Raw genomic sequence first — 455,648 nt, 5'->3', positions numbered from 1 at the left:
TCGGCTGGCAGATCACGCCCGACCTGCAGACGCGCTTCTTCGTGCGCTATCGCGAAACCAATCATGAAACGCCCGGCCGCCTGAGCCGGGATCAGATCCGCAACGATCCACACGCCGCGAATGCGGCCAACCTGGCCATCGATGCGCGCCGCCCGCAGCCGGGCAGCACCTGGGTGGCCAATGTCACCACGCTGCAGATCGACGAGGATTCTTCGCTGCAGGCCGGGCTGGTCTACCACACGTACCCGATGGACTTGAACGAGAGCCTGTACCGCCAGCAGCTGGACTACGCCAACCTCAACGCCACGCTGGACTACCACCACCGCCACCGGCTGTTCGGCCTGGACAGCCAAACCACGATCGGTCTGCGCGTCACCCACGATCTGGACGCCGATGTGCGCGAGTCGCTGCGCTTTGCCAGCAACGGCTATGCCGCCGGTACGCGCACGCGTGACTTCCGCCACCACGGCACCGACAGCACGCTGCACGTCGGCAATACCCTCACCTTCAACGACCGCCTGCGCATGCAGACCGGGCTGGCACTGATCAGCACCCGCCGCGACGTGCAGGTGACCTGGCCGAGCAGCGGCGGCCGCCTGCGCGACCACGACTGGGACTACGCGCCGCGACTGGGCTTCACCTGGCAGCACAGCGCGCAGACGCAGTGGTTCGGCAACCTCAGCCGCTCGGTGGAGGCGCCGCACCCGTGGTCGATGATCTGGGGCTCGAACCAGTACTTCGGGCCAGGCAATGGCCCGTCCAGCGGCCGCCAGCGCGCGCCGGTGCCGATGCAGAACCAGACCGCCACCACGCTGGAACTGGGCGCGCGCGGTGACGCGGCGCTGGGTCGCTGGGAACTGACCGGCTACTACGCCCACGTGAACCATGAATTGTTGAGCGTGGAGCTGCAGCCGGTACCGAACCTGTTCATCGCAGAGAACAACGCCAGCCCCACCGTGCACCGTGGCATCGAAGCCGGATTGGACAGCACACTGTGGCAGGCCGCGCCGGGGCGCCTGTCGTTGCGCCAGGCGTACACCTTCAGTGATTTCGGTTACCGCCACGATGCGCGCTTCGGCAGCAACCGCCTGCCGGGCCTGCCGCGCCACAGCTACCAGGCCGAGCTGCGCTTCGATCATGCCTCCGGCCTGTACGCCGCGCTGAACAGCGAATACGCCTCGCGCATCGCGGTGGACTACGCCAACAGCTACTGGGCCGATAGCCACGTGATCTTCGGCAGCCGCATCGGCTACGAGGCACCCGGTGGTCGCTGGCAGGCCTGGGCGGAGATGCGCAACATCGGCAACCGCCACTACGCGGCCACGGTCACGCCGGGCTACGACGACGCCGGCAAGGATGTCGCGCGCTCGACGCCAGGCGAAGGCCGTGGCGTCTATGCGGGCGTGCACTGGCGCTTTGACTGATGGCCGCAGGCGGCGCCGGGTCTGACCCGGCGCCGTCGTTCCAGGGTCAGCCGATACGCCAGGCCGGCAGGCGTTCGCTGCGCTTCCAGATGGAAGGCGCGAAACCAATCAACACCAGCGCCGCCAGCCACTTCGGTGAGGTAGTGAGCAGTGTCGAGGTGAGCGAGCCACCGACGGGGGCGGCCATTTCCTGCCACGGGTTGTAGCCCAGGTAGACGACGCTGCCAGCCCACCACAACAACGCCAGGCCGATGCCCACCAGCAACAGAGCCAGCGTGCGGCAGGTCCAGCGCTGCGACGTGCTGCCCCATTCCCGCGACGCTGCGATCAGCAGACCCACCACCAGCAGCGACACTAATGCAACCAGCCCGATATCGACTTTGGGCCCGATGCGTTCATAGCTGCAGGCGCGGCATTGCGCCTCTTCCGTGGCAGTGGCGGCTTCGGCGCCATCGGCCTGCCCGGCTGCGGGCTGCGCCAGCGCTGCAAACGGCATCAGTACCGCCAGCAGTGCCACCATGATCCAACGAAACAACGTCCTGTTCCTGCGTGCAGCGACATCCATGCGCTTGTCCTTGTCAGGGTTGGTTGAAGCCGGGCCACGTTCCGAGGCCCCCGGCGGATAATAGCGCAGAGTCGGGCAGGATCGAAAACTGCGCGTGCCTCTACGGCTTGGGGAGTACCAGGGGCGGACGGGCGCTGGCCGATCGTCGGCCTGGTATGGGCCATGCCGGGCTACGGCATGCGATTGGCAGCTTCAGCGGGCTGGCGCCGGAATGCCCGGCTGCTTCACGCCGGCCGCGCCTTGGTCACCGCCTCGATGCGATGGCCCTCGGGGTCGACCACGAACGCGGCGTAGTAGAAGTCACCGTAATCGGGGCGCAGTCCGGGCGCTCCATTGTCAGCGCCTCCGTTGGCGATGGCTGCTGCGTGGAAGGCATCCACCGCCGCTGCGGACGCTGCAGCGAACGCCAGGTGGAAGCCGGGGCCCGGCGCTGCGGCGTCATCACGCAGCTTCAGGCACAACGCGTCTTCATCATCGGCCACCCCATAGCCGATCGCGGTCTCGTCCTCGAACACCCGGCGGTACCCGAGTGCGGCGAGCGCGGCGTCATAAAAGCGGCCTGCGATATCAAGGTCACGAACGCCGAGGGAAAGGTGGTGCAACATGCGGACATCCTTGCCGGGCACGCAGTAGCGCGTTTGGGTGCATTCTAGCGCTCAGGTGGCGCGGCGGCCTTCAGCAACTGCGCTGCGACCTGGTCGAACGGGGCGATGTCCTGCAGTGCGCGGCACATCGCCACGGCGCCTTCCACGCTGGCGATCACCAGGCTGGCCAACCCATCCGCCACAGCAGGTTGGTGGCCGTCGGCAATGAAGGCTGCGGCCAGATGCCCCTGCCAGCGCATGAACACCTCTGCGGCGGCCGCGCGCGGTTGGCTGGGAACCGCCTCGACCGGTTCCTCGACCGCGGCGGCCAGCACCGGGCAGCCGGCGCGGAACCCGGAGCGCAGCAGGCGCTCGCGCCACATCGCCAGGAACTGCTGCAGCCCCTGCACGGCTCCGCCTTTCAACAGCTCAACGAGAAGCGCCTCCACCTTGTCGCCAGCCACGTAGGTGGCGCGCGCCAGAAGCTCCTGTTTGCCGCCAGGAAAATGGTGGTAGGTCGAGCCCAACGGCGCCTCGGCCAGCTTGGTCACCTCACGGATGCTGGTGGCATTGAGGCCTACCCGCGCCAGCATCTGTGCTGCGGCATCAATCACCCGTTGCGGGGCATCAGAGGGTCGTGGACTCACGGCGATCGCCTTGCTAAGACAGTCGTCATAGATTAGCGTACCGGCCGTTCTATAACAGTCGTCATAGCCATGAATCTCTGGTTCCGCCTGCTCCATCTACTGCTTTGCAGCCTGTTCCGGCCCAAGCTGGAGGCCCCGTTCGGGGTCTCACGGCTGCAGTTCCGGGTACTGCCCAACGACCTGGACAGCAACCTGCACATGACCAACGGCCGCTACTGGAACATCTTCGATCTGGGCCGGCTGGACCTGATCCTGCGCATGGGCCTGGGCCGGGTGGCGCTGCGCGAGAAGTGGGCACCGATCGTCGGTGCAGGCACCATCCAGTTCCGCCGCGAACTCAAGCCGTTCCAGCGCTTTACCCTGGAAACGCGCCTGGTGGGCTGGGTCGGCTCGCGCGGCATCATGGAGCAGCGCGTGCTGATCGGGCCCGAGCAGAAGATCGCCACACGTGCGCTGCTGGTCACCGGCATCTACGACCGCCGCGCGCGCCAGTTCCTGGGCATGCCGAAGATGATGGAAGCGATCGGCGTGGTCGCCCCACCGTCGCCGTCGCTCAGTGCAGCCGCCGAGGCGCTGCTGGCGGCCGATGCGGCGTTGAAGCAGGACGATGCCTGAGGCACAGATGGGGGCGACCTGCATGGGGCGCTTTCCGCCGCGCCGCAGTAGGCTGATGCCCCAGTACAGGGCGGTAGATCCGCTGCTGATCAGTTTCGATACGCGGTGGTCGACAAGCCTGCCTGCCGCTGCGACCTCTGCTGCAGCGCGCGCTTGACTGCCGCTTCGGCCAGCGGCGCCATCACCGCATAGCCCTTCGCCGTAGGATGCACGCCATCCTCGGCCAGCTGCGGATCGAGCCCTCCGGCGGCATTGGCCATCGGCGTGTGGTAGTCCAGATAGACCAGCTGCTGTGCATCGGCATGGCGCTTCAACGCCGTGTTCAGCGCACGCACCTTGGGCGCAGGCGCGATCCCGGGCATCCATGGGTAATCGCTGACTGGCAGCACCGATGCCAGCACCACGGCGATGCCATGTGCGCGGGCCAGGTCCACCATCGCGTGCAGGTTGTCTTCGATCATCGCCTGCGTGGATGGACCGGTGTTGCCTGCAATATCGTTGGTACCGGCCAGGATCACCACCACCTGTGGCTTCAGCGCCAGCACGTCTTGCGGGAAGCGCACCAGCATCTGTGCCGTGGTCTGGCCGCTGATACCGCGGTTGAGCCAGCCCTTGCCGGGGAAGAAAGCCGCGCTGCCTTCCCTGCCCCAGCCTTCGGTGATGGAGTCGCCGAAGAAGACCACGCGTGGCTGGCCCGGCGCCGCCGCGGGCAGTCGCGCGTTGGCATCACGATAGTGCTGCAGCTGCGGCCAATCAGCCAGGCGCTGCTGCATGAAACGAATCTCATCAGGGCGCAGCTGCTCTACGGGCTTGAGCAGCATCGGATTGACCGCGCCCGTTTCAGCAGCCGCGGTCGGAACGGTCAAGCCAATGCTGAAGGCGATGGCCAACGTTCCGGCAAGCACTACAGGAATACGCATGGAGACTCTCCCGGTTCACGGTGGCAGTCTAACGCCCCGCCCTGTGCTCAGCGTGCAGCCGTACGCGCCGCCACACCCGTGACTTTCGCCGGCATCCACATGCCCGGCGTCCAGCCGCTGGCAGCGAGGATCGCCTTCGGGTTGTCCTGCTGGATCAGCGCACGCACCGCATCACGCTTGTCCTTGGCCTGCAGGTAATACGCCTTGGCGATGCGGTAACCCACCCAGTACCCCAGGTCGTAGGGTTCCTGCGAGCCCGGCTTGTAGTTGTACAGCCATGGCGACAGATCGGTGCTGTCCAGATCCAGCGCGAACGCGCTTTCGATATGCACTTCCCGGCCACGGGTCCAGGCCGCGTGGCGCCCGTTGCCGACGTTGCCGGAAATCAGCTCGGCGATGAACTCGGCGATGCCCTCGCCCAGCGAAACACGCAGCACTGTCGCGCGCGGGTCACCCGGCTCGAAGTCGATCAGGCCGGTCTGCTGGATGTGCACGTATTCGTGTGCGATCACATGCACGAAGCGGTCCTGCACATTGGCATTCATGAAATCGGCTGCGCACAGCGCTTCCAGGCCGATGATCACCCCGCTTTTCGAGGTCAGCCCGACCGGACGGCCACGGCCCACCGCGATGGTCACCGGCGGAAACGCAGCCTGTGGGTAGATCGCCTGCAGGTTGGAAAACACCTGCGTCAGGCGTTGCTTCACCGCTGGCAGTTCGGCCAGGCAGCTTCGTCCCTGCGCATACAGTTCCGGCTGCTTGGCGATGGACTCGGCAATGCGCTCGGGGGTGACCCGGCGCACCTTCGCCAGTTCGGCCAGGCCCGCCGAACCCTCGGCCAGGTATCCACGCAGCTGCGCAACGCTGGGCTTGCCGCCAGCGCTGTCATAAAGTGCATAGAAACGGCTGACATCCTCGGTGAGGATCTGCGGCCCTGCCGGTACCGCTGCGGTGGCCACGCCTACCGCCCCGGCACAGGCCAGGGCCAACAGGCCGCGCAGGATCATGAACATCGCTCCGTCCTTGGTGGAGTGCATGCGAAGCGCGCAATCTATCACTCCGCCCGGCCCACTGCAGCAGGCGGATGCGGGCGCACCGGCGCTGTGCCAGACTCGCTTCGGCACCTGCCATGGAAGATGGAGCACCGCACGATGATGATCGTTCCCGCGTACTGGGCCGAAGCCCGCCTGCAGGCCCGTTTCCGTGGCCGGCCGGTGGTCGTGCGCCGCTTCGGCTGGTCCGACGAAGGCCCTGCCGAGGCGCAGGTGCACGCCGACCGCCGCGCCAACGAAGCCCTCAATGCCATCCTCGCCGGGCAGGTGCTGCCGCGTCGCGAAGTGCGCAGCAACTACGGCGTGGAGGGCGTTCCGATCCGCGAGCAGATCGTGCAGCGCGACGGCGGCGTCATCATCACCCGCAACAGCTACGGTGCGCTCTGCCTCAATACCCCTGACGTGCTGTTCGCCGATATCGACCATGCGCAGCCACCGGCGGGTTGCGTGATGCCCGCTGTCATCGCCGCAGCGCTGCTGTTTGCTGGCGCTATCGTCGGCACCCTGCTGTGGCACTGGCTGGTGGGACTGGTATTGGGCGTGGCGGCCGTAGTGCTGGTGAATGCCGCGATGCTGATGCAGCGCAGGCGGCGGCTGGCCGCCGCCGGTGGCGCCGAAGGTGTGGCGCTGCAGCGGGTCGCGGCCTTCAGCGAACAGCATCCGGACTGGCATCTGCGCGCCTACCGCACGCCAGCCGGACTACGCGTGCTGGTCATGCATGCCACGTTCTCGCCCGAGGACGAGCAACTGCAGGCCTTCTTCAAGGCGCTGGGTACCGACGCCCTGTACGCGCGCATGTGCCGGCTGCAGCATTGCTTCCGTGCGCGACTGACACCGAAGCCCTGGCGCGTCGGCCTGAAATACCGCATCCGCCCACCGGTGGCCGCGTGGTCAGCCGAACAGGCCAACAACCCGGACCGTCTGGCCTGGATTGCCGAATACGAAAAGAAGAGCGCTGGCTTTGCCGCGTGCACCTACCTGCGCAGTTTCGGTGATACCGCGCGCATCCATGCCAAGGCCGAGCACGTGCGTGCGCTGCACGACCGCCTGTCGCACGCGCAGGACCGTCTGCCGCTGGCGTGAGCGCAGCAGGCGCTCAATCAGCGCCCTGTACGAACGGCTGCCCTGCCAGGGTAGTGCCCAGCCGCATCGCGACCTGCTGCCCGCCCTTTTCGAAGGTTGTTGCGCATTGCTTGGCGCCCTTCTGGCATCCAACTTCCGGAAAGCCCTCGAGTGACTCAGGCGCGCCCTGGACCGGACTCGCCTGCCACCCTGCCGCATCCATCAGGCGCTTGGCCTTGGCATAAGGCATGCCGGCAACAATGCCCAGCTGCGCCAGTTCGGAGGGGAGTGATTGCGCATGCAGGATCGGCGTCATCACCAGCGCCAACACTGCGGCGATACGTTTGGACTTCATTGGTGAAACCCCTGGCAGACAGCAACAGGCCTGCAGCGTATCGCAGCTTCCGCACGCCATTGCACCCGCATCACATACGGTTACGCAATCGCAACGGCCGATGACACGAGGTCACCCCGGGGCCGCATCCGGTTCGCTTCGCGCGCGGCCAGCGCATTGCTGGCCGAGTCGAGGACCGCGGAAAGCGCGTCCGGCTCGCTGCGCACCGCGTACATCACCCGGGTGCCGGTCAGCAGCAGGCTGTCGCCTCAGCGACCGCGCTGGCGCTCGATTTCCGCGTGCAGTACCTGCAGCTGCGCCAGGTACTGCTGGAAGATGCCCAGATCCTCCTCGACCAGGCGTGGCCAGTCGGGCTTCGCATTCAGCAACTGCTCGACCTGCTGCTGCGGCGGGCGATCAAACCCTTCGCCCAGGACGGCCAGGTAGCGCTCCCTGAATCCCTCCGGATCCTGCTGGTCCTGTGCGAAGAGCTGCACCGCAATCAATCCGGCATACAGGTAATTGGCCAGGTAAAGCGGATCCTCATACATCAGCCGCTTGGATACCCAGGTGCTGCGCAGCTCGGGATACTGCTCCGATGCGCCGCCATACCGGCCCAGTACCTTCACCGTCATCGCATCAAGCGCGTCTGCGTTGCCAACCTCATCGGCGGCCACTTGCTGATAGATGGACTGTTCCAGATCGGCCTCTTCAGACGATACGAACAGCTGCAGGATGATGTCATCGAGCAACGACTTCAGGTAATACGCCTTGGCACGTGGATCGCTGGCCTGCCGATAGAGCTGATCGCGGAACTTCAGTTCGTTGTAGATGGCGAAGGCCTCGGTCAACCACTTGTTGCCGTTGCGCTGGAACGAGGATGCGCCACCGCGCTGCATCCACTGCCCATGCATGGCATGGCCGGCTTCGTGAGCGATCTGGACATCCCCCTCCAGATCGCCCTGTCGATGACCAACGAACAGCAGCGAAGGCGCGCCAGGGGCGCTGATCGAAAACGCATCCATCGCGCGCCGCCCTGCCGATCCACCCAGATCCATGTGTCCGCCCGCAGGATCGAGCAGCCCGCGCAGCCCTGTCACGTAGTCCGGCCCCAGCACCTGCATCGATGCCGCTGCCGCATCACGCAATTGCGCCAGGTCAAGCGGCGGAGGGATATAGCCCGCATCAGGCAGGCCCATGTCCCAGATCCTTGGGGAGGCCTGGCCCATGCGCTCAAGATGGGTCAACTGCATCTGTTGGTAGTTGCGTCGCAGCGGCGCGTGGCGCGCTACTGCCGCCAGTGTCGCGTCGACGGCGGCCTGATCCAGGCCCATGTGCCGGTAGCTGCGGTCAGGCGCAGTTCCATCGCCCTGCAGTTCCGACGCTTGCTCGTTGAGGCGGACCAGGCCCAGCAGCACCGTTGCCATTTCGCGGCGCCGCGACGCCATTCCCTGCCAGTAAGCACGCCATGCCGCTTCGCGCAGTGAACGGTCCGGCAGGCGGGAAAGGGCTCGCGCATCGGTGCGGCTGTCAAACGTGCCGCCTTCATGTTCGAAGCGCGCAAAGGGCGCCGATTGCAGCAGCTGCCGGTGCAGTCGCCCGAAGCTGTCCAGCGCCGGGTCGGCCAACGTGTCGACCGCATCCACCAGCGCGGCATTGGCCGGCTGCACACCCTCCCGCAACGCCCGTTCACGCAGGTCGGCATGCGGCTCGATCCAGGCAGCCTGCGCGGGCGCATCACGTAATGCCTGCTTGGCAATCGCCGCGATGCGTCCACATGTGCCGGCCACTTCGCCCTGGGTGTTGGCCAGCCGGGCATCATCAGCATTGCGCGCTGCCTGAAGATGCAGGTAGCCATGGTGCCGGAGGCACTCGCCATACAGCTGCTCGGCCTGCTGGAACCGCACGTCTGGCGGCGCCTGAAGGGCCTTGAGGGCATCGGTGCTGCGCTCGAGGTTCTGCCATGCCTCACGTTCAAGGGAGGCGCTGCCAAAGTAGCTGCGGTCATCTGCCCGCAGAGCCTGCGCTTCCACTCCGTGTGTCATCCCGGCCAACAGCGTCGCGATGACAAAAGTGATGGCGCGCATTCCATTGCGATGCATCGATGTCTCCTGGTCCGTTTCCATTCCCAGCTTAGCAGCCCGGGTGGCCCCGCATGCCGCATGGCAGGTGGCTTCCCGATTCCCGATTGCGCATCCGGATCCAGGCCGTCTGCCCACTCACATCCCGAGACAGAAAGGCCACCCGGAGGTGGCCTTTCTGTTCCCTTACTTGGCGTTCTTCACGTAGGTGTCGAACCAGTTCAGCATTTCCGCCACCAGCTGCTCGTTCGATTCCAATGCGGTGTACCAGTGCGGTTCGTTCGGCAGCATCACCAGGCGGGTGGTGCCGCCGTTGCCGCGGATCGCCTGGTACAGCTTGCGCGACTGGAACGGCTCGGTGCCCGGGTTGGCGTCGTCCTCGCCGTGGACCAGCAGCAGCGGCAGCTTGATCTTGTCGGCATAGAAGAACGGCGAGGCCTTCAGGTACACGTCCTGCGCCTGCCAGACCGAGCGGCGTTCGTTCTGGAAGCCGAACGGGGTAAAGGTCTTGTTGTACGAACCGCTGGTCGCCACGCCGGCCTTGAACAGGTTGGTGTGCGCGATCAGGTTGGCGGTCATCAGGCCACCATGGCTGTGACCGGTCACGCCGATGCGGTTGCGGTCGACCACGCCCATGTCCACGGCCTTGTCCACCGCCGCCTTGGCGTCGGCTTCCAGCTGCTCCAGGTAGGTGTCGTAGGCGTTCTTCGGGTCACCCACGATCGGGAACGAGGCGTTGTCGATGATCGCGTAGCCGGCCAGCAGCATCAGGCGGTACGGCTGCAGGCGGGTGAAGGTCTGCTGCGAACCGGACACCTGGCCGGCCTGCGCGGCATTGGCGAAGTCGGCCGGGTACGCATACAGGATCGCCGGCACGCGCTGGCCTTCCTTGTAGCCCGGCGGCGTGTACAGGGTGAACGACAGGTCCACGCCGTCGGCACGCTTGTAGGTCACCAGCTGCTTCTTGATCTGGCGCACCTCCGGGGTCGGGTCGACCAGCTTGGTCAGCGCGGTCGCGGTGGACGCGAACTGCGCCTCGCCGGTCTTCGCATCAGCCACTGCCTCACCCTGCTGGCGGATGAAGGCGTTCGGAGGATCGATCACCGACTGGTGCCAGGTCAGGTAGCGCCCCGGCGTGTTGCTGAAACCGAGGAACTGCTCGTAGGCATCGGCGCTGCTGCGGAACAGGCGCTCGCTTTTCAGCGTGCCCAGGTCGAGGCGGTCCAGGAACGGACGGTCGCCCTGCGGCGAGGCGCCACGGCCGCTCAGGAACACGTGATTACCCTCCTGGCGCACGACCTGTGCGCCGTTCGGCAGGCGGGTAAAGACCAGGTTGCCGGGGTTGCCGTACAGCTCATCGCTGGACATGTCCCACAGCAGGCGGCCTTCCTTCTTCGGCTGGTCCACATCGACGATGCGGGTCTGCATCCAGTGGCGGTTCTCGTCGTTCTCGAACTGGAACGCCACGGCCGGATCGGCAGTCCATGCGAAGCCCTCAAATCGCTGCGCGGTACGGGTGATTTCGGTCGGCTTGCCGTTGAACGGGGCCTTCAGCATCAGCACGCGGTCGCGGTGCGGCACGTTGACCTTCCAGTCGCCCTTGTCCAGTGCCTCGGCATAGACCAGGGTGGCCGGATCGGTGGCACGCCAGTCGAAACCGCGCGGGCCTTCCGGTACGCCGTGCACCGGCACGCGGTCGGCCAGCGGCAGGCTGGCAATCGGCGTGGATTTGCCGCTGGCGATGTCCAGCACGGCCACGTCGTTGGCGAAACGCTGGTAGGTCACCGCATGCGAGTATGGCGCCTTGATCGATTCGGTCAGCACGTGCACGCCATCGGGTGCGGCGCTGATTTCGTTGAACAGCGCCGGCTGCCCGACCGGACGCACGCTGTTGGCGGCGGTATCGACCACGGCCAGCTGCGAGGCACCGTAATAAGCGAACAGCTTCTCGTCATGCACGCTGGTCAGCGTGTCGCGGGCTTCGTAGGTGCTGCTTTCGCCGCTGCTGCCCAGCGACTCCTGCGCGTCCGGGCCGGTCGGTAGGCCACCGTTGGACGGTGCTGGGCCCTGGTTGGCCGGCACCAGCTTCACCAGCAGATTCTGGCTGCCGCCCAGCCACTGCACGGTATAGCCGAAAATCGGGTTCAGTTGCACGTTCGGCACCTGCTTCACCTGGCCGGTGGCCGCATCGCCCACCCACAGCTGCACGCTGGTATCGACCGCATTCTGGAAGGCGAAGTGGCTGCCATCGGCCGACCACAGCGCGCCGGTGGCGCAGCCCTGCGGCAGGTTGACCTTGGTCTCCTTGCCGCTGCCGATGTCGACCAGGGTGAAGTCGGCCACGCAGGCCGGAATGCCGTAGCCACCGGGGGTGTCATGGCGGCTGCGGTTCTTCGGCTCCAGGCGCACGCCGGCCAGCTTCAGGTAAGGCTGGGCGACACGGCTGATCGACGGGTAGGTCTGCGCGGTAGTCAACAGCAGGCGCTGGCCCCCCGGGGCCACGTTCGGCGCTGGCGGCGGCGGCGCCTTCAGCACCTTGAGCAGGTGTTCCGGCGGCTTGGCGTAGTCGGCAAGCGCCGGGCCAGCGGCCAGCAGGCCGACGGTGGCAACGGCAACGGCCGCCGCCAGAGAGGTTCGACGGATCAGCATCCTTATCCCCTGAAGTGTGAATGGGTACCCGGAATCGGGCATGGACCCGAATCTAGCACCGCAGGGGTTGTCGTGAATGGGCCGGAAGGGCTAGTGGCCGGATGGGGCAAAGTGCGGCCCCGGCAGGTGCCGCGGAACTGCCGGCACCTGCCGGGCGTGGCCTGGCACTACTGCTGCGCGTGCAGGTCCCAGGTGGCCAGGTAATCGGGATCGACCACGATCATGCCGCTGGTGCGCATGCGGTATTCCCCAGGCTCGGCTGGCTGGTACTGGTCCAGCATCGGCGGCAGGTAGCGCTCGTGGCCATCATTCTCGTCGGCCAGCACCACGCCCTCGTCGGCGCTGATGCGCAACACCGTGCCGGCGTACTGCTCCAGCCCCTTCACCTGGCCGTCGCCACCATAGCGGGTGACCCCGACCAGTACGACCTTGCCGATCATTTCTTCCGCCTTGGCATCGTCCAAGGCCGGCAGAATGGGAGTGAATTCGTCGCTCATCGGTGCACCTCCGTAGCCTGCAGGACATCGTGGATGAGGTTTCCGCTTCGCAGTGCGCGTCGCTGGCAGCCGAGCAGGTACCCAGCCTGGAGCCTCTGCATCGAGAGTGCCAGTACGCCCATGAACCCAAGGGTTCCTGGAGCACGATGCTGCCATCGCAGGCGGAAGGGACAGGTGAAGGCCGAACTCGGTCCTCGCCGATCAGGGGGTTGCACCTGCACCACGCTAGAATGCGCCCATGCGCACCGTACATGCCCTCCGCTACATCACTCCCTTGCGGGAAGGTGGCTCCCTGCCGGCCGTGGTCGAGACCGACGACGACGGCATGGCCGTGCTGAAGTTTCGTGGCGCCGGCCAGGGCCCGAAAGCGTTGATCGCCGAGCTGATCGCCGGCGAGATGGCACGCACGCTGGGCCTGCCGATTCCGGAAATCCTGTTCGTCGAGCTGGACCGCGAGTTCGCCCGCACCGAGCCCGACCCGGAAATCCAGGAACTGATCCGTGCCAGCGAAGGCCTGAACCTGGGCCTGGACTACCTGCCCGGTGCGATCAACTACGACCCTGCGGCGATGCCGGTGGACGCCGACCTGGCCTCGCGCATCGTCTGGTTCGATGCGTTCACCAGCAACGTCGATCGCACCACGCGCAATCCCAACCTGATGGTGTGGCATCGAAAGCTGTACCTGATCGATCACGGTGCGGCCATGTACTTCCATCACGACTGGGCCAACGCCGGCGATGCCTGCGAAAAGCCGTTCGTGCTGATCCGCGACCACGTGCTGCTGTCGTTCGCCAGCCGCATCGCCGAGGTGGATGCCGAACTGGCCGCGCGCCTGACCGATGCCGAGATCGAGCGCATCGTCGGCCTGGTGCCGGACAGCTGGCTGGTCAACGAGCCGGCATTCGACAGTCCGCAGGCCTATCGCCAAGGCTACATCGACTATCTCAAGCATCGCCTGAAAGTGCGTGCGGTGTTCGTGCAGGAGGCCATCCGTGCCCACGCTGCACACGTATGACTACGCGGTCATCCGCGTGGTACCGCGGGTGGAACGCGAGGAATTCATCAACGTCGGGGTGATCGTCTCCTGTCCTGGCGCGCGTCATCTGGAGGCGGCCATCGAGATCGATCCTGCGCGCCTGCGCGCCTTCGCGCCGGCGCTGGACCAGGAGGCGCTGCAGCCGTGGCTGGATGCGATCGTGGCCATCTGCCGCGGCGACGCCAGCGCCGGCCCCATCGCGCAGTTGCCCGCGCGAGCGCGCTTCCATTTCCTTACCGCCAAGCGCAGTTCGGTTGTGCAGATGTCGAGCACGCATGTGGGCCGCACGGCCGACCCGGCGGGTGTGGTGGAACACTTGATGACGAAGATGGTGCGGGTACCGGCACCATCCGAGTAACGTCGATCGGGTAGAGTCGACTGTTAGTCACTAACGCGCGCAGCGTGGGCTCTTTGGCTGTGGTTGAGAAAGGCAGTCGACTAACAGTCGACTCTACCCAGTCGACTCTACCCGGTAGACGCCACCCGGCCGGTGCCATCACCATTCGCGCTCGCCTGCCGGCTCAAGCTCGCTCAACGGCCAGCGGCACCATCCATACGGATGGTCACCGATCTGGGCGGCAAGACCGGCTCGAACGGGATTTGCCAGAATGTAGCCGGCGTGCCGCTGCAGCGATGCGTCACTGCGGATCGCATGGTCGTGATAACCCGCCTGCCAGATTGCACCCTGCTTCCCTCGCCGCCGGTTGATCAGAAAACTGCTGCGCGCCTTGAAGCGCTGCACGCAGTAGCCCAGCGAATGGCCACGTAGTTGAGCCAGCCAGTGGATGTGATCCGGCATGATCACCCAGGCAAGCGACGCAGTCAGGCCTTCCCGATCCATCGATCCAAGGAGCTGCATGGCAAGGTCGGCATTGGCAGGGCAATCGAAGACGCGATGGCGGTTCCTGCACACCATGGTGATGGTGTAGACGTTGCCGACGATGGATCGGCGGCCGGCAAGCAGTTGAGGGCTGGGCATGAGTTCGAGAATGCCCGCCAGGATGGATTCCCGACATCGGTTCATTGCCAACGCCAGGATCAGGGATCATCTCGATACAGCGTCCGGGGATGTGGAGTCGCCCGGGTAGCGTCGACTGTCGCGCGAAGCTGGGGCTTTCCAGCGCGGGAGAAAAGAGCAGTCGACTAACAGTCGACTCTACCCGGTCGACTCTACCCAATCGGTTATACCCTGTCGGCACTACCTGGGCAGCGCAAATGCCATCACGTAATCGCCCTTCGGGGTCTCCATGAAGTGGTGGCCGCCGGCCATGATCACCACGTACTGGCGGCCGGCCTGCTCGTACACCATCGGGTTGGCCTGCCCGCCCGCTGGCAGCTTGGCATGCCACAGCTCCTTGCCGGTCTTCAGGTCGATGGCGCGCAGCAGGTCATCTGTGGCGGCGGCGATGAAGATCAGGCCGCTGGCGGTCACTACCGAACCACCGTTGTTCGGCGTGCCGATCTCGATCGGCAGGCCGGAACGGATGCCGAACGGACCATTGCCGCGCGCACTGCCGAACGGGCGGTCCCACAGCAGCTTGCCGGTGCGCAGGTCGATGGCACGGATGCCGCCATAGGGCGGCTGCTTGCACAGCAGGCCGGTGAATGGCAGGCGCCAACCGGCGTTGACGTCGATGGCATACGGCGTGCCGACCTGCGGATCGCCGGCGCCCTCGCCACCTCCCTTGTCGGCGCGGATCTTCTCGCGCGGCAACCAGCCCAGCCGGTCGGCCTCCGCGCGTGGCACCAGCCGGTTGTAGTTGGGCATGTCGTTGTAGTTGGCTACGATCACGCCGCGTCGCGTGTCGATGGACACGCTGCCCCAGTCCGAGCCGCCGTTGTAGCCGGGGTATTCGATGGAATGGCGCTCGCTGCTCGGCGGCGTGTAGAAGCCTTCGTAGTACGCCTTGCGGAACTGGATGCGGCAGACCAGCTGGTCGATCGGGGTGATGCCCCACATGTCACGCTCGGTCAGGTCATGCTCGCGACGCAGCGTGTGGTACAGCGAGAACAGCTGGGTGGGTGAACGCTGCTCGGGCTCGACGCCACCCACCGGTACCTTGCGCTCTTCGGCAGCAGTCAGCAGCTGGCCGTTGCGGCGGTCGAGAATGTAGATGTCACCCTGCTTGGTCGGCAGCAGGATCGCCGGCACCTTGCCTGCAGCCGTCGGGTAGTCGATCAGGCTGGCCTGCGAACCGAGGTCGTAGTCCCACACATCCTTGCGCACGGCCTGGAAATGCCAGGCCGGCTTGCCAGTGCTAACCTCGATCGCCACCAGCGAGGTCGAGTAGCGGTTCTGGTTTTCAGTGCGTGAGCCACTCCAGTAGTCACCGGCTGAATTGCCCAGCGGCAGGTAGACCAGCCCGAGCGCCTCATCACCGGTGGCCGTGGTCCACATGTTCGGGGTGCCACGCGTATAGGTCTGCTCGCGTGGCGGCAGTCCGCTGCGCTCGTGCTGGTCCATGTCCCACGCCCAGCGCAGCTTGCCGGTGACCGCGTCGTAGGCCTGGATCACGCCCGACGGCGCATCGCGGCGCTGCCCATCCAGCACCTGGTGACCCGTGACGATCACCCCACGCACGATGGCCGGTGGCGAGGTGATCGAAACATAGCCCGGTGGGACCTCGCCCATGCCCAGGGTGATGTCGACCTGGCCGTTGTTGCCGAAATTCACGCACGGACGGCCGCTGTCCGCGTCCACTGCAATGATGCGCCCGTCCAGCGTGCCTTCGATGATGCGCGCCCAGCACGCCGGACGGCTGCCGGGTGCGGCGCTGCGGGTGACCGTTGGCGGTGGCTCGGGAAGGGCCAGATCCGCAGCGGCATCGGCCAACGCCGCATCGGCAATGGTCGGCGTGCTGGGCTGCTCGTAATAGCTCACGCCACGACAGGCGGCGGTATACGGAATCGAAGCATCCCTCACCTTTGGATCGAATCGCCACAGTTCCTTGCCACTGGCGGCGTCGAGTGCGATCAGGCGGTTGCGCGCGGTGCACAGGTACACGCGGTCGCCGACCTTCAGCGGCGTGGTTTCCGCACCCCAGCGCTTGTTCGGCATGTCGCCAGTACGGAACTGCCAGGCCAGCTGCAACGTGGCCACGTTGGCCGGGGTGATCTGCTGCAGCGGCGAGTAGCGGGTGCCGGCATTGCTGCGCCCCCAGGCCGGCCAGTCGCCTTCGGCGGGCTGGTCAGCCGGCTGCAGGCCAGTGGTATCGCGCGTAGGTTCCAGTCCGGCACTGGCTGCGCCTTCCGGGAATGGCAAGTGCCCATCCACTTCGCCATGCGGGGCGAAAGCCAGACCGAAGGCCGCCACGAACACCAGCATCAGCACGCCCGCCACGCTGCGCGACAGGCGTTTTGAAACCGGCTCGCGAAGGGTCGGCGCGAGCAACGCCAGCACGATGCCGAGCGCGGTCACCAGGCCCAGCCGCGGCACCCAGCGCCAGTAGTCGCTGCCTGACTCCCACCAGGTCCACAGCAGCGTACCAATGAACACCAGTGCGTACAGCAGCGCCCCGCTGCGGCGGTTGCCGAACAGCAGGATGCCGCTGGCCAGCAGGCCGAATCCTGCGATGGCGTAGTACGCCGAACCCCCAAGGCTGAGCAACCACGCCCCCAAGCCGCCGATGACCAGGCCGAGCACGACCAGCAGCAGCGACAGCACGGTGACAAGGGGATGCCGGGAGGCGCGGGCGGGAGCGGACTGCGGCGTGGCGGACATCGTCGATCTCCGGGGGCAGCATGCGCCCTTATCCCACCGCCGATGTGAAGCGCGCGCGTATTTTCTGGGTGGACCTGACGGGGTGATCGTCGGCTGGGTGATTGTCGGCTGGGTGATTGTCGGCTGGGTGATTGTCGGCTGGGTAGAGTCGACTGTTAGTCGACTATCGCGCGCAGCGCGGGCTTTTCATCGCCCTGCGCAGAGCAGTCGACTGACAGTCGACTCTACCGCAGCGATCGGAGCATCCACCACGACCGGAAGATCCGCAGAAATGACGACGCCGGCACAGGGCCGGCGTCGTCGGGTACCTCAGGCTCGCGGCGGGATCACTCCTGCGCGGCGTCCTCGCTGCTGGCCGCAGCCGGTGCGCCTTCGGCCGCGGCCGGGGCAGCAGTCGCCACCTCGTCCTCGTCCTCTTCGATGGAGGCATCCATGCGTTCCACCGCTTGCAGCTTCTCGTCCTTGGACAGGCGGATCAGGGTGACGCCCTGGGTGTTGCGGCCGACGCGGCTGATTTCCGAGCCACGTGTACGCACCAGGGTGCCGCCATCGGAGATCAGCAGCACTTCGTCATCCGAACCCATCAGCACCGCAGCGACCAGCTTGCCGTTGCGCTCGGTGGTCTGGATGCCGATCACGCCCTGGGTGCCACGACCCTTGCGCGGGTAATCCGGCAGCGGGGTGCGCTTGCCGTAACCGTTCTCGGTGGCGGTCAGGATGTACTGCACGCTCGCGTCGTCGGCGCCGTCGATCACCGCATCGCCATTGGCGGCGGCTTCCTCGACACCGTTGTCGTCCTCGTTCTCGTCCTCGATGCCACCGGCACTTTCGGCCACGATCAGGCTGACCACTTCCTCGCCGGGCGGCATCTTGATGCCACGCACGCCGGTCGCGGTACGGCCCATCGAGCGGACCTTGTCCTCGCCGAAGCGCACGGTCTTGCCGTTGGAGGCGAACAGCAGGATGTCGCGCTCACCGTCGGTCAGGCCAACGCCAACCAGCGCATCGCCCTCGTCGAGGTTGATCGCGATCTTGCCGCGGGCCAGACGGAAGGCGAACTCGCCCAGCGGGGTCTTCTTGACCGTACCGTTCTTCGTAGCGAAGAACACGAACTGGCCATCGGCGTACTCGCGCACCGGCAGCACGGCCTGCACGCGTTCGCCCGGTTCCAGCGGAATCCAGTTGATGATCGGACGGCCACGGGCGTTGGAACCCGCTTCCGGCAGCTGGTAGACCGGCAGCCAGAACACCTTGCCCGAACTGGTGAAGGTCAGCAGCGTATCGTGCGTGTTGACCAGCCACAGCTGTTCGATGAAATCCTCTTCCTTGGTCGCCGCCGCACTGCGACCACGGCCGCCGCGGCGCTGCGCGCGGTACACGCTGACCGGCTGGCGCTTCACGTAGCCGGCGTGGGACACGGTGACCACCACGTCTTCCGGCGCGATCAGGTCCAGGATGTCCAGGTCTTCTTCGCTGTGGCGGATTTCGGTGCGACGTTCGTCGCCGAACTCGGCCTTGACGTTGACCAGCTCCTCGCGGATGACCTGCAGCAGGCGATCGGGATCTTCCAGGATGTGGATCAGCCCGGCGATCACTTCCAGCAGCTGCTTGTACTCGTCGGTCAGGCGGTCCTGCTCCAGCCCGGTCAGGCGGTGCAGGCGCATTTCCAGGATCTGGGTGGCCTGGATCTCGGTCAGCTGGTAGCCGCCCTCGACCAGGCCGACGCCCTTGGGCAGGTCTTCAGGACGCGATGCTTCGGCACCGGCGGCACCCAGCATCGCACCGACCAGGCCCGGCTCCCACACGCGTGCCAGCATGCGCTCGCGGGCTTCATTCGGGTTCGGCGAGGTCTTGATCAGTTCGATCATCTCGTCGATGTTGGCCAGTGCGACGGTCAGGCCTTCCAGCACATGGGCACGGGCGCGCGCCTTGCGCAGCTCGAACACGGTGCGGCGGGTGACCACTTCGCGACGGTGGCGGACGAACGCCTCCAGCATCTGCTTGAGGTTCATCAACTGCGGGCGGCCATCGACCAGCGCCACCATGTTGATGCCGAACACCGATTCCATCTGCGTCTGCTGGTACAGGTTGTTCAGCACAACCTCGGCAGATTCGCCGCGCTTGATCTCGATGTAGATGCGCATGCCGTCCTTGTCGGACTCATCGCGCAGCTCGCTGATGCCTTCGATCTTCTTTTCCTTGACCAGCTCGGCGATCTTCTCGATCAGACGCGCCTTGTTCACCTGGTAAGGAATTTCGGTGACGATGATCGATTCGCGGCCGTTGTCGGCCACTTCGATATCGGCCTTGGCACGGATGCGCACGCGGCCACGGCCGGTGCGGTAGCCAGCGACGATGCCGGCAGTGCCGTTGATGATGCCGGCAGTCGGGAAATCCGGGCCCGGGATGTATTCCATCAGGCCGTCGACATCGATGTCCGGGTTGTCGATCAGCGCGATGCAGGCGTTGATCGATTCGCTCAGGTTGTGCGGCGGGATGTTGGTCGCCATGCCCACCGCGATGCCAGCCGAACCATTGACCAGCAGGTTCGGGAACCGGGTCGGCATGACCGTCGGCTCCAGTTCCTTTTCATCGTAGTTGGGCTGGAAATCGACGGTTTCCTTGTCGATGTCCGCCATCAGCTCATGCGCCAGGCGCGACATGCGCGCCTCGGTGTATCGCATCGCCGCAGCGGAGTCGCCGTCGATCGAACCGAAGTTACCCTGGCCGTCGACCAGCATGTAGCGCAGCGAGAACGGCTGAGCCAGGCGCACCAGCGTGTCGTATACCGACTGATCGCCATGCGGGTGGTACTTACCGATGACATCACCGACGATACGCGCCGACTTGAAGTAAGGCTTGTTGCTGTGCGCGTTCAACTCGTTCATCGCGAACAGCACGCGACGATGCACCGGCTTGAGGCCGTCGCGCGCATCCGGGAGCGCGCGGCCCACGATCACGCTCATGGCGTAATCGAGGTAGCTCTTGCGCATCTCGTCTTCCAGGTTGACCTGGATGATTTCCTTGGCGGTTTCTGCCATTCGGGTTCCGTTGTCTGGTAGCGGTCCAGTCCGGCGCAGCCCTCTGCGGGAGGGGGTCGCGCCGGAACCTCGATTCAACCTGTGGATACTACCACAACAGGCCGTTTTCCGCCTCCCTTCATGGGGATTTTACCGGCACAAATCAGGAACTTAGGGCCCCATACCGCCCTGTAAAGCCGAGCCCATGCTCGGCTGCGGCGGATTCGCTGGCTGAGCCGAGCATGGGCTCGGCTCTACAGACATCCTCGATCCTGTCCCGCCTCAGCCGTCGAAGGCGGTGCGCATGTTGTGGGCGGTCGGGTTCAGGATCACCCCGCGCTCGGTCACGATGGCGTCGATCAACTCGCCCGGGGTGACGTCGAACACCGGGTTCCAGGCGGCGATGCCCTCGGCCACGGTGCGGGTCCCGCCCACGCCGTACAGTTCGCCCGGATCGCGCTGCTCGATCTCGATCTGGCTGCCGTCCACGGTGTCCATGTCCACCGTCGAGGACGGCGCTACGACCATGAACTTCACGCCGTGATGGCGGGCCGCGATGGCCAGCTGGTAGGTGCCGATCTTGTTGGCGGTATCGCCATTGGCGCAGATGCGGTCTGCGCCGACGATCACCCACTGCACGGCGCCGGTCTTCATCAGGTGCGAGGCAGCCGAATCGGCGATCAGGGTAGCGTCGATGCCATCCTGCTGCAGTTCCCACACGGTCAGGCGAGCGCCCTGCAGCCAGGGCCGGGTCTCGCCGGCAAACACGCGGGCGATGCGGTGCTGGGCCATGCCAGCGCGGATCACGCCCAGCGCCGTGCCGAAGCCTGCGGTGGCCAGCGAGCCGGTATTGCAATGGGTCAGCACGCCGCTGCCGGCCTCGATCAGGCCAGCACCCAGCGCCCCCATGTGGCGGTTGGCGGCCAGGTCTTCATTGGCAATCGCCTGCGCTTCCGCCTCCAGCAACGCCTTCCAGTCTGCGCCGGCGGCGTTCAGGCAACGGCGCATGCGCGCCAGCGCCCAGGCCAGGTTGACCGCCGTCGGGCGCGACGCATTGAGACGCTGCAGGGCCGGCTCCAGCTGCTGCAGCGCATGCGCGCCATCGGCGGCCTGCACCTCGCGTGCCGCCAGCACCACGCCCCACGCGGCGGCAATACCGATCGCCGGCGCGCCACGCACGGTCAGCGCGTGGATGGCGCTGGCAACCTCGTCACTGTCATGGCAGACCACGTGCTCGACCACGAACGGCAGCTTGCGCTGGTCCAGCAGTTGCAAGGCATCGCCGGTCCACAGGATCGGGCGGATGTGGTCGTAACGGGCGTAGTCGATGTCGGAGGCAGTGTTCATGGGCCCATTGTAGGGCCACGCCCCGCGTGGTTGGAGCCTGCCCCGGCTCAATTCACCGAGAATTCGGCGCGGCAGCCGCCGTCCACCCAGATCCCGTTGCGGTTCCAGCCCCAGGTGCTGCCTTCCTCGCAGGGCGTGCTGGACAGCTGCTCGGAGACCACAGCACCCACCGAAATGCTGGCGCCGCAGAAGCGGCGCTTCTTCGACTTCGATTCGCAGGTCAGGCGGCGCGGCACATCGACGAAGCGGCCCTCCTCGTCGGCCACCTCGAAATCGCCCTGGCAGCCACGGCTGGTCCAGACTTCATTGCGCTTGTAGCCCCATCCCTGGCCTTCGCGGCACGGCAGCACCGACAACTGGCGAAGCAGGCGCACCGGCGCGCCATCCAGGCGTACCGGGCAACTCTGCGGACGGCCATTGGATTCGCAGCGCACCACGCGGCGCACCAGGCGCTTGCCTTCCGTTGCCGCAGGCGCCGCACCCTGCGCACGGCGCGCCCGGAATTCGGCGCGGCAGCCAAGGGTGACCCACACGCCGCTGCGGTCGGTGCCCCACTCGCTGCCGCGGATGCAGCTGTTGCTCGACAGCTGGCGCACCAGATCGACGCCGTTGTCCACATCGATATCGCAGTGCACCCAGCCCATGTCGCGCGATTCGCAGGTCACCACTTCGCCGTCATAGCCTGCCTGCTGGGCCGACGCCGATGACGGCAGCCAGGTACCCCAAAGCGCGATGGAGTACACCGGTGCCGCCACGACCGCAAACCACTTGACCAATGCCTTCCCCAACAGGAGTGGACGAATTCCGATGCCAGTGTCCCGCATCTGCCGTGATAAGAGCATCATCCCGCTTACCGAAGCAAGCGCGGAAACGCGGCAATCCGTTCAGTCTTCAACGTTCAGGAACGTGCGCCGCACTCACGCGTGGGCAAAGTCGTAGGCCAGCACATCAGCAATCCGCGGCGTGCGGTTCATCGCCATCAACAGGCGGTCGACACCCACCGCCACCCCGGCGCAGGCGGGCATCGACGGCAGCGCCAACAGCAGCGCCTCGTCCACGGCCGGTAGCACCTGGCCGCGCTCGTGGCGGCGCTGCAGATCGCGCTGGAAGCGCGCGCGCTGCTCGTCGGCGTCGTTCAGTTCGTGGTAGCCGTTGGCCAGTTCCACCGCGCCCAGGTACAGCTCGAAACGTTCGGCCAGCGGGGGCGTGCCCGGGCGGACGCGGGCCAATGCTGCCTGGCTGGCCGGCCAGTCGTGGACCACGGTCATGACATCGCCATCGAAGCGCGGCTGGATACGGTGGGTCATCAGCAGATCCAGCCAGTCATCGCGGGTCAGCCCGACCGGGTCAATGTGCACCTCGCCCAGCGCGGCACGCAGCGCGGCCTCATCGGCCTCGAACGGATCCACGCCCACGTACTGCTGGAACAGCTCCCGGTAACTGAGCACATGCAGCGTCGCATGGCGCCCGACCAGGGCCAACGCCTGGCCTACCAGCTCGGCGGTTTCCTGCACCAGCCGGTGGTGGTCCCAGCCGACCCGGTACCACTCAAGCATGGTGAACTCCGGGTTGTGGCGGCCGCCGGCCTCGCCATTGCGGAACACCCGGCCCAGTTCATAACAGTCGCCCACGCCGGCAGCGAGCAGGCGCTTGAGCGGATACTCCGGCGAGGTGCGCAGCCATCGGCGGCGTCCGCCGGCATCGACATGGCCGGTGAAGTCGGTATGGAAGCTGTCGATGTTCGGCTCGGTGTTGCCCGCAACCGACAGGATCGGCGTCTCCACCTCGAGCACATCGCGCTCTGCAAAGAAGCGGCGCACCAGCGCATTGAGCGCGGCGCGCTGCTGCAGCGCGCGCAGCAGGGCCTCGCTCACAGGATGCCCTCCGGGCGCGGATGGTCGAGCGGCAGGGTCAGCAGATCGCGCGTATCGTCGATGTAGCCGCTGGCCAGGTACAGGCGCCGTGCCAGTTCGTTGTGGTGGTTCACTTCCAGGCGCAGGCGGCTGACGCCACGACCGCGAGCGCGCTGTTCGCAGATGGCCAGCGCCTGCTTGCCGCGGCCACGCCCACGCGCGCGATGGCTCAGGTACAGCTCGTCCAGCAGCATGAAGTGGCCGCCCTGTTCCAGGCTGAAGCCCATCGCGATCACCGCGTAGCCGACCACCTCGCCCGCCTCGTCCAGCCACAACAGCACTTCGCCATTGCGCGGATCGGCCAGCAGCGCGTCCACGCCGCGACGCACGCGCGCGTCATCGAAGTCGATCCTGTCTTCGGCGTAGAACTCGCGCATCAAGGTGATCAACAACTCCTCGTCGGCACGGGTGGCCAGGCGGAAATCCAGTGGGGCGGTCTGCATCGGTGTTCCTTTGTGCTGCATGCCAGGCGCGGCACCCGGCGGGATCGTCATTCGTGTTCGGCAAGGTAGGCCAGCAGGCGTTCCTCGTCCCACACCGGCACGCCCAGCGACTGCGCCTTGTCCAGCTTGGAGCCGGCCTCGGTGCCGGCGACCACGAAGCTGGTTTTCTTCGACACGCTGCCGGAAACCTTGGCGCCCAGCGCCTCCAGGCGCTCCTTGGCGACATCGCGGGTGAGCTGGGCCAGGGTGCCAGTGAGCACAACGGTCTGCCCGTCCAGCGGGCCCGCCACGATCTCGGCCAGCGCCGGCGCCTTGGCCAGGATCTGCTGCATCGCCTTCTCGGCCGCCAGCAACATCTCGCCATGGCCATCGGCATCGAGCCACTCCGCCAGTCCGCGCGCGGTGTCATCGGCCAAGCCGGCATTGACGAACTGGCCATGCTCGGCATCGAGCACCGCCTGTGCCCCCGGGAGCGCTGCCACCAGTTTTTCGGCGCGCAGACGGGTGATGCCGGGGATCTCCGATTCGACCAGCAGCTGCGCCAGGTCCAGTCCCTCGCGCAGCTTGGCACTGGGGGCATGTACATCGCTGATGCGCACCTGGCCGACCTGCAGCAGGTCATCGATGGCCTGCTGGTTGCCCTGCTGTTCGAAGAAGTGACCGAGCGAGCGCGCCACTTCGCCACCGATGTCCGGCACGCGCTTGAACAGCGGCCACGGCAGATGGCGGATCAGTTCCAGGTCGCCGAACCACTGCGCCAGGGCCTTGGCGGTGCTCTCGCCAACGTGTTCGATGCCGAGCGCGAACAGCAGGCGTTCCAGCGTGGCGGCACGACTGGCGTCGATTGCTGCGATCAGGTTGTCGGCCCACTTGGTGGCGATCTTCTTCGTGTTCCATTCGAAGCTGGCGGGCTGTGCCAGCGCCTGCGCGCGCCAGCCCGGATCGCTGCCGTCCAGCTTCAGCACGGCGTTGAGTACCGCGCCACTGCCCTCGGCGGGCAGATGCGGTTTCAGAGCAGCGGCCAGTGCGGGCGGGTCTTCCGCATCCAGCACCAGCTTCAGGTGCAGCAGCTGGTCACGACTGAGCCGGTACAGGTCGGCCACGCTCCTGACGATGCCGGCGTCGACCAGGGTTTCGATGTACTTGTCGCCCAGGCCATCGATGTCCATCGCGCGACGCGAGGCGAAATGGGCAATGGCTTCCTTGCGCTGCGCCGGGCAGGACAGTTCGCCCGAGCAGCGCCATGCTGCTGCCCCTTCCTCGCGCACGATCTCCGAGCCGCACACCGGGCAGCGCGTCGGCATCTGCCACGGCATAGTGCCCTGTGGGCGGCGATCGAGGATGACGCTGACCACTTCCGGGATCACGTCGCCGGCACGGCGCACGATCACGCTGTCGCCCACGCGCACATCCAGGCGTGCGATCTGGTCGGCGTTGTGCAGGGTGGCGTTGGACACGATCACGCCGGCCACGGCCACCGGTGCCAGTCGCGCGACCGGTGTTGCGGCACCGGTGCGGCCGATCTGGATCTCGATGGCCTCTACCGTCGTGCTCTGTTCCTGCGCCGGGAACTTGTGCGCGATGGCCCAGCGCGGCGCGCGCGAAACGAAGCCCATGGCCTGCTGGCCGGCGCGGTCATCCAGCTTGTAGACCACGCCGTCGATGTCGAACGGCAGGCGATCGCGGCGCTCACCGATATCGCGGTAGTAGCCGAGCAGGCCATCAGTGCCCTCCACCACCTTGCACAGCTCGCTGACCGGGAAGCCCCAGGCGCCGAGCTGGGCCAGGGTGCCCGAATGGGTATCGGGCAGCTCGCCGCCCTGCACTTCACCGGTACCGTAGGCAAAGAAGCTCAACCTGCGCTGCGCACTGATCTTCGGGTCGAGCTGGCGCAGCGAACCGGCCGCCGCGTTGCGCGGATTGGCCAGCACCTTGCCGCCGTGCAGGCGCGCACGCTCGTTGTAGGCCTCGAAGTCGGCGCGGGCCATGTACACCTCGCCGCGCACCTCCAGCACATCCGGCCAGTCCTTGCCGTGCAGGCGCTTGGGAATGTCGCCAATCTCGCGCAGATTGGCCGTCACGTCCTCGCCGGTCGTGCCATCGCCACGGGTCGCGCCGAGCACGAAATGACCGTCCTCGTAGCGCAGGCTGATCGCCAGCCCGTCCATCTTCGGCTCGGCCGAAAACCGCAGGCTGCGACGCCCCAGCCGCTCGTCAATGCGGCGCACGAAATCAGCCACCTCCTCGTCGCTGAACGCATTGGACAGCGACAGCATCGGCACAGCATGGCGCACCTCGGCGAAGCGGCCGGAAGGACGCGCACCGACCTGCTGGGTCGGGCTGTCGGCGCGGGCCAGTTCAGGATGTTCGCGCTCCAGTGCTTCCAGTTCGCGCACCAACCGGTCGTAATCGACGTCGGGGATCTCCGGCGCGTCCAGCTCATGGTAGGCGCGGTTGGCCTGGGCGATCTGCCGGCGGAGGTCGTCGGCGCGTTCGGCGGGGCTGGGACTCATCGGGATCCGGTGGTTCTGGGATGGCCGGGGATTCTACCGCGCCCGGCCGTCAGGCCCTGTAACGCCCTGCCTTCGCAGCGTCGAGCCATGCTCGACGGCCGCTCCCCTGCCCTGGTGGCCAACCTTCTCCCCTCCCGGCAGGTGCCGACCTTCTCCCCGCCCCGGCAGGTGCCAACCTTGGTTGGCACACCTGCAGCCGAGCATGGCTCGGCACTACAAAAAGCGGGCTTGCCGCCCACCGCGACCAGCGCTAGCGTGCGACGGTCTGCCCTTCGGAATCGTGCCCGTGACCCTGCCTGCTTCCCGTCGACGCTTCCTGCAACTGGCCGGTGCTGGCCTCGCCGTCGCTGGCAGCGGGCTGCCGCAGCTTGGCCATACCCAACCGGCGACAGCCGCCGCTCCCGCCCCCGCCGAAGGTGCGGTGCTGCTGAATTTCAACGAATGTCCCTACGGCCCCTCGCCTGCAGCCCAGCAGGCAGCACGCGACAGCATCGCCGGATGCGGTCGCTACCGCTTCGCGCTGGCAGGCCAAGTGCGCGATGCCTTCATCGAGCAGGCGCGCATCCCGGCTGATCACGTGCGCCTCTATCCGGGTTCCAGCGAACCGCTGAACCGTGCCGCCGTGCTGTGGACCGGGCCGCAGGCGGGACTTGTAGTCGCCGACCCGACCTTCGAGACGCTCGGCGAGGTCGCCGCCGCCCACGGTGCGCATGTGCAGAAGGTGCCGCTGCGCGAGGACGGTGCGCATGACCTGCGTGCGATGGTCGCTGCCGCGCACGCGCGCCCGACCGGGCTGCTGTATGTGTGCAACCCGAACAATCCGACTGGGTCGATCAGCCCGCCAGATGAGCTTGCCTGGCTGCTGGCCCACAAGCCCGCATCGACCCGCGTGCTGGTCGACGAGGCCTACCTGCAGTACAGCGATCAGCCCAGCCTGATCACCCAGGTGACGCAGCGCGATGACCTGATCGTGCTGCGCACGTTTTCCAAGCTGTACGGCATGGCCGGCCTGCGCCTGGGCGTGGCGGCCGCACATCCCGACCGTCTGCGCGAACTGGCCAGCCTGGGCGACAACCCGCTGCCGGTTCCGGCGCTGGCGGCGGCACTGGCCAGCCTGCGCGACCCGCAGCTGATCCCCCAGCGGCGCCTGCAGAACGCCACGATGCGGCAGGCCACCATCGCCTGGCTCGGCAAGCGCGGGTTCAGCTGCGTACCCTCGGAGGCGAACTGCTTCATAGTCGACGTGCAGCGCGATGGCAGCGCGTTCGCCAAGGCAATGGCGGAGAACGGCGTGGTGATCGGGCGCAGCTGGCCGATCTGGCCGCAGCGCGTGCGCGTAACGGTCGGCACCGAAGAGGAGATGGCCGCATTCCGCCGTGCGTTCGCCAAGGTGGCCGGCGTACCGGCCTGACCCTGTTGGTAGGGGCGAACCTTGGTTCGCCCCATCCACGCATGGCGTGGATCTACTGTTGTGGGTGCCGACCGTTGGTCGGCACACCATGGCGCTTACCAGCGAGGGGTCTTGGTCAGCGGCGGTGCCTGGTGCTGGCGGTCGTAGGCGCGCAGCTCGTCACGGATGTGCGCGATGCGTTGGCGCCCCAGGGCGTTGCGGCTGTCATCCAGCACCACGCCATCGAGCAGCTCGGCCATGCGCTGCACGGTCGGCAGCATCTTCTCCCAGGCGTCCAGCGCGGTCAGCGGCGCCGGCAGCGTCAGGAAGAATGCGATGGCCGGGGTTTCCATGGCGCGGATGTTTGCCATGTCGAAGCTGCCCGGCTTCATGATGCTGGCCATCGAGAAGATCGGCCCGCGTTCGGGGTGGCCTTCCACCAGGCGGTGGAACACGTTCATGTGGCCGAACACCAGGCCGGTCTTCTCTGCGGCCACCACGATGTCCTCGCCACGCAGCTGCTCGCCGGCCCGGGCGGCCACGAACAGCGAGACGATCTTGTCGAAATCCTGGGTGGCGCGCTTGCCGAGGTCGCTGGCGCCCGGGTCGGTATCGGTCAGGCCGAGTTCGGCCTGCTCGCCCTCCGTGCCCATGCCCGGTTCGACGCGACCCTCGGCCACGGCGACGCCGTCGTCGCCCAGCACCGGCTCACGGCGCTCGCCACTGGTGGGCTCCGCGCTTTCCACGCGGCGCCCCTGGGGCTTTTTCTTCGGACGGCCAAACAGGAAGATCGCGGCGATCAACAGCAGGCCGGCGGCCAGGATGCCGATGCGCAACAGTGCCGTGTCGGACATTCGATAGGTTCTCCGGCTAGTTCATTCAGGTAACTAGGATGGCACGTCAGGCCGCGCCCGCCAATCGCGCGGCCTCTTCCAGGTCCACGCTGACCAGGCGGCTGACGCCTGGCTCACGCATGGTCACGCCGGACAGCTGGTGCGCGGCCTCCATCGTCGCCTTGTTGTGGCTGACGAACAGGAACTGCACCTTCTCGCTCATTTCCTTGACCATGTTGGCCAGGCGGCCGACGTTGGCTTCGTCCAGCGGTGCGTCCACCTCATCCAACAGGCAGAACGGCGCCGGATTCAGCTGGAAGATGGCGAACACCAGCGCCACCGCGGTCATCGCTTTCTCACCGCCGGACAGCAGCGAGATGCTGGACACGCGCTTGCCCGGCGGGCGCGCCATGATGGTCACGCCGGTATCGAGCAGGTCTTCACCGGTCAGCTCCAGGTAAGCATGGCCGCCGCCGAACAGGCGCGGGTACAGCGCCTGCACGCCGGCGTTGACGCGGTCGAAGGTGTCCTTGAAGCGGCCGCGGGTCTCGCGATCGATCTTGCGGATCGCGTCTTCCAGGGTTTCCAGCGCTGTGGTCAGGTCGGCGTGCTGCGAATCCAGGTAGTCCGAGCGCTGCGACGCCTCGCCATACTCGTGGATGGCCGCCAGATTGACCGGCTCCAGCCGGCGCATTCGAGCATCGATCTGGTGGACCGCCTGCTCCCAGTCGCCCAGGCGGGCATCCTCGGGCAGTGCGTTGAGCACGTCCTGCAGCACGAAGCCGGCCTTTTCCACCGCCGCTTGCAGGGTGTCGGCACTGAGCACCAGCGCCTGCTGGTCGAGCTTGCGCTGCGAAATGCGCTCGCGCTGGACCAACGCCTGCTCGTCGCGCTGGTGGCGGGTCTGCTCGTAATTGCGCAGCTCAGCGTCGATGCCGTCCAGCAGCGTTCGCGCCTCGGTCAGCACGCGATCGGCGCGCACACGCTCTTCCAGCGCATTCTGGTGCTCAGCCTGCAGTGCTTCGATCGGCGAATCACCTTCGTCCAGCTGCGAATGCAGTTCGCCCAGCCGCGAATCCAACTGTCCACGTTGGGTGCCCATGCGTTCCAGCGCCTGGCTCAACGAGGCCAGCTGCGCCCGCTGCGATTCCAAAGTCAGGGCCAACGAATGCGCGCGCTCGCGTACCGCGCGGGCGGCATCGCGGGCCAGGTCGCGGGCTTCGGTCAGCTGGCGGCGTTCGCCCTCCAGCCGCTGCCGGGTCGACTCCAGGTCGCCCATGCTGCTGACCGCACTCTCCAACCGCGAGCGTGCTTCACGCGCCTGCTCGTTGTTGGCTTCAATGGTTTCCTGCAGCTGCTTCAGCTCGCCTTCGATGCGGTCGATGCGCGTGCGCGCCGCCTCCACCTTGCCCTGCTGGCCCTGCAACTGGCCGGCCAGTTCGGAGACCGCACGATGGGCCTGGTACAGCGCGCGCTGCGCGTCTTCACGCTGCTGTTCGGCAGCGTGCAGCTGCTCACGGAAACCGGCCAGCTGTTCTTCCAGCTCGGCCTCGCGGTCCTGCAGCTGTTCGATCTGCTCGCGAAGTTCCTGGATCTCGCGTTCGCGCAGCAGCGCACCCTGCTGGGCCGCGCCGGAGCGCGATACGCGCAGCCAGCCCTGGCCCAGGCGCTCGCCACCCTGGGTGATGACCGAATCACCTTCCGGCAGGCTGCCCTGCAACGCCTTCGCTTCGGAAAGGTCCTTGGCAGCATGCAGGTGTGCCAGCAGGCGACGGATCGCCACCGGGCCACGCACGCGCGCGGCCAGCGAGGTCGGGGCGACCTTCAGCTCGTCATCGCCGTTGGCGACCAGCGCAAGGTGACCATCGCCGAGCTCACCCAGGGCATCGACCAGGCTGGCCGGGTCATCGACCAGCACACCTTCGATCAAGTGGCCGAGCGCGCTTTCCACCGCGTTTTCCCAGCCGGCATCCACGTCGAGGCGCTCGCCGACACGCGCCGCAGAATCCAGCCCCCGCGCCTTCAGCCACGCGACTGCCGCGCCCTGCTCCTGGCCCAGCGCGGCCTGCTGCAGGGCCTCCAGCGAGGCCAGGCGGCCACGCAGGCCGTTGGCCTGCTTGCGCAGTTCGGCCAGTTCGTTCTGGCCATTGCGCTGCTGTTCCTGCACCGCCGCCACGCCCTGCTTGCGCAGCTCGACGTCTTCGCTCAGCTCATCCAGCGCAGCCTTCTGCGTGTCGTGTTGCAGGTGCAGCTGCTCGAAGGCCTCTTCCAGCGCATCCACATCCAGCCCGGCGCGCTCGGCGGCCAGGGCCTCACGACGCCGGTCGGCATCGAGGATCTGCTTGTCCAGATAGTCCACGCGCGTGCGCTCGACATCGCCGGCGCGCGAGGCTTCCGAACTCTGCGAGGTGTGCTGTTCCCAGCGCTGCTGCCAGCTGGCCAGCCGCTCTTCGGCCTCGCGCAGGCTTTCCTGCTTGATCTCGTTTTCTTCCTGCAGTGCTTCCAGCTGCGGAGTGGCGGCCTCCACCGCCTCACGCAGCACCCTCAGCCTGGCCTCATCACCGCTGATGTGCTGCCCCAGTTCGGCCAGGGCCTGCTGGGTTTCATCGCGTGCCTTGTGCAGGCGCTGCGACAACTCGCGCTGGTGCTGGATCTGCTGTTCCAGGCGCGCCAGCGTACTGCCAACCTGGTAGACCGCCGCCTGTGCGGTGTTGAGCGCGTCGGCAGCCTCTTCGCGCCGCGCGCGCGAGGTTTCGATGCGGGCTTCGGCATCACGCTGGTCGGCGATCAGCTGCTGCAGCCGCGTTTCTTCCTGCGACAATCCTTCGCGCAGCTTGGACAGGCGTCCGTCGAGGCCGCGGAATTCCAGCGCCTTCCACTCGGCGTCCTTGACCCGGCGCTCTTCCTGCAGGGCCTGGTACTGCTCGGCCTGCTTGGCCTGGCGCTTGAGGTGCTCCAGCTGCTTGCTGATCTCGTCGCGCAGGTCGCCCAGCCGGTCCAGGTTCTCGCGGGTGTGGCGGATGCGGGTCTCGGTCTCCTTGCGGCGCTCCTTGTACTTGGAGATGCCGGCCGCCTCTTCCAGGTACACGCGCAGGTCTTCCGGGCGTGCCTCGATGATCTGGCTGATCATGCCCTGCTCGATGATCGAGTAGCTGCGCGGCCCCAGGCCGGTGCCGAGGAACAGATCGGTGATGTCGCGGCGACGGCACTTGGTGCCGTTGAGGTAGTAGTTGCTGGTGCCGTCGCGGCTGACCGTGCGCTTGACCGAGATTTCGTTGAACGAGGCGTACTCGCCCGAGATCGTGTGGTCGGAGTTGTCGAAGATCAGCTCGACGGTGGCCTGTGACACCGGCTTGCGGGCATTGGACCCGGAGAAGATCACGTCGGTCAGCGAGTCGCCACGCAGGCGGCTGGCCGAACTCTCACCCATGACCCAGCGCACGGCGTCGATGATGTTCGACTTGCCGCAACCATTGGGCCCCACCACGCCGGTCATGTTGGTCGGCAGGTGCAGGGTGGTCGGATCGACGAACGATTTGAAGCCGGACAGCTTGATCGTGGAAAGACGCATAGGGGTTCCGGACTGGGGCCGGCAAGCGGCCTGCGTTTACCCTCCAAGTCATTGATCCTGTTGGGATCGATGACCGTGGAACGGGTGTGACGCCCTGAGTATACCGATGTGGCCGTGTTCTACGAATGGACGTGGAACATTGTCCAGCCCTGCCCCGTCGGCCCGGCCGGCCTCGACACCCTGGAGCGGGAGCCATAAAACAAAACGGGCACCCTTGCGGGCGCCCGTTCTGCGGTGATGCCAGGCCTTGCGGCGTGGGATCAGGCTTCGGCGACGACGACGACCTTGACGGTGGTCTCGACGTCGGCGTGCAGGTGGATCAGCACGTCGTATTCGCCGATGTTGCGGAAGGCGCCTTCGCCCAGGATGACTTCGCTCTTTTCCAGCGGCAGGCCGGCGGCGGTGAAGGCCTCGGCGATGTCGCGCGGGCCAACCGAGCCGTACAGCTTGCCTTCGGTCGAAGCGTTGGCGGCGATGGTCACGCTCGCGCCTTCCAGCTTGGCCTTGCGGCCTTCAGCGTCGGCGTGGATGGCCTGGGCCTTGGCTTCGTATTCGGCGCGCTTGGCTTCGAACTCGGCCTTGTTGCTCTCGGTGGCCGGCACGGCCTTGCCCTGCGGCACGAGGAAGTTGCGGCCGTAGCCCGGCTTCACATCAACCAGGTCGCCCAGGTTGCCGAGGTTGGTGACTTTCTGCAGGAGGATCAACTGCATGGTATTGCTCCAGATAAGTTATTCGTTAGCGAGGCAACGCCCCGCAACAAAGGCTGTCCGAATAGCTGGCACAGCGGGGGCGGCGTCGGGCCGCCCCGCCTGCATCAGACGTCGTGGTTGTCGGTGTACGGGATCAGGGCCAGGAAGCGAGCGCGTTTGACGGCGGTCGCCAGCTGGCGCTGGTACTTCGACTTGGTACCGGTGACGCGGCTCGGCACGATCTTGCCGTTCTCGGTCAGGTACTGGCGCAGGGTGTTGAGATCCTTGTAGTCGATCTCCTTCACACCTTCAGCAGTGAACTTGCAGAACTTGCGGCGACGGAAGAACTTGGACATGGGAAGGCTCCTTAGGCGGCGGAAGCGGCGTCGTCGCCGGCTTCGTTGTCAGCGGTGTTGTTGGACTCGCCTTCTTCGTCGTCACGACGACGGCGCTCACCGCGCTCCGGCTTGTCACCCTTCTCGTCCTTGCTCTTCATGATCAGCGACTGCTCGGTGTCAGCCTCGTCACGCTTGATGACCAGGTTGCGCAGCACGGCGTCGTTGAAGCGGAAGCTCTCGGTCAGTTCGTTCAGAACGGCCTGGTCGGCTTCGATGTTCATCAGCACGTAGTGGGCCTTCACCAGGTTCTGGATCGGGTACGCCAGCTGGCGGCGGCCCCAGTCTTCCAGACGGTGGATGGTGCCGTTGCCGTTCTCGACCAGCGACTTGTAGCGCTCGATCATGGCCGGGACCTGCTCGCTCTGGTCCGGGTGGACCATGAACACGATTTCGTAATGACGACTCATGTTTTTTTCTACCTTTCGGATGTGGCCTTGCGGCCGGACAGCCCCCCGTCGTTGAGACCGCGGTGGGGCAAGGGTTCCCGCCAGGGAGGCAGGAAGCCGCGCATTATGGCGCAGATGGGGTGGCCGGGCAACCGGTGGGCCACCTGACACCCTGAACCGGGGGCGAGCGCCCAGCCAACCCGGGTTGGGCGCTACCAGAACGATCAGGCCCCGGCCGGCCGTCAGGCCTTGTCGGCGTCAGTGGTGAAGCTCTCGCCGCAGCCACACTCGGCGGTGGCGTTCGGGTTGCTGAACGTGAAGGTCTCGCTCAGGCCGTGCTTGCCGAAGTCGATCACGGTGCCGTCCACCAGCGCCAGGCTCTTGGCGTCGACATAGATCTTCACGCCGTCCTGCTCGAACACGGTATCGCCCTCGCGCTCATCGCGGGCCAGGTCGGTGATGTGGCCCCAGCCGGAGCAGCCGGTCCTGGTCACGCCGAAACGCAGGCCCAGCGCGCCGGGGGTCTGGGCGACAAAGCGCTGCACGCGCTCGAAGGCAACGGGGGTCAGGCTGACGGCCATGGGGCTACTCCAGAGGTACGGGGACATTATAAGGAGCTGTGGCTGCGAAAAATGCCTCGCAAGCAGAACGCTGCAACCGGTAAACTCCCGTGTTCACAGATCGAGTCGATCAGCAGAGGATTCAAGTCATGACGGTGGTCAGCGTTGAACATGCGCTTGCCGGGAAGATCCCGGAAGGCGGCGAAGTCACGGTACGCGGATGGGTGCGCACGGTGCGCGGTTCAGCGAATCTGGCCTTCGTGAATGTGAGCGACGGCTCCTGCTTCGCCCCGATCCAGGTCGTGGCCAACGACACCCTGGGCAACTTCGACGAGATCAAGCGACTGACCAGCGGCTGCTCGGTCATCGGCACCGGTACCTTGGTGAAGTCGCAGGGCAAGGGCCAGTCGTTCGAGATCCAGGCCAGCACGCTTGAAGTGGTCGGCTGGGTCGAAGACCCGCTCACCTATCCGATCCAGCCCAAGCCGATGTCGCCGGAGTTCCTGCGCGAAGTGGCGCACCTGCGCCCGCGCACCAACCTGTTCGGGGCGGTCACCCGCATCCGCAACTGCCTGGCCCAGGCCGTGCACCGCTTCTTCCACGAGAACGGCTTCAACTGGATCAGCACCCCGATCATCACCACCTCCGACGCCGAAGGCGCCGGCCAGATGTTCCGCGTGTCCACCCTGGACATGGTGAACCTGCCGCGCGACGAGAAGGGCGCGATCGATTTCAGCCGCGACTTCTTCGGCAAGGAAACCTTCCTGACCGTGTCTGGCCAGCTGAACGTCGAGGCCTATTGCCTGGCGCTGAGCAAGGTCTACACCTTCGGCCCGACCTTCCGCGCCGAGAACAGCCACACCACCCGCCACCTGGCGGAGTTCTGGATGATCGAGCCGGAAATCGCCTTCGCCGACCTGGCCGAAGACGCACGCCTGGCCGAAGAGTTCCTGAAGTACCTGTTCCGCGCGGTGCTGAACGAGCGCAGCGACGACCTGGCCTTCATCGCCGAGCGCGTGGACAAGAACGCGATCACCAAGCTGGAAGATTTCATCAACGCACCGTTCGAGCGCATCGACTACACCGATGCGGTCAGCCTGCTGCAGAAGTCCGGCAGGAAGTTCGACTTCCCGGTGGAATGGGGCCTGGACCTGCAGACCGAGCACGAGCGCTGGCTGACCGAGGAACACGTCGGCCGCCCGGTGGTGGTGACCAACTACCCGGAGCACATCAAGGCCTTCTACATGCGCCTGAACGACGACGGCAAGACCGTTGCCGCGATGGACGTGCTGGCCCCGGGCATCGGCGAGATCATCGGCGGCAGCCAGCGCGAAGAGCGCCTGGACGTGCTGGATGCGCGCATGGCCCAGTTCGGCCTGGATCGCGAGCACTACAGCTGGTACCGCGATTTCCGCCGCTATGGTTCGGTGCCGCACGCCGGCTTCGGCCTGGGCTTCGAGCGCCTGGTGGTCTACGTCTGCGGGCTGTCCAACATCCGCGATGCGATCCCCTACCCGCGCGCCCCGGGCAGCGCGGACTTCTAAGCCCCAAACGACCACGGAGGTGCTGCCCCCATGACCCTGTTCTTCGCCCTCTGTTTCGTTGGCGTTGCAGTGGCCGGGTTCAGTGCCTTCGTGATCTTCTGGCCGCTGACCCTGGTGCACGTGCGCGACCGCCATCCGGCGCTCGCCGAGCGCTTCGGCAGCGGCGCCTTCCTCAAGCCCGATGCCCTGGCCTGGCTGCTGCGCCGCGACTATCGCCAGCAGCCGGACCGATCATTGTCCGGGCTGGCGACGCCGGCCTGGGTATCGCTGCTGACCCTGCTGGCCGGACTGGGCATGGCTGCCCTGCTCTGGCTGGCCTCGCTCTGGTAACACATCCATGAATGACATCACCACTTCGCGCGACAGCTGGTGGCTGGCCAGCCTCGGCAACACCCTGATCTGGGCACGCCTGCGGGTGCGCCCTGCCGGCACCGCCGAAGTGCTCGACAGCGACGGCAACACGCTGAGCTATGACAGTGAAGACACCGCCCGTTCGCAGCTGTTCGACGCTGAATTCGTCGAGTATGACGGCCTGGACGAGGAGGACGCGCTGGTGCGCGGCTTCAGCCTGCACGAAGTGCAGCCGCCGCAGGCCGACAGCGACGAGGGCCTGCGTGGCCGCATGATCCAGTCGCTGGGCGGGCGCGCCTGACCCTGGCATGTTCACCCCGCGCGCCTTCGCCGAGACCGACCTGCTCTGGCTGGACCGCCTGCTGGCGCGCGATCCGTTCGTCAGCGTGCTCACCCCGGGCAGCGATGGCCTGCCGGAGCTGACGCGGATGCCGGTGTTGTACCGGCGCGAGGGCGAGCGCATTGAGCTGCGCGGGCACTGGGCCCGCGCCAACCCGCAGTCGCGCCACAGCGGTGCGGCCAAGGTACTGGTCGATGGCCCGCACGGCTACGTCTCGGCCAGCTGGTATCCGGACAAGGAGCCCGCCGCGCGGGTGCCGACCTGGAACTATGCGGCCGCCGAGCTGCGCGGCCAGCTGCACACCTTCGACGACACCGATGCGCTGGCCGAACTGGTCGGCGCGATCAGCGACCGTTTCGAAGCCAGCGTCGGCCAGGCCTGGCGCTTCGATGCCGCGCGCGCCGAACACGGCGCGGAGCTGCGCGCCATCGTCGGCTTCCGCTTCCAGGTTGAACACGTGCAGCTGAAGCTGAAGCTGAGCCAGAACCACCCCGATGCGAACCAGCGTGCCGTGATCGCCGAACTGGAACAGCTGGGCACCCCTTCCTCCACCGAGTTGGCGCAGTGGATGCGCTGGCACCGCGAACAGGCCACCCCCAGCGGCTGAACGCCCCCGATTCCCGCGACGACGCAGCCGGACGGCTGCGGCGCGCCCCCACCCGACGCCAGGCATCCGAACATGAAAGACATCCACAAGCTGCTGCAGAACAACCGCGACTGGGCCGACCGCATCGAGAAGGAAGACCCGGACTTCTTCCACCAGCTGGCCAAGCAGCAGCATCCCGAGTACCTGTGGATCGGCTGCTCCGATTCACGAGTTCCGGCCAACCAGATCATCGGCATGGCACCCGGCGAAGTGTTCGTGCACCGCAACGTTGCCAACGTGGTCGCCCACACCGACCTGAACTGCCTGAGCGTGGTGCAGTACGCGGTGGACCAGCTGAAGGTCAAGCACATTCTGATCGTCGGCCATTACGGCTGCGGCGGCGTGCACGCCTGCCTGCACAATACCCGCGTCGGCCTGGCCGACAACTGGCTGCGCCACGTCGGCGACGTCGTTCAGAAGCACCAGGGCATCCTCGATGCGATCGAAGACGATGAACTCAAGCACGCCCGCCTTTGCGAGCTGAACGTGATCGAGCAGGTCGCCAACCTCTGTCGCTCGACCATCGTGCTGGACGCCTGGGCCCGCGGCCAGAAGCTGATGGTGCATGGCTGGGTGTACAGCCTGAAGGACGGTCGCGTGCGTGAAATGGGCATCGACGTAGGCTCGCTGGAAGAGCTGCAGCCGGCATATGAGAAGGCACTATCCTTCGTGCCGCGCAAGGGCCGTCGCGACTGATCCCCCACGGATGACCACCATGCTCGCTTCGCCGATCAACCTGCACGCCTGGATCGAAGAGAACCGCCACCTGCTGAAGCCGCCGGTGGGCAACAAGATGATCGACAACGGCGATTTCATCGTGATGGTGGTCGGCGGGCCGAATTCGCGCACCGACTATCACTACGACGAAGGCCCGGAGTGGTTCTACCAGCTCGAGGGCGAGATGGTGCTGAAGGTGCAGGAGGACGGTGCGGTACGTGACATCCCGATCCGCGCCGGCGAGGTCTTCCTGCTGCCGGCGAAGGTGCCGCACTCGCCGCGCCGCCCGCCCGGGGGCATCGGCCTGGTGGTCGAGCGCAAGCGCCTGCCGCACGAGAAGGACGGGGTGATCTGGCACTGCGAACGCTGCAACCACAAGCTGCACGAAGAGTTCTTCGCGCTGCAGAACATCGAGACCGACCTGCCCAAGGTGTTCGCGCGCTACCACGCCAGCCTGGAACTGCGCACCTGCAGCCAGTGCGGGCACGTGGATCCGCTGCCGGTGCCGGCGGCGGGCTGAAAGGCCGGTGGGCATGGCGATTGCTGTTACCTCCGCCGGGCACGGCCCGGCGCTACCGATGCGCGTGATCCCCAGGTAGCGCCGGGCCATGCCCGGCGAGCGCGCCGCGCGGCAGGCACGCCGCCAAGCGCTACACTGGCGGTCCCGTTGCAGCCTGTTGCCCGACCATGTCCGACCTGCTCAGCCGCACCCACGCCATTGCCCTGGACGCCGCCGATCCGCTGCGTCCGATGCGTAACGAATTCCTGATTCCGCGCCATGGCGGCGGCGAGCAGACCTACTTCGTCGGCAACTCGCTGGGCCTGCAGCCGCGTGGCGCTCAGGCCGCGGTGCAGGAAGTGATGAAGCAGTGGGGCGAGCTGGCGGTGGAAGGCCACTTCACCGGCCCCACCCAGTGGCTGTCCTACCACCGCCTGGTGAGCGCGCAGCTGGCCCGCGTGGTCGGTGCGCTGCCCAGCGAAGTGGTGGCGATGAACACGCTGAGCGTGAACCTGCATCTGATGATGGTCAGCTTCTACCGGCCGACCACGCAGCGCCCGGTGATCCTGATGGAAGCCGGCGCATTCCCGACCGACCGCCACGCGGTCGATGCACAGATCCGCTTCCATGGCTTCGACCCGGCCCAGTGCCTGGTGGAAGTGCAGCCGGACGAAGCCAACGGCACGATCTCGCTGACCGCGATCGAACGCGCCATCGCCGAGCACGGCCCGCGCCTGGCGCTGGTGCTGTGGCCCGGCGTGCAGTACCGCACCGGTCAGGCCTTCGACCTCGATGCAATCACCCGCGCCGCACGCCTGCAGGGGGCGCGCATCGGTTTCGACCTGGCGCATTCGGTGGGCAACCTGCCGCTGCGCCTGCATGACGTGGCGCCGGACTTTGCGGTGTGGTGCCATTACAAATACCTCAACAGCGGCCCGGGCGCGGTTGCCGGCGCCTTCGTGCACGAGCGCCACCATCGCGACACCACCCTGCCCCGATTCGCTGGCTGGTGGGGCCATGAGGAAGCCACCCGTTTCCAGATGGCACCGCAGTTCACCCCGGCCATCGGTGCCGAAGGGTGGCAGCTGAGCAATCCGCCCATTCTGGGGCTGGCACCGTTGCGCGCCTCGCTGGACCTGTTCGAGCGAGCCGGCATGGACGCGCTGCGCAGCAAATCGCTGGCGCTGACCGGCATGCTCGAAGCACTGGTGCGCGCACGCCTGCCGCAGGTGCTGGAGATCATCACCCCGGCAGACCCGCAGCGCCGCGGCTGCCAGTTGTCGCTGCGCGTGATCGGCGGCCGCGAGCGCGGGCGCGCCCTGTTCGAGCACCTGCGCAGCATCGGCGTGCTCGGCGACTGGCGCGAGCCCGACGTGATCCGCATCTCGCCCACCCCGCTCTACAACCGCTACCTGGACGTGCACCACTTCGTCGAGGAAGTGGAAGCCTGGGCCGGCCTTTGAGCCGGACCCTCCCCTACTGCTGGACAGTTCGTTGATCGCACACGCCTCCCGCTCGTTGAGCATTATCGGTGCCGGCCTCGCCGGCTCCCTGCTGGCCATCCTGCTGTCACGCCAGGGCTGGCGCATCACCTTGTACGAACGCCGCGGCGATCCGCGCGTGGCCGACTACGAGAGCGGCCGCTCGATCAACCTGGCGCTGGCCGAGCGTGGGCGCAACGCCCTGCGCCAAGCCGGTGTGGAAGACGAGGTGATGGCGCGCGCGGTGATGATGCGCGGACGCATGGTGCATCCACGCGACGGCGAACCGCAGCTGCAGCGCTATGGCCGTGATGACAGCGAAGTGATCTGGTCGATCCACCGCAGCGACCTGAACACCACGCTGCTGGAACTGGCCGAACAGGCAGGGGCCACCGTGCATTTCCATCGCCGCCTGCACACCGTTGATTTCGATGCCGGCTACGCCCGCTTCATCGATGACCGCGATGACAGCCCGCACGACATCCGCTTCGACACCCTGATCGGTGCAGACGGTGCCGGTTCGGCGCTGCGTGCGGCAATGAACCGGCGCGCGCCGCTGGGCGAGGACATCGCCTTCCTCGATCACTCCTACAAGGAGCTGGAGATTCCGCCGGCCGAAGACGGGGGCTTCCGCATCGAGCGCAACGCGCTGCACATCTGGCCACGCGGCCACTACATGTGCATCGCCCTGCCCAATCATGAAGGCACCTTCACCGTCACCCTGTTCCTGCCCAACCAGGGCGATCCCAGCTTTGCCACGATCAATACCGGTGCGCAGGCCGAGGCGCTGTTCGCTCGCGAGTTCGCGGACGCGCTGCCGCTGATCCCGAACCTGCGCGTGGATTGGGAACAGCACCCGCCGGGCCTGCTCGGCACGCTCACCCTGGAGCGCTGGCACCAGCAGGGTCGCGCCGTACTGATCGGCGACGCCGCGCATGCAATGGTGCCGTTCCACGGCCAGGGCATGAACTGCGCGTTCGAGGATTGCGTTGCGCTGGCCCGTCACCTGATGGAGGCGGATGACCTGGAAAGTGCGTTCGCTGCGTTCGAGGCCGAGCGCAAACCCAATGCACGCGCGATCCAGCAGATGGCGCTGGAGAACTACCTGGAAATGCGCGACCGCGTGGCCGATCCCTCGTTCCTGCTGCAGCGCGAACTGGAGCGGGAACTGCAGCGGCGCTGGCCGACCCGCTTCGTACCGCACTACACGATGGTCACCTTCCTGCACACGCCGTACGCCGAAGCGCTGCGCCGTACCGAACTGCAGCGCGATTTGCTGGTGGCGGCCACGGTCGGCCACGAGTCGCTGGACAACATCGACTGGGCGGCGCTGGAAGCGCAGATCCACGCGCAGCTACCGGTCCTGGAGGGTGCGCACTGATGGCTGACAGCTTCCTGTTCTACGACCTGGAAACCTTCGGCCAGGATCCACGGCGCACCCGCATCTCGCAGTTCGCCGCCATCCGCACCGACGCCGGCCTCAACGAGATCGACACACCGGTCAGCTTCTTCGTGCGCCCGGCCGATGACCTGCTGCCCTCGCCGATGGCCACCCTGGTCACCGGCATCACCCCGCAGCAGGCCTTGGCCGAAGGCATCAGCGAGTCCCAAGCCTTCGACCGCATCAACGAACTGATGTCGCGACCCGGCACCTGCGCCCTGGGCTACAACACGCTGCGCTTCGACGATGAATTCGTCCGCTACGGCCTGTTCCGCAACTTCCATGACCCATACGAACGCGAGTGGCGCAACGGCAATTCGCGCTGGGACCTGCTGGACATGCTGCGGCTGATGCGCGCGATGCGCCCGGATGGCATCCAGTGGCCGCTGCGCGAGGACGGTGCCACCTCGTTCAAACTCGAGCACCTGGCCGAAGCCAACAACGTGCGCGAGGGTGATGCGCACGAAGCGCTATCCGACGTGCGAGCCACGATCGGCATGGCACGGCTGTTCAAGCAGTCGCAGCCGCGCCTGTGGGACTACGCCCTGAAGCTGCGCGACAAGCGTTTCGTCGGCAGCCTGCTGGATGTCACCGCGATGACGCCGGTGCTGCACATTTCCATGCGCTACCCCGCCAGCCGTCTGTGCGCGGCGCCGGTGCTGCCGTTGTCCGTGCACCCGACGATCAGCAACCGGGTGATCGTGTTCGACCTGGACGGCGACATCGACGACCTGCTGGCCCTGCCGGCCGAGGTGATCGCACAGCGCCTGTACCTGCGCGCCAGTGAACTGCCCGAGGGCGTGGCACGGGTGCCGCTGAAGGAAGTGCACCTGAACAAGGTGCCCGCCCTGGTCGCCTGGAACCACCTTCGTGGCGACGACCACGCGCGCCTGGGCCTGGACGTGGCCGCGATCGAGGCCAAGGTTCAACGGCTGCGCGGGTTCGCCCCTCAGCTTGCCGAGAAGGCGCGCCAGGTCTACAACCAGCCGCGCGCGGCCACCGTGGCCGACGTCGATGCCTCCCTGTACGACGGCTTCCTCGGCAACGGCGACAAACCGCTGCTGGCGCTGGCCCGCACCACCGCACCGGAGCAGTTGGCCGCGCTGGAAGGCCGCTTCCGCGACCCGCGCCTGCCGGAGCTGCTGTTCCGCTACCGTGCGCGCAATCATCCGGACAGCCTCGCGCCGGCTGAACGCCAGCGCTGGCAGGATTACCGGCGCCAGCGCCTGCTGGGAGACGGCGGCCTGGGCGAACTCAACCTGCCCCAGTACCAGCAGCAGCTCGATGCGCTGGCCGCCGAGTCGCCCGACGACGCGCGGCGCCAGGCCCTGCTGCAATCGTTGCGCGACTGGGGCCAGCACCTGCAGGAGACCTTGTGAGTACCTATTTCTCGGACGCCAGCTTCAAGTTCCTGCGCAGCCTGGCGCGCCACAACGAAAAGGCGTGGTTCAACGACCACCGCCAGCAGTACGAAGAGCATGTGCGACAGCCGTTCCTGCGCCTGTTGGGTGATCTTCAGCCAGCCCTTGCCGAGGTCAGCGAACACTTCCGCGCCGATACCCGCGGCGTCGGCGGCTCACTGTTCCGCATCCACCGCGACGCGCGTTTCTCCAACGACAAATCGCCTTACAAGACCTGGCAGGGTGCGCGCCTGTTCCATGAGCGCCGTCGCGAAGTGGCCGCGCCCTCGTTCTATCTGCACCTGCAGCCAGGCGAGAGCTTTGTCGGTGCCGGCCTGTGGCACCCGGAACCGGAAACCCAGCGCCGCGTGCGCCACTTCATCCTCGACAATCCGGGCAGCTGGAAGGCCGCGGCCCATGCACCTGCGCTGCGCAGGCGCTTCGAGTTCGAGGAGAGCGAAAAGCTGGTGCGTCCGCCGCGCGGCTTCCCGGCCGACTTCGAGTTCATCGACGACCTCAAGCACCGCAACTGGGTGATGTGGCGCCCGCTGGATGACGCCACCATGACCGGCCCACGCCTGCTGTCCACGCTGGGCAAGGATCTGGCCGCGCTCGGCCCGTTCGTCGACTATCTGTGCGCAGCGCTGGACCTGGAATTCTGATGCCGTTGGCGCACCAACGGCGCACGCTGGGCCGCACCGGCCTGGCGGTTTCGCCGGTCGGCCTTGGGTGCTCCGGCTTCTGGGGGCATCGGCGCTTCCCGGAGCAGTCGGCCGCGCACGTCGTCGAGCATGCACTGGCACAGGGCGTGAACCTGTTGGACACCGGTCACAACTACTCCGGTTTCCACGCCGAGCCGCGGCTGGGCCGCATCCTGCGCTCCTTGCTCAAGCAATACCCGCGCGATTCGCTGGTGATCTCCAGCAAGGGCGGCACGCTGACCGGCCAGGCCGGCGTCAGCGGCGCCGAGCAGCGCAATTTTTCGCCAGCGGCCATCACCGCCAGCTGCGAAGCCTCGCTGCGCAACCTCGGCCTGGATTACCTCGATATCTACCAGCTGCACGGTGCCAGCCAGCACGACATCAACGATGACCTGCTGGCCGCACTGCAGCGACTGCGCGAACGCGGGCTGATCCGGCACACCGGCATCAATACGCACACGGCGTCGACCCTGTGCTGGATGATCGACCATCCCACGCTGTTCGACGTGGTGCTTCTGGACTACAACGCCCTGCAGCAGGATCGTGAACCCCTCATCGACCGGCTGCACGCGGCCGGTATCGGCGTGCTGGCCGGCACCGTGCTGGCGCAGGGCCACCTGCTGCCATCACGGGCCCGCCTGCCGCGCCCGGCCGACGCCTGGTACCTGGCCAGAGCCTGGCTCAAGCCAAGCAGCCGCTCCCTGATGCACAGCGCACGCCGGATGCGCCACACCATCGCCGCCATCCACAGCCAGCGCCCCGCCCAGACCGCGTTTGCCTACGCCCTGGGCCATCGCGGCGTCGCCAGCGGCATTCTGGGCACCACCCGCACCGGCAGCCTGGACGAAGTGCTGGCGACGCGCCTTGAGGCGCTGACCCCGGCGGAACGGCAACAGCTGGTCGATGCCTTCGGTGATGGCCGTGGTTCGCCCAGTCAGTGAGTCTTCACCCCGCACTGCCGCCGTTGCGGCAGTCTGTCCGCCATGAAGAAACTCTCCGCACTGGTTGTGCTGCTGGTCCTGGCCCTGGCGGCCTGGTGGTTCGGCGGCCCCTACCTGACCGTCAATGGCCTTTCCAAGGCCATCGAGCAGCGCGACACCGCGCGCCTGGAACGCTACGTCGATTTCCCGCGCGTGCGCAGCAGCCTGCGCGCGCAGCTCAATGACTACCTGGTGCGCCAGGCCGGCCCGGACGTGGCGGCCAGTCCCTTCGGTGCCCTGCTGTACGGGCTGGGCGACCAGCTGGGCGGTGCCGCGGTGGACACCATGGTGACCCCCACCGGGATCGGCGCGATGCTGCAGGGCCACGTGCTGTGGAAGCGCGGCCGCAATGAACTGCAGGGCGGCGATGCCTTCGGCCCGACCGAACCGGCGCGACCGTTGAAGCATGCCGAACACCATTTCGAAGCGCTGGACCGCTTCGTGATCGATGTCGATCGCGGTCCCGGCCAGCCGCCGATGAAGGTGGTGCTGGAGCCGCAGGGGCTGCGCTGGAAGGTGGTGGATCTGCAGTTGGGGATGTCGGGCAGCCCTTGATCGGACCCGTGGCCTGACGGCAGTGCCAACCAACGGTTGGCACCTGCCGGTCGAATCCGCCCTATCCCTCGTTGGCGACGCCGTGCGGTACGTGGCCGGCAGCCACATGCTCGCGGGCGCTGTCGATGTTGTGCTGCGAATCGTCGAAGAAGATGTCGGCGCCGAACGCCTGCAGGAACGGCCCCTTGTGCCGGCCGCCGAGGAACAGCGCTTCGTCCAGGCGCACGCCCCACTCGCGCAGGGTGCGGATCACCCGCTCATGGGCCGGCGCCGAACGCGCAGTCACCAGTGCGGTACGGATCGGCGCGCTCTCGCCGGCAGGGAATACTTCCTGCAGCGTGTGCAGCGCTGACAGGAAGCCACGGAACGGACCGCCGCTGAGCGGCTCGCGGGCCCGTTCGCGCTCATGGCGGCCAAAGGCTTCCACGCCCTGCTCGCGCGAAATGCGTTCACTCTCGTCACCAAAGATCACCGCGTCACCGTCAAAGGCGATGCGCAGCTGCCCGGCAGGGCGACCGATGTCGATCTGGTCGGCCGCTGCGGCTGCGGTCTCGCCAGGCGGCTTGGGCAGGATGGTCGCCGCCGCGATGCCATGGCGCAGCGCGCTGCGCACCGATTCGGGGTTGGCCGACAGGAACAGGTCGGTGCCGAACGGCTTCACGTAGGGCCAGGTCGGCTCGCCGGCGGTGAACGTCGCGCGGATGATGCCCAGGCCATAGTGCTGGATCGAATTGAAGATGCGCAGGCCGGTGTCGGCCGAATTGCGCGACAGCAGGATCACCTCGACCCGCGGGTCCTCCGGGCTGGCACCCTGGTTCAGGGCCAACAGCTTGCGCACTACCGGGAAGGCCACGCCAGGTCCGAGGATGTCGTCCTCATGCTGGCGCTGGAATTCTGCATAGGCCGCCACGCCATCGCTCTCGAACAGCGCATGGCTTTCCTCGAGGTCGAACAGCGCGCGCGAGGTGACCGCGACGGTCAGCAAACGGGGGGAGTTGTCGCCCATCGGTGGGGGTCCTTCAAGCGGTCGGCAGGGCCGGCCGCCCATTGTCCTCAAAAAACGAACTGTTCGCTCAGGATCCGGTCTTCCAGGTTGTGTTCCGGGTCGAACAGCAGGGTCACGCGCCGGTCCCTGGACTCGCGGATGGTCACCTCCACTACGTCGCGGGTCTCGTGCGAGTCAGCGGTGACGCTGACCGGACGCTTGTAGGGATCGAGCACGCGGAAGCGCACTTCGGTATCGGCCTTGAGGATCGCCCCGCGCCAGCGTCGCGGCCGATATGGGGCCAGCGGCGTCAGCGCGATGGTATGCGACCCCAGCGGCAACACCGGGCCGTGCGCGGAATAATTGTAGGCGGTGCTGCCGGCCGGGGTGGCGACCAGCACGCCGTCACCGATCAGTTCGGCCACGCGCTCCTGGCCGTTCAGGTCGATGCCGATATGCGCAGCCTGCCGGGTCTGGCGCAGCAGTGAAACATCGTTGTAGGCCAGCGACCCGGTACTGGTGCCCGATTCGGTCAGCGCCACCATCTCCAACGGGCGCAGGTTGGCCGGTTCGGCACGGGCGATGCGCGCCTGCACGTCATCGTCGCCGCGGTACTGGTTCATCAGGAAGCCCACGGTGCCCAGCTTCATGCCGAACACCGGCTTGCCCAGGTGCCCGTGCCGGTGCAGGGTCTGCAGCATGAAACCGTCGCCCCCCAGCGGGCAAAGCACGTCGGCCTGCTCAGGCGCGTGATCGCCATAACGCGAGACCATCGCCGCGCGGGCCATCTGCGCGGGCTCAGCGGTGCTGGCCAGGAAAGCGATGCGGGGGGTGTCGCTCATGGGTGGATCCGGGTGGGTGTGCCAGCAAGAGCATACCCGGTAGTGCCGGCCGCTGGCCGGCAGCTTCAGCCGATAACGGTTCATGCAGTTGCCGGCCAGCGGCCGGCACTACCAAGGCAATGCAGAACGGCCCCGCTTTCGCGGGGCCGCTCCTTTTCTCCACGCAGGCCGGGCATGGCCCGGCGCTACGTCACTTACGCGCCGTGGGCAGCTAGCTGGCCCAGGCGCTGCACCGCGACCGAGACGGTCGGGTAGTCCAGGGTCTTCTGCTCGGCCAGTTCGGCCAGCATCGCCAGGGTGAAGCGCAGGCTGTTGTCATCACGGCCCATCCAGGCAGCGACCTTGGCCTCGGCACTGTTGCCCTTGGTGCCCAGCACCTGCCCGGCCAGGTTGCGGTGGTTGGCTGCCAGTTCGTCACGCAGCACGCCACGTGCCACGGCGTGCCAACGGCCATTGACCTCCAGCGCATCGACCTGCTCGAACAGCCACGGCAGCTGCAGGGCATCACCCAGGCGGAAGTGGACCTTGGACACGTCCACCGGCTTCAGCTTGCGGGTGCGGGCCAGTTCGATGATGTCGAACGCCGGTTCCAGGAAGTGCAGTTCGGCCAGCTGCTGTGCCAGTGCAGACGGCAGGCCCTTTTCCTTCCACTCGGCCACCAGGGCCTCGTAGGTCGGACGCTGCGAATCCGGCAGCACACCCGAGGCAACGCGGATGTCGTTGAACGGTCCCTGGTAGCGGTTGACCGCTTCGGTGATGCCCGGCATCGCGCCCGGGCGCGACAGCAGCCAGCGCACGAACGAACGCTGCAGCTTCCAGATCACTTCCAGTGCGTCGATCTGCACCGACTCCGGCACCTTGCCGTCGAGGGCATCGATCTGCGCCCACAGCGCGCGTGCATCCAGCGTTTCACGGCTGATGGTGTACGCCTTGGCAACCTCGGCGATGGAACGACCGGTGTCTTCCTGCATGCGCATCAGGAAGGTGGCGCCCATGCGGTTGATGGTCTGGTTGGTCACGGCCGTGGCGATGATTTCGCGCTTCAGGCGGTGACGCTCCATCGCGTCGGCGTACTTCTTCTGCAGCGGGGTCGGGAAATAGCGCTGCAGTTCCTTGGACAGGTACGGATCTTCCGGGATGTCCGAATCCAGCAGCTGGTTGAACGCCACCAGCTTGGAGTAGGACAGCAGCACCGACAGTTCCGGGCGGGTCAGGCCCTGGCCGCGCGCCTTGCGCTGGGACAGCTCGGCATCGGACGGCAGGAACTCGATCTGGCGATCCAGCAGGCCCTGCTGTTCCAGCGTGCGGATGAAGTGCTGCTTGGAACCCAGGCGCTTGACCGCCATCCGCTCCATCAGGCTCAGCGCCTGGTTCTGGCGGTAGTTGTCGTTGAGCACCAGCTCGGCGACTTCATCGGTCATCGAGGCCAGCAGCTTGTTGCGCTGCTCGACGGTCAGCTTCTTGGCCCGCACCACATCGTTGAGCAGGATCTTGATGTTGACTTCATGGTCGGAGGTGTCGACACCGGCCGAGTTGTCGATGAAGTCGGTGTTGAGCAGCACGCCAGCCTGGGCAGCTTCGATGCGGCCCAGCTGGGTCATGCCCAGGTTGCCGCCCTCGCCCACCACCTTGCAGCGCAGCTCGCCACCGTTCACGCGCAGCGCGTTGTTGGCACGGTCGCCGACGTCGCTGTGCTGTTCGCTGGCGGCCTTGACGTAGGTACCGATGCCACCGTTCCACAGCAGGTCGACCGGTGCCTTCAGGATCGCACTCATCAGATCATTCGGCGACAGCGCCTTGACGTTCTCGTCCAGGCCCAGCGCCTCACGCACCTGCGGGGTGATCTCGATCGACTTCAGGCTGCGCGGGTACACGCCGCCGCCCTTGCTGATCAGCTTGGTGTCGTAGTCCGCCCAGCTCGAACGCGGCAGGGTGAACAGGCGCTCACGCTCGATGAACGACGTGGCCGCATCCGGATTGGGGTCCAGGAAGATGTGGCGGTGGTCGAACGCAGCGACCAGGCGGATGTGGCGCGACAGCAGCATGCCGTTGCCGAACACGTCGCCGGACATGTCGCCGACGCCGACCGCAGTGAAGTCCTGGCTCTGGCTGTCACGGCCCAGCGCACGGAAGTGGCGCTTGACCGATTCCCACGCACCGCGCGCGGTGATGCCCATGCCCTTGTGGTCGTAGCCGACCGAACCACCGGAGGCGAACGCATCGCCCATCCAGAAGCCGTGCGCGACGGCCAGGCCGTTGGCGATGTCGGAGAAGGTCGCGGTGCCCTTGTCGGCGGCCACCACCAGGTACGGATCGTCCATGTCGTGGCGCACGACATCCACCGGCGGCACGATCTTGTTGTTGACGATGTTGTCGGTGATGTCCAGCAGGCCCTGGATGAACAGCTTGTAGCAGGCCACGCCGTTGGCGAAGATCGCATCGCGGTCGCCGTTCACCGGCGGGGTCTTGGCGAAGAAGCCACCCTTCGCGCCGACCGGCACGATGACGGTGTTCTTGACCATCTGTGCCTTGACCAGGCCCAGCACTTCGGTACGGAAGTCTTCGCGACGATCCGACCAGCGCAGGCCGCCACGCGCAACCGCACCGAAGCGCAGGTGGGTACCTTCCACGCGCGGGCCGTACACGAAGATCTCGCGGTACGGGCGCGGCTTCGGCAGGTCCGGCACCAGCGCCGAATCGAACTTGAAGCTGATGACATGGCCGTGCTGGCCGTTGGCATCGGTCTGGTAGTAGCTGGTGCGCAGGGTCGCGTCGATCACGCCCATGAACGAGCGCAGGATGCGGTCCTCGTCCAGGCTGGACACGCGGTCCATCAGCTTCAGCAGCGCATCGCGCGCGGCCTGCATCTGCGCGTCACGGTCGCCCTTGCGGGCGTCGACCACGGTCTTGAGCACCTTCAGGGTGGCCTCGTCGCCAGCAGCCAGCACATCGAAGTGGGCCTTCAGCTGGGCCTGGCCGGCGGCGATGTCGTCCTTGCTCTCGTGGCCGGTGGCTGGATCGAAGCGGGCTTCGAACAGCTCGACCAGCAGACGGGCCAGCAGCGGGTAGCGCGCGAACGTGCCTTCCACGTAGGCCTGCGAGAACGGCACGCCGGTCTGCAGCAGGTACTTGCAGTAGCCACGCAGCATGGCGACCTGGCGCCAGTGCAGGCCGGCCGCCAGCACCAGGCGGTTGAAGCCATCGTTCTCGGCATCGCCGTGCCAGACGCGGGCGAAGGTCTCGCCGAAGGCTTCATCGACACTGGCGGCATCGATCGCGCCAGCGGTGGACTCGACCTCGAAGTCCTGCACGTATACCGGGGCGTTGTCGACCGACAGGCGGTACGGACGCTCGGCGATCACGCGCAGGCCCATGTTTTCCATCATCGGCAGCGCGTCCGACAGCGGGATGTCGTCCAGCTGGCGATACAGCTTCAGGCGCAGACCATCGCCGCTTTCGCGCGGCACGGCCTGCAGGCTCAGGCGCAGGTCGTCCGGGCCGGTCAGCGCGTCGAGCTGGCTGACATCGTTGGCCGCAACAGCCGTGCTGTTGTCTTCGATGTAACCGGCCGGCAGCGCCTTGCCGATGCGGGCGGCGATGCGCAAGCCTTCGGTCTCGCCATGGCGGGCCACCAGCGCCTCGCGCAGGTCGTCCTGCCAGTTGCGCAGGACCTGGGCCAGCTTCTGCTCCAGTTCGGCGGTATCGACGTCGAGCATTTCACCCGGCTTCGGGCGCACGATCAGGTGCACCTGGGCCAGCGGCGATTCGCCCAGCACCACCGAGCTGTCCACGTACTCGCCGTGCAGCGCGTCCTTCAGCATCGCTTCGATGCGCAGGCGCACGTCGGTGTTGAAGCGCTCGCGCGGCAGGTAGACCAGCGCGGAGATGAAACGGCTGTACTTGTCGCGGCGCAGGAACAGGCGGCTGCGCACGCGTTCCTGCAGGCCCAGCACGCCCATCGCGGTGCGGAACAGTTCGTCCTCGCTGGACTGGAACAGTTCTTCGCGCGGCAGGGTTTCCAGGATATGGCGCAGGGCCTTGCCACTGTGGCTGGCCGGGGCCAGGCCGGACTGCTTCATCACGTGCTCGTGGCGCTGGCGCACCAGCGGGATTTCCCACGGGCGACGGTTGTAGGCGCTGGAGGTGAACAGGCCGAGGAAACGCTGCTCGCCGATGATCTTGCCCTTGGCGTCGAACTCCAGCACGCCGATGTAGTCCATGTAACCGGCGCGGTGCACGCGCGAACGGGCATTGGTCTTGGTCAGGATCAGCGCGTCCTTCAAACCGGACGTGGTGTTCAGGCCCTGCGCGGCCAGGGTCTTGACCGGACGGGCGGCGGACTTGTCCTTGCCGCGCATCAGGCCCAGGCCGGTGTCGTTCAGCGGCGCCAGCACCTCTTCCTTGCCCTGCTTCTCGACGCGGTACTCGCGGTAGCCGAAGAAGGTGAAGTGGTTGTCAGCGGCCCAGCGCAGGAACTCCTGTGCTTCCTTGCGCGACGCGTCGTCGACCGGCAGCTGGCGGCTGCCCAGGTCGTCGGCCAGCGCCAGCGCCTTGTCCTTCATCGGCTGCCAGTCGCGCACGATCGCACGCACTTCATCCAGCGCCTTGTTGATGGCCTGTTCGATGGCGGCCATGGCGTCGGCCGGTTGGCGGTCGATCTCCAGCAGCATCACCGACTCGGCATCACCCTCGCCGACCTTGACCAGCTTGCCGGCCTTGTCGCGGGTGAAGCGCAGCACCGGGTGGCCCAGCACGTGGACACCCACGCCCTGCTCGGCCAGCGACATGGTGACGGTGTCGACCAGGAACGGCATGTCGTCGTTGACGATCTGCAGCACGGTATGCGGCGATTCCCAACCGTTGGCCTTCGCGGTCGGATTGAACACGCGGACGTTGGCCTTGCCAGCCTTGCGGGCACGGGCGAATTCCAGCGTCTCAGCCGCGAGAGCGGCCCACTCTTCAGCGCTGTGGTGCGGGAACTCGTCCGCCTCCATACGCTTGTAGAAGTCAGTGGCAAAGGCCACTGCTTCGGCCTGTGCGGCCGCGGGGTAGCGCTTGCGCAAGGCCGTGTACACCGGCTCCAGGGAGAAACCAGCGGTCACTGCGACCTCCGCTTCTGCTGGTTTGGTCTTGTTTTTCACGGTCTTGGCTGCGGTTTTTTGCGGTTTCATGGCAGAGCGATGCGCTTGCTCAGTTGGGAAAATGAAATTGTAGCCCTACCGCGGGAAAAGGCCTTGCTGCAGGACGGAATAAGCAGATTCGGGTTTGCTGCGGTTTAGACGCCTATTCAGTTCGCGCCAGTAGGGTGATGGCGCCCCGGTTCGGCTCTGGCGACAGGATCGGCAAAGCGTGTTACCGGAAGACACACGCGGCAACGCCGTTTCGATTCCACAATCCTGAACTGGACGGTATAGTCCACCGCGTGAATCCGGCCTACCTCCCCGTTGCCCTCGACGCACGCGATGAGCGCGTGTTCGAAGCCGTACGCCAGCTGTTGGCCCAGCAGGGCATGCAGATGAGCATGGACGCAGTGGCCCAGCATGCGGGCTGCTCCAAGCAGACCCTGTACTCGCGCTACGGCAGCAAGCAGGAGCTGCTTCGCCGGGTGATGCAGCGCCATGTCGGCCACGCCACCGGCGCCATGGTCCGTGCACTCCGCACTGACGACCTGCGTGCCAGCCTGCTCCAGTTCGCCATTGACTTCCTGGAGCACTTCAACCAACCGCACGTGGGCCAGGCCTGCCGGCTGATTGCCGCCGATGCGGCCCAGTTTCCCGAAGAGGCGCGTACGCTGTACCGGCACGGTGCCGGCGCGCTGACGCTTCATCTTGCTGAATGGATTGAAACCGTTTGCATGCGTGGCCAGCTCCGGCATGACGACCCGCACTTCATGGCCGAACTGCTGCTGAGCATGATTGCCGGTCAGGATTTCGACAAACAGCGTTTCCATACCCCCCACCGTGATGACGCACTGCTGCGTCGGCGTTGGGCAGAGTTCTCCGTCGACAGCTTCCTGCGCGCCTTCGCGCCACAGCCGTCGGCGGCCCCGTCTACAAACCAACCCCGGAGTTCCTCCTGATGACCGCCCCACTCCGCACCCTTGCCTTGACGTGCGCCGTTGCTGTCGCGCTGGCTGCCTGCAAGAAGCCGGAACAGCAGACGCCCCCGCCGCCGGAGGTGGGCGTGATCGACGCCAAGCCGCAGACCCTGCCGCTGCAGCGTGAGCTGGTCGGCCGCCTGTCGCCGTTCCGCAGTGCCGACGTGCGCGCGCGGGTGCCGGGCGTGCTGCTCAAGCGCGTCTACCAGGAAGGCTCGCAGGTCAAGCAGGGCCAGACCCTGTTCCTGATCGACCCGGCGCCGCTGCGTGCCTCGCTCAATGCGTCTGAAGCGCAGCTGGCCTCGGCCCGCGCGACCTACGCCAACGCCAAGGTGGCCGCCGACCGTGCCCGCTCGCTGGCGCCGCAGCAGTTCGTCTCCAAGTCCGACCTGGACAACGCCGAGTCGGCCGAGCGCACCGCGCTGGCCGCGGTCAAGCAGGCCGAAGCCGCCGTGACCTCCTCGCGGATCAACCTGGGTTACGCCGAAGTGACCGCGCCGATCAGTGGCGTGGCCAACAAGCAGCAGGTCACCGAGGGCGCACTGGTCGGCCAGGGCGATGTGACCCTGCTGACCACCGTCGATCAGCTCGACCCGCTGTACGTGAACTTCTCGCTGAGCGTGGACGAACTGACCCAGCTGCGCGCGCAGCAGGCCAAGGGCGCGCTGGCGCTGTCCGGCGACGGCAAGGCGACGGTGGCAGTGAAGCTGGCCGATGGCAGCACCTACAGCGAGCCGGGCACGCTGGACTTCTCCTCCACTACGGTCGACCCGGCCACCGGTGCAGTGTCATTGCGCGCTCTGCTGCCGAACCCGCAGCAGATCCTGCTGCCAGGTGCCTTCGTCAGCTTCCAGGCCAACCTGGGCGAGCGCAACAACGCCTACCTGGTACCGCAGCAGGCCCTGCTGCGCGATACCACCGGCGGCTACGTGATGGTGGTCGGCGCCGACGGCAAGGTCGTGCGCAAGAACGTGAAGACCGATGGCGCGCAGAACGGCAACTGGCTGGTCAGCGACGGCCTGGCCGCCGGTGACAAGGTGATCGTGGCCGGCGTGCAGAAGGTCAAGGAAGGTGCACCGGCGGTGGCCAAGCCGTGGACCCCGGGGCAAGACGCCAACGGCAAGCCTGCCGCAGGCGGCGCCGCTCCGGCGGGCGCGGCACCGGCCGCAGGCAAGGCACCGGCCGACGCTGCCAAGCCCGAGCAGGCCGATGCGGCCAAGCCGGCCGCCACCGATTCGAACAAGCAGTAACGGGAACCTTCCGTCATGCCTAAATTTTTCATCGAACATCCAGTCTTCGCCTGGGTGGTTGCGATCCTGATCTCGCTCAGCGGCGTGATCGCGATCCTCAACCTGGGCGTGGAGTCCTATCCCAACATCGCCCCGCCGCAGGTCACCGTCTCGGCGACCTACCCGGGTGCCAGTGCCGACACCACGGAAAAATCGGTCACCCAGGTGATCGAGCAGCAGCTGACCGGTATCGATCACCTGCTGTACTTCAGTTCCTCGTCCGCGTCCAACGGCCGTGCGCAGATCACCCTGACCTTCGAGACCGGTACCGATCCGGACATCGCCCAAGTGCAGGTGCAGAACAAGGTCTCGCTGGCCACGCCACGCCTGCCCTCGGAAGTGACCCAGCAGGGCGTGGTGGTGGCCAAGGCCAACGCCGGCTTCCTGATGGTGGTGGCGCTGCAGTCCGATACCCCGACCATCAACCGTGACGCCCTGAACGACATCGTCGGTTCGCGCGTGCTCGATCAGGTCTCGCGCATCCCCGGCGTCGGCAGCACCCAGCAGTTCGGTTCCGAGTACGCCATGAACATCTGGCTGAACCCGGAGAAGATGCAGGGCTATGGTCTGTCGGCCAGCCAGGTACTGGCCGCGGTACGTGCGCAGAACGTGCAGTTCGCCGCCGGTGCGCTGGGTTCGGACCCGTCGCCGGAAGGCCAGCACTTCACCGCCACGGTCTCGGCCGAAGGCCGCTTCAGCTCGCCGCAGGAATTCGAGAACATCATCCTGCGCGCCAACGCTGACGGTTCGCGCGTGCTGCTGAAGGACATCGCCCGCGTCGCCTTCGGTGCCAACAACTACGGCTTCGACACCCAGTACAACGGCAAGCCGACCGGCGCCTTCGCCATCCAGCTGCTGCCGGGCGCCAATGCCCTGAACGTGGCCGAAGCGGTGCGCGCCAAGATGGATGAGCTGCAGCCCAGCTTCCCGTCCGGGGTGACCTGGTTCTCGCCGTACGACAGCACCACGTTCGTCAAGATCTCGATCCAGGAAGTGGTCAAGACCCTGTTTGAAGCGGTCTTGCTGGTGTTCCTGGTGATGCTGATCTTCCTGCAGAACTTCCGTGCCACCCTGATCCCGACCCTGGTGATCCCGGTCGCCCTGCTCGGTACCTTCCTGGGCATGTGGATGATCGGCTTCACCATCAACCAGCTGACGCTGTTTGCGATGGTGCTGGCGATCGGCATCGTGGTCGACGACGCGATCGTGGTGATCGAGAACGTCGAACGCATCATGACCGAGGAGGGCCTGGCGCCCAAGCCTGCCACGCAGAAGGCGATGACCCAGATCACCGGTGCGGTGGTGGCGATCACCGTCGTGCTGGCCGCGGTGTTCATCCCCTCCGCCCTGCAGGGCGGTGCCGCCGGTGAGATCTACAAGCAGTTCGCGCTGACCATCGCCATCTCGATGGCATTCTCGGCGTTCCTGGCCCTGGGCTTCACGCCGGCGCTGTGCGCGACCTTCCTCAAGCCGACGCACAACGACAACCCGAACATCGTCTACCGCACCTTCAACAAGTACTACGACAAGATCAGCCACACCTATGTGGGCCACATCACCTCTGCGGTGCGCCATGCGCCGCGCTGGATGATCCTGTTCGTGGTGCTGACCGCGCTGTGCGGCTTCCTGTTCACCCGCATGCCGGGCAGCTTCCTGCCGGAAGAAGACCAGGGCTATGCGCTGGCGATCGTGCAGCTGCCGCCGGGCTCGACCAAGGGCCAGACCAACGAAGTGTTCGCGCAGATGCGTGGCATCCTGGAAAAGCAGGATGGCTATGAAGGCATGCTGCAGGTTGCCGGCTTCAGCTTCGTCGGTTCCGGCGAGAACGTGGGCATGGGCTTCATCCGCCTGAAGCCGTGGGAGGAACGCAAGTTCACCGCGCCCGAGTTCATCCAGAACATGAACGGCGCGTTCTACGGCATCAAGGAAGCGCAGATCTTCGTGGTCAACCTGCCCACCGTGCAGGGCCTGGGCCAGTTCGGTGGCTTTGACATGTGGCTGCAGGACCGTAGCGGTGCCGGCTACGAACAGTTGACCCAGGCCCGCAACATCCTGCTCGGCCAGGCCGCGCAGAAACCGGACCACCTAGTCGGTGTGCGCCCGAACGGCCTGGAAAACGCGCCGCAGCTGCAGCTGCACGTGGACCGCGTGCAGGCGCAGTCAATGGGCATGTCGGTGTCGGACGTGTACAGCACCATCCAGCTGATGCTGGCCCCGGTGTACGTCAATGACTTCTTCTATGAAGGCCGCATCAAGCGCGTGACCATGCAGGCCGATGGCCCGTACCGCACCGGCCAGGAGTCGCTGAAGAGCTTCTACAGCCCGTCCAGCCTCACCACCAATGCCGACGGTACCAACGCGATGATCCCGCTCAACACGGTGGTCAAGTCCGAATGGGTGTCGGCACCGCCGTCGCTGAGCCGCTACAACGGCTACTCGGCGATCAACATCGTCGGTTCGCAGGCACCGGGCACCAGCTCGGGTGAAGCGATGCAGACCATGGAGGCGATCGTCAACGACGACCTGCCGGCCGGCTTCGGCTACGACTGGTCGGGCATGTCCTACCAGGAAATCCTGGCCGGCAACGCGGCGACCCTGCTGCTGGTGCTGTCGATCGTGGTGGTGTTCCTGTGCCTTGCCGCCCTGTATGAAAGCTGGTCGATCCCGGTGGCGGTGCTGCTGGTGGTGCCGCTGGGCGTGCTGGGTGCCCTCGGCCTGTCGATGCTGCGCGGCCTGCCCAACGATCTGTTCTTCAAGATCGGCCTGATCACCGTGATCGGCCTGGCGGCGAAGAACGCGATCCTGATCGTGGAGTTCGCGGTGGAGCAGCGCGCAGCAGGCAAGAACCTGCGTGATGCCACCATCGAAGCGGCCCGCCTGCGTTTCCGCCCGATCCTGATGACCTCGTTCGCGTTCATCATGGGCGTGATCCCGATGGCGATCTCCACCGGCGCCGGCGCCAACTCCCGCCACGCCATCGGCACCGGCGTGATCGGCGGCATGCTGTTCGCCACCCTGCTCGGCCTGCTGATGATCCCGGTGTTCTTCGTGGTCGTGCGCCGCATGCTGGGCGACAAGCTGGATGAACCGTCGAAGGAGTTCATGGAGCGCCAGCGCGACGCAGAGTCCGCCCACCGCCCGGATCGTTGATCCGGCGGTGCGCTGAAACGAAAAGGCCCCGGAGCGATCCGGGGCCTTTTTTGTTGCCGCTTCTGCATCCATGCCAACCCAGGTTGGCATCTACCGGAGCAACGGCATGCCCGGTAGCCGCCAACCTTGGTTGGCGCTGTTCGGGCAACGTCTCAGCGCAGCAGCGCCACCACCACGCACACCGCCACAACCGCCATCGCAGGCCATTGCATCGGCAGGAAGAAGAAGTGATGCGGAGCATGCAGGCCATGTGCACGCGGCTTTCGATTGAGCACAAAACCCAGCACCGTATTGATTGCTGAGCCAAGGCCGAACGCCAGCAGGACCTGGCCGAGTGAAGTATTGCCGCGACCCACCACTGGATCCGGGAACAGGATGAGGATGAGCAGCACGGCAGCGATCGGTGTGAGCAGGATCAGCAGCCCCGCGCCTCGATAGATGAGCATGTGGTGGTGTCCATGAACGGCGGAGCATTCTGCGCTCATCGAGCCGGAATGCCAATGGATCGCTGACACATCGACTGCACGGAGACCGGTCGCATACGGACTGTATTGAGAAGCCTCGACCGCTGCGCCGGAAGGCATCACCCGACACCGAAGCGCTCAAGGCGTCTACCGTGTTCGCAGAAAGCCACCCACCCCGGATTCATGGGCACACAGAAATGCGGCACGCCCGGATCGCTGCTATCCAGATGTCTCGACGGCAATCGATCCGAAGCCCTCCAGGAGACTGATCATGGAAAGAGCACCACTACGATTCTTCAGCTGCCCTGCCCTGCTGTTTGGCGCGCTACTCGCGGCCAGCAGCATCCAGGACAGCCACGCGGCAGGCGTCCTCGTCTGCGACAACTGTCGTGACCCGCGCGCATTGGCGCTTTCCTCGGGTACGGGGCCGACCATCGTCGCCGACTTCCAGCAGCGCCGGATCCATGGTTTCGATGTGGAATACGATCGCGAGCTACGGCGCTATCGCGCAACAAGGGCGCAGATTCCCGGGCCAATCAACGCATCCTTCAATCGGATCATGGGCATGCTCGACAACAACGTGCCAACCGTACAGTTCGCGCCGCGGCAGCGGGCCGGAAGAGGAGTCCAGTACGAGGTTCATCCTGATGACCCGCAATACGCCAACGGCATAAGCTTCCCGGAAGAGCACAAGAACCTCAACGCCTACGATGTCGTTCAGATGGCCACTGAGCGATCAAGGCTGGAAGGTGACATCGGCAAGGCCTTCACGGGGGCGACAACATCGTCGGCCGCCTGGAACGGCATGGCAACATTCCTTTCCTCGATCGGCCTGAGCTTCGTCAGCAAGACCGTCGGCATTGACAGCGCCATCTATCGGATCACATGGCGCGATGGTTCAAAAACCACGCTGGTCATCACGCCTTCTGCGGTTGATCAAGCCCGCTATGTGCAAGGTGAAAGCCGTGACGCCAAGGGCAACAAGATTCCGGATGGTGCGGCAACCGATCCGGAGATGGCCCGGAGCTTCATCGGCAACTATCGCTTTGACGATGCCGGCGAGCTCGAACGATGGGTTGACTCCGCCCGGCTCTACGGCGTGACCATGCATCCGGGAATGCCACGGGAATCCCTTCAGATCGTCTGTGAATGGAATGGAAAGGATATCGTTTGCCGGTTGCCACGTTGACAGCGCAGAGGAAACGGGGCGGCAATCGCCGCCCCGTCGTGTCCATCAGCGCAGCCCGGTCTCGTTGCGTGCGATCACCAGGCGCTGGATTTCCGAGGTGCCTTCGTAGATCTCGGTGATCTTGGCATCACGGAAGTAGCGCTCCAGCGGCATTTCCTTGGAATACCCCATGCCGCCGTGGATCTGCACGGCCTGGTGGGTAATCCACATTGCCGCCTCAGAGGCGGTCAGCTTGGCAATGGCAGCCTCATTGCTGAAGCGCTTGCCCTGGCCCTTCACCCACGCCGCGCGCAGGGTCAGCAGCAGCGCTGCGTCCAGCTTGCACTTCATGTCGGCGATCTTGGCCTGGGTCATCTGGAAAGTGCCGATGGCCGCGCCGAACGCCTTGCGCTCCTTCACGTATTCCAGAGTCGCTTCATAGGCGGCACGGGCGATGCCGATGGCCTGCGAAGCGATGCCGATGCGGCCGGCATCGAGCACGCTCATGGCGATCTTGAAGCCCTCGCCTTCCTGGCCCAGCACGTCTTCGGCCCGCGCCACGTAATCGTTGAACTCGATCTCGCAGGTAGCCGAGGCGCGGATGCCCAGCTTCGGCTCGGTCTTGCCGCGGCCGAAGCCGGCCTTGTCGGTGTCGATGAGGAAGGCGGTGATGCCGCGTGCGCCCTTGTCCGGCTCGCTCATCGCGAACAGCACGATGTACTTTGCCACCGGGCCGGAGGTGATCCAGCTCTTCTTGCCATTGATGACAAAGGTGCCGTCTGCCTGCTTCACCGCGCGGCAGCGCATGGCCGTGGCGTCGGAGCCGGACTGCGGCTCGGTCAGCGCAAACGCGCCGATGGCCTCGCCCTCGGCGATGGCACGCACGTACTTCTGCTTCTGCTGCTCGGAACCGTGAGTGAGGATGCCGTTGCAGAACAGCGAGTTGTTGACGGACATGATCGTCGAATGGGCTGCGTCGGCGGCGGCGACCTCCACCATCGCCAGCACGTACGCGATCGGGTCCATGCCCGCGCCGCCGTATTCGGTCGGCACTTCGATGCCCATCAGGCCGTTCTCGCCCAACAGGCGAATGTTGTCCAGCGGGAACTCGCCGGTACGGTCATGATGCTCCGCGCTCGGGGCGATCTTCTCCTGCGCGATACGCCGCGCCACGTCCTGCAGCATCAACTGCTCTTCGGTAAAGCTGAAATCCACAACACCCTCCCGGGTACATGAAGTTATGGGCCGCATACGGCGCGCCCAGGTGCCTCGATTGTACCGGGGGCCGGCTGCTTCCGTACGCTGCCGACTTGACCGCGACAGGCCCTCTCGGCGAATATATCTCTATATCGCGATAGGTAGATGTTTATGGATCTGGAAGACTGGTCGACCCGCCTGAAGGTGTTCGCCGATGCCACTCGCGTCCGCCTGCTGGCGCTGCTGGAGCAGGAGGAACTGACCGTGGCCGAACTGTCGGCGATCACCCGGCTGGCGCAGCCGCGCGTGTCCACCCACCTGGCACGCCTGAAGGAAGCCGGCCTGGTCCGCGACCGCCGTGCTGGCGTGTCGGCGTACTACCGCTTCGACGAGGCCCAGCTGGACCCGGCGCAGCGTGCATTGTGGCATGCCTTGAGCAACGGAAGCGATGACCCGCTGCTGCGCCAGGATGCCGAACGCGTCGCCGCCGTGCTGGCGCACCGCGCCTCGGACCAGAACTGGGCCGACAGCGTGGCCGGCGACATGGAACGCCACTACTCACCTGGCCGCACCTGGGAGGCACTGGCGCGTACCGCGCTGCCGCTGCTGGAGACCGGCGACGTGCTGGATATCGCTTCCGGTGACGGCGTGCTGGCCGAACTGGTAGCCCCACATGCCAAGCGCTACATCTGCATCGACACCAGCGCGCGCGTGGTCGCCGCCGCCAGCGAACGCCTGCGCCGCCTGCCGAACGTGGAAGTGCGCGAGGGCGACATGCATGCACTGCCGTTCAAGGATGCCAGCTTCGATCTGGTCGTGCTGATGCACGCGCTGACCTACGCCAGCAAGCCGGCGCAGGCGGTGACCGAAGCCGCGCGCGTGCTGCGGCCCGGTGGCCGGCTGCTGCTGTGCAGCCTGGCGCGCCACGAGCACAAGGCCGCCGTGGAGGCCTATGGCCATGTCAACCTCGGCTTCAGCGACAAGGAGCTGCGCAGGTTCGTCGACAAGGCCGGCCTGCAGGTGTCCAGCCTGGAGACGGTCACCCGCGAGAAACGCCCGCCGCACTTTGAAGTGATTTCGCTGATCGCCAACAAGCCCTGAGCCCGAGACCGCCATGCCTGCCCTGCCTTGGTTGCATCCCGATCGTGCCAACGCGCTGCTCGACGCCCTGCGCGAGCGGATCCTGATCATCGACGGCGCGATGGGCACGATGATCCAGCGCCATGGCCTGCAGGAAGGCGATTACCGTGGCGAGCGCTTCGCCGGTGGCTACGACCATGCGCATGGCCCCGGCTGTGGCCACGGCGTGCCCGAAGGCCATGATCTGAAGGGCAACAACGATCTGCTGCTGCTGACCCGGCCGCAGATCGTCGCCGACATCCATACCGCCTACCTGGAGGCAGGCGCGGATCTGGTCGAGACCAACACCTTCAATGCCACCTCGGTCAGCCAGGCTGACTACCACCTCGAGCACCTGGTGTACGAACTGAACAAGGCCGGTGCGGCCGTCGCGCGCGCCTGCTGTGACGCGGCGGAAGCGACCACGCCCGGCAAGCCGCGCTTCGTGATCGGGGTCATCGGCCCGACCAGCCGCACCGCCTCGATCAGTCCCGACGTGAACGATCCGGGCTTCCGCAACACCAGCTTCGACGAGCTTCGCGACACCTATCGCGAAGCCATCGAAGGCCTGATCGACGGCGGCGCCGACACGCTCATGGTCGAGACCATCTTCGATACGCTCAATGCCAAGGCCGCGCTGTATGCGCTGGAAGAGGCCTTTGATGCACGTGGCGCGCGGTTGCCGGTGATGATCTCCGGCACCATCACCGACGCGTCGGGGCGCACCTTGTCCGGACAGACTGCCGAAGCCTTCCACGCCTCGCTGGCGCATGCGCGACCGCTGTCGATCGGCCTGAACTGCGCGCTGGGTGCCGATGCGATGCGCCCGCATGTGGAAACCCTCTCGCAGGTCGCCGACTGTTACGTCAGCGCCCACCCCAACGCCGGCCTGCCCAACGCGTTCGGCGAGTACGACGAAACCCCTGAAGAGATGGCCACCACCCTGCGGGGCTTCGCCGAGGATGGCCTGTTGAACCTGGTCGGTGGCTGCTGTGGTTCCACCCCCGAGCATATCCGTGCAATTGCCAATGCCGTGGCCGGACTACCGCCGCGCGCACTGCCCGGCACCCGGGAGCAGGCCGCATGAACGTTGCCGCCACTGTCCCGCACTTCCCGCCCTACTGCTGTTGAGCCGACGCCTGCCATGACGCCTGTCCGCCCTACCCGCCTGTCCGGCCTGGAACCTCTGGTCATCACCCCGGACCTGCTGTTCATCAACGTCGGCGAACGCACCAACGTCACCGGCAGTGCGCAGTTCCGCAAGCTCATCAAGGAAGGCCGCTACGAAGAAGCGGTGGACGTGGCCCGCCAGCAGGTGGCCAGCGGTGCGCAGATCCTCGATGTGAACATGGACGAGGGCCTGATCGACTCGGAAGCGGCGATGACCCGCTACCTGAACCTGATCATGTCCGAGCCGGACATCGCGCGCATCCCGGTGATGGTCGATTCCTCCAAGTGGAGCGTGATCGAGGCCGGCCTGAAATGCCTGCAGGGCAAGAGCGTGGTCAACTCGATTTCGCTGAAGGAAGGCGAGGCGCTGTTCCGCGAGCACGCGCGCAAGGTGCTGCGCTACGGTGCTGCTGCGGTGGTGATGGCGTTCGACGAAAACGGGCAGGCCGACACCTGCGCGCGCAAGGTCGAAATCTGTACCCGTGCCTACCGCATCCTGGTCGACGAGATCGGTTTCCCGCCGCAGGACATCATCTTCGACCCGAACATCTTCGCCGTCGCTACGGGCATCGAAGAGCACGACAACTATGCAGTGGACTTCATCGAAGCCACCCGCATCATCAAGCAGACCCTGCCGCACTGCCACGTCTCCGGCGGCGTCTCCAACGTCTCGTTCTCCTTCCGCGGCAACGAAACGGTACGCCAGGCCATCCACTCGGTGTTCCTGTACCACGCGATCGCCGCCGGCATGGACATGGGCATCGTCAACGCCGGCGCGATGCCGATCTACGACGACCTGGAGCCGGACCTGCGCGAGCGCGTCGAGGACGTGATCCTCAACCGCCGAAGCGATGCCACCGAGCGTCTGCTGGAGATCGCCGAGCGCTACAAGGGCAAGAAGGGCGCGGCGAAGACCGAAGACCTGGCCTGGCGCGAAAAGCCGGTGGCACAGCGTTTGGCGCATGCCCTGGTACACGGCCTGGATGCCTTCGTCGAGGAAGACACCGAACTGGCCCGGCAGGCCTCCAGCCGCCCGCTGGACGTGATCGAAGGCCCGCTGATGGACGGCATGAACATCGTCGGCGACCTGTTCGGCGCCGGCAAGATGTTCCTGCCACAGGTGGTGAAATCCGCGCGCGTGATGAAGAAGGCCGTGGCCTACCTGCTGCCCTACATCGAAGCGGAAAAGGCGCGCAGCGGTGACACCGCCAAGAGCAACGGCAAGATCATCATGGCTACGGTGAAGGGCGATGTGCATGACATCGGCAAGAACATCGTCGGCGTCGTACTGGCCTGCAACAACTTCGACGTGGTCGACCTCGGCGTGATGGTGCCGGCGCAGAAGATCCTCGATGCCGCCCGCGAGCACAACGCCGACCTGATCGGCCTGTCCGGGCTGATCACCCCGTCCCTGGAGGAGATGAGCCACGTTGCCCGCGAGATGGAGCGCCAGGGCTTCGACCTGCCGCTGCTGATCGGGGGTGCGACCACTTCGCGTGCGCACACCGCGCTGAAGATCGACCCGCACTACAAGGCGCCGACGGTATGGGTGAAGGATGCATCGCGCGCGGTTGGCGTTGCGCAGTCGCTGATCTCGCGTGATCTGCGCGAGGCCTTCGTTGCCGCCAACGAAGCCGACTATGCCGAAATCCGCGCGCGCCACCGCAACCGGGGCGACGCCAAGCGTCTGGTCACGCTGGAACATGCGCGCGGGCAGAAATTCCGGGGCGGCTGGGACAGTTACACGCCACCGGCACCGAATCAGCCCGGCCTGCACGTGTTCGACGACTATCCCCTGGCCGAACTGGTCGACTACATCGACTGGACGCCGTTCTTCCAGGCCTGGGAGCTGGCCGGCAAGTTCCCGGCGATCCTCACCGACGAGATCGTCGGCACCCAGGCCAGCGAGCTGTACAAGGATGCCCGTGCGATGCTCGAGCGCATCGTCGGCGAGAAGTGGCTGACGGCCAAGGCCGTGTTCGGCCTGTGGCCGGCCAACAGCATCGGCGACGATGTCCGCGTGCAGCACGCACAGGGCGAAACCACCCTGCACTTCCTGCGCCAGCAGGTGGACAAGCCAGCCGAACGCCCGGATTTCTGCCTGGCCGATTTCATTGCACCGGCCGACAGCGGAAAGCAGGACTGGATCGGCGCGTTCGCGGTCACTGCCGGTATCGGCATCGACACCCACGTCGCGCGCTTCGAGGCCGAGCATGACGACTACAACGCGATCCTGCTGAAGGCCCTCGCCGACCGCTTCGCCGAGGCACTGGCCGAGCGCCTGCACCAGCGCGTGCGTACAGAATTCTGGGGCTACGACCGCGCCGAGACGCTGGACAACGAAGCCTTGATCGACGAGCAGTACCGCGGCATCCGTCCGGCGCCGGGCTACCCGGCCTGCCCCGAGCACAGCGAGAAGCGCCGCCTGTTCGACCTGCTGCAGGCTGAGAAGAACGCTGGCATGGAACTGACCGAGAGCTTCGCGATGTTGCCCACGGCCGCTGTCTCCGGCTACTACTTCAGCCATCCGCAGAGCCAGTACTTCGTTGTCGGACGGCTCAGCCGCGAACAGGTCACCGACTATGCCCGGCGCAAGGGCGTGGACCGCGGCCAGGCCGAACGCTGGCTGGCCTCCAATCTCGACTACGACCCCGAATGAGGCGGTAGCGCCGGGCCATGCCCGGCGTCATCTCCCGTCCGCCGGGCATGGCCCGGCGCTACCGTGCATTATTCCCGCGATGACCGTTCCCGTTGCCCGCCTCTCAAGTTTCTACTTGTTCTACTACGCGGCGCTCGGCGCGTTCACGCCGTACTGGAGCCTGTTCCTGACCGCGCGCGGGATGAGCGTGACCGCGATCAGCGTGATGATGGGCCTGTGGTACGCCACCCGCGTGATCGCACCCAGTGCCTGGACCTCGCTGGCGGCCGCATCACCGCGACCGATCCGCCTACTGCGCGTCGGCTGCGTGCTGACCCTGCTCAGCTTCGCCGCCTTCCTGCTGCCCCTGCCGCAGCCGTGGATGTACCCGGCGATGATCGTGTTCTGCTTCTTCTACAACGCGGTGATGCCGCAGTTCGAGTCGATCACCCTCACCCACCTGGGCAACGACAGCCATCGCTACGGGCTGATCCGGGTCTGGGGCTCGCTCGGTTTCATCGCCGTGGTCACCCTGTTCGGCTGGCTGATCGAAGGCGATGGCGCCGGCAGCCACGCCGGATTGTTGCCCTGGATGATGCTGCCCCTGTTCGTGCTGCTGGTTGCCTCGGCCTTCAGCAACCATTACGCGCGCGACATCGGCAGGACGGCGGGGGATGCCAGCGGCTTCTGGCAGATCGTGCGCCGACCGCCGGTGCTGGCGTTCTTCCTGGCCGCGTTCATGGAGCAGCTGTCGTTCGGCCCGTACTACACGTTCTTCTCGGTCTACATGGACCATCACGGTTACCGTACCTCCACCCTGGGCCTGCTGTGGACCATCGGCGTGGTCTTCGAAGTGGGCGTGTTCTTCACCATCGGCCGCTTCTTCCGCCGCTACGACGCCAGCTGGATGCTGCTGATCGCACTGGTCAGTTCCTGCCTGCGCTGGGCCGTGACCGCATTGTTCCCGGAGAACCTGCCGGTAATGCTGCTGGCGCAGACCGCGCACGCGCTGGGCTTTGCCGCGTTCTTTGCGGCGGCGATGCAGATGCTGGCGACCTACTTCCCCGGTCGTCTCAATGGCCACGGCCAGGGACTGCTCTATGGATTCTCGTCGGGTGTCGGCGGGGTGCTGGGCGCGCTTATTGCCGGCCAGCTGTGGAAGATCGACGATGGCCGCACCGCGTTCCTGGCGGCTAGCGGGTTTGCCCTGATCGGCGCCCTGCTCTGCTTCTTCGCGCTGAGCCTGCCGCTGATACGCGCGCGCCGGACCCACGGCGCACACTGACAACGCTCCGGTTCAGCGCTGCAGCAACACCTGCTCCAGCGAAGGCAGCAGCACGCGGTTGCCATGCGCGCTGAGATGATCGCCATCGAAGAACAGCGGGCGGCCATCGCGCTGCGCGGGACATAGCGCGTCGTCGCACAGCACCGGCAGCGGGTCCCACAGCACGCCCCCCGGCAGTCCATCGACCACCTGCCGCAGGCTGCCCAGCATGGGTGCCCGCAACGTTTCCATCGCGACGCGCGTGCTGTCCAGCCCGTTGCGGCAGACCTCATTGCGCGCATTGAAGCGGTCCGAGCAGCGATAGGGGGGCGCCGGCAGCACCGGTTTGGGTGCCTCCAGCACGATGCGCACACCGCGCTCGGCCAGAGGCTTCCACTGCTTGATCGCCTCGGCCGCTTCGGCCTCACGCCCTGCCGTGGCCTCCGCTGTCAGTTCGCCCGCCAGCTGCGCCTGCGCATCGAACAGCACGAACTGATCGGACAGGCGCGGCACCCGCAGCGATACCAGAACCACGGCGTCCCCCGGCTGCGCGCGCTGCGCGATGTCGGCAAACACCGCTGCGTCGAAATCGGTGCAACCGGCCCCGGCACCGCGCCACTTCTGCAGGCTCACCTGCGGGCATCCGCCACGGCCATAGAGGGAGACCTCAGAGCCGGTTTCCAGCGCCAGGCGCTGCAGCAGCTCGATGTAGGCCATCGCATGCGAATCGCCGGCAACAAACACCCGCTTCGGCGCACCGGCCGGCAGCGGACGGTCGCAGTTTCCACGGGTAAAGGTGCGCGCACTGCCGCCTTCGAATCGATGCTTCGCGGCCACCAGAGCACAATCGGGATAATCACCCGCCACACTCTCGCCATTGGGATACCAATCGGCTGGATGCCGGCTGACGGTACTCAGCGACAGCCGCGGTGCCTGCAGGTAGAGCAATGCCTGGATGCCGGCGGCGCACAGCAGTACGACTGCGCCGCTCAGCACCCACCGGCCTGGACGCAGGCGCTGCGACAACGGGCCGCGGAAGGGTTGCTCGACCCAGCGCCACGATACCCAGGACAGCAGCAGCACCAGCACCATCGCAGCGATCATCTGCGGTGGTGTCCGCAGGCCCACGGTCCAGCGCATCAGCACGAACACCGGCCAGTGCCACAGATACAGCGAGTACGACAGCAGGCCAATGCGGCGCATCGGAGCGCTGGCGAGCAGCCGCGCCACCCATGCCTGCGGATGATGATGCAGCGTCCAAAGCAGGCCTGCGGTGGCGAAGGCCGGCAGCAGGCCGTCAGGCCACGGCGAGCGCCCGGCACGCGAGGACCATAGAGCCCACCCCAGCAGGGCCAGCGCCATCATGGCCAGCAGGGAAAACACCGGCGCAGCGCGCTTCAGTGCCTGACTGGTTGCGGGGTCCAGCGATTGCCGCACGTGCAGCAGCTGGAACAGCAGCACGCCCACGCCCAGTTGCCAGAGACGGGTGCTGGTGGCGTAGAACGCCCACGATGGCGGCGCCTCGCGCAGACCCAGCACCGCAGCGTGCAGCAGCGATGCCATGCTGACCAGTGTGAACAGGCCCAGGCTGATCCAGCGCCCGCGCGCGCCACGTGCCCAGGCCAGGAACAGCAACGGGAACAGCAGGTAGAACTGCTCTTCCACACCCAGCGACCAGGTATGGGTGTAGGGATTGAATTCGGCCTTGGGCGCGAAGTAATCGTTGCCGATCGCCGCCAGCACCCAGTTGCTGAATCCGAACAACGCCATCAGCCCCGTCTTGTCGCTGGCTTCGCTGAGCCACGACTCAGGAATGAACAGCACGCTCGCCACAGCGGTCAGCAACACGCACGCCAGCAGCGCCGGTGCGATACGACGGATGCGGCGCGCATAGAAGCGCAGCATCGACTGCCCCAGCGACAGCGGCGGCAGCCGATGTACCGACGCGCTGACCACGAAACCGGAGATGACGAAGAACACGTCCACGCCGGTGAACCCGCCCGGCAACCAGCCCGGGTCCAGATGGAACACGATGACAGCCAGCACGGCGATCGCGCGCAGGCCGTCAATGTGCGGCACGTAGCCGCGGCTTGGATCAGCGGTCATCCCTTCCCCCGCGGCCGCGGGGGCAACGCGCCCACGGCGATCACGCGTTTACCAGACCAGGTCGTCCGGCACCTGGTACTGCGGGTCCGCGTACGGATCTTCCTCGGCCGGCGCATTCGGATCGACCTTCAGCGCCACCGACGGGGCGAACACTGCCTCGCACTGTGCCAGCACCTCGGCGGTCACCAGCAGGTAGCGGCCGTTGAGCTGGACCACGCCCAGTTCACCCGCATTGAGCGCGGTCAGCTGTTCGGCGGTCACGTAGATGCGCTTGATCTTGCCGCCGTACGGGAAGTGGCGGGCAATGTCCGCCTCCTCGGCATTGAGGCTTTTGCCCTGCAGCAGCGCTTCCAGCTTGGCCTTCGCCTCACGGCGCACGCGTGCTTCTTCCTGCTTCAGGCGCTCGGCCTCGATGCGCTCTTCCTTCTCCCGCTGCGCACGGATCGCATAGGCCTTGGCCAGGTCCATCTCTTCGGCGCTGCGCGGCTTGCGCGGCCCCTGCTGCCCTTGGCCACCACGCGCCTGCCCACCGGGCTTGCCCGCCCCACCATGGCCATGCCCGCGACGCTCGCCGGGCTTGTGCTCGCCCTTGCCTGCGCCCTGCGGCTTTGCATTGCCGTTGCCACCCTTGCCCTGCGGGCGGCCGTCACGGCGGGGGCCATCATTCTTGCGCTCGGGCTTGGGCGCGGGCTTGAAGCCCAGGCCCATCAGCTGGTCGCGGAGGGTATCGCTCATAGGATTCGGATCAGTAGTGCGGCGGCGGCGGTTCGCTCGCCGGATCGGAAGAATTCAGTGCGTTGCGGACCTTGCCCAGGTCCTCCAGCAGGACGCGCAGCACATCGGCATTGCGCATGCCCTGCATGCGGGCATCAGCCAGCGCATCGCTCAACTCGGCCAGCGCCTGTTCCTGGAAGGACACGCGCATCTCCAACTCGACCAGGCGCGCTTCCAGCGCCTGCTCGCGTTCGGTCGGTAGATCAGACATGCAGCGAACGCCCCCGGCCGATGCCGTAGTACGCCAGGCCGGCGGCTTCCACTTCGGCCGGCTCATAGAGGTTGCGGCCGTCGAACACCACCGCGTCCTTCAGCTGCTCGCGCAGCTTCTGGAAATCGGGACTGCGGAACTGCTTCCACTCGGTCACCACGACCAGGGCATCCGCGCCCTGCAGCGCTTCGTCAGCATTGCTGCAGAACACCAGGTCATCGCGTTCGCCGAAGATGCGCTGCGATTCGTGCATTGCTTCCGGATCGTAGGCACGCACCGTGGCACCGCCTTCCCACAGCTGCGCCAGCAGGCGACGGCTGGAGGCTTCACGCATGTCATCAGTGTTCGGCTTGAAGGCCAGGCCCCACACGGCGAAGGTCTTGCCGCGCACCCCTTCGTCCTCGCCCTTGTCGTAATGACGCTGGATGAGGGCGAACAGATGGCCCTTCTGTGCATCGTTGACCGCTTCCACTGCATTGAGCAGCTTCGGCTCCAGGCCATGCTGCTGGGCCGTACGGGCCAATGCCTGCACGTCCTTCGGGAAGCACGAGCCGCCGTAGCCGGCGCCCGGGTAGATGAAGTGCCAGCCGATGCGCGGGTCCGAGCCGATACCCTGGCGGACCTGCTCGACGTCGGCACCGACGCGTTCGGCAATGTTGGCGATTTCGTTCATGAATGAAATCTTGGTTGCCAGCATCGCATTGGCGGCGTACTTGGTCAGCTCGGCCGAACGCACGTCCATCTCGACCACGCGGTCGTGGTTGCGGTTGAACGGCGCGTACAGGCGGCGCATTACCGCTACCGACTCATCGCTGGTCGCACCGATGATGATGCGGTCCGGGCGCATGCAATCGGCGACTGCGTCGCCTTCCTTCAGGAATTCCGGATTGGACACCACGTCGAAGGTGATGTCCGCGCCACGCGCGGCCAGCTCTTCGGCAATGGCGGCGCGCACCTTGTCGGCGGTACCCACCGGCACCGTCGACTTGTTGACCACCACGGTGGGCACGCTCATGTGCCGGCCGATGGTACGGGCAACGGCCAGCACGTACTGCAGATCGGCGCTGCCATCCTCGTCCGGCGGGGTACCCACGGCGATGAACACTACCTGGCCATGCGCGATCGCCGACGCGGCATCGGTAGTGAATGCCAGCCGCGACGCGGCGTGGTTGGCCTTCACCATCGGCTCCAGGCCAGGCTCATAGATGGGAATGACGCCCTGGTTGAGGCCATCTACCTTGGCCTGGTCGATATCGACGCAGACCACCTGATGACCGACATCGGCCAGGCAGGTACCGGTCACCAGTCCAACGTAACCCGTACCAAAAATCGCAACGCGCATATCCGTATTCGCTCCTCGATGACTTACGGCAGGACGCCCAGCAGCTCGACGTCGAACGTCAAAGTCGCGTTCGGGCCGATCGGGCCGCCGGGAGTGCCGTTCTCACCGTAGGCGAGTTCGCCCGGAATCCAGAAGCGGTACTTCGAACCGACCGGCATCAGCGCAACGCCTTCGGTCCAGCCCTTGATCACCTGGTCCAGGCCGAACTCAGCCGGCTGGCGGCCGTAGGAACTGTCGAACACGGTGCCGTTGAGCAGCTTGCCTTCGTAGTTCACGCGCACCTTGCTGCTCGGCAGCGGACGCTCGCCGCTACCCGGGCGGATCACCTGGTACTGCAGGCCCGACGCGGTGGTCACCACGCCCGGCTGGGTCTTGTTCTTGGCCAGGAACGCATTGCCTTCCTCGCGGTTGGTCTGCGCAGCGGCGGCGGCCTTGGCCTGCATTTCGGCCTGCTTGCTGCCCATGAAGGCCTGAATGGTGGCGGTCGCGTCAGCTTCCGTCATCTTCGGCTGTCCCTTGCTCAGGCCGGTGCTGATCGCGTCAAACAGCGAGGCGACGTCGATGTCATCCTTCAGCTGCGCCAGCGACGGGCCCACCGAGTAGGAACCGATCATCTGCGAGACCTTGACGCGGTCGACCTTCGGCGGCTGCGAACCCGGCGCCACGCCCGGCACCTGCTGGCCGCTGCGGGCCATCACGACCTGGCGCAGGGCCGCGTCGGTGGCCTTGGCCTGTTCCTGGGTGATCTGCGGCTGCAGGCCTTCGAACGAACGCTCCACGGCGGTGCGCAGCGCGGCCACGTCGATCTCATCGGCGATCGGAGTGAACGACTTGGCCACGTCCAGGCCGATGGCGTAGCCCAGCTTCTGCTTGGGGGAATTCAAGGTTGCGGTCTCCTTGGCGGCTGCGGGGGCAGCCGGTTGTTGCGACAGAGCGACACCCGAAGTGCCCATCGCCAGAATCAGAACCGACGCCGCGGCGCCGCGCATTCCCATCTTCATTCGCTGCATTCCTGGAAGTGTCTGGGCGCCGACGTCGGCGCGAAAAGGATCATTGTCGCACGCATGCCGTCGATGTCGAGGCATGCGTGCCGGATATCAATGCGTGGCGGCGGCCGCCAGCGCCTTGTCGATGGCCGCGATCAGCTGCGGATCGTCCGGCGTCACCTTGCTGGCGAACTGGGCGATGACCTTGCCATCGCGGCCCACGAGGTACTTGTGGAAGTTCCAGGCCGGCGCAACGCCGGTCGCTGCGGTCAGCCGCTGGTACAGCGGCGTGGCCTGCGGACCGACCACATGCACTTTCTCGAACATCGGGAACCTGACGCCGTAGGTCAGGGTGCAGAAGTCCTGGATCTGCTTCTCGTCACCGGGCTCCTGGCCCTTGAAATCGTTGGACGGGAAGCCGAGCACCGCGAAGCCCTTGCCGGCGTACTGCCTGTGCAGCGCCTCCAGGCCTTCGTACTGAGGGGTATAGCCACACTTGCTGGCGGTATTGACCACCAGCAGCACCTGGCCGTGGTAGCGCTGCTGCAGGTTGACCTGCTGCTTGCCAGCCAGCGGCCGATAGCTGACGTCGAGCAGGTCGGCGGCCAGCGCATTGGCCGAGGCTGCCAGGCCGAGGGCCAGCAGAGTCAACAGGGACAGGCCGCGGAAGCGGTGCGGGAAGGCGGTCGACAGGGGCATGGGAACGTTCCGCAATAGCCGTTTCAAGGGTCCGGCCAGCATCGGCCGGGAATCGGCCGAACTATAGCACCGGGCCCTGTGGCACCTGTCGGCCCCGCCGTGGCACAGCTTTGCCGGGCTTGGCGACAGCATGTGGGAAACGGCCGCGGCGCGTCGTCATTGACATAGGATTGACGTGACTGAATGGAAGGCGGTCAGGGAAGCCGGTTTTACCAAACAATTTTTCCTTTATTATCAATTGCCTGGATGGATATGGCGCGTTCTTGACCGCCCCTGCCATCAGTTGGGTGATGTGGGGGCTTGCACCCCGGCGTGCCGGTGTTATAGTTGCATACAACACCAGTCACCTGAGACAGGGGGAAGCCATGAACGTCCGGATCCGTCGCAACCTCACCGCACACGCGGCCGTCGCTGTTTCGACCCTGCTCGTGCTGGCCTGGTGGGCCACGCCCACCGCCCCTGCTTCTGCCGCTGCCGAAAGTGCGCAGGACGCGACGCTCTCCCCGGCAGGGAATGCCACCCCCTCCTCCCCCCCTCCCCCGCGTCGGCTGCACAGCGCGCTGTCCATGCCGTATTTCTCGTTCGCCCAGCCGCTGATCCCACGGAGCTGAACATGAGCGACATCCAGTGGAGCGACGGCGCTCCCATCTACCGTCAGTTGAAGGAGCGCGTGATCGCCATGATGCTCGACGGAATCCTCAAGCCGGGCGATGCCCTGCCTTCGGTGCGCCAGGTGGCCGCCGACTATCAACTCAACCCCATCACCGTTTCGCGCGCCTACCAGGAACTGGCTGACGAAGGCCTGGTGGAGAAGCGCCGCGGCCTGGGCATGTTCATGACCGAGCAGGCGGCTACGCAGCTGCGAAGCAGCGAGCGCGACCGTTTCCTCAACGAAGAATGGCCGGCGGTCCTGGAGCGCATCCAGCGCCTGGGCCTGAGCCTCGACGAATTGCTGCCCCAGGGGAAAGTCTGATGAAGAGCACTGCAAGTGAAGCGGTCATCACCGCCCGAGGCCTGCGCAAGGCCTACAAGACCACGGTTGCCCTCGACAACGCCAGCTTCAGCATTCCAAGCGGGCGCATCGTCGGCCTGATCGGGCCCAATGGCGCCGGCAAGACCACCGCGCTGAAGGCCATTCTTGGCCTGACCTCGGTGGAGGGGGACCTGAGCGTGCTCGGGCGTGACCCGCGACTGCACCGCGACGAACTGATGAATGACATCTGCTTCATCGCTGATGTCGCCGTGCTGCCGCGCTGGTTGAAGGTCCGCGAAGCGATCGACTTCGTCGCTGGCGTTCACCCGCGCTTCGACCGCGCCCGTTGCGAACGCTTCCTGGCCAACACCAAGCTGCAGCCAAAGCAGCGCGTGCGGGAGCTGTCCAAGGGCATGATCGTGCAGCTGCACCTGGCGCTGGTGATGGCCATCGATGCCCGCATCCTGGTGCTGGACGAGCCGACACTGGGCCTGGACATCCTGTACCGCAAGGAGTTCTACCAGCGCCTGCTGGAAGACTACTTCGACGAACAGAAGACGATCATCGTCACTACCCACCAGGTGGAGGAAATCGAGCATATCCTCAGCGACGTCATGTTCATCCGTGATGGCCGCATCGTGCTCGACGCTGAAATGGACGACGTCGGCCAGCGCTATACCGAGCTGCTGGTCAATGCCGAACAGCTGGACACCGCCCGCGCATTGAAGCCGATCGACGAGCGCAGCCTGGCGTTCGGCAAGACGGTGATGCTGTTCGATGGCGTGCCGCGCGCCCAGCTTTCCTCCCTCGGCGAGACCCGCATCCCGGGCCTGGCCGACCTGTTCGTCGCCATCATGAAGGGGACCTACGCATGAACGCCGTCAACCACCCCGTCAGCCCGATCGGCACCCTGCGCTGGCTGCTCAAGCGCGAGTATTGGGAGAACCGCGGCGGCTTCCTCTATGCACCGTTGATCGCCGGACTGATCTCGCTGGTGATGAGCACCATCGGCATCGCGTTCGGCCTGTTCGCGCTGCATCGTGCCGCGCGCGACGGCGGCCTGCACATCGACGGCGAAGATGTGAACATCAATGGCCTGGACCTGGCGCTGCTCACCCGCGACATCAGTGCCAAGGACCTGGCCGATCTCGGTAACGGCCTCGACCTGACCCTCGTGCTCAGCTCGGCGTGGCCATTCCTGGTCCTGGCCTTCGTGGTGTTCTTCTACTGCCTGGGCGCCCTGTACGATGACCGCCGCGACCGCAGCATCCTGTTCTGGAAGTCGCTGCCGCTGTCGGACACCCAGACGGTGCTGTCCAAGCTGATCAGTGCGCTGATCGTGGCCCCGCTGATCGCGGTGATCGCTGGCATCATCACCATGCTCGGCTTCATGCTGGTCATCAGCATCGTCGCGCTGATGCACGGTGGCAGCCCGATGACCCTGATCTGGGGCCCGGCCAGCCCGTTGACCCTGGCTGCCGGCCACCTGAGCTGGATTCCGGTCTACGCGCTGTGGGCCCTGCCCACCGCCGGCTGGCTGCTGCTGTGCTCGGCCTGGGCCAAGAGCAAGCCGTTCCTGTGGGCGGTGATGCTGCCGCTGTTTGCCGGCGTCATCGTCAGCACCACCAAGATCATGCCGCTGTTCGGTCTGACCACCGGCTGGTTCTGGCAGAACATCGTCGGCCGCCTGCTGCTGGGCGGCGTACCCGGCATGGACCTGCTGTATCGCCTCGGCGCAGGTGAAGGGTCGCGCCGCGATCTGGACTCGGTGGTCAGCCTGATGTCCCCTGCCTCGCAGCTGAAGTCGCTGGCGATGCCGGAACTGTGGATCGGTGCGGCCGTCGGTGCAGTGTTCATCTTCCTCGCCATCCGCCTGCGCAAGCGCGCCGGCGAGATCTGACTCCACCCATCCGGAGGCACCACCCATGCGTTCCCTGCTCGCCTGTTCTGCGTTGTTGCTGTTGCCGCTGTCGGCGCTGGCCGCCGATGCCCCTAACTGCAAGTTCACCGCTGCCCGTACGTTGAAGCTGGAGACATCCGGCGCCAAGGCGGTGGTGTTCGAGGTGAACCAGCATGACCTGAAGGTGGTCGCCAGCAAGGGCGGTGGCCAGCTGGATGGTCGCGCCTGCGCCTCCAGCCAGGAATGGTTGGACCAGCTGGTGCTGGATCAGCGGAAGGAAGGCGACAAGCTGGTGGTCAGCCTGCGCCGCGATGGCCGTCAAAGCGGCATCAGCCTGGGCAACAGCTATGCCTGGCTGGACATCCGCGGCAGCGTGCCGGACAACCTGCCGCTGCAGCTCAAGGTCGGCTCCGGCGATGCCAGCGTGGAAAACGCGCAGTCACTCAGCGTGGACGTCGGTTCCGGTGACGCCGTGGCCCGCGGAACCCGTGGCAGCATTCACGCCGCAGTGGGTTCGGGCGACCTCAACATCGATGGCGGCGGCTCCCTGAACCTGCTCTCGCTGGGTTCCGGCGACGTCACAGTACGCAACATCACCGGCGACGCCAGCACCGGTACCGTCGGCTCCGGTGACCTGAAGATCACCGATGTGCGTGGCAACGCGCGGCTGGATACCGTGGGCTCGGGTGACATCGAGTTCAAGCGTGTGCAGGGCAGCGTTGAAGTGGGCGTGGTCGGCTCCGGCGGGGTCGATCTGGCCGATATCGGCGGCAATGTGCATGTCCGCAGCCACGGTTCGGGCGACATCCACGTCGACGGGGTGCGCGGCACCCTGACCGTCGATCGCAGCGGCAGCGGTGACGTCGATCATCGCAACGTCAGCGGCCGGGTCACCCTGCCGCGCAGCAAGTAACCCTTTTCCAGACACCACCAGGGGAACACCATGAACCTGTTGCGCCTGCTGCCTGCCACCCTGCTGTGCCTGCCGCTGATCGCCTGCGGCGGCACGTCCTCCACGCCTGATACCACCGTCGGCAAAAGCGTGGCCGAGGCGACCAGCGGGGTCGGCCAGACGGTCAAGGAGGCCATGGACGATGCCCGCAAGGACATCGCCCAGGGCAACATCAAGATCTCGGCCGACAAGCAGCCGCGTGCGGAGATCACGCCGGACGGGCGGCTGCTGATCGGCGGCAAGGAAGTGCCGGCCGATGAGGCCCAGCGCCGGCAGCTGCTGGAATACCGCGGCCACGTCGTTGCCATTGCAATGGACGGCATGGATGTCGGCCTGGCCGGTGCCAAGCTCGGCGCCAGTGCTGCCGGAGAGGCCCTGAAGGGCATCTTCAGCGGCGACAGCGAGGGCATCGAGAAGCGGATCAATGCCGAGGCGGAGAAGATCGAAGCCCAGGCCAAGCGCATCTGCAACCGCATGCCGGCGATGCTGGCCAGCCAGCAGGCGCTGGCCGCATCGCTGCCCGCGTTCAGGCCGTACGCCACGATGGACCAGAGTGACGTCGACGACTGCGGCAAGGACACCGTGGTCCAGCGCTAGGCCTGTGACAGATCAGCGCACCCGGCCGGCAGCGGCGCCCCGCTGCCGGCCGTAACGTGCCGACCGGCTTACAATGTCGGCCCCGGACGCCCCCGAACCGAATGCCATGAAGAAGTTGTTCCTGCTGCTGGCCGCCCTGCTCTGCCTGGGCCTGGTCGGCTGTGACAAGGATTACCGCAACCACCGCGCCGAGCGCGGCAAGCCCAAGATTTCCGTCAGCGAAGGGATGGTGACCGTGCGTCGCCCGCCGGCACCGAACATCATCATCCTCGACGATGGCACGATGAAGGTGGACGAGATCCAGATCCCGCTCGACGAAGGGCAGAAGCAGATGCTGCAGACGATGTTCGGCCGGCTGCAGGTACTGCGCCAGAACACCCTGGTCGCCGCCCCGGCCGATCCCAACATGCAACCGGTGAAGATCCAGCCGCCGGAAGGCATGGAAGTGATCCCGGCCGACCTGGTCCAGCGCATCCCCGAGTTCAAGGACTACACCGACACCTTCGGCAACATCGTCGCCGACCGTCGCTGAAAAAACGCCGCCCCCTGGGCGGCGTTTCCTCTTGTAGAGCCGAGCCCATGCTCGGCTACTGCCCGGAATCTGAGCCGAGCATGGGCTCGGCTCTACAACAGCAGATCAACCGCCGGCGCCACCACCGCCAGCCTGGATGCCACCTGCGGTCAGCGCGGTGGGGTCCAGCAGGCGGCGCAGTTCCGCTTCCTGCAGGCCGCTGTCTTCCAGCGCTACGTCCAGCACCGGGCGCTGTTCCTTGTAGGCACGCTTGGCAATGGCCGCTGCCTTCTCGTAGCCGATGATCGGGTTCAGCGCCGTGACCAGGATGGGATTGCGCGACAGCGCCTCGGCAACACGGTCTTGGCGCACCTTCAGCCCGGCAATCGCGCTGTCGGCCAGCAGCCGCGACACATTGGCCAGCAGGCCGATGCCATCCAGCAGGTTCACCGCAATCAGCGGCAGGGTGACGTTGAGCTGGAAGTTGCCGGTCTGCCCGGCCACGGTGATCGCGGTATGGTGGCCAATCACCTGCGCACACGCCATCACGGTTGCTTCCGGAATCACCGGGTTGACCTTGCCCGGCATGATCGAGCTGCCCGGCTGCAGTGCCGGCAGTTCGATCTCGCCCAGCCCGGCCAGCGGACCGGCGTTCATCCAGCGAAGATCATTGGCGATCTTGATCAGCGCCACCGCCAGTGCATTGAGCTGGCCGGACAACTCCACTGCATCGTCCTGCGCGGCCAGGCCTTCGAACTTGTTCTCGGCGCTGTCGAACTTGAAACCGGTCTGTTGCTTCAGTTCCTTGGCTACCTGCGCGCCAAAACGCGGGTCGGCGTTGATGCCGGTGCCGATGGCGGTGCCACCCAGCGGCAGGCGGCGCACGCGCTTAAGGCTGTCTTCGATGCGCTCCTGCGCAGAGGCCAGCTGCGCCGACCATGCGCCGAACTCCTGCTCGAAGGTCAGTGGCATCGCGTCCATCAGGTGGGTACGGCCGGTCTTGACCACCTTGCGCAGGCTGCGGCCCTTCTTGTCGAGGGTCTTGCGCAGGTGCACCAGCGCCGGCAGCAGCTGTTCGTGCGTCGCCAGCACCGCCGACACGCGCAGCGCGGTCGGGATCACGTCGTTGGAGCTCTGCCCCTGGTTGACGTGGTCATTGGGATGCACGGTGGTCTTGCCCGCCTTGCCGGCACGGTTGGCCAGGGTGGCGATGACCTCATTGGCATTCATGTTCGACGACGTGCCCGAACCGGTCTGGTAGACGTCGATCGGGAAGTGCGCGTCCCAGTTGCCGGCGGCCACTTCGGCAGCAGCGGTCTGGATGGCCTTGGCCACGTTCTTCGGCAGGTGGCCCAGCTCGGCGTTGACGCCGGCGGCAGCGCCCTTGACCAGGCCCAGGGCACGGATGAAACCGCGCGGCATGCGCTGGCCCGACACCGGGAAATTCTGCACGGCACGCTGGGTCTGGGCGCCCCACAGGGCGTCCGCAGGCACCTGCAGCTCGCCCATGCTGTCGTGTTCGATTCTGAAACCCTTGCTTGCAGCTTTGCTCATTGCATCAACTCCGCACTACTTCAATTGGGGAAAGGGAAGCGGCGGCTGGCAGGGTGTCGCTTCCCGGGCTGGCGGCTGCGCCAACGATACTCCCTTGCCCGCAGCGTGGGATGACGAGGACGGGCCAGAACGTTCCGTCCGCAGGGCCGTGTTGTAGAGCCGAGCCCATGCTCGGCGTCCCGCAGGCCGCCGGATTCTCCGAAGCAGCCGAGCGTGGGCTCGGCTCTACAGGGCACGCCCCGCCGGCACGTCGTAGAATATCGGCCCCGCCGCTCGTCCCAGCCCTGCCGACATGTCCGATTCCGCCCTGCTCGCCCTGTCCCCGCTCGATGGCCGCTATGCCGGCAAGGTCGACGCGCTGCGCCCGATCTTCTCCGAATACGGCCTGATCAAGGCCCGCATCACGGTCGAGGTGGAATGGCTGCTGGCGCTGGCCGCCGAACCGGGCATCGTCGAACTGGCGCCGTTCTCCGACGCCGCCGTCGCCCGCCTGCGCGACCTGGCCGCCCGCTTCAGCCCGGCCCAGGCCGCGCGCGTGAAGGAGATCGAGCGCACCACCAACCATGACGTCAAGGCGGTGGAGTACTTCATCAAGGAACAGCTGAAGGACGACGCCGAACTGGCCCCGGCGCTGGAATTCGTGCATTTCGCCTGCACCAGCGAAGACATCAACAACCTCAGCTACGGCCTGATGCTGGAACAGGCCCGCCGTGAAGTGCTGCTGCCGACCCTGGACGGCATCGCCAGCACCCTGCGCAGCCTGGCCCACGCCCAGGCCGGCCAGCCGATGCTGTCGCGCACCCACGGCCAGACCGCCTCGCCGACCACGCTGGGCAAGGAGCTGGCCAACGTGGTCGCTCGCCTGGAACGCCAGCGCGGGCAGATCGCCGCGGTCGAACTGACCGGCAAGATCAACGGTGCCGTCGGCAACTACAACGCCCACGTGGCCAGCTACCCGGACGTGGACTGGCCGGCCTTCGCCGAGCGCTTCGTGACCGGCCTGGGCCTGGTATTCAACCCGTACACCACGCAGATCGAGCCGCACGACAACGTGGCCGAGATCGGCGATGCCGCACGCCGCGCCAACATCATCCTGATCGATCTGGCTCGCGACATCTGGGGCTACATCTCGCTGGGCTATTTCAAGCAGCGCCTGAAGGAAGGCGAAGTCGGCTCGTCGACGATGCCGCACAAGGTCAACCCGATCGATTTCGAGAATGCCGAAGGCAACTTCGGCATCGCCAACGCGCTGTTCGAGCACTTCAGCGCGAAGCTGCCGATCAGCCGCTGGCAGCGTGACCTGACCGATTCCACCGTGCTGCGTGCACTGGGCACCGCGTTCGGCCACAGCCAGGTGGCGCTGGATTCGCTGGCCAAGGGCCTGGGCAAGCTGGAAGTGAACCCGCAGCGCCTGGATGCCGATCTGGACGCGGCCTGGGAAGTGCTGGCCGAGGCCGTGCAGACGGTGATGCGCCGCCATGGCCTGCCGAACCCGTACGAGCAGCTGAAGGCGCTGACCCGTGGCCAGGGCATCACCGCCGAGTCGATGCGTGCGTTCGTGCAGGGGCTGGAGCTGCCGGCGGATGCGAAGCAGCGCCTGCTGGAGATGACCCCGGGCAGCTACACCGGCCTGGCCGAGTCGCTGGCGAAGAAGATCTAAGGGGTTTGCTTGCGGCGGCGGCCGCGGGCGCTGCCTGCGGCAGGCAACGGCAACGGCAACAGCAATAGCAACGTCAAGAGCGGCTCTGGATTGCTGCTAACTGGGCGGGCCGGGAGGGGCCAGCGGGACACGCCGTAAACCCATCCATGGGGGCTCGATGGCGCCATCCATGGCGCCAACGGTCCCGCTGACCCCTCCCGCCCCACCTCTGACAGATTTCCGGTGACGGATCGAAGAGCGTAGGGTTGTCGGGGCGGAATTTGAAAGAGGGACGCGGCTTCGCCGCGTCCGTCTTTGTTTGAGGGTCTTTTGTAGAGCCGAGCCCGTGCTCGGCTGCTTTTGGGCGTGGGCAACAGCAAGCCGAGCGTGGGCTCGGCTCTACAAGGGCATGAGCAAGCGCAGCGCGCGACCCGCTTTTGCCTTTGATTTTCTTCTTCCATTCCGTGGCGGGCCCCGCAGGAAACTGTCAGGGGCCGGGCGGGTGGACCATGCAGGGGCGTTGGCGCCATGGATGGCGCCATCGAGCTTACAGGGACGTACTTGCAGCGTCCCCTGCATGGCCCACCCGCCCGGCCAAGCCCATGAAGCCGGTCGACTAACAGTCGACCCTACCAAGATGTCGCCACGAGGGGCTCCGCCGTTGGCCGGCACCCCGCGACAAACCACCGCACGTGCGCAATCCCCACGAACGTCGGACAATGCAACCCATGGCGGCCCGCCACGCCGCCCCTCCCGCTTTCCGCTGCAAGGATTCCCCCATGGCCGCCCGCAAGTCCTCCGCCCCCCTGATCGAAGTCACCGCCCGCCCCGGCCAGCCGCTGGGCATGGCGCCGGCCACCTTCCTGCGCGACTTCTGGCAGAAGCGCCCGCTGCTGATCCGCAACGCCTTCCCCAATTTCCAGACCCCGGTGCAGCCGGAAGACCTGGCCGGGCTGGCCTGCGAGGAAGGCGTGCTGGCGCGCCTGATCGAGCACGACAAGACCCAGGACGGCTGGCGCGTGCGCACCGGCCCGTTCCAGGAAGACGTGTTCCCCGCCCTGCCAGACCACGATTGGACCCTGCTGGTGCAGGACGTGGACAAGTGGGACCCGGACGTGCGCGCCCTGATCGAGCACTTCAGCTTCCTGCCGCGCTGGCGCATGGATGACGTGATGATCAGCTTCGCCGCCACCGGCGGCTCGGTCGGCGCCCATGTCGACCAGTACGACGTGTTCCTGCTGCAGGCCCACGGCCATCGCCGCTGGCAGATCGATGCCAGCGAATCGATCAAGGGCAGGCAGCCGCCGCTGGGCTTCCGCCCGGACGTGGAGCTGAAGCTGCTGAAGGTGTTCAAGCCAACCCACGACTGGGTGCTGGCGCCGGGCGACATGCTCTACCTGCCGCCGAACGTGCCGCACCACGGCGTCGCCGAAGACCCCTGCCTGACCTTCTCCTTCGGCATGCGCGCGCCGTCCTCGGCCGAGCTGATCAGCGACTACCTGGACACCCTGATTGCCGATGCCGACGAGAACATCCGCTATCAGGATGCCGACCTGAAGGTGCCGGCCGACCCGAACGAGATCGACACGGTGGCGATGGCGCGGGTGATCACCGCGCTCAACGCCATCCGCATGAACGACCCGGACAAGCTGGGTGACTGGTTCGGCCGTTTCATCACCACCTACCGCGCCGCCGGCGAAGTGATGGCTCACCAGGCCGCTCCCGCACCGGAGGAAGTGGTCCAGGCCCTGGCCTCGGGCCTGCTGCTGCAGCGTCACCCCTGGGCGCGCCTGGCCTGGCGCCGGGCCAAGCGTGGCGCCAGCCTGTACGTCAGCGGCCAGGACTTCGCGCTGCCGGTGAAGGACGCGCAGCGCTTGGCCGGCGCCGAGCAGCTCGATGCCGCCGCCTATCGCGGCCTGTCCGACAAGGGCCGCGCGGTGGTCCAGCAGCTGTTGGCCGGTGGCGTGTTCCAGCTGATCGATCCGAACGAGGTGTATGACGCTGAAGATGAGGATGACGGCGAAGACGCCGTGGTGCTCGGCGAAGTGGTTGAAGGCCGTGACCGTGTCGACGCGATCGACGCCGACGCGGTGTCCGACGATGTCCACACCGTGACCGTGCACGACGACGGCATCGAGGTCATCGTCAACTTCGAGGATCACGACGAAGACGACAGCGACGACGGTCGCGCCTGAGCCCTGCCGCCATGGTCCGGGTCCAGCAGGTCAGCCACGCCGACGCCCACGTTGCCATCCACGACGTGCGCCAACGCGTGTTCGTGCAGGAACAGGGCATCGCCGCCGAACTGGAACGCGACGCGCTGGACCCGGTCAGCGCCCATGTGCTGGCGCTGGACGCCGAGGGCCTGCCGGTCGGCACCGGCCGCCTGGCCCCCGATGGCCGCATCGGTCGCATGGCGGTGCTGGCCGACCATCGCAGCCAGGGCGTCGGTGAGGCCCTGCTGGAGGCACTGGTGGAGGCCGGGCGCCGGCTCGGCCTGGCCGAACTGCACCTGCACGCCCAGCTGCCCGCCCGCGACTTCTATGCCCGCCAGGGCTTCCTGCCCGAGGGCGAGGTGTTCGAGGAGGCCGGCATCGGCCACCAGCAGATGCGGCGGCGGCTGGGCGCGGCCAGCGCCATCGACAGCCGCGCCGAGGCCGTGGCGGCCACTACCGCCGTCATTCACCGCGCCCGTCGCCGGCTGTGGCTGCACAGCCGCCAGCTCGACCAGGGCCTGCTCGACACGCCTACGGTGCAGGCCGCGCTGCGCCGCTTCGTCACTGCCCGCCACGACAAGCAGCTGCGGGTGATCGTGCACGATGCCGCTGCGATCGCCGCTGCCGGCGCCCCACTGCTGGCGCTGGCCCAGCGCCTGCCCAGCGTGGTCCGGTTCCGCGAGGTCAGCGATCCGGTCGACCGTGCGTTGGCCTCGGCCTGCCTGCTCAACGATGCGGGCGACTTCTACTTTCGTCTGATCGGCCATCGCCTCGACGGCGAGGCCGGCATCGCACTGCCTGCACGTTCGCAGCCGTTCGAGCAGCAATTGCTGCGTGTCTGGGACCGTTCGCGCGATTGCAGCGAACTGCGCGCGCTCGGCATCTGAGCCGGCGCCGCCGACCCAACCTGTCTGGAACCGGCACCCGAGGACGCGGGTTGCCTGCGGCAATGCCCCTTCGTGGCCCGTTGGGGGTACAATTTGGCTGTTTGAACGCGCCCGCGCAGGGCTATTCATCATTCCTGCCGGGTCCTTCTGAAGCCATACCCCACAAAGCGAATCAACACCCTCCATCGTGGACAATCAACTGAAGCAGTTTGCGCAATCTTCGCAACTCGCCGGCGGCAACGCCTCCTATGTCGAGGACCTGTACGAGCAGTACCTGGTCTCCCCGGATAGTGTCGATCCCAAATGGAAAACCTACTTCGATGGCTTCAAGGGCCGTGAAGCAGGTGACATTCCGCACTCGGCCGTCATCTCCCACATCGCGGACGCGGCCAAGGATGCGCTGAAAGCTGGCACCGGCAGCGGTGCGGGCGACGAGCGCGAGCGCAATGTCGGTCGTCTGATCACCGCCTACCGCTCCCGCGGCCACCTCGACGCCCGCCTGGACCCGCTGGGCCTGGCCGCACCGGTCAACACCCCGGACCTGGGCCTGCCGTTCCACAGCCTGTCCGATGCCGACCTCAACAGCGAGTTCAGCACCGGCGGCGTCGGCGGCCAGCCGCGCATGAAGCTGCGCGACCTGCTGGCACGCCTGAAGGCGACCTACACCGGCTCGATCGGTGCGGAGTTCATGCACATCTCCGAGGTCGAGCAGCGCCAGTGGATCTACAAGAAGCTGGAAGCGGCCGGTGGCAACTACCAGCTGGACGCTGACACCCAGCGCCGCACCCTGGAGCGCCTGACCGCGGCCGAAGGCCTGGAGCGCTACCTGCACACCAAGTACGTCGGCCAGAAGCGCTTCTCGCTGGAAGGCGGCGACTCGCTGATCCCGATGATGGACACCATCATCCGCAGCGCCGGCAAGGATGGCGTCAAGGACGTGGTGATCGGCATGGCCCACCGCGGCCGCCTGAACGTGCTGGTCAACACCCTGGGCAAGAACCCGCGCAAGCTGTTCGACGAGTTCGAGGGCAAGTTCGAGCACGACGAGCACGCTTCGGCCGGCGACGTGAAGTACCACATGGGCTTCTCCGCCGACGTCGCCACTGAAGGCGGCCCGGTGCACCTGGCGCTGGCGTTCAACCCGTCGCACCTGGAAATCGCCGACCCGGTCGTGGCCGGTTCCGTGCGTTCGCGCCAGGAGCGCCGCAAGGACACCGCCCGCAAGCAGGTGATGCCGATCCTGATCCACGGCGACGCGGCCTTCTCCGGCCAGGGCGTGGTCATGGAGCTGTTCCAGATGTCGCAGGCCCGCGGCTTCGCCGTCGGTGGCACCGTGCACATCGTGGTCAACAACCAGGTGGGCTTCACCACCTCCAACCCGCTGGATACGCGCTCCACGCGCTATGCCACCGACGTGGCGAAGATGATCGCCGCGCCGGTACTGCACGTGAACGGCGATGATCCGGAAGCGGTGGTGTTCGCCGCGCAGCTGGCCTTCGAGTTCCGCCAGAAGTTCGCCAAGGACGTGGTCATCGACCTGATGTGCTACCGCCGTTGGGGCCACAACGAGGCCGACGAACCGGCAATCACCCAGCCGCTGATGTACCAGGTGATCCGCAAGCACCCGACCACCCGCGAGATGTACGCCGAGCAGCTGGAGAAGGCAGGCGTGATCGCCGCCGGTGCCGGCAAGGCGATGGTCGATGCCTACCGCGAGAAGCTGGACGCCGGTGAAGTGACCACCGAACTGGCCAAGGTCGAGAAGACCCCGCCGAGCAGCCCGCTGTTCGTCGATTGGCCGAAGCTGCTGGAAGGCAAGCTGTCCGACCCGGTCTCGACCAAGGTCGAGAAGAACAAGCTGGTCGAACTGGCCAGGCTGATCAACACCATCCCGGACGAAGTGCAGCTGCACTCGCGCGTGGCCAAGGTCTACGACGACCGCCGCAAGATGGCCGCCGGCGAGATTCCGGGCGACTGGGGCTTTGCCGAGAACCTGGCCTACGCCACCCTGCTCAACGAAGGCCATGCACTGCGCCTGGTCGGCCAGGACGTCGGCCGCGGTACGTTCACGCACCGCCACGCGATCCTGCACGACCAGAAGACCGACAACTACTACATGCCGCTGCGGCAGCTGGTGGATTCGCCGGAGAAGGCCACCGTCATCGACTCGCTGCTGAGCGAAGAAGCGGTGATGGCCTACGAATACGGCTTCTCCACCACCGATCCGAACACGCTGTGCATCTGGGAAGGCCAGTTCGGCGACTTCGCCAACGGCGCCCAGGTGGTGATCGACCAGTTCATCGCCGCCGGTGAAGCCAAGTGGGGCCGCATTTCCGGCCTGACCCTGCTGCTGCCGCACGGCTATGAAGGGCAAGGCCCCGAACACAGCTCGGCGCGCCTGGAGCGCTTCCTGCAGCTGTGCGCGCTGGAGAACATGCTGGTGGTCGTGCCGTCGACTCCGGCCCAGGCCTTCCACATGCTGCGTCGCCAGCTGCACATGACCACCCGCAAGCCGCTGGTGGTGATGTCGCCGAAGTCCCTGCTGCGCCACAAGCTGGCGGTGTCGACCCTCGACGAGCTGGCCAACGGCGAGTTCCAGCACCTGATCGGCGACGCCAATGCCGACGCCAAGAAGGTCAAGCGCGTGGTGCTGTGCTCGGGCAAGGTCTACTACGACCTGCTGGAGGACCAGACCAAGCGTGGCCAGGACGACGTGGCGATCATCCGCGTGGAGCAACTGTATCCGTTCCCGCGTGCGCTGCTGGCTGCCGAGCTGAAGAAGTACGGCAAGGCCACCGACGTGGTGTGGACGCAGGAAGAACCGCAGAATCAGGGCGCGTGGTACCAGATCCGCCACCACCTGCAGTTCTGCCTGGCCGATGGCCAGAACCTGCACTACGCCGGTCGCGCACGTTCGGCCTCGCCGGCTGCCGGTCACATGGCTGACCATGTCCGCGAGCAGCAGCAGCTGATCGCCGACGCACTGGTCAACCCGTTCAACGACCAGGTCGCTGAATAACTCTCCCCCCTATTTAGAAGACAAACCAGGAAGCTCCCGCAATGGCCACCGAAGTCAAAGCCCCGGTACTGCCCGAATCCGTCGCCGACGGCACCATCGCCACCTGGCACAAGAAGGTGGGCGACGCCGTCAAGCGCGACGAAAACCTGCTTGACCTGGAAACCGACAAGGTCGTTCTGGAAGTGCCGTCGCCGGTTGACGGCGTGCTCAAGGAAATCAAGTTCAAGGAAGGCGATACCGTGACCTCCAGCCAGGTCGTGGCGATCATCGAAGAAGGCGCCGTAGCTGCGGCTCCGGCCCCGGCCGCTGAAGAGAAGAAGGCTGAAGCCGCACCGGCCGCCGCTGCTCCGGCCGCTGCCGCTGCGCCGGCCCCGGCTGCCAAGTCGGCCGCCGACGCGCTGCCGCCGGGCGCCCGCTTCACCGCCATCACCGAAGGCGTGAACCCGGCCGACGTCGACGGCACCGGCCGTCGTGGCGCGGTGACCAAGGAAGACATCGTCAACTTCGCCCGCAACGGCGGCGCCGGCAAGGCCGGTGGCGCTCGTCCGGAAGAGCGCGTGCCGATGACCCGCATCCGCAAGCGCATTGCCGAGCGCCTGATGGAGTCGAAGAACTCCACCGCCATGCTGACCACCTTCAACGAAGTCGACCTGTCCAAGGTTTCGGCCGCGCGCAAGGAACTGCAGGACGAGTTCGTCAAGGCCCACGGCATCAAGCTGGGCTTCATGAGCTTCTTCGTGAAGGCCGCCGCCAACGCGCTGCAGCGTTTCCCGCTCGTCAACGCCTCGATCGACGGCGACGACATCATCTACCACGGCTACTCGGACATCTCGATCGCCGTCTCGACCGAAAAGGGCCTGGTCACGCCGGTCCTGCGCAACGTCGAGCGCATGTCGTTCGCCGACATCGAGAAGACCATCGCCGACTACGCCAAGAAGGCACGTGACGGCAAGCTGGGCCTGGAGGAACTGCAGGGCGGCACCTTCACCGTGACCAACGGCGGCACCTTCGGTTCGCTGCTGTCGACCCCGATCATCAATCCGCCGCAGAGCGCCATCCTGGGCATGCACGCCATCAAGGAGCGTCCGATCGCCCAGAACGGCCAGGTCGTGATCGCGCCGATGATGTACCTGGCGCTGTCCTACGACCACCGCATCATCGACGGCAAGGACTCGGTGCAGTTCCTGGTGGACATCAAGAACCAGCTGGAAAACCCGGGCCGCATGCTGTTCGGCCTGTAAGAAACCTCCCGCCCCTCCGCGCCTGCGCGGAGGGGTTCTGGTAATGCATCAAGGAATAATTCAATGGCTGAACAATTCGACGTCGTCGTCATCGGTGCCGGCCCGGCCGGTTACCACGCTGCCATCCGCGCGGCCCAGCTGGGCCTGAAGACCGCCTGCATCGACGCAGCGCTGGGCAAGGACGGCAAGCCGGCCCTCGGCGGCACCTGCCTGCGCGTGGGCTGCATCCCGTCCAAGGCGCTGCTGGATTCCTCGCGCCAGTTCTGGAACATGGGCCACATCTTTGGCGACCACGGCATCAGCTTCAAGGATGCCAAGATCGACGTCGAGGCGATGATTGGCCGCAAGGACAAGATCGTCAAGCAGTTCACCGGCGGCATCGGCATGCTGTTCAAGGCCAACAAGGTCGCCGCCTATTACGGCTTCGGCCAGCTGCAGCCAGGCAACGTGGTCAAGGTGAAGCAGCACGACGGTTCGGAAGTCGAGCTGAAGGGCACCAACGTCATCATCGCGGCCGGTTCGGATTCGATCGAGCTGCCGTTCGCCAAGTTCGACGGCGAGACCATCGTCGACAACGTCGGCGGCCTGGACTTCACCGAAGTGCCGAACCGCCTGGCGGTGATCGGCGCCGGCGTGATCGGCCTGGAACTGGGCAGCGTGTGGAAGCGCCTGGGCGCTGAAGTGACCATCCTGGAAGCCATGCCGGAGTTCCTGGCCGCTGCTGACGCCGAAGTGGCCAAGACCGCTGCCAAGGAGTTCAAGAAGCAGGGCCTGGACATCAAGCTCAATGCCAAGGTTTCCAAGACCGAGATCACCGGCAAGGGCAAGAAGAAGGAAGTTATCGTCACCTACACCGACGCCGAAGGCGAAAAGACCCTGACCGTGGACAAGCTGCTGGTGGCCGTGGGCCGTCGCGCCGCCACCAAGGGCCTGCTGGCCGAAGGCACCGGCGTCAAGGTCAACGAGCGCGGCCAGATTGAAGTCGATGCGCACTGCCACACCGGCGTCGACGGCGTGTGGGCGGTCGGCGACTGCGTGCGCGGCCCGATGCTGGCGCACAAGGGCTTCGAGGAAGGCATCGCGGTGGCTGAGCTGATCGCCGGCCTGCCGGGCCACGTCAACTTCGACACCATTCCGTGGGTCATCTACACCGAGCCGGAACTGGCCTGGGTCGGCAAGACCGAAGCCCAGCTGAAGGCCGAGGGCATTCCGTACAAGGCCGGCAGCTTCCCGTTCGCCGCCAACGGCCGTGCCGTGGCGATGATCGAGCCGGCGGGCTTCGTGAAGATCCTGGCCCATGCCGAAACCGATCGCATCCTCGGCATGCACCTGGTCGGCGCCAACGTCTCCGAGCTGGTGCACGAAGGCGTGCTGACCATGGAATTCAGCGGCTCGGCCGACGACCTGGCCCGCATCTGCCACGCCCACCCGTCGCTGTCGGAAGTGATCCACGACGCGGCGATGGCGGTCAGCAAGCGCGCCATCCACAAGGCGAACTGATCGTTCGCGGGTTGTGCCGGCCGCTGGCCGGCATGGCCGGATGCAAGGAACCCCGCTTCGGCGGGGTTTTTTGTTGCTCATTTCCCTGTAGTGCCGAGCCCACGCTCGGCTGCCCTGCACAGGCCGCCGAGCATTGGGCTCGGCGCTACACCTTTCCGGCCGGCTTCTTCGGCGGATCGTCACAGATGCGGTGCTGGACCACGGTTCCACCCGCCTTCCACTCCTTCACCACCCGGCAGCGCTCCCTGGGCTTGACCGCCCTGGCCGCTGCAGCATCCGCCTCATCGGCAGCGGCGGCCTGCTGTCGTTCCAGCCATGCGGACGACGGTGACACCGGTGTGGCCGGTGCCGGCCCCGCAAGCAATGCCAGCGCGACCAGCACCACCGCCCTCATGCCGCCACCGGGCCGCCGCCGAGCAGGCGCGCGGGCAGCATGAACAGCGCGCGCAGGAACGCGAACAGCGCCGAGAACGTGATGCCGACCAAGCGGAACGGCAGGCTCAGCAACCAGACAAACGGCCACGCGATCAGGGCGAGGACCGCCAGCGGCCAGCACAGCACGAACAGCACGCACCACACACCGAGCGCGAACAGGGTCTTCATCACGGTCTCCTTGTGGCGGCACCTTGCCGCCTGCCGACACGTTGGCGCCCTGCCCTTGCCGCGCGCAAACGGTTTGCGACGAAACCGGGCTGGTGGCGATGAAACCGACCCAGCGCCGGTGCAACGCCGAGCCCATGCCCGGCTGCGCTTCGTGGCGACCGCATGGAACCGGCGCTGCACGGGGGCGCTGACAGCGGCTCCTGCCGCTGCCTTGGGCTCTACAGCGCCCGATGGCGGTTGCCGGCCAACGGCCGGCACGACCGTTACTCGAACGAACCAACCGAATCGTGGGCCAGGTTGTCGAATCGGGTGTATTCGCCAAAGAACTTCAGCTTGCACGAACCGGTCGGGCCACCACGGTGCTTGCCGATGATGATCTCGGCCAAGCCCTTGTCTGGCGAATTTTCCTTGTTGTAGTAATCGTCGCGGTAGATGAAGACGATCATGTCCGCGTCCTGCTCGATTGCGCCCGATTCGCGAAGGTCGGCCATCACCGGGCGCTTGTCGGTACGCGTTTCCAGCGAGCGGTTGAGCTGCGACAACGCGATCACTGGAACGTTCAGTTCCTTGGCCAGGCCCTTCAGCGAACGCGAGATTTCCGAGATTTCAGTCGCGCGGTTCTCGCTGTTGCCCGGCACGCTCATCAGCTGCAGGTAGTCGATCACCACCAGGCCCAGGTCATGCTCGCGCTTGAGGCGGCGGCACTTGGAACGCAGCACTTCAGGCGACACGCCGGGCGTGTCGTCGATGAAGATCTTGGTTTCCTTCAGCATCTTGATCGCGCTGGTGACACGGCTCCAGTCCTCGTCTTCCAGCTGGCCGGTACGCAGGCGCTGCGCGTTGATGCGGCCATTGGAGGAAATCAGGCGCATTGCCAACTGCGCGGCCGACATTTCCATCGAGAACACGGCCACGCCTTTCTTCGATTTGATCGCTGCGTACTCGGCGATGTTCAGTGCGAAGGTGGTCTTGCCCATGGCCGGGCGCGCGGCAAGGATGATCAGGTCGGTCGGCTGCAGGCCGGAGGTCATTGCGTCGAAATCGGTATAACCGGTCGGCAGGCCGGTAATGTTGCCGCCGTTCTCGAAACGACTGCGCAGCTCTTCGAAGGCATCCTTCAGTGCACCGGGCATCGCCACGAAATCGGTACGGCCGCGTGCGCCCTGTTCGGCGATGGCGAACACGCTCTTTTCTGCCGAGGCCAGCAGCTCGCTGCTGTCACGCCCTTCGGGCTGGAAGCCGTCGTTGACGATATCCGTGCCGACCTGGATCAGCTGCCGCAGCACCGCCTTGTCACGCACGATCTCGGCATAGGCCACGATGTTGGCGGCTGACGGCGTGGTACTGGCCAGCTCGACCAGGTAGGCGCCATCACCCACCAGTTCCATCTTGCCCTGCGATTCGAACCACTCGCCCAAGGTCACCGCATCGAACGGCCGCTCGCGCTCGGACAGCTCACGGATTGCGCGATAGATCATCTGGTGGTCGCGCCGGTAGAAGTCGCCTTCGGTCAGCTGGTCATTGACCCGGTCGTAGGCCTCCGGGGCCAGCATCAGGCCACCCAGCACCGCCTGCTCGGCTTCCACCGAATGCGGCGGTACCCGCAGCTGGTCGATGCGCGACTCGTCGCGTTCGCGATCGAAGCCATCACCGCGCTCTCTGCGGTTGGAACGGAAGCCGGGGCGAGCGGACATGCTGCGATGTTTCCTGCAAAAGTGGGCGAGACGAGTGTAGGCATGTGCTGCCCCCGGCGGCGATGGACAAGCCTGTGGATAAACCGTGGGAAAACGGGGGATATCCGCCGGTACCTGGCCAGACTGGCGTGGGAGCGTCGCACTGCCTGCGACGGGCGCCGTTGCGGCGCCCGAGCACGCATTATCGCAGATGGGGGTGTCGACCGCTGGCGTCAATCGCCCTTGACGTGCACCGCGATCAGCGCCAGGAACCGGTCCATATAGCCCTGCAGGAATTTCTGCGTGCCCTCGTTGTGGACCGTGCCGTCGGCATCGATCAGGCCGTCCTTGAAATGAATGAATGCCTCTGGCTGGCCGAGCACGTGCATGTCCAGGAAGGCCAGGCCGTTGCGCAGATGCTGCTGGGCCACGGCGGTGCCGATCTGGCCGATGGAGGCGCCGATCACCGCCGCCGGCTTGCCGGCAAACGCACTGTCACCATACGGGCGCGATCCGATATCGATGGCGTTCTTGAGCACGCCGGGCACCGACCGGTTGTACTCGGGTGTCACGAACAGCACCGCGTCGGCGGCGCGCACCTGGTCCTTCAGCCGGGTGCCCTGCGGCGGATAATCGGCGTCGAAATCCTGGTCGTACAACGGCAGATCGCCGATCTGCACATACTGGAAGCGCGCGCGATCACCGGCGAGCTTCTCCAGCGCATGGGCCAGCTTGCGGTTGCAGGAATCCTTGCGCAGGCTGCCAACGAACACGGCGATGGTGGGGACGGACATCGGGACATACTCCTCACGGTGCGGGAGCACCAGCCTAGTCGCCGGGCCCTTGCAGGCCGGTGAAGATCAGCCGCCCGTCACGCCCGCACGCACCTGCCGCCAATGCGCCTGCCAGGCCTGGAACATCAGCACGTTCCACAGATGGGTATGCCACTTGCGCTGGCCGCCGAGGAACTGCTGCCACAGCGGCTGTATGGCGGCCGCCGACAGCACGCCCTCCCGCTCCAGCCGTGCCGGCTGCAACAGGTCTTCGGCCCACGGCCGCAGGTCGCCCTTCAGCCAGTCACTGACCGGTGCGCCGAAACCGCGCTTGGGACGGTGCACCATCGACTGCGGCACATAACGGCCCAGCACGCGCTTGAGCAGCACCTTGCTGGTGGTCTCACTGCGCTTGAAGCCCAGCGGCAGCGACCAGGCGAACTCGGCCACGCGTGAATCCAGCAACGGTGCGCGCGCTTCCAGGCTGACCGCCATCGAGGTCCGGTCGACCTTGCACAGCAGATCATCCGGCAGGTAGGTCAGGTAATCGGCCAGCATCATCGCGTCGGCCGGTGTGCCGGCGCCGTGCAACGGATCGGCCAGATCATAGAAGCTGCCGGCAGCCTGCGCGCCCGGCACTGCCGCTGTCGGGTCGCGCCAGCGCGAGATGCGGTTGCGGTACACATCACCGATGCCACGCGCGCCGGACTCGGCCAACAGCGCGGCCAGGCCGCCGGTACGCGAGGCCTCGCCCTGCTGCTGGGAGCGCGCGCCCATCCAGCGCCGCAGCGGCCCAGGCACGCGCCCCAGCATCTGCCAGTTGCGCAGCGCGCGCACATAGCGGGTGTAGCCGAAGAACAGTTCGTCGCCACCATCGCCGGAAAGCGCCACGGTCACGCCCTGCCGCGCCAGCCGGGCGACCAGCGCGGTCGGTACCTGCGAGGCATCGGCGAAGGGTTCGTCAAACATCGCCGGCAACTGCGGCACCACCGCCAGTGCATCGGCGCCACTCACGTAGAGTTCGGTGTGGTCACAGCCCAGGTGCGCGGCCAGTTCCTTGGCCAGCGGCGCCTCGTCGTGGCTCGAATCGGTAAATCCGATGCTGAAACTGTGCACCGGCTGCCCGCTCTGCGCCTGCATCAGCGCCGCCACCAGCGACGAATCGGTACCCCCGGACAGGAACACGCCCACCGGCACGTCGGCCACCATGCGCAGCGCCACTGCGTCGCGCAGCAGCCCGTCCAGCTGCTCCTCGGCCTCCTCGATGCGGCCCTGGAACGGCGCAGCCAGCGCTGCCTGCATGCGTGCACGTGCATCCCAGTAGGGGCGCTGCGCCTGTTCCGGGCGATGCGCCGAAGCGCCCGCCGCCACGGCTTCGGCATCCAGGCGCAGCACGCGGCCCGGCATCAGCTTGTAGCAGCGCTGGTGGATGCTGTGCGGGGCTGGAATGTAGTCCAGCCGCAGCAGCAGGGTCAGTGCGTCACGGTCGATGTCGTTGTCGAAGGCCGGGTGCTGCCACAGCGCCTTCAGTTCGGAGCCGAACACCAGGGTGTCCCCGGCCCAGCCGTAGTACAACGGCTTCTTGCCAACGCGGTCGCGGGCCAGCCACAGGCATTGCTGCTGGCGGTCCCACAGCGCGATGGCGAACATGCCGTTGCAGCGCTGCAGGGTGTCTTCCATGCCCCATTGCAGGATCGCTGCCAGCAGCACCTCGGTGTCGGAGTGACCACGGAAGACATGCCCCAATGGCTCCAGTTCTGCACGCAGGGCAGCGAAGTTGTAGACCTCACCGTTGTACGCCATCACATAGCGGCCGTCGGCCGAAGCCATCGGCTGGTGGCCCAGCGGCGACAGGTCGAGAATGCTCAGGCGACGGTGTGCCAGCGCGATGCCTGCACCGGCATCGACCCAGTTGCCGCCATCATCCGGCCCGCGATGGTGCAGCGCTTCGCCCATGGCCAGCACCTGCGCCTGCAGTAGCTCGGCCGACGCCACAGGCGCCGGCAACAACATTCCCGCCAATCCACACATGCATCAAGGTTCCTGCGCCAGTTCAAGGGCGGCGCCAATCACCGCATTGTCGCTTGGAAGCCCGAACATTGCTGCCCCCGCCAACGGGGTGTAGGTATCGGCACCGCAGACCCGGCGCAGTGGCAGATGGCCGAAACCGGCCTCGACCAGTGCGGTCACCACGCCCTCGCCCACCCCGCCACTGTGCCGGCCCTCGTCCAGCACCAGCACCCGCCGTGCGCTGGCGGCCTGGGCGGCGATGAAGCCGGCATCCAGCGGCACCAGCCAGCGCAGGTCGACCACCCGCACCTGCCAGCCCAGCTGCTGCCCGATGGCTCGCGCTGCGCGCAACGCCATCGGCACGCCGTTGCCATACGTGTAGACCACCAGATCGCCCGCCTCCGGCCCGTAAACACGGCCTTCGCCCGGCACCAGTGCCCGGCCCTGGGCCGGATAGTCGAACAGCCACTGGCCATCGCCCGGCTCATGCAGGTCCTTGCTCATGTACAGCGCGATCGGCTCCAGGAACACCGCCACGCGCCCATCCACCCGGGCCAGCGCCGCCAGCGTGCGCAACATCATCACCGCATCGTCGCCGCGCGACGGGCAGCCGACCACCAGCCCGGGGATGTCGCGCAGGGCGGTGATCGAGTTGTCGTTGTGGAAGTGGCCGCCGAAGCCCTTCTGGTAGCCCAGCCCGGCCACCCGCAGCAGCATCGGGTTGCGGTACTGGTCGTTGGAGAAGAACTGCAGCGAACAGGCCTCGCCACGCAACTGGTCGATGGCATTGTGCAGGTAGGCCAGGTACTGGATTTCCGGAATCGGCAGCATGCCCATGTTGGCCAGGCCCTGCGCCATGCCCAGGATCATGGTTTCGTCCAGCAGGGTGTTGAACACCCGGCGTGGCCCGAAGCGGCGCAGCAGATCCTTTGTGACAGTGTACACACCGCCCTTCTGGGCCACGTCCTCGCCGAACAGCAGGCTCTGCGGATACTTCGCCAGCAATTCCTGCAGGCCGTGGTTGATCTGGATCGCCAGATGGCGCGGCGCCTGTCGTTCGGGCAATGCCTCGATACGACCATAGAGTGCCTCGCGCGCTTCGGCAGCGACCTCGCGCTGCGCTTCGGCCTGCACCGCTGCCGGCGTGTACGGTGCGAGCGGCGCCATCACCTCCCGCAGCGACCCCAGCTTCGCCCCGCCTTCAGCCTCGGTGGCAGCGGCCATGCAGCGCGCACGCATCGTCTCGTAGGCCGTCTCGATCGCCGCCGCATCCATCCAGCCCGACTCCAGTGCGATCTGCGCCGAGCGCAGCAGCGGATCCTGCGCCTCGGCCGCGCACAGCTCCGGCAACGCCCGCCATTCCACTTCGAAGTCGGTGCCGGCGTGGCCCATCAGGCGCGTGGTGCGCAGATGCAGGAAAGTCGGTCGCCGCGTTCGCCGGCAGTGTTCCACCGCAGCCTGCACCTGGGCGTGCCCGGTGGCCAGGTCCAGCCCATCGGCGAAGAAATAGTCCAGCCCCGGCTGGTGGCTGAAGCGCTCGGCGATCCAGCCATCGGGGGTCTTCACCGAGATGCCCAGGCCGTTGTCCTCGCAGACGAACAGGATTGGCGCCGGCAGTTTCTGGTAGGCCGCCCACATCGCGGTGTTGAACGCCGTCTGCGCGGTAGCGTGATTGGCCGAGGCGTCGCCGAACGAGCAGAGCACGATACTGTCGGCGGGAACCGGCAGCGCCTGCGCCAGCCGCTTGCCACTCTCGATGGCCAGCGCGGTGCCCAGCGCTTTCGGCAGGTGCGAGGCGATGGTCGAAGTCTGCGGCAGCACCCACAGCGGCTTGCTGCCCCACACTTTGTGGCGGCCACCACTGGCCGGATCATCGGCGCAGGCAGCGAAGGAAAGCGCAGCATCGCGCAACGGGTCGATGCCCGGCACCTGGCGCGAACGCTCGGCCATGAAGGCGCCGGAACGATAGTGCAGGAAGGCAGGATCGGTGTGCCGGCAGGCCCGCGCCAGCAGCGCGTTGCCTTCATGGCCGGACGACCCGATGGTGTAGAAGACCTTGTTCTGCACGCGCAGCACGCGCGCCATCAGGTCCAGCTGGCGGCTGGCCAGCTGCGAGTCGAACAGTTCATCGAAGGCGGCAGCGGTGAGCGTACTGCCGGGCAGGATCGGAGCATCTGCCACGGGTCGCGGGCGCGGCGTCCCGCGCCACCCGCGCACCGCCTCAAGGAAATTGACGTCGCACACCTCGGCGCGGTTGAGCCCCCGCATGCGTGCGGGAATCGGATCCGGAACCACAGCGAACATCGAACACCCTCCGTGTCGTTGTTGCGTTCCGCCCGGCAATACCGGGCGCTACCCTGTGGGCATCAAGCCGCCTCGAAACGCGAGCGCACCTCGGCGGTCACCGCCGGCATCGGCAGGAAGCGCGGCTGCGCACGCACGCGCTGCAGCCAGGCGCGCACCTCGGGGAATGGCTCCAGGCTGATGCCGCCCTCGCCGGCCACGTCGGTGTAGGCAAACAGGGCGATATCGGCGATGCCGTAGCTGCTGCCGGTGAACCACTGCGCCTGGCGAAGGTGCTGCTCCATCACCGCCAGCGCGGTGGCGGCGCGCTCGTGCAACCGTGGCAGCTCGGCGCGGCGTGGCGAGTCGGGCGCCGTCCAGCCCCGGATGAAGCGCGCTACCGCCACGCACGGCTCGTGCGTGTACTGCTCGAAGAACATCCAGCTCAACGCCTGCGCACGCTCCCAGCCATCGCTGGGCAGGTAGGGCGTGCCTTCGGCCAGCCAGAACAGGATCGCGTTGGATTCGGTCAGCACGCGGCCGTCGTCGCGGACGATCAGCGGCACCTTGGCATTCGGGTTGAGCGCAAGGAATTCGGGCGTGTGGGTCTGGCCATGGGCACTGTCCACTTCCACCCAGCGGTAACGGCTCCCGAGCTGCTCAAGCAGCAGCCGGACCTTGTGGCAATTGCCCGAGACCGACATGCCATGCACCGTCAGCGGGACGCGCTCTTCCACCATTGCCTGCTCCATCGGATCCGGCCGGCGGCCGGCTGCGTGCAGTCTGGCAAGTGCGCCAGGGAATGCCAAGCGCGGATGCAGCATGGCAACCAGGTAACGCTGGCCGCGGGCCGGCGATTGCACGAATGCTGCCGCAACATGGTTGCCGGCCAGCGGCCGGCACTACCAGGCAACGCTCAGCGCGCGCGTTGCCGCCACTGCTCGCGCGACTGGCCCCAGATCTGCATCGGCTTGTCGTTGTAAGGCGGCGGCAATTCGCCCATGCGCAGCAACCTGCTGCCGAGCTTGCGCGCGACCGCCCGCGAGTTGTCGTTGTTCTCGGCGATGGTATGGATCACCTCGTGCCAACCCAGCGTGTCGAAGGCCCAGTCGATCGCCGCGACCGCCGCTTCCGGCGCATAGCCCCGGCCCCAGCTGGCGCGGCGGATGCCCCAGCCGACCTCGGTACCCGGCCAGTCCTGCGGTTGCCAGGGACCCATCCGCCCGATCCAGTCCCCGCTGGATTTTTCGATCACGCTGAACATCGAGAAGCCGAACAGCTGCCAGGCGCCAGCCAGGCTGCAGAAGCCGCGCCAGGCTACCGAAGGCGGCTGCACGCCACCGAGGGTGCGCATCGTTTCCTCGTCGGCGCAGAACGCCAGATAGGGTTCGTAGTCCTCGCGCCGCAGCGGGCGCAGGATCAGGCGCTCGGTTTCCAGGCGCAGATCGAAGATGCTCATGCCGACTCCATGTCGAAGGGGCCACCATGATGGTGGATTCGGCCTCCACACGGATGAATGCCCGCGCTCACAACGAAACGGGCCGGCATGCGCCGGCCCGTCGGGTACAGCACGTATTCTGGATTACTGGCGCGTGGCCGCAGTGGCGCCGGCAGCAGCGGTCTGCGTGACCAGCTGGCCATCGACCACCGGCAGGCGATCGCTGGCCGGCTTGTTGTCCATGCGCACGGTCTTCTCGGCGCCGTCGTAGCGGTAGGTCACGTTGTAGCCCTTCACCACGTCATTGGTGCCCATGGCGATGCGGTTGCCCGGCTTGCTGGCCATGCGCATGGTACCGGTGGTGCCGTCTTCGTTGCGGTAGGTCACGTTGTAGCCGGTAACACGGCTCGACTCGGAGGTGGCGGTCTCGGTGTGGCACTGGCGCTCGGTGCGGTTGACCACGCGGCCACCCACGTGGCGCTTGTCGATCTGGTTGCCGATGAAGCCACCGGCCACCGCGCCTGCGGCGGCCGCGGCCTTCTTGCCGTTGCCGCCGCCAACCTGGTTGCCGAGCAGGCCGCCGACCACGGCGCCGACCACGGTGCCACCGACGTTGCCATCACGCTCCGGCAGGCGTTCCTGCACGGTCACGTCCTGGCACACCTCGTGCGGGGTCTGGGTGGTGGAAGTCTCGCGCACCGGATCGGTGCCGATCACAGTGGCGTAGGCCTTCTGCTTCTCGGTGATCGGGTCGACCTTCAGCACGTCGGCGTATTCCAGCCCACGCGGCGCAGACGGGTCGAGCCTGTCACCACGTGCGCCATCGTCGGTGGCACTGCCGTCGACCAGGCGCGACTCGCCATTGGGGGTGGTGGCGCTGATGGAATCGGGCGATTTGCCGCCACTCTTCATGAAGGCGGCGGTGGCGATGCCACCGACCAGCAGCGCGCCCGCTGCGACCAGGACAGTTGTAGTTGTGCTTTTCATGACCTGCTCCTTGCGGACCATCCGCAACGTTCTCGAACCAGATTGCAGCATGCGCTGCCTGAACGGAATCTCCACATTTCCTGCTCATTCCTGTAACCCATTCAGCATCGGGAAATGCTGGGCCCGTGGTAGCGTTTGCATATTCCCCACGAGGATTTCCGCCATGGCAAACCCGATGCTGCTGCCGGTACTGCAATGGGCCCGCCGGCTGCGCTACCCCACCCTGTTCAAGCTTACAGCGGGCCTGTTCGTGCTGACGCTGTTCATCCCGGACCCGATCCCGTTCGTCGATGAGCTGGTGCTCGGCTTCGGCACCCTGCTGCTGGCCAACTGGAAAAGCCGCCACGCTGCCACGGTTGCGCCGTCGCTGGAACAGCGTTGAGCCCGCTGGTCGACAGCCACTGCCACCTCGATGCCGGCGAGTTCGACAGTGACCGCAGCGCCGTGATCGCGCGCGCGCAGGCCGCTGGCGTGCGCCTGCAGGTGGTGCCGGCGGTGACCGCGGCCAGCTGGCCGAAGCTGCGCGTGGTCTGCCAGCAGGCGCCGGGGCTGCATCCGGCCTACGGGCTGCACCCGATGTTCCTGGCCGAGCACCGGCCCGACCATCTGCCGCTGCTGCGCGAATGGATCGAGCGCGAACGCCCGTGTGCGATCGGCGAATGCGGGCTGGATTTCTTCGTCGAGGGGCTGGATGAGGAGGCGCAACAGGCGTATTTCATCGGTCAGCTGCAACTGGCCCGCGAGTTCGAGCTGCCGGTAATCGTGCACGCGCGACGCGCGGTGGACGCGGTGATCGCCGCGATCCGCCGTATCGGCGGCCTGCGCGGCGTGGTGCACAGCTTTTCCGGCAGCCCCGAACAGGCTGCGCAGCTGCACCGGCAGGGCTTCCTGCTCGGTCTCGGTGGTCCGCTGACCTACGAACGCGCGCAACGGCTGCAGCGCCTGGTGCGCGGGATGCCGCTGGAACAGCTGCTGCTGGAGACCGACGCGCCCGACCAGCCTGACGCCGGCATCCGCGGCCAGCGCAACGAACCGGCACGGCTGGCGGTCATCGCCCGCCATGTCGCGGCACTGCGCGGAATGGACGTTGAAGCCGTTGCACATGCCACGACGGAGAACGCGCGACGGCTGTTCGCTCTGCCAGCGTTGTAACGGGCGGCGGACCCGCCGCCGGGCAGGGCCCGGCGCTACCGGCTGCACTTACGTGTTGATCGAATCGGCGACGATCAACGGCAATGCCGGCCAGCGGCCGGCGTCTACCGTCATGCGTCGGCGTGGGCTTCAGCCACGTCGGCCTTCACCTTCTTCGGCTCCAGCAGCATTTCCAGCGCCTTGCCCACTGCGGCGAAGGCGAACGCACCGGTGATGTGGGTCGCTGCCCCCAGGCCTGCACCACAATCGAGCTTCAATGCCGCATCGGCGCCCAGGTTCGGCCGGATGCCGCAGACACTGCCATCGGCCTGCGGGTACTTCACGTTCTCCAGCGAATACACCGCCGGCACGCCAAAGTAGCGCTTGGCATTCCTAGGGAAGTTGAACTCGCTGCGCAGCTTCTTGCGGATCAGTGCCAGCATGGCATCGTGCTCGGTGCGCGAGACATCGCGGATGCGCACCAGGGTCGGATCGGTGCGACCACCGGCAGCCCCCACGGTCAGCAGCGGCAGCTTGCGGCGACGGCACCAGGCGATCGTCTCGACCTTGACCCGGAAGCTGTCGCAGGCATCGATCACCAGGTCGAAGCCACGGTCCAGCAACTCGGCCATGTTCGACACGGTCAGGAATGCCTGCACGGCATCGACCTCGATGTCCGGGTTGATCGCGCGGCAACGCTCGGCCATCGCCTCGGCCTTGTTGCGGCCGTAGTTGCCTTCCATCGCCGGCAGCTGCCGGTTGGTGTTGGACACGCAGATGTCATCGGCATCGATCAGGGTCAGGTGGCCGACCGCAGAGCGGGCCAATGCCTCCACCACCCACGAGCCGACGCCGCCCATGCCCACCACCGCCACGCGGCTGCCCTGCAGGCGCTCGAGTGCGCCCACGCCATACAGCCGTTCGATGCCGGCGAAGCGTTGTTTGACCAGTTCGTTCATGCCGCTATTTTAACGTGCACCTGCCGGCACCTGCTGCGCGCCGGCATCGAACCCACCGTTGCACGCCGGAGAGCCTGCCATGAACGCCAGCCCGCCCCGCCGCCCGTCCCCTGCCTACCGTTACCTGTTCGTGCTCGGCCTGGGCCTGCTGATCGGGCTGGTCGCCACGGTGATGGTCGGCCGTGCCCTGCAGTCCCGCCGCGACCCGTTCCCCGACAGCCTGATGCAGGTGATGCAACGGCAGTCGCAGCTGCTGCTGCAGGCCCAGCAGCAGAACCGCTGCAGCCTGGCCGACAGCGTGCCGCGGTTGCAGGCAATGCGCTTGCTGTCCAACGACCTGGATCTTGCCTTCCCCGGGCTGAAGGACAGCGCGCAGTTCCAGCAGCATGCCAGCCAGCTGCGCGGCAGCCTCAATGCCGCCTTGGCCGCGCCGCCCAGCGACTGCACGGCCCTGGCGCAGGTGGTGGAAACGGTGCAGGCCGATTGCCGCGCCTGCCACCAGGACTTCCGATGAGCCGCATTCATCCTGCAGCCGGGCAAGGGCTGCGCGGTTGGCGCCTTGTTCACGTTCAAAAGGGGACGATTCGTCCACCCTGCTGCACGACGCAGTACCACCCAACGCACCCGCCTTCACGGCCAGGAGACGCCCCATGAAGATCCAGCTCATCGCCGCCAGCGCCATCGCTACCCTCGCCCTGGCTGGCTGTGCCACCTCCCCCGGCTATGGCGGTGGCGGCTACAACAACGGCTACAACAACGGCGGCTACGGCAACAACGGCGGCTACAACCAGGGCCGTTGTGCCGACTGCGGCATCGTCACCCGCATCAACACCGTGCCCTCGGGCCGCACTGCGCCCAGCGCGACCGGCGCGATCCTCGGCGGCATCGTCGGCGCGGTGGCTGGCCACGAGATCTCCGACCACACCGGCGGCAGCCGTGGCAACAAGAACATCGCCGCCGCTGCGGGCGCGGTCGGCGGCGCGCTGGCGGGCAACCAGATCCAGAAGAACGTCACCAGCGATACCTACGACATCAGCGTGCGCATGGACGATGGCCGCACCATCGTGGTCAACCAGCGCGACCTCGGCGGCATCCGCGAAAACACCTACGTGCGCGTAGTCAACGGCAAGGTCATCCTGCGCTGATCTGCACCGGGCCGATCGCAAAGAAAAAGGCCCGCTTGCGCGGGCCTTTTTCATGCGACGGCTTGCAGCGCGATCAGGTCGGCTGCACGGCGTCGGCCTGCAGGCCTTTCTGGCCCTGCACGACGGTGAAGGTGACCTTCTGGCCTTCCTTCAGGCTCTTGAAGCCCTGGGTCTGGATGGCGCGGAAGTGCACGAACACGTCTTCGCCGTTTTCACGGCTGATGAAGCCGAAGCCCTTCGCATCGTTGAACCACTTGACGGTACCGGTCTCGCGATCAGACATCTCACTAACTCCCTGGTGACTCTCTCTTGTTGTTGGAAACGCCTGGTGGGCGGCTGACAAGCAAGGGGGAAGCGAGGTGCATCGATGCAGCGGATCGGGAAGATCTTGCTTCATCAGGCCACGATCCACGGTGACCTTGCCAAGCTCAGCGACTGCAACTTAACCCGCCCAAAACGAAAAAGCAACTGGCAAAATCTTTCACTGTCAACCCCAAAACGGCCACCATACGGGACAGCATGGGACTCTCATTCATCTTGTATCTGCTAGCGGTCATTTTTGTCCTCGCCGGCATCGCGGGCATCATCCTCCCGGCCCTGCCCGGCATCCCGCTGGTGTTCATCGGACTGCTGCTGGCGGCCTGGGCGGACGGCTTCGTCCACGTCGGCTGGCCGACCCTGGTTGGGCTGGGCGTACTGACCGTGCTCTCGCTGCTGGCGGACGTGCTGGCCACCGTAGTGGGTGCACAGCGGGTGGGTGCCAGCCGCAAGGCGCTGTGGGGCACCTTCGCCGGCAGCATCGTGGGGCTGTTCTTCATGCCCATCGGCCTGTTTGCGGGCCCACTGCTCGGCGCCCTGCTCGGCGAGTACTGGCACACCCGCGAGCTGGGCCGCTCGACCAGGGTGGGACTGGCCACCTGGCTCGGCATCCTGCTCGGCCTGGCGCTGAAACTGGCCGTAGTGATCGCGATGCTTGGCCTGTTCGCCTTCGCGTGGTTCCTGTAATCGGCACCGCCTTCACGCCGCACGCACGCGGTGGGCGTGCATAAACCATGGGGGCTGGCCGCGACCCGGTACAGCCGCCACACTGTGCGACTCCCGTATTCACCGAAGGGCCTGCTGGAATGACCCTCCCCCCGCTGCTTCCCCGCCTCGCACCGCTGGCGCTGGCCTTGGCCAGTGCTCCGCTCGCTGCGCAGGAGTTCGCGCCCAGCGCCGAAGCCTCGCCGGCCGCATGTGCGGCGATTACCACAGACGCTGCCCGCCTGGCCTGTTATGACCGGCAGTTCGGGCGCTCCGCGCAGTCCACCGCCGAGGCCGACGCTGCCGCCGAGGCAGCAGCACAGGCCCGTCGCGAAGAACGACAGACTGCACGCGTAAGCCAGGGCGAAGAGAAACTGCGCGAGCGGGTCAGTGATCTGCTCCGCCCAGCAGAGCCCGACAGCGCGCTGGCAAACGCTGGCCGGGGCTCACTGCTGGACAGCCGCTGGGAACTGGCCGAGGACTCCAAGCTCGGCCCGTTCCAGCTGCGCGCCTACAAGCCGGTGTACCTGCTGCCTGCGTTCTGGACCAGCGACCGCAACACCACACCGCATTCGCCGAATCCGGCCAACACGGTCACCACGCCGCAGGTGCTGGACAGTGCCGAGCTGAAGTTCCAGATCAGTTTCAAGACCAAGATCGCCGAAAACCTGTTCGGCGACAACGGCGACATCTGGGCCGGCTACACCCAGAGCTCGCGCTGGCAGGCCTACAACAGCGAGGATTCGCGCCCCTTCCGCGAAACCAATTACGAACCGGAAGTGATGATGGTCTTCCGCAACGGCTACTCGATCGGTGGCTGGCGCGGGCGCATGACCGGCATCGCGCTGAACCACCAGTCCAATGGCCGGGCCGACCCACTGTCGCGCAGCTGGAACCGGGTCATGCTCAACATCGGCCTGGACCGCGAGAACTGGGCGCTGGTGCTGCGCCCCTGGTACCGCATCCCGGAAACCCGCAGCGATGACAACAACCCGGACATCGAGGATTACATGGGCCGCGGTGACGCGACCCTGACCTGGAACCGCAACGGCCACGAAGTCTCGTTGATGGCGCGCCATTCGCTGCGCACCGGCAGCCGCTCGCACGGCGCCCTGCAGCTGGATTACGGCTTCCCGATCAGCAACCTGCTGCGCGGCCATGTGCAGGTCTTCGACGGCTACGGCGAAAGCCTGATCGATTACAACCACAAGGCCACCTACGTGGGCGTGGGTGTGTCCCTGCTGGAGTGGTTCTGATGGACGTGACGATCTGGCACAACCCGGCCTGCAGCAACTCGCGCGGCGCACTGAAGCTGATCCGCGATGCAGGCTTCGATCCGGAGGTGATCGAATACCTGAGCAACCCACCCGATGCGGCCACGCTGCGCCAGGTGCTGGCCGAATCCGGACTGGACGCGCGGGCGCTGGTGCGCAACAAGGAGGCGCAGTTCACCGAACTTGGCCTGGAGGATGCGGACGAGGCCACGCTGCTGGCCGCGATGGCCGAACACCCGCGGCTGATCAACCGCCCCGTGGTGCGCACGCCCAAGGGTACACGGCTGTGCCGGCCGCCGGAAACGGTGCTGGAGATCCTGTAACCCGCACTGCCAGAGCCGAGCCCTGGCCGGCTGCTGCCCGGCTGCTGCTCGCGTGCCACCCGTGAATGCAGCCGAGCGTGGCTCGGCGCTGCAGAACGGGCTACTGCCAGTCGGTGATGCCCTCGCGGCGATACACCTCGGCGAACGCCGGGCGCGCCTTCATCGACGTGGCATGCGCCTTCAGCGCCGGCCAGGTGTCGCTGGGCCTCGGCATGTTGCGCGACCAGCGCATCAGCATGTAGTCGGCCACGCAGGGCGTGGCGCCCAGCAGGTAGGGGCCATGTGCATGCAGGTGCGCGGCCACATGCTGCCAGGCCGCTTCCAGGCGCTGCCGTGCCATCCCGCGGCTGGCCTCGATATTCGCCTCGCCCGCCATTTCGTGTGGATAGAACCATGCTCGATAGGCCGGCTGCAGCGTATTGGCACACCAGAACATCCAACGGTAGGCATCGGCGCGCTGCGGTGTGCCCAGCGCGGGCAGCAGGTTGGCGTCCGGATGGCGATCAGCCAGGTACAGTGCAATGGCCGCCGCTTCGGTCAGTACCAGGCCATCGATCAGCAGCGTCGGCACCACGCCAACAGGGTTCAGTGCCAGGTACTCGGCCGACTTGTGCTCGCGTGCGTCGAAATCCAGCAGCACCAGTTCGTGCTCGATGCCGAGTTCGATCAGCAGCCAGTGCACCACCAGGGCGGCGGTGCTGGTCGAACCATACAGCGTGGTGCTCATGCGCAAGTCCCGGGTGGATGAATCGGCCGATTATGCCCTGCACGGGCAATCGTTGCTCAGCCGCAGCGGCTCATGCAGGTATCGCGGCCTTCGCTACAGGACATGATCGGCGTGCGTATCGCGCAGTCGTGTGTCTTCAGTTCACAGGAACGGCGCAGTTCGGGATTGGCAACGTCCTTGCAGCGTTTGTCCGGCGCCGGCACCATCTGTTGTTCGCAGCTGAAGTCGTTGCTGCCGATACTCCCCCGCGCCATGCAGCTCCGATAATCGGCCTGGCATTGCACGCGGCACTGCGAGGAGGCGGAGAAATCCGCACCTTCATAGGAGGACGTCGTGCTGCAGCCGGCCAGGACCAGCAGGAACACAGTCGCGACGGATCGATGCAGGCGCATGGGCACATCCAGTGCAGGGATGTGCCGACCCTAGCAGACTACGGTTACTCGTGCAGGCCCGACGCGCGCCCCGATCAGTACACGGGAACACCGGTGTCGGTGCGAACGTCATTCACGGTGCCGCCGCAGGAGAGCAGGCATTGGGCGTACGGAGCGCCGCATGAAGGAAGCACCGGGGGACCGCAGTAGTTGCCGGCACCGTTGCCCCCTTCGCAGTTGTGCCGCTGCTTGTCATCGGCGATATCACTGCAACGGCTGATGACCCGGCTCTTCTCGCTTTCGCAGCTGCGCTGATCCGACTCGGCAAGGGCGCGGTTGTGGAAGTCGCACGTTGCCTTCCGGTTCTCGCAGACCGACGCGCAGATCTTCCCCGCTTCGTGGGTGGGAGGCTCGACGAAGTAACGTGGCCCGCAGGCGCTGCACGCCAGCGCAGCGACCAGCAACACGAAAACACGCGGCAACTGCAGCACGATGGACTCCCTTCCAGAACGCCAGCCAGTACGTTAGCAGAGCAGGCCACGCGCAGGCAGGCTGCACACAACAACGGCGCCACACGGGCGCCGTTGTCTGAACACTGGGCGGAAGGATTACTCCACCACCACCGGAATCTTGCCGATACGGGCCTGCCATTCGCGCGGGCCGGTCTTGTGCACCGATTCGCCGGTGGAATCGACGGCCACGGTCACGGGCATGTCCTGCACGGTGAACTCGTAGATCGCTTCCATGCCCAGGTCGGCGAAACCGACCACCTTGGCCGCCTTGATCGCCTTGGACACCAGGTAGGCCGAACCACCAACGGCCATCAGGTAGGCCGACTTGTGCTTCTTGATCGCTTCGATGGCGGCCGGGCCGCGCTCGGCCTTGCCGACCATGCCCAGCAGGCCGGTCTGCGCCAGCACCTGCTCGGTGAACTTGTCCATGCGGGTCGCCGTGGTCGGGCCGGCCGGGCCCACCACTTCGTCGCGCACAGGATCTACCGGGCCGACGTAGTAGATGAAGCGGCCCTTCAGATCCACCGGCAGTTCCTCGCCCTTGTTGAGCATGTCGACCATGCGCTTGTGCGCGGCGTCGCGGCCGGTCAGCAGCTTGCCGTTGAGCAGCAGGGTCTGGCCCGGCTTCCAGCTGGCCACGTCTTCCGGGGTGATCGTGTCCAGGTCCACGCGGGTGCCCTTGGACGCGTCATAGGTCAGTTTCGGCCAGTCTTCCAGCGACGGCGGGTCCAGCATCACCGGGCCGCTGCCATCCAGGGTGAAGTGCGCATGGCGGGTGGCCGCGCAGTTCGGGATCATCGCCACCGGCAGGTTGGCCGCGTGGGTCGGGTAATCCTTGATCTTGATGTCGAGCACGGTGGTCAGGCCCCCCAGGCCCTGCGCACCAATGCCAAGCGCGTTGACCTTCTCGTACAGCTCCAGGCGCAGCTCTTCAATGCGGTTGGACGCGCCCCGGGCCTGCAGTTCGGTGATGTCGATCGGCTCCATCAGCGCTTCCTTGGCCAGCAGCATCGCCTTCTCGGCGGTGCCACCGATGCCGATGCCGAGCATGCCCGGCGGGCACCAGCCGGCGCCCATGGTCGGCACGGTCTTCAGCACCCAGTCGACGATGGAGTCGGACGGGTTGAGCATGGCGAACTTGGTCTTCGCTTCCGAACCACCGCCCTTGGCGGCGACGATCACGTCGACGGTGTTGCCCGGCACCACCTTGACGTTGACCACGCCCGGAGTGTTGTCCTTGGTATTGATCCGCTTGCCGGCCGGATCAGCCAGCACAGAGGCGCGCAGCTTGTTGTCCGGGTGCATGTAGGCGCGGCGAACGCCCTCATTGGCCATCTCTTCCACGCCCATGGTGGCGTCGTCCCAGCGCACGTCCATGCCGATTTCCAGGAACACGGTGACGATGCCGGTGTCCTGGCAGATCGGGCGGTGGCCCTCGGCGCACATGCGCGAATTGATCAGGATCTGGGCCATCGCTTCCTTCGCGGCCGGCGACTCCTCGCGCTCGTAGGCAGCGGCGAGGTTCTTGATGTAGTCGACCGGGTGGTAGTACGAGATGTACTGCAGCGCGTCGGCGATGGACTGGATGAGGTCTTCCTGCTTGATCGATGTCACGGCTTGCTCGCTTGCTCGAGGCTGGCGGGGGTAATCCGCCCATTTTACCCCCTCCCCCGGCCCCGGGGTGGTCGTGCTGGGCGCTGGCCGGCAAGATCAGATCCAGAAGCCCTGTCACGCCCCGCCCCGTTGGCGCGTCCTTGCCCACATGAACGCCGAAACCGCTTTCCAGACCCACCGCCCGCGCCTGATGGCCCTGGCCTATCGCCTGCTCGGCAGCCGCGCCGACGCCGAAGACGTGGTCCAGGATGCCTGGCTGCGCTGGTCCGGCGCCGATCCGGCCGGCGTCCGCGACCCCGAGGCCTGGCTGGTCACCACCACCACCCGGCTCGGCCTGGACCGGCTGCGTGCGGCCAAGCGCGAGCGCGCGCACTACGTCGGGCCGTGGCTGGCCGAGCCGCTGGCCGTCACGCTGGAGCCTGACCCGGCGCCCGGCCCGGCCCAGCTGCATGCGCTGGCCGACGATGTCTCGGTGGCCTTCCTGACCTTGCTCGAACAACTCGGCCCCGAAGAACGCGCCGCCTTCCTGCTGAAAGAGGCCTTCGACCACGACTATCGCGAGATCGCCGAGCTGATCGGTCACAGCGAGGCCAACTGCCGGCAGATGGTGCACCGTGCCCGGCAACGCCTGCAGGCCCGGCGGCCGCGCTTCAACGCCGATGCCAGCCAGCACCGGCAGCTGCTGGCGCGCTTCATGGACGCCTCGCAGCGCGGCGACAGCGAGGCGATCCAAGCCCTGCTGCACGCCAACGCGCAACTGGTCTCCGACGGTGGCGGCGTGGTTACCGCAGCGATCCGCCCACTGCTGGGTGCCGAGCGCATCGGCCGCCTGTTCTGGGCCATCGCCCGCCGTGGCGCGGTGCATCCGGCCCACCTGGGCTGCGTCAATGGCGAGCCGGCGATTCTGCGCTTCCAGGGCGACCGCCTGCACTCGATCACCACCATCGAAGTGGTCGATGGCCGCATCGCCAACGTGTACAGCGTGTTGAATCCGGAGAAGCTGCCGGACGTTGTCACGCGCGGCGACGGTAGGGCGTCCTGGTAGTGAAAGGCGGCCACTGTGGCCGCCGTGGAGCCCACGATGTCGAACCATGCCTCTCCCCGCGTCCCCTACACCCGCCTGGCCGCCGAGGCCTTCAAGGGCCTGCTGGCCACCAGCCAGGCGGTGCATGACAGCTCGGTCGATCCGACCCTGATGGAACTGGTGTTCCTGCGCGTGTCGCAGCTCAACGGCTGCGGCTACTGCATGGACATGCACGGCACTGCGCTGCGCAAGGGCGGCATCGAGCCGCGCAAGCTCGATACGCTGCCCGCCTGGCACGAAAGCCGCTTCTTTGATGCCCGTGAACGTGCGGCGCTGGGCTGGGCCGAGGCGCTGACCCGGCTGACCGACGGTGCGCCGTCGCAGGCGGCGTTCGATGCACTGGCACCGCACTTCGATGAGAAGGGCATCAGTGACCTGAGCATGGGCATTGCGGTGATCAATGCGTGGAACCGGCTGGGTGCGGGGTTGCTGCCGCCGCTGCCGTAAAAGGGGCCTGTTGGCCGGGCTGCCGCCCGGCACCCGCAGAGGCCAGAGCAACAGCTGGAGCAACGGCAGAAGCTGGCTCTTCTGCGGGTTGGCAGGGTGGGTCAGGTCGCAGGGGACGCTGCAAGTACGTCCATGTAAGCTCGGTCGCCGCATCCATGCGGCTCACGCCCCTACGACCTGACCCACCCCGCCCTCGACAGACTTCTACCGCTGTTGGTAGGTGTCGACCTTGGTCGACACGGTAGGTCCACGCCATGCGTGGATGCGGGAGGTTCGGATCCCTTCGCTTCGCGATGGGCTCTGACCCGATCCGGGCTGATGGGGTCAGAGCCCGTTGCGTGGCAGAGGGATCGGACCCCGGTGTCGGCCACACGGCTGCACTGACCCCCTCTGCACGTATCAGGCCGCACAATATGCGCATGCCTGCTACCCCCACCGCTGGCGCCGCCGCCGCGAACAGACCCAGCCTGCGCCAGCGCTTCAGGGCGATGCGCAACCTGCCGCCGTTCCTGCGCATGGTCTGGAAAACCAGCCCCGCGCTCACCCTGGCCAGCCTTGGCCTGCGGCTGATCCGCGCGCTGCTGCCGGTGGCGATGCTGTACGTGGGCAAGCTGATCATCGACAGCGCCCTGCACCTGAGCCAGCACGGTGCCGGCTTCCCGCCACTGGGCGAGGCGCTGTCCAGCGGGCTGCTCAATCCACTGCTGGGCCTGCTGGCGCTGGAATTCGGCCTGGCCATCGCCTCGGACCTGCTCGGCCGGCTGGTCAGCTACGCCGATGCGCTGCTCTCGGAACTGTTCGCCAATGCCACCAGCATCCGGCTGATGGAACACGCCGCAACGCTGGACCTGGAGGACTTCGAAGACCCGGACCTGCAGGACAAGCTGGACCGTGCGCGGCGCCAGACAATGGGCCGGATGAACCTGATGAGCCAGCTGTTCGGCCAGGTACAGGACGCGATCACCGTAGCCAGCCTCGCCGTTGGCCTGCTGGTCTACGCACCGTGGCTGATCCTGCTGCTGGCGCTGGCACTGGTGCCGGCCTTCATCGGCGAATCGCACTTCAACGCGGCCGGTTACAGCCTCAACTTCCAATGGACGCCCGAGCGCCGCCAGCTCGACTACCTGCGCCAGCTCGGTGCCAGCGTGGAAACGGCCAAGGAAGTGAAGATCTACAACCTGCACCGCTTCCTGGTGGAACGCTACCGGCGGCTGTCGGTGGCGCTGTTCCAGGCCAACCGTGCACTGGCCCGGCGCCGCGCGTTCTGGGGCACGCTGCTGGCTGCACTGGGCACGCTGGGGTACTACACCGCCTACGCCTACATCGCGTGGCGCACGGTGCGCGGCGACTTTTCGATCGGCGACCTTACCTTCCTCGCCGGCAGCTTCCTGCGCCTGCGCCAGCTGCTGGAAGGCCTGCTGATCGGCTTCTCGCAGGTCGCCAGCCAGGCGCTGTATCTGGATGACCTGTTCTCGTTCTTCCAGATCGAGCCGGAAATCCACTCGCGTGAAGGCGCCGTGCGCGTGCCGCAGCCAATCCGCCAGGGCTTCGTGTTCGAGAACGTCGGCTTCCGCTATCCCGATGCCGAACAGTGGGCGGTGCGCCATCTGGATTTCCAGCTGTACGCAGGTGAAGTGCTGGCCCTGGTCGGCGAGAACGGCGCCGGCAAGACCACGCTGGTGAAACTGCTGGCACGGCTGTACGAGCCGGACGAAGGCCGGATCCTGCTCGATGGCCGCGATCTGCGCGACTACGACCTGGACGACCTGCGCGACAACCTCGGGGTGATCTTCCAGGACTTCGTGCGCTACAGCCTCAGCGCGGGTGAGAACATCGGCGTTGGCCAGGTCGAGGCGATGGACGACCAGGCACGCATTGCCGACGCCGCAAGGCGCGGCATGGCCGAGGAAGTGATCGAGGACCTGCCCGGTGGCTACGACCAGCAGATCGGCCGGCGCTTCAAGCAGGGCGTGGACCTGTCCGGCGGCCAATGGCAGAAGATCGCCATCGCGCGCGCATGGATGCGCGATGCGCAGGTCATGATCCTGGATGAGCCAACCGCAGCGCTGGATGCGCGCAGCGAGTTCGAGGTGTTCCAGCGGTTCAGGGAACTGGCGGATAATCGCACCGCAGTGCTGATTTCCCACCGCTTTTCCTCCGTACGCATGGCCGACCGCATCCTGGTCCTGGCCGACGGCCGGATCGAGGCCAGCGGCACCCACGCGCAGCTGATGGCACAGGGTGGCCGCTACGCCGAGCTGTTCGAGCTGCAGGCGGCGGGTTATCGCTGAGAACGCCTCTCGCCCCGCCCAATGAGAACCTGTCTCATTTGAGATAGAATCACCCCCGACGACTTTTGATAGATACGCCCATGTCCACCGCTTTTGGCGCCGAAACGGTGCTTGAGGTCCGCCACTGGACCGACGCCTACTTCAGTTTCACCACCACCCGCGACAGCGGCTTCCGCTTCGAGAACGGCCAGTTCGTGATGATCGGCCTGGAAACCGAGGCGCGCCCGTTGCTGCGTGCCTACTCCATCGCCAGTGCCAACTGGGAAGAGCAGCTGGAGTTCTTCAGCATCAAGGTGCAGGACGGCCCACTGACCTCGCGCCTGCAGCACATCAAGCCGGGCGACAAGGTGCTGGTCGGCAAGAAGCCCACCGGCACCCTGCTGATCAGCGACCTGCACCCCGGCAGGAACCTGTACCTGCTGGGCACCGGCACCGGCCTGGCGCCGTGGCTGTCAGTGATCAAGGACCCGGAAACCTACGAGCGCTTCGAGAAGGTGATCCTGTGCCACGGCGTGCGCTACGAGAAGGACCTGGCCTATCGCGATTACTTCGAGAAGGAACTGCGTGAGCACGAGTTCCTCGGCGACATGATCGGCGACAAGCTGCTGTACTACCCGGCTGTCACCCGCGAGCCCTTCGCCAACCAGGGCCGCCTGACCTCGCTGATGGAAAGCGGCCAGATGCAGCGCACCCTCGGCCTGCCGGAACTGAGCCCGGAAAACGACCGCGCGATGATTTGCGGCAGTCCGCAGATGCTGGCTGATCTGCGCACCGTGCTCGACGCCCGCGGCTTCCAGGTCTCGCCGCGCATCGGCCAGCCGGGTCACTACGTGTTTGAGCGCGCGTTCGTCGAGAAATAACCCATCGTATCTGTAGAGCCGAGCCCGCGCTCGGCTTGCGCGCGGCGCGCGCTCTCGGAGTCAGCCGGAAAAGCAGCCGAGCGTGGGCTCGGCTCTACAGCAGCGCTTCAATCGCGCCGCGCAGCTGTTCCGGCCTGGTGGTGGGCGCATGCCGCGACACCACCCGCCCTTGGCGATCAACCAGGAACTTGCTGAAATTCCACTTGATACGGGCACTGCCAAGCAGGCCGCGCTTCTCGCGTGACAGCCAGGCCCACAACGGATCAGCCCCCTCGCCGTTGACCTCGATCTTCTCCGACAGCGGAAAGCTGACCGGATAGTCCAGCGAACAGAACTGGCGGATCTGCGCCGCATCCCCAGGCTCCTGCGCACCGAACTGGTTGCAGGGAAAGCCGATCACCACCAGGCCGCGCTCGCGATAGTCCTGCCAGAGCTGTTCCAGCCCCCTGTACTGCGGGGTGAAGCCACAGCGGCTGGCGACGTTCACCAGCAGCAACGGGTGGCCCTGATAACGGGCCAACGCATGCGGCTGGCCGTCGAGGTCACGGAAACTGAAATCGTAGGCGCTGGTCATGATGGCGGGCCGTGGGCGGTGAATGCATGGTACCCGCGCCCGGCCCCGGCAACATGCCTTTTGACACAAGTGCGGACGCCGCCGGCCGGGTTACCCTCGGGCCCTTGTTTGCCTTACCGGAGTTCCTGCCTTGACCACCCGCCTTGCCCTTGCCGTGGCCATGTCCCTCGGCCTTGCCCTGCCCGCCTTCTCGGCCGGCGCCGCCCCGGCCGCCAGCAGCACCGCTCAGCAGGCCAATCCGTTCTTCGCCGAAAGCCCGTTGCCGCTGCACTTCCCACAGTTCGACAGGATCAAGGACAGCGACTTCGCCCCGGCCTTCGACGCCGGCATGGCGCAGCAGCTGAAGGAAGTGGAAGCGATCGCCAACAACAAGGCCAAGCCGACCTTCGACAACGCCATCATCGCCCTGGAGAAGAGCGGTGACATCCTCGACCGTGCGACCACCGTGTTCTTCAGCCTGGTCGGCGCCGACACCAATGACACCCGCAAGAAGCTGCAGGCCGACTACTCGGCGAAGTTCGCCGCGCACAGCGATGCGATCGCGCTGAACGGCAAGCTGTTCGCCCGCATCCAAGCGCTGTATGACACCCGCAGCCAGCTGGGCCTGGACGCCGAAGGCGTGCGCCTGGTCGAGAAGTACTACGACAACTACGTGCGCGCCGGCGCCAAGCTGTCCGAGGCCGACAAGGCCAAGCTGAAGGAGATGAACGCCGAACTGGCCAGCCTGGGCACCAGGTTCAGCCAGAACGTGCAGTCGGAAGTGAACGCCTCGGCGATCACCGTCGACGACGTCAAGGAACTGGACGGGCTGTCCAAGGAGCAGATCGCCGCCGCCGCCGAAGCCGCCAAGGCCCGGGGCCTGGAAGGCAAGTATGTAATCACCCTGCTCAACACCACCGGCCAGCCGCCGCTGACCAACCTGGCCAACCGCGCCCTGCGCCAGAAGATCTACGAAGCGTCGGTCAGCCGCGGCAGCCGCGGCGGTGAGTTCGACAACACCGCGCTGGTTTCGCGCATCATGCAGCTGCGTGCCGACAAGGCCAAGCTGATGGGCTTCCCGAACTTCGCCGCCTACAACCTGACCAACCAGACCGCCAAGACGCCGGAAGCGGTCAACGCGATGCTGGGCAAGCTGGCCCCGGCCGCGGTGGCCAACGCCAAGCGCGAAGCCGCCGACCTGCAGGCGATGATCGACCAGGAACAGAAGGCCGCAGGCAAGCCGACCTTCAAGCTGGAACCGTGGGACTGGGCCTTCTACAGCGAGAAGGTGCGCCAGGCCAAGTACAACTTCGACGAGTCGCAGCTGAAGCCGTACTTCGAAATGAAGAACGTGCTGGAGAACGGCGTGTTCCATGCCGCCAACCTGGAATTCGGCCTGACCTTCAAGCAGCGCACAGACCTGCCGGTCTACCACGACGACGTGACCGTCTATGACGTGTTCGACGCCGACGGCAGCCAGCTGGCAATCTTCATCTTCGACCCGTACGCACGCGCCTCCAAGCGCGGCGGCGCGTGGATGAACTCCTACGTCTCGCAGTCGAAGCTGACCGGCTTCAAGCCGGTGGTCGCCAATCACCTGAACATCCCGAAGCCGCCGGCCGGCCAGCCGACCCTGCTGACCTGGGACGAGGTGAACACCACCTTCCACGAGTTCGGCCACGCCCTGCACGGCATGTTCTCCAATGTGAAGTACCCGTACTTCTCGGGCACCTCGGTGCCGCGTGACTTCGTCGAGTTCCCCTCGCAGGTGAACGAGATGTGGGCCGACAACCCGGTCATCCTGAAGAACTACGCCAAGCACTACCAGAACGGTTCGGCGATGCCGCAGGCGCTGCTGGACAAGGTGCTGGCGGCGGCCAAGTTCAACCAGGGCTTCGCCACCACCGAGTACCTGGGTGCAGCGATGCTGGACCAGCGCTGGCACCAGATCGGTGCCGACCAGGTGCCGGCCGCCAAGGACGTGATGGCCTTCGAGCGCGCCGCGCTGGAGAAGGACGGCATCTACTACGCGCCGGTGCCGCCGCGCTACAAGACCCCGTACTTCAGCCACATCATGGGTGGCTACTCGGCCGGCTACTACGCCTACATCTGGTCGGAAGTGCTCGACGCCAACACCCAGAAGTGGTTCAAGGACAACGGCGGCCTGAGCCGCAAGAACGGCGACCACTTCCGCGCCACCCTGCTGTCCAAGGGTGGCAGCGTCGACGCGATGCAGCTGTTCCGCGATTTCGCCGGCCACGAGCCGCAGATCGAACCGCTGCTGGAAAAGCGTGGCCTGACCGGCGCCGGCAACTGATCGCCTGCGCGCTAGCGTGAAACGAAAACCGCCCGGGAGACCGGGCGGTTTTTTTCGTTGAGGTCATCGCCGGAACAATCGTTCCCACCATCGTTTCTGCGTGTTTGCCGCCGGAGCCGTATCCGTATCCAGGGTTTCCGGCACGAACTGCGCCAGCTGCGCCGCGACGGCCTCTGCGTACAGCAACGCGCCATCGGGGGCGCAGTTGAGCAGATTGCTCATGCTGGTCGATGCGTTGAGGTCCATCGGATTCGGCTCGACCACCTCGCTTGCTTCCAGCAATCCGCATCCCTTGCCGATGGCATCATCGACAACGCTCCAGAACACGGCCAGTCGACCATCGGAGAACAGCTCGTGCAGACGCGCGCGCAGGTCATTGTCCCCGGCGTAGTCCGCGCGCATCTGCTTCAGCCGGTCATGCGTGATGAACACACCACCACCGTAGTTTTCGCGCAGGTGGTTGCCTGCAGCGGCGTCCGCCCACTGTGGCGGCACCAGTTGCCGCCAGTCCGCGAAATAGCGGGCAACCACCGGATCGTCGATGAAGAACGAAAGGGCGCTCCCGCGAAGATAGTGATACCGGCGCAGGTGACCGGCCACGATCGCCAGGTACAAAGCATGCCCCTTCTCGAAGGGCACGTCTGCGCTGATCGAGCGAGCCTCGTCGATGCGTTCCTGGAGCTGCTCCATGTAGAACGGCTCGATCCGGAATTGCTGCTGCAGCGGCTCAACCAGCGTCGCGTCCTCCAGCGCACGGAAATAGAGGCCACGGATTTCCGAGTCCGCGACTGGATGGTAGGTGATGTCCCAACCCATGCTGCAACGCCTTCAGGAATGCGGTAATGCCGCCGACCCGACAGCTTAGCGTCGTCGGCACCCTTGCGGAGAGCAGGCCGTGCAATACCCGTAGTCAACGTCAATGAGTGTCGTATCAGGCCTGATCTATCCCTCTCTCCCGACGCAACACTACCGTGGCACCACGTACCCGCCCGGCACGCCTTCCGGCGACAGCACCAGCTGCCACAGCTGCGCGTGCCGGCAGCGGAAGGTGGCCATCGACCCGGCCAGGTAGAAGCGCCACATGCGGCGGAAATGCTCGTCATAGCGCGCATCCAGCCGTGGCCACGCTGCTTCCACGTTGCGCCGCCATGCCTGCAGGGTCAGGTCGTAGTCGGTGCCGAAGTTGTGCCAGTCTTCCAGCACGAAACGGCCTTCGAACGCCCGGGTGATCTGCGCCGCCGACGGCAGCATCGAGTTGGGAAAGATGTAGCGCGCGATCCACGGGTCGGTGCGATGCCGGGAGACGTTGGTGCCGATGCTGTGCAACAGCAGCAGGCCACGCGGCGACAGGCAGCGTTTGGCCACCTCGAAGAAGCTGGCGTAGTTCTTGTCACCGACGTGCTCGAACATGCCGATCGAGAAGATCGCATCGAACGGTTCGTCCAGCTCGCGGTAGTCCTGCAATCGGATCTCGATCGGCAGGCCCGCGCACAGGTTCCGCGCGAACTCGGCCTGCTCCTGCGAAATCGTCACGCCGACGCCACTCACACCGTAGCGCTCAGCGGCGAACTTCAGCGCTTCGCCCCAACCACAGCCGATGTCCAGCACACGCTGGCCCGGGCGCAGGCCCAGCTTGCGGCAGACCAGGTCCAGCTTGGCTTCCTGCGCGGCATCGAGATCATCGGCATTGCGCCAGTAGCCGCAGCTGTAGACCAGACGCTGGCCCAGCATGGCCTGGTAGAGATCGTTGCCGAGGTCGTAGTGGCGGCGGCCGACCTCGTAGCTGCCCTGCCCGGCCTGCAGGTTGAACAGGCGCGCCTTCAGCGCATCGGCCACTTCGCGCCAGCCGTGCACCCGTTCATCCAGGTGCGCCTGCATCAGATGGACAAGGAATTCATCCAGGACGTTGGCATCCCACCAGCCGTCCATGTAGCTCTCGCCCAGGCCGAGCGAGCCGTGGGCCATGACCCGCGCGAAAAAGCGCGGGTCATGCACCTGGATGTCCTGCGGCTGGGTACCGCCGATGCGGACCCCGGCTTCGTGAAGCAGGCCGGTGACCCGCTCCTGCAACCCTGTATCCACGCCACCTCCTCCACTGCGGTCAACCGCGTGCGAACAGCTCCACGTAGTCCCTGGCCACGTGCGGCAACAGCACCGCCGCCGGTACATCGGCGGTCTGGGTGCCGTCCGAGTATGGACCCACCTGGTACGGAGGGAAAACAAAGCGCAGCGCGGTGATCTGCCCCTTGTCGTCGGTCAGTGGCTGGAACTGGCTGAAATTGTCGGCCTGCGGGCCAGTCCCGTCGGCGATCATGCGCGATGCGTTGCGCAGCGATTCCTGCAGTTGGGCCGGGTCCATGTCCTCGCCGCTGAGCCGCGTGGCCACGCGTTCGCGCAGCTGGTCGGCGACGAACTCACTGATCACCTTCCAGCCCTTGGCATCGGTCACCAGCTTGTCGGCACTGAGCATCTGCTGCTGCTGCGGCAGCCATACGAAGCGCGCCACCAGCGGTTCGCCGTGGGCGCCACCGGTGTAGCGGCTGCCATCAGCACTGACCACCACCAGCTGCGGGGTTTCCAGCAGTTTCTCGAAACTCAGCGACAGCTCGTAGGGCATGGTCGGCTTGTCGTTGCCGAGCCCGTCCAACGCCTGTTGCAGGTCACTGCGCGCACTCGTCGCATAGTTCTGCAGCGCACGGGCCAACCCCGGATAACGGTCGATGCCGGCCGGGTAGCTGATGCCCACCACTTCGCGCTCGTTGTTCTCGATCACGTCGCGCAGGTCCAGCGGCGCTTCCGTGGCCGGCGTTTCGGCTGCGGCGGTGGCCTCGACGGCGGGAGCCGCCTCAGCCGCCGGTGCCGGCTCGCTTTCACGCTGGCAACCGGCCAGCAACAGCACGCCCACCACGCCGGCCAACGCACTGCCGCGCAGTGGCCGGTTGTTTCCAATCTTCATCGGGATCCCCTGTTCATGTTTGTACATCATCGCCTGCCATGGCTGAAGCGTGGCCCGCTGGCACTCAGCCAACGAGCAGGTCGTGGTACTCCTCGTGCCGCTGCAGGAAAGCCTCGGCGTAGGAACAGGCCGGCACCACCTTGTACTTCTGCTCGCGGGCGAAACGCAGTGCCACGCGGGTCAGCTCACCGGCGATGCCACGGCCGGCGATCGGCTCAGGCACCTCGGTGTGGGTGATCACCATGCGTTTGCGCTTGATCTGGTAGTCCAGCACCGCCAGCTGTCCACGCACACGGGCGGTGAAGCGATGGTTGGCCAGGTCGTGTTCGACCTCATAGGCCAGACCGGGGGGCGTGACCGAAGCCATGGAACTGTCTCCTGCGGCGACTGCGTGGATGGTGCGCAGCCGGGCGCCATGATCGCGTGAAGCCTGAACAGGGGCAAGTCTGATCCATTCACGTCAGTTTGCGACCCTCAAGCTGGAGCGCTGACGGCCGCTATCGCCTGTGGAGGGGTACGGCCAGCTTGGCACGCCCCTTGCGACCGTTGACCATGCGCACCCCCGCGGAGGCTCCGATGCACCCCAGCGATTCCCATTCAGATACTGACCGCGCCCTGCTGGAGGGCCTGCTGCAACTTGCGGTGGAAGGGCAGACCGAAGACCAGGATTTCCAGCGCATCGGCGAGGAAGTGTTCGCCCGCCTGCTGGATACCTACGGCCAGCAGCACACGCTCTGAAAACCGGGGCGAATCGTCACCGATTCGCCCCGCTACCCGCTTCAACCGCCGCCGAGGCGGAAGGTCGGGTTGGAAAGCTCGCGCAGGAAGTGGGTGAAGATGCTCGGCTGCATGGCCAGCATGAAAATCACACCGAACGCCGCGCCCGCCAGGTGGGCGCTGTGGTTGATGCGATCACCACCACGCTTGTCCATCCAGATGCTGTAGCCCACGTAGAACGCGGCATAGACAATGGCCGGTGCCGGGATGAAGAACACCAGGATGATCGACCACGGCTTGATCAGGATGAAGGCGAACAACACCGCCGACACCGCCCCGGACGCGCCCAGGCTCAGGTAGTTCGGGTTCTTCTGGTTCTTCAGGTAGCTGGGCAGGATCGAGACCAGCAGCGCACCGATGTAGAACGCCGGGTAGGTCAGGTAGCTGCCGGTCAGCTGCACCATCACGCTCTCGATGAATCCCCCGAAGAAGAACAGGGTGATCATGTTGAAGATCAGGTGCGACCAGTCGGCGTGGATGAAGCCATAGGTCACCAGCCGGTCGTACTGGCGGTGACGGTCGATGGCCGGCGGCCACAGGATCAGGCGGTCGGCCAGCTTGCGATTGTTGAACGCCATCCACGACAGGAGGGCGGTGATGGCGATCAACAGCAGATTGACGGGGGTCATGTCAGGCTCAGGCGCTACGGTAGTTGTCGACCATACGATAGCGTTTCGCGTACCAACCGAAGGCCAACGCCGCGACGAAGGCGAAACCGGCGAAGAAGAACATCAGGAATGCCGCCTCGCTCAGGCCCGTACTGGCGATCTTGTGGGTCACCGCATCGTTGCGCACAGCAGCGTTGGACAGCAGCACCCACAGGTTGCCGATGGTGGTGGTCAGGTTCCAGAAGCTCATCACCACGCCCTTCATCGCCTGCGGCGCCTGGCTGTAGGCGAACTCCAGGCCGGTGGCCGAGACCAGCACCTCACCGAAGGTCAGCAATGCATACGGCAGGATCTGCCAGAAGATCGACAAAGCGTTGCCGCCGTCCATCACCACCTGGATGCCGCCGACCACGATCCAGGCCAGGCCACTGAAGGCGATGCCGGCGGTCATGCGGCGCAGCGCGGTCGGCTCCAAGCCGAAGCGGCGCAGGGCCGGGTACAGCACCAGGTTGTTGAACGGAATCAGGATCATCACCAGCAGCGGGTTCAGCGCCTGCATCTGCGAGGCGGTGAACCAGCTCGGCATCTGCATCTGCTGGCCCTGCAGGACCCAGGTCGAGGCCTTCTGGTCGAACAGCGAGAAGAACGGCGTGGTCAGCGCGAAGATCACCAGCACGCGCAGCACCGAGCGCACGCCTTCCACGGCTTCGGCTGGATGCTGGCCACGGGCCCGGTCCAGCTGCAACCAGGTGCCGCCACCGATGCCGGCGAGAATGGCCACCAGCGCCAGGCACAGGCAGATCACGATGCCCAGCGAACCGACCAGGCCGAACGACGCCGCTGCCAGCACCAGGCCGAGCACGGCGATCACCAGGCCCGGGCGGCCCTGGCCGGCCGCGCGTGCGGTCAGCGCAGTGCGCACCACGTTGGCGAACGAGTGCGGGTCCTTCGGTGGCAGCGGCACCAGCACGTAACGCTTGCGGCCCAGCCAGAACACGAAGGTGGCGATGAACATCAGGATGCCCGGGATGCCGAACGCCCACTGCGGGCCCCAGTTCTTCAGCGCCAGCGGGATCAGCAGCGAGGCGAACAGCGAGCCGAAGTTGATGATCCAGTAGAAGGCGTCGAAGACGATCTTGGCCAGGTGCTTGTTGCTCTGGTCGAACTGGTCGCCCATGAAGGAGGCCACCAGCGGCTTGATGCCACCGGCACCCAGGGCGATCAGGCCCAGGCCGAGGAAGAAGCCCTCGCGGCTGTTCTCGAACAGGGCAAGGCACAGATGGCCGGCGCAGTAGACCAGGCTGAACCAGAGGATGGTGTGGTACTTGCCGAAGAACCTGTCGGCCAGCCAACCTCCGAGCAGCGGGAAGAAATACACACCGATCATGAAGCTGTGCATGATGTCCTTGGCTTCACCGGCACGGCCTTCGGCTGTGATTTCCTGCAACAGCAGCGAGGTGATCAGGAACTGCACCAGGATGTTGCGCATCCCGTAGAAACTGAACCGCTCGCAGGCCTCATTGCCGATGATGTACGGGATCTGGCGCGGCATCTTTCCCTGGCCGGCGATGGGGGCAACTGCGTCGTGGCTCATCCTGTAAGGCATTCCTGCAAAGCGAAAGGCGCAAGGTTACCGGAACCGGGCCTTGCGAAGCACGCTGCAGGGCTGCATGACAACGGTGCCCATCCATGGCAGGCAACCGCGCTCCGTGCCGGAAGTCACGGCACCTGCACGACAAAAGCGTAAACTTATCGTTATGCGCCCCCTCCCCCCCGCCCGTCTCCTGCTCAGTTGCCTGATGCTGCTGATGGCGTTGCAGGCACAGGCGCGGCCGCAGGCACCGGCCACGGCGGCCAGCGAAAGCGGCTCCCGCCAGCTGACGGTGGCCGCGCTGGAGCTGCCCAGCCACGATGATGCGCAATGGAAGTTGCGCCGCGAGCAGGTCGCGCAGTTGCTGACCGACCTGCAGCCGGACGTGATCTCGGTGCAGCAGGTGCTGCAGCAGCAGGGCCGCAACCCGGCCTGCTGGCTGGCCAGCCGGCTGCGTTACAGCTGCGACTTCGTTACCGCCGATCCACCCAGCCAGACATTGCGGCATGGCAACGCGATGCTGACCCGGCTGCCGGTCAGCGAGGACGGCGTAACCCTGCTGCATCCTCCCGGCACCTTCAGCGCGGCCGGCATGATGCGGCTGAAGCTGGGCGAGGCGCTGGTCAACATCTATGTGGCACGGCTCCGCCCCGACCCGGACGAGGCCGCCGCGCGCCAGCACCAGACCAGCGACTTGATGACCTGGATTGGTGCCACCGCCGAGGGCATGCCCAGCCTGATCGCCGGCGACTTCTCGGCCAACACGATGGAACTGGTGCGCAGCACGCCGGGCTTCCAGCCGGCGCGGCGCAATCCCGGCGGCCGAGCCGAGGCGCCTGCGGCCAGTGGCGGGGGCAGCACTGGCCATGGTCTGGATGTGCTCTTCCAGGTCAAGCATTTCGACGGCATCCGCCAGCAGCCGATCCTGCTGCCGGCCGACGGCGACCTGCCCGGCCTGCGCCTGGGCGTGATGGCCACGTTGCGCCTGCAAGGCAATACGGCCACCGCCGAATAGGGAGTACCGGCCGCTGGCCGGCTCCCCGGGGATCTCACGATTGCCGGCCAGCGGCCGGCACTACCGAATGATTGCTGGAACAGAAAAGGCCGGGTTTTCCCCGGCCTTCTCCGTTCATCCCATCACCGCGATCAGGCGATCGCTTCCTGGTAACGGCGCTCGACTTCGTTCCAGTCGATGACGTTGAAGAACGCGCCGATGTATTCCGGGCGACGGTTCTGGTACTTCAGGTAGTACGCGTGCTCCCACACGTCCAGGCCGAGGATGGGGGTGTTGCCTTCCATCAGCGGGCTGTCCTGGTTGCCGGTGCTTTCGACCACCACCTTCTTGTCCGGGGTCACGCTCAGCCACGCCCAGCCGCTGCCGAAACGGGTCAGCGCCGCCTTGGTGAAGGCGTCCTTGAACTTGTCGAAGCCGCCCAGGTCCTTGTCGATGGCCTTGGCCACGTCGCCCACCGGGTTGCCGCCAGCATTGGGAGCCATCACGGTCCAGAACAGCGAGTGGTTGGCATGGCCACCACCGTTGTTGCGCACCGGACCCTGCAGGTTCTCCGGCAGCGACTTGAGCTTCTTCACCAGTTCTTCGACCGGCAGGTCAGCGTACTCGGTGCCTTCCAGCGCCGCGTTGACGTTGTTGATGTAGGTCTGGTGATGCTTGGTGTGATGGATTTCCATCGTCGCCGCATCGATATGCGGTTCCAGCGCGTCGTAGGCGTAGGACAGCTTGGGCAGGGTATAGGCCATGGTGCATCTCCTGATTGCGAGGGCACCCGACGTTGTCGGGCGGTGCGCGGTGAATGATGGGGACAGAACGGCAGATTACCAAGGGGGATGTAAAGGAAATTGCGTCCCGCCGGTGAGCACGACGGCAATTGTTACGCGGCGGTGACGCAGCCCCCTCCTCATGCGCCGTGCAGCGCGCAGGCGCTACAGTGCGAGCACCACCCTCGCCCGCTCCCTTGCCCATGCGCAACCCCCGGCTGCTGATCACCGCCATCGCCCTGCTGCTGCTCGGCCTGGTAGTCAACCATTTCATGCAGCGCCCGCCGGCGCCGCAGTTCGCGCCGGACCTGCAGGGTGCGCCTGCCGCGCGCGCACCGGCCAGGGCCACGCCCGGCAAGGGCAACGGTCTGCCCGCCTTCCTGCCCGCCGAAGCCCGGCAGACGATCGCGCTGATCCAGCGCGGCGGGCCGTTCCCGCACCGCCAGGATGGCAGCACGTTCGGCAACCGCGAACAGCAGTTGCCGCAGCGTCCGCGCGGCTACTACCGCGAATACACCGTGGACACCCCCGGAGCGCGCACCCGTGGCACGCGCCGCATCGTCACCGGCGGCGATCCGCCGGAGGCGTGGTACTACACCGACGACCATTACGAATCATTCCGCAGCTTCACCGTACCGGCCCAGGGAGCGCAGTGATGAGCCATGACGATTTCGGCCTCGGCCTGCACGACATCAACAATGCCGGTGTCTACACCATCGACAGCGACGACATCGGCGCCCTGGCCGCCGCAATGCGCGATGCCGGGCTGAAGGTGATCCGCATCGATCTGGAAGGGGTGGCCGACAAGCGCACCCTGCTCGCACGGCTGGCCGCGCAGCTGGATTTTCCGGCCGGTTTCGGCGGCAACTGGGATGCGCTGTCGGACAATCTACGCGACCTGCAATGGCTGCCAGCCAACGGCTATGCACTGTTCCTGTGCGACGTGGACGCGCTGCGCGCCACCGCGCAGAAGGACTTCGACACCCTGCTGGACGTGATGGACGAGACCAGCCGCGACTGGCTTGGCCGCGACGTCCCGTTCTGGGTGTTCCTGTCGCAGAGCGCGTAAGGTCACTGCCGTGGTGGATGCCGACCTTGGTCGGCGCTTCTGCGCCAACCAAGATTGACACCTACCCAAGCGAGCCTGCCAGGGCGTGGCGCGCTCCCTAGCCTACCGGCTCCCGTTATCTTCCTGCAGTTCTTTCTTGAACGGAATGTCCGGCGGTGGCCGCGCCACGGCCGGCTGGTCCTGCATGTTCGGATTGGTAAGGCCACAGCCACCACCGGCCTGCAGGATCGAGATCACGCAGGAAATCTTCGTATTGGTACCCGGCAACGGAATCTCCATTGCCTTTATTCCCTTGCGCACCCACTCGGCCAGCAGCGATTCCTGCGGGACCCAGTATTTGTCGAATGACGTGGGCGTGTAGTCGTAAGGCGGTCGCTTCAACCAGGTGCCCGATTGCGCGATGCGTTCCTTGCTCCAGCCATCGTTGGCACCACCGGGCGCACCGCGCTCGGCACGTCCATCGCCTTCCTGGCCCGGCACGCGGACGCTGCCATCGGCGTTGAACAGGCCACTGCCCTTGCCGGTGGCGCTGGCCTGGCGGGCGCCCTTGTCGGCGCCGTCCTGTTTGCGGCTCGACGCCCCCCAGTCATCGCCCTTGGCGGGCGTGGCCCAGTTGCCCGGATCGGGGGCCGGGCGCGCTCCAGCCTGGGCCGGTGCCGTGCTGGAGGCGGACGGCCGTGGCGTGCTGCTTTCGGCCTGGCGCGCACTGCCACTGGCCGCAGGCGCGGCCGTTGTCGCTGGCGCGCTGCCGCTGGACGTTGAAGGCGCCGCCGCGGGTGCCGACGCGACTTCGCGCTCGCGCACCTGCAGGTCACGGCCTGCCGGCGCTCGCACGGTCGGCTCGCGCCCGGCCACAGCAGCCATCCGTACCTGCGGATCGACCACGGCCTGCACTTCGCGCTCGCGCACCTGCACATCGCGCTGCGGCACACGGACCTGCACATCGGCCGTGCGCAGCGGCTGCGACACTGCCGGCGCTTCGACCGTACTGACTTCGCGCTCCTGCACCGGAATGTCACGCAGCTGCGGTGCCGGCACGGCGATCTCCGGCGCACGCAGTGGGGTTGGGACTGGCGGCGCCTGCACGGGCTGCACGCTGCGCTCGCGCACCGTGGGCGTGGTGTCACGCGGCACGATGCTGACCTCGGTACGCGGCACGCTCACCGGCGGCACCACGAAATCCGCACTGGCCTCGGCTACTTCGGTGGCCTGCACCGGAGACGGCGGCGGTGCCGCGACCGGCGCCGGCTCAGATTCGGTGGGCGGCGGCGGCACGCTGGCCACTGCAGCCGGAGCGGGTGCGGACGCAGCTGCCGACGCGGACGCCGGACGCGGCTCAGGCGCCGTTGCGGCCCCTGCGTTCTGGCCAGCTGCAACCTGGCCCGGCGGTGCAGCGGCCGCCGCTTCCGCACCTGGCTGATCGCCGCCGCCTTCCTGGGTAGCGCGACCGACGAACTCCACCTGCAAGCGCTCGCCTTCGGCGCCCTCCGCTTCCGGTGCCGTGGTGCGGATCACCGCCACCCACAGCAGCAGCATGAAGAACAGCAGATGCAGCAGCGCGCTGGCCAAGGCCGAGACCCAACGCATCCAGCGCTGGTCGCGCGGCGCGGCGTCCCAGTCCTGCCAGAACAAGCGGCGCAGCGCCTGCCACGGCGACAGCTGCGGCGATTGACCGGGTGGCCCCGGCAACGGTCGGGGCAGCAATACCGCGATCACGTCGCGCGCGTGGTACGGCCGCGGCAGCGGCCCCAGCGAGCGCAGCCACAGCGCCCAGCCATAAGGCAGGCGCGTGGTCTTCTCGAGGACGGCGCGGGGCTGCTGGCGCGCCAGCAGTAGATCGATGAGTTGCTCGGCCCGGGTCAGAGGCACGCGTCAGCGATCAGGCGACGTTGTCGCGCGGGATGTACGGCGCGTGGCCGCTGTCGTGGTCGGTCGCGTCGCGCACGGCGGTCACGCCCGGCACGCGGCCCATCAGGGTCTTTTCGATGCCCTGCTTCAGTGTCACGTCGGCCATGCCACAGCCCTGGCAGCCACCGCCGAAGCGCAGCAGTACCACGCCGTCGGCCGAGACTTCCTGCACGGCCACCTTGCCGCCATGCGAGGCCAGCTGCGGATTGACTTCGTTCTCCACCACCCAGTGCACGCGCTCGACCAGCGAGGCCGCATCACCGGGCGCTTCACCCTTGATGCGCGGCGCCTTGATGGTCAGCTGCTGGGTGCCGGCGGTACCGGCGACGATGTCGATCTCGGCCCCGTCCAGCCAGCCGACGCTGCCGGCATCGACGTACAGGGTGAATCCTTCGCAGTCCACCGCCCACTCATCGCCGAGCAGGTCGGTCGGTTCGGCGAACTCCAGCCGGGCGTCGGCGCGCGGGGTACCGGGGTCGACCGCGCTCAGGCGCACGCCCATGCCGGGCACGCCCTCGCGTTCGATCAGCTTGCGGAAGTGGGTCTGGGCAGTGTCGGAGATCTGGATCATCAGGCTATTCTAGCCAAGTACGCGTCAGCCGCTCATTCGGTTTATACACCGTCCGGCGCATTGTTCAGTCAACACGAGGTGGAGATTCCCATGGCCGACCTGATTCCACTGGCCCAGGCCCGTTGCGTGCCGCGCAAAGGCAGCGACCACAAGCTTGGCGAGGCCCGCCTGGCCGAACTGCTGCCGCAGGTTCCCGGCTGGGAGCTGAGCGAGGGCGGGCAGGCCCTGACGCGCACCTTCCGCTTCAAGGATTACTACGCCACCATGGCCTTCGTGAACGCGCTGGCCTGGATTGCCCACCGCGAGGACCACCATCCGGACTTGGGCGTGCACTACGACCGCGCTGTGGTGCGCTTTTCCACCCACGATGTGGGCGGCCTGAGCGAGAACGACTTCATCTGCGCGGCAAAGACTTCGGCCCTGACGGAGCAACTGCCATGAACGTACGTTTGCTGAGCCTGTCCCTGATCGCTGCGACCGGCTTGGCCGGCTGTGGCCCGTCCGAACCACCGGCACCACCACCGCCGCCGCCGACCGAAGTGGCCGCGGTGAAGACGCCGCCGCCGCAGTACCCGCTTGAGCTGGCCTGCATGGGCGTGGGCGGCACCAGCACCTTCAAAGTGACCATCGGCGCCGACGGCAAACCGAGCGAGGTCGCGCTGTTGACCGGGGCCGGCAACCCGCAACTGGACGAACTGGCCAGGACCGCCGTGCAGGGCTGGCAGTTCAAGGCCGCCACCCGCAACGGTGCTGCAGTGCCGGCCACCATCCAGGTACCGGTCAGCTTCAACCCGCCGCAGCCGAAGCCGGACCAGTGCTTCGCCATCGAAGAACGCCTGCGCCGCGGCGGCTGATCGCCCGCGCCCCGACGAGGCCAGCCGACGCCCGCCTCGCCCTCGCCGCCCCGGCCTTGTCCGGGGCGGTTGTCTATTGACCAGGACCGCGTCGGTACATGCTGCAGATTCCTCCCGAAAACATCTGGATCGCACTGGCGGTCACTCTTGCGGCCGGCCTCGCCACCGCCATCGGCAGCCTGCTGGTGCTGTTCTCGCGCCGCCCCAATCCGCGCCTGCTGGCGTTCGGCCTGGCCTTCGCCGGCGGCGCGATGGTCTATGTGTCGCTGTCGGAGATCCTCAACAAGTCCATTGCTTCCTTCGCACTGGCCTATGGAGAGCGTACCGGTTTCACCTACGGCACCCTGGCCTTCCTGCTGGGCGTGATCGTCATCGTGCTGATCGATCACTTCATTCCGAATCCGCACGACAGCCTGGACAAGCAGGACCCCGCGTTCCGCGAGAACAGCCGCGAGTACCTGAAGCGGGTCGCACTGCTGACCTCGGTCGCGATCACCGCGCACAATTTCCCGGAAGGGCTGGCGACCTTCTTCGCCACGCTGGAAAGCCCATCGGTGGGCATGCCACTGGCCTTCGCCATCGCCATCCACAACATTCCCGAGGGCATCGCGATCGCGGTGCCGGTGTACTTCGCCACCCAGAACAAGTTCTATGCGTTCAGTGCCAGCCTGCTGTCCGGCCTGGCCGAACCGGTGGGCGCGGCGCTGGGCTACTGGCTGCTGTCAGGATCGTTGTCGCACGCCACGTTTGGCTGGGTGTTCGGACTGATCGCCGGCGTGATGGTGTTCCTGGCGCTGGATGAGCTGCTGCCGGCGGCCAAGCGCTATGCCAAGGGCCACGAGACGGTTTACGGACTGGTGGCCGGCATGGGCACCCTGGCGATCAGCCTGGTGCTGTTCAAGTGGTGAGGGGTTCCCGGCCAACGGGCTGAGCCCCCTCGCGGCTGGCGGAGCGACATTCCGGGTTGGGCCGGCCGAGGTGGGTTTGCGGGGGACGCCGTAAACCCATCCTTGGGGGCTTGGGCGCGCCATCCATGGCGCTTACACCACCGCAAACCCACCTCGCCCGGCCTCTGACAGGCTATAGGCGTGCCAGCCGCGCGATGAAAGAATGAAAAAGCGAAGCCCGCGCTGCGCGCGTGAGTCGAGCGTGGCTCGACTCTACAAGGGCTGCGTGCGGGTATGGGTCTACGCTGCGGCTGTCAGGTCCGCCTTGTCGCGAGCCGAGCACCGCAGGTCCGGCGAGGGCGAAGAGGCGCGGGTGTCTGAGCGCAGCGAGTTCCGCGCCGCCCCTCGGCGGACCGAGGAGCGCAGGGTACCGGCGCGCAGCGCCGGCTCGCGGATGGCGGCGTGTTTCTTTGGTTACTTTCTTTGCACGAGCAAAGAAAGTGACGAGCCCACTCATCGCAGGAAAGCGACGGCGCCGACCAAGCACCCGGCGCCGCCGAACCGCCGTCAGCGCAGGCGGTCCAGCGCCTCAACCAGCTCATCGGCCAGCGGCGCGTTCAGCACGTATGGGCTCTTGCCGTCATCCAGCGCGAACTCCAGCGAAGCCGCGTGCAGAAACAGGCGCTTCAGCCCGATCTGCTCACGAAGCCGCTTGTTCACCGCCGGATCGCCGTACTTGTCGTCACCGGCCACCGGGTGGCCCAGATGCTGGGCGTGCACGCGGATCTGATGGGTGCGGCCAGTCTCGATGCGCACCTCGCAGTACGAATGGCCGCCGCGGCGCTCCAGCACCCGGAAGTGGCTGATCGATTCCTTGCCGATCGCGTTGACCTGCACATGGCGCTCGCCGCCCTGGCGCAGGCCCACGTGCAGCGGCGCGTCCACCGTCATCACGCCATCGGGCATGCGCCCGGCCAGCAGGGTCAGGTAGCGCTTGCGGATGCCGGCGCCATGGTCTTCACGCAGCAGGGCCTGCAGTTCACTCAGCGCCGAGCGCTTCTTGGCCACGATCAGGAGGCCGGAGGTGTCGCGATCCAGCCGATGGACCAGCTCCAGGGTCTGCCCCGGGCGCAGCGCGCGCAGAGTCTCGATCGCCCCGAAGCTGATGCCGCTGCCGCCATGACTGGCCACGCCAGAGGGCTTGTTCAGGGCCAGCAGGCGGGCATCCTCGAACACGATGGCCTGCTCCAGGCGGCGCATGAACGCCTCAGGTGGACCGGCCTTGTCTCCCTCCTCGCTGAGACGCACGGGTGGTACACGCACCTCATCGCCCGCCTCCAGCTTGCGCTCGGCCTTGGCGCGACCGCCGTTGACCCGCACCTGGCCACTGCGCACCAGCTTGTAGACCAGGCTGCGCGGGGCCCCCTTCAGCTGGCCGAGCAGGAAGTTGTCCAGGCGCTGGCCGGCGCGGTCGGCGGGAACGGTGATCATGCGCACGGAAGGCTTGTCGCCTGCGGGCTTGGTGGGGTCTTGGGCGGTCATCAGGCTGTTTATTCTGTTACACTCGGGGGGCGAGATAAGGGATTGATTTCGTTGGAAGTTACTCAGGGCCAGAAGCCCAGCTTCCGACGAATCCGGCACAGTGCGCGACCACCGCCCGCGGGGCGGCCATGTTAGCGGCTCACCGGCCTTCCCGGCCATCGCCGGATGCCTGACACGCAACCGTGCTGAACATGTCCCGCGTGGCGCTCCAGCCTGGCTGACAGCTGCCTGCGGCCCTGCAACACCCAAAACCCATAAGAGTGAAGCGCTCCCGCGGCCTGCCGTGGTGTCGTAGCGCTGGAAACCCAAGCCGCCCTCCCCGCGCTTGCGCGAATGGGCGGCGAGCCGTGTCCAGAGGCGAAACCCCATGGCGTTCCGCGCGGTAGCCGCTTGCGAGGAACGCAACAATGAAGCGAATGCTGATCAACGCAACGCAGGCTGAAGAGCTGCGTGTTGCCATCGTGGATGGCCAGTCGTTGTATGACATCGACATCGAGCAGCCGTCGAAGGAACAGAAGAAGTCCAACATCTACAAGGGCCGGATCTTCCGCATCGAGCCCTCGCTGGAAGCGGCCTTCGTCGAATACGGCGGTGGCCGCCATGGCTTCCTGCCGTTGAAGGAAATCTCCCGCGACTACTTCCAGGCCGGCGTCGACCACAACAAGGCCGGCATCCGCGAACTGCTGAAGGAAGGCCAGGAGATCGTCGTCCAGGTCGACAAGGAAGAGCGTGGCAACAAGGGCGCCGCCCTGACCACGTTCATCTCGCTGGCCGGCCGCTACATGGTGCTGATGCCGAACTCGCCCAGCGCCGGTGGTGTGTCCCGCCGCATCGAGGGCGAAGACCGGGCCGCGCTGAAGGACGCGCTGGACAAGCTGAACATTCCCGACGACATGGGCGTGATCATCCGTACCGCCGGCGTCGGCCGCGATGCGGAAGAACTGCAGTGGGACCTGGACTACCTGCTCAACGTCTGGCGCGCCATTGCCGAAGCCGCGCTGAGCAAGCCGGCTCCGTTCCTGATCTACCAGGAGTCGCGCCTGATCGTGCGCGCCCTGCGTGACTACCTGCGCGCCGACATCGGCGAGATCCTGGTGGACACCGAGGAGATGTACGAGCACGCCCGCGAGTTCATGCAGCAGGTGATGCCGCAGACCCTGCGCAAGCTCAAGCACTACAAGGACGACATCCCGCTGTTCAACCGCTTCCAGATCGAGTCGCAGATCGAAGGTGCATACGAGCGCAACGTGCGCCTGCCGTCGGGCGGCTCGATCGTGGTCGACCAGACCGAAGCACTGACCGCGGTCGACGTGAACTCCTCGCGCGCCACCAAGGGCAGCGACATCGAGGACACCGCGTTCCAGACGAACCTGGAAGCGGCTGAGGAAGTGGCCCGCCAGCTGCGCCTGCGCGACCTGGGTGGCCTGGTGGTCATCGATTTCATCGACATGGCCTCCAACAAGCACCAGCGCGAGGTCGAGAACCGCTTGGCCAACGCGCTGAAGTACGACCGGGCCCGCGTCCAGGTCGGCCGCATCTCGCGCTTCGGCCTGCTGGAAATGAGCCGCCAGCGCCTGCGCCCGAGCCTGGGCGAGTCCAGCCAGATCGTCTGCCCGCGCTGTGACGGCCACGGCCGCATGCGCAGCGTCGAGTCGCTGTCGCTGTCGATCATCCGCGTCGCCGAAGAGCATGCGATGAAGGAGAACACCGGGCAGGTGCTGGTGCAGGCCCCCGTGGAGATCGCCAATTACCTGCTGAACGAGAAGCGCAGCGCCCTGCGCGAGATCGAGCAGCGCCACGAGGCGCCGATCGTGATCGTGGCCGACGAGCAGCTGCATACCCCGCACTACACCGTCACCCGCCTGCGCGAGAACGAGTTGGGTGAAGAAAGCAGCAAGCCCAGCTACCAGCGGGGCACCCCGCGCAAGCTGCCGGTGCACGCGCTGACCAAGGGCCAGCTGAACATCCCGCCGCCGGCGGTGACCCAGGTCAAACACACCTCGCCCGCCCCGGTTCGCGAGGAAGTTGAGCCGGCCAAGGCAGCCCCGGCCCCGGTCGCGGTCGCACCGACGGCCCCGGCCCCCAGCGGCGGCGTGATCGGCTGGCTCAAGCGCGTGTTCGGTGGCGAGCCGGCCCCGGCGCCGGCGCCGGCCGCTCCGGCGGCGCGTCAGTCGCAGGACGGTGGCCGCAAGGACCGCAACAAGGATCGCAACAAGGACCGCAAGGACCGTCGCGACGACAGTCGTGGCAATGGCAACGCGCAGCAGCAGAAGGATGGCGGCAACCGCAAGGACCGCGGCGAGCAGCGCAAGGACGGCCGCAACGGCAACAACGGCAATGCGCAGCAGCAGCCGCAGCAGGGCAAGCAGAAGGAGCCGCAGCACAAGGATGGCCAGCAGCAGCCGCAGCAGCAGAACAAGCCGCGCAACGAGCAGCAGGGCCAGAACCAGAACCAGCAGCCGAAGCTGAAGCAGCCCAAGCAGCCGCGCCCGCAGCAGCAGGACGGTGACAAGCCGGCCGAGAAGCCGCAGCGCAATGCCGCCGAAGCAGCTGCCGAAGCCGTGACCGCAGCGGCAGCCGTAGCCGCTACGGCCGTCGCCGCCAACGGGGTGAACGCGCTGGAAGCCACCGCGCCGGTGACGCCGGTTGCTCCGGCACCCGCCGCTCCGGTGGAAGCCGCTGCGTCGGCCGACACCGCTGCCAACGCTGGCAGCGCGGCCGAGGTGACTGCGGTTGCCGGCGAGGAGGCTGCAACCGACACCAATGGCGAGCAGGCAGGCGAAGGCGCAACCCGCCGTCGTCGTGGCCGTCGTGGTGGCCGTCGCCGTCGTCGCGGTGGCACCGAGAATGCCGTCGGCAGCGACGCCCTGGGCGATGACCAGGACGATGGTGATGACGGTGAAGACACCGACGGCGCCGAGCCGAGCGTCAACAACACCGCCGGAACCGCTCCGGTTGCTGCGGTGCAGCCGGTCCGTTCGCAGCCGGAGTTCGACTTCGATGACGAAGTCGAGCCGATCGCCATCGAAGCCGGGAAGCCGGCCCGCGCTGCCGCCGCTGCGGTTTCCGCACCGGTTGCGGTGGTGAGCAGCGCCGTGGTCGAAGTCGCCGCCCCCGTCGCGGCTGAAGCGCAGGCGCCGGCCGAGGCTGCTGCGAAAACTGAAACGGTGTCCTCGCCGGTGCAGACCAGCATGCTCGATGCCATCGACGCTGCGACCCCGGTTCAGCCGGTCGCCGACGCCACTCCGGTGGTGGACGCTGCCGCGCCGGTGATCGAAGCAAAGCCGGTTGTGGCTGAAACGACCGCAGTGGCTGAAGCCGCTCCGGTGATCGAAACGAAGCCGGTCGCAGTCGAGGCCGCGCCGGTCGTGGAATCGAAGCCGCAGGTGGTTGAAGCAACCCCGGTGGTTGAAACCAAGCCGGTGGCCAGTGAGAGTGGCCCGGTGGTGGAGGCCGCCCCGGCCGTTGAAGCCACGCCGGTCGTCGAGACTGCGCCGATCGTGGAACAGCCGGTCGCGCCGGTGGCGGTGGAAGCCGCGCCGATCGAGGCCGCTGCCCCGGTCGCCGAAGCCGTGGTGACGCCGTCGATCGATCCGGTCGCCGATGGCCATGCCGACGCCGCAGCGCAGGCTGCAGAAGCCAGGGCCGATGAAGAAGACGAAGAGGCCGCCAAGCGCACGCCTCCGTCGAACTGATCGCGCCTTGATAGCGTGAAAACGAAACGGCGGGGATCAATGATCCCCGCCGTTTTTGTTTGTGCGTCGGGCCGAACCGTGCCCACCAAGGTTGGCACCTACCCAAGCGTGCCTGCGTCAGGGTTTCGGCGCGAACTGCAGGCGGGTCCACACGCCGTAGTGGTCCGAGGCCCAGCGACCGCTGTCATCGGGCTGGTCGAACAGGATCTTCGCCTCGCGTGCGACCATCTCGTCCTGCTGGAAGAAGATGTGGTCGATCCGCGACGGCGCCTGGTAATAGTGACGGTTGAGCGTACTGACCGCGGACAGATCGGTGTTGACATGCACGCTGCCGTAGCTGTCGCCGTAGTGGCTGCGCAGCTCGCTCAGGTCGCCGGCATCCACCAGTGCATTGAAGTCGCCGGCGATCACCACCGGTGCACCGGCCGAGGTTGCAGTGATGAAGCGCAGCAGGTCTTCGACCTGGGTGCGACGGATGCGCTGCCCGTTCTCGTCGCTGCGCTCGTTCAGATGCGTGGCGTAGATGTTTACCGGCGTGCCGTCGACGTCGATGCGCAGGTGGGCCACGGTGCGGTAGTCGTCCAGCGGCTGCAGCAGATGATCGCCCTGAGCGAGGATCGGCCGCCGGGTCAGCAGCGCATTGCCGTAGCGCTTGGGTGCCGCGACCGGATCGGTGGACACGAACACATACCTGTAGCCGAGTTGGCCGGCCAGCCATTGCGCCTGGTTTCGCACGTTGCGGCGCTGGATCACTTCCTGCAGGGCAACCGCATCCGGCTGCAGGCGCTTGAGCTCGGCCAGGATGGTGCGGCGCCGGCTCGGCCAGTCTTCGCGGTCGTGGTGCAGGTTGAAGGTGACCATGCTCATGCCCGGCGCGCTGGCAACGTCGGGCGCCACAGTCGTGCCAGCCGGTTCAGCCGCCATCATCACGCCCGGCAATGCCATTGCAATGGCCAGCCCCAGGGCGCGCACCGACGTGCGCACCTTCGCCCGCTGCTGCTTCATCGTTACTGCCCCTTGCGTTCGGCGCGGCGCACTGCGCTCGGCACGTCGATCTCGATCCGCGCCGGCAGCTGGTGCACGTGCAGTTCTCTGTTGATCCACTGGGCCGCTTCACCGTTGATGCTCGCCTCGCCCGGGTCGCCAGCATACGGCCACGGCAGCACCACACCACCGACCGGCGGCACCAGGCCCGGTTGCACCTCCAGCACCAGCTGCTTGTCGCTGCGCTGCAGGCGGTAGTTCAACTGCCCCTGCGGCGTGCGCAGGCCCTGCACGGCAATGCCCTCGCCCTGCAGCCACGCGGTCGGCACGCCGGCGGCCAGTACCAGCGCATCGTCCAGATCACGGTTGTAAGCGAACATGTCCAACGCAGAGCGCACGAAGTCCGAAGCCACCCAGGCGTGCGGCAGGTCACCGACGAAGAACGGCTTGCGCGGCGTGCGCGAGACCACTTCGGCCCACTGGTTCCAGGCCTGTGGCGCGCGGTCCCTGAAGAAGAACTCGGTGGCCTGCCAGGCGCGCTCGCGCCAGCCCAGGCGCACGAACGCTGCCACGTTGCGCCATTCGTACGGGGTGTAATCCTTCCACTCGCGCTTGCCATCGCGACGGGCAACGAACTCGTTCCAGTAGCGCTCGAAGGTCGCCTCCAGCGCCTGCTGCGGCAGCCGGCCCTGCTCGCCGCCGGGGGCAAGCGCGATCGTGGTGGAGGTCGCGTCGAAGTCGCCCAGCTCGGCCGAGCCCGGCAGGTAATCGATCTTGTGCTGCTGCATCGCCGACAGCAGCGAGGCCTGCAGGTCAGCACGGAACTGGTCGCGCGATTCGGCGATCTGCATCGCCTCCACCTTGCCCAGCTGGGTCGCCAGCAGCGCCGCGTCCTTGTAGCCGCGCAGTGCCCAGAAGTTGTCCCAGTAGGAATGCATCGGCTTGGCCGAATAGCCTTCATGGCTGATCGAGGCCGGCATCATCCCGTAGAACGCCGGGTTGCGCGCGCGGTTTTCCTCGGTGCGCTCGCTGGCGCGCAGCTGCTCCATGTAGTTGTAGGCGCCCTGCACGTGCGGCCACATCAGCTCGGTGAACGTGCTGTCGCCGGTGTAGCGCCCATACTCGGCGATGCTGTAGATCAACTCGCCATGGCTGTCGTTCTCCGGCACCGGGTCGCTGCCGCGCGCGTCGACGCAGCACGGCACCTTGCCGTTTTCGAACTGGTACGGCGCATACCAGTTGATGTAATCGCGCACCGCATCACTGCGCCCCATGCGCAGCAGGCCCTCGGAGATCATCGCGCCGTCGCGGATCCAGCTGCGCGCATACGACCGCGTGCCCGGCTGCAGGCGCGGTCCGACACGCGAGATCAGCATGTGCGCCACCGCCGTGCGCAGGGTGTAGACCAGTGGCTGGCCTGCAGCAGGCACCTGCAGCGAAACCACGCCCAGCTTCTTCCGCCATTGCTCGGCCACCTGCGCCTGCGCCTTGGCCACATCCAGCGCCTGCGGCGCCCAGCCACCGGTCTGTGGCAGCACCACCGCCACCTCACGGTTCTGCCCGGGCTCCAGCCTGATCGTGTACACCAGCGCACCCGACGCCATGCCGGTGCTGTCCTTCACCGCCGTGGTCGCCGGGTACGTGCCGCTTTCCAGATGCATCGCATCGAGCTTGCCATCGAACGTACTGGCAAAGCGCGCGTCCGGTACCTGCAGCGGATAGATCCGCGGCTCACCGTTGACCCGAACCAGCTGCTCACCTACATCCAGGGCATCAATCCGGCTGAAGCCTCCGACGGTATTAAGGAACTGGGTGGGCGGATTGACCTGCCACGGCCGTATCGCCAGTGCCAGGGTGTATTCGTGCGCGACCTTGTCCGGATTGCTCAGCCGGTAGCGGCCGATCAGCTGCGCACGCTCGGGCGTGCCCTGCACGAAACCGGTCACCGAGAGTCCGGCCTTCTCATGCACCCAGTCGACGGTGGCGATCGGCAGGTAGTGATCCTGCAGCGACTGGGTGATAGCCACTTTCGACCAGTCCAGCAGCTTGCCGTCCAGGCGGATGAACGGCTCGATGCTGAAGCTGCCCTTGGCCGGCTCCAGCGCGCCATCTTCGCTGATCAGCGCCTGCTCCTGGCCACCATCGAGGCCGAGCAGGGTCCAGTAGGGCTGTTCGCCCACATACGCGCGCGGCAACGAACCGCGCGGCAGATCGGCGGCTACCGAGGACAGGAAGGCATTGGGCGTGGCGGCGAACGCCAGCGGCTTGAGTGCGATGTCACGGATGCCATAGCGCCAGTTCGGGCCATCGCGCAGATCGAAACGCACGTAGCGCGCGTCGGTATCCGGCAGGGCAAGCCAGTCGCGGCCACCGGCACCGCTGGTCACTTCGCGCACGATGCGCCAATCCCGGCCATCCTCGGACGTCCGCACGGTGTAGCGATTGGCTTCCAGGTTCGGCAGCCAATCGATCACGACACCGCCGATCTCGCGGCTCTTGTGCAGGTCCAGGCTGATGGTCTGCTGCTTGACGCCACCGCTGATCCAGAACGTGTCGCTCTTGCCGTCGATCATGCGGTCCTGCAGCGCGGTGGCGGTATCGGCAATCACCGACGGCACCAGCGCCGAATCATCCTGCGGTGGCAGCCCCTGCAGGGTCAGCCTGTCGAAGCATACGGTGCCGCGGCCGCCGACCTTGCTGTAGATCGTGAACTCGACTGCGGCGCTGCGCGCCATCTCCTTCTCGGGCGAGGGACCCCACGCCTTGTCGATCTGGCGGCGGCGGTACTCGACCGGCGTCCAGCCCTTGGGGAAACTGTAGCCGGGACGATTGACCCACCAGACGTTGTCACCGCTGGCATCGATCAACTTGAACTGCAGGTCGTTGCCCGGTGAATCACCGCGCAACTGGAAGCCGAAACGGTAATTGACCGGGTATTCGATGTTCAGCGCGCGGCGGATGCCGACGTAGCCGGAGACATCGTGGAAGTCATAGTCCAGGCACAGCGCGCGGCCGCCGCCAGCGCCACTGACCGGGCGCAGCGAACCGCTGACCTGGTCGGACAGCACCAGCTTCCAGGCCGCGACGTCGTCGAAGTCGTCCAGCACCTTCGGTGCCGGCAGCGCCGGTGGCGCGGCGATCGCCAGGGAAGTCCACAAAAGGCCCAGTCCAACGGCGATCGCTCGCTTCATCCCTTGACGCTCCCCAGCAACAGACCTTGGATGTAGTACCGCTGCAGCACCAGGAACAGCGCCAGCACCGGGACCACGGTGACCACCGCGCCGGCCATCATCATTTCCACGTCCATGATGTGCTCGCGCGAGAGGGTGGCCAGCGCCACCGGCAAAGTGTAGTGCTCCTGATCGGTCAACACGATCAGCGGCCACATGAAATCGTTCCATGCGCCCATGAAGGTGAAGATCGCCAGGGTCACCAGCACCGGCTTGAGCATCGGCAGCACGATCTGGAAGAAGATGCGCAGCTCCCCTGCCCCGTCGATACGGGCCGCTTCCAGCAATTCGTCCGGAATCGAACGCGCGTACTGGCGCACCAGGAAGATGCCGAACACGCTGGCCAGCGCCGGCACGATCACGCCGCCGAAGCTGTTGACCAGGCCCAGCTGCTTCATCAGCAGGAACAGCGGCAGCATCGCCACCTGCGCTGGAATCACCAGCGCCGCCATCAGCACCTGGAACAGGCGCTCGCGCCCGACGAAGTTGAGCTTGGCGAACGCATAGCCGGCCATGGTGTTGAGCAACAGCGAGCCAAAGGTGATCGCCAGCGAGACGAGCAGGCTGTTGGCGAAGTTGCCGCCCATGCCAGTGCGCGCGAACAGCTCATGGTAGTTGTGCGTGGTGATGCTGGAAGGCAGCAGCGGCGGCGGGAAATGGCTGGCCTCGCCCTGCGGCATGAACGAGACCGAGAGCATCCACAACAGCGGTGCCAGGCTGACCAGGGCCAGCACCAGCAACGCACCATTGATCAACCACGGGTACCAGCGCGACTGGCCAATTTCACGACTCATACCAACTGCCTCTTGCGGCCGAAACGCAGCATCACGGTGGTCACCGCCAGGATGATCAGGAACAGCAGGAACGCCACGGCGGAGGCGCGTCCCAGGTTCCACCACTTGAAGCCTTCCTCGAACATGAAATACAGCACGCTGACGGTGCTCTGCAGCGGGTCGCCGCGGGTCATGACATACGGCTCGGCGAACAGCTGGAAGTAGCCGGACACGGTGATTACCCCGACCACCAGCAGCACCGGGCCGAGCATCGGCAGGGTGATGTGCAGGAACTGCTTCCAGCGCGAGGCGCCGTCGATGCGCGCAGCCTCGTACAGGTCATGCGGGATCGCCTGCAGGCCGGCCAGGAAGATCACCATGTTGTAGCCGAAGTTCTTCCACACCGCGAACAGCATGATGGTCGGCATCGCCCAGTTGGGATCGCCCAGCCAGTCGATCGGGCTGATGCCCAGGTGGCCCAGGCCGTAGTTCACCAGGCCGTAACTGGTGTGGAACAGGTAACGCCAGATCACCGCCACCGCCACCAGCGTGGTCACCACCGGCGCGAACAGCGCGGTGCGGAACAGCGCCTTGAAGCGCGCGGCCGGTGCATTCAGCAGCATCGCCGCGCCCAGCGACACGCTGATCGACAAGGGCACACCGATCAACACGAAGTAGGTGGTATTCCACAGCGACTTCCAGAACATCGGTGTCTGCAGCAGGTCGATGTAATTGCCGAGGCCGACAAACCGCAGGTTGCTGCTGTCAGCCAGGGCATACAGGTCGAAGTCGGTCACGCTCAGCGCCAGCGCCGAAGCCACCGGCAGGCCGAAGAACACGCCCAGCACGATCAACGAGGGCCCGGCGAAGATCCAGCCGGCAAGCGAAGTACGTTTCATTGCGCGCTCCCGGCGGCTACGGCACTGCTGGACTGCGACGACGGTGCGCGCTGCTGCAGGCGTTGTTGCTCATGCATCCAGCGGCGCTTGGCCAGCACCTTGTCCACGCGCTGGTCCAGTTCTTCCACGGCCTTGTCCTGCGGCAGGCCACCGCGCACCACCTTCTCGGTGACGATGCGCATTTCCTGCACGATGCGCTCCCATTCGAGCACCTTCGGCGTCGGCTTGACCCGCTCCAGCTGGTCACGGAATGCCGCTGCCAGCGGATCGTTGGCCAGCGACGGTGCGTTCCAGGTACTGCGGCGCGGCGGCAGATCGCCGATGATCGAATGGAAACGCGCCTGGATCTGCGGCCGCGACAGGAACTCGATCAGCTTCCACGACGCTTCCTTCTGCTGCGACTTGCGGAAGATCACCAGGCTGGTACCACCGGCGATGCCGGCGCCGGGACCGTCCGGCCCCGGCAGCGCGGCAGTGCCCCACTGCCCTTCCAGTTCCTTCGGCTGCAGCTTCTTGAACTCGCGGATGTTCCAGGGGCCGGAGATGTAGAACACATTGAAGCCACGGAAAAACTCGTCCCAGACGTTGGAGATCTGCGTCTCGGACATCTTCGGCGCCCAGCCCTGCTCGAACATGTTGGCGTAGAAGGCCAGCGTGCGGCGGAACCCCGGGCTGGCGAAATTGCCGCGGGTGTCATCGTCGCGCAGCAGCGGATCGGGCTGCTGCAGCGCCAGCGACAGCTGCTGCTCGAACTCGTTGATCGGCATCAGCACCGCATAGCGGTTCGGGCCCTGCATGCGCTTGATCGCCGCCATCTGTTCGTCCCACTCCTGCCACGTGCGCGGCGGGTGGTCGTAACCGGCCTTGGCCAGCAGATCCTTGCGGTAGAAGATCAGGCGCGTATCGACATACCACGGCACGCCCACCAGCGCGCCGTGGATCACATTGGTATCCCAGATGCCTTGGAAGTAGTCCTTCGGGTCGACCACGGCCGAGCGCTGCACGAACGGCTGCAGCGGCGTCAGCGCATCAAGCTCGGCGAACTCCGGTACCCAGGTGTTGCCCAGCTGGCACACGTCCGGCAGGCCGTCGGCGGCGAACGCGGTCAGCAGCTTCTCGTGCGCGGCCGTCCACGGGATGTTCTGCACATCCACCTTGATGCCCGGATTCTCGGCCTCGAACTCATGGATCAGCTCGCTGACCACCTCCGCCTCGCGGCCCATCGCCCAGAAACGTACGGTGGTGGTGCCCGGATCGGTACGGGCGCAGCCGGCCACGGCCAATGCGGCCAAGGCAGGCAGCGCCCAGCGGCGCAGGCGGTCGATCCAGTTCGGCATCGGGTTACTTGCCCTGGCCTGTGGTGCGGTTGGCATTGTTCTTCTGTTCCTGCGCGGCAGCCGCGCGTGATTCGGCGATACCCACCGCGCGTGCCGCCGCGGCCTTTTCGTCCTTCTGCAGCTCCAGCGGCTGGAACGCGCCTTCCGGCGCCAGCCAGCCACCGCTGAACCCTGCCCGCTCCAGTCCCTTGCGGATGTAGGGGTTCTTCTTCATCACCTCCCACACGAAATCGTTGCGGTAGTTGGCGATCATGGTCAGGATCGGTCCCTGGTCGATGGCGATGTAATCGCTGGCGACCCAGCCGCGATCCGGCACCAGGCGGCCGGTCTTGATCGGGATGTCGTAGTTGAAGCTGGGGTTGAATGAATCCAGGAAGCCGTAGCTGGAATAGATGTAGTCGCCGTAGCGCTTGTGCATTTCCAGCGTGGCCGGGATCACCTGCTCCGGCGCAAACACCACCGAGGCGATCGCAGCAGTCGGGGCAATGGTGCCGTCATCGAAATTCTCGCGCAGCCCAGCGCCGCGCGAGGAGTAATGGCGGAACTGGCGCTGCTCGCCGCGGTACTCCTGCGTGGTGTTCTGCGGGCCATCGCTGGCGGTCAGGCCCCACACATTCTCGCCATACTCCTTCCACTGCATCGGGTTGGCGATGGCGTATTCGCGCTGGGCCAGCGCAGCCGAGCGGCTGTTGAGGAAATAAGTGCTGCCGCGCTCGCGCATGTATGCGTCCTGGATATCGCGGAAGTCGATCCAGACGTGGCTGTACTGGTGGCCGAACAGCGGGCCGAAGGACAGGTATTCCTGGCCCTGGTAAACACCCCAGTCGTTGTCGTAGGTGCGCGTCCACACCGTCCACGCATCCGGGCTGACCGGGTGCGTGGGCGACCCCAGGGCAAGGATGTAGACCATCATCGCCTCGTTGTAGCCCATCCAGTCGTGGTCGATGAAGCCGCTCTCGGGGAACCAGCCCATCGAGATCAGCGGCGCACGCTGCTGCAGCCACGGCCAGTCCACCTTCTTGTACAAGGTGTCGGCGATCTGGCGGATCTCCTTCTCGCGCGGATCATCGCCGTCGTAGTACGACTGCGCGAACAGCACGCCCATCATCAGCAGTGCGGTATCCACCGAGGACAGTTCGACCCAGCTGTCGTAGCGACGGCCTTCCTGCATGTCCAGGAAGTGGTAGTAGAAGCCCTTGTAGCCGGCCTTGCCGGTGCGCTGCGGGCCCATCGGCACATCGCGGAAGAACTTCAGCGTGGTCAGCGTGCGGTCGATGGCCTGGTTGCGGCTGACCCAGCCGTTTTCTATGCCGATCGGATAGGCAGTCAACGCGAAACCGACCGAGGCGATGCTGGCGAACGGCCGTGACGGGTAGCGGTCCGGGGTCAGGCCGTTCACTTCGTTGGTGGTGTCCCAGAAGAACTGGAAGGTGCGGCGTTCGATGTCATCGAACAGCGGCGGAAGCTCCGGCTTCATCGGCCGCGGCGGTGCGTCGGCCTCGATCAGGATCACCGGCGGGCGGGGCTTGGCAGGTTCCTGCTGGGCCGGCTGGCAGGCGGCCACGGCCAGGCTCAGCGCTGCGGCGGACAACAGATGGCGTGCCTGCATGGCGCGGTTCCTCCGGTGGTCTGATCGATGGGAGAGCATAACGTCCAATGATCTGAAATCGTTTACAAGGTGCGTTCTTAAAAAACCACGAAAAACGTGGCTTGACACCGCGATCATTGCCCACGCCGCTGCCCCCTGGCCGGCAGCGGCGTGGGCAATGGACCGGCACAGGGCCGGCCATTGCCGTTTTGACCGATGCCGCCAGCGAGCCGGCGGCATCGGGTCATGCATCACCGCCCGGGCTTAGAAGCGGAAGCCCACTTCGGCCTTGACCTGGCGCGGAGTACCGATGATGTCGCCGGTCTCGTTGTAGCTGGCCTGCAGCTTGCCGTTGGTCTTGACGTAGTTGTAGGTGGAGAAGTTGTCGAAGTTGAACACGTTGATGATGTCCAGGCGGGCGTACAGCTCGGTGTTGCCCGCCAGCTTGAACGTCTTCGTCGCCTGCAGGTCGACCGAACGGTAGCCGAAGATCTTGCCACCCACCAGGAACTTGCCGGTGGCGTTGGGCACGGCCGCCTGCGGGGTCGGCAGGGTGTAGCCGCTGGCCTGCATCACCGGGTACCAGTCGTTGACGGCGGTCGGGGTGGCCAGGGTGATCTTGCCGCCGAAAGTGATGCCCCAGAAGCCCGCGTAGGAACCGGTCACCACCAGGCGGTGGCGCGGCGCGCCGTTGGAGCGGATGGTCGGGTAGTCACCGATCAGGCCGCGATCGAACGCATACTTCTCGTTGATGTCGCGGTTATGGCGCGCAGTAGTCCAGGTATAGGCGATCGAGGTGCCCCAGCCGCTTTCCTTGGTGAACGGCTTCTGTGCCGACAACAGGACCTGGGTGGCGCGGGTCTTGATGCCCTGCTGGCCGATGATCAGGCTGCCGAAGCCCGGCACGTTGCAGCTCCAGGCCTGGCTCAGGCCTGCGGAGGTGCCGCCGCACAGGCGCGGATCATCGAAGAACTGGCCGGTCGGGTAGCGGTTGCCCAGGGTGAAGGCGAAGCCGTCGTAGCTCAGGGTACGTGCGATGGTGGCGTCGGTCAGCCAGTCGCCGATCTGGTTGCTCATGCCCAGGCTGAACTGATCCGAGTACGGCGCCTTCAGCTTGTTGTTCAGCAGGTCAACCTCCAGCCCGGCATTGCTGGTCGCGCCGACCAGTGCCTGCAGGTTGCCGATGCCGTTGAGCAGGTTCGGATTCCAGTCATAGCAGGCGGCCTGGCCGTTGATGCAGGTGTTGGTTGCCGGGTTGCGGAAGTAGATGGTCGGCTGCGGCAGGGCCAGCTTGGTGGTTTCCAGCTGCAGGTTGTCGAACAGGTCACGGTCGTAGGAACGGCCGGCACCGCCGTGGATGACGTGCTGCTCGTCGGCATTGATGTCATACGAGAAGCCCAGGCGCGGCTGCCAGGCATCCTTGAACGCCTTGCGATTGTGGCCGTTGCTGATGTAGTCGCTGATGTCCAGGCCGCCCAGTGCCAGCGAATCGGCATAGGTCTGGCCGGCGGGGGCGCGCGGATCCTGCGAATAGATGGCGTCGACCACCTGCTGCGGGGTCACGAAGTCCAGGTAGGACGGGGTCTTTTCGTAGTCCCAGCGCAGGCCGATGTTCAGCTGCAGGTGGTCGTTGACCTGCCAGTCGTCCTGGATGAACACGCCGTACTGCTTGGACTTCGAACGCACTTCGCCGGACACGCCGGACACGCCGGTCACCGGCTTGACGAACTGCGCCTTGTACGGAATCGAATCGGGGAAGTCCGGATCGCCCAGCGAGTAGGTGAAGGTCGGGTTGATCTGTGCCGCATCGGATGCGTACAGATCGATCGCCTTGTACTTCACGCCCATCTTGATGGTGTGGTCACCGGCCCACTGGATGCCATCCAGGGTCAGGTTGTCTTCGATCGACCAGCCCTTCTGGCCCTTCACCTGCGAATCCAGTGCCGAGGCGCCACCGATCTTCACGATGGTGCGGTCTTCGGGGCCGTCCGGTGCGGTGTAGGTGATGCCGTTGGCCAGCGTCAGCGGGGTCGGGTTGTTGAACGAGTCTTCGTGGGTGACCATCAACTCGTTGTAGTAGCGCTCACCGCTGTGGTTCCAGCGCAGGGCGTAACGACGGTCGGTGTTGACCACTTCACGGCCGGCTTCCGGCGAGGTCTGGCCACTGAACTGCGACTGGGTTTCGTCGCGGTCCTGGAAGGTCAGCTCGATGCGATCGTTGTCGGTCGGCTCGAAGTCGATCTTGCCGAAGATCAGGTCCTGCTGGAACGGCTGGCTGGCCGGGCCAAGGCCGGCGGCGCCGGCCGGCGGCAGCAGGCCGGCAGCGCCGGTGACCGCGCCATCCGGCGCGATGGTGACCGGCAGGTCGAAGCGCTTGGCTTCGTAGGTCACGAAGAAGTGCGCCTTGTCCTGGACGATCGGGCCGCCCAGGGCGAAGCCGTATTCCTTCTCGGCCGAGACCATCTTCTCCTTGCCACCCTGGCGCTCGGCCGGGGTCTTGGCACGCATGTCTTCATCGGTGTAGCGGTAGAACGCCTCACCCTTGAACTCATTGGTGCCGGACTTGGTTGCAGCCGTCACCGCGGCGCTCGACACCTGGCCATACTCGGCCTTGTAGTTGCCGCTGATGACCTTGTATTCGCCGATGGCCAGCTGCGGGAACGGGTTGCCGGCGCTACCGGACTGGCCGGCCACGCCGCCGCCCTTGACGTAGCTCTTCTGGCCCACGCCATCGATGTACACGTTGGTGCCATCGGCATTGGTGGCGCCGCCGCGCAGCGAGGTGTTGCCCTTGGCGTCGCGGGTGAAGATCAGGCCCGGCACCGCGTCGGCGAACTCCAGGAAGTTGCGCGACACCTGCGGGGTGGTCTGGATCTGCTGCAGGCTGACGGTCTTGCCGACTTCGGAGGTGCGCACTTCCTGCAGCAGGGTCGGCGCAACAACGTTGACGGTGTCCAGGTTGGTGGCCGCGGTCGAACCCTGGGTGCTGCTGGCGGCACCGGCAAAGTTCAGCGTCGCGGTCGAGGCCACGGTGACGGTGACCTTCTGGGTCTGGCCGTTGGCGACCACGTTGTAGGTGCCCGGATCCAGGCCCATCAGCGAGTAGCTGCCGTCGGCGCGGATGGTGCCACGGCGGACGGTACCGGTGGCCACGTTGGTGGCGGTCACTTCGGTGCCTGCCTGGGCGCCGGCAACCTGGCCGCGCAGGCTGGCGTTGGCCGACTGCGCCATGACGTTGGGGGCGGCAGCCAGCATCAGGCAGCTGACCAGTGCGGTGCTCAGCAGCCGGCGCGCCGGCATGCGGAAGGTGGTATGCATCATCAACTCAATCTCCGGGTGGCGGTAACCGCTTGCGCGGTCCCTGCGATCAATCAAAAAAGAAGGAACGCCTCTGGCTTCAACGGCCGGATGGCGGAGTGGTGGAATCGCGAACAATCAAGCGGGGAACCAGGGTCTGCTTGTCCCCTGCCCCATCCGTGGAGGTGCCGTCCATCAACTGCATCAGACGCGTCATGGCCCGGTCGCCGAGCTCGGCGATGCTGACCTGCATGGTGGTCAGCGACGGGTGGACGAAACGCGCCAGTGGAATGTCATCGAAACCCGCCAAGGCAACATCGGCGGGCACACGGACGCCGGCCTGGGTGAATGCATACAGGCACCCCAGGGCCATCATGTCGTTGGCGGCGAATACGGCATCGGGCAGCGCTCCGGCTGCCAGCAACTCCTGACCGGCACGATGGCCGGAAGCTTCGTCGAAATCACCGGGCAACTCGATGCCTTCGGCGCCACCGCCAAAAGCCACCAGCGCGTCACGGAAGCCGCGCAGGCGCTCGCGCGCGTCGAAGTTGAGATCCGGGCCAGAAATGAAAGCGATGCGACGGTGGCCGGCGTCCAGCAGGTGGCGGGTCATCGCCATCGCACCTGCGTGGTCATCGATGCTCAGCACCGGGTGGTCCTGCCCGGGCAGATAGGTATTGATCAACACCGTCGGCAGCGACTGCGGCAGGTTGTCGGTCAGGAAGCCCGGGCTCTCGGCGTAGGGCGAGAGCACAAGCAGGCCGTCGACGCGGCCGCGCATGGCACGCAGGGCCGCGCCCTGCTGTTCCTGGTCGCCGTGGTAGCTGGACACCAGCAGGTGCTGGCGGCGGTTGCGGGCCACGCCGTCGATGCCGCGCATCAACTCGGAGAAGAATTCGCCGTACAGGTCAGGCAGCACCACGCCCACCGTATTGGTGCGGCGGCTGCTCAGGCTGCGGGCGGCGGCGTGCGGGGTGTAACGCAACCGTGCGGCCACCTCCAGCACAAGCTGGCGGACCGGTTCGGCGACATTTTCATGCCCGTTGAGCGCGCGGGAAACCGTGGCCACAGAGACCCGGGCTTCGCGTGCGACGTCTTTGATTGTGATAGCTGCCTTGTTCACGAAGCCGCCCTCCACGGCTTGGACCTACCAGCATTGGCGCGGAATGTAAGCGTTTCCATCTGGGCTTGTAAACAGTCCGTTAGGCGAATGTCCCGAAATGGACATGAAAACCTGTCCGTGGCGAGGCCCATGAAGGACCCGCCAGGACAGCGTGGGACAAGGGCTCAGCCCTGTTCTGACGGGGTCTGCGCGCGGATGGACAACGCGTGGATATCGGTCTCCATCATCGACCCCAGCGCGGCATAGACCGCGCGGTGCCGGGCCAGCGGACCCAGCCCGGCGAAGCGCTCACTGACCACATGCACGTTGAAATGGCCGCGGCCATCGCGTGCACCGGCATGACCGGCGTGACGATGGCTGTCGTCTTCGATTTCCAGCACGCTGGGGGCCAGCGCCTGCTGCAGTGCGTCACGCATCCGCTCGATCCGCTCCGCGTTCACGGCAGGACCTTGCGGAACGGCCGCACCTGCACATGGGTGTATACGCCGGCGGCGACGTACGGGTCGGCATCGGCCCAGGCCTGGGCCTGCGGCAGCGACTCGAACTGTGCAATCACCACCGAACCACTGAAGCCGGCCGGGCCCGGGTCTTCACTGTCCACCACCGGGCACGGCCCGGCCAGCAGCAGGCGCCCCTCGTCGCGCAGCGCATGCAGGCGCGCCAGGTGTTCCGGCCGCGCCTGCAGCCGCTGCGCCAGCACATCCTGGCCGTCATACCCTTCGATCACATACCACACCGGCATTTCCTCGCTTGCTTTGTCGGGTGCGCAGATTCTAGCCAATGCGCTCCCTGCCCCGGCCCGGCTGGACACTGGCGCGACAAAGGCTTACCCTAGACCCCATTGCACGTGGTGGATGCAGCAGCCCGTCGGTTTTGCGGCCAACGCAGCCCCCGACGACCGTCCCGCTGCTTCAAACCGGACCATCCGGCCGGGCCACGTAGACGACCTCCCCGTAGTTCTGTCGCTGCCGTCTCCTGCGGCGCGTCCTGCTGTTTGATATGTGTGGAATCGCGCCGATCCCGGCGTGTCTGGTGCCCTGGGGCGCCGTGGCGTTGGCCCGGCGAACCCGGTGCCGCGACTGGTCCGTTGCAATCCTGATGTCCATTAGATGACTTCCGAACTCGCGCTTGACGCGAACCCGCCAACCCGGCCGCCCGCCCCCCAGCAGCAGGAAATGCCGCTGGCCGTGGTGCATGGGCAACCGGTCCTGCAGATCCCGCAGGACCTGTACATCCCGCCGGACGCGCTGGAAGTCATCCTGGATGCCTTCGAAGGCCCGCTGGACCTGCTGTTGTACCTGATCCGCCGCCAGAACCTCGATGTACTGGACATCCCCGTCGCCGAGATCACCCGGCAGTACGTGGAATACATCACCGTGATGCGCGAGCTGCGCTTCGAGCTGGCGGCCGAGTACCTGGTGATGGCCGCGATCCTGGCCGAGGTGAAGTCGCGGATGCTGCTGCCGCGCCCGGTCAGCGAGGAAGGCGATGAGGCCGACCCGCGCGCCGAGCTGGTGCGCCGGCTGCAGGAGTACGAACGTTTCAAGCAGGCCGCCGAGGACATCGACGCCCTGCCCCGTCAGGACCGCGACACCACGGTGGCGCATGCCTTCATGCCCGAACGCGCCACGGTGAAGCTGCCGCCGCCGGTGGACCTGAAGGAAATGCTGCTGGCTTTGCACGACGTGCTCAAGCGCGCCGAGCTGTTCAGCGGCCACGCCATCAAGCGCGAGGCACTGAGCGTGCGGCAACGCATGGGCGAGGTACTCGGCCGCCTGGAAGACGGCAGGTTCTATCGCTTCGAAGGGCTGTTCACGGCCGAAGAAGGCAAGCTGGGCGTGCTGGTCACGTTCCTGGCGGTGCTGGAGCTGGCCAAGGAACAGCTGCTGGACATCGTCCAGGAAGAACCGCTGGCGCCGATCTACGTCAAGTCGCTGGCGGCCGGCAACACCAACGCCCCGCTGCAGTTCAGCAGCGAGTTTGACGACAACGACGCCGCCAATGCCAATGAGTGAGCGCTGAGTGCCGATGGACCAATCGCTGATCGACCGCATTGTCGAGGGTGCCCTGCTGGCCTCCAGCCAGCCGCTCACCCTGGCCCAGCTGAAGGACCTGTTCCCGGAAGATGAGCCCGCACCGCCGGGCAGCATCGAACGTGCGCTGGAACGGCTGCGCGAGGCCTGCGAAGGACGCGGCGTGGAACTGGTCGAGGTCGCTTCGGGCTTCCGCTACCAGGTCACCAGCGAAGTGCATGGCTGGATCAGCCGGCTGTGGACCGAACGCAAGACCCGCTACACCCGTGCCACCCTGGAAACCCTGGCGCTGATCGCCTACCGGCAGCCGATCACCCGCGGCGAGATCGAACAGGTGCGCGGCGTGGCGGTCAGCAGCAACATCATCCAGGCACTGGAAGAACGCGAATGGATCCGCGTGGTCGGCCACCGCGACGTGCCCGGCAAGCCGGCACTGTTCGGCACCACCAAGGGCTTCCTGGACTACTTCGGGCTGAAGCGGCTGGACGAACTGCCGCCGCTGTCGGAACTGAAGGACCTGGGCGAGCTGGAACCGCAGCTGGCGCTGGACCGCGATGCTCCGGCCGTTGCCGGCGCCGACGGTCCGGACGTCTCGGCCGACGGCGCTGCCGCCAACGACGACGCCGGCCTGGCCGGCAGTGACACCCCCGATTCCGCCGATGCAGCGCCTGCGTCGGCCACCGATGAGCAAGCACCTTCGCCCCTCGATGATGGGCACCCCGATTCCGCGCCGGGCGAGCGCGCGGTGCCCCTGAACGAACGCGAAGACAACGCCGTCGCGATGACGACCGTGGCTGTTGACCAAGCCGATTCCGAACCAGAGGCCGACCTCGAAACCGTCGGCCGGAGCAAAACTGATGAGTGACACCCCCCGTAACAAGCTCTCGCTGAAGCGCGAAGCCACCTCCGAACAGTTCAAGCTGGAAGAGCGCCTGCACAAGGTGCTGGCCCAGGCCGGCCTCGGCTCGCGCCGTGCGCTGGAACAGCGCATCGCCGAGGGCCTGGTCAAGGTCAACGGTGAAGTCGCGCAGACCGGCATGTCGGTCAAGAGCGGCGACAGGATCGAACTGGACGGTCGCGGCTTCGTCGCCACCGCCCTGTCCGAACCGTCGCGCGTGCTGGTCTACAACAAGCCTGAAGGCGAAGTGACCACCCGCGAAGATCCCGAAGGCCGCCCGACCGTGTTCGAATCGCTGCCGCCGCTGAAGGGCGCGCGCTGGATCGCCATCGGCCGCCTGGACATCAACACCACCGGCCTGCTGCTGGCCACCACCGACGGTGAACTGGCCAACGCCATGATGCACCCGTCGTTCGAGGTCGAGCGCGAGTACGTGGTGCGCGTGCGTGCGCCGGAAGGCGAGGAAAAGGTCTCCGACGCCATCGTCGACCGCCTCAGCCGTGGCGTCGCGCTGGAGGACGGTCCGGCCAAGTTCGATGAGATCGAACGCATCGGCGGCACCGATTCGCACGACTGGTTCCGCGTCGTGGTGAAGGAAGGCCGCAACCGCGAAGTGCGCCGCCTGTGGGAATCGCAGGGTTGCCAGGTCAGCCGCCTGAAGCGCACCCGCTACGGCAAGGTTAGCCTGCCGCGCGAACTGGCCCGTGGCCATTCGGTGGAACTGGGTACCGCCCAGGTGGAAGCGCTGCGTGCGCAGCTGAAGCTGGAAGAAGGCGCACCGTCGGCGCTGACGCTGCAGCCGGTGATCGGCCAGCGCCGCGCCGCCAAGACCACCGTGCGCGTGCGCGAAGGTGGCCGCGGCAATGCCTACGTCAATGGCCACAACACCGCTGACGAAGGTCGCGAGCTGCGCCGTTTCGACAACGTCCGCGAAGACCGCGGCCGTGGTCGCGGCGGCAAGGGTGGCGGCTTCAAGGGCGGCCTGACGGTCAGCGGTGAAGCAGCAGCCAAGCAGTCGCAGAAGCCGTTCAAGCAGCGCACCCCGAAGAATGATCGCTCGCTGCCGGAAGGCAATCCTGCGGCATTCCGCACCTGGTACGTGCCGGATGGCGTGAGCACCGGCCCGAGCGGCCATCGCAACGCCGGTCCGGGCGCGCGCGGCCCCGGTGCCCGTGGTCCGGGTGCAGGCGGCCAGGGCCGTCCGTACGGCAAGCCGAGGGGCCCGGGTGCTGGCGCCGGTGGCGGGCAGGGCCGTGGCGGTTTCGGCGGCGAAGGCCGTGGCGGCGCAGGCGGCCAGGGTCGTCCGGCCGGTGCCGGCAACCGCTCGCAGGGCCAGGGCAACAGGCACCCGTACGGCCATCCGGGCAATGCCCCAAGCTTCCCGTCCGACCACGCCACGCCGGGCTTCAACCCCTACGGCAGCCCGAAGCCGGCGCACGGTGCGCGTCCGGGCGGTCGTGGTCCGGGCGGCGGTAACCGTGGCCCGGGCGGCAATCGCGGCCCTGGCGGCCCGGGTGGGAACCGTGGTCCGGGCGGCCCCGGTGGCAACCGCGGACCGGGCGGCCCGCGCCGCAGCGGCCCGCGCGGCGGCTGATCACCGGCACGACTGAAATGAAAACCCCGGCTCCGGCCGGGGTTTTTCTTTGAAAAGGGGACGGAGGGGATTAAGTCGTTTTTGCCACGGCCTGTATCAAAGGGGCGAAAGCGACTTAATCCCCTCCGTCCCCTTTTGCGTGGCGCTGGAACGCGGCGGGCGTGGTGCCGGTCATGCCGCGGAAGAAGGCGATGAACGGGCTCTCGGCGGAGAAGCCGGTGTCCTGGGCCACATGCGCGACGCGATGACCGAGCAACAGCAGCTCCATGGCCCGCATCAGGCGCCATTGCTGGCGCCAGGCCTGATAGCCCATGCCTGTATCGTGTTGCATCAACCGGCCAACCGTACGCGCGCTCAGGCCGGTACGCGTGGCCAGTTCGTGCAGTTCGGGCGGCAGCTGTTCGGCCAACGGCAGGCAACGTGCAATGCGCGGATCACGCGGCAAAGGCAGGTCCATCGGCGCCACCGGTGCAGCAGCGATTTCCAGCACGCACAACGCCAGTTGGTGGTGCGCGCGCGGCGACTGCCAGTCATGGTCGAACGGCGCCTGCGCAATCGGCTCCAGCAAGGCCTGCAGCAGCGGCCCCACGCCGATGATCGCTGGTTGCCGGGGCAGCTGGGCTGACAGGGTGGCGTCGAAGTACAACGAACGGTAGTCGACCGCCTGGCGCATCTGCGCGCGATGGCGTAGCCCACCGGGAATCCACGCGGCGCGCGCGGGCGGCAGCAGGCTGATGCGATCACCGTAGGTGAGGCGCGTGCAGCCCTGCCGGGTGTAGAGCAGTTGCGCGCGTGCATGCTGGTGCCAACCCGAGTCGTGATCCGCCAGTGAGGCTGCGATCCCCAGCACCGGAGCGCTCCAGGCATCGGCGTCGAAGTGCGTGTGCGGCTGCAACCAGGCCATGTCTGATTTCATACATTCGATGACAGGATAGACAGGGTGCGTCATTGCAGTCGCGACCACAATGCGCAGCCCCGTTTCTGGAGCGCCCGCATGTCGCGCCGCCTGTTGTTGCTCACCATTGCACTGCTGATGTTTCCGCAGTTGGCACAGACCCTGTACAGCCCGGCCCGGCCGATCTGGCCAAACGCTTCGCCCTGCCGCCGGGTACCGCCAGCCAGGCCATGAGCCTGTATCTGTTCGGCTTCGCTGCAGGCGTGCTGCTGTGGGGGCGCCTGGCCGATCGTATCGGTCGTCGCCCGGCCCTTCTATGTGGCTTGGGCGTCTTTGCCGTGGCTGCACTGGGCGGCCTGCTCGCTGGTAGCTTCGGCCAGGTGTTGCTGGCCCAAGCGCTGGCCGCGGTTGGCGCCGCCGCCGCTTCGGTGGTCACCCAGACCGTGCTGCGCGACCACCTGCAGGGACCCGCGTTGGCGCAGGCATTCTCCTGGATCGGCATGGCCCTGGCCCTGAGCCCGGCCATCGGCCTTGCACTGGGCACGCTGCTGGTCGCCGTCCATGGCTATGTCGGCGTACAGTCCGGCCTGCTGCTGACCGCTGCCGTGCTGGCAGTCGCATGCCTGGCTGGCCTGCGCGAAAGCCGCCCTGCACATATCCCGCACACGCCCATGCTGCCGCTGCTGCGGCAACTGCTGTGCGATCGCTGGATCTGGTCACACGCATTGCTGGTGATGGCTTTCAACGTAGCGATGTACAGCTGGTACGCGCTCGGTCCTTTCGTATTTGCGCGCCTGCACTGGCCCGCCGCCTGGTTCGGCGCCAGCGGCGCGTTGCTGGCACTGGGCTCGGCACTGGGTGCATGGGGCAATGGACGCCTGTTGCGTGCCGGCGTCGCCGCGGCCACGCGCATCCGCACCGCCGCAGGCCTGGTCCTGACGGGAGGCCTGCTGGCTGCGCTGCTGCATGATCACCCTGCCGTGGTCGCGGCGATGGTGCCGGTGGTGACGGGCTTCGGCCTTGCCATTCCCAATGTGCTGGGCCAGGCCCTGCGCGGCTACCCACATTGTCTTGGCAGCGCAGGCGCACTGTTCGGCCTGCTCTACTACCTGTTGATGGGTGCGGCAATGGCGTTGGTCGGTGCAGTGCAGCTGCTGGCCCCGACGCTCATCGTGTGTGGCCTGCTGGCCTTCTGGCTGCAGCGGCGGCGTCCCGCTGCGACCTAGGAATTGCTGCAAAAACAGCGCACTGTGCGCGGCTTCCGGGAACGGCTTTGATTCGCTGGCTATCGTGCGCGCTTTCCCACACAAGACCGATGCCCATGATCACCATCACCGCCGAACAGGCCCGCGCCAACGCTGACGCCGCCAAGCGCCCGATCGAACTGTTCTACCGCGACCTCGACAACGCCATCCAGGCCGGCTCGGAAAATGGCCGTCGCTACATCGTGTTCGGCTTCAGCCAGGTAATGGCCAGCGAGCAGCTCGTCGAAGACGCGGTCGCACAATTGCTGAAAAATGGTTTCGATGTCGAACGGCTGTTGAGCGATTCCGAACAGCACTACATCCGCATCAGCTGGGGAACTGCCCAGCCGACGCGCCTCAGCGCCGGCTGATGGTGAAGGCGGCGCCGTCCACGCCCAGGTCCCAGCCCTTGCCGGTACCGGACAGGGCCAGCGAGATGTCGCCCTTGGTCATCACCTGCGCGTTGCTGGATTTCACCGCACCCGCATGCGCACCCACCGACGCGTAGGTACCCAGCAGTTCGTTGACGCTGACCGCACCGGTGAAGCTGCCACGCCCATTGGTGATCTTCGACTTGCCCACGGTCAGGCCCCCGCCCTTCACTTCGATACGCACCGGCATGCTGGCGCCATTGCTGCAGGTGACCGTGCCGGTGCCGGAAGCGGTCTTGTAGATCAGCGACCAACCGGACAGGTTGTAGCGCAGCTGGCAATCGAGATTGCCGGCGGCGTGTGCAGCTGGGGCCAGCGTTGCAGCAGACAGGGCCAGCAGCAGGGCGAGAGGCTTGTTCATGGCGGCACTTCCAGTTCGGTCGGACTGCCGGCGAATCTAGCAGCGCGCGCGTGCAGATTGGATGCAGGCGCGCGCGCTGGTGCGGCGGTGTTCAGGCCGTGGCTCAGGCCTGTTCGTCCAGGCGAAAGGCATCGGCATCGAGCATCGCCGGGAAGCGCGCACGATGTGCGGCCAGTGCTTCGGCCGAAATGGTGGTGGTCACCACCTGTTCGCGTTCGCGGATCTCCACCTGCGGCTGGCCGAGGAAGTCGATCACCGCGCTGTCGCCGGCGTAGTGCAGCTGGTTGCCGTCCACGCCGACGCGGTTTACCGCCGCCACGAAGCACAGGTTCTCGATCGCGCGCGCACGCAGCAGGGTCTTCCACGCATAGGCGCGCGCCGACGGCCAGTTGGCCACGAAGATCTGCAGGTCGAAATCCAGCTGCTGCGGGCGTTCGACGTTGTAGCGGTTGCGGCAGAACACCGGGAAGCGCAGGTCGTAGCAGACCTGCGGATTGATCCGCCAGCCCTTCCATTCCACGCTCAGGCGCTCACGGCCAGCGGCATAGCGCTCGTGCTCGCCGCCGTAACGGAACAGGTGGCGCTTGTCGTAGTACTGCAGGTTGCCATCGGGGGTGGCGAACAGCAGGCGGTTGTACACGCCCTCGCCGTCGCGCAGCTGCACGCTGCCGATCACCGCCGCACCCAGGGCCCGGGCCTGTTCGCGCGCCCAGGCCACGGTCGGGCCGTCCATGCCTTCGGCCTGGGCAATGGCGTCATTGGAGAAGCCACTGGTGAAGGTCTCCGGCAGGATCACCAGGTCGGTGGTGCCGGCCAGCGGTGCGAGCAGCGCGCCGTAGTAGGCGCGGTTGCCGGCCGGATCGTGCCAGCGGGTGTCACCCTGGACGAGGGAAATGCGCAGGTCCTGCATGTTCACGCCTCCGCTCAGAGCAGGCGCAGGCGTTCGATCGCCGCGTCCATCGTTGCTTCATTCTTCGCAAAGCACAGGCGCACCAGGCGCTGGCCGGCCGGCGGCGTCTCGTAGAACGGCGACAGCGGGATGGCGGTCACGCCCTTCTCGATGGTCAGCCACTTCACGAACTCATGGTCCGGCAGGTCGCTGATGGCCGAGTAGTCGACCAGCTGGAAGTAGCCGCCCGGGACCGGCAGCGCCTTCAGGCGGGTACCGGTCAGCTGCTCGCGGAAACGGTCGCGCTTGGCTTGGTAGAACGCGCCCAGTTCCAGGTGGTGTTCGGGTTCGTCGCGGATCATCGCGGCGAAGCCGTACTGGGCCGGGCCGAAGCTGGTGAACGTGTTGTACTGGTGCACCTTGCGGAACTCGGCGGTCAGCAATGGCGGCGCCACGGCGTAGCCGATCTTCCAGCCGGTGCAGTGGTAGGTCTTGCCGAAGCTGGAGATAACGAAGGTGCGCTCGCGCAGTTCGGGATAGCGCAGCGCCGACTCATGGCGGCGACCGTCGTAGATGATGTGCTCGTACACCTCATCGGAGACCAGGTAGATCTGCGTGCCGCGCAGCAGCTCGGCCAGCGCCTGCATGTCAGCCTCGTCCAGCATCGCACCGGACGGATTGTGCGGGGTGTTGACCATCAGCATGCGGGTGCGCGGGGTGATTGCCGCGCGCACGCGGTCCCAGTCCACAGCGAAGGTCTGCGGGTCCAGCGGCACGTGCACGGCCTTGGCACCGGCAAGCTCGATCGCCGGCTCGTAGCAGTCATAGGCCGGGTCGAGCACGATGACTTCCTCGCCGGCGCGCACCACCGCGTGGATGGCATTGAAGATGGCCTCGGTGGCGCCACTGGTGACGGTGATTTCGGTGTCCGGATCAATGGTGGCGCCGTACAGGTCCAGCGACTTCTGTGCGATGGCCTGGCGCAGCGGCGCCACGCCGGTCATCGGCGGGTACTGGTTGAGGCCGGCAGCCATCGCCTTGGCCGTTTCATCGATCAGGCGCTGCGGCGCGGAAAAGTCCGGGAACCCCTGGCCCAGGTTGACCGCGCCATGTTCGGCAGCGAGCTGGGACATCACGGTGAAGATCGTGGTACCGACCTTGGGCAGCTTGGTGGTGGGTTGCATCGGCCTGGACTGTGGAGAACAAGGGCCCCCGAGTTTACGCAATCCGCGCGTCGGTAGTGCCGGCCGCTGACCGGCAACCTCGGCTGGCAGATGGCGAAATTGCCGGCCAGCGGCCGGCACTACCATGTGAATTCACCGCTACAATTGCCATCGCACTCCGGCATGAAGACCCCTGCCCCTTGAACACCCCTGCATTGCTGGCCGCCAGCGGCCTGAGCTTCTCCCGCAATGACGAGCCGGTGTTCGGCCCGCTGGACTTCCATGTGGACGCCGGCGAGGCACTGCTGGTGCAGGGTGGCAATGGCGCCGGCAAGACCACCCTGCTGCGCGTGCTGGCCGGCCTGGCCCGGCCCGGCGCCGGCCAGGTGCGGATCGACGGCAAGCCCGCCAGCAACGCCGAGCGTGCGCGCTACGTGGCCTATCTCAGCCACCTGCCGGCGCTGAAGCCGGACCTCGGTACGCTGGAGAACCTGCACTTCCTGTGCGGCCTGCATGGCCGGCGTGCCCGGCAGATGCCCGGCAACGCACTGGCGATCGTCGGCCTGGCCGGCTACGAGGACACCCTGGTGCGGCATCTGTCGGCCGGGCAGAGGCGGCGGCTGGCACTGGCGCGCATCTGGCTGTCGCCGGCGCCGCTGTGGCTGCTGGACGAGCCCTATGCCAACCTCGACCTGGAGGGCATCACCCTGGTCAACCGGATGATTTCGGCGCACCTGCGCGCCGGTGGCGCTGCGCTGGTCACCACCCACGGCGCCTATGCCGCACCGCCGGTGCGTACCCGCCAGCTCGACCTCGGCGGTGCCGCATGATCGCGCCGGGTACCGAACCGGGCCTGTGGCAGACCGCAGGCGCCCTGCTCAAGCGCGACCTGCGCCTGCTCTGGCGCCGCCGCGGCGACGCGCTGCAATCGCTGCTGTTCGCGGTGCTGGTGGTGGTGCTGTTCGCGCTGGCGCAGGGCCGCGAGCCACAGCTGCTGGCCGCCACCGCCGGCGCGGTGCTGTGGCTGGCCGTGCTGCTGGCGGGACAGCTGTCGCTGGATTCGCTGTTCCGTTCCGATGCCGAAGACGGCTCGTTGGAACAATGGCTGCTGGCGCCGGTGCCGCTGGCCTGGCTGGTGCTGGTACGCGTGCTGCTGCACTGGGCCACCACCGCCCTGCCGTTGATCGTGGTCAGCCCGCTGCTGGCCGAAATGCTGCATCTGCCGCATGACCAGCTGCCGATGTTGCTGGCATCGTTGCTGCTGGGAACGCCGCTGCTGAGCCTGATCGGTGGCGTGGTCGCTGCACTGACCGTCGGCATCCGGCGCTCTGGTATTCTCGTGGCGTTGCTGTCGTTGCCGCTGTACGTGCCCGTGCTGGTGTTCGGCGCAGGCAGCCTGGCGGCAGCCGGGCGCGGGCAGGATCCGGTCGGTGCGCTGCTGATGCTGGGCGCTGGCCTGCTGGTCGCGCTGGTGCTGGCTCCGCTGGCCACTGCTGCTGCAATACGTATTTCTCTGAGTTGACCGAGCTGAGAGCCAATCCACCCCTGCTGGATAGCCGCCACGCATGAATCCGATTGTCCGCTGGTTCCACCAACTCGGTTCGCCTCCCACGTTCGACCGTTTCGCCGCCCGCTGGTCGCGGGTGTTCTACCTCGCCGCAGTGCCGGTGCTGCTGGTCGGCATGTGGCAGGCGCTGCTGGTGGTTCCGCCGGAAGCCAAGCAGCTGGACAGTTTCCGCATCCTCTACATCCACGTCCCCAGTGCCTGGATGAGCCTGTTCGTGTTCGCACTGATGGCGCTGTACGCGGCCATCGCGCTGATCTGGCGGATCAAGGTCTGCGAGATCCTGGCCATGGCCTGCGCGCCGATGGGCGCCGGTTTCACCCTGATCACCCTGCTGACCGGCAGCATCTGGGGCAAGGGCACCTGGGGCACCTGGTGGGACTGGGACCCGCGCATGACCAGCGAGCTGGTGCTGCTGTTCCTGTACCTGGGCGTGATCGGCCTGTACCACGCCATCGAGGACCGCCGCAGCGCCGCACGCGCGGCCGGCCTGCTGGCCATCGTCGGTGTCAGCCTGCTGCCAGTGATCCGCTATTCGGTGGACTGGTGGGGCGGCCTGCACCAGCGCCAGTCCATCAACGTGTTCGGTGAATCGGCGATCAGCAGCGCGATGATCGCGCCGCTGTGGTGGATGGTGATCGGCACCAAGTTCTGGTTTGCCGGTTCGGTGCTGGCCAAGGCGCGCTCTGACAATCTCGACCGCGAGGCCGGCAAGGCCTGGGTCGGTGGACGTGTCGGTGCCGAACGCCCTGTCCCGGAGGCCCAGCCATGACCCACCTTCCCTATGTGATCGGCGCCTACGCCGTGTTCGTACTGGTGCTCGGCGCCGATGCCATCGGTTCGTGGCTGCGACTGCGCGTGGCACGCCGGCTGGCACTGGCCCGCCAGCAACGCCAGCAGACCCGGGCGGGCAGGCAGGACGCAGCGACGCCGCTGTCGACGGAGCTGGAACGATGACGCCGGTACAACGCCGCCGCCTGGCCTGGGTATTGCTGGCACTGCTCGCCTCCGGCCTGGCCACCGCGCTGGTGGCGATGGCACTGGAGCGCAACATCGCCTACCTGTACACCCCTTCGGAAGTGCTGCGCGGCGATGTCGATGCGCAGTCGCGCTTCCGCTTGGGCGGCATGGTGGTGAAGGGCTCCTTCAACCGCCCGGTCGGCTCGCTGGAGGCGCGCTTCGAAGTGACCGACGGCGATGCACAGCTGGCGGTGGCCACCTCGCGGATCCTGCCGGACATGTTCGCCGAAGGCACCGCGGTGGTCGCCAGTGGCCGCCTGCAGGACGGTGTCTTCGTCGCCGACGAAGTGCTGGCCAAGCACGATGAGAAGTACGTGCCGAAGGAAGTGGCCGACAAGATGGGCGATGCCCATCGTAGGCACGACGTGCCGGTGACGGCCCCCGAGGTGCGCTGAGTGCTGCCCGAACTGGGTCAGATCCTGCTGTTGTGTGCGTTGCTGGCCTCGCTGCTGCAGGCCGGCCTGCCGCTGGTCGGTGCGCATCGCAACAACGCGGCATGGATGGCAGTGGCACGGCCGGCCGCCTTCGCGCAGCTGCTGCTGTTGGCCGGCGCGTTCGCGGTGCTGACCGCCGCGTTCGTGCAGCAGGATTTCTCGGTGCGCTACGTGGCCGAGAACTCCAATTCGCTGCTGCCGATGATCTACCGCTATTCGGCGGTGTGGGGTGCGCATGAGGGCTCGCTGCTGATGTGGGCGCTGGTGCTGGCATTGTGGACCGGCGCGGTGGCGCTGTTCTCGCGGCACCTGCCAGCACCGGTGCAGGCGCGCGTACTGGCGGTGATGGGCATTGTCAGCGTCGGCTTTCTCGCCTTCCTGATCTTCACCTCCAATCCGTTCCTGCGCCTGAACCCGGCACCGCTGGAAGGCCGCGACCTCAACCCGCTGCTGCAGGACCCGGGGCTGATCATCCATCCGCCGATGCTGTACATCGGTTACGTGGGTTTCGCGGTGCCGTTCGCGTTCGCGGTGGCCGCGCTGCTGGAAGGCCGCGTCGACGCCCGCTGGCTGCGCTGCACGCGGCCCTGGACCAACGTCGCCTGGGGCTTCCTGACTCTTGGCATCGCGCTGGGCAGCTGGTGGGCCTACTACGAGCTGGGCTGGGGTGGCTGGTGGTTCTGGGACCCGGTGGAGAACGCCAGCTTCATGCCATGGCTGGTCGGTGCGGCATTGATCCATTCGCAGGCCGTCACTGAAAAGCGCGGCACGTTCGGCAGTTGGACCCTGCTGCTGGCGATCGCGGCCTTCGCGCTGTCGCTGCTCGGGACCTTCCTGGTGCGCTCCGGTGTGCTGACCAGCGTGCATTCGTTCGCCGCCGATCCGTCGCGTGGCCTGTTCATCCTGGTGTTCCTGTCGGTGCTGGTCGGCGGCAGCCTGCTGCTGTACGCGCTGCGCGCCAGCCAGCTGAGCGTGGACGCCGACGATCCGCGCCGTGGCTTCACCGCCGCCTCGCGCGAGACCCTGCTGCTGGCCAACAACCTGCTGCTGGCCACGGCCTGCGCGATGGTCCTGCTCGGCACGCTGTACCCGCTGCTGGCCGATGCGCTGTCGCTGGGCAAGATCTCGGTCGGCCCGCCCTACTTCGGCAGTCTGTTCCTGCTGCTGATGGCGCCGATGATCCTGCTGCTGCCGTTCGGCCCGCTGGTGAAGTGGCAGCGCGACCAAACTTCGCGTGCATTCGCGCTGCTGGCGCCATGGCTGGGGCTGGCCGTGCTGCTGGGCGCGCTGGCCTGGTGGCAGGCGCCGCAGAACGGCTGGAAGGCCGGCATCGGCGTCGCCGCTGCGGCCTGGGTCGCACTCGGCACCGCACGCTTCGTCTGGCAGCGCCTGCGCGGCAATGGCCGCTTCACCGCCGAGATGCTCGGCATGATCGTCGCCCACGCCGGCATCGCCGTGTTCCTGGCTGGCGCGCTGCTGGTCGAAGCGCTGAACGTGCAGCGTGAAGTGGCGCTGGCACCGGGCCAGCATCTGGTGGTCGGTCGCTACGAAGTGCGCTTCGAGGGCGTGGACCATCGCGAAGGCCCCAATTTCATCGCCGACCGCGGTCACCTGCGGGTGTTCCGCGACGGCCGCGAACTGGCCCTGCTGCACCCGGAGAAGCGCCAGTACGCCAGCGGCGGCCAGGTGATGACCGAGGCCGGCATCGATGCACGCTTCGACGGCGATGTCTACGTGGCATTGGGCGAGCCGCTGGGCAACAATGCATGGGCGGTACGGGTGCACATCAAGCCGTTCGTGCGCTGGATCTGGCTGGGCGCGCTGTTGATGGCCCTGGGCGGATTCATCGCCGCCGCTGACCGCCGTTTCCGTCGTCCGTAGGAGTTTCCATGTCCGAGTCCCCTGCCCCGCGCCCCTCCCGCCCGCTGCCGCCGGTAGCCATCGTGATCGGCGTGCTGTTCTTCTTCGGCCTGCTCGGGCTGATGATCTACGGGGTGATGAAATCGGGTGACCCGCAGCGCGACGTGCTGCCGTCTGCGCTGATCGACAAGCCGGCACCCGCGTTCGCGCTCCCGGTGCTGCACGATCCGGAGATGATCGTGCGCAGCGACGACCTGCGCGGTGCGCCCTACCTGCTGAACGTATGGGGCAGCTGGTGCGCGGCCTGCCGCGAGGAACACCCGGTGCTGACCCGTTTTGCCGAAAGCAAGCGCGTGCGCGTGATCGGCTACAACTGGAAGGATGATCCGAAGGACGCGCTGCACTGGCTGGAGCAGCTGGGCAACCCGTTCATGGTGGTGCTCAGTGACGTCGAGGGCCGCACCGCGATCGACTGGGGCGTGACCGCTGCGCCAGAAACCTTCCTGGTTGATGGCAGTGGCATCGTGCGCTGGAAGTACAGCGGAGCGATGACCCAGCGCGTGGTCGACGAGAAGCTGATCCCGGCACTGGAGAAGATCGAGAAGGCCCAGGGCAGTGCCGGCAACACCCTGCATACGGCGCCCTGAGCCGATGCGCTGGCTGCTGGCGCTGCTGCTCCTGATGCTGCCGCTGGCCGCGCTGGCCAAGCAGCCGCTGCACGATCCGCAGCCGCTGCAGTTCCGCGATGGTGCCGAGGAACGCCGCTTCCATGACCTGGCCGCGCAGCTGCGCTGCGTGCAGTGCCAGAACCAGTCGCTGGCCGACTCCAACGCGCAGATCGCCCAGGACCTGCGCCGGGAGGTGCTGCAGTTGATGCAGCAGGGCCACGACGACGCACAGATCAAGCAGTTCCTGGTCGCCCGCTACGGTGAGTTCGTGCTCTATCAACCACCGTTGCAGCCGGGCACCTGGCTGCTGTGGGGTGGCCCCCTGCTGGTGCTCGGCGCCGGTGCACTGGTGGTGCTGGGCATCGTCCGCCGACGTGGACGCACCTTCGGCGCGGCGCCGGCCGGCAAGGCCGATGAAGGAGACGAATGGTGAACCATTGGCTGCCGGTGCTGGCCGGCCTGGTTGCTGCGCTGATGGCAGCACTGGTGCTGTGGCCGTTGCGCCACCACGGTCGTCGCGGTTTCGTGGTCGGCGTGTTCGCACTGGGCGTGGCCGGTGCCTGCCTGTACCTGCTGGTCGGTGATCCGCGTGCAGCACAGGTACAGCCGACGCCGTCGGTAGCCACCCTGCGCGATGGCGTGCAGGCCCTGCAGGATGCACTGAAGCGCGACCCTCAGCGTGCCGATGGCTGGGCATTGCTCGGGCGTTCGCAGGCAGAACTGGGCAATGCCTCAGCTGCGGCAGACGCCTTCGCGAAGGCCGCCGAATTGGCACCGGATGATCCTGGCGTGCTGGTGGAAGCCGCGCAGGCGCGCGCGCAGGCTGATGCCGGCAAGCAGTTCGATGACACCGCGATGGCCTGGTTGCAGCAGGCACGTACACAGGCCCCTGACGCCGAGCGCGCCAGCTGGCTGCTGGGCATCGCCCTGCGCCAACGCGGAAAGAATGCCGAGGCCGCGGATGTGTGGAGCGGCCTGCTGCCGCGACTGGAACCGGGTGCCGCGCAGGCGTTGCAGGCGCAGATCGCGATTGCCCGCGAGGCCGCCGGCCATGCGCCCGATGCTGGCGTTGCGGCGCCACCGGCGCTGCTGCAGGTGCGCGTGCAGCTGCCGGCACTGAACAACGACGAGTGGCCCGCCAGCACCCAGGTGTTCGTGCTGGCCCGTGCCGTCGGCGGCCCGCCGATGCCGGTGGCCGCTCGCAAGCTGCCGCTGAGCGGATTCCCGGACACGGTCGGGCTGGGCGACGGTGACAGTCCGATGCCAACCGCACCGCTGTCGGCCCATCGCGAAGTGGAAGTGCTGGCACGCATCTCACGCACCGGCAGCGCCAACCGCAGCGAGGACGACCTGCAGAGCGTTCCGGTGAAGGTAAGCCTGCCGCATGAAGGCGTGGTGGAACTGCGGTTTCCCTGACTTGTAGAGCCGAGCCCACGCTCGGCTGCGATTGGCTTGCCGGCGCCCGCCAGCCGAGCATCGGCTCGGCTCTACAGCAGATCCACGCCATGCGTGGATTCGACGGTCCGGTCCGCGTCCACCCGCTGCTGGAAACCAGCGTGTCGCCAGCTCCACAGGCCGCCCCGCTAGAATGCGTGCATGACCGAATTCATCCCGCCCGGCACCCGCTTCCACGCCCTGCCCTCGCCCTTCCCGTTCAAGCGCGGTGGCGCCCTGCATGGTGCACGGGTGGCCTACGAGACCTGGGGCACACTGGCGGCCGACGCCAGCAACGCAATCCTGATCGTGACCGGCCTTTCACCGGACGCGCATGCGGCGGCCAACGAGGCCAACCCTGCACCCGGCTGGTGGGAAGCGATGCTAGGCCCCGGCAAACCGATCGACACCCATCGCTGGTTCGTGGTTTGCGTCAATTCGCTGGGCAGCTGCAAGGGTTCGACCGGTCCGGCCTCGCTCAACCCGGCCACGGGCCAACCGTATCGCCTGGACTTTCCCGAACTGTCCATCGAGGACGGCGCGCGCGCCGCCATCGAAGTCGTGCGTGCGCTGGGCATCGAGCAGCTGGCCTGCGTGGTCGGCAACTCGATGGGCGGCATGACCGCGTTGGCCGTGCTGATGCTGCACCCGGGCATTGCGCGCAGCCACGTCAACATTTCCGGCAGTGCGCAGGCGCTGCCGTTCTCCATCGCGATCCGCTCGCTGCAGCGCGAAGCGATCCGCCTTGATCCACGCTGGAATGGCGGCCACTACGACGACGACGCGTATCCCGAGTCCGGCATGCGCATGGCCCGCAAGCTGGGCGTGATCACCTACCGTTCGGCACTGGAATGGGATGGCCGCTTTGGCCGCGTGCGGCTGGATTCGGACCAGACCGACGACGATCCGTTCGGCCTCGAATTCCAGGTGGAAAGTTACCTGGAAGGCCACGCACGGCGCTTCGTGCGATTCTTCGATCCCAACTGCTATCTGTACCTGAGCCGCTCGATGGACTGGTTCGACCTGGCCGAGTACGCCGATGGCGATGTGCTGGCCGGGCTGGCGAAGATCCGGGTGGAGAAGGCGCTGGCCATCGGCGCCAACACCGACATCCTGTTCCCGGTGCAGCAGCAGCAACAGGTCGCCGATGGCCTGCGTGCCGGAGGCGCTGACGCCCATTTCATCGGATTGGAGTCACCGCAGGGTCACGACGCCTTCCTGGTCGACTTCGATCGTTTCGGCCCCGCCGTGCGCGGCTTCCTCGACGCGCTGTAGTGGCTTGGCAGCGCAACCTGGCGCTCGCCGCGTTCGGTGCGTTGATCGCGCTGATGGTCAGCGGTGTGCTGCCGCTGTGGCTGGGTGGCTGGTGCATGCTGGCCAGCGCGGTGTCGTTCGCGCTCTACGGCCAGGACAAGCGCGCGGCGCAGCGAAAGCAGTGGCGCATTCCCGAACGCACCCTGCAGCTGCTGGCCTTTGCCGGTGGCTGGCCGGGCGCGCTGCTGGGCCAGGCGCTGTTCCGCCACAAGCACCGCAAGGCCGCATTCCAGTGGGTGTTCTGGTTGTGCGTGCTGGCCAACGTGGCCTCGATCGCGGTGATGCTGCGCGAGTTCTCGCGGTAACCAACCTGTAGAGCCGAGCCCATGCTCGGCTCCGTACAGAGGCAGCCGAGCATGGGCTCGGCTCTACAGTAGATCCACGCCACGCGCGGATGTGCATCGGTCAAAGTTCGCGGACCAACACCCCGTCGCGCAATCTGTACTGCGTATCGACCACGCCTTGAGGCAGATCATCGTGGGTGATCATCAGCAGGCTGCGCCCGTCCAGCAACCCGGAAAGGTCCTGCAACAACGCGCGTGCGGTATCTACGTCGAGGCCTTCGGTCGGTTCGTCCAGCAGCAGGATCGGCGCATTGCGCAGCAGCGCGCGCGCCAGTGCCAACCGCCGCGCCTGGCCGGCTGACATCGTCGCGCCGTTCTCGCCCACCCAGGCCTGCAGGCCGCCGTTGCGCTCGGCCCATTCGCCCAGACGCACGCGGCGCAGCACCGCCCACAACGCGGCGTCGCTGGCATCGGGATCACCAAGGCGCAGGTTCTCGGCCACGCTGCCGGCAAACACCGGCGCGTTCTGCGGCAGCCACGCCAGTTGCCGGTGCCAGTCAGCCTGGGCGAAATCACGCAGATCGCGGCCACCGTAGGTCAGCCGTCCCTGCTGCGGATCCCACAGCCGCAGCAGCAGGCTGGACAGCGTGGTCTTGCCGCTGCCGCTGTCGCCGCGAATCACGATGCGCTCGCCCGGCGCCAGGGTCAGATGCAGGCCGGACAGCACCGGCCGCGCCGCACCGGGCCACTGGAAATGCACGTCATCCCACTGTACGCGCGCGGCCTGCGGTACCGGCTGCGGCGCCTGCGGATCGTCCACCGTCGGCGGTTGCTCGACGATGGCCTGCAACCGCTCGGCGGCAATGCGCCCGGACTGCAGCGACTGCCAGGCCAGGCCCATGCCGGCCCACAGCTCGATCAACGCCACGGTCAGGAACACCAGGCCCGCGGCCATCTCCGGCGCGATGCGCTGCTGTTCGGCCGCATGCAGGGCCAATGCCAGCATCGCCACCAGCCCCAGCCCGGCGACCAGACCGCGCAGCGTCGAGGCCGCGATCAGGCGCCAGCGGCGGCGGCGATCACGCGAGGCCAGCTGCTTGGCAGCTACGCGTACCTTGAGCTGCCAGGCCGCATCGGCGTGCAGCGCGGCCAGGTCACCCGCACCTTCCAGCCCTTCGAATGCAGCGGTACGCAATGCGGCACGATGCGCGGCACGGTCGGCCTCCTCGTCGTCATGGCCACGCACGCCCAGCCACGGCACGCCGAAGGCGATCAGCAGCGCCAGCACCGCCATCAGCACCGCAGCCGACGGCAGGATCAGTGCCGCCGAAACGATCGCGACCAGCGACAATCCGCCCAACGCCACCAGCGGCCCGATCGCACGCACCAGCAGGCCGTCCACTTCACCGATATCGCCGAGCAGGCGCGCCAGAAGGTCGCCGGTGCGCGTAGCCCCCAACCGTGCGGGTGCCAGCGGCAACGCGCGGCGGAAGAACCACACGCGCAGGTCGCGGGCGATGCGCAGCGTGGCGTCGTGGCCGACCAGCTTCTCGAAATAGCGCGACACGATGCGCGCCATCGTCAGCCCGCGTATGCCAGCGGACGGTGAAAAGAAGTTGAAGCCTTGGCCGAGGCCGGCCGCGCCAGCCAACGCGGCGGCGGTGAGGAAGCCACCGGACAGACCTAGCAATGCGGTGCCGGCCAGCATGGTGGTCCACAGCAGCAGCACGGTGAGCAGCAGGCGCGGCCGATGGCGCAGGAACACCGCGCGCAGCGAATCAGGCGAACGGCTCATGCGCGCACCGCCTGTGCCGGCTCGACCAGGCGGCCTTCCGGCAACAGCAGGCAACGGTCGGCCCAGGCGATCACCGCCGGGCTGTGGGTGGCGACCACCACGCTGCGGCCACGTGCATAGGCGGCCAGGCTGCGCAAAAGCGCCGCTTCGGTATCGGCATCGAGGAACGCGGTGGGTTCGTCCAGCAGCAGCACCTGCGGATCGCGCAGCAACAACCGGGCCAGGCCGATACGACGGGCTTCGCCGCCGGACAGGCCGAAGCCACGTTCGCCGATCACCGTGTCCAGGCCCAGTGGCAGGCGCTGTGCGAACTGCAGCACCTGCGCGGCCTCGGCCACCGCACGAAGACGCGCATCGCTGGCACCCGGATCGGCCAGGCGCAGGTTGTCGGCAATGCTGCCGTGGAACAGGTAGGGGCGCTGGCTGGCATAGGCCACCTGCACACCGGGACGCAGCTGCAGCTTGCCGGCGCGCGGCGGCAGCCAGCCGGCCAGCGCTTCCAGCAGGGTGCTTTTACCGGAGCCGCTGGGACCAACCAGGGCCAGGCGCTGGCCCGGCTCCAGCCGCAGGTCCAGATCCTGCAGCACATCCTGCGGCGCGCCCAGCGGGCGCAGCACCAGCCCTTGTGCCTGCAGCGGCGGCAAGGCGGCCTCGGCCGGCTCCACCGCCAGCGGTGCAACCTCGTTCTCGATCAGGCCCTGCTCATCGGGCAGCGACTGCAGCAGGCGCTCCACTTCGGCGGCGGCGGCCAGTGCATTGGCGCGATCATGGTAATGCGCGGCCAGTCGTCGCAGCGGCGCATAGAATTCCGGTGCCAGCAGCAGGCAGAACAGCCCCGCACCCAGCGTCGGCACCGCTGCATGCAGCGACATCATGCCAAGATAGCTCAGGCCCAGGTACAGCGCCACCATCGCCACGCTCACCGAGGCGAAGAATTCCAGCACCGTGGACGAGAGGAAAGCGATGCGCAGAACCTTCAGGGTGCGCACGCGCACGCCTTCGGCAGCCGCCTCGATCCCCTCCAGCTCAGCTTCGCCGCGGCCATACAGGCGTAGCAGGCCCAGGCCCTTGATGCGGTCGGCGAAATGGCCGCTCATGCGTGCCAGCTCACCCAGCTGCGCGCGGCCGGCCGCTTCGGCGCCCCAGCCCACCAGCATCATGAAAAATGGCACCAGCGGCGCAGTGAACAGCAGGATCAGCGCCACCACCCAGTCGACCCAGGCGACAGCGGCCAGGATCAGCAGCGGCACCACCACCACTTCAGTGCGCACCGGCAGGAAGCCGCTGTAATAGCTCTCGATCGCATCACCGTGATGCAGCATCAGTTCGCCCAGTTCGCCGGTGCGGCGCTGGCGCAGCCACAGTGGGCCGTGGCCCAGCAGGCGTGCGAACACGCGTTCGCGCAATGCCAGGCGTGCGGCGTCGGCCACGTCACCGGCAGCCGCCTGGGTGGCGCTGCCCAGCAGCGTGCGCAGCACCAGGATCACCGCCAGCCCACCCAGCGCTGGCAGTCCCGAGGCCAGCGGCACGCGCTCCACCAGCACCTGCTGCACCAGCCAGGCGATGGCGGCAGCCTGGCCTATCAACAGCGCGCCGGACAGGCTGATGCACAGCGCGGCCAGGCGCTGGCGGGCCCGGGCGGAGCGTGCCAGGTCGGCCAGCCAGGCCGTGCGCACACGCCGCTGGCGGGCGGTTTCAGCTTCCGGGGACAGGCCGTCAGGGGTCGTTTCGGCAGCGCTCAAGAGGTCTTCACGGGCAACGGGGGAGACACGGCATTGTAGGCGCAGGCAATAGCCCGCCCCTGCGGCCGGCGGTCGCAGTCTTCATCAGGTTGGCATACGATCAACCGGGGCACCTGTTCATACATTGATCTGGATCAAGGCTGTTTGAAGTAGTCGGTCACATCATTCACGTCGTAGACCACCCTTCCCGCCACCTGCAACGGCACTATCCAACGAGGTAGCCAGGCCATGATTGATCAGACAGTCGTAGAACTGTCGCGGCTGCAATTCGCGCTGACCGCGATGTACCACTTCCTATTCGTACCGCTCACCCTCGGCCTGTCCTTCATGGTGGCCATCATGGAGAGCGTGTACGTGATGACCGGCAAGGAGATCTGGCGCAGGATGACCCTGTTCTGGGGCGTCCTGTTCGGCATCAACTTCGCCATGGGCGTCGCCACCGGCATTGTCATGGAGTTCCAGTTCGGCATGAACTGGTCCTACTACAGCCACTACGTGGGTGACATCTTCGGTGCGCCGCTGGCGATCGAAGGCCTGATGGCCTTCTTCCTGGAAGCCACCTTCGTCGGCCTGTTCTTCTTCGGCTGGAATCGCCTGAGCAAGGTCAAGCACCTGATGGTGACCTGGCTGATGGCGTTGGGCACCAACCTGTCGGCGATCTGGATCCTGGTCGCCAATGGCTGGATGCAGAACCCGACCGGTGCGGTGTTCAACACGGAAACCATGCGCATGGAAGTGGTCGACTTCATGGCGGTGGTGTTCAACCCGGTGGCGCAGGCCAAGTTCGTGCACACCGTCAGCGCCGGCTACGTGACCGGTGCGGTGTTCGTGATGGCGATCAGTGCCCTGTTCCTGCTGCGCAACAAGCACAAGGACCTGGCCCGACGTTCGTTCGCGGTGGCCGCGGCGTTCGGCCTGCTGTCCTCGCTGTCGGTGGTGGTGCTGGGTGACGAGAGTGGCTACGCCGCCAGCGAACACCAGAAGATGAAGCTGGCCGCGATCGAAGCGATGTGGGAGACCGAGCGTGCGCCGGCCGACTTCACCGCCTTCGGCATCCCGAACCAGGACACCCACCAGAACGACTACGCGGTGAAGATCCCCTACCTGATGGGCCTGATCGCCACCCGTTCGTTGAACCAGCCGATTCCGGGCATCCTGGAACTGGTCGAGCGCGCCGAACACCGCGTGCGTGGCGGCCAGCTGGCCTACGGCGCGCTGGAACGCCTGCGTGCGAACAAGAACGACGTCGAAGCACGCGAGATGTTCGACCGCCACTGGCAGGACCTGGGCCACGGCCTGCTGCTCAAGCGCTATCGCGATGACATCCTCAACGCCACCCCGCAGGAGATCTCGCAGGCGGCGATGGACACCGTGCCGCGCGTGATGCCGCTGTTCTGGACCTTCCGCGTGATGGCCGGCCTGGGCTTCTACCTGATCGCCTTCTTCGCACTGGCCTTCTACTACTCCTGCCGCAACAACTTCCAGGACAAGCGCTGGTTCCTCAAGCTGGCCGTGTGGACGCTGCCGGCACCGTGGATCGCGATCGAGTGCGGCTGGTTCGTGGCCGAGTATGGTCGCCAGCCGTGGGCGGTCGATGGCGTGCTGCCAACCTTCTATGCGGCATCGGGGCTGGCCCTGCATGAAATCGTGCTCACCCTGGCCGGCTTCACTGCCATCTACACCGCGCTGATCGTGGTCGAGATCAAGCTGATGCTCAAGGCGATCCGCAAGGGTCCGGACGAGCTGCTGCCATCGCTGCAGTCGCCCCAGCCGCATGCTTCCCACAATGCCTCGGCGCCGGTCGCCGGCCAGGCCTGAGGCAGGAGAACCAAGATGGATTTCATTCTTCTGGACTACACCACGCTGCGCGTGATCTGGTGGCTGCTGCTTGGCATCCTGCTGATCGGTTTTGCCGTGATGGATGGTTTCGACCTGGGCGTGGGCACCCTGCTGCCCTTCGTCGCCCGCACTGACGCCGAACGCCGCCGGGTGATCAACACCATCGGCCCGGTCTGGGAAGGCAACCAGGTGTGGCTGATCCTGGGTGGCGGCGCCATCTTCGCCGCCTGGCCGCCGCTGTACGCGGTCAGCTTCTCTGGCTTCTACCTGGCGATGTTCGTGATCCTGTTCGCCCTGATCCTGCGCCCGGTCGGCTTCAAGTTCCGCAGCAAGATGCCCAGCGAACGCTGGCGCAACACCTGGGACTGGGCGCTGTTCATCGGTGGCTTCATCCCGGCGCTGATCATGGGCGTGGCAGTGGGCAACGTGCTGCTGGGCGTGCCGTTCCATTTCGATGACAGCATGCGCATCTTCTACACCGGCTCGTTCTTCGGCCTGCTGATGCCCTTCGCGCTGCTGGCCGGCCTGCTGAGCGTGTCGATGCTGGTCGCCCACGGTGCCGCCATGCTGGTGATCAAGACCGACGGCGCGGTGGCCGAGCGTGCCGCCCGATTCGGCAGCATCGCGGCGATCATCGCCTTCGTGCTGTTCGCAGTGGGCGGCGCCTGGGTGGCCTTCGGCCTGCCGGGTTACCAGATCACCTCGCAGGTGGTTACCGATGGCGCCACCAATCCGCTGCTGAAGACCGCCGAACTCGGCGCCGCCGGTGGCTGGATGCGCAACTACAGCGCGATGCCGGCCACGATCCTGGCCCCCCTGCTCGGCCTGGCCGGCCTGCTGGCCAGTGCGGTGCTGCTGCGGGCCCGTCGTGGTGGCCTGGCCTTCATCGCCTCCGGTGCGGCCATCGCCGGCATCATCCTGACCGTCGGCTTCGCCATCTTCCCGTTCCTGCTGCCGTCCTCGAGCCAGCCCACCTCCAGCCTGACCGTGTGGGATGCCTCGTCCAGCCACCTGACCCTGTGGATCATGCTGCTGGCCACGGCGGTGTTCCTGCCGATCATCCTCGCCTACACCACCTGGGTGTACCGCGTGCTGAAGGGCAAGACCACCTCCGAAGAGATGGGCAACAACCCCAACGCGTATTGATTGCTTGCACGTGTGCCGACCAACGGTCGGCACCTACCCGGAATGAAGGAGACTGATCATGTGGTATTTCGCCTGGATTCTCGGTGCCGGCCTCGCCTCGACGGTGGCCATCCTCAACGGCATGTGGTTCGAAGCCCGCGAGCAGAACCGCATCGAGAACGAAAATCGTCGCTGAGATGTAAAAAGACCTTGCCGCCTTGGCCTTCACACGGTATCTTAGGCGGCTCCTTCGGGGTGTAGCTCAGTCTGGTAGAGCGCTACGTTCGGGACGTAGAGGTCGCAGGTTCGAATCCTGTCTCCCCGACCACTTCGGTGGTCGCATTGAAGCCTGGTGATGTCGCCCAGGCTTTTTTGTTCCCTGAAGTGGCACCGCTTTTGCGGTGTGAAGAAAACAGCGTTCACCCCTTGCCGCCATCGGGATGAATCGCTAGAATAGGCGGCTCCCTTCGGGGTGTAGCTCAGTCTGGTAGAGCGCTACGTTCGGGACGTAGAGGTCGCAGGTTCGAATCCTGTCTCCCCGACCACTTCGGTGGTCACCAAGAAGCCTGGAAGACATCACTGTCCTCCGGGTTTTTTTGTACCAGGCGCCAGGCCTCCCGCATGACGGGACCTTGCCAGGCAGCGCACGTACAATGGCCGCGCTGCCGGCCCGCCAGCAGCCCCTCCCCCACCTGCCGCTTCGGCGTAGACCGATGCCGGCGCTGCATGCCATTGCCCCGGCGTGCGACACCTGCAAGGACCACCGATGAGTTCCTCCACTTCCGATTCGCCGTCGCTGCTGCACGGTCGTGTCCTCGCGTTTGCCGCGATCCTGCTGGCAGCGGTCAACCTGCGCACTGCGGTCACCTCGATCACCCCGCTGCTGGACGTACTCGGCCAGCAGTTCGGCTTCGGCACCACCATGACCGGCGTGCTGGGCATGCTGCCGACCGCCTCGTTCGCGGTGTTCGGCGTGGCCACGCCGACGCTGGCGCGGCGCCTGGGCCTGGAGCGCACCACGCTGCTGGCGATGGTGATGGCGATGGCTGGCCTGCTGCTGCGCTCCAGCGCCGGCAACGTCGGCACGCTGCTGCTCGGTTCGGTGCTGGCACTGGCCGGCATGGGCATCGGCAACGTGGTGGTGCCGCCGCTGGTGAAGCGCTACTTCGCCAACAAGGTCGGCACCATGAGCACGCTCTACATCAGCGTGCTGCAGCTGGGCACCATGCTGCCCGCATTGCTGGCGGTACCGGTGGCCAACGACGCTGGCTGGCGCGTGTCGCTGGGCATGTGGGCACTGCTGGCACTGGCCGCAGCATTGCCGTGGCTGGTTCTGGCCAGGCGCGCACCGAAGCCGCAGGCAGATGCCATCGACCCGACCGCACAGCCGCATGGGAAAGTCTGGCGCACCTCACTGGGCTGGAGCATGACGCTGATGTTCGGCATGACTTCGCTGATGACCTATTCGATGTTCACCTGGCTGCCACGCATCGTGGTCGAGGCCGGCGGCACACCGGCCTTTGGTGGCGTGATGGTGGCGGTGTTCTCGGCGCTCGGGCTGCTGCCGTCGCTGGTCATTCCATCCATGGCAGTTCGCATGCAGAACCCGTTTCCGCTGGTGCTGATCGGCTTCTTCTCGTTCGTGATCGCCTTCACCGGCCTGCTGCTGGCACCGATGAAGGCCCCCCTGCTGTGGGCGTGCCTGCTCGGCGTCGGTCCATCCACCTTCCCGCTGGCGCTGACCCTGATCAACCTGCGCACGCGCACCCCCACCGGCTCGGCGGCACTGTCCGGCTTCATGCAGGGCGTGGGTTACAGCTTCAGCTGCCTGGGGCCGTTCCTGGTCGGCTGGCTGCATACGGTCAGCAACGGCTGGACGCTCCCGTTCAGCTTCCTGTTCGGCTGCGCCACCCTGATGCTGTGCGCCTCCTGGGTGGCCTGCAAGCCGCGCAAGCTGGAAGACCTCTGGTAAGCCGCGCAGGGCCTCGCAACCGGCCCCACCTACCGCTCGTCAGCCCGTCTGCGCATTTTGACGCCGGGCTGACAATTCCGGGCGGATAGTGCCCACGAATGCCCATCCTTGCCGCGTGCCGGCATCGGGCATGGGGGCGGCAGCGCCGCCCAGGCCACCATTCGGTGTGCGGGGGATTCTCGTTTCAGGCAAGACATTGCAGGTCGCTGTCCGGGTTTGTATCCGTCCTTGCTGGACGGGAATGCACGAAGGGAGTGACGCGGGCCACGGCCACGCCCAAAACTGGCATGTGATATGCGTCACATTTTCACCGGTTGTCTGGTCAGGAAGCCAAGGGGGTCCCCAATGGTCGTCCACCGCCGGCTGGCGCTCTGCGTCGGCCTTGCCTGCACCGCCCTGGCCTGGGCCAGCGGCGCCGCCCCGCCTGACCGCGAGGCGGCCTTGGCCGAGATCGGCCGCTACCGCGACCAGGCCCGCTGGCTGGATGCCCTCGGCGCGATCGAGCGCGCCAGCCAAGAGCAACCCAACGACGACCTGCTGTTCAAGCTGCGCGTACTGACCCTGGGCGACATCGGCAACGCCTGGCGCGCCTGGGAGCTGTACCAGCAGCGCCCGCAGCTGTTCGACGCTGCACAGAAGCAACGCATCGAAGGCGACTACCTGGCCAAGCGGGTGGTCTGGAGCCTGGCCTACAGCAGCAGCGAAGACAGCCGCCTGGAAGAAGCCGAATCGACCCTGGCGCGCATGCAGCGCTACCTGGGCAGCGAAGGCACCCCGCCCGCGCAGGCGCCGCTTCGCGTCCGCATGGACCGGCTGATCCTGCTCAACCGGCTGGGCCGCCATGCGCAGGTGCGCGAAGAAGCCCGCGCACTGCAGGCCGAAGGCCATGCCCTGCCCGACTATGTGCTGCCTGCGGTCGGCGATTCGCTGATGGGCACCCTGCACCCGGAAGAAGCCATCCCGGTGCTGCAGGCGGCCGTCGCTGGCGATCCGGCGCGCGACGCTTCGCATTCGGAACTGGCCTACGCCTACCTGGAAAGCGAGCAGCAGGAAAAGGCGATCGACCTGCTGCAGGCATGGCGCGACAAGGAACCAGCGTGGCGCTGGAGCAATGGCAAATCCCCATACGCGAACTGGTCGCGCTACGAAGCTGACCTCAACCTGGCGATGGTACGCGCCTACAGCGGTGACCTGCCCACCGCGCAGCGCGACCTGGAATCAATGGTGGAGATCGCACCGGGCAACGGTGGACTGCAGAGCGCGCTGGGCAGCGTGTACATGATGCGCGGATGGCCACGCATGGCACTGCAGCGCCAGCAGATGGCACATGCGCTGGACCCTCGCGACATCGAGCCGCGGCTGGGCATGGAGGAGGCCTACGTCGCCCTGCAGCGCGATGACCTGGCAAGGCCACTGCACGACGATCTTGTCGCACGCTACCCGACCCAACCCGCCGTCGAACGCATGGACCAGGCCTGGCGGGCGCATCGCGGTTGGCAGCTGAAGGCATGGACCGACATTGGTCGCAGCTCCGGCGGTGGCGGCACCTCGCCGCTGGGCAACAACGACCGTCACTACGGGGTCGAAGTGCAGACACCGGTACTCGACGACCGCTGGCGGTTGTTCGCCTTGGCCGACAGGCGCTCGGTCGACTTCCAGGACCAGCGCATCGACCCGCTGTGGCTGGGCGCGGGCGTACGCTACCGCTTCGGCCAGCTGGATGCGGAAGCGGCGGTACTGCGCGCCAACGACCACATTGGCGATACCGGCCTGCGCATCGGCGTGGGTTGGCAGTTCAACGATTACTGGCATGCCGGGCTGGTGGCCGCACGCAATGACCCGGAAGCCTCGATGCAGGCGCGCGTGGCGGGCATCACCGCTGACAGCGTGAGCGCGCAGGTCGACTACCGGCGCAGCGAGCTGACCCACTGGATGTTCGGCGCCAGCCGCTTCCGCTACGACGACGGCAACCACCGCGAGCTGTTCAGCACCAGCATCGAACAGCGCCTGCTGACCCGCCCGCGCTGGTTGATCGACGGCCTGGCCAGTGCCTACACCAGCCGGGGCGGCCGCGACGACGCGCCCTACTTCAACCCGAAGCGCGACCGCATGGTCGAGATCGGGCTGCGCATCGACCAGCAGCTGTGGCGGCACTACGAGCGCCACTTCCGGCACCGCCTGACGGTCTCGCTGGGTGACTACTGGCAGGACGGCTTCGGCAGCGCTCTGGTCCCTTCGGTGTCCTACATGCACGAATGGCAGCTGGGCCAGGGCCGCGTGTTCGAGTACGGCGTGCGCTGGTCGCGGCCGGTCTACGACGGCCACCGCGAGCGTCATATCGGCTTCGAAGCCGCACTGCGCTGGGGAGAGTGACATGGCCCGCATCCTGCGACTGATCGTGCTCCTGCTGCTGGCCGCCACGCGGCCGGCGTTCGCGCAGCAGGCCCTGCATCTCGATGCCACTGACAACGGCCTGCTGATCCTCAGCTACCACGACATCCGCGACCGGGTCGCGGCCAAGGGCGATGCCGATACCTATGCGGTGAGCACGCAGAACTTCGCCGCACACCTGGACTGGCTCGGCGCGCATGGTTATCACCCGGTCTCGCTGTCGCAGGTGATCGACGCCTCCCAGGGACGCGCCACGCTGCCACCGAAACCCGTACTGCTGACCTTCGATGATGGCCTGCGCAGCGTCTACGACAAGGCGTTCCCGCTGCTGCAGGCGTACCGCTACCCGGCGCTGGTGGCAGTGATCACCGATTACGTGGACATGGCACCCGGGCGCACGATCGACTATGGCTACCGGCCGTTCGGCCACGATGACTTCGTTACCTGGGCGCAGCTGAAGCAGATGCACGACAGCGGCCTGATCGAAGTGGCCAGCCATACCGACGACCTGCACCACGGAGTGCTTGCCAATCCGCAGGGCAATTCGACGCCAGCGGTGGTCACCCGCATCTACCGGCCGGCCACGCGCAGCTACGAGAGCGAGGCGCAGTACGAGCAGCGCCTGCGCGCCGATCTCGGCCGCAGCGTGCAGCGCATCCAGCAGCATCTGGGCGTGCGCCCGCGCGCCATTGTCTGGCCGTACGCGGCCTACAACCAGTTGAGCAACGACATCGCCGAACAGCTGGGCATGCCGGTGTCCTTCGATCTGGAAGGCCGCAGCACGCCAGTGGCCAGCGACCTGCATGGGCTGGCGCGCTTCCTGGTCAGCGACAACCCGACCGTGGAGGGCCTCGCCTACGAGCTGCGGCGCGACGTTGCGCTCGACGGCATCCGCGCGTTGCAGGTCGACCTGGATGATGTGTACGACCCGGACCCGGCGCAGCAGGGGCGCAACCTCGATGCGCTGATCGAGCGGGTCAAGCGCATCTCGCCCACCCACGTCTACCTGCAGGCGTTCGCCGATCCGGACGGCAACAACACCGCCGATGCACTGTACTTCCCCAACCGGCACATGCCGATGCGCGCGGACCTGTTCAGCCGGGTCGCCTGGCAGCTGAAGTCGCGCGCGGGGGTGAAGGTTTACGCATGGCTGCCGGTGCTCGGCTTCGAGCTGCCCGACCCCGTGCAGCGCAAGGCACTGGCGATCCACAACGGTGATGCCGACGGCATGTACCGGCTGGACTTCACCAATCCGAAGGCACGCCAGATCATGCTCGACATCTACGAGGATCTGGCCGTCAATTCGTATTTCGAAGGCCTGCTCTTCCATGATGATGGCTACCTGCGCGACACCGAGCTGCCCACCTTGTCGGCCGGTACGGACGGCAGCGCACGCACACAGGCGCTGATCGACTTCACCCTGGCCCTGCGCGACAGTGCGCAGCGTTGGCGGCCGAAGCTGGCCACGGTGCGCAACCTGTACGCGGAGCCGGTGCTGCGTCCGCAGAGCGAGGCCTGGTTCGCGCAGCGCCTGGACCTGTTCAACAAGGCCTACGACCAGACCGCACTGATGGCGATGCCGTGGATGGAAGGCAGCAGGCATCCGGAACGCTGGCTCGACCAGCTGCTGGCCGCGGTGCGCGCGCACGATCCCCAGTTGCAGCACACCCTGTTCGAACTGCAGACCGTCGATTGGCGCAGCGGGCAACCGATTCCCGCCGAGCGGCTGCGCGCGCAGATCCGCCAGCTGCAGGCGCAGGGCGTGCACCACTTCGCCTGGTACCCGGATGACTTCATCGCCGGCCAGCCTTCCACCCATGATGCCCGCGCGGCGATGTCCGCCGGCAACTTCCCGTACCCGGAGAAGTGACATGGACATGCATCCGCTGCTGCAGGTCCTGTTCCAGTTCGCCTTCTACTACCCGATGGTGATGGCGTTCTTCTGGATGTCGGGCGGCCTGTATTACTACTTCCGGCGCGAACGCCATTCGCGCCCACGCAACGACCCGCCGCTGATGGTCGATCCACCGTTCGCGAGCCTGTTGATTCCCTGCCACAACGAGTCCGCGAACCTAGACGACACGCTCGGCGCGGCGCTGGCACAGCGCTATCCGGCCGACTACGAGGTGATCGCCATCGACGATGGCAGCAGTGATGACACCGGCGCCCGGCTCGACGTGCTGGCTGCGAAGCATCCGCGGCTGCGCGTGCTGCACCTTGACCGCAACCTCGGCAAGGCCAACGCGCTGCGCATGGGTGCGCTGGCGGCCCGCTCGGAGTACCTGGTGTGCATCGATGGCGACGCGATGCTGGAGGAGCACGCGCTGCACTGGATGATCTGGCACCTGGTGAGCGGCAACCGGGTCGGCGCGGTGACCGGCAATCCGCGCATCCGCAACCGCTCCACCCTGCTCGGACGCCTGCAGGTGGCCGAGTTCTCGTCGATCATCGGCATGATCAAGCGCGCGCAGCGCGTGTACGGGCGCATCTTCACCATCTCCGGAGTGATCGCAGGCTTTCGCCGCACCGCCCTGCACCAGGTCGGCTGGTGGTCGGACGACATGGTGACCGAGGACATCGACATCAGCTGGCGCCTGCAGCGGGCGCATTGGGACATCCGCTACGAACCCAACGCGCTGTGCTTCATCCTGATGCCGGAAACGCTGAAGGGCCTGTGGCGGCAACGGCTGCGCTGGGCGCAGGGTGGCGTGGAAGTGATGCTGCGGCATGCGCGTTCACTGCTGCACTGGAAGGAGCGGCGCATGTGGGGCGTGCTGCTGGAGTACGTGCTGAGCGTTATCTGGGCCTACACCATGTTGTTCATCGTGGTGCTGTGGGTGCTGGGCAAGCTCATCGACATGCCGCCGCAGCTGTACATCGCCAGCCTGCTGCCGCAATGGCATGGCGTGATCCTGGCCCTGGTCTGCCTGATGCAGTTCGCCAGCAGCCTGATCATCGACCGTCGTTACGAAACACAGATTGGACGCAACTACTTCTGGGTCATCTGGTACCCGATGGCGTACTGGCTGATCAGTCTTTCCACCACCCTGGTGGCGTTGCCGAAGACCCTGCTGCGCCGTCGCAGCAAGCGCGCCACCTGGACCAGTCCCGATCGGGGGATCCGATGAACGCACAACGCCCGTCCAACCGCTTCGACTCGCGGATGATCCGCAAGCCGCATCGCCAACCACGCTTCCAGCGCACCGCCTGGGGCTTCGTCACCCTCGCGTTCTGGGGGTTCTACTTCTACCTGTGGGCACCGTTGGTGACCCTGTTCTCGTGGCTGATCGGCGGCCAGCTGGCCTGGCAGCAGCTGTACGAACGGCAAAGCCAGTTCGACCCCTATGTGCTGGTGGCACTGCCGCTGATGCTGCTGTGTGCCAGCGTGCTGCTGATCGGCTGGGCCGAGTACAATCGCGCGCGCTTCCGTGGCCACGAGCGACGCCTGCCGCGACCACTGGCCAGCCTCAATGAAGTCGCGGCCGATCTGGGTGCCAGCACCGGCCTTGCCGAGCGCCTGCTGGGCTGCAAGGCCGCCACGCTGCACATGGACGATCACGCGCGGCCGATCGGTATCCGCCGCGAGGTGGTGTGACGCCCCGGTAGTCGCCGACCCGGGTCGGCGCTTGCTTTGGCAGCTGCCGATCCTGGTCGGCGCTTGGGCCTGGTGGGCGCCGACCTTGGTCGGCACCGGGGTCTACCGCGAAGTGCATCCGCGCATCGCGTGGATCTACTTGCGCGTCTGCCCTTCGCCGCGCACAACAAATCGTTCGACGGTGAGTGCTTCCAGGCCCATTGGGCCGTACGCATGCAGGCGCGTGGTGGAAATGCCGATCTCGCTGCCCAGGCCCAGCTGGCCACCGTCGGAGAAGCGCGACGAGGCATTGACCATCACTACCGCCGAGCGCAGCGCAGTGACGAAGCGCTCGGCATGGCCGGCGTCTTCGGTGGCGATCACTTCGGTATGGTCGGAGGTATAGGCACGGATGTGCGCGATGGCCGCCTCGAGGTCATCAACCACGCGCACGGCCAGCACCAGGTCGAGGAACTCGGCAGCGTAGTCGTCTTCGCTGGCGGCGGTGCTGCCCGGCAGCAGCGGCTGCGCGCTCGTGTCGGCGCGCAGCTCCACGCCACGCTCACCGAGCGCCTGCGCCACGCGCGGCAGGAAGGCTTCGGCCACATCACGATGCACCAGCAGGGTTTCCAGCGAGTTGCAGGCCGACGGACGGCTGCACTTGCCGTCCACCAGAAGGTCGATGGCTTTGCCGAGGTCGGCGCTGGCATCCACGAACAGGTGGCAGACACCCTTGTAGTGCTTGATCACCGGCACCCGCGCATGCTCGGCAACGAAGCGGATCAGGCCTTCGCCGCCGCGCGGAATCGCCAGATCGATCAGTTCATGCAGCTGCAGCAGTTCCAGCATTGCTTCGCGGCGCAGGTCGGTCAGCACGGTCACTGCCGCCGCCGGTACGCCATTGGCCTGCAGGGCGCCGGCCAGCGCCTGGGCGATGGCGGTGTTGGAGTGGATCGCTTCGGAACCACCGCGCAGGATCACGCCATTGCCGGCCTTCAGGCACAGCGCGGCCGCTTCGGCGGTCACGTTCGGGCGCGCCTCGTAGATCATCGCGATCACGCCCAGCGGCACGCGCACCTTCTGCACGCGGATGCCGTTTGGACGCACATCGTCGCGGGTGATCTGGCCGACGGGATCGCGCAGCGCGGCGACCTCTCGCACGGCTTCGGCCATCGCGAACAGGCGTGCCGGGTCCAGCGCCAGGCGGTCGAGCATGGCACTGCCAATGCCTTTCTCGCGCGCAGCGGCAAGGTCGCGCGCATTACCGGCCAGGATCAGCCCGGCATTCACTTCCAGTGCCTGGGCCATCGCCAGCAGCAGCGTGCGGCGCGTCGCACTGTCGAGGCCGGCAACGGTCTGGGCCGCGTCACGGCAGGCACGCGCCTGCGCTTCGATTTCGCTCATCGGCGAGTCCTTCAATCCGGTCATGGCAGCACCAGGTCGTCGCGATGGACGACGCTACCGCCGTAGTTGTAGCCCAGCACGGCCTCGATGTCGCGCGAATGGCGGCCGGCGATCCGGCGCACATCATCGGCCGCGTACTGGCTGACTCCGCGCGCCACGCAGACGCGGCCCTGTGGCGCGTTCCAGCACACCTGCACCATGTCGCCACGGCGGAACATGCCCTCCGCGCCGGTGATGCCGCCGGGCAGCAGCGAGGCGCCCTTCTCGCGCATCGCCTGCGCCGCGCCGGCATCGATCACGATAGCACCCTCGACCAGCGGCGCGTGCCGCAGCCAGTGCTTGCGGGCCGCCTCACGGCTGCGCGCGGCGTGGATACGGGTACCGAACAGGCGGTCCTGGGCCAGCGCGCGTACCACGTCACCGCTGCGGCCATTGAACAGATAGGTTTCGATGCCGAGACGCCCCGCCTTCGCTGCCGCTTCCAGCTTGGTCCGCATGCCGCCGGTACCGGCGCGCGAGCCGGCGCCGCCGGCCATCGCCAGCACCTCGTCACTCAGTTCCGGCACGTCGTGCAATGGCCGCGCATCGGCCACGGTGCGCGGGTCGGCGCTGTACAGTCCGTCGATGTCGGTGGCAATGAACAGCGCATCGGCATCAACCAGCGCGGCCACGGTGGCGGCCAGGTTGTCGTTGTCGCCGAGCTTGAGTTCGTCCACCGACACGGTGTCGTTCTCGTTGACCACCGGCAACGCGCCCAGCCGCAGCAGTTCGTTGAGCGTGGCGCGTGCGTTGAGGTAGCGGCGGCGGTTGCGCAGGTCGTCATGGGTCAGCAGCACCTGCGCCACCGGGCGCTCGAAGAAGCGCTGCCAGAGCCCGATCAGCTGGGCCTGGCCAAGCGCGGCCAGCGCCTGCCGTGCCGCCATCGCCGCGCCGGGCTCATCGGCCCGCGGCAGGATCGCGCGCCCGGCCGCAACCGCGCCGGAGGAGACGATCACCACCTCACGTCCGGCCAGTACATTGGCAGAAACGAACTGTGCCAGGCCCAGCGCGTGGCGGGGCGACAGGCCGCCGCCATCGGCGGCGAGCAGGCTGCTGCCCACTTTCAGCACCGCACGCCGCCACGGCGGCAGCGCCTGTTCCGGGAACGGCGAAGCGACGTGGCTGGCATGCAGAGTCATCAGTCAGGGCCTCAACGGGTGTTCCATTCGTGCACGGTCAGGTCGGAGGCATGCATCGTCACCAGCGGATCGGTGGCGACGATGGCCTGCGCCTGCGCCAGGCTGTCCACGTTGCACAGCACGTAGGCGCCACCGCTGCCATCGGCGAAGCCGCCGGTCAGCTGCAGCTTGCCCTGCGCCTGCAACGCGTCGAGGAAATCGCGGTGCGGCTGCACCGCTGCATCGTTGAAGTCCGGCCGGCGCATCGCCATCACCAGGTAGACAGTGCCCGCCATCAGGACAGCGCCTGCCAGCGCGCGCGCAGTTCGTCCAGGCGCAGGTCGGCGGCCGAACCCGGCGACACGCGCGCGGCGAGGCTGCCTTCCGGGGTACGCCCCTGCCCTGCACTGTCGGCACCGGCAGCTGCGGCCTTGTAGGCCTCACGGAACGGCACGCCGGCCACCGCCGCTTCCACCGCCACGTCGGTGGCATACATGCCCGAATCGATGGCCGCACGCAGCTTGTCGTCACGCCATTCCAGGTTGGCCAGCAGCGCCGGCAGCAGCTCCAGCGCGGCCAGGCCACGGCCGAAGCCGTGGAAGATGGCACCCTTGGACGACTGCAGGTCGCGGTGGTAGCCCGACGGCAGCGACAGCAGCTGCTCGATCTCGGTGCGCGCTGCGGCGACGCTGGCGTGGGTCGCACGCATCAGCTCGATCACGTCCGGGTTGCGCTTGTTGGGCATGATCGAACTGCCGGTGGTGTACTGCGCCGGCAGCGCGACGAAGCCGAACTCGGCGCTGGTGAACAGTGACAGGTCCCAGGCAATGCGGCGCAGGTCCAGCGTGGCGCCACCGAGCGCTTCCAGCGCGGCCAGCTCGAACTTGCCGCGCGACAGCTGTGCGTAGATCGGCGAGATCTGCATGCGCGCGAAACCGAGCGCGGCCGTGGTGTGCTCGCGGTCCAGCGGCAGGTTCACGCCGTAGCCGGCAGCCGTGCCGAGCGGATTGGCATCGACCAGCGCATGGGTGTCACGCGCGCGGATGGCATTGTCGATGAAGGCCTCGGCCCAGCCCGCCCACCACATGCCGGCCGAGGACACTACGGCGCGCTGGATGTGGGTGTAGCCGGGAATCGGCAGGTCCTTCTCGGCCTGTGCGCGGTCCAGCGCGACCTTGGCCACTTCGGCGCTGAGCTGTGCCACGCGCTGCAGCTTCTCCTTCAGCCACAGGCGGGTGGCGACCAGGATCTGGTCGTTGCGGCTGCGGCCGGTGTGGATCTTGCGGCCGGCATCGCCGAGGCGTTCGGTCAGGCGCGCTTCGATCGCCGAGTGGCCATCCTCATACTGGGTATCGAGCACGAAGCGGCCTTCGCGGAAGTCCTGCGCCAGCACCTCCAGTTCGCGCAGCAGGCCGTCCAGCTCGTCGGCACTGAGGATGCCGATGTGCTGCAGGCCTTGTGCATGCGCGGTGCTGGCGGCGATGTCATGCAGGAAGAACTCGCGATCGAGGATCACGTCGTCGCCGGCGAGGAAGGTCTGGATCTGGGCGTCGACAGCGACGCCGGGCTTCTGCCAAAGAAGGTCTGCCATGGGGGCTCCGGAAGGCGTATTTAGTGCGGGATCGACGTCAGTTCGTCGATGCCAAGCGCGAGGTTGAGGTTCTGCATGGCCTGGGTGGCCGCGCCCTTCAGCAGGTTGTCCAGGGTCGCCACCACCACGACCCGCTTGCCGCCCGGGGCGAGCGTGAAGCCACCGACCTGGGCACCGTGGCGACCGGCAATGCGGCTGACCCACGGCGCTTCATCCACCACATCGATCAGGGGTTCGCCGGCATAGGCCTGCTGGAAGCGCTCGACGATCTGCTCGCGGGTCTGCACCCGGTTCAGCCACAGATTGGCGGTGAGCGTGATGCCACGGAAATGCGGCGCGACGTGCGGCATGAATTCGACCGCCACGCCCAGCTGCACGGACACTTCGCGCTCGTGCACGTGGTTGGTCAGCGCGTAGGGCATCAGGTTGTCGGCCAGCAGTTCGACGTTGTTCTTGTCCGACGGCGTGGTACCGGCACCGGAGTAACCGGAGACACCGAAGCACTGGGGCGGACCCGCCAGCAGGTCCAGCAGCGGATGCACCGCCAGCTGCATCGCGGTGGCATAGCAGCCCGGATTGCTGATGTGCTTCTGGCCGTTGTAGCGGCCACGGGTCAGCTCCGGCAGGCCGTAATACCAGCTGTTGTCGAAGCGGTAGTCGGCCGAGAGGTCGACGATGACGGTGTCCGCCTTCGCCGCCTCCAGCGCGGCCACGAACGGCGCGGCCAGGCCGTTGGGCAGGGCCAGGATCACCGCATCCACGCCCTTGGCCGCCACCGCGTCAGCGTCCAGGTTTTCGTACTGCAGTTCGCCCAGGAATTCAGGGTGGTGGTCGGACAGGCGCTGCCCGGCGCGCTCGCGCGAGGAGACGAAAGCCAGTTCCAGCCGCGGATGGGCGGCCACCAGCTTGATCAGCTCGGCGCCGGTATGGCCGCGGGCACCGACGATGCCCAGGGTGAAAGTCGAATCGTTCATGCGTGACTGTCCAGGCGGTACTGCAGGTGGCGCTTCACGCCCTGCCATTCCGCATCGATGATGGAGAAGATGACGGTATCGCGCGGCGTGCCATCGGCATGCCGCTTGTGGTTGCGCAGCACGCCATCCTGCTTGGCGCCCAAGCGCGCGATGGCGGTGCGCGAGGTGAAGTTGAACCAGCTGGTTTCCAGTACCACGCTGATGCAGCCCATGGCCTCGAAGGCGTGCTGCAGCAGCAACAGCTTGGCTTCGGTGTTGGCGCCGGTGCGCTGCACGCGCGGCGTGTACCAGGTGTAGCCGAGGCTGAGCCTGGGCACGCTGGCATCCATGTCGTAGAAGCGCGTGCTGCCGATGATGTCACCCGCCGCATCACGGATCACGAACGCCAGCACCTTGCCTTCGCTCTGCGCCTGCAACGCGGCCCGCACATAGGCCTCGGCCTGTTCCGGCGATGGCACCTGGGTGTACCAGAGCTGGTCCAGGCCGCTGCCTTCAAGCGCATCGCGCAGGCCGGGCACGTGCTCCATCTGCAGCGGCTGCAGGGTTACGTGCTGGCCGCGCAGGGTAGGAACCGTGTTCCAGGCATCGAGGTTGCTCATTGCTCAGCCCTGCAGGCTCGGGGTGCGCTGCGCGCAATGATCGACATAGGTCTTGATCCGGTCGATGCCATCGGCACCGAACCAGAATACCTTCCACTGATCCTGCTTGTAGCAGCCATCGGACTCGGCGTAGTAGAAGTGATTGATCGGGTTGCCATGGCGCGAGCGCCAGAACAGCTGCGGCGTTTCTTCCAGCATCACGTTCCAGACCGCACGGCCGAGGCCTTCGCCCTGTGCGTCGTCGAGCACGGCGAACTTGTCCAGGTACACGCCTTCGGCCTCGTCGGTGAGGATGACCGCGGTGCGGTAGTTCTCGCTGACGTAGGCGCGCAGCAGCCTGGTCTTCTGGAAATAGTCCGGCACCAGGGTGCGGCCGAAGCTGGATTCGATCAGGCCCTTCAGGCGCGGCAGGTCCAGTTCGTCCCAAGCGGTGGCGCGCAGCACTTTTTCGCCCTTGCGCACCAGCGTGCCCGAGCCCTTGTGGGTGAACAGTTCCTTGGCCAGGTCGGCCGGGCGGGTGATCGACACCGACGATTCCAGCGGCAGGCGATCGAGCAGATCCTTGATCTGTTCGATCTTCACCTTCATGCCGCCGTGGATCCACGGCTGCGCGATCAGGTGGTCGTACTCGGTGGACAGGTTGATCGAATCGATCACGTTGCCCGCCTCGTCCAGCAGGCCGCCGGTGCCGGTCAGGAAGATGATCTTGTACGGCTGCAGTTCCTGCACCAGCTCGTTGGCGGCGAAGTCGGCGTTGACGTTGAGGATCTGGCCACCGGCGGTTTCACCCAGGCTGGTGATGACCGGGATCGAGCCCGCACGCAGGCTGGCCTCGATCGGCGCCAGGTTGACCTTCTTCACCTCGCCGACCAGGCCGTAGGTATCCACGTCCAGGTACTCGGCCTCGAACACGCCACCGGTGATGGAGGTGGCGCGCGCGCCGTTCTGCTGCAGCGCCTCGACCAGGCGCAGGTTGGACTGCTGGAACACCCGGCGCACGATCGCCAGTGCTTCCGGCGAAGTCACGCGCAGGCCGTTCACGGTCTGCTTGTCGATGCCGGCCGCCGACAGCTCGGCATCCAGCTGCGGGCCGGCGCCGTGCAGCACGATCGGGGTCAGCCCGACTTCCTGCAGGAACGACAGCGAAGAGGTCAGCGCGTCGAGATCGTCGCGCAGCACCGCGCCGCCGACCTTGACCACGGCGAAGCGCTTGGCATCCAGCTGCGAAAAGCGCTTGAGGTACTGGCTGATCTCCTTCGCGCTGGCCATGCTGGAAAGCAGGCGCACGATGGTCTGGCGGGTCTGGCGGTGGGGCTGGAGGGCAGGAGACATTTCGGTTTCGTCGGAAAGGGAAGAATCAGGCGCCGGCGGCGATGATGCGGTGCACGGCGTCGGTGTAGCGCTGCAGCTGGTCCAGCGTCACGAACTCATCGGCGGTGTGGGCCTGGGCAATATCGCCCGGGCCAAACACCAGGGTGGTGTAACCGGCGGCGGAGAACAGCGAGGCCTCGGTCCAGAAGTCCACGGCGTTGCCGATCGGCAGCTCGAGCGCGTCGGCCACATCGCGCGCCAGCAGGCGGCGGTTCTCGGCTTCGGCGATGTCGCCGGCCGGCAGGCTGGGGCCACGGAAGGTCTCGGTGAATACCGCCGCTTCCGGCTCGGCGAACCCGGCGAAGGTGGCCAGCAACGCGTCGATGTTCATCGACGGCAGCGGCCGGAAACCGAAGCGCACTTCGGCAGCGGGCGCGATCATGTTGGCCTTGATCCCGCCTTCGACGCGGCCGATGTTGAAGCGCAGGCCCGTCAGCCCACCGAAGCGTGCCGACGCCAACGATTCCACATGGTCCAGCGCGCGGTTGCCCCAGCGCATCGCCTGGTGCAGCGCACTGGCAGCCGCATCCTGCTTGCCCGAGGCGTGCCCTGCACGACCGGCGAACTGCATCAGCACCGAGCTGATGCCGCGATGCGCCAGCACCGCTTCGCTCATGGTCGGCTCGGCCACCAGCACCGCTTCATACGGCAGGCCACGGGCCAGGAACGCGGCGATGCAGCGCGGATCGTTGGCTTCTTCATCGCTGGAGAACAGGAAGGCCGCGTCACCGTCGCTGGCATTGGCTGCGGCCACCAGTGCGGCGGCCGCGCCCTTGATGTCACACACGCCCAGACCGACCACGCGGTCGTCCAGGCGGCGCATCACGTGCGGGTCGGCGCTCCAGTGCGGCGAATCGGGCACGGTATCAAGATGTACGTTGAACAGGTACTTCGGCGTCCCGCGCACGGCGTACAGGCTGACCGCACCGGCGCCGTGGTCGATCACCTCGACGTTGAAGCCGGGCAGGTTCGCGCGCAGGTAATCGAAGATGCCACCGGTGGTGATCGCGCGCGGCGGGTTGCGGGTGTCGAAGGACACCAGGACCTGCAGGTGATCGAGCGTCTGTTCAAGCATGAAACAAAGATCCTGTGGAATTCCGCCGGGCATGGCCCGGCGCTACCGTGATGCGTCTGGTGGAGAGCCCCCTTCTTGTTGAAGGGGGCGCGCCAACGGCGCAGGGTTGAGGTGGAATGCGCGGGAGACGCGCGCGCAATTCAATCGCTCAGCGATTGACTTGCGCGTAAAGCGTCGAGCTCATACCGAACAGCTTGATGAAGCCTTCAGCCTCCTCCACGCCCCAGTCGGCCGACTGCGCGTAGGTGGCACCCTTGGTGTTGAGCAGGTGCGGCGACTTCACGGCCACCGCATCGACGCGGCCACCACGGGTTTCCAGCACCACTTCACCGTTGACCTTGGCCTGCGAGGACTTCAGGAAGGCTTCGATGTCGGTCTTCAGCGGGTCGTGGTAGAAGCCTTCGTACACCAGCTCCACCCACTTGCGTGCCACGTCCGGCTTGAAGCGGGTCTGCTGCTTGGTCAGCACCGCATCTTCCAGCGCGCGGTGTGCGGCCAGCAGCGAGACCAGGCCCGGGGCCTCGAACACGATGCGGCCCTTCAGGCCGATCACCGTGTCGCCGGTGTACACGCCGCGACCGACGCCGTACGGGGCGAACAGCTTGTTGAGCTGGGCCAGGATCTGGTCGCCCGGCAGCGCCTTGCCGTTCAGTTCAACCGCTTCGCCTTCAATGAACTTCAGGGTGACGGTCAGCGCTTGTTCCGGCCATTCGCTGCGCGGCGAGCACCAGCCACGCGCACCTTCGCCCGGGGTTTCCCAACGGTCGATCTCGCCACCGGACATGGTCACGCCCAGCAGGTTCTCGTTGATGGTGTAGGCCTGCTGCTTGGCGCGCACGCCGAAGCCGCGCTCTTCCAGGTATTTCTGCTCGTAGGCACGGGTCTGGGTGTGTTCCTTCTGGATCTCGCGGATCGGCGCGATGATCTGGTAGTCACCCAGCGCCTTCACGGCCAGGTCGAAGCGGACCTGGTCATTGCCCATGCCGGTGCAGCCGTGGGCGATGATGTTGGTGCCCAGTTCGGCGGCACGCTTCAGCGCGGCATCCACGATCAGGTAGCGGTCCGACACCAGCAGCGGGTACTGGCCCTGGTAGCCTTCGCCGGCCCACACGAACGGCTTGACGAAGCCTTCCCAGATCGCCGGGCCACCGTTCACAGTGACATGGCTGGTCACGCCCAGCTCGGCGGCACGCTTCTCGATGAAATCGCGCTCTTCATCATCCACGCCGCCGGTGTCGGCGAACACGGTGTGCACGTTGTAGCCACGCTCCTGCAGGTAGGGCACGCAGAAGCTGGTATCCAGGCCGCCGGAGAAGGCGAGAACGACGTCTTTATTGCTCATGGGGAGGGTATGTCCTGGTAGCGCCGGGCCGTGCCCGGCGGAAATGATTGAATCGGAAAAAATCAGCGCCCGGCAACCGCGGCCATGATCGCCTTCTGCACGTGCAGGCGGTTCTCGGCTTCGTTGATGGCGATGCACTGCGGCGAATCCATCACCGCATCGGTGGCCTTCACGTTGCGACGCAGCGGCAGGCAGTGGCTGAACACACCGTTGTTGGTCAGCGCCATCTTGCGTTCGTCGACGATGAAGTGCTTGAACTGGTCGCGGATCGGCTTTTCCGGTTCCCAGTTGCCGAAGAACGGCAGCGCTCCCCAGCTCTTGGCGTAAACCACGTCGGCGCCGGCGTAGGCGCTGTCGACATCATGGCTGATCTTCAGCGAACCACCGCTCTCGGCCACGTTCTGCTCGGCCCAGCCCATGTAGCGCTCGTCGAGGATGTAGTCGGCGGTCGGGCAAAGCAGTGTCACGTCCATGCCCATGCGGGTGGCGATGGTCAGCGCCGAGTTGGCCACGGCGGTGTTGAGCGGCTTGGGGTGGTAGGTCCAGGTCAGCACGTATTTCTTGCCACGCAGGTCCTGGGTGCCGAAGTGCTCCTGCAGCGCCATGATGTGGGCCAGCTCCTGGCACGGGTGGGTGATGGTCTCCATGTTGATGACCGGCACCGGCGAATACCTGGCGAAGCTGTTGAGGACGATGTCCTGGCGGTCGTACGCCCAGTCCTGGAACTTCGGGAACGCACGCACGGCGATGATGTCGCAGTAACGGCCCAGCACCTTGGCCACTTCCGCGATGTGTTCCTCGGTATCGCCGTCCATCACCGTGCCGAGGTTGAACTCGATCGGCCACGCATCCTTGCCCGGCTGCAGCACCACCGCATGGGCGCCGAGCTGGAACGCGCCCAGTTCGAAGCTGGTGCGGGTGCGCATGGACGGGTTGAAGAACACCAGCGCGATCGACTTGCCCTTGAGCTGGTCGCCGAGCTTGTTGCGCTTGAACAGCGCGGCCTGGGTCAGCAATGCGTCGAGATCGCTGCGGCTCCAGTCCTGGGTGTTCAGGAAGTGCTTGGGGGACATCTTCTTTCCTTGCGTGGCGGCGCCGGGTTCGACGCGGTGGAAGGGAAAACAGGAAGCAAAGGTGAAAACGAAAAGGTTGCAGTTGCAGCTTTCAGAACGCGGAAACGAAAAAACCCAGCCGGCGGGCTGGGTTTTTTTTCGGACGAACAGCAAAAAGCTCCGGTTACCCAGCGAGAATGTGGGGTTCCGGTCGACGCGCACGCGAGGTCATGCCCGACGCCTGTCGGGCTGCGCTGCTGTCGTGCTGGAAGTCGGTGAGCTTCATGGCCGAATATCTTTGCATGCGGCCGTGACCGGCGCAAGGGGCCGGGGTCGCAGAATCAGGGATTGCCGGCGGCGCCCTGCTCAGGACCGACCCAGGGGGTGATCGACACCCGGATCTTGAGCCGGTTGCCCGGGTCTTCCGGCAGCCGCGACCGATACTTGGTGCCCTTGTAGACGTAGTCCACGTCGTAGGCGATGGGCCGGCGGAATTCACGCCCCACCGGCACGATGCGGCAGTCACGGGTCAGCATCGGGCCATTGTTGGCAGGCGCCGGGGCCGGCGTTTCGGGGCCGGCCTCTTCGGAGGGCTCCTCGTCGCTGCGCTTGAATATCGAGCGCACCGAGTCCCAGAAACGGCTGATCCGGCCCTTGTCCTCGACCGGCTCCTCGCCGGTCACGTTGACCGGGGCCAGGGTGCGGGTCGACACCGGCTCGCAATGTTCCTCGGTACGGGTCGCGCGCAGGGTCTGGAATACCGGCTCGACGTTAAGTACCTGGGCGTAGTCGAACTTCACGTTCTCCACGATCACCACCCGGTTGCGGGGCTCGGCCTCCTGCGCCAGCACCACGGCGGGCAGCGCCGACAGGCAGGCCAGGGTCAGCAATGCGGTGGATTTCAGTGGCGACGGGAGCAAGGACACGGCGATAGTGTAGGCAGTGGCGAGCGCAAGGGGCTGAACATTACCCGTCCACGCCGCTCCTGCCCACCCCACCCTGGCTCCCTCCGGCGTCCACCGGTGGCAACCAGCGCCCCCAAAGGGAGCGACACGTTCTAAAATCACAGACTTGTCCCCCAGCCACAGCCCCATGACCCTGCGCCTGCACAACAACCTGACTCGCCAGCTCGAACCGTTCACCCCGCTCGACCCGGCCTGTCCGACCCTGTATGTGTGCGGCCCCACGGTCTACAACTACGTGCACATCGGCAACGCCCGTGGCCCGGTGGTGTTCGGGGTGCTGGCCGACCTGCTGCGGCGGCGTTTCGGCGCACTGCGCTACGCCCGCAACATCACCGACGTGGACGACAAGATCAACACCGCCGCGCGCGAGCAGGGGGTGCCGATCAGCACCATCACCGACAGGTTCGCCGCCGCCTACCGTGAAGACATGGCCGCGCTGGGCGTGGTGCCGCCTGACATCGAACCGGAAGTGACCGCGCACATGCCGCAGATCATCACCATGATCGAGCAGTTGATCGCCAGTGGTCATGCCTATGCCGCCGAAGGCCACGTGCTGTTTGCGGTGGCCAGCTTCGATGGCTACGGCAAGCTCTCCCGCCGCGACCCGGAAGAAATGCTGGCTGGCGCCCGCGTCGATGTCGCCCCCTACAAGCGTGATCCGGGCGATTTCGTGCTGTGGAAGCCATCCAGCGACGACCTGCCCGGCTGGGAATCGCCCTGGGGCCGTGGCCGCCCGGGCTGGCACATCGAATGCTCGGCGATGGCCGCCGCCCACCTGGGCGAGACCATCGACATCCATGCCGGCGGCGTCGACCTGCAGTTCCCGCACCATGAAAACGAGATCGCGCAGAGCGAATGCGCGCATGGCGGCAGGATCTTCGCCCGCTACTGGCTGCACAACGGCATGCTCAACTTCGGCGGCGCCAAGATGAGCAAGTCACTGGGCAACATCGAGCGCGTGCATGACCTGGTTCGCCAGCATCCGCCGGAGGCACTGCGCCTGGCCCTGCTGTCGGCCCACTACCGTCAACCGCTGGACTGGTCCGATGCGCTGATCGAACAGTCGGTGCGTACGCTGGACCGCCTGTACGGCACCCTGCGCGAACTGGCCTCGGTCGAGGCCAGCGCGGTGATTCCGGCCACGGTCGAAGCGACCCTCGACGACGACCTCAACACCCCGCAGGCGCTGGCCGAAGTGGCCCGCATCGCGGCCGAGGCGCGTCGTGCCACGGACCCGGCCGAACAGTCGCGCCTGAAGGCCGAGCTGCTCGGTGCCGGCCTGGCACTGGGCCTTCTGCAGGCCGATCCGGCGCAGTGGTTTGGTACCGCTGCGGGCGCTGACGGCGACGATGCCCGTATCCAGGGCCTGATCGACGAGCGCGCTGCGGCCAAGAAGGCGCGCGACTTCGCCCGTTCCGATGCCATCCGCGACCAGTTGGCCGCCGAAGGCATCGTGCTGGAAGACACCCCGCAGGGCGTGCGCTGGTCGCGCAAGCGCGGCTGACCTGCTGCCCTGCCCCGTGGCCGGCCCGCCGGCCATGCCCCCACTGTAGAGACTGTTGTGACCGACTCCCCGTTCCCGCTTGAACCCACCGCCGCCGAGGCCCAGACCGCCATCGCCGAGGAATTCGGCTTCTTCGGCGACTGGTCCGAGCGCTACCAGTACCTGATCGACCTCGGCCGCAAGCTGCCGGCCTTCCCGGAAGAATGGAAGACCGAAGAGCATCGCCTGCTCGGCTGCCAGTCGATGGTCTGGATCGTGCCGGAAGGCAATGCGCAGTCGCTGCGCTTCCATGCCATCAGTGATTCGGCCATCGTCTCCGGCCTGATCTTCCTGGCGCTGCGCGTGTACTCCGGGCGCTCGGCGCGGGAGATCCTGGACACCGAACCGAGCTATATCCAGGACATCGGCCTGGCCCGCCACCTGTCTCCGACCCGCAGCAATGGTGTGGCTGCGATGCTGGCCTTCATCCGCGAGACCGCGCAGACCCAGCTGCAGCGCGATCCGTCGTGAACGAGCCTGCCACAGCCGAGGACACCGCGCTGGGCCTGCTGTCCCGGCCCGGCTTCGCCAAGCTGCTGGCCTACCGCATCTTCGCGATGCTGTCCTACCAGGTGGTGGCAGTCACCGTCGGCTGGCACATCTACGAAGTCACCCGCAATCCGTTCTCGCTGGGCCTGATCGGCCTGGCCGAGGTGCTGCCGTTCTTTTGCGTGGCGCCATTCGCCGGCTACCTGGTCGACCATCTGCCGCGGCGTCGGTTGGGCATGGCGGCCTGTTCCGGGCTGATCGCCACCGCGCTGGTACTGACCAGCGTGGCCAAGGGCTGGCTGCCGTTTGAAGACGTGTGGCCCATCTATGCAGCCATCGCCCTGACCGGCATGGTCCGCGCCTTCCTGTCACCTATCTACAACGCACTGTTCGCCCGCGTGCTGGCCCGCGATCAGTTCGCGCGCGGCGCAGGCCTCGGCGCGGTGGTGTTCCAGGCCGGCATGGTCGCCGGCCCGGCGCTGGGCGGCGTGCTGGTCGGCTTCGGCGGCAAGGGCCTCTCCTACGCGGTGGCTACGGCCTTTGCGCTGGTGGCGATGGCCTGCCTGGCTACATTGAAGGTGGAAGAACCGGTGCACACCGGTCCGGCCGCGCCGATCTTCAAGAGCATCGCCGAAGGCGCGCGCTTCGTGGTCGGCAACCGGATCATGGTCGGGGCGATGGCGCTGGACATGTTCTCGGTGCTGCTGGGCGGCGTGGTGGCGATGCTGCCGGCCTTCCTGCACGAGATCCTGCACCACGGTCCGGAAGGCCTGGGCATCCTGCGCGCGATGCCGGCGCTCGGCTCGGTGTGCGTGGGCCTGTGGCTGGCCCGCCACCCGCTGCACCGCAATGCCGGCCGCGTGTTGCTGTTCGCGGTGGCCGGTTTCGGCCTGTGCGTGATCGGCTTCGGCCTGTCGCAGCACTTCTGGCTGTCAGCGCTGATCCTGCTGTTCTACGGGGCCTTCGATGGCATCTCGGTGGTGATCCGATCGACCATCCTGCAGTTGGCCACGCCGGAAGAGATGCGCGGCCGGGTGTCGTCGATCAACGGCATCTTCATCAGTTCGTCCAACGAGCTGGGCGCGTTCTATGCAGGCACGATGGCGAAGCTGCTCGGCCTGGTGCCGGCCGTGGTGCTGGGTGGGTTTGCGGTGCTGAGCGTGGCCGGGATCACCGCGTGGAAGAACCCGACGCTGCGGAAACTGAATTTGCGTGATCTGCAGTAGCGTCGGCTCGTCGTTTCCGCGACAGCCGCTTTACGTGCGCCGACGCATTGGTAGCGCCGGGCCATGCCCGGCAGCCCTTTTCCGCGACCGCGGCGGGGTGTCACTTTCTTTTCGCGAAAAGAAAGTAACCAAAGAAACGCTCCGCCATCCGCGAGCCGGCGCTGCGCGCCGGTGCCCTGTGCTCCTCGGTGAATCAGGGGACGGCGCGGAGAGCCAGCCGACTAGCAGTCGGCTCTACAGGATAGAGCGGCCTCTTCGCCCTTGATTCCCCTGCGGTGCTCGGCTCGCTACAAGGCGGACTCAACAGCCGCGAGCGCACGCATGACCGCTCTTGTCGGCCTGAGCCGAGCGTGGGCTCGGCTCTACATCGGCCGCGCACGCAGGAAACCGTCGAGAGCCTGCGGGTGGGTCCGGGCAGGACCGTCCGCGGCATGGATGCCGCGGCCGAGCTTACAGGGATGTACTTGCAGCGTGTCCTGCCCGGACCCACCCGCAGGCTCCCTCTGATACGCGGAAGGCGCCGTTCTACTCAGCCAACCACCCCAACAAAAAACCCGGCCGAGGCCGGGTTTTTCGCATGACCACACAACGAGCAGGAATCAGTCGCCCTGCTGCTTCTGCAGGTGCTCCCAACGCTCCTGGGCGTCGATGGTGCGTTCAGCCGTGAGGCGCGCTTCGAGGCGCTCCAGGCCGATTTCTTCACCGGTGTCGACGCAGTAACCGTAGTCGCCCGCTTCCAGGCGCTTCAGGGTGCTGTCGATCTTGCCGATCAGCTTGCGGTAGCGGTCGCGGGTACGCAGTTCCAGCGAGTTCTCGGTCTCGCGGGTCGCGCGCTCGGCTTCATCGCCGATGTCACGCACTTCCTCACGAAGATTCTCGATGGTCTGCTTGGACTCTTCCACCAGGTCCGCGCGCCAGTTCTGCAGACGCTGACGGAAATACTCCTGCTGCAGCGGGCTCATGTATTCCTCTTCCGAGGACGGCTTGTAGCCAGCCGGCAGGATCGGGCGGCCGGTGGCCTCGTCGGTCTTGTATTCGACCACCTTGTACTTGCTGCGCGGGGCCGGTGCTGCCGAGCGGGCGGCGACGGCCACGGCAACCTTGCCGACAGGGCGCGACACGGTCTTCGGGGCGGAATCGGATTTCACGGCGGTTTTGGCAGGCGATTTCGAAACGGGCACGGGATTCTTGGATTGCGGGGCCTTCGAAGCGGCAGGAGCGGCGGCCGGGGCCGGCTTGGAGGCCGGTTGGGCTGCTGCCACTGCCACGGTCTTGGCCGGGACAGGCTTGGCCGGAGCCGGCTTGGCAGCAGGCTTCGGTGCGGACTTCACTACTGGGGCCGGGGCCGGCTTTACGGCCGGTGCGGCAACATTCTTGGCACCCTTCTTTACAGCGGCAGGCGTGGCGACCGGCTTGGCCGCAGCGACCTTCTTTGCTACGGGCTTGGCGACCGGCTTGGCTGCAGCCTTCTTCACCACCGCCTTCGGCGCCGGCTTGGCGGCGGCCTTCTTGGCCACCGGCTTGGCGGCAGCTTTCTTCACCGGCGCAGCCTTGCTGACGGTCTTCTTCACCGGCGCCTTCTTGCTGGCAGCGGCTGGCTTGGCCTTGGCGGGCGCAGCGGCCTTCTTCGCCACCGGCTTGGTTGCCTTGACCGGCGTTTTCTTTGCGGTGGCCTTCCTGGCCGCCGGTTGCGAGGACGCTGCCTTGGTCGCCGGCTTGCTGGCCGGCTTCTTGGCAACGGGCTTTGCCGCCAACTTCTTCACAACAGGCTTGGCGGTTTTCTTGGCGGCCGTTGCGGCCTTCTTTGCAGTTTTTTTAGCAGCCACGAAACGCTCTTCCTTGGATTCCCCGGGGCCCGGGAAAGCGGGCCTTTATAGCCTACCCGACCCGCAGCAGCAACCTCGGCACCCTGCCCCATTCAGTCCTGGAGCCAAGGCGCCCAATGGGCAGTCCGACGAACACGGACCGCCTTGCGCGGTACGGAACCTGGCCAGCACCCGAAGGTGCTGGTACCGGTCGCAGGCCATCGGCGACATGCGACCAACGGCCCATCCTGCACAAATGCGGCCTTCATGCCAACTGGCATAAGATGACTGGGTGATCTCGCGCCTGCTCATTGCCCTGCTGCGCTTCTACAAGCGCTTCATCAGCCCCCTGCTGGGGCCACGCTGCCGTTTCGTGCCGAGCTGTTCTGAATACGCGATGGAAGCCATCTCGCGGCACGGCCCGCTGCGCGGCAGCTGGCTGGCTGCGCGCCGGCTGGGCCGCTGCCACCCGTTCCACCCCGGCGGCTTCGACCCGGTGCCCGAATCCAACCACGCCCCCTCTTGCCGTTGCACAGGAAAACACTGACATGTCCTCCACGCTCATCACCAACGCCCGGATGGTCAACGAAGGCCGCACCTTCGACGGCGACCTGCGCATCGAGAACGGCCGCATCGCGCAGATCGGCAATGGGCTGGCGCCGCGCGACGGCGAGCAGGTGGTGGACGCGGCCGGGCGCTGGCTGCTTCCCGGCATGATCGATGACCAGGTGCACTTCCGCGAACCGGGCCTGACCCACAAGGGCGACATCGCCAGCGAATCGGCGGCGGCCGTGGCCGGTGGCCTGACCAGCTTCATGGACATGCCCAACACCAACCCGCCGACGCTGGATTCAACCATCCTGGAAGCCAAGTACGAGCTCGCGCGCGGCCGCGCCTGGGCCAACTACGGCTTCTACCATGGCGCCAGCAATGACAACCTCGAAGCGATCCGTGCGCTGGACCCGAAGAAGGCCCCGGGCGTGAAGGTGTTCATGGGCGCCTCTACCGGCAACATGCTGGTGGACAACCCGGAAACGCTGGATGCGATCTTCCGCGAATGCCCGACCCCGATCATCACGCACTGCGAAGACACGCCGATGATCGATGCCAACCTGAAGGCCTTCCAGGAAAAGTACGGCGACGCGCTGACCCCGGACATGCATCCGGATATCCGTTCGCGCGAGGCCTGCATCAAGTCGACCCGCCTGGCGATGTCGCTGGCGCGCAAGCACGGCACCCGCCTGCATGTGCTGCACATCTCCACCGCCGACGAGCTGGCGCTGTTCGAGAAGGGCCCGCTGATCCGCGCCGATGGCAGCCGCAAGCAGATCACCGCCGAAACCTGCGTGCACTTCCTGCACTTCGCGCGCCCGGACTACGCGACCAAGGGCAACCTGATCAAGTGCAACCCGGCGATCAAGGAAGTGTCCGACCGCGAGGCAATCACCGCTGCACTGGCCGATGACGTGCTGGACGTGCTGGCCACCGACCACGCGCCGCACACCTGGGAGGAGAAGCAGAAGCCCTACGCGCAGGCGCCGTCGGGCCTGCCGCTGGTGCAGTACGCGCTGGTGGCCGCGCTGGAGCGGGTGCACGAAGGCAAGCTGACCCGCGAGCAGGTGGTGCAGAAATTCGCACATGCGCCGGCGCAGCTGTTCGACGTGGAAGAACGCGGCTTCCTGCGCGAAGGCTACTTTGCCGACCTGGTGCTGGTGGAGGACGTGCCGTTCACCGTCAAGCGCGAGGACGTGCTGTCCAAGTGCGGCTGGTCGCCGTTTGAAGGCACCACTTTCCGCTCGCGCATCGCCTCCACCTGGGTCAACGGCCAGCTGGTGTGGGACGGCAGCAAGCTGGTGGGCGAACCCGCCGGCCAGCGCATGACCTACGACCGCTGATGCGTTCGGCACTTCTGTTCGGAGCGCTGCTGCTGGCCGCGCCCCTGTTCACCGCACCGTCGGCGCAGGCACAGGACGGCATCGGCAGCCTGATCGACAGCCGCGTGGTGTTCCCGGCCAGTGCGTCACAGGGCGCGCTGGTGATCGGCAAGGTGCCCGCTGGCAGCCGCGTGCAGTACGCCGGCCGCCAGCTGCGGGTGAGCGGCTATGGCAGCGTCGTGTTCGGCATCGGCCGCGACGAGAAGGGTCCGCTGCACGTGCAGGTGCAACGCCCCGATGGTGGCAGCGAGACCGCAACCATCGCGGTGACGCCGCGCGACTGGCCCACCGAGCGCGTCAACGGGGTGCCACCGAAGACGGTGAATCCGCCGGCGGCGATTGCCGAGCGGATCAAGCGCGAACAGGCGCAGGTAACCGCTGCACGTTCGCGCGACGACGACCGTACCGACTTCACCCAGACCTTCATCTGGCCGGTCCAGGGCCGCATCAGCGGCCGCTTCGGCAATGCGAGGGTGTACAACGGCCAGCCCGGTGCCGGTCATTCCGGCATGGACATCGCGGTGCCGACCGGCACGCCGGTAAAGGCACCGGCCGCCGGCATCGTCACCTTCGCCGGCCCCGACCTGTACCTGACCGGTGGCACGCTGCTGCTCGACCACGGTTTCGGGGTCAGCTCCAACTTCCTGCACCTGTCGCGCATCGACGTAAAAGTCGGCGACCGTGTGGAGCAGGGCCAGGTGATCGCTGCCGTCGGCGCCACCGGCCGTGCCACCGGCCCGCACCTGCACTGGGGCATGAACTGGTTCGAGACCCGTATCGACCCGCTGCTGGTGCTGGAGCGCAAATAACGCCCATCGCCCGGTGCAGCGGTGAGCCACTGTTGTAGAGCCGAGCCCACGCTCGGCTGCTGTCGCGCAGAGATGGGCCGAGCATGGGCTCGGCTCTGCAGACAGCATTCAATCAACCGCGCGAGGTAGCGCCGGGCCATGCCCGGCGGAGCGCGGGATCAACCGCGCGCGGCCCACCACACGCGCAGCAGGGTGCGCACCGGAGTGGCTTCGATTGGTTTGCCTGCGGCCTGCGCGGCCACACGGGCACGTGCCAGGCTGGACCACACGCGGCGCGGGCGCGGGCCGGGCACGCGGGTGCCCCACCCCTTTAACAGATGCTGCGCCCAGCGCTGCGCAGCGGTGCTGGCATCACCGTCCAGCAGGCTGCGCGGCACACCGGCCACGCCGGCATCCTGCAAGCGCTGGGCCAGGGTCTGCAGCTGCACCGCGCGACCGGCACCGGTGCGCGGCTTGTCCGCGAACAAGGTTGCCTCCACTGCGGCTACGGCCTCGGCGTAGTTGGCCAGCGCGCGCTCGGCGCCGGCTGCATCGGGCGCGACGGTGCGTGCTTCAACCAGATCCGGCAGCGCTTCGGCCAACTGCGCCCACGGCGCACGCACCGGCTCCAGCAGCCGGCCCAGCGGATGGCGCGAACGATGCCCGGCCCAACTGCGCAGCTCCTCGCCCCACCACGCCAGCTTGGCGTCGGCCGGCAACGGGTCGCCGCTGGTGTTGAGCATGTCGTCGAACTCCTGCAGCAGCGCAAACCACGCCACGGCCAGCTCGCGTTGCGATTCGGCCACGAACGGGGCGGCCACCGACCATTCCGGCCAACGGCTGCGCCACTTGTCGAGGAAACTGTCCAGCGCGGTACTGCTCACTACACCATTCCTTACGGCTGGGCCGGGGCTGCCGGCCGGGTCGGCCAGAGACTGGCCAGTTGCAGAAGTTCAGCGTTCTCGACCAGCACGTCGGCCTGCCAGGCCAGCGGATCGTCGCTGTGCAGGCGGTAGCCCCACAGCGCCGCCACCGACGGCATGGCCGCGGCCCGCGCGGCGATGATGTCGCGCTCGTCGTCACCCACGTACACGCAGTCTTCGGCAGCAACGCCAATGGCCTGCGCAGCGTGCAGCAGTGGAAGCGGGTGCGGCTTGCGCTCGGCCAGGCTGTCACCGCCGACCAGCACCGCGCAGCGCTGCTGCCAACCATGCTGCGGCAGGATCAGGCGCGCCAGGTACTCCGGCTTGTTGGTGACGATGCCCCATACCGTACCGGCCTCATCCAGCGCGGCGAGCATGCCGGCCACGCCGTCGAACAGCACTGCGTGCTGGCCGATCAGCGCTTCGTAGCGCTGCAGGAATTCCGGGATCAGCGCGTCACGTGCGGCGACGTCCAGTTCCGGGAAGGCAGCCGAGACCATCGCCCGCGAGCCCTTCGACACCACCGGGCGCAGTGCGGCCGGATCGATGGGTGCACGACCACGTTCGGCCAGCATCGCGTTGCAGGTAGCGACGAAGTCCGGCGCGCTGTCCAGCAAGGTGCCATCCAGATCGAACAGCACCGCGCGCGGGAAGCGTGCAGCGGTCATGCCGGCTTGACCGCATAGGCCAGGTAGTTGATGTCGGTGCGGCTGCTCAGGCGGGCATGGTTGCGCCACGGCTCGTAAGCCATGCCACTGACATCCACCAGCTGCACATCAGCCTCGCGCAGCCAGCGCGCCAGCTCGGCCGGCTTGATGAATTCCTGGTAGTGGTGGGTGCCCCTGGGCAGCAGGCGCGCCACGTACTCGGCGCCGACAATCGCCACCGCGAAGGCGGCCGCGGTGCGGTTGATGGTCGACAGGAACAGGTGGCCGCCCGGCTTCAGCAGGCGCTTGCAGGCCTCGATGATCGCGCCCGGGTCTGGCACGTGCTCGAGCATTTCCATGCAGGTGACCACATCGAAACTGCCCGGTTGCTCGGCGGCCAGATCCTCGGCGGCCTGCACGCGGTAGTCGACCTTGGCGCCGCTTTCCAGCGCATGCAGGCGCGCGACCTTCACCAGTTCCGGGGCCAGGTCGATGGCGGTGACGTCGGCGCCGGCCTGCGCCAGTGCTTCGCTCAGCAGCCCGCCACCGCAGCCGATGTCGAGCACGCGCGCGCCACGCAACGGCACGCGGTCGGCGACGTACTTCAGGCGCACCGGGTTCAGCGCATGCAGCGGCTTCTGCGGGCCGTCAGCATCCCACCAGCGGTTGGCCAGCGCGGCGAACTTGTCCAGCTCGGCCTGATCGAAATTGGAGGAAGCGTGGGGGGCAGTCATGAGGGGTCCTTGCGGCGCCAGGGATCAGGCGCGGATATGACGGATGCGCTCGCGCCACTGGCGCGCGTTGGCGATGATGCCCGGCAGGTCCATGCCGACCAGCTCGCGCTGCACCAGCTTCGGCTTGCCGGCGATCCAGACGTCGCTGACCTGCTGGCGGCCGGTGGCGTACACCAGTTGCGACAGCACGTTGTGCAGCGGCTGGGTTTCCAGCGCAGACAGGTCGACGCAGACCAGGTCGGCCTGCTTGCCGACTTCGATCGAGCCGATGCGGTCACCGAAGCCCAGCGCGCGTGCGCCACCCAGCGTGGACGCGCGCAGCGTGGTTGCCGCATCCAGTGCAGTGGCGTCGTCGGCCACGGCCTTGGCCAGGATCGCCGCGGTGCGGTTCTCGCTGAACATGTCCAGGTCGTTGTTGCTGGCGCAGCCATCGGTACCGATCGCCAGGTTCACGCCTGCGCGCTGCAGGGCGCAGGCCGGGCAGAAACCGGAGGCCAGCTTCAGGTTGGATTCGGGGCAATGCACGACGCTGACGCCGCGCTCGGCGCACAGGTGGATTTCCGCATCGGTCAGCTGGGTCATGTGCACCGCAATCAGGCGGTCGTTGACCAGGCCGAGCCGATCCAGCCGCGCCAGCGGGCGCTGGCCGTGCAGCCTGATCGAATCGTTGATTTCCTGCGCGGTCTCGTGGGTATGCAGATGCACCTGCATGTCGAGCTGGTCGGACAGCATCCGCACCCGCTCGAAGTTGGCATCGTTGACCGTGTAAGGCGCATGCGGCGCGAACGCGGTGGCGATCAGCGGATCGGTGCGCCACTGGTCGTGCAGTTCACCGGCCTTGGCGAAGTACTCGTCGTCGGTCTTGGCCCAGGCGGTGGGGAAATCGATGATGACCGCGCCCACCAGCGCGCGGAAACCGTGTTTCTTGTAGACCGCGGCCTGCACGTCGCCGAAGAAGTAGTTCTCGTTGGCGCAGGTGGTGCCGCCGCGCAGCATCTCGGCGATGGCCAGGGTGGTGCCGTCGGCAACGAATTCGGGGCCGATCACCGCCGCTTCCACCGGCCAGATGTGCTGCTGCAGCCAGGTCATCAGCGGCAGGTCGTCGGCGACGCCGCGCAGCAGGGTCATCGGGTTGTGCGTGTGGGCGTTGACCAGGCCCGGCATCAGCGCGGCCTCGGGGCGACTGACTACCTGGGCGGCACGGAAGCGCGCGCGCGCCTCGGCACGCGGCAGGATGGCCACGATCTCGCTGCCACGCACGGCGACGGCATGGTCTTCCAGCACCACCGCATGCGGCTCGATCGGAACGACGTAACCGGCTTCGATGAGCAGGTCGCAGGCTTCGGGGAGGTGCGGGCTATCGCTCATGCGGGCTCACTGGCTATTGGAGAAGGGCCTGGCGGGAGGCGGTAGCGCCGGGCCATGCCCGGCGGCTGTCCGCTGCGGCGCCATGGGCGCCAGCAACGGGTTCCGGGTTATGCCCGGAAAGCCGAGCATGGCTCGGCTCTACAGGTAATCCGGCTGCGCCGGATTACTTGACGCGTGCGGAGTACTCGCCCGAACGGGTGTCGACGCGGATCACTTCGTCCTGGTTGACGAACAGCGGCACGCGGACCACGGCGCCGGTTTCCAGGGTGGCCGGCTTGCCGCCGCCGCCCGAGGTGTCGCCACGGACGCCCGGATCGGTCTCGGTGATCTTCAGCTCGACGAAGTTCGGCGGCTGCACGAAGATCGGCTCACCGTTCCACAGGGTGACCACGCAGGACTCCTCGCCCTTCAGCCACTTCTCGGCGCCGCCCATGCCGGCCTTGGTGGCCTGGACCTGCTCGAAGGATTCCGGATCCATGAAGTGCCAGTACTCGCCATCGCTGTACATGAAGTTCATGTCGGTGTCGACGACGTCGGCTGCATCCAGCGAGTCGGTCGACTTCATGGTCACTTCCTGGGTACGGCCGTCCTTGATCAGGCGGTACTTCACGCGGGTGAAGGCCTGGCCCTTGCCCGGCTTGACGTATTCGGTGTCGATGATGACGGCCGGTTGGTTGTTGACCAGGATCTTCATCCCGTTCTTGACGTCGTTCATGCCGTAGCTGGCCATGCGTAAACTCCTGAGTGGCAGAAACGCCGCGGGTGCGGCGAGCCGTTAGAATGGAAAGCCCACCGGATGCCGGTGGGCGACTGTTTTTCTGCCCCCATGATAACCGCAGGCCCCCTCTCCATGCAGCTTTCCGCCTTCCCCCGGCCCCAGTCGCCAGGCGCGCCCGCGCGCTGGCAGCAGCTCTGGCGCCAGGCACTGCGCGACCCACAGGCCCTGCTGGCCCGGCTGCAGCTGGACCCGGCCGCGCTGGGCGTCTCGGAAGCGGCAATGGCCCAGTTCGCGCTGCGCGTACCGGAGGGGTTCGTGGCCCGCATGCGCAAGGGTGATCCGGCCGATCCGCTGCTGCGCCAGGTGCTGCCGATCGACGAGGAAATGCGTCCCGCGCCCGGGTTCAGTTTCGATGCGGTGGGCGATGGCGCCGCCAGGAAGGCCACCGGCGTCATCCAGAAGTACCGTGGCCGCGCCCTGCTGGTCGCCACCGGCAGCTGCGCGATCAACTGCCGCTACTGCTTCCGCCGCCACTTCGACTATGGCGCGGAGAACGCCGCCAAGGGTGGCTGGCAGGAGGCCGTAGCCGCCATCGCCGCCGACCCGGACATCGACGAGGTGATCCTGTCCGGCGGTGACCCACTGTCGCTGGCCACGCACAAGCTGGTCGAACTGACCGATGCCCTGCGCGCCATCCCGCATATCCACCGCCTGCGCATCCACACCCGGCTGCCGATCGTGCTGCCCGAGCGCGTGGACGATGAGCTGGTCTCCTGGCTGGGCAGTCTGCCCTGGCCGCTGGCGATCGTGGTCCACGCCAACCATGCCAATGAATTCGACGCCAGCGTGGACGCGGCGATGGCCCGCCTGCGCGCTACCGGCGCCCAACTGCTGAACCAGGCGGTGTTGCTGCGCGGGGTCAATGACAGCGTGCAGGCCCTGCAGGACCTGAGCGAGCGCAGCTTCGACGCCGGCGTGCTTCCCTACTACCTGCATCAGTTGGACCGGGTCGAGGGCGTGGCCCACTTCGAAGTGGATGACGCCCAGGCCAAGGCGCTGATTGCCGGCCTGACCGCGCGCCTGTCCGGTTATCTGATCCCGAAACTGGTGCGCGAACTGCCCGGCGACCCGAGCAAGCGTCCGCTGTAGCCCCAAAAAAGGGGACGGAGGGGATTAAGTCGCAAATGCGTAAGCGACTTAATCCCCTCCGTCCCTTTTTTTGTATCGGTCAGAGGCCCGATTCAATCATCCGCACCACTTCGGTGGCGGTCACCGGATGACTCAGCCAGTAGCCCTGGCCAAGATCGCAGCCGCGCTGCACCAGCAGGTCGAACTGCGCCTGCTGCTCGATGCCCTCGGCCACCACGGTGATGCCCAGTGCGTGGGCCATGGCGATGATCGCCGTGGTCAGCGCCAGATCGTCGGGATCGCGCTGCATGTCGGCCACGAAGCTCTTGTCGATCTTCACCCCGTCCACCGGTACCTGGCGAAGATGGCTGAGACCGGAGAAGCCGGTGCCGAAATCGTCCAGCCAGACCTTCACGCCGGTGCGGTGCAGCTTGTCCAGCAGCTGTGCGGCCACCATCTCGTCGCCGATCACGGCGGTTTCGGTCAGCTCCAGATGCAGGCGCGAGGCCGGTAGCCCGGACTCATGCAGGCACTGCGCCACCAGTGCCGGCAGTTCGCCGCCGCGCAACTGCCGTGGCGACACGTTGACCGACACGAACAGGTCGTCCCCGGCCGTCCCGCGCGGCCATTGCGCGGCCTCCATGCAGGCCGCACGCAGCACCTTCGGGCCGATGACTTCGATAAGGCCACTCTGCTCGGCCACCTCGATGAACACCGAAGGCGGGATCGTGCCCAGGGTCGGGTGCTGCCAGCGCAGGAGCACTTCAACGCCGACCATGCGGCGGTCGCGCATGCGGAAGATCGGCTGGTAGGCCAGGCGCAGTTCGCCGCGCTCCCAGGCGCCGCGCAGCTCCTGTTCCATATGCACGCGACGCTCGACTGCATGGTCCATCGCCCGGCTGTAATAGCGATAGCAGTTCTTGCCCGCCATCTTTGCCTGGTACATGGCAATGTCGCCGTTCTTCAGCAGGGTGGTGGCATCGGCCGCATCGTCAGGGAACAGGGTCACGCCGATCGAGGTACCCAGGAACAGTTCCCGGCCCTGCACCACCAGCGGCTTGCCCAGCTCCCGCACCAGCACTTCAGCCAGCAGCCGCGCATTTGCGGCCACATCACCATCGCCCACCAGGATCACGAACTCATCTCCGCCGAAGCGCGCCAACAGGGCTTCATCGCCCCCGGCTTCGGTGACCGCGCGATCGATACGCTGTGCAAACTGCAGCAGTGCTTCATCGCCAGCTTCGTGGCCAAGGGTGTCATTGACTCGCTTGAAGTCGTCGATATCGGCGAACAACAGGCCCAACCGGTGATTGGCGGCACGGGCAGCCATCAACCGATGATCAAGCGCCTCGCGGAATGCCAGCCGGTTGGTCAGCCCGGTCAACGCGTCGGTATAGGCCATGCGCCGCACTTCGCGGTCATGGCGGGCGATCGCATCACGCATGCGGGCAAAACCGCGCACCAGTTCACCCACCTCGTCGTCGCGGGTGTTCTCGGCCAGCGGCGTCTGGTAGTCGCCCGCCTCGATGCGACGGGCAGCGACGGCGAGATCACGGATCGGCGCAACCAGAGTACGCTGCACGTACACGATCACGACCACGCCGATCACCACCAGTAGGCCCAGCATCAACAGCAGCCAGCCCAGGTGACGGCTGCCGACCTGCTGCAGGCGTTCGCCCAAGGTGGCGTTGGCTGCCTGCTCGCGCTGCTGCACCTCATCCAGCGCCATGCCGACGCGGACGCCGCCAATGCGCTGGTTGCCGACCATGATCGGCATGGTGTTGTCGAGCACCTTCGGCGACTCCTGCACGACCAGCGCCTGCGCAGCCGCGGCCCTGGGTGCAAGAGGATCAGCCATCGGCTGGCCGAAACCGGATACTTCGACCGAGCCGTCGTGAACCAGCCGGCCGCGTTCGTCGAACACCAGCACGTAGCGCACCACGGGCTGGCGCGCAGTACTGCGCACCAGTACGCCAACCTGGTCCAGGTCACGGTAGTACAACGGGTTGGCCAGCGCATCGGACAACTCGCGCGCCATCGCCTCGCCGCGGCTGCGCACGCTGCGGTCGAACAATTCATGGATGACGCCACCGCTGAGGTTGCGCACCTCGCCCTGCATCGCCGCTTGCCGCCCCAACAACACTGCCAGGATCGCGATCACCACGACCATTGCCCCGCCCATCGCGAGCAGGAACCGGGCCTGCATCCCCGAGCCAAGCCACTTCATTCCACTTCCATCCGCACGCGCGTCAATCCTTGTTTCAATTCATCCAGCCGCTGCTGCGCATGCGCATCGACGCGGTGGAACCCGGAAGTGCCAAAAAACCGATGCAGCGCTCCCCGTGCCCTCGGGTCGCCGGCCGCCTGCAGCAGCACTTCCTGCAGGCGATCGCGCACGCGTGGATCAAGGTCGGCGCGGACCATCTCCACCGCACGCGGGTAGGGTTCGGTGCGCAGCAGCTCGCGGAAGTCGCGCCGGAACGCTGCTGGCATCCGCCGTTCGTCATTCCAGTCCACGCTGCTCACTGCTCCCACGTCAACCACCCCCTTGTGCACGAACGTCGCGATGTTCAGCTCGCTGCGTGCAAATACGTAGCCCACGCTATCTGGGCCCGGCATGTCCCATGCACCGGCCAGGATCTGCGGCGACAGGCCTTCCTGCAGCAACGTCATCACCGGCACCAGGTAGGCACTGGTGGACGCCGTGTTCTGCAGGGCCAGGCGATGGCCCCGCAGATCCTGCATGCGCTGGATCGGGCTGTCGCGGCGCACGAAGAAAACCGTCTGGTACTCCCGCACACCGTTGCGCTCGGTCAGCAGCAGCGGACGGGCGCCACTGCGCTGGCCCAGCGCCACCGCCGTACCCGAGGTTTCCGTGACCCAGTCGACACGACCGCGCCGCAGATAGCTGGCCATCTGCTGTGGATCGCGTGCCATCAGGATCCTCCCCTCCTTGATGCCAACGTCGTGCATGCGCGCCACCACGTAATCCAGCAAGGGCTGAAGCTGCTCGTAGTGGGCCTTGGGATCATCGCTGATCCGGCCCAGCACCAGCACGTGGTCCGGTGCTGCACGCACCGTCCCGGCCAGCAGGACCATGGCCAGGCTCAGCAGTCCCCCCTGCATTGCCTTTCGCAGACCCGACACAGGCTTCATCCCCCCCTGGGTATCCAGACAGACTACCCGAAAAAATGAGAACGTCGTCAGCTGTTCTTGTTGCCTGCTTGTGCCAGTCGCGCCATGCGCTGGGTGTCGGCGAGGATGCCGCGCAACAGGCGCACTTCCTGCTCGCTTGGCTCGCTACGCAGGAACAGGCGGCGCAGCTTGCGCATCGCCGATTCCGGCGCGCGGCCCTTGTGGAAATCGATCTCGTCCAGCGTGTCGCCGAGCTGGGCGAAGAAGCTCTCCATCTGCTCATGGCTGGCGGCCTGTTCGCGGAAGCCGGGCTCGGCATTGGGGGCCGGCTGCGCGCCCAGCAGCTGCATGCGCGTTTCATAGGCCAGCACCTGTACGGCGGCCGCCAGGTTGAGCGAGCTGAACTCAGGATCGGACGGGATGTGCACCGCCGCATGGCAGAGCTGCAGTTCCTCGTTGGTCAGGCCGGTGCGCTCGCGGCCGAACACCAGCGCCACCTCGGCGCCCTCGCCCGCCTTGGCCACTGCTCTGGCGGCGGCATCGGCCGGCAGGTACTCCTCCAGCTGCACGCGGCGGGCACGGGCGGTGCAGCCCAGCACCAGGCGGCAATCAGCCACGGCCTCGGCCAGGGTGGCCACCACCGGGGCCTCCCCCAGCACGTCTTCGGCACCGGCCGAGCGGCGGAAGGCCTCCTCGTCCAGTGGTTTTTCGGGGGCGACCAGCACCAGGCGGGCCAGGCCCATGGTCTTCAGGGCGCGGGCGGCGGCCCCCATGTTGCCGGGGTGCTGGGTACCGACCAGGACGAATCGGAGGCGGGTGGCGGCGGGAAACTGGGACATGAACAGGGAAAAGGTCGAGCTGGACGATGACCAATGGTAAACTGTGCGGCCGGCCACTGCGCCGGACCCGCTCTTTTCCCCCGCCAGTCCATCTCTTCTGCCTTTCCGGGAGCCCACGCCATGCAGAAACCCGCCGTAACCGTCATGGTCAAGGCCGCCCGCCTCGCCGGCAACGTCCTGTTGCGCAACATCAACAAGCTCGAGGCACTGAACGTGGTGCAGAAGGGCCGGATGGACTACGCCAGCGAAGTGGATGCGGACGCGGAAAAGGTCATCGTCAAGGAACTCAAGCGCGCTTACCCGGACTACGGCATCTTCGGTGAAGAAGGTGGCGTGCAGGGCGAGCGCCGCCAGATGTGGGTCATCGACCCGCTGGACGGCACCAGCAACTACCTGCGCGGCGTGCCGCACTACTGTGTGTCGATCGCCCTGGTCGAGAACGGCGAGCCGACCGATGCGGTCATCTTCGACCCGCTGCGCAATGAACTGTTCACCGCCAGCCGTGGCGCCGGCGCCGTGCTGAACGACCGCCGCATCCGCGTGGCCGACCGCAAGGACCTGGAAGGCACGATGATCCACACCGGCTTCGCCCCGCGCGAGCGCAGCCGCGCCAGTGCCCAGCTGAAGGCGGTCGACGCCCTGCTGGTGCACGGCGAGGACATCCGCCGCACCGGTTCGGCCGCATTGGACCTGGCCTACGTGGCCTGCGGCCGCGCCGACGCCTACTTCGAAGCCGGCGTGAAGGCGTGGGACATCGCCGCCGGCCTGCTGCTGGTCCGCGAGGCGGGCGGCAAGGTCTGTGACTTCAAGGGCGCGACCCTGGGCCGCATGGACAACCGTGGCCCGGAGACCCACCAGATCGTAGCCGGCAACCTGAAGGTGGCCGAGTCGCTGCAGAAGGTGCTGGTGAACACCGGCTACGCCGCCGAGTTCGACGCGAAGTTCTGAGGTTTCGCGTAAAGCGGTTCATGGGGACGGCATCTGCGAAGGTGCCGTTTTCGTTTGTGCGCACGGAGAGTCGTTTCCGCGACCGCGGAGGGGTGTCACTTTCTTTGCTCGTGCAAAGAAAGTAACCAAAGAAACACGCCGCCGGGGCGCGAGCCGACGTGCTGCGCACGCCGGTACCCTGCGCTCCTCGGACCGTCGAGGGACGGTGCGGGAACTCGCTGCGCTCAGACACCCGCACCTCTTCGCCCTCGCCGGACCTGCGGTGCTCGGCTCGCTCAAGGCGGACCCAACGTCAAATGCCACAGCTGAACCCAGTAGATCCGCGCCACGTGTGGATGCTGTCGATCTTGATCTTGATCTTCCAGTCCGCCTTGAGCGAGCCGAGCATCGCAGGGGAATCAGGGGCGAAGAGGCGCCGGTGTCTGAGCGCAGCGAGTTCGGCGCCGTCCCCTGATTCACCGAGAAGCGCAGGGTACCGGCGCGTAGCGACGGCTCGCGGCTGGCGGAGCGTTTCTTTGGTTACTTTCTTTGCGCGCAAAGAAAGTGACACCCCTCCGCGGTCGCGGAAATGATCCTAGGCATCGCCTGGCGCCACCAATGCGTGCGCGCGCAAAACAAAAACGCCCGGCGCGGGGCCAGGCGTTCCTGCACTAACAAGGAGCAGAGAGTTACGCCACCGTCGACGCCCGCAGCGCGGCGATGCGCTCTTCCAGCGGCGGGTGGCTCATGAACAGCTTCTTGGCCGTCGAACCGGAAATGCCGAAGGCGGCAATCTGGGTCGGCAGCGTGCTCTGGCCGTGGTTCAACTGCAGGCGCTCCAGCGCGGCGATCATCTTCTGGCGGCCCGCCAGCGAGGCACCGCCTGCATCGGCGCGGAACTCGCGGTGGCGCGAGAACCACATGGCAATCATCGTCGCGAACAGGCCAAACACCATCTCCAGCACGAACACGATGATGTAGTAGGCGAAGCCACGGCCACCGCCTTCGCGGTTGCCCGACAGCGCGCTGTCGATGATGCCGCCGACCACGCGGGCCAGCACGATCACAAAGGTGTTCAGCACGCCCTGCAGCAGCGCCATGGTGATCATGTCACCGTTGGCGACGTGGGCAATCTCGTGGCCCAGCACCGCTTCAGCCTCGTCCTCGCTCATGTTGTGCAGCAGGCCGGTGGACACCGCCACCAGCGCGTTGTTGCGGTTGGCGCCGGTGGCGAAGGCATTGATCTCCGGGCCGTCATAGACCGCCACTTCCGGCATACCGATGCCGGCGGCCTTGGCCTGGCGCTCGACCGTGGCCAGCAGCCAGCGCTCGGTCTGGTTGCGCGGCTCGGTGATCACCACCGCACCGGTGGAGCGCTTGGCCATCCACTTGGACAGCAGCAGCGAGATGAAGGAGCCACCGAAACCGAAGATGCCGGCCATGATCAGCAGACCGCTCATCTTGCTCGGGTCGGTTCCCGCCAGCGACATCACGATGCTGGCGAGGATCAGGACCGCGAAGTTGGTCGCCAGGAACAGGGCAATGCGGGTAAACATGGGAAAATCCGGCTCGGAAGGGGTCGATACCGGTCAATTTGCGGCGTGGTCAGCTTGAATTCAAGCGCCAACCTGACCGACGATTCAGCCAGCATGACCTCCCCCATTCCCTGCGGCCGTTTCGCGCCCTCGCCGACCGGCCTGCTCCACCCCGGATCCCTGCTTGCCGCCTTCGGCAGTTGGCTGCTGGCCCGCCACCATGGCGGCCTGTGGCGGCTGCGCATCGAAGACGTTGACCCGCCGCGTACCGTGCCCGGCGCCGCGCAGTCGCAGCTGCAGGCACTGGCTGCGTTCGGACTGGTCCACGACGGCCCGGTCCTGTGGCAGAGCGCGCGAGGCGAGGCCTACCAGGCCGCGCTGGATGTGTTGCTGGCCAGCGACCAGGCCTTCATCTGCCACTGTAGCCGCAGCGAACTGGCTGCCAACGGCGGCATCCATCACCGCTGCGTTGCGCGGCAACCGCGACCGGACCCTGCCGTCCGCTTCCGCGTGCCGCCGGGCAGCATCGTGCACTTCGACGATGGCCTGCGCGGCCCGCAGCAGCAGGACGTGCATGCCGAGATTGGCGACTTCGTGTTGCGCCGTGCAGATGGCTGCTGGGCCTACCAGTTGGCCGTGGTGGTCGATGACGCCGAACAGGGCGTGACCGAAGTGGCGCGCGGCGCCGACCTGCTCGATTCCACCGCGCGGCAGATCCTGCTGCAGCAGGCGCTGGGCCTGGCCGTGCCACGCTACTGGCACCTGCCGCTGCTGCTCGATGCCCCGGGGCACAAACTGTCCAAGTCGCTGGCGTCGCTGCCGGTGGACAGCACGCGGCCGGTGCCGGTATTGCGCGCGCTCTGGCAGCTGCTGGGCCAGGCGCCTGCCGCACTGGACGGCGCCGATGAGCGGGATGCGCTGCTGGAGGCTGCGCAACGGGCGTTCGACCCGGCGCGGCTGCCGCGGACCGACGTCCTGTTGCCGGCCGGCGCACTTTCCGCGCCGATGTTGCAGAATCCCCCTTCACCCACCTGATACCCGGACAGCACTCCATGACATCTCGCGTCGCACTGGTCACCGGCGGAACCGGCGGCATCGGTACCGCCATCTGCCAACGCCTGGCCGACCAGGGCCACCGGGTCGCCACCAACTACCGCGACGAGTCCAAGGCCCGCGCCTGGCAGCAGGCGATGACCGAGCGCGGCTACCACGTGGCGATCTTCCCGGGCGATGTCTCCGATCCAGACAGCGCCGAAGCGCTGGTGCGCGCCGTCGAGGCCGAGCTGGGCCCGGTCGAGATCCTGGTCAACAACGCCGGCATCACCCGTGACACCACCTTCCACCGCATGCGCGCGGACCAGTGGCACGATGTGATCAACACCAATCTCAACTCGGTGTTCAACGTCACCCGGCCGGTCATCGAAGGCATGCGCCGCCGCGGCTGGGGCCGGGTCATCCAGATCAGCTCGATCAACGGCCTGAAGGGCCAGTACGGCCAGGCCAACTATGCTGCGGCCAAGGCCGGCATGCACGGCTTCACCATCTCGCTGGCCCGCGAGAACGCCGGCTTCGGCATCACGGTCAACACCATTTCGCCCGGCTACGTCGCCACCGACATGGTGATGGCGGTTCCGGAGGACGTGCGCGCCAAGATCATCGCCGACATTCCCACCGGGCGCCTCGGCAAGCCGGAAGAAATCGCCTATGGCGTGTCTTTCCTGGTGGCCGAGGAAGCCTCGTGGATCACCGGCAGCAACCTGGACATCAACGGCGGCCACCACATGGGCTGGTGAGCCGCGCAGGGGGCGCCGCGGCATGCACCGGCGGCCCCTGCCGATGGTCATGCTGCGCAGCACGCAAACCCTTGTTGCGCAACATGATCGCCCCTGAAAGCCAAGCCTGGCGGGGGCTGGGGCGGTTGCAACCGCTGCTGCACTGCGCCATGCTGCGCGTCTACTGTGACGAGTACCGCTTCATGGCTGCGACCCGCATCATCAAGAAGTATCCGAACCGCCGTCTCTACGACACCGAGATCTCCAGCTACATCACCATCGAGGACGTGCGCCAGCTGATCCTGGACGGTGAAGACTTCGAAGTCCGCGACGCCAAGAGCGGCGACGACCTCACGCGATCGGTCCTGCTGCAGATCATCGCCGACCAGGAACAGGACGGCGAACCGATGCTGTCCACGCAGCTGCTGAGCCAGCTGATCCGCTTCTACGGCGATTCCCTGCAGGGCTTCATGGGCAACTACCTGGAGCGCAGCATGCAGGTCTTCCTCGACCAGCAGCAACAGTTCCGCCAGCAGATGGGCAACCTGCTGGGCCAGACCCCGTGGGCGATGATGAACCAGCTGACCGAGCGCAACCTGGAGCTGTGGCAGGAATTCCAGCGCAGCATGGGCAGCGGCTTCGGTGGCCCGCGCCCGGGCGGCACCGGCACCGGTACGGGCACCGGCAACAAGCCGAACGAACCGGGCACCGGCACCGGCAGCAAGACCCGCCGCTGAGCCGCTTCACAGGCTGACACGAAAACGGCGCGCCCCTGGCGCGCCGTTCTGTTTGGCATCGCGCCAACGATGCGTCAGCGTTTCGCCTTGCACGCCGAGCACACGCGCTCGACCTTGTAGCCCTTGGCCTTCAGTTTCTCGACCACGCCATCACTGCCCAGCAGGTGCAGCGTGCCGACCACCACCAGCGTACCGCCCTGCCCGGCCTGCAGGTACGGCTGCAGCTTCGGCACCCAGGCATCGTTGCGCCCGGTGTTGATGCGCTGGTACAGCTGCGGGTACTGCTGGCGCATCTCTGCCGCCATCTTGGTCCACAGCAGGCGATCATCACCGCGGCGCCACGCATCATGCAGCAGCCGCGCCTGCTCATCGGCCTTGCCGGCCTGGTCCAGTGCTTCGGCCAGCATCTGCCGCTGTTCCTGCAGCGTCATTCCGTCAAGCATGCCGATCTGGGTATCAATGTCCTCCAGTCCCGCCGTCTTGCGGCCGGTCTTCTGCGCGCGCTCCATGAAGTGGCGGTCCAGGCCCAGCGCCGGGTCCAGGCCGAGCTTCTGCATCTGCCCGATCGAAATGCTCAGGCCGACGAACCAAGGCTTCATGCCCTGCATCTGCGCCAGCGGCAACTGGTTCTCGGCAGCAAAGGCCTGCAGCTTCTGCCAAGTGGCCGCATCCAGATCACGCTTCAGCTCGCTGCCATCGGTGCGGATCGCCGCCTGCACCATGCGGCTGGCCAGCTGGGGCGACTGCATGTCTTCCGGCGACAGTTCGAACACTACCCGCTGTGAGGCCTCGAACGCCTGTTCGACATCGGGCGACAGCGGGTAGTCCTGCGGCTTCAGCAGGTGGAAGGAACCGAGCAGGTAGAGGCGTGAGTCGCCTGGGCCGGTCACTTTCCACAGCAACGGCACCGGCGGCCGGGCCGCCGCTGCGCCAGCGGTGTCGGCTTGCAGGGTACGTGCTGCAACCAGCGGTGCCAGCGCACAGGCCGCCAACAGAACGGCGGCACGCAACAGTGATCTGATCGGCATCTCAGCCTTCTCCTTCAGGCAGGTGGTAGGCCTTCTCGCCCGCTTCCACGCGCAGGTCCAGCCGGTTTTCAGGCGGCGCCAACGGGCAGGTTGCATAGGCGGTGAACGCACACGGTGGGTTGTAGGCATGGTTGAAATCGATGCGCACCGTACCATCGGCGCCTGGCGCATCGGTTTCCAGGTAACGCCCAGCCGGATAGCTGCCGCGACCACTGGTGCGGTCGGCGAAGATCAGGAACAGCGGCTGCCCGGGTGCACCTATCGCCTCCAGCCGCCAGTTGCGGCCATCACGCTGGAACTCGACCGCGCCCGCGTTCGGCATCTCGGTGGTCAAGCCAGTGATATCGACGATCGGCAGGGTCTTGCCTGGCGGGTGCGCGATGAAGCGCGCCTGCACCTGCCAGTCAGGACCGCCCGGCCAGTACTCCAGGCCGGCGAACCCACGGCGTGCAGGCGCATCGGCGTGCTTGACCCGCAGCGCATCGCGCGGACCGCGACGGATGATGCTGAGCTGGCCTTTGCCACCATCGAAGGCCAGCAGCGTCGGCTGCGGATCCTTGTCGGTGTCGATGCGGATGCGGCCGCGGACCGGTTTGCCCCCATGGCTGACGTCCGTACCGGCTTCGGGAGTGAACCACCATTGGCTGCCTTCGCGGCGCAGCAGGCCCAGCTTGTCCGGCCCCACTGCCAGGCGGATGCCATTGGTCGCGCCACTGCCGACAAAGTGCGATCTGTTCTGCAGCCAGTGCAGGCCGACCAGCGCTGTCCAACCGTCCGGGCGGGTCAGGTCCTGATAGCGTGCCACCCGCCACTGCTGCTGCCCGGCGGCATAGGACGGATCCTCCGCGGCCGAAGCCGGTGCCGGCGGCGGCGCGGGGCTGCAGGCGGCCAACACCATGGCGACCAGCAGGCCGCCCATTCCCCGATAACGCATCGATGCTCCCCTCAACGTCCGCGCAGGAACCAGCGGTCGATCTCCGCCAGCGAAAAACGGGCCCAGGTCGGCCGGCCGTGGTTGCATTGGCCGGACCGCTCGGTGATCTCCATGTCGCGCAGCAGCGCGTTCATTTCCGGCACGGTCAGGCGACGGTTGGCACGCACCGCGCCGTGGCAGGCCATGGTCGACAGCAGCTCGTCGCGCGCGCTGGCCACGCGGCGGCTCTGGCCGTGCTCGCGCAGGTCGGTCAGCACGTCGCGCAGCAGGCCTTCCGGTTCGGCATGCGCCAGCAGTGCCGGTATGCTGCGCACGTGCAGTGAACCGGGGCCGGCACGGGTCACTTCGAAGCCGAGTGCGGCCAGCGTGTCGGCTTCGCTTTCGGCGGTATCGGCCTCGCGCTCGCCCACCGCCAGCGTGATCGGCACCAGCAACGGCTGCGACTGCAGGCCGATGCCATCGTGCGCGTTCTTCAGGCGCTCGTAGCCGATGCGTTCGTGTGCGGCATGCATGTCGACCACGATCAGGCCTTCGGCGTTCTCGGCCAGGATGTAGATGCCGTGCAGCTGCGCGATCGCATAGCCCAGCGGCGGCACTCCGGCATCGGCACTGGTGACCGGCAGTCCGTTCTCGGTCGGCATCGGCGGCAGCGCCGCCCCGGGCTCGGCACCGGCCGGCGTGGCATACAGCGCGGCGTAGGCCGCCGGAGCATCAGCAACCTGCAGCCCAAGGGGCTGCTGCGGGCGCCAGCCGGAAAAGCCACCGCCGCCTGCGCCCGAGCCGGCACCGGGCGCAGGCCCACGCACCAGCCCGAAACCCGATGCGCCCGCGCTCGATGCCATCGATGCAGCAGCGGCGTCCACCGGATGCACCGGACCCGCACCGATCTCCTGCGCCGACATGCCCGCGCGGGTATCAGCCAACGCGTCCTTCAGCGTGCGATAGACGAAGTCATGCACCAGCCGCGAATCACGAAAGCGCACCTCGTGCTTGGCCGGGTGCACGTTGACATCAACACGGGTCGGGTCCAGTTCGAGGAACAGCACATAGGCCGGCTGCCGACCGTGGTACAGCACATCGCCGTACGCCATCTTCACCGCGTGGGCGACGCTGCGATCGCGCACCGAACGGCCGTTGACGTACAGGTACTGCTGGTCGGCGCTGGCACGCGAGTAATGCGGCTGCGCGATCCAGCCATGCAGGCGCAGGCCGGCGCCACTGTGATCCACGCGCACGGCCTGGTTGGCGAAATCCTCGCCCAGCGTTTCTGCCAATCGCGTATCGGAATACAGATCGCCCGGCTTGTAACGGCGCGAGGCCTTGCCGTTGTGGGACACGCGCAGTTCGACGTCCGGCCGCGCCAGGGCCAGCGAGCGCAGCCATTCTTCGATATGGCCCAGCTCGGTGCGCTCGGCGCGCAGGAACTTGCGCCGCGCCGGTACGTTGTAGAACAGCTCGCGCACTTCCACCGTGGTACCCGGCGCATGCGCGCGCGGCGTCACCTCACCGATCTTCCCGCCTTCGATCTGCAGCGCGGAACCATGCTCGTCATGTGCGCGACGCGAGGCCAGGGTGAAGCGACTGACCGAGGCGATCGACGGCAGCGCTTCGCCACGGAAACCGAGCGTGGCCACCGATTCAAGATCGTCCAGATCGGCGATCTTGCTGGTCGCGTGGCGCGATACCGCCAGCGGCAGCTGCTCCGGCGCGATGCCACTGCCGTTGTCGCGGATGCGGATCAGGCGTACACCGCCCTCTTCAAGATCGATATCTACGCGGCTGGCACCGGCGTCGATCGCGTTCTCGACCAGCTCCTTGACCACCGAAGCGGGACGCTCGACCACTTCGCCAGCGGCGATCTGGTTGATCAGGATCTCCGGCAAGGGCCGGATCGGGCGCGGACCGGGCGCGCTCATGGGAGATGATGGGCAGCAGACTTCATGGGTCGATGATAGCGGAGCGCCCGTGGGTAGAGTCGACTGTCAGTCGACTGCTCTCCGCCCGGGCGCCGAAAAGCCCCGCGCTGCGCACGTAGTCAACCAACAGTCGACTCTACCGCGCTCTACAGGAAGCGGATTACTTGCTGCCGCCGGCCATGGTGGCTGCGGCGTCGATCTCGGCCTGGGCACGGGCCGCGTACAGCGTGCCCGGCGGTGGCTGGCGGCTGAAGAAGGTGTGCACGCCATCGAGCACGGCACCGGCGATCTTGCGCTGGTAGGCCGGGTCGGTCAGGCGACGCTCTTCATCCGGGTTGGAGATGAACGCGGTTTCCACCAGCATCGCCGGCATGTCCGACGTACGCAGCACCGCGAAGTTGGCGCGCTCGATGTTCGGCTTGTGGTTGTTGCCGATCCGCTTAAGGCCGCCCAGCACGTGGCCGGCGGCGTCTTCGGACGCCTTCATGTAGCCGCTCTGCGCGAGGTCCAGCAGCACATTGGCAAGCGTGCCCTCGGTCTGCTGCAGGCGAACGCCACCGACCAGATCGGCCGCGTTTTCCTTGTCTGCCAGCCAACGGGCGCGCTGCGAAGAGGCACCCTTGGTCGACAGTACGTACACCGACGAACCGGTGGCCGAACGGTTCTCGGCCGCGTCGGCATGGATGGAAATGAAGATGTCGGCCTTGTTTGCACGCGCCTTCTGCGCGCGCATCGGCAGCGGAATGAACACGTCGCTGTCGCGCGTAAGGTAGGCCTTCAGGCCTGGCGTCGCATTGACCTGACGGGCCAGTTCCCGCGCCACCGCCAGGGTGACATCCTTCTCACGCTTGCCGGTCGGGCCGATCGCGCCCGGATCCTGGCCTCCGTGACCGGGATCGATGGCCACCACCAGATGGCGCATGCCGGCCTGCATGCGGATGCGGGAGGCATCACTGGGCATGGCCGGGCGCGGCGGTTCCACCGGCGTCGGTGCCGGCGCAGGCACCGTGGCCGGCGGCGTGGTCACCACCGCTGCGGTGCGCTGCCCAGCGAGGATCGCGGCCGGCGAGGAAGAAGGCGAACTGCTGGCCACGGTACCCGCCGCCGCGACCTGGGCCGGCGCGGTGGATGGCGCCGGGGTAGGCGTGGCCGGCGCGGCGGCGGTGGCACTGGCCTGCTGCCGCACCTGGGCAGTCAGCAGCGCCGTGGCACGCGCGGCATCGGTACGCGCCTGCGCGCTCTCCGCCGGCGTCGGCGTCGGTGCGGGCGTGTTGGCCGGCGCCTGCGGCGGCACCGCTGGCGTCGCTGCCGGACGGCTGGCGGCCACGGCCGGGCCATCGCCCGGCCATTCGATCACCAGCTTGGATTCATTGCCCTCGCGCTGCATCTGTGGGCGGAACGGCGCCACCGATTCAGCAAGGTCGAAAACGACACGGAAGGTACCCGGCACCGGCTGTCCGGTGCGCACCGCGGTGACCACGCCCTGCGCCGCTGGCATTTTCAGGTTGCGTACGGCGCTGGAGTCCGGGAAATCGACCACCAGGCGGTTCGGTCCGGCCAGCGACATCGTCTTGTAACCGCCACTGCCCACCAGCGAGATCTCGGCACGGGTGCCGGTGGCACCGGTATTCAGCAGGACCTGGCGAATTTCACCGGCCCACGCGCTGACGCTCGCCAGACCCAGTCCGACGGCGGCACAGATGGCGATGAGACGGTTCCCCGGGCGCATGGCTCAGGATTCAATCACCGCACTGAACGGAATGCAACACCTTTTTCCTTAATAATCCGTAACCTGCCGGTGTTTGTTCTCGTCAGCCGACAGATATGGCCTGCAAGTCGCCTCCTTGGGGAAGCCGTTTCAGCCATTCATGCCCCGCGTCGCTGGCGCCAGTGAGACGAACGCGACGCCCTTGTCCCTCGATCTCCAGCGCCACCACCAGGTCGGTTGGCGGCAGCGCACCGGCACCGCGTTCCGGCCATTCAACCAGCCACAGTACCGCGCTGCCCTCGTCCAGCCCGAGGAAATCGAGTTCGCCAGCCTGCCCGATCCGGTACAGATCCAGATGCCAGGCCTCGCCACCGCCGGCCAGCGGATAGCGCTCGACCAGGGTGTAGGTCGGGCTGCGGATGGCGCCCTGGACACCCAGCGCGCGCAGCAGTGCGCGGGCCGTGGTGGATTTGCCGGCCCCCAGGTCGCCGCGCAGTTCGACCAGCGCCTGCGGCGGCCGCGTGGCCGCCAGCCATTGCCCGAGCAGTTCAGTGGCATCGCTGTCGGCAAGGAAGAAATCGATCATCGGGAAAGTTCCGGGTTGGCCAGTCGCCGCAACGGCGACAGCAGATCAGTAGGAAGCAGGCCGCGCGCGCCATCGGCGGCCGCGGCGTCGCCCGCGAGCCCATGCAGCAGCGCACCGGCCGCGGCGGCGTCGAAGGCGGCCAGGCCCTGCGCGCGCAGGCTGGCGATGATGCCGGTGAGCAGATCGCCCATGCCTCCCACGGCCATGCCGGGATTGCCTGCAGCGATCAGCCGTGGCGCCTGCCCGGGCGCCGTCACGATGCTGCCTGCGCCCTTCAACACCACCACGGCGTGGAAGCGTTCGGCCAACGCCTGCGCACAACGGTAGCGATCGGCCTGGATGTCAGCGGTACTGCAGCCGAGCAGACGCGCGGCCTCGCCCGGATGTGGCGTAAGGATGGCGTCCGGCAGCGCGCGCGGATCCTGCGCCAGCAGGTTCAGTGCATCGGCATCGACCACCAGCGGTTTGGCGCTGGCCAGCGCCCGCGCAAACAGCGCGCGCGCCCATTCGTCCTGGCCCAGGCCCGGCCCGATCGCCACCACCCTGGCCTTGTCCAGCAGCGCCGGCAGCACATCGCCGTCTTCCAGCGCATGGGTCATCGCTTCCGGCAGGCGCGCCAGCAACGGGCCGACGTGATCGCGGCGGGTGCCCAGGCTCAGCAATCCGGCGCCGGCACGCAGCGCGGCCTCGGCCGCCATGGCGATGGCACCGCCGCTGCCATGGTTGCCGCCGACGCACAGCACGTGCCCGGATTCGCCCTTGTGGCTGTTGGCGCGGCGCGGCGGCAGCAGTGCCGGCAAGCGCGCCTGGGTCCAGTGCTCCACGGCAGGTGACACGCCCTGCCATGCGGCCGTGGGCAGCTGCAGCGGCGCCAACGCCTTCCGCCCGCAATGATCCAGCGCATCGCCGGTATACAGCCCGCGATGCGGCACGATGAACTGCAGGGTCAAAACAGCCTTCACCGCCTCGCCCGGTACGGCGCCCCGGTCGGCATCGACGCCACTGGGGACGTCCAGCGCCAGAACCGGTGCCGCCTGCGCGTTGAGGGCGGCGATCAGCGCCTGCGCCACACCTTCCGGCGCACGGTCGAAGCCCAGACCGAACAGGGCATCGACCCAGATATCGGCCTCGGGCAGCGCGCCGTCGAAATCGGTGAGGGTGCCGCCACCGGACGTGAATTCCGATGCTGCACGCTGTGCCAGCGACGTCGCCGGTGGCTTGCCCGGCAAGGCGATCACCGTCACCGTACGCCCGGCCTGTCGTGCATGGCGGGCCAGCACCAGGCCATCGCCGCCGTTGTTTCCTGCGCCAACCACCACGCCGATCCGCTGCGCTTGTGGCCAATGCTGCAGCAGGCACTGCCAGGCGGCGTGGCCGGCCTGCGCCATCAGGCTCCAGCCGCCCTCGGCAGCCAGTGCCGAGGCCTGCGCATCAAGCGCACGCGCGGCAGCGGAATCGAACAGAGCGGCAAGGTTGGCCATGCGGGGATTTTATACTGGTGCATATGTCTCCCGCCCCCTCCCCTGTCGATCCGGTCCAGGCCGTACAGCGCATCCGCGAACTGGCGCGTGCGCATGGCTTCCAGCGCTGCGGCATCGCCGGCATCGAGCTGGGCGAGGACGAGGCGCACCTGGCCGACTGGCTGGGCCAGGGCCTGTACGGCACGATGGACTGGATGGCGCGCCACGGCACCCTGCGCGCGCGCCCGGCCGAGCTGCTGCCCGGCACGGTGCGGGTGATCTCGGTAGGCATGGACTACAGCCACAAGGACGACACCGAAGCCTGGGCAACCCTGGCCGACCCGGGCCGCGCCTACGTGGCCCGTTACGCCTTGGGCCGCGACTACCACAAGCTGATGCGCAACCGCCTGCAGAAGCTGGCCACGCAGATCAACGATGAAGTGGCACCGCTGGGCTACCGGGTATTCGTCGATTCGGCGCCGGTGCTGGAGCGCGCACTGGCGCGCAACGCGGGGCTGGGCTGGATCGGCAAGCACACCTGCCTGATCGACCGCAACGGCGGTTCCTGGTTCTTCATCGGCGAGATCTACATCGATATCCCGCTGCCGATCGATGCGCCGGCTACGGCACACTGCGGCACCTGCACGCGCTGCATCGATGTCTGCCCTACCCGCGCGATCACCGGCCCGCAGCGGCTGGACGCGCGGCGCTGTATTTCCTACCTGACCATCGAGCACGACGGTGCCATCCCCGAAGACATGCGGCCGTTGATCGGCAACCGCATCTACGGCTGTGACGACTGCCAGCTGGTCTGCCCCTGGAACAAGTTCGCCAAGCGTACCGACGAAGCCGATTTCCGCGCGCGCAACAACCTCGATACCGCGCGCCTGGACCAGCTGTTCGCCTGGGACGAAGCCGAGTTCCTGCGCCGCACCGAAGGCAGCCCGATCCGGCGCAGCGGCCATGAGCGCTGGCTGCGCAACATCGCCGTGGCGCTGGGCAATGCGCCGTCCTCGGCCGAAGCGCTGGCTGCCCTGCAGACCCGCATCGACGATCCCTCGCCGCTGGTGCGTGAACACGTGCAGTGGGCACTGGGCCAGCACACGGTGCGCTGACGTGCGATCCTGAGCCCCCGTTCCGCCCGCAGCACGCCGTTCCCATGCAGCCACGCAACAACGACATCCTCACCCCCAGCCAGCTCAACACCCTGGCCCGCGACCTGCTGGAAGGCAGCTTCCCGGCGATCTGGGTCGAGGCCGAACTGGGCAGCGTGGCGCGTCCCGCCTCCGGGCATCTGTATTTCACCCTGAAGGACGCACGTGCGCAGCTGCGCGCGGCGATGTTCCGGATGAAGGCGCAATACCTGAAGTTCGTGCCGCGCGAAGGCATGCGCGTGCTGGTGCGCGGCAAGGTGACCCTGTACGACGCCCGTGGCGAGTACCAGATGGTGCTGGACCACATGGAGGAAGCCGGCGAAGGCGCACTGCGCCGCGCCTTCGAGGAGTTGAAGGCACGGCTGGAGGCCGAAGGCCTGTTCGACCCGGCACGCAAGCGGCCGCTGCCGGCGCACGTGCAGCGCCTTGCGGTGATCACCTCCCCCACCGGCGCCGCTGTGCGCGACGTGCTGAGCGTGCTCGGCCGCCGCTTCCCGCTGCTGGAAGTGGACCTGCTGCCGACCCTGGTGCAGGGCAGCAGCGCCGCTGCACAGATCACCCGCCTGCTGCAGGCCGCCGATGCCAGTGGCCGCTACGACGTGATCCTGCTGACCCGTGGCGGCGGTTCACTGGAAGACCTGTGGGCCTTCAACGATGAAGCACTGGCCCGTGCGATCGCCGCCAGCCGCACCCCGGTAGTGTCGGCGGTGGGCCATGAAACCGACTTCAGCCTGAGCGACTTCGCCGCCGACCTGCGTGCACCGACGCCATCGGTGGCAGCCGAGCTGCTGGTACCGGACCAGCGCGAACTGGCCCTGCGCCTGCGGCGCACCGCGGCACGCATGGCGCAGCTGCAGCGGCACACGATGCAGCAGGCGATGCAACGTGCTGACCGTGCCCTGCTGCGCCTGAACGCGCAGAGCCCGCAGGCGCGACTGGACCTGTTGCGCCGCCGCCAGCTCGATCTGGGCCGGCGCCTGCATGCCGCGTTCAACCAGCAGCAGGAGCGCCGTGCTGCGCGCCTTCGCCATGCAGCGGCGGTCCTGCGCGGGCACCACCCACAGCGCCAGTTCGACACGATGCAACGCCGCCTGGCCGCCCTGCGCGGACGACCGCAGGCAGCGATGCAGCGTCTGCTGGAACGCGATGCGCTGCGCCTGCGCGGGCTGGCGCGTTCGCTGGAAGCGGTCAGCCCGCTGGCGACTGTAGCGCGCGGCTACAGCATCCTGACCCGCAGTGACGATGGCACGCTGGTGCGCCAGGTCGATCAGGTGCAGCCCGGCGACGCATTGCAGGCGCGCGTGGGCGACGGCGTGATCGACGTGCAGGTCAAGTAAAGGGGTTCGGCAGGGCTGCGCCCTGCACCTGCAGAGGCAAATGCAACAGCCGAAGCAACAGCGAAAGCGGCTCTGGATTGCTGGTAGCTTGGCGGGGTGGTGTGGCTGTGCAGGACACGCCGTAAACCATCCCTGGGGGCTCGATGGCGCCATCCATGGCGCCAACGGTCCTGCACAGCCACACCGCCCCACCCTCGACAGTGTCCCGATGACGGTCGGTAGATCCACGCCATGTGTGGATGAATCTCTTTCAGACATCGAATCAATTCGGGGTCAGATCCGTTTTCCTGCGGAAAACGGATCTGACCCCAAGCGCCATTCCGGCAGATCGCGGACATCTGTCGAAGGCGGGGTGGGTCCGGTTGCGGGGGCGTGAGCCGCATGGATGCGGCGACCGAGCTTACATGGACGTACTTGCAGCGCCCCCCGCAACCGGACCCACCCCGCCATCCCACGGAATGCACGCTGTTGCTGTTGCTGTTGCTGTTGCTGTTGCTTCGGCAGGTGCAGGGCTGCAAGCCCTGCCGAACAACCCCCTACTTTGCCTGCTCGCAGAACTTCTGCCGGTACTCGAGCGCCTTCGGCATCAACGCCTGCAGGTTCTGGATACGGGTACCCGGGTTCGGGTGAGTCGACGCGAACTCCGGCGGTGACTGGCCACCACTGGCCTGGCCCATGCGCTGCCACAGCGGCACCGCCTCGCGCGGGTCGAAGCACGCCGCCGCAGCCAGCATCAGTCCCACTTCATCGGCCTGCGTCTCGTGGCTGCGCGCATAGGGCAGCAGATACCCGTAGCCCATCGCCGACATCATCATCTGTTGCTGCTGCGCATCCATGCCGCTGGCGGCGCCGGCCATCTGCCCGATCTGGGTCAGCTTCTGCTGCGCCATCCGCTGCGCACCGTGGCGCAGCAGCGCATGGGCAATCTCGTGGCCCATCACCACCGCCATCGCGTCGCGCGTGCGCGCCACCGGCACCAGGCCGGTATAGACCGCCATCTTGCCACCAGGCAGGCAGAATGCGTTGGCCTGTTCAGATGGGATCACGTTGACTTCCCACTGGAAATCACGCGCGAAATGCGCCGGCTGAACGCCGTGCTCCTGCGCCAGTGCAGTCTCCACCACATCAACCTTGGCAATCAGGCGCTGGGCGATGTCGCGCACATCGCGGGCGATCGGCGCGTTGGAGTCCATCGGCGGCTCCTCCGAGAGGATCTGCTGGTAGGCCTGCAGGCCCAAGGCGGTCTCCTGGCGGGCGTCCAGGCTGCTGTCAATCATCACCTTCTCGCCGGTGTAGGGGTCCACCGTGCGATTGGAAAACCAGTAGAAGAGCGCATAGGCGGCGGCCAGCAGCAGCACCCACCAGCGGATGTTGCCAAACAGGCCGCGACGCTGCGGGCCTTGGGGCGAGCGGGAAAAGGGATCATTGCGCATCAGGGGTCGTCCAGCAGGCCCCGCCGGCCGGCGGGCACGGCGCAATCTTAGTGCGCGGGCGCCAGCAGCGGGTGAAGCCCGGTGCCGCTCAGATGCCCCGCACCAGGCGGAAACCGATGCGCGCGCTGGTGGTGTCCGAATCCTGCGACTGCCGCCACGCCGCACGGGTCTGCTCCGGCGCGTTGGCCCAGTTGCCCCCGCGGATCACCCGTGCGCGGCAGCCCGGGTTGAACCAGGCCGCGCCATCGGAGGGCGCGCGCCGGTAGCTGGCATGCCAGCAATCGGCCACCCACTCGCTGAGATTGCCCGCCATGTCGTGCAGGCCGAAGGCATTGGCCTGGAAACTGGCCACCGGCGCGGGCCCCCACCAGCCATCGCCATAGCCGATGAAGGCGTTGTGCCAGTGCCGTCCCGATGGCGAGACATCCTTGCTGCCAGTGAAGTTGCCAGCACCGGGCGGCGGCGTGCCGGCGGCGCCCCACGGATAGCGGCCACTGCTGCCGGCGCGCAGCGCGTATTCGAACTCGGCCTCGCTGGGCAACCGGTAGCTGCGCCCGGTCTGCTCGGACAACCACGCCGCATAGTTTTCGGCATCGCGGATACTGACATGCATCACCGGCGAATTGGCCATCGCGAGGCCACCGTCGTAGTCCGAACGCCAGTCCACGCCGCTGCGGCGGATGAAGTTGCCGCTGCGTTCGTCATAGACCACCGAATGGCCGCGACGGGTCGCACGCGGGCGCGCATTGGTCGCCTTCACGTAGCGCTGGAAATCGCTGACCGTCACCTCGGTGATCGCCATCGCGAAGCCTCGATCAAAGCGTACATAATGCGATGGCCGCTCGGCATCGCTGGCGCCCGGCTCGGCATCACCGGCCCCCATCTGGAAGCCGCCGTGCGGGACCACCACCATCTGCGGCCCGCGCCCGCCATCGCGCATGGCATCGCTGAATACCTGCCCCGGGCGGAAGCTGCCGTAGTGCGTGGCCAGGTCAATGCGCTCACGCAGCTGGGCCACCACCGGGTCTCCCGGCAGGGCGATGCGCAGGGCCTCGGCCAGCTTCTCGCGTGCCGGCTTCAGGCCCTGCGGCGTGGACAGGTCGCGCAGGCCGTCATCGCGCAGCTGCAGCAACACCGCCGCACGGATCTGCTCGATGCGCTCGAACGCGTCGGCAATGGTCGGCGATGAGTCGCGCACCTTGCTGGCTTCGGCCAACCAAGTGCCCGCGCTGGCGAAATCGCGCGCGCGTGCAGCATCTTCTGCGCGGCGGATCAGCCCGCTTTCGGCTGCGGCCAGTCCCTGCCGCGCACGGCTGTTGTTCCCATCCAGTGCCAGTGCCTCGCGGAAGTTGCCAATAGCCCCGTCCCCGTCTTCGCCGATCCGGCCCGAGCGCAGGTCCTCTTCACCGGCGCGGTTGTAAGCCACCACCCGCTGGGCAAGCTCCACCCGACCCTGCAGTGCGCGTACCTTCTCGTCCTTGGGCGCCAGGGTCAGCAGCACCAGCGCCTGGCGGCTGGCCTCCGCCAGCGCCTCGCGCTGCTTCAGCGGCCGCACCAGCAACGCACCCGCCTGCTGCTGCAGGCGCTGGCGGGCACGCTGCAGGCCCTGGCGGGCCTGGCGGTCATCCGGGTCCTCTTCCTGTACTGCCAGCCACAGCGGAATGGCGGCATCGGCATCCTCATACAGCCGGCCCTCAGTGAAGGCCTGCCCGGCCGCGCGGCGCAACTGGGCCAGGCTGCGGCCCTGGCGGTCCACCCGCGGCGGCGTCCACTGCTGTACATCCTCGGCGGCATCCTCACCGGCGATGGTCACGCTGCCCTGCCCGGCCTGCGGGCGCTCGTCGCTGTCTGCGTTCGCGGACGGGCGCGCCTCCTCCCCGGCACTCCGGTCCACTGCCGTGGGGGGCGACGGCGTGCAGCCTGCCAGGGCCATGGCCAAGGCGGTGCACAGCGCGGACGACAGCGGAAAACGCAAGCAGGATCTCCTTCGGCAGGGACGCGCACCGACGTTAGGCTATTCTCCCCTGCCTGAGCAAACCCGAGTAGTAGGTCCTGACCCGTGGCAACCTGGATCACCACCCCCGCCGAGCTGGATGCGTACTTCCAGCAGCGTCCGGCCCGCATCGGCCTGGACACCGAATTCATCCGTGAACGCACCTTCTGGCCGCAGTTGGCTCTGGTGCAGATGGCGGTCGGGCAGGACATCCTGCTGATCGATCCGCTGATTCCCGGCATGACCGAGGCACTGGCGCCGTGGCTGGCCGACGAATCAATCACCAAGGTGATGCACAGCGCCAGCGAAGACCTGGTTGCCTTCAAGTGGACCTGCGGCGTGTTGCCGCGACCGCTGTTCGACACACAGATCGGCGCTTCGCTGGCCGGCATTGGTGGCGGCATGGGCTACCAGAAGCTGGTCGCGGAAATCACCGGCGTGGCGCTGACCAAGGGCGAAACCCGCTCGGACTGGATGCGCCGTCCACTCTCGGAGTCGCAACTGCAATACGCCGCCGACGACGTCGAGCACCTGTTCGCGCTGCATGACGCCATTGATGCCAAGTTGCAGGCACTGGGCCGCCAGCAGTGGCTGCACGACGACGGCGAGCGCCTGCTGGCCAGCGTCGCCAATGACGAGGACCGCTGGCCGCATCTGGCGATGCGCTCAGCGCAGTTTCTCGATGCTCCCGCGCAGCGCCGCCTGCTGCGCCTGCTGCGCTGGCGTGATGTGCAGGCACGCAGCAGCGACCGCCCGCGCAGCTGGATCCTGGACAACGAACTGGCCGCCACGCTGGCACGCACGCCACCGGCCGATGCCGCCGCGCTGGCCACGCTGTTTGAACAGTTCCCGAAGGCACCGCGCAAGCTGGCAGGCGCGGTCTGGCAGGCACTATCCACGCCGCTGGCCGATGAGGCCGAGGCACCGCTGGCACTGCCCGCCAACGACAGCAACAAGCAGGTACTGAAGAGGCTGCAGGACGCCGTTGCCGAACGCAGCCGCGAGCTGGGCCTGCCGGATGGCGTGCTGGCCTCCCGCAAGCATCTGGAAAGCTATCTGGAACGCCGCAAATGGCCGGCCGCACTGGCGGGCTGGCGCCAGCAGGAACTGGAATCGCAGCTTCAGGCGCTGCTGCCCGCACGTTGATGGCACAAGGCGCCGGACCACGCCGGCGTCGTGCACCTCAAGCCTGCAGGGGCCGTGCTAGGGTTTGGCGGTACTGACAAGGAGACGTCGATGCAGACCCTCAAGATCGCGACCGCCTGCGCACTGCTGCTAACCACGTTGGGCCTGGCATGCTCTGGGCAGGCCGCACCGCTTTCCTATGCACAGGAAAAGGAGAACACAGCCAAGCTGGTGGACATCATTGACGGTGCCACCCGCGACGGTCTGGTTGCTGTGCTGGTGCCGGCCCCGTATGTCGTGCACAACGGCGGGCCAGGTGTCGGCTCCCCGGTCCCCGGCTTTCATCTGGGCAACCGCTCGACCGACCTACCCGGGTTCTCGACGCGGGTGTCCTTCCAGCACAAGGATATTCCCTCCCAGGGCTATGTGCAGCTGTTCAACACCAACGAACTGGAAACCGGCCCGCAGCGGACGGTGTTGATGGACGTGTTCGAGGTGCATCTGATTCCGCCGGGCACCTATCTGCTGAACGGTGCGGAGAACTACCGCCTGAACACCCGCGTGGCCAAGCTGAAGCCGCTGGGGACCACGGACGAAGTATCGAAGGACATCGGCGTCACCCGCCTGGCCGACGTCGATTACCGTTTCTATTCCTGGAAGAAGGTCTGGGTACCACCCGGCGTCCTGACCGATCAGCACTCCCAGCAGGTCTGCATCTCGGTGCATGTGGCCTCCGGCAACTGCGTGGCATGGGGCACCCAGAACTACGAAACCTCGCGCCCGACCGAAGGCTACTGGGATGACAGGATCGTCCCTGAAGACATCCCTGCCGTACGCATCCAGGCGGTCATCGCCAAGGCCCACGCGCCACTGGCCTTCACTGCCCGCGAAGGGCAGATCCTGCTCAGCCCCTTCATTGTTGCCGCCGACGGCGATATCGATTTCAACGCCAACGACTGCGCACCGGTCGACAAGCTGATGGGATGCGCCCTGCGCCGCTTCACGGTGCACTACCAACCCGCGCCGCTGGACGCTGCACGCAAGCACATCGCAATCACCTCGCGCGGCCTCAACGGCAAGCAGCGCAAGGTACTGGAGCGGATGGAGGCGATGCAGCTGCAGGTGCTGGGCCCCAGTGCGCCGTCCGATGCAGCGCTGGGCAAGGGCGTCAGCGCCACGCCTTGAGCACGGATGATGCCTGGCCAGCAACGAAAAACGGCGCTCGATGAGCGCCGTTTCCGGTACACGACGGGGTAAGGCTTACCAGTTCATGTTCAGCGAGACACCCACGGTGCGCGGTTCGTTGTAGACCGCCGCCATGTAGTTCTCGATCACACCCTTGAGGTTCTTCTCGTTGGTGATGTTGCGCGCGAACAGCGCAACTTCGTAGGCACCGTAGTTGCCCGAGTAGCCGATCTTCAGGCCACCTTCGAAGTCACCCTTGGAGTTGAACTCCTTGCTGTCGTACAGCACGAAGCTGGTGTAACCCTGCTTGTTCCAGTCGGTGGACACGAACATGGTGCCAGCGTCGCTGACCGGGAAGTCGTAGCGGGCAGCCAGGTTCACGTTGTACTTCGGTGCGTTCGGCAGCGGGTTGCCGTCGATCTGCGCGAAGGTGTTGGCGCCGACCTTGATGGTCGGGTCATTCACCGTGCACACCACCTGGCCGTTGAGGCCGCAGACCTGTGCGTAGACGCGCTTGTCCTTGATCTCGCTGTGCAGCAGGCTCAGGCCGGCGCTCAAGGTCAGGTTCGGGATCGGGCGCAGCTCCATGTCGGCTTCGAAGCCGTAGGCCTTGGCCTTGTCGGCGTTGAACAGCACGCCGTTGCCGTCCGAATCGTTGCCGTTGAGCTGGATGTCGTTGACGGTGTAGGTGAACGCGGTGGCGTTCAGGCGCAGGCGGTTGTCCCACAGGCTGCTCTTCACGCCCGCTTCCCAGGACAGGATCGTCTCGGAATCGGCGGTGGTGAAGTCGGCATTGAACACTGCCGAACGACCCTGGATGGTCGGGCCACGGAAGCCACGCGCGACCTTGGCGTAGACGCTCACGTCCGGCGTGATCTGATACATCGCGCTCAGATCCCAGCTCGGGGTGGTGTCGGACATCTTGACGTCGGTGCGGCCCTTGTAGGTGACCACGCCAGCGGCAGTGTCAGCCGTCTTCAGCAGGCGGGTGTGCTTCTCGTCCCGGGTCTGGCGCAGGCCGGCGGTAACGGTGAACTTGTCGGTGAAGGCATAGCTCAGCTGGCCGAAACCGGCCCACGAGGTGTTCTTGTTGCGCAGGCGCACCCAGTTGTTCGGGTTACGTGCCGGGCCCTGCAGGAACCACGCGCGCTGGTAGAAGTCGGTGGTGTCGCTGCCGTTGAAGTAGAACGCACCGGCCTGCCACTGCAGCGCGCGGTCGTCATGGCTGGCCAGGCGGAATTCCTGGGTCCACTGGTCCAGGTCGCGGATGCGGCCCATCGACTGGCCGTAGCCGTTCGGCACGCCGTTGACCGGGAAGTTCGCCGCGGCGCCACCGTCGGTGTCACCACGGCTGTAACCGGAAGTGGTCTCGTAGGCGGTGATCGAGGTGAAGTCGATCGCACCGAAGTCGTAGCGTGCCTTCACCGAGCCGCCGTAGGTCTTGTAGGCCTGCGGGTTGTTGTCGGCCTCGTCGTAGGCGACCTTGTCGCGCGGCACGTCGGTCTTGTTCGAGCCCTTGGTCAGCGCACCGCGCAGGAACAGGGTCGAGGTGCCTTCATAGTCGCGGGCGTGGGCCGAGGCCAGGATCGAGAACTGGTCGCTCGGGGTCAGCAGCAGCTGGGCGCGCACGTTACGGTCGTCGAAGCCGCCCATGGCGTTCTTCTTCGGGCTGACCGTGCCATCGGCGCTCGGGCCCTTGTAGGTGTTGTCGACGTAGTCATCGCGGTGCTGGTACAGCGCCGACACGCGGAACGAGGCGATGTCGTTGATCGGGCCGCCGAAGCCGCCGTCGATCGACACGCTGTTGTAGGTGGCGTAGCTGGCGCTGACGCGGCCGGTGTAGTCCTGGGTCGGCTTCAGGGTGTCGAACTTGACGATGCCGGCGGTGGTGTTGCGGCCGAACAGCGAGCCCTGCGGGCCGCGCAGCACTTCCACCTGGTCCACGTCATAGACCGGGTTGGACTTCAGCACCACGTGCTCCAGCACCACGTCGTCCTGGATGATCGACACCGGCTGCGAGGCTCCCAGGTAGAAGTCGATGTTGCCCAGGCCGCGGATGTAGAAGCGCGGGAAGATGCGGCCGGTGGTGGTTTCCGCATACAGGCTCGGCACGCGGCCGGACAGTGCCAGCAGGGTGTCGTCGCCGCCGGCGGTGAAGTCGCGCATGCGCTCGCCCTGCACCACACCCACCGAGACCGGCACTTCCTGCAGGTTCTGCTCACGGTGTTCGGCGGTCACGGTGATCGTGTCCAGGCCGGTTGGGGTCGGCGCGCTGTCCTGCGCGGCGGCACCGAAGCTGCCCGCCAGGGCCAGGCCAGCACAGGCCAGGGCCAGCGGGTGACGGCGGAAGGAAACAAAGGAAGACGACAGACCCGACAGGCGGCGGGAATCGGAATGGGAGGGCATGGAATGCTCTGAGGAGGCGTCCGTGCGGCCTGCGCGAGCCGGGCGGCAAAAGGGAGGAGAACTGCGCAAGCGGCCATTATCCCCCAAATTGTTACGATTTCGTTGCGTGGTGCCCAAGCCCGTCGAAACAAGCGGTTTCGGCACAGTCACCCGCTGATGTGCCTCGCGTCTCGACATGAAATTCTTTTGATCGGCTTGGCAAGCGGCAAGCGCTTGGCTAGACTGAAGCCCTGCCGTGGGGCCATAGCTCAGCTGGGAGAGCGCGTCGTTCGCAATGACGAGGTCAGGAGTTCGATCCTCCTTGGCTCCACCACTATTCAGAAGAACCCGTAGATCTTCGTGATCTGCGGGTTTTTCTTTTTAGCGCCCGCAACTCAGGCCGGCTCCTGGTCGCCGTCCTTGCGCTGCGGGCCGCGTGAGTGCGCATCGCGCACCTGTTGGTCGCGCTGCCCGGGCCGCTGCTTGGCCACATCGTCCTGCTTCCTGTCCTGGCGGCTTTCCTGGACGCCCTGCTTCGGGTCCTGATCCCTGCTTTGCTCGTTCATCGAAAACTCCCTCGCCGGCAGCAGGCCAGCGCTGCCACCACGCTAGAGGTTGCCGGGTGAGCCGCAGGTCAGTCCCGCGCCAACATCCTGTGCAGGAAGCGGCTTGCCGCCACCGCCCCGCCCAGCCAGAATCCGGGGCACCACGCTCGCCGGTGTGCCATGCCCTCCTCTGCCCAGCACGCAGCCCACGCGTTGCCGATGCTCCTCAATGCGACCGACGGCAGCATCCAGCTCGGCAACCTGCCCGCATTGATCGGCCCCACCTTGTTACTGGACGAAGCGCGTGCCGCCTTTGCCCCGCTGGTGCGAGGGGAGCGCGATGTCGGCACCGGCTATCGCTGGCTCAGCCTGCACCGGCTTAGCCTGGGCGGTGTGCCCGCTGGCATCAGCCTGTGCTTCCACGGGCAACAGCTCGACATGGTGACGATCGGCGTCGATCTGCCTGGTGCGACACTGGAAGACGGCTGGCCGACCCAGGCGGCAATCGATGCCGAAGTCGCCTTCATGCGCCGCACGCTGGGTGCGGCGCTGGGGCGCAAACTGGCCGGCGGCCACGCCCGCTTCGACTGGGGCGAGGCATGGGCCCGTTTCGATCCGAAGGGCTTCATGGCCAGCAGCGGTATCCGCTACCGGCCACGTCGGTGACCGTCCTCAGGTGCGGGTAATCGATACCCCGCCCTCCACACGCATCGCGGTACCGGTAACGAAACTGCTTTCATCGCTGGCCAGGAACAGCGCCGCATTGGCGATCTCCTCCGGCTCGGCCAAGCGCTTGAGTGCGTGCAGCGAGCGCACGAAGTCACGTGCATCGCCGGTGGGAGCCGCCTGCCGGCCCATCTCGGTATCGGTACCACCGGGCAGCAGCACATTGCTGCGTACGCCGCGCGCACCGTATTCGGCGGCGATCACCTGGCTCAGGCCGATCAGCCCGGCCTTGCTTGACGCATAGGCCGCCATGCCCGGGAATCCCACGGTGTGACCGACGAAAGTGCCAACGAACACCAGCGAGCCGCCGCCGCGCGCCAGCAGTGCCGGCAACTGCGCACGTGCGGCATGGAACGCGGCATCCAGATTGGTGGCCATCACTTCACGCCAAGCGTCCACCGGGAACTCCGCTGCCGGCACGCCCGGCCCGAGCATGCCGGCATTGTTGAGCGCGATGTCCAGGCCGCCGAAGGACTGCTGGGCCAGATCGACCAGCGCTTGTGCCGTGCCCGGGTCAGCCACGTCAGCGGCATGCGCCACGGCTTCGCCACCGGCGGCGCGAATCTGCTCGACCAGCGCCTGCAGCGGCTCCGGCCGCCGTGCGTTGAGCACCAGCTTCGCCCCTTCGGCGGCGAAGCGCAGCGCGCTGGCGCGGCCAATGCCAGCGCTGGCACCGGTGATGAGAGCGATCTTGTTGTTCAGGCGCATGGTCGTGGTTCCGGTTGTGAAGTGGCCGCCACGATGCCGCGCCTTCGGCCTGCCAACACTCCGTTTCCGGGCCTGGCCCGTCGGTGCAGGAAACGGAGTTTCCGCAGAACCGGCGCGTGCCAGAATCCGGCCATGGACAGTACCGCCACCACCGCCCTCGATGCCCGCGTCGAACGGGTCTGCCGCCACCTGCAGACCAGCCTCGACGAACCCTCACTGCAGGAACTGGCCGACATCGCCGGCTGCAGTCCGACCCGGCTGCACCGCCTGTTCAAGCAGGCCACAGGGTTGACCCCCAAGCAGTACGCTGCCGCGCTGCGCGCCGACCGCCTGCGCACCGGGCTTGAACAGCAGGAACGCATCACCGATGCCTTCCATGATGCCGGCTTCGGTTCCAGTGGGCGCTTCTACGAGAACGCACCGAAGTTGCTGGGCATGACGCCCAAGCAATGGCGCGCAGGTGGTCGCGGCGAAGTCATCCACTTCGCGCTTGCCGAAAGTTCACTGGGCAGCGTGCTGGTGGCCAGCAGTGCCACCGGCGTGGTCGCGATACTGCTCGGCGACGATCCGGAGACGCTGCTGCAGTCATTGCAGCAACGCTTCCGCCAGGCCGAACTGATTGGCGCCGACCAGGGCTATGAGCAACTGGTGGCGCAGGTCGTGGGCCTGGTCGAGGATCCTTCGCGGGGCGCCACGCTGCCGCTGGATATCCGCGGCACCGCATTCCAGCAACGGGTGTGGCAGGCGCTGCAACAGATCCCGCGTGGACAAACCGCCTCCTATGCGGATGTCGCTGCGCGTATCGGTGCGCCACGCTCGAGTCGTGCGGTGGCACGTGCATGCGCAAGCAACCCGCTGGCGGTGGCAGTCCCCTGCCACCGCGTGGTGCGCCGCGACGGCGACCTGTCCGGCTATGCCTGGGGCGTGGCACGCAAGCGCGAACTGCTGCGCAGGGAAAAGGCCTCGACTGCCTGAAGTGGGTGCCGACCTTGGTCGGCACACCGCCAAGCCCTCAATCCAGCTTCACCACCAGCTTGCCGAAGTTGCGTCCCTGCAGCAGCCCGAAGAACGCCTCCGGCGCATTCTCCAGCCCTTCCACCACATCCTCGCGGTACTGGATGCGGCCTTCGCGCAGCCACTGCCGCATCTCACGTTCGAAGTCCGGCCACAGATGGTTGAAGTCGTGCACGATGAAGCCACGCACGGTCAGGCGCTGGCGCAGGATCTGGCTGAACAGTGCCGGCAACCGGTCCGGGCCGGGCTGCTCGACGCCCCGCTCGTTGTAGGTGGCGATGGTGCCGCACACCGGAATGCGGGCGAAGTTGTTGAGCAGCGGCAGCACTGCATCCTGCACATGGCCACCGACATTCTCGAAGTACACGTCGATGCCGGCAGGTACCGCCGCGCGCAGCTGCTCGGCAAAATCAGCCGCGCGATGATCCAGCGCCTCGTCCACGCCCAGCGTCTGCAGATAGGCACGCTTGGCCTCGCCACCAGCGATAGCCACTACGCGCGCGCCCTGCAGCTTGGCCAGCTGCGCTACGGTCGCGCCGACCGGCCCCGTTGCGGCAGCCACCACCAACGTCTCGCCCGGCTTCAGACGGGCGATTTCATGCAGGCTGGAATAGGCGGTGAAGCCGGGCATGCCATATACCCCCAGCGCCGTACTCAGCGGCAGTCCGGCCGGGTCCAGGCGGCGCCCCAGTGCCGTGGCCGGCAGCACCGCGTGGGTCTGCCAGCCACCCGGCGCCAGCACCAGCTCACCTGCAGCTACACCCTCGGCGTTGGACTGCAGCACCTCGGCCACGGTCTGCCCTTCCATCACCGCGCCCACCGCCACCGGCGCGGCATAGGACGGTCCCTCATCCATGCGTCCACGCATGTACGGATCCAGTGAGAGGTAGCGATTGCGCAGCAGCACCTCGCCGTCGCCCAAGGGCGGCAGCGCGGCATGCTCCAAGCGGAAATTGGCTGCAGTAGGCGCCCCCAGCGGACGCGACGCCAGCACGATGCGGGTGGTGGTCAATGAGTCGGACATGACGACGATCTCTGCTGTTGCCAGCGTCAGGAAGAGAACGCCGACACTACGCCGCAGCGTGCCCCAATGGCGGTCACGAAAACAGCGTTCCATGTCAGGTGTCGGTGCCGTCCACGCGCTGGCCCCGCCACACCGCTTTTGTCGATCACCGTGGCCCGCTGAATTCCGCCGCAGGCGGTGATCACCGCGCCGCCGCGCCCGGATGAATCGGCATCCAGCGCGCCCCCGCCCCGCGACGGCGGATCAAGTACTTGCGCCTGCGCAGACGGCAATGTGAAGGTTTTTTGCCAAAATGCTTGCCGTAGGCGACTGACCTCCGTAATATGCGCGTCCTTGGCAGCGACCTCGCTGCAATGAACTACGTGGCCGAGTAGCTCAGTTGGTAGAGCAGGGGATTGAAAATCCCCGTGTCGGCGGTTCGATTCCGTCCTCGGCCACCACGTTCGACAGCCTGCAGAAATGCGGGTCTTTTTTTCGGGAATCGCAGTTGATCGTGATTGCCACACAGTTTGGCCGAGTAGCTCAGTTGGTAGAGCAGGGGATTGAAAATCCCCGTGTCGGCGGTTCGATTCCGTCTTCGGCCACCATCTTTCGAGACCTGCAGAGATGCAGGTCTTTTTTCTGTCCGTGCTTCGCGCACTGCACAAGTTGCGGATGCGGCGCCTGCGCACACGCCCGGTTGACGAAACATTTACACCGGCATGCGCGGCGGCACCTACGCTCCAGACTCCTGCCTGGAGCCTAACGATGCCTCTGCGCCCTGCCCTGCTCGCCTGCCTGCTGCTGGCCGCCTTCCCGGTGATCGCCACTGAACCTGTGCGCGCGGTCGAGCGCCTGGACATCGATCGCTATGCCGGCCAGTGGCACGAGATTGCACATCTTCCGGTTTCGTTCCAGAAGCAATGCGTGGGCGATATCACCGCCAACTACGGGCTGCGCCGCGATGGCCGCATCAGCGTCACCAATGCCTGCCGCAACGGCGACGGAGAACGCGTGGTTGCTGAAGGCGTGGCGCGCCCGGTTGCCGGCCATCCCGGCCAGTTGCAGGTGCGATTCGTTCCGGACTGGCTGAGCTGGGTGCCACTGGTCTGGGCCGACTACTGGGTCCTGGCACTGGACCCGGACTATCAGTGGGCGTTGGTCGGTGAACCGGACCGAAAGTACCTGTGGATCCTCTCGCGCCTGCCGGAAATGGATCGCGCCCAGTTCGAACAGCTGAAAGCCAAGGCCGAGACGATGGGCTACGACCTCGGCCCGCTGCGCCTGATGGCCCCGATTCGCGATACACCCGCCGACTGAACCTCCCCGCATCCGGCGCACTACGCGCGCGCCATCCGGCGCCGCGCACGCCCGGCCGCCATCTTCACGCGCTACCCTCTGCGACGGGTCGCCACAGGCGATCCAAACGACCATACGCCGTAGTATGCTTATCCAACGCACCCCTTCAGAGGAACTGCGCCCATGCTCCACCGTTTCCGTATCGCCTTGATCGTCCTGTGCACCCTCGCCCTTGTTGCCTGCAACAACGGCATCGTCAAGCGTGTTTCGGAACCGGCGGCCAGCCTCCAGCAGCTGACCGTGCGCGCCGACGGCAACTGGACCGTGGCCCTGCGCCTGCAGAACTACAGCTCCATGCCCATGACCTTCGATGACGTCGCGCTGGCGCTGACCGTCGGCGACAGCGACGCCGGCACCCTGCAGGCCAAGCCGGGCATCTCCATTGGCGGCACCTCAGCCGATGTCATCAATGTTGACCTCGTGCCCAGCTCGGCCGCACGCCTGGTGGTGGCCGACGCGCTGGCCAGCAACCGCACCCTGGCTTACGGCCTGAAGGGAACGGTGGCGGCCACGCCGCAGGAAAAGAAGCAGCGCAGCTTCGATATCAGCAGCCGCAGCACCCTCAACCAGGCGCCCGGCCTGCCGGGCGTGCTGCGCTGATTTCCACCTTCCGTCGCGGCGCCTGGCGCCACTCTCCCCTGCCCTGATCAAACCGAGACGTACCGATGAGCAGCTACACCGCCCCGCTTTCCGACCTCCGTTTCGCCCTGCACGACGTGCTCAAGGTCGAACCCCTGTTCGCCCGCCTGGGCTTCACCGACGCCACCGCCGACGTGGTCGATGCCGTGCTGGAGGAAGCCGGCCGCTTCAGCGCCACCGTGCTGGCCCCGCTCAACAGCGTCGGCGACGAGATCGGCTGCGTGCTCGACCAGGCCACCGGTGAAGTGACCACCCCGCCCGGCTTCAAGCAGGCCTACGACCAGTTCGTCGATGGCGGCTGGACCGGCCTGACCGCCTCGCCGGAACTGGGTGGGCAGGGCCTGCCGCACACCCTGGGCGTGCCGCTCAACGAAATGATCAACGCCGCCAACCTGGCGTGGGGCAACTTCCCGCTGCTCTCGCACGGCGCCATCGAAGCGCTGAAGCAGCACGGCGAAGCCTGGCAGCACGAGGCCTTCCTCAAGCCGCTGATCGAAGGCCGCTGGACCGGCACCATGTGCCTGACCGAACCGCACTGCGGCACCGACCTGGGCCTGCTGAAGACCAAGGCCGAGCCGAATGCCGATGGCAGCTACGCGATCACCGGCACCAAGATCTTCATCACCGCCGGCGAGCACGACCTGACCGGCAACATCGTGCACCTGGTGCTGGCCAAGCTGCCCGACGCCCCTCCGGGCGCCAAGGGCATCTCGCTGTTCGTCACCCCCAAGTTCAAGGTCGACCGCGAAGGTAACGTCGGCGAGCGCAACGCACTGCGCTGCGGCTCGATCGAGCACAAGATGGGCATCAAGGGGTCGGTCACCTGCGTGATGAACTTCGATGGCGCACAGGGCTACCTGGTCGGCCAGCCGCACAAGGGCCTGCAGGCGATGTTCACCATGATGAACACCGCGCGCCTGGGCGTTGGCCTGCAGGGCATCGGCCTGTCCGAGCGCGCCTACCAGAACGCACTGAAGTACAGCCGTGAGCGCCTGCAGTCGCGCGCCCTGAGTGGCGCCAGGTTCCCGGACAAGCCGGCCGACCCGATCCTGGCCCACCCGGATGTGCGACGCATGCTGCTGACGGTGAAGTCGCTGGTCGAAGGCAGCCGCCTGCTGGCGCTGCACGCTGCCACCCTGATCGACATTGCCCACCATGCCGGCGATGCCGCCGAGCGCGAGCGCGCCGACACCCTGGTGAGCTTCCTCACGCCCATCTCGAAGGCCTGCCAGACCGAATGGGGCATCGAGAACACCTACAACGCCCTGCAGTGCTTCGGTGGCCACGGCTACATCCGCGAACACGGCATGGAACAGCTGGCCCGCGATGCGCGCATCACCACGCTGTATGAAGGCACCACCGGCATCCAGGCGCTGGACCTGATCGGCCGCAAGACCGCCTCCAGCCAGGGCGCCGGCCTGAAGCTGATGCTGGCCGAGATCGAAGCCTTCGCCAAGGAACACGAGGGCAACGAAGCGCTGGCCGAGTTCATTGGCCCGCTGCGCGCCAAGGCCGCCGAATGGGGCAAGCTGACGATGGACGTGCTGCAGCGCGCGGCCGGCAATCCGGACGAACTGGGCGCAGCCAGCTACGACTACCTGTTCTATTCGGGTTACGTGGTGCTGGCCTACTGGTGGACCCGCAGCGTGGCCGCCGCCGATGCCAGCGCGCACGGTGCCGCTTTCGCCCAGGGCAAGCGCGAAACCGCGCGCTTCTACTTCGCCCGCGTGCTGCCGCGCACCCTCAGCCACGCCGCCGCCATCCAGGCCGGCGCCGCCCCGCTGATGGCAATGGACGACGAGCGCTTCGGCGCCTGAGCCGGGCTGCCGCCCGGCACCCGCGGTAGTGCCGGCCGCTGGCCGGCAACCGCAAAGCAACAGCTGGATCCCGGTGGATGGCGGGGCGGTGTGGGCTGGCAGGACACGCCGTAAACCCCGCTCCGCGGTCCGGCCCAGCCGCTGGCGGCTGGGCGTTCGGGCGCTTGCGAAGCAGTGCTTCGCAAGCAAAGCGCCCTCACCCCTGGGGGCTCGATGGCGCCTTGCTCGTGTGCGCTGTCCTGCGCACACGGCAAGACCGGGGTTGGGGCGTCCTGCCCAACCCGCCCGAGGCATGCCTCGGGCCCATGGCGCCAACGGTCCTGCCAACCCACACCGCCCCGCCTCTGACAGTTCCCCGCGATCTGAAATCCACGCCACGCGTGGATGAAAGCCACCGAAATCCCTCTGGGGAAAAGCCCCCCCTTGTTAAGGGGGGCGCGCCGATGGCGCAGGGGATAGGAGGAATGCGTGGGCATCCCAACCCGCCATCGGCGGGCTGGAATGCGGAATGCGCGGACCTGAATCTTGCGATTTGGGTTTCGCCCACAGGGCGATACCCAAATCGCAATGATTCAGGTATAAGCTGTTCTCCCGATGGAGACAGACACTACACGCTTGGGTCTGATCGAAGCCGGAGCTCCCCTTTCTGCTCCGGGCGCCGAAGCATCGCCCAACGCCACGACGCTGCATCGCCCCGGTTCGGTCCGGCTGCTCTCGCTTGATGCCCACGGACGCGTACTGGACTGGATCACCTGGCAGGACGCAGCCTGCCTCTACGCCCGCGAAGCGGTTGCCTGGACGCTGGGCGATCCCTGCCTGCACATCCACGGCGGTACCAACCGCTTCAGCGGCCTGCAGAGCGGCATGGACCTGCACCCGATCATTGCCGCCCGCGGCCACGCCCGCTCCCGCGCGATCGATCCGACACCGAACCTGACCAACCCGGCCCTGTTCGCCCGCGACGCCCATCTGTGCATGTACTGCGGCCAGCAGTTCAACCGCCCCACGCTCACCCGCGACCACGTCGTGCCGCTGTCCAAGGGCGGCCTGGACTGCTGGGAAAACGTGGTCACCGCCTGCTTCCACTGCAATTCGCGCAAGAGCGACCGCACCCCGCAGCAGGCCGGCATGCCCCTGCTGGCAGTCCCCTACCGGCCCAGCTGGATCGAGCACCTGATCCTGTCCAACCGCAACATCCTGGCCGACCAGATGGCCTTCCTGAAGGCGCAATTGCCCAAGCGGTCGAAACTGAGCACCTGAACGCCCGAAAATGCAACCCTCACCGTCCTGTCACGGGCGGCGGCGTTTGCTTGCCCCACCCCCGTTTGAGGGCGAAAATGGGCGTTCAGAAAAAGTGCGAACATGATGATCGACTCTGCCCGCTATCCCCGCCTCGCGCGCATCCAGACTCCGGATGACCTTCGCACGTTCGACGAATCCGAATTGAGGGCGGTCGCCGACGAACTGCGCGCCTACCTCATCGAATCGGTGGGCAAGAGCGGCGGCCACTTCGCCGCCGGCCTGGGCGTGATCGAACTCACCGTGGCCCTGCACTACCTCTACCAGACTCCGGTCGATCAGCTGGTCTGGGACGTGGGTCACCAGACCTACCCGCACAAGATCCTGACTGGCCGCCGCGACGAGATCCATACCGTCAAGCAGAAGGACGGCGTCGCGCCGTTCCCGAAGCGCGAGGAAAGCGAGTACGACACCTTCGGCGTCGGCCACTCCTCGACCTCGATCTCGGCGGCACTGGGCATGGCCATCGCCCGCCAGTCCGAAGGCGACGACCGCAAGATCGTGGCCGTGATCGGTGACGGCGCGATGACCGCCGGCATGGCGTTCGAAGCACTGATGCATGCCGGCGGCATGGAGCCGGAACCGAACCTGCTGGTGATCCTCAACGACAACAACATGTCGATCTCCGAGGCGGTCGGCGGCCTGACCAAGATGCTCGGCCGTGCTACCGGCAGCCGCACGCTCAATGCGCTGCGCGAAGGCGGCAAGAAGATCCTCGGTGACAAGAAGAACAACCCGGCGCGCTTCGTGAAGCGCTGGGAAGAACACTGGAAGGGCATGTTCGTGCCGTCCACGATGTTCGAGGAAATGGGTTTCCACTACACCGGCCCGATCGACGGCCACGACATGCCCGCCCTGCTGTCCACGCTGAAGACGCTGCGCGCCTCCAAGGGCCCGAAGCTGCTGCACGTGATGACGACAAAGGGCAAGGGCTACGAGCCGGCTGAAGGCGATCAGATCGGCTACCACGCGGTGGGTCCGTTCGATCCGGACAAGGGCCTGGTGGCCAAGGCCGGTGCCAAGAAGCCGACCTACACCGATGTGTTCAGCGACTGGCTGTGCGATGCCGCCGCCGCCGAACCGCGCCTGTACGGCATCACCCCCGCGATGCGCGAAGGCTCCGGCCTGGTGCGTTTCAGCAAGGAATACCCGCAGCGCTACTTCGACGTGGCCATTGCCGAACAGCACGCGGTCACCCTCGCCGCCGGCATGGCGACCCAGGGGGGCAAGCCGGTGGTGGCGATCTACTCGACCTTCCTGCAGCGCGCGTACGACCAGTTGGTGCATGACGTGGCCATCCAGGACCTGGATGTGCTGTTCGCGATCGACCGCGCCGGCGTGGTCGGCCCGGACGGCGCGACCCATGCCGGCAACCTCGACCTGAGCTTCCTGCGTTGCGTGCCGAACATGGTGGTGATGGCCCCCTCCAACGAAGCAGAATGCCGGCAGATGCTCAGCACCGGCCTGCAGCACCCCGGCCCGGCAGCCGTGCGTTATCCGCGTGGCACCGGCACCGGCGTGGCTGCCGGCACCGACCTGTCCACCCTGCCGATCGGCAAGGGCGAGCTGCGCCTGCAGGGCAGCCGCATCGCCCTGCTGGCCTTCGGCAGCACGGTGGCCGCCGCCGAGCAGGTCGGCCGCGAACTGGGCCTGAGCGTGGTCAACATGCGTTTCATCAAGCCGCTGGACCGCGAGCTGTTGCTGGCTGTGGCCGCCCAGCACGAGGGCCTGGTGACGATCGAAGACAACGTGGTGGCCGGTGGCGCCGGCTCCGGCGTCGGTGAGCTGCTCAATGCCGAAGGCGTGCTGCGCCCGATCCTGCACCTGGGCCTGCCCGACAGCTACCAGCACCACGCCAGCCGTGAAGACCTGCTGGCCGAAGCCGGTATCGATGCCGCGGGCATCCGCGCGGCGGTACTCAAGCGCTGGCCGCAGCTGGCCGCCGGCACACCGCCGCTCAGCGCGGCCGGCTGAGGCCGATTGCCAATTCGTGGATCCACGCATGGCGTGGATCTACTGCGGAACAGAGGCGCAGACCCACGCCAGATGCAAAGTAGATCGACGCCATGCGTGGATAGCGGGGTCCCAGAACCGGATCTGGCCGGAAGCCACAACCCTCAGCCGTAGCTGACCGCTTCCACGAAGGCGCCGCTGGCTTCCACCCGCACCGCAGCGCGCTGCCCGGTGTCGACGAAGTGGAGACGTGCAAGGGTCTCGGCGAAATCATAGGCTCTGGCACCGTCGCGGAACTCGATCGGTTCGGGCCGGTCCGGGTGCAGCACGCGCCATTGGCGTTGCTCGCATTGCAGGCGGATCAACATGCAGCTCACTCCTTGAGGCAGCGTATCGACGGTGGCGGGATGGGCGTGCCGGTTACGGCAGACGTCATCGCGACGGATCAGGGGCACGCAGGGGTGCCCTGATTCGCAGAAGATACGACGTTCAAAATGTGAGCTGTATCAGATTATTCTGATTTTCGAGGGGCGCGCTCAATTCACCTGGAACTGCGCCCGGCAGCCGTCGCTGACCCAGATGCCACGGCGGTCCCAGCCCCAGGTCTGGCCTTCGATGCAGGCACTGCGTGAATCCTGGCGGACCAGGCGCACGCCACGGCGGATGCGGGCATCGCAGTATTCCTGGCGGTGACCGTTGGAATGGCAGGTGATCACCTCGCCCCCGCCCCAGCCATTGCCACCATTGCCCCAGCCGTTGCCATGGCCACCACCCCAGCCACCGCCGCGGCGGTACTCGCCGACGAACTCGGCACGGCAGCCCTGGGTGACCCAGACGCCGTAGCGCGATTGCCCCCAGGTCTCGCCTTCCACGCACGGCGAGCCGGACAACTGGCGGATCATCCGGGCACGGCCTTCCAGGCGGCATTCATTGCTGCGGTTCTTGATCGATTCGCAGCGTACGATGCCGCCGCCGTCGCGACCGCCATAGCGATCGTCGTCATAACCGTAGCCATAGCTCTGCGCCTGCGCGCCGCCTGCGGCGGCCAACATCGGCAGCAGCGTGCAGGCCAGGGCGCGCCAGGTGAGTGCCTTGCCCATCGGAATCTCCACATGAATACGATGGCGCAAGCATCCGGGATTCGCGGCCCGACGGACAGGGGGCGCCCCCAAGGCGGTTCTTTCCCCATTCAAACAGCTCAACCGTGGCTGACTGCACCTCGGCCGGATGGTGTCAACGTCCGAAGTGGAGTGCGTCCACGGAATTGCCAAGCGCCTCGACCCGTACCGTGCTGCACTGGCCGGTGCGGCGGTGGTGCTCCTGGGCCCGCGCTGCGGCGACATCGAAGGCCTCGGCGCCCCGTGCATAACGTGTTGCGTCATGCGCCTGCGGGTCCAGTACGGACCAGTGCCGGGCATTGCATTGAACGGTAATGACCATTGGAGACTCCTGCGGAATGGGTCAAGCCGGCGACGGAGGGCCCTGAGCACCGGTACCCCATCAGGCTAGCGATCGCCTCCGGGATGGCCCATCAGATTTGTACGAAAATGCCGCGCCGCGCTGTCAGGGCGCCCCGCCATCACATCCCTGAGGCCGTTTAGTGAGTCCCCTTTCGTGACCCTTGTCACGGAGTTGGCGGAGCTTCACACTACCGTCACCAACAGGGGCCCCTTCCACATGCGCACCTTCTTCTCGCAGCAGCGTTGGACGCTGCTGAAGTTCTACTTCGTGGCCAGCTACCTCGTGCTGATCGAGGAACTGATCCGCGCCGCCCTGCACTGAGCGCTTGCTGCAGGGCTATTTGCGGCAGACACTGTCGCTTTAGGCACGGAGCCCGCCCGATGAAAGCGCTTCTTCTGATTCCAGCCCTGCTGGTGCTGTCCGCCTGTGCCAACCAGCATCAGGCCGCTGCGCGTGCCGATACGGCGGCCACTTCGCCTGCCACGCCGAAGGTCGGTGGCGACCGCGATGCCCACGGTTGCATCGGTTCGGCCGGCTACCAGTGGTGCGAGCACAGCCAGCGTTGCGAACGTCCGTGGGAACTGGCGCAGGCACAGGGCCTGGCCAACACCGCCGAAGCCATCGATGCCTACTGCGCGAAGCCGGCCAGCCCGGCGCGCAAGTGAGTCGCGCCGCCCATGGCTGAGCTGAGTCCGCTACCCACCCTGGCCCCGGGCCGCTACCGCCACTTCAAGGGCGGCGAGTACGAAGTGCTCGACATCGTCCGCAGCAGTGAGACCCTGCAACCGATGGTGCTGTACCGCGCGCTGTATGGCGAAGGTGGCCTGTGGGTACGCCCGTACGCCATGTTCGTCGAGCAGGTGCCGGGCGAGCACGGACCGCAACCGCGTTTCGCCCGCATCGACGCATGATGGCTCCGCTGCCGCCCTTGGCCGGCAGCGCGCGGCAACGCGGTGGGCCTGCGCTACAGTCGTACCGTCCAGTCGGTTTCTTCCCGCCACGCCGGTATCCGCTCCTGTTCGCGCTGCAAGGCAGCCGACCGCGTGCGCCAATCACTGCTGCGGGCCACCACCGAACTAGCCTGCCGTAATGGCTTGGCTGCTGATGGATGAAGCCACCGGCGCGCTGATCGGCGATTTCGAAGCGCGGGCAACCCGATGGAACCAGCGCTGCCTGCGCTTGACGTCCTGGAAGCGTGCGATGCTGGCCGAATCCTGGCGACGCCAACGGTACGCGGCGCGCTGCACGCTGCCAATGGCTGCTGGGCCACGGCCTACCCGCTGGACGCGCAGGAACGTGCCAGCGCATTGACCATGGCCGAACAGGCGCTGAAACTGAGCGCAATGAGCTGGAGCGGTCAATGAATTCCTATCTCTACCTTGCCGCTGCCATCGTGCTGGAAGTGATTGCCACATCACTGCTGAAGGCGTCCGACGGCATGAGCCGGCTGGCGCCGACACTGGGCGCACTGGTCGGCTATGGACTGTGCTTCTACCTGTTGTCGATGACCATGAAGTCGATCCCGACCGGCATCGCCTACGCGATCTGGTCCGGCGTCGGCATCGTGCTGATCTCGCTGATCGGGCTGGTGGTGTTCAAGCAGCGCCTGGATGCACCCGCGCTGATCGGCATCGGCCTGATCTGCACCGGTGTACTCGTGATCAACCTGTTTTCGCGCAGCAGCGCGCACTGAGCACGCTGCTGCGCGATCAACGCTAGCTGACCTTCTTGGCCACCGTCATGCCGAGCAGGAACAGCACCACGGCGATGATGATGCCGGCCCAGAACAGGAACTTGGCGATGCCGACCGAGGCACCGGCGATGCCACCGAAGCCGAGCACGCCTGCGATCACACCGATGATGGCGAAGATGATGGCCCACTTGATCATGTCAAACCTTTCCCTGCGGGGACTGCGTACTGGATGATCAGGCTAGGCCGTGACCGATGCGGCAGTCGTGAACAGGCCGCGTGCGCGGCGTGAATCAGCGCGGACGAAAGCGCAGCAGCGCGACGGCAAACGCCAGGAACACGCTACCGACCAACCGCTCGAACCAGCGTCGCGCAAAGGGTTCGGCCAGCCAGCGGCGCAGGCCATGGCCACCGGCTGCATACATCACGTACCAGAACAGTTCGCAAGCGGCGAAGGTGGCCACCAGCACGCTGTACTGAAACGCCTGGCCACGTGACGGGTCAACGAACTGCGGCAGGAACGCCGCCGCGAATAGCAGCAGCTTGGGATTGCTCAGGCCCACCAGAAGGCCACCACGGAACACGGTCCAGGCACCAAGCGTCGGCATCATCGGCAGTGCGGCATCCACCGTCACCGTAGGCGCGGGACGGCAGCTGTCGCGCCATGCCTTCAGGCCCAGCCAGGCCAGGTAGGCCACGCCCAGATAGCGCAGCACTTCGAACAGCATCGGCGAGGAATGAAGCAATGCGCTCAGGCCAGCAGCGGACGCGGCCAGCACCAGCAGCATCGCCAGCAGGCAGCCGGCCATCGCCGGTACACTGCCGCGGAAGCCGAGTCCCACGCTGCGGCCGAGGATATGCAGCATGTTCGGCCCCGGCGTGCCACACAGAACGAACACCGTGGCGAGGAACCACCACCAGGTATGCAGGGCCATGGCGCACATCCACTTCAGAAGACCGTACCAGCATAGAGTGCGTCTGCAACGCGCGGCACATACAGCACAGCGTGGATGCGGTGGTTACAGAGGCAGGCTCAGGCCGCGTGCGCGTCGCGCCGTACCAGTACCTGGTCGATCAGGCCCCATTCGCATGCCTGCTCGGCACTCATGAAACGATCGCGGTCCAGGGTCTGCTCGACCTCCTCGACACTGCGTCTGCAATGCTGCGCATACAGCCGGGTGATGCGCTGCTTGGTGCGCTGCATTTCCTCGGCGTGGATGAAGATGTCCGAAGCCTGGCCCTGCACCCTGCCCAGCGGCTGGTGCACGTGCAGGCTGGCATTGGCCAACGCCGCGCGGTGACCCGGCTCGCCGGCCATCAGCAGGAACGACCCCATCGACCGCGCGGTGCCCATGCACAGCGTATGCACCGGGGCCGAGATGTATTGCATGGTGTCGTACATCGCCAAGCCGCTGGAAATGACTCCGCCTGGCGAGTTGATGTACAGATGGATCGGCTTCTCCGGGTTTTCCGATTCCAGGAACAGCAGCTGCGCGCAGACCAGCGCCGACACAGTGTCATCGACTTCGCCGTTGAGAAAGATGATGCGCTCGCGCAGCAGCCGCGAGTAGATGTCATAGGAACGCTCGCCGCGCTCGCTGCGTTCCACCACCATCGGTACCAGCTGCATCCTGTCCCGCATGTGCCTGCTCCCTATAGCGTTCGATCCAAGCGCTGGTTCAAGCCGCGCGCATCACCGTGCGATGCTCATCGTTGGAAGCCGGCGGGATCAGAGAACGCCGGTCGGTGAGCCGATGCACGATGGTCAGCACCGTTCCCCCGCCGTCATCCGCGCGCAGCCGGAAACACACCTGGCTGTGCAGATGCGGGGGATGCGCATCGCGCAGGTGGAACCCCAGCTCCCGCCCCTCCTCGCGCAGGCAAGGCTGCGGATCGGCAAGATCGGCCGCAGGCAACCAGCGCTCACGCAGCGCCGGGTCCAACAGTGCGCGCCAGACCCGTTCCGGTGGCGCTGGCAGCCACTGCTCCATCACCAACGCAGGAGCCGCTTCGTTCAGAACGTCGTCCATCAATCCATCTCCTTCAGCAGATCCTGCAAGGCATCCATACGCGCGGGCCAGTAGGCCCGGTAGCGCTGCAGCCAGTTGCCGATGTGGGCCAGTCCGCGCGGATCGACCTCGTAGTAGACGAAGCGGCCTTGGCGCTGTTCGCTCACCAGCCCGGCATCGCGCAGCACCGCCAGGTGCTGGGACATCGCAGACTGGCTGATCGCCATGCCCTCGCGCAGCGCGCTGGCATGCTGCCCGCCCTCGGCCAGCTTTTCGAAGATGTGGCGGCGGGTGGGGTCGGCCAGCGCTTTGAAGAGGGCGTTCTCGATCATGACCAATACATTAGCAATCACTAATGTGTAGTGCAACTCCCGCATCGGCTGTGCTGCAATGACGGCTCCCCGGCATGGAGCTGTGCATGAAGACCCTTGGCCTGATCGGCGGCATGAGCTGGGAAAGCTCGGCGCAGTATTACCGGCTCATCAACGAGGACGTGCGGCAGCGCCTCGGTGGCGCACATTCGGCGCAGCTGCTGCTGTGGTCGGTGGACTTCGCCCCGATCAAGCAGCTGCAGCACGACGGCGACTGGGATGCACTGGGCGACCACATGGTCGAGGCCGCACGGCGCCTGCAGGCCGGTGGTGCCGAACTGCTGCTGGTCTGCACCAACACCATGCACCAACTGGCCGACCGCATCGAGGCGGCCTGCCCACTGCCACTGCTGCATATCGCCGACCCCACCGCCCAGGCCATCGTGCAGGCAGGGGCGCGAAAGGTGGGCCTGCTCGGCACCGCCTTCACCATGGAGCAGGACTTCTACCGCGGCCGGCTGCAGGATCGCTTCGGATTGGAGGTCCTGGTTCCCGAAGCCGATGATCGTCGCAGCGTGCACGACATCATCTACCAGGAACTGATCGCCGGCGTGGTCAGCGAACACTCACGACAGGTCTACGCCGGCGTGATCGAGAGACTGGTCGCGCGCGGCGCCGAGGCCATCATCCTCGGCTGTACCGAGATCATGCTGCTGGTACGGCCGGAGGACAGCACAGTGCCGCTGTTCGATACCACTGCACTGCATGCGCGGGCCGCCGTGGACGCGGCGCTGGCGTGAATCAAAGCGCGCCGGAACGCGGAATCAGTCCGCGCCCTGCACTTCCAGCGCGGTGATCAGCCATTCGACCACCGCCTGGGAATCGCACAGGAAGAAGATGGCATCGCCGGAGCGCGCTTCGGTAAGCAGGCGATAGACCGTGATCGCCACCGCCGACTGGTTGGCGATGAACACTTCCGGGCTGCGCGGCCCTTCGCTGTGGCCAGCAACCGCGTGCAGCGCCTTGCGTGCGGCCACGGTCGCAACCGGGTCCGCGCTGCGGGTCAGTTCCGGCCCGCGCAGGCCCCAGGCAGTGAACACGTGCTTGCCCTTGAACGTGGTGTCCAGGACCCGCACCTCGGCGCCGCCTGCGTCGGCCGAGCGATGAATGACGGTACTGCTGATCAACGCAACCCCCTGTGGTCGTCGTGGTCCGCGCATCCTCCCGCACAGGCCGCCCGCACACCAGTGACGGCAGCCACAGGCTGCGCCGACAGGCGTGGAAGACATGTAAGAAGGTGTAAACCGATGCGATCGGATGTGCAGCGATGATACGGGATGTAAGCCTCTGCTTGGGCCCGTGCGCACTACTAAATCCTTACTGAGCCACTTCCGGAACGATGCGTTCCGACGGCCCCGTGCTGGGTCATTCTTGCCGCCCGAATCCCCGCTCGAGGCTCCCCATGACCCTTCGCCCGCTGCTGCCGATCACCGGTGCCGTCCTTGCCCTGCTGCTGGCCGCCACCGCCGTGGCCGCCCAGGACCACGACACTGATCACATTCCAGCGCTGCGCTGCGAATCCCAGTTCAACAAGACCGAGCAATGCCCCATTGAGGGCCCGATGCGCCTGGCCAGGCAACTGTCGGTCACCCGCTGCGTGGAGAACCAGAACTGGGGCCAGAGCCGCCGCACGTTATGGGTGACCGACGGCTGCCGCGCCGAGTTCGTCGCCGATGGATACGGGCGCTGGCCGGGACGTGGCCGCGGCCGTGACCGCGACAACGAGGGTGAACGCCTGGTCTGCGAGTCCTACGAGAACAAGGACAAGGAGTGCCGCATCCGCGTCCGCCACGAGGTGCGGCTGGTCAAGCAGAAATCGGTGACGACCTGCATCGAGGACCGCAACTGGGGCTGGGACCGTCGCGGCGTGTGGGTCAGCGACGGCTGTCGTGCCGAGTTCCGGGTGTATTGACTGCCTGCCACGCGCTGGCTGTGGCGCATGCGCGGACACGGCCGACGTGATCGATAGACTGGGCGCAACCAGCCCAGGAGCTTCGATGGTGCCGCCCGATCCTTCCTCGACGACGCTGCATATCCGCGAGGCAACGCCCGCCGACGTTCCCGCGTTGATCGCGCTCGACAGCGTTGCGGCCCACGATCCGCGGCGCGCACGGCAGATCAGCGACTGGCAGGCCAGCGGTGGCATGCACGTGGCCGAACGGTCCGGCCAGCTGGCCGGTTACCTGGTCATCCATCGTCACTTCTTCGGCGAAGCCTTCGCCGAGATGCTCATGGTGGCGCGCGAACAACGCAGACAGGACGCCGGCGCCGCCCTGCTGCGCCATGCCATCGCGCTGCAGGGGCAAGGCAAGCTGTTTACTTCGACGAATGCATCCAACACCAGCATGCAATGCCTGCTCGCCGCCTCGGGTTTCATCGAAAGTGGCATCGTGCATGGATTGGACGAAGGCGATCCGGAACTGATCTACTGCTTTGCCGGCAGCTGATCGAGATACACGGCCACCTTGGCGTCCAGCAGGTCCATCAACAGCGGATCCATGCAGCGATAGTCGTCGGGGATGTCCAGGCAATGCAGGCGCTTGTGTTCCAGCAGTCGCGCGTACGTGGCCTGCAGGCGATGCTGGTGCTTGGCCTCCATCGCGAAGATGACATCGGCCCAGCGGATATCCGCCGGGCCGATGGGGCGTCGTGCGTGCGGGCTGGTACCGGCCGACAGCGCGTTGAAGCCGGGCCGCCGTCGCCACATGGCTTCGGCGGTCGGGCTGCGCAGCTGGTTGCGGCTGCAGACGAACAGCAGGTTGATCATTCCTGTTCCTGCAGTTGGCGGGCGCTGAGGACCGGATAGGTGAAGCCCAGCTGGCGTGCGCGCGCGAGCTTGGCATCGCGCGTATACAGCAGCTTCCAGTTCTTCTCGGGCTTGTAGCTGTAGGCGGTCGTGGCGCGGTCGCCACCATGGTTGCGGGCCTGGCTGCGACGCCAGGCACGGTTTCTTGCAGATTCCATGATGTGTTCTCGTGAGTACCGGGTTCAGCAGCCGCGGTAGTACGAGTGGCGCGCAGCATACACCGCACGCACAAAAAAAACCCACGCATCGCTGCGCGGGCTTCTTGATTCATCACAGTGGTCGGGACGGCCGGATTCGAACCGACGACCCTCTGTCCCCAGGCATCATCACTGGTTGCCCCATCCCGTTGATCTATAAGGGTTTCAGGCCTGCACCGGGCCTCCCAGAAGTGCCGATTGAGGCCCAATTCAATCAATTACTTCCGCGCTGATAGGGTTGCAGCCACCGGGACTAAACATGGCTCCGCATCTGCTGCGGCCCTGCCCTCATCTACGCCCTACGGGCGTCGCTCGGACGGAGCTTGGTCACCGGCGGCGGCTTGGCGGGCTCCAATGACCGCACCCTCCTGCCTCGGACTATTCCGGCGGAGAAAAACCGTGTGCTTGACCCAAAACGAAAAACTTGTACGCGTTCGGGAATCGAACAGCGCCTGGATGTGAGCTGGCCGCCAACTCTAGTGCGTACGAAAGAGATGAGACATTCTTGCCGGGGACCGGCGGATGCCGCAGCGCCATGCCCTTGTCGTCAGTAAAATGAGTGAACTCGTGGACCATCGTGCCAACCTTTGAGGGTTCACCAATGTGATTGGCGGGCAGCATAGATAGGGACCAAAATACAGGGCATGCGTGAATTACGTATGGAGCACCTGACTGCACATAAGCAATGGTGTCTGCCGGCACTTCGTCAGCATTGCACCGGCAGGAGAGGGACACCGGCGGCTTCGGGGGTCACTCCGTCTCCCGAAATTCTCCAGATGATCGCCATCAAAGTGCTATCAACCAGCGCATCATCTTCGTTGACATCTTCACCGGCAACGACGTTGACGTCCGGGCCATGCTCCCCGAAATAGCGCGTATAGTGAACTGAGGGGCTGAACCTCAGCCACAACTCAGTTTCAGATGTTGTATCGACCTCAGTCATCTGCTGGAGCTGGCTCAGCGCATTTCCTGCACCAATCGTTACCCCAGCCAATACACTCTGAAAAATTGCACTTTTTTGGCCGAAGGCGGGGTGCCGGCCGGATCGACACATGCCACAGGTTCAAGAAACTCCCCCGCCCGGGCTTGCTTCATTGTTCTTCCAGTAACGGGTACAACAACCGCGCGGGGTGCGGGATACGCACTTTGCCACTTGCCTGATTGCCGCTTTATGGGCCCAGCTTCCGCATTCCTGCCGTCGGCGGTGCGATAGGAAATCGGGGCTCGCAAGCCAATGGTGTAACCCAGCCCTGGCGACAGACTATAGCCACTTGCAAGATTTATATCTAGGCTGAAACTGCCGCCAGGAGGTATGGACAAAGAACTCGGAGTTTCGGAGAGCGTATCCCTCATTATCCCGAAGAACTGGACTTCGCGCCCATCCTGCTGTTTCACTATGAAGGGATCATCCAACAACATTTTGCGAGCATTGAGCGTCGGCAGAGAAGACTCAGCGACTACCGCAACCTGGTCACCGACATTCGAGAGCTTCAACGCGATTGAAGTTTCTCCCAGGTCGCCCTTCAGCGGAACTATTTCGACTTGTAGCCGAGCGTCGGCCATCGCAACATTGCTGCTACAAAGCGCGATGAACAGCATTGCCACTTTAATGGGTGATTTCATTCCGCCACCCGCCTTCTTCCATGATTCAAGATGCGTTATTAACATACAGATCAGCATTTTCCAACCCGAACCTCAGCCATCGATCTGTAGGACTTCCCCGAACCGCAGATTAAATTTTCGAACCGCCATAAGAATCACGTTTTTGCAGGCACTGACCTCCAGGATCTTTTGCTACCGCGCCTACGCCACTGTGCCGAGCTCGGCCATCATCGCAAAGGCCATCGCCGGCGAGACCGTTGGACTTCAGTGAAGCGTCGAAGAACTACGCCTTTCGCCTGGCAATCGAGCGCATCAGCGGAGAGCCGCGAGTTCCAGGACGTCCGCGAGTCAATCAGCTTGGATCGGCATGCATCAGGTGTCACTCCAGGAGATCCGCAGGCTTGGCGGTGCTCTTCCACACAACCGTCGAGGTTGGTCGGAAGAACAAGTGCAGCACCTTCTCACACACAGCTCGCCGGCGATGACCGAGGTGTATCTGGAAGGCCACGAAAGGCCGTGGACCGAGATCAACACGGGCATCCTCGCCATTCGATAGGGTGACGATAGGGTGCACAACGAAGAAGGGCCTGCACCGTATGGCGCAAGCCCTTGTTCTATCGCTGCTTTTGGTCGGGACGGCCGGATTCGAACCGACGACCCTCTGCCCCCCAGGCAGATGCGCTACCAGGCTGCGCTACGCCCCGACTGATGCTGCGATGTGCCCGCCAGTGCGGCGGGCCGTGAAGTATAGCGGATTACGATGGAAATGGGATCAGCGGCGCAACAACTGCAGCACTTCTTCCAGTTCCATGCGCACCTGCTTGATGATCTGGTTGCTCAGCGCCGATTCCTCGCGGGCATCGGGGCCGTCCAGACGCAGGCGTGCACCACCGATGGTGTAGCCCTGTTCGTACAGCAGGCTGCGGATCTGCCGGACCATCAGCACGTCGTGGCGCTGGTAGTAGCGGCGGTTGCCTCGGCGCTTGGCCGGCTCAAGGCTGGGAAACTCGGTTTCCCAGTAGCGCAGGACGTGCGGCTTGACGTCGCACAGCTCGCTGACTTCACCGATGGTGAAGTAGCGCTTGGCCGGAATCGGCGGTAGTTCGCGGTTACTGCCCGGATCCAGCATAAGCTTCCACCCTCTCCTTGAGCTTCTGGCCCGGACGGAAGGTGACCACCGTACGGGCGGAAATCGGAATTTCCTCGCCGGTCTTGGGGTTGCGACCCGGGCGCTGGTTCTTGCGCCGCAGATCGAAATTACCGAAGCCCGACAGCTTCACCTGACGTCCCTGTTCCAATGCTTCACGCAGCACATCGAAAAACGCGTCGACGAATTCCTTGGCTTCCCGCTTGTTCAGACCGACTTCGTCGAACAGCTTTTCCGCCATCTCCGCCTTGGTCAATGCCATTGCCTGCTACCCCCGAGTGCTGCCCGCTCAGCCGCGGATCCGGGCGTGGTGTTCACGCTCGATGGCAGTGACCGCCTCGGCCACCACCGCTTCCACGTCGCGGTCCGTCAGAGTGCGCGACTTGTCCTGCAAAATCAAGCCCATAGCGAGACTCTTGAATCCCGGCTCGACGCCCTGGCCGACATAGCGGTCGAACAGGTTCAGGTCGCGCAGCAACGGGCCGGCGACCTGGCGGACGGTCGCCGCCAGATCGGCCCAGGCCACCTGTTCAGGCACCAGGAATGCCAGGTCGCGGCGCACCGCCGGGAAGCGCGACAGTTCGCCGGCACGCGGCAGGCGGCGGGCGGTCAGCGGTTCCAGGTCCAGTTCGAAGGCGTAGACGTCGGCTTCGATGTCCATCGCCCTGGCCAGGCGCGGGTGAACCTGGCCGATCCAGCCGATCGCCACGCCATCGCGCAACACCTCGGCCGAACGCGCCGGGTGGCCGTAGGCGCGGGTGGACGGACGGAACTCCAGCTGCGCGCCACTGGCGGCCGCCAGCGATTCGAGGTCACCCTTCAGGTCATGGAAATCGACCTTGCGGGTCGGCAGACCCCACTGCACCGCCTGCGCATCACCGCAGACCGCAGCGGCCACGCGCGGGGTTTCCAGCGGTGCCGGCTGGCTTTCGCCAAGCGACGCATCTCCGGCCTGCTGGGCGAACACCCGACCCAGCTCGAACAGGCGCACGCGGCCGAGCTGGCGAGCGGCATTGCGGCCCAGGGTGGCAACCAGGCCCGGCAGCAGCGACGGGCGCATCACCGCCAGTTCGGCCGACAGCGGGTTGGCCAGCGGCACCAGGGCGTCGCGCAGCTGCCACTGGGCCAGCAGTGCGTCGTCGACGAAGGCGAAATTGACGGTTTCCTGCAGGTCGCGGGCGATCAGCTGGCGGCGCACGCTCAGCGCGTCCAGCTGGGTCTCGCTCGGCATCGCCACGCGCGAGGCACCGCCCGGCAGCGTGGTCGGGATCTGCTCGTAACCGTGGATGCGGGCCAGTTCTTCGATCAGGTCCTCTTCGATGGCGATATCGAAGCGGCGGCTCGGCGCGGTGACCTGCCAGCCGTCGGCGGTGGCGGCCACGTCCATGCCCAGCGCACGCAGGATGCGCTCGACTTCGGCATCGTCAATGGTGATGCCAAGCACGCGGGTGATGCGCGTGCGGCGCAGCACGATCGTGGCCGGCTGCGGCAGATCGGCCTCGCGCACAGCTTCGGTGACCGGCGCCGGGGTACCGCCGGCCAGGTCCAGCACCAGGCGGGTGGCGTACTCGATCGCGGTACGCGGCAGTGCCGGATCGACACCGCGCTCGAAGCGGTGGCCGGCATCGGTGTGCAGGCCCAGCTTGCGGCCACGGCCCATGATCGCGGCCGGCGCGAAGTGCGCGGCCTCCAGGAACACGGCGGTGGTCGCGTCGGTGACACGGGTGTCGAAGCCGCCCATCAGGCCGGCCAGGCCGACCGCACGATCGGCGTCGGTGACCACCAGGAAGCTGTCGTCCAGCGCGGCATCGCGGCCGTCCAGCAGCTTCAGCGTCTCGCCCGCGCGCGAACGGCGCACGGCAATGCTGCCCTGCAGGGTGGCCAGGTCGTAGGCATGCATCGGCTGGCCCAGTTCCAGCATCACGTACTGGGTGATGTCGACCAGCAGCGAGACCGGGCGCACGCCACTGCGGCGCAGGCGCTCGGCCATCCACAGTGGGGTCTTGGCGGCAGCGTTGACGCCCTCGATCACACGGCCCAGATAACGCGGCGCTTCGGCGCCAGCGTCGAGCTGGATGGCCAGCTCACGGCTGCCGGCAGCCGGAATGGCGTCGGCGGCGAAATCCAGCACTTCACTGCGGGTAGCGGCGGCGACGTCGTAGGCGATGCCGCGCAGGCTGAAGCAGTCGGCGCGGTTCGGGGTCAGCTTGATTTCGATACTGGCGTCCGGCAGGCCCAGGTACTCGACCAGGGCCTGGCCGACCGGGGCGTCATCGGGCAGTTCCAGCAGTCCGGAGGCATCGTTGTCCAGGCCCAGCTCCTTGGCCGAGCACAGCATGCCGTTGGACTCGACGCCACGCAGCTTGGCCGGCTTGATCTTCAGCTCGCCGATCTGCGCACCGACCATCGCCAGTGGCGCGACCAGGCCCGCGCGGGCGTTCGGCGCACCGCAGACGATCTGCAGCAGCTCGCCCTGCCCGGCATCGACCTTGCACACCTGCAGGCGATCGGCTTCCGGGTGGCGCGCGGCCTCGACGATGCGTGCCACGACCACGTGATCGAGGCCTTCGCCCAGCGCGGATACTTCTTCCACTTCCAGGCCGATGGCGGTCAGCACCGCGCTCAGCTCATCGCGCGAGGCGGAGGTCGGGACGTGGCTGCGCAGCCAGTTTTCGGAGAATTTCATGGTGTCACCCTGGTGGGAGGCGTGCCTCCCGTTGCGGTTTTTGTGGTCGCCCAGCGCATGCGCAAGGAGGCGTCCATCCAGAAAGGCAGCCGAGCATGGCCCGGCTCTACACGGTTGCGGCTTACGCGAACTGCTTCAGGAACCGCACATCGTTCTCGAAGAACGCGCGCAGGTCGTTAACGCCGTAGCGCAGCATCGCGAAACGCTCCACGCCCATGCCGAAGGCAAAGCCGGTGTAACGCTCCGGATCGATGCCAACATTGCGCAGCACGTTCGGATGCACCATGCCGCAGCCGAGCACTTCCAGCCAGCGGGTGCTGCCATCGGGCTGCTGCCAGGCGATGTCCACTTCCGCACCCGGTTCGACGAACGGGAAGTAGCTGGGACGGAAGCGCATCTCGAAATCGCGCTCGAAGAACGCGCGCACGAATTCTGCCAGCGTGCCCTTCAGGTCGGCGAAGGTCGAGTGCTCGTCCACCAGCAGGCCTTCGACCTGATGGAACATCGGCGAATGGGTCTGGTCGCTGTCGCTGCGGTACACCTTGCCGGCAGCGATCATGCGCAGCGGCGGCGCGTGGTCGCCCATGTAGCGCACCTGCACACCGGAGGTATGCGTGCGCAGCAGGCGGCCGTCGCCGAAGTAGAAGGTGTCGTGCATGGCGCGCGCCGGGTGGTGCGGCGGGAAATTCAGCGCCTCGAAATTGTGCCAGTCATCCTCGATCTCCGGCCCTTCCGACAGCTCGTAGCCCAGCCGGCCGAAAATACCGGTGATGCGTTCCAGGGTACGGGTGATCGGATGCAGGCCAGCGCGGTCGCCATTGCGGCCCGGCAGGGTGATGTCGATGGCTTCGGCAGCCAGCCGCGCGTCCAGTGCGGCGTCTTCCAGCAGCGCCTTGCGCTCGGCCAGCGCACGGGTCAGTGTGTCGCGGGCCTGGTTGATCGCTTCACCGGCGGCCTTGCGCTCCTCGGCCGGCAGGGCACCGAGCTGCTTGAGCTGCGAGGTGATGCTGCCGCTCTTGCCAAGCAGGGCCACGCGCAGCTGTTCCAGCACGTCAGGGCTCTGTGCGGCGGCCACATCGGCCAGCGCCTGGGTGGTGAGGGATTGGATGTCGCTCATGGGGGGCCGGAACTCCAGTCGATCTGCCATCGCGATGCGCGAAGGGCCGACCCCTGTCGCCACCGCCGTCCCCGCGCTGCCGCTGTGGCCGCACCGGGACCCAAAAAAGAATGGGGAAGGACTTGCGCCCTTCCCCATGCATTGCCTTGACCTGACACCGTTCCGAGTGAACGGTTACGGCATCGGGAAGGACTTATGCCGCCAGCGCGCCCTTGGCCTTTTCGGCCAGCGCGGCAAAACCGGCTGCGTCGTGCACGGCGATGTCAGCCAGGACCTTGCGATCCAGGGTGATGCCGGCCTTCAGCAGGCCGTTCATGAAGCGGCTGTAGCTCAGGCCGTTGATGCGGGCAGCCGCATTGATGCGGGTGATCCACAGCGAACGGAAGTTGCGCTTCTTCTGCTTACGGCCGATGTAGGCGTACTGCTGCGCCTTGATGACCGCCTGCTTGGCAACGCGGAAGACCTTGCGACGGGCGTTGTAGTAGCCCTTGGCGAGATCCAGAATCTTCTTGTGGCGGCGACGCGCCTGTACGCCACGCTTAACTCGTGCCATTTTTCAGTTCCTCAGAGGTAAGGGAGCATGCGGTCCAGACGGCCTGCGTCTTCTGCACGGACATGGCCCGTCTGACGCAGATTACGCTTACGCTTGGTCGCTTTCTTCGTGAGGATGTGGCTACGGTTGGCGTGGCCGCACTTGTACTTGCCCGAGGCGGTCTTGCGGAAACGCTTGGCCGCTGCCCGGTTGGTCTTGATCTTGGGCATTGCAATGTCCTTGATGGGATTTGACCCTGGTTTCTGACTGATCTGGCGGCGGCCTGGGCCGCTCTTTCCGTCCTGCCATGATCGGCGTACGACCCGTCCTGGGTGGGTCGAGCCGGGCATGATACAGGCAAAACGGCCCTGCCACCAGCCCCTGCCCGCCTTTCATCCGCAACCCGCCGGCCCGCCACAAAAGCAAAGGGACGCCAGCGGCGCCCCCTTACCCTGAACCATTCAGCCAGGCGCCTCGAAAGGCAGCCCGTCAGGCCTCAGGTCTTCTTCTTCGGCGCGATCATCATGACCATCTGACGCCCTTCCAGGCGCGGACGGGATTCAATGACGATTTCCTCGCCCAGATCGGCCTCGATCCGGTTGGCCATTTCGCGGCCCAGCTCCTGGTGGCTCATTTCACGGCCACGGAAGCGGATGTTGACCTTGATCTTGTCACCATCTTCGAGGAACCCGCGCATCTTGCGCAGCTTGATCTGGTAGTCGCCCTCGTCCGTGACCGGACGGAACTTCACTTCCTTGATCTCGACCTGCTTGGTCTTCTTCTTGGCCTCGCTGGCCTTCTTCTGCGCTTCGAACTTGAACTTGCCGAAGTCCATGATCTTGCAGACCGGCGGATCGGCCTGCGGCTGGATTTCGACCAGGTCCAGGCCTTCATCTTCGGCCATGGACAGCGCTTCGTCGCGCGACAACACGCCGATCATTTCTCCGTCACTGCCGATCACGCGGACGCGCGGCACACGGATTTCCTGATTCTTGCGGTTCTGTTTGTTGTCAGGGGTGCTGATATTACGTTCTCCCAAGGGTATCGAACCGGCCCGGGTGCCTGTGCCCCCGGACCGGACCTTTGCTTACGCGCCCTCGGCGTGGAGCCGCTCGATGAAGGCCTGCAGGCTCATGCTGCCCAGGTCTTCGCCAGAACGCGTACGCACCGCCACAGCCCCATTTTCCTTCTCGCGGTCACCGATGACCAGCAGGTAGGGCACGCGCTGCAACGTATGCTCGCGGATTTTATAGCCGATCTTCTCGTTACGCAAATCCGAGCTGACGCGGAAGCCTTGCTCCGCAAGGGTTTTGGTCACGCCCGAGACATAGTCGGCCTGGGCGTCGGTGATGTTGGCCACCACCACCTGGGTCGGCGCCAGCCAGGCCGGGAACTGGCCGGCATGGTGTTCGATCAGGATGCCCAGGAAACGCTCCATCGAGCCGACGATGGCCCGGTGCAGCATCACCGGGTGCTTCTTCTGGCTGTTCTCGTCCACGTACTCGGCGCCCAGGCGGCCGGGCATCATGAAGTCGACCTGCATCGTGCCCAGCTGCCAGGTACGGCCGATGGCATCCTTCAGGTGGTACTCGATCTTCGGGCCGTAGAAGGCGCCCTCGCCCGGCAGCTCCTGCCATTCCACGCCACAGGCGGTCAGTGCCGAGCGCAGCGCGCCTTCGGCCTTGTCCCAGGTGGCGTCGTCACCCAGGCGCGATTCCGGGCGCAGCGCGATCTTGATCTGGATCTCGTCGAAGCCGAAGTGCTGGTAGACCGCCAGCGCCTGCTGGTGGAAGGCAGTCACTTCCGACTCGATCTGGTTTTCCGTGCAGAACACGTGGCCGTCGTCCTGGGTGAAGCCACGCACGCGCAGGATGCCGTGCAGCGCGCCGGACGGCTCGTTGCGGTGGCACGACCCGAACTCGCCGTAGCGGATCGGCAGGTCGCGGTAGCTGTGCAGGCCCTGGTTGAACACCTGGATGTGGCCCGGGCAGTTCATCGGCTTGACCGCGTAAGTGCGTTTCTCCGATTCGGTGAAGAACATGTTGTCCTGGTAGTTGTCCCAGTGGCCGGACTTCTTCCACAGGCTCACGTCCAGAATCTGCGGGCAACGCACTTCGCCATAGCCACTGTTGCGGTAGACCTTGCGCATGTACTGCTCCACCACCTGCCACAGCGCCCAGCCCTTCGGGTGCCAGAACACCAGGCCCGGGGCTTCTTCCTGCAGGTGGAACAGGTCCTGCTGCTTGCCGATGCGGCGGTGGTCGCGCATTTCGGCTTCTTCGATGCGCTTGATGTACGCCTCCAGCTGCTTCTTGTCGGCCCAGGCGGTGCCGTAGATGCGCTGCAACTGCTCGTTCTGCGCGTCACCGCGCCAGTAGGCGCCGGAGATGCGGGTCAGCTTGAAGGCCTTCAGGAAGCGCGTGTTCGGCACGTGCGGGCCGCGGCACATGTCCACGTATTCTTGGTGGTAGTACATGCCCATCGCCTGGATGTCGTCGGCCATGTCCTCGATCAGGCGCAGCTTGTAGTCCTCGCCTCGGGCCTTGAAGATCTCGACCACTTCGGCGCGCGGCGTCATCTTCTTGATGACGTCGTAGTCTTGGGCGATCAGTTCACCCATGCGCTTCTCGATCGCGGCCATGTCGTCCGGGGTGAACGGGCGCTCGGAATAGATGTCGTAGTAGAAGCCTTCGGCGATCACCGGACCGATCACCATCTTCACATCCGGGTACAGCTGCTTGACGGCGTGGCCGACCAGGTGGGCGCAGGAGTGGCGGATGATCTCCACGCCCTCCTCGTCCTTGGCGGTGATGATGCGCAGGCTGGCGTCGTGGTCGATGACGTCGCTGGCATCGACCAGCACGCCATCCACGGCACCGGCGATGGTGGCCTTGGCCAGGCCGGCGCCGATCGACTGGGCAACCTCCATGACGCTCACAGGGTTTTCGAATTCGCGGCGGCTGCCGTCGGGAAGGGTAATGTTGATCATCGCAGTGGCTTCGTGCGGGGCCCGCCGGGCGGGCTGGAAAGCGTTCCCGGGCCGTTGCCCGGGCAATAAAAAAGCGCCGCGAGGGCGCCTGGAACGCAGGGCCTTCGGGGGCAGGTCAACAGTGGGCGGTGGTAGTGCTCATGTCGCACGCTCGGCCGGCGCTGGGCGCGGGCCACCTTGTTCCAGTCAGGGGTTCTGCGATGATCTTAAACCAGCGCACCGGAAAGCCCAAGGGCCACCGTACGGCCCGCTGAATGAGCCGCGCTGGCGGCGTGAAAACGCAATGATTACCATGTGCGCGCAGCCCGCCCCGTGCCAGCCTGCCCGCTTTCCCCCAGGACCTCGTGATGCGCCACCCGCTTCGACCGGCTGCCGCCGGCCCCGCCCGTGCCCCGCGTTCGCCGACCCGCCGCCGCGCAGGCTGCCCGCGATGATCACCGTCGGCCTCTCCACGCTGGGTTTCTGCAGCCTGGGCATGTTGGCGGCGATGTTCTCGGCACTGGCCTTCTATGCGGCCTCGCCCCACTGCCGCTGGCCGCGCCTGCGCCGCGCCGGCCGCCTGGGCCGCCAGATCGGCCTGGTCGCCGCTGCCGCCGCGCTGTGGCTGTGGATGGCCGAGCTCGGCTTTGCCGCCGGCCTGGTGGCGATGTTGTGCACCTGGATGCTCGCGGCCATGCTGCTGCCGGCGCTGGCCGCCTGGCACCGACCGGGCACGGAGTTGCCCTGATGTGGGCGCGCGCCTTCGCCGGCATCATCGTCGGCTTCCTGCTTGCAGCCGCCGTTACCGGCCTGCTGGCCTGGCTTCCGCCTGGCCCTTGGCAGCGAGCGCTGGTACCTACCCTGATCGCCTTCATCCCGCTGTGGATGCTGGCCGCCTTGTGGTCGTTCAGCTTCCGCAGCGCGCTGCGCGCCTGGCTGGTGCTGGGCGGCAGCGCCGCCACCGGCTTCGTCGTGCTCGGGCTGCTGCGCCTGACCGGCGCGGTGCAATGAGATCCACGCCATGAAGTTCAGTTCGCAGACCCTGCGCACGTTCACCACCCTGCACACCTGGGTCGGCCTGGTGGCCGGCTTCGGCCTGTTCGTGGCCTTTTACGCAGGCTCGCTGACCCTGTTCCACCATGACCTGCCGCGGTGGCAGACACCGGGCGCCGCCACGGCACTCCCGGCCAGCCTGGATGACGCCCAGTACCTGCTGGAGGACGTGCTGGCGGCGCATCCGGAAGCGCGCCGCCACGTCGGCATGACCTTCCCCGGCACCGAACACCCGCAGCCTCTGGCGTACTGGCAGGCCGATGACGGCAGCTGGCGCTATGCGTGGCCGGGGCAGATCGCCGGCAGCCCCACACCACCGCAGACCGGACTGGCCGAACTGGTCAACGAACTCCATTACAGCCTCGGCCTGCCCGTGGCCGGGATCTACGTGATGGGCATTGTCAGCCTGCTGTACGGGATGGCACTGCTCAGCGGCCTGGTGATCCATCTGCCGAAGCTGCTCGGCGACCTGTTCGCGCTGCGTCCGGGGCGCAACCTGAAGCAGCTGTGGCAGGACGCGCACAACGTGGTCGGTGTGCTCAGCCTGCCCTTCCACCTGATGTTCGCGGTCACCGGCGCCCTGCTCTGCCTGGTGTTCGTGCAGATGGCCCTGCTCAATCCGCTGATCTACGACGGCAAAGCGCTGCAGGCAGTACCGACTGCGATGGACACCGCGCCGGTGCGCAATGCCAGTGGCATCCCGGCACCGCCGGGCAGCCTGCGCGTGCTGCATGCGCGCGCACTTGAAGTGGCCCGCGCACAGGGCGTGGCCAACTTCGAACCGGCCTATCTGAAGCTGGCCAATGGCGGCGATGCCAACGCGACGATCGAGATCACCGGCGAGGCCAGTGGCACCCTCGGCCCGCTTGGTGCCGTGGCATTGGACGTCGCCACCGGCAATCTGCTCGCGTCGCAGCTGCCGGGCCAGCGCGACGCCAACCACGCCACGCTCAGCGCCGCCTACGCGTTGCACTTCGGCGAATTCGGCAATGGCGTGGTGGTCTGGCTGTACTTCCTGCTCGGACTCGGCGGTGCGTTCCTGTTCTACTCCGGCAACCTGCTGTGGATCGAGTCGCGGCGCAAGCGTCGCCAGCCGCAACAGCCACGTGCCGGTGTGAACATGGCGCGGGCCACGGTCGGCGTGTGCATCGGCCTGTGCGTGGCGATCTCGATCGCGTTCGGCACCGCACTGGTGCTGGAGCGGCTGGCACCGTCGGCGGTCGACCACGGCATCCGCTGGGCCTGCTTCGGCAGTTGGGCGGCCTGCGCGCTATGGGCCACGCTGCGCCGCCCGGCGCAGGCCGCGCGCGAACTGCTGTCGGCGGCGGCGGTCAGTACCGCGCTGGTGCCGGTGCTGCACGGCGCACTCAATGGTGACTGGCTGTGGCGCGCCGCCGCAGGGGGGCACTGGCCGCTGTTCTGGGTCGATGCCATCGCGCTGGCGATGGCCTTCGGCTTCGCGCGTCTGGCCGTGGCCAGCCAACGCCGCGCCCGCAACGGCGATCCCAACAGCGTCTGGGCCGATTGAGCCTTCGCCGGGCATGGCCCGGTGCTACTGGAAGTCGGCTTGGCACGGGCAACGACGTACACCGCAGTGTGTGTATCAGGTCGGTGACGTTGCGGCATGGGCCCAGCACGACGCGCCACCCGACACTCAATCGCCGATGCGCGCCTTCTGCCAGGGGCCCAGCATGGCATTGAGCAGGCTGGCCTGTTCGTCATCGCCGGTCAGTTCCCACATGAACACCCCGGCCAGGCCCTGCTCACGGGCGAACTGCGCACGCAGCCCGATCGAGCGCGGGTCTTCATAGCTGATGAAAATCTTCTGCGCGGCGTTGTACAGCCACGGGCTCTGCGCCTGCGGCTGCCAGTGTTTCGTCCAACCCGGCTGGTCGAGATAGCGCGCCTTGATCACCCGCCAGTCGCCGGCATCAGCCGGCGCACTGTAGGCCTGGTACAGCCCATCCGGGGCGTCGCCGGTGACCTTGAAGCCGCGCCCGTAGAACGGTACGCCCAGCACCAGCTTCCCGGCCGGCACGCCGTGCTCGCGGTAGAACTGCACCGCGCCGGCCACGTTGTTCCAGCGCCGCAGCTCCGGCGCCAGCGGATCGGCCGGCACTTCATGCAGAGGCGCATTGAAGGTCGACACCGAGGAGAAGCCGGTGCCCATGTCGTAGCTCATCAGGTTGATGAAATCGAACACCTTGGCCAGCGCCGGCAGGTCATAGCTCGCTGCTGGATCGTAGGGGCCATCGGTCTGCAGGCGACCGGCGGCCAGCGCGGCAGTCAGCAGCATCGACTGCCCCGTCCTGCGGCCGCGCGCATCGAGTGCCGCGCGGAAGGCCTGGGCAAGCCGGGTCAGATTGACGCGATCCTGCGGGCGATGCGCCAGCTCCTTCGGTCCGCCACTGACCGGGAACTCCCAATCGATGTCCACGCCGTCGAAGCTGCCGGCATGGCGATCGAAGAACAGCGCCATGCACGAATCGACCAAGCGCTTGCGGCTGGCCTCGGTCAGCGCTGCATCGGAGAACCCACCCGCACCCCAGCCACCGATCGAAATCAGCGTGCGCAGGTGCGGATGCGCCTTCTTGAGTTCGGCCAGTGCGGCGAAATTCTTCGGCGCTTCCGCACCGATCGTGCAGCGCCCGTCCTCGATGGTGGAGAACGCATAGAACAGATGCGTCAGGCGCTCGGCTGGAATGCTCGAGACCGGATAGCGTTCGGCCGAGCCGCCCGGGTAGTAGGCGCCGAAGATCGGCGGCTGCGCGGGCGCCGCGTGCGCGGCGATGGGCAAGACACCGGCAATCAGCACGGCAAGGACGGCCACGGTCTGGCGGAACATGGAGATCTCCCGGTTCGAAGGCGCCGCCACGTTAGCAAACCGATGGGGCTGCGGTACGGGTATCGCGGCATGTCGTCCCATGGACAGGCGCGATCCGTACAACCGAGACAGAACGATGGCCGCGTGGCGGCGATCATGCACTGCAGCAGGACATGCAGCGACCTGGATGAGCTTCTTTTCGCAACATCGAGGCAAAGAAAAAGCGGGCCGAAGCCCGCTTTTTCATTTGCGAAAGCGTGAGGACCAACGGTCCTCACCCACCGCACGATCAGCAGTACCGATTATTCGGCGCTGGCGCCTTCGCCTTCTTCGACTGCCTTCATCGACAGGCGGATACGGCCCTGCTTGTCGACTTCCAGCACCTTGACCTTGACCACATCGCCTTCCTTCAGCTTGTCGCCGACCTTCTCGACGCGCTCGCTGGAGATCTGCGAGACGTGGACCAGGCCATCCTTGCCCGGCAGGATGGTGACGAACGCACCGAAGTCCATGATCTTGGCGACCTTGCCTTCGTAGATGCGGCCCGGCTCGACGTCCGAGGTGATCTGCTCGATGCGGGCCTTGGCAGCCTGGGCAGCGATGGCGTTGACCGACGCGATGACGATGGTGCCGTCGTCTTGGATGTCGATCTGGGTGCCGGTTTCCTTGGTGATGGCCTGGATGGTCGAGCCGCCCTTGCCGATCACTTCGCGGATCTTGTCCGGGTGGATCTTGATGGTCAGCAGGCGCGGCGCGTAGTCCGACAGCTCTTCACGCGGAGCGGTCAGGCCGTGGGCCATCTCGCCCAGGATGTGCAGGCGGCCAGCCTTGGCCTGCTGCAGGGCCTGCTTCATGATTTCTTCGGTGATGCCTTCGATCTTGATGTCCATCTGCAGGGCGGAGATGCCCTCAGCGGTACCGGCGACCTTGAAGTCCATGTCGCCCAGGTGATCTTCGTCACCCAGGATGTCGGACAGGACCACGAAACGATCGCCTTCCTTGACCAGACCCATGGCGATACCGGCCACCGGGGCCTTCACCGGCACGCCGGCGTCCATCAGGGCCAGCGACGAGCCGCAGACCGAGGCCATCGACGAGGAACCGTTCGACTCGGTGATTTCCGAAACGACGCGGATGGTGTACGGGAAGGCTTCCAGCGACGGCATGACAGCCAGCACGCCGCGCTTGGCCAGACGACCGTGGCCGATTTCGCGGCGCTTCGGGCCCATCATGCGGCCGCACTCGCCCACCGAGAACGGAGGGAAGTTGTAGTGGAACAGGAAGTTTTCCTTGTACTCACCGGCAACGGCGTCGATGACCTGGCCATCACGGGCGGTGCCCAGGGTGATGGTCACGATGGCCTGGGTTTCGCCGCGGGTGAACAGCGAGGAACCGTGGGTACGCGGCAGCACGCCGGTCTTCACGGTGATCGGGCGGACGGTGTCCAGCGCACGGCCGTCGATGCGGACCTTGGTGTCCAGCACCGAGTCACGCATGGTGCGGTATTCCAGCTCGCCGAATTCCTTCGACAGCTCGGCCGGGTTCCAGCCTTCGGCGGCCACGCGGCCCGCCAGGGCTTCGAATACGTCCTTCTTGATCGCCGAGATGGCGTCGCGGCGCTGCAGCTTGTCACGCACCTGGAAAGCTTCGCCCAGGCGCGGGCCGATGGCTTCCTTCAGGGCGGAGATCAGCGCGTCGTTCTTGGCCGGGGCTTCCCAGGTCGACGGCTTGGTGCCGGCTTCGACGGTCAGCTCGTTGATCGCGTTGATGACCTTCTGCATTTCGCGGTGACCGAAGGTCACGGCGCCCAGCATCACTTCTTCGGACAGCAGCGCGGCTTCGGATTCGACCATCAGCACGGCGTTGGAGGTACCGGCGACGACCAGTTCCAGCTGCGAGTCAGCCAGTTCGCTGACGGTCGGGTTCAGGATGTACTCGCCGTTCTTGTAACCGACCTTGGCAGCGCCGATCGGACCCATGAACGGGGTACCGGCCAGGGCCAGGGCAGCCGAGGCACCGATCAGGGCCGGGATGTCACCGTCCACGTCCGGGTTCAGCGACATCACCGTGGCGATGATCTGCACTTCGTTCTTGTAGTCCTCCGGGAACAGCGGGCGGATCGGACGGTCGATCAGGCGCGAGATCAGCGTTTCCTTCTCGGTCGCACGGCCTTCACGCTTGAAGAAACCACCCGGGATACGGCCGCCGGCGTAGAACTTTTCCTGATAATCGACGGTCAGCGGGAAGAAGTCCTGGCCTTCGCGCGCGCTCTTGGCGGCGACGGCGGTGACCAGCAGTACGGTGTCGTCCATCTTGACGATGACGGCACCGCTGGCCTGGCGGGCGACTTCGCCGGTCTCAAGCGTGACGGTGTGCTTGCCGTACTGGAAGGTTTTGGTGATTTTTGCCACGGAGGGTGTCCTTGGGGATGCTGTCTGCGAATTTGGACCGTCGGCGACCCTTGCCGCCAGCGGGTGACCGGATCGTTCCGGCCTGAATCGGGGATTGCGGTACTACAAAACAAAACCGCGGCGCATCGCTGCGCCGCGGGGAATTCGTTGCTTAGCGACGCAGGCCAAGCTTCTCGATCAGGGCCTTGTAACGCTCGACGTCCTTCTTCTTCAGGTAGTCGAGCAGGCTGCGACGGCGGTTGACCATCTGCAGCAGGCCGCGGCGGCTGTGGTGGTCCTTCTTGTGGGTCTTGAAGTGGCCGGTCAGCAGTTCGATGCGGGCGGTCAGCAGGGCCACCTGGACTTCCGGGGAGCCGGTGTCAGCGGCGCTGCGCTTGTTGTCTTCAATGACCTTCTGGGTGTCGATCGACATTTCTTTTTTCTCTGTGATGCGTGGCCGGCAGGAACGCGCTTCGCGCACCGCCAGGCTCGCCGTGGACTACGAGGATGAAACCTGCACGAGGCAGGCTGCCGGAAAACGGCCGCGAAATTGTAACGGCCAGGGGCTTCCGGGACAAGGACCGGGTCTGAACCGCCCTGGCCCCGGTCAGAGGTTGAAACGACGCTGCGGAGCCAGCAGACCACTGTCATCGACCTGGCCCAGCCCCTGGACAGTATCGCCCGGACCGAACACCGCCACCAGGCCGTGGGGCCAGGACGGGTCGCGCTGGCGCTGGCCGACGCAGAAGCGATGGGTCTGGTCGGCATCGAGATCGACCCGCGGGTATTCAGCCAGGCCGGCCGCCAGCGGCAGCAGCAGCGCATCCATGGCCGCCTCGTCGCCGGCCTCGGCCATCGCCCGCAGCTGGTCCAGGGTGACCATCGCCGGTTCGCGGAACGGCTCCACCCAGAGCCGGCGCAGCGCACTGATGTGTGCGCCACATCCCAGCGCCTCGCCCAGGTCGCGGGCCAGGCTGCGGATGTAGGTGCCCGAACCGCAGGTCACGCGCAGCCGCAAGCGCTCAGGCTGCTGCTCCAGCACGTCGATGGCGTGCACCTGCACCTCGCGTTCCGGCGCCTCGATGACGTCACCGCGGCGGGCCTTCACATACAGCGGCTCACCACCCTGCTTCAGTGCCGAATAGACCGGGGCACGCTGGCGGATGTTGCCGGTCAGCGGCGCCAACGCGGCCTGCAGGGCCTCGGCACCGATCGCCGGTACCGGGCGCTGCAGCAGCACCTGGCCCTCGGAATCGTCGGTATCGGTCGTCTGGCCGAGCACGATCTCGGCATCGTAGGCCTTGGCCGACCCCAGCAGCAGCCCAGCGATCTTGGTCGCCTCGCCGAAGCACAGCGGCAGCAGACCGGTGGCCAGCGGGTCGAGGCTGCCGGTGTGGCCGCCCTTCTCGGCACGGAACAGGCGACGGGCCACCTGCAGGGCGGCGTTGGAGCTCATGCCGGTCGACTTGTCGAGCAGCAGGATGCCATCCAGGCGGCGGAACTGAATTCGGGTCATGACAGATACGGGTAGCGCCGGGCCATGCCCGGCGAGCGCGAAGCGCGGCCAGCGTCCGGCCTCGCACGGTCAGAATGAAAAGACGCCGGGCATGGGCCCGGCGCTGGCTTATTCTTCGTCGCTCTCGCGACGCTTCTCCGCGGCCAGCGTATCGGGCAGGTCGCGCAGGAGGTTGTCGATATGCTCGCCACGATCGACCGAGTCGTCGTAGTGGAAATGCAGCTCCGGCACATGGCGCAGCTTCATCGCCCGGGCCAGGTCCATGCGCAGGCGGTAGCCCAGTTCCTTCAGGCCGGCCACCGCTTCCGCCGAACGCTCCGGCATCAGCGCGGTGACGAAGACCTTGGCATGAGCCATGTCGCGGGTGATTTCCACGTCGGACACGCTCACCGAGGGCAACCCGTGCTCGCGCACGGCGTTGTGCACCAGGGTGCCGAGTTCGCGGCGCAGCTGGGCAGAGACACGGTCGGTTCGATGGAAAGTCTTGGGCACGAGGAGCTCTTGGTTCAGTTGTCGCCCGACCAACGGTCGGGCGCTACCTTTGATTCGATTGTCGCCCGGCCAACGGTCGGGCGCCATCTTTGATTCGATTGTCGCCCGGCCAACGGTCGGGCGCTACATCTACCATGGTACCCGACCGTTGGTCGGGTTCTACATCACGGTAGGGCCCGACCGTTGGTCGGGCCGCCTTGCAGCATTACAGGGTGCGCGGCACTTCGATACGCTCGAAGCACTCGATCTGGTCACCCGGCTTGACGTCGTTGTAGGCCTTCACCGCGATACCGCATTCGGTACCGTTGCGGACTTCCTCGACGTTCTCCTTGAAGCGACGCAGCGATTCCAGCTCGCCCTCGAAGATCACCACGCTGTCGCGCAGCACGCGGATCGGCTTGTTGCGCTTGACCACGCCCTCGATGACCATCGAGCCGGCAACAGCGCCCAGCTTGGAGCTGCGGAAGACGTCGCGGACCTCGGCGATACCGATGATCTCTTCGCGGATCTCCACGCCCAGCAGGCCGGAGGCCACCTGCTTCACCTGATCGATCACGTCATAGATGATCGAGAAGTAACGCAGGTCCACGCCGTTGGATTCGATGATGCGACGGGCCGAAGCATCCGCACGCACGTTGAAGCCGATGACGGTGGCCTTCGAAGCGGCCGCCGAGTTGGCGTCCGACTCGGTGATGCCGCCCACGCCGGAGTGGATCACGTTGATGCGGATGTCGTCGTTGGACAGCGCGACCAGTGCCTGGCTCAGGGCCTGCACCGAACCCTGCACGTCGGCCTTGATGACCAGGTTGAGGACCTGCTGGCCCTCGCCCTTGCCCAGGGTCGCCATGATGTCTTCCATGCGGCTGCCCGCGGTGGCGACCAGGCGCGATTCACGGCGCTTGGTCTCACGCTGCTGGGCAACGTCCTTGGCCAGGCGCTCGTCCTCGACGACCACGAAGTCGTCACCGGCTTCCGGCACGCCGGACAGGCCCAGGACCTGCACCGGGATGGACGGGCCGGCGAACTCCGGCTGCTTGCCGGTTTCGTCGAACAGCGCACGCACGCGGCCGTACTGGATGCCGCACACCAGGTAATCGCCCTTCTTCAGGCGACCCTGCTGCACCAGCACGGTGGCGACCGGGCCACGGCCCTTGTCCAGCGACGATTCGATCACCACGCCCGAGGCCCGGCCTTCGTCGACCGCCTTCAGTTCCAGCAGTTCGGCCTGGATCGAGATGGCGTCCAGCAGGTCGTCGATGCCCAGGCCGGTCTTGGCCGAGATCTCCACCATCTGGGTGTCACCACCGAAGTCCTCGGCCACGACCTGCTCGGACAGCAGTTCGTTCTTGACCCGCATCGGGTCGGCGTCGGACTTGTCGATCTTGTTGATCGCCACGATCAGCGGCACACCCGCCGAACGGGCGTGCTGGATCGCTTCCTTGGTCTGCGGCATGACGCCGTCATCGGCAGCAACGACCAGCACCACGATGTCGGTCAGCTTGGCGCCGCGCGCACGCATCGAGGTGAACGCCGCGTGGCCCGGGGTATCCAGGAAGCTGATCACGCCCTTGGGCGTATCCACGTGGTAGGCACCGATGTGCTGGGTGATGCCGCCGGCTTCGCCGGTGGCAACCTTGGTGCGGCGGATGTAATCCAGCAGCGAGGTCTTGCCGTGGTCGACGTGGCCCATGATGGTGACCACCGGCGGACGCTGGGTGGCTTCGCCCTGGTTTTCACCGGCCGAGGCCAGCAGCGCGTCTTCGGCGTCGTTGTCGTTGGCACGGATCGCCTTGTGGCCGAGTTCTTCGGTCACCAGCGCGGCGGTGTCATGGTCGATGGACTGGGTGATGGTGGCCATCACGCCCATCTTGAACAGCGCCTTCACCACCTCGCCACCCTTCAGCGCAAGCTTCTGCGCCAGGTCGGCCACGGTAATGGTGTCGCCGATCGCCACTTCACGCACCACCGGTGCGGTCGGACGTTCGAACGCGTGCGGGCCGGCGTTGTTGCCACCACGCGACATGTCGCGACGGCCACCGGCCTGGTTGCGGCCGCCCGGACGACCACGGGTGTTGCTGTTGTTGCTGTTGCCACGACGCGCACGATCGGCCGCAGACAGGTGCATCTGGCCGGCGAAACGATCACCCGGGCCACGCTCGTTGCGCGGCGCGCTGCGGTTGTTGCGGTCGTCGTTGCGCGGCGGCGGCGCACTGCGCGGCGCAGCCGGAGCTGTCGCCGGGGCGCGCGGCGGGCGCGGCGCGGTTTCGTCGATCGGAGCACGCTTGGGCTTGCTGGCAGCCAGCGTCTCGGCCGCCTTGGCGGCAGCCGCAGCTTCCTCGGCGGCCTTCTTCTCGGCCTCGGCGCGTTCCTTGGCGGCGGCCTCTTCCTCGCGGGCACGGACGATGGCTTCGTCGCGCAGACGATCCTTTTCGGCCAGCGCCTGCTGTTCGGCGAGGTTGCGCGCACGCGACTCTTCCAGCTTGCGCAGGATGTCGGCGCGCTCTTCGTCCGGCGTCATGGCGCGAGCACCATCCTTGACGTAGGTACGCTTCTGGCGCACCTCGACATTCACGGTCGTCTTGCTGCGACCGGAACTGACCGTCACTTCCTGCTGTTTCCGGCGGTTGAGCGTGATCTTCTTTGCAGACTGATCCGTCTCTTCCGGGGCCTGCTCGGGCTTGCCGTGCGAACGACGAAGGAAGCCCAGGAGCTTCACCTTCTCGGTACTGGTCACGACCTGGTCGGGACCGCTGAACTTCATGCCGGCACCGGCCAGCTGTTCCAGCAGTTTTTCGACCGGCGTGTTGACCAGTTCGGCAAGCTTGCGGATGGTGGTTTGCTGCGACATTCGGATCCTATGATCTTGTGGGCGCCCCCCCGCATCTGGAGGTGGCGCGGATTCTACGCCCTGAGCGGCTCAGGGCCCTGTTCATTGCCGGCTCATTCGCCGCGTTCCAGTCGGGCGATCTCCTCGGCACGCGCGGCCAGGATCAGCGCCGCAGCGCGCTCCTGGTCCAGCCCTTCAATGCCGAAGTCCATGACCTCGTCGGCGGCCAGGTCGGACAGGTCCTCGCTGGTACGCACGCCGTGGCCGGCCAGCGCATACGCGGTGGCTTCGTCCATGCCCTTCAGGGACAGCAGGTCCTGCGCCGGCTGGCCGTCTTCAAGGCCTTCCTCGACTGCCAGGGCCTCATTGAGCAGCGCATCGCGGGCACGAGCGCGCAGCTCTTCGACGATGTCTTCGTCGAAACCTTCCACGGCCAGCAGTTCGCCGACCGGGACATATGCGATTTCCTCGACGGTGCCGAAGCCTTCGCTGACCAGGATGCCGGCGATCTCTTCGTCCACTTCCAGCTTGTCCATGAACAGCTGGCGTGCGGCGGCCTGCTCGGCCTCCGACTTGGCGGTGACCTGGTCCTGGGTCATCACGTTGAGCTGCCAGCCGGTCAGGCGGCTGGCCAGGCGCACGTTCTGGCCGCCCTTGCCGATCGCCTGGGCGAGACGGTCTTCGGCAACGGCCAGGTCCATCGAGTGCTTGTCTTCATCGACGATGATCGACTGGACTTCGGCCGGCGCCATCGCATTGATGACGAAGTTGGCCGGATTGTCGTTCCACAGCACGATGTCCACGCGCTCGCCGTTGAGCTCGTTGGACACGGCCTGCACGCGCGAACCGCGCATGCCGATGCAGGCACCGATCGGATCGGTGCGCTGGTCGTGGGCCAGCACGGCGATCTTGGCGCGATCGCCCGGATCGCGCGCACAGGCCTTGATTTCCACCAGGCCCTGGCCGACTTCCGGCACTTCCAGCTTGAACAGCTCGATCATGAATTCCGGGGCGGCGCGGCTGATGAACAGCTGCGGACCACGCGGTTCCGAACGGACCTCGGCCAGGTAGCCGCGCACGCGGTCACCGGCGCGCAGCACGTCGCGCGGGATGCCCTTGTCCTTCGGAATGAAGCCTTCGGCGTTGCCGCCGAGGTCGACATAGATGTTGCCACGCTCGGCGCGCTTGACCACGCCGGTGATCAACTCACCGACACGATCCTTCCACGCGTCCACGACCTGCTGGCGCTCGGCTTCGCGCACGCGCTGGACGATGACCTGCTTGGCGGCCTGGGCAGCAATGCGGCCGAAGTCCGGGTTCTCGATCTGTTCTTCGATGTAGTCGCCGACCTCGACGCCTTCGGCTTCGTCGACGGCATCCATCAGGCGGATCTGGCGGTCGGGCGACTCCATGACCACATCATCGGCCACCACTTCCCAGCGGCGGAAGGTTTCGTAGCTGCCATCCTTGTGGTCGATGACCACGCGGGTCAGCACTTCCTCGTCGGGATAGCGCTTCTTCGCTGCCGAGGCCAGAGCGGCCTCGATGGCATCGAAGATCACTTCACGCGGCACGCCCTTCTCGTTGGCGACTGCGTCGACTACCAGCAACAGTTCCTTGCTCATTGGCTCACTCCGCGCGCGGCTTCTTTGCCGCCGGCTCGTTGGAAGAAGAATTCGTGTTCGGCTTCGGACGCTTCGGTGCCGGACCGGTCGGCTTGCTCGGGGCCAGCCCCAGCGCCACCCAGTCGGGCATGATCCGTGCCTTGTCGATGTTGTCGGCCGACACCACCACTTCGGCCTTGTCGACGATGAAGGTGATGGTGCCCGCAGCCTCGTCGGTCGCCTCGATACGCCCCTGCAGGCGACGACGGTTGTCCTGCGGCAGCTTCAGCGTGACCTTGGCCGATTCACCCTGGTGGCGAGCGAACTGCTCCAGGTTGAACAACGGGCGATCCACGCCCGGCGAGGACACTTCCAGCGTGTAATTGCCGCTGATCGGGTCTTCGACGTCCAGCTGCGCCGACACTTCGCGGCTGACCCGCTCACAGTCGTCGACATTGATGATGCGCTCGGGCTGTTCAGCCAGTGGCACGTCGATGTAAAGGCGCAGGGTCGCACCGCCGGGGGCCGGCAGATACTCAACGCCCAGCAGCTCCAGGCCCAGCGACACAACGGTCGGGGCGAGCAGATTCGCGATGTCGGTTGCCTTGTCGCTCACAGCCTGCCTTGATCTCTTGGTTGGGTGCCGGCCTTGGCCAGCGTGAAAACATGACGCCCCGGAAACGACAAAGGGCCCGCTGGGCCCCTTTTCCGGAAAGACTCCGGTGACTGGATTCCGGTTGCAACCTGCATTGCCTGCCGGTCGCGGCCCTCCTTCCGGATCCGGACTCCCGCTGGGAGGCCGCCTTCAGGGGTACTGCTAGGCCGCTGATGATAGCGGCTGCACCGCGCTGGTGCAAGGTGCGGGCCTGGGGGCAGCCCCTTTTCCGCACCGGCAGTTCGGGCATGGCTCGACTCTACAGAAACGGGCCACAACCCAAAGAAAAACGCCTTCGAAGGAGGACTTCGAAGGCGATCTCTTTACTTGGTAGCGGGGGCAGGATTTGAACCTGCGACCTTCGGGTTATGAGCCCGACGAGCTGCCAGACTGCTCCACCCCGCATCAGGAGCGGAATTATGAGCGATTGCTTCGAAACATGCAAGCTTTCCCTCATCCATCAAATCGGTTGGCGCCGATCCGACGTTGGTAGCGGGGGCAGGATTTGAACCTGCGACCTTCGGGTTATGAGCCCGACGAGCTGCCAGACTGCTCCACCCCGCACCGGAAGTGTTTGAACTGTTGCCGCGCTCTTTCGAGGACGGCTACCGCAACGATGTTCTGGCTGAACCGCTGCAGTGACAACTCAGGCTGCGCATATTACACGAATCGCGCAGCTTTGTGTCAATTTTTATGCAAGATGCGCAAATGCCTGCTGGCACCAGACCATGATCGGGTTCCAGGCAAGGCCCAGCGCCAGCAGTGCCAGCGCGTTCACGCCCAGCACCAGGCCCAGCACGCGGTCGTTGCTGCGCGGCATGGCCTCGCCCACCGGCTCATCGAAGTACATGACCTTGATGACGCGCAGGTAGTAGAAGCAGCCCACCACGGCGCACAGCACGCCAAGGATGGCCAGCCACAGCAGGCCGCCGTTGACGGCCGCGCCCAGCACCGCCAGCTTGGTCCAGAACCCCAGGAACGGCGGGATGCCGGCCAGCGACGCCATGATGCACAGCACCAGGCCGGCCATCCACGGATTGCGGGCGTTGAGCCCCTTGAAGTCCTCGATGTTCTCGGCTTCGAAACCGGCGCGCGACAGGGCGATGATCGCACCGAAGGCAGCGGTCGACATGATGGCGTAGGCCAGTGCGTAGAACAGCGCGGCGGCATAGCCCTGCGCGCCGCCACCGGCGATGCCCATCAGCAGGAAGCCGATGTGCGAGACGGTGGAGAACGCCAGCATTCGCTTGAGGTTGCTCTGCGCGATGGCCATCAGGTTGCCGATGACCAGCGAGACTGCGGCCAGGCCGGCAATGAGCAGCTGCAGCTCGGTCGACAGCGGCCCCACGCCCATTTCCAGCAGGCGGTAGGCCATGCCGAAGGCCGCCAGCTTCGGCGCCGAGCTGATGAACAGCGCGATCGGTGCCGGGGCACCCTGGTAGACGTCCGGCAGCCACATGTGGAACGGCGCGGCGCCCAGCTTGAAGGCGACGCCGGCGATCATGAACACCGCACCGGTGATCAGCAGCACGCGCTCTTCCGAGTGCGGGATGGCATCGCGGATGACGTCCAGGTGCAGGCTGCCGGTGGCGCCGTAGATCAGCGACATGCCGTACAGCAGCAGGCCCGAGGCCAGCGAGCCCAGCACGATGTACTTCATCGCCGCTTCCGAGGCCAGGCCGTTTTCACGGTTGCTGGCGACCAGGGCGTAGGAGCACAGCGCCAGCAGCTCCAGGCCCAGGTAGACCATCAGCAGGCTGCCGGCCGAGACCAAGATCATCATGCCGGCGGTACCGAACAGGATCAGCACCGGGATCTCGCCCTGGAACAGGTTGCGGTCACGCAGGTAGCGCCAGCCGTAGATCAGGGTCAGGCCGCTGAGCAGCACGATCCCGGTCTTCATCACGTCCGCGGCGGTATCGCGCACGAACATGCCATGGAAGACCTCCCCCTGCCCGCCCACGCCGGTGGCCAGCATGAACAGCACCACGGCCAGCGCAGCGAGCGCGAACAGGTGGGTGACGATCTTGTTCCGGTTGCTGACGAACAGGTCGAGGATCATCAGGGCGAAGGCGCTGCCGATCAGCACCAGCTCGGGAGCGAGCGGTGGCAGGTCAGCGGCGGTCAATGGCAGCAGCGGCGAGGTGGTCATCATCAAATCCTGGAATTACAGCAGCTTGCTGGATGCGATCTGCATCGCCAGCTTCGCGATCGAGGGCTCCATCAGGTCGGTCAGCGGCTTGGGGTAGATGCCCAGGGCCAGCACGCCGATGGCGAACACGCCCAGCACCAGCCATTCGCGGCCGTTGATGTCCTTCAGTTCGGCCACATGGCTGTTGGCCACTTCGCCGAAGAAGATGCGCTTGTACAGCCACAGGGTGTAGGCGGCGCCGATGATCAGGGTGGTGGCCGCGCCCAGGGCGATCCACGGATTACGCTGGAAGGCCGAGAGGATGACCATGAACTCGCCGACGAAACCGCTGGTACCCGGCAGGCCAGCATTGGCCATGAAGAACAGCATGGCGAAGGTGGCGAACCACGGCATCACGTTGACCACGCCGCCGTAATCGGCGATGCGGCGGCTGTGCATGCGGTCGTACAGCACGCCGACGCAGGAGAACATGGCGCCGGACACGAAGCCGTGCGAGATCATCTGCACCATGGCGCCCTGCAGGCCCAGGCGGGCGGCATCGGCGTTGCCGGCTTCACGCACCAGCCACAGGGCGATGAAGGTGCCGAGGGTGACAAAGCCCATGTGCGCGATCGACGAGTAGGCGATCAGCTTCTTCATGTCGTCCTGCACCAGGGCGACCAGGCCGACATAGATCACTGCGATCAGCGACAACGCGATCACCAGCCAGGCCCATTCCTGCGACGCGTCCGGAACGATCGGCAGGTTGAAGCGCAGGAAGCCGTAGCCACCGATCTTCAGGGCGATCGCGGCCAGGATCACCGAACCGGCGGTCGGCGCTTCCACGTGGGCGTCCGGCAGCCAGGTGTGGACCGGGAACATCGGCACCTTGACCGCGAAGGCGATCAGGAAGGCGAAGAAGATCCAGGTCTGTTCCTTGGCCGACAGCGGCAGTGCGTACAGGTCGGCCAGCTGGAAGCTTCCGCCCTTCATGTACAGGTAGATCAGCGCCACCAGCATCAGCACCGAGCCGAGGAAGGTGTACAGGAAGAACTTCAGCGCGGCGTAGATGCGGCGCGGGCCGCCCCAGACACCGATGATCAGGAACATCGGAATCAGCATCGCTTCGAAGAACACGTAGAACAGCATCGCGTCCGTCGCAGCAAAGATGCCCACGGTGACGCCTTCCAGGATAAGGAAGGCCGCCACGTACTGGTTCACGCGCTTGTCGATGGCGCTCCAGGCGCCGATCAGGGCAAGCACGCTGACCAGGGTGGTCAGCAGGATCAGCGCCACGGCAATGCCGTCCACGCCCAGGTTGTAGCCGATCTTGTACGCCGGGATCCAGGCGTGGGTCTCGACGAACTGCAGACCGTCGACGCCCGCGTTGTAGCCGCTCAGCAGCGAGAGGCTCGCCACGAACGTCAGCACCGCTACGCCCAGCGACGCCCAGCGGGCGGTCTGCGCATCACGGATCGCAAGGATCAGGGCGCCACCGATGATCGGCAGCCAGATGAGGACACTGAGTAGAGGCCAGTTCGACACGTCTTCTTATTCCGTACAGGTCATCAACGCAGGTAATGCATCAGCACGCCCAGCAGGGCAATCAGGCCGATGATCATCGCGAAGGCGTAGTGATAGAGGAAACCGGATTGGGTACGACGCAGCACGCCGGCTGCGACGTCCACAACACGTGCCGAGAGATTGACCACGCCGTCGACGATGTTGCTGTCGATCCAGCGCGAGACCTTGCCCAGCTTGACGCTGCCACCGGCAAAGCCATCGATCCACAGCTTGTCGAAGCCGTACTTGTTTTCCAGCACCGAAACCAGCGGAGCGAAGGTCTTGCGGGCCTTGCCCGACAGGTCCGGCTTCCACAGGTAGAACAGTGCGGCCAGCAGGAAGCCCGCAACGGTCAGCACGAACGCCGGCGCCATCATGCCGTGCAGCGCGAACGCGACCGGGCCATGGAACTCCTCGCCCAGGAAGCCGATGGTGTTCTTGGCCGGATCGTAGAAGTCGACGATGCCAGTGAAGAACGTATGCGCCTGTCCCTTGATGGCGTCGTGCGCGTGGTGGCCGGCCCAGTCGGTGCCATACAGCATCGGACCGATGCTGAAGAAGCCGATGGCGATCGAAGGGATGGCCAGCAGGATCAGCGGCAGGGTCACCACCCACGGGGTTTCGTGCGGCTCATGAGGACCGTGGCCATGGCCGTGGTCGTCGTGATGCGCATCGCCGTGGTGGGCGTCGGCGGCATGGTGCTCGTCATGGCCATGGCCATGCGCGTGGTCATCATGCGTGTCGCGGAATCGTTCCTTGCCATGGAAGGTCAGGAACAGCAGGCGGAAGCTGTAGAAGCTGGTGACGATCACGCCGCCCAGTACGGCCCAGTAGCCGTAGGTGGCCACCCAGTTGTTGGACAGGTGCGCGTGCAGCTCGGCCGCCTCGATGATGGTGTCCTTCGAGTAGAAGCCGGAGAAGAACGGCGTACCCACCAGCGCCAGGGTACCGATCCACATGGTGATGAAGGTGATCGGCATGTACTTGCGCAGGCCGCCCATCTTGCGCATGTCCTGCTCGTGGTGCATCGCGATGATGACCGAGCCGGCGCCCAGGAACAGCAGGGCCTTGAAGAAGGCGTGGGTCATCAGGTGGAACACGGCGGCCGAATAGGCCGACACGCCCAGTGCAACCGTCATGTAGCCCAGCTGGGACAGCGTGGAATACGCGACGACGCGCTTGATGTCGTTCTGCACGATGCCGATCAGGCCGGTGAAGAACGCGGTGGTGGCACCGATGAACAGCACGAAGTTCAGCGCGGTCTGCGACAGCTCGAACAGCGGTGACATGCGGGTGACCATGAAGATACCGGCTGTCACCATCGTCGCGGCGTGGATCAGTGCCGAGATCGGGGTCGGGCCTTCCATCGAGTCCGGCAGCCACACATGCAGCGGGACCTGGGCCGACTTGCCCATGGCACCAATGAACAGGCAGATGCAGATGACGGTGGCGATCGACCAGATCACCGGCTCGTTCAGCAGCTGCATGCCCAGGATGGTGCCGTCCCAGATCTGCAGCTGGGCGCGCGGGTCAGCCAGCATGCCGGCCTGCGAGAACACCTGCGAGTAGTCCAGGGTGCCGAACACCCACAGCACGCCGGCGATGCCCAGCAGGAAGCCGAAGTCACCGACGCGGTTGACCAGGAACGCCTTCATGTTGGCGAAGATCGCGGTCGGGCGCTTGAACCAGAAGCCGATCAGCAGGTACGACACCAGGCCCACCGCTTCCCAGCCGAAGAACAGCTGCAGGAAATTGTTGCTCATCACCAGGGTGAGCATCGAGAAGGTGAACAGCGAGATGTAGCTGAAGAACCGCTGGTAGCCCGGGTCGTCCTGCATGTAGCCGATCGTGTAGATGTGGACCAGCAGCGACACGAAGGTCACCACCACCATCATCATCGCGGTCAGCTTGTCGACCATGAAGCCGACGTGCGCCGAATACTGGCCGACTTCAAAGAACGTGTAGATGTTCTGGTTGAACGGCTGCGCGCCACCCCACATCAACTGGTAGAACGTGTACATCGACAGGCCGCAGGCCACCGCGACGCCGAGGATGGTGATGGTCTGCGCGCCGAAGCGCTTGACCTGGCGACCGAACAGGCCGGCGATGATGCTGCCGAACAGCGGTGCGAGCACCACTGCGATCAACAGACTCTTGGAGAGAGTGATTTCCATCTGTGGATCAGCCCTTCAACGAATCGACTTCGCCGACATTGATCGTGCGGCGGGTACGGAACAGGGTCACCAGGATCGCCAGGCCGATGGCGGCTTCCGCGGCGGCGACGGTCAGGATGAAGAACACGAACAGCTGGCCGGACGGATCGCCCAGCTGGCGCGAGAAGCCGACGAAGTTGATGTTCACCGACAGCAGCATCAGTTCGATCGACATCAGCAGGACGATGACGTTCTTCCGGTTGAGGAAGATGCCGGCCAGGCTGATGGCGAACAGCACCGCGCCAAGCGCAAGGATGTGGCCAAGGGTAATCACGGCTGGGTCTCCTCGCCGGTGGCCGGCTTGCTGTTGCTGTGCACGACCGGGGCCTCGGCACCCATCTTGACCATGCGCAGACGCTGGCCGGCCTTGACCATGGTCTGCTCGCCCGGGTTCTGGCTCTTGACGCCGGTGCGGCGACGCAGGGTCAGCATCACGGCAGCAACCACGGCCACGGTCAGGATGACGGCGGCGAACTCGAACGGAAGCAGGTACTCGGTGAACAACGTGCGCGCCAGCCAGGTGATGTTGGACGTGTCGGCGGCGACCGCAGCGGCGTTGTCGGCCGGGAACGGCGTGGCCGAACGCGCCTTGACGCCGATCAGGATCAGCATCTGCACCAGCATCGCGACGGCGACGATGAGGCCGACCGGCAGGTAGCGCACCCAGCCCTCACGCAGCTTGGTGGGGTCGATGTCCAGCATCATCACCACGAATAGGAACAGCACCATCACCGCGCCGACGTAGACCAGCACCAGCGCCACACCGAGGAACTCGGCGCCCACCAGCAGCCACACGCAGGCAATGGAGAAGAAGGTCAGCACCAGGCAGAGCACGGCGTGAACCGGGTTGCGCACGCTGATCACCGCACCGGCCGAAACCGTTGCCGCGATGGCGAACACCCAGAAAGCGATATTTACCCAATCCATCTCTCGACCTCAGCGGTAAGCGGCATCGGCGGCACGACGCTCGGCGATCTCGTTTTCGAGACGGTCGCCCAGGGCCAGCAGCTGCGGCTTGGTAACGATGTTTTCGCCACGATTCTCGAAGTGGTACTCGAGGATGTGGGTTTCGACGATCGAGTCCACCGGGCAGCTTTCCTCGCAGAAGCCGCAGAAGATGCACTTGAACAGGTCGATGTCATAGCGCGTGGTGCGGCGGGTGCCGTCCTCGCGCTTGGCCGAGTCGATGGTGATGGCCAGCGCCGGGCACACCGCTTCGCACAGCTTGCAGGCAATGCAGCGCTCTTCGCCGTTGGGGTAACGGCGCAGCGCGTGCAGGCCACGGAAGCGCGGCGACTGCGGGAACTTCTCCATCGGGTACATCATCGTGTACTTCGGCTTGAAGCTGTACTTCAGCGTCAGCCAGAGGCCCGCCAGCAGTTCGAGCAGCAGCAGGCTCTTGAAGTAATGGGTAATCCTGTTCATCACTTTAGACGCCCTTTTGAATCACGCCGAAGAACACCATGACGGCGGTAACCGCGATCCACAGAATGGCCAGCGGGATGAAGACCTTCCAGCCCAGGCGCATGATCTGGTCGTAGCGGAAGCGCGGGAAGCTGGCACGGAACCAGATGTAGGCACTGGCGAAGAAGAACACCTTGACGAACAGCCACGGCGCGCCGCCCTTCCAGACCCAGTCGACCAGCGGCGAGACATCGCCGAAGTTGACCCAGCCCTGGACCGGGCTCAGCCAGCCGCCGAGGAAGAAGATCGAGATCAGGAAGCTGATCAGGATCATGTTCGCGTATTCGGCCAGGAAGAACAGGGCGAACGCGCCGCCGGAGTACTCGACCATGTGGCCGGCGACGATTTCCGATTCGCCTTCCACCACGTCGAACGGCGCGCGGTTGGTTTCAGCCACGCCCGACACCCAGTAGATGACGAACAGCGGGAACAAAGGCAGCAGGAACCAGTCGAAGAAGCCGGAACTGCCGGCCTGCGCCATCACGATGTTGCTCAGGTTCAGGCTGCCCGAGGCGATCATCACGCCGACCAGGGCAAAGCCCATGGCGATTTCGTAGCTGATCATCTGTGCCGAGGCGCGCATCGCACCCAGGAACGCGTACTTCGAGTTGGACGCCCAGCCGGCCAGGATGATGCCGTAGATGCCCAGCGAGGTCATCGCCAGCAGGTACAGCAGGCCGGCGTTGGCGTTGGACAGCACGATCTGCGAATCGAAGGGGACCACCGACCAGGCCGCGAAGGCCGGGGCCAGGGTGATCAGCGGGGCCAGCAGGTAGATCGCCTTGTTGGCGCTGCTCGGCTGGACCACTTCCTTGAACAGCAGCTTGAAGACGTCGGCGAAGGCCTGGAAGATGCCCATGCCCACATACATCGGGCCGTGGCGGACGTGCATCCAGCCGATCAGCTTGCGTTCCCAGACCACGTAGAAGGCCACCGAGATGATCACCGGAACGGCGATCACCAGGATCTTCAGGATGATCCAGATCAGCGCGCCGATGTCACCGAGGCCCAGCAGCCACTGGTGCAGCGGGTCGACCGCGTTCAACAGCAATTCGTTCATGCAGCCACCACCGATACGCGAGCGGCACCCAGCGGCGCGGTCGCGCCGTGGCCCGATTCAATCCAGACCGAACCCGCTGCGACGCGGGCGTCGACCACCACCGGCAGGGTGGCCTTGCCGGCATCGGTGCCGACCTTGGCCATCTGCCCTTCCTGCAGCTGCAGGCGAGCGGCATCTTCAGCGTTCAGCACGATGCGCGGGGCGTTGTTGAGCGGATGCGACTGCAGCGCCGGCGCGCGACGGACCACCGCATCGGTGCGGTAGATCGCGGCGGTCGAAGCCACTTCCAGGCCCTCACCGGCAACCGCCGGCTGTGCCGAAGCGGCAATACTGACCGACACGGGGGCCAGGCTGGCACGCAGTCCGGCCAGGTCGGTGAAGTCGAAACCGGCCAGCGCCATGTCGCCGCCCAGGGCGCGCAGCACGCGCCAGCCTTCACGGGCCTCGCCCGGCAGCTTGCCGCCGGCACGGGCCGACTGCTCGCGACCATCGAGGTTGGTCAGGGTGGCATCGATTTCCGGCAGCGCACCGATCGGCAGGATCACGTCTGCAACGTCGCGGGTCGAGGCGCAGGCGAAGTGGCTGAACGCCACCACCTGGGCACCCACCAGCGCCTTGCGCGCGGCCGGTGCATCGGCGAAGTCCAGGCCCGGCTCCAGCCCGTACACCACGTAGGCCTGGCGCGGCTGCGCCAGCATCGCGGCGACGTCCTTGCCGGCCGGCAGCACGCCGGCGCGGGTCAGGCCCACGGCGTTGGCGCCCTGCGGGATGCGGCACAGCTTGGCACCGGTCGCTGCGGCGAAGTCACGCGCCGCGGCGCGGATCGCGGCAGCCTGCGGGTGATTCTCGGCGATGCCACCGACGATCAGCACGGTGTTGTTGCCGCCCTGCACTGCCGAACGCAGCTCGCTGCTGGCCAGCGCATCGACGAACTTGGACGGTGCGACGATCTGCTTGCCGGCAATGCTGAAGGCAAAGTCGAAGTCCACCGGATTGATGACGTGGATCTTCGCGCCCTTGGTGGTCTGCGCCTTGCGCAGGCGGGCGTGCAGCAGCGGCAGTTCGTGGCGGATGTTGCTGCCCAGGACGACGATGCGGTCGGCGCCTTCGATCTCGGCCAGCGGCAGGCCGAACACTTCGGCGGTTGCGGCGTCGGAGAAATCGCGGTTGTTGATGCGGTGGTCGATGTTGCCCGAGCCCAGGCCCTTGGCCAGGCGGGCCAGCAGCGCACCCTCCTCGTTCGAGGTCGACGGATGCACCAGCACGCCCAGGTTGTCGCCCTGGTTCGCCTTGAGGATCTCGGCGGCTGCGGCCAGGCCTTCGGCCCAGCTCACTTCCTTCCACTCGCCATTGACCTTGCGCAGCGGCTTGACCGCGCGGTCTTCGCTGTACAGGCCCTGGTGCGAGTAGCGGTCGCGGTCGGACAGCCAGCACTCGTTCACCGCTTCGTTGTCGCGCGGCACGGTGCGCAGCACTTCGCCGCGACGCACGTGCAGGAACAGGTTCGAACCCATCGCGTCGTGGTAGCCCAGCGACTCGCGCGCGGTCAGCTCCCACGGGCGGGCGCGGAACTGGAACACCTTGTTGGTCAGCGCGCCGACCGGGCAGACGTCGACGACGTTGCCCGACAGCTCGGTGGTCAGCGGCTTGCCGTCGAAGGTGCCGATCTGCAGGTTCTCACCGCGGTACATGCCACCCAGTTCGTAGGTACCGGCAACGTCGGCGGTGAAGCGGACGCAGCGGGTGCACTGGATGCAACGGGTCATCTCGGTGGCCACCAGCGGCCCCATGTCCTCGTCCGGCACCACGCGCTTGCGCTCGTTGAAACGGCTGACCGAACGGCCATAGCCCAGCGATACGTCCTGCAGCTCGCACTCGCCGCCCTGATCGCAGATCGGGCAGTCCAGCGGATGGTTGATGAGCAGGAACTCCATCACCGAGCGCTGGAACTTCAGTGCCTTCTCACTGCGGGTGGCGACCTTCATGCCGTCCATCACCGGGGTAGCGCAGGCCGGCGCCGGCTTCGGCGACTTCTCCACGTCCACCAGGCACATGCGGCAGTTGGCGGCGATCGGCAGCTTCTCGTGGTAGCAGAAGCGCGGAATCGGAATGCCGGCCTTGTCGGCTGCCTGGATGATCATCGAACCCTTGGGCACGACCAGCGACTTGCCATCGATCTCGATGGTCACGTGGTCTGGTGGCACGTTCGGGTTTACGGGTTGCGCGCTCATGCGGCGGCTGCCTCCACCTTCTTGCCGTCAACCATCGAATGACCGTTGACGATGTAGTACTCGAATTCGTCCCAGAACTGGCGCAGGAAGCCCTGGATGGGCCATGCAGCCGCTTCACCGAACGCACAGATGGTGTGGCCTTCGATCTGGCCGGCCACCGCCTTCAGCTGGTGCAGGTCTTCCATCGTGGCCTTGCCCGCGACAATGCGCTCCAGCACGCGGTGCATCCAGCCGGTACCTTCACGGCACGGCGTGCACTGGCCGCACGATTCCTTGTGGAAGAACTGGCTGATGCGGCAGGCGAACTTGACGCAGCAGACGCTGTCGTCGAGCACCACGATGGCCCCCGAACCCAGGCCGGAGCCCAGCGCACGGATGGTGTCGTAGTCCATCGGCAGGCCCTTCAGCTCGGCCGCGGTCAGCACCGGCATCGACACGCCGCCCGGAATCGCGCCCTTGAGCTTGCGGCCCGGACGCAGGCCACCGGCCATTTCCAGCAGGTCGTCGAAGGTGGTGCCCAGCGGTACTTCAAAGTTGCCGCCGTTCTGCACGCAGCCGGACACCGAGAAGCACTTCGGGCCGCCGTTGGCGGTCAGGCTCAGGCCCTTGAACCACTCCGGGCCGTTGCGGATGATCGCCGGCACCGAACCGTAGGTTTCGGTGTTGTTGATCGTCGACGGCTTGCCGTAGAGGCCGAAGTTTGCCGGGAACGGCGGCTTGTAGCGCGGCTGGCCCTTCTTGCCTTCCAGCGATTCCATCAGCGCGGTTTCTTCACCGCAGATGTAGGCGCCGGCGCCCAGCGCACCGTAGATGTCGATGTCCACGCCGCTGCCGAGGATGTTCTTGCCCAGCCAGCCGTTCGCATAGGCGTCGGCCAGGGCCTGCTCGAAGTGCTCGAACGGCTCGTGGTGGAACTCACCGCGCAGGTAGTTGTAGCCCACGGTCGAACCGGTGGCGTAGCAGGCGATCGCCATGCCCTCCACCACCGAGTGCGGGTTGTAGCGCAGGATGTCGCGGTCCTTGCAGGTGCCCGGCTCGGATTCGTCCGAGTTGCAGAGGATGTACTTCTGCATGTTGCCCTTGGGCATGAAGGACCACTTCAGGCCGGTCGGGAAGCCTGCGCCACCGCGGCCGCGCAGGCCCGAGGCCTTGACCATCTCGATGACCTGCTCCGGCGGGATCTTCTCTTCGAGGATCTTGCGCAGGGCGGCGTAACCACCGGTCTTCAGGTAGCTTTCGTACGACCACGGGGTGTCGTAATGCAGGGTGGTGTAGACCACCTGGTGCGGCAGCGGCGCGGGGCCGACCGGACCCTTGGATTCGTGGTGATGTGCCATGCCCTTACTCCAGCCCGTCCAGCAGCTCGTCGACCTTTTCCAGGGTCAGACGCTCATGGTAGTGACCGTTGATGACCATCATCGGTGCGCCGCCGCAGCCGGCCAGGCACTCTTCCTCGCGCTTGAGGTAGACGCGGCCATCCGGGGTCGATTCACCGTGCTTGATGCCCAGCTTCTTCTCGCAGTGGCGCACGATGTCTTCGGCGCCATTGAGCCAGCAGCTGATGTTGGTGCAGATGGCCACGTTGTTGCGGCCCACCTTCTCGGTCTCGAACATCGAGTAGAAGCTGGCGACCTCGTAGGCCCAGACCGGCGGCAGGTCCAGGTACTTGGCCACGGCGGCGATCAGCTCGTCGGTCAGCCAGCCCTGGTTCTGCTCCTGGGCCGCATGCAGGCCCTGCAGCACGGCAGAGCGCTTGCGATCCGGCGGGAACTTGGACAGCCAGTGATCGATGTGAGCGCGGGTCTTGTCGCTCAGCACCACCATCGGGTCGACGTCGCGCGCCGCCTCGAAATTACCTGTCGCCTTCATCGGCCGACCTCAGCGAAATGCATAACGTGAAATTCCAGAAACTGCGGCGCCGGCTTGCGCCGGCTGCCTGCAGCGGGCGTTGGCGTAGCGGACGGCATTACCGGTCAACCTCGCCGAACACCAGGTCGTAGGTACCGATCATCGCCACCACGTCGGCCAGCATGTGGCCGCGCACGACCGAATCGATCGAGGACAGGTGGGCGAAGCCCGGCGCGCGCAGGTGCACGCGGAACGGCTTGTTGGCGCCATCGGAGACCAGGTAGCAGCCGAACTCGCCCTTCGGGGCCTCCACCGCCGAGTAGGTCTCGCCCGCCGGTACGCAGTAGCCTTCGCTGAACAGCTTGAAGTGGTGGATCAGCGCTTCCATGTCGTCCTTCATGTCCTCGCGCCTGGGCGGAGCGACCTTGAAGTTCTTCACCATCACCGGGCCCGGGTTGGCCTTCAGCCACGCCACGCACTGCTTGATGATGCGGTTGGATTCGCGCATTTCGGCAACGCGGACCAGGTAGCGGTCGTAGCAGTCACCTTCCTTGCCCAGCGGGATGTCGAAATCGACGGCATCGTACTTGGCGTACGGACGCTTCTTGCGCAGGTCCCAGGCAATGCCCGAGCCGCGCAGCATCACGCCGGTCATGCCCCACTGATGGGCCAGCTCGGGAGTGACCACGCCGATGCCGACGGTACGCTGCTTCCAGATACGGTTGTCGGTCAGCAGGGTTTCGTATTCGTCGATGCGCTTGGGGAACTCGACGGTGAAGTTCTCCAGGAAGTCCAGCAGCGAGCCTTCGCGCGAAGCATTGAGCTGCTTCAGCGCCTTGCCCTTGTGCCAGCGCGATTCCTTGTACTTCGGCATGTGGTCCGGCAGGTCGCGGTAGACACCGCCCGGACGGTAGTACGCCGCGTGCATGCGCGCGCCGGAAACCGCTTCGTAGCAGTCCATCAGCTCTTCGCGTTCGCGGAAGGCGTACAGCATCACCGCCATCGCGCCCAGGTCGAGCGCGTTGGAGCCCAGCCACATCAGGTGGTTGAGGATGCGGGTGATTTCATCGTACATGGTGCGGATGTACTGGGCACGCTCCGGCGCCTCGATGCCCATCAGGGTCTCGATCGCGCGCACGTAGGCGTGCTCGTTGCACATCATCGACACGTAATCCAGGCGATCCATGTAGCCGATCGACTGGTTGAACGGCTTGGACTCGGCCAGCTTTTCGGTACCACGGTGCAGCAGACCCACGTGCGGGTCGGCGCGCATGATGGTTTCACCGTCCATTTCCAGGATCAGGCGCAGCACACCGTGAGCGGCCGGATGCTGCGGGCCGAAGTTCATGGTGTAGTTGCGGATTTCCTGCCGGCTTTCGGCGGCGTTGCTGGCGAACGCTTCGCCAGCCTGGTGTACGTGGCTCACTTCACTGCCTCCTGCGCGCGCTCACCTTCTGCGGTCTGCAGACGGGCGTCGTCGCGGATCACGCGCGGCACGCCGACACGCGGCTCCACCGAGGTGACCGGTTCGTAGATCACGCGCTTCTTTTCTTCGTCGTAGCGGACTTCGACATTGCCGATCAGCGGGAAATCCTTGCGGAACGGATGGCCGACGAAACCGTAGTCGGTCAGGATCCGGCGCAGGTCCGGGTGGCCTTCGAAGATCACGCCGTACAGATCGAACGCTTCGCGCTCGAACCAGTTCAGGCCCGGCCAGATGCTGGTCAGCGAGGACACCACCGGCAGCGCTTCGTCAGGGGCGAAGCAGCGCAGGTGCATCATCAGGTTGTGCTGGTACGAACGCAGCTGGGCGACCACGGCGAAGCGCTGGGTCGGCATGTGCTGCGGGCGGGCACCGTCGGCACCGTTTTCCTCGGTGGGGAACTCGCCCCACGCGAAGCGGCCCTGGGCCTTGCCTTCGACGCCACGGCTGAAGCCCTGCGAGGACACATCGGCGGTGTCCCACTCGTCGGAGCCGTAGCCGAGGTAGTCGACGCCGCACAGATCCACGGCCTGCTCGAAACCAAACTCGTCACGCAGCGCCAGGGCGGTGGCGTGCCACTCGGCGGCAGGCACTTCCAGCGTCACTTCGCCGCGGGGTTCGACCACGATGACCTTCGCACCAGCGAAACGTGCGGACAGTCGGTCGATGAAGGATGCTTGCTCTGCCATGGGGGCTTGGCGCGCTCTTGTCAGGTGAAGGGGTCAGCGGGCGATGGTCTGTGTACGCCAGATCTTCTTCTGCAGCTGCAGGATCCCGTACACCAGCGCCTCGGCGGTCGGCGGGCAGCCCGGGACGTAGACGTCCACCGGCACCACGCGATCACAGCCGCGCACCACAGAATAGGAGTAGTGGTAGTAGCCGCCACCGTTGGCGCAGCTACCCATCGAGATGACCCACTTCGGGTCCGGCATCTGGTCGTAGACCTTGCGCAGCGCCGGGGCCATCTTGTTGACCAGGGTGCCGGCCACGATCATCACGTCGGACTGACGCGGCGACGGGCGGAACACCACGCCGTAGCGGTCGAGGTCCAGGCGCGCGGCACCGGCGTGCATCATCTCGACGGCGCAGCAGGCCAGGCCGAAGGTCATCGGCCACATCGAGCCGGTGCGCGCCCAGTTCAGCAGTGCATCGACGCTGGTAGTGACGAAGCCCTTCTCCAGCAGCGGGTTGTCGCCTTCCGGCCGCAGGATGTCATCAACCCGGCCTTCCGGCGTGGGGTTGTTCATGAGGCCATCGAGAGTCTGAATCACTCCCATTCCAGCGCTCCCTTCTTCCAGACGTAAATGAAACCGAGGAACAGCATGCCGACGAACAGGCCCATGGTGATGAGCGAGCGGGCGCCCAGTTCCATGAAGACCTGGGTCCACGGCACGATGAAGATGATTTCCAGGTCGAAGACGATGAACTGGATTGCGATCAGGTAGTAGCGCACATCGAACTTCATGCGCGCGTCTTCGAAGGCCTCGAAGCCGCACTCGTACGGCGAGAGCTTTTCCAGATCGGGGCGGCGGGGACCGAGGAATCGACCAACCAGCATCAGCGTAACGCCGATACCGGTGGCAACGATCAGAAACAGCAGAGACGGCAAATATTCGGCCAGCACAGCGATTCTCTCTTGCCTCTGCCGCCGCGCCTGCAGGCGCTTTGGCATGGGGGAGTGGACGGGAATCTGCCTGGCGCCTTGCGCGCCAGACGAACCCGCTTTACTTACAAATGGTGCCCAAGAGGGGACTCGAACCCCTACGACTTGCGTCGCTACCACCTCAAGGTAGTGCGTCTACCAATTCCGCCACCTGGGCAAACGATCACATCAGACTATCTTCCCGATGCGCCGCGTATTGTAACCGGCTTCAGTGTTTCTGGGAGCCTTCCGAAGGCTTTTCTTCACCAGAAACCGAAGATTCCGCCTGAGCCGGCACATTCGCCGCCGGAACCGGGGCGGCCGGGACCGCATCGGCCTTCGGAACGGCCGGCAGTTCGCCCGCCGGAGCCGCCGGCGCGCTGGCCGCCGGGGCGGACATCAGGCCCAGATCCTGGTCGGCCGCCGGGCGGCTGCCGTGACCGGCATACCAGGCCATGAAGAGACTGATGCCGAAGAACACCACGGCCAGCCACTTGGTCGACTTGGACAGGAAGTTCGAGGCGCCGCGCGCACCGAACACCGTGCCCGAGGCACCAGCACCAAAGCCCGAACCTGCCGCCGCACCCGAGCCACGCTGCATCAGGATCAGCGCGATCATGGCCACAGCGACCAGCACGTAGACGACATTGAGGATCAACATCAGCATTGGAAACCGCCCTCGGACAATACTTCTAGGATTAGTTCGCGGCCGCCGCCCGTGCGATGGCCAGGAAGTCCGCGGCCACCAGGGAGGCGCCGCCGACCAGCCCACCATCGACATCCGGCTGCGCGAACAGTTCCCCGGCATTGTCGGGCTTCACGCTACCGCCGTAAACAATGGGCAGTGAATCAGCGATTCTAGCATCGATGCGCGCGACTTCGCCACGGATGAACGCGTGCACCTGCTGTGCCTGTTCCTTGCTGGCGGTACGGCCGGTACCGATGGCCCAGACCGGCTCGTAGGCGACCACAGCATTGGCGAAACCTGCCGCGCCGACCAGCTCCAGCACCGGCGCCAGCTGGCTGGCGATGACCGCTTCGGTCTGCCCGGCCTCGCGCTGTTCCAGGGTCTCGCCCACGCACAGCACCGGCACCAGGCCGGCGTGCTGGGCGGCGGCGAACTTGCGCGCGACCAGCTCGCTGCTCTCATGGTGGTACTGGCGGCGCTCGGAATGGCCGACCAGGCCATAGCGGGCCCCAACCTCGACCAGCATGGCCGCGCAGACCTCGCCGGTGTAGGCGCCCTTCTCGTTGCTGCTCACGTCCTGCGCGCCGAAGGCCAGGCCGGTCTCGCCGAAGTCCTCGACCAGCTCCCCCAGGTAGGGCAGCGGCGGCAGGATCACCACGTCCACCCCCTCCAGCGGAAGCCCGGCGGCCACCTGCCCCAGCAGTTCATTGGCGAATTGACGGCTGCCATGCAGCTTCCAGTTTCCGGCGACGATCTTGCGGCGCATGAGCGGGTGGCTCCTGTGTGAAGTCAGCCGGTCATGATACCCGTTACGGCAAAAATCCGTTTCCGTGTAAGCGGTTACATGGATTTTCAGCCAACGGCGCAGCGCCTCGTGGCGGGAGTTTGGTTGGGTTGGTCGCGGAAAGCCCGGTTGGATTGGCGGGCTGGGCCGGTCTGGGGGTTTACGGCGTCCCCGCCATCCGACACCTCCCCGCCTCCCCACGGAACACCCCAGAGCCGCTTTGGCTTTGACTTTGGCTTTGGCCTCTGCGGGTGCAGGGTGCAGCCCTGCCGAACACCCTCCGCTGCGCTCGCCGGGCATGGCCCGGCGCTACCCGTAATGAAAAAGCCGCCTTTCGGCGGCTTCTTCATTACTTCAGCTTGATCTCGCGCAGGCGTTCTTCGAGGAAGCCGTGGGCGGTGATCGGCTCCGGGTACCGGCTCGGGTTCTCCGGGGTGATGCACGAGGGCAGCACGTCGATCAGGAAGTCCGGGTTCGGGTGCAGGAAGAACGGCACCGAGTAGCGCGGCTGGCGCGCCAGCTCGCCCGGGGGATTGACCACGCGGTGGATGGTCGACGGATACACGTGGTTGGTCAGGCGCTGCAGCATGTCGCCGATGTTGACCACAATGGTGTCCGCGTCTGACGTGAACGGCACCCACTCGCCATCATGCGACTGCACTTCCAGGCCTGCGGCACTGGCACCGACCAGCAGGGTAATGAAGTTGATGTCGCCATGGGCACCAGCACGCACGTTCGGGATGTCGTCGGTGGTGATCGGCGGGTAGTGGATCGGGCGCAGGATCGAGTTGCCGAAGTTGGTCTTGTCGGCGAAGAAGTCTGCCGGCAGGCCGATATGCAGGGCCAGCGCCGACAGGACGCGCGACCCCAGGTTGTCCAGTGCCTGGTACAGGCCATAGCCGCGCTCACGGAAGCCCTCGACCTCGGTCGGCCACAGGTTCGGCGCCATCACATCGCGGTACTTGGAGTCGTCGGCGATCTCGCGGCCGATGTGCCAGAACTCCTTCAGGTCGAAGTGCTTGGAGCCCTTGGCCGTCTCCACCCCAAACGGGGTGTAGCCGCGGGCGCCGCCGCTGCCGGCCACGTGGTACTTGCGCTTGACCTCTTCGGGCAGGGCGAAGAAGGCCTTGAAGGCATCGTAGGCCGCATCGATGTCGGCCTGCGGAATGCCGTGGTTGCGGATGCCCGCGAATCCCCATTGGCGGTAGGCCGCGCCCAGCTCGGCCACGAAGGCCTCGCGGTCGCTGTCGAAACGGGTGATGTCGAGGGTGGGGATCTGGCTCACAGCGGTTCCTGGCTTGTCATTGGGTCTGGGGGGCCGGCGCATTCATGGCCCACCTGAACATTGTGACAGATCGCCCGGGGGACGCCACCCGATACGAAGAAACAAACAGATACAATGCGCGACCCGCGCGCGGCCCCACGATTCCGTCACCCCGGGGATCCCGCCGCCTGCATCACCCGCCGCCCCAGTCCCTCATGCGCCCTGCTGCTCCCTCTGCCGACACCGCCCTGCCCTCCGGCCCCGCACGCCACTGGCGCCGCCTGGCCTGGTGGTCGCTGTTCGTGGCCGGCAACGCGCTGCTGGCCATGGCGATCACGCTCGACAACGTACCGCTGGCCGACAACCCGGGGGGCAGCGTGGGCCTGGCCTATCTGGCCGTTGCCCTGCCCGGTCACCTGCTGGCATTCGGCGCCCTCGCCGGCCTGCTGCCGCTGCTGATGGGCCTTTGGCCGCGCAGCGCACGCCCCCTGAGCCTCAGCGCCGTGCTGCTGCAGGGCCTGTGGCTGTGCCTGTTGCTGGTTGATGCAAAGGTTTTCACTCTGTATCGGTTTCACCTCAATGCCATGGTGGTGAACATGGTGTTCGGCGGTGCGCTGCAGGACCAGGTCGCGTTGTCGTGGAAGACCTGGCTGCAGGCCGGACTGCTGGTGGCCGCCATCTTCACGGCTGAAGGACTGTTGGCCTGGGCATGCTGGAAGCTGCTGCCCGCCCGGCCGCGCCGCCGCCGGGTCCTGCAGGGGTGGGCCATCGTTGCGCTGCTGATGGCCGGCGGCCAAGCCGCCACGGCCTATTACGATGCCCGCGGCGACCGTGCCGTCATCGCGCAGTGGAACTACCTGCCCTGGGCACAGCCGATCACCGCCAAGAGCTTCATGCGCAGGCTCGGGGTCATAAGCGAACAGCAGGCGGGCCTGCCCGACCCGCGCCATGCGCAGCTGCTGTATCCGCTCCAGCCCCTGCGTTGCCAGAACCCACACCGCCCCAATGTGCTGATGGTGGTGCTGGAATCGCTGCGCCAGGACGTGCTGACACCGCAGCTGATGCCCAACACGTCGGCGCTGGCGCAGGACGCGCGCGTGTTCGATCGCCATTTCAGCACCGGCAATGCCACCCGCTACGGCCTGTTCGGCCTGCTCTACGGCCTGCCCGGCGGCTACTGGCAGAGCATGCTGGACGAACAGCGCGGCTCGCAGCTGTTCCAGGTGCTGGGCCAGCAGGGCTACGACCTGCACCTGTACGGCAGCGCGCCGTTGTACAGCCCGGAATTCGATCGCACGGCATTTGCCGATGTGCGCGACCAGCTGCACCAGGGCCCTTCCGCCATGACCCCCGACAAGCGCGACGCAGCCATCGTCGCCGCGCTGCGGAATGACATCCGCAGCAGCCAGGCGGCGCAGCACCCATGGTTCGGCTTCGTGTTCCTCGACTCCACCCACGCCGGCTACCACCTGCCCGCCAGCTACCCACCGGTAGCCACGCCGATGGCCAAGGAGATCGACTTCCTGTCCTTCGGCCCGGACCACGACCCGACGCCGGAACTCAACCGCTACCGCACTGCCGTGCACTATGCCGACAGCCTGATCGGTTCGCTGCTGGACGACCTGCGCGCGCAGGGCCTGGCCGAGGACACCATCGTGCTGGTCACCGGTGACCATGCCGAAGAGTTCAACGACCTCAAGCTGAACTACTGGGGCCACAACGGCAACTTCTCCGATTACCAGCTGCAGGTCCCGTTCGTGCTGCATTGGCCAGGCAGGGCCGCTGGCCGCGACGTCCGCACCAGCTCGCACGAAGACTGGGTACCGACGCTGATGCGCCATGCGCTGGGCTGCGAGAACGCATTGACGGACTTCAGTACCGGCCAGGACCTGCTGGCCACGCCCGCCGCCAGCGAACGTGCACTGGTGGTGGAGAGCTGGTCGCAACGCGCTGTACGCCATGGCGATGCCATCTACGTATTCGACAAGTTCGGCAACGCCACCGCGCTCGACCGGCACTACCGCCCGCTGCCGCAGCAGGCTCCGGACGCCGCAGCCATCCGCTCTGCATGGGAAGCGCTGACCCGCTTCCGCAACCGCTGATCTTCAAGGACCGATCCTGCATGAACCGTCCTCTGCGCATCCTGCATACCGAAGCCGCCAAGGGAATGGGCGGGCAGGAGATCTACATCTTCCGGCACATGCAGGTGATGCGCGCGCGTGGCCATGAGGTGTCATTGCTGTGCCAGCCCGATGCACGCCTGGCCACACTGGCACGCGAGGACGGATTCACCGTGCATACGCTGCGCATGGGCGGCCTGGCACGCCTGCTGCGCGGCATGTGGTCGGTATCGCGGCTGGTGCGCCGCGAACGCTTCGACGTGGTCAATACCACCAGCCGCCGCGATGCGCTGATCGCCGCCGCCGGTGCACGCCTGGGCGGCACGCCGCTGGTGGTGCGCTCGCGCCATCTGATGAGCCCGGTCAACTCGTTGCTGACCTATACCAAGCTTCCACACCGGGTGCTGACCGTCAGCAGCTTCGTCAAGCAACTGCTGGTCGACCGCGGCATTCCAGCCGAGCGCATTGGTATCGTGCCGCCGATCGCGGTGCCTCCACGCTGGAGTGATATCCGCAAGGCCGATCCTTGGCAGTGCCTGCAGGACGTACGCGCGGAAGTGCGTGCCGAGCTTGGCTTCGGCGAGCAGGACATCGTGGTCGGCTGCGTGGCCGTGCTGCGTGAGCCCAAAGGCCATGCCGACCTGCTGCAGGCGATGGTGCCGCTGTGCAAAGCCAACCCGGACCTGCACCTGGTGATTGTCGGTGATGGCCAGGCCGTGACGGAACGACTGCAGGCGATGTGCGCCGAGCACGGGCTGCAGCGCCAGGTCCACCTGCTCGGCTACCGCGATGGAGCCTGCAGGCTGATGGCCGGCTTCGACATCTTCGCACTGGCCTCGCACAAGGAAGCGGCCGGCACCGTATTCCTGGAAGCGGCCTACGTGGGCGTACCGATCGTCGCCACGCGGGTGGGCGGCGTGCCGGAGATGGTGATCGATGGCAGCAATGCGATCCTCACCCGTTTGGGTGACAATGCCGCCCTGACAGGTGCATTGCGCCTGCTGGTGGACGACCCGGAACGGCGACGGCAGATGGGGCGCGCTGGCTGGGAGTGGATGCACGGCGCACATCGCTTCACGCCGGACGGCCACGGTGAAGCGACCGAACACTACTACCACCAGTGGCTGAAGGAGCTGGGACATGGCTGATGCACGAACCGTTCCGGTGCTGATGCACCACCACGTCAGCCCTTCGCCGGGCATGATCACCGTGTCGCCGGAGAACTTCGAAAGCCAGATTGCGTGGCTGGCAGCCAATGGCTGGACCTCACTGACGCTGGAGCAGTACGCCGGCTTCCTGGCCGGCAAGCCGGTGCCGCGCAAGTCGATCGTCATCACCTTCGACGATGGCTATCTCGACAACTGGGTGTATGCGCACCCGATCCTGCAGAAGTACGGCATGCACGCGGTGGTGTTCGTGGTCACCGGCTGGATGGGCGAAGGCCCGGAACGTCCGCACGCCGGCATTGCCGGCGCGGCACTGCCGTCGACGCCGGACCATCGTGGCTGCGAAGCGGCGATCTACGAGCAGGACCGCAGCGACGATGTGATGATGCGCTGGAGCGAAGCACGCGCAGCCATTGCCGCCGGCACCTTCGAAGTGCATTGCCATACCCACACCCACACCCGCTGGCTGCGCCGCGACGATCTGGACCGTGCGCAGCGCCGTGCGGGCCTCAGCCGGGATCTGGCGATCTCGCGCGACGTCCTGCAGGACAAGCTCGGCGAGGTGTCCGATACGCTGTGCTGGCCCTACGGCGATTTCGACCAGGACCACATCGAGGTGGCACGCGAGCAGGGCTTCCGCTACCTGCACACCACCCACCCGTTCGGCCGCAACGTGGTCGGCGGTGATCCGGAGCGCATCTACCGCTTCGCGATCCGCAACCGCCCGGCCAGCTGGCTGCGCAAGCGCATCGCGCAGAGCTACAACCCGCTGATCGCGCCACTGTTCAATGGCTTCAAAGCGCGCCAGAAGAAGATGGTGCCGGGGCCATAAGCACCACGCCCCTGCCGGTTGAATGAAAAACGCCCCGGCTTTGCGGGGCGTTTTTCGTTGGTGCGAATATGCACGCGCTTCAGGCAGCGGCTTCACGCACCGCTGCGGACAGGCGGTCCAGCGTGTCCTGCATCAGCGTGGCGTCATCGGCCTCGACCGTGACCCGCACCACCGGCTCGGTACCGGACGGGCGCAAGAACGCGCGGCCACGGCCGGCGACAGCCTGCTGCGCCACAGCCAGCGCGGACTGCACGCTTTCAGACTGCACCGCAGTCTTGGCCGGGACATTGCCCAGACGCACGTTCACGGTCTTCTGCGGTACCCGCGCAAGGCCCTTCAGCGCCTGGCGCAGGGTCTGCCCACTGTTGCGCAGCGCGACCAGCACCTGCAGGGCGCTGACGATGCCGTCCCCCGTGGTGGCGCGGTCCAGGCACAGCAGGTGGCCGGAGGCTTCACCGCCGAGCACACCACCGCCTTCGATCAGCGCCTGGTGCACGTAGCGATCGCCGACATTGCTGCGCACGAATGGAATCTGCAGGTCGGCGAGGGCCTTCTCGATGCCATAGTTGCTCATCAGCGTGCCGACCACCGGGCCGCGCAGGCGGCCTTCGGCCTTCCAGGCACGGGCCAGGATGTACAGCAGGTCATCGCCATCGACCGGGTTGCCCTGGTCGTCGGCCATCAGCACGCGGTCGCCATCACCATCGAAGGCGATACCGAGATCGGCGCCGGTCTCGCGGACCTTGGCCGCAAGGTTGTCGATATGGGTGGAGCCCACGCCGGCGTTGATGTTGATGCCATTGGGCTCGGCGCCGATGCCGATCACCTCGGCACCCAGTTCGCGGAACAGCAGCGGCGCGATCTGGTAGGCGGCACCATGCGCGCAATCCAGCACCAGGCGCAGGCCACGCAGATCGAATGTGCGCGGCACGCTGGCCTTGCAGAATTCGATGTAGCGGCCGACCGCTTCGCGTGCACGGAATGCCTTGCCCAGCTTTTCCGATTCGGCGGTGGTGAACGGAACGTCCAGCGCCGCCTCCAGGGCCAGCTCGGTGGCATCGTCGAGCTTCTCGCCCTGGGCCGAGAAGAACTTGATGCCGTTGTCGTAATGCGGGTTGTGCGAGGCGCTGATGACGATGCCGGCGTCCACGCCCAGCGTGCGGGTCAGGAACGCCACCGCCGGGGTCGGCATCGGACCCAGCAGCTGCACGTCGGCGCCGGCGGCGACCAGGCCGGCCTCCAGCGCCGCCTCGAACATGTAGCCGGAAATGCGGGTGTCCTTGCCGATCACCACGATCGGCCGGCGTCCGTCCTGGCCACGCTGGGCGAGCAGGACACGGCCCAGCGCATTGCCCAGGCGCAGCACGAAGTCGGCCGAGATCACGCCCTGCCCGACCCGGCCACGGATGCCGTCCGTGCCGAAGTACTTGCGGGCACCCATCAGGCTACCTGCGGCGCGGGCTGCCGACCCAGCATGGCGAGCAGATCGGACAGGCGGTCGCGCAGTTCGCGGCGATCGCAGATCTGGTCGATGGCACCGTGCTCCAGCAGGAACTCCGAACGCTGGAAACCTTCCGGCAGCTTCTCGCGCACGGTCTGCTCGATCACGCGCGGGCCGGCGAAGCCGATCAGTGCCTGCGGTTCGGCGATGTTGATGTCGCCCAGCATCGCGAACGACGCCGAAACGCCGCCGGTGGTCGGATGGGTCAGCACCGAGATGTACGGCAGCCCGGCTTCACGCAGCTTGCCCAGCGCAGCGGAGGTCTTGGCCATCTGCATCAGCGAGAACAGGCCTTCCTGCATGCGCGCGCCGCCACTCTGCGAGAAGCACACGTAAGGCGCACCGATCTCGACCGCGGTTTCTGCGGCCAGCGCGAAACGCTCGCCCACCACCGAGCCCATCGAGCCCCCCATGAAGGCGAAGTCGAACGACGAGGCGACCAGCGCACGGCCCTTGAGCAGGCCGCGCATGGCGATCAGCGCGTCGTATTCGCCGGTGTTCTTCTGCGCGATCTTGATGCGCTCGCTGTACTTCTTCTGATCCTTGAACTTGAGCAGGTCGGTCGGTCCCAGGCGCGCACCGATCTCGGTGGTGCTGTCGGCGTCGAAAAGGGCCGCCAGGCGCGCACGCGCGCGGATCGCCATGTGGTGGCCGCACTTCGGGCAGACCTCCAGGTTCTCTTCCAGTTCCGGACGGTACAACGCGCTGCCGCAGTTGCTGCACTTTTCCCACAGGCCCTCGGGGACACTGCGCTTCTTGCTGGGGGTGTTGTCGGTGCGGATGCCGGACGGCATCAACTTGCTGAGCCAACTCATGCGGGAGGACACTTCCGTTCAGGGCGGCCCATGGGCCGCAAAGGCGGACAGTCTAGCTCCGCTTTCCCCGGCCGTGCACCCCCTTGCCAGCTACGGGGCAGCCGGAAAAACCATGCTGGGACGTACGTTTAGGTGCTGCGCGGTGCCGGCCGCTGGCCGGCGGCCCTGCACGCGGGTGGGTACGGACGATGCCGGCCAGCGGCCAGCATTACCGCTACGCGTCCAGCGCCTGCCGCAGCGGGGCGAGGAACGCCCGCGCACGCTGGGCCGCGTCTTCAGCCGAGCCCGCTTCGGCCAGCGCCGCCACCAGCGCACTTCCGACCACCACGCCATCCGCCTGGCGGGCCATGGCTGCGGCACTGCCGGCGTCCTTGATGCCGAAGCCCGCCACCACCGGCACCGAGGCGCGCGCCCGCAACGCCTGCAGGCGGGCGCTGGCGGCGTCGCTGTCCAGGCGCTCGGAGGCGCCGGTCACGCCGGCAAAGCTGACGTAATAAAGGTAACCACGGGCCAGGGCCAGCAGCTTGTCGGCACGCGCCTGGCTGGTGGTCGGCGACGCCAGCAGGACCAGCGCCAGGCCCGCTGCATCGAAGGCCTGCTGCGCTTCAACGGCTTCTTCCGGCGGAAGGTCGACCAGCAGCACCCCGTCCACGCCAGCCTGCACGGCCGCCCCGGCGAAGGCAGCGTAGCCGTGGATCTCCACCGGGTTCAGGTAGCCCATCAGCACCACCGGGGTGTGCGCATCACGCTCCCGGAACTGCGCCACCGCCTGCAGCACATAGCGGCTGCCGGCTCCCCGCGCCAGCGCGCGTTCGGAACTACGCTGGATGGTCGGGCCATCGGCCATCGGATCGGAGAACGGCACGCCCAGTTCAATCACGTCGGCACCAGCATCGACCAGCGCGTGCATGACCGGCACGGTGGCTTCCAGCGAGGGATCACCTGCGGTGATGAAGGGAATCAGCGCCTTGCGCTGCTGTTCGCGCAGGCGCTGGAAGCAGGCATCGAGTCGGGATACGGACATGTCAGGTACATCCTTCGATCAGGTCAACGGCGCCGCTGGCGCCCCAGTACATTCGGGAGATGGTGCCGTCGACGATCTCCACACGGATCGCCAGGTCGGAACCGGGGTCCTGCCAGAGCAGGCTCTCGCCGGCCTCCGCATCATCACCATAGGGTTGCGTGGAAACGCCCTTGGGCAACTGCTGGAGTGCCTGCGCGCGTGGCATGCCCAGATGAAGGCCGAACGGCCCCGGCTGCAGCACCACCTGGCCGGAATCGTCGATGGGGGCCAGGTCGAAGCGCACCACGTCGCCGTCCTGCACCATCATCGCCACGCCCTCGGGCAGCGTGCCGCGCTCGTAGTACTCGCAACGCCCAGCGGTCGACTCGCCCAGCCCGGCCGAGTGCCACTGCGCCTCGCCCTGCAGTTCGCTGAAGGGCTGGCCGATCAGCACCTCACCGGCATGGTCCAGGGCCACCGACACCACCGCCCGGGCCGCCTGGTCCTCGCCGCCGTCGCCTGCCGTGGACATCGCCGCGCCCTCGATCGGGCGATGTGCGGCCTCATCGTCGTTGCTGGCCGGTTCGCGTGCCGGGGCGATCGCCGCGGGGGCGGCCGGCGCCGGGGCAAGCACCGGTGGATCGGGCGGCGTGCAGCCGCCCATGCCGATCACCAGCACCAGCGCCCCGCCGTGGCGCAGCACGTGATTCACAGCACAAGCCCTTCGCGCGCGGCGATGGTGTGCACGTCCTTGTCGCCGCGGCCGGACAGGTTGCACAGCACGATCTGGTCACGCGGACGCTCACGCGCCAGCTTGATTGCCTGTGCCAGCGCATGGCTGGATTCCAGCGCGGGCAGGATGCCCTCGGTATGCGCCAGCAGATGGAAGGCCTGCAGCGCTTCCTCGTCGGTGATGCCGAGGTAGCGCGCGCGGCCGGTATCGGCCAGGAACGCGTGCTCCGGGCCGACGCCCGGATAGTCCAGGCCGGCCGACACCGAATGGGTCTCGATGATCTGGCCGTCATCGTCGCACAGCACGTACGTGCGGTTGCCGTGCAGCACGCCGGGGCGGCCTGCTGCGATGGAGGCGGCATGGCGACCGGTACTGATGCCATCACCGGCGGCTTCGGCGCCGACGATCTCGACCTGGCGATCGTTGAGGAAGGCGTGGAACAGGCCGATGGCGTTGCTGCCGCCGCCGACGCAGGCGGTGATCGCATCGGGCAGGCGGCCGTACTCGGCCAGCATCTGCTCACGCGCTTCGCGGCCGACGATGGCATTGAAGTCGCGCACCATGCGCGGGTACGGGTCCGGTCCAGCCACGGTGCCGATGATGTAGAAGGTGTCCTGCACGTTGGTCACCCAGTCGCGCATCGCTTCGTTGAGCGCGTCCTTCAGGGTGGCCGAGCCGGAGGTGACCGGCACCACCGTCGCACCGAGCAGCTTCATGCGGTAGACGTTGATCTTCTGCCGCTCGATGTCGGTGGCGCCCATGTAGACCACGCATTCCAGGCCCAGACGCGCGGCAACGGTGGCACTGGCCACGCCATGCTGGCCGGCACCGGTCTCAGCGATGATGCGCTTCTTGCCCATGCGTGCGGCCAGCAGTGCCTGGCCGATGGTGTTGTTGATCTTGTGCGCACCGGTGTGGTTCAGGTCCTCGCGCTTGAGCAGGATCTGCGCGCCGCCGACGTGATCGCTCAGGCGCTGGGCGTGATAGATCGGGCTCGGCCGGCCCACGTAGTGCGCCAGGTCGCGGTCATAGGCCGCCTGGAACGCGGGGTCCTGGCGGGCCTGGTCATAGGCCTGGGCCAGTTCCTGCAGCGGGCCGACCAGGGTTTCGGCAACGAAGCTGCCACCGTAGCGGCCGAAGTGGCCCTGGGCATCCGGGAAGGCGTGGTAGTCGGCAATGGGGGAGGCAGACATGGATACGACCGGTGGTTCAGACAGGTGGATACTCTAGCGCACGGGTCAAGACCGGAAAAATGGATATTATCTGGCACATATCGTCAGGAAATCTCACGTGAGCCGCTCCCTGCTGCCTCCCCTCAATGCGCTGCGCGCGTTCGAAGCCACTGCCCGCCTTGGCGGCGTCGGGCGCGCCGCACAGGACCTGCACGTCACCCACGGCGCGGTCAGCCGGCAACTGAAGCTGCTGGAGGATCACCTCGGCCTGGCGCTGTTCCAGCGTGCCGGTCGCGGCCTGCGCCTGACCGCTGCGGGTACGCGCCTGCAGGCAGCGTGCAGCGAGGCCTTCGCCGGGATCGAAGGCTGCGTGCGCGAGCTGCGGCGGCCCGCGGCCTCCCCAGCACTGGTACTGGGCTGCAGCGGCAGCGTACTGGCACGCTGGATGATTCCGCGCCTGCCTGCCCTGCAGGCCGCCCTGCCCGGCGTGCGCCTGCAGTGGTCGGCGCTGGACGGCAGTTTCACCGAAGCGCAGGCGGCGCTGGACGCCGTGCTGTTGCTGGCGCAGGGACCGTGGCCACGCGGCTGGCAGGTCCGCGAGCTGGCACCGGAACGGGTCGGTGTGGTGGTGGCCCCGTCACATCCGGCGGCGCAGCGGCTGCGGCAGGCACCGCCCTCGGCACTGCTGCAGGAAACCGTGCTGCACACCACGTCACGTCCACAGGCTTGGCCCGCCTGGGCGCAGGCACACCGCCTGGACCCGTCAAAGCTGCAGCTGGGCACCGCTTTCGAACATCTCTATTACCTGCTGGAAGCAGCCATGGCCGGGCTGGGCCCGGCAATCGCGCCCGAGCCGCTGGTGGCCGAAGATCTGGCAGCAGGCCGGCTGGTCGCACCGTGGGGGTTTGCGGCCACCGGCGGCTTCTGGGTGCTGGCGCGGCCGGATGGCCCGGCCGATGCACGGGTAGACGCCCTGGCCGACTGGGCAGCAGCGCAACTGCGATGAGACGAGGCCCCGGGCGGCATTCACCTCCCGGAGCCGGCAACGCAGGCCTCAGCGACCGCCCATCGCGACCCGCTGCTGCTCCTCATGCACCTGCTGCTGGTGCGACGGATCTGCCAGCAGCTTGGCACTGGTCTGCTCCAGCGACGGCGGCGCCTGGGCCAGATCGACAGCGGTGCGGAAGCCAGGCGTCGTGCCCATCACGAACGGCTTGCCATCCTGCACCGTGATGCTCTGCAGCTTGTGGGCCGCGTCGATACCGTTCTGCTTTGCATGCAGGGTGATATTGGCCGCAGCCTCTTCGGAAAACACGCTGGGAAGCTTGCTGCGGCCAGCGTTGTGCAGTGCGTGGTCCGGATGCGATGCATCGTTGAGCGACGGCCCTTTGGGCACAGCCGCTGCGGGTTCATGACCCTGCACACGCCACGCCGCCAGGGCGGCAGCGGTGTGGCGACCGACGATGCCGTCGGCGGACAGTCCCTGGTTGAGGGTCTGCTGCAAGGCTCACCGTCGACGATGACATCCCGGCGCCCCTCAGGTGACGCGGATCACTCCAGGACGGTGCAATCGGCGCGCCGCACTTCCTCGACGAAGGTGCGCATCTTGTAACCGTCCTTGATGCCCGGCTCCAGTTCGATACCGCTGGAGACGTCCACGCCCCACGGCAGCGTCGCCAGCACGGCGTCGTAGACGTTTTCCGGGTTCAGGCCACCGGCCAGCAGGAACGGCCGATGCAATCCGGTCGGGACGCGGCCCCAGTCGAACGCCACGCCGGTGCCGCCACCACCACCCGGCGCGTGGCTGTCGAACAGGAAGCCGGCAGCGCTGGGATAACGCAGTTGCAGGGTGCGGGCATTGACCTCTTCGCGCCCCCCCATGGCAATCGCCTTCAGGTACGGCATGTTGAAGCTGCGGCAGAAGCTCTCGTCCTCCTCGCCATGGAACTGCAGCAGCGTCGGTCGTACCGTGCGCAGCACCTCGCGCACTTCTTCCTTGCTGTTGTTGCGGAACAGCGCAACCACGTCGACCATCGGCGCGATTGCCTGGCGCATCGCGCGCGCCTCGGCAGGCGCGACCCGGCGGCTGCTCTCGCGGGCAAAGATGAAACCCACTGCGTCCACGCCCAGCTCACCGGCCAGACGGACATCGCCGGCGCGGGTCATTCCACAGAACTTGATGCGTGTACGGTAGTAGGAACGGCTCATAGCGTGACCTCGGCGGGCAGATGCCAGTTGTCGGGGTACAGGGGCCCAAGGAACACCAGGCCCTGCGGCGGTGCGGTGGGACCAGCTACGGTGCGGTCGCGCCCAGCCAGCAGTTCGGCGATCCATTCCACCGGTTTTTCGCCGCTGCCCACCAGGATCAACGATCCGACGATATTGCGGACCATGTGATGAAGAAATGCATTGCCACGCACTGCGACTTCGATCACTTCGCCCTGGCGGCTGACCTGCAATGACTGCAGCTCACGCCGGGCATGCAGCGCCTGGCACTGCACCGAACGGAACGCGCTGAAATCGTTCTCGCCGAGCAGGGCCTGGCCGGCGGCGTGCATCAGGGTCTCGTCCAGCGCGCGGCGCTCCCAGCTCAGGGTCTGCCGGTCCAGCGCGGGCCGCACCTCGCGGTTGAGCAGCCGATAGCGGTAGCGGCGCGCACGTGCCGAGAAGCGCGCATGAAAATCATCGGTCACCGGCACGCACCAGCGCACCGCGATCGAACGCGGCAGGCGGGTGGTGGTGCCGAGCATCCAGGCGCGCGGGTCACGCACCACGTCAGTGTCGAAATGCACGACCTGGCACTGGCCGTGCACACCGGCATCGGTGCGGCCGGCGCAGACCACCTGCAGCGGCGCATCCGCCACCGATGACAAGGCCTGCTCGAGGCTGGCCTGCACGCTGGGACCACCCTCGCCCAGGTTCTGCCAGCCCCTGAAATCGCTGCCGTCGTACTCGACGCCAAGCGCATAACGCATGTGCTACCTCGATGTTGCGGGTGGGGCGGCGCTCAGGCCGGATCGCGTTCGGACCAGACCGCCAGTTCGTTGCCACCGGGCTCGACGAACTGGAAGCGGCTGCCACCGGGGAAGGAAAACACCGGGCGTACGATCTGGCCGCCGGCGTCGTGCACGGCGGCCTCGACCGGAGCCAGATCGTCGGCATACAGCACCAGCAGCGGTGCACCGCTGTCGTCGGCCCGCTGCGGCTGGCCACGGAAGAAGCCGCCCTGCAGGCGGCCATCGTCGAAAGCCGTGTAGTCGCTGCCGTAGTCGACGAATGACCAGCCGAACGCCGTTTCGAAAAAGGCACGGCTGGCGGCCGGGTCGCTGGAGGCGAATTCAACGTAGTCGATACGGCGCTCGCGGCTCATGGCAGGGTCCTTGTCGGCGGGTTCGGTCACGGCAGGCGGGCAAGCAGTTCGCGGGCCTGCGTCTGGCTGTGCAGGTCACCGCCCTCGGCCACTTCCAGCAACAAGGTGCGCGCCGTCTGCGCGTCACCCAGATCGAGGTAGGCAATGGCCAGTTCCAGGCGCTCCTGGCCGGCACGTGGCGACCAGCCCGCGTCATCGGCAGGCGCGGGTGCGCTCGACGCGGTGTCGTCGGAATGAGCAGCCTCGGTGCTGACACGGTCGATGCCGTCGATGGCTTCGGGACCTGCGGCATCCGCCGGAGACGGGTTCTCATGCGCGTCGGCCGGCAGATCGAACACACCGCGGAACTGCGGCTGCCGTTCGGCATGCAGTGCGTAGTCGGGCACCACCACTTCGGCCGGCACCTGCGGTACAACGCGATCGTCCTGCAGCGGCTCGGCCGGGACCACCTCGTCGCCGGTGGTTGCGGGATCGTCCCAGCGCGGCAGATCGGTCACCGCTTCGGGCAATGCCACCGCGTCCTGGTCGCGCAGCGTGTCGGCCTCCTGGTCGGCCCGCACCGCGTGCTCAGCGGTGGGTTCGGCGACCACCACGTCGTGCACTTCGGTTCCGGTCGCCCACGCAGGCATCGCCGGTTCCTGGCGGCCGTTGCCGGCATCAGGCGACGACCACGAGGACTGCTCGGCCAGCGCATCCAGCGCGGCACCTGCCGGCACCGCTGCGGCCAGGCCGGCGGCATCGTCTTCCTCACGCAGCGGAGGCAACGGCGACGGCTTGCGGCGACGCAGCAGCCAGGCCGCCCCCGCCACCAGCAGCAGTACCGGCAGCCCCAGCCAGTACCACGGTGTCGCCGCATCACGAGCACCCGGCGCCTGCGCCAGGCGCTGCTGCGCAGCGGCCAGGTCGTTGTCCTTCATCGCGATCAGCGACTGCTGCTGTTCCCTGAGTTTCTCCAGGTCGGCCACGCGCTGCTTCAGCTCGCCGATCTCGGCATCACGGGTGGCGATGTCCTCACGCGCCTGGCGCAGTTGTTCGTTGCCCAGCATGTCGCCCTCGCTGCCGGCAGCTGTGCCGGTGGTTGTGCCCGCGTGCGCGGCGTCTGACGCCAGCGCCGGAGCGATCTCAAGCCGTGGCCCGTTGGCCGCAGCCGGGGAAGAAGCGTTCGTGGCTGCCGCCCTGGCAACTGGTGCGAGCATGCCCGCCGGTTGCGGCACGGTACGCGCCTGACGCCATTGCGCGGCGTGCTCGCGCACCAGCGTCGCCGCTTCGGCGGCGTCGACCGCCGCAAGCGCATCGCTGCCCGGCATGCGCAGCACCGCGCCCTGCTTGAGCAGGTTGACGTTGCCACGGATGAAGGCTTCGGGATTGGCACGCAGCAGGGCGATCATCGCGCGGTCGCGACTGACCTGGTTGCCACGCGCCACCACCCTGGCGATCTGCGACAGGGTCTGACCGCGCTGTACGGTGACGCTGCCATCGGCCGCCGGTGCAGCGACCGGCGCGGAGGCCGCACGCGGGCGTGCCGCTGCAGGCGCCACCGCAGATGGCGGCGCAGCGGGCGCCTCTGCGGCTGGCACCGTTGCCAAAGCCGGTGCAGATTCGCGCACGATCGTATTGGAGAGCGTGCCTGCCGGCGCGACGATTTCCGGCTCGGCCACGGCCAGCGCACTGGGCGGCGCATCGACCAGCGCCGAGTACTCGCGCACCAGGCGGCCCTGGCCCCAGTCGGCTTCGATCAGGAAGCTCAGCGACGGCGTCTCCACCGGTGCCTGCGAGGTCACCCGCACCACCGCTCTGCCCTGCGTGTCGCGGGTCAGCTCGAACTGCAGTTCGCTGACCAGTCCGGTCGGCCGCTGCAGGCCGACACGCTCGAAAGTGACCGGCGAGGCCAAGGCCACCCGCAGGTTTTCCAGCTCGGACGGATCGGCCGAAACGACCGGGATTTCTGCCAGCAGGGGCTGGCCCGGCCTGGACAGGACGCGGATGTCGCCCAACCCCAGGGCGAGCGCCGAACTGCTGGCCAAGGCGAGCAGCGCTGCGGACAGATAGGTGAGCGGGCGCTTTGCGCCCCTGGCCCGTTTATTCATGGGCGACACTATAAAGCGTGCGGACCAAGGTCCGCACCCATGTAGAGCCGAGCCCATGCTCGGCTGCATGGCCTGAGCCGAGCGTAGGCTCGGCTCTACAGAAAAGGCCGGGCATTGCCCGGCCTCTCCATCAACGCTGCTCGGCGGCAACCAGCTCGGCCAGCTGTACGGCATTCAGGGCTGCGCCCTTGCGCACGTTGTCCGACACGATCCACAGGTTCAGGCCACGCGGGTGCGAGAGGTCCTCGCGGATGCGGCCGACGTACACCGCGTCGGTGCCTGAGGCGTGGGTGACCGGGGTCGGGTAACCACCGGCCTCGTGGCGATCCACCACTTCGATGCCCGGCGACTGCTCCAGCAGCGCGCGCGCTTCGGCGACCGTGACCTTGTCTCGGGTCTCGATCGCCACCGACTCGGAGTGGCCGTAGAACACCGGCACGCGCACCGCGGTCGGGTTCACCAGGATGCTGTCATCGCCGAGGATCTTGCGGGTCTCCCAGATCAGCTTCATTTCTTCCTTGGTGAAGCCGTTGTCCTGGAAGTCATCGATGTGCGGGATCAGGTTGAAGGCGATCTGCACCGGGAAACGCTGCGGATCGATCTCCTGGAAGCTGAGCAGCTGGCCGGTCTGCTTGCCCAGTTCCTCCATCGCCGAGCGGCCGCCGCCGGACACCGACTGGTAGGTGGACACATTGATGCGCTCGATGCCGTACTTGCGGTGCAGCGGTGCCAGCGCCACCAGCATCTGCATGGTCGAGCAGTTCGGGTTGGCGATGATGCCGCGCGGACGGTTGGCGACCTGTTCCGGGTTGACCTCGGACACCACCAGCGGCACGTCATCGTCGTAACGGAAGGCCGAGGAGTTGTCGATCACCACCGCGCCTGCTGCGGCGAACTTCGGTGCGTATTCCTTGGACACGCTGCCACCGGCCGAGAACAGGGCGATCTCGACGCCGGTGGGATCGAAGGTGGCCAGGTCCTGGACCTTGACCTTCTGGCCATTGAACTCGATCTCGCCGCCGGCCGAACGCTCGGAGGCGAGAACGCTCAGGCTGCCGACCGGGAAATCACGCTCGGCCAGGATCGACAACATGGTCTCGCCGACGGCGCCGGTGGCACCGACGACGGCGACGTGGAAACTGCGCTGTGCATTGCTCATGGAGGAACTCTCACGAAAACGGGAATGGGGAAAAACACGCACGACAGCTGGGTTCGGGGAACCTCCTCAAGCGGGGCGCGCGGAGGTTCCCTATCGTTTCCCGGTTTTTTTGCCCAGCGTCACGCGCGCGGCCATCGCCGCATCAGCGTTGATCGCGCTCGGCATGCGCGACGGGCCGCCGTCCAGGCCGAGCCCAGCAACCAGGTTATCCACGGCCAGCTGTACCATCGCCGTGCGCGTGGCCAGCGAGGCGCTGCCGATATGCGGAGTGAGCACGACGTTGCGCAGCGCCAGCAGTTCCGGGCGTACCGTTGGCTCGCCTTCGTACACATCCAGGCCCGCCGCAGCCAGGCGACCGTTGGCCAGCGCGTCGGCCAGCGCGATCTCATCGACCAGGCCACCGCGGGCGATATTCACCAGCGTCGCCGACGGCTTCATCTTCGCCAGTGCGGCGGCATCGATCAGATGATGCGAAGCCGGTGTGTACGGCAGCACCAGCAGCAGGTGGTCGGACTGTGCCAGCAGCGTATCCAGATCCACATAGGTCGCGCCCAATTCCGCCTCGGTCGCCGCCGGCAGCTGCGAACGGTTGTGGTACAGCACCTTCATGCCGAAACCGTGCGCGCCGCGACGGGCGATGCCCTGGCCGATGCGGCCCATGCCAAGGATGCCCAACGTGCTGCCGTGGATATCGGCACCGAGCATGGTCTGGAACGACCACTGCTGCCACTGCCCTTCGCGCAGCCAGCGCTCGGACTCGGTAATGCGGCGCGCGGTGGCCATCAGCAGGGCGAAACCGAGATCGGCGGTGGTTTCGGTCAGGACGTCCGGCGTGTTGCTGGCCAGGATGCCGGTCGCGCTGAGCGCGTCCACATCCAGGTTGTTGTAGCCCACCCCGACATTGGCGATCACCTGCAGCTGCGCGGCGCCGGCCACCTGGGCCGCGCCGATGCGCTCGTTGAGCGTGATGATCGCGCCGTCGGCGCTGGCCAGTTGTTCGGCGATCTGGTCCGGCGCCCAGGCGGTGACGGTGTCGGTGCTGCGCAGCTGCACGCGATCGCGCAGCGGCGCGATGGCCGCGTCGATCAGCGGCTGGCTCACCCACACGATCGGCCGCGTGTCAGCCATCGATCTGCCCGGGAATGCGCGGGGTGACCGTGCCGACATCGCCGCACTGCGCGCGGTGGCGCAGCGCCTGGTCCATCAGCACCATCGCTACCATCGCCTCGGCGATCGGGGTGGCGCGGATGCCGACGCAGGGGTCGTGGCGGCCGGTGGTGACCACCTCGACCACGTTGCCGGACGTATCCAGCGACGGGCCCGGCAGGCGCAGGCTGGAGGTCGGCTTCAACGCGATCGAGGCGACCACCGGCTGGCCGGTGGAAATGCCACCGAGGATGCCACCCGCGTGATTGCTGGCGAAGCCCTGCGGGGTCAGCAGGTCGCGGTGTTCGGTGCCCTTCTGCGCGGCGCTGGCGAAACCGTCGCCGATCTCCACGCCCTTCACCGCGTTGATGCTCATCAGCGCGGCAGCCAGTTCACCGTCGAGTTTGCCGTAGATCGGCTCACCCCAGCCCGGCGGCACGTTGTCGGCGACCACGTCCACGCGCGCACCGACCGAATCTCCGGACTTGCGCAGCGCGTCCATGTACGCCTCCAGTTCGGGCACCTGTGCGGCGTGCGGCCAGAAGAACGGGTTGTCTTCCACCGCCGACCAGTCGAAACCGGCCGGGGTGATGTCGCCCAGCTGCGACAGGTAGCCGCGCACGGTCACGCCGAAGCGCTCGGCCAGCCACTTCTTGGCGACCACCCCGGCGGCTACGCGCATGGTGGTTTCGCGCGCCGAGGAACGGCCGCCACCGCGCGGGTCACGGATGCCGTACTTGTGCCAGTAGCTGTAGTCGGCATGGCCCGGCCGGAACTGCTGGCCGATGTTGGCGTAGTCCTTGCTGCGCTGGTCGGTGTTGCGGATCAGCAGCGCGATCGGGGTGCCGGTGGTCAGGCCCTCGTACACGCCAGAGAGGATCTCGACCTCGTCGGCCTCGCGCCGCGCGGAAGTGTGCCGGCTCTTGCCGGTGGCACGGCGCTGCAGGTCGTGGGCGAATTCGGCCGCGTCCAGTGCCAGCCCCGGAGGGCAGCCATCGATCACGCAGCCGATGGCCGGCCCGTGCGACTCGCCGAACGTGGTGACGGTGAACAGCTTGCCGAACGAATTGGAGCTCACGGGCGCTGCGCCGCCAGTTCGGTGATGCGTGCGCTGTGGGCGATCAGCTCGCGGCATTCGACCGCGAAGATACCCATCTGGCCGACCTTGAACTCGATCCAGGAAAAATCGACTTCCGGCAGCAGCTTGATCAGGTGCTGCTCGGATTCGCCCACTTCGCAGATCAGCAGGCCGTCCTCGCTCAGGTGCAGCGGCGCGTCACGCAGGATCTTCAGCACCAGGTCCAGGCCGTCGTCGCCGGCACGCAGGCCCATCTCCGGCTCGTAGGAGTATTCCTGCGGCAGGGCGTCGGTCTCGTCGTTGGTGACGTACGGGGGGTTGGTGACGATCAGGTCGTAGTGGCGGCCGGTCAGGCCGTTGAACAGGTCCGACTTGATCAGGGTGACGTTGTGCGCCTGCAGGCGTTCCTTGTTTTCCTCGGCCAGCGACAGTGCTTCGTCACTGAGGTCGACGCCATCCACTTCCCAGTTCGGGTAGTAGTGGCCCATGGCGATGGCGATGCAACCCGAACCGGTGCACAGGTCCAGCGCACGGCTGACATCGCGGCCGGCCAGCCACGGCTCGAAGCCGCATTCGATCAGTTCGGCGATCGGCGAACGCGGCACCAGCGCGCGCTTGTCGCTCTTGAAGCTCAGGCCGGCGAACCAGGCCTCACCGGTCAGGTAGGCGGCCGGGATGCGTTCATCGATGCGACGCTGGAACAGTTCCAGCACGCGCAGCTTTTCGGCCTGCAGCAGGCGCGCCTGGCCATAGGCCGGGCCCAGATCGTGCGGCAGGTGCAGGCTGTGCAGCACCAGCTGGGTGGCCTCGTCCAGCGCATTGTCGTAGCTGTGACCGAAGGTCAGCCCGGCTTCGTTGAAACGGCTGGTGCCGTAGCGGATCAGATCGATGATCGTGTGGAGTTCGGCGGCCGTTTCAGCGGTCATGGCGGTACTGCGGGCAAAGTGGGCCCCGATTATAGGGGCTGGCGCCCGCGGCAGCATCCGTTGCGGCGGAAACGATCCGGCCTCACCCGGTATGATGGAGCCCACTTCGCGCGGGGGCACCCATGTTCAATCGCAATGCCGGCATCATCCTGCTGATCGCCCTGGCGGCGGGCCTGGGCCTGCTGGCCGCCCAGCAGGTGTTTGCGCCGAAGCCGCCGGCCAATGCCCCGGCCACCGAAGCGATCACGCTGTACCCGCAGCCGCGCGAACTGCCCGACTTCAATCTGGCCCAGTCCGACGGCACCCGCCTGATACCGGGCGAGCTGAAGGGCCACTGGACGCTGGTGTTCCTGGGCTTCACCTTCTGCCCGGACGTCTGCCCGACCACCCTGGCCGAGCTGGCTGGCGCGCAGAACCAGTGGGAGGCCCTGCCCGACAGCCTGCGCCCGCGCGTGCTGTTCATCTCGGTCGACCCGGATCGTGACAGCGCCACCCGGCTCGGCGAATACGCGCACGGCTTCCACAAGGACACCCTGGCCGCCACCGCCGATATCCCGTCGCTGGAGCGCTTCGCCACCTCGCTCGGTTTCGTGTTCCAGAAGGTGCCGGGCAAGCACTTCGACGAGAACCCCGAGGATTACACCGTCGAGCATTCGGCCAGCCTGGCCGTGCTCGACCCGCAGGGCCGCCTTGCCGGCCTGGTACGCCCCCCGTTCAACGCGCCGGCGATCGCCCGCGACCTGCAGAAGCTGACCGAGAAAACCGCCCCATGAGCCTCACCACCGCCCTGACGTACGCCCTGCCCCACCGCCTGCTGTCTTCGATGGCGCGTTCGCTGGCGTACTCGGACGATCCGCGCGTGTCGCGCTGGCTGATCGACACGGTCACCCGCAAGTTCAACGTGAACCTGGACGAAGCGGCCAACCCGGACCCGCGCAGCTATGCGACCTTCAACCAGTTCTTCACCCGCGCGCTGAAGCCGGGCGCGCGCGTGGCCGACGCCGATCCGCGCAGCCTGGTGATGCCGGCCGACGGCCGCATCAGCCAGCTCGGCAGGATCGAGGCCGGCCGCATCTTCCAGGCCAAGGGCCAATCGTTCACCGCCGCCGAACTGCTGGGCAGTGACGAGGACGCCAAACCGTACAACGACGGCCTGTACGCGACCGTGTACCTGTCGCCGCGCGACTACCACCGCGTGCACATGCCGTGGACCGGCACCCTGCGCGAGACCGTGCACGTGCCGGGCCGCCTGTTCAGCGTCGGCCCGGCCGCAGTGAACGGCGTGCCGCGCCTGTTCGCCCGCAACGAGCGCCTGGTCTGCCACTTCGACACCAGCTTCGGCCCGATGGTCAGCGTGATGGTGGGTGCGTTGCTGGTATCGGGCGTCGAAACCGTGTGGAGCGGCGAGGAAATTCCGCATTATGGCGACCGCATCACGCGCAAGGACTACCGCGGCCAGGGCATCAGGCTGGAGCGCTTCGCCGAGATGGCGCGCTTCAACTACGGTTCGACCGTGATCGTGCTGCTGCCGCCGGGCGTGGCTGAGTTCGCCCCGCAGCTGGCCGCTGAAAGCCCGGTGCAGCTGGGCCAGGCGCTGGCGAAGCTGCGCTGAGGTACATGTAGAGCCGAGCCCATGCTCGGCTACTGGCTGCAACCGGCCATGCATTTCTGTGGGCAAAGGAAGCCGAGCATGGGCTCGGCTCTACAGCCAGAAGCGCGTTACTGCAGGACCGGGGCCGGACCGACGTCCATGCCGTCGTAGTCTTCCACGCCATTCTCTGCGGCCAGCGCTGCGAATTCCTGGTTGCGGCGGTCCAGCGAGGCTTCGTCGTGGATCTCCACGCGCTCTACATGCAGCACGTGGAACGGCGCGTCGCCCTCTTCCGGCTCCTGCTCGAACAATTCCACGAAGGTATAGCCCTCCGCCTGCAGGTGCTCTGCCAGCGCCTGCAGCGGCTCAGCGGTGGAGTGCACGAAGAAGTACCCCCACAGCAACGGGCCCTTGATGTCCCAGTCGGTGTTTTCGCGGAGGTTGGCGAACAGGTTGCGGGTGTCTTCGAGGTCCATTGCAGATTCCAGCGGTCGTGGGAATTACTTGTCGCAGCCCTGCAGCTTCAGCGTCTGGCCCTGGCGCAGGCTGTAGGCCGGGGCCTTCAGGCCGTTGGCGCGGGCCAGGGTCGGCACATCGCACTGGAACTTCGCGGCAATGGCGCCCAGGGTTTCACCCCGGCCCACCTTGTGGCTGCGCGGCGGCTTTGGCCGTGCGGCCGGGCGCGGCGCGGCCACCGGAGCGACCGGGGTGGTCGGCACGCTGGTGGAGGCTGCGGCGTCGGCCACCGGCACCACGCCGCCCACGGCCACGCTGCCGGTGTAGCCGGCGGCGGCCGGGCGCTTGATCGCCGCGTTCAGGTCGGCGGTGATCAGGGTACGGGCCAGGTCGGCACGCGGGCCGCTGACGCAGTTGCGCTGGTACAGGCCGGCGATGCGGGTGGTAGCGTTGATCAGCGTGCCGGCCGGAATCCAGCCGTCGGCTTCATAGCGCGGGTTGAGGTTGCGCAGCGCGCGCATGTAGCCATCGCGGGTGCCGTGGCTGCCCAGGCAGATGGTCAGTTCGTAGATGGTGGTGGACTTGGCCAGGCGCAGCGTGGCCGGCTGCGCGCTGATCTTCGGGAATTCCACGCCGTACTGCTGCGGGTGCAGGAAGATCCAGGCCGCCGCGATCACCATCGGCACATAGTCCTTGGTCTCGCCGGGGAACTGGTTGTAGACACTGTCGGTCCAGAAGCTCTGGCCCGCACTCTGCTTGAACACGCGCGCGGCACGGCCTTCACCACCGTTGTAGGCGGCCACCGACATTTCCACGTTGTTGTTCAGTTCGCGCAGGCGCTCGTTGAGATAGCTGGCGCTGGCCTCGGCGGCGCTGCGCGCGTCAAAGCGGGTGTCGAAGCCGGTGCCATCCGGGCCAAGGCCGAAGCGGCGGCCGGTAGCCGGCATGAACTGCATCAGGCCGGCGGCGCCGGCGCGCGAGGAGGCATGCACGCGGCCGTTGGACTCCTTGGCCATGATGCCGAACAGCAGCGCCTCGGGCAGGCCGCGCTTTTCCCACTCCGGCCACATCACCGCACGCAGGTTCTGGTAGTTCTCGTAGCTGGTCAGCAGCGCCGGGCGCATGTCGGTCAGCCAGCGGCGGATGCCCGCCTGCACGGCCGGGTTGTATTCGACCATGCTGTCGAAGGCGTGCCGCTTGTCGTTGAGCAGCGCAGCGGCGCGGGCCGCCTCCGGCACGTCGGCGGTAAGCGGGCCGATATGGTCGGGGTCGGCTTCCAGCCGGTCACCGCCCTCGTCGGCCACCTCATCGCTGCCCGCCGCATCGGCGTCGTGCTTGAGCAGGCGCTTGTAGCTGGCCAGCAGCGTGCCCATCTGGCAGCCCTTCTGCTTCACGCAGTCGTTGAGAACGTCTTCCATGTCCTCCAGCGCGGCGTCGGCCTCGTTGCTGCCCTTGGGGTCGGCATTGGCGACCAGCAGCAGCGCATCGCTGTAGCGCTTCTCGGCGACGGTCATGCGCTGCTGCAGCGCATCCACCTTCGCCTTGTCCCGGGCCGAGACCCGCTGCGCATGGGCGTCGGGCGCCAGGGAAACCAGGCCGGCCAGGGCCAGCAGCGGCCAACCGCGGGAAATCAGGACAGAAACGGGCATTGATGGCACTGTGTGCGAAACAGGCAGGCAGAGTAGCGGCGCCGCCAAGGTCGGGGCAAGCCGACCTTCGGACTGCCACTGCCGGCGGTTAACATTGGGCTATTCACCACAAGGGCTGGACCATGGATCCGATTCTGCTCGGCAAAGGCATCACCGACGATGTGGCCGTCACCCTGCTGCCGAAACTCGGCAACCGCCACGGCCTGGTGGCCGGCGCCACCGGCACCGGCAAGACCGTGACCCTGATGACCCTGGCCGAAGGCTTTTCGCGACTGGGCGTACCCGTATTCCTCGCCGACGTGAAGGGCGACGTGTCCGGCCTGGCCGTGCCGGGCACCGGCGCGGAGAAACTGCTCAAGCGCGCCGCCGAGATCGGCGTGGCCGACTACGCACCGGCCGCCAGCCCGACCATTTTCTGGGACCTGTACGGCAAGCTCGGGCATCCGGTGCGCACCACGGTCAGCGAGATGGGCCCGACCCTGCTGGCGCGCATCCTCGAGTTGAACGACACCCAGTCCGGCGTGCTCGACATCGTGTTCAAGCTGGCCGACGACCGTGGCCTGCTGCTGCTGGACATGGACGACCTGCGCGCCCTGCTTGGCCTGGTGGCCGAGGAGCGCAAGGACATCTCCACCGAGTACGGCCTGGTCAGCGCGCAGTCCATCGCTGCGATCCAGCGGTCGGTGCTGCGCCTGGCGCAGGATGGCGGCGAGAACTTCTTCGGTGAGCCGGCCCTGGAACTGGCCGACATCATGCGGGTCAATCACGACGGCCGCGGCATGATCGGCATCCTTGCCGCCGACCAGCTCGTGCTCAAGCCCAAGCTCTATTCCACCTTCCTGCTGTGGCTGCTGTCGGAGCTGTTCGAACAACTGCCGGAGGTGGGCGACCTGGACAAGCCGAAGCTGGTCTTCATCTTCGACGAGGCCCACCTGCTGTTCGACGACGCACCGCCGTCGCTGGTGCAGCGCATCGAGCAGGTGGTGCGCCTGATCCGCTCCAAGGGCGTGGGCGTGTACTTCTGCTCGCAGTTCCCCGACGACGTGCCGGGCAACATCCTCGGCCAGCTCGGCAACCGCGTGCAGCACGCGCTGCGGGCGTTCACCCCGCGCGACCAGAAAGCGGTGAAGACCGCGGCCGAGACGTTCGTGCCGAACCCGAAGCTGGACGTGGCCAAGGTACTGAGCCAGCTCGGCACCGGTGAGGCCTTGGTTTCCACGCTGCAGGACAAGGGCGTGCCGATGCCGGTGCAGCAGACGATGATCGCGCCGCCACGCTGCCGGATGGGGCCGATCACCGAAGCCGAGCGCGCCCAGGTGCGTGCCGGCAGCCCGGTCGGCAGTCGCTACGACACCGCGATCAACCGCGAATCGGCTGCCGAACTGCTGGCCCAGCGCGCACAGAAGAGCGTCGAGCAGGCGCAGGCGCCAGCCGCGCGCAGCCGCGAACAGGACGATGCGCAGGAAGGCGGTTTCGGCCAGGCGATCAAGGATGCGATTTTCGGCACCAAGCGCCGCCAGGGCATGATCGAGACCATGGCCAAGCAGACCACGCGCACGGTCGGCACCAAGCTGGGCAACCAGATCGTGCGCGGCCTGCTGGGCGGCATCTTCGGTGGCAAGCGCTGATCTGATCCGCCGCTGCTGGGGTCAGAGCCCTTCCCGCGGAAGCGGAGTCTGCCCCCCCCCTCCGCTCGTCCTCCGGAAAAGAAGTCGTATTGCATGTCGCGCTGGCGTCCCCCTGCAGAAAAGAGCACCGCCCTGATCACCGCCTCCGGCCACGCTCGGCTGAAGGCCGAACTGGATGACCTGTGGCGGGTACGGCGGCCCGAAGTGGTGAAAGCACTGGCCGCAGCCGCCGCAGAAGGCGACCGTTCGGAAAATGCCGAGTACACCTACCGCAAGAAGCAGCTGGGCGAGATCGACCGCCGCGTGCGCTACCTGACCAAGCGGCTGGAATCACTGCGCGTGGTCGACACTACGCCAACCGATCCGCTGGCGGTGTTCTTCGGCGCGTGGGTGGAGCTGGAGAACGTGGACAGTGGCGACACCAGCCGCTACCGCATTGTCGGCCCGGACGAGACCGACGCAGGCCAGGGCTGGATCAGCATCGACTCGCCGCTGGCGCGTGCGCTGCTGAAGAAGCGGCTGGATGACGAGTTTTCGGTGGAGCTGCCCGGCGGGCGGTTCACCTTTGCGGTGATCGGCGTGGAATACGAGACGGTGTAGAGTCGCCTGTCAGTCGACTACCGCGCGAAGCGCGGCACAAACCTCCACAGCGGGACGGCAAACGCACCGCGATCTTCATCGCGGTTGGTGACTCGCCAAAGCCATCTGTCAGGCGCTCACGGCCTCGGAACGAAGAGCAGTCGACTGACAGTCGACTCTACATGGCCCCGTGCAATGGCGGCGGGTATGCGCGGCCGGCACGCAGCGGGCGGAAGTAGTCGGCATTGCGATAGAAGGCGGCATCCTGTCCCTCGTGCCACCCCGGGATTCCAGCCAACGGCAGCGGACGCAGCTGCAAGGGATCGGTCACCGCCCTGCCCTCGGCGATGGCCACGGCCACCGCGTCAACGCAGGCCGCATCGGCATCGCTGTGCACCACCACGCACTTGCCCACCAGCAATCGCCCCGGCAGCAGTGCCTGTTCCATCAGCGCATGCCCGAATACCGCGGTGATGGCGATGTCATCGCTCTGCCAGTTCACCGGGTCAAACAACGCGGGCCAGTCGTGTGCATCCCAGGCAGCCCGCAGTGAGTCATCGCGCACGCGCACGATCACACCGGTTTCGTCGAACTGGGTCAACGCGGCCTGCGCGCGGTTGCGCTGGCCAGGCGGCATGGCCTCGATATGCCCGCACTGCTGCACATTGAGCGCATGCTTCAGCTGTGGGCATGAGGCCCAGACCAGCGCATTGAACAGGTCGTGCCAGTTGTCTGCGCGGGTGGCGATGCGCCCCTGCGCGATGCGGGCTTCGTAGTGCAGGCCATCGGCCAGCAGCGCGGCGTCCTGTTCAACCAGGCGCTTCCCGGGCAATGCCAGGCGCGCATCAAGTGCAGCGATGGACGGCCAGCGAGGGCCGAGCAGCAGATCCCGGAAATCCTGCAATCCGGCAAACAACGGATGCGCGAACACCTGCGGATCGACCGCCGCACGCGGCGGCGGCACGAAGCGCCGGACACCGCTGCCGTCACCGGCGGCGGCCGTTGCGATCACAGTACCTTGAGGTTGAACGCCGGGCGGGCATTGGCCGGCAGCGCATCGCCGTACAGGTCGTGCTCGTCGCTCTCGGTGATTTCCACGTCGACGAACTCGCCCACCCGCAGCGGCACCTGATCGGCGTTCTGGATATGCACCAGGCCGTCGATCTCCGGCGCATCGGCCCTGGAGCGGGCCACGGCGATATCGCCTTCGATGGCATCGACCAGGCACTGCTGCACGGTCCCGATCTTGGCTTCCAGGCGCGCGGCGGAAATCTGCGCCTGCTTCTCCATGAAACGGGCCAGGCGTTCCTGCTTTACTTCTTCCGGCACAGCGTCGGGCAGGTCATTGGCGGTGGCGCCCTCTACCGGCGAATAGGCGAACGCGCCCACGCGATCCAGCTGCGCTTCGTCCAGGAACGACAGCAGCTCTTCGAACTCGGCCTCTGTCTCGCCCGGGAAGCCGACGATGAAGGTGGAACGCACGGTGATGTCCGGCGCGATGCGGCGCCAGTTCTGCACGCGCTCCAGGGTCTTTTCGACTGCGCCGGGGCGCTTCATCAGGCGCAGGATGCGCGGGCTGGCATGCTGGAACGGGATGTCCAGGTACGGCAGGATGCGGTTCTCGGCCATCAGCGGCACCACCTCGTCCACGTGCGGATACGGGTAGACGTAGTGCATGCGCACCCACGCATCCAGCTCCGACAGGCCTTCGCACAGCGCCTTCAAACGGGTCTGGTAGGCCTTGTCGCGCCACATCTTTTCGGCGTACTTCACGTCCACGCCGTAGGCCGAGGTGTCCTGCGAAACCACCAGCAGCTCGCGCACGCCGCCACGCACCAGGCGCTCGGCTTCACGCAGCACCTCGTCGACCGGGCGCGAAACCAGCTTGCCGCGCATCGACGGAATGATGCAGAAGCTGCATTTGTGGTTGCAGCCCTCGGAAATCTTCAGGTACGCGTAGTGCCGCGGGGTCAGCTTGATACCGTAGTCGGGCACCAGGTCCACGAACGGATCGTGCTTGGGCGGCAGTGCTTCATGCACCGCTTCCATCACGCTCTGGTAGTCCTGCGGGCCGGACACCGCCAGCACGTTCGGGTAGGCCTCGCGGATCTGCTCCGGGCGCTTGCCCAGGCAGCCGGTGACGATGACCTTGCCGTTCTGGTTCATCGCCTCGCCGATCGCGTCCAGCGACTCGGTCACCGCAGAATCGATGAAGCCACAGGTGTTGACCACCACCACGTCGGCCGAATCGTAGGACGGGACGATGTCGTAGCCTTCCGAGCGGAGCTGGGTGAGGATGCGCTCGGAATCGACAAGGGCCTTCGGGCAGCCAAGGCTGACGAAGCCGACTTTGGGGTTCAGCTGGGACATGGAATCGCGGGACTCTGGGGGCCTGGGCCCCTGCCGGCATGGCAGGGGGTCCTGGGGGCCGGGGCCTGAAAGGGCGCCAGTATACCGGGGTTGGCGGCGGCGCTCTGAACGGCCAGCCGCCCCAGTGAGGATACCGGGCTGGCCTGATGGCTCGCCGCTGTCGTCCCGCGCCCTGAGACGCGCCCCGAGGAAGGGGCCGTCGTTCGGCCCCTTGTACCTCAGGAGCTGGACAATCGCTTGGCCATCGCCACAGCAAGCTCCAGCCTGCCTGTCGGAGCCTCGCGCCCGCCCGCGTCCAAGGCAGATGGGATGCCCACTACCGGGATCTCCCATGCGCAGATCTGATCGCATACGAGTTGCTTGTGCTGACAGATCGGGTGATCAGCACCGTTGTTTGCTACACACTCGGCCCAGCCCCTGGAGCACGCGGTGCACCTCGGATAAGGGTCCGCAGCCTTGGCAGGCCCCATCACCGCAAGCAATGAAATGCCCATTACTGCCATCACGATCATGCTCTTCATCAATCACTCCGTTAATTTGACGAAAAAACGCACGTGCGGCGCCAACTACGATCAAGCGCAGTGGTGCCCCGCCATCTAACCACCCTAGGCCATGGTTTCCAACCCTGCCCGCAGATGGCTGGAGACGCCAGGCAGCTGGAGATCACCGATCCGGCCCAACTGCCGACATGACGTGCACTGACGCGCACCGGATAATCGGGTTTCAGTTTCCAAAGCGAGTCAGCCGCGATGAACGAATGGATCACCCTGGATACGCACCACGGCGCGGTACGGGCCTGGCAGGCACTCCCCGAGGGCACCGCGCGAGGCGGGCTGGTGGTGGTGCAGGAGATTTTTGGCGCCAACCCGCACATCCGCGGCGTGGCCGAGCGCTTCGCCGCCGAGGGCTATGCGGTGCTGGCTCCTTCGTTCTTCGACCTGGTCGATGGACCCGATGCCGACCCGGATGCCCTGCCCTACGACGCCGACGGCGTGAAGCAGGGCCTGGAAAGGGTCAGCGCGCTGGGCATGGAGAAGGCGCTGGAAGTGGTCCGCGCGGCGGCCACCCGGCTGGCCCCCTACGGCAAGGTCGGCACCGTCGGCTACTGCTGGGGCGGCACGGTGGCGATGCTGTCGGCGCTGCGGCTCGGGCTGCCGTCGGTCAGCTACTACGGCGCACGCAACGTCCAGTTCCTCGATGAGACACCCAAGGCGCCGGTGATCTTCCACTTCGGCACCCAGGACAGGAGCATCCCGCCGGAGGCCGTCCAGGCCCACCGCGACAAGCTGCCGCAGATGGCCACTTTCGTCTATCCGGCCGACCACGCCTTCAACCGCGAGGTCGGACATGCGTATGATCCAGACAGCGCCGCCCTGGCGCTGCAACGCACCCTGGACTTCTTCTCGGAGCATCTTGGATGAGCGAATTCGAACTCGATTCACGCCTGGCCACCGATAGCGTGCTGGTGGCGGAAGGACCGTTGTCGCAAGTGCGGCTGATGAACGACGAACGATTCCCCTGGCTGGTGCTGGTACCACGCCTGGCCGGGGTGACCGAGTGGATCGAGCTGGACGGCGAGCAGCAGGACAAGCTGCGCACCGAGCTCAACCGCGCCTGCAAGGCCCTGAAGGGCCACGACGGCGTGGAGAAGATCAATATCGGCGCGCTGGGCAACATCGTGCGCCAGCTGCACTTCCATGTGATCGGCCGCCATGACGGCGATCCGGCCTGGCCCGGCCCGGTCTGGGGTAGCGGCCCGGCGCACCGCTACGAGCCTGCGGCGCTGGACCAGCATGTCGCCTACTGGAAGGAACGGCTAGGATATCCAGCCCGTTCCTGAGCCTTGCCCGACCCGATGCGATTCAACCTCGTTGCCGCCATCCTGCTGATCCTGATCGGCCTGTTCATGCTCGCCAGCAACCTCGGCTGGACGCACCTGAACCTGTCCAAGCTGCTGCTGACCTGGTGGCCGGTGGCACTGGTGGGCGTGGGCATTGCGATGCTGTTCGGTCGCGGCAAATGACGTAGCGCCGGGTCGTGCCCGGCGAACGCACCGCGTGGACCATGCGAAAACGCCGGGCACGGCCCGGCGCTTTCGTCATGCAATGACGCGGGCGATCAGGTCCGCGGCAGGGTCACGCCGGTCTGGCCCTGGTACTTGCCGCCACGATCGCGGTACGACGTCTCGCAGATGTCATCGGCCGCGGCCTGGAAGAACAGCATCTGCGCCACGCCTTCGTTGGCATAGATGCGGGCCGGCAGCGGCGTGGTGTTGCTGAATTCCAGGGTGACGTGGCCTTCCCACTCCGGTTCCAACGGGGTCACGTTGACGATGATGCCGCAGCGCGCGTAGGTGCTCTTGCCCAGGCACACCACCAGGGTGTCGCGCGGGATGCGGAAGTACTCCACGGTACGCGCCAGGGCGAAGCTGTTCGGCGGGATGATGCACTCATCGGCCGTGATGTCGACGAAGCTGCCCGAATCGAAATGCTTGGGATCGACAATCGTCGAGTTGATGTTGGTGAACACCTTGAACTCGCGCGAGCAACGGACGTCGTACCCGTAGCTGGAGGTGCCGTAGCTGACGATGCGCTCGCCATTGGCCTGCTTGACCTGCCCGGCCTCGAACGGCTCGATCATGCCGTGCTGCTCGGACATGCGGCGGATCCAACGGTCACTCTTGATGCTCATGCTTTGTCCTGGGTACGAGGGGGCGCGTGGATTCTAGCAGGGGGCCGGGCGTCGCCGGCGGCCCTGCCCTGGCACCTACAGCAGCGAAGAGAGAATCGGAATGGAGGCACGCGGGCGCTTGCCCACTTCCTCGATCAGGCGCTGGGCGGCATGGCGGTAGGCCTGGGCTGGCACCGAATCGGGCTGCGCCACGGTGATCGGAGTGCCAGCATCCCCCTGCTCGCGGATGCCGATCTGCAGCGGCAGCGAACCCAGCAACGGCACACCATACTGCGCGGCCATGCGCTCGCCGCCGCCCTCGCCGAACAGGTGCTCGACATGCCCGCAGCTGCTGCAGGTATGTACCGCCATATTCTCGACGATGCCCAGCACCGGCACCTCCACCTTCTCGAACATCTTCAGCGCCTTCTTCGCATCCAGCGTGGCGATGTCCTGCGGCGTGGTAACGATCACCGCACCGGCCAGCGGAATCTTCTGGGTCAGGGTCAGCTGGATGTCACCGGTGCCCGGCGGCAGGTCGATCAGCAGGAAATCCAGGTCATCCCACAGCGTGTCATTGAACAGCTGGGTCATCGCCGAGGTGGCCATCGGCCCACGCCAGATCATCGGCGTATCCTCTTCGATCAGGTAGCCGATCGACATGGTGTCCACGCCGAACGCGCGCAGCGGCTCGATGCTCTTGTTGTCAGGGCTTTCCGGACGACCGGACAGGCCCAGCATGGCCGGTACGCTCGGCCCATAGATGTCCGCGTCAAGCACGCCCACGCGTGCGCCAAGCTGCTGCAGCGCCACGGCCAGATTGACTGCGGTGGTCGACTTGCCGACGCCGCCCTTGCCCGAACCAACCGCGATCACGTTGCGGATGCGGGCATGCGGCGTGAGTCCCTTCTGGACCTGGCTTGCATGGGGACGGCGGGGAGAACTGTTCACAACGAGCACCGGCGGGTCAGGGGGAATAACCCAACATCATACAAGCTGGACACAAGCTGACTGAAATTCAGGATTGCTACAGATTCGTGCACAGGTTGTTAAGTTCATGTTACGTTCGCTAAGCACTGGTTTTGGGCTGCGTCGCTGTTTCATTGCACGCACGATGGCGCATGCGCAGTGCCGTATTTGTATTTGCTCTTTGAACGGAACTACATGAAAGACCTTCGCAATTCCGCACGTCGCAACACCCTCGCCGTCGCCTTGATTTCCGCCCTGGTCGCCGCCTCGCCGGCAATGGCCCAGGACAAGGCCACCAACCTGGACAAGATCACCGTCACCGGTTCGCTGATCCCGCAGACCCAGGTTGAGACCCAGACCCCGGTCATGACCATCAGCGCTGAAGCCATCCAGTCGCGCGGCTTCAACAGCGTCGCCGAAGTGCTGCAGCAGTCTTCGCTGACCACCGGCGGCATCCAGGGTGGCCAGACCTCCGCCTCGTTCACCCAAGGCGCTGAAGCCGCTGGCATGTTCGGCCTGAATCCGGGGTACACCAAGTACCTGATCAACGGCCGCCCGATGATGTCCTACCCGGCGCTGTACAACGGCGGCGACGCGTTCAACAACATCAGCGGCATTCCGATCGACATCGTCGAGCGCATCGAAGTCCTGCCGGGCGGCCAGTCCTCCCTGTACGGTTCGGACGCGATCGCCGGCGTGGTCAACATCATCCTGAAGGACCACATGGAAGGCGGCAGCCTGTCCGTGCGTGGCGGCACCTCCACCGAAGGCGGTGGCAGCAGCTTCCGCATCAGTGGCGCGCACGGCTTCTCGGCGCTGGACGACCGCTTCAATGCGCTGGTCAACGTGCAGATCGAAAGCAGCAACCCGATCTGGGGCTACCAGCGTGACCTGACCAAGCAGAACAACACCCACGGCTATACCGCACAGCTGCCGTCGAACGACTTCGCCGTCATCGACGCCAAGACCAATGCGCTGTACATGATGGACCCGGGCAACTGCGCCAATGTCGCCGGCCAGTTCGGCGGCACCACCGTGCTGGCCAACCGCCCGACCGGCCAGTCCTGCGGCTCGGTGTTCGGCGCCGGTTACAAGACCCTGAAGAACGGCAAGGACAGCGGCCAGTTCTATTCGTCGATGACCTTCGACGTGAACGACAACTTCCAGCTGTTCGCCGACGTGCTGTACAGCAAGGAAAAGACCGAGTACACCTCGGGCTCGAACTACCTGTGGTGGGGCACCAAGAGCACCATGGGCGGCTTCTACGACCAGGCGTCAGGCAAGCTGGTCAACCTGCAGCGCGCCTTCGCTCCGGAAGACATCGGCGGCGAAGGCTACAAGAGCATCCTGAACAACGACAAGAGCCGTGCCTATCAGGTCACCCTGGGCGGCAAGGGCGCAGTGGGCAACTGGGACTACAGCCTGAGCTTCACCCGCGGCGAATATCGCCTGGATGAAAGCAAGTTCCAGCGCTTCGGCAATGCCATCAACAGCTACTTCGCCGACAAGGTGCTCGGCCCGCAGCTGGGCACCAAGGATGGCTTCGGCATCTACAACACCAACTGGGGCGCGTTCTACTCGCCGATCTCGCCGGAAGATTTCGCTGGCTTCACCGGTTACACCACCAACCACAGCCGCACCTGGCAGAACCTGGCTCGCGCGCAGGTCACCAACGGTTCGCTGTTCTCGCTGCCGGGTGGCGATGCGGGCCTGGCCGTGGTCGTCGAAGGCGGCAGCGAAGGCTGGGACTACAGCCCCGACCAGCGCCTGCTGGACGGCGACGTGTGGGGCTCGTCGGCTGTTGCCGGCAACGGCCATCGCAGCAACTATGCGGTGACCAGCGAACTGCGCATGCCGCTGCTGGAGTCGCTGACGGTGACCGCTTCCGGTCGCTATGACGCCTTCAAGATCGCCGACAACACCGTCGACAAGGCCACCTACAGCGTGGGCGTGGAGTTCCGTCCGATCGAAAGCCTGCTGTTCCGCGGCAAGTACGGCACCGCCTTCCGCGCGCCGACCCTGCCCGACGCCTTCCAGGGTCGCAGCGGCTACTATGCTGCCAACTCGACCGACTACTACCGTTGCGGCGAGCTGGGCTACACCCCGGGCAACACCGACGCCTGCCGCTACGCCGACAGCGTCTCGGTCTATTCCGAGCGTGCCGGCAACCCGGACCTGGAGCCGATCACCGCCGACGTCTGGAACGCGGGTATCGTCTGGGCACCGATGGCAAACCTGTCGATCTCGGCCGACTACTACAACTGGAAGATCGAGAACGAAGTCGATACGGCCAGCACCGACCAGCTGCTGCTGGCCGAGTACTACTGCCGCAACGGCCTGCCGAATGGCTCCTCGGCCACCTGCCAGAACGTGGCCGACTGGGTCGTGCGCGATTCGGCCGGCAACCTGAGCTCGCTGTACACCCCGAAGATGAACGTGGCCCGGCAGAACCTGCAGGCCGTGACCGTCGGCTTCAAGTACCTGCAGGACATCGGCCGCTTCGGTTCGCTGCAGTTCTCGGGCAACTACACCAACATGCTGAAGCGTGAAGTGCAGGCGCAGCCGGGTGAGGACTTCCAGGACCTGCTGGGCAACCCGAAGTCGATGTGGAACTACGACAGCTACGCCAAGGTCCGTTCCGACGCGTCGGTGGCCTGGTCGCTGGACAAGTGGACCACCACGCTGTACGCGAACTACATCGGCCACACCCCGAACTACCTGGCAGGCCTGAACGGCTACGAGTACACCCACGCCGCATCGGGCTACAAGGCAGGCAAGTGGGGTTCGTACACCACCTACAACCTGAGCGTGAACTACCGTGCGCAGGATGACCTGACCCTGTCGCTGATGGTCAACAACGTGTTCAACAAGATGCCCGAACAGCAGGCCCACAGCTACCAGGGCACCTCCGGCACGCCGTTCAACAACTACCTGTACAACGTCTACGGTCGCACCGTGTACGTGCAGGCCAAGTACGACTTCGGCAAGTAATCCCGTCGTTTTCCGGGTTTGATTCCGGACCAGGCCCCGCTTCGGCGGGGCCTTTTTTTTGGATCGATATTCAGCGCGGAACAGCGACTTCCGCCGCCAGCCAGCATTTATTTACTCATCATTCATTCCGCCAGATTCGGCAAAGTCCACTGATTAATGCAACCAATTGTTTTGTAAAAGAAAAATATTATTCAAGGTCAGCCCCAGCTCAACACATTACAAAGTCGCGCAAATCAGGTTAAGCGTGTGTTACGTTCGAAAAACGCCGCCATTCTGGTTTTGAAGGCTGCTGAACCATCCATGAGTTCCCAGGAAAGGGAAAACGCGTTTCTCACGACCACACGGAGTACCGCATGTCTCGTAATGGCTTCCCGCGTCACCCACTCACCCGCGCCGTCCTCAGCGGCCTGATCCTGGCCGGCAGCAGCGCGATCGCGCTCGCCCAGGAAAACACGCCCACCGATCTCGGACGCGTAACCGTCACCGGCTCACTGATCCCGCAGACACAGATCGAGAACCACACGCCGGTCCTGACTGTTACCGCCGAGGACATCCAGACCCGCGGCTTCACCAGCGTGGCCGAAGTACTGCAGCAGAATTCGCTGACCACTGGCGGGCTGCAGGGCGGCCAGACCTCAGCTTCGTTCACCCAGGGCGCCGAAGCCTCAGGCATGTTCGGCCTCAGCCCGAGCTACACCAAGTACCTGATCAACGGGCGGCCGATGCTGTCCTACCCCGCTCTCTACAACGGCAGCGACACCTTCAACAATCTCAGCGGCATCCCGATCGACATCGTCGAGCGCATCGAGATTCTGCCGGGCGGCCAATCGTCGCTGTACGGCTCGGACGCGATCGCCGGCGTGGTCAACATCATCCTCAAGGACCACATGGACGGCGGCGTACTGAACGTGCGTGGCGGCGCCTACACCGAGGGTGGCGGCAACGATTTCCGAGTCAGTGGCGCGCATGGCTTCAACGCCTTCGATGACCGTTTCCATGCGCTGGTCAACGTGCAGTACGAGAAGAGCAGTCCGATCTGGGGTTACCAGCGCGACCTGACCAAGCAGAACAACACCCGTGGCTACACGCCACAGGTTCCGACCAACGACTTCCTGGTCTACCTGCCGGACCAGCAGAACGCCTACGTGATGATGGATCCAAGCCGCTGTGCCAACGTGGCCAGCCAGTTCGGCGGCACCACCGTACTGGGCACGCGCGCGGTCGGTGAATCTTGCGGCTCGCCCTTCAGCGCTGGCTACAAGACGCTGAAGAACGGCAAGGAAAGCAGCCAGATCTATTCGTCGATGTCCTTTGATGTCAACGACAACTTCCAGCTGTTCGCCGATGCGCTGTACAGCCTGGAGGAGGTCCAGTACAACGCCGGTTCGGGCTACGCGTTCTGGGGCAGTGATGTCGGCTTCGGTGCGTTCGTCGACCAGGCCAGCGGCGAATACATGAACCTGCAGCGCGCGTTCGCGCCGGAGGACATCGGTCCCGCCGGCTACCGTGACACCATGAGCACTGATCGCAACAAGGCCTACCAGGTCACGTTGGGAGGGCGTGGCAACTTCGGCAACTGGGATTACAGCGCCAGCTTCAGCCGAGGTGAGTACAAGCTGACCGAGCGCAGCTTTGCGCGCTGGGCGAACGAGATCGACAGCTACTTCGAAGACCGCGTGCTGGGCCCGGTACTGGGCATCACCGACGACGGCTACAACATCTACAGCCCCAATTGGAGCGCGTTCTATTCGCCGCTGCCGGCCGGTGATTTCCAGACCTTCACCGGCTTCACCTACAACAAGAGCCGCACCTGGCAGAACCTGGGCCGCGCGCAGATCACCAACGGTTCGCTGTTCAAGCTGCCTGGTGGTGATGCCGGACTGGCCGTGGTGGCCGAAGCCGGCAGCGAAGGCTGGTCGTACACCCCTGACCAGCGCCTGCTGGACGGTAGCGTGTGGGGCACAACCTCGGTGGCCGGTGCCGGCCATCGCAGCAACTACGCGGTGACCAGCGAGCTGCGCATGCCGCTGCTGGAGTCGCTGACCGTGACCGCCTCCGGACGTTACGACGCGTTCAGGATCGCCGAAAAGACCGTCGACAAATCGACCTACAGCATCGGTATCGAGTTCCGCCCGATCGAAAGCCTGCTGTTCCGTGGCAAGTACGGCACCGCCTTCCGCGCGCCCAGCCTGTCCGACGCGTTCCAGGGGCGCAGTGGGTACTACGCCAATGGTTCGATCGACTACTTCCGCTGTGGACAGCTCGGCTTCAACCCCAGCGACACGGTGGGTTGTCCCTATGCCAATGAATCGGTGTTCGGCGAGCAGTCAGGCAACCCGGAGCTGGAAGCGATCACCGCCGACGTCTGGAATGCCGGCATCGTGTGGGCGCCGATCAACAACCTGTCGGTGTCGGTGGACTACTACAACTGGAAGATCAAGAACGAGGTCAATACGCTCAGCTCCGACCAGTTGCTGCTGGCCGAGTACTACTGCCGTAATGGCCAGACCAACAACACCTCGGCCAGTTGCCAGAACGTAAACGACTGGATCACCCGCGATGGCGCCGGCAAGCTGGAACAGATCTACACGCCCAAGATGAACATCGCCAGCCAGAACCTGCAGGCGGTAACGGCCAGCTTCAAGTACGTGCAGGACATCGGCCGCTTCGGCGCGCTGCAGTTCTCCAGCAACTACACCAACATGATCAAGCGCGAGCTGCAGCCGCAACCGGGCGATGAGTATCTGGACCTGCTGCGCGACCCGTACGCGATGTGGAACTACGACCAGTACGCCAAGGTGCGTGCCGACGGTGCGGTGGGCTGGGCGAAGGACAAGTGGACTACCACGTTGTACTTCAACTACATCGGCAAGACGCCAAACCGCATGGCGTACCTGGGCAAGGGCTACGACTACGTGCATCCGTCCGGCTACCAGGCCGGCAAGTGGGGCTCATACACCACCTACAACCTGAGCGTGAACTATCAGGCGATGGACAACCTGACGCTGTCGATGATGGTCAACAACGTGTTCAACAAGATGCCCGACGGTCAGGCACACAGTTACGCCGGCAACGTCGGCGCTCCCTATAACAGCAGCATCTACAACCCTTACGGCCGCGCCGTCTACGTGCAGGCCAGGTACGAGTTCGGCGGGAAGTAAGCAGCACACCTCTGTTGGACCAACGGCCCCGCTTCGGCGGGGCCTTTTTTTAACAAATGTTGCACGAATCCACATCCACACCATTTGTTAATATTTCATTAGCATGCCGGTCGTTACGTAAGCTATTGATTTATATATTGAATGTAAAAGTGAACAACACCGTTCCGCAGCGCAACATTTTGAAACATTCCCAAACAAGCAGCCTTAGCTTTTGATTTAAAAGAACTTTTTCAGAGAAAGCCAGCCTGTTGTTGTGACTGGACTATTTTGTCTACGTGAACGCCGTGTTACGGTCCAGCTGAATGGATTGCAACTGAACAAATCATGAAAGCTGTCAGGGAGGACGTCAGCCAGCCGACAACGCTCATACGGGGATCCATCATGTCTTGCCATCGCTCCACGCCGCTGCGCCACCCACTGACCCTCGCCCTGCTTGGCACCCTGCTCGCCTCCGGTACCGCGCTGGCGCAAAGCGGCAACGCACCGACCCAGCTTGACCGCGTCACCGTCACCGGCTCGCTGATTCCACAGACCGAAATCGAGAACCACACGCCGGTCCTGACCGTCACCGCCGAGGACATCCAGACCCGCGGCTTCACCAGTGTGGCCGACGTACTGCAGCAGTCCTCACTGTCCACGGGCGGCCTCCAGGGCGGCCAGACCTCGGCCTCGTTCACCCAGGGCGCCGAAGCGGCCGGCATGTTCGGCCTCAGCCCGGGCTACACCAAGTACCTCATCAATGGCCGCCCGATGCTTTCGTATCCAGCGCTGTACAACGGCGGCGATACGTTCAACAACATCAGCGGCATTCCCATCGACATCGTGGAGCGCATCGAGATCCTGCCGGGTGGCCAGTCCTCCCTGTATGGCTCGGATGCGATTGCCGGCGTGGTCAACATCATCCTCAAGGAACGCATGGACGGCGGCGTTCTCAACGTCCGTGGCGGCGCCTACAGCGAAGGCGGTGGCAACAGTTTCCGCCTGAGCGGCGCACACGGGTTCAATGGCGTCGATGACCGCTTCCACGCGCTGGTCAACGTGCAGTACGAAAAGACCAGCCCGATCTGGGGTTACCAGCGCGACCTGACCAAGGTCAACAATCCAGACGGCTACAGCCCGCAGTACGTTTCCAACGATTTCCTGGTGCTGCTGCCGGCCGCCAACAACCGCTACGCCATGATGGACCCGAACCTCTGCGCCAACGTGGCGGGCCAGTTCGACGGTACCACCGTGCTGGGCACCCGCCCGACCGGCCAGGCATGCGGCTCGGTGTACGGCACCGGCTACAAGACCATCAAGAACGGCAAGGAAAGCGCACAGATCTACAGCTCTGCCACCTTTGACCTCAATGACAACCTGCAGCTGTTTGGCGATGCGCTGTACAGCCTGGAAGAGGTCAAGTATGCGACCGGCTCCAACTACACCTGGTGGGGCACCTCGTCCGGCTGGGGTCGCTTCTACGACCAGGCCAGCGGCCAGTACATGAACCTGCAGCGCGTGTTCGCCCCGGAAGACATCGGCGGCGCCGGCTACCGCGACATCATGAACACCGACCGCAACAAGGCCTACCAGGTGACACTGGGCGGCCGCGGCACGGCCGGCAACTGGGACTACAGCGTCAGCTTCACCCGTGGCGAGTACAAGCTGACCGAGCGCAACTTCGTGCGCTGGAACGATCCGATCAACGACTACTTCGAGCAGCGTGTGCTGGGCCCGGTGCTGGGTACTACCAGCACGGGCTACAACATCTACAGCCCGAACTGGGAAGCGTTCTATGCGCCACTGCCGGCAGGTGATTTCCAGACGTTCACCGGCTACAGCTACAGCCAGAGCCGTACCTGGCAGAATTTGGCCCGGGCCCAGGTCACCAACGGGTCGCTGTTCAAGCTGCCCGGTGGCGACGCCGGCCTGGCGGTGGTGGTCGAGGGTGGCAGCGAAGGTTGGGACTACACTCCCGATCCGGGCCTGATGGATGGCAGCGTCTGGGGCACCACGGCGGTCTCCGGCGCTGGCCACCGCAGCAATTACGCCGTGACAGGCGAACTGCGCCTGCCGCTGCATGACATGCTGACCGTGACCGGATCCGGCCGCTACGACGCCTTCAAGATCGGCAGCAACACCGTCGACAAGTCCACCTACAGCATCGGCATCGAGTTCCGCCCGATCGAGAGCCTGCTGTTCCGTGGCAAGTACGGGACGGCCTTCCGCGCGCCGACCCTGTCCGATGCCTTCCAGGGCCGCAGTGGCTACTATGCCAACGGCTCCACCGACTACTACCGTTGCGGCCAGTTGGGGTATGCCCCGAGCAACACCGCTGGCTGCCCGTATGACAGCGTATCGGTGTTCGGTACGCGTTCGGGCAACCCGGACCTGGAGCCTATCACCGCCGACGTGTGGAACGCGGGCGTGGTGTGGGCTCCGATCAATAACCTCTCGCTGTCGGTTGACTACTACAACTGGAAAATCAAGAACGAGGTCGACACCCTCAGTTCGGACCAGTTGCTGCTGGCCGAGTACTACTGCCGTAACGACCAGGCCAACAACACCTCTGCAAGCTGCCAGAACGTCAACGACTGGATCACCCGTGATGCATCCGGCGTGCTGGACGAGATCTACACCCCGAAGATGAATGTTGCGCGCCAGAACCTGGAAGCTTTGACCGCCAGCTTCAAGTACGTGCACGACATGGGTCGCTTCGGTTCGTTGCAGTTCTCGGGCAACTACACCGACATGCTCAAGCGCGAGCTGCAGCCGCAGCCGGGCGATGAGTTCCTGGACCTGCTGCGTGACCCCTACGCGATGTGGGTGTACGACTCTTACGCAAAGGTGCGCGCGGACGGCTCGATCGGCTGGGCCAAGGACAAGTGGACCACTACCCTGTATGCCAACTACATCGGCAAGACGCCGAACTACATGGCATACCTGGGCAATGGCTACGACTATGTGCACAGCTCCGGCTACAAGGCGGGCAAGTGGGGCTCCTACACCACCTACAACCTGAGCGTGAACTATCGCGCGCTGGACAACCTGACCCTGTCGCTGATGGTCAACAACGTCTTCAACAGGATGCCGGACAACCAGCGCTTCAGCTTCGCCGGCACCAGTGGCCAGCCGTACAACAATTACCTGTACAACGCCTACGGGCGAGCCATCTACGTGCAGGCCAAGTACGAGTTCGGTGGCCGCTGATCCGCTGACGCCACTTGTGCTGCAGAAGGCCCCGCTCCAGCGGGGCCTTCTGCTTTGGAACGCAACCAGGGCCGGCCAGAGTTGTAGATTTCACGCCAAGTTGACGAACCGGGCGCCCTCGTTCATCTTCAGGTCATCTTCCAGTCAAACTGCCAAGGATGCCCTGTACATGAAAGCCACACACCTCTTCGCCCATGTGGGCGCTGCTGCTACGCTGCTGGGCCTGGCCGTGGGCCAGGCGCTGGCTACACCGCTGCCGGTCGACGACTTCGCCAAGATTCCCGCCATCCAATCGGTCACCATGAGCCCCGATGGCAAACAGCTGGTTGCGATCATCGCTGCCCCGGGAAGCAACAACGGTGACACCGCGCTCGCCAACTGGAACCTGGACAATCTCGGCGCAGGCCCGGTGGCCATCACGCCCTCCGGCGACCGCATGAAGTTCATCGCCGCCAGCGCATTGAAGGCCGGCCGCAGCCTTGTCATCGGCCGCCAGGAACTTACCGCGCAGCTGGCCGGTTGTGGAGAAGGCAACTCGGTGGGAAACACCAAGACTTTCCTATCGAAGGCTTACCTGACCGACACTTCCCAGACCAAGTTCGACGAAGCATTCGCCGACAATTCACGCAAGCTTGGCATCAGCGAACAGACACAACGCTGCCTGGAACTGGCGGGAACTGCATCACTGGTTCACTCGCTCCCAATGGACCCTGACAAGGTCATCATTTCACAGATCAATCAGTCAACGTTCTCGGCAGGCTACTACCTGTTCAATCTCAAGACCGGACAGACCGAGCTGCTCTTCCGTGGCGACGCGCGCTCGACGCCCGGGTTGTTCCATCCCCGCAGCGGCGAACTCCTGACAAGGACCCAGATCGAACCGGCCGGGTCGAGCGAGTACGAACAGCAGATCCTGATCAAGGACAAGGCAAGCGGAAAGTTCGAGAAGCACGATGCGCTGACAACCAAGCTCAGCGAACGCTACACGATGGACGTGGCCGGCATCGATGACCAGACCGGCAAGCTCTACATCCTCACCGACAGATTTTCCGAGCAGGTGCAGGCCCGCCTGTACGACCCAGCAACCCGGACCTTCGACAAGGAGCCGCTGGCCGCCCACCCGCAGTATCCGATCAGCGGCCTCATCCTCGGCAGCAAACCCAGCAACTTCAATCAGGTTCTGGGCTTCTATGTGGATGGGCCGCGGCGCGAAGCGATCTATGTCGACCCGCAGATGAAGGCCCTCTTCGACGGCCTCAAACAGGCCTATCCGGGGAAGTACGTCGCCATCACCGGCTACAACGACGATCTCTCCCGCGTGCTCTTTACCACCAACAGTGCCGACACGCCGACGACCTATCACATACTCAGCGACCGCAAACAGGTGACCACCCTGGGCAGTGAGCGACCCTGGATCGATGGCAGGCAGATCGGCCAGCAACGCTGGGTCACCTATACCGCCCGCGACGGACGAAAGATTCCCGCCATCCTTGATCTGCCCGCGGGCTGGAAGGAAGGGGGAGAACCACTTCCAGCGCTCGTGCACCCGCACGGTGGCCCATGGGCTCGTGACTATGCCGGCTGGGATGCATCTGGCTGGGTGCCTTACTTCACCTCGCGTGGCTACGCTGTCATCCGCCCCCAGTATCGAGGCTCAACCGGCTTTGGACGCGACCACTGGCTCGCGGGTGACAGGCAGTGGGGGCTGACCATGCAGGACGACAATGACGATGCGGCTGCGTGGCTGGTGCAGCAGGGCATCGCCGCAAAGGACCGCCTGGCCATCTTCGGGTACTCCTATGGCGGCTTCGCAGCCGCTGCAGCCACGGTCCGCAGCCCCTCGCCTTTCCAGTGTGCCATTGCCGGAGCGCCCGTCACCGATCTCGGCAGAGTCGGCATGTCATGGAGCGAGAACCGCCTGCAGCGCATCCTGCAGGGGCAGACCGTCAAGGGAATGGACCCGATACAGAACACGGCCAAGGCGACCATCCCGGTACTGCTTTACGTCGGAGATCGTGACGTACGCACTCCGGCGTTCCACGCCCGATCGTTCTACAACGCAGTTCAAGGCAAGGTTCCGGCGAAGTTCGAGTTGATCGCCGACATGCCGCACAGCATGCCGTGGTACCCGAGCCACTACCGGGCCACGCTGCCGCTGATGGCCGACTTCCTGGCCAAGGACTGCGGCCCAGGCGGCCTGTAGGCCGCCCAGGGAGGCACCCTGCCGTCGTCCACGCAGCTGGGGAGCTCTGCAGCTCCCCAGCGGTACATGAATACGCCGTTAGCAAAAGCGCGTTACATACGGGGAATGTTCATGTTGCATTTACTTTACGCCGTACATACACTCCGTTAACCGAAGCATAACAAGTGGGGATCCGACACAATGCGCAAGACCAACCGCCTTATTACGCCCAGCCGCCTGCCGCTCGCCCTGGCAGTGATTGCCTGCCTGCAGGCAGCCCCGGTGCTGGCCCAGGAATCCACCCGCGAGGAAGCAGCGGCGTCAAGTGCTTCGACGTCTGACAAGAAGGCCACTGATCTTGACAAGGTTACGGTCACCGGCTCCCTGATCCGTCGCGCGGACTATGAAACCACCTCGCCGGTGTTCACCATCGACACCGAGCGCAATGCCGCCCAGGGCCAGACCAGCGTCAGTGAATTCCTGCAGAAGTCGGCGATCGGCGCCGCCGAAACGCAGATCACCAATCAGTTCGGCGGCTTCACCACCAATGGTGGTACCGGCGTACAGACGTTCTCGCTACGCGGCCTGGGTGCCAATCGCACGCTTATCCTGCTTGATGGCCAGCGTCCGGGCCCGGCCGGTACCCGCGGCGCGGTCGGCGCGTTCGACCTGAACGTGCTGCCCACCGCCGTCCTGCAGCGTGCCGAGATCGTGAAGGACGGTTCGTCCTCCATCTATGGCTCCGATGCCGTCGCCGGCGTGGTCAATCTGATCACCAAGAAGAACTTCGACCGTCCCGAGCTGACCGTCAGCGGTCGCGTTCCGACCGAAGGCGGCGGTGAAGTATTCTCGGCGTCGCTGGCCAACGGCTGGAACTTCGACAATGGCAGCATCGTCGCTGCCGTGGAATGGTACCGCCAGAACGAACTGACCCGCGGTGACCGCGATTTCTTCAAGTGCGCCGAAGATATCGTCTGGGACGACAAGGGCAACCGCATCGACCGCGTCGACCGCTCCATCCTGGCCGGCACCAACCTGGCCAACTGCCAGAACATGCTGCACAACGTCATCGACGTCGGTTCCGTCCGTTACGTGCCGAGCACCGATGGCAGCACGGTTGGCCCGTTCCCGGGCTATCGTCCGCGCGCCAACCAGACCTATGCCAACGGCAACCCCGTGGCGACGTATCAGGAGCCGTACAACTTCCAGGCTTACGGCCAAGCCCAGATCATCAACCGCCAAGAGCGCAAGACGGTCTACTTTGCCACTGACTTCGGCTTTGATTCGTTCAACTGGAAGACCCAGTTCCTCTACAACAACCGCACCACGGACAACTTCTCGTGGCGCCAGTTCTTCCCGACAGTGCTGATCCCCGGCACCACCACCCGCGCTCAGCCGGTGCTGCCGTTCAAGTCTGCTTCCGAGACCGAAGTTGATTACTACTACTTCGCCAACAAGTTCGATGGCGGCTTCGGCAGCAGCACCTGGGGCTGGGAAGTCAATGCCAACTACAGCCACTCCAGTGGCAAGTACAGCAACCTTGGCATCCGCAACTCGATCAGCGGCGACATCGGCCGTCCGGGTACCGGCACTGCAGCTGCGAACTACTTCGACCCGGGCTATCTGAATGGCTCGAAGGTCGACGAGCTGGTCTCGATCCTCGGCGTCTGGGCCAAGGGCAAGACCACCTACGATCAGACCACGGTCAACGCCGTGTTCAGCGGTGAGCTGTTCGATCTTCCGGCCGGTGCCGTGGCTTCCGCAGTCGGTGTGGAGTACCGCAACTACAAGATCGACGACCAGCCGGGTGCCGATTTTGCCGACATCTGGGGTTCGACCACCGCCGGTCGCACCAAGGGCGACGAGAAGGTGAAGGAAGCGTTCGTCGAACTGGATGTGCCGGTCTTCAAGGGAGTTCCGGGCATCGAGTCGCTGTCGCTGAACGGCTCGGCCCGCGTCTTCAAGTACGACACGGTGTCCGGTTCGGACAAGGTGTGGAAGTTCGGTGTCAACTGGCAGATCATCCCGTCGCTGCGCCTGCGCGGCACCATCGGTACCTCCTACCGTGCACCGGGCCTGTATGAGCTGTACCTTGGCAATCAGACCGGCTTCCAGGCGCAGACCGCGATCGATCCCTGCATCCGCTGGGCTGAAGGCAACAACAGCAACGCTGCTGCCAACTGCGCCGCTGCCGGTATCCCGGGCGACTACACCGCCGCAGGCAACAGCAGCGCCACCGTCTTCACTCGTGGCGGCGCTGGCGGCGACCTGAAGCCGGAGACCTCGCGTGCACGCAGCATCGGCCTGGTGTTCACCCCGGAATTTGCTGACCTGAGCGTTGCGATCGACTACTTCGACTACGAAGTCAGCGACCAGATCACCGCGCTGAGTGCAGCGTCCATCCTGGAAGGCTGCTACGAGTCGACCACCTATCCGAACCGCTACTGCGACCTGATGCGTCGTAATCCGAATTCGGGTACCAACGCGAACATGATCACCGAGGTGTATGCGCAGTACCTGAACATCAACCGCCAGCGCACCCGCGGCTGGGATCTGACCCTGAACTGGGAACACGAGTTCAGCTTCGGCAAGTTCTCGCTGGACTCGCAGGTCACCTACACGGTTGAAGACACCGCCGAGCTGTTCGACAGCGCAGCGGCCAGCGGCCTGTCCTCGTCGGACCAGCTGGGTGATTTCGGTCGCCCGGACCTGGTCGGCAACCTGGGCCTGAGCCTGGAGCGTGGCGACTGGACCTACAACTGGATGACCCAGTACATCGCGTCGACCAAGGACCCGGACCTGCTGGAGACGTTCACCTATCAGGGCCGTCCGAATTCCTACCGCGACATCACCGCTGGCAGCCGCTGGTATCACACCGCCTCGGTGAGCTACGAGCAGGCCGATTGGCAGATTCTGGTGGGCGTCTCCAACGTGTTCGATGCCAAGCCGCCGCTGATCTCCAGCAGCGTCTACTCTTCGCGCTACGGCAACACCCACCCGTTCGCCACCCAGTACGACTACTACGGTCGCACCCCGTTCGTGCGCCTGAAGTACAAGTTCTGATCCACCGCTGACCGCAACACCCGACAGACCCGGCTTTTGCCGGGTCTGTCTTTTCCGGGCCACCAAGCGGCCCCCTTGCACCCGGCCATGACCTTCGACACCCTTGCAGGTCTGGCCGGCGGCGTATCGTTCGGCCCACGGCCGTCCCACGGCCTTTCCCTGACTCACTCGGCCTGGAGGCCATCAAAGTGACCCGTACTCCCAAGATCGTGCTGCTGACCCTGGCCGTTTCGGCCGCGCTGGTCGGCTGCGGCAAGACTGAAACCCCGGCCAAGGACGCCACCGCCTCCACGCCGGCCGCGGCCGAAGCCACCAACTACACGCTGGACGAAAGCAAGCTGCCGGCCTACAACGCTTTCCAGCCCAGCGATCTGGATACCACCAAGGACGCCTGCGGCGCCTTCGGCGACTATGTGAACAGCAAGTGGCTGGCCGCCAATGAAATTCCGGGCGACCGCACCAGCTGGGGTGCGTTCACCATCCTCGACGAGCGCTCGGTGGCCGTGCAGCACCAGCTGGCCGAACAGGTGGCGCAGGTCAAGAATCCGAACCACATCGAGAAAATCGTCGGCGACCTGTGGGCCACCGGCATGGACGAGGCCAAGATCAATGCCCAGGGCATCGAGCCGCTGAAGGCCGACCTGGCCGCCATCGACGGCCTGCAGGACAAGGCGGCCATCGCCGATTACCTGCGCACCAGCGCGGCCAGGGGCGACAACGTCCTGTTCGGCTTCGGTGCCGAAGCCGACTTCAAGAACTCGGCCGTGAACATGGCCTACGCCAGCCAGGGCGGCCTGGGCCTGCCGGACAGCACCTATTACACCGACGCCAAGAATGCCGACAAGCTGAAGGCCTACCAGGCGCACGTCGCCAAGGTGCTGGAGCTGTCCGGTGTCGCCGCTGCCGACGCCGCCAAGCAGGCCGAGGACGTGGTCAAGTTCGAGACCCGCCTGGCCAAGGCCTCCAAGTCGCGCGTGGAGCTGTCGCGCAACGTCGAGCTGTACTACAACCCGGTCACCCTGGCCGATGCCGACAAGCTGACCCCGAACTTCAGCTGGACCGAGTTCTTCAAATCGCAGGGCGTGGCCGCGCCGGAGAAGTTCTCGCTGGCCATGCCGGCCTTCCATGAGGAAGTGAGCAAGGCGCTGGGCGATACCGACCCGTCGGTGTGGCGCGCCTACCTGCGCTTCCACACCGTGGACAGCGCCTCGCCGTACCTGGCCGATGCCTTCGTGCAGGAAAACTACGAGTTCTACGGCAAGACCCTCAACGGCCAGAAGGAACAGAAGCCGCGCTGGAAGCGCGTGCTGGGCACCATCGAAAACGATGCGGGTGAAGCCTTCGGCCAGCTGTACGTGAAGGTTGCCTTCTCGCCGGAAGCCAAGGCGAAGATGGAAGAACTGGTGAAGAACCTGGCCGCCGCGCTGAAGGAGCGCATCCAGGGCTTGAGCTGGATGAGCGAGGAGACCAAGGCCAAGGCCATCGCCAAGTGGGAAACCTTCACCCCGAAGATCGGCTACCCGGACAAGTGGCGTGACTGGTCGGGCCTGCAGACCCAGCGCGACAGCTTCCTGGGCAACGTGCGCGCGGCCAACGAGTTCAACTACAAGTTCAACCTGTCCAAGATCGGCAAGCCGGTGGACAAGACCGAGTGGGGCATGACCCCGCAGACGGTCAATGCCTACTACAACCCGCTGCAGAACGAGATCGTGTTCCCGGCCGCCATCCTGCAGCCGCCGTTCTTCGACCCGAAGGCCGACGACGCATTGAACTACGGCGGCATCGGCGCGGTGATCGGCCACGAAATGACCCATGGTTACGACGACCAGGGCGCGCGCTTCGGGCCGACCGGCAACATGGAAGACTGGTGGACCGCCGCTGACAAGAAGAACTTCGAAGGCCTGACCGGCAAGCTGGTCAAGCAGTTCGACCAGTACAAGGTCGACGGCCAGGCGGTGAACGGCCACCTGACCCTGGGTGAGAACATCGCCGACCTGGGCGGCCTTGCTACCGCCTACGATGCCCTGCAGAAGGCCAGCGCCGGCAAGGAAGACCCGAAGGTGGACGGCTTCACCCGCGACCAGCGCTTCTTCTTCAACTGGGCCACCGTGTGGCGCACCAAGTACACCCCGGAGAACGCCAAGGTCCGCCTGGCGACCGACCCGCACGCCCCGGCACAGTTCCGCGCCATGGGTGCACCGTCGAACCTGCCGACCTTCGCGGCCGCGTTCCAGTGCAAGGCCGGTTCGCCGATGGCCCGCACCGGCGAGCAGCAGGTGGTGATCTGGTAAGTCCTGGCTGACGCTGTTGCAGACCTGCAAAGGCCCGGGAATTCCCGGGCCTTTGTTTTTCCGGGGTGTCTTTCATCCACGCATGGCGTGGATCTACTGATCCCGGCGCTCCCCGGTAGCTGCCGACCTTGGTCGGCGAATGCACCGCGACGCGTGCATCCCGCGCCCATGCCTGGCTTGCTATAGTGCGCGCGCCCTCAATCCATCACGGATTCGTTCCACATGCCCAACTTCCGTCCGCTTGCCATCGCCCTGGGCATCTGCCTGGCGACCCTGGTCCCGACTCACGATGCGTTCGCCGCCAAGAAGAAGGCCGCACGCGCTCCGGCCGTCAGCGCCCAGTGCAGCGACTTCTACGACGCCACCAATGCAGGCTGGCTGAAGGCCAACCCGGTGCCGCAGACCGGCGCCGTCACCGCGCTGGGACAGCTGGTTGACCGCAGCCGCCAGCAGCAGCGTGAACTGCTCGACGCCGCGATGAAGTCGCCGCAGGGCAATGTGCAGAAGCTGCTGGGCGACTTCTGGGCCAGTGGCCTGGACGAAGCCGCCGTGGAAGCAGACGGCTCCAATCCGATTGCGCCGCTGCTGACCCGCATCAACGCCATCAAGAAGGCCAAGGATGTGCCGGCCTCGATCGCCGCGCTGCACCAGGTCGGCATCCCGGTGGCCTTCAACTTCGGCCCGGACGTCGACCTGAAGGCGCTGGATCGTCACATCGGCTACTTCATGCAGGGCGGCATGGGCCTGCCGGATCCGGCGTTCTATACCCGCACCGACGCCGACACCGTGGCGCTGATGGGCCGCTACCGCAACTACGTCAAGCAGATCCTGGCGCTGACCGGTACCCCGGCCGCCAAGCTGGATGCCGAGTCGCAGGCGGTGATCGCGCTGGAAACCGAACTGGCACGCAATGCGCAGTCGCTGGCCGGCATCAACAACCCGTTCAACAACTACGCGCCCATCTCCACCAAGGAGCTCAACAGCCGCTACCGCAACCTGCAGCTGGATGCCTTCCTGAAGGCACAGGGCGTGGACGATGACCTGGTCTCGCTGGCCGACCCGGGCCTGTTCAAGCAGCTCGATGGCATGGTCACCAAGCTCAAGCCGGAGCAGTGGAAGGCGTACCTGCGCTGGCGCGTGGGCGACTCGATGGCGCCGTACCTGTCCAAGGCCTACCGCGACGCCGAGTTCGAATTCCGTGGCCGTGTGCTGCGTGGCCAGACCCTGCCGCCGCAGCGCTGGGAATCCGTGCTGGATGCAATCAATGTGGCCGCCGGCCCGATGGTCGGCCGCGAGTACGCCGCCCGCTACCTGTCGGCCGAAGATCGTCGCCAGGCCGCATGGATCGTCGACAAGGTGCGCGAAGTACAGATCGAGGCGGTAAAGAACAGCAGCTGGATGAGTGCCGAAGCCAAGACCGAAGCGCAGGCCAAGCTGGCTGCGCTGAAGATCGAGATCGGCACTCCACTGCGCGACCTGGACTACAGCGTGCAGCCGATGGGCCGCGGCTCGTTCGGTGGCAATATGCTGATCGCGTCGACCTGGCGCCATCGCGAGGAAATGAAGCGCATCGGCAAGGGCAACGCCGACCGTCGCTGGGACGTGCTGCCGCAGCAGCCGTCGCTGGCCTATGACCTGGCGCAGAACCGCCTGATCGTCACCGCCGCGATCCTGCAGGGCCCGGTGTTCAACGCCAAGGCCGACGCCGCCGACAAGTTCGGCAGCTTCGGTGGTCTGGTCGGCCATGAACTGACCCGTGCGATCGATGCCAAGGGCGCGCTGGTCGATGCCAAGGGTGAGCTGCGCAGCTGGTGGACTCCGGCCGACAAGACCGCCTGGACCCTGCTCGGCAATCGCGTGGCAGCGCAGTACAGCGCCTACGACTTCCCGGGCGTGAAGGGTGCCAAGGTCAACGGCACGCTCACCCAGGAAGAGAACCTGGCCGACATCGCCGGCCTGGAACTGGCCTGGGCCGCATACACCGCGCAGGAGCCGAAGGCCAAGCCGGCACAGCAGCAGGGCTTCTTCCGCGCCTGGTCGACGTTGTGGGCGCAGCAGCTGTCGCCGAACGAGGCCGCGCGCCGCCTGACCGCCGACATCCGCGCGCCGGGCCTGTGGCGCAGCAACGGCACGCTGGCGAACCTGCCGGCGTTCGGTGCTACCTTCAGTTGCAAGGCCGGGCAGCCGATGCAGCGCAGCGAAGCCGACCAGATCAAGGTCTGGCGCTGAGGTCTGATGGTTTGTTATTGATGAAAGGGCGCCTCCGGCGCCCTTTCTTTTGCGGAAACGGAGGGAAAAAGGCCCTGACGGATCAGGGCCAAACCAACCCTTGCGGCGAGAGAGAACCGCTGTTCGCGCAGGTCAGAAGTCGTATGAGGCGCTCAGGCGCACTGTCCGCGGTGGTGTGAAGTAGCTGCCCATACCGTAGATGTTGGAGACCGTGTCGGGTCCGGTCTGGTACTTGGCAGTGGACTGCAGCTGGCGCCGCTGGTTGAGCACGTTGAAGATGTTCAGTCCCAGGCCAAGCCGGTTGTCAGCAAACCCGGGGCGATACATCACGCCCATGTCCAGCTGCGCCGTCCACGGCTGCCGGCCCGCGTCGCCGGGACGCGAAGGCTTGCCATTGCAGTAGTGGTAGGCCGAGCCGTAGCCATTGAGTGGATCGGTCTGATCACTGCCGTAGTAGCCCAGACAGCTTTTCGGCATGCCCGACATCACCCGAACCGTGGCAGAGGCTGTCCATTCGTCATCGATCTGGTAGGCACCGAACGCCTTGAACTGGTGCCGGCGATCATTGGCGAGGTAGCCGCCGGCGTACTCCATCAACGCCGCCGCATCCCAGTCTTGGGTCTTGGACACATCGCTCTGGCCGATATCCGATCTCACCTGCCCTTCGGTGTTGCCGAAGCTACGCGACCAGGTGTAGTCCAGGCGGCCGGACCAGCCGTCGGACATCGGACGTTCGATGAACAGATCCAGTGCCACGTACTGGCGCTTCGCCTTCTTGCCGTCGTAGCCCCAGTCTGTCGAACTCATGCTGACCGGCGTGTAGCCGGAGCCATCACGGTGCCGTAGCTGGAAAGTGTTGGTGGCACCCGGATTGAAGATCACGCAACCGGGCAGATCGAAAGTGTCGGCATCCAGACCCATGCCTGCAAGTCTGTCGACGAAGCGGTCTGAATCGCAGGTATCGTCAATGGCCGACTGCAGCTTGCGGTAGGTGACCTTGGCACCGCTGTTCCAACGGCTGCCCAGGGTTTTCTCGAAGCCCAGGATCAGCTCGTCCTGGTACTGCGACTTCAGGTCGGTCGGCGCGACGGCCAGCGGATCGGGCGCCTGCCCGTACTCGCCGTTGGCCGACACCGGACCCGGCCCCAGTGGTGTGAGGCCGGTCGGGTTGCCGTTGGCGTCGATGCCGGTATAGGCGAAGTATTCGCGCGTGTAGGTCGATGCGGAGGCGCCGCGGATAGCCACGCTGTTGGGCAGCGCCAGGTAGTAGCGGCCCAGGTTGGCAAACAGCTTCAACGAAGCATCGCCGAATACATCCCAGCTGGCGCCCAGGCGTGGCGCCCACTGGTCGCCGCTCTCCACGTAGGCGCGGCCGTCGCTGTTGAAGTTGGTGAAGCGGTCGTTGCGAAGGCCAAGCGTCAGCAGCCAATCGGGTGTCAGCTGCCAGCGGTCTTCCAGGTAGTAGGCCCGCTGCTTCACCGACATGCTGGTGGTAGTGGAGAAAATGTACTTCTGCACGAAATAGCCCTCGCCCCCCGGCGGGGCGATGCCGAAGCCCGGGCTGGGCGATGCGCCCGGATTGCCACGCGAATAGATCCAGGCATGACCGGGGCCTGTCATGGACTGCCCTTCGTTGTTGGCCCGGTAGGTCATGTTGTCGACGCCGGCAGTCAACTCGTGGTTGCCGATGCGGTATTGCAGGTCCATGCGCAGCCCGTGGGTCGTGCTGCCCGCATCAGGTGCCTTGCTGTAGAGATCGGGCTGATCGTTGCGGATCGGCGTGCCACCGTTCAACGAGGGATCCTGGTTGCCGGCACCACTGATATAGGGGTTGCCCGAGTCCAGCGGATTGAATTCAAGGTTGCTGGTACGCGCGCGCCCCCACACGGCACTGAAAGTCAATGCATCGTTGAGGTAACCGGTGTACTTGAAGATATCGACGTCGGTACTGGACTTGACCAGGTTGGGGAACGTACCGGTGCGATCCCCCTCGGACAGTGTCTTGTAGTCGAACTCCCGGTAGTAGCCAGCGGTACGATCTGTGTCCTGGAAGCGGGTGTACTCCAGCGTATTGCCGTCGTTGATGTTCCAATCGATCTTGCCGTAGAACTTCGGCGTGTCAACGCGGTAGTGGTTGCGCACCTGCTGCGCGGCGGCTTCGTTGGCGGTTGCAACGCCTTCGCGACGGTTCGATTCGGCAGCAAGGTGGATGAACAGCCTGTCTTCGATCAACGGGCCACTGGCATAGCCGCTGTAGGTCGTCGTGGTTGCCTTGTCACCGCGCCGGTAGCGGTACAACGTGCCCGGCTTGGACGGATTCTCGAAGGCATATCCTTCAGGAAGGGTCATGTCCGGGTAGTTCACCGATGCCGGAGACTCGGCCAGCCCGGCCGGCGACCAGGTGACCTGCGCACCGAACCGCCACGCGTTGGTGCCACGCTTGCCTACCTGATTGATGACACCACCGGTGGAACGGCCATACGCCGCGCCGTAGCCGCCGGTGAAAGTTTCCTGCTGGTCGATGGAGCCGTACGGCAGGCTGATGCCGCCCAGATAGTTGAGCGGGTTGGTGACGTTGAAGCCGTTGAGGTAGTACGCATTCTCGGTGACGCTGGCGCCGCCAAACGACAGCACCGAGCGCGAGCCATTGCTGAAGGAGCCACTACCAGCGACCACGCCCGGCGCCAGCAGCGCGATGGATTCAGCGCTTCGCCCCAGCGGCAACACATCCAGCTGCTCGGAGGTGATGACCGACTTAGAGACGGTGTGGGTCACATCGATCTTCGGCATGTGGGCGACCGTGACATTGACCGCATCAAGCGTGGTCGCCGGGCCTTGTGCGGCGAAGCTCACTTCGGTACCGCTGCCCACGCGCAGCTGCACATCATCGCGCTGTTCGATGATGCGCCCGTCGCGCTGCAGGCTGATGCTGTAGCGCCCCACCGGCAACGCACCGAAGCTGTAGCGCCCCTGGGCGTCGATGACTGCCCTGCGCTTGAGGCCACTGTCGCTCTGCGCAACGACGGTCGCGCCTCCGGAGCCGCTAGCATTGCCGTACAGCGTGCCGGTCGTGCTCTGCGCGGCAACGCTGCCAACGATGGAAAACAATATTGCCGAAAGTGCGCTGCGCTTTAGCACGCGATGTATGGATGCAACTGCCATGAATTCCTCTCCGTTGATGGAACTACCGGGGAGTTATAGGCACGGGTCTGCCGCGCAAGGCAGTGCTGCAACCGGCGATGAATCGGGTGGAATACGCCACGATGCAAGCCTCGACGCGGCCCATGGTTCAATCCATGCACTTGAAAAGCCTGGATATTCAGTGGACCAAGCAACGACAGGTACGGATGCACGACGCACGCCACGACAGACAACATACGTCACGCCAGAGTGCTGACGCACAACATGCAGCGTCCAAAGCGACAGCATGTCGTTCCGATTCCGACACACCCACTGCAGACATGCTCGCCTGCGTCACCCGTCACGCAGGCTGCAGCGTGCCCCGGTAAGGCACGATGCACCTGACCAGCGGCGCGCCGATTTTCTACATCGAACACGAACTGCCCGTCCACGTCGTACTCGAAGCTGATGTCGCCAGGCAGCAGTGCGCGTGGCAGCGCGATGCCCAGCAGCGGCCAGCATCGTGGCATCAACTGCAGGCGCCCCCACCCACCACCAGCGCAAGGCCGACCGAGACCGCGCCGAAACGCTCGACCAGCGGCGCGTCACCACGACCACGGCCCTTGGTCTGCAGGGTCGGGCCGCTCGGCCTGCAGCGCCGGCGCCAGAGTACGCCAGGCCACCAACAGCTCCAGCTCCGGCAGGTCCGTCAGCAGGTGGATCAGCCGCCCACCAAGCACCCCAATCCATCCAGGATCAGGGGCTGCACGCTTCGTCCTTCGTGCTGCCGTTGACGGGAACTGCTTTCCCCTGCGCTGCAGCACGATGCCGCATTAACACCAGGCGTGCTATCGCTGCGCCTTCGTCCGCTGCGGAGCCCGACCATGGCACACAAGAACACCATCTGCGTGTGGTACGACAAGGAAGCGCTGGAGGCCGCCACCTTCTATGCCAACACCTTTCCCGACAGCGCGGTGACCGCTGTCCACCACGCCCCGGGCGACTACCCGGACGGCAAGGAGGGCAACATACTGACCGTTGAATTCACCGTCTGCGGTATTCCCTGCGTCGGCCTCAACGGCGGCACCGCGTTCAAGCACAGCGAAGCATTTTCTTTCCAGATCCAGACCGAGGACCAAGCCGAGACCGACCGCCTGTGGAACGCGATCGTCGGCAACGGTGGACAGGAGAGCCAGTGCGGTTGGTGCAAGGACCGATGGGGCGTTTCCTGGCAGATCAGCCCACGCATGCTGATCGAAGCGGTGACCAGCCAGGACAAGGCACTGGCCAAGCGCGCCTTCAACGCGATGATGCCGATGAAGAAGATCGACATCGCCACCATCGAAGCGGCAATCAAAAAAGGGGACGGAGGGGATTAAGTCGTTATTCCCCATTGTCTGTGACCCAATGCGAATTGCGACTTAATTCCCTCCGTCCCCTTTTCCCGAGGTGCTGATGTCCTGGGATGCGATCATCATCGGTGGTGGCCACAACGGCCTGGTCTGCGCGGCCTATCTGGCGAAGACCGGGAAGAAAGTGCTGGTCCTTGAACGGCGCGGTGTGCTCGGCGGCGCTGCGGTCACCGAGGAGTTCCATCCCGGCTTCCGCAACTCTGTGGCGTCGTACACGGTATCGCTGTTGCAACCGAAGGTGATCGACGACCTGCAACTGCATGCGCATGGGCTGCGCATTGTCGCGCGCCCGGTCAACAACTTCCTGCCATTGCCCGACGACCGCTACCTGTTGTCGGCACCTGGCCGCGCCCAGGCCGAAGTCGCGAAATTCTCCGAACGCGATGCGCAGGCGCTGCCAGCGTATGAAGCACGCCTGGGGATCTTCGCCGACGTACTGCGCGCATGGGCCCTGCGCGCGCCGCCGGACCTGGGTGTAGCAGGCGGTTGGCGTGCGCTGCCCGCGCTCTGGCAGATGGGCCGCCTCGGCCGCGAACTGGCAACGCTGGATGCTTCGCTACGCCAGGAACTGCTGGACCTGTTCACGCTGTCGGCGGCCGAGTACCTGGACCGCTGGTTCGAGAGCGAGCCGATCAAGGCCCTGTTCGGCTTTGATGGCATTGTCGGCAACTATGCAAGCCCGTATACACCGGGCAGCGCCTACGTACTGCTGCACCATGTGTTCGGCCAGTGCAATGGCGTGAAAGGTGCGTGGGGCCATGCGATCGGCGGGATGGGCGCAATCAGCCAGGCCATCGCCGCCGCTGCACGCGCGGCTGGCGCGGAACTGCACGTGGACGCCGGCGTGCGACGCGTACTGGTTGAACACGGCAGTGCCGTGGGAGTGGAACTGGCCAACGGTGAAATCCTGCGTGCACGCGCGGTGATCGCCAACGTCAACCCGAAGCTGTTGTACGAGCAGATGCTGGCCCCGGCACAGGTACCAGACGCGACCCGCGAACGCATGGCGAACTGGCGCTGCGGTTCCGGCACGTTCCGGATGAACGTGGCGCTGTCGCGGCTGCCGGACTTCCGCGCCCTGCCCGGGCCAGGCGATCACCTCAGCGCCGGCATCATCATGGCGCCCAGCCTGGAGTACATGGACCGCGCCTGGCTGGATGCGCGACGCGACGGCTGGTCGCGCGAACCGATTGTGGAGATGCTGATTCCCAGCACGCTGGACGCTTCGCTGGCGCCGCCCGGCCGGCATGTGGCCAGTCTGTTCTGCCAGCACGTGGCACCGGTGCTGTCCGATGGACGTCACTGGGATGATCACCGTGACACGGTGGCCGATCTGATGATCGCGACCGTCGACCGGTATGCACCGGGCTTCGCCGACAGCGTGCTTGGCCGACAGGTGCTGTCACCGCTGGATCTGGAGCGCACCTTCGGCTTGATCGGCGGCGACATCTTTCACGGAGCGCTCAGTGCCAACCAGTTGTTCTCGGCACGGCCGATGGTTGGCCAGGCTGGCTATCGCGGCGCCCTGCCCGGCCTGTATCTGTGCGGGTCGGGAACACATCCCGGGGGCGGCGTGACCGGTGCGCCGGGGCACAACGCGGCACAGGTAGTGCTGCAGGATCTCTAGAGCCGTGCCGACCAACGGTCGGCACCTACCGCGTCAGATGATCCTGGCCAAGGTGTGCCAACCGAGGTTGGCACCTACCCGCGTGAAGCGAGGCGCATCGCGCCTCACTTCACGCTGCGCAGATGGTTCGGGCGCTTCGGCGGGCCGGGCGGGCGACGCTTGTTGAACGGCGGCTGCCCGCGCCAGTAGCGGATCAGCAACCACCCGAACAGCATGCCGCCCAGGTGCGCGAAGTGGGCCACGCCTGGCTGCCAGCCGGTCATGCCCAGCACCAGTTCGCCCACACCGAACAGGATCACGAAGGTGCGTGCCTTCATCGGGATCGGCGGGAACAGCAGCATCACCCGCTGGTTCGGGAACAGCATGCCGTAGGCCAGCAGCAGGCCGAACACGCCGCCGGAGGCGCCCAGCACCGTGGCCGGATTCTCCAGCAGCGTTCCCACCAGCAGCTGGCAGACACCGGCACCGGCCACGCAGACCAGGTAGTACAGCAGGAAGCGCTTCTCGCCCCAGGTCTGCTCCAGTGGTGCGCCGAACATGAAGACCGCCAGCATGTTGAAGAACAGATGGCCGAAGCTGCCATGCAGGAAGCCATAGGTCAGCAGCTGCCAGGGCTGGAAGTTGCCGCCTGGCGAGAACGCATCGAAGCCCTGCTGCAGCGGTTGCAGCATGAACGGCTCGAAGGTCTGCATGCCGAGCAGGAACGGCTGCTGCAGCAGGAACAGGATCGCGTTGGCGATCAGCAGGGCCTTGGTGACGGTAGGCAGTCGCGGGAACATGGGAGCACCGGCATGGAACGGCCTCCATCATAGCCGCAGCACCGTGTGATGTTGGCGCGCCCCCGGGATGCCCTGTTCAGTCGCCAGCGATGCTCAGCCGGGCCCCCACACAGCAGCATCCAGCGCCGCCGCCGGATCGGCCGCCGGCATCCGCACCCGGCCGTTTTCCACCTGCACGCCCTCGGCACGCAAGCGCTGCGACTGCTCGCGCCAGCCGGCCGAGCCTTCTGCCATGGCGATGCGGCCATCCGAACGCAGCACGCGGTGCCAGGGCAGGCCCGGGTCGTCGTTCTGGCCCAGAATGCGCGCGGTCAGGCGTGCACGCCCGGGCAGGCCCGCGCGCATCGCCACCTGGCCGTAGCCCATCACCTGCCCCGCCGGGATCGCGCGGATCACCGCCAGGATGCGCGCACGCGCCTGCTCCGGGGTCAGCGTCGCAGGCGGGTCACCAGCAGAACGCCGATCAGCACCAGTACGGTGCCGGCGATCTGCGCCGGCCCCATCGGTTCGTCGAGCAGCCATAGGCTCATCACGATGGTGGAAACAGGGCCCAGCATACCGACCTGCGCGGCAAGCGAGGAACCCACGCGCTGCACCGCCAACATGATCGCCAGCACCGGCAGCACCGTACAGACAGTGGCATTGACCAGCGACAGCCACTGTACCGGCGCCGGTGCCTGCCACAGCAGTGGCAGCGGATGGGTCACCGCGAAATGCAGCAGCACCAGCACGCTGGCCACGCAGCTGGCATAGGCGGTCAGCCGCACTGCACCGATGCGCGCGACCACCTGCCCGCTGCCGAACAGGTACAGCGCGTAGCTGAGCGCACTGCCCAGCACCAGCAGGCTGCCGACGATGATCTGGCCGCCCTCGCGCTGCAGGTCGTGCCCGAAGGCCAGCAGCACGCCGAGGTAACTCAGCACCAGCGCGCCGATCTGCCAGCGTCCCGGCCGCTGGCGCGCCAGCAGCACGTTGATCAGCAGCACCAGGGTCGGGTTCAAGTACAGGATCAGCCGCTCCAGGGTCACACTGATGTACTGCAGGCCCTGGAAGTCGAGCAGGCTGGACAGGTAATAGCCGGTGAAGCCCAGCCACAGCACGCGGGCGCGATCAGCCCAGGACAGCGGCTCGGCCCGGCGCGCGGCCCACAGGGCCATCAGTACGAACAGCGGCAGCGCCATCAGCATGCGCAACGCGAGCAGCGTGGTGGCATCGACGCCATGGCGCAGGCCGAGCTTGACGATGATCGCCTTGCCCGACGCGGCAATGGCGCCGATCGCGGCGAGGCCGATGCCGCCCAGCGCAATGCGCGGGGAAGCAGTGGCGATGCGGGAAGCGGGAGTGGACATCAGGAGGACGGCGGGCCGCGCAGGGCGGCCCGGTAAGACGTGGGGACGCCCATTGTCGCATGGGGGCGCCCGCTGCCCTGTAGAGCCGAGCCCGCGCTCGGCTTCGCCAGGCCGGGGCGAAAGGCAGCCGAGCAGGGCTCGGCGCCACAACGGCCCGGCTCAGCGCATCAGCACCACTTCTTCGGCCGAGGTCGGGTGGATCGCCACAGTGTCGTCGAACTGGGCCTTGGTCGCGCCCATCTTCACCGCCACAGCAAAGCCCTGCAGGATCTCGTCGGCCGCTTCGCCCAGCAGGTGGATGCCCACCACGCGTTCTTCCGGGCCGGCACAGACCATCTTGAACAGGCTGCGCTGGGGGCCGTTGGCCAGCGCCTGCAGCATCGGGCGAAAGCGGCTGTGGTAGACGCTCACCTGGTCGAAACGCCGGCGCGCTTCCTCCTCGCTCATGCCCACCGCGCCCAGCGGCGGATGCGAGAACACCACGCTGGCCACGTTCTCGTAATCCATCTTCGACTGCGGGCGGCCCCCGAACAGCCGGTCCATCAGCCGCCGCGACGCGGCCACCGCCACCGGGGTCAGGCCGACCTTGCCGGCGATGTCGCCGACCGCATGCACGCTCGGCACACGGGTGGTCTGCCACTCGTCCACCTGCACCTGCTCGTGCTCGCCGATGTCGATGCCGAGCGCTTCCAGACCCAGGCCACGGCTGTTGCCGCGGCGGCCGGCAGCGAAGAACACCGCATCGAACACGCTGTCGAGCGGGCCATCATGGCCGAATGCACGTACGCGCTCACCATCGCGCTGCAGTTCGCGCAGGCGATAGCCGAAATGGATGCGCACGCCCTGCTGCTTCAGGTTCTCGGCCAGCTGATCGGTCAGCTCGTAGTCGAAGCGATCCAGCAGCCGCTGACCGCGCACCAGCAGGCTCACCCTGCTGCCCAGTGCCTGCAGCAGGCCAGCCAGCTCCACCGCGATGTAACCGCCACCGATGATCGCCACCTCGGCCGGTGCCGCGCGCAGATCGAAGAAATCATCGGAAACCAGGCCCAGTTCCGCGCCGGGAATGTCCGGGCGCAGCGGGTGCGCGCCGGTGGCGATCAGGATGTGTTCGGCGCTGTAGCGCACGCCATCGCTGCAGGCCACGGTGTGCGCATCGAGCAGATGGCCGCGCGCCGGAATGCGCACCACGCCGGTTTCGTCCAGGCGCTTGTGGTAGCTGGTATGGATATTGCTGATGTAGGCCTGGCGATGTATCACCAGTTCCTTCCACGACAGCGCCGGGCGCGCTTGGACATCGAAGCCCATCGCACTGGCCAGGCCGATGCGCTCATGCAGGTCAGCTGCCAGCCACATGGCCTTCTTCGGCACGCAACCGACGTTGACGCAGGTCCCACCCAGTTCGCCCGGCTCCAGCAGCGCCACGCGCTTGCCGTGCTGCGCGGCGCGGATCGCACCGGCCAGGCCGGCGGAGCCGCCGCCGAGGACGATCAGGTCGTAGTCATAGGGTGCAGTGCTCATCGGAATCGCTCGGGTCGGTAGGGGGCAGGGTCGATCACCGGCGTACGGACGCAGACGAGATCGGCGATCAGCTGGCCGTTGCCGGCGCTCATGCTGATGCCGAGCATGCCATGCCCAGCTGCAAGCCAGACGTGAGGATGCGCGCCCTGCATCGATCAGCCCTGCCCGGCTCCACGCCGCATCGGTGGCCACTGGCGGTAGGTCATTGCACGCCATAGCCATTCCACCGGACCAAAGCGGAAGCGCGCCAGCCACGCGTGCGAAACAGCCACCTGCGCTGCGAATACCAGCAGCGCGAACAGCAACTGCACGCTGCGCGGCATCCGCTCGAACCCGCCCAGGCCATAGTGGTAGAACAGCCAGGTACACAGCAACGACTGGGCCAGGTAGTGGGTCAATGCCATGCGCCCCACCGGCGCCAGCCATCCCAGCCGCGCGCGCCAACGCACGATCCACGCCAGGTAACCCAGGCACATCGGCAGCCCGCCGATCGTCACCAGTGCCATCGCTGCGGTCACCGGCAGGTCGTAGGCGCCCGGTGCCAGATACGGCTTCCAGGCAACGCCGAGCAGCGTGACCGCCAGGCCCAGCGGCAGCGCCACCCAACGCAACAGCACGTACAGCCGTGGGAAGCGCTCGGGTGATACCAGTGCACCGCTGCTGGCGAACCAGCTGCCGATCAGGAACATGCCCAGCACTTCCGGACCGGTAATCAGCAGCGCGCCCATCGACGATCCGAACTCGTGCAGGCGCTGCGCGGTGGCCTGCATCCAGCTGCCGTGCCCGTACACCAGGCGCTGCTGCGCGATGGCCTGCTGTGCTTCGGCAAGCATCTTCTGCATGTCTTCGGCCGAAGCCATCGACACCATCGCACCCACCAGCAACATCATCGCTACACCGCCGAGGTAGACGATCACGCCCATCCACGGCAGCCAGCTGCGCGGCGCCTCGCGGCAGGCCAGCAACGGCAACGAGACCAGTGCATACATCACCAGGATGTCGCCGGACCAGACCAGCAGTGCATGGCACAGGCCGATCAGCAGCAGGCCGGCGCTGCGGCGCAGGTAGAACGGGGTGAAGTCGCGCCCGGCCACCTCGGCGCGTTGCGCCATCACCGCAAAGCCGGCACCGAACAGCAGCGAGAACAGGGTGAAGAACTTGCCCTGCACGAACACATAGACGAAGGCGTCGGCCCAGTGATCGATGCCCCGCCAGTGCACGTCAATGCCGGTGAAGGCCAGGTCCAGCGGACCGCTGAAGGCCTCGATGTTCATCAGCAGGATGCCCAGCAGCGCGGCACCACGCAGCACGTCCAGCACGGCGATGCGTTCGCCGGAAGCCACCGGCTGCAGGGAAGGAGAGACAGCGTTCACGGGGCGTCCGTCAGGCAGGTCCGCCATTATGCCGCCGGCCCGCGCGCCATGGATGGCCGCGCCATGTTCCAGAAACGCAACGGCCCGCCGAAGCGGGCCGTCGCATCCATCACGATCGCGCTGCGATCAGTGCTGGTGACCACCGTCGCCGTGGACGTGGCCGTGGTCGAGCTCTTCCTTGCCGGCTTCGCGCACATCGACGATTTCCACGTCGAAGTGCAGGTCCTTGCCGGCCATCGGGTGGTTCAGGTCGACGTCCACGACGCTCATGCCGACCTTCTGCACGGTCACCGCACGCGGGCCGAAGTTGGTCTGCAGCACCACCTGCTGGCCCGGGGCCAGCTTGGTGTTGCCGAAGTGCTTCTTCGGCACGCGCTGGGACAGGCCCTCGCGGCGCTCGCCGTAGGCATCGGCCGCCTTGACGTCGACGCTGAAGGTCGCGCCGGCTTCCTTGTCCATCATGGCGTTTTCCAGGCCCGGGATGATGTTGCCATGGCCGATCAGGATCGCCAGCGGCTCGCCGCGGTCCTTGGACGATTCAATCGGCTCCTGGCCGACTTCGGAAACGGTGTAGTGGAAGCGGACAACGCGGTCTTTTTCGATCTTCATGCGCAACTCTGTCTGGATCTGCCGGAGGCAGGCGGGTTGGGGCGGGTTGTCGCCCGACGGGGACGCCGCCATCATGACGGCCATTCCAAGGTGGCGCATTATCCGGAGATCATGCACATCACGCCAGTTTCGTCCGGCCCGCGCCGGTTTCTCGCCCCGGCCCTGCTGCTGGCCCTGCCCGTGTTGATGACCGCCTGTGGCGGCGGCAAGGCCACCCGCCCGGCGCCGCCCCCGCCGACGGCGAACTGGCCCAAGACCGTGCCGGACAACCCCGAGGCCGCCAACTCGGTGCTGATGCGGGCCATCAGCCTGGTCGGCACGCCCTACCGCTATGGCGGCAACACCCCGGACTCGGGCTTCGACTGCAGCGGGCTGGTCGCCTATGTCTATCGCGAGATGCTGGACCTGCGGTTGCCGCGCACCTCGCGCGACCTGGCGGCGGTACAGGGCCCCAGGATCGATCCGCAACGCCTGGCCACCGGCGACCTGGTGTTCTTCGGCAGCCGCGGCAGCGTCACCCACGTGGGCATCTATGTAGGTGAAGGGCGTTTTGTGCACGCGCCGAGTACCGGCGGTACGGTTCGCCTGGACTCGCTCAGTGGCCCCTACTGGAAAGACCACTACACGGGCGCGAAACGTGTCCTTCGCTAAGCTGAACAGGCGATATGTCTAAAACTGTGACATACGTCACTATATAAATAACGATTTTATAACGGAATTTTTAACTTATCCGCGCTTTTACAGGGCATGATGCCCCATCGTTTTTTTCCTGTGACCGACGCGTGACGACTGACGACCTGAAAAGCGAAGGCCAGACTTCCGTATCTTCACGTAGTGCCCGCCCGCTGTTGCTTGGCCTGGCACTGTGCCTGACCAGCCTTCCGGCCTGGTCGCAGACTGCTCCAAACCGTTCCGATGTGACCCCGGCCCCGGTGGCCGAGAGCACCGCCCGACCGGCCGCCAAGGCCGAGGCTGCCGCTCCGCAGCGCAGCCGCGTCGATGCCGCCGCCAGTGCCACGCTGGCCGCCCTGCTGCCGCACCTGGCCGCCAACGACACCATTCCGCTGATGGATCGCTCGGCCGTGGTGGCCGGTGACCTCAGCCGCCTGCTCGCCAACTACGACACCAGCAGCGCCGCCAATGGCAGCGTCGTCGGCACCGCTGCCGACAACGGCAAGGTGCAGTCGCTGCTGCGCCGCGCGATGACCCTGCTGGGCACCCCGTACCGTTGGGGTGGCAGCAACCCGGACAGCGGTTTCGACTGCAGCGGCCTGGTCGGCTATGTGTTCCGTTCGGCGCTGGGCATCGAGTTGCCGCGCGTCTCGCGCGAGATGGCGCACGATGACAACGCCGAACTGATCAACGACCGCACCGCGCTGGCGGCGGGCGACCTGGTCTTCTTCGGCCGCAAGGGCCGCGTCGACCACGTCGGCATCTATGTCGGCGACGGCCGCTTCCTGCACGCCCCCAGCTCGGGCAAGGATGTGCGCGTGGACACCCTGCTCAGTGGCTACTGGGGCAACAAGTTCATGCAGGCCCGCCGGGTGGATCTCTGACCCGCTGGCGCTACAGCGCCGCCTGATGCGAGAAGCCGCTGCCCTGCAGCGGCTTTTTTGTTGGGCCCGTAATGGTGGGTGGCTGCCGACCTTGGTCGCCACCGGCTCCATCCATGCATGGTGTGGATCAAGCGGAGGCCGCCTTGGCCGACACCGCCTCGGCCATCCCCAAACAAAAGGCCCGCCGGTCAGGGCGGGCCTTTCAATTCAGCACACCACCTCAGGCGCGTGGTGGTGTCGGGTCGGGATCATCCACGCCCACGTTGCTGGACGGGTTGTCGTACACCGCCTGGTCAAGCAGCCCGGTCTCCTTGGCCACGATCACCGGTACCAGCATCTGGCCCGTCACGTTCGTCATCGTGCGCATCATGTCCAGGATGCGATCAATGGCATACAGGTAGCCGATGGTCTCCAGCGGCAGGTTGGCCGCACTCAGCACCACCGTGGCCATGATCACCGCAGTACCCGGCACGCCGGCGGTACCGAAGCTGCCCAGCACCGAGGCGATCAGCACCACCACGTACTGCTCCGGAGTCAGCGGCACACCGCTGTACTGCGCGATGAACACCGCGCACAGCGCCGGGTAGATCGCGCCGCAGCCGTCCATCTTGATGCTGGCGCCCAGCGGCACCGCAAACGAACCGTAATCCTTGTTCACGCCCAGGTTGTGGGTGATCGAACGCAGTGCCACCGGCATCGCCGCGAAGCTGGACGAGCTGACGAACGCAACCTGCATGCCCGGCGCCGCACCACGGAAGAACTTCAGCGGGTTCAGTCCATGCGCCAGCAGCAGTGCGCTGTAGACCACCACGATGTGCAGGGCGCAGGCCACGTACAGCGCCAGCACGAAATGCCCCAGCGGCAGCAGCTTCTCGAACCCGTAGCTGCCGACCAGACCGGCGATCAGGCCAAAGGTGCCGATCGGGGTGACTTCCAGCACGAAGCGGGTCACCTGGATCATGATGTCGCTCATCTGGCCGACCAGCTTGCGCGCCTCGGTCACCTTCTCGCCGAGCTTGACGATGGCGAAGCCGACCAGGCCGGCGAAGAAGATCACCGGCAGGATCGAGCCCCGGCCAGCCGCCAGCACGGTCTCACCGGCCGCGTTGACCTTGGTGCCGATACCGGACAGCGCGTAGAAGACATTGGCCGGCACCACGTCCAGCAGCACCTGCACCACGCTGGGGACCTCGCGCGGCACGTAGTTGCTGGCCATGGTCAGCTGCAGGCCACCGGCGCCGGGCTGCAGCACGGTACCCACGCCCAGGCCGACGCATACCGCCAACGCGGCGGTGATCACGAACCACAGGAAGGTGCGGCCACTGAGCGCGGCGACCGACTTCTGCCCGTGCAGCGATGAGATAGCGTTGATGACCGCGAAGAACACCAGCGGCACGGCGATCATCTTGATCAGGGTGACATACAGCTCACCCAGCGGGCCAAACCACGTTTCTGCGGCCGGGCCAAGCGCCCAGCCGGCCAGCGCACCGAGCACGAAGCCACCGACCACGCGCTGCCAGAATGGAATCCGCAGCCAGGCAGAGACCAGCTTCATAGGCAATCCAGAGGGAAGGAAGGGATGCTGGCACGATAGTCCAAAGCGGCCTGCGGAACGACCGCCGGGCCGGCAAATCAGTGTGTCATCGGCGTGCCTTGCTGGGGCGGGCATAATGAATGTCCCGTTACAGTTTGTGAGATCCCAGCGTCCATGCGCCGTTCCGTCTCCCTGTTGGCCGCCTGCGCCACCACCCTGCTGCTGGGCGCCTGCGCCAGCACCACCCCCGCCTCTGCCCCGGCTGGCCTGAAGGTCGCCGTCGATCCCGTCGCCCACCCGGCCGGCGAAACCCCGCAGTGGTGGTACCGCAGCGGCGCTGCCCAGGCCGCCGCCAACGGCGCGATGTCCGGCAAGGCCAAGAACGTCATCCTGTTCCTCGGCGACGGCATGAGCCTGACCACCGTGGCCGCCTCGCGCATCTACGAGGGCCAGCGCAAGGGTGGCTCCGGTGAAGAGAACCTGCTGTCCTGGGAGCGCTTCCCGGCCACGGCGTTCAGCAAGACCTACAACACCGATTCGCAGACCCCGGATTCGGCCGGCACCATGACCGCCATCACCACCGGTGTGAAGACCCACATGGGTGCGATCGGCGTCAGCGCCGGCAGCCGCACCGACTGTGCCGACAGCCTGTCCAAGGGCCTGCTGACCTGGCTTCAGCTGGCCGACAGCGCCGGCCTGGCCACCGGCGTGGTGTCCACCGCGCGCCTGACCCATGCCACCCCGGCCGCGACCTACGCGCACTCGCCCGAGCGCAACTGGGAAAACGATACCGACCTGACTGAAGCGGCGAAGGCGGCCGGCTGCAAGGACATCGCCCAGCAGCTGCTGTCGACTTCGCGCTACGGGCGCGGCCCGCTGGTCGCCCTCGGCGGCGGGCGCGGGGAATTCACCACCGTGGAAGAGCGCGACCCGGAGTACGACGACAAGGTCGGCCAGCGACTGGATGGGCGCAGCCTGGTGCAGGAATGGCAGCAGGCCCATCCGCACGGCGCCTACGTGTGGAACAGCAAGCAGCTGGCCGCCGCCAACGCACCGGCGATCCTCGGCCTGTTTGAACCGGACCACATGCGCTACGAGTACGAGCGCCCGCAGGATCCGGGCGGTGAGCCGAGCCTGGCCGAACTGACCGCAGCGGCGATCAAGAATCTGTCGAGGCACCCGGAAGGCTACGTGCTGATGATCGAAGGCGCACGCATCGACCACGCCAACCACAGCGGCAACGCCTACCGTGCACTGACCGAAACCGTGGCGCTGTCCGATGCGGTGCGCGTGGCCAGCGAGCTGACCTCGGCCGACGACACCCTGATCATCGTTACCGCCGACCACTCGCACACGCTGAACTTCGTCGGCTACCCGGCGCGCGGCAACCCGATCCTGGGCAAGGTGAAGGACAAGGGCGGCGAAGATGGCGCCGGCAAGCTGGACTACGCACTGGACGGCACCGGCCAGCCGTACACCACGCTGAGCTACGCCAATGGCCCGGGCCACACCGGCAGCAGCAACCAGCAGCCGGCCGGCCCGAAGCGCTATCCGCACAACCCGAGCAGCTTCGAACCGGCCGACGGCCGCCCGAACCTGCGCGAAGTCGACACCGAGCATCCGGACTACATGCAGGAAGCGCTGGTGCCGATGAAGTCCGAATCGCACGGTGGCGAGGACGTCGGCATCTGGGCACGCGGCCCGGGCAGCAAGGCGATCCGCGGCACGCTGGAACAGAACGCGATCTATCACATGATCGTGCAGGCCACCCCGGCCCTGCGCGAGCGCCTGTGCCAGGCCGGCACCTGCGATGACAAGGGCGTGCCGGTGCAGCTGCCGGCACCGACCGCATTCGAGCGCAAGGCCGAGGCCCGGTGATCGCACGTCAGGCCCGCCCTGATTCTGCCAGCGGCCGCTTCGCGCGGTCGCTGGCCCTGCTTGGCGTGCTGGTCAGCGCCACTGCAGCGGCACAGGCTCCGGCATGCAGGCTGCTGACCGACGAACACGGGTTGTGGCCACTGCCCAACTGCGAGGTGATCGATCACCGGCCGAAGATCAGTACCGAGACGTTGAAGGGCCTGAACTACGACGACCACGGCCTGGCAGTGGTGTACGCCGAGCAAGGTTTCCACTACGTCGACCGCAAGGGCCGCAGCCTGCCGGTGCTGACCTGGGACAACGGCCCGGAGACGCCGCAGGAAGGCCTGTTGCGCGGCCGCGTCGGCAACCGCGTCGGCTACTTCGACCTGACGTTCCGCCAGGTGGTGCCCGGCACCTACGATTTCGGGTGGCCGTTCCAGGATGGCGTGGCCGAGGTCTGCAATGGCTGCCGCCGCGGTACGCCGGATGCCGATGGCCACACTTCGATGGAGGGCGGAGAGTGGTTCCGCATCGACCGCGCGGGCCGTCGGGTGAAGTAGGGTTTTCGGCAGGGCTGCGCCCTGCACCTGCAGACGCAACGGCAACGGCCGGAAGCAACAGCAACAGCGTGCATTCCGTGGGATGGCGGGGCACTGTGGGTGTGCGGGGACGGCGCGAGTACGTCCATGTAGCCTTGGTCGCCGCATCCATGCGGCTCACACCCCGCAAACCCACAGTGCCCAGCCTTCGACAGTTTTCCGGCGGCTGTTGGTAGGTGTCGACCTTGGTCGACACATCTGTCAGATATCGAATGAGTCATCCACGCATGGCGTGGATCTACTGTGTCTACCAAGGTCGACACCTACCAAAGCGGTGCAAGACGCCGTTCCGACAGATCGCGGCAATCTGTCGAAGGCGGGGTGGGTCCGGTTGCGGGGGCGTGAGCCGCATGGGCCCGAGGCATGCCTCGGGCGGGTTGGGCAGGACGCCCAACCCCGGTCTTGCCGTGTGCGCAGGACTGCGCACACGTGCAAGCGGCGACCGAGCTTACATGGGTGAGGGCGCTTTGCTTGCGAAGCACTGCTTCGCAAGCGCCCGAACGCACAGCCGCCAGCGGCTGGGCCGGGCCACGGAGGGGGACTTGCAGCGTCCCCCGCAACCGGACCCACCCCGCCATCCCTCAGCAGACCAGCTGTTGCTGTTGCTCTGGCTCGTAGCAGGTGCAGGGCGCAGCCCTGCCAAGCAAACCCCACCCTATACTTGCCGCCGTGACTGCCTTCCCTGCCCTCGTTCCGCTGGATGCGCCGCTGCTGGTGGGTTACAGCGGCGGTGTCGACTCGACCGTGCTGCTGCACTGGCTGTGGCGCTGCGCACAGGCCTCCGGCACGGCGCTGCGTGCGGTGCACGTACACCATGGCCTGCAGGCCGATGCGGACGCCTGGGTGCTGCATTGCCAGCAGCAATGCGCGGCACTGGGCATTGAACTGGCCGTGCATCACGTGCAGGTCGACAAGCGCGCGGGCCTCGGCCTTGAAGGCGCGGCGCGGCAGGCACGACGTGCAGCGTTCGCCGCCGAACTGCGCGACGGCGAAACACTGGCACTGGCGCAGCACCAGGACGATCAGGCCGAGACCTTCCTGCTGCGGGCCCTGCGCGGATCCGGCGTCGATGGCCTTGCCGCGATGTCCGCACACAGCCGCCTTGGCGAACAGCCTCTATGGCGGCCGCTGCTGGCGGTGCCACGCAGCGCACTGCTCCACTACGCCCGGCAGCACGCGCTTCAATGGATCGAAGACCCCAGCAACGCGGAAGACCACGCCGATCGCAACTTCCTGCGCCTGCAGGTGTTGCCGTTGCTGCGCCAGCGCTGGCCGCACGCGGCGTCGGCATTGGCCGGCAGCGCGACGCATTGCCGGCAGACCCGCGAACTGCTGGACGAGGAAGACGCCGAGCTGATCGCGCATCTGGAAGTGGCACCGCGCGTGCTGTCATTGGAACTTCTGCGCCAAGTGCCGCCGGGCCGCGCCGCACGCGTGCTGCGCGCCTGGGTGCTGGGCCATGCTGCAGCACCGTTGCCGGCCACGGTGCTGAAACAGGCGCTGGACGAACTGCTGCCGGCCGGCAACGATCGCCAGGCACGTGTGCGCTGGCACGATCACGCGATCCAGCAATGGCGCGACCATGCCTACCTGCTGCCAGCCCGGCTACCTGCGCTCCCCCCCGCGTGGCAGGCCGAATGGGACGGACGCGCGCCATTGGCGCTGCCCGATGGCGGACAACTGCGCCTGCAGGGCGCCCCGGCCTTCGAACGCCCATTGCAGGTACGTGCGCGCGCGGGCGGTGAGCGCATCCTGCTACCCGGTCGCCCGCATTCGCACGCGCTGAAGGACTGCCTGCAACGTGAGCGTCTTGCCCCGTGGCGCCGCGCGCAGCTGCCGTTGATCTTCGATGGCCCGCAGTTGCTGGCCGCCGCCGACGTGGTCATCGCCGCGCCCCTGCAGGCCTGGTTGCAGGCGAACGGGGCACAGCTGCGTTGGCATCCCGGCGGCTGGTGAATTGACCCCCGCGCGCGGCCCGTCCACACTTGCCGCATGGCCAAGAAGTCCCCCGAAAACGCCTCCCCGGTCGCCCAGTTCGAGCAGTCGCTTGAATCGCTGGAACAGCTGGTGGAGCAGATGGAAACCGGCGAGCTGAGCCTGGAAGCCTCGCTCAGTGCTTACGAACGTGGCGTCGGTCTGTATCGCCAGTGCCAGCAGGCGCTGGAACAGGCCGAACTGCGCGTGCGCCTGCTCAGCGATCCGGCGCAGCCGGAAGCATCCGAGCCGTTCGATCCGCCCAGCCATGACGGCTGAAGCCCTGTTCGCGCGCTGGCGCGACCGCATCGAGAGCCAGCTCGACGCCGCCCTGCCCTCGCCCGCCGAGGCCCCGCAACGCCTGCACCAGGCGATGCGCTACTCGGTGCTGGGTGGCGGCAAGCGCATGCGGCCGCTGCTGGTGTACGCCAGTGGCCACCTGTTCGGCGCGCAACTGGAGCACCTGGACGCGGCCGCGATGTCCGTCGAGCTCATCCACGCCTATTCGCTGGTGCATGACGACCTGCCGGCGATGGACGACGATGCCCTGCGCCGCGGCAAGCCGACCACCCACATCGCCTTCGACGAAGCTACCGCCATCCTCGCCGGTGACGCCCTGCAGACCCGTGCCTTTGGCCTGCTGGCCGATGCGCCGCTGACGGCCACGCTGCGCGTGGCCTGCCTGCAGACCCTGGCCCACGCGTCCGGTGCCTCCGGCATGTGCGGCGGCCAGGCGCTGGACATCGATGCCACCGGCCAGCAACAGACCCTGGCGGCACTGACCCGCATGCATGCACTGAAGACCGGCGCACTGATCCGCGCGGCGGTGCGCATGGGTGCGCTGTGCGGCCAGGCCCACGAACCGCAGCTGGCCCAGCTCGACAGTTTCGCCGATGCACTCGGCCTGGCCTTCCAGGTCCGCGATGACATCCTGGATGTGGAAGCCAGTTCTGAACAACTGGGCAAGACCGCCGGCAAGGACCAGGCACAGGAAAAGAGCACCTTCCCGGCGCTGCTGGGCATGGACGGCGCCAAAGCACAGCTGCGCGAACTGGCAGCGCGCATGCAGGCAACCCTGGCCGGCCATGGCGAGGAAGCCGATCCGCTGCGCGCGCTGGCAACGCTGGCGGTGGAGCGCAATCACTGATTGCTGGCGGCGACGCTGCCGCACTGCGCTCACCGCGCTTGGCCCGGCACGAGCGCCAAACAACAACGCCCGGCAATGCCGGGCGTTGCATGTATCCGCGTGCGGACGAACTTACTTGATCAGGCGCAGCGCGAACGGGTAGCGATACGCCTCGCCGTTGTTGGCCTTGACGGCGGCAATGATGCAGAACACCAGGCTGACCAGACCAACGATCGGCATCAGGATCGCGCCGATGACGACGATGGTCAGGATCATGCAGATGACCATGGCGATGGCCACGGTGATCTGGAAGTTCAGCGCTTCCTTGGCCTGGTCGGTCACAAAGGCCTTGCCCGCATCATCCTTGTTGATCAGCCAGATGATCAGCGCGCCGATGAAGCCGGTGAAGATGCCCAGCAGGTGCGCAGCCAGCGCCATCGTGCGCTGGTCGGCCGGGGCCTCGGTGGTCGCCGGCGGCGGCGGGACGTTATCGAATTCGCTCACGACAAAACTCCTTTTCATTGGGTGGTCTTGACCCACCAGCACCAAGCTGGCTGCGTCAGGCGGGCATAGCTTACGCCATCGACGCCATCAATCATTACCGGCAATGGTCATCCGCCCCACCAGGATCGAGCCGGTGCGGATGTGCGAGCGCGGGTCAACATCACTGCCCACCGCTTCGATGCTGCTGAACATCTCGCGCAGGTTGCCGGCGATGGTGATGCCATCCACCGGATACTGGATCTCGCCATTCTCGACCCGGAAGCCACCGGCGCCCCGCGAATAGTCGCCGGTCACCCCGTTAACGCCCTGCCCCATCAGCTCGGTCACCAGCAGGCCATTGCCCATCTGCCGGGCGATGTCCTGCAGCGCGCCAGCATTGGCGGCCAACTGCAGGTTGTGCACGCCACCGGCATTGGCGGTGGTCTGCAGGCCCAGCTTGCGTGCCGAGTAGCTGCCCAGCACGTAGCGCTGCAGGACGCCGTCACGGACCAGCGCCGAAGCTCGGGTGGCCACGCCATCGCCATCGAAGGCGGCCGAACGCAGGCCACGGCGCAGGTGAGGCAGTTCCTCGATCTGCATCCAGCCGGGGAACAACTGCAGGCCGACGCTGTCCAGCAGGAAGCTGGCCTGGCGGTACAGGGCACCGCCGGACACCGCCGACAACAGGTGGCCGACCAGGCTGCGCGCCACTTCCGGGGCGAACAACACCGGCATGCTGCCGGTGGCCATCGAGCGAGGCTGCAGGCGGGCGACGGTGCGCTCGGCAGCACGACGACCGACCAGGCCCACCTCCTCCAGATCCTCGCGGGCCAGCGCACTGGTGTACCAGCCATCGCGCTGCATGCCATCGCCCTGGCCGGCAATCAGCGCACAGCCCACCGAATGATGGGTGCCGCGCTCACGGCCGATGAAACCATGCGAATTGGCATAGACCGACAGGCTCTGCATGCTTGACACCGAAGCGCCGTCGGAATTGCGGATCTGCGCATCGGCCTCGCGGCCTGCGTTCTCACAGGCCAGGGCCAGGTCCACCGCCTCGTCGGCCTGCAGCGCCCACGGGTGCCAGGCATCCAGATCCGGGAAGTCGGTGGCCATCAACGCGGCCTCGGCCAAGCCGGCAGCCGGGTCATCTTCGGTATGCCGGGCGATCGCACAGGCCTGTTCGACCGTGGCGGCAAGGCTGGCCTCGTTCAGGTCGCCAGTGCTGGCACTGCCCTTGCGTTGCCCGAAATAGACGGTGACGGCGATACCGCGGTCACGGGTGGACTGCACGGTCTCAACCTCGCCAAGGCGGACATTGACCTCCAGGCCACGATCCTCGCTGCAGCTGACCTCGGCCTGGCTGGCGCCCAGCGCGCGGGCACGGTCGAGCAGCTGCTGGGAGAGGTCGGCCAGCCGTTCCAGCCGGGCCGCGCTGTCGTCGCCGACGGCCACTTCAGGGGCGATCACGTTCAATGCTTTATCCTGTACGGGTTGGGCCCGGCATCACGCCGGGCGACTTTTTTGAAATCAGGTATGGACGATGCGCGGACGCGACGAAGAAACCGGTGAATTCCACGACAAGAGCCGCAGCCAGAACCGGCGCGACGCGCTCGACGTCCTGGCCCTGGGCGAGAAGCTGGTGTCGTTGACCCCGGCCCAGCTGGCGCGCCTGCCGATCCCGGAAGACCTGCTGCCGCATATCGCCGAGTGCAAGCGCATCACCGCCCACATCGCCCACAAGCGCCAGCTGGCGTTCCTGGCCAAGCACATGCGGCGCGAAGAAGAGGCCACGCTGGATGCGATCCGCGACGCGCTGGACGCCAACAGCGAGACCGGCCGCCGCGAAGTGGCAATGATGCATCGCGTTGAGGGCTGGCGCGACCGCCTGCTGGCCGAGGGTGACAAGGCACTGGCGGCCCTTCTCGACGATTATCCGCAGGCCGATCGCCAGCAGCTGCGCACGCTGGTGCGCAACGCGCAGGCCGAAAAGGCCAGGAACAAGCCGCCGCGCGCCTACCGTGAGATTTTCCAGGTGCTGCGCGGCCTGATGCTGCCGGCCGCGCTGGGCCTGAAGACGGCGGGCGACGAAGACGCCGGCCACGTCGAGACCGACGAAGCCGACGAGGACTGAGTCCGCGCCGGTCGGGGCGGTGGCGCTGGCCATCGCCCGGCTCAGGCCTGGGTACCGCCGACGGTGATGCCCTCGATCAGCAGCGAGGGCTGGCCGACACCCACGGGCACGCTCTGCCCGTCCTTGCCGCAGACGCCCACGCCCTCGTCCAAGGCCAGGTCATTGCCGACCATGCGCACCTTCTGCATGGTTTCCGGACCGTTCCCGATCAGGGTCGCGCCCTTCACCGGCGTGGTGACGCGGCCATCCTCGATCAGGTAGGCCTCGGTCGCCGAGAACACGTACTTGCCGCTGGTGATGTCGACCTGGCCGCCGCCGAAGTTGACCGCGTACAGACCCTTCTTCACCGAACGGATCATCTCCTGCGGGTCGTGCTGGCCGGCACGCATGTAGGTGTTGGTCATGCGCGGCATGGTCATGTGCGCGAATGATTCGCGGCGGCCATTGCCGGTAGGCGCCACGCCCATCAGGCGCGCATTGAGGCTGTCCTGCATGTAGCCGACCAGGATGCCGTCCTCGATCAGCGTGGTGCACTGGCTGGGATGGCCCTCGTCGTCGATGTTCAACGAACCGCGGCGTCCGTCCAGCGTGCCGTCATCGACGATGGTCACGCCCGGGGCGGCAACGCGCTCACCGATGCGGCCCGCGTAGACGCTGGTGCCCTTGCGGTTGAAGTCGCCTTCCAACCCGTGGCCAACCGCTTCATGCAGCAGCACGCCCGGCCAGCCCGGACCGAGCACCACCGGCATCACCCCGGCCGGAGCCGGAACGGCGTCCAGGTTCACCAGCGCCTGGCGCAGCGCCTCGCGGGCGAAGGCCTCGGGGCGCCCGTCCGCAAACAGTTCTTCATACCCGTAGCGGCCACCGCCGCCTGCATAGCCGGACTCGCGGCGACCGTGGTGCTCGACGATCACCTGTACGTTCAGGCGCACCAGCGGCCGCACATCAGCACCCAGCACACCGTCGCTGCGTGCGATCAGCACCGTGTCGACGCCGCCGGACAGGCTCACCATCACCTGCTTCACGCGCGGATCGGCGGCACGCAGGTAGCCATCCAGGCGCTTGAGCACCTCGACCTTGGCCTCGTTGCCGATACCATCGATCGGGTCCAGCGCCGGGTACAGCGCGCGCGCGTTGCCACGCAGTAGCGATCGCCCGGATTGGGCACCGCCTTCGCGTGAGATCGCACGTGCCGACTGCGCCGCCGCCAGCAGCGCGTCGGCGTGGATGTCATCGGAATAGGCGAAGCCGGTCTTTTCGCCGGAAATTGCCCGCACGCCCACGCCCTGTTCGATGGAATGGGCGCCATCCTTGACGATGCCGTCTTCCACGCTCCAGCTCTCGCGGCGGGCATGCTGGAAGTAAAGATCACCGAAGTCCACACCGGGGCCAAGCAACTGGCCGAAGGTGCGCTCCAGGCCAGCGGTATCCAGGCCGCCGGGGCGCAGCAGGCGGTCTTGGGCAAGCGTCAGGGCGATGTCAGTCATGGTTCTCGATCTGGGGATGCGGGGGCGCTCAGGCAAGCCCCGTGAACAGGAAGGCCGCGCTCACCGCGGGCGCGGCAGGCCGGTGACGGTCGGTGGAATGGCCGGCGCCGGTGCCGGCGCGGGTGGTGGAGCCTTGTCGCGGCTGCGTTCGATCACTTCCACCTTGGGCTCCTTCCATGGACCGGTCACCTTGTAGGTACGGGCGCCAATCTCGCCCAACGGCTTGGACAATACCGCATTGGTGGCCGCGCCCAACGCCGCTCCCACCGGGCCACCGGCCACTGCCCCCACCACGGTCAGCAGATTGCCGGCACGCGGGTTGACGTCGATGGTCTGGTCGAACTGCTGGTTGCGCAGGTCGGCCTGGCCGCGGATGGTGATGTTGGCTGCCGGGCCTTCGATCAGCACCTTGTCGGTGCGCGCCATGCCCTGGCCGAACTGCATGCTGCCGTCGATCTGGTTGAACGCGAAGCCCTTGGAGAAGAAGTCGCGGAAGTCGAACATCAGGCGCCGCGGCAGCTGGGTCACGCTGAGCAGGCCCAGCACGCGGCCAGCACCCGGCTCCAGCTCCAGCAGCTGGCCGTTGCGTGCGTGCAGGTCCAGGCGGCCCTGCAGGTTGCCCAGCTGGAAGTCCGACGGCCCCCCGCTCCAGGTGGCCTGCAGCTGGGCCTGGCCGGAGCCACCACGCAGCTGGCCGCCGTAGTCCAGGTTCTGCATCAGTCCGCCCAGATCCTCGCTGCGCACCTGGGCGGTCAGCTCGGTGCGGGCTCCGCCGGCACGGCCCAGCCAGCGACCGCTGATGTCGATCTCCTGGTCCGGCGCGCGGAAGCGCAGCTCGTCCACGTTCAGGCCATTGGCCAACGGTCGTGTGCGCAGCACCGCCTGGCCCAGCACCACCTTGCCGAACTTGAGGTCGGCGATGTCCAGCGCGAACGGCGGCAGCTTGGCCGGGTCCATATCGTTGGCGCCGGCCTGGACCCGGGCCGGTGCGGCCGGTGCATCCGGAGCTACCGGCAGCGATTGCCAGTGCACACGGTCGAGCTGGCCGCTGATGGTGCCGCCGTCAGCATTGGGGACAGTCAGGCGCCCGGCCAGCGACGGGCCCGCCAGGCGCACGTCCAGCGCCTGCGCGCCCGGATGCAGCTGCAACCGGGTCTGCTCGAAAACGCCACCGATCAGCTTCAATTGACCGACCTGCACGTCCACCGCACGCAGCGGCATCGTGTTGTCATCGCTGCCGCCCCGCGCCAGGCCGATCCACTCCAATGCGTCCAAGGTCGGGCTGCGGCCGTTGACGGTCAATCCGCTGGGCGGCGGCTCGCGATCGACATGGTCGCTGCCCAGCGTCACCTGCACGCCGGTCTGGTTGTTGTGGCTGCGCGCGGCCAGCGCCAGGCGCTGGCCGAACGCCACATCGATGCGGCCGGCACCCATCGGCAGCTGTGCGGCCACGGTGGTCGCCAGCGGCTCGGCAGCCGGTTTGTCCAGCGGCGCCGGCAGATCCAGCCGGGTGCCGACCAGATCGGAGCTCAAGCGCAGCTCGCTGGGCGGCGCAGGAGCACCTGGCGCCACCTTGGGCAGGTTGACCGCGATGGTCCACGGCGAGGTCCCGGTGATGTAGGGCTTGAGCCAGGCCATCTCCGGTGCGCGGTCGATCAGCACGCCGGCGTCAAGCGTGGCCGACAGCTTCGATTCGAAGGCCAGTCTGCTGTCGTGCACGTAGCCACCAGCACGCAGGCTCAGGCGGCCGTCCTGGCCGAGGTGGCGCACCGACAGTTCCTCGGCATCGAAACCGCCATTGCTGTAGCGCGCCTGCCCGTGCATGTTGTCGAAGGCGAGCTGGAAACGCTTGTCGACCAGCTTCACGCCGGCCAGGTCAACCGTCCCCTGCAGATGGCCACCGCCTTCATCGTGGTGCAGCGGTTGCAGCAGATCGAAGGTCACATGCGCCGGGCCCGCTGCGGTGAGGTTGTCCAGGGTATCGCCATAGTCCTTGTGCAGCGGGCTCTGCCGCAGCATGGCCAGCAGTCTGCCGGCCTCGCTCTGTGCATCGGCGCGCACGTACAGTGGCTGCTGCCCGAAATCCTGGATGCCCGCCTCGAACTTCTGCACCGCCACGCCGGCCAGGTCGCCGCGCCCATGCATGTCGAAGCCGGGGCCGATGAAGGCGATATCGGCATCGACCTGGCTCATCAGCGGCCAATCATGCTGGAAGCGGATGTCGCCATTGGTGATGTGGCCGGTGGCCTCGAAGCGGCCATCGTTGTTGTCGAACGGCCAGTCGTCCAGGTCACCGGTGACCAGGCCGACGCCGCCACGTACCTGGCCGCCGGCCAGTGCCATGTCCAGCCAGTCGGTGGCGCCCTTGCTCATCTTGGAGTGGATCCAGAAGCGCTTGGCCGCCGTCATCGGCACGTCGTCCAGCTTGGCGGCCAGCTGCAGCCACGGCCGCGTACCGTCGCCCTGGAACCACACACCGCCGCGCACGTCGGCCGCATAGTCGGTACCTTCCACACGCATCGCCGGCGTCCCGATCCGCCAACCACCGCCCTCGTCGCGCCAGCCCACGATCTGCCCGGCCAGCTGCAGGTCGTGGCGCACGCCGAAGCCGGTGGGCCAATCGAACTGTAGCTGCCGTTGCGGCTGCAGCTGCAGGCTGAAGCCGTTGGCATCGCCTTCGAAACGCCCGCCAAGGCCGCGCAGCCCCGGTGAATTGCCGACGCTTGCAAAGCCCAGCGACTGCAGTTCACCCTGCGCCCACAATGGGCCATCGCGTTCGCCGGCCAGCTGCAACGCGCGCACGTCCAGCTGTGGCCTGGACAGGAACAGCCAGCGACGCAGGCCCGGCTCAAGGCGATCGCTCAGGGCCAGCGCACGCAGCGCGATGCCGGCCTGCACTTCACCGGAACGCACCCGCAGCTGTTTGCCGACCTGCAGCTGCAGGCCATCGAGGCGCTGCTCGCCGTCTTCATTCTTCAGCCGCAGCCGCGGTACCTGCAGCGCCCAGCCCTCGGCCTGGCGCTGCCAGCGCAGGCGGGCCTGCAGTCGCTGCAGCTGCAGCTGCGGCGCCGCCATGCCGGGTATCGGTGCGCCATCGATGCGCACGTCGCGCAGGTCCGAATCCGTGGTCACCGCCACCGGCACGAAATCGCGCAGGGTCAACCACAGGTTGAGTTCGCCCTTGCCCTCGCGCAGGCGCACACCGCCGGCCGCCAACAGCGGAGACCAGGCATGGAAATCGACCGGATCGGCGCCCAGCCAGGCCTCGCCGTTGCCACGCGTGCGGTCCACATCCAGCACCGCAGTCAATGGCAGCGCTTCGGCCTGGGCCCAGGCGCGCACGCCCACGCGCAGGCGATCGCCATTGACCCGCAGGCGCAGGTCGATGCGCGGCAGCGTGGTGTCGATGCCCAACGTCGGCGAGCGCACGCCCAGGCGCCCCCCGATCACCTGCAGCTCGCCCAGCCGGCGCAGCGCATCCAGCGGATCTCCACCGTCGGCGGACTGTGGCAGCCCACGCACCGACCAGCGACCGCTTGCATCCTGCTGCAGATCCAGCGCCAGCCCACGCAGGCGCAACTCGGTCAGCGAACGGCCAGGCAACAGGCCGCTGTACATCGATACCAGCACCTCGGCCTCGCCAATGGCCAGGCCGCGGCCCGCGCCGATATGCAGGCCTTTGAGCTGCAGCAACGGGCCACGACGGGTCCAGGCCGTCTGCAGCTGGTCGAAACGCACCGGCTGGCCGGCACGTTCGCTCAGCCAGGCCGCAATCCTGTCGGGGTGGCGCTCGGCCAGCGGCAGCAGCTGGCTGAGGGTGCCCACCAGCAGTGCCAGCCCGACCAGGCCCACCGCGCAGGCGGCAATGAGATGACGGCGGATCCTTCGCAGTCGCAGGCGCGGCGGCGCGCTCATCGGCCACCGCCGGCCTGCAGCCGGCGAGGATCAGAGCAGAACGACATCGAACTGCTCCTGCAGGTATTGCTCGTCCGCCTGGAAGCGGATGCTCTTGCCGAGGAATTCCTCCAGCTCGGCCACCGCCGCCGATTCCTCGTCGGTGATGCGCGCGACCACCTTGGTCGAGGCGATCACCAGCAGGCGCGCGGCGTCGAACTGGCGCACCGCGCGGGTGATCTCGCGGAAGATCTCGTAGGTCACCGTCTCGGTGGTCTTGATGCTGCCGCGGCCGCTGCACTGCGGGCAGGTTTCCGACAGCTGGCGCTCCAGGCTTTCCACCGTGCGCTTGCGGGTCATCTCCACCAAGCCCAGCGGCGAGAAGTCATAGACTGTTGTCTTGGCATGGTCGCGCGCAAGCGCCTTTTCCAGCGTGCGCAGCACCTGGCGGCGGTGCTCGGCATCATCCATGTCGATGAAGTCGATGATGATGATGCCGCCCAGGTTGCGCAGCCGCAGCTGCCGCGCCACCGCCTGCGCAGCCTCCAGGTTGGTGCGGAACACCGTTTCTTCCAGGTTGCGCTGGCCGAGGAACGAACCGGTATTGACGTCGATGGTGGTCATCGCCTCGGTCTGGTCGATGACCAGGTAGCCACCGGATTTCAACGGCACCTGCTTGTCCAGCGCGCGGCCGATCTCGTCCTCCACCCCGAACATGTCGAAGATCGGGCGATCGCCGGAATACAGCTCCAGCTTCTCGGCCAGCACCGGCATGTACTTGGCGACGAAGGCCTGCAGCTGGCCGAAGGTCTCCTTCGAGTCCACCTTCACCTTGTCCACATCCTTGCGGATCAGGTCGCGCACCGAACGCAGCGGCAGGCTCAGGTCTTCATAGATGATGCTGCACGAGGGCGCTTCGCGGCCACGACGCTCGACCACGTTCCACACGCGCGACAGGTAAGCGATGTCCTCGGCGATGGCCTCGGCCGGCTGGCCTTCGGCGTTGGTGCGCACGATGTAGCCGTAGCCGCCGTGCTGCGCCGACAGCTCGGTCACCAGCGCCTTCAGTCGGGCGCGCTCGGCTTCGTCCTCGATGCGCGCCGACACGCCCACCACCTTGGACTGCGGCAGCAGCACCATGTAGCGCGAGGGAATGCTGATCTGCGTGGTCAGGCGTGCGCCCTTGGTGCCGATCGGGTCCTTCACCACCTGCACGACGATGTCCTGGCCGTCACGCAGCAGCTCGACAATCGGCACGCTGGCCGGCGGCGGCAGGGTGGTGTTCTCGGTATCGGCACTGGCCACCGGCGCCGGCCGCACCACGTCATTGGCGTGCAGGAACGCGGCGCGCTCCAGCCCGACTTCGACGAAGGCGGCCTGCATGCCGGGCATGACCCGCTGCACCTTGCCCTTGTAGATGTTGCCGACCACACCCCGGCGCCAGCCACGCTCGATGTGCAGTTCCTGCAGCATGCCATTTTCGATCACCGCGACCCGGGTCTCGCGCGGGGTCACGTTGACCAGGATTTCCTCAGACATCTGCAGCCTCCCTGGCGGCATCGGCGGTGGGGGCCGGCACGCCGCAGCGCGCCAGCAAACGATCGGTGTGCAGCAACGGCAGCCCCATGACGCCGGAGTAGCTGCCGGACAGGTGCTCGATCCAGCGCTCGGCCCCGCCCTGGATGGCGTAGGCACCGGCTTTGTCCAGCGGTTCGCCGGTGGCGACATAGGCGGCGATGTCGGCAGCGTCGATCGGGGCGAATGTCACTTCGGAAATGACCAGTTCGCTGTCCAGCCCGTCCGCGCCGACCACCACTACGGCCGTCATCACCTGGTGGGTACGCCCGGCAAGACGCGCCAGCATCCCCCGGGCATCGGCAGCGTCGGCGGGCTTTCCAAACACCTCGCCATGCAGCACCACCTCGGTGTCCGAACCAAGCACCCGCGCCTGCGGGTCATTGGCCAGCACCCGGGCCAGGCCGGCGCGCGCCTTGTCGGCGGCGACCCGGCAGACGTACTGTTCGGCGCTTTCAGCGGGCGCACGCTGCTCGACGACCTCCAGATCCAATGCCTGGAAGGGGCGTCCGAGTCGGGCCAGCAGCTGGTTGCGTCGGGGGGAGCGGGAAGCTAGGTAGAGCATCGGCACAGCATAACCTGAGGCCGCCACCTGAATCGTCGGCAACCCGTCCCGGAACGCGTTCAACCCCGAACGGACTCACAACGCGTTCATCGCTACGACACCACCCTCAACGGCACAACAAGGAGATCCCATGCGCCTGACTGCCACCCCGCTGCTGCTCGCCCTGTCCCTCGCCCTTGGAACCTCGATGACCGCCCATGCCGCTCCGTCCTCGCCATCGATCGCCGCACCGGCCGAGGGCACGCTGCTGAACATCTCGGCCAATGCCGAGGCCACCCGCGTGCCTGACGTGGCCACGCTGTCGGCCGGCGTGGTGAGCCAGGCTGCCGATGGCAACAGCGCCATGCGCCAGAACGCCCAGCAGATGGACAAGGTGCTGGCCGCGATCAAGGCCGCCGGCATCGCCGAGCGCGACGTGCAGACCAGCGGCGTCAGCCTCAACCCGCAGTACCGCTACGCCGACAACGAAGCGCCGAAGATCACCGGTTACCAGGCCAGCAACACGGTCAGCCTCAAGGTGCGCGACATCGCCAAGCTCGGCAAGGTGCTGGACGCGCTGGCCGCGCAGGGCGCCAACCAGATCAACGGCCCGAGCTTCGAGATCGACCAGCCGGAACCAGTGTATGACGAAGCCCGCCTGGCTGCGCTGACGAAGGCCCAGGCCCGCGCCCAGACCTATGCCAAGTCACTGGGCCTGCAGGTGCGCCGCATCGTCAGCATCTCCGAGAACAGCAATGGCGGTTTCCGCCCGATGCCGATGATGCGCACCATGGCGGCCGGTGCGGCGATGGACAAGGCCACCCCGGTCGCGCCGGGTGAATCCACCGTATCGGTCAACCTGGACGTGGTGTTCGAACTGGGTCGCTGAGCCGTTGGTCATTGCCGACAGAGGCGGGTTCCCCAGGGGACCCGCCCTTTTTTCGTGCATTCCGACGGCAGTGGCTGAAGGCCAGCCCAACACGGGTGCCCCTGCCTCTATGCAGTGGTCGCCCGGGCGCGCTACTGATGCACTGCCAGCCGCGTGCGGCAACCCCGCCACGGGCCCTGGTGCGTTGAGGACTTCGTCACTGGCATGGAGGTGGACCATGGTTCGTACGTATCCCGTTGCATCCCTGCACTTCGACCCCGCCCGCGTTGCCGCCTGGAGCGCGGCGATCGCCCTGCACCTGCTGGCCTTCCTGTTGCTGCTCATCCCTGCGACCTACCAGGCCGTGCAGGCCCCGCGTGAAAAGACCACGGTCAGGCTGATCGAGAAGATCCCGCCAACGCCGCCGCCCCCGGTGCTGGAACCGCCCAGGGAGGTCGCCCGGGTCGTACCGAAGCCACAGACGCAGCCGGCCGCGCCGCCGCTTCCAGCTCCTACCGCAACCGTGGAAGAAGCCCAGGGCATCGCGCTGCCGGCCGCCGAACCGGCCCCGCCCCAGCTTGCACCGAGCATCGATGCCTCCGCACCACTGGCCGGCGCCCAGCTGCAGTACCGCAGCGCCCCGCCGCCGGCCTATCCGCTGGCGGCATTGCGCAACCGCGAACAGGGCACTGTGCTGTTGCGGGTAGAGGTGGACACCCGCGGGCAGCCGACGGGGGTCAGCATCGAGCGCAGCAGCGGTTCGCGCAGCCTGGACCAGGCCGCGCGCCTGCAGGTGCTCCGGCACTGGCGCTTCGAGCCGGCCCAGCGTGATGGCGTGGCGGTACCGGCCATCGGCATGGTGCCGGTGCAGTTCTCGCTGCCGGAGTGAAGTGATCGCCGGCCCGGCCACCTGCCGGGCCGGCGCTTCCCTGCACGTGCCAACGGACGGAACCGGATCAACCGTTACCGATTAAGCAAAAATTCACGACTTCGTCACCTACCGGAAACCTAGATTGATCCGTCCCGGAATCTTCCGGAGACAGCCCTCAACGCTACGGTTTTCCAGTTAGGAGAGAAGCTGTGAAACACCTGATCCAACGGCCCGCCAGCCGCCGCCGCAGCACTCTGGCATCGTCCATCACCCATATCCTTACCGGCAGCACCCTGTTGCTGGTTGGCGCCGCGGCTTCCACCTCCGCCTTCGCGCAGGATAAGGCCACCAACCTGGACCGCATCACGGTCACCGGTTCGAACATTCCGCGCACCAACACTGAAACGCCGTCGCCGGTGCAGGTAGTAACCCGCCAGGAAATCGACCGCACCGGCAAGACCACGGTTGCCGAATACCTGCAGACCCTGACCGCTGATGGCTCCGGCTCCATCCCCAAGACCTTCGGCAACGGCTTTGCCGGTGGTGGCGCCGGCATTTCGCTGCGCGGCCTGGGCGCGGGCTCGACCCTGGTCCTGTTGAACGGCCGCCGCATGGCCACCTACGGCCTGGCCGACGACGGCCAGAAGGTCTTCACCGACCTGAGCACCATTCCGCTCGATGCCGTCGAGCGCGTGGAAGTGCTCAAGGACGGCGCCTCGGCAATCTATGGCTCCGATGCCATCGCCGGCGTGGTCAACATCATCCTGCGCAGCGACTTCCAGGGCGCCATCCTGCGTGGCTCCTATGGCCTGTCCGGTGACAGCGATGGCGACGCGAAAAAGGCGACCCTGACCGCCGGCACCGGCGACCTGGCCACTGACGGCTGGAATGCCTTCTTCAGCCTGGACGTCGGCAAGACCGACGCGATCAAGATCAGCGATCGCAAGAACCGCAAGTGGATCGGCACCGGCGACATCCGTCCTTGGGGCTATGGCAACAATGCCCAGTTCCTCGGCGGCGCCTACCTCAATGGCCGCACCAGCGGAGGCGTCGGTCCGAATGGCTCGGTGTATGACGACCGCAATGTCACAGCGACCAATCCCGCAAGGCTCGTGCCACTGCCCGGCTGCCAAGGCCTGACCACCATCCCGGGCCAGACCGACGCGTCAGTGGCGGCCCAGGGCTGCCTGTGGGATCCGGCGCAGCAGTTCCGTGATCTCACGCCTGAAGAGAAGTACGTCAACGTGTTCGGCCGCGCCAGCTTCGCCTTCGGCGAAGGCGGCGAGGTCTACACCGAGATCGGCTACTCGAAGAAGGAAACGATCTTCAGCAACACACCGTCCGGCGTCTCCGGCAGCTGGGGCTATCCCCTTGGCCCGCGCAATGCCAGCAGCGGCCCGGGCGCCGTGGTGCTGTCGCCGACCCATCCCGACAATCCGATCCAGGGCCAGGCCTCGCGCCTGCGCTACTCGGCCTGGGATGTCGGCCCGCGCGTGACCAACAACACCAATGAGTTCAACCGCTTCCTGGTCGGCGTCAAGGGCAACTGGGGTGACTGGAGCTACGACACCGCCTACCTGCACTCCGGTACCGATCTGGTGAACAAGCGCACCGGGTTCCTGCGCTACAGCGCTGTACAGTGCGCGCTGGGCAACCCGAACTGTGCCGGCGGCGTGTGGCGTATTGGCGACAATGCCAACCTCAACTCGCAGGCGCTGTACGACTACATCTCGCCGACCATCAGCGCACGCGCCAAGTCCAGCCTGGACATGTTCGACTTCACCGTGTCGCGCAGCCTGATGGACCTGAAAGGTGGTCCGCTGGGCCTGGCAATCGGTACCGAGTGGCGCAAGACCAGCAACAGCCTGACCCCGCAGACTTACACCGACCAGGGTGACATCATTGGCCTGGGCTATTCGGCCTATGACGGTACGCAGAATGTCTACGCCGGCTACGTCGAACTGTCGGCACCGGTGCTGGAGCAACTGGAACTTTCCAGCGCGCTGCGTTACGACAAGTACGAAAGCGGCGAAGGCAAGGCCACGCCGAAGCTGGGCATCAAGTGGACCCCAGCCGACTGGATCGCCCTGCGTGCCAGCTACGCCGAAGGCTTCCGCGCCCCCAACCCGGCCGAGAACGGCGATGGTGGCCTGGCCGCCTTCTCCAACGCCCGCGATCCGGTGCGCTGCGCCGTCAGCCCGCCGGCCGATGTCGGCACCAACTGCAGCTCGCGCCCAGTCGCGATCATCACCCGCCCCAACAAGGACCTGAAGCCGGAAGAGTCCAAGAGCTACTCGGTGGGCATCGTGCTGCAGCCGACCTCCACCACTTCGATGACCGTGGATGCCTGGCAGATCAAGCGCACCAACGAAATCGCCCAAGGCTCCACGGCCGATGCCATCGCCGCCGGCAACGTGCTGCGTGACATCGACCTGATCAACGGCATCGCTGGCACCGGCAGCATCCTGGCGGTCAACACCGCGTACATCAATGCGGCATCCACGCGCGTGCGCGGTATCGATACCGATATCCGCCAGACCTTCGATATCGGCCCGGGCCAGCTGGAAATGGACCTGCAGTGGAGCCATGTGCTGAAGTACGAGCGCACCGACTCCGACGAGACCTTCGACTATGCAGGCACCCACGGCAACTGCGACGTGACCAACTGCATCGGTACGCCAAAGGATCGGATCAACTTCGGTACCACCTGGCGTCAGGGGCCGTGGAGCGTGAGCGGCGTCGCCAACTACATCTCCAAGATGGACAACAAGGATTTCCGTGGTCCGGACGGTTCGTACCAGTTCTCCTACGCCGACGGTACCGACGTCACCAAGATCTCCTCGTTCACCACCTTCGATCTGTCCGGCCGCTGGAACATCACCGAAGCCTTCGAACTGAACGCCTCGGTGCAGAACGTGTTCGATCGCATTGCTCCGCTCGATCCGACCACCTACGGTGGCGTGAACTACAACCCGCTGCACTTCAGCGGCGCCATCGGTCGCTACTTCACCGTCGGCGCCAAGTACACCTTCAAGTAATACCGTTCAACGCATCAACTTCGGAGGCCCGGGCAGCAGCCCGGGCCTTCGTCGTTGCACGCCTTGCATGCACGTTCACGGGCACGTGGCTACCGTGTGCAAGCGGCACTACCGCCGCAGGGGATCACCATGGCCACGACATCGCAACGCCTGGGCCTGCCCGCGTTGACTGCACTGGTAGTTGGCTCGATGGTAGGCGCCGGCATCTTCTCATTGCCGCAGAACGTGGCGCGCAGCGCCGGGCCGGCCGCCGCGCTGATCGGCTGGGCGGTCAGTGGCGCCGGCATGCTGATGCTGGCCTTCGTGTTCCAGGCCCTGGCCAACCGCCGGCCGGATCTTGATACCGGCATCTACGCATACGCGCGTGAGGGCTTCGGCAACTACATCGGGTTCTCTGCGGCCTGGGGCTACTGGGTCGCCTCGGTGCTTGGCAATGCCAGCTTCTTCGTGCTGATCTTCAGCGGCCTCGGCCATTTCCTGCCAGTGTTCGGCGAAGGCAACACGCCTGCCGCCGTGGCGGCGTCGTCAGTGCTGCTGTGGACCGTGCACCTGCTGGTGCTGCGTGGCCTGCGTACGGCGGCCATTGTCAATGGCCTGGTGACGGTGGCCAAGCTGCTGCCGATCACGCTGTTCCTGATCCTGGCAGCAGGTGCGTTCCGCATGGAGGTGTTCCGTGCCGATTTCCTTGGCACGCCCGCGCTCGGCGATCTCGGCCAGCAGCTGCGCGGCATGATGCTGGTGACCGTGTGGGTATTCATCGGCATCGAGGGCGCCAGCATCTATTCACGGCGTGCGGCGCGCCGCGCCGACGTTGGCCGCGCCACGGTGATCGGTTTCCTGGGGGTCTGGCTGCTGCTGGTGCTGGTCAGCCTGCTGTCGATGGGCGTGCTGTCGCAGGCCGAACTGGCCGGGCTGCCCAATCCGTCGATGGCCTATGTGCTGCGCGCCATCGTCGGCGAATGGGGCGCGACGGTAATCATCATCGGTTCGATCATCTCCGTCCTCGGTGCATTGCTGGCCTGGGTGCTGCTGTGCGCCGAAGTGCTCTATGCCGCTGCGGGCGACGGCACCATGCCCGCCTTCCTCGGCCGCGAGAACGCGCGTGGTGTGCCGGCCAATGCACTGTGGTTGAGCAATGGCCTGATCCAGTTGTTCCTGCTGCTGGTGCTGGTCAGTTCGGGCAGCTACACCGGGCTGGTGCTGCTCGCTGCGTCGATGAGCCTGGTGCCCTACTTCCTGTCCACGGCATTCGGCGTGCAGCTGGCCTGGCGCGGGCAGGCCTACGCCGATGAGCCCAGTGTGCGCTGGCGTGATTTCGCGGTTGCGCTGCTGGCCAGTGCGTACGCGCTGTGGCTGGTGTATGCCGGCGGCCTCGACAACCTGCTGTTGTCGGTGTTGCTGTACGTGCCCGGCGTGGTGCTGTTCGCACTGGCCCGGCGCCAGCGCGGCGAGCTGGTATTCACGCGTTGGGAATGGGTGCTGTTCGGCGCGATCCTGGCGGTGGCGATCGCCACGCTGGTCGCGTTCTGGAAGGGCCTGATTACGCTGTAGCGCCGAGCCCATGCCCGGCTTCGAGGATGCAGCCGAGCATGGCCTCGGTTCTACAACACGAAAAAAAAACCTGCATCTTGCGATGCAGGTTTCTCAAGGTGGCGCCCGAAGTTGGACTCGAACCAACGACCCCCTGATTAACAGTCAAGTGCTCTAACCGGCTGAGCTATTCGGGCAGACGACTAGTATAACCATTCTTCACGCGCGATGGTAGGGGTGATTGGCGATCATTGCGGCAGCCCGATACAGCTGCTCGGCCACCACCAGCCGCACCAGCATGTGCGGCAGCGTCAATGGTCCAATCGACCACTTCTCATCGGCCAACGCGGATACTTCCGGCGAATGCCCTTCCGGGCCACCGATCAGGAACGCCAGGTCCCTGCCCTGCCCGCGCCAATGCTCCAGGCGTTGTGCCAGCTGTTCGGAGCTGAGCTGGCGGCCCGGCACATCCAGCGCCACCACATAAGCGTTCTTCGGCAGCGCAGCGATTACCCGCCTGCCTTCATCCTCCGTGGCGCGGCGCGGATCGCGGCCCTTGCCGCGCAGGCCAGGCTCGATTTCGACCAGCTCGAACGGCAGCCAGTGCGACAGCCGCTTCTGGTACTCGGCGAAGCCCTGCGCGACCCAGCTGGGGGCGCGTTCACCGGTGGCGATCAGGCGGGCTTTCATCAGCGGTCCTCCAAAACGTCGACGGCGCCATCGGCGCCGTCGAAGGGATGCATCATCGTGTGGCTCAGGCCACTTCGTCGTCGCTGGACGGCGGCTGGTCGCCGACGGTCCACAGGCGCTCGAGGGCGTAGAACTCACGCACGCGCGGCAGCATCACGTGGACGATCACGTCGCCCAGGTCGACCAGCACCCACTCGGCCTCGCGCTCGCCTTCCACGCCCAGTGGCATCACGTCCAGGTTCTTGGCGAAGCGCACGACTTCATCGGCAATCGACTTGACGTGGCGGGTCGAGGTGCCCGAAACGACGATCATGTAATCGGCAACGCTGGACCGGCCGCGCACGTCGATCTCGACCAGGTCCTTGGCCTTCAGGTCTTCGGTGGCTTGGCGGACGCTGGCCAGCAGTTCCGGCACGGACGGCGGCGGGCTGGGAAGATCGACCTTGATGGTCTGGGGCTGGGTCTGGTTGCTCAAAGTGGATCGACTCGATAAACGTGGGGGCGATTATACGGGGATGGCGCGGCCGCGCCATTCACGCCGTGGCCGGGCGGTACAGCCCGTGTGCAGCGACATAGTCGGCCACGGCCGGTGGCAGCAGTGCGCGCCAGGGGCCGCCAGCGGCAATCTGCGAGCGCACGGCGCTGGCTGATTCCTCGCGCAGCGGGTGGTGCAGGCGCAGGACGCGCCCGGCCGGGCTGGCGAACAGGGCCTGCTCATTGTCGGCCCAGCGCCCTTGCAGGGCACGCCCCAGCTCGCCATCGATCGACGCCTGCAACGGACTGCCCGGCCGTTCGGCCACCACGAAGTGGGCCAGGTCGAACAGGGCCTCCCATTCGTGCCAGCCGGACAGGCCCAGCAGGCTGTCGGCGCCCACCAGCCAGGCCAGCGGCCGGCTCGGGCCCAGCTCGCCACGCAGCTCGCGCAGGGTGTCGACGGTGTACGACGGACGACCGGGGCAGCGGGCGGCACGATCCAGTTCGCGGCGGTCCAACAACAGCCCCGGCTCGTCGCCGATGGCCAGCGACAACATCGTGCAGCGCTGCTCAGCGGTGGCACCGGGCACCGCGCGGTGCGGCGGATCGGCGGCCGGCAGCAGGCGCACGGCGACCTGCAGTTCATCACGGGCCGCACGCGCGATCGCCAGGTGCCCCAGGTGCACCGGATCGAAGGTGCCCCCGTAATAGATCCGCAGGCTCATTGCTCAGGCCCGCGCCAACAGGCGCACGGCACGCGGTTCGGCCACCACCACCAGCAGGCGCTCCAGCGCCAGCCAGGCATCACCCTCGGCGCGGCCCTTGGCGATGCGGTCAACCAGCCCGGCTTCGGCCACGAAGCGTTCCCAACGCTTGCTTTCCGGATGCCGCTGCAGCGCGCGCTTGTACGGGGCCTGCCGCGATTCCCAGATACCGCGCGATTTCATTTCAGCCGCCAGGTTGCCGCCACGGGCCTGCACCCGGGCCAGGCCAGCGCCCGCCAGCAGCTCGCGGATCACCATCGGCATCAGCGCAGCCACCGCCTCGCCCTCGCCGCGCAGTCCGGCCAGCATGCGCAGCACCGCCGGCGGTTGGCCGGAAAAGGCCGCTTCCACCAGCCGGAACACGTCATAGCGGGCGGCATCGGCCACCAGCGACTCCATGCGCTCCACGTCCAGCGGCTGGCCATCGGCCAGCAACGCCAGCTTGTCGATTTCCTGGGCAGCAGCCAGCAGATTGCCTTCCACCCGCTCGGCCAGGCGCTGCACGGCGGCAGGATCGGCACGCAGTCCCTTGCCACGCAGGCGGCGCTCGATCCAGTCCGGCAATTCATGCGGCTTGACCGCCCAGGCCACCGACAGCACGCCGATGCGGTTGATCGCTTCGGCCCACTTGCCCTGGTGGGCCTTGCTCCATTCACTTGCGGTGATCATCAGCACCACGTCCGGCGCCGGGTTGGCACAGAACTGGCTGATCACTTCGGCCCCGTCCTTGCCAGGCTTGCCGCTGGGCAGGCGCACCTCAACCAGGCGGCGGGCACTGAACAGGCTGGGCGCGTTGAAGCTGGCGTCGAGCTGGTTCCAGTCGAAATCACGGCCATCGGCGTCGAACACTTCACGTTCGCCGATGCCGGCGGCGCGTGCGCGTGCGCGGATGGCGTCAGCTGCCTCCAGCACACGCAGGGTTTCCGGGCCGGCAATCAGGTAGACCGGCGCCAGCGCGGTATCAGCGCCCTGGCTGGCCAGCTGCTCCGGACGCAGTTCCATGGCCGCGGCTCAGTGCTTGGCTGCGGGGACCGGCTCGGCCGGTACCGCGCCTTCAATCGGCTTGGCTTTCGGCGCCGACAGGCTGCCGCCCTTCTCGAGCTCGGCACGCACCACGCTGTCGATGCGGCGGATGATCGAGGCGGACATTTCCCGGCGCAGCTCGTTGGCCAGGATCTCGCGTTCGGTGGTGGTACCGGTGGCGTCGGTCGGTGGCGACACGTAGTCACGCGAGAGCTCGATCACCTGCTGCGGCACCAGTTCGCTGCCATCCTCGCGACGGAAGATGAAGATCACCGCATAGCGCAGGCTGTACTCCTGGGCGCGGCCCTGCGAGTCGATGGCGATCGGCAGGTCGCCCCAGCGCTCGGACAGCACCTGCAACTGGGTACTGGGTTCGTTGCTGTCCTCATCAGCCAGCCTGGCACCGGAAGCCAGCAGGCTGCGGTTGAGCAGCTTGACCAGTTCACTGTACGGGGCGGTGGATACCACCTTCACCGGGGCGGTGTCGGTGGGCAGCATCAGCTTGTTGCGCAGATGGAAGCCGCAGCCGGCAAGGCCGAGGACAAGAACGAGGGCAAGCAGGATTCGGGTCATGGAGACAGTCTGGCGGAGCCGGGCGATCACGGCAACACACAGCCTGCCCGAAGCCGCGTGAATGCAGGGCCATCAGACGCCTGGCCCTGCACCGGAATGGCACCGGCCACCTCGCGGGCGCCGGTGCGGATACATCAGGCGGCGACGATGTTCACGATCTTGCCCGGCACGATGATGATCTTGCGCACCGTCAGGCCTTCCAGGAACTTGGCCGCGTTGGGCTCGGCCAGCGCCAGTGCCTCTACCTGCTCGCGCGCGGCGTCGGCCGCCACGTCGATGGTGCCACGCAGCTTGCCGTTGACCTGCACCGCCAGGGTCAGCGCGTCGCGCACCAGCGCACTGGCATCGGCCTGCGGGAACGGTTGGTCTTCCAGAAGCGTCTCCGCGTGACCCAGCACCTGCCACAGGGCGTGGCTGGCATGCGGGGTGATCGGGTTCAGCAGCAGCACGATGGCCTGCAACGCTTCCTGGCGCACCGCACGGCCCTGCTCACTGCCGTCCTCGAACTTGGCCAGTGCGTTCATCAACTCCATCACCGCAGCGATCGCGGTGTTGAAGCTGTGGCGGCGGCCGTAGTCGTCACCGACCTTGCCGATGGTTTCGTGGGTCTTGCGGCGCAGCGCCTTCTGGTTGGCGTCCAGTGCTGCAACATCCAGCGCCGGGGCGGCGCCGTCGGCGGCATGCTTCTGCACCTGGGCCCAGAGGCGGCGCAGGAAGCGGGCCATCCCGTCCACGCCGGCCTCGTTCCACTCCAGCGACTGCTCCGGCGGCGCGGCGAACATCGAGAACAGGCGCACGGTGTCGGCGCCGTACTTGCCGACCATCGCCTGCGGGTCCACGCCGTTGTTCTTCGACTTGGACATCTTCTCGGTGCCACCGACCACCACCGGCTGGCCGTCGGCGATCAGGGTGGCGCCGGTGATGCGGCCGCGCTCGTCGCGCTGCACTTCCACATCGGCCGGATTGATCCAGTCCTTCGAGCCGTCCGGGTTCGGGCGGTAATAGGTTTCGGCGATCACCATGCCCTGGCACAGCAGGTTGCGCGCCGGTTCGTTGCTGTCCACCATCCGCGCGTCGCGCAGCAGCTTGTGGTAGAAGCGGAAATACATCAGGTGCAGGATCGCGTGCTCGATGCCACCGATGTACTGGTCCACCGGCAGCCAGTAGTTGCCGCGCTTGTCGACAGCGTCACGGGCACCCGGCGAGGTGTAGCGGGCGTAATACCAGCTCGATTCCATGAAGGTGTCGAAGGTATCGGTCTCGCGCTCGGCCGCACCGCCGCAGTCCGGGCAGGTGGTCTTGCGCCATTCCGGGTCGGTCTTGATCGGCGAACCGGTACCCGAGAACGCCACGTCCTCCGGCAGCACCACCGGCAGTTGTTCTTCCGGCACCGGCACCGCGCCGCACTTGGCGCAGTAGATCACCGGAATCGGGCAGCCCCAGTAGCGCTGGCGGCTCACGCCCCAGTCGCGCAGGCGGTAGTTGACGCGGCGCTGGCCCTGGGCCTTGCGCTCGAAGCGTTCGGCCAGCGCTTCGAACGCGCCCTGGAAGTCCAGGCCGTCGAATTCGGCCGAGTTGACCAGCTCGAAGGCACGGCTCTTGTCGCTGTACCAGTCCTGCCAACGGCTGCCGTCCCAGGTGCGCTCTTCGTCGGTGCGCGGATCCTTCAGCGCGATGACCTGCTTGATCGGCAGCCCGTACTTGTTGGCCACTTCATTGTCGCGCTGGTCATGGCCCGGCACCGCCATCACCGCGCCGGTGCCGTAGCCCATCAGCACGAAGTTGGCGACCCACACCGGGACCGGCTCGCCGGTCACCGGGTGCAGCGCGCGCAGGCCGGTATCCATGCCGCGCTTTTCCTGGGTTTCCAGCTCGGCTTCGGACACCCCCCCCTGCTTCAGGTCGACCAGCAGCGCGGCCAGTTCCGGATTGTTCTTCGCCGCGTGCAGCGCCAGCGGGTGTTCGGCGGCAATCGACACGAAGGTCACGCCCATCACCGTGTCCGGGCGGGTGGTGAACACACGCAGCGGGTCCAGCGCGCTGCCGTCGACATCGCGCACGTCGAACTGGATCTCCAGGCCTTCGGAACGGCCGATCCAGTTACGCTGCATGGTCTTGACCGATTCCGGCCAGCCGTCCAGCTCGTCCAGGCCATCCAGCAGCTCCTGGGCATAGTCGGTGATGCGCAGGAACCACTGCGGGATCTCGCGCTTCTCGACCAGGGCACCCGAGCGCCAGCCGCGGCCGTCGATGACCTGCTCGTTGGCCAGCACGGTCTGGTCGACCGGGTCCCAGTTCACCACCGCATTGCGGCGATAGGCCAGGCCCTTGCGCATCAGGCGGGTGAACATGCGCTGCTCGTGGACGTAATAGTCCGGGCGGCAGGTGGCGAACTCGCGCGACCAGTCGATGGCGTAGCCCAGCGACTTCAGCTGGCTGCGCATGTGGTCGATGTTCTTGTAGGTCCACGCCGCCGGCGCGGTCTTGTTCTTGATCGCGGCGTTTTCCGCCGGCAGGCCGAACGCGTCCCAGCCCATCGGCTGCAGCACGTTGTGGCCGGTCATGCGCTTGTAGCGGCTGATCACGTCGCCAATCGTGTAATTGCGCACGTGGCCCATGTGCAGCGCACCGGACGGGTACGGAAGCATCGACAGGCAGTAGTACTTCGGCTTGTCCGAAGTCTCGTCGACCTCGAAGGCACGGGTAGCGTCCCAGTATTGCTGGGCGGCGGATTCAACCTGCTGCGGGTCGTAGGCGTTGGTTTCAGCGCTGGTCATGGAACACGCGGATGCGGCGGCAAAGCGGTACAGCGTACCGCAGTGCGGCAAACGTCTCCAATCCTGCCCGCCGGAGGCAGGCGCCGCGACGCCCCGGGAGGCGTCTCAGCGTGGGCGCGACAGCGGCAGGGCCGCCCCCAGCCAGACTGCCCAGCACGCAAACGCCAGCCGTTGTGCCAGCGGCGCCGGCAGTACGCCCTGCAGGGCAAACGCGGCCAGCGCGGCCAGCATGCCGCAGCCCAGCGCCAGTACGCCCAGCGCGCGGCCATGCACCTGGCGCAGACCGGATACGGCCAGCAGCAGGGTTCCGGCGACAAAACCCAGCACCCAGATCATCCAGGCGCTGGCATGCAGTTGGCTGGCCGGCCCGTGCAGGTCATCCACATCCAGCGGCAGCAACCCCATCGCGGCGAAGGCCAACCCGGCCAGCAGCAGCATCTGGCTGCCCACCCGTGGCGCCCAGCCGGCGGTTGCCGGCAGCCCGCGGCGCAGGCACTCGGCCACGATCGCCGCCAGCAGGCCCGGCAGCACGAAGCCCAGCAGATTGAAGGCCAGCGCATGCGGCACCCCCTGCGCGCCCAGCAGTGCCACCGGATGACGGGCTTGTGCGTAGCCGTCCAGGCCGGCGCCGAAACCGATCACCGCCAGTACAAACAGCAGCGCGGCGACCAGGCCAGGCAGGCGCAGCAACGGTGACAGGGACGACATGCAGACTCCGGAAAGTACGGCGAGAGGAAGACTGCATTGTCAGGCATTTACCACAACCCGGGTTGAGACCGGCATCGATCGTCACCATAGAATCGGACTCCAGACGCCAAACGATGCCTCCCCCATGACCGAGACGACCTACGTATTCGACGCCACCACTGCGACCTTCGAGGCCGAAGTCCTGCAGAAGTCGCTGCAGACGCCGGTGCTGGTCGACTTCTGGGCCACCTGGTGCGGGCCGTGCAAGACGCTGGGCCCAATGCTGGAAAAACTGGCCGCCGAGTACAACGGCGCCTTCGAACTGGCCAAGGTCGATGTCGACAAGGAACAGCAGATCGCAGCGGCCTTCCAGATCCGCTCGGTGCCGACCGTGTTCCTGGTCAAGGGCGGCCAGCTGGTGGACGGCTTCCCGGGCGCGATTCCGGAAGGCCAGCTGCGTGAGTTCCTGGCCCAGCACGGCATCGTGCCGGCCGATGTCGGCGACGCCGCGCCCGAAGATGACGCCCCGCTGGACCCGCAGGCGCAGGTCGATGTGCTGCGTGCCCAGATCGCCGCCGAGCCGGACAAGGACGAACTGAAGCTCGACCTGGCCCTGGCCCTGCTGCAGATCGGTGGCGTGGACGAAGCCGGCACCCTGATCGACGGCCTGCCCGCCAATCTGGCCACCGACGACCGCGCCGTGCGTGCCCGCGCCCGCCTGGCCTTCGCCGCCGCGCTGAAGGATGCCCCGGCCGCTGAAGTGCTGGACGCCCGCATCGCCGCCGATGGCAAGGACCTCAAGGCCCGCCATCTGCGCGGCGTGCAACTGTTGCTCGGGGGCCATGACGAAGCTGCGTTGGCCCAGTTCCTGGAAATGCTGCGGATCGACCGCACGTTCGAGGAAGGGCTGCCGCGCAAGGCCCTGATCGACGCCTTCAATGTGATCTCCGACGAGGACCTGGTCGGCCAGTACCGTCGCCGGATGGCCTCGCTGCTGTTCTGAACGGGAGCCGTCCTCGTTCAGAATCCCTGCACTGAACGCGGGCAATAATGCACTGGATGGCGGCCGTGCGGCCGCCACGATCCGTTCGGGGGGATGAGGTCGGGGCCATGGGGTCTTGCAGCTGCGCCCCCGCATTGCCGGGATTGCAAACTGTGACCTTCGTCCGCTCGCTGTCGTTCGCCATGCGCTTCCAGGGCGCGCTGCTCTGCGCTCTTCTCTTCCTGCCGGCCATTGCCGCGGCCCAGGACTGGAACTATCGGGTCCGTCCCGGCGATACCCTGTGGGACCTGGGTGGCCTGTATCTCAAGCCCTCGGTACGCTGGCAGCAGCTGCAACAGCACAACCGCATCGACAACCCCTACCAGCTGCCGCCGGGGCAGCTGCTGCGCTTCCCGATCAGCTGGCTGCGCATCGAACCAGCCCCCGCCCGCGTGCTGTCGGTAAGGGGCAAGGTCGAACTGTCCGGCGCCGATGGCAGCGCCACGCGCGCGCTACTGGCCGGGGAACAGCTTCGCATCGGTGACACGGTGCAGACCGAGGGCGACTCCAGCGTCACGCTTGAATTCGCCGACGCTTCCCGCCTGCAGCTGCGCGAGCATTCCCGGCTGCGCCTGGACCAGCTCAGCCGTTACGGCCACACCGGCATGGTCGATACCCGCGTGCGCCTCCAGCAGGGCCGCGCCAGCAACCGGGTGACGCCTGCCCGTGGCCCCGCCTCGCGCTACATCATCGATGCACCTACGGCGACCAGCAGCGTACGCGGTACCGTATTCCGGGTCAGCGCCGGTGACGCCGGCCACGTGGCTGCCACCGAAGTGCTGCAGGGCAAGGTGCAGGTCGGCAACATCCACGGCAAGCGCCTGGTCCAGCCTGGACAGGCCAGCCTCAGCAGCAGCGCCGATACGGCGCCGGATGCTGTCTCCGCGCTTCTTCCAGCACCGCAGCTGCGCAGCGACGGCATGCGCCTGGCGCCCTTGCCGGCCCTCCTCGCCTGGGACCCCGTCGACGGCGCCGCCCGCTACCGCGTTGAAGTGGTGCTGTCGGCAACGCCGGAAATCCTGCTGTTTGCCGCCACCACCACCGATACCCGGCTGGCGATCGGCGACCTGCCCCCCGGCCAGTTGCGCATCCTGTTGCGCGCCGTGGATGCGCAGGGTGTGGAAGGCCTCGACGCCAGCGCCGATTTCGAACTCGGCGACCAGCCCCCGCCGCCACTGACGGTGGCCCCGCTGCACGGGCAGACCATCAACAGCGACCGACCGCGCTTCCGTTGGAGCCAAGCGCCCGGTGCGCGCAGCAGCGTGCTGCAGATTGCCGCCGAGCCGAACTTCGAGCAACCGCTGCAGGAACAAAGCACCCCGGTCACCGACCTGCGCCTGGCGCAGCCGCTGCCGCCCGGCCAGTACTTCTGGCGGGTGGCCTCGCGCGATGGCAACGGCCACCAGGGCCGCTATGGCCAGGCCCTGCCCTTGCAACTGAGCAATGAACCGGTCGACCCGGCCCTGCAGCCGCCCGAGGCCACGCGTGGCGAACTGACCCTCCGCTGGCAGGCCGGCAGCGAAGGCCAGCGGTACCGGGTGCAGGTGGACCGTCGAGGCGACTTCCGGGCACCCCTGGTCGACCAGACCGTAAGCGAGCCGCAGGTCAGCTTCAAGCAGCCGTGGAGCGGCACCCTGCATGTGCGCGTGCAGTACATCGACGACGACGGGCATGCGGGCGAGTACTCGCCGGCCCAGCAGATCAAGCTGCCTTGCCGTCTGTGCTACGGCGCTGGTGGCGGCGCCCTGCTGCTGTTGCTGTTGTTATGAGGCGCTCGCCGCTGCCGTGGTCGAAGCGGATTCTGCTGGCACTGCTGGCCGGCGTGCTGACGGTGATCGCCAGCCACGGCCAGTGGCTGTGGCGCCAGGACGAAGCCGCCTATGACGCCATGGTTGGGAATTGGGAGTACCGCCCCGACCCCAGCGTGCTGATCGTGGCCATCGACGAGGGCAGCCTGCAGCGCATCGGCCAATGGCCCTGGCCCCGTTCGGTCCATGCGCGCCTGCTGGACCGGCTGACCGACGCCGGTGCCGAGCGCATCGCACTGGACCTGATGCTGTCTGAGCCGGATCGACGCGACAGCCAGCAGGACGATGAACTGGCCACAGCGATCCGCCGCAGTGGCCGGGTGGTGCTGCCAGTGCTGGCGGCGCCGGCCGCCGGCGACCGCATGGCCGAGGAAATGCTGCCGATTCCGCAGATCGCGAGCAGTGCTGCGGCAATCGGCCATACCGATGTGGAAGTGGACGGCGATGGCGTCGCGCGCGGTGTGTATCTGCATGCGGGCATCGGCCAGGCCCATTGGCCGGCGTTGGGCCTGGCGCTGGCCGACCTGCCGCCGGGCACGGTGCACGGCCTGCCCGATCCCGATCCGCAGATCGGTTCGCCCTATCAGTGGCGACGCGACGACTACGTGCGCGTGCGCTATGCGGGGCCGCCCGAGCGCCTGCCGCAGGTGTCCTATGCCGACGTACTTGATGGTCACGTGGACACGGCGATGCTGCATGGCCGCCGCATCGTGGTGGGCATGACGGCCAGCGGCATCGCACCGCGGCTGTTGACCCCGACCACCCGCGAGTACTGGATGAGCGGCAGCGAATACCAGGCCAACATCGCGTCGATGCTGCTGCAGCACAAGCAGATCGATCTGCTGCCACGCCTCTGGCAGCACGCCATCAGCGGCGTGCTGGCCGCGTTGTGCGTGCTCCTGCTCGGCCTGCGCCTGCCATGGCTTGCCGCACTGTGCTCGCTGCCGCTTCCACCGCTGCTGAGCTGGTTGCTGTTGCGTGCCGGTGACCTGTGGTGGGCACCGGCAAGCGCAATGCTGGGCATCCTGCTGGTGTTGCTGTCCTGGGCGATCTGGCGGATCTCGGCCTGGCACCGCCAGGCCAACCGTGATGCGCTGACCGGCCTCGGCAATCGCCTGCGTTTCGAGCAGTCACTGCAGCAGGAATGCGATGCCGCGCGCCGCAGTGGCAGGTCCTTGAGCCTGGCACTGATCGACGTCGACCATTTCAAGCGCCACAACGACCGCCACGGGCATCAGGTCGGCGACCGCGTGCTGCGCGATGTTGCACGGCTGATCGGTGCGCATGCTCGGCGCCCACGCGACATGGCCGCGCGCTACGGTGGCGATGAGTTCGCACTGGTGCTGCCGGATACCCCGGCCGAAGGCGCACGCCAGGTCATCGAGGACCTGATCGCCTGCGTGCGTGCACTGCCGGCCCCCGGTGATGGCAGCGACGGTGCCGTCACCCTCACCATCGGCGTGTTCACCCGCGTGCCTGACGGCACGCTGCAACCGCATCATTTCGTCGAAGGCGCCGACGCCGCGTTGTACCAGGCCAAGGCCAACGGCCGCGACGGGTATGTGATCGACGACAAGACGTGACCCTCGCCGCCGCCGGGGTGCAACATACGCATGCGAATGGCTAGACTGGGCGCCTCGCCCTGCGTCCCCGCACCCGCATGAACGCCCACCTGTTCCGCTTCGGTATCAATCTCTGGCCACCGTTCCTGTTCACCGGCATCCATGTCACCCGCATCACGCCGGACTACCGGCAGATAGATGTCGAGCTGCGCCTGCGGCCATGGAACCGCAACTACGTCGGCACGCACTTTGGCGGCAGCCTGTTCGCGATGACCGATCCATTCTGGATGCTGGGCCTGCTGCACATCCTCGGGCGCGACTACTACGTGTGGGACCGAGCAGGCGCCATCGACTTCCTCAAGCCCGGCCGCGGCACCGTACGCACGTCATTCCGCATCGACGACGCGCTGCTGGATGAACTGCGCACGGAAGCAGCCAGTGGTGAGAAGGTGCTGCGCTGGTTCAGCAACGACGTGGTCGATGAGAGCGGCGAAGTGGTCGCCCAGGTGCGCAAGCAGGTCTACCTGCGGTTGAAGCCACACGCACGCTGAGCGCGCCTCAATCGCGCGCCAACGCAGCCGAAGCTGGCTCCGCCTGCAGCGGTACCGTCAGCCACGGGTTCTCATCAGCGCTGCGCGCTGGAGAGCGCCGCGGCACCTGCAGATGGTGGCCATCGGCGGACAGCTGCGGCGACCGCACCGGCGAGCGGAACTGCGCCGGCAGCCGCTGCAGGGCGTGCACCGGATCGTCCGTCTGCTGCCGCAGCCAACGCTGCGCCCCCAGCAGCCGCACCATCGCCGCGGCATCCTGTGGCCGTGACGAATACGCAGGATAGACGGGCGCGGCAATCTCGGTCAGCACGCACCCCATCACATTGGACAGGCAACCGAAATCCCGCTGCGGCGGCGCTTGTAACGGCAGCGGCCGATCGGCCTCCAGCGCGGCCGTGGCGGCTGCGCCACAGGCCCAGCCAAGATTGCCGGCCACGCGCGCCAACGTGCTGCGCCGGTCAAGCACCAGGACGCCACCAAATTCCCGGGCCGAGGACTCGATCGCCGCCCGGCTCATCGCGTACTCGCCCTGCATAGCACGGCACAGGCTCTGTTCCTCGGCCCGCAACGGCTGCATGGCCTGTTCGCACTCGGCCGGCAGGGGGTGGTCGGCAGGCAGTTCAACCAGCATGTCGGCCAGCAGCTGGGCATTGGCCTGCACCAGGCTGGCACCGATGATGCTCTCGACCAGATAACTGCTGCCGGGCACCAGCCGCCGGCCCAGCTGCAGGCCACGGCAGGCACCACGCAGGGCACCGTCAATGTCACCCTGCACATAGGCCAGCGCGCGTGCACTGGTGGCGTCCATCACTACGCCATAGGCCGGCAACGGGACCAGAATGCCCTCGCCCTTCGGCGGGAACGGCGACGCGAAGTAGTCGGCGTCGGCCAGCTGATCCAGCCGCGCATGCAACTGCTGGTGCCCGGCGTGGGCCTCCACGAAGCGTTGCGGGTCCGCGCGGACCTGGGCGAGACAGCCGCTGGCGGCCGGCCCGCAACTGGCCCCGGGCCGCGAGTGCAGCTCGGCATGGTTGGCTACCAGGTGTGTCCGGCCGCTGCTTCCGCCATGTGCATCGGCTTCCCAGCGCCGTACATCCTCGGCCAGCGCCTGCTCGCGCTGCTGGGCATCCAGATCGTCGAACGGCAGCGTCCACAACAGTGCATATCCATTGCGGCCGCTCACCGGCAGGCGTGCTTCCAGTCGCTGCTGCGCCTGCAGGCGCGATTCGGGCACCGGCCACATGCGCGAGGCGCACCACACCACGATGGCCAGCACCAGCAGGCCTGCCAGGGTCCAGCCCAGTCCGCGCAGAATCTTCAACACAGCTTCCCTTCCATGTGCCGTTGCCGCAGTCGATTCCCCAGCGTAATCGACCGGCCGTGACCGCTACAATGCGCGCATGTCGCTCGAAGCCCCCGCCCTGGTCCCCCGCCCCTCCCTGCAGCGCCTGTTCCTGACCGGCCTGCTGACCCTGCTGCCGATCTGGCTGACCTGGGTCGTGGTCAAGTTCGTGTTCGTGCTGCTGTCGGGTATTTCCAGCCCGCTGGTGGTGCCGCTGTCCGAACAGATCGCAACCAGCTTCCCGCACTATCTGGGCTGGGTCCGCGCCGAGTGGATCCAGGACACCATCGCCCTGCTGGCCACCCTGCTGGTGATCCTGGCGGTGGGCGTGGCCAGCCGCCGCGTGCTCGGCCAGCGCCTGCTGCGCTGGGTCGGCGCGGTCATCAAGCGTATTCCGTTGGCCAGCATCATCTACGACAGCGCCAAGAAGCTGCTGGACATGCTGCAGACCGAACCGGGCAGCACCCAGCGCGTGGTGCTGATCGACTTCCCGCATCGCGACATGAAATCGGTCGGCCTGGTAACCCGCGTGATCAAGGAACACGGCACCGACCGTGAGCTGGCCGCGGTGTATGTACCGACCACGCCGAACCCGACCTCGGGCTATCTGGAAATCGTGCCGGTGGAACTGCTGACCCCGACCGACTGGACCGTCGATCAGGCCATGAGCTTCATCATCTCCGGCGGTGCCGTGGCACCATCCAGCGTGCCGTTCACCCGCGCCGGCGAACGCACTGGCGAACGCACCGAATGACACCGGCGCCGATCGAGCGCCCGCTGCAGGACCGCGCGGTCCTGCTGTTCATCGTGCTGGCCGCGTTCTTCTGCGGCAACGCGGTGCTGGCCGAGCTGATCGGGGTGAAGATCTTCGCGCTGGAAGACACTCTGGGCATCGATCCGCTGAACTGGAACCTGTTTGGCCAGACCGGCTCGCTCAGCTTCACCGCGGGTACCCTGCTGTGGCCGGTGGTGTTCATCATGACGGACACGATCAACGAGTTTTTCGGCAAGCGCGGCGTGCGCTTCATCTCGTGGTTGGCCGTGGTGCTGATCGCCTATGGCTTCCTGTTCGCCTTCGCAGCGATCTCGCTGGCTCCGGCCAGCTGGTGGGTCACCTCGATGGACGGCCACGGCGTGCCGGACTACCAGGCGGCATTCGCCGCGGTGTTCGGCCAGGGCATGTGGACCATCGCCGGTTCGCTGGTGGCCTTCCTGCTCGGCCAGCTGATCGACGTGGCCGTGTTCCATCGCATCCGCCAGGCCACCGGCGAGCGCCACGTGTGGCTGCGTGCGACCGGATCCACCGCGATCTCCCAGGTGGTGGACAGCTTCGTGGTGATCTGGATCGCCTTCGTGCTCGGCCCGCAGCACTGGCCGACGTCGCTGTTCCTGGCCGTCAGCAGCGTCAACTACATCTACAAGATGGGCTTTGCGATCGCATTGATCCCGTTGCTGTACCTGATGCGGCGCGCGATCACCCGCTACCTGGGCGCCGACAGGGCCGCCGCCCTGCGCGCCGCGGCTGCGGCTGACTGAAGCCCCAGCGGCAAAAAGCTGACTGCGCCTTCACGCTGGCCGTACGCGGCCGGATCGTGCAAGCTCCACGGTCTGTGTTCCACGGAAGCTCCTGATGCCGCATCCCACCCGCGCCCTGGCCGCCGCCATCGCCGCGTTGTTCCTGTTCAGCGCCGTGCCGTCGGCCGAAGCAGCGAAGAAGAAGGCCAGCCGCCCTGCCGCCGCGCAGACCCGCCAGGCCGCCAAGCCCAAGGCCCGGCCCGCCCGCGCCACCGCGCCGGCCCGTGGCAGTTCGGCGCGCCGCGCCGCGCCGCGTCCGGTCGCAGCGGCCCGGGCCGTGCCCAAGCAGGTGCAGCTGGAGCGCCTGTACGACGAATACTGGGATGCCTCGATGCGGTTGAATCCGCTGCAGGCAACCTTCCAGGGCGAGGCCCGCTACAACGACCAGCTGCCCAACATCCTGTCCGCCGCCTGGCGCCAGCAATCGCACGACTTCACCACGCAGTGGCTGGGCAAGGTCGAAAAACTCGGCAGCGACGGCCTGCAGGGCCAGGACCTGCTCAGCTACGAGATCTTCGTGCGCGACGCGCGCGCATCGCTGGCCGCCGAGCGTTACCCGAGCTGGATGATGCCGATCAGCCAGTACTACAACATCGGCAGCATCATGGCGATCCTCGGCTCAGGTGCCGGCGCGCAGCCGTTCAACACCGTGCAGGACTACGACACCTGGTCGCGCCGCTCGCTGGGCATTCCCGAGCTGTTCGACCAGGCCATCGACAACATGCGCCAGGGCATGAGGGCCGGCGTGGTGCAGCCCCGCGACCTGATGGAGAAGGTGCTGCCGCAGCTGGATGCGGTGATCAAGCCGACTGCCGAAGAGAGCATCTTCTGGTCGCCGATCCGCACCATGCCCAACACCATCGGGGCGGAGGACAAGGCGCGCATCAGCGCCGAGTACAAGCGCATGATCGAGCTGCGCATCATGCCGGCCTACCGCGCCCTGCGCGGCTTCATCGCCACCGAATACCTGCCGGCCACGCGCACCAGCAGCGGCCTGGGCGCGCTGCCCGATGGCCAGGCCTGGTACGCCAGCCTGATCGTGCAGACCACCGCCAGCGACCAGAACGCCGCGCAACTGCACGCGCTGGGCGAGCAACGCGTGCAGGAGCTGCAGGCGCAGATTGCCACCGTGATGAAGGATGCCAAGCTGCGCGGCACGCCGACCAAGCTGCTGCGCAGCATGCGCAACGACCGCCAGTTCCAGTACGGTGACGCCAACGCATTGATCAACCGTTACCGCCAGGTGCAGCAGCAGGTCAACGCACGCCTGCCGCAGGTGCTCGATACGCTGCCAAAGTCCGCACTGGACGTCCGTGCGGTGGAACCGGAGCGTGCGCTCACCGCCGCGGCAGCGGCCTATCAGCCGTCCGCGGCCGGACAACCGGCCGTGTTGTACGTGAACACCCGCGACCTGCCCACCCGCAAGCGCTGGAACGTGCCGGTGCAGTACCTGCATGAAGCGATTCCCGGCCACCACGTGCAGCTGGGCCTGCAGCAGGAACTGGCCAAGCTGCCACGCTTCCGCCGCCTCGGTGGCGATCTCGCCTTCGTCGAAGGCTGGGGCCTGTATGCCGAAACGCTGGGTGAGAACCTGGGCATCTACACCGATCCCTACGACCGCATCGGCTACCTGTATTCGCGCCTGCTGCGCGCCGCCCGCGTGGTGGCCGACACCGGCGTGAACGCACAGGGCTGGAGCAAGCAGCAGGCCGTCACCTACCTGCAGAAGACCGTGGACATGAGCAGCGACGACGCCAACGCCGAAGTCGAGCGGATCATGGCCCAGCCCGGCCAGGCGCTGTCCAACGTGGCGGGCCTGACCACCATCGTCGCTCTGCGCGACAAGGCCAAGGAACGCCAGGGCGCCGCCTTTGACCTGCGCCGTTTCCACGCCGAACTGCTGAAGGACGGCTCCATGCCGCTGGACGTGCTGGGCCGCAAGATGGAACGCTGGATGGCGCAGCCCGCCAGCGCCACACCAGCCCCTTCACCCTGACCCCTCCGGAGCCGCCATGCGCCCTGCCGTCGCCCTGTTCGCCGTCGTGCTGGGCCTGCTGCCAGTGGCGGGCTCCGCCGCGCCGGTGCTGACCCCACCGGATGCGGGCATCGACGGCCTGATGCAGGCCTACGATGGCCGGGTGCCCGGCGCCGCCGTGCTGGTGCTGCATGACGGGCAGCCGGTGTTCCGCCGTGGCTACGGCCTGGCAGTGGTGGAGGACGGTACTGCGGTCACTGCCGCCAGCAACTTCCGGCTGGCCTCGGTCAGCAAGCAGTTCACCGCTGCGGCGGTGCTGCTGCTGGTGGAGGATGGACGGCTGGGGTTGAATCAGCCTGCACGACAGTGGCTGCCCGAACTGCCGCCGGCTGCAGCGGCCATCACGATCCGCCAACTGCTCTCGCACACCAGCGGCCTGCTCGATTACGAAGACCTGATGGACCCGGCTGACACGCGGCAGGTGCATGACGCCGACGTGCTGACCCTGCTGTCGCGCGAGGACCGCCTGAATTTCGCACCCGGCACGCAGTACCGCTACAGCAACAGCGGCTACGCGCTGCTGGCCCTGATCGTCGGCCGCGCGTCCGGCCAGGATTTCGCCACCTTCCTGCAGCAACGCATCTTCCGCCCGCTTGGCATGGCGCATACCGTGGCCCACCAGGACGGCGTGGACACGGTCGCCGCGCGCGCCTATGGCTACAGCCGGATCGACGGCCGCTGGCAGCGCACCGACCAGAGCACCACCAGCGCCGTGCTCGGCGATGGCGGCATCTATTCCTCGCTGGACGATCTCGCCCGCTGGGACGCCGCGCTGTATGACGACCGGCTGCTGTCGAAGGCTTCGCGCCGCGCGATGTTCAGCCCGGCCACGGCCACATCGGAACCGGACGTGCCGCATTACGGTTTCGGCTGGCGCCTGAACGGCCCGGTGCAATGGCACAGCGGCGAGAGCATCGGCTTCCGCAACGTGATCGTGCGCCACCCGGAAAAGCACCTGACCGTGATCGTGCTGACCAACCGCAACGATCCCGAACCGTACCCGCTGGCGCAGAAGATCGCCCAGCGCTGGCTGGACACTCTGCAATGAACACCGGTTCCGACGCCCTGCTGGGCATCCACCACGCCGCACTGATCTGCAGCGACTACGCACGCTCGAAGGACTTCTACGTGCGCATCCTCGGCCTGCGCGTGCTGGCCGAGAACCACCGCGCTGCGCGCGATTCCTGGAAACTGGACCTGGCCCTGCCCGACGGCGGCCAGCTGGAGCTGTTCTCCTTCCCCTCACCACCACCGCGCCCCAGCCGCCCCGAAGCCCAGGGCCTGCGCCACCTCGCGTTCCGGGTGGCTGCACTGGAACCCTTCATCCAGCGCCTGGCCGCGCATGGCGTCGCCTGCGAACCGATCCGCGTGGACGAATACACCGGCCGCCGCTTCACCTTCTTCGCCGATCCGGATGGCCTGCCGCTGGAGCTGTACGAAGTCGGTTGAGCGTTTTTCAATCGTGATTCATCCATGCATGGCATGGATCTACGTGTCGACCAAGGTCGACACCCACCAAGAGCAGGCCGTTCCATTCCGGCAGATCGCAGGAATCTGTCAGAGGTGGGGCGGTGTGGATGGGCAGGACCGTTGGCGCCATGGATGGCGCCATCGAGCCCCCATGGATGGGTTTACGGCGTGTCCTGCCCACCCACACCGCCCCGCCATCCCACGGATAGCTCGCTGTTGCGCTTGCTTCGGCTGTTGCCGTTGCCTCTGCGGGTGCAGGGCGCAGCCCTGCAAAGCCCCCCTTCCCCATACCCCGCCGAATGGGTATACAGTCGACCCATGCCGGCACCGTGCCGGAATGAACCCTGGGAGGGGACCATGCGCAAGACCTTCAAGACCCTGCTGCTGGCACTGCCGCTGTGCCTGGCCGCGCTCTCGGCGCAGGCCGCCGATGGCGCCGCAGGCCGCTGGAAGACCATCGACGACAAGACCGGCAAGGTGAAGTCGATCGTCGAGATCACCCAGGCCGCCAACGGCACCCTGACCGGCAAGGTGGTCGACATCCTGCACTCGGACAAGGGCCCGAACCCGGTCTGTGACGGCTGTGAAGGCGCCAACAGGAACAAGCCGGTGAAGGGCATGACCATCCTCTGGAACCTGAAGGCCGACGGCGCCAACAAGTGGTCCGGCGGCACCATCCTCGATCCGGCCAATGGCAAGACCTACAAGTCGAAGATGGAACTGCAGCCCGGCGGCACCCGGCTGGACGTGTCCGGCTGCATCGCCTTCATCTGCCGCGCGCAGACCTGGCAGCGCGAATAAGCGCCTTGGCCCCCGCTTGAACCCCGTGACCCGGCCCCGGCCGGGTCACCTCGTTGCGGGCATGCGATACTCTGCGGTTCCCCTCGGCTTCACCCCGCGACCATGACCCGTACCGCGCTCGTCACCACCGCTCTGCCCTACGCCAACGGCCCGCTGCACCTGGGCCACCTGGTCGGCTACATCCAGGCCGACATCTGGGTGCGTGCGCGGCGAATGAGCGGCGGCAGGGCCTGGTTCGTGTGCGCCGACGACACCCACGGCACGCCGATCATGCTGGCCGCGGAAAAGGCCGGGGTCACCCCGGAAACCTTCATTGCCAACATCCAGGCCAGTCACGAACGTGACTTCGCCGCCTTCGGCGTCGCCTTCGACCACTACGACTCCACCAACTCGGCGGCCAACAAGGCGCTGACCGAGCAGTTCTACCTGAAGCTGGAGGCAGCCGGCCACATCAGCCGCCGTTCGGTGGCGCAGTTCTACGACCCGGCCAAGGGCATGTTCCTGCCCGATCGCTACGTCAAGGGCATCTGCCCGAACTGCGGCAGCCCCGACCAGTACGGCGACAACTGCGAAGTGTGCGGCGCCACCTATGCGCCGACCGACCTGAAGGAGCCGCGTTCGGTCATCTCCGGTGCCACGCCGGAAATGCGCGATTCGGAGCACTTCTTCTTCGAGGTGGGCCACTTCGATGCGTTCCTGCGCGAATGGCTGGCCGGCGACGTCGCCCTGCCCGGGGTGAAGGCCAAGCTCGGTGAGTGGCTCAATGCCGAAGGTGGCCTGCGCGCGTGGGACATCTCGCGCGATGCACCGTATTTCGGATTCCAGATTCCCGGCCAGCCGGGCAAGTACTTCTACGTCTGGCTGGACGCGCCGATCGGCTACCTGTCCAGCTTCCAGACCCTGTGCGGCAGGATCGGCGAGGACTTCGACGCGCACCTGCGCGCCGGCACCGCCACCGAGCTGCACCATTTCATCGGTAAGGACATCGTCAATTTCCACGGCCTGTTCTGGCCGGCGGTGCTGCACGGTACCGGCCATCGTGCGCCGACCCGCCTGCACGTGAACGGCTACCTGACCGTGGACGGCGCCAAGATGAGCAAGTCGCGCGGCACCTTCGTGATGGCCCGTACCTTCCTCGACGCGGGCCTGGAACCGGAGGCACTGCGCTACTACTACGCCGCCAAGTCCAGCGGTGGCGTCGACGATCTCGACCTGAACCTGGGTGACTTCATCGCCCGCGTCAACGCCGACCTGGTGGGCAAGTTCGTCAACCTGGCCAGCCGCTGCGCCGGCTTCATCAGCAAGCGCTTCGAAGGCCAGCTGGCCGCGCAGCTGCCTGATGCCGCGCAGTACCAGCGCTTCGTCGACGGCCTGGCACCGATCCGTGAAGCCTACGAGCGCAACGACCCGGCTGCGGCGATCCGCCTGACCATGGCCCTGGCCGACGAAGCCAACCGCTACATCGATGACGTCAAGCCATGGGTCATCGCCAAGCAGGAAGGCGCCGACGCGCAGCTGCAGGCCGTGTGCAGCCAAGGCCTGAACCTGTTCCGCGTGCTCGTCACCGCACTGAAGCCGGTGCTGCCGGCCACCGCCGCGCAGGCCGAGGCCTTCCTGGCCGCGCCGGTGAACGACTGGACCGAGCTGGCGCAGCCGCTGCTGGATCACCGCATCGCCGACTACACCCCGCTGTTCACCCGTATCGACCCGAAGAAGATTGACGCCATGATCGACGCCTCCAAGGACACCCTGCAGCCGGCGGCTGCCGCTGCCCCCTCTGCCAAGCCGGCCGCCCCGGCCCCGGCCCCGGCCAAGGACGAAGCAAAGAGCGCCGATGCGCCGGCCTACATCGGCATCGACGATTTCGCCAAGCTCGACCTGCGCATCGGCAAGGTGCTGGTCTGCGAGTTCGTGGAAGGTTCGGACAAGCTGCTGCGCTTCGAACTGGACGCCGGCGAGCTGGGCAAGCGCCAGATCTTCTCCGGCATCCGTGGCAGCTACGGCGAACCGGAGAAGCTGGTGGGCCGCAGCGTGGTGTTCATCGCCAACCTGGCCCCGCGCAAGATGCGCTTCGGCCTGAGCGAAGGCATGATCCTGTCGGCCGGCTTCGACGGTGGCGGACTGGCGCTGCTGGACGCCGACAGCGGCGCGCAGCCGGGCATGCCGGTTCGCTGATGCCTGCAGCGGGCGTGGTTACGGCCACGCCCGCCGGCAGCTCCGGCCCCGGGAGGCAACGCGATGGGAAGCAACGCAATGGAACTGGCGCTGTTCGACTTCGACCACACCGTGACCACCTGCGATACCTATGGCCGCTTCCTGCGCCGCGTGGCCACCGCCGAACAGCTGGCACAGGCATGGTGGAAAGTCGGGCCGTGGCTGGCCGCGTACAGGTTGAAGCTGATCTCGGCCGAACGCATCCGTGCACGCGTCACCCGCCTGACCTTTAGTGACCGCCACAGCGATGACATCGCCACGCTGGCCGCAGGCTTCTCGCGCGAGTTCCTGCCCGACGTGGTGCGCCCGGAAATGCTGGAGCAGATCCGTTGGCACAAGGAACAGCAGCACACCGTCGTGATCGTGTCCGGCTCGCTGGACCTGTACCTGCGGCCGTGGTGCGAGCAGCTGGGCCTGCAGCTGATCTGCAACCGGCTGGAAAGCCAGGATGGCCGCCTGACCGGCCGTTACGCTGGTGGCGACTGCGGCCCGCGCAAGGTTGAGCACATCCGCCGCCAGTTCGATCTGTCGCGCTACGTGCGCATCCATGCCTACGGTGACAGTTCCGAAGACAAGCCGATGCTGGCCCTGGCCCACGAGCGCTGGTTCCGTGGCAAACCCCTGAAATGACCCCAACGCGCAGCCTTCGCCACGCATGAGCCTGATCCCGCCCCTGACCGAACGCCTCGACCGCCTGCTGCCGCAGACCCAATGCGGGCAATGCGGCTACGACGGTTGCCGCCCGTATGCGCAGGCGATGGCGCGCGGCGAGGCAGGCGTGGACCGCTGCCCGCCGGGCGGAGATACCGGCGCGCGCGCACTGGCGCAGGTGCTCGGAGTACCTGCCATTCCCTTCGATCGATCGCGCGGCGCGCACAAGGCGCCGCAGGTGGCGCTGATCGTGGAAGCCGACTGCATCGGCTGCACCAAGTGCATCCAGGCCTGCCCGGTGGACGCCATCGTCGGCGGCGCCAAGTACATGCACACGGTCATCGCCGACCTGTGCACCGGCTGCGAGCTGTGCATCCCGCCATGCCCGGTGGACTGCATCGAGCTGGTGCCAGCGTAGCCAACGGACCAACCGGCAGTGGAGCGGCGGGGTAGAGTCGACTGTTAGTCGACTGCTCTTCGTTCCGGCGGCGCAAAACCGCGCGCTGCGCGCGATAGTCGGCCAACAGTCGACTCTACCCCCTCCCTGGTGGGAGGTGACCTTGCCTGCCGTTACGGTACTGCCGCCGTCACCACGATCTCGACCTTCCAGTCAGCGTGGGCCAGCTTGGCCTCGACCGTGGCACGTGCCGGGGTCGCGCCTTCAACCACCCATTCGTCCCATGCCTTGTTCATGCCGTCGAAGTCGGCCATGTCGGCCAGGAAGATCTCCGCACGCAGCACGTGCTGGCGGTCACTGGCGACCAGCGCCAGCAGCTTGTCGATCTCCGCCAGCACCTGCCGGGTCTGGCCGGTGATGTCCTGGCTGGTGTCTTCCGGAATCTGGCCGGAGAGGTAGGCGACCTTGTTGTATACGGTCATTTCGGACATGCGCGGTCCGACGTCGTAACGCTCCATCATGGGCGTGGCTCCTGCGGTTGATCAGGCCTGCATTGTCCTCCAAACCGGTCGACGGTGGGTGCACGGGTGCCCTCCGCGATACGTCATTACCGGGCTCCGACGGTCCCACTGGTCAAATGACGATGACAGGCGCACGATGCGCCACGCCCGCGTTGACACCGCCCTCGCCCCTCCTGCCGCACCCTTGCGCCGATGACCGCCCCCGTCGATTCCACCACTGCCCCTTCCACGCCAACCTGGAAGCGGGTTGCCACCATCGTCATCCCGCTGCTGATCCTCGCCCTGGCCCTGCACGGCCTGGCCAATGAGTTCGACGAGCACGGCTATCGTGCGATCCGCCAGGCGTTCCGGCAGCTCAGCGGCACGCAGATCGCGCTCACCGTGGTACTCGGCCTGGCCAGTTACGCCTGCCTGATCGGCTTCGATGCCATCGGCCTGCGTCGCAGCGGCATCCGCGTGCACCCCGCGCGCGTCGGCATCACCGCGTTCCTTGCGCACACGCTGGGCCAGACCGTGGGCTTTGCCGCGTTGACCGGTGGCGCGGTACGCCTGCGCGGCTACCGCGGCGCCGGCCTGGATCTGGCGCAGATCGGCCAGGTGGTGCTGATGAGCACGCTCGGTTTCGTATTCGGTGCATGGCTGTTGATCAGCGTGGCCCTATGCATGGAACCCGCCGCGGCAGCGTTGGCATTGCCATTGAATCCCGATGCCGTGCGCATCGTCGGCATCATTGCCCTGCTCGCCTATCTCGGCACCGTGCTGCTGGTCGGCCGCGACGGACGGCAGTTCAGTGTGCTCGGTCACGCCTTGTGGCTGCCCGATCGCCGCACCATGATCGGTGTCACCGTACTCAGCATCATCGAGCTGGTGCTGGCCAGTGCCGCGTTCTACGTGCTGCTGCCGGACTCCACGCCAACCGGCCTGCCGGGCTTCGTCGGCCTCTACCTGGTGGCAGTGCTGGCCGGCCTGGTCTCCACCGTGCCCGCAGGCCTGGGTGTGTTCGAGTGGAGCCTGCTGAAGCTGTTGCCGCAGGTGGCACCGGCAGCGGTGCTGGCGGCAGCACTGATCTACCGCGTCACCTACTACGTGCTGCCGCTGGTGCTGGCCACCCTGCTCGCCCTTGCGCCGGCCCTGCGTCAGCCGCTGCAGGCCAGCGCAGGGGCAACCCGTGCCGGCTGGAACGCGCTGCGCCCGTGGCTGCCGCAGATCATCGCGCTGGCGGTGTTCAGCATCGGCGCCGCGCTGGTCATCGACGGCACGCTGCCGACGCCACGCCGTCACCTGGTGAACGCCTCGCTGCCGATCCTGGAAACCTCACACCTGGTCGGCAGCCTCAGTGGCGTCGCGCTGCTGCTGATCGGCCAGGGCCTGGCCCGGCGCAGCCACGCCGCGTGGGTGCTGGCGATGGCGGTGTGCGTTGTCACCCCGTTGCCGCTGTGGCTGCGCGGCGGGCAACCATTGATCGCCGTCTCGGCGGTGCTGGTGGCGATGGCCTTGTGGGCTGCACGCCGCGAGTTCTACCGCCAGGGCGCGCTGCTGGATGAAGCCTGGTCGTGGCCGTGGCTGCGCAATCTGGGTCTGGTGCTGGTCGCGGTCACCTGGCTGCTGTTCTTCACCTACAGCCATGTCGAATACCAGAACGAGCTGTGGTGGCAGTTCGCGTTGTCCGGCAACGCACCGCGCGCGCTGCGTGCGTTGCTGGTGGTGGCGATCGCGCTGGTGATGTTCGGCCTGGCCCGCCTGCTGCACAGTACGCGCAGCCCGCTGCCGGCCGCTGACGAGGCCACGTTGCAGTCGCTGGCACCGGTGCTGGCCGGGGCCACCGATACCCAGGCCTGCCTGGTACTGACCGCCGACAAGGCGGTGCTGCGCGATGATGCGAAACAGGGCTTCGTGATGATGCAGCGCTATGGCGGTTCGCTGATCGCGATGGGTGATCCGGTCGGCCCGCCGGACGTGGCCCGTGCACTCATCTGGCGCTTCCGCGAAGAAGCCGACCGGCTCGGCCTGCGCCCGGTGTTCTACCAGGTGGGCGAGACCTACTGGCAGACCTATCTCGACCTCGGCCTGGGCCTGGTCAAGCTGGGCGAGGAAGCGATCGTGCCGCTGCACGATTTCGGGCTGGAAGGCCGCGAACGCGCCGATCTGCGCCAGGCCTGGAACCGCGGCAGGCGCGGCGGCCTGTCGTTCCGCGTGGCACCGGAGGAGGAGGTTCCCGGCCTGCTGCCACGTCTGCATGCGATCTCCAACGCATGGCTGGAGGACAAGGCCGGCGATGAGAAGGGCTTTTCGCTGGGCAGCTACGACCCGGATTACCTGGTGCGCTTCCCGGTGGCACTGGTCGAAGCCGAGGGCCAGATCGTGGCATTCGCCAACCTGTGGCAGGCACCGGCCGGTGCCGAGCTGTCGGTGGACCTGATGCGCCACGTCAACGAAGCGCCGAAGGGCACGATGGACTTTCTCTTCATCGAATTGTTCCTGTGGGGCCGCGCGCAGGGCTATGCGCGGTTCTCGCTGGGCATGGCGCCGTTGTCCGGGCTGGCCCAGCATCGGCTGGCCGGTCGCTGGAACCGCCTGGCCGGCCTGCTGGCGCGGCATGGCGAACGCTTCTATGGCTTCAGTGGCCTGCGCCGCTTCAAGTCGAAGTTCGATCCGCAGTGGCGGCCACGCTATCTCGCGGCGCCCGGCGGCATGCATCTGCCGGCCGCGCTGCTGGATGCCACGCGCCTGATCTCGCTGGATCCGCGGCGGAACTGAAGCCGCGATGCGTCGGGCATGGCTCGACGCTACCCGCTGCTCGGTAGGTGTCGACCTTGGTCGACATGCAACCCCAGCGCCGACCAAGGTCGGCGCCTGCCAAGCGCTACATACCGCCCTTGAGGATCACTTCGGCCAAGCGATCGTAGTCCCCCCCGAAATGGTGATCACCCGGCAGCTTCACCTTCCTCACCCCGTCATTGGCCGGCAGGTCCGGGCACAATGCGTCCTCATCCTTGTCGCCGAACACGCACAGCGTTTTTTCTGCCGGCAGCCTGGCCACTTCCGGGGCGATCGGCAAGCCATCGCCGCCACCGCCCAGCCAGTTGCTGACATGGAATTCGAAGTCGGCCTTCCTGCCCACCGATAGCAGCACGATGCGCTCCAGCCCCTCACGGGTACCGGCATCGAGCTGGTTGATGGTGGCAGGCAACACATCGGCACCCTGCGAGAAACCAATCAGCATCACCTTGTCTCGGTGCCACTGCTGGCGGTAGTGGTCGATGATCTTCTGCAGGTCGCCGGCAAAGCCCTTCGGTGTGCGCTGGCTCCAGAAGTAGCGCAGCGAGTCGATGCCCACCACCGCCACGCCATGCGCGTTGAGTGACGACGCCACGTTCTTGTCCAGGCCCGCCCAGCCACCGTCACCGGAGACGAACACCGCCAGCGTATCGCCGCTGGTGGCCGCCGGCATTTCCACCACCGGCAGGCCCTTCAGTGCAGCAGGCGGCGGTGCCAGGCTGACGCCAGCCTGCGCGCCAATCACCCGCGCCGCCGCCACCAGGCCCGGTGATGCATCACCGCGCGCAGTGCGCTTGAACTCACGCGCCATGGCCACCTGCTGTACGAACCGGCTGGCCTGGCCCGCCCTGCAGCCGTTGTCGCCTGCCGCACTCAACCACGGAAAATTCAGTTCGGCCGGCTGCAGCCTGTCGCGCTTCACGCCATCGCCGCAGACCATGCGCTGGTGGCTGTGGTCCGGGCAGAAGCCGGTGGTCAGCACACCGGCGAAAACCTGGGTGTCGGCCTGCGCTGCCAGCGCGTAGGCCATTTCGGCACCTTCGCCATCACCGCCGACCAGCGGCAGGTGGTAGCCGGGCAGATGCAGCGAGGCCTGCAGCCAGCGCGAGAAATTCTCGACGTCACCGGAACCGAACGAACAGGTCGGGTCACCCTCGCGCTTGAGCACACCGCGCAGATGCGCAATGTCCACTGCCGCCACCAGCGCGCCGTCGGCACGCAGGGCCTCGATCGGCAGGCGGCTGGTGTCACCGCCGGCCGTGGGTTCGTGGAACCAGATCACCACCCGTTGCGGCGTGCCGGCCGGCATGTGCACCGGAATCTGCTCGAACCGCCCATGGCTGAACTGCTGCGGGGTCACCGCCGCCGTTGCCGGCAGCGTGGCCAGCGCCAATACCACACCCATTGCCCTGCCCAGCCCTGCACGCTTCATGTCGCATCCCCGATCGAATGCGCACACGATACGCCGCCGCCGCGTGCACGGCACGTACCGGCGCAGGCCGTTGGGGATTCAGTCGGCCGCGGCCTGGCGGCTGCGACGGTACAGGGCCGTCGCCAGGTACAGAAGCCAGCCGACGATCACTGCGATCACCACTTTCTGTCCGAGCCCGCGCGGTGGCCCAGCGCGCCACAGCACGTGCAGCCACAGCAGCACGAAGGCCAGCCATGCCCAGCCCCAGAGCAGGTCAGCGGCGGGCTGCCAACCCGGTTCCCGGCGCAGGTACCACGCCTGCAGCAGCATGCCGACGCTGGCACACAGGAACGCCGTGTTGGCTGCCAGCCCGTGGATGAACGGCGCCAGCAACGGGGTCGCTTCAGGCAGCCAACTGTCACCGATCGCCACCGTCGCCAGGCCCAGGGCGGAAACCGTGAACAACAGCGGTGCGGCCGCACTGCGCCGTGGGCCGATGCTGCCGCGATACAGCGCAACGCCGAGTGCCGCAATGGCCAGCGCCAGCACGCAGTAGGCAGCGCGCAACGCCAGCCCCCACGGCCCGTGCAGATACAGGCTCAACGTCGCCCGCACCCAGTCCAGATCACTGCGCGCAACCTGGGTCCACAGCGCGGTTGCCACGAACAGCAGCAGCGCCACCAGTGCCAGCACCGCCACCGGACGCGCACGGCTCATGCTGCGTCCTCAGGATGCCGCGTCTTCCATTCGGCCAACGCCTTGCGGTAACGCTGCAGCTCCTCGGAGTACAGGTCCAGCACGCACAGCGGGCAGCCGCTGCCGCAGCATTCGTTGGGACCGGGTTCTTCCGGTGGTAGCGGGCGTGGATCGGGATCAGGGACGGACACGGTCGGAAGCGACGATCAGTGGAAGCAGGCCCCAGTGTACCGGGCTGGCTCAGCGGGCCAGCTGTCGGCGCAGGTTCTCCCGAGCGGCCGCATCCAGCCGTTGGTGGAAGAAGTCACTGAGGAAAATCCGCGGCGCCCGCAGCAGGCCCTGCAGGAACCGACGGCGGCCGGCGCGGTACAGGAAGCCCGGCACCACGCCCTTGTATTCGTCGGCCACGCCACGGTCATAGGCGGCAAACACCGGCTCCGGCGCGGCCAGGATCGCCATGTCGCAGTCCAGGAACAGCGCCGCCTCGGCATCCACATCCTGCGGACCCAGCTCACCATGGCGGGCGGTCAGCAGGATCAACTGCCCGACGCGTGCGGCATCCACTGCGGCCAGCTCCGGTGCCTGTGCGATCGCGTGCAGGGCCAGCTGCGCAGAACGGGCCTCGTTGTCCTTGCGCCCCGCGTGGTAGATCGCATCGTGGTAGAGCACGGCCAGATAGATCTCGGCCGGCTGGGTCCAGCCAGGGCCGTCGGCCACCTCCTGGCAGTGCTGCAGCACGGCGCGTACATGGCCGAAGTGGTGGTAGGCCCGTGGCGGCGTTGCATAGCTGTCCTGCAGCGCCTGCCACTGCGCCGGGGCAAGCGTCAGCGGTGAGAAGTCCATGCCCGGATCATCCCGCCTGTGCCGGCGCCGGGCAAGCTGGCGGTTTTTTCACCACGCACTCACAACGCTTGCCGGGCGGGGCCCGGAGCCAGTTGTCCACAGCTTTGTCGAGCGCTGGTCCACATCGGTTGTGGATGACCGCGGCGCCGACCAACGGTCGCTGCAGCCTGACATCCATGGGAATACACTCGCCACAGGCGGGAGCGCCCGCCGCTGCCGGGAACCGTCATGTACCGTTCTGCCGCCCATTGCCTCACCCTTTCGCTGCTGGCCTTCTGTGCTCCTGCCTTCGGCGCAGGCCAGGCACCGCCCGCCGATGTGGTGACGACCCCGACCATCACCGTGTCAGCCGTACGCGTGCCGACCCCGGAAGAAGTGTTCGCCATTCCCGCAGACCTGCGTGCGATGCTCCAGAAGCAGGTGATCCAGCGCAGCTACTCCCGCGACCAGCGGTTGCAGGCGCTCGTGGAGATGATCTTCGGCCAGCACGGGCTGGACCTGCAGTACGACGCCAATGCGACCTACACCGTCAGCGATATCTGGCAGCACCGCCGCGCCAACTGCCTGGCCTTCACCCTGCTGTTCGTGACGCTTGCGCGGGAGGCGGGCATCCAGGCGCGCGTGCAGGAAGTGGGGCAGGTAGTGTCCTGGTACCAGGACCAGGACGCGGGCGTGGTCTACAGCGTCGGCCACGTCAACGCCGGTGTCGACGTCGGCGGGCGTTTCGGTACCGTCGATCTGGATCGCAACGTGCTCTATGACCGCCGTGGGCCGGTTCCGGTCAGCCGTGCGCGGGCATTGGCGCATTTCTACAACAACCGGGGTGCGGAGCGCCTCGCCGACGGCGACTTCGGCGGCGCGCGTGCGTTCTTCGACGCTTCCCTGGGCCAGGACAGCGGGTTCGCTCCGGTGTGGAACAACCTCGGCGTACTCGCCCACCGCGAAGGCAACACCGAGGCGGCGCGGCAGGCGCTGGACCGATCGCTGCAGCTGGACGGCCGCCAGGATGCCGCACTGACCAATGCCTCTGCGCTGTTCCGCAGCCTGGGCTTGACCGCACAGGCGCAGTCACTTGAGCGCCGGCTGAAGTCGGTGCAGCGCGAAGACCCGTTCGCGCAGTACATGTTCGGCGCCAAGGCCGAACGCGCCGGCCAACTGGACGAGGCGATCCGCCATTACCGGCAGGCCGTGCGCCTGTACGACACCGCGCATCAGTTCCACTTCGGGCTGGCACGCGCCTATTTCCTGGCTGGCCAGCTCAAGCGCGCCGATCGTGAACTGCTGCGTGCACGGGAACTGGGGGGCGCGCCGGAGCAGGCGCGCTACCAGGCCAAGCTGGACAGCCTGGCCCGCTGGCGCGCGCAGCAGCAGGCCAGGCGCTGAAGGCGATCAGGCCTTCTTGAGGAAGCAGGTCTTCAGGACCAGGCCCTTGATCTTGTCCGAGTTGCCTTCGATGTGCTCGGCATCATCTTCGACCAGGCGGATGTTGCGGATCACGGTGCCCTGCTTGAGCGGGATCGAGGAGCCCTTCACTTTCAGGTCCTTGATTACGGTGACGGTGTCGCCGGCCTGCAGGGTATTGCCGTTGCTGTCACGCACGACCAGGGTGGAGCCCGCGCTTTCTTCGGGGGTCCATTCGAAGCCGCAGTCGGCGCAGATCCAGAGCGCACCATCGGCGTAGGTGTTTTCCAGGGTGCACTGCGGGCAGGCGGGGGCAGAAGACATCAGCAAGTACCTCAAAGTGAATCAACAGCCGCCATTGTAACCGCCTGGCTTCCCTGCCCCTTTTCCAGGCAGGCCCCGGGCTGCGCACCTGGCCCGACACACAACGGCACGCCCCCGGAACTTGCAGTCGGCGGCGAACTGCAGCAGAGTGCGCGGCCCCTGATCGACCCCGGAACTTCCCATGCGCCTCGGCATCGACTTCGGTACCAGCAACTCCGCCGCCGCCATCGTGCATGAGGGAAAGCTGCTGCCGATCCGCTTCGGCGACGCCGAACAGTTCCGCACCAGCGTGTACTTCCCCGGCGTGGTGCCCGACCCGGATGACTTCCAGCTCGATGATGGGCAGGAACACCAGCTGCAGCAGATGATCGACAGCGCTGCGCGCGCGGCCCGCGCCGCCGGCCAGGAACGCACGCCACAGGCACTGCGCCGCGAAGCCCTGCGCGCACTGCGACGGGAGTGGATGGAAGCGCGCGCCGGCAAGGAACGCAGCGCCAGCGACCTGCTGCAGAACGCGGTCTATGGCGATGACGCGCTGGAAGCCTATTTCGAGGAACACGAAGGCAACCTGGTGCAGAGCCCGAAGTCGATGCTCGGCTACAACCTGCACCCGCGCGCCAAGCAGACCATCACCGGCATCGCCGCGCACATCCTCGAGCACATCCGCCTGACTGCCAGCGCCCAGCTCGGCCAGCCGCTGCGTGCCGCCCTGCTCGGCCGCCCGGTGCAGTTCCGCAGCTCGATCGGCGCGGCCGGCAACGACCAGGCGCTGGACATCCTGCGCGAGGCCGCCACCCAGGCCGGCTTCGACCAGATCGATTTCCTCGAGGAACCGGCCGCGGCGGCCATGCATTACCACGCCGAAAGCCGCGAGCGGCACCAGGCGGTGATCGTCGACATCGGTGGCGGTACCACCGACATCGCGCATGCCGAAGTCGGCGGCGATGCTGCGCCACGCATCCACCGCGCGTGGGGTATTGCCCGCGGCGGTACCGACATCGACCTGGCGCTGAGCCTGTCCAGCTACATGCCGCTGTTCGGCCGCGGCATCACCCGCGTGCCCGCCCACCACTACGTGGAAGCGGCCACGGTGCAGGACATGACCCGCCAGCGTGACTTCCGCCAGCACAAATACGATCACGTCGACGATCCGTGGCGCGCGCGCCTGCAGGCCCTGCAGGACACCGGCAATACCGCCCGCCTGTACCGCGATGTGGAACGCGCGAAGATCGCCCTCAGTGCCGCCAGCGAGCACCGCAGCACGCTGGACTACATTGCCCGCGACCTGCATGCCGACAGCAGCGCCGCCGGCCTGGCCGCTGCCGCTCACGGCTACCTGGAACAGATCCGGGAGCTGCTGGCCCAGGTCCGCAGCGACATTGGCGGCGACCCGGATGCGGTGTTCCTGACCGGCGGCATGTCCCGCGCCGGCTACCTGCGCCAGGCCGTGGCCGAGGCCTTCCCGGGCGCCCGCATGGTCCACGGCGAGCCCGCGCTGGGCGTGGTCCAGGGCCTGGCACTGGCGGCAGCCAGCCCGGATTAACAAAACGTTACGCGGTCTAAGTTACTCTTGGTCGGCTAGAACCCCGCTGCACCTTCCACTGGCCACGCCGGTGTGTGTCCACGGTGCAGCCTGGCCCGCCTGCGGGCCTACCGGCCATGCCTTCCTGGCTCGTTCATGGTCCGCGCAGCACCTGAGCCGCCATCGAGACCCGCTTTGGGCACCCGCCAGGCCCCTGTGGCCTTACAACCTGACGCAGCACCTGCACCCATCGACTGCCGCCGTTGTGACGCGGTCTGTTGTCGGCTGCCCGTGCTGCTGCAGCCCGGCGACCACGTGCCTGGCCAGTTCCTGTCACGCGACTCCCACGGCCGTGCCGTGATGGCGCGCAACGAGGAAGGCTGGTGCGCGGCGATCGATCCCTATCACCTGCGCTGCACGATCTATTCGCAGCGCCCGGCGATCTGCCGCCAGTTTTCGATGGGCGGCGATGACTGCCGCCGCGAGCGGCAGGACTACCTGCGCCAGGCTGATGCCTGGTCGCTTTCCTCCCCTTCCACCTGACAGGAGCAACCATGCCCCGCAAGGCAAAGACCCCCGCGAAGGCCAGCAACAGCATCCGCAGCGAACGCAAGGGCGCGGCCGCCAGCACCGTGGTCAGCAGCGATTCGATCGCTTCGGACCTGGCAGCGTTCCGCAAGGCCGGTGGCAAGATCGAAGTCCTCGGCACCACCTGGGCGCTGAAGAAAGCCAGCTGACCCAGCACCGACCGCGGCGGCGCTGCCGCCGCGGCCTGCCGGACCGCGCTCAGCGATCCAGGCGTACCCTCACACTGCCCGAGTGCGACTGGATGCGGATGTCTCCATCACCGCCGCCCAGACGCGTGTCGAGATGGCTGCCCGGCCCATAGCGCGGCCGCTCCACCTGCCCGGCATCGCTGTTGATCGAGCCGCTGAAGCTGTTCACCGACAGCTGTGCCGACACCGTGCGCGGCAGGCTCAGCGTGACCGGGGCACTGACCGATTCGACATTGATGCGGCCACCGGGCGCCAACCCGGCTGCTGCCAGATCGATGCTGCCCGAGACGGTCTCCACCGCCAACCGCTGCACGCGTCCGGCTTCCACCGCAACCCGGCCGGATACCGTCTGCGCACCGATATCACCGGACACGCCGCCGCCGGCCTCGATCCGGCCACTGACCGTATTTACGTCCAGCTTCGGCGTCTGCAGGCGTGCGCTGACACTGCCACTGACCGTGTTGAGTTTGCTGTCGCCGCTGCGGCCAGCCGCGCTGAGGCTGCCGCTGACGGTGTCGGCCTGCAGCCGTCGCACGTCGATGCCACTGATGTCCTGGCTGGCGCTGACCGTGCTCAACAGCAGTTCCACCGAGCGCGGCACGTTCAGCACCAGCGTCGCGCCACCATTGTTGCTGCGGCGCGGGTATTCAATCTCCCAGCGCACCCGGTTGGCGCTCTTTTCCTGGCGCAGCTGCAGGCCATCGCTGAGCGTGCCGGTGAGTTGCACATCATTGCGGTCCCAGCCACGCACGGTCACCTTGCCGGCCACGTTGCTCAGTTCGATGCGACCGCCCGCAGCCAAGGTGTGGCGCTCGTCGATGCGGGTGTCGGCCAGCGCCACGGCAGGGGACAGCAGCAGTGCGACACAGCAGGAAATCAGGGTTCGGGTCATGGGGGTCTCCTCAGGTCGTCAGGCCGGACTCGGCGGCATAGGCCGCCTGCCGGGTCAGTTCCAGCCGCAGCGCATAGGTGCGCTTGAGCTGGCCAAGCAGGTGCGGCGCGCGCGGGTCCTGCGCCAGTGCGGCACGGATCTGCGCCGCGCTTTCATCCAGTTCGTGCAGGGCCGGCTGCCATTCCGGCGCGCGCCCATCGGGCAGCGAGGCCACGGCCTGCTGGTACTGCTCGGTCATCGCAGCCGCCTGCAACTGCAGCGTGGACGGCACCGGTGTATCCGGCTGCGCGTGCCACCAAGGGGCCACCGCGTAGATCGCCAGGCTGGCAGCCAGGGCAGCGCCGGCCGGCAACCACCAGCGGCGCCGCGAACGCGTTGCCAGGGCCACCACGCTGCCCGTTGGCGCAGGTGCTGCCTGTGGTTCACGCGGCGGCAGCCGGGCAGACAGGCGTGCCCAACCATCAGTGGGCACTTCGCGCTCATTCGGCAGCGCACGCAGCCGGGCCAGCAGGTCGTGATCGAAATCGTGTTCGTGCGTACTCATGTCATGTCTCCCAGCCGTGCGCGCAACAGGCCGCGCGCACGATGCAGCTGTGCCTTGGAACTGCCGATGGCCATCTGCAGCTGCTCGGCGATTTCCTGGTGTTTCCAGCCTTCGATGTCGTGCAGCACCAGTACCGCACGCGCCCGTGGTGGCAGTGTCGACAGCGCGCGCTCCAGGTCGCGCTCGGTGCCGGCGCAGCGGTCACGCACCGCCAGTTCCTGCAGGCCCCCGTCGACGTCGTCCAGACTGTCGTGATCCTGCCCGCCCGCCCGGCCACGCAGCTCCATGAGCGCGGCGTTGACGCCCAGCCGATGCAGCCAGGTCGACAGGCTGCTCTCGAAGCGGAACCCCGGCAGCGCTTTCCAGGCCTGCAGGAAGGCCTCCTGCAGCGCATCCTCGGCACGTGCCTGCTGGCCGCCACACAACCGCCACAGCACAGCGAATACACGCGGCGCGTGACGCCGGTACAGCAGTTCGTAGGCAGCAGTGTCTCCCGCAGCGGCCGCCCGCACCAGGGCGGGTTCGTCGACGGGGTCGTTGGCGGCAGGCAGCGCTGGCATGGTGGTGTCGAGCATATCGCTTGGATGCGGCGGCCCGGAAAAAGGTTTAGAGGTGATCGGCGATCAGGGACATGCAACCTTTTCGACGATGGCTGCATCCATGAAAGGTCTTCGAGAAAACACCTCCGGGAGTCCAGTCATGTCCAGCCCCGCCTGCGCCGCCGTGCTGGTGATCGCCGCCTGCGTCGTGCTGCAGGCATTGGGCCTGTCCCTGCAGCTGCGCACGGACAGTGGCCGCGCCTGCCTGCAGCAGCATCGCCAGGAACTGGTGTGCCTGGCCTGGGCACCGGCAGTCGAATCCACGGCAGGCGCCGGGTAACATCAAGGGCCGTTATTGCCACCTGTTGTCGCGCCATGATGTTGTCGCTGAAGGATCATCTCCCCGCCTGGACCCACCCCTGGCTGCATGACGTGGGTATCGCCGTGAAGATCCTGCTGACCCTGCTGGCCGCGTGGCTGCTGCGGGTGCTGGCACGGCGCCTCATCCGGCGTTTCGCCGAGCACTACACACTGCCACCGGAGATGGCGATGGGCGCCCGGCGGATCACCAGTTTCGTGGTCTATTTCAGCGCCCTGCTGTACATCCTCAGCCTGCTGGGCGCGTCGCCTTCGGTACTGTGGACGGCGTTCACCGGCTTTGCCGCCGTGGGTGCGGTGGCCTTTTTCGCGGCGTGGAGCGTGCTCTCCAACATCTTCTGCACGCTGCTGATCTTCACCACGCGCCCGTTCCGCCTGCATGACTACATCGAGGTGCTGGAGAACGGCGAGAAGCCGGGCCTGAAGGGCCGGGTGATCGATGTGAACCTGATCTACACCACGCTGCAGGAAACCGGCGACGGCCACGAGGGCACGGTGCTGCAGTTGCCGAACAACCTGTTCTTCCAGCGCACCGTGCGCCGCTGGCGCGACCCGGCACAGGCGCCTGGTGGCATCCAGGGCGACGGCTGAGGGTGGGGTTTTCGGCAGGGCTGCGCCCTGCACCTGCTCGGAGCAACGGCAACGGCAAAAGCATGCTATCCGTGGGATGGCGGGGTGGGTCCGGTTGAGGGGGACGCTGCAAGTACGTCCATGTAAGCTCGGTCGCCGCATCCATGCGGCTCACGCCCCCTCAACCGGACCCACCCCGCCTTCGACAGATTTCCGCGAGCTGTCCGTTCTTCTGTAGAGCCGAGCCATGCTCGGGTCAAATCATTCCGATATCGAAATTTTCGATTTCAATGGAAATTTATCCACGCACGGCGGGATGTACCCGATCGCGGAAATCTGTCGGAGGTGGGGCGGTGTCGGAGTGCGGGGTGTCAGCCGCATGGATGCGGCTGCCAAGCCTACAAGGACGTACTTGCGGCGTCCCCGCACTCCGACACCGCCCCGCCACCCCACGGAATGCCAGCTTTTGCTGTTGCTGCTGCCTTGGCTTGAAGGCTTCGGCGGGTGCAGGGTGCAGCCCTGCCCAACAACCTTTACCTCAACTGGCTGTCCTTGCTGCCACGCCGGTTGTAGCCGGCATGCGCCTGCTCTTCGTCATCCCGCGCCTGCTGGCACGCAACGCACAGCCGCACACCAGGCACGTCCTGGCGCCGCGCCAACGGAATCGGCGCGTCGCATTCCTCACAGTGTTCCAGACCGGGTCCCTCGCGCAGCTGGCGCCGCGCGCGGGCGATCGCATCATCAACGGTGGCGTCGATCTGGTCCTGGACCGCGCCGTCTCCCGCCCAACCGGTGGCCATGGCCGTCCTCCGCAGGTGTGTCGCCTGATATGGGGACGATACACCCCGGTAAAAGGAATGCCTTCCTGTAGCGCCGAGCCATGCTCGGCGGGGCTTCAGCAAGCTGAGTGGAACGCGCACGGGTTAGATCAATCCGATTGCGACTTAATCCCCTCCGTCCCCTTTTTGTTTACCAGATCAGGTCGTCCGGTACCTGGAACTGCGCATAGTAGGCGTCGTCCTCGGCGTTGCCGGTCGAGATCTCGGCGGTCGAGCCCGGCTGGCCGTGGTCGACGATGATCGCTTCGGGCGCGCGTTCACGCACCTTTTCGGCGGCAGCACGCGGCAACACGGCGTAACCGTCACCATGGGCAACGATGACCAGAACGCCCGCCGACAGCGCCTTGCGCAGCTTGGGGTCGATCAGCAGGGTGCGGATCGCCGTGCCATCGCTGAAGCGGTACTCGTCATCGCCCTTGTGGGGCACGGCATGGGCCGCGATGATCTGCTTCGCCTGCGCCTTCTGTTCAGCTTGCCTGGCCTGGGCATTGCGCTCGGCGGCCAGCGCGCGGTCGCGCTCGACCTTCTCGGCGCGGGCACGCTCAGCCTCGCGCTGGACCTCGGCCGACGTCGATTCGGCCTTGCCTTGCCGCGCCTTGGCCTGCTCGCGCGCGGCGGCGCTGGCCTGCGACTTCTTGGCCAGGCCGGCCTTGAGCAATTGTTCCTGCAGCGCGTTGGGCTTTGCCATGGTCGATGTGTACCGCGTGTAATCTTGGATGTCCCCATTCTACCGACGCCCCGCCACCCCTGCATGGCAGTCCTGAAGTACCTCACCGGCTATCCCGAACCCCTGGTCGCCCAGGTCAGCGACCTGCTGGCACAGGGCAAGCTCGGCCCATGGCTGCAGCAGCGCTACCCCGACCCGCACACCGTGCGCAGCGACCGCCAGCTGTACGACTACACGCAGGAGCTGAAGGACCGCTACCTGCGCAAGTCGGTGCCGCTCAACAAGGTCTGCTACGACAACACGCTGGAAGTGATCAAGCACGCGCTGGGTACCCATACCGCCATCTCGCGCGTTCACGGCGGCCGCCTCAAGGCCAGCCGCGAGATCCGCATCGCCACCGTGTTCCGCCAGGCACCGGCAGCGTTCCTGCGCATGATCGTGGTGCATGAGCTGGCCCACCTGAAGGAAGCCGACCACAACAAGGCCTTCTATCAGCTGTGCCAGCACATGGAGCCGGATTACCTGCAGCTGGAATTCGATACCCGCCTGTACCTGACCGAGCTGGCCAACCGCGGCCAGCGCTGACCGGCCGCAGCAGCTACACTGCGCGCCCACTGCCCGACCTGCCTGCCATGGAACCGATCCGTCTCGACAAACGCCTGTCCGCCCTGCTCGGCATCCCGCGCGGCGAAGCGCGGCGCTACATCGAAGGCGGCTGGGTCACGGTCAATGGCGAGGTGGTGGAACAGCCGCAGCGTCCGGTCGATGACAGCGCGGTGATCGTGGTGGCCGAGCAGGCCAGCGATGAAAAGGCCGAGCGGGTCAGCATGCTGCTGCACAAACCGGCTGGCGTTGCCGCCGAAACCCTGTGCGCGCTGGTCAGCAGTGACAGCCGCAGCGAGCTGGACGCCAGCGACATCCGTCCGCTGCAGCGCCACTTCCACGGACTGCAGCTGGCGGCCGCCCTTCCGGCCAGCGACAGCGGCCTGGTGGTGGTCAGCCAGGACCCGGCCACGCTGGCCCATCTTCAGCGCAACCTGGGACGCACCGAGCAGGAATACCTGATCGAGGTCGCCGAAGGCGGCCCTGAGCGTGGCCCATGGCTGCTGGCGCGCCTGCAGCAGGAATCCGGCGGTGCCAAGGTCAGCTGGCAGAGCGAGCAGCGCCTGCGCTTCGCGGGCAAGGGCCTGACCGCCAAGGGCCTGCGCGTGGCGGTCACCGCGGCCGGCCTGCAGGTGACGGCCGTGCGTCGGCTGCGTATTGGCCGCGTGGCACTGGGACCGCTGCCTGCGGGGCAGTGGCGTTACCTGGGCAGCGACGAGCGGTTCTGACAGGGAAGTCCCTGTCATCCACGCATGGCGTGGATCTTCTGCGATGCACCGTCTGCCTTTGATCCACGCGTGGCGTGGATCTACCATCGGCGCATGAGCCTGCCCAAGCCCCTGTGGCGACGTCTGCTTCGCGTTGCTGCAATCATCCTCGCCACACTGGTGCTGCTGGTCCTGTCCGGGCTGCTGCTGGCCGACCATCTCACCCCGCAGGCACGGGGCACGCCCTCGCACGTGCTGCCGCTGCAGCCGGCACAGACGCGGATCGACCGGCAGATCGTTCCGTTGCAGGAGGCCCATCCCGGCCAGTCCGGCGTGGCCTTCCTCAGCGATGGCATGGATGCCTTCGCCGCGCGCGCGATGATCACCACCCACGCCGGGCGCAGCCTGGACCTGCAGTACTACATCTGGCACGACGACCTGATCGGCCACCTGATGGCCAAGGCGTTGTACGACGCCGCCGAACGCGGCGTGCGCGTGCGCATCCTGCTCGACGACATGAACGCCAAGGACAAGGACGCCCTGATGATGGCGCTGGACCGGCACCCCAACATTGAAATCCGCCTCTACAACCCGTTCCGCAACCGGACCGGCCTGCTGCGCATGGTGGAGATGGTGCAACGGTTCTTCAGCGTGAACCACCGCATGCACAACAAGAGCTGGATTGCCGACGGCCGCGTCGCGATCGTCGGCGGCCGCAACATCGGCGAGGAATACTTCAGCGCGCGCACCGATGTGAACTTCCAGGACCTGGACCTGCTGGTCGCCGGCCCTGCCGTGGAGCAGGCCAGCCGGATCTTCGACGACTACTGGAACAGCGAGGCCGCCATTCCGGTATCGGCGCTTGCCTTCCATACCGATGCCCAGCTGCGCCTGCTGATACGCGAATCGGACCATGAGGCCCAGCGTGACGTGGCCCAGCCCTACCTTGCGCGCGTGGCCGAATCGCGCAGGCGGCAGCGCCCGAGTCCCGAGCCATTGCGCTGGAGCCGTGCAGTGCGCATCGTCTCGGACCCGCCGATGAAGCACCGCGACGATGATCGCGGCGCGTGGCTGGTTTCGACGCTGACCAGCGAGCTGCAGGCCGCCCGGCACAAGGCCCTGTTGATCTCGCCCTACTTCGTGCCCGGCAACGAGGGCCTGGATGGCTTTTCGGCCATGGCCCGGCGGGGCGTGCAGGTCGGCGTGGTCACCAACTCACTGGCTGCCAATGACGTCGCCGCGGTGCACGGCGGCTACATGGGCTACCGCGTGCCGTTGCTCGAAGCCGGCGTCCACCTGTATGAGCTGAAGGCACAAGGGCAGTCCGGCGATGCGGGCGTGTTCGGCAGCAGCGGCGCCAGCCTGCACACCAAGGCGTTCCTGGTCGATGACCGCCGCGGCTTCGTCGGCTCATTCAACCTCGATCCGCGCTCGGCCTACCTGAACACTGAAATGGGTGTGCTGTTCGACGATCCGTTGCTGGGTGCACAGCTGCGCGGCGAGTACCTGCGCCTGGCGGATCCCAGGCACAGCTGGTGGCTGGCGCTGGACGACCGTCGCCGGTTGCGCTGGCTGGAGCGCGAACCACCACCGCACTGGGCGGAGGAAGAGCCAGGGGCAACGGCGCGCAAACGCTGGTTGTCGCGGGTGATCAGCTGGCTACCGCTGGAATCGCAGCTGTAACGCTCAGCGCCCCGGATCGGTGGCTTCCTGCCCGGCATCATCCAGCGTTTCCACGCTGCGCCCATGCAGTCGCCGCCAGATCCAGCGCAATGCATGCGGCGGTGCCGAAGGCAGCTGTTCCAGCAGGGCCAGCATGCGGCTCTGGCTGGCATGCCCATGGCGGCACAGCAGGCTGGCCGCCGCAGCGGCGCTGGCCAGGCGCAGGCTGTCGGCCAGCGGGCCCTCGGCCTCCGGCAACAGCGCCTGATGCACCGGCTCGGGCAGCTCCCAGGCAGCCGCCACCCGTTGTGCCAGCGGTAACGACCACTGCTGAAGCAGCTGCAGTGCCAGCGCCGGCTCCACGGTTTCACCACGTGCCTGGGCTTCCTGCAGCAGCTGGCGCATCACCAGCGCCGCGCCCAGGCCCTGCACCAGGCCCAGCCACTGCGCGGCGAAAGCATCACCGAAGGTAACCGTGCGTGCGTGGTCTGCAGCCGCGCGCGAGGCCAGCAGTGCGTGCTCCCAGATGATCGTGCTGAACTGCGGGAACGCATCGCACTGCATCTGCATCACCGGCTGTACCAGTACCGCGCTGATGATCTGCCGAACGCCTTCGGTACCGACCAGGGTCACCGCCCGCTGCAGGCTTTCCACGGGCCGCTCGTGCACCTTGTAGGCGGGGCTGTTGGCGATGCGCAGCAGGTTGCCGGTCAGCACCGGGTCCTGGCCGATGATCGCGGCCATCACCCGCGCGGAGGCGGCATCGTCGTTGACGGTCTGGATCAGCTGCGGCAGCAGCTGCGGACGGCGCGGCAACTGCCGGGTAGCCCAGTCGCGGTCCTGCAGCGCGCGTGCCACCGCTTCCCCCAACGCCGGATCCTGTACAGGCGCCGGCTCACCGGCCAGTCGTGGGTACAACGCCAACGCGTGCAGGCCGCGCTGCAGATGTGCGGCGATCTCCGCAGACGGCAGGGCCTCACCCTGCAGGCTCGCAGCCGCTGCCGCCACTGCCTGTCGCGATACCGCCGCCAAGCGGGACGGCGCAGCCCCGGTCGAGCGCGCCAGCCAGCCGCGCAGTGATCGCCACCAGGCCGCTGTCATCGCCGCCTGCCCTGTCGTTTTGGTGCCCTTGCCGTCACTGACCGCCTGCCTCTTCACGCGAATCCGGCCACCCGCCGTCGTCGCAGCATCGGCCGCACTTTCATCTTCTTTAACCGGAAGGCATGCGATGTCGACGGCACCGGCCGGGGGAATGGACTAGAATGGCGCCGCGCGACCCGTCCCCCTGCACCGACGACGTCGCTTTTTTTGTTTTGGGACCCTACCGTTCACTGGCCGTTCGCTGCAGTTCGCCGCTGATCGCGCCATCGGAGACGCCATGCTATTCGAAACCCTCGCCACCACCGGCCACGAACAGGTGGTGTTCTGCCACAACCACGACGCCGGCCTGAAGGCGATCATCGCCATCCACAACACCACCCTTGGCCCGGCCCTGGGCGGCGTGCGCATGCGTCCTTACGCCAGCACCGACGAGGCGCTGGCCGATGCGCTGCGCCTGAGCCGGACGATGACCTACAAGAATGCACTGGCCGGCCTCAACGTCGGTGGCGGCAAGGCGGTGATCATCGGCGACCCCAAAGCGGACAAGACCGAGGTGCTGTTCCGTGCCTTCGGTCGCTATGTCGATTCGCTGGGCGGACGCTACATCACCGCCGAGGACGTCGGCACCGATGTCAACGACATGGAGAACATCTACCTGGAGAGCCAGTTCGTGACCGGCGTGCACCAGGTCCATGGCGGCTCCGGTGATCCGGCCCCGTTCACCGCCTACGGCGCGCTTCAGGCGTTGATGGCGTCGATGCGCTTCAAGTTCGGCCATGAGGAAGTGGGCAAGACCAGCATCGCGGTGCAGGGCCTGGGTCACATCGGGATGGAACTGGTGAAGCTGCTGCGTGACCGCGGTGCCAAGCTGTATGTCACCGACCTGGACAGCGCGCTGGTTGACCGTGCGGTCAGCGACTTCGGCGCTGAAGCGGTCAAGCCGGACGAGATCCATGAAGTGAATGCCGATGTGTTCGCACCGTGTGCGCTGGAAGGCGCGATCAACGCCGACACCCTGCCGCGGATCAAGGCAAAGATCATCTGCGGCACCGCCAACAACCAGTTGTCGAGCCTGGAAATCGGCGACGAACTGCATGCGCGCGGCATCCTGTATGCGCCGGACTATGCGGTCAATGCTGGTGGCGTGATGAACGTGTCGCTGGAGATCGACGGCTACAACCGCGAACGCGCGATGCGCCTGATCCGCAGCATCTATCACAACCTCACCCGCATCTTCGAACTGTCGCAGCGCGAGAACATCGCGCCGCAGCGAGCGGCCGACCGCATCGCCGAAAGCCGCATCCTGTCGATCGGCAAATTGAAGATGCCGCTGGGCCGCAGCACCCCGCGCCTGGGCAACCTGCGCGGCGGCTGAGCGCGTCGATGTCGCGCCGGGGCTGGCGTCCCGGCGCGACTGTCACTCAGAACCCGGTGCTGTAGCGCAACGCCGCCTGGCGCGCGCCCTCGCCCCCGACGCGCTGGTCGAAGCCCAGGCTCAGGCGGCCACTGCGACCCCACCACGATTCCAGCGCCATGCCGATCAGCGCACTGCCGCGCGGCGCATTCCAGCCCGCCAGTGGTGCCCAGGCATCGACGCCGACGAAACTGGCCTGCCACGCCGCATCGGCACCCTCGAGCCGCTGCTGCCACTCGGCATGCCCGCGCAGGCTCCAGCGCCCCCAGCCACGCTCGCCGCGGATGCCGGCCAGCATCTGGCTGCGCTGCACGCGGTTGGCATCGCCACGCAGGCCGAAGCCGAACCCGCCCAGTTCGTTGAACGCATCGGTATCCACGCGCGTGGTGCTGGCGCCCAGATACGGTGTCAACGAGGCACCCGCGCGGCCGAAGCGATAGCCGCCTTCGACACTGGCACTGCTGAAGCGCCCGCCATAGCGGGCCGAAACACCGTAACTACCCGCGCCCAGCAGCAGTTGGCGATCCAGCGCCCGGGTGAACTGCCCGCTGCCGATCTGGGCCAGCGCATAGCCCCGGCCCAGATTCCAGCCCGCGTAAAGCTGTGCCTGCGCCTGGCGATCACGCCCGCGATCGCCGCCGAAGCTGCTGCCACCGTTGCTGCGGGTCTCGCCGAAGGCCACACCCATCAGCCCGGTGCTGCCCAGCGGCAGGTCCTGGCCGGCCATCCAACCGCGGCTGTCGGCGGCGTTGCCGGCAAAGCTGCCCTGCCCGGCCTGGCCGAGCGCACTCTGCCAGGCCCCGCGCAGGCGCGGCGCCGCCTGCACGCGATCAAAGCGCTCTGCGATGGCACGGCGTGACATGTCGATGCTGTCGAAGGTGACCGCTTCGGCCCGCGCGTGCGCCTGCCCGGACAGGCTCTGCAGACTAGCCTCGAGGCCGTTGCTGCCACCGCCGGTCCACTGCAGCGCCCCGGCGGCCGTACCGAAGGCCGATCCCTGCAGTCCTGCATTCTTGTCGAGCGCGGCAAATGCACCCTCCAGCCGCTGTGCTGCCGCCTGGGCGGAAGCCCCCAGGCCGCTGGCTGCCCCGGTGACACTGACCTGGGTCAGGTTCAACCAGGCGTTGTTGCTGTCGTAGCCATAGCTGCTCTGCAACAGCGACAGTCCCTGCAGGCCGCTGGAGGTGGCCGGCGTACTGAAGGCACCACTGAGTCCGCCGTCCGCATGGATCAGGTCCTGCCGGGTGCCGCTCTGTGGCACGTAGCCGGAGACGAAGCCATGCACGCGCACGCCACCGTCGAGGGTGGCCTTGCCGGTGACCTGCAGCGCATTGGCGCCGAGTGCGATCATCAACTGTGCGCCCGCCTGCTGGGCGTAGTCGCCCTCGATGGTGCCGGTGGTGTTGCCGGTGGTGAGGAATACGCTGCTGCCGTTGACCACGTTGCCGATCACGCGCGGCGCGCCGCCATTGAACTGCAGGCCGGTCGAATCCGGATCGGACTGGCCGAGGATGGTCACGTTGGAACGGATCACGCCACCGTCCTGCAGTGCCAGGATGCCGCGTTCGATGCGGGTGGAACCGGTATAGCTGTTGTTGCCGGCCAGCACCAGAGTGCCCCCGCCCTGCTTGACCAGGCCGCCGCTGCCGACGATGTTGTTGCGCCACGCCGAACCGCTGGAGGCCACATCCACGTTGGCAACCACATCCCCCCAGTCGAAGCGACCCGGACCGTTGATCGCACGACCGATGTCGAGCAGGCCGTAGCCGAACACCGGATCCACGCCCGGGGCGCCGATGTCCTTGGCAGTGCCCAGCAGGGTCTGCCGCACCAGGTCGTTGCTGAAATACGGATAGCGCTGCCAGACCAGCGCAGCGGCGCCGGACACCAGCGGCGCCGCGAATGACGTGCCGTAGTTCCAGTAGTAGCTGCCCCCGTTTGCATCGGGATAGACCGCGCTGCCCGGCGCTGCCAGGCAGTAGCGCGCGGCCTGGCCGCAGCCATTGGCGTAGCTGGCCAACGTGCCCGGTGCATAGGGATCCACCGCGGTCGCCACCAGCCAGCCGCGCTCCAGATCTGCCGCCGGCAGCGAGCCGGCAACGCCCAGCTGGCTGGGCAGCGCGGCCAGGCTGCTCGGTTCACTGCGGCCGTCATTGCCCGCTGCGAACACCACCAGCCCGCCGTGGTTGACCACGAAGGGGCGATACTCGGCGGCCACCTGCGCGGTGGTCGGCAGGTCGGTCCAGTACAGGCCGCCCCACGAGTTGTTCATCACCTTTACGTTGTAGCTGATCAGGTCCTGGTGCACCTGGGCCACGCCCAGCGGTCCGCTGAAGGAATTGCCCTTGCCGCTGCCATCGTCGGCGGGCGGCTTGTCGGCGATGATCCGCGCCGAAACGATCTGCGCACCAGGGGCGATGCCGCCTGGCCAGGACCCAACCGGCGCGCCGGCAGCCAGGCTGGCTACCGCCGTGCCGTGGCCCACCACGTCGTCCACCTGCAGGTTGTTGCGCGACGGATCGATGTAGTTGAGGTTGGCCACCACCCGCCCGTTCAGTGCCACCGCGTCGCGCTGCACGCCCGAATCGACGATACCGATGCGCACGTTCTGGCCGCTCAGGCCGGCGGCCTGTGCGGCACGCGCATTGGTGACCGACAGATGCGCGTCGAAGGCCGGCTCCTGCGGTTTTGCCGGCGGCGGCGGCGTCGGTGGCGGGGTCGTGGGTGGCGGCGGTGGTGGCGGTGTGTCAATGCGCACGTTGCCGCCCCCGCCACCTCCGCCACAGGCTGTCAGCGCCAGTGCCAGCGCGGTTGCCAGGGCAGATTTCACCGTCGTCGTGCGTTCCATCGATTCCTTCCCATGAACATTGGCCCGTCGTTGTCCCGGCAGGCATGCGGCGCCGTCCAGCGGCGGCCCTCCCCGACCCTCTATACTTGGGCCGACCCCCACGCAGTCTGCCGGGAAACCGGGGCGCTTCCAACGGCCCACGGTCTCCTTTCCGAACATTGCTTACGCATCAACGAGATTGCCATGTCCAACATCGTCATCGCCGCCGCCAAGCGCACCGCCATCGGCTCCTTCCTCGGCCAGTTCAACGGCGTGCCGACCCCGACCCTGGGCGCGGCCGCCATCGCCGCCGCACTGGAGCAGTCGGGCATCCCGGCCAGCGACGTTTCCGAAGTCCTCATGGGCTGCGTGCTGCCGGCCAACCTCGGCCAGGCGCCCGCCCGCCAGGCGGCGATCGCTGCCGGCATTTCGCTGTCGACCGGTGCCACCACGCTGAACAAGGTCTGCGGCTCCGGCATGAAGACCATCATGCTCGGTCATGACCTGATCAAGGCCGGTTCGGCCAGCATCGTTGTCGCCGGCGGCATGGAATCGATGTCCAACGCGCCGCACATGCTGCCCAACTCGCGCACCGGCAACCGCTTCGGCAACTTCCAGGCGGTCGATCACATGGCCCACGACGGCCTGGTCAACGCTTATGACGGCAAGGCGATGGGTGAATTCGCCGAATGCGCCGTGGACAAGTACCAGTTCAGCCGCGAAGAGCAGGACGCCTACGCCATCGAATCGGTCAAGCGCGCGCAGGCAGCCCAGGCCAACGGCGCGTTCGCCGATGAAATCGTCGCGGTGAAGGTCGCCACCCGCAAGGGCGAGGTCGAGATCACCACCGACGAGCAGCCCGGCCGTTCGGACATCGCCAAGATCCCGACCCTGCGCCCGGCCTTCAAGAAGGACGGCAGTGTGACCGCCGCCAGCTCTTCCAGCATTTCCGACGGCGCTGCCGCAGTGGTCCTGCTGACCGAGGAAGATGCGGCTGCGCGCGGCATCAAGCCGTTGGCCCGAATCGTCGGCCACGCCACCCATTCGCAGGAACCGGAGTGGTTCACCACTGCTCCGATCGGCGCGCTGCGCAAGCTGCTGGACAAGACCGGCTGGTCGCTGGACCAGGTCGATCTGTTCGAAATCAATGAAGCCTTCGCTGTGGTGGCGATGGCGCCGATGCGCGAACTGGGCATTCCGCACGACAAGCTCAACGTGAATGGCGGCGCCTGTGCACTGGGCCATCCGATCGGTGCCTCCGGCGCACGCCTGGTGGTGACCCTGGTCAATGCCCTGCGCACGCGCGGTGGCAAGCGCGGCATTGCCACCCTGTGCATCGGCGGTGGCGAAGCAACCGCGATCGCCATCGAATTGATTTAAATGGATTTAACGATGATTTCGCAAAAATGAATGCGGGATCGCTTGACACCCAATCTTGGCTTGTCATCATGTTGTCGGCGCGCAGCATGCGCGTTGCCTAATTCTAACGACGAGGATTTACACAATGAGCATCAACAAGCTGCTGGTCGCGATGTCCCTGGCTCTGGCCCTGGCCGCCTGCTCGAAGCAGGAAGCTGCCCAGGACGCCGCTGCTTCGGCCAACGAAGCCGCCACCGAAGCCCAGGCTGCTGCCGACCAGGCCGCCGCTGCTGGCGCCCAGACCGCCGACGCTGCCCAGCAGGCCGCTGACACCGCCGCCACCGCTGCCGACGCTGCGACCGACGCTGCTGCCAACACCGCCGCTGCTGCCACCGACGCCGCTGCTGGCGAAGCCAAGGACGCCGCCAAGGCTGCCGAAGCTACCGCTGAGCAGGCCAAGGACGCTGCTGAAGAAGCCAAGAAGTAATCACTTCTTTCTTCACGCTGTTCCGGAAAAGCCGCTGGTTCGCCAGCGGCTTTTTCTTTGCGCCCGTGGATCGCGACTGAGCGCGCTCCGCGACCCCGTCTTCACAACGGCATGAATAGGCTGGCGTCCCCATCCATTGCAGTACCGGAGACCGCCATGAAGATTCGTCCGATCACCACCACCCTGCTGGCCGGCTCCCTGCTGCTGGCCCTGGCCGCCTGCAAGGGCCCGGAGGCCGAACAGGCCAAGCAGGACGCGCAGCAGGCCGCCGACAGCGCTGGCGTCGCTGCCCGCGATGCCGTCGACCGGGCCGCTGCCGCAACCCGCGACGCCGCCGACAAGACCGCTGCTGCTTCCGAGCAGGCCGCCGCCGATACCCAGCAGGCGCTGGACAAGGCCGCCGACGCCACCGCCAATGCCGCTGACCAGGCCAAGGTCGCCGCCACCGACGCGGCCGCGCACGCCAGCGACGCCACTGCCGACGCCGCGCAGAAGGTCGCCGACAAGGCGCGCGATGTCGCCAATGACGCCAAGGCCAACGCCGCCAAGGAAGAAGCCAAGCACTGAGCCTTGCCGGCAGCCGAGCACCGGCTCGGCGCTACAGGAAAAGCCGCGGCATGGCCGCGGCTTTACTGCTTTTCGCTCTCCGCTCTTTCTGTTGATTCCGTGGTGGACGGCACGGAAACCGTCCAAGGCCGCGCGGGTAGGTTGCGCAGGGGCGTAAGCGCCATGGATGGCGCGCCCGAGCCTACAAGGACGTATTCACGGCGCCCCCTGCGCGACCTACCCGCGCGGCCCATCCATCAGTATCAGCGCCCACCACGAGGGGCACCGCCGTTGGCCATTGCCTACGGCAGCGCGCGCGCCAGCATCGCGGTCAGCTCCAGGCCCGCCGGCAGCGTCCCGAATGCCAGCCCGTGCTCTCCTTCCAGCCGGCTGCGCACGAACGCCTCGGCGATCGGGCTGCGCGCACGCAGCAGCAGCGCTGCCTGCAACAACAGCGCAGTGCGCTCGCAGAACAGCCGCGCCTGTGATTCCTCCGGTGCCGGTGCCGCTGCCCAGCGCTGCAATGCCGCTGCGTAGCGCGCATCACGGTCGGCCACCGCCGCCAGCTCGCCGCGCAATGCCGCCATCGCGTCCGGTTCACGGGCCAATGCACGCAGCACATCCAGACACTGGATGTTGCCGCTGCCTTCCCAGATCGAATTCAACGGTGCCTGCCGGTACAGGCGCGGCAGCATCGACTCCTCCACATAGCCCGCGCCGCCCAGGCATTCCTGCGCTTCATTGACGAAGGCCGGCGCACGCTTGCACAGCCAGTACTTGCCCAGTGCCGTCCCCAACCGTGCCATCGCGGCTTCATTGGCATCCACACCGGCACGATCCACCGCGCGTGCGATGCGGATCGCCAACACCGTGGCCGCTTCCGACTCCATCGCCAGATCAGCCAGCACGTTGGTCATCAACGGGTGCTCGACCAGCAGCTTGCCAAAGGTGCGGCGATGCCGTGCGTGATGCAGCGCCTGCGCCAGCGCCATGCGCATCTCCGCTGCGGCGCCCAGCATGCAGTCCAGGCGGGTCATCATCACCATGCCGATGATGGTGGCCACGCCGCGGCCCTCTTCACCCACCCGCCACGCCTGCGCGCCGCAGAACTCGACCTCGCTGGAGGCATTGGCCCAATCCCCAAGCTTGTCCTTCAACCGCATCAGGCGGAACGCATTGCGGTCACCGTCTGCCAGGCGGCGCGGCAACAGCAGGCAGGTCAGTCCTCCCGGCGCCTGCGCCAGCACCAGGAAGCCGTCGCACATCGGCGCGGAAAAGAACCACTTGTGGCCGACCAGGCGATAGCGCTCGCCATCGATCGGTTCGGCGCGGGTACTGTTGGCACGTACATCCGAGCCGCCCTGCTTCTCGGTCATGCCCATGCCCAGGGTGATGCCGGCCTTGTCCGCCACCGGCACGTCGCGCGGGTCATAGACCGGCGCTGCGGCCTTGCGTGCCCACTCGGCCAGGTGCGGCTGCGTGCGCAGCACCGCTACTGCTGCATGGGTCATCGTCAATGGGCAACTGGTGCCCGCCTCGGCCTGGTGATGCAGGTAGCTCAACACCGCACGTGCCACGTGCGCGCCGGGCTGCGGCTCATGCCAGGACAAGCCTGCGACCCCGTGCGATTTGGCCGTGTCCATCAACTGGTGATAGGCCGGATGGAACTCCACCGTGTCGATGCGATGGCCCTGCGCATCATGCGTGCGCAGGCGTGGCCGATCGCGGTTGGCATCGAAGCCGACCCGGTACAGCTCATCACCCGCCAGCGCGCCATACACCGCCAATCGTGGCGCGAAGCTGCCAGCGCCTTCGCGCTGAACGGCTTCCATCAGCGCCGCGTCGTCGGTCCACAACTGCCGCCCCGCGAACGGCGGCGGCTGGTTCAGTACCACATGGGTTTCGTAGGGCGCGTTGCTGCTGAAGCTCGGTCCACTCATCCGGTCCATCCTGGCGGCAAGAAGTGTGCGGCCCGATTGTGCCGCATGACCTGCCAAGCCCGTGTTCAGGCCGGTTCTCACCCCGTGCACGAGCCGCAGGCCACAGTGATGGCATGGCAAGCAATGACGATCTGGTGGTGTTGCGACCGGAGGGGCTGTACTGCGCTGCGGGCGACTTCCACATCGATCCCTGGCGGCCGGTGCCGCGCGCGGTCATCACCCATGGCCACGGTGACCATGCTCGCCCGGGCATGGGCGAATACCACTGCAGCGACGGCAGCCTGCCGATCCTGCGTTGGCGCCTGGGCGACGTGCCGGTGCAGGCGCATGCCGAGGGCACCCCGTTCCGCCTGGGCCGGGTGCAGGTATCACTGCATCCAGCCGGCCACGTGCTGGGGTCCTCGCAGGTGCGCATCGACGACGGGCGGCAGGTCTGGGTGGCCTCCGGCGACTACAAGCGCCAGCCAGACCCGACCTGCGCGCCGTTCGAAGTGGTGCCCTGCGATACGTTCATCACCGAGGCAACCTTCGCCCTGCCGATCTACCGCTGGCCGGACACGCCGGCAGTCGCTGCGGAGATCGTGGCGTGGCGCCGCGAATGCGAACAGCGCGGCGAGGCGGCGATCCTGCTGTGCTATGCACTGGGCAAGGCACAACGGGTGCTGGCCGAGCTGCGGCCGCTGGATGATCGCCCGGCCTGGCTGCATGGCGCCATCGCCAATGGCGTAGCGGTGTACCGGCAGGCCGGCGTACCGATGCTGGAGACGCTCACCGTGGCCGAACAGGGCCGTCAACCCGATGCCGCCGGCCAGTTGATCCTCGCCCCGCCCTCGGCTGCGGGCACGCCCTGGATGCGCCGCTTCGGGCGCCACCAGCTGGGCTTCGCCTCGGGCTGGATGCAATTGCGCGGTAACCGGCGCCGACGCAACGTCGATCGTGGCTTCGTCATTTCCGATCACGCCGATTGGCCAGCACTGCTGACGACGATCGAACAGACCGGCGCGCAGCGGGTGATCGCCACCCATGGCAATACCGATGCGCTGATTCCCTACCTGCGTGAGCGCGGCGTGGCTGCCGAAGCCTTCCGTACCGGTTTCGGGAGCGAGGAATGAAAGCCTTCGCAGCGCTCTACCAACGCCTGGACCGCAGCACTGCCACGCTGGACAAGCGAGCGGCACTGGTCGATTACTTCGGCCAGGCAGGCGCGCACGATGCGGCGTGGGCGCTGTACCTCCTCAGTGGTGGCAAGGTGGGCGGCGCACGCCGGAAGATCGCCGCCAGTGGCGAACTGCGCGCCTGGATCGCCGAGGAATCAGGGTTGCCACCGTGGCTGGTGGACGACAGCTATGCGCAGGTCGGTGACCTGGCCGAAACGCTGACCCTGCTGCTGGACGACCCACCAAACCCCTCGCCTGACCGCCCCCTGGCCGAATGGATCGAACAGCACCTGCTGGCGGTGGCCAACCAACCCGAGGCGGTGCGCCGTGCGGCGGTCGTCGCCGGCTGGCGGCAGCTGTGCAGCAGCGAACGCCTGGTGTTCAACAAGCTGCTGACCGGAGCCCTGCGCGTTGGCGTCTCGCAACGGCTGGTGCAGCAGGCGCTGGCCGAGTGGTCCGGCCTGGATATTGCCCGCATCGCCCAGCGCATGCTGGGCGAGTGGGTGCCCTCGCCCGGGCTGCTGGCCCAGCTGCTGTCGCCGGATGAGCTGCCGCTCGACCGGCAGCAGCCCTACCCCTTTTTCCTCGCCTCGCCACTGGAGGGCAGCCCTGCCGAACGACTCGGTGCGATCGACGACTGGCTGCTGGAATGGAAGTGGGATGGCATCCGCGTGCAGCTGCTGCGCCGGCGCGGCGAGGTCGCCTTGTGGTCACGTGGCGAAGAGCGGCTGGATGGTCGCTTCCCCGAAATCGAACAGGCGGCGATGGCGCTTCCCGATGGCTGCGTGCTGGATGGCGAGCTGCTGGCCTGGGACGAAGCCGCGGACCTGCCACGTGCCTTCACCGCGCTGCAGACCCGCATCCAGCGCCGCAAACCCGGCGCGGCCACCCTGCGCAACACGCCGGTGCGCGTGCTCGCCTACGACCTGCTGGAACTCGATGGCGCGGACCTGCGCGAACTTCCATTGCAGCAACGGCGCGCGCGGCTCACCGAGGTCGTCGGTGCACTGGGCGATGCGCGCATCCAGCTGTCGCCCGACGTTGCCGCCGGCGACTGGCCGCAGGCCGCGACGATGCGCGATGTGGCGCGCGAACGCGGTGTGGAGGGGTTGATGCTGAAGCGGCGCACGTCCTCCTACCAAGCGGGGCGACGACGCGGCGACTGGTGGAAATGGAAGGTCGATCCACTCACGATAGACGCGGTGCTGCTGTACGCACAGGCCGGGCACGGCCGACGCAGCACGCTGTACACCGACTACACCTTTGGCGTGTGGGACGGCGACACGCTGGTGCCGGTGGCCAAGGCGTATTCCGGCCTGGACGACAAGGAGATCCTCGCGCTCGACCGCTGGATCCGCGCCAACACCCGCGAGCGCTTCGGGCCGGTGCGCAGCGTACGCGCCGAACAGGTGTTCGAGCTGGGCTTTGAAGCAGTCAACCGCAGCAGCCGGCACAAGTCCGGCATCGCCGTGCGCTTCCCGCGCATCCTGCGCTGGCGCCACGACAAGCCCGCCAGCGAGGCCGATCAGCTGGCCAGCCTGAAGGCGCTGGCGCGATGACCCGCAGCCAGGCGCTGCGCCGGCTGGAAGACTGGTTTGCGTCCAGAGGCTGGCGCTCACTGCCGTTCCAGCGCGCAATGTGGCGCCACTACCTGGCGGGCGAATCCGGGTTGCTGCATACGCCCACGGGCAGCGGCAAGACACTGGCGATGTTCGGCGGGCCCCTGCTGCAGGCCATGATCGATCCGCCGCCCTTGCCCCGTCGGGCCAGCGCGGTGCGCCCACTGCAGGTGCTGTGGGTGACGCCCTTGCGCGCGTTGGCCAGTGATACCGCACGCGCACTGCAGGACGTGGTCGATGGGCTGGGGCTGGGATGGCGTGTCGGCCTGCGTAGTGGCGACGCCAGCAACCGCGAACGACGACAGGCGCGCGAGGGCCGCGTCGACGTACTGGTGACCACGCCCGAATCGCTGGCGCTGTTGTTGAGCTATCCCGACACGCTGCCGCGCATGCGCCAGCTGCGCTGCGTGGTGGTGGATGAATGGCACGAACTGCTGGGCAACAAGCGCGGCGTCCTGCTGCAGTTGAACCTGGCGGTGTTGCGCGATGCCAGGCCGGCATTGCAGCTGTGGGGTCTGTCGGCCACGCTGGGCAATCTGCAGGAGGCGCGCGACGTGCTGCTGCCCGGTCAACCGGAAGCACCGATCGTGCAGGGCGTACGGCCGCGCACACTCAGCGTGCGCAGCCTGCTGCCAGGCCCCGGCGAACGCTTCCCATGGGCGGGGCATCTGGGCCTGGCACAGCTGCCACGCGTGCTGGAGGCGCTGATGCAGGCACGCAGCAGCCTGCTGTTCACCAACACCCGTGCACAGGCAGAACTGTGGCATCAGGCGCTGGCCGCGGTATGGCCGGAGGAACTGGACACGCTTGCGCTGCACCACGGCTCGCTGGATCCGGCCCTGCGCCAGCAGGTGGAAGACGGACTGCGCGCGGGCGCGCTGCGCTGCGTGGTTGCCACTTCCAGCCTTGACCTCGGCGTGGACTTCCCCGAAGTAGAACAGGTCCTGCAGCTGGGCAGCCCGAAGGGCGTGGCGCGCCTGCGCCAGCGCGCCGGACGCGCACGCCACCGCCCGGGTGCCAGCGGCGCCATCCTGTGCGTGCCCAGCCATGCGCTGGAACTGGCCGAGTACGCTGCGGTGCGCCGTGCATTGGCTGAAGGCGTGGTCGAAGCGCGCAGGCCGCCGACGCTGTCGCTGGATGTGCTGGCCCAGCACGCGGTCAGCCGTGCGCTGGCGGGCGGCTTCGACAGCACTGCGCTGCTGGAACAGGTCCGGCGTACCCATGCCTTCGCGTCGCTCGGCAACGACCAATGGCAGGCCGTGCTCACGTTCATCGTGCAGGGCGGGCAGGCCTTGGCCCAGTACCCCGATTTCCACAAGGTCGTGCGTGATGCCGATGGGTGGTACCGCATGCATGACCGCCGCGAGGCGCTGCGTCATCGGCTTTCGATCGGCACCATCAGCAGCGATGGCAGCGTGCGCGTGCAGTTCCTGCGCGGCGGCAGCCTGGGCGCCGTGGAGGAGCAGTTCGCCAGCCGGCTGCGACGTGGCGATCGTTTCCAGTTCGCCGGGCGCCTGCTGGAGCTGGTGCAGCTGCGCGACATGACCGCCTTCGTGCGGTTGGCACGAGGGCGCGGAGACGGCGTCGTGCCACGCTGGCAGGGAGGCCAGTTGCCGCTGTCGATGCCACTCGGTCGCGAGCTGGAGTGGGTACTGTCCGGCGCCGACAACAGTGCCGAATCACGCTGGCTGTCGCCCTTGCTGGCACTGCAGCAACAGTTGTCGGCGCTTCCCGGCCCGGACCACCTGCTGGTGGAACAGGTGCGGCGTCGCGAAGGCCAGTTCCTGTTCGTCTATCCCTTTGCCGGCCGCCACGTGCATGAGGCGCTGGCCGCCCTGCTGGCCTTGCGCTGTACCCGCCTGCAGCGCAACAGCATCGGCTACGCGGTGAACGACCATGGCCTGGTGCTGGCACCGGCCCAGGCGATCGATCTGGACGCAGCGCAATGGCGAGCATTGTTCACCCCCGATCAGCTGCTGGATGATCTGCGTGCCGCAGTGAACCTGGGCGAGCTGGCGCGGCGCCAGTTCCGCGGCATCGCACGTGTGGCCGGCCTGCTGGTGCCCAGCCTGCCCGGTGGCATGCCGCGATCGCTGCGGCAGTTGCAGGCGTCGGCGGGCCTGCTCTTCGATGTACTGCGCGAGCACGATCCGGGCCATCTGCTGCTGGCGTTGGCCGAACGCGAAGTGCTGCACGACAGCCTTGACCTGCCGGGCTTGCGGCAGGTACTGGCAAGGATCGGCACGCAGGCGCTGTCGGTGCAATGCCCGGCGTCGCTGACGCCCCTGGGCTTCCCGCTGTGGGCCGAACGCCTGCGTGGGCAGTTCAGCAACGAGGACTGGCGTACCCGCGTGCAACGCGCGGCCAAGCAGCTGGAGCGCCGCCATGGCCGATGAACTGCTGCTGCTGCGCGCGGGCGAATCGCTTGTGCTGCTTGGCGAGCGCGCGCTGTACTGGCCCACACGGCAGGCGCTGTTGATCGCCGACCTGCACTTGGGCAAGGCCGACGTATTCCGCCGTGCCGGCATCGCGCTCCCCAGTGGTGGCACCGGGGAAGACCTCAATCGCCTGCAGGCGCTGCTGGACAGGTATGCATGCCGCGAGCTGTGGATCCTGGGCGACATCCTGCATGGACCGGCGCATCGCGCCGCGTGGTACCAGCAATGGTTGGCATGGCGCGAACGCAACGCGGCGCTGGACGTGCATGTCCTGCGCGGAAATCACGACCGCCACCTGCCGCACGCCCAGCTGCTGGTACAGATCCACGATGAAGCACACCTGCATCCGTTCATGCTTCGCCATGAGCCAGTGGCCGATGCAGGACGGCATGTGATCGCTGGGCATCTGCATCCGCAGGTCGCCCTGCCGCCGTTGCGTCGGCGCTTCCCCGTATTCTGGCTGCGTGACGGGATGACGGTCCTGCCGGCCTTCTCTGCGTTCACTGCGGGAATCGTGCCTGTTCCCGCTCCCGGCGAGCAGAGGGTGGCCTGCGTCGAGGGCAGCCTGGTCGAACTGCCCGTGACGTGAATCAGGCGGGGCGGATCTCCAGCTGCGGCATCAACTGGAACTCGGGCGTATCCCCTTCACGCCGCCGCGGCAAGGCCTGGATCCTCGCCAGCATTTCCTGCGCGCAGGCGCGGATGCGTGCATGGTGTTCCGGCGACGCGTGGCTGATCAGGCTGCCCACATGGAATTCAAACACGTCCTCCAGTACGTCGGGCTGGTCCTCGTGCAGCATCTGCAGCAGACCACGCAGCTTGCAGATTTCCGATTCCAGCTCCTCGACCGCGAACAACATGGCGTCCTCCTCTTCAACAACAGGCGGCGCGTCCGGGCCGCAACAGGCCGCAAGGGCAGCGCCGCCCGGGCCACGCGCGATGTCGATCACGGAAAGGAAAACGGGCGACGCGCAATCGCGTGCAACCCACTTCTCGCATATCTGTAGTGACGCAGCCGTTAATTCACGTGACGACGCGCCTCACGCACTGGCCGTGATCGCGTTGCTGGGAGGCATTGCCATCGACGTGCCCAGTTCGTTGACGAATGCCGGGTCCAGTTGGAGCGAGCCAAGCCAGCCATGCTGCGTGCCACTGAGTATGCGCAGCATATGCCCACGGCCACCGGGCAGGCGCCCCATCGGGCCAAGCAGCACATCACGCGCTTTCGCCCAAGCGTCGCGGTCGGACTGGAACAGTGGCGTCAGCCAGCGGCTCCAGCGCTGGTACACGGCCACATGCGCGCGCCGCTGCGCTTGGTAGGCCTGCAATGCCGCCGCACTGCCGCCATGGCTGCGCACGGCATCGCGCAGTGCCAGCGCATCGAGCAACGCCATGTTCACACCCTGCCCCAGCTGTGGGCTCATCGCATGCGCCGCATCACCGGCCAGCACCATGCGGCCTTGGTGCCAACGTGTCATCACCGCATCACGGTAAACGGCGCGCGCCATCTGGCCGGCATCGCGCAGATGGGCGAAGCGCGCACTGGCCTGCGGCCACAGCGCATGCAGTTCATCCAGCCAGGGCGCCATACCTTCGGCCTGCCACCGATCGAAATCGGCGCGTGGCAGGCTCCAGAAGAAGCTCAGGCGCGGCGTGTCATCACCGGGGCGGGTACCGACCGGCAGCAGCCCGATCATCTTGCGCGCGGCCACGTAGCGCTGGCGCAGCTCGCTCATGTGCGGCCAGTCCTCGGCCGGCAGCAGGCACCACAGCGCGCCCCACGGGTAAACCCTGTCCAGCGCGATGCCCCGCTCGACGCCGCCGCGCAGCGTTGAAGCTGCACCATCGGCAGCCACCACAAGGTCGAACGGTCCGTGCTGGCGCCCCTCGCTGTCGCGCAAACGCCCCTGTGCGGCGTCGACGGAAACGATGGTGGTGCCGACATGCAGCTGGCCGGCGCCATCGCGGGCCTGGTCCAGCAGCGAAAACAGCGCCCCGCGCTGCATGCCCAGCCCATGCAGGCGTGCATCCAGCCCGGCATAGGCCATGTCCATCACCGCGCGCTCGCACGGCGTGTCGCCATACAGGCGGTGCACCGGCGCGGCATGTGCACGCACGGAATCAAGCAGGCCCATCTGCCACAGTACCTGCAGGCCGCTGGGCTGCAGCAGGAAGCCGGCGCCAACCGGTCCCGGCGTGGGCACGCGTTCGAAGATCTCCACCTCGTGGCCGTCACGGGTGAGCAGGATGGACACTGCCTGTCCAGCGGTGCCGTAGCCGATCACGGCGATGCGCAGTCGTTCCTTCATGGGCGCATTGTGCCCGAGGTGGGTGGATCGCGAACGGGCCGCGAGCATGCCGCGCAAAAAAAACCCCGCCGGAGCGGGGTTTTCAACGCACTGTCGAGTGGATCACTCGGCCGGCGTGATGTTCGAAGCCTGGGCACCCTTCGGGCCCTGGGTCACGTCATAGGTGACACGCTGGCCTTCCTGCAGGCTGCGGAAGCCCTTGGAGTTGATGGCGGAGAAGTGCGCGAACACGTCGGCGCTGCCATCCTCCGGCGAGATGAAGCCAAATCCCTTGGCGTCGTTGAACCACTTGACGGTACCGTTCGGCATGGTGATGCGAGACCTTATGCAATGAATGGGTGGTGTACGCTGAACCCGCGCACAAGCTGAGTATGCAAAGCTTGCTCGGCGAAGACAATCACCCCCGTGCCAATTCACCTACCAGTTCCGGAAGTCCGTTGCTGGCGGCCTGCACGTTGGCAAGTACTTCAGCCATCGTGATCTCTTCACCATCGCCACAGCCGGCAGCCCAGTTGGCGATGATCGCCAGGCAGGCGTAATCCAGCCCCAGCTCCCGTGCCAGTGCGGCTTCCGGCATCCCGGTCATGCCCACCAGATCGCAGCCGTCGCGGCGCATGCGGGCGATCTCGGCGATGGTTTCCAGGCGCGGGCCCTGCGTTGCGCCGTAGCAGCCGCCGTCATGGACCGTGACACCGGTCACTTTCGCAGCGGCCAGGATCTTGCTGCGCAGCACCGGCGTATAGGGGTGGCCGAAATCGACGTGGACCACGTCGGTGCCTTCTTCTTCACAGATCGTGCTGATGCGGCCCCAGGTGTAGTCGATGATCTGATCCGGGCAGGCCAGCACGCGCGGACCAAAGTGTTCGGTGATGCCTCCCACCGTGTTCAACGCCAGCACGCGCTGCGCGCCCAGTTGCTGCAGTGCGGCCAGGTTGGCGCGGTAGTTGATCTTGTGCGGCGGCAGCGAATGGCCCTCGCCATGCCGCGCCAGGAACGCCACGCGGTGTCCAAGCAGCGTACCGACGCGTACCGGGCCGGACGGGCGGCCGAAGCGGGTGTCGACCTCGTGGGTCTGCACGTCGTCAAGCTTGGCCAGGTTGTAGACACCGGTACCGCCGATCACGGCCAGGGCGATCTGTTGCATTCAAAGCACTCCATGAAAAGACCAACGCCGGCACCCGAGGATGCCGGCGGCAGAAGAAGACGCGCCGCGGGCGGCTGCGCCGTTATTCCTTCATCGCGTAGATGGCCGGCACGCAGCGCAGGGTTTCATTGACGTCCATGCCGAAGCCGAACACGTAGCGGTCCGGCAGTTCGATGCCGGCGTAGTCGGCGGTCACGTCCGGCAGCGCGCGGTCGTGCTTCTTCACCGTCATCGCGGCGATGCGCACGTCGGTCGCGCCCTGTTCCAGGCACCAGGTGCGCACGCCCTGCAGGGTGTAGCCCTCGTCCAGGATATCGTCGACCAGCAACACGCGGCGGCCGAACAGCGAGGTCGCCGGCTTGTGCTTCCAGACCAGGTCGCCGCCGGTGGTTTCGCCGCGGTAACGGGTGGCGTGCAGGTAATCGAACTGCACGTCCTGGCCGCGCGCGCCCAGCTCCAGCGCCAGCTGGCCGGCGAACGGCAGCGCGCCGTGCATGATTGACAGGAACAGTGGCACCTCGCCCCTGTAATCGCGCGCGATGGCGTCGGCGATACCAGCGATGGCCTTGTCGATGGTGGGGCGGTCGACCAGCAGGTCAGCCTGGGCCAGGGCCTGGGAAATGGTGAGGTTGGGCATCAGACGGTTCTTCCAAGGGTTTCAATCAGACGGGATTGGGTGTGGCCATGGCGGGCATCGGCCAGCAGGCCATCCCAGCCAAGCGCGCCGCGGCCGAGCAGGCCCAGCAGCGCAGCAGTATTGAGGGAGCGCCCCTGCACCGCGTGCAGGGCTTCATCAACCAGCTCCGGGTGGCAGATCAGCACCACGTCGCAGCCGGCGTCCAGGTGTGCGTGCACGCGCGCGGGCACGCCACCGGCACTGTGCGAGGCGGCCATGCCGATGTCATCGGAGAACACCACGCCGCGGAAGCCGAGCTCGCCACGCAGGATGTCCTGGATCCAGCGCGGCGAATAGCCAGCCGGTTCAGGCGCAATCTGCGGGTAGATCACGTGCGCCATCATCACCGCGTCGGCACCGGCGGCGATGCCGGCCTGGAATGGCACCAGGTCCTGCGCGCGCAGCTCGTCCAGCGCGCGCGGGTCGATCGCGGTATCCACGTGGGTGTCTTCCAGCACGGTGCCGTGGCCGGGGAAATGCTTGAGCGTGGCGGCCATGCCGACCGCATGCATGCCGCGCACATAGGCTGCGGTGAACGCCGCAACCACCTGCGGGTCTTCACTGAAGGCGCGGTTGCCGATGGCGCGGTTGCCGCGGCCAAGATCGACCACCGGGGCGAAGCTGAGGTCCAGCCCGCTGGCGCGGACTTCACTGGCCATCAGCCAGGCGTGCTGCTCGGCCAGCGACAGGGCCTGCTGCGGGTCGGTGGCGTACAGGGCACCGATGTCCTGCAGTGGCGGCAGATCACTGTAACCTTCGCGGAAGCGCTGTACGCGCCCGCCTTCCTGGTCCACGCAGATCAGCTGCGGGCGCGGCGCAGCGGCGCGGATCGCCGCGCTCAGATCGGTTACCTGCTGGCGCGAGGCGAAGTTGCGCTTGAACAGCACCACCCCGGCCACGGCATCGTGCTGCAGCCAGTCACGTTCCTGGGTGGTCAGTTCGGTGCCAGCAACGCCGATCAGCAGCATGGTTGATCTCCACAACGCGCGCCCGCATGGCGCAGTGCCGCATTGTCGCAGAACCGGCCGACAGGCGCAGTGGTCAAGGGGAAAAGGGAAACGCGGGGGCTCTGCCCCGGTCTGCTCAGACCCTGCAGCCGTCCGGGCCGCAGGCCTCGTCGTCGCCAGCCGGGGCGGCCGGGGGCCCCTGTTCGGCCGCGATCTGGCGCAGCGCGTTGGCAAAGCCTTCTGGCGGCTGCGCCCCGGAGATCGCCCACTTCCCGTCGATGACAAAGGTCGGCACGGAGGAAATGCCCAGCGCGTGGGCTTGGCCGAGCTTGGCCTCGACCTCGGCCAAACCACGGTCCGAGGCCAGCATCTGCGCGATTTCGCCACCGTCCAGGCCGCCAGCCACGCCGGCCTTCACCAGTACAGCGTTGTCGGCCAGGTTCTGGCCATGTTCGAAGTGGGCGCGGAACAGCGCCTCGCTGACCGCATCCTGCACGCCGTGCTCGCCGGCCAGCCACAGCACTCGGTGCGCCGGCAGCGTGGTCACCCGCACCTGGCCCTGGTTGAAATCCATCGGAAGCCCCTCCGCGCGCGCGGTGGTCTGGGTCTGGCCGAGGATCTGCTCGGTGCGCTCGACGCCCCCAAACTTCCGCGAATAGGCCTCGCGCAGCGGCACCGGGGTGTCGTCCGCATCCGGGTCCAGCTGGAACGGCTGCCAGTGGATATCAAGATCAGGCGCGTGCTCGCCCAGCAACTGCACGCCCTGCTGGAAACGATGCTTGCCGATCCAGCACCAGGGGCAGACCACGTCGGAATAGATGTCGATTCTCATCCCCACCACATGGGGCCCCCCTTCCTCGATAAAAGGGGACGGAGGGGATTAAGTCGCTTTCTGCACAGGCGGGGTAAAGACGACTTAATCCCCTCCGTCCCCCTTTTTGGGGTTCACCACTCTGAATACGGGCGGCTGGCCAGGGCAACGTTGTAGTAACGGGCGTCATCGGTCACTTCGGCACCGACCCAGTCCGGCAGGTCGATGGCTTGGTCGGCGCTTTCCAGCTCGACTTCAGCCACCACCAGGCCGGCGTTGTCACCGAGGAACTCATCCACTTCCCAGGTCAGGCCGGCGTGTTCGACCAGATGGCGGCGCTTGTCGATCAGGCCGCCGACGCACAGCGCCAGCAGTGCGCGCGCGTCCTCCACCGGGATCGGGTAGTCGAACTCCTGGCGGGTATGGCCGAGGGTGCGCGACTTCAGGTTCAGCGCGGCGTGGTCGCCTTCGATGCGCACGCGCACCGAGGCGTTCTGGGTGCCGCGGTCGAGCGCGCCCATGTCGTTGATGTAGCCCTGCGCCATCGGGATCACCCGATGCGCGGCGGTGCGCCAGCCATCGCTGCTGACCAGGAATTTGCGTTCGATTTCGATGCCCATGGCGCAATTATGCGCCACGGGTGATGACACCTGCTCAGCGCTTCTCGAATACTGCGATGCTTTCCACGTGCGCGGTGTGCGGGAACATGTCCATGGCACCGGCGCTGACCAGGGTGAAGCCCTGTTCGTTGACCAGATAGCCGGCATCGCGTGCCAGCGAGCCCGGGTGGCAGCTCACGTAGACAATGCGCTTGAACTGCTTCAGCGGCAGCTGCTGCAGCACTTCGATCGCGCCCGAGCGCGGCGGATCCAGCAGCAGCTTGTCGAAGCCCTGGCGCATCCACGCCGTGCTGCGCTGGTCCTGGGTCAGGTCGGCGCTGAAGAACTGGGCGTTGGCCAGGCCATTGCGCTCAGCATTCTCACGGGCGCGCGCGACGAGGCCGGCATCGCCTTCCACGCCAACGACCTCGCGCACGCGGCGGGCCAGCGGCAGAGTGAAATTGCCCAGGCCGCAGAACAGGTCCAGCACGCGCTCGTCCTCACCCGGCTCCAGCAGATCCAGGGCATGGGCGATCATCTTTTCGTTGAGCTTGGCGTTGACCTGGATGAAGTCCAGCGGGCGGAATGCCAGTTCCACATCCCAGGGCGCCAGCCGGAACGACAGGGGCACACCCTGCCCGTCCAGCGGCTGCACGGTGTCCACGCCACCGGACTGCAGGTAGATCACGAAGCCATGCTGCTGGCCGAAGGCAGCCCAGGCCGCACGGTCCGCATCGCTGAGTGGCTGCAGGTGGCGCACGGTCAGGACCACGGCCTGGTCGCCGGCGATGAACTCAATCTGCGGGATATCGCGCTTGCCATCGAGCGATTCGATGAAGGTGGACAGCGCCTCGACCTTGGTGCCGATCTCCGGGATCACGGTCAGGCACTGGCTGAGGTCGGCGACGAAACGCGGATCCTGTTCACGGAAGCCGACCAGGGTCTTGTCCTTCTTCTCGACCCGGCGCACGGAGAAGCGGCCCTTGCGACGGTAACCCCAGCTGTCGCCGACCAGCGGCGCAAGCACGGTGCCCGGCTTCACATGGCCGATCCGCTCCAGGTTGTCCATCAGCACGCGCTGCTTGGCGACGATCTGCTGGTCTTCGTCCAGGTGCTGCAGCACGCAGCCGGCGCAGGTGCCGAAATGCGGGCACTTCGGGGTCACGCGCTGCGGCGAGGCCTGCAGAACTTCCAGAGTGCGCGCTTCGTCGAAATGGCGGCTGCGGGCTGTCTGTTCGGCCGTCACCACCTCACCCGGCAGGGCACCGCTGACGAAGGTGACCTTGCCGCCCTCGCCTTCACGGCGGGCGACGCCGCGACCATCATGGCTGAGGTCGAGGATTTCGGTCTGGAACGGGGTACGGTCGATGCGGGAGCGGGATCGGGCCACGTGGCAACAGGCTGCGGGCAAAAATGGGGGCGTATTGTCGCAGATCCTGACCGGCAGGGTCCGGACCCGCTTGCGCCCGCCGCCGCCGTGCTTGATGATTGCAGCAGCTGACATGGAGGCAGCCCTGATGCAGATGACCCCGCGGGCCAGCCGGCCCCGCTTCCTGCTTGTCGAGGACGACATCATCAGCCGCGGTTTTTTCAAGGCGGCGTTGGAAACGTTACCGGCGGATGTGGACACCGCAGATTCGCTGGCCAGCGCTTTGGCCAGCGCCGAACCCGGCGCGCACGACCTGTGGCTGATCGACGTCAACCTGCCGGACGGCAATGGCGCGCAGCTGCTGCGCGAACTGCGCCGTTCACATCCCGACACCCCGGCGTTGGCACATACCGCTGACGGTGACACGTCCATCCATGCCCGCCTGCGCGAAGCTGGCTTCAGCGACACCCTGGTCAAGCCGCTGGGCCGCGACCAGTTGCTGAAGGCGGTGCGCCGCGCACTGGTGAACAGCCCGGCGGGGATCTCCGTTGCCCCGGCCCCGGCAGCGGTCGAGCTGCAGGTGCAGGACTGGGACGAGACAGCGGCACTGGCCGCGCTCAATGGCCAGCGCAACCACTTGATCGCCCTGCGCGAACTGTTCCTGGCCGAGCTGCCGGGGGTGCGTGACGCGGTCGAGCAGGCGGTGGACCAGCATGATGAGCGTCAGCTGCGCAGCCAGTTGCACCGGTTGCAGGCGAGCTGTGGGTTCGTGGGCGCGGCACGCTTGGCCCGGGCGGTGCGCCAGCTGCATCATGCGCCGGAGTCCGGGCAGGCCCAGGATGGGTTCCGCGCGGCGGTGGCGGCCCTGCTGCATTGAGGGTTGGTCGGCAGGGCTGCGCCCTGCACCCGCCAAAGCTAACGTCAAATTCAACGTCAAAAGCCGGCATCCCGTGGGATGGCGGGGCGGTGTCGGAGCGCGGGGACGCCGTGAACCCGTCCATGGGGGCTTGGCGTCCGCTGACGGGCGGCCAGATCAGACACCCCACACTCCGACACCGCCCCGCCTCTGACAGATTTCCGCGATCTGGTAGATCCACGCCATGCGTGGATGAATCTCTGTCAGATATCGAAATTCAAACTGGGGGTCAGATCCGTTTTCCGAAGGAAAACGGATCTGACCCCATTGCCATTCCGACAGCTCGCGGAAAACTGTCGAAGGCGGGGTGGGTCCGGTTGCGGGAGTGTCCGCGGCATGGATGCCGCGGCCAAGCCCCCAGGGATGGGTTTACGGCGTCTCCCGCAACCGGACCCACCCCGCCTACCCACGAGTAGCCAGCTTTTGACGTCGCCGTTGATTCGGCAGGTGCAGGGCTGCAAGCCCTGCCGAACACCCCCTACCTGCGGGGTGCGAGCTGCTCGAGCATTTCCCAGGACTTCAGGCCGCGCGGCCCGAGGTGATGGGCCAGCACCCGCCGCATCGGCAGGCGCAGGCTGGCCAGGTCGGCGGCATGGGGTTCTTCGTCGGCCGCCAACGCCAGCAGCGCCGAGCCAGTGGCCGCCGCCCGGCGTTCCCCACCGCGCTCGCTCAGCAGGCGCTGCGCGCCTTCCTGCGGGTCCAGTTCGTAGCGCGCGGCCGGGTCGATCGGCTGGCCGTCGCTCGCGCTGTCCAGATCGAAACCCAGGCCCAGCGCGGACAGCAGCTCGCGTTCGAAGCGACGCAGGGTCCAGGCCAGGCCGGCGCCCACGGCCAGCCGCGCACGTGCCTCGCCGTAGGCCAGGTACAACCCGGGCAGCGGGTCCTGGCGCGGGGCCAGGCGCAGGGTCAGTTCACTCAGGTAGAAGCCGGCCAACATCGCCTGGCCGACCAGGCGTGGCGCGGCATCCAGCGCCTCGGCACCGCGCAGCTGGGCCAGTTCACCGCGCTGCTGGGCACTGAAGCGGATCCATTGCAATGGCTGCAGGGCAGCGCGCAGCACCTGGCCCTTGGCGGTTGACACACCACGCGCGAGCAGGCCGATACGGCCATGCTGCGCGCTCAGCACTTCGACCAGCAGGCTGGTCTCGCGGTAGGCCCGTGCATGCAGCACGAAGCCGGTGTCGTCCTCGATCAGCATCGAAGCGACCGCAACGACTTACTCGTAACCGAAGGCCTTCAGTGCGGCCTCGTCGTCGGACCAGCCTTCACGCACGCGCACCCAGGTCTCCAGGAACACCTTGGCCCCGAACAAACGTTCCATCTGCAGGCGGGACTTGGCGCCGATCTCCTTCAGCCGGGTGCCACCCTTGCCGATCACGATCGCCTTCTGGCCTTCACGTTCGACCCAGATAACCGCACCGATGCGCAGCAGGTTGCCATCTTCGGTGAAACGCTCGATTTCCACCGTGGTGGCATACGGCAGTTCCTCGCCGAGCTGGCGCATCAGCTGCTCGCGCACCAGTTCACCGGCCAGGAAACGCTGGCTGCGGTCGGTGATCTCGTCCTCGCCGAACATTGGCGGGGCTTCCGGCAGCAGCTTCAGCACATCGCGCACCAGCGCTTCCAGGCCGTTGCGCTTCTGCGCGGAGATCGGATGCACGGCGGCGAAGTCGCGACCTTCGGTCACCTGCTGCAGGAACGGCAGCAGCGCGCCCTTCTCCTTCAGGCGATCGATCTTGTTGACCACCAGCACCACCGGAATGCCAGCGTCGCGCAGCACATTGAAAGCCAGGCTGTCCTCTTCATCCCAGCGGCCGGCTTCGATCACCAGCAGGCCGGCGTCGACGCCTTCCAGCGAGCCGCGCGCAGCGCGGTTCATCACCCGGTTCATCGCCCGCTTCTGCACCTTGTGCAGGCCGGGGGTGTCGACCAGCACCAGCTGTCCTTCCGGATAGGTGGCGATGCCCAGCAGGCGATGGCGCGTGGTCTGCGGGCGGTTGGAAACGATGCTGACCTTGGCGCCGACCAGGGCATTGGTCAGGGTCGATTTGCCCACGTTCGGGCGGCCGATGACGGCCACGCTGCCGCAATGATGGGAAGTTTGTTCGCTCACTTGGAATCCAGTTGTTCTAGGACGGCCGCAGCCGCCTGTTGTTCGGCAAGCCGCCGCGAGGCGCCTTCGCCCTCGGTGCTGGCGGCCGGGTCGGCTACGTTGCAGCGTACCCGGAAGTGCTTGGCGTGGTCGTCACCGGATTCTGACACCAGCTCGTACTGCGGCAACGCCTTCTGTCGGGCCTGCAGCCATTCCTGCAGGCGGGTCTTGGGATCCTTCTCAGGCCGGCCCGAGGCCGGCAGCGCCTCGATCGAAGCACTGAACCAGGGCAGCACCACTGCCCGGCAGGCCTCGAAGCCGGCATCCAGGTAGATCGCAGCCACCACGGCTTCCACCGCATCGGCCAGGATCGAGTCGCGGCGATGACCACCGGACTTCATTTCGCCCGGGCCCAAGGTCAGCCGCTCGCCCAGTTCCAGGCTGCGCCCGATCACCGCAAGTGCGCCTTCACGCACCAGCTCTGCGCGGGCACGGGTCATCGCCCCTTCGTCGGCCTTGGGCCAGCGCCGGTACAACGCCTCGGCCGCCATCATGTTGACGATGCTGTCGCCAAGGAACTCCAGCCGCTCATTGTGCGGCGCACCGGCACTGCGATGCGTCAGCGCCTGCTTGAGCAGCGCCGGGTCGCTGAAGGCATGACCGATCAGGTCGCCACGTTGGATGAATTTACTGGGCACCGCTTCGTGTCAGGTCCTGGGAAGAATCGAATTTGCCAACCACATCGAGGTTGCCGATCAGCTGACGGCGCACTTCGTAGTTGACCTTGAGGGTCCAGCCATTGTCGCGACGGTCGAACTTCACGTTGGCCGGCTTCACGTTGTCCGAGTAGTTGATGTACAGGCGCTTGAAGAACAGGTCCTGGATGCGCGCCGGCTCCATGCTGCCCACGCCCGGCTCGTTGGCCAGGCTCTTCATCGCCGAGCGCACAGCGTAGTACTCCTGATACATCGGGAACAGCTTCATGCCGATGTAGAGGAAGAAGCCCACCACGATCAGGACCGTCAGGAACGAGGTCAAGGTCATGCCACGCTGCGTGTTCATCGTCTTCATTGCGTTCTCCCCAGATACGCGTTGGATGTGAAGGTACTCAGTTGATGCTCGAGCCGATCCGCGACGGCTCGAAGCCATCCTTGCACAACCAGCCCTGGCAGTTCAGCCAGATCAGGAACGCCTTGCCGCGCAGGTTTTCTTCCGGCAGCAGGCCCCAGAACCGGCCGTCATCGCTGTTGTCGCGGTTGTCGCCCATCACCAGGTACTTGCCGGCCGGCACGGTCCACTGGCCCTGGCCGCGCGGATAGTCGGTCTCCAGCACCGTGTGGCTGCGGCCCGGCAGGTGCTCGAGCAGCAGGTTGGCGCCCTCGCCCTGGCCCTTGTGGCCGGCGTAGATACCCTTGTTGTCATACTTCAGCGGCTCGCCGTTGAGGATCACGCCGTCGCCTTCGAAGACCACGGTGTCACCCGGCACGCCGATCACGCGCTTGATGAAGTTCTCGCCCTTGGCCGGATCGTTCTCGCCATGGCCGGGGAAGTGGAACACCACCACGTCACCACGCGACGGCTCGCCAAACGGCACGATCTTGGTGTTGCTGATCGGCAGGCGCAGGCCATAGGAGAACTTGTTGACCAGGATGAAATCGCCGATCAGCAGGTTCGGCATCATCGAACTGGATGGAATCTTGTACGGCTCCGCAATGAAGCTGCGCACGACCAGCACGATCGCCAGCACCGGGAAGAACGCACGCGAGTAATCCACCAGCACCGGCTCGGAATCGAGCAGGCCCGCGCGCTGGGCGCGACGCTTGGCGAGGTACAGCTTGTCCGCAAGCAGGATCAGGCCCGAGGCCAGGGTCAGCACGACCAGGAGGATCTCAAACAGTTTCATTCAGGGTCCTTTGCAACGTCACCAGACGACCGGCCCCGCAGGGCCGGTGCGGGCTTACTTGTTGTCCATCTGCAGCACGGCCAGGAACGCTTCCTGCGGGATCTCCACGCGGCCGACCTGCTTCATGCGCTTCTTGCCTTCCTTCTGCTTTTCCAGAAGCTTCTTCTTGCGCGAAACGTCGCCACCATAGCACTTGGCCAGCACGTTCTTGCGCATGGCCTTGACCGTGGTGCGGGCGATGATCTGCGAGCCAACGGCGGCCTGGATGGCCACGTCGAACATCTGGCGCGGGATCAGGTCCTTCATCTTTTCGCACAGCTCGCGGCCGCGGCGGTCGGCATGGCTGCGGTGCACGATCAGCGACAGGGCATCGACCTTGTCACCGTTGATCAGCACGTCCACGCGCACGAACGGGCCCGCGTCGAAGCGCACGAAGTGGTAGTCCAGCGAGGCATAGCCACGGCTGACCGACTTCAGCTTGTCGAAGAAGTCCAGCACCACCTCGGCCATCGGCAATTCATAGCTGATCTGCACCTGGCTGCCCAGGTAATTGATGCCGATCTGGCTGCCGCGCTTTTCTTCGCATAGCTTGATGATGTTGCCGATGTACTCCTCGGGAGTGAGCACGTTGGCACGGATGATCGGCTCGCGGATCTCCTCGACCTGGTTCACCGGCGGCAGCTTGGCCGGATTGTCCATGTTGATGATCGAGCCATCGGTCTTCAGGACCTCGTACACCACCGTCGGCGCGGTGCTGATCAGGTCCAGGTTGTATTCGCGCTCCAGGCGCTCCTGCACGATCTCCATGTGCAGCATGCCCAGGAAGCCGCAGCGGAAGCCGAAGCCCATCGCCTCGGAGCTTTCCGGCTCGAAACGCAGCGCGGCGTCGTTCAGGCGTAGCTTGTCCAGCGCTTCGCGCAGGTCCGGGTAGTCCTCGGCGTCGACCGGGAACAGGCCGGCGAACACGCGCGGCTGCATTTCCTGGAAGCCCGGCAGCGGCTTCGGGGCCGGGTCGCCGGCCAGGGTCAGCGTGTCGCCGACCGGCGCACCGTGCACGTCCTTGATGCTGGCGGTGACCCAACCCACTTCACCGGCCTTCAGCGCCGGCAGCACCTTGCGCTTCGGGGTGAACACGCCAACGTTGTCGACCTGGTGGTTGCGGCCGGTGGACATCACCTGCAGCTTGTCACCGGCCTTGATCTCGCCCTGCATCACGCGCACCAGCGACACCACGCCCAGGTAATTGTCGAACCACGAATCGATGATCAGCGCCTGCAGCTTGTCGGTGTCGCGCGGCGCCGGCGCCGGGATGCGGTGCACGATCGCTTCCAGCACATCCTGCACGTTCAAGCCGGTCTTGGCGCTGACCGGCACCGCGTCGGAGGCGTCGATGCCGATCACGGCCTCGATCTCGGCCTTGGCGCGCTCGATGTCGGCGGTGGGCAGGTCGATCTTGTTGATCACCGGCACCACTTCCAGGCCCTGCTCCACCGCGGTGTAGCAGTTGGCCACCGACTGCGCTTCCACGCCCTGGGCGGCATCGACCACAAGCAGCGCGCCTTCGCAGGCGGCCAGCGAGCGGCTGACTTCATAGGAGAAGTCGACGTGGCCGGGGGTGTCGATGAAGTTCAGGTGGTAGGTCTGCCCGTCCTTGGCCAGGTACGGCAGCGACACCGACTGCGCCTTGATCGTGATGCCACGCTCGCGCTCGATCGGGTTGGAGTCGAGCACCTGCGCTTCCATCTCGCGGGCCTGCAGGCCACCACAGAGCTGGATGATGCGGTCGGCCAGCGTGGACTTGCCGTGGTCGACATGGGCGATGATGGAGAAGTTGCGGATGTTCCGCATCGAATCAGAAGACATAGGTGGCGGCGGCGCGCGGCGTCGTCAGGGTAACGGTCGATTATCGCATGCCCGGCGCCCGCCCGCGAAAACGGCCTCATCGAGCCGGGCCCGGAATGCCCGAAGCCCCGCCGGGGCGGGGCTTCGGGGGAACCACGTGGCCGCCGGGGCGGCCCTGCACCGGCCTTATTGGCCAGCCTTGACCGCTACGAACGCGCTGTTGCCGCTGCCGGTGCGCACCAGCAGCATCACTACGTCGCCCTTCTTGTAGCTGGACAGCGCACGGTTCAGCGCGTCCACGCTGCCGACCTGGGTGCTGGCTACCTGCAGGATCACCATGCCCGGAGACAGGCCCGCATCGCGGGCGCCCTGGCCCTTGACCCCGGTGATGCGCACGCCCTCGCCCGATTCCAGGCCCAGCTGCTTGCGCTGCGGCGCGGTCAGGTCACTGACGTCCAGCCCCAGCAGGGCGTTGGCGCCGGCCTGTGGAGCCGCATCGCTGTTGCCGGCAGCCGGGCCACGCGAACTGGCCTGCGCATCTTCGGTCAGTGCGGTCAGGGTGGCGCTGAGGTCGCGCGGCTTGCCATCGCGGATCACGCCCAGGGTGACCCGGCTGCCCGGTGCCATCGCGCCGATCAGCGGGGGCAGGTCGGACCAGCTGTTGACCGGCGCGCCGTTCACCGAACGGATCACATCGCCGATCTTCACCCCGGCCCGGGCTGCAGCCGAGTCCGGCACGATCTGGTTGACCAGGGCGCCGCGGCTGTCCGGCAGGCCCATCGCCTGCGCTTTCAGGCCGTCGATTTCCTGCACCACCGCGCCGAGCTGGCCACGGGTGACTTTGCCGGTCTTCTTGATCTGCTCGACCGCGCTCATCGCCAGGTCGATCGGGATCGCGAAGCTGATGCCCATGTAGCCGCCCGAAGCAGAGAAGATCTGCGAGTTGATGCCGACCACTTCGCCACGCGTGTTCAGCAGCGGGCCACCGGAGTTGCCCTGGTTGATCGCCACGTCGGTCTGGATGAAGGGCACGTAGCGCTGGTCCGGCCCGCCGGTGCTGCGGCCAAGGGCGCTGACCACGCCGGCAGTGACCGAGTGATCGAGGCCGAACGGCGAGCCGATCGCGACCACCCATTGGCCCGGCTTGAGGGAGTTGGAGTCGCCAACGCGCACGGTCGGCAGGTTCTTGCCGTCGATCTTCAACAACGCGACGTCGTACTGCTGGTCGCTGCCCACCACTTTCGCGGTGAACTCACGGCGGTCGCCCAGCTTGACCTTCACCTCGCTGGCATCGGCCACCACGTGGTAGTTGGTCAGTACATAGCCATCGGGCGAGATGATGAAGCCCGAGCCCATGCCACGGCCCTTGATGCTGGGGCCGCCATCCGGCCCACCCGGCCCCTGCCCGGGCATCGGGAAGTCCGGGCCGAAGAAGCGGCGGAAGAACTCCGGCATGTCATCGTCGCCCATCGGGCCGCGGGCGACCTGGCGGTTGTTGCGGACGATGGTGGTGTCGACGTTGACCACGCCCGGGCCGACCTGTTCGACCAGATTGGTGAAGTCGGGCAGGCCGCTGACCAGCGGCTGCGCCGGTGCCCGCGCTGCTGCAGCTGGCGCAGGCTGGGTCTGCGCGGCAGGCGCGGGGGCCTGTGCGCAGGCCACCAGGGGAAGGGTCAGGGCCAGCAGACCCATGGCCTGCGTGCGGAGTCGGGGAGTCATCGGACGGCAACCTCCGGATCGGATGGAAAGAGGAATACGGACCCCGCCGGCGGCGGGGCGTGAAAGCGCCCGGCTCAGTCGCGCGGGCGCGGCGGCACCGGCAGGTCGTCCTGCAGGCGCGGCTCGAACGGATAGAACGCCGCGCCGCCGGCATGGGCCGGGAAGCTGGCATTGAGTGCGCCACCGGCAGCGGGCGCCAGGCTGGAGCGCGGCCACGGCCGGGCCTGCAGTCCGCCCACCTCGCCGAACGGCAGGTTGCGGCTGGCGTTGGCCGGCACGGTCGGGGTCAACGGCGCCGGCGCTGCGGCGACGGCCCGTTGCGGGGCCTCGTCGCGCTGGGCGGCACGCGCAGCCTGCTGGGTACGCGTGGCGCTGGCACGGCGGGCGTCCTGACGACGGCTGGAAGCGGCCATCGCCACAGCCGGCGCAGCAGCCACGGCCATCGCGGCCGTATCCACCGAAGCCTCGGTCACCGGGGCCGGCGCGGTGGGCGCCGGCGCCAGCTCCGCCTGGCTGGCGATCACCTGCGGCGCCAGCGGTTCACCCGGCGTGGCCTCCTTCAGCTTCTCGCCGCCGATGAACAGCGCGACGGCGGCCACCGACGCGGCCAGGGCGGCGCCGCCGCCCCAGGCCCGCCAGCCACTGCGGCGTACCTGGCGACGCGGCTCGACCTGCGGCGCCGGTTCGGCCGCGATCGCGGTGGCCACGGCCGCGCTGAAGCCGGCCGGCGCCAGCGCCGACGCCTGCCCGCGCATCACGTCGCCCAGCAGCTGCCAGCGTTCCTGGCATCCGGCCAGCTCGGGGTCGTGCTCCATCCGGCGCAGCAGGAAGCGCGCTTCGTCGGCGCCCAGCTCACCATCGACCAGGGCCGACAGCTGCTCGCGATGGCGCTGGTCCAGGCGCTGTCCGGCGGGCGATTGGTGGTTCTGCGATTCGTTGAACGGTTTACTGGTCATACGCGGCTCTTCTCACGGGTGGCGCTGCCGATGTCCAGCAGCGGCCGGAGTTCGGTGTCGATCGCCTCGCGCGCCCGGAAGATCCGTGAACGCACCGTGCCGATCGGGCACCCCATCTTCTGCGCGATATCCTCGTAGCTCAGGCCTTCCACCTCGCGCAGGGTGATTGCCGACCGGAGTTCTTCCGGCAGCGCGTTGACGGCCTTCATTACCGTCTGTTCCAGCTCCTGGCGCATCAACTCGCGTTCGGGCGTGTCGGTGTCGCGCAGGCGGGTACCGGTGTCGAACTGTTCGGCGTCGCCGATGTCGATGTCATCGGTCGGCGGCCGTCGATTGTGTGAAGCCAGGTAGTTTTTGGCGGTATTCACGGCGATTCGATGCAACCAGGTTGAGAACTGGGCGTCGCCACGGAAACTCCCGATCGCGCGGTAGGCGCGGATGAAAGTGTCCTGGGCGACGTCCTGACATTCGCTCCAGTCGGCGATGTAGCGACCGACCAGGGCCACCACCCGATGCTGGTACTTGCGCACCAGGACATCGAAGGCGGCACTCTCGCCGTGCTGCACGCGCCGGACCAGTTCCAGATCCAGCTCCTGTGGTGTATCAACCTCGGCCATGAGGGGCCGCACTCCTGTCAGCCCAACCGACGTCGGGCAATGAGACTGCCAATCCCGGGAAAAGTTCAGTCGCCGATCACCTGGCGCCGCACCAGCTTTTAACCACCGTTCCGTTAGCGTCCCGGTCCACGGCCATGGATCCGGGGGCGCCACTCCCCTGCTATTGGGATTTGACGCGGGGGAAACAACCTCTGGATCATAGCCGCTTCTCCATACACAACCGGATGGAACGTCCATGCTCTCAGGCTTCGATGGTCTCCGCTTCAGCCACTGGCACCCCGAGATCCGCGACGACGGCGTGGTGGTTCTCTCCCTGGATCGTCAGGACAGCAGCGTCAACGCCATGTCGCAGGACGTGCTGCTGGAGCTGGGCGACCTGCTTGAGCGCATCGCGCTGGATCCGCCCAAGGGCGTGGTGATCCAGTCGCTGAAGAAGGCCGGCTTCATTGCCGGTGCCGACCTGAAGGAGTTCCAGGAGTTCGACCGTCGCGGCACTGTCAACGACGCGATCCGGCGTGGCCAGGCCACCTACCAGAAGCTGGCCGAACTGCCCTGCCCGACCGTGGCGGCGATCCATGGCCACTGCCTGGGAGGCGGCACCGAACTGGCGCTGGCCTGCCGCTACCGCGTGGCCTCCAACGACAGCAGCACCCGCATCGGCCTGCCGGAAACCCAGCTGGGCATCTTCCCGGGCTGGGGCGGCAGCGCCCGCCTGCCGCAACTGGTGGGTGCACCGGCGGCGATGGACATGATGCTGACCGGACGCACCCTGTCGGCCTCGGCCGCGCGGGGGATCGGCCTGGTCGACAAGGTGGTGGCGCCGGCGGTGGTGCTCGACACCGCCGTCGCGCTGGCGCTGTCCGGCACCAGCCGCCCGTTCAAGCAGCGCGCGATGGCCTGGGCCACCAACACCTGGCTGGCACGCCGGCTGCTGGCGCCGCAGATGGTCAAGCAGGTCGCACGCAAGGCGAAGAAGGACCAGTACCCGGCGCCGTACGCGCTGATCAGCACCTGGCAACGCAGTGGCGGCAAGCCGATCCAGGCGCGTTTGGACGCCGAGCGGCGCGCGGTGGTGAAGCTGGCCAGTACACCGACCGCGCGCAACCTGATCCGCATCTTCTTCCTCACCGAGCGACTGAAGGGCCTGGGCGGTGGTGATTCCGGCATCCGTCACGTGCACGTGGTCGGCGCCGGCGTGATGGGCGGCGACATCGCCGCGTGGGCCGCCTACAAGGGCTTCGACGTGACCCTGCAGGACCGTGAGCAGCGCTTCATCGACCCGGCCATGGAGCGCGCGCAGTCGCTGTTCGCCAAGAAGGTGCGTGACGAGAGCAAGCGCCCTGCCGTGGCCGCGCGCCTGCGTGCCGATCTGGAAGGCAACGGCGTGGCCGAAGCCGATCTGGTGATCGAGGCCATCATCGAGAACCCCGAGGCCAAGCGTGCGCTGTACCAGACGCTGGAACCGAAGATGAAGCAGGACGCGCTGCTGACCACCAACACTTCGTCGATCCCGCTGGTGGAACTGCGCGATCACATCCAGCGCCCGGCGCAGTTCGCCGGCCTGCACTATTTCAACCCGGTCGCGCAGATGCCGTTGGTGGAGATCATCCATCACGACGGCATGGCGCCGGAAACCGAACGCCGCCTGGCCGCGTTCTGCAAGGCACTGGGCAAGTTCCCGGTGCCGGTGGCCGGCAGCCCGGGCTTCCTGGTCAACCGCGTGCTGTTCCCTTACATGCTGGAAGCGGCCACCGCGTATGCCGAAGGCATTCCGGGCCCGGTGATCGACAAGGCCGCCGTGAAGTTCGGCATGCCGATGGGACCGATCGAACTGATCGACACCGTGGGGCTGGACGTGGCTGCGGGCGTGGGCCGCGAACTGGCGCCGTTCCTCGGCCTGCAGATTCCGGCGGCCCTGCAGACGGTGGAACAGGACAAGCGCGGCAAGAAGGATGGCCAGGGCATCTACACCTGGGAGAACGGCAAGCCGAAGAAGCCGGACGTGGCCAGCGATTACCAGGCCCCGGCCGATCTGGAGGACCGCCTGATCCTGCCGCTGTTGAACGAGGCGGTGGCGTGCCTGCACGAAGGTGTAGTGGCCGATGCGGACCTGTTGGATGCGGGCGTGATCTTCGGTACCGGTTTCGCGCCGTTCCGTGGCGGCCCGATCCAGCACATCCGTGCGGTGGGTGCCGATGCGATCGTCGAGCGGTTGAAGGCGCTGCAGCAGCGGCATGGCGACCGCTTCGCCCCGCGCCCGGGCTGGGACAACCCCGCCCTGCGCGAACCGGTGGTCTGAGTTTATCGGCCGGGCCTGCGGCCCGGCACCCGCAGAGGCAACGTCAAGTTCCACAGCAGAAGCCAGAGCCAAAGCGGCTCTGGCTTTTCTGTTTGTTGGGCGGGGCGGTGTCGGGTTGCGGGGACGCCATAAACCCGTCCTTGAAGTGACCCCCGGGAGTTGGACGCCAGATCCAACCCCGAGGGATACATGAACAGATACGACGCTCGTTTCAAACTGCAGGTCGCCAAAGAGGCCTGCAAGACCTCCACATCAGTCAAAGCCGTTGCTCGTCGCCACAG

At 66.6% G+C, this 455,648-nt stretch carries 411 protein-coding genes, 11 tRNA genes and 3 pseudogenes (1 of these 425 running past the window's edge); 186 read left to right on the top strand and 239 right to left on the bottom strand.

What is annotated here, in order from left to right:
* A protein-coding gene (locus AC5P8J_RS04585) for a TonB-dependent receptor family protein (protein WP_227853572.1) crosses the window boundary here: on the top strand, positions 1-1,424 show its 3' portion. Its footprint begins 688 nt before the window's first position; the window shows 1,424 of its 2,112 coding nt (coding positions 689-2,112); the start codon falls outside the window, past its left edge; its stop codon occupies positions 1,422-1,424.
* Between the two features lie 46 nt (positions 1,425-1,470).
* Here AC5P8J_RS04585 and AC5P8J_RS04580 read toward each other — a convergent pair whose 3' ends face one another.
* The 3 genes from AC5P8J_RS04580 to AC5P8J_RS04570 all read right to left on the bottom strand — a co-directional run bounded on the left by AC5P8J_RS04580 (position 1,471) and on the right by AC5P8J_RS04570 (position 3,220).
* Positions 1,471-1,989: a hypothetical protein gene (locus tag AC5P8J_RS04580; protein ID WP_021202757.1), complete on the bottom strand. Its 519-nt coding sequence runs from the start codon at positions 1,987-1,989 to the stop codon at positions 1,471-1,473.
* Positions 1,990-2,213: 224 nt separating this feature from the next.
* Complete coding sequence (locus AC5P8J_RS04575; protein WP_031269802.1) at positions 2,214-2,594, bottom strand: VOC family protein; 381 nt, start codon at positions 2,592-2,594, stop codon at positions 2,214-2,216.
* Between the two features lie 44 nt (positions 2,595-2,638).
* Complete coding sequence (locus AC5P8J_RS04570) at positions 2,639-3,220, bottom strand: TetR/AcrR family transcriptional regulator (RefSeq protein WP_227853571.1); 582 nt, start codon at positions 3,218-3,220, stop codon at positions 2,639-2,641.
* Between the two features lie 69 nt (positions 3,221-3,289).
* Here AC5P8J_RS04570 and AC5P8J_RS04565 point away from each other — a divergent pair, with 69 nt between their 5' ends.
* Positions 3,290-3,835 carry a thioesterase family protein gene (locus tag AC5P8J_RS04565; protein ID WP_019660345.1) on the top strand — a complete coding sequence of 182 codons (546 nt, stop codon included), beginning with the start codon at positions 3,290-3,292 and terminating at the stop codon, positions 3,833-3,835.
* 89 nt (positions 3,836-3,924) lie between these two features.
* Here the strand turns inward: AC5P8J_RS04565 and AC5P8J_RS04560 are convergent, their stop codons facing one another.
* Both AC5P8J_RS04560 and AC5P8J_RS04555 read right to left on the bottom strand, forming a co-directional pair.
* On the bottom strand, positions 3,925-4,755 hold the full coding sequence (locus AC5P8J_RS04560; protein WP_032953528.1) for an SGNH/GDSL hydrolase family protein: 831 nt from the start codon (positions 4,753-4,755) through the stop codon (positions 3,925-3,927).
* A gap of 47 nt (positions 4,756-4,802) precedes the next feature.
* On the bottom strand, positions 4,803-5,768 hold the full coding sequence (locus tag AC5P8J_RS04555) for a DUF2268 domain-containing putative Zn-dependent protease (protein ID WP_227853570.1): 966 nt from the start codon (positions 5,766-5,768) through the stop codon (positions 4,803-4,805).
* Positions 5,769-5,906: 138 nt separating this feature from the next.
* On the opposite strand from AC5P8J_RS04555, the gene AC5P8J_RS04550 reads away from it, so the two are divergent.
* Positions 5,907-6,890 carry a hypothetical protein gene (locus AC5P8J_RS04550; protein ID WP_227853569.1) on the top strand — a complete coding sequence of 328 codons (984 nt, stop codon included), beginning with the start codon at positions 5,907-5,909 and terminating at the stop codon, positions 6,888-6,890.
* A gap of 13 nt (positions 6,891-6,903) precedes the next feature.
* On the opposite strand, the gene AC5P8J_RS04545 is transcribed toward AC5P8J_RS04550, so the two are convergent.
* The 4 genes from AC5P8J_RS04545 to AC5P8J_RS04530 all read right to left on the bottom strand — a co-directional run bounded on the left by AC5P8J_RS04545 (position 6,904) and on the right by AC5P8J_RS04530 (position 12,430).
* Complete coding sequence (locus tag AC5P8J_RS04545; protein WP_058981328.1) at positions 6,904-7,224, bottom strand: hypothetical protein; 321 nt, start codon at positions 7,222-7,224, stop codon at positions 6,904-6,906.
* 248 nt (positions 7,225-7,472) lie between these two features.
* Positions 7,473-9,305 carry a M3 family metallopeptidase gene (locus AC5P8J_RS04540; protein WP_425605146.1) on the bottom strand — a complete coding sequence of 611 codons (1,833 nt, stop codon included), beginning with the start codon at positions 9,303-9,305 and terminating at the stop codon, positions 7,473-7,475.
* A gap of 165 nt (positions 9,306-9,470) precedes the next feature.
* Positions 9,471-11,933: a S9 family peptidase gene (locus AC5P8J_RS04535; RefSeq protein ID WP_495216635.1), complete on the bottom strand. Its 2,463-nt coding sequence runs from the start codon at positions 11,931-11,933 to the stop codon at positions 9,471-9,473.
* 167 nt (positions 11,934-12,100) lie between these two features.
* Positions 12,101-12,430 carry a hypothetical protein gene (locus tag AC5P8J_RS04530; RefSeq protein ID WP_021202747.1) on the bottom strand — a complete coding sequence of 110 codons (330 nt, stop codon included), beginning with the start codon at positions 12,428-12,430 and terminating at the stop codon, positions 12,101-12,103.
* A gap of 238 nt (positions 12,431-12,668) precedes the next feature.
* On the opposite strand from AC5P8J_RS04530, the gene AC5P8J_RS04525 reads away from it, so the two are divergent.
* Together AC5P8J_RS04525 and AC5P8J_RS04520 are read left to right on the top strand one after the other, a co-directional pair.
* Positions 12,669-13,445, top strand: coding sequence for a HipA family kinase (locus tag AC5P8J_RS04525; RefSeq protein ID WP_021202746.1), 777 nt, complete (start codon positions 12,669-12,671; stop codon positions 13,443-13,445).
* Positions 13,423-13,824: a DUF3037 domain-containing protein gene (locus AC5P8J_RS04520; protein ID WP_019660358.1), complete on the top strand. Its 402-nt coding sequence runs from the start codon at positions 13,423-13,425 to the stop codon at positions 13,822-13,824. The genes AC5P8J_RS04525 and AC5P8J_RS04520 overlap by 23 nt, the downstream gene beginning before the upstream one ends.
* 138 nt (positions 13,825-13,962) lie before the next feature.
* Here AC5P8J_RS04520 and AC5P8J_RS04515 read toward each other — a convergent pair whose 3' ends face one another.
* The 8 genes from AC5P8J_RS04515 to ligA all read right to left on the bottom strand — a co-directional run bounded on the left by AC5P8J_RS04515 (position 13,963) and on the right by ligA (position 26,429).
* Positions 13,963-14,445: an REP-associated tyrosine transposase gene (locus tag AC5P8J_RS04515; RefSeq protein ID WP_494540196.1), complete on the bottom strand. Its 483-nt coding sequence runs from the start codon at positions 14,443-14,445 to the stop codon at positions 13,963-13,965.
* A gap of 219 nt (positions 14,446-14,664) precedes the next feature.
* Positions 14,665-17,187 carry a membrane-bound PQQ-dependent dehydrogenase, glucose/quinate/shikimate family gene (locus tag AC5P8J_RS04510; protein ID WP_494540190.1) on the bottom strand — a complete coding sequence of 841 codons (2,523 nt, stop codon included), beginning with the start codon at positions 17,185-17,187 and terminating at the stop codon, positions 14,665-14,667.
* Between the two features lie 326 nt (positions 17,188-17,513).
* Positions 17,514-20,228, bottom strand: a complete 2,715-nt coding sequence (gyrA, locus tag AC5P8J_RS04505; RefSeq protein ID WP_227853567.1) for a DNA gyrase subunit A — start codon at positions 20,226-20,228, stop codon at positions 17,514-17,516.
* 261 nt (positions 20,229-20,489) lie between these two features.
* Positions 20,490-21,554, bottom strand: a complete 1,065-nt coding sequence (mtnA, locus tag AC5P8J_RS04500) for an S-methyl-5-thioribose-1-phosphate isomerase (protein WP_111102642.1) — start codon at positions 21,552-21,554, stop codon at positions 20,490-20,492.
* Between the two features lie 47 nt (positions 21,555-21,601).
* Positions 21,602-22,330, bottom strand: coding sequence for a DUF3011 domain-containing protein (locus tag AC5P8J_RS04495; protein WP_021202738.1), 729 nt, complete (start codon positions 22,328-22,330; stop codon positions 21,602-21,604).
* 141 nt (positions 22,331-22,471) lie between these two features.
* Complete coding sequence (epmA, locus tag AC5P8J_RS04490; RefSeq protein WP_021202737.1) at positions 22,472-23,428, bottom strand: EF-P lysine aminoacylase EpmA; 957 nt, start codon at positions 23,426-23,428, stop codon at positions 22,472-22,474.
* Positions 23,425-23,910 (bottom strand): GNAT family N-acetyltransferase, encoded by a 486-nt coding sequence (locus AC5P8J_RS04485; RefSeq protein ID WP_019660365.1) that lies wholly within the window; start codon positions 23,908-23,910, stop codon positions 23,425-23,427. Before AC5P8J_RS04485 ends, epmA begins: the two co-directional genes overlap by 4 nt.
* Positions 23,911-23,957: 47 nt before the next feature.
* Positions 23,958-26,429: an NAD-dependent DNA ligase LigA gene (gene ligA / locus AC5P8J_RS04480; protein WP_494533552.1), complete on the bottom strand. Its 2,472-nt coding sequence runs from the start codon at positions 26,427-26,429 to the stop codon at positions 23,958-23,960.
* A gap of 280 nt (positions 26,430-26,709) precedes the next feature.
* Between ligA and AC5P8J_RS04475 the strand changes: the two genes are divergently transcribed.
* Entirely contained in the window at positions 26,710-27,834 is a 1,125-nt protein-coding gene (locus AC5P8J_RS04475; protein ID WP_021202734.1) for a pyridoxal phosphate-dependent aminotransferase, read from the top strand.
* Positions 27,835-27,929: 95 nt separating this feature from the next.
* On the opposite strand, the gene zipA is transcribed toward AC5P8J_RS04475, so the two are convergent.
* The 6 genes from zipA to AC5P8J_RS04445 form a co-directional block, all read right to left on the bottom strand.
* Positions 27,930-28,667: a cell division protein ZipA gene (gene zipA / locus AC5P8J_RS04470; RefSeq protein WP_019660368.1), complete on the bottom strand. Its 738-nt coding sequence runs from the start codon at positions 28,665-28,667 to the stop codon at positions 27,930-27,932.
* 46 nt (positions 28,668-28,713) lie between these two features.
* Positions 28,714-32,217: a chromosome segregation protein SMC gene (gene smc, locus AC5P8J_RS04465; protein ID WP_019660369.1), complete on the bottom strand. Its 3,504-nt coding sequence runs from the start codon at positions 32,215-32,217 to the stop codon at positions 28,714-28,716.
* 260 nt (positions 32,218-32,477) lie between these two features.
* Positions 32,478-32,927 carry a 50S ribosomal protein L9 gene (gene rplI / locus AC5P8J_RS04460; protein WP_021202733.1) on the bottom strand — a complete coding sequence of 150 codons (450 nt, stop codon included), beginning with the start codon at positions 32,925-32,927 and terminating at the stop codon, positions 32,478-32,480.
* A 104-nt stretch (positions 32,928-33,031) separates the two neighbouring features.
* Positions 33,032-33,262 (bottom strand): 30S ribosomal protein S18, encoded by a 231-nt coding sequence (gene rpsR / locus AC5P8J_RS04455; protein WP_002804494.1) that lies wholly within the window; start codon positions 33,260-33,262, stop codon positions 33,032-33,034.
* 11 nt (positions 33,263-33,273) lie between these two features.
* The gene (gene rpsF, locus AC5P8J_RS04450) at positions 33,274-33,711 is read right to left on the bottom strand and encodes a 30S ribosomal protein S6 (RefSeq protein ID WP_005410228.1); all 438 of its coding nucleotides are present in this window, start codon (positions 33,709-33,711) and stop codon (positions 33,274-33,276) included.
* A gap of 221 nt (positions 33,712-33,932) precedes the next feature.
* Complete coding sequence (locus tag AC5P8J_RS04445) at positions 33,933-34,271, bottom strand: HesB/IscA family protein (protein WP_019660371.1); 339 nt, start codon at positions 34,269-34,271, stop codon at positions 33,933-33,935.
* 128 nt (positions 34,272-34,399) lie between these two features.
* Here AC5P8J_RS04445 and asnS point away from each other — a divergent pair, with 128 nt between their 5' ends.
* The 12 genes from asnS to AC5P8J_RS04385 all read left to right on the top strand — a co-directional run bounded on the left by asnS (position 34,400) and on the right by AC5P8J_RS04385 (position 44,905).
* Complete coding sequence (asnS, locus tag AC5P8J_RS04440) at positions 34,400-35,794, top strand: asparagine--tRNA ligase (RefSeq protein WP_134730866.1); 1,395 nt, start codon at positions 34,400-34,402, stop codon at positions 35,792-35,794.
* Between the two features lie 30 nt (positions 35,795-35,824).
* The gene (locus AC5P8J_RS04435; protein WP_005417403.1) at positions 35,825-36,124 is read left to right on the top strand and encodes a hypothetical protein; all 300 of its coding nucleotides are present in this window, start codon (positions 35,825-35,827) and stop codon (positions 36,122-36,124) included.
* Positions 36,125-36,131: 7 nt separating this feature from the next.
* Positions 36,132-36,446, top strand: coding sequence for a hypothetical protein (locus tag AC5P8J_RS04430; RefSeq protein WP_019660373.1), 315 nt, complete (start codon positions 36,132-36,134; stop codon positions 36,444-36,446).
* Positions 36,447-36,453: 7 nt separating this feature from the next.
* Positions 36,454-37,092: an FMN-binding negative transcriptional regulator gene (locus tag AC5P8J_RS04425; RefSeq protein ID WP_021202731.1), complete on the top strand. Its 639-nt coding sequence runs from the start codon at positions 36,454-36,456 to the stop codon at positions 37,090-37,092.
* A gap of 72 nt (positions 37,093-37,164) precedes the next feature.
* Entirely contained in the window at positions 37,165-37,827 is a 663-nt protein-coding gene (can, locus tag AC5P8J_RS04420) for a carbonate dehydratase (RefSeq protein ID WP_005417406.1), read from the top strand.
* Between the two features lie 19 nt (positions 37,828-37,846).
* Complete coding sequence (locus AC5P8J_RS04415; RefSeq protein WP_026347065.1) at positions 37,847-38,368, top strand: 3-hydroxyanthranilate 3,4-dioxygenase; 522 nt, start codon at positions 37,847-37,849, stop codon at positions 38,366-38,368.
* Positions 38,369-38,535: 167 nt separating this feature from the next.
* On the top strand, positions 38,536-39,810 hold the full coding sequence (gene kynU / locus AC5P8J_RS04410) for a kynureninase (RefSeq protein WP_494540193.1): 1,275 nt from the start codon (positions 38,536-38,538) through the stop codon (positions 39,808-39,810).
* 31 nt (positions 39,811-39,841) lie between these two features.
* Positions 39,842-41,209, top strand: coding sequence for an FAD-dependent oxidoreductase (locus AC5P8J_RS04405; RefSeq protein WP_021202730.1), 1,368 nt, complete (start codon positions 39,842-39,844; stop codon positions 41,207-41,209).
* Positions 41,209-42,648, top strand: coding sequence for an exodeoxyribonuclease I (gene sbcB, locus AC5P8J_RS04400; protein WP_111098200.1), 1,440 nt, complete (start codon positions 41,209-41,211; stop codon positions 42,646-42,648). Before AC5P8J_RS04405 ends, sbcB begins: the two co-directional genes overlap by 1 nt.
* Complete coding sequence (locus tag AC5P8J_RS04395) at positions 42,645-43,331, top strand: DUF2461 domain-containing protein (protein ID WP_134730870.1); 687 nt, start codon at positions 42,645-42,647, stop codon at positions 43,329-43,331. Before sbcB ends, AC5P8J_RS04395 begins: the two co-directional genes overlap by 4 nt.
* Positions 43,331-44,311, top strand: coding sequence for an aldo/keto reductase (locus tag AC5P8J_RS04390; RefSeq protein WP_111098201.1), 981 nt, complete (start codon positions 43,331-43,333; stop codon positions 44,309-44,311). Before AC5P8J_RS04395 ends, AC5P8J_RS04390 begins: the two co-directional genes overlap by 1 nt.
* Before the next feature lie 42 nt (positions 44,312-44,353).
* Positions 44,354-44,905, top strand: coding sequence for a DUF2939 domain-containing protein (locus tag AC5P8J_RS04385; RefSeq protein WP_111098202.1), 552 nt, complete (start codon positions 44,354-44,356; stop codon positions 44,903-44,905).
* Positions 44,906-44,966: 61 nt separating this feature from the next.
* On the opposite strand, the gene AC5P8J_RS04380 is transcribed toward AC5P8J_RS04385, so the two are convergent.
* The 3 genes from AC5P8J_RS04380 to AC5P8J_RS04370 all read right to left on the bottom strand — a co-directional run bounded on the left by AC5P8J_RS04380 (position 44,967) and on the right by AC5P8J_RS04370 (position 51,903).
* Positions 44,967-45,911 (bottom strand): 5'-nucleotidase, encoded by a 945-nt coding sequence (locus AC5P8J_RS04380; protein ID WP_021202725.1) that lies wholly within the window; start codon positions 45,909-45,911, stop codon positions 44,967-44,969.
* Positions 45,912-45,958: 47 nt separating this feature from the next.
* Positions 45,959-46,732, bottom strand: coding sequence for an NAD kinase (locus AC5P8J_RS04375; protein ID WP_134730874.1), 774 nt, complete (start codon positions 46,730-46,732; stop codon positions 45,959-45,961).
* 194 nt (positions 46,733-46,926) lie between these two features.
* On the bottom strand, positions 46,927-51,903 hold the full coding sequence (locus AC5P8J_RS04370; protein WP_495216634.1) for an NAD-glutamate dehydrogenase: 4,977 nt from the start codon (positions 51,901-51,903) through the stop codon (positions 46,927-46,929).
* Positions 51,904-52,154: 251 nt separating this feature from the next.
* On the opposite strand from AC5P8J_RS04370, the gene AC5P8J_RS04365 reads away from it, so the two are divergent.
* From AC5P8J_RS04365 to AC5P8J_RS04355, 3 genes are read left to right on the top strand one after another with little or no spacing between them, the layout of a single operon-like run.
* Complete coding sequence (locus AC5P8J_RS04365; RefSeq protein ID WP_019660385.1) at positions 52,155-52,811, top strand: TetR/AcrR family transcriptional regulator; 657 nt, start codon at positions 52,155-52,157, stop codon at positions 52,809-52,811.
* On the top strand, positions 52,811-54,079 hold the full coding sequence (locus AC5P8J_RS04360) for an efflux RND transporter periplasmic adaptor subunit (protein WP_021202722.1): 1,269 nt from the start codon (positions 52,811-52,813) through the stop codon (positions 54,077-54,079). Before AC5P8J_RS04365 ends, AC5P8J_RS04360 begins: the two co-directional genes overlap by 1 nt.
* Before the next feature lie 15 nt (positions 54,080-54,094).
* Entirely contained in the window at positions 54,095-57,268 is a 3,174-nt protein-coding gene (locus tag AC5P8J_RS04355) for a multidrug efflux RND transporter permease subunit (protein ID WP_021202721.1), read from the top strand.
* 152 nt (positions 57,269-57,420) lie between these two features.
* Here the strand turns inward: AC5P8J_RS04355 and AC5P8J_RS04350 are convergent, their stop codons facing one another.
* The gene (locus tag AC5P8J_RS04350; RefSeq protein WP_019660388.1) at positions 57,421-57,714 is read right to left on the bottom strand and encodes a hypothetical protein; all 294 of its coding nucleotides are present in this window, start codon (positions 57,712-57,714) and stop codon (positions 57,421-57,423) included.
* Positions 57,715-58,003: 289 nt separating this feature from the next.
* Here AC5P8J_RS04350 and AC5P8J_RS04345 point away from each other — a divergent pair, with 289 nt between their 5' ends.
* Positions 58,004-58,921 carry a hypothetical protein gene (locus AC5P8J_RS04345; protein WP_021202720.1) on the top strand — a complete coding sequence of 306 codons (918 nt, stop codon included), beginning with the start codon at positions 58,004-58,006 and terminating at the stop codon, positions 58,919-58,921.
* 45 nt (positions 58,922-58,966) lie between these two features.
* Here the strand turns inward: AC5P8J_RS04345 and AC5P8J_RS04340 are convergent, their stop codons facing one another.
* Positions 58,967-60,115, bottom strand: coding sequence for an acyl-CoA dehydrogenase family protein (locus AC5P8J_RS04340; protein WP_021202719.1), 1,149 nt, complete (start codon positions 60,113-60,115; stop codon positions 58,967-58,969).
* A 153-nt stretch (positions 60,116-60,268) separates the two neighbouring features.
* On the opposite strand from AC5P8J_RS04340, the gene AC5P8J_RS04335 reads away from it, so the two are divergent.
* From AC5P8J_RS04335 to AC5P8J_RS04320, 4 genes are all read left to right on the top strand, one after another.
* Positions 60,269-61,198 carry an ArsR/SmtB family transcription factor gene (locus tag AC5P8J_RS04335; protein WP_019660391.1) on the top strand — a complete coding sequence of 310 codons (930 nt, stop codon included), beginning with the start codon at positions 60,269-60,271 and terminating at the stop codon, positions 61,196-61,198.
* A 13-nt stretch (positions 61,199-61,211) separates the two neighbouring features.
* Positions 61,212-62,303 carry a homocysteine S-methyltransferase family protein gene (locus AC5P8J_RS04330; RefSeq protein ID WP_021202718.1) on the top strand — a complete coding sequence of 364 codons (1,092 nt, stop codon included), beginning with the start codon at positions 61,212-61,214 and terminating at the stop codon, positions 62,301-62,303.
* 57 nt (positions 62,304-62,360) lie between these two features.
* Positions 62,361-65,045, top strand: a complete 2,685-nt coding sequence (metH, locus tag AC5P8J_RS04325; RefSeq protein ID WP_227853562.1) for a methionine synthase — start codon at positions 62,361-62,363, stop codon at positions 65,043-65,045.
* A gap of 79 nt (positions 65,046-65,124) precedes the next feature.
* On the top strand, positions 65,125-66,309 hold the full coding sequence (locus tag AC5P8J_RS04320) for an MFS transporter (protein ID WP_021202716.1): 1,185 nt from the start codon (positions 65,125-65,127) through the stop codon (positions 66,307-66,309).
* A 12-nt stretch (positions 66,310-66,321) separates the two neighbouring features.
* Here AC5P8J_RS04320 and AC5P8J_RS04315 read toward each other — a convergent pair whose 3' ends face one another.
* The 6 genes from AC5P8J_RS04315 to AC5P8J_RS04290 all read right to left on the bottom strand — a co-directional run bounded on the left by AC5P8J_RS04315 (position 66,322) and on the right by AC5P8J_RS04290 (position 72,406).
* Entirely contained in the window at positions 66,322-68,394 is a 2,073-nt protein-coding gene (locus tag AC5P8J_RS04315; RefSeq protein ID WP_227853560.1) for an acyltransferase family protein, read from the bottom strand.
* 48 nt (positions 68,395-68,442) lie between these two features.
* Positions 68,443-69,129 (bottom strand): DUF2058 domain-containing protein, encoded by a 687-nt coding sequence (locus tag AC5P8J_RS04310; protein ID WP_021202714.1) that lies wholly within the window; start codon positions 69,127-69,129, stop codon positions 68,443-68,445.
* Positions 69,130-69,139: 10 nt separating this feature from the next.
* Complete coding sequence (locus AC5P8J_RS04305; protein ID WP_019660397.1) at positions 69,140-69,379, bottom strand: SlyX family protein; 240 nt, start codon at positions 69,377-69,379, stop codon at positions 69,140-69,142.
* A complete protein-coding gene (locus AC5P8J_RS04300; RefSeq protein ID WP_019660398.1) occupies positions 69,372-70,721 on the bottom strand; it encodes a UDP-glucose dehydrogenase family protein in 1,350 nt (449 codons plus the stop codon). Before AC5P8J_RS04300 ends, AC5P8J_RS04305 begins: the two co-directional genes overlap by 8 nt.
* 23 nt (positions 70,722-70,744) lie before the next feature.
* A complete protein-coding gene (locus AC5P8J_RS04295; protein WP_019660399.1) occupies positions 70,745-71,722 on the bottom strand; it encodes an FKBP-type peptidyl-prolyl cis-trans isomerase in 978 nt (325 codons plus the stop codon).
* 96 nt (positions 71,723-71,818) lie between these two features.
* Entirely contained in the window at positions 71,819-72,406 is a 588-nt protein-coding gene (locus AC5P8J_RS04290) for a glutathione peroxidase (RefSeq protein ID WP_019660400.1), read from the bottom strand.
* 365 nt (positions 72,407-72,771) lie between these two features.
* Between AC5P8J_RS04290 and AC5P8J_RS04285 the strand changes: the two genes are divergently transcribed.
* The 7 genes from AC5P8J_RS04285 (at position 72,772) to AC5P8J_RS04255 (ending at position 77,360) form a co-directional block, all read left to right on the top strand.
* A complete protein-coding gene (locus AC5P8J_RS04285) occupies positions 72,772-73,017 on the top strand; it encodes a hypothetical protein (protein WP_032955307.1) in 246 nt (81 codons plus the stop codon).
* A gap of 2 nt (positions 73,018-73,019) precedes the next feature.
* Positions 73,020-73,379, top strand: a complete 360-nt coding sequence (locus AC5P8J_RS04280; protein WP_006453095.1) for a GntR family transcriptional regulator — start codon at positions 73,020-73,022, stop codon at positions 73,377-73,379.
* Positions 73,379-74,254 (top strand): ABC transporter ATP-binding protein, encoded by an 876-nt coding sequence (locus tag AC5P8J_RS04275; protein ID WP_019660401.1) that lies wholly within the window; start codon positions 73,379-73,381, stop codon positions 74,252-74,254. Before AC5P8J_RS04280 ends, AC5P8J_RS04275 begins: the two co-directional genes overlap by 1 nt.
* Positions 74,251-75,279 (top strand): ABC-2 transporter permease, encoded by a 1,029-nt coding sequence (locus tag AC5P8J_RS04270; protein WP_019660402.1) that lies wholly within the window; start codon positions 74,251-74,253, stop codon positions 75,277-75,279. The genes AC5P8J_RS04275 and AC5P8J_RS04270 overlap by 4 nt, the downstream gene beginning before the upstream one ends.
* 25 nt (positions 75,280-75,304) lie before the next feature.
* The gene (locus AC5P8J_RS04265) at positions 75,305-76,192 is read left to right on the top strand and encodes a DUF4097 family beta strand repeat-containing protein (RefSeq protein ID WP_021202713.1); all 888 of its coding nucleotides are present in this window, start codon (positions 75,305-75,307) and stop codon (positions 76,190-76,192) included.
* Positions 76,193-76,222: 30 nt separating this feature from the next.
* Complete coding sequence (locus AC5P8J_RS04260; protein ID WP_021202712.1) at positions 76,223-76,828, top strand: YggN family protein; 606 nt, start codon at positions 76,223-76,225, stop codon at positions 76,826-76,828.
* Between the two features lie 106 nt (positions 76,829-76,934).
* On the top strand, positions 76,935-77,360 hold the full coding sequence (locus AC5P8J_RS04255; RefSeq protein ID WP_134732531.1) for a hypothetical protein: 426 nt from the start codon (positions 76,935-76,937) through the stop codon (positions 77,358-77,360).
* Positions 77,361-77,465: 105 nt separating this feature from the next.
* On the opposite strand, the gene AC5P8J_RS04250 is transcribed toward AC5P8J_RS04255, so the two are convergent.
* Positions 77,466-78,893, bottom strand: a complete 1,428-nt coding sequence (locus AC5P8J_RS04250; RefSeq protein WP_021202710.1) for a class II fumarate hydratase — start codon at positions 78,891-78,893, stop codon at positions 77,466-77,468.
* A 292-nt stretch (positions 78,894-79,185) separates the two neighbouring features.
* On the opposite strand from AC5P8J_RS04250, the gene purB reads away from it, so the two are divergent.
* The 6 genes from purB to lpdA all read left to right on the top strand — a co-directional run bounded on the left by purB (position 79,186) and on the right by lpdA (position 89,395).
* Positions 79,186-80,553, top strand: a complete 1,368-nt coding sequence (purB, locus tag AC5P8J_RS04245; protein WP_111101755.1) for an adenylosuccinate lyase — start codon at positions 79,186-79,188, stop codon at positions 80,551-80,553.
* A 758-nt stretch (positions 80,554-81,311) separates the two neighbouring features.
* Complete coding sequence (locus tag AC5P8J_RS04240) at positions 81,312-82,727, top strand: ribosomal protein uL16 3-hydroxylase (protein WP_019660408.1); 1,416 nt, start codon at positions 81,312-81,314, stop codon at positions 82,725-82,727.
* 11 nt (positions 82,728-82,738) lie between these two features.
* Positions 82,739-83,635, top strand: coding sequence for a GNAT family N-acetyltransferase (locus AC5P8J_RS04235; RefSeq protein WP_021203039.1), 897 nt, complete (start codon positions 82,739-82,741; stop codon positions 83,633-83,635).
* A 187-nt stretch (positions 83,636-83,822) separates the two neighbouring features.
* Complete coding sequence (locus AC5P8J_RS04230) at positions 83,823-86,654, top strand: 2-oxoglutarate dehydrogenase E1 component (RefSeq protein WP_495216633.1); 2,832 nt, start codon at positions 83,823-83,825, stop codon at positions 86,652-86,654.
* Between the two features lie 41 nt (positions 86,655-86,695).
* A complete protein-coding gene (gene sucB, locus AC5P8J_RS04225) occupies positions 86,696-87,895 on the top strand; it encodes a dihydrolipoyllysine-residue succinyltransferase (RefSeq protein WP_019660411.1) in 1,200 nt (399 codons plus the stop codon).
* 63 nt (positions 87,896-87,958) lie between these two features.
* Positions 87,959-89,395, top strand: a complete 1,437-nt coding sequence (gene lpdA, locus AC5P8J_RS04220) for a dihydrolipoyl dehydrogenase (RefSeq protein ID WP_019660412.1) — start codon at positions 87,959-87,961, stop codon at positions 89,393-89,395.
* Between the two features lie 145 nt (positions 89,396-89,540).
* On the opposite strand, the gene AC5P8J_RS04215 is transcribed toward lpdA, so the two are convergent.
* From AC5P8J_RS04215 to AC5P8J_RS04175, 9 genes are all read right to left on the bottom strand, one after another.
* On the bottom strand, positions 89,541-89,789 hold the full coding sequence (locus AC5P8J_RS04215) for a hypothetical protein (protein ID WP_031269996.1): 249 nt from the start codon (positions 89,787-89,789) through the stop codon (positions 89,541-89,543).
* Positions 89,786-89,998, bottom strand: coding sequence for a hypothetical protein (locus tag AC5P8J_RS04210; protein ID WP_021203037.1), 213 nt, complete (start codon positions 89,996-89,998; stop codon positions 89,786-89,788). Before AC5P8J_RS04210 ends, AC5P8J_RS04215 begins: the two co-directional genes overlap by 4 nt.
* 263 nt (positions 89,999-90,261) lie before the next feature.
* Positions 90,262-91,692, bottom strand: coding sequence for a replicative DNA helicase (locus tag AC5P8J_RS04205; RefSeq protein ID WP_021203036.1), 1,431 nt, complete (start codon positions 91,690-91,692; stop codon positions 90,262-90,264).
* 212 nt (positions 91,693-91,904) lie between these two features.
* Positions 91,905-92,465, bottom strand: a complete 561-nt coding sequence (locus AC5P8J_RS04200) for an NAD(P)H-dependent oxidoreductase (RefSeq protein ID WP_134735837.1) — start codon at positions 92,463-92,465, stop codon at positions 91,905-91,907.
* A gap of 66 nt (positions 92,466-92,531) precedes the next feature.
* A complete protein-coding gene (gene asnB / locus AC5P8J_RS04195) occupies positions 92,532-94,475 on the bottom strand; it encodes an asparagine synthase (glutamine-hydrolyzing) (RefSeq protein WP_021203034.1) in 1,944 nt (647 codons plus the stop codon).
* Between the two features lie 3 nt (positions 94,476-94,478).
* Positions 94,479-96,758, bottom strand: coding sequence for a thiamine pyrophosphate-dependent enzyme (locus tag AC5P8J_RS04190; RefSeq protein ID WP_495216632.1), 2,280 nt, complete (start codon positions 96,756-96,758; stop codon positions 94,479-94,481).
* 62 nt (positions 96,759-96,820) lie between these two features.
* Positions 96,821-97,477, bottom strand: a complete 657-nt coding sequence (locus AC5P8J_RS04185; protein WP_031269994.1) for a glutathione S-transferase family protein — start codon at positions 97,475-97,477, stop codon at positions 96,821-96,823.
* Positions 97,478-97,653: 176 nt separating this feature from the next.
* On the bottom strand, positions 97,654-98,196 hold the full coding sequence (locus AC5P8J_RS04180; RefSeq protein WP_019660420.1) for a GNAT family N-acetyltransferase: 543 nt from the start codon (positions 98,194-98,196) through the stop codon (positions 97,654-97,656).
* A gap of 123 nt (positions 98,197-98,319) precedes the next feature.
* Entirely contained in the window at positions 98,320-99,162 is an 843-nt protein-coding gene (locus AC5P8J_RS04175) for a glycine zipper 2TM domain-containing protein (RefSeq protein ID WP_495216631.1), read from the bottom strand.
* Between the two features lie 163 nt (positions 99,163-99,325).
* On the opposite strand from AC5P8J_RS04175, the gene AC5P8J_RS04170 reads away from it, so the two are divergent.
* Complete coding sequence (locus AC5P8J_RS04170) at positions 99,326-99,544, top strand: DUF6116 family protein (RefSeq protein WP_019660422.1); 219 nt, start codon at positions 99,326-99,328, stop codon at positions 99,542-99,544.
* A complete protein-coding gene (locus AC5P8J_RS04165; RefSeq protein WP_019660423.1) occupies positions 99,541-100,314 on the top strand; it encodes a TatD family hydrolase in 774 nt (257 codons plus the stop codon). The genes AC5P8J_RS04170 and AC5P8J_RS04165 overlap by 4 nt, the downstream gene beginning before the upstream one ends.
* Positions 100,315-100,424: 110 nt before the next feature.
* On the opposite strand, the gene AC5P8J_RS04160 is transcribed toward AC5P8J_RS04165, so the two are convergent.
* Positions 100,425-101,252: a tRNA threonylcarbamoyladenosine dehydratase gene (locus tag AC5P8J_RS04160; RefSeq protein ID WP_019660424.1), complete on the bottom strand. Its 828-nt coding sequence runs from the start codon at positions 101,250-101,252 to the stop codon at positions 100,425-100,427.
* Between the two features lie 79 nt (positions 101,253-101,331).
* Here AC5P8J_RS04160 and AC5P8J_RS04155 point away from each other — a divergent pair, with 79 nt between their 5' ends.
* Together AC5P8J_RS04155 and AC5P8J_RS04150 are read left to right on the top strand one after the other, a co-directional pair.
* Positions 101,332-101,766 carry a cytochrome c gene (locus AC5P8J_RS04155; protein ID WP_019660425.1) on the top strand — a complete coding sequence of 145 codons (435 nt, stop codon included), beginning with the start codon at positions 101,332-101,334 and terminating at the stop codon, positions 101,764-101,766.
* Between the two features lie 136 nt (positions 101,767-101,902).
* Entirely contained in the window at positions 101,903-102,397 is a 495-nt protein-coding gene (locus AC5P8J_RS04150; protein WP_005410289.1) for a glycine zipper 2TM domain-containing protein, read from the top strand.
* A 73-nt stretch (positions 102,398-102,470) separates the two neighbouring features.
* Here the strand turns inward: AC5P8J_RS04150 and AC5P8J_RS04145 are convergent, their stop codons facing one another.
* Positions 102,471-102,680, bottom strand: a complete 210-nt coding sequence (locus tag AC5P8J_RS04145) for a cold-shock protein (RefSeq protein ID WP_005410290.1) — start codon at positions 102,678-102,680, stop codon at positions 102,471-102,473.
* 236 nt (positions 102,681-102,916) lie between these two features.
* Between AC5P8J_RS04145 and AC5P8J_RS04140 the strand changes: the two genes are divergently transcribed.
* The 3 genes from AC5P8J_RS04140 (at position 102,917) to arsC (ending at position 105,017) form a co-directional block, all read left to right on the top strand.
* On the top strand, positions 102,917-103,402 hold the full coding sequence (locus AC5P8J_RS04140; RefSeq protein WP_021203027.1) for a DUF456 domain-containing protein: 486 nt from the start codon (positions 102,917-102,919) through the stop codon (positions 103,400-103,402).
* 119 nt (positions 103,403-103,521) lie between these two features.
* Entirely contained in the window at positions 103,522-104,676 is a 1,155-nt protein-coding gene (locus tag AC5P8J_RS04135) for a phospholipase A (protein ID WP_019660427.1), read from the top strand.
* Positions 104,676-105,017, top strand: coding sequence for an arsenate reductase (glutaredoxin) (gene arsC, locus AC5P8J_RS04130; RefSeq protein ID WP_329842206.1), 342 nt, complete (start codon positions 104,676-104,678; stop codon positions 105,015-105,017). The genes AC5P8J_RS04135 and arsC overlap by 1 nt, the downstream gene beginning before the upstream one ends.
* Before the next feature lie 100 nt (positions 105,018-105,117).
* On the opposite strand, the gene AC5P8J_RS04125 is transcribed toward arsC, so the two are convergent.
* The 4 genes from AC5P8J_RS04125 to AC5P8J_RS04110 form a co-directional block, all read right to left on the bottom strand.
* On the bottom strand, positions 105,118-105,744 hold the full coding sequence (locus AC5P8J_RS04125) for a glutathione S-transferase family protein (RefSeq protein WP_495216630.1): 627 nt from the start codon (positions 105,742-105,744) through the stop codon (positions 105,118-105,120).
* A gap of 56 nt (positions 105,745-105,800) precedes the next feature.
* Complete coding sequence (locus tag AC5P8J_RS04120; RefSeq protein ID WP_019660430.1) at positions 105,801-106,136, bottom strand: hypothetical protein; 336 nt, start codon at positions 106,134-106,136, stop codon at positions 105,801-105,803.
* 74 nt (positions 106,137-106,210) lie between these two features.
* Entirely contained in the window at positions 106,211-106,606 is a 396-nt protein-coding gene (locus tag AC5P8J_RS04115) for a hypothetical protein (protein ID WP_111099277.1), read from the bottom strand.
* 117 nt (positions 106,607-106,723) lie between these two features.
* On the bottom strand, positions 106,724-108,241 hold the full coding sequence (locus tag AC5P8J_RS04110) for a fumarate hydratase (protein WP_019660432.1): 1,518 nt from the start codon (positions 108,239-108,241) through the stop codon (positions 106,724-106,726).
* Between the two features lie 148 nt (positions 108,242-108,389).
* On the opposite strand from AC5P8J_RS04110, the gene AC5P8J_RS04105 reads away from it, so the two are divergent.
* From AC5P8J_RS04105 to AC5P8J_RS04090, 4 genes are all read left to right on the top strand, one after another.
* Complete coding sequence (locus AC5P8J_RS04105; protein ID WP_180876618.1) at positions 108,390-109,286, top strand: RNA polymerase sigma-70 factor; 897 nt, start codon at positions 108,390-108,392, stop codon at positions 109,284-109,286.
* A gap of 36 nt (positions 109,287-109,322) precedes the next feature.
* Positions 109,323-109,772: a carboxymuconolactone decarboxylase family protein gene (locus tag AC5P8J_RS04100; protein ID WP_019660434.1), complete on the top strand. Its 450-nt coding sequence runs from the start codon at positions 109,323-109,325 to the stop codon at positions 109,770-109,772.
* A 419-nt stretch (positions 109,773-110,191) separates the two neighbouring features.
* Positions 110,192-112,063, top strand: a complete 1,872-nt coding sequence (locus tag AC5P8J_RS04095; protein ID WP_495216629.1) for an ABC transporter ATP-binding protein — start codon at positions 110,192-110,194, stop codon at positions 112,061-112,063.
* Positions 112,064-112,143: 80 nt separating this feature from the next.
* Positions 112,144-112,923 carry a ferredoxin--NADP reductase gene (locus AC5P8J_RS04090; RefSeq protein WP_019660436.1) on the top strand — a complete coding sequence of 260 codons (780 nt, stop codon included), beginning with the start codon at positions 112,144-112,146 and terminating at the stop codon, positions 112,921-112,923.
* 94 nt (positions 112,924-113,017) lie between these two features.
* Here the strand turns inward: AC5P8J_RS04090 and AC5P8J_RS04085 are convergent, their stop codons facing one another.
* On the bottom strand, positions 113,018-113,497 hold the full coding sequence (locus AC5P8J_RS04085) for a glutathione peroxidase (RefSeq protein ID WP_155029832.1): 480 nt from the start codon (positions 113,495-113,497) through the stop codon (positions 113,018-113,020).
* Positions 113,498-113,627: 130 nt separating this feature from the next.
* On the opposite strand from AC5P8J_RS04085, the gene AC5P8J_RS04080 reads away from it, so the two are divergent.
* Positions 113,628-115,793 carry a M3 family metallopeptidase gene (locus AC5P8J_RS04080; protein ID WP_495216628.1) on the top strand — a complete coding sequence of 722 codons (2,166 nt, stop codon included), beginning with the start codon at positions 113,628-113,630 and terminating at the stop codon, positions 115,791-115,793.
* 63 nt (positions 115,794-115,856) lie between these two features.
* Here the strand turns inward: AC5P8J_RS04080 and AC5P8J_RS04075 are convergent, their stop codons facing one another.
* The 4 genes from AC5P8J_RS04075 to AC5P8J_RS04060 form a co-directional block, all read right to left on the bottom strand.
* The gene (locus tag AC5P8J_RS04075; protein WP_134732269.1) at positions 115,857-116,609 is read right to left on the bottom strand and encodes a hypothetical protein; all 753 of its coding nucleotides are present in this window, start codon (positions 116,607-116,609) and stop codon (positions 115,857-115,859) included.
* Positions 116,610-116,759: 150 nt separating this feature from the next.
* Complete coding sequence (gene cfa / locus AC5P8J_RS04070) at positions 116,760-117,875, bottom strand: cyclopropane fatty acyl phospholipid synthase (RefSeq protein WP_134735844.1); 1,116 nt, start codon at positions 117,873-117,875, stop codon at positions 116,760-116,762.
* Between the two features lie 19 nt (positions 117,876-117,894).
* Complete coding sequence (locus AC5P8J_RS04065) at positions 117,895-118,776, bottom strand: DUF3298 and DUF4163 domain-containing protein (protein WP_134732265.1); 882 nt, start codon at positions 118,774-118,776, stop codon at positions 117,895-117,897.
* 37 nt (positions 118,777-118,813) lie between these two features.
* A complete protein-coding gene (locus tag AC5P8J_RS04060; protein WP_005417588.1) occupies positions 118,814-119,116 on the bottom strand; it encodes a GNAT family N-acetyltransferase in 303 nt (100 codons plus the stop codon).
* 209 nt (positions 119,117-119,325) lie between these two features.
* Between AC5P8J_RS04060 and AC5P8J_RS04055 the strand changes: the two genes are divergently transcribed.
* Positions 119,326-119,487 carry a hypothetical protein gene (locus AC5P8J_RS04055; protein WP_167692790.1) on the top strand — a complete coding sequence of 54 codons (162 nt, stop codon included), beginning with the start codon at positions 119,326-119,328 and terminating at the stop codon, positions 119,485-119,487.
* A gap of 41 nt (positions 119,488-119,528) precedes the next feature.
* On the opposite strand, the gene AC5P8J_RS04050 is transcribed toward AC5P8J_RS04055, so the two are convergent.
* Positions 119,529-120,155 carry a rhomboid family intramembrane serine protease gene (locus AC5P8J_RS04050; protein ID WP_005410307.1) on the bottom strand — a complete coding sequence of 209 codons (627 nt, stop codon included), beginning with the start codon at positions 120,153-120,155 and terminating at the stop codon, positions 119,529-119,531.
* Positions 120,156-120,162: 7 nt separating this feature from the next.
* A complete protein-coding gene (locus tag AC5P8J_RS04045; RefSeq protein ID WP_111098433.1) occupies positions 120,163-121,728 on the bottom strand; it encodes a POT-type proton-dependent oligopeptide transporter in 1,566 nt (521 codons plus the stop codon).
* 163 nt (positions 121,729-121,891) lie between these two features.
* Between AC5P8J_RS04045 and AC5P8J_RS04040 the strand changes: the two genes are divergently transcribed.
* Positions 121,892-122,740: an endonuclease/exonuclease/phosphatase family protein gene (locus tag AC5P8J_RS04040; protein WP_021203014.1), complete on the top strand. Its 849-nt coding sequence runs from the start codon at positions 121,892-121,894 to the stop codon at positions 122,738-122,740.
* A gap of 131 nt (positions 122,741-122,871) precedes the next feature.
* On the opposite strand, the gene AC5P8J_RS04035 is transcribed toward AC5P8J_RS04040, so the two are convergent.
* Positions 122,872-123,483 carry a superoxide dismutase gene (locus AC5P8J_RS04035; protein WP_005410310.1) on the bottom strand — a complete coding sequence of 204 codons (612 nt, stop codon included), beginning with the start codon at positions 123,481-123,483 and terminating at the stop codon, positions 122,872-122,874.
* A 221-nt stretch (positions 123,484-123,704) separates the two neighbouring features.
* On the opposite strand from AC5P8J_RS04035, the gene AC5P8J_RS04030 reads away from it, so the two are divergent.
* Positions 123,705-124,157, top strand: a complete 453-nt coding sequence (locus AC5P8J_RS04030; RefSeq protein ID WP_134732539.1) for a guanyl-specific ribonuclease — start codon at positions 123,705-123,707, stop codon at positions 124,155-124,157.
* A complete protein-coding gene (locus AC5P8J_RS04025; protein ID WP_021203012.1) occupies positions 124,157-124,570 on the top strand; it encodes a barstar family protein in 414 nt (137 codons plus the stop codon). The genes AC5P8J_RS04030 and AC5P8J_RS04025 overlap by 1 nt, the downstream gene beginning before the upstream one ends.
* 102 nt (positions 124,571-124,672) lie before the next feature.
* Here the strand turns inward: AC5P8J_RS04025 and AC5P8J_RS04020 are convergent, their stop codons facing one another.
* Both AC5P8J_RS04020 and AC5P8J_RS04015 read right to left on the bottom strand, forming a co-directional pair.
* Positions 124,673-126,439 (bottom strand): hypothetical protein, encoded by a 1,767-nt coding sequence (locus tag AC5P8J_RS04020; RefSeq protein WP_495216627.1) that lies wholly within the window; start codon positions 126,437-126,439, stop codon positions 124,673-124,675.
* Between the two features lie 10 nt (positions 126,440-126,449).
* Complete coding sequence (locus AC5P8J_RS04015; protein ID WP_021203010.1) at positions 126,450-127,049, bottom strand: NfuA family Fe-S biogenesis protein; 600 nt, start codon at positions 127,047-127,049, stop codon at positions 126,450-126,452.
* Between the two features lie 90 nt (positions 127,050-127,139).
* On the opposite strand from AC5P8J_RS04015, the gene AC5P8J_RS04010 reads away from it, so the two are divergent.
* The 3 genes from AC5P8J_RS04010 (at position 127,140) to zupT (ending at position 128,811) form a co-directional block, all read left to right on the top strand.
* Positions 127,140-127,490, top strand: a complete 351-nt coding sequence (locus AC5P8J_RS04010) for a 4a-hydroxytetrahydrobiopterin dehydratase (protein WP_021203009.1) — start codon at positions 127,140-127,142, stop codon at positions 127,488-127,490.
* A complete protein-coding gene (locus AC5P8J_RS04005) occupies positions 127,487-127,903 on the top strand; it encodes an energy transducer TonB (protein ID WP_010486743.1) in 417 nt (138 codons plus the stop codon). Before AC5P8J_RS04010 ends, AC5P8J_RS04005 begins: the two co-directional genes overlap by 4 nt.
* 98 nt (positions 127,904-128,001) lie before the next feature.
* A complete protein-coding gene (zupT, locus tag AC5P8J_RS04000) occupies positions 128,002-128,811 on the top strand; it encodes a zinc transporter ZupT (protein ID WP_010486740.1) in 810 nt (269 codons plus the stop codon).
* Positions 128,812-129,357: 546 nt separating this feature from the next.
* Here zupT and AC5P8J_RS03995 read toward each other — a convergent pair.
* Entirely contained in the window at positions 129,358-130,332 is a 975-nt protein-coding gene (locus AC5P8J_RS03995) for an RluA family pseudouridine synthase (protein ID WP_031269982.1), read from the bottom strand.
* A 407-nt stretch (positions 130,333-130,739) separates the two neighbouring features.
* On the opposite strand from AC5P8J_RS03995, the gene AC5P8J_RS03990 reads away from it, so the two are divergent.
* Positions 130,740-134,027: an Rne/Rng family ribonuclease gene (locus AC5P8J_RS03990; RefSeq protein ID WP_495216626.1), complete on the top strand. Its 3,288-nt coding sequence runs from the start codon at positions 130,740-130,742 to the stop codon at positions 134,025-134,027.
* Positions 134,028-134,144: 117 nt separating this feature from the next.
* Here AC5P8J_RS03990 and AC5P8J_RS03985 read toward each other — a convergent pair whose 3' ends face one another.
* The 10 genes from AC5P8J_RS03985 to AC5P8J_RS03940 all read right to left on the bottom strand — a co-directional run bounded on the left by AC5P8J_RS03985 (position 134,145) and on the right by AC5P8J_RS03940 (position 147,994).
* Positions 134,145-135,032: an endonuclease/exonuclease/phosphatase family protein gene (locus tag AC5P8J_RS03985; protein ID WP_019660456.1), complete on the bottom strand. Its 888-nt coding sequence runs from the start codon at positions 135,030-135,032 to the stop codon at positions 134,145-134,147.
* Between the two features lie 2 nt (positions 135,033-135,034).
* The gene (locus AC5P8J_RS03980) at positions 135,035-138,202 is read right to left on the bottom strand and encodes a discoidin domain-containing protein (RefSeq protein ID WP_495216625.1); all 3,168 of its coding nucleotides are present in this window, start codon (positions 138,200-138,202) and stop codon (positions 135,035-135,037) included.
* On the bottom strand, positions 138,199-139,035 hold the full coding sequence (locus AC5P8J_RS03975; protein WP_111097843.1) for a carbohydrate ABC transporter permease: 837 nt from the start codon (positions 139,033-139,035) through the stop codon (positions 138,199-138,201). Before AC5P8J_RS03975 ends, AC5P8J_RS03980 begins: the two co-directional genes overlap by 4 nt.
* On the bottom strand, positions 139,032-139,913 hold the full coding sequence (locus AC5P8J_RS03970) for a carbohydrate ABC transporter permease (RefSeq protein ID WP_197605883.1): 882 nt from the start codon (positions 139,911-139,913) through the stop codon (positions 139,032-139,034). The genes AC5P8J_RS03975 and AC5P8J_RS03970 overlap by 4 nt, the downstream gene beginning before the upstream one ends.
* A complete protein-coding gene (locus AC5P8J_RS03965; protein ID WP_495216624.1) occupies positions 139,910-141,250 on the bottom strand; it encodes a sugar ABC transporter substrate-binding protein in 1,341 nt (446 codons plus the stop codon). The genes AC5P8J_RS03970 and AC5P8J_RS03965 overlap by 4 nt, the downstream gene beginning before the upstream one ends.
* Before the next feature lie 4 nt (positions 141,251-141,254).
* Entirely contained in the window at positions 141,255-142,859 is a 1,605-nt protein-coding gene (locus tag AC5P8J_RS03960) for a glucoamylase family protein (RefSeq protein ID WP_495216623.1), read from the bottom strand.
* A 243-nt stretch (positions 142,860-143,102) separates the two neighbouring features.
* Positions 143,103-146,159 carry a TonB-dependent receptor gene (locus AC5P8J_RS03955; protein ID WP_111097844.1) on the bottom strand — a complete coding sequence of 1,019 codons (3,057 nt, stop codon included), beginning with the start codon at positions 146,157-146,159 and terminating at the stop codon, positions 143,103-143,105.
* A gap of 76 nt (positions 146,160-146,235) precedes the next feature.
* Positions 146,236-147,273 (bottom strand): LacI family DNA-binding transcriptional regulator, encoded by a 1,038-nt coding sequence (locus tag AC5P8J_RS03950; protein WP_019660462.1) that lies wholly within the window; start codon positions 147,271-147,273, stop codon positions 146,236-146,238.
* 149 nt (positions 147,274-147,422) lie between these two features.
* A complete protein-coding gene (locus AC5P8J_RS03945; protein ID WP_032953611.1) occupies positions 147,423-147,674 on the bottom strand; it encodes a BolA family protein in 252 nt (83 codons plus the stop codon).
* A 20-nt stretch (positions 147,675-147,694) separates the two neighbouring features.
* Positions 147,695-147,994 (bottom strand): YciI family protein, encoded by a 300-nt coding sequence (locus tag AC5P8J_RS03940; protein WP_026347072.1) that lies wholly within the window; start codon positions 147,992-147,994, stop codon positions 147,695-147,697.
* 373 nt (positions 147,995-148,367) lie between these two features.
* Between AC5P8J_RS03940 and AC5P8J_RS03935 the strand changes: the two genes are divergently transcribed.
* Genes AC5P8J_RS03935 through AC5P8J_RS03925 form a run of 3 tightly spaced genes read left to right on the top strand, consistent with a single transcriptional unit; the run spans position 148,368 to position 151,783 of the window.
* Positions 148,368-149,273 (top strand): segregation and condensation protein A, encoded by a 906-nt coding sequence (locus tag AC5P8J_RS03935; protein ID WP_019660465.1) that lies wholly within the window; start codon positions 148,368-148,370, stop codon positions 149,271-149,273.
* Between the two features lie 13 nt (positions 149,274-149,286).
* Positions 149,287-150,156 carry an SMC-Scp complex subunit ScpB gene (gene scpB / locus AC5P8J_RS03930; RefSeq protein ID WP_019660466.1) on the top strand — a complete coding sequence of 290 codons (870 nt, stop codon included), beginning with the start codon at positions 149,287-149,289 and terminating at the stop codon, positions 150,154-150,156.
* Positions 150,149-151,783, top strand: coding sequence for a pseudouridine synthase (locus AC5P8J_RS03925; RefSeq protein WP_495216622.1), 1,635 nt, complete (start codon positions 150,149-150,151; stop codon positions 151,781-151,783). The genes scpB and AC5P8J_RS03925 overlap by 8 nt, the downstream gene beginning before the upstream one ends.
* 115 nt (positions 151,784-151,898) lie before the next feature.
* On the opposite strand, the gene AC5P8J_RS03920 is transcribed toward AC5P8J_RS03925, so the two are convergent.
* Positions 151,899-152,687: an AraC family transcriptional regulator gene (locus AC5P8J_RS03920; protein WP_021203002.1), complete on the bottom strand. Its 789-nt coding sequence runs from the start codon at positions 152,685-152,687 to the stop codon at positions 151,899-151,901.
* 90 nt (positions 152,688-152,777) lie between these two features.
* Between AC5P8J_RS03920 and AC5P8J_RS03915 the strand changes: the two are divergent.
* Positions 152,778-153,904: pseudogene (locus AC5P8J_RS03915) on the top strand (MFS transporter).
* 95 nt (positions 153,905-153,999) lie between these two features.
* Positions 154,000-154,293 carry a hypothetical protein gene (locus tag AC5P8J_RS03910; RefSeq protein ID WP_019660470.1) on the top strand — a complete coding sequence of 98 codons (294 nt, stop codon included), beginning with the start codon at positions 154,000-154,002 and terminating at the stop codon, positions 154,291-154,293.
* Here the strand turns inward: AC5P8J_RS03910 and AC5P8J_RS03905 are convergent.
* The 3 genes from AC5P8J_RS03905 to AC5P8J_RS03895 form a co-directional block, all read right to left on the bottom strand.
* Positions 154,280-154,714, bottom strand: a complete 435-nt coding sequence (locus tag AC5P8J_RS03905) for a hypothetical protein (RefSeq protein ID WP_019660471.1) — start codon at positions 154,712-154,714, stop codon at positions 154,280-154,282. The two genes, AC5P8J_RS03910 and AC5P8J_RS03905, sit on opposite strands and share 14 nt — an antisense overlap.
* 103 nt (positions 154,715-154,817) lie before the next feature.
* Positions 154,818-155,624, bottom strand: coding sequence for an amidohydrolase (locus AC5P8J_RS03900; RefSeq protein ID WP_171952837.1), 807 nt, complete (start codon positions 155,622-155,624; stop codon positions 154,818-154,820).
* A gap of 14 nt (positions 155,625-155,638) precedes the next feature.
* Positions 155,639-156,787 (bottom strand): pyridoxal phosphate-dependent aminotransferase, encoded by a 1,149-nt coding sequence (locus AC5P8J_RS03895; protein WP_171952838.1) that lies wholly within the window; start codon positions 156,785-156,787, stop codon positions 155,639-155,641.
* Between the two features lie 11 nt (positions 156,788-156,798).
* Between AC5P8J_RS03895 and ccmA the strand changes: the two genes are divergently transcribed.
* The 11 genes from ccmA (at position 156,799) to AC5P8J_RS03840 (ending at position 165,365) form a co-directional block, all read left to right on the top strand.
* Complete coding sequence (gene ccmA / locus AC5P8J_RS03890) at positions 156,799-157,596, top strand: heme ABC exporter ATP-binding protein CcmA (RefSeq protein WP_495216621.1); 798 nt, start codon at positions 156,799-156,801, stop codon at positions 157,594-157,596.
* The gene (gene ccmB / locus AC5P8J_RS03885) at positions 157,593-158,288 is read left to right on the top strand and encodes a heme exporter protein CcmB (RefSeq protein WP_164144828.1); all 696 of its coding nucleotides are present in this window, start codon (positions 157,593-157,595) and stop codon (positions 158,286-158,288) included. Before ccmA ends, ccmB begins: the two co-directional genes overlap by 4 nt.
* Before the next feature lie 43 nt (positions 158,289-158,331).
* Positions 158,332-159,102 carry a heme ABC transporter permease CcmC gene (gene ccmC, locus AC5P8J_RS03880; RefSeq protein ID WP_019660475.1) on the top strand — a complete coding sequence of 257 codons (771 nt, stop codon included), beginning with the start codon at positions 158,332-158,334 and terminating at the stop codon, positions 159,100-159,102.
* Entirely contained in the window at positions 159,099-159,287 is a 189-nt protein-coding gene (gene ccmD / locus AC5P8J_RS03875) for a heme exporter protein CcmD (RefSeq protein ID WP_019660476.1), read from the top strand. The genes ccmC and ccmD overlap by 4 nt, the downstream gene beginning before the upstream one ends.
* The gene (gene ccmE / locus AC5P8J_RS03870) at positions 159,284-159,745 is read left to right on the top strand and encodes a cytochrome c maturation protein CcmE (protein WP_478427201.1); all 462 of its coding nucleotides are present in this window, start codon (positions 159,284-159,286) and stop codon (positions 159,743-159,745) included. Before ccmD ends, ccmE begins: the two co-directional genes overlap by 4 nt.
* Positions 159,746-161,665 carry a heme lyase CcmF/NrfE family subunit gene (locus AC5P8J_RS03865; RefSeq protein ID WP_495216620.1) on the top strand — a complete coding sequence of 640 codons (1,920 nt, stop codon included), beginning with the start codon at positions 159,746-159,748 and terminating at the stop codon, positions 161,663-161,665.
* Between the two features lie 8 nt (positions 161,666-161,673).
* Positions 161,674-162,291, top strand: a complete 618-nt coding sequence (locus AC5P8J_RS03860; RefSeq protein ID WP_155029851.1) for a DsbE family thiol:disulfide interchange protein — start codon at positions 161,674-161,676, stop codon at positions 162,289-162,291.
* A gap of 4 nt (positions 162,292-162,295) precedes the next feature.
* On the top strand, positions 162,296-162,745 hold the full coding sequence (locus AC5P8J_RS03855) for a cytochrome c-type biogenesis protein (RefSeq protein WP_483017392.1): 450 nt from the start codon (positions 162,296-162,298) through the stop codon (positions 162,743-162,745).
* Positions 162,739-163,728, top strand: a complete 990-nt coding sequence (locus tag AC5P8J_RS03850) for a tetratricopeptide repeat protein (RefSeq protein ID WP_495216619.1) — start codon at positions 162,739-162,741, stop codon at positions 163,726-163,728. Before AC5P8J_RS03855 ends, AC5P8J_RS03850 begins: the two co-directional genes overlap by 7 nt.
* Before the next feature lie 180 nt (positions 163,729-163,908).
* Complete coding sequence (gene metX / locus AC5P8J_RS03845) at positions 163,909-165,021, top strand: homoserine O-acetyltransferase MetX (protein ID WP_021204645.1); 1,113 nt, start codon at positions 163,909-163,911, stop codon at positions 165,019-165,021.
* The gene (locus AC5P8J_RS03840) at positions 165,021-165,365 is read left to right on the top strand and encodes a DUF1294 domain-containing protein (RefSeq protein WP_021204644.1); all 345 of its coding nucleotides are present in this window, start codon (positions 165,021-165,023) and stop codon (positions 165,363-165,365) included. The genes metX and AC5P8J_RS03840 overlap by 1 nt, the downstream gene beginning before the upstream one ends.
* Positions 165,366-165,465: 100 nt before the next feature.
* Here AC5P8J_RS03840 and cydC read toward each other — a convergent pair whose 3' ends face one another.
* Entirely contained in the window at positions 165,466-167,139 is a 1,674-nt protein-coding gene (gene cydC / locus AC5P8J_RS03835) for a thiol reductant ABC exporter subunit CydC (RefSeq protein ID WP_495216618.1), read from the bottom strand.
* The gene (gene cydD, locus AC5P8J_RS03830) at positions 167,136-168,881 is read right to left on the bottom strand and encodes a thiol reductant ABC exporter subunit CydD (RefSeq protein WP_021204642.1); all 1,746 of its coding nucleotides are present in this window, start codon (positions 168,879-168,881) and stop codon (positions 167,136-167,138) included. Before cydD ends, cydC begins: the two co-directional genes overlap by 4 nt.
* 228 nt (positions 168,882-169,109) lie before the next feature.
* Here cydD and AC5P8J_RS03825 point away from each other — a divergent pair, with 228 nt between their 5' ends.
* The 10 genes from AC5P8J_RS03825 to pgaD all read left to right on the top strand — a co-directional run bounded on the left by AC5P8J_RS03825 (position 169,110) and on the right by pgaD (position 179,803).
* Complete coding sequence (locus AC5P8J_RS03825) at positions 169,110-170,699, top strand: cytochrome ubiquinol oxidase subunit I (RefSeq protein WP_021204641.1); 1,590 nt, start codon at positions 169,110-169,112, stop codon at positions 170,697-170,699.
* A gap of 15 nt (positions 170,700-170,714) precedes the next feature.
* Positions 170,715-171,866, top strand: coding sequence for a cytochrome d ubiquinol oxidase subunit II (gene cydB / locus AC5P8J_RS03820; RefSeq protein WP_058982786.1), 1,152 nt, complete (start codon positions 170,715-170,717; stop codon positions 171,864-171,866).
* A 58-nt stretch (positions 171,867-171,924) separates the two neighbouring features.
* Entirely contained in the window at positions 171,925-172,041 is a 117-nt protein-coding gene (gene cydX / locus AC5P8J_RS03815) for a cytochrome bd-I oxidase subunit CydX (protein WP_021204639.1), read from the top strand.
* Positions 172,042-172,096: 55 nt separating this feature from the next.
* Positions 172,097-172,173: transfer RNA gene (locus tag AC5P8J_RS03810), tRNA-Pro, on the top strand.
* A 140-nt stretch (positions 172,174-172,313) separates the two neighbouring features.
* Positions 172,314-172,390: transfer RNA gene (locus AC5P8J_RS03805), tRNA-Pro, on the top strand.
* 221 nt (positions 172,391-172,611) lie between these two features.
* Positions 172,612-173,817, top strand: coding sequence for a CynX/NimT family MFS transporter (locus AC5P8J_RS03800; protein WP_021204197.1), 1,206 nt, complete (start codon positions 172,612-172,614; stop codon positions 173,815-173,817).
* Positions 173,818-174,162: 345 nt separating this feature from the next.
* Positions 174,163-176,190 carry a poly-beta-1,6 N-acetyl-D-glucosamine export porin PgaA gene (gene pgaA / locus AC5P8J_RS03795; protein WP_495216617.1) on the top strand — a complete coding sequence of 676 codons (2,028 nt, stop codon included), beginning with the start codon at positions 174,163-174,165 and terminating at the stop codon, positions 176,188-176,190.
* 1 nt (position 176,191) lies between these two features.
* A complete protein-coding gene (pgaB, locus tag AC5P8J_RS03790; protein WP_459390059.1) occupies positions 176,192-178,078 on the top strand; it encodes a poly-beta-1,6-N-acetyl-D-glucosamine N-deacetylase PgaB in 1,887 nt (628 codons plus the stop codon).
* 1 nt (position 178,079) lies between these two features.
* Complete coding sequence (gene pgaC / locus AC5P8J_RS03785; RefSeq protein WP_021204194.1) at positions 178,080-179,336, top strand: poly-beta-1,6-N-acetyl-D-glucosamine synthase; 1,257 nt, start codon at positions 178,080-178,082, stop codon at positions 179,334-179,336.
* Positions 179,333-179,803, top strand: a complete 471-nt coding sequence (gene pgaD / locus AC5P8J_RS03780) for a poly-beta-1,6-N-acetyl-D-glucosamine biosynthesis protein PgaD (protein WP_005410359.1) — start codon at positions 179,333-179,335, stop codon at positions 179,801-179,803. The genes pgaC and pgaD overlap by 4 nt, the downstream gene beginning before the upstream one ends.
* Before the next feature lie 135 nt (positions 179,804-179,938).
* On the opposite strand, the gene AC5P8J_RS03775 is transcribed toward pgaD, so the two are convergent.
* From AC5P8J_RS03775 to AC5P8J_RS03725, 11 genes are all read right to left on the bottom strand, one after another.
* Complete coding sequence (locus tag AC5P8J_RS03775) at positions 179,939-181,210, bottom strand: glutamate-5-semialdehyde dehydrogenase (protein ID WP_021204193.1); 1,272 nt, start codon at positions 181,208-181,210, stop codon at positions 179,939-179,941.
* Positions 181,207-182,364: a glutamate 5-kinase gene (gene proB / locus AC5P8J_RS03770; RefSeq protein WP_019660494.1), complete on the bottom strand. Its 1,158-nt coding sequence runs from the start codon at positions 182,362-182,364 to the stop codon at positions 181,207-181,209. Before proB ends, AC5P8J_RS03775 begins: the two co-directional genes overlap by 4 nt.
* 11 nt (positions 182,365-182,375) lie before the next feature.
* Positions 182,376-182,639 carry a YciI family protein gene (locus tag AC5P8J_RS03765; protein WP_019660495.1) on the bottom strand — a complete coding sequence of 88 codons (264 nt, stop codon included), beginning with the start codon at positions 182,637-182,639 and terminating at the stop codon, positions 182,376-182,378.
* Entirely contained in the window at positions 182,639-183,934 is a 1,296-nt protein-coding gene (argH, locus tag AC5P8J_RS03760) for an argininosuccinate lyase (protein WP_134729909.1), read from the bottom strand. The genes AC5P8J_RS03765 and argH overlap by 1 nt, the downstream gene beginning before the upstream one ends.
* A 20-nt stretch (positions 183,935-183,954) precedes the next feature.
* Positions 183,955-184,908, bottom strand: a complete 954-nt coding sequence (gene argC / locus AC5P8J_RS03755) for an N-acetyl-gamma-glutamyl-phosphate reductase (RefSeq protein ID WP_021204190.1) — start codon at positions 184,906-184,908, stop codon at positions 183,955-183,957.
* Positions 184,905-185,507 carry a GNAT family N-acetyltransferase gene (locus AC5P8J_RS03750; protein WP_495216616.1) on the bottom strand — a complete coding sequence of 201 codons (603 nt, stop codon included), beginning with the start codon at positions 185,505-185,507 and terminating at the stop codon, positions 184,905-184,907. The genes argC and AC5P8J_RS03750 overlap by 4 nt, the downstream gene beginning before the upstream one ends.
* A gap of 3 nt (positions 185,508-185,510) precedes the next feature.
* Complete coding sequence (locus AC5P8J_RS03745) at positions 185,511-186,839, bottom strand: acetylglutamate kinase (protein WP_021204188.1); 1,329 nt, start codon at positions 186,837-186,839, stop codon at positions 185,511-185,513.
* 25 nt (positions 186,840-186,864) lie between these two features.
* Entirely contained in the window at positions 186,865-187,953 is a 1,089-nt protein-coding gene (locus AC5P8J_RS03740; protein ID WP_111097865.1) for an acetylornithine deacetylase, read from the bottom strand.
* Between the two features lie 148 nt (positions 187,954-188,101).
* Positions 188,102-189,295, bottom strand: a complete 1,194-nt coding sequence (locus AC5P8J_RS03735; RefSeq protein ID WP_495216615.1) for an argininosuccinate synthase — start codon at positions 189,293-189,295, stop codon at positions 188,102-188,104.
* A gap of 62 nt (positions 189,296-189,357) precedes the next feature.
* On the bottom strand, positions 189,358-190,368 hold the full coding sequence (locus AC5P8J_RS03730; protein ID WP_019660502.1) for an N-acetylornithine carbamoyltransferase: 1,011 nt from the start codon (positions 190,366-190,368) through the stop codon (positions 189,358-189,360).
* A gap of 320 nt (positions 190,369-190,688) precedes the next feature.
* Positions 190,689-191,252, bottom strand: coding sequence for a glycine zipper 2TM domain-containing protein (locus AC5P8J_RS03725; RefSeq protein ID WP_026347073.1), 564 nt, complete (start codon positions 191,250-191,252; stop codon positions 190,689-190,691).
* 187 nt (positions 191,253-191,439) lie between these two features.
* On the opposite strand from AC5P8J_RS03725, the gene cysS reads away from it, so the two are divergent.
* The 3 genes from cysS to AC5P8J_RS03710 are packed head-to-tail and all read left to right on the top strand — an operon-like array spanning position 191,440 to position 194,570.
* The gene (cysS, locus tag AC5P8J_RS03720; RefSeq protein WP_021204184.1) at positions 191,440-192,816 is read left to right on the top strand and encodes a cysteine--tRNA ligase; all 1,377 of its coding nucleotides are present in this window, start codon (positions 191,440-191,442) and stop codon (positions 192,814-192,816) included.
* Between the two features lie 57 nt (positions 192,817-192,873).
* Positions 192,874-193,326, top strand: coding sequence for a SufE family protein (locus AC5P8J_RS03715; protein WP_021204183.1), 453 nt, complete (start codon positions 192,874-192,876; stop codon positions 193,324-193,326).
* Complete coding sequence (locus AC5P8J_RS03710) at positions 193,323-194,570, top strand: MFS transporter (RefSeq protein ID WP_021204182.1); 1,248 nt, start codon at positions 193,323-193,325, stop codon at positions 194,568-194,570. The genes AC5P8J_RS03715 and AC5P8J_RS03710 overlap by 4 nt, the downstream gene beginning before the upstream one ends.
* 599 nt (positions 194,571-195,169) lie before the next feature.
* On the opposite strand, the gene dksA is transcribed toward AC5P8J_RS03710, so the two are convergent.
* Complete coding sequence (gene dksA / locus AC5P8J_RS03705; RefSeq protein ID WP_111097866.1) at positions 195,170-196,396, bottom strand: RNA polymerase-binding protein DksA; 1,227 nt, start codon at positions 196,394-196,396, stop codon at positions 195,170-195,172.
* Positions 196,397-196,667: 271 nt separating this feature from the next.
* Between dksA and yidD the strand changes: the two genes are divergently transcribed.
* From yidD to AC5P8J_RS03690, 3 genes are read left to right on the top strand one after another with little or no spacing between them, the layout of a single operon-like run.
* Positions 196,668-196,922 carry a membrane protein insertion efficiency factor YidD gene (gene yidD, locus AC5P8J_RS03700; protein WP_010486626.1) on the top strand — a complete coding sequence of 85 codons (255 nt, stop codon included), beginning with the start codon at positions 196,668-196,670 and terminating at the stop codon, positions 196,920-196,922.
* A gap of 1 nt (position 196,923) precedes the next feature.
* Positions 196,924-198,270: a dihydroorotase gene (locus AC5P8J_RS03695; protein WP_111097867.1), complete on the top strand. Its 1,347-nt coding sequence runs from the start codon at positions 196,924-196,926 to the stop codon at positions 198,268-198,270.
* Positions 198,270-199,118: a M23 family metallopeptidase gene (locus AC5P8J_RS03690; protein ID WP_164144710.1), complete on the top strand. Its 849-nt coding sequence runs from the start codon at positions 198,270-198,272 to the stop codon at positions 199,116-199,118. Before AC5P8J_RS03695 ends, AC5P8J_RS03690 begins: the two co-directional genes overlap by 1 nt.
* A gap of 158 nt (positions 199,119-199,276) precedes the next feature.
* On the opposite strand, the gene AC5P8J_RS03685 is transcribed toward AC5P8J_RS03690, so the two are convergent.
* The 5 genes from AC5P8J_RS03685 to efp all read right to left on the bottom strand — a co-directional run bounded on the left by AC5P8J_RS03685 (position 199,277) and on the right by efp (position 203,499).
* Positions 199,277-199,981, bottom strand: coding sequence for a squalene/phytoene synthase family protein (locus tag AC5P8J_RS03685; protein WP_019660510.1), 705 nt, complete (start codon positions 199,979-199,981; stop codon positions 199,277-199,279).
* Between the two features lie 11 nt (positions 199,982-199,992).
* Positions 199,993-200,688, bottom strand: a complete 696-nt coding sequence (locus AC5P8J_RS03680; protein WP_058979670.1) for a phosphoglycolate phosphatase — start codon at positions 200,686-200,688, stop codon at positions 199,993-199,995.
* The gene (gene ubiG / locus AC5P8J_RS03675; RefSeq protein WP_495216613.1) at positions 200,685-201,401 is read right to left on the bottom strand and encodes a bifunctional 2-polyprenyl-6-hydroxyphenol methylase/3-demethylubiquinol 3-O-methyltransferase UbiG; all 717 of its coding nucleotides are present in this window, start codon (positions 201,399-201,401) and stop codon (positions 200,685-200,687) included. The genes AC5P8J_RS03680 and ubiG overlap by 4 nt, the downstream gene beginning before the upstream one ends.
* Before the next feature lie 24 nt (positions 201,402-201,425).
* The gene (locus AC5P8J_RS03670; RefSeq protein WP_019660513.1) at positions 201,426-202,769 is read right to left on the bottom strand and encodes a TRZ/ATZ family hydrolase; all 1,344 of its coding nucleotides are present in this window, start codon (positions 202,767-202,769) and stop codon (positions 201,426-201,428) included.
* A 163-nt stretch (positions 202,770-202,932) separates the two neighbouring features.
* A complete protein-coding gene (gene efp, locus AC5P8J_RS03665) occupies positions 202,933-203,499 on the bottom strand; it encodes an elongation factor P (RefSeq protein WP_005410381.1) in 567 nt (188 codons plus the stop codon).
* A 96-nt stretch (positions 203,500-203,595) separates the two neighbouring features.
* On the opposite strand from efp, the gene epmB reads away from it, so the two are divergent.
* Complete coding sequence (gene epmB / locus AC5P8J_RS03660; protein ID WP_152525815.1) at positions 203,596-204,636, top strand: EF-P beta-lysylation protein EpmB; 1,041 nt, start codon at positions 203,596-203,598, stop codon at positions 204,634-204,636.
* 79 nt (positions 204,637-204,715) lie between these two features.
* Here the strand turns inward: epmB and AC5P8J_RS03655 are convergent, their stop codons facing one another.
* From AC5P8J_RS03655 to AC5P8J_RS03645, 3 genes are all read right to left on the bottom strand, one after another.
* Entirely contained in the window at positions 204,716-206,842 is a 2,127-nt protein-coding gene (locus AC5P8J_RS03655; RefSeq protein WP_206621274.1) for an EAL domain-containing protein, read from the bottom strand.
* A complete protein-coding gene (locus AC5P8J_RS03650) occupies positions 206,839-207,741 on the bottom strand; it encodes a phosphate/phosphite/phosphonate ABC transporter substrate-binding protein (RefSeq protein WP_032953776.1) in 903 nt (300 codons plus the stop codon). Before AC5P8J_RS03650 ends, AC5P8J_RS03655 begins: the two co-directional genes overlap by 4 nt.
* A 77-nt stretch (positions 207,742-207,818) precedes the next feature.
* Positions 207,819-208,589, bottom strand: coding sequence for an RNA methyltransferase (locus AC5P8J_RS03645; RefSeq protein ID WP_495216612.1), 771 nt, complete (start codon positions 208,587-208,589; stop codon positions 207,819-207,821).
* Between the two features lie 120 nt (positions 208,590-208,709).
* Between AC5P8J_RS03645 and AC5P8J_RS03640 the strand changes: the two genes are divergently transcribed.
* Positions 208,710-209,537, top strand: coding sequence for an inositol monophosphatase family protein (locus tag AC5P8J_RS03640; RefSeq protein WP_005417749.1), 828 nt, complete (start codon positions 208,710-208,712; stop codon positions 209,535-209,537).
* Positions 209,538-210,205: 668 nt separating this feature from the next.
* Here the strand turns inward: AC5P8J_RS03640 and htpX are convergent.
* Complete coding sequence (htpX, locus tag AC5P8J_RS03635) at positions 210,206-211,072, bottom strand: protease HtpX (RefSeq protein ID WP_251103395.1); 867 nt, start codon at positions 211,070-211,072, stop codon at positions 210,206-210,208.
* Between the two features lie 93 nt (positions 211,073-211,165).
* Here htpX and gluQRS point away from each other — a divergent pair, with 93 nt between their 5' ends.
* The 3 genes from gluQRS to phaR all read left to right on the top strand — a co-directional run bounded on the left by gluQRS (position 211,166) and on the right by phaR (position 213,560).
* Positions 211,166-212,086, top strand: a complete 921-nt coding sequence (gluQRS, locus tag AC5P8J_RS03630; protein WP_495216611.1) for a tRNA glutamyl-Q(34) synthetase GluQRS — start codon at positions 211,166-211,168, stop codon at positions 212,084-212,086.
* A 17-nt stretch (positions 212,087-212,103) separates the two neighbouring features.
* Positions 212,104-212,844, top strand: coding sequence for a beta-ketoacyl-ACP reductase (locus tag AC5P8J_RS03625; RefSeq protein WP_495216610.1), 741 nt, complete (start codon positions 212,104-212,106; stop codon positions 212,842-212,844).
* 182 nt (positions 212,845-213,026) lie between these two features.
* Positions 213,027-213,560, top strand: a complete 534-nt coding sequence (phaR, locus tag AC5P8J_RS03620; RefSeq protein ID WP_031270734.1) for a polyhydroxyalkanoate synthesis repressor PhaR — start codon at positions 213,027-213,029, stop codon at positions 213,558-213,560.
* 74 nt (positions 213,561-213,634) lie between these two features.
* Here the strand turns inward: phaR and AC5P8J_RS03615 are convergent, their stop codons facing one another.
* The 6 genes from AC5P8J_RS03615 to AC5P8J_RS03590 form a co-directional block, all read right to left on the bottom strand.
* On the bottom strand, positions 213,635-214,588 hold the full coding sequence (locus AC5P8J_RS03615) for a TraB/GumN family protein (protein ID WP_021204168.1): 954 nt from the start codon (positions 214,586-214,588) through the stop codon (positions 213,635-213,637).
* Between the two features lies 1 nt (position 214,589).
* Entirely contained in the window at positions 214,590-215,522 is a 933-nt protein-coding gene (locus AC5P8J_RS03610) for a DUF1684 domain-containing protein (protein WP_188249618.1), read from the bottom strand.
* Positions 215,523-215,533: 11 nt separating this feature from the next.
* Positions 215,534-217,438 (bottom strand): DNA mismatch repair endonuclease MutL, encoded by a 1,905-nt coding sequence (gene mutL, locus AC5P8J_RS03605; protein WP_021204166.1) that lies wholly within the window; start codon positions 217,436-217,438, stop codon positions 215,534-215,536.
* A 160-nt stretch (positions 217,439-217,598) separates the two neighbouring features.
* Entirely contained in the window at positions 217,599-219,167 is a 1,569-nt protein-coding gene (locus tag AC5P8J_RS03600) for an N-acetylmuramoyl-L-alanine amidase (RefSeq protein WP_021204165.1), read from the bottom strand.
* A gap of 82 nt (positions 219,168-219,249) precedes the next feature.
* Positions 219,250-219,732, bottom strand: a complete 483-nt coding sequence (gene tsaE, locus AC5P8J_RS03595; RefSeq protein WP_019660526.1) for a tRNA (adenosine(37)-N6)-threonylcarbamoyltransferase complex ATPase subunit type 1 TsaE — start codon at positions 219,730-219,732, stop codon at positions 219,250-219,252.
* Positions 219,729-221,213, bottom strand: a complete 1,485-nt coding sequence (locus AC5P8J_RS03590; RefSeq protein WP_111097873.1) for an NAD(P)H-hydrate dehydratase — start codon at positions 221,211-221,213, stop codon at positions 219,729-219,731. Before AC5P8J_RS03590 ends, tsaE begins: the two co-directional genes overlap by 4 nt.
* 23 nt (positions 221,214-221,236) lie before the next feature.
* Between AC5P8J_RS03590 and queG the strand changes: the two genes are divergently transcribed.
* On the top strand, positions 221,237-222,307 hold the full coding sequence (gene queG, locus AC5P8J_RS03585) for a tRNA epoxyqueuosine(34) reductase QueG (RefSeq protein ID WP_111097874.1): 1,071 nt from the start codon (positions 221,237-221,239) through the stop codon (positions 222,305-222,307).
* 44 nt (positions 222,308-222,351) lie between these two features.
* Positions 222,352-223,683, top strand: coding sequence for an exodeoxyribonuclease VII large subunit (xseA, locus tag AC5P8J_RS03580; protein ID WP_227853045.1), 1,332 nt, complete (start codon positions 222,352-222,354; stop codon positions 223,681-223,683).
* Positions 223,684-224,219: 536 nt separating this feature from the next.
* Here xseA and AC5P8J_RS03575 read toward each other — a convergent pair.
* Positions 224,220-225,116 carry a M48 family metallopeptidase gene (locus tag AC5P8J_RS03575; protein WP_111102436.1) on the bottom strand — a complete coding sequence of 299 codons (897 nt, stop codon included), beginning with the start codon at positions 225,114-225,116 and terminating at the stop codon, positions 224,220-224,222.
* An 88-nt stretch (positions 225,117-225,204) separates the two neighbouring features.
* Positions 225,205-227,091, bottom strand: a complete 1,887-nt coding sequence (locus AC5P8J_RS03570) for a formylglycine-generating enzyme family protein (RefSeq protein ID WP_111102437.1) — start codon at positions 227,089-227,091, stop codon at positions 225,205-225,207.
* Between the two features lie 84 nt (positions 227,092-227,175).
* Between AC5P8J_RS03570 and rnd the strand changes: the two genes are divergently transcribed.
* On the top strand, positions 227,176-228,255 hold the full coding sequence (gene rnd, locus AC5P8J_RS03565; protein WP_111102438.1) for a ribonuclease D: 1,080 nt from the start codon (positions 227,176-227,178) through the stop codon (positions 228,253-228,255).
* A gap of 90 nt (positions 228,256-228,345) precedes the next feature.
* Positions 228,346-229,419, top strand: coding sequence for a hypothetical protein (locus AC5P8J_RS03560; protein WP_021202165.1), 1,074 nt, complete (start codon positions 228,346-228,348; stop codon positions 229,417-229,419).
* Between the two features lie 75 nt (positions 229,420-229,494).
* Here the strand turns inward: AC5P8J_RS03560 and AC5P8J_RS03555 are convergent, their stop codons facing one another.
* Positions 229,495-231,825, bottom strand: coding sequence for a TonB-dependent receptor (locus AC5P8J_RS03555; RefSeq protein ID WP_227853531.1), 2,331 nt, complete (start codon positions 231,823-231,825; stop codon positions 229,495-229,497).
* A 237-nt stretch (positions 231,826-232,062) separates the two neighbouring features.
* Between AC5P8J_RS03555 and AC5P8J_RS03550 the strand changes: the two genes are divergently transcribed.
* Positions 232,063-232,138, top strand: a tRNA-Ala gene (locus AC5P8J_RS03550).
* 61 nt (positions 232,139-232,199) lie between these two features.
* Here the strand turns inward: AC5P8J_RS03550 and AC5P8J_RS03545 are convergent.
* On the bottom strand, positions 232,200-232,370 hold the full coding sequence (locus tag AC5P8J_RS03545; protein WP_021202167.1) for a hypothetical protein: 171 nt from the start codon (positions 232,368-232,370) through the stop codon (positions 232,200-232,202).
* Between the two features lie 159 nt (positions 232,371-232,529).
* Between AC5P8J_RS03545 and AC5P8J_RS03540 the strand changes: the two genes are divergently transcribed.
* Positions 232,530-233,015 (top strand): hypothetical protein, encoded by a 486-nt coding sequence (locus tag AC5P8J_RS03540; protein ID WP_021202168.1) that lies wholly within the window; start codon positions 232,530-232,532, stop codon positions 233,013-233,015.
* A 6-nt stretch (positions 233,016-233,021) separates the two neighbouring features.
* Here the strand turns inward: AC5P8J_RS03540 and AC5P8J_RS03535 are convergent, their stop codons facing one another.
* Positions 233,022-233,783 (bottom strand): SDR family oxidoreductase, encoded by a 762-nt coding sequence (locus AC5P8J_RS03535; RefSeq protein WP_111098301.1) that lies wholly within the window; start codon positions 233,781-233,783, stop codon positions 233,022-233,024.
* A gap of 132 nt (positions 233,784-233,915) precedes the next feature.
* Here AC5P8J_RS03535 and AC5P8J_RS03530 point away from each other — a divergent pair, with 132 nt between their 5' ends.
* Complete coding sequence (locus tag AC5P8J_RS03530; RefSeq protein WP_031269378.1) at positions 233,916-234,758, top strand: bifunctional transcriptional activator/DNA repair enzyme AdaA; 843 nt, start codon at positions 233,916-233,918, stop codon at positions 234,756-234,758.
* 37 nt (positions 234,759-234,795) lie between these two features.
* Here the strand turns inward: AC5P8J_RS03530 and curA are convergent, their stop codons facing one another.
* Entirely contained in the window at positions 234,796-235,821 is a 1,026-nt protein-coding gene (gene curA, locus AC5P8J_RS03525; RefSeq protein WP_111102440.1) for an NADPH-dependent curcumin/dihydrocurcumin reductase, read from the bottom strand.
* Positions 235,822-236,185: 364 nt separating this feature from the next.
* Between curA and AC5P8J_RS03520 the strand changes: the two genes are divergently transcribed.
* From AC5P8J_RS03520 to dxs, 7 genes are all read left to right on the top strand, one after another.
* Positions 236,186-236,261: transfer RNA gene (locus AC5P8J_RS03520), tRNA-Phe, on the top strand.
* A gap of 71 nt (positions 236,262-236,332) precedes the next feature.
* A tRNA-Phe gene (locus AC5P8J_RS03515) sits at positions 236,333-236,408 on the top strand.
* A 160-nt stretch (positions 236,409-236,568) separates the two neighbouring features.
* Positions 236,569-237,120 (top strand): lipocalin family protein, encoded by a 552-nt coding sequence (locus AC5P8J_RS03510; protein ID WP_019660542.1) that lies wholly within the window; start codon positions 236,569-236,571, stop codon positions 237,118-237,120.
* Positions 237,121-237,282: 162 nt separating this feature from the next.
* Positions 237,283-237,759 (top strand): LEA/WHy family protein, encoded by a 477-nt coding sequence (locus AC5P8J_RS03505; RefSeq protein ID WP_010486516.1) that lies wholly within the window; start codon positions 237,283-237,285, stop codon positions 237,757-237,759.
* Positions 237,760-237,824: 65 nt separating this feature from the next.
* Entirely contained in the window at positions 237,825-239,615 is a 1,791-nt protein-coding gene (locus AC5P8J_RS03500; protein ID WP_495214144.1) for an acyl-CoA dehydrogenase C-terminal domain-containing protein, read from the top strand.
* A 594-nt stretch (positions 239,616-240,209) separates the two neighbouring features.
* Positions 240,210-240,875, top strand: coding sequence for an HNH endonuclease (locus AC5P8J_RS03495; protein ID WP_019660544.1), 666 nt, complete (start codon positions 240,210-240,212; stop codon positions 240,873-240,875).
* 105 nt (positions 240,876-240,980) lie between these two features.
* Positions 240,981-242,888 carry a 1-deoxy-D-xylulose-5-phosphate synthase gene (gene dxs / locus AC5P8J_RS03490; protein WP_032953273.1) on the top strand — a complete coding sequence of 636 codons (1,908 nt, stop codon included), beginning with the start codon at positions 240,981-240,983 and terminating at the stop codon, positions 242,886-242,888.
* A 143-nt stretch (positions 242,889-243,031) separates the two neighbouring features.
* Here the strand turns inward: dxs and AC5P8J_RS03485 are convergent, their stop codons facing one another.
* The 3 genes from AC5P8J_RS03485 to AC5P8J_RS03475 form a co-directional block, all read right to left on the bottom strand.
* A complete protein-coding gene (locus AC5P8J_RS03485) occupies positions 243,032-243,235 on the bottom strand; it encodes a hypothetical protein (protein WP_005417823.1) in 204 nt (67 codons plus the stop codon).
* A 168-nt stretch (positions 243,236-243,403) separates the two neighbouring features.
* A complete protein-coding gene (locus tag AC5P8J_RS03480) occupies positions 243,404-243,967 on the bottom strand; it encodes a DUF3011 domain-containing protein (protein ID WP_346469268.1) in 564 nt (187 codons plus the stop codon).
* A gap of 133 nt (positions 243,968-244,100) precedes the next feature.
* Complete coding sequence (locus AC5P8J_RS03475; RefSeq protein WP_021202175.1) at positions 244,101-244,307, bottom strand: hypothetical protein; 207 nt, start codon at positions 244,305-244,307, stop codon at positions 244,101-244,103.
* 401 nt (positions 244,308-244,708) lie between these two features.
* Here AC5P8J_RS03475 and AC5P8J_RS03470 point away from each other — a divergent pair, with 401 nt between their 5' ends.
* From AC5P8J_RS03470 to AC5P8J_RS03455, 4 genes are all read left to right on the top strand, one after another.
* Positions 244,709-244,993 (top strand): hypothetical protein, encoded by a 285-nt coding sequence (locus AC5P8J_RS03470; RefSeq protein ID WP_005410420.1) that lies wholly within the window; start codon positions 244,709-244,711, stop codon positions 244,991-244,993.
* Positions 244,994-245,005: 12 nt separating this feature from the next.
* Entirely contained in the window at positions 245,006-245,239 is a 234-nt protein-coding gene (locus AC5P8J_RS03465) for a DUF1653 domain-containing protein (RefSeq protein ID WP_019660549.1), read from the top strand.
* A 246-nt stretch (positions 245,240-245,485) separates the two neighbouring features.
* The gene (locus AC5P8J_RS03460; protein ID WP_229301557.1) at positions 245,486-245,692 is read left to right on the top strand and encodes a hypothetical protein; all 207 of its coding nucleotides are present in this window, start codon (positions 245,486-245,488) and stop codon (positions 245,690-245,692) included.
* Positions 245,689-246,021: an SMR family transporter gene (locus AC5P8J_RS03455; RefSeq protein WP_206621267.1), complete on the top strand. Its 333-nt coding sequence runs from the start codon at positions 245,689-245,691 to the stop codon at positions 246,019-246,021. The genes AC5P8J_RS03460 and AC5P8J_RS03455 overlap by 4 nt, the downstream gene beginning before the upstream one ends.
* 22 nt (positions 246,022-246,043) lie before the next feature.
* On the opposite strand, the gene AC5P8J_RS03450 is transcribed toward AC5P8J_RS03455, so the two are convergent.
* From AC5P8J_RS03450 to AC5P8J_RS03430, 5 genes are all read right to left on the bottom strand, one after another.
* A complete protein-coding gene (locus AC5P8J_RS03450) occupies positions 246,044-246,217 on the bottom strand; it encodes a DUF1328 domain-containing protein (protein ID WP_021202178.1) in 174 nt (57 codons plus the stop codon).
* Positions 246,218-246,311: 94 nt separating this feature from the next.
* A complete protein-coding gene (locus AC5P8J_RS03445) occupies positions 246,312-246,953 on the bottom strand; it encodes a LysE family translocator (protein WP_019660553.1) in 642 nt (213 codons plus the stop codon).
* Between the two features lie 98 nt (positions 246,954-247,051).
* Positions 247,052-247,660, bottom strand: coding sequence for an ATP-dependent Clp protease proteolytic subunit (locus tag AC5P8J_RS03440; RefSeq protein WP_495216609.1), 609 nt, complete (start codon positions 247,658-247,660; stop codon positions 247,052-247,054).
* A 37-nt stretch (positions 247,661-247,697) separates the two neighbouring features.
* Positions 247,698-248,048 (bottom strand): SRPBCC family protein, encoded by a 351-nt coding sequence (locus tag AC5P8J_RS03435; RefSeq protein ID WP_188249622.1) that lies wholly within the window; start codon positions 248,046-248,048, stop codon positions 247,698-247,700.
* On the bottom strand, positions 248,048-248,359 hold the full coding sequence (locus AC5P8J_RS03430; protein ID WP_021202181.1) for an ArsR/SmtB family transcription factor: 312 nt from the start codon (positions 248,357-248,359) through the stop codon (positions 248,048-248,050). Before AC5P8J_RS03430 ends, AC5P8J_RS03435 begins: the two co-directional genes overlap by 1 nt.
* Positions 248,360-248,445: 86 nt before the next feature.
* Between AC5P8J_RS03430 and AC5P8J_RS03425 the strand changes: the two genes are divergently transcribed.
* Positions 248,446-249,138, top strand: coding sequence for an aspartate/glutamate racemase family protein (locus tag AC5P8J_RS03425; RefSeq protein WP_026347077.1), 693 nt, complete (start codon positions 248,446-248,448; stop codon positions 249,136-249,138).
* 24 nt (positions 249,139-249,162) lie between these two features.
* Here the strand turns inward: AC5P8J_RS03425 and AC5P8J_RS03420 are convergent, their stop codons facing one another.
* A complete protein-coding gene (locus tag AC5P8J_RS03420; RefSeq protein WP_019660558.1) occupies positions 249,163-249,558 on the bottom strand; it encodes a hypothetical protein in 396 nt (131 codons plus the stop codon).
* A gap of 242 nt (positions 249,559-249,800) precedes the next feature.
* Between AC5P8J_RS03420 and AC5P8J_RS03415 the strand changes: the two genes are divergently transcribed.
* Positions 249,801-250,310, top strand: a complete 510-nt coding sequence (locus tag AC5P8J_RS03415) for a DUF3011 domain-containing protein (protein WP_111102445.1) — start codon at positions 249,801-249,803, stop codon at positions 250,308-250,310.
* A gap of 85 nt (positions 250,311-250,395) precedes the next feature.
* The gene (locus AC5P8J_RS03410; protein ID WP_021202183.1) at positions 250,396-250,845 is read left to right on the top strand and encodes a GNAT family N-acetyltransferase; all 450 of its coding nucleotides are present in this window, start codon (positions 250,396-250,398) and stop codon (positions 250,843-250,845) included.
* Here AC5P8J_RS03410 and AC5P8J_RS03405 read toward each other — a convergent pair.
* The 15 genes from AC5P8J_RS03405 to thrS form a co-directional block, all read right to left on the bottom strand.
* Complete coding sequence (locus AC5P8J_RS03405; RefSeq protein WP_021202184.1) at positions 250,824-251,165, bottom strand: low molecular weight protein tyrosine phosphatase family protein; 342 nt, start codon at positions 251,163-251,165, stop codon at positions 250,824-250,826. The genes AC5P8J_RS03410 and AC5P8J_RS03405 overlap by 22 nt on opposite strands.
* On the bottom strand, positions 251,162-251,362 hold the full coding sequence (locus AC5P8J_RS03400; RefSeq protein WP_021202185.1) for a hypothetical protein: 201 nt from the start codon (positions 251,360-251,362) through the stop codon (positions 251,162-251,164). The genes AC5P8J_RS03405 and AC5P8J_RS03400 overlap by 4 nt, the downstream gene beginning before the upstream one ends.
* 118 nt (positions 251,363-251,480) lie before the next feature.
* Positions 251,481-251,550, bottom strand: a tRNA-OTHER gene (locus AC5P8J_RS03395).
* Between the two features lie 229 nt (positions 251,551-251,779).
* A complete protein-coding gene (locus AC5P8J_RS03390) occupies positions 251,780-252,079 on the bottom strand; it encodes a M35 family metallo-endopeptidase (RefSeq protein ID WP_456115567.1) in 300 nt (99 codons plus the stop codon).
* A gap of 28 nt (positions 252,080-252,107) precedes the next feature.
* Complete coding sequence (locus AC5P8J_RS03385; protein ID WP_031269379.1) at positions 252,108-252,344, bottom strand: hypothetical protein; 237 nt, start codon at positions 252,342-252,344, stop codon at positions 252,108-252,110.
* A 38-nt stretch (positions 252,345-252,382) separates the two neighbouring features.
* Positions 252,383-253,024, bottom strand: a complete 642-nt coding sequence (locus AC5P8J_RS03380; protein ID WP_494539955.1) for a hypothetical protein — start codon at positions 253,022-253,024, stop codon at positions 252,383-252,385.
* A 606-nt stretch (positions 253,025-253,630) separates the two neighbouring features.
* Positions 253,631-253,707, bottom strand: a tRNA-Pro gene (locus tag AC5P8J_RS03375).
* Between the two features lie 68 nt (positions 253,708-253,775).
* Positions 253,776-254,132 carry a MerR family transcriptional regulator gene (locus AC5P8J_RS03370; protein WP_005410431.1) on the bottom strand — a complete coding sequence of 119 codons (357 nt, stop codon included), beginning with the start codon at positions 254,130-254,132 and terminating at the stop codon, positions 253,776-253,778.
* The gene (locus AC5P8J_RS03365; RefSeq protein WP_005410432.1) at positions 254,113-254,412 is read right to left on the bottom strand and encodes an integration host factor subunit alpha; all 300 of its coding nucleotides are present in this window, start codon (positions 254,410-254,412) and stop codon (positions 254,113-254,115) included. Before AC5P8J_RS03365 ends, AC5P8J_RS03370 begins: the two co-directional genes overlap by 20 nt.
* Positions 254,413-254,439: 27 nt before the next feature.
* The gene (gene pheT, locus AC5P8J_RS03360; protein WP_227852691.1) at positions 254,440-256,836 is read right to left on the bottom strand and encodes a phenylalanine--tRNA ligase subunit beta; all 2,397 of its coding nucleotides are present in this window, start codon (positions 256,834-256,836) and stop codon (positions 254,440-254,442) included.
* Between the two features lie 121 nt (positions 256,837-256,957).
* Positions 256,958-257,953: a phenylalanine--tRNA ligase subunit alpha gene (gene pheS, locus AC5P8J_RS03355; RefSeq protein ID WP_164145054.1), complete on the bottom strand. Its 996-nt coding sequence runs from the start codon at positions 257,951-257,953 to the stop codon at positions 256,958-256,960.
* Between the two features lie 193 nt (positions 257,954-258,146).
* Positions 258,147-258,506, bottom strand: a complete 360-nt coding sequence (gene rplT, locus AC5P8J_RS03350; protein ID WP_005410435.1) for a 50S ribosomal protein L20 — start codon at positions 258,504-258,506, stop codon at positions 258,147-258,149.
* A gap of 11 nt (positions 258,507-258,517) precedes the next feature.
* Positions 258,518-258,715, bottom strand: coding sequence for a 50S ribosomal protein L35 (gene rpmI / locus AC5P8J_RS03345; protein WP_005410436.1), 198 nt, complete (start codon positions 258,713-258,715; stop codon positions 258,518-258,520).
* Between the two features lie 266 nt (positions 258,716-258,981).
* Positions 258,982-259,524, bottom strand: a complete 543-nt coding sequence (gene infC / locus AC5P8J_RS03340) for a translation initiation factor IF-3 (RefSeq protein ID WP_495216608.1) — start codon at positions 259,522-259,524, stop codon at positions 258,982-258,984.
* Between the two features lie 48 nt (positions 259,525-259,572).
* Entirely contained in the window at positions 259,573-261,474 is a 1,902-nt protein-coding gene (gene thrS, locus AC5P8J_RS03335) for a threonine--tRNA ligase (protein ID WP_058979607.1), read from the bottom strand.
* A 430-nt stretch (positions 261,475-261,904) separates the two neighbouring features.
* Between thrS and AC5P8J_RS03330 the strand changes: the two genes are divergently transcribed.
* From AC5P8J_RS03330 to AC5P8J_RS03320, 3 genes are read left to right on the top strand one after another with little or no spacing between them, the layout of a single operon-like run.
* Positions 261,905-262,201: a hypothetical protein gene (locus tag AC5P8J_RS03330; protein ID WP_021202190.1), complete on the top strand. Its 297-nt coding sequence runs from the start codon at positions 261,905-261,907 to the stop codon at positions 262,199-262,201.
* The gene (locus AC5P8J_RS03325) at positions 262,201-262,464 is read left to right on the top strand and encodes a hypothetical protein (protein ID WP_021202191.1); all 264 of its coding nucleotides are present in this window, start codon (positions 262,201-262,203) and stop codon (positions 262,462-262,464) included. The genes AC5P8J_RS03330 and AC5P8J_RS03325 overlap by 1 nt, the downstream gene beginning before the upstream one ends.
* A gap of 10 nt (positions 262,465-262,474) precedes the next feature.
* Entirely contained in the window at positions 262,475-264,034 is a 1,560-nt protein-coding gene (locus AC5P8J_RS03320; RefSeq protein ID WP_495216607.1) for a PepSY-associated TM helix domain-containing protein, read from the top strand.
* A gap of 126 nt (positions 264,035-264,160) precedes the next feature.
* On the opposite strand, the gene AC5P8J_RS03315 is transcribed toward AC5P8J_RS03320, so the two are convergent.
* The 28 genes from AC5P8J_RS03315 to AC5P8J_RS03180 all read right to left on the bottom strand — a co-directional run bounded on the left by AC5P8J_RS03315 (position 264,161) and on the right by AC5P8J_RS03180 (position 293,248).
* Positions 264,161-265,351, bottom strand: coding sequence for a glycoside hydrolase family 18 protein (locus tag AC5P8J_RS03315; RefSeq protein WP_021202193.1), 1,191 nt, complete (start codon positions 265,349-265,351; stop codon positions 264,161-264,163).
* Between the two features lie 281 nt (positions 265,352-265,632).
* Positions 265,633-267,741, bottom strand: a complete 2,109-nt coding sequence (gene pnp / locus AC5P8J_RS03310; protein WP_005417884.1) for a polyribonucleotide nucleotidyltransferase — start codon at positions 267,739-267,741, stop codon at positions 265,633-265,635.
* A gap of 151 nt (positions 267,742-267,892) precedes the next feature.
* Positions 267,893-268,153 (bottom strand): 30S ribosomal protein S15, encoded by a 261-nt coding sequence (gene rpsO, locus AC5P8J_RS03305; protein ID WP_005417886.1) that lies wholly within the window; start codon positions 268,151-268,153, stop codon positions 267,893-267,895.
* Between the two features lie 174 nt (positions 268,154-268,327).
* Positions 268,328-269,236, bottom strand: coding sequence for a tRNA pseudouridine(55) synthase TruB (gene truB, locus AC5P8J_RS03300; RefSeq protein WP_021202194.1), 909 nt, complete (start codon positions 269,234-269,236; stop codon positions 268,328-268,330).
* Between the two features lie 108 nt (positions 269,237-269,344).
* Positions 269,345-269,728 (bottom strand): 30S ribosome-binding factor RbfA, encoded by a 384-nt coding sequence (gene rbfA, locus AC5P8J_RS03295; RefSeq protein WP_019660575.1) that lies wholly within the window; start codon positions 269,726-269,728, stop codon positions 269,345-269,347.
* 205 nt (positions 269,729-269,933) lie between these two features.
* Positions 269,934-272,576 (bottom strand): translation initiation factor IF-2, encoded by a 2,643-nt coding sequence (gene infB, locus AC5P8J_RS03290; RefSeq protein ID WP_019660576.1) that lies wholly within the window; start codon positions 272,574-272,576, stop codon positions 269,934-269,936.
* Positions 272,577-272,668: 92 nt separating this feature from the next.
* Positions 272,669-274,180 (bottom strand): transcription termination factor NusA, encoded by a 1,512-nt coding sequence (gene nusA, locus AC5P8J_RS03285; protein ID WP_019660577.1) that lies wholly within the window; start codon positions 274,178-274,180, stop codon positions 272,669-272,671.
* 4 nt (positions 274,181-274,184) lie between these two features.
* Positions 274,185-274,775: a ribosome maturation factor RimP gene (rimP, locus tag AC5P8J_RS03280; protein ID WP_019660578.1), complete on the bottom strand. Its 591-nt coding sequence runs from the start codon at positions 274,773-274,775 to the stop codon at positions 274,185-274,187.
* A gap of 367 nt (positions 274,776-275,142) precedes the next feature.
* A tRNA-Met gene (locus AC5P8J_RS03275) sits at positions 275,143-275,219 on the bottom strand.
* Between the two features lie 82 nt (positions 275,220-275,301).
* Positions 275,302-275,378 (bottom strand) — tRNA-Met (locus tag AC5P8J_RS03270).
* Between the two features lie 127 nt (positions 275,379-275,505).
* Positions 275,506-276,966 (bottom strand): NADH-quinone oxidoreductase subunit NuoN, encoded by a 1,461-nt coding sequence (gene nuoN / locus AC5P8J_RS03265; RefSeq protein WP_019660579.1) that lies wholly within the window; start codon positions 276,964-276,966, stop codon positions 275,506-275,508.
* A gap of 15 nt (positions 276,967-276,981) precedes the next feature.
* Positions 276,982-278,490, bottom strand: coding sequence for an NADH-quinone oxidoreductase subunit M (locus AC5P8J_RS03260; RefSeq protein WP_019660580.1), 1,509 nt, complete (start codon positions 278,488-278,490; stop codon positions 276,982-276,984).
* Positions 278,491-278,513: 23 nt separating this feature from the next.
* The gene (gene nuoL, locus AC5P8J_RS03255) at positions 278,514-280,682 is read right to left on the bottom strand and encodes an NADH-quinone oxidoreductase subunit L (protein ID WP_019660581.1); all 2,169 of its coding nucleotides are present in this window, start codon (positions 280,680-280,682) and stop codon (positions 278,514-278,516) included.
* Positions 280,683-280,689: 7 nt separating this feature from the next.
* A complete protein-coding gene (nuoK, locus tag AC5P8J_RS03250) occupies positions 280,690-280,995 on the bottom strand; it encodes an NADH-quinone oxidoreductase subunit NuoK (protein WP_005417921.1) in 306 nt (101 codons plus the stop codon).
* Positions 280,992-281,648, bottom strand: coding sequence for an NADH-quinone oxidoreductase subunit J (locus AC5P8J_RS03245; protein WP_019660582.1), 657 nt, complete (start codon positions 281,646-281,648; stop codon positions 280,992-280,994). The genes nuoK and AC5P8J_RS03245 overlap by 4 nt, the downstream gene beginning before the upstream one ends.
* A 9-nt stretch (positions 281,649-281,657) precedes the next feature.
* Complete coding sequence (nuoI, locus tag AC5P8J_RS03240; RefSeq protein WP_005410456.1) at positions 281,658-282,146, bottom strand: NADH-quinone oxidoreductase subunit NuoI; 489 nt, start codon at positions 282,144-282,146, stop codon at positions 281,658-281,660.
* Between the two features lie 4 nt (positions 282,147-282,150).
* Positions 282,151-283,245: an NADH-quinone oxidoreductase subunit NuoH gene (gene nuoH, locus AC5P8J_RS03235; protein WP_058982298.1), complete on the bottom strand. Its 1,095-nt coding sequence runs from the start codon at positions 283,243-283,245 to the stop codon at positions 282,151-282,153.
* A complete protein-coding gene (nuoG, locus tag AC5P8J_RS03230) occupies positions 283,242-285,476 on the bottom strand; it encodes an NADH-quinone oxidoreductase subunit NuoG (RefSeq protein ID WP_021202064.1) in 2,235 nt (744 codons plus the stop codon). Before nuoG ends, nuoH begins: the two co-directional genes overlap by 4 nt.
* Positions 285,473-286,813, bottom strand: a complete 1,341-nt coding sequence (gene nuoF / locus AC5P8J_RS03225) for an NADH-quinone oxidoreductase subunit NuoF (RefSeq protein WP_005417934.1) — start codon at positions 286,811-286,813, stop codon at positions 285,473-285,475. The genes nuoG and nuoF overlap by 4 nt, the downstream gene beginning before the upstream one ends.
* Before the next feature lie 4 nt (positions 286,814-286,817).
* Positions 286,818-287,345, bottom strand: coding sequence for an NADH-quinone oxidoreductase subunit NuoE (gene nuoE, locus AC5P8J_RS03220; protein ID WP_014647867.1), 528 nt, complete (start codon positions 287,343-287,345; stop codon positions 286,818-286,820).
* A 97-nt stretch (positions 287,346-287,442) separates the two neighbouring features.
* Positions 287,443-288,750, bottom strand: a complete 1,308-nt coding sequence (locus tag AC5P8J_RS03215; protein ID WP_005417935.1) for an NADH-quinone oxidoreductase subunit D — start codon at positions 288,748-288,750, stop codon at positions 287,443-287,445.
* Complete coding sequence (locus AC5P8J_RS03210) at positions 288,747-289,496, bottom strand: NADH-quinone oxidoreductase subunit C (protein WP_010486428.1); 750 nt, start codon at positions 289,494-289,496, stop codon at positions 288,747-288,749. The genes AC5P8J_RS03215 and AC5P8J_RS03210 overlap by 4 nt, the downstream gene beginning before the upstream one ends.
* A 33-nt stretch (positions 289,497-289,529) precedes the next feature.
* Positions 289,530-290,084: a NuoB/complex I 20 kDa subunit family protein gene (locus AC5P8J_RS03205; RefSeq protein ID WP_005410463.1), complete on the bottom strand. Its 555-nt coding sequence runs from the start codon at positions 290,082-290,084 to the stop codon at positions 289,530-289,532.
* Positions 290,075-290,431: an NADH-quinone oxidoreductase subunit A gene (locus AC5P8J_RS03200; protein WP_010486426.1), complete on the bottom strand. Its 357-nt coding sequence runs from the start codon at positions 290,429-290,431 to the stop codon at positions 290,075-290,077. The genes AC5P8J_RS03205 and AC5P8J_RS03200 overlap by 10 nt, the downstream gene beginning before the upstream one ends.
* Positions 290,432-290,542: 111 nt before the next feature.
* Positions 290,543-290,627 (bottom strand) — tRNA-Leu (locus AC5P8J_RS03195).
* Positions 290,628-290,678: 51 nt separating this feature from the next.
* Positions 290,679-291,116: a preprotein translocase subunit SecG gene (secG, locus tag AC5P8J_RS03190; protein ID WP_019660586.1), complete on the bottom strand. Its 438-nt coding sequence runs from the start codon at positions 291,114-291,116 to the stop codon at positions 290,679-290,681.
* 31 nt (positions 291,117-291,147) lie between these two features.
* Positions 291,148-291,903, bottom strand: coding sequence for a triose-phosphate isomerase (gene tpiA, locus AC5P8J_RS03185; RefSeq protein ID WP_021203422.1), 756 nt, complete (start codon positions 291,901-291,903; stop codon positions 291,148-291,150).
* Between the two features lie 367 nt (positions 291,904-292,270).
* On the bottom strand, positions 292,271-293,248 hold the full coding sequence (locus AC5P8J_RS03180) for an isopenicillin N synthase family dioxygenase (RefSeq protein WP_111102196.1): 978 nt from the start codon (positions 293,246-293,248) through the stop codon (positions 292,271-292,273).
* A gap of 152 nt (positions 293,249-293,400) precedes the next feature.
* On the opposite strand from AC5P8J_RS03180, the gene AC5P8J_RS03175 reads away from it, so the two are divergent.
* From AC5P8J_RS03175 to AC5P8J_RS03165, 3 genes are read left to right on the top strand one after another with little or no spacing between them, the layout of a single operon-like run.
* Positions 293,401-295,287, top strand: a complete 1,887-nt coding sequence (locus AC5P8J_RS03175) for a DUF3413 domain-containing protein (RefSeq protein WP_495216606.1) — start codon at positions 293,401-293,403, stop codon at positions 295,285-295,287.
* A 20-nt stretch (positions 295,288-295,307) separates the two neighbouring features.
* Positions 295,308-296,453, top strand: coding sequence for a glycosyltransferase family 4 protein (locus AC5P8J_RS03170; protein ID WP_058981121.1), 1,146 nt, complete (start codon positions 295,308-295,310; stop codon positions 296,451-296,453).
* A complete protein-coding gene (locus AC5P8J_RS03165) occupies positions 296,446-297,303 on the top strand; it encodes a polysaccharide deacetylase family protein (RefSeq protein WP_021203418.1) in 858 nt (285 codons plus the stop codon). The genes AC5P8J_RS03170 and AC5P8J_RS03165 overlap by 8 nt, the downstream gene beginning before the upstream one ends.
* A gap of 79 nt (positions 297,304-297,382) precedes the next feature.
* On the opposite strand, the gene glmM is transcribed toward AC5P8J_RS03165, so the two are convergent.
* From glmM to trpB, 5 genes are all read right to left on the bottom strand, one after another.
* Entirely contained in the window at positions 297,383-298,744 is a 1,362-nt protein-coding gene (glmM, locus tag AC5P8J_RS03160) for a phosphoglucosamine mutase (RefSeq protein WP_495213830.1), read from the bottom strand.
* Positions 298,744-299,619 carry an acetyl-CoA carboxylase, carboxyltransferase subunit beta gene (gene accD / locus AC5P8J_RS03155; RefSeq protein WP_019660593.1) on the bottom strand — a complete coding sequence of 292 codons (876 nt, stop codon included), beginning with the start codon at positions 299,617-299,619 and terminating at the stop codon, positions 298,744-298,746. Before accD ends, glmM begins: the two co-directional genes overlap by 1 nt.
* A gap of 214 nt (positions 299,620-299,833) precedes the next feature.
* The gene (trpA, locus tag AC5P8J_RS03150; protein ID WP_019660594.1) at positions 299,834-300,643 is read right to left on the bottom strand and encodes a tryptophan synthase subunit alpha; all 810 of its coding nucleotides are present in this window, start codon (positions 300,641-300,643) and stop codon (positions 299,834-299,836) included.
* A gap of 1 nt (position 300,644) precedes the next feature.
* Complete coding sequence (locus AC5P8J_RS03145) at positions 300,645-301,334, bottom strand: hypothetical protein (protein ID WP_058981118.1); 690 nt, start codon at positions 301,332-301,334, stop codon at positions 300,645-300,647.
* Positions 301,331-302,548: a tryptophan synthase subunit beta gene (gene trpB / locus AC5P8J_RS03140; protein WP_014647880.1), complete on the bottom strand. Its 1,218-nt coding sequence runs from the start codon at positions 302,546-302,548 to the stop codon at positions 301,331-301,333. The genes AC5P8J_RS03145 and trpB overlap by 4 nt, the downstream gene beginning before the upstream one ends.
* Positions 302,549-302,645: 97 nt before the next feature.
* Here trpB and AC5P8J_RS03135 point away from each other — a divergent pair, with 97 nt between their 5' ends.
* Positions 302,646-303,533: a LysR family transcriptional regulator gene (locus tag AC5P8J_RS03135; protein WP_495213829.1), complete on the top strand. Its 888-nt coding sequence runs from the start codon at positions 302,646-302,648 to the stop codon at positions 303,531-303,533.
* A gap of 48 nt (positions 303,534-303,581) precedes the next feature.
* Here the strand turns inward: AC5P8J_RS03135 and AC5P8J_RS03130 are convergent.
* The 9 genes and pseudogenes from AC5P8J_RS03130 to prmB all read right to left on the bottom strand — a co-directional run.
* A pseudogene (locus AC5P8J_RS03130) lies at positions 303,582-304,010 on the bottom strand (peptidoglycan-binding protein); the annotation flags it as partial.
* 68 nt (positions 304,011-304,078) lie between these two features.
* Positions 304,079-304,735 (bottom strand): phosphoribosylanthranilate isomerase, encoded by a 657-nt coding sequence (locus AC5P8J_RS03125; protein ID WP_019660598.1) that lies wholly within the window; start codon positions 304,733-304,735, stop codon positions 304,079-304,081.
* Positions 304,732-305,502 carry a tRNA pseudouridine(38-40) synthase TruA gene (truA, locus tag AC5P8J_RS03120; protein WP_134734797.1) on the bottom strand — a complete coding sequence of 257 codons (771 nt, stop codon included), beginning with the start codon at positions 305,500-305,502 and terminating at the stop codon, positions 304,732-304,734. The genes AC5P8J_RS03125 and truA overlap by 4 nt, the downstream gene beginning before the upstream one ends.
* 32 nt (positions 305,503-305,534) lie before the next feature.
* Positions 305,535-305,897: a VOC family protein gene (locus tag AC5P8J_RS03115; protein ID WP_494539957.1), complete on the bottom strand. Its 363-nt coding sequence runs from the start codon at positions 305,895-305,897 to the stop codon at positions 305,535-305,537.
* Between the two features lie 26 nt (positions 305,898-305,923).
* Positions 305,924-307,984 carry a FimV/HubP family polar landmark protein gene (locus AC5P8J_RS03110; protein ID WP_494539958.1) on the bottom strand — a complete coding sequence of 687 codons (2,061 nt, stop codon included), beginning with the start codon at positions 307,982-307,984 and terminating at the stop codon, positions 305,924-305,926.
* 130 nt (positions 307,985-308,114) lie between these two features.
* Positions 308,115-309,143, bottom strand: a complete 1,029-nt coding sequence (locus tag AC5P8J_RS03105) for an aspartate-semialdehyde dehydrogenase (protein WP_065179163.1) — start codon at positions 309,141-309,143, stop codon at positions 308,115-308,117.
* Between the two features lie 90 nt (positions 309,144-309,233).
* Entirely contained in the window at positions 309,234-310,271 is a 1,038-nt protein-coding gene (locus tag AC5P8J_RS03100; RefSeq protein WP_494539959.1) for a 2-hydroxyacid dehydrogenase, read from the bottom strand.
* Positions 310,264-311,367, bottom strand: a complete 1,104-nt coding sequence (gene aroC / locus AC5P8J_RS03095; protein ID WP_019660604.1) for a chorismate synthase — start codon at positions 311,365-311,367, stop codon at positions 310,264-310,266. Before aroC ends, AC5P8J_RS03100 begins: the two co-directional genes overlap by 8 nt.
* Complete coding sequence (gene prmB / locus AC5P8J_RS03090) at positions 311,364-312,293, bottom strand: 50S ribosomal protein L3 N(5)-glutamine methyltransferase (protein WP_021203410.1); 930 nt, start codon at positions 312,291-312,293, stop codon at positions 311,364-311,366. The genes aroC and prmB overlap by 4 nt, the downstream gene beginning before the upstream one ends.
* Positions 312,294-312,415: 122 nt before the next feature.
* Here prmB and AC5P8J_RS03085 point away from each other — a divergent pair, with 122 nt between their 5' ends.
* Both AC5P8J_RS03085 and asd read left to right on the top strand, forming a co-directional pair.
* Positions 312,416-313,066, top strand: coding sequence for an SCO family protein (locus AC5P8J_RS03085; RefSeq protein WP_021203409.1), 651 nt, complete (start codon positions 312,416-312,418; stop codon positions 313,064-313,066).
* Positions 313,063-313,905 carry an archaetidylserine decarboxylase gene (gene asd / locus AC5P8J_RS03080; RefSeq protein ID WP_021203408.1) on the top strand — a complete coding sequence of 281 codons (843 nt, stop codon included), beginning with the start codon at positions 313,063-313,065 and terminating at the stop codon, positions 313,903-313,905. The genes AC5P8J_RS03085 and asd overlap by 4 nt, the downstream gene beginning before the upstream one ends.
* A gap of 107 nt (positions 313,906-314,012) precedes the next feature.
* On the opposite strand, the gene AC5P8J_RS03075 is transcribed toward asd, so the two are convergent.
* Both AC5P8J_RS03075 and AC5P8J_RS03070 read right to left on the bottom strand, forming a co-directional pair.
* The gene (locus AC5P8J_RS03075; RefSeq protein ID WP_021203407.1) at positions 314,013-314,360 is read right to left on the bottom strand and encodes a ribonuclease E inhibitor RraB; all 348 of its coding nucleotides are present in this window, start codon (positions 314,358-314,360) and stop codon (positions 314,013-314,015) included.
* 24 nt (positions 314,361-314,384) lie between these two features.
* Positions 314,385-315,989, bottom strand: a complete 1,605-nt coding sequence (locus AC5P8J_RS03070; protein WP_021203406.1) for a transglycosylase SLT domain-containing protein — start codon at positions 315,987-315,989, stop codon at positions 314,385-314,387.
* A gap of 122 nt (positions 315,990-316,111) precedes the next feature.
* Here AC5P8J_RS03070 and AC5P8J_RS03065 point away from each other — a divergent pair, with 122 nt between their 5' ends.
* Together AC5P8J_RS03065 and greB are read left to right on the top strand one after the other, a co-directional pair.
* A complete protein-coding gene (locus AC5P8J_RS03065) occupies positions 316,112-317,617 on the top strand; it encodes a helicase HerA-like domain-containing protein (protein ID WP_495216605.1) in 1,506 nt (501 codons plus the stop codon).
* 93 nt (positions 317,618-317,710) lie between these two features.
* Complete coding sequence (gene greB, locus AC5P8J_RS03060) at positions 317,711-318,217, top strand: transcription elongation factor GreB (RefSeq protein ID WP_111098598.1); 507 nt, start codon at positions 317,711-317,713, stop codon at positions 318,215-318,217.
* A gap of 157 nt (positions 318,218-318,374) precedes the next feature.
* Here the strand turns inward: greB and AC5P8J_RS03055 are convergent, their stop codons facing one another.
* The 3 genes from AC5P8J_RS03055 to AC5P8J_RS03045 all read right to left on the bottom strand — a co-directional run bounded on the left by AC5P8J_RS03055 (position 318,375) and on the right by AC5P8J_RS03045 (position 321,087).
* Positions 318,375-319,205: a DUF3025 domain-containing protein gene (locus AC5P8J_RS03055; RefSeq protein ID WP_111098605.1), complete on the bottom strand. Its 831-nt coding sequence runs from the start codon at positions 319,203-319,205 to the stop codon at positions 318,375-318,377.
* Positions 319,205-320,566 carry a 30S ribosomal protein S12 methylthiotransferase RimO gene (gene rimO / locus AC5P8J_RS03050; protein ID WP_227854020.1) on the bottom strand — a complete coding sequence of 454 codons (1,362 nt, stop codon included), beginning with the start codon at positions 320,564-320,566 and terminating at the stop codon, positions 319,205-319,207. Before rimO ends, AC5P8J_RS03055 begins: the two co-directional genes overlap by 1 nt.
* 218 nt (positions 320,567-320,784) lie before the next feature.
* Complete coding sequence (locus AC5P8J_RS03045) at positions 320,785-321,087, bottom strand: hypothetical protein (protein WP_021203403.1); 303 nt, start codon at positions 321,085-321,087, stop codon at positions 320,785-320,787.
* 228 nt (positions 321,088-321,315) lie between these two features.
* Between AC5P8J_RS03045 and AC5P8J_RS03040 the strand changes: the two genes are divergently transcribed.
* Genes AC5P8J_RS03040 through AC5P8J_RS03030 form a run of 3 tightly spaced genes read left to right on the top strand, consistent with a single transcriptional unit; the run spans position 321,316 to position 322,589 of the window.
* On the top strand, positions 321,316-321,987 hold the full coding sequence (locus AC5P8J_RS03040) for a dienelactone hydrolase family protein (RefSeq protein WP_021203402.1): 672 nt from the start codon (positions 321,316-321,318) through the stop codon (positions 321,985-321,987).
* Positions 321,984-322,406: an HIT domain-containing protein gene (locus AC5P8J_RS03035; RefSeq protein ID WP_019660615.1), complete on the top strand. Its 423-nt coding sequence runs from the start codon at positions 321,984-321,986 to the stop codon at positions 322,404-322,406. The genes AC5P8J_RS03040 and AC5P8J_RS03035 overlap by 4 nt, the downstream gene beginning before the upstream one ends.
* A 15-nt stretch (positions 322,407-322,421) precedes the next feature.
* A complete protein-coding gene (locus tag AC5P8J_RS03030; protein ID WP_005410498.1) occupies positions 322,422-322,589 on the top strand; it encodes a LiaI-LiaF-like domain-containing protein in 168 nt (55 codons plus the stop codon).
* 95 nt (positions 322,590-322,684) lie between these two features.
* Here the strand turns inward: AC5P8J_RS03030 and dcd are convergent, their stop codons facing one another.
* A complete protein-coding gene (dcd, locus tag AC5P8J_RS03025) occupies positions 322,685-323,257 on the bottom strand; it encodes a dCTP deaminase (protein ID WP_005410499.1) in 573 nt (190 codons plus the stop codon).
* A gap of 75 nt (positions 323,258-323,332) precedes the next feature.
* Positions 323,333-324,187, bottom strand: coding sequence for an iron-sulfur cluster carrier protein ApbC (apbC, locus tag AC5P8J_RS03020; protein WP_031270225.1), 855 nt, complete (start codon positions 324,185-324,187; stop codon positions 323,333-323,335).
* Positions 324,188-324,400: 213 nt separating this feature from the next.
* Here apbC and AC5P8J_RS03015 point away from each other — a divergent pair, with 213 nt between their 5' ends.
* From AC5P8J_RS03015 to AC5P8J_RS02985, 7 genes are all read left to right on the top strand, one after another.
* A complete protein-coding gene (locus AC5P8J_RS03015) occupies positions 324,401-327,196 on the top strand; it encodes a TonB-dependent receptor domain-containing protein (protein WP_019660618.1) in 2,796 nt (931 codons plus the stop codon).
* Between the two features lie 353 nt (positions 327,197-327,549).
* Positions 327,550-330,357, top strand: coding sequence for a TonB-dependent receptor domain-containing protein (locus AC5P8J_RS03010; RefSeq protein ID WP_111102208.1), 2,808 nt, complete (start codon positions 327,550-327,552; stop codon positions 330,355-330,357).
* Between the two features lie 381 nt (positions 330,358-330,738).
* Positions 330,739-333,546, top strand: coding sequence for a TonB-dependent receptor domain-containing protein (locus AC5P8J_RS03005; protein ID WP_058981090.1), 2,808 nt, complete (start codon positions 330,739-330,741; stop codon positions 333,544-333,546).
* Positions 333,547-333,715: 169 nt separating this feature from the next.
* Positions 333,716-335,749 carry an alpha/beta hydrolase family protein gene (locus tag AC5P8J_RS03000; protein WP_227854019.1) on the top strand — a complete coding sequence of 678 codons (2,034 nt, stop codon included), beginning with the start codon at positions 333,716-333,718 and terminating at the stop codon, positions 335,747-335,749.
* Between the two features lie 180 nt (positions 335,750-335,929).
* On the top strand, positions 335,930-338,791 hold the full coding sequence (locus AC5P8J_RS02995; protein WP_019660622.1) for a TonB-dependent receptor domain-containing protein: 2,862 nt from the start codon (positions 335,930-335,932) through the stop codon (positions 338,789-338,791).
* A 188-nt stretch (positions 338,792-338,979) separates the two neighbouring features.
* Positions 338,980-341,082, top strand: coding sequence for a M13 family metallopeptidase (locus AC5P8J_RS02990; RefSeq protein ID WP_019660623.1), 2,103 nt, complete (start codon positions 338,980-338,982; stop codon positions 341,080-341,082).
* A 222-nt stretch (positions 341,083-341,304) separates the two neighbouring features.
* Positions 341,305-343,311 carry a M13 family metallopeptidase gene (locus AC5P8J_RS02985; protein ID WP_111102211.1) on the top strand — a complete coding sequence of 669 codons (2,007 nt, stop codon included), beginning with the start codon at positions 341,305-341,307 and terminating at the stop codon, positions 343,309-343,311.
* Positions 343,312-343,443: 132 nt separating this feature from the next.
* Here AC5P8J_RS02985 and AC5P8J_RS02980 read toward each other — a convergent pair whose 3' ends face one another.
* Positions 343,444-346,473 carry a TonB-dependent receptor gene (locus AC5P8J_RS02980; protein ID WP_495216603.1) on the bottom strand — a complete coding sequence of 1,010 codons (3,030 nt, stop codon included), beginning with the start codon at positions 346,471-346,473 and terminating at the stop codon, positions 343,444-343,446.
* A gap of 842 nt (positions 346,474-347,315) precedes the next feature.
* On the opposite strand from AC5P8J_RS02980, the gene AC5P8J_RS02975 reads away from it, so the two are divergent.
* Both AC5P8J_RS02975 and AC5P8J_RS02970 read left to right on the top strand, forming a co-directional pair.
* Positions 347,316-347,810 (top strand): VOC family protein, encoded by a 495-nt coding sequence (locus AC5P8J_RS02975; RefSeq protein ID WP_021203393.1) that lies wholly within the window; start codon positions 347,316-347,318, stop codon positions 347,808-347,810.
* 76 nt (positions 347,811-347,886) lie between these two features.
* Positions 347,887-349,470 (top strand): phytoene desaturase family protein, encoded by a 1,584-nt coding sequence (locus AC5P8J_RS02970; RefSeq protein WP_134729847.1) that lies wholly within the window; start codon positions 347,887-347,889, stop codon positions 349,468-349,470.
* 104 nt (positions 349,471-349,574) lie between these two features.
* Here AC5P8J_RS02970 and AC5P8J_RS02965 read toward each other — a convergent pair whose 3' ends face one another.
* The 7 genes and pseudogenes from AC5P8J_RS02965 to AC5P8J_RS02935 all read right to left on the bottom strand — a co-directional run bounded on the left by AC5P8J_RS02965 (position 349,575) and on the right by AC5P8J_RS02935 (position 355,098).
* Positions 349,575-350,249 carry a rhomboid family intramembrane serine protease gene (locus tag AC5P8J_RS02965; protein ID WP_005410509.1) on the bottom strand — a complete coding sequence of 225 codons (675 nt, stop codon included), beginning with the start codon at positions 350,247-350,249 and terminating at the stop codon, positions 349,575-349,577.
* Positions 350,250-350,342: 93 nt separating this feature from the next.
* The gene (locus AC5P8J_RS02960; RefSeq protein WP_425605136.1) at positions 350,343-350,771 is read right to left on the bottom strand and encodes an MGMT family protein; all 429 of its coding nucleotides are present in this window, start codon (positions 350,769-350,771) and stop codon (positions 350,343-350,345) included.
* Entirely contained in the window at positions 350,678-351,598 is a 921-nt protein-coding gene (locus AC5P8J_RS02955; RefSeq protein ID WP_019660628.1) for a DMT family transporter, read from the bottom strand. The genes AC5P8J_RS02960 and AC5P8J_RS02955 overlap by 94 nt, the downstream gene beginning before the upstream one ends.
* 159 nt (positions 351,599-351,757) lie before the next feature.
* Entirely contained in the window at positions 351,758-353,116 is a 1,359-nt protein-coding gene (gene gorA / locus AC5P8J_RS02950; RefSeq protein WP_019660629.1) for a glutathione-disulfide reductase, read from the bottom strand.
* A pseudogene (locus AC5P8J_RS02945) lies at positions 353,113-353,256 on the bottom strand (amino acid dehydrogenase); the annotation flags it as partial. The pseudogene AC5P8J_RS02945 and the gene gorA, both read right to left, overlap by 4 nt.
* Before the next feature lie 15 nt (positions 353,257-353,271).
* Entirely contained in the window at positions 353,272-354,516 is a 1,245-nt protein-coding gene (locus tag AC5P8J_RS02940; protein ID WP_155029912.1) for a DUF418 domain-containing protein, read from the bottom strand.
* A 99-nt stretch (positions 354,517-354,615) separates the two neighbouring features.
* A complete protein-coding gene (locus tag AC5P8J_RS02935) occupies positions 354,616-355,098 on the bottom strand; it encodes an FKBP-type peptidyl-prolyl cis-trans isomerase (RefSeq protein WP_111098588.1) in 483 nt (160 codons plus the stop codon).
* 111 nt (positions 355,099-355,209) lie between these two features.
* Here AC5P8J_RS02935 and AC5P8J_RS02930 point away from each other — a divergent pair, with 111 nt between their 5' ends.
* The gene (locus AC5P8J_RS02930; protein WP_031270212.1) at positions 355,210-355,749 is read left to right on the top strand and encodes a C40 family peptidase; all 540 of its coding nucleotides are present in this window, start codon (positions 355,210-355,212) and stop codon (positions 355,747-355,749) included.
* Positions 355,750-355,880: 131 nt separating this feature from the next.
* Entirely contained in the window at positions 355,881-356,654 is a 774-nt protein-coding gene (locus AC5P8J_RS02925; protein WP_005414115.1) for a C40 family peptidase, read from the top strand.
* Positions 356,655-356,874: 220 nt separating this feature from the next.
* Here the strand turns inward: AC5P8J_RS02925 and AC5P8J_RS02920 are convergent, their stop codons facing one another.
* Positions 356,875-358,209, bottom strand: a complete 1,335-nt coding sequence (locus tag AC5P8J_RS02920) for a dicarboxylate/amino acid:cation symporter (protein ID WP_019660634.1) — start codon at positions 358,207-358,209, stop codon at positions 356,875-356,877.
* Between the two features lie 153 nt (positions 358,210-358,362).
* Here AC5P8J_RS02920 and AC5P8J_RS02915 point away from each other — a divergent pair, with 153 nt between their 5' ends.
* From AC5P8J_RS02915 to AC5P8J_RS02895, 5 genes are all read left to right on the top strand, one after another.
* Complete coding sequence (locus AC5P8J_RS02915; RefSeq protein ID WP_495216602.1) at positions 358,363-360,066, top strand: alkaline phosphatase; 1,704 nt, start codon at positions 358,363-358,365, stop codon at positions 360,064-360,066.
* On the top strand, positions 360,063-360,608 hold the full coding sequence (locus tag AC5P8J_RS02910; RefSeq protein WP_288041621.1) for a WG repeat-containing protein: 546 nt from the start codon (positions 360,063-360,065) through the stop codon (positions 360,606-360,608). Before AC5P8J_RS02915 ends, AC5P8J_RS02910 begins: the two co-directional genes overlap by 4 nt.
* A 708-nt stretch (positions 360,609-361,316) precedes the next feature.
* Positions 361,317-362,603, top strand: coding sequence for a tRNA lysidine(34) synthetase TilS (gene tilS / locus AC5P8J_RS02905; RefSeq protein ID WP_495216601.1), 1,287 nt, complete (start codon positions 361,317-361,319; stop codon positions 362,601-362,603).
* A gap of 36 nt (positions 362,604-362,639) precedes the next feature.
* Positions 362,640-362,900, top strand: coding sequence for an exodeoxyribonuclease VII small subunit (locus tag AC5P8J_RS02900; protein WP_005410522.1), 261 nt, complete (start codon positions 362,640-362,642; stop codon positions 362,898-362,900).
* Complete coding sequence (locus AC5P8J_RS02895; RefSeq protein WP_058982172.1) at positions 362,890-363,768, top strand: polyprenyl synthetase family protein; 879 nt, start codon at positions 362,890-362,892, stop codon at positions 363,766-363,768. Before AC5P8J_RS02900 ends, AC5P8J_RS02895 begins: the two co-directional genes overlap by 11 nt.
* 111 nt (positions 363,769-363,879) lie before the next feature.
* On the opposite strand, the gene AC5P8J_RS02890 is transcribed toward AC5P8J_RS02895, so the two are convergent.
* Together AC5P8J_RS02890 and pmbA are read right to left on the bottom strand one after the other, a co-directional pair.
* Positions 363,880-364,251, bottom strand: coding sequence for a DUF4870 domain-containing protein (locus tag AC5P8J_RS02890; protein ID WP_019662100.1), 372 nt, complete (start codon positions 364,249-364,251; stop codon positions 363,880-363,882).
* An 87-nt stretch (positions 364,252-364,338) separates the two neighbouring features.
* Positions 364,339-365,706, bottom strand: coding sequence for a metalloprotease PmbA (gene pmbA, locus AC5P8J_RS02885; protein WP_019662101.1), 1,368 nt, complete (start codon positions 365,704-365,706; stop codon positions 364,339-364,341).
* 67 nt (positions 365,707-365,773) lie between these two features.
* Between pmbA and yjgA the strand changes: the two genes are divergently transcribed.
* Positions 365,774-366,364 carry a ribosome biogenesis factor YjgA gene (yjgA, locus tag AC5P8J_RS02880; protein WP_021204304.1) on the top strand — a complete coding sequence of 197 codons (591 nt, stop codon included), beginning with the start codon at positions 365,774-365,776 and terminating at the stop codon, positions 366,362-366,364.
* A gap of 41 nt (positions 366,365-366,405) precedes the next feature.
* On the opposite strand, the gene tldD is transcribed toward yjgA, so the two are convergent.
* From tldD to AC5P8J_RS02860, 4 genes are read right to left on the bottom strand one after another with little or no spacing between them, the layout of a single operon-like run.
* Positions 366,406-367,851 (bottom strand): metalloprotease TldD, encoded by a 1,446-nt coding sequence (gene tldD, locus AC5P8J_RS02875; RefSeq protein WP_019662103.1) that lies wholly within the window; start codon positions 367,849-367,851, stop codon positions 366,406-366,408.
* A gap of 60 nt (positions 367,852-367,911) precedes the next feature.
* Positions 367,912-371,766, bottom strand: coding sequence for a YhdP family protein (locus tag AC5P8J_RS02870; protein ID WP_227854014.1), 3,855 nt, complete (start codon positions 371,764-371,766; stop codon positions 367,912-367,914).
* Positions 371,767-371,796: 30 nt separating this feature from the next.
* A complete protein-coding gene (gene rng / locus AC5P8J_RS02865; protein WP_019662105.1) occupies positions 371,797-373,284 on the bottom strand; it encodes a ribonuclease G in 1,488 nt (495 codons plus the stop codon).
* The gene (locus AC5P8J_RS02860; RefSeq protein WP_021204306.1) at positions 373,277-373,885 is read right to left on the bottom strand and encodes a Maf family nucleotide pyrophosphatase; all 609 of its coding nucleotides are present in this window, start codon (positions 373,883-373,885) and stop codon (positions 373,277-373,279) included. Before AC5P8J_RS02860 ends, rng begins: the two co-directional genes overlap by 8 nt.
* Before the next feature lie 130 nt (positions 373,886-374,015).
* Between AC5P8J_RS02860 and AC5P8J_RS02855 the strand changes: the two genes are divergently transcribed.
* The 4 genes from AC5P8J_RS02855 to AC5P8J_RS02840 all read left to right on the top strand — a co-directional run bounded on the left by AC5P8J_RS02855 (position 374,016) and on the right by AC5P8J_RS02840 (position 380,192).
* Positions 374,016-374,753, top strand: a complete 738-nt coding sequence (locus AC5P8J_RS02855) for an SIMPL domain-containing protein (protein WP_227854013.1) — start codon at positions 374,016-374,018, stop codon at positions 374,751-374,753.
* Positions 374,754-374,970: 217 nt separating this feature from the next.
* A complete protein-coding gene (locus AC5P8J_RS02850) occupies positions 374,971-375,621 on the top strand; it encodes an energy transducer TonB (RefSeq protein WP_111099030.1) in 651 nt (216 codons plus the stop codon).
* Between the two features lie 191 nt (positions 375,622-375,812).
* Entirely contained in the window at positions 375,813-378,641 is a 2,829-nt protein-coding gene (locus AC5P8J_RS02845; protein WP_495216600.1) for a TonB-dependent receptor, read from the top strand.
* 129 nt (positions 378,642-378,770) lie between these two features.
* Positions 378,771-380,192 carry a basic amino acid/polyamine antiporter gene (locus tag AC5P8J_RS02840; protein ID WP_058982163.1) on the top strand — a complete coding sequence of 474 codons (1,422 nt, stop codon included), beginning with the start codon at positions 378,771-378,773 and terminating at the stop codon, positions 380,190-380,192.
* A 99-nt stretch (positions 380,193-380,291) separates the two neighbouring features.
* Here the strand turns inward: AC5P8J_RS02840 and AC5P8J_RS02835 are convergent.
* From AC5P8J_RS02835 to AC5P8J_RS02800, 8 genes are all read right to left on the bottom strand, one after another.
* Positions 380,292-380,368 (bottom strand) — tRNA-Asn (locus AC5P8J_RS02835).
* 22 nt (positions 380,369-380,390) lie between these two features.
* A complete protein-coding gene (gene rlmH, locus AC5P8J_RS02830) occupies positions 380,391-380,861 on the bottom strand; it encodes a 23S rRNA (pseudouridine(1915)-N(3))-methyltransferase RlmH (protein ID WP_019662111.1) in 471 nt (156 codons plus the stop codon).
* 64 nt (positions 380,862-380,925) lie between these two features.
* Complete coding sequence (rsfS, locus tag AC5P8J_RS02825) at positions 380,926-381,336, bottom strand: ribosome silencing factor (protein ID WP_005410536.1); 411 nt, start codon at positions 381,334-381,336, stop codon at positions 380,926-380,928.
* A gap of 58 nt (positions 381,337-381,394) precedes the next feature.
* The gene (gene nadD / locus AC5P8J_RS02820) at positions 381,395-382,060 is read right to left on the bottom strand and encodes a nicotinate-nucleotide adenylyltransferase (RefSeq protein ID WP_019662112.1); all 666 of its coding nucleotides are present in this window, start codon (positions 382,058-382,060) and stop codon (positions 381,395-381,397) included.
* Between the two features lie 3 nt (positions 382,061-382,063).
* A complete protein-coding gene (gene holA, locus AC5P8J_RS02815) occupies positions 382,064-383,101 on the bottom strand; it encodes a DNA polymerase III subunit delta (RefSeq protein ID WP_019662113.1) in 1,038 nt (345 codons plus the stop codon).
* A 9-nt stretch (positions 383,102-383,110) separates the two neighbouring features.
* On the bottom strand, positions 383,111-383,695 hold the full coding sequence (locus tag AC5P8J_RS02810; RefSeq protein ID WP_019662114.1) for an LPS-assembly lipoprotein LptE: 585 nt from the start codon (positions 383,693-383,695) through the stop codon (positions 383,111-383,113).
* A gap of 134 nt (positions 383,696-383,829) precedes the next feature.
* Positions 383,830-386,472 (bottom strand): leucine--tRNA ligase, encoded by a 2,643-nt coding sequence (gene leuS / locus AC5P8J_RS02805; RefSeq protein ID WP_026347280.1) that lies wholly within the window; start codon positions 386,470-386,472, stop codon positions 383,830-383,832.
* A 105-nt stretch (positions 386,473-386,577) separates the two neighbouring features.
* Positions 386,578-387,180: a DUF998 domain-containing protein gene (locus AC5P8J_RS02800; RefSeq protein WP_019662116.1), complete on the bottom strand. Its 603-nt coding sequence runs from the start codon at positions 387,178-387,180 to the stop codon at positions 386,578-386,580.
* Between the two features lie 124 nt (positions 387,181-387,304).
* Between AC5P8J_RS02800 and trxA the strand changes: the two genes are divergently transcribed.
* The 4 genes from trxA to AC5P8J_RS02780 all read left to right on the top strand — a co-directional run bounded on the left by trxA (position 387,305) and on the right by AC5P8J_RS02780 (position 392,122).
* Positions 387,305-388,162, top strand: coding sequence for a thioredoxin (gene trxA / locus AC5P8J_RS02795; RefSeq protein ID WP_019662117.1), 858 nt, complete (start codon positions 387,305-387,307; stop codon positions 388,160-388,162).
* A 107-nt stretch (positions 388,163-388,269) separates the two neighbouring features.
* Positions 388,270-389,970, top strand: a complete 1,701-nt coding sequence (locus AC5P8J_RS02790; RefSeq protein ID WP_111099028.1) for a FecR family protein — start codon at positions 388,270-388,272, stop codon at positions 389,968-389,970.
* Positions 389,967-391,592: a CHASE2 domain-containing protein gene (locus tag AC5P8J_RS02785; protein WP_495216599.1), complete on the top strand. Its 1,626-nt coding sequence runs from the start codon at positions 389,967-389,969 to the stop codon at positions 391,590-391,592. Before AC5P8J_RS02790 ends, AC5P8J_RS02785 begins: the two co-directional genes overlap by 4 nt.
* A gap of 77 nt (positions 391,593-391,669) precedes the next feature.
* Positions 391,670-392,122, top strand: a complete 453-nt coding sequence (locus AC5P8J_RS02780) for a DUF4442 domain-containing protein (RefSeq protein WP_019662120.1) — start codon at positions 391,670-391,672, stop codon at positions 392,120-392,122.
* A 7-nt stretch (positions 392,123-392,129) separates the two neighbouring features.
* Here the strand turns inward: AC5P8J_RS02780 and AC5P8J_RS02775 are convergent, their stop codons facing one another.
* Positions 392,130-393,446 carry a hypothetical protein gene (locus AC5P8J_RS02775; RefSeq protein ID WP_111099027.1) on the bottom strand — a complete coding sequence of 439 codons (1,317 nt, stop codon included), beginning with the start codon at positions 393,444-393,446 and terminating at the stop codon, positions 392,130-392,132.
* Between the two features lie 76 nt (positions 393,447-393,522).
* On the opposite strand from AC5P8J_RS02775, the gene AC5P8J_RS02770 reads away from it, so the two are divergent.
* The 9 genes from AC5P8J_RS02770 to rnfB all read left to right on the top strand — a co-directional run bounded on the left by AC5P8J_RS02770 (position 393,523) and on the right by rnfB (position 402,628).
* Positions 393,523-394,218, top strand: a complete 696-nt coding sequence (locus tag AC5P8J_RS02770; protein ID WP_005414135.1) for a DUF502 domain-containing protein — start codon at positions 393,523-393,525, stop codon at positions 394,216-394,218.
* On the top strand, positions 394,215-395,000 hold the full coding sequence (locus tag AC5P8J_RS02765) for a queuosine precursor transporter (RefSeq protein WP_021204314.1): 786 nt from the start codon (positions 394,215-394,217) through the stop codon (positions 394,998-395,000). Before AC5P8J_RS02770 ends, AC5P8J_RS02765 begins: the two co-directional genes overlap by 4 nt.
* Positions 395,001-395,094: 94 nt before the next feature.
* On the top strand, positions 395,095-397,035 hold the full coding sequence (locus AC5P8J_RS02760; protein ID WP_021204315.1) for a DUF885 domain-containing protein: 1,941 nt from the start codon (positions 395,095-395,097) through the stop codon (positions 397,033-397,035).
* A gap of 16 nt (positions 397,036-397,051) precedes the next feature.
* Positions 397,052-398,122 carry a serine hydrolase domain-containing protein gene (locus AC5P8J_RS02755; RefSeq protein WP_021204316.1) on the top strand — a complete coding sequence of 357 codons (1,071 nt, stop codon included), beginning with the start codon at positions 397,052-397,054 and terminating at the stop codon, positions 398,120-398,122.
* Positions 398,119-398,523 (top strand): SMU1112c/YaeR family gloxylase I-like metalloprotein, encoded by a 405-nt coding sequence (gene gloA2 / locus AC5P8J_RS02750; RefSeq protein ID WP_111099026.1) that lies wholly within the window; start codon positions 398,119-398,121, stop codon positions 398,521-398,523. Before AC5P8J_RS02755 ends, gloA2 begins: the two co-directional genes overlap by 4 nt.
* A 378-nt stretch (positions 398,524-398,901) precedes the next feature.
* Positions 398,902-399,345 carry a DUF2147 domain-containing protein gene (locus AC5P8J_RS02745; protein WP_005410552.1) on the top strand — a complete coding sequence of 148 codons (444 nt, stop codon included), beginning with the start codon at positions 398,902-398,904 and terminating at the stop codon, positions 399,343-399,345.
* A 102-nt stretch (positions 399,346-399,447) separates the two neighbouring features.
* Complete coding sequence (metG, locus tag AC5P8J_RS02740; RefSeq protein ID WP_134734784.1) at positions 399,448-401,520, top strand: methionine--tRNA ligase; 2,073 nt, start codon at positions 399,448-399,450, stop codon at positions 401,518-401,520.
* 78 nt (positions 401,521-401,598) lie between these two features.
* A complete protein-coding gene (locus AC5P8J_RS02735) occupies positions 401,599-402,189 on the top strand; it encodes an HAD family hydrolase (RefSeq protein WP_005418147.1) in 591 nt (196 codons plus the stop codon).
* 25 nt (positions 402,190-402,214) lie between these two features.
* On the top strand, positions 402,215-402,628 hold the full coding sequence (rnfB, locus tag AC5P8J_RS02730; protein WP_495216598.1) for an Rnf electron transport complex subunit RnfB: 414 nt from the start codon (positions 402,215-402,217) through the stop codon (positions 402,626-402,628).
* A gap of 152 nt (positions 402,629-402,780) precedes the next feature.
* Here rnfB and AC5P8J_RS02725 read toward each other — a convergent pair whose 3' ends face one another.
* Positions 402,781-403,128, bottom strand: coding sequence for a RidA family protein (locus AC5P8J_RS02725; protein ID WP_019662128.1), 348 nt, complete (start codon positions 403,126-403,128; stop codon positions 402,781-402,783).
* Positions 403,129-403,320: 192 nt separating this feature from the next.
* On the opposite strand from AC5P8J_RS02725, the gene mprF reads away from it, so the two are divergent.
* Positions 403,321-405,885 (top strand): bifunctional lysylphosphatidylglycerol flippase/synthetase MprF, encoded by a 2,565-nt coding sequence (gene mprF, locus AC5P8J_RS02720; protein WP_134732214.1) that lies wholly within the window; start codon positions 403,321-403,323, stop codon positions 405,883-405,885.
* 106 nt (positions 405,886-405,991) lie between these two features.
* Here the strand turns inward: mprF and AC5P8J_RS02715 are convergent, their stop codons facing one another.
* From AC5P8J_RS02715 to AC5P8J_RS02700, 4 genes are all read right to left on the bottom strand, one after another.
* Positions 405,992-407,338 carry an AcvB/VirJ family lysyl-phosphatidylglycerol hydrolase gene (locus AC5P8J_RS02715; RefSeq protein WP_031270849.1) on the bottom strand — a complete coding sequence of 449 codons (1,347 nt, stop codon included), beginning with the start codon at positions 407,336-407,338 and terminating at the stop codon, positions 405,992-405,994.
* Positions 407,339-407,416: 78 nt separating this feature from the next.
* Positions 407,417-408,034, bottom strand: coding sequence for a DUF998 domain-containing protein (locus AC5P8J_RS02710; RefSeq protein WP_134734783.1), 618 nt, complete (start codon positions 408,032-408,034; stop codon positions 407,417-407,419).
* A complete protein-coding gene (locus AC5P8J_RS02705) occupies positions 408,031-408,204 on the bottom strand; it encodes an oxidoreductase-like domain-containing protein (RefSeq protein ID WP_080241960.1) in 174 nt (57 codons plus the stop codon). The genes AC5P8J_RS02710 and AC5P8J_RS02705 overlap by 4 nt, the downstream gene beginning before the upstream one ends.
* Before the next feature lie 49 nt (positions 408,205-408,253).
* Entirely contained in the window at positions 408,254-408,856 is a 603-nt protein-coding gene (locus tag AC5P8J_RS02700) for an HD domain-containing protein (protein WP_171952926.1), read from the bottom strand.
* Positions 408,857-409,084: 228 nt separating this feature from the next.
* Between AC5P8J_RS02700 and AC5P8J_RS02695 the strand changes: the two genes are divergently transcribed.
* On the top strand, positions 409,085-410,239 hold the full coding sequence (locus AC5P8J_RS02695; protein WP_111104622.1) for a transglutaminase-like domain-containing protein: 1,155 nt from the start codon (positions 409,085-409,087) through the stop codon (positions 410,237-410,239).
* 6 nt (positions 410,240-410,245) lie between these two features.
* Here the strand turns inward: AC5P8J_RS02695 and AC5P8J_RS02690 are convergent, their stop codons facing one another.
* Positions 410,246-410,581 carry a zinc ribbon domain-containing protein YjdM gene (locus AC5P8J_RS02690; RefSeq protein ID WP_021204683.1) on the bottom strand — a complete coding sequence of 112 codons (336 nt, stop codon included), beginning with the start codon at positions 410,579-410,581 and terminating at the stop codon, positions 410,246-410,248.
* Positions 410,582-410,762: 181 nt separating this feature from the next.
* On the opposite strand from AC5P8J_RS02690, the gene AC5P8J_RS02685 reads away from it, so the two are divergent.
* From AC5P8J_RS02685 to AC5P8J_RS02675, 3 genes are all read left to right on the top strand, one after another.
* The gene (locus AC5P8J_RS02685; RefSeq protein WP_227854007.1) at positions 410,763-412,124 is read left to right on the top strand and encodes an Hsp70 family protein; all 1,362 of its coding nucleotides are present in this window, start codon (positions 410,763-410,765) and stop codon (positions 412,122-412,124) included.
* Positions 412,125-412,352: 228 nt separating this feature from the next.
* Positions 412,353-412,646, top strand: a complete 294-nt coding sequence (locus tag AC5P8J_RS02680; RefSeq protein ID WP_080112561.1) for a YkgJ family cysteine cluster protein — start codon at positions 412,353-412,355, stop codon at positions 412,644-412,646.
* Between the two features lie 11 nt (positions 412,647-412,657).
* Entirely contained in the window at positions 412,658-412,840 is a 183-nt protein-coding gene (locus AC5P8J_RS02675) for a hypothetical protein (RefSeq protein WP_005410566.1), read from the top strand.
* A gap of 49 nt (positions 412,841-412,889) precedes the next feature.
* Here AC5P8J_RS02675 and AC5P8J_RS02670 read toward each other — a convergent pair whose 3' ends face one another.
* The 3 genes from AC5P8J_RS02670 to AC5P8J_RS02660 are packed head-to-tail and all read right to left on the bottom strand — an operon-like array spanning position 412,890 to position 414,890.
* Positions 412,890-413,771, bottom strand: coding sequence for a DUF4097 family beta strand repeat-containing protein (locus tag AC5P8J_RS02670; RefSeq protein WP_019662136.1), 882 nt, complete (start codon positions 413,769-413,771; stop codon positions 412,890-412,892).
* Between the two features lie 10 nt (positions 413,772-413,781).
* The gene (locus AC5P8J_RS02665) at positions 413,782-414,315 is read right to left on the bottom strand and encodes a hypothetical protein (RefSeq protein WP_111098031.1); all 534 of its coding nucleotides are present in this window, start codon (positions 414,313-414,315) and stop codon (positions 413,782-413,784) included.
* A complete protein-coding gene (locus AC5P8J_RS02660) occupies positions 414,312-414,890 on the bottom strand; it encodes an RNA polymerase sigma factor (RefSeq protein WP_155029927.1) in 579 nt (192 codons plus the stop codon). Before AC5P8J_RS02660 ends, AC5P8J_RS02665 begins: the two co-directional genes overlap by 4 nt.
* 124 nt (positions 414,891-415,014) lie before the next feature.
* Here AC5P8J_RS02660 and AC5P8J_RS02655 point away from each other — a divergent pair, with 124 nt between their 5' ends.
* Both AC5P8J_RS02655 and AC5P8J_RS02650 read left to right on the top strand, forming a co-directional pair.
* Positions 415,015-415,194: a hypothetical protein gene (locus AC5P8J_RS02655; protein ID WP_019662139.1), complete on the top strand. Its 180-nt coding sequence runs from the start codon at positions 415,015-415,017 to the stop codon at positions 415,192-415,194.
* Positions 415,195-415,229: 35 nt separating this feature from the next.
* A complete protein-coding gene (locus tag AC5P8J_RS02650) occupies positions 415,230-415,823 on the top strand; it encodes a mechanosensitive ion channel domain-containing protein (RefSeq protein ID WP_019662140.1) in 594 nt (197 codons plus the stop codon).
* Between the two features lie 512 nt (positions 415,824-416,335).
* On the opposite strand, the gene AC5P8J_RS02645 is transcribed toward AC5P8J_RS02650, so the two are convergent.
* Together AC5P8J_RS02645 and AC5P8J_RS02640 are read right to left on the bottom strand one after the other, a co-directional pair.
* Entirely contained in the window at positions 416,336-416,602 is a 267-nt protein-coding gene (locus AC5P8J_RS02645) for a DksA/TraR family C4-type zinc finger protein (RefSeq protein ID WP_495216596.1), read from the bottom strand.
* 169 nt (positions 416,603-416,771) lie between these two features.
* Positions 416,772-417,329 carry a DUF2058 domain-containing protein gene (locus AC5P8J_RS02640; protein WP_227854006.1) on the bottom strand — a complete coding sequence of 186 codons (558 nt, stop codon included), beginning with the start codon at positions 417,327-417,329 and terminating at the stop codon, positions 416,772-416,774.
* 63 nt (positions 417,330-417,392) lie between these two features.
* Between AC5P8J_RS02640 and AC5P8J_RS02635 the strand changes: the two genes are divergently transcribed.
* From AC5P8J_RS02635 to AC5P8J_RS02625, 3 genes are all read left to right on the top strand, one after another.
* The gene (locus tag AC5P8J_RS02635) at positions 417,393-417,893 is read left to right on the top strand and encodes a M48 metallopeptidase family protein (protein WP_021203991.1); all 501 of its coding nucleotides are present in this window, start codon (positions 417,393-417,395) and stop codon (positions 417,891-417,893) included.
* A 47-nt stretch (positions 417,894-417,940) separates the two neighbouring features.
* Positions 417,941-418,639, top strand: a complete 699-nt coding sequence (locus AC5P8J_RS02630; protein WP_019662144.1) for an RNA pseudouridine synthase — start codon at positions 417,941-417,943, stop codon at positions 418,637-418,639.
* Positions 418,640-418,708: 69 nt separating this feature from the next.
* On the top strand, positions 418,709-420,301 hold the full coding sequence (locus AC5P8J_RS02625; RefSeq protein WP_031270567.1) for a phospholipase D family protein: 1,593 nt from the start codon (positions 418,709-418,711) through the stop codon (positions 420,299-420,301).
* Between the two features lie 3 nt (positions 420,302-420,304).
* On the opposite strand, the gene AC5P8J_RS02620 is transcribed toward AC5P8J_RS02625, so the two are convergent.
* Positions 420,305-421,381 (bottom strand): HDOD domain-containing protein, encoded by a 1,077-nt coding sequence (locus AC5P8J_RS02620; protein ID WP_019662146.1) that lies wholly within the window; start codon positions 421,379-421,381, stop codon positions 420,305-420,307.
* Positions 421,382-421,658: 277 nt separating this feature from the next.
* Here AC5P8J_RS02620 and AC5P8J_RS02615 point away from each other — a divergent pair, with 277 nt between their 5' ends.
* Positions 421,659-422,756: a Glu/Leu/Phe/Val dehydrogenase dimerization domain-containing protein gene (locus AC5P8J_RS02615; RefSeq protein WP_019662147.1), complete on the top strand. Its 1,098-nt coding sequence runs from the start codon at positions 421,659-421,661 to the stop codon at positions 422,754-422,756.
* Between the two features lie 46 nt (positions 422,757-422,802).
* Here AC5P8J_RS02615 and AC5P8J_RS02610 read toward each other — a convergent pair whose 3' ends face one another.
* Positions 422,803-425,643 carry a S8 family serine peptidase gene (locus tag AC5P8J_RS02610; protein ID WP_428708326.1) on the bottom strand — a complete coding sequence of 947 codons (2,841 nt, stop codon included), beginning with the start codon at positions 425,641-425,643 and terminating at the stop codon, positions 422,803-422,805.
* 183 nt (positions 425,644-425,826) lie between these two features.
* On the opposite strand from AC5P8J_RS02610, the gene AC5P8J_RS02605 reads away from it, so the two are divergent.
* The 3 genes from AC5P8J_RS02605 to AC5P8J_RS02595 all read left to right on the top strand — a co-directional run bounded on the left by AC5P8J_RS02605 (position 425,827) and on the right by AC5P8J_RS02595 (position 428,035).
* Positions 425,827-427,002 carry a thiolase family protein gene (locus tag AC5P8J_RS02605; RefSeq protein WP_495216595.1) on the top strand — a complete coding sequence of 392 codons (1,176 nt, stop codon included), beginning with the start codon at positions 425,827-425,829 and terminating at the stop codon, positions 427,000-427,002.
* A gap of 124 nt (positions 427,003-427,126) precedes the next feature.
* Positions 427,127-427,468, top strand: a complete 342-nt coding sequence (locus AC5P8J_RS02600; protein WP_019662150.1) for a hypothetical protein — start codon at positions 427,127-427,129, stop codon at positions 427,466-427,468.
* 156 nt (positions 427,469-427,624) lie between these two features.
* On the top strand, positions 427,625-428,035 hold the full coding sequence (locus tag AC5P8J_RS02595) for a hypothetical protein (RefSeq protein WP_019662151.1): 411 nt from the start codon (positions 427,625-427,627) through the stop codon (positions 428,033-428,035).
* A gap of 281 nt (positions 428,036-428,316) precedes the next feature.
* Here the strand turns inward: AC5P8J_RS02595 and AC5P8J_RS02590 are convergent, their stop codons facing one another.
* Complete coding sequence (locus AC5P8J_RS02590) at positions 428,317-429,954, bottom strand: acyl-CoA dehydrogenase family protein (RefSeq protein WP_180832170.1); 1,638 nt, start codon at positions 429,952-429,954, stop codon at positions 428,317-428,319.
* Between the two features lie 113 nt (positions 429,955-430,067).
* Between AC5P8J_RS02590 and AC5P8J_RS02585 the strand changes: the two genes are divergently transcribed.
* The 4 genes from AC5P8J_RS02585 to pdeM are packed head-to-tail and all read left to right on the top strand — an operon-like array spanning position 430,068 to position 435,757.
* Positions 430,068-431,066, top strand: coding sequence for a ligase-associated DNA damage response exonuclease (locus tag AC5P8J_RS02585; RefSeq protein ID WP_111098037.1), 999 nt, complete (start codon positions 430,068-430,070; stop codon positions 431,064-431,066).
* Positions 431,063-432,670 (top strand): ATP-dependent DNA ligase, encoded by a 1,608-nt coding sequence (locus AC5P8J_RS02580; protein WP_021203997.1) that lies wholly within the window; start codon positions 431,063-431,065, stop codon positions 432,668-432,670. Before AC5P8J_RS02585 ends, AC5P8J_RS02580 begins: the two co-directional genes overlap by 4 nt.
* Positions 432,667-435,126 carry a ligase-associated DNA damage response DEXH box helicase gene (locus tag AC5P8J_RS02575; RefSeq protein WP_495216594.1) on the top strand — a complete coding sequence of 820 codons (2,460 nt, stop codon included), beginning with the start codon at positions 432,667-432,669 and terminating at the stop codon, positions 435,124-435,126. The genes AC5P8J_RS02580 and AC5P8J_RS02575 overlap by 4 nt, the downstream gene beginning before the upstream one ends.
* Positions 435,116-435,757 carry a ligase-associated DNA damage response endonuclease PdeM gene (gene pdeM, locus AC5P8J_RS02570; protein WP_021203999.1) on the top strand — a complete coding sequence of 214 codons (642 nt, stop codon included), beginning with the start codon at positions 435,116-435,118 and terminating at the stop codon, positions 435,755-435,757. The genes AC5P8J_RS02575 and pdeM overlap by 11 nt, the downstream gene beginning before the upstream one ends.
* A gap of 1 nt (position 435,758) precedes the next feature.
* On the opposite strand, the gene AC5P8J_RS02565 is transcribed toward pdeM, so the two are convergent.
* The 9 genes from AC5P8J_RS02565 to rlmD form a co-directional block, all read right to left on the bottom strand.
* On the bottom strand, positions 435,759-436,028 hold the full coding sequence (locus AC5P8J_RS02565) for a hypothetical protein (protein ID WP_019662157.1): 270 nt from the start codon (positions 436,026-436,028) through the stop codon (positions 435,759-435,761).
* Between the two features lie 180 nt (positions 436,029-436,208).
* On the bottom strand, positions 436,209-437,477 hold the full coding sequence (locus tag AC5P8J_RS02560; RefSeq protein ID WP_111103083.1) for an FAD-dependent oxidoreductase: 1,269 nt from the start codon (positions 437,475-437,477) through the stop codon (positions 436,209-436,211).
* A gap of 102 nt (positions 437,478-437,579) precedes the next feature.
* Positions 437,580-437,786 (bottom strand): cold-shock protein, encoded by a 207-nt coding sequence (locus AC5P8J_RS02555; RefSeq protein WP_005410590.1) that lies wholly within the window; start codon positions 437,784-437,786, stop codon positions 437,580-437,582.
* Positions 437,787-437,874: 88 nt separating this feature from the next.
* A complete protein-coding gene (locus tag AC5P8J_RS02550; protein ID WP_459390041.1) occupies positions 437,875-438,621 on the bottom strand; it encodes an S-methyl-5'-thioinosine phosphorylase in 747 nt (248 codons plus the stop codon).
* Between the two features lie 82 nt (positions 438,622-438,703).
* Positions 438,704-439,258 carry a hypoxanthine-guanine phosphoribosyltransferase gene (locus tag AC5P8J_RS02545; RefSeq protein ID WP_021204002.1) on the bottom strand — a complete coding sequence of 185 codons (555 nt, stop codon included), beginning with the start codon at positions 439,256-439,258 and terminating at the stop codon, positions 438,704-438,706.
* The gene (gene nagZ, locus AC5P8J_RS02540) at positions 439,258-440,265 is read right to left on the bottom strand and encodes a beta-N-acetylhexosaminidase (RefSeq protein WP_227854002.1); all 1,008 of its coding nucleotides are present in this window, start codon (positions 440,263-440,265) and stop codon (positions 439,258-439,260) included. The genes AC5P8J_RS02545 and nagZ overlap by 1 nt, the downstream gene beginning before the upstream one ends.
* Positions 440,266-440,380: 115 nt before the next feature.
* Complete coding sequence (locus AC5P8J_RS02535; RefSeq protein ID WP_021204004.1) at positions 440,381-441,076, bottom strand: DsbA family oxidoreductase; 696 nt, start codon at positions 441,074-441,076, stop codon at positions 440,381-440,383.
* Between the two features lie 113 nt (positions 441,077-441,189).
* The gene (locus AC5P8J_RS02530) at positions 441,190-441,675 is read right to left on the bottom strand and encodes a CYTH domain-containing protein (protein ID WP_031270571.1); all 486 of its coding nucleotides are present in this window, start codon (positions 441,673-441,675) and stop codon (positions 441,190-441,192) included.
* Between the two features lie 34 nt (positions 441,676-441,709).
* Positions 441,710-443,044, bottom strand: coding sequence for a 23S rRNA (uracil(1939)-C(5))-methyltransferase RlmD (gene rlmD / locus AC5P8J_RS02525; RefSeq protein ID WP_031270572.1), 1,335 nt, complete (start codon positions 443,042-443,044; stop codon positions 441,710-441,712).
* A 127-nt stretch (positions 443,045-443,171) separates the two neighbouring features.
* On the opposite strand from rlmD, the gene AC5P8J_RS02520 reads away from it, so the two are divergent.
* On the top strand, positions 443,172-443,900 hold the full coding sequence (locus AC5P8J_RS02520) for a response regulator (RefSeq protein WP_031270573.1): 729 nt from the start codon (positions 443,172-443,174) through the stop codon (positions 443,898-443,900).
* A 517-nt stretch (positions 443,901-444,417) separates the two neighbouring features.
* Here AC5P8J_RS02520 and recO read toward each other — a convergent pair.
* The 9 genes from recO to rpoE form a co-directional block, all read right to left on the bottom strand.
* Positions 444,418-445,137, bottom strand: coding sequence for a DNA repair protein RecO (gene recO / locus AC5P8J_RS02515; protein WP_111098935.1), 720 nt, complete (start codon positions 445,135-445,137; stop codon positions 444,418-444,420).
* Between the two features lie 18 nt (positions 445,138-445,155).
* The gene (gene era, locus AC5P8J_RS02510; RefSeq protein ID WP_019662166.1) at positions 445,156-446,052 is read right to left on the bottom strand and encodes a GTPase Era; all 897 of its coding nucleotides are present in this window, start codon (positions 446,050-446,052) and stop codon (positions 445,156-445,158) included.
* Positions 446,049-446,729, bottom strand: a complete 681-nt coding sequence (gene rnc, locus AC5P8J_RS02505; protein ID WP_019662167.1) for a ribonuclease III — start codon at positions 446,727-446,729, stop codon at positions 446,049-446,051. Before rnc ends, era begins: the two co-directional genes overlap by 4 nt.
* Positions 446,719-447,102: a DUF4845 domain-containing protein gene (locus tag AC5P8J_RS02500; protein ID WP_010482821.1), complete on the bottom strand. Its 384-nt coding sequence runs from the start codon at positions 447,100-447,102 to the stop codon at positions 446,719-446,721. Before AC5P8J_RS02500 ends, rnc begins: the two co-directional genes overlap by 11 nt.
* 37 nt (positions 447,103-447,139) lie before the next feature.
* Positions 447,140-447,934 carry a signal peptidase I gene (gene lepB / locus AC5P8J_RS02495; RefSeq protein ID WP_021203460.1) on the bottom strand — a complete coding sequence of 265 codons (795 nt, stop codon included), beginning with the start codon at positions 447,932-447,934 and terminating at the stop codon, positions 447,140-447,142.
* A 54-nt stretch (positions 447,935-447,988) separates the two neighbouring features.
* Positions 447,989-449,782, bottom strand: a complete 1,794-nt coding sequence (lepA, locus tag AC5P8J_RS02490) for a translation elongation factor 4 (protein ID WP_227854026.1) — start codon at positions 449,780-449,782, stop codon at positions 447,989-447,991.
* A 180-nt stretch (positions 449,783-449,962) separates the two neighbouring features.
* On the bottom strand, positions 449,963-451,495 hold the full coding sequence (locus AC5P8J_RS02485) for a DegQ family serine endoprotease (RefSeq protein WP_019662170.1): 1,533 nt from the start codon (positions 451,493-451,495) through the stop codon (positions 449,963-449,965).
* Between the two features lie 74 nt (positions 451,496-451,569).
* Positions 451,570-452,451 (bottom strand): sigma-E factor negative regulatory protein, encoded by an 882-nt coding sequence (locus AC5P8J_RS02480; protein ID WP_495216592.1) that lies wholly within the window; start codon positions 452,449-452,451, stop codon positions 451,570-451,572.
* Positions 452,448-453,068: an RNA polymerase sigma factor RpoE gene (rpoE, locus tag AC5P8J_RS02475; protein WP_019662172.1), complete on the bottom strand. Its 621-nt coding sequence runs from the start codon at positions 453,066-453,068 to the stop codon at positions 452,448-452,450. The genes AC5P8J_RS02480 and rpoE overlap by 4 nt, the downstream gene beginning before the upstream one ends.
* A gap of 235 nt (positions 453,069-453,303) precedes the next feature.
* On the opposite strand from rpoE, the gene AC5P8J_RS02470 reads away from it, so the two are divergent.
* Positions 453,304-455,367: a 3-hydroxyacyl-CoA dehydrogenase NAD-binding domain-containing protein gene (locus AC5P8J_RS02470; RefSeq protein WP_019662173.1), complete on the top strand. Its 2,064-nt coding sequence runs from the start codon at positions 453,304-453,306 to the stop codon at positions 455,365-455,367.
* Between the two features lie 189 nt (positions 455,368-455,556).
* The coding region (locus AC5P8J_RS02465) for a transposase (protein ID WP_332329010.1) at positions 455,557-455,648 on the top strand (92 nt) is incomplete at its 3' end.

The sequence above is a fragment of the Stenotrophomonas sp. YJH_SMC_37 genome (assembly GCF_059370035.1).
The sequence above is the reverse complement of the archived record's forward strand: the minus strand, read 5'-3'. Positions and strand labels throughout refer to the sequence as shown.

Excerpts from the sequence above, each read along its gene's own strand:
- AC5P8J_RS04580 (WP_021202757.1), bottom strand. The coding sequence starts at position 1,989 with ATGGATGTCGCTGCACGCAGGAACAGGACGTTGTTTCGTTGGATCATG.
- AC5P8J_RS04575 (WP_031269802.1), bottom strand. The coding sequence starts at position 2,594 with ATGTTGCACCACCTTTCCCTCGGCGTTCGTGACCTTGATATCGCAGGC.
- AC5P8J_RS04565 (WP_019660345.1), top strand. The coding sequence starts at position 3,290 with ATGAATCTCTGGTTCCGCCTGCTCCATCTACTGCTTTGCAGCCTGTTC.
- AC5P8J_RS04560 (WP_032953528.1), bottom strand. The coding sequence starts at position 4,755 with ATGCGTATTCCTGTAGTGCTTGCCGGAACGTTGGCCATCGCCTTCAGC.
- AC5P8J_RS04555 (WP_227853570.1), bottom strand. The coding sequence starts at position 5,768 with ATGTTCATGATCCTGCGCGGCCTGTTGGCCCTGGCCTGTGCCGGGGCG.
- AC5P8J_RS04550 (WP_227853569.1), top strand. The coding sequence starts at position 5,907 with ATGATGATCGTTCCCGCGTACTGGGCCGAAGCCCGCCTGCAGGCCCGT.
- AC5P8J_RS04545 (WP_058981328.1), bottom strand. The coding sequence starts at position 7,224 with ATGAAGTCCAAACGTATCGCCGCAGTGTTGGCGCTGGTGATGACGCCG.
- AC5P8J_RS04540 (WP_425605146.1), bottom strand. The coding sequence starts at position 9,305 with ATGCATCGCAATGGAATGCGCGCCATCACTTTTGTCATCGCGACGCTG.
- AC5P8J_RS04535 (WP_495216635.1), bottom strand. The coding sequence starts at position 11,933 with ATGCTGATCCGTCGAACCTCTCTGGCGGCGGCCGTTGCCGTTGCCACC.
- AC5P8J_RS04530 (WP_021202747.1), bottom strand. The coding sequence starts at position 12,430 with ATGAGCGACGAATTCACTCCCATTCTGCCGGCCTTGGACGATGCCAAG.
- AC5P8J_RS04525 (WP_021202746.1), top strand. The coding sequence starts at position 12,669 with ATGCGCACCGTACATGCCCTCCGCTACATCACTCCCTTGCGGGAAGGT.
- AC5P8J_RS04515 (WP_494540196.1), bottom strand. The coding sequence starts at position 14,445 with ATGCCCAGCCCTCAACTGCTTGCCGGCCGCCGATCCATCGTCGGCAAC.
- AC5P8J_RS04510 (WP_494540190.1), bottom strand. The coding sequence starts at position 17,187 with ATGTCCGCCACGCCGCAGTCCGCTCCCGCCCGCGCCTCCCGGCATCCC.
- gyrA (WP_227853567.1), bottom strand. The coding sequence starts at position 20,228 with ATGGCAGAAACCGCCAAGGAAATCATCCAGGTCAACCTGGAAGACGAG.
- mtnA (WP_111102642.1), bottom strand. The coding sequence starts at position 21,554 with ATGAACACTGCCTCCGACATCGACTACGCCCGTTACGACCACATCCGC.
- AC5P8J_RS04485 (WP_019660365.1), bottom strand. The coding sequence starts at position 23,910 with ATGCAGACCGCCCCACTGGATTTCCGCCTGGCCACCCGTGCCGACGAG.
- zipA (WP_019660368.1), bottom strand. The coding sequence starts at position 28,667 with ATGTCCGACACGGCACTGTTGCGCATCGGCATCCTGGCCGCCGGCCTG.
- smc (WP_019660369.1), bottom strand. The coding sequence starts at position 32,217 with ATGCGTCTTTCCACGATCAAGCTGTCCGGCTTCAAATCGTTCGTCGAT.
- rplI (WP_021202733.1), bottom strand. The coding sequence starts at position 32,927 with ATGCAGTTGATCCTCCTGCAGAAAGTCACCAACCTCGGCAACCTGGGC.
- rpsR (WP_002804494.1), bottom strand. The coding sequence starts at position 33,262 with ATGTCCAAGTTCTTCCGTCGCCGCAAGTTCTGCAAGTTCACTGCTGAA.
- rpsF (WP_005410228.1), bottom strand. The coding sequence starts at position 33,711 with ATGAGTCGTCATTACGAAATCGTGTTCATGGTCCACCCGGACCAGAGC.
- AC5P8J_RS04445 (WP_019660371.1), bottom strand. The coding sequence starts at position 34,271 with ATGGCCGTCAGCCTGACCCCCGTTGCCTTCGAGCGCGTGCAGCGCTTT.
- asnS (WP_134730866.1), top strand. The coding sequence starts at position 34,400 with ATGACGGTGGTCAGCGTTGAACATGCGCTTGCCGGGAAGATCCCGGAA.
- AC5P8J_RS04435 (WP_005417403.1), top strand. The coding sequence starts at position 35,825 with ATGACCCTGTTCTTCGCCCTCTGTTTCGTTGGCGTTGCAGTGGCCGGG.
- AC5P8J_RS04430 (WP_019660373.1), top strand. The coding sequence starts at position 36,132 with ATGAATGACATCACCACTTCGCGCGACAGCTGGTGGCTGGCCAGCCTC.
- AC5P8J_RS04425 (WP_021202731.1), top strand. The coding sequence starts at position 36,454 with ATGTTCACCCCGCGCGCCTTCGCCGAGACCGACCTGCTCTGGCTGGAC.
- can (WP_005417406.1), top strand. The coding sequence starts at position 37,165 with ATGAAAGACATCCACAAGCTGCTGCAGAACAACCGCGACTGGGCCGAC.
- AC5P8J_RS04415 (WP_026347065.1), top strand. The coding sequence starts at position 37,847 with ATGCTCGCTTCGCCGATCAACCTGCACGCCTGGATCGAAGAGAACCGC.
- kynU (WP_494540193.1), top strand. The coding sequence starts at position 38,536 with ATGTCCGACCTGCTCAGCCGCACCCACGCCATTGCCCTGGACGCCGCC.
- sbcB (WP_111098200.1), top strand. The coding sequence starts at position 41,209 with ATGGCTGACAGCTTCCTGTTCTACGACCTGGAAACCTTCGGCCAGGAT.
- AC5P8J_RS04390 (WP_111098201.1), top strand. The coding sequence starts at position 43,331 with ATGCCGTTGGCGCACCAACGGCGCACGCTGGGCCGCACCGGCCTGGCG.
- AC5P8J_RS04385 (WP_111098202.1), top strand. The coding sequence starts at position 44,354 with ATGAAGAAACTCTCCGCACTGGTTGTGCTGCTGGTCCTGGCCCTGGCG.
- AC5P8J_RS04380 (WP_021202725.1), bottom strand. The coding sequence starts at position 45,911 with ATGGGCGACAACTCCCCCCGTTTGCTGACCGTCGCGGTCACCTCGCGC.
- AC5P8J_RS04375 (WP_134730874.1), bottom strand. The coding sequence starts at position 46,732 with ATGAGCGACACCCCCCGCATCGCTTTCCTGGCCAGCACCGCTGAGCCC.
- AC5P8J_RS04370 (WP_495216634.1), bottom strand. The coding sequence starts at position 51,903 with ATGAAACCGCAAAAAACCGCAGCCAAGACCGTGAAAAACAAGACCAAA.
- AC5P8J_RS04360 (WP_021202722.1), top strand. The coding sequence starts at position 52,811 with ATGACCGCCCCACTCCGCACCCTTGCCTTGACGTGCGCCGTTGCTGTC.
- AC5P8J_RS04355 (WP_021202721.1), top strand. The coding sequence starts at position 54,095 with ATGCCTAAATTTTTCATCGAACATCCAGTCTTCGCCTGGGTGGTTGCG.
- AC5P8J_RS04350 (WP_019660388.1), bottom strand. The coding sequence starts at position 57,714 with ATGCTCATCTATCGAGGCGCGGGGCTGCTGATCCTGCTCACACCGATC.
- AC5P8J_RS04345 (WP_021202720.1), top strand. The coding sequence starts at position 58,004 with ATGGAAAGAGCACCACTACGATTCTTCAGCTGCCCTGCCCTGCTGTTT.
- AC5P8J_RS04335 (WP_019660391.1), top strand. The coding sequence starts at position 60,269 with ATGGATCTGGAAGACTGGTCGACCCGCCTGAAGGTGTTCGCCGATGCC.
- AC5P8J_RS04330 (WP_021202718.1), top strand. The coding sequence starts at position 61,212 with ATGCCTGCCCTGCCTTGGTTGCATCCCGATCGTGCCAACGCGCTGCTC.
- metH (WP_227853562.1), top strand. The coding sequence starts at position 62,361 with ATGACGCCTGTCCGCCCTACCCGCCTGTCCGGCCTGGAACCTCTGGTC.
- AC5P8J_RS04320 (WP_021202716.1), top strand. The coding sequence starts at position 65,125 with ATGACCGTTCCCGTTGCCCGCCTCTCAAGTTTCTACTTGTTCTACTAC.
- AC5P8J_RS04315 (WP_227853560.1), bottom strand. The coding sequence starts at position 68,394 with ATGACCGCTGATCCAAGCCGCGGCTACGTGCCGCACATTGACGGCCTG.
- AC5P8J_RS04310 (WP_021202714.1), bottom strand. The coding sequence starts at position 69,129 with ATGAGCGATACCCTCCGCGACCAGCTGATGGGCCTGGGCTTCAAGCCC.
- AC5P8J_RS04305 (WP_019660397.1), bottom strand. The coding sequence starts at position 69,379 with ATGTCTGATCTACCGACCGAACGCGAGCAGGCGCTGGAAGCGCGCCTG.
- AC5P8J_RS04300 (WP_019660398.1), bottom strand. The coding sequence starts at position 70,721 with ATGCGCGTTGCGATTTTTGGTACGGGTTACGTTGGACTGGTGACCGGT.
- AC5P8J_RS04295 (WP_019660399.1), bottom strand. The coding sequence starts at position 71,722 with ATGAAGATGGGAATGCGCGGCGCCGCGGCGTCGGTTCTGATTCTGGCG.
- AC5P8J_RS04290 (WP_019660400.1), bottom strand. The coding sequence starts at position 72,406 with ATGCCCCTGTCGACCGCCTTCCCGCACCGCTTCCGCGGCCTGTCCCTG.
- AC5P8J_RS04285 (WP_032955307.1), top strand. The coding sequence starts at position 72,772 with ATGAACGTCCGGATCCGTCGCAACCTCACCGCACACGCGGCCGTCGCT.
- AC5P8J_RS04280 (WP_006453095.1), top strand. The coding sequence starts at position 73,020 with ATGAGCGACATCCAGTGGAGCGACGGCGCTCCCATCTACCGTCAGTTG.
- AC5P8J_RS04275 (WP_019660401.1), top strand. The coding sequence starts at position 73,379 with ATGAAGAGCACTGCAAGTGAAGCGGTCATCACCGCCCGAGGCCTGCGC.
- AC5P8J_RS04270 (WP_019660402.1), top strand. The coding sequence starts at position 74,251 with ATGAACGCCGTCAACCACCCCGTCAGCCCGATCGGCACCCTGCGCTGG.
- AC5P8J_RS04265 (WP_021202713.1), top strand. The coding sequence starts at position 75,305 with ATGCGTTCCCTGCTCGCCTGTTCTGCGTTGTTGCTGTTGCCGCTGTCG.
- AC5P8J_RS04260 (WP_021202712.1), top strand. The coding sequence starts at position 76,223 with ATGAACCTGTTGCGCCTGCTGCCTGCCACCCTGCTGTGCCTGCCGCTG.
- AC5P8J_RS04255 (WP_134732531.1), top strand. The coding sequence starts at position 76,935 with ATGAAGAAGTTGTTCCTGCTGCTGGCCGCCCTGCTCTGCCTGGGCCTG.
- AC5P8J_RS04250 (WP_021202710.1), bottom strand. The coding sequence starts at position 78,893 with ATGAGCAAAGCTGCAAGCAAGGGTTTCAGAATCGAACACGACAGCATG.
- purB (WP_111101755.1), top strand. The coding sequence starts at position 79,186 with ATGTCCGATTCCGCCCTGCTCGCCCTGTCCCCGCTCGATGGCCGCTAT.
- AC5P8J_RS04240 (WP_019660408.1), top strand. The coding sequence starts at position 81,312 with ATGGCCGCCCGCAAGTCCTCCGCCCCCCTGATCGAAGTCACCGCCCGC.
- AC5P8J_RS04235 (WP_021203039.1), top strand. The coding sequence starts at position 82,739 with ATGGTCCGGGTCCAGCAGGTCAGCCACGCCGACGCCCACGTTGCCATC.
- sucB (WP_019660411.1), top strand. The coding sequence starts at position 86,696 with ATGGCCACCGAAGTCAAAGCCCCGGTACTGCCCGAATCCGTCGCCGAC.
- lpdA (WP_019660412.1), top strand. The coding sequence starts at position 87,959 with ATGGCTGAACAATTCGACGTCGTCGTCATCGGTGCCGGCCCGGCCGGT.
- AC5P8J_RS04215 (WP_031269996.1), bottom strand. The coding sequence starts at position 89,789 with ATGAGGGCGGTGGTGCTGGTCGCGCTGGCATTGCTTGCGGGGCCGGCA.
- AC5P8J_RS04210 (WP_021203037.1), bottom strand. The coding sequence starts at position 89,998 with ATGAAGACCCTGTTCGCGCTCGGTGTGTGGTGCGTGCTGTTCGTGCTG.
- AC5P8J_RS04205 (WP_021203036.1), bottom strand. The coding sequence starts at position 91,692 with ATGTCCGCTCGCCCCGGCTTCCGTTCCAACCGCAGAGAGCGCGGTGAT.
- AC5P8J_RS04200 (WP_134735837.1), bottom strand. The coding sequence starts at position 92,465 with ATGTCCGTCCCCACCATCGCCGTGTTCGTTGGCAGCCTGCGCAAGGAT.
- asnB (WP_021203034.1), bottom strand. The coding sequence starts at position 94,475 with ATGTGTGGATTGGCGGGAATGTTGTTGCCGGCGCCTGTGGCGTCGGCC.
- AC5P8J_RS04190 (WP_495216632.1), bottom strand. The coding sequence starts at position 96,758 with ATGTTCGCTGTGGTTCCGGATCCGATTCCCGCACGCATGCGGGGGCTC.
- AC5P8J_RS04185 (WP_031269994.1), bottom strand. The coding sequence starts at position 97,477 with ATGGTGGAAGAGCGCGTCCCGCTGACGGTGCATGGCATGTCGGTCTCG.
- AC5P8J_RS04180 (WP_019660420.1), bottom strand. The coding sequence starts at position 98,196 with ATGAGCATCTTCGATCTGCGCCTGGAAACCGAGCGCCTGATCCTGCGC.
- AC5P8J_RS04175 (WP_495216631.1), bottom strand. The coding sequence starts at position 99,162 with ATGAAAAGCACAACTACAACTGTCCTGGTCGCAGCGGGCGCGCTGCTG.
- AC5P8J_RS04170 (WP_019660422.1), top strand. The coding sequence starts at position 99,326 with ATGGCAAACCCGATGCTGCTGCCGGTACTGCAATGGGCCCGCCGGCTG.
- AC5P8J_RS04160 (WP_019660424.1), bottom strand. The coding sequence starts at position 101,252 with ATGAACGAACTGGTCAAACAACGCTTCGCCGGCATCGAACGGCTGTAT.
- AC5P8J_RS04155 (WP_019660425.1), top strand. The coding sequence starts at position 101,332 with ATGAACGCCAGCCCGCCCCGCCGCCCGTCCCCTGCCTACCGTTACCTG.
- AC5P8J_RS04150 (WP_005410289.1), top strand. The coding sequence starts at position 101,903 with ATGAAGATCCAGCTCATCGCCGCCAGCGCCATCGCTACCCTCGCCCTG.
- AC5P8J_RS04145 (WP_005410290.1), bottom strand. The coding sequence starts at position 102,680 with ATGTCTGATCGCGAGACCGGTACCGTCAAGTGGTTCAACGATGCGAAG.
- AC5P8J_RS04140 (WP_021203027.1), top strand. The coding sequence starts at position 102,917 with ATGGGACTCTCATTCATCTTGTATCTGCTAGCGGTCATTTTTGTCCTC.
- AC5P8J_RS04135 (WP_019660427.1), top strand. The coding sequence starts at position 103,522 with ATGACCCTCCCCCCGCTGCTTCCCCGCCTCGCACCGCTGGCGCTGGCC.
- arsC (WP_329842206.1), top strand. The coding sequence starts at position 104,676 with ATGGACGTGACGATCTGGCACAACCCGGCCTGCAGCAACTCGCGCGGC.
- AC5P8J_RS04125 (WP_495216630.1), bottom strand. The coding sequence starts at position 105,744 with ATGAGCACCACGCTGTATGGTTCGACCAGCACCGCCGCCCTGGTGGTG.
- AC5P8J_RS04120 (WP_019660430.1), bottom strand. The coding sequence starts at position 106,136 with ATGCGCCTGCATCGATCCGTCGCGACTGTGTTCCTGCTGGTCCTGGCC.
- AC5P8J_RS04105 (WP_180876618.1), top strand. The coding sequence starts at position 108,390 with ATGAACGCCGAAACCGCTTTCCAGACCCACCGCCCGCGCCTGATGGCC.
- AC5P8J_RS04100 (WP_019660434.1), top strand. The coding sequence starts at position 109,323 with ATGTCGAACCATGCCTCTCCCCGCGTCCCCTACACCCGCCTGGCCGCC.
- AC5P8J_RS04095 (WP_495216629.1), top strand. The coding sequence starts at position 110,192 with ATGCCTGCTACCCCCACCGCTGGCGCCGCCGCCGCGAACAGACCCAGC.
- AC5P8J_RS04090 (WP_019660436.1), top strand. The coding sequence starts at position 112,144 with ATGTCCACCGCTTTTGGCGCCGAAACGGTGCTTGAGGTCCGCCACTGG.
- AC5P8J_RS04085 (WP_155029832.1), bottom strand. The coding sequence starts at position 113,497 with ATGACCAGCGCCTACGATTTCAGTTTCCGTGACCTCGACGGCCAGCCG.
- AC5P8J_RS04075 (WP_134732269.1), bottom strand. The coding sequence starts at position 116,609 with ATGGGTTGGGACATCACCTACCATCCAGTCGCGGACTCGGAAATCCGT.
- AC5P8J_RS04065 (WP_134732265.1), bottom strand. The coding sequence starts at position 118,776 with ATGTACAAACATGAACAGGGGATCCCGATGAAGATTGGAAACAACCGG.
- AC5P8J_RS04060 (WP_005417588.1), bottom strand. The coding sequence starts at position 119,116 with ATGGCTTCGGTCACGCCCCCCGGTCTGGCCTATGAGGTCGAACACGAC.
- AC5P8J_RS04055 (WP_167692790.1), top strand. The coding sequence starts at position 119,326 with ATGCACCCCAGCGATTCCCATTCAGATACTGACCGCGCCCTGCTGGAG.
- AC5P8J_RS04050 (WP_005410307.1), bottom strand. The coding sequence starts at position 120,155 with ATGACCCCCGTCAATCTGCTGTTGATCGCCATCACCGCCCTCCTGTCG.
- AC5P8J_RS04045 (WP_111098433.1), bottom strand. The coding sequence starts at position 121,728 with ATGAGCCACGACGCAGTTGCCCCCATCGCCGGCCAGGGAAAGATGCCG.
- AC5P8J_RS04040 (WP_021203014.1), top strand. The coding sequence starts at position 121,892 with ATGCGCCCCCTCCCCCCCGCCCGTCTCCTGCTCAGTTGCCTGATGCTG.
- AC5P8J_RS04035 (WP_005410310.1), bottom strand. The coding sequence starts at position 123,483 with ATGGCCTATACCCTGCCCAAGCTGTCCTACGCCTACGACGCGCTGGAA.
- AC5P8J_RS04030 (WP_134732539.1), top strand. The coding sequence starts at position 123,705 with ATGCGCAACCCCCGGCTGCTGATCACCGCCATCGCCCTGCTGCTGCTC.
- AC5P8J_RS04025 (WP_021203012.1), top strand. The coding sequence starts at position 124,157 with ATGAGCCATGACGATTTCGGCCTCGGCCTGCACGACATCAACAATGCC.
- AC5P8J_RS04015 (WP_021203010.1), bottom strand. The coding sequence starts at position 127,049 with ATGATCCAGATCTCCGACACTGCCCAGACCCACTTCCGCAAGCTGATC.
- AC5P8J_RS04010 (WP_021203009.1), top strand. The coding sequence starts at position 127,140 with ATGGCCGACCTGATTCCACTGGCCCAGGCCCGTTGCGTGCCGCGCAAA.
- AC5P8J_RS04005 (WP_010486743.1), top strand. The coding sequence starts at position 127,487 with ATGAACGTACGTTTGCTGAGCCTGTCCCTGATCGCTGCGACCGGCTTG.
- zupT (WP_010486740.1), top strand. The coding sequence starts at position 128,002 with ATGCTGCAGATTCCTCCCGAAAACATCTGGATCGCACTGGCGGTCACT.
- AC5P8J_RS03995 (WP_031269982.1), bottom strand. The coding sequence starts at position 130,332 with ATGACCGCCCAAGACCCCACCAAGCCCGCAGGCGACAAGCCTTCCGTG.
- AC5P8J_RS03990 (WP_495216626.1), top strand. The coding sequence starts at position 130,740 with ATGAAGCGAATGCTGATCAACGCAACGCAGGCTGAAGAGCTGCGTGTT.
- AC5P8J_RS03985 (WP_019660456.1), bottom strand. The coding sequence starts at position 135,032 with ATGAAGCAGCAGCGGGCGAAGGTGCGCACGTCGGTGCGCGCCCTGGGG.
- AC5P8J_RS03980 (WP_495216625.1), bottom strand. The coding sequence starts at position 138,202 with ATGAAGCGAGCGATCGCCGTTGGACTGGGCCTTTTGTGGACTTCCCTG.
- AC5P8J_RS03975 (WP_111097843.1), bottom strand. The coding sequence starts at position 139,035 with ATGAGTCGTGAAATTGGCCAGTCGCGCTGGTACCCGTGGTTGATCAAT.
- AC5P8J_RS03970 (WP_197605883.1), bottom strand. The coding sequence starts at position 139,913 with ATGAAACGTACTTCGCTTGCCGGCTGGATCTTCGCCGGGCCCTCGTTG.
- AC5P8J_RS03965 (WP_495216624.1), bottom strand. The coding sequence starts at position 141,250 with ATGCCGAACTGGATCGACCGCCTGCGCCGCTGGGCGCTGCCTGCCTTG.
- AC5P8J_RS03960 (WP_495216623.1), bottom strand. The coding sequence starts at position 142,859 with ATGCAGGCACGCCATCTGTTGTCCGCCGCAGCGCTGAGCCTGGCCGTG.
- AC5P8J_RS03955 (WP_111097844.1), bottom strand. The coding sequence starts at position 146,159 with ATGATGCATACCACCTTCCGCATGCCGGCGCGCCGGCTGCTGAGCACC.
- AC5P8J_RS03945 (WP_032953611.1), bottom strand. The coding sequence starts at position 147,674 with ATGCGTGACGCACTGCAGCAGGCGCTGGCCCCCAGCGTGCTGGAAATC.
- AC5P8J_RS03935 (WP_019660465.1), top strand. The coding sequence starts at position 148,368 with ATGACTTCCGAACTCGCGCTTGACGCGAACCCGCCAACCCGGCCGCCC.
- scpB (WP_019660466.1), top strand. The coding sequence starts at position 149,287 with ATGGACCAATCGCTGATCGACCGCATTGTCGAGGGTGCCCTGCTGGCC.
- AC5P8J_RS03925 (WP_495216622.1), top strand. The coding sequence starts at position 150,149 with ATGAGTGACACCCCCCGTAACAAGCTCTCGCTGAAGCGCGAAGCCACC.
- AC5P8J_RS03920 (WP_021203002.1), bottom strand. The coding sequence starts at position 152,687 with ATGGCCTGGTTGCAGCCGCACACGCACTTCGACGCCGATGCCTGGAGC.
- AC5P8J_RS03910 (WP_019660470.1), top strand. The coding sequence starts at position 154,000 with ATGATCACCATCACCGCCGAACAGGCCCGCGCCAACGCTGACGCCGCC.
- AC5P8J_RS03905 (WP_019660471.1), bottom strand. The coding sequence starts at position 154,714 with ATGAACAAGCCTCTCGCCCTGCTGCTGGCCCTGTCTGCTGCAACGCTG.
- AC5P8J_RS03900 (WP_171952837.1), bottom strand. The coding sequence starts at position 155,624 with ATGCAGGACCTGCGCATTTCCCTCGTCCAGGGTGACACCCGCTGGCAC.
- AC5P8J_RS03895 (WP_171952838.1), bottom strand. The coding sequence starts at position 156,787 with ATGCAACCCACCACCAAGCTGCCCAAGGTCGGTACCACGATCTTCACC.
- ccmB (WP_164144828.1), top strand. The coding sequence starts at position 157,593 with ATGATCGCGCCGGGTACCGAACCGGGCCTGTGGCAGACCGCAGGCGCC.
- ccmC (WP_019660475.1), top strand. The coding sequence starts at position 158,332 with ATGAATCCGATTGTCCGCTGGTTCCACCAACTCGGTTCGCCTCCCACG.
- ccmD (WP_019660476.1), top strand. The coding sequence starts at position 159,099 with ATGACCCACCTTCCCTATGTGATCGGCGCCTACGCCGTGTTCGTACTG.
- ccmE (WP_478427201.1), top strand. The coding sequence starts at position 159,284 with ATGACGCCGGTACAACGCCGCCGCCTGGCCTGGGTATTGCTGGCACTG.
- AC5P8J_RS03860 (WP_155029851.1), top strand. The coding sequence starts at position 161,674 with ATGTCCGAGTCCCCTGCCCCGCGCCCCTCCCGCCCGCTGCCGCCGGTA.
- AC5P8J_RS03855 (WP_483017392.1), top strand. The coding sequence starts at position 162,296 with ATGCGCTGGCTGCTGGCGCTGCTGCTCCTGATGCTGCCGCTGGCCGCG.
- AC5P8J_RS03850 (WP_495216619.1), top strand. The coding sequence starts at position 162,739 with ATGGTGAACCATTGGCTGCCGGTGCTGGCCGGCCTGGTTGCTGCGCTG.
- metX (WP_021204645.1), top strand. The coding sequence starts at position 163,909 with ATGACCGAATTCATCCCGCCCGGCACCCGCTTCCACGCCCTGCCCTCG.
- cydC (WP_495216618.1), bottom strand. The coding sequence starts at position 167,139 with ATGAGCCGTTCGCCTGATTCGCTGCGCGCGGTGTTCCTGCGCCATCGG.
- AC5P8J_RS03825 (WP_021204641.1), top strand. The coding sequence starts at position 169,110 with ATGATTGATCAGACAGTCGTAGAACTGTCGCGGCTGCAATTCGCGCTG.
- cydB (WP_058982786.1), top strand. The coding sequence starts at position 170,715 with ATGGATTTCATTCTTCTGGACTACACCACGCTGCGCGTGATCTGGTGG.
- cydX (WP_021204639.1), top strand. The coding sequence starts at position 171,925 with ATGTGGTATTTCGCCTGGATTCTCGGTGCCGGCCTCGCCTCGACGGTG.
- AC5P8J_RS03800 (WP_021204197.1), top strand. The coding sequence starts at position 172,612 with ATGAGTTCCTCCACTTCCGATTCGCCGTCGCTGCTGCACGGTCGTGTC.
- pgaA (WP_495216617.1), top strand. The coding sequence starts at position 174,163 with ATGGTCGTCCACCGCCGGCTGGCGCTCTGCGTCGGCCTTGCCTGCACC.
- pgaB (WP_459390059.1), top strand. The coding sequence starts at position 176,192 with ATGGCCCGCATCCTGCGACTGATCGTGCTCCTGCTGCTGGCCGCCACG.
- pgaC (WP_021204194.1), top strand. The coding sequence starts at position 178,080 with ATGGACATGCATCCGCTGCTGCAGGTCCTGTTCCAGTTCGCCTTCTAC.
- pgaD (WP_005410359.1), top strand. The coding sequence starts at position 179,333 with ATGAACGCACAACGCCCGTCCAACCGCTTCGACTCGCGGATGATCCGC.
- AC5P8J_RS03775 (WP_021204193.1), bottom strand. The coding sequence starts at position 181,210 with ATGACCGGATTGAAGGACTCGCCGATGAGCGAAATCGAAGCGCAGGCG.
- proB (WP_019660494.1), bottom strand. The coding sequence starts at position 182,364 with ATGACTCTGCATGCCAGCCACGTCGCTTCGCCGTTCCCGGAACAGGCG.
- AC5P8J_RS03765 (WP_019660495.1), bottom strand. The coding sequence starts at position 182,639 with ATGGCGGGCACTGTCTACCTGGTGATGGCGATGCGCCGGCCGGACTTC.
- argH (WP_134729909.1), bottom strand. The coding sequence starts at position 183,934 with ATGGCAGACCTTCTTTGGCAGAAGCCCGGCGTCGCTGTCGACGCCCAG.
- argC (WP_021204190.1), bottom strand. The coding sequence starts at position 184,908 with ATGAACGATTCGACTTTCACCCTGGGCATCGTCGGTGCCCGCGGCCAT.
- AC5P8J_RS03750 (WP_495216616.1), bottom strand. The coding sequence starts at position 185,507 with ATGAGCAACCTCGATGCCTGGAACACGGTTCCTACCCTGCGCGGCCAG.
- AC5P8J_RS03745 (WP_021204188.1), bottom strand. The coding sequence starts at position 186,839 with ATGTCTCCTGCCCTCCAGCCCCACCGCCAGACCCGCCAGACCATCGTG.
- AC5P8J_RS03740 (WP_111097865.1), bottom strand. The coding sequence starts at position 187,953 with ATGCTTGAACAGACGCTCGATCACCTGCAGGTCCTGGTGTCCTTCGAC.
- AC5P8J_RS03735 (WP_495216615.1), bottom strand. The coding sequence starts at position 189,295 with ATGAGCAATAAAGACGTCGTTCTCGCCTTCTCCGGCGGCCTGGATACC.
- AC5P8J_RS03730 (WP_019660502.1), bottom strand. The coding sequence starts at position 190,368 with ATGTCCCCCAAGCACTTCCTGAACACCCAGGACTGGAGCCGCAGCGAT.
- cysS (WP_021204184.1), top strand. The coding sequence starts at position 191,440 with ATGACCCTGCGCCTGCACAACAACCTGACTCGCCAGCTCGAACCGTTC.
- AC5P8J_RS03695 (WP_111097867.1), top strand. The coding sequence starts at position 196,924 with ATGTCCTCCACGCTCATCACCAACGCCCGGATGGTCAACGAAGGCCGC.
- AC5P8J_RS03690 (WP_164144710.1), top strand. The coding sequence starts at position 198,270 with ATGCGTTCGGCACTTCTGTTCGGAGCGCTGCTGCTGGCCGCGCCCCTG.
- AC5P8J_RS03680 (WP_058979670.1), bottom strand. The coding sequence starts at position 200,688 with ATGACCGCTGCACGCTTCCCGCGCGCGGTGCTGTTCGATCTGGATGGC.
- ubiG (WP_495216613.1), bottom strand. The coding sequence starts at position 201,401 with ATGACTGCCCCCCACGCTTCCTCCAATTTCGATCAGGCCGAGCTGGAC.
- AC5P8J_RS03670 (WP_019660513.1), bottom strand. The coding sequence starts at position 202,769 with ATGAGCGATAGCCCGCACCTCCCCGAAGCCTGCGACCTGCTCATCGAA.
- efp (WP_005410381.1), bottom strand. The coding sequence starts at position 203,499 with ATGGCCAGCTACGGCATGAACGACGTCAAGAACGGGATGAAGATCCTG.
- epmB (WP_152525815.1), top strand. The coding sequence starts at position 203,596 with ATGATAACCGCAGGCCCCCTCTCCATGCAGCTTTCCGCCTTCCCCCGG.
- AC5P8J_RS03655 (WP_206621274.1), bottom strand. The coding sequence starts at position 206,842 with ATGAAGTGGCTTGGCTCGGGGATGCAGGCCCGGTTCCTGCTCGCGATG.
- AC5P8J_RS03650 (WP_032953776.1), bottom strand. The coding sequence starts at position 207,741 with ATGCAGGGGGGACTGCTGAGCCTGGCCATGGTCCTGCTGGCCGGGACG.
- AC5P8J_RS03645 (WP_495216612.1), bottom strand. The coding sequence starts at position 208,589 with ATGTCCCAGTTTCCCGCCGCCACCCGCCTCCGATTCGTCCTGGTCGGT.
- AC5P8J_RS03640 (WP_005417749.1), top strand. The coding sequence starts at position 208,710 with ATGCAGAAACCCGCCGTAACCGTCATGGTCAAGGCCGCCCGCCTCGCC.
- htpX (WP_251103395.1), bottom strand. The coding sequence starts at position 211,072 with ATGTTTACCCGCATTGCCCTGTTCCTGGCGACCAACTTCGCGGTCCTG.
- gluQRS (WP_495216611.1), top strand. The coding sequence starts at position 211,166 with ATGACCTCCCCCATTCCCTGCGGCCGTTTCGCGCCCTCGCCGACCGGC.
- AC5P8J_RS03625 (WP_495216610.1), top strand. The coding sequence starts at position 212,104 with ATGACATCTCGCGTCGCACTGGTCACCGGCGGAACCGGCGGCATCGGT.
- phaR (WP_031270734.1), top strand. The coding sequence starts at position 213,027 with ATGGCTGCGACCCGCATCATCAAGAAGTATCCGAACCGCCGTCTCTAC.
- AC5P8J_RS03615 (WP_021204168.1), bottom strand. The coding sequence starts at position 214,588 with ATGCCGATCAGATCACTGTTGCGTGCCGCCGTTCTGTTGGCGGCCTGT.
- AC5P8J_RS03610 (WP_188249618.1), bottom strand. The coding sequence starts at position 215,522 with ATGCGTTATCGGGGAATGGGCGGCCTGCTGGTCGCCATGGTGTTGGCC.
- mutL (WP_021204166.1), bottom strand. The coding sequence starts at position 217,438 with ATGAGCGCGCCCGGTCCGCGCCCGATCCGGCCCTTGCCGGAGATCCTG.
- AC5P8J_RS03600 (WP_021204165.1), bottom strand. The coding sequence starts at position 219,167 with ATGCGCCCGGGGAACCGTCTCATCGCCATCTGTGCCGCCGTCGGACTG.
- tsaE (WP_019660526.1), bottom strand. The coding sequence starts at position 219,732 with ATGATCGATTTCTTCCTTGCCGACAGCGATGCCACTGAACTGCTCGGG.
- AC5P8J_RS03590 (WP_111097873.1), bottom strand. The coding sequence starts at position 221,213 with ATGGCCAACCTTGCCGCTCTGTTCGATTCCGCTGCCGCGCGTGCGCTT.
- queG (WP_111097874.1), top strand. The coding sequence starts at position 221,237 with ATGTCTCCCGCCCCCTCCCCTGTCGATCCGGTCCAGGCCGTACAGCGC.
- xseA (WP_227853045.1), top strand. The coding sequence starts at position 222,352 with ATGCAGCCACGCAACAACGACATCCTCACCCCCAGCCAGCTCAACACC.
- AC5P8J_RS03575 (WP_111102436.1), bottom strand. The coding sequence starts at position 225,116 with ATGCGCAATGATCCCTTTTCCCGCTCGCCCCAAGGCCCGCAGCGTCGC.
- AC5P8J_RS03560 (WP_021202165.1), top strand. The coding sequence starts at position 228,346 with ATGCAGACCCTCAAGATCGCGACCGCCTGCGCACTGCTGCTAACCACG.
- AC5P8J_RS03555 (WP_227853531.1), bottom strand. The coding sequence starts at position 231,825 with ATGCCCTCCCATTCCGATTCCCGCCGCCTGTCGGGTCTGTCGTCTTCC.
- AC5P8J_RS03545 (WP_021202167.1), bottom strand. The coding sequence starts at position 232,370 with ATGAACGAGCAAAGCAGGGATCAGGACCCGAAGCAGGGCGTCCAGGAA.
- AC5P8J_RS03540 (WP_021202168.1), top strand. The coding sequence starts at position 232,530 with ATGCCCTCCTCTGCCCAGCACGCAGCCCACGCGTTGCCGATGCTCCTC.
- AC5P8J_RS03535 (WP_111098301.1), bottom strand. The coding sequence starts at position 233,783 with ATGCGCCTGAACAACAAGATCGCTCTCATCACCGGTGCCAGCGCTGGC.
- AC5P8J_RS03530 (WP_031269378.1), top strand. The coding sequence starts at position 233,916 with ATGGACAGTACCGCCACCACCGCCCTCGATGCCCGCGTCGAACGGGTC.
- curA (WP_111102440.1), bottom strand. The coding sequence starts at position 235,821 with ATGTCCGACTCATTGACCACCACCCGCATCGTGCTGGCGTCGCGTCCG.
- AC5P8J_RS03510 (WP_019660542.1), top strand. The coding sequence starts at position 236,569 with ATGCCTCTGCGCCCTGCCCTGCTCGCCTGCCTGCTGCTGGCCGCCTTC.
- AC5P8J_RS03505 (WP_010486516.1), top strand. The coding sequence starts at position 237,283 with ATGCTCCACCGTTTCCGTATCGCCTTGATCGTCCTGTGCACCCTCGCC.
- AC5P8J_RS03500 (WP_495214144.1), top strand. The coding sequence starts at position 237,825 with ATGAGCAGCTACACCGCCCCGCTTTCCGACCTCCGTTTCGCCCTGCAC.
- AC5P8J_RS03495 (WP_019660544.1), top strand. The coding sequence starts at position 240,210 with ATGGAGACAGACACTACACGCTTGGGTCTGATCGAAGCCGGAGCTCCC.
- dxs (WP_032953273.1), top strand. The coding sequence starts at position 240,981 with ATGATCGACTCTGCCCGCTATCCCCGCCTCGCGCGCATCCAGACTCCG.
- AC5P8J_RS03485 (WP_005417823.1), bottom strand. The coding sequence starts at position 243,235 with ATGTTGATCCGCCTGCAATGCGAGCAACGCCAATGGCGCGTGCTGCAC.
- AC5P8J_RS03480 (WP_346469268.1), bottom strand. The coding sequence starts at position 243,967 with ATGGGCAAGGCACTCACCTGGCGCGCCCTGGCCTGCACGCTGCTGCCG.
- AC5P8J_RS03475 (WP_021202175.1), bottom strand. The coding sequence starts at position 244,307 with ATGGTCATTACCGTTCAATGCAATGCCCGGCACTGGTCCGTACTGGAC.
- AC5P8J_RS03470 (WP_005410420.1), top strand. The coding sequence starts at position 244,709 with ATGAAAGCGCTTCTTCTGATTCCAGCCCTGCTGGTGCTGTCCGCCTGT.
- AC5P8J_RS03465 (WP_019660549.1), top strand. The coding sequence starts at position 245,006 with ATGGCTGAGCTGAGTCCGCTACCCACCCTGGCCCCGGGCCGCTACCGC.
- AC5P8J_RS03460 (WP_229301557.1), top strand. The coding sequence starts at position 245,486 with ATGGAACCAGCGCTGCCTGCGCTTGACGTCCTGGAAGCGTGCGATGCT.
- AC5P8J_RS03455 (WP_206621267.1), top strand. The coding sequence starts at position 245,689 with ATGAATTCCTATCTCTACCTTGCCGCTGCCATCGTGCTGGAAGTGATT.
- AC5P8J_RS03450 (WP_021202178.1), bottom strand. The coding sequence starts at position 246,217 with ATGATCAAGTGGGCCATCATCTTCGCCATCATCGGTGTGATCGCAGGC.
- AC5P8J_RS03445 (WP_019660553.1), bottom strand. The coding sequence starts at position 246,953 with ATGGCCCTGCATACCTGGTGGTGGTTCCTCGCCACGGTGTTCGTTCTG.
- AC5P8J_RS03440 (WP_495216609.1), bottom strand. The coding sequence starts at position 247,660 with ATGCGGGACAGGATGCAGCTGGTACCGATGGTGGTGGAACGCAGCGAG.
- AC5P8J_RS03435 (WP_188249622.1), bottom strand. The coding sequence starts at position 248,048 with ATGGACGACGTTCTGAACGAAGCGGCTCCTGCGTTGGTGATGGAGCAG.
- AC5P8J_RS03430 (WP_021202181.1), bottom strand. The coding sequence starts at position 248,359 with ATGATCGAGAACGCCCTCTTCAAAGCGCTGGCCGACCCCACCCGCCGC.
- AC5P8J_RS03425 (WP_026347077.1), top strand. The coding sequence starts at position 248,446 with ATGAAGACCCTTGGCCTGATCGGCGGCATGAGCTGGGAAAGCTCGGCG.
- AC5P8J_RS03420 (WP_019660558.1), bottom strand. The coding sequence starts at position 249,558 with ATGCGCGGACCACGACGACCACAGGGGGTTGCGTTGATCAGCAGTACC.
- AC5P8J_RS03415 (WP_111102445.1), top strand. The coding sequence starts at position 249,801 with ATGACCCTTCGCCCGCTGCTGCCGATCACCGGTGCCGTCCTTGCCCTG.
- AC5P8J_RS03410 (WP_021202183.1), top strand. The coding sequence starts at position 250,396 with ATGGTGCCGCCCGATCCTTCCTCGACGACGCTGCATATCCGCGAGGCA.
- AC5P8J_RS03405 (WP_021202184.1), bottom strand. The coding sequence starts at position 251,165 with ATGATCAACCTGCTGTTCGTCTGCAGCCGCAACCAGCTGCGCAGCCCG.
- AC5P8J_RS03400 (WP_021202185.1), bottom strand. The coding sequence starts at position 251,362 with ATGGAATCTGCAAGAAACCGTGCCTGGCGTCGCAGCCAGGCCCGCAAC.
- AC5P8J_RS03385 (WP_031269379.1), bottom strand. The coding sequence starts at position 252,344 with ATGACTGAGGTCGATACAACATCTGAAACTGAGTTGTGGCTGAGGTTC.
- AC5P8J_RS03380 (WP_494539955.1), bottom strand. The coding sequence starts at position 253,024 with ATGAAATCACCCATTAAAGTGGCAATGCTGTTCATCGCGCTTTGTAGC.
- AC5P8J_RS03370 (WP_005410431.1), bottom strand. The coding sequence starts at position 254,132 with ATGCTGGATCCGGGCAGTAACCGCGAACTACCGCCGATTCCGGCCAAG.
- AC5P8J_RS03365 (WP_005410432.1), bottom strand. The coding sequence starts at position 254,412 with ATGGCATTGACCAAGGCGGAGATGGCGGAAAAGCTGTTCGACGAAGTC.
- pheT (WP_227852691.1), bottom strand. The coding sequence starts at position 256,836 with ATGAAATTCTCCGAAAACTGGCTGCGCAGCCACGTCCCGACCTCCGCC.
- pheS (WP_164145054.1), bottom strand. The coding sequence starts at position 257,953 with ATGAGCGACATCCAATCCCTCACCACCCAGGCGCTGGCCGATGTGGCC.
- rplT (WP_005410435.1), bottom strand. The coding sequence starts at position 258,506 with ATGGCACGAGTTAAGCGTGGCGTACAGGCGCGTCGCCGCCACAAGAAG.
- rpmI (WP_005410436.1), bottom strand. The coding sequence starts at position 258,715 with ATGCCCAAGATCAAGACCAACCGGGCAGCGGCCAAGCGTTTCCGCAAG.
- thrS (WP_058979607.1), bottom strand. The coding sequence starts at position 261,474 with ATGATCAACATTACCCTTCCCGACGGCAGCCGCCGCGAATTCGAAAAC.
- AC5P8J_RS03330 (WP_021202190.1), top strand. The coding sequence starts at position 261,905 with ATGATCACCGTCGGCCTCTCCACGCTGGGTTTCTGCAGCCTGGGCATG.
- AC5P8J_RS03325 (WP_021202191.1), top strand. The coding sequence starts at position 262,201 with ATGTGGGCGCGCGCCTTCGCCGGCATCATCGTCGGCTTCCTGCTTGCA.
- AC5P8J_RS03320 (WP_495216607.1), top strand. The coding sequence starts at position 262,475 with ATGAAGTTCAGTTCGCAGACCCTGCGCACGTTCACCACCCTGCACACC.
- AC5P8J_RS03315 (WP_021202193.1), bottom strand. The coding sequence starts at position 265,351 with ATGTTCCGCCAGACCGTGGCCGTCCTTGCCGTGCTGATTGCCGGTGTC.
- rpsO (WP_005417886.1), bottom strand. The coding sequence starts at position 268,153 with ATGTCGATCGACACCCAGAAGGTCATTGAAGACAACAAGCGCAGCGCC.
- truB (WP_021202194.1), bottom strand. The coding sequence starts at position 269,236 with ATGACCCGAATTCAGTTCCGCCGCCTGGATGGCATCCTGCTGCTCGAC.
- infB (WP_019660576.1), bottom strand. The coding sequence starts at position 272,576 with ATGTCGCAGCAAACCACCATCCGCAAGCTTGCCGAACTGGTCAACACG.
- nusA (WP_019660577.1), bottom strand. The coding sequence starts at position 274,180 with ATGAGCAAGGAACTGTTGCTGGTAGTCGACGCAGTCGCCAACGAGAAG.
- nuoN (WP_019660579.1), bottom strand. The coding sequence starts at position 276,966 with ATGACCACCTCGCCGCTGCTGCCATTGACCGCCGCTGACCTGCCACCG.
- nuoL (WP_019660581.1), bottom strand. The coding sequence starts at position 280,682 with ATGGAAATCACTCTCTCCAAGAGTCTGTTGATCGCAGTGGTGCTCGCA.
- AC5P8J_RS03245 (WP_019660582.1), bottom strand. The coding sequence starts at position 281,648 with ATGGATTGGGTAAATATCGCTTTCTGGGTGTTCGCCATCGCGGCAACG.
- nuoI (WP_005410456.1), bottom strand. The coding sequence starts at position 282,146 with ATGAACAGGATTACCCATTACTTCAAGAGCCTGCTGCTGCTCGAACTG.
- nuoH (WP_058982298.1), bottom strand. The coding sequence starts at position 283,245 with ATGAACGAATTGCTGTTGAACGCGGTCGACCCGCTGCACCAGTGGCTG.
- nuoG (WP_021202064.1), bottom strand. The coding sequence starts at position 285,476 with ATGAGCGCGCAACCCGTAAACCCGAACGTGCCACCAGACCACGTGACC.
- nuoF (WP_005417934.1), bottom strand. The coding sequence starts at position 286,813 with ATGGCACATCACCACGAATCCAAGGGTCCGGTCGGCCCCGCGCCGCTG.
- nuoE (WP_014647867.1), bottom strand. The coding sequence starts at position 287,345 with ATGAAGGCGACAGGTAATTTCGAGGCGGCGCGCGACGTCGACCCGATG.
- AC5P8J_RS03210 (WP_010486428.1), bottom strand. The coding sequence starts at position 289,496 with ATGGCAGAGCAAGCATCCTTCATCGACCGACTGTCCGCACGTTTCGCT.
- AC5P8J_RS03205 (WP_005410463.1), bottom strand. The coding sequence starts at position 290,084 with ATGGGAGTGATTCAGACTCTCGATGGCCTCATGAACAACCCCACGCCG.
- secG (WP_019660586.1), bottom strand. The coding sequence starts at position 291,116 with ATGCTGATGTTGATCCTCAATGTCGTCTACGTGCTGGTCGCTGTGGCC.
- tpiA (WP_021203422.1), bottom strand. The coding sequence starts at position 291,903 with ATGCGCCGCAAGATCGTCGCCGGAAACTGGAAGCTGCATGGCAGCCGT.
- AC5P8J_RS03180 (WP_111102196.1), bottom strand. The coding sequence starts at position 293,248 with ATGCGCCGGCCCCCCAGACCCAATGACAAGCCAGGAACCGCTGTGAGC.
- AC5P8J_RS03175 (WP_495216606.1), top strand. The coding sequence starts at position 293,401 with ATGCGCCCTGCTGCTCCCTCTGCCGACACCGCCCTGCCCTCCGGCCCC.
- AC5P8J_RS03170 (WP_058981121.1), top strand. The coding sequence starts at position 295,308 with ATGAACCGTCCTCTGCGCATCCTGCATACCGAAGCCGCCAAGGGAATG.
- AC5P8J_RS03165 (WP_021203418.1), top strand. The coding sequence starts at position 296,446 with ATGGCTGATGCACGAACCGTTCCGGTGCTGATGCACCACCACGTCAGC.
- glmM (WP_495213830.1), bottom strand. The coding sequence starts at position 298,744 with ATGGGTGCCCGCAAGTACTTCGGCACGGACGGCATCCGTGGCCGGGTC.
- accD (WP_019660593.1), bottom strand. The coding sequence starts at position 299,619 with ATGAGTTGGCTCAGCAAGTTGATGCCGTCCGGCATCCGCACCGACAAC.
- trpA (WP_019660594.1), bottom strand. The coding sequence starts at position 300,643 with ATGTCCGTATCCCGACTCGATGCCTGCTTCCAGCGCCTGCGCGAACAG.
- trpB (WP_014647880.1), bottom strand. The coding sequence starts at position 302,548 with ATGTCTGCCTCCCCCATTGCCGACTACCACGCCTTCCCGGATGCCCAG.
- AC5P8J_RS03125 (WP_019660598.1), bottom strand. The coding sequence starts at position 304,735 with ATGAGCCGTTCCTACTACCGTACACGCATCAAGTTCTGTGGAATGACC.
- truA (WP_134734797.1), bottom strand. The coding sequence starts at position 305,502 with ATGCGTTATGCGCTTGGCGTCGAGTACGACGGCAGCGATTTCAGGGGC.
- AC5P8J_RS03115 (WP_494539957.1), bottom strand. The coding sequence starts at position 305,897 with ATGAGCCGCGAGCGCCGTATCGACTACGTTGAATTCGCCTCCAGCGAC.
- AC5P8J_RS03110 (WP_494539958.1), bottom strand. The coding sequence starts at position 307,984 with ATGAATAAACGGGCCAGGGGCGCAAAGCGCCCGCTCACCTATCTGTCC.
- AC5P8J_RS03105 (WP_065179163.1), bottom strand. The coding sequence starts at position 309,143 with ATGAGCAATGCACAGCGCAGTTTCCACGTCGCCGTCGTCGGTGCCACC.
- AC5P8J_RS03100 (WP_494539959.1), bottom strand. The coding sequence starts at position 310,271 with ATGGCTGACACGCGGCCGATCGTGTGGGTGAGCCAGCCGCTGATCGAC.
- prmB (WP_021203410.1), bottom strand. The coding sequence starts at position 312,293 with ATGACCGCTGAAACGGCCGCCGAACTCCACACGATCATCGATCTGATC.
- AC5P8J_RS03085 (WP_021203409.1), top strand. The coding sequence starts at position 312,416 with ATGTTCAATCGCAATGCCGGCATCATCCTGCTGATCGCCCTGGCGGCG.
- asd (WP_021203408.1), top strand. The coding sequence starts at position 313,063 with ATGAGCCTCACCACCGCCCTGACGTACGCCCTGCCCCACCGCCTGCTG.
- AC5P8J_RS03075 (WP_021203407.1), bottom strand. The coding sequence starts at position 314,360 with ATGGACCTCGAAGACACCCGCAACCTGTTCGCCAACCTCCGCGAAAAC.
- AC5P8J_RS03070 (WP_021203406.1), bottom strand. The coding sequence starts at position 315,989 with ATGCCCGTTTCTGTCCTGATTTCCCGCGGTTGGCCGCTGCTGGCCCTG.
- AC5P8J_RS03065 (WP_495216605.1), top strand. The coding sequence starts at position 316,112 with ATGGATCCGATTCTGCTCGGCAAAGGCATCACCGACGATGTGGCCGTC.
- greB (WP_111098598.1), top strand. The coding sequence starts at position 317,711 with ATGTCGCGCTGGCGTCCCCCTGCAGAAAAGAGCACCGCCCTGATCACC.
- rimO (WP_227854020.1), bottom strand. The coding sequence starts at position 320,566 with ATGTCCCAGCTGAACCCCAAAGTCGGCTTCGTCAGCCTTGGCTGCCCG.
- AC5P8J_RS03045 (WP_021203403.1), bottom strand. The coding sequence starts at position 321,087 with ATGAAGAGCATGATCGTGATGGCAGTAATGGGCATTTCATTGCTTGCG.
- AC5P8J_RS03040 (WP_021203402.1), top strand. The coding sequence starts at position 321,316 with ATGAACGAATGGATCACCCTGGATACGCACCACGGCGCGGTACGGGCC.
- AC5P8J_RS03035 (WP_019660615.1), top strand. The coding sequence starts at position 321,984 with ATGAGCGAATTCGAACTCGATTCACGCCTGGCCACCGATAGCGTGCTG.
- AC5P8J_RS03030 (WP_005410498.1), top strand. The coding sequence starts at position 322,422 with ATGCGATTCAACCTCGTTGCCGCCATCCTGCTGATCCTGATCGGCCTG.
- dcd (WP_005410499.1), bottom strand. The coding sequence starts at position 323,257 with ATGAGCATCAAGAGTGACCGTTGGATCCGCCGCATGTCCGAGCAGCAC.
- AC5P8J_RS03015 (WP_019660618.1), top strand. The coding sequence starts at position 324,401 with ATGAAAGACCTTCGCAATTCCGCACGTCGCAACACCCTCGCCGTCGCC.
- AC5P8J_RS03010 (WP_111102208.1), top strand. The coding sequence starts at position 327,550 with ATGTCTCGTAATGGCTTCCCGCGTCACCCACTCACCCGCGCCGTCCTC.
- AC5P8J_RS03005 (WP_058981090.1), top strand. The coding sequence starts at position 330,739 with ATGTCTTGCCATCGCTCCACGCCGCTGCGCCACCCACTGACCCTCGCC.
- AC5P8J_RS03000 (WP_227854019.1), top strand. The coding sequence starts at position 333,716 with ATGAAAGCCACACACCTCTTCGCCCATGTGGGCGCTGCTGCTACGCTG.
- AC5P8J_RS02995 (WP_019660622.1), top strand. The coding sequence starts at position 335,930 with ATGCGCAAGACCAACCGCCTTATTACGCCCAGCCGCCTGCCGCTCGCC.
- AC5P8J_RS02985 (WP_111102211.1), top strand. The coding sequence starts at position 341,305 with ATGCCCAACTTCCGTCCGCTTGCCATCGCCCTGGGCATCTGCCTGGCG.
- AC5P8J_RS02980 (WP_495216603.1), bottom strand. The coding sequence starts at position 346,473 with ATGGCAGTTGCATCCATACATCGCGTGCTAAAGCGCAGCGCACTTTCG.
- AC5P8J_RS02975 (WP_021203393.1), top strand. The coding sequence starts at position 347,316 with ATGGCACACAAGAACACCATCTGCGTGTGGTACGACAAGGAAGCGCTG.
- AC5P8J_RS02970 (WP_134729847.1), top strand. The coding sequence starts at position 347,887 with ATGTCCTGGGATGCGATCATCATCGGTGGTGGCCACAACGGCCTGGTC.
- AC5P8J_RS02965 (WP_005410509.1), bottom strand. The coding sequence starts at position 350,249 with ATGTTCCCGCGACTGCCTACCGTCACCAAGGCCCTGCTGATCGCCAAC.
- AC5P8J_RS02960 (WP_425605136.1), bottom strand. The coding sequence starts at position 350,771 with ATGGCTGCTCGACGAACCGATGGGGCCGGCGCAGATCGCCGGCACCGT.
- AC5P8J_RS02955 (WP_019660628.1), bottom strand. The coding sequence starts at position 351,598 with ATGTCCACTCCCGCTTCCCGCATCGCCACTGCTTCCCCGCGCATTGCG.
- gorA (WP_019660629.1), bottom strand. The coding sequence starts at position 353,116 with ATGAGCACTGCACCCTATGACTACGACCTGATCGTCCTCGGCGGCGGC.
- AC5P8J_RS02940 (WP_155029912.1), bottom strand. The coding sequence starts at position 354,516 with ATGGCGGACCTGCCTGACGGACGCCCCGTGAACGCTGTCTCTCCTTCC.
- AC5P8J_RS02935 (WP_111098588.1), bottom strand. The coding sequence starts at position 355,098 with ATGAAGATCGAAAAAGACCGCGTTGTCCGCTTCCACTACACCGTTTCC.
- AC5P8J_RS02930 (WP_031270212.1), top strand. The coding sequence starts at position 355,210 with ATGCACATCACGCCAGTTTCGTCCGGCCCGCGCCGGTTTCTCGCCCCG.
- AC5P8J_RS02920 (WP_019660634.1), bottom strand. The coding sequence starts at position 358,209 with ATGAAGCTGGTCTCTGCCTGGCTGCGGATTCCATTCTGGCAGCGCGTG.
- AC5P8J_RS02915 (WP_495216602.1), top strand. The coding sequence starts at position 358,363 with ATGCGCCGTTCCGTCTCCCTGTTGGCCGCCTGCGCCACCACCCTGCTG.
- AC5P8J_RS02900 (WP_005410522.1), top strand. The coding sequence starts at position 362,640 with ATGGCCAAGAAGTCCCCCGAAAACGCCTCCCCGGTCGCCCAGTTCGAG.
- AC5P8J_RS02895 (WP_058982172.1), top strand. The coding sequence starts at position 362,890 with ATGACGGCTGAAGCCCTGTTCGCGCGCTGGCGCGACCGCATCGAGAGC.
- yjgA (WP_021204304.1), top strand. The coding sequence starts at position 365,774 with ATGCGCGGACGCGACGAAGAAACCGGTGAATTCCACGACAAGAGCCGC.
- tldD (WP_019662103.1), bottom strand. The coding sequence starts at position 367,851 with ATGACTGACATCGCCCTGACGCTTGCCCAAGACCGCCTGCTGCGCCCC.
- AC5P8J_RS02870 (WP_227854014.1), bottom strand. The coding sequence starts at position 371,766 with ATGAGCGCGCCGCCGCGCCTGCGACTGCGAAGGATCCGCCGTCATCTC.
- rng (WP_019662105.1), bottom strand. The coding sequence starts at position 373,284 with ATGTCTGAGGAAATCCTGGTCAACGTGACCCCGCGCGAGACCCGGGTC.
- AC5P8J_RS02860 (WP_021204306.1), bottom strand. The coding sequence starts at position 373,885 with ATGCTCTACCTAGCTTCCCGCTCCCCCCGACGCAACCAGCTGCTGGCC.
- AC5P8J_RS02855 (WP_227854013.1), top strand. The coding sequence starts at position 374,016 with ATGCGCCTGACTGCCACCCCGCTGCTGCTCGCCCTGTCCCTCGCCCTT.
- AC5P8J_RS02850 (WP_111099030.1), top strand. The coding sequence starts at position 374,971 with ATGGTTCGTACGTATCCCGTTGCATCCCTGCACTTCGACCCCGCCCGC.
- AC5P8J_RS02840 (WP_058982163.1), top strand. The coding sequence starts at position 378,771 with ATGGCCACGACATCGCAACGCCTGGGCCTGCCCGCGTTGACTGCACTG.
- rlmH (WP_019662111.1), bottom strand. The coding sequence starts at position 380,861 with ATGAAAGCCCGCCTGATCGCCACCGGTGAACGCGCCCCCAGCTGGGTC.
- nadD (WP_019662112.1), bottom strand. The coding sequence starts at position 382,060 with ATGAGCCTGCGGATCTATTACGGGGGCACCTTCGATCCGGTGCACCTG.
- holA (WP_019662113.1), bottom strand. The coding sequence starts at position 383,101 with ATGGAACTGCGTCCGGAGCAGCTGGCCAGCCAGGGCGCTGATACCGCG.
- AC5P8J_RS02810 (WP_019662114.1), bottom strand. The coding sequence starts at position 383,695 with ATGACCCGAATCCTGCTTGCCCTCGTTCTTGTCCTCGGCCTTGCCGGC.
- leuS (WP_026347280.1), bottom strand. The coding sequence starts at position 386,472 with ATGACCAGCGCTGAAACCAACGCCTACGACCCGCAGCAGGTTGAATCC.
- AC5P8J_RS02800 (WP_019662116.1), bottom strand. The coding sequence starts at position 387,180 with ATGTCGTCCCTGTCACCGTTGCTGCGCCTGCCTGGCCTGGTCGCCGCG.
- trxA (WP_019662117.1), top strand. The coding sequence starts at position 387,305 with ATGACCGAGACGACCTACGTATTCGACGCCACCACTGCGACCTTCGAG.
- AC5P8J_RS02790 (WP_111099028.1), top strand. The coding sequence starts at position 388,270 with ATGGGGTCTTGCAGCTGCGCCCCCGCATTGCCGGGATTGCAAACTGTG.
- AC5P8J_RS02785 (WP_495216599.1), top strand. The coding sequence starts at position 389,967 with ATGAGGCGCTCGCCGCTGCCGTGGTCGAAGCGGATTCTGCTGGCACTG.
- AC5P8J_RS02780 (WP_019662120.1), top strand. The coding sequence starts at position 391,670 with ATGAACGCCCACCTGTTCCGCTTCGGTATCAATCTCTGGCCACCGTTC.
- AC5P8J_RS02770 (WP_005414135.1), top strand. The coding sequence starts at position 393,523 with ATGTCGCTCGAAGCCCCCGCCCTGGTCCCCCGCCCCTCCCTGCAGCGC.
- AC5P8J_RS02765 (WP_021204314.1), top strand. The coding sequence starts at position 394,215 with ATGACACCGGCGCCGATCGAGCGCCCGCTGCAGGACCGCGCGGTCCTG.
- AC5P8J_RS02760 (WP_021204315.1), top strand. The coding sequence starts at position 395,095 with ATGCCGCATCCCACCCGCGCCCTGGCCGCCGCCATCGCCGCGTTGTTC.
- AC5P8J_RS02755 (WP_021204316.1), top strand. The coding sequence starts at position 397,052 with ATGCGCCCTGCCGTCGCCCTGTTCGCCGTCGTGCTGGGCCTGCTGCCA.
- gloA2 (WP_111099026.1), top strand. The coding sequence starts at position 398,119 with ATGAACACCGGTTCCGACGCCCTGCTGGGCATCCACCACGCCGCACTG.
- AC5P8J_RS02745 (WP_005410552.1), top strand. The coding sequence starts at position 398,902 with ATGCGCAAGACCTTCAAGACCCTGCTGCTGGCACTGCCGCTGTGCCTG.
- metG (WP_134734784.1), top strand. The coding sequence starts at position 399,448 with ATGACCCGTACCGCGCTCGTCACCACCGCTCTGCCCTACGCCAACGGC.
- AC5P8J_RS02735 (WP_005418147.1), top strand. The coding sequence starts at position 401,599 with ATGGAACTGGCGCTGTTCGACTTCGACCACACCGTGACCACCTGCGAT.
- rnfB (WP_495216598.1), top strand. The coding sequence starts at position 402,215 with ATGAGCCTGATCCCGCCCCTGACCGAACGCCTCGACCGCCTGCTGCCG.
- AC5P8J_RS02725 (WP_019662128.1), bottom strand. The coding sequence starts at position 403,128 with ATGATGGAGCGTTACGACGTCGGACCGCGCATGTCCGAAATGACCGTA.
- mprF (WP_134732214.1), top strand. The coding sequence starts at position 403,321 with ATGACCGCCCCCGTCGATTCCACCACTGCCCCTTCCACGCCAACCTGG.
- AC5P8J_RS02715 (WP_031270849.1), bottom strand. The coding sequence starts at position 407,338 with ATGAAGCGTGCAGGGCTGGGCAGGGCAATGGGTGTGGTATTGGCGCTG.
- AC5P8J_RS02710 (WP_134734783.1), bottom strand. The coding sequence starts at position 408,034 with ATGAGCCGTGCGCGTCCGGTGGCGGTGCTGGCACTGGTGGCGCTGCTG.
- AC5P8J_RS02700 (WP_171952926.1), bottom strand. The coding sequence starts at position 408,856 with ATGGACTTCTCACCGCTGACGCTTGCCCCGGCGCAGTGGCAGGCGCTG.
- AC5P8J_RS02695 (WP_111104622.1), top strand. The coding sequence starts at position 409,085 with ATGTACCGTTCTGCCGCCCATTGCCTCACCCTTTCGCTGCTGGCCTTC.
- AC5P8J_RS02690 (WP_021204683.1), bottom strand. The coding sequence starts at position 410,581 with ATGTCTTCTGCCCCCGCCTGCCCGCAGTGCACCCTGGAAAACACCTAC.
- AC5P8J_RS02685 (WP_227854007.1), top strand. The coding sequence starts at position 410,763 with ATGCGCCTCGGCATCGACTTCGGTACCAGCAACTCCGCCGCCGCCATC.
- AC5P8J_RS02675 (WP_005410566.1), top strand. The coding sequence starts at position 412,658 with ATGCCCCGCAAGGCAAAGACCCCCGCGAAGGCCAGCAACAGCATCCGC.
- AC5P8J_RS02670 (WP_019662136.1), bottom strand. The coding sequence starts at position 413,771 with ATGACCCGAACCCTGATTTCCTGCTGTGTCGCACTGCTGCTGTCCCCT.
- AC5P8J_RS02665 (WP_111098031.1), bottom strand. The coding sequence starts at position 414,315 with ATGAGTACGCACGAACACGATTTCGATCACGACCTGCTGGCCCGGCTG.
- AC5P8J_RS02660 (WP_155029927.1), bottom strand. The coding sequence starts at position 414,890 with ATGCTCGACACCACCATGCCAGCGCTGCCTGCCGCCAACGACCCCGTC.
- AC5P8J_RS02655 (WP_019662139.1), top strand. The coding sequence starts at position 415,015 with ATGTCCAGCCCCGCCTGCGCCGCCGTGCTGGTGATCGCCGCCTGCGTC.
- AC5P8J_RS02650 (WP_019662140.1), top strand. The coding sequence starts at position 415,230 with ATGATGTTGTCGCTGAAGGATCATCTCCCCGCCTGGACCCACCCCTGG.
- AC5P8J_RS02645 (WP_495216596.1), bottom strand. The coding sequence starts at position 416,602 with ATGGCCACCGGTTGGGCGGGAGACGGCGCGGTCCAGGACCAGATCGAC.
- AC5P8J_RS02640 (WP_227854006.1), bottom strand. The coding sequence starts at position 417,329 with ATGGCAAAGCCCAACGCGCTGCAGGAACAATTGCTCAAGGCCGGCCTG.
- AC5P8J_RS02635 (WP_021203991.1), top strand. The coding sequence starts at position 417,393 with ATGGCAGTCCTGAAGTACCTCACCGGCTATCCCGAACCCCTGGTCGCC.
- AC5P8J_RS02630 (WP_019662144.1), top strand. The coding sequence starts at position 417,941 with ATGGAACCGATCCGTCTCGACAAACGCCTGTCCGCCCTGCTCGGCATC.
- AC5P8J_RS02620 (WP_019662146.1), bottom strand. The coding sequence starts at position 421,381 with ATGACAGCGGCCTGGTGGCGATCACTGCGCGGCTGGCTGGCGCGCTCG.
- AC5P8J_RS02615 (WP_019662147.1), top strand. The coding sequence starts at position 421,659 with ATGCTATTCGAAACCCTCGCCACCACCGGCCACGAACAGGTGGTGTTC.
- AC5P8J_RS02610 (WP_428708326.1), bottom strand. The coding sequence starts at position 425,643 with ATGGAACGCACGACGACGGTGAAATCTGCCCTGGCAACCGCGCTGGCA.
- AC5P8J_RS02605 (WP_495216595.1), top strand. The coding sequence starts at position 425,827 with ATGTCCAACATCGTCATCGCCGCCGCCAAGCGCACCGCCATCGGCTCC.
- AC5P8J_RS02600 (WP_019662150.1), top strand. The coding sequence starts at position 427,127 with ATGAGCATCAACAAGCTGCTGGTCGCGATGTCCCTGGCTCTGGCCCTG.
- AC5P8J_RS02595 (WP_019662151.1), top strand. The coding sequence starts at position 427,625 with ATGAAGATTCGTCCGATCACCACCACCCTGCTGGCCGGCTCCCTGCTG.
- AC5P8J_RS02590 (WP_180832170.1), bottom strand. The coding sequence starts at position 429,954 with ATGAGTGGACCGAGCTTCAGCAGCAACGCGCCCTACGAAACCCATGTG.
- AC5P8J_RS02585 (WP_111098037.1), top strand. The coding sequence starts at position 430,068 with ATGGCAAGCAATGACGATCTGGTGGTGTTGCGACCGGAGGGGCTGTAC.
- AC5P8J_RS02580 (WP_021203997.1), top strand. The coding sequence starts at position 431,063 with ATGAAAGCCTTCGCAGCGCTCTACCAACGCCTGGACCGCAGCACTGCC.
- AC5P8J_RS02575 (WP_495216594.1), top strand. The coding sequence starts at position 432,667 with ATGACCCGCAGCCAGGCGCTGCGCCGGCTGGAAGACTGGTTTGCGTCC.
- pdeM (WP_021203999.1), top strand. The coding sequence starts at position 435,116 with ATGGCCGATGAACTGCTGCTGCTGCGCGCGGGCGAATCGCTTGTGCTG.
- AC5P8J_RS02565 (WP_019662157.1), bottom strand. The coding sequence starts at position 436,028 with ATGTTGTTCGCGGTCGAGGAGCTGGAATCGGAAATCTGCAAGCTGCGT.
- AC5P8J_RS02560 (WP_111103083.1), bottom strand. The coding sequence starts at position 437,477 with ATGAAGGAACGACTGCGCATCGCCGTGATCGGCTACGGCACCGCTGGA.
- AC5P8J_RS02555 (WP_005410590.1), bottom strand. The coding sequence starts at position 437,786 with ATGCCGAACGGTACCGTCAAGTGGTTCAACGACGCCAAGGGATTTGGC.
- AC5P8J_RS02550 (WP_459390041.1), bottom strand. The coding sequence starts at position 438,621 with ATGCAACAGATCGCCCTGGCCGTGATCGGCGGTACCGGTGTCTACAAC.
- AC5P8J_RS02545 (WP_021204002.1), bottom strand. The coding sequence starts at position 439,258 with ATGCCCAACCTCACCATTTCCCAGGCCCTGGCCCAGGCTGACCTGCTG.
- nagZ (WP_227854002.1), bottom strand. The coding sequence starts at position 440,265 with ATGCTGCTGATCGGCGTTGCTGGCACCGAACTGACCACCCAGGAACGT.
- AC5P8J_RS02535 (WP_021204004.1), bottom strand. The coding sequence starts at position 441,076 with ATGAGAATCGACATCTATTCCGACGTGGTCTGCCCCTGGTGCTGGATC.
- AC5P8J_RS02530 (WP_031270571.1), bottom strand. The coding sequence starts at position 441,675 with ATGGGCATCGAAATCGAACGCAAATTCCTGGTCAGCAGCGATGGCTGG.
- AC5P8J_RS02520 (WP_031270573.1), top strand. The coding sequence starts at position 443,172 with ATGCAGATGACCCCGCGGGCCAGCCGGCCCCGCTTCCTGCTTGTCGAG.
- recO (WP_111098935.1), bottom strand. The coding sequence starts at position 445,137 with ATGCTGATCGAGGACGACACCGGCTTCGTGCTGCATGCACGGGCCTAC.
- AC5P8J_RS02500 (WP_010482821.1), bottom strand. The coding sequence starts at position 447,102 with ATGAAGACGATGAACACGCAGCGTGGCATGACCTTGACCTCGTTCCTG.
- lepB (WP_021203460.1), bottom strand. The coding sequence starts at position 447,934 with ATGAAACTGTTTGAGATCCTCCTGGTCGTGCTGACCCTGGCCTCGGGC.
- lepA (WP_227854026.1), bottom strand. The coding sequence starts at position 449,782 with ATGCGGAACATCCGCAACTTCTCCATCATCGCCCATGTCGACCACGGC.
- AC5P8J_RS02485 (WP_019662170.1), bottom strand. The coding sequence starts at position 451,495 with ATGACTCCCCGACTCCGCACGCAGGCCATGGGTCTGCTGGCCCTGACC.
- AC5P8J_RS02480 (WP_495216592.1), bottom strand. The coding sequence starts at position 452,451 with ATGACCAGTAAACCGTTCAACGAATCGCAGAACCACCAATCGCCCGCC.
- rpoE (WP_019662172.1), bottom strand. The coding sequence starts at position 453,068 with ATGGCCGAGGTTGATACACCACAGGAGCTGGATCTGGAACTGGTCCGG.
- AC5P8J_RS02470 (WP_019662173.1), top strand. The coding sequence starts at position 453,304 with ATGCTCTCAGGCTTCGATGGTCTCCGCTTCAGCCACTGGCACCCCGAG.